We start from the raw sequence: 452,824 nt of genomic DNA, 5'->3' as shown, positions 1-452,824 counted from the left end.
TGACTGACGGGCCATGATCGCCACCCATGCAGTCGATTGAAATTTTGATGGTCATCGATTTGATTCAAAGCCTTGCCAGCCCACATTATGAGGCAGATTGCAAAGCCTTCAAAATGGCACACTTGGACAACGCGCCAAGTGAAGCTTCACGCAAGCAGGCAGGCAGGTCCGCTGACGGATGTCGCGGACATAAAAAAGCGGCGCAAAATGAACCTCCTTGAACAGAAGCTCATTGCGCCGCTTTTCTCCAAAAACAGCAAGCTCAATGAATGAGATTACTCGTCGTTCTTGGTCTTCAGCACCTTGCGACCACGGTAGAAACCGTTGGGGCTGATGTGGTGACGCAGGTGGGTCTCACCAGTGGTCGGCTCCACAGCCAGCGGAGGTGCAGTCAGAAAGTCGTGTGCGCGATGCATACCGCGCTTGGACGGGGTCTTTTTGTTCTGTTGAACGGCCATGATTACTCCTAAACCTTACTTAAGATTGAAAATTTTAACACATCGGATCGGTGTTTCTCCACACCCGCTGTGCCGCTGCCCGGCCTTTGCCAGACATTCCCCAACAATACTTGTTACTGCTTCAACTTCTTCAGTACCTCAAACGGGGAAGCCCGTTCAGCACCTTTGGCCTCGGCCGCCACGCTACCGTCAGGACAGACGTCATGCTTGGGTGCCACCGGCAGGGCCAGCAGCGCATCGTCCTCGATCAGGTAGTTCACGTCGAAGGCTGCCGAACCGACGATGACATCGATCTCATCATCATCCAGCAGTTCTTCGATGGTGTCGGCTTGCGCCTCATCTTTTGCCAATACCAGCAGCGACTTCGAATCAATCTCGAAATTCAATGCCGTCAGGCAACGCTGACAGATCAGATTAACTGCACCCGACACTGCCAGACTGAGTTGAGCATGTCCCAGCTTGTCGATATCGCCGGACAGAGTCCAGTGAATCGTGCCGGAACGGTCAACCGTCTCTTGCGCCAGACGACCTAATTCAGCAACCGGAATCTCACCCTGCGCCTGCTGTTTCAGCCTGCAGAATTCGAACGCGTCGATAACAAATGCATTCATAGCCAAAGCAGAATCCGGAAAACCTGCGATCATAACAGAAAATTTCCTTACCAGTCAAAGCCTTAGCGCTTTGCTTGCGAAATTCTCGCGAAAAATGGCTTCATCGGAGGAAGCACTCTCACTTTTGTGGCGAATTTCCGCCAAAATCCGGGTTTTATTGTTTCAGCACGGCGCGTGGCGCGCCTTCACCATGACACAACACCGCACCGATTCCACCCTGCCCCGCCTGATCCTGGGCTCCAGCTCCGTCTATCGCAAGGAACTGCTGGGCCGCCTCGGCCTGCCCTTCGAGACCATGGTCCCGGACATCGACGAAACCCCGCAACCCGGCGAAACCCCGGAAGCCACGGCCTTGCGGCTGGCGCGCGAGAAGGCCGCTGCCATTGCCGCCAGGACCGGACCGGCCCTGGTGATCGGCTCGGACCAGGTCGCCACGCTGGACGGCCTGCAGATCGGCAAACCCGGCAATCACGCCAATGCCTTGAAGCAATTGCAACTGATGCGCGGACGCGAAGTGACCTTTCATACGGCGCTGTGCCTGTGGGATGGCCGCCAACGCGATGCTGCCGCCGCTGCGCAGGTCTGCAACGTACAGACCTTAGTGCGTTTCCGCGACCTGGAAGATGCCGAACTGGATGCCTACCTGCATATCGAGCAGCCCTACGACTGCGCCGGCAGCGCCAAGAACGAGGGCCTGGGCATCGCCATCCTGGAGAGCATTCGCAGCGACGACCCCACCGCCCTCACCGGCCTGCCCCTGATCGCCTTGACCGGCATGCTGCGCCGGGCGGGCGTTCCATTTTTCACCGCCGGCCGCGCGGCTCAGTAATTGCGGCGCGGATAGCCTTCGGCCAGGATACGCTGCCAGACCACTTCGCGCTGATCCTTGTCCATGAAGACCCATTGCGCCACCTCATCAACGGTCCGGCCGCAGCCGCGGCAGACATCATCAAAGGTGGTGGAGCACACGGCCACGCAAGGCGTGTCGGGGCGCTCGGGGGCGGAGGGAACGGCGGATTGCGAAGAAGAGCTGGAAGACATTGAGTGAATCTGAATGAGGAAGATGAAGCATTGCGCAAGCGGCCCGCCCGGATCCAAACGGAATACAGGCAAAAAACTTCACTTGGCCAATAACGCGATGCTTCGCATCTTACCAAGAACCGAAGGCAAGCTCTCCCTGCTGATCGAAGGGATATGAAGAGTTCATCATCCCCGAACCAAACCAACAGGCAAAAAAAAGCCCGCGACCAAGAGGTGCGGGCTTGAATCCAATTTCTTAAGGAGATTGGAGGAGACAGGTGCAACTATAGCGATGCGCCCCGGCCGAGTCTGCTTTATTGTGGCAATAGCAGATATTCACATTCTTCATATCTGCCGTCAGAACCGCGCCACAACAAGTATCCGCCGCACCATCCGGCGTTCACCCCATCCGCAAATCACCCTGCACCGCCGACGTCATCGGCTTGGGCGGGTTGCCGCCCTTGCGGTCACAGGCTTGCAATGACAATAACAGAGCGATCACCAGCAAAATCAGCGCATTCGTTCTCATCACAGTCTCCCGGAATGAATTCCCTTGCAAAGAATGCCACCTTCCGCCCGCCCTGCCCGTCTGTCAAGCCGATCAGGCGGCGCTGCGCAGGCTGGTCACCGCGCCGGTTGCCGGCAACGTGCGGGCGGCCGCCAGGTTTTTCTCATAGAGGGCCGCAATCATGTCCGACTGCGTCAGCATGCCGGCCAGCTTGCCATCGGCCTGCACCACCGGAATCTGGTGCAAGCCATCGGCCATGCGCGGCACCAACTCCAGCACCGGCGTATCGACCTGGGCGGTAATGACCGGCCGGCTCATGATCTGACCGACCACTTCCGGCTTGTCCGAATGGGTGAACGGCACCCGGTGCAGCAGGCGGCGCAACTGCGCGGCCAGGCCCGTATGCACTTCCACGCCGGCGTGCTCCAGAAAATTTGTACGGCTGACGATGCCGATGACATGCCGCCCGCGGTCGAGCACCGGCAAGGCCCGTAGCTGATGCTCCTGCAGCAGGCGCCAGGCCTCGTCCAGGCCGGTGGCGAATTCCACCGCGACCACATCGCGCGACATCACGGCGGCACACAGGGTCTGGCCGAAGCGACGGTGATAGGCCCGCATCTCGGTTTGCAGGAAGATTTCTTCCAGATCGTCGCGGCCGATGTCGAGCACCTGGTTGAAATCCTTCAGGACTGCATCCAGATCTTCATGCGAGAACCCCAGCCGCGAGATCGGTAATTCATCCCGGGTCTGGTGCGGATGCGCTGCGGCGCTTTGCTGGGCATGCGGATAGCGGCGCCCGGTGGCGTTGTTGTAGAACAGCGCGGCCACCAGCAGCAGCGCCGAATTGAGCAGCACCGGCGAAAGCACGAAGGCGTAGCCCATGTCATGCACCACCGGCCCGCCCAGCACCGCCGTCAAGGCCACCGCTCCGCTGGGCGGATGAATGCAGCGCAGCAGGAACATGCCGCCAATGGCCAGCGCGATGGCCAACGCCGCCGCCAGGGCCGGCTCCTGCACCAGCTTCGCGCAGGTCACCCCAATGAGCGCCGCACAGAGGTTGCCACCCAGGATGGACCAGGGCTGGGCCAGCGGACTGGACGGCACTGCAAACAGCAACACGGCAGACGCTCCCATGGGCGCGATCAACCAGATGGTGCTTGCCTCATGCGGCAGCAGCGCGTAGCTGATCAGGCCGACCAGCAGGATGCCGAACAGACTGCCGGCGCAAGCACGCATGCGTTCGAAGCGATCGACATTGGTCTTGGCAGGAATAAAACTTTTCAACCACAGCAAGATAGAATCGGGCATATCCCTTCCGTGACGACGGGTCTTCAACACGGCACGCGGCGTGACAGCGCCCGCGCCAAAGCCACAATTACATCACAAGATGATATATATGTCCCGTTTGACCTCCTCCCTTTTCCTTCACTGCCAAGGCGTGTGCCGATGAATGCCGCGCCCCGCCTGCAAAAAGACGATTTCGAAGCCCTGTCGGAATTTCGCTACCAGTTGCGCCGTTTCCTGCGTTTCTCGGAAGATGCGGCCCAAGGTGAAGGCCTGACACCCCTGCAATACCTGCTCCTGCTGCACATCAAGGGCTATCCCGGGCGCGAGTGGGCCAGCATCAGCGAGCTGGCCGAACGCCTGCAGGCCCAGCATCACGGCGTGGTGGCGCTGGTCACGCGCTGCGTGAAGGCCGGCCTGGTCACGCGCACACCGGACGACCGCGACAAGCGCCTGGTCCAGGTGCGCCTGACCGAATTGGGCGAACAATACCTGCATCGCTTGGCGCAATTGCATCGCAACGAGCTGCAATCGCTGTCGGGCGTATTCCAGGTGTCGCACATTTCGGCCTTCAACGACCGCGACTGAACGCCACCACCGCCCCAGCGACAGCGGTCTTGTGGATGTCCGCAAGACCCGCCGGGGCCAGCTGCTGTTATGCTTGCGACAACTTCTCTCCAGCCTTTCCCATGACCCGCAAAGCCGATCCTGCCGCCGCACCCGCCCGCGCCATCACCAAGGAAGACGTGGCGCGTGCCGCCGGGGTATCGCACATCACGGTCTCGCGGGTCATCAATACGCCGGAAAAGGTCTCCCCCGCCACGCGCGAACGGGTCGAATCCTTCATCAGCAGCATGGGCTATATCCCCAACATGCTGGCCGGCGGCCTGGCCTCACGCCGCACGCGCATCGTGGCGGCCATCGTGCCGACCATCAGCCATTCGATCTTTGCCGAGACCGTGCGCGGACTGTCCGAGCAACTGAGCCTGCAGGGCTACCAGTTGCTGCTGGGGCAAACCAATTATTCGGAAGACGCGGAAACCGGCCTGGTGGAAGCTTTCATCGGCCGCCGGGTGGATGGCCTGGTGCTGACCGGCGTGCAGCATTCGGCGCGCACGCGCCAGCGCCTCAAGGCGGCCGGCATTCCGGTAGTGGAAACCTGGGACATGAGCCCGCAGCCCATCGACATGCTGGTCGGCTTCGACAACCATGCGGCCGGGCAGGCCATGGGGGAGTATCTGGTGCGCAAGGGCTATCGCCGCATGGCTTTCGTGGGCGGGGATGATCCGCGCGGCCTGGCGCGCTTTGCCGGGATGCGGGATGCGCTGCTGGCGCAGGGCGCGCCGGAGCCGGTGCATCTGGTGGTGCCGATGGGCAGCTTCCTGCAAGCCGGACGCGAAACCATCTGCCGCCTGCTGGCGCTGCAGCCGGACATCGAGGCCGCCTTCTTCAGCAACGACGTCATGGCCGCCGGTGCGGCACTGGAGTGCGCGCGGCGCGGCATCGCCGTGCCGCAACGCATGGCGCTGGCCGGATTCGCCAATCTGGAGATCGCCACCGAAGTCCTGCCTGCCCTCACCACGGTGCAGATCAGCGCACACCAGATCGGCCTGACGGCGGCCGAGATGCTGCTCACCCGCTTCGACGGGCAGACCGTACACGAGCCGCTGTGCGACCTGGGGTATTCGATCCTGGAACGCGAAAGCACCTGACACCACCGTTGAGGCCGCACCGGCGCAGTTCAGGGTTCTTCGATCTCATCCCCGGCCAGCTCGACGCGGTTGCGTCCCAGGCGCTTGGCGCGGTAGAGCGCCATGTCGGCGCGCTTGGTCAGCCTGTCCAGCGCCTCGCCACCGTTGAGGGCAGCCACACCGAAACTGGCCGTGACCTTGATCCGCCGATCTCCCTCGATGTCGAACACACATTCTTCCAGGGCGACCCGCAGTTTGTCGGCCACCGAAGCGGCCTGCACCAAGTCGGATTCGGGCAGCAGGATGATGAATTCTTCGCCGCCATAACGCGCCAGCACATCGACCTTGCGCAGCAGCTGCGCCACGCACTGGCTCACGCCGATGAGCACCACGTCGCCCGCCTGATGGCCATAGGTATCATTGATGCGCTTGAAATGATCGATGTCGAACAGCACCACCGACACCGCCCGCCCATAGCGCTGGGCCACGCCCAACTGCTGGTCGGCATGGGTATAGAAGGCCCGCCGGTTCAGCACGCCCGTGAGGAAATCGGTGTTGGAAGAGGTCTGCAGCTGGGTGATCAGGGCTTCACGCTCCTTGGCCAGGCTGTTGCGCTCGCGCATGCGCTCCTTGAGCACGCGCAGCGCGCGCATCATGGCGCCGATTTCATCCTGATGCCGCACTTCGGGAATCTGCTGCTCCAGCTTGCCCTCCACCAGCCCCGAGACCAGATCGGTAGCCTGCACCAGCGGCCGCACCACGCGCCGGCCGATCAGCACCACCAGCAACTGGAAGAACAGGCAGGCCACCAGCGTCAGGGAGACCACCAGCGCCAGCAGATTGCGGGCACGCGTGTTGTGGCGCTCGGCCTGCTCCAGCAAGTCAGCCAGCAAGAGATCGCGCAGATCGGTGATGGCGGCCATCTGCGGCACATAGAACTTGAAGAGGTCGGCGGGCGTGACCGCATAGTCGCCGCCCTTGAGCCCGACCTGTAGCAGGAAATCCAGGAACTGGAAGCCGCTGTCGAAATATTCTTTCTCCACCCGCTCCTGGGCCGCCGCAAATTCCTCACGGCCGCCATAGCTGGCGAGCTGGGTGCCGATGAAGCCGCGCAGCAGTTCGATGCGCCCGTAGAGCCGGCCGATTTCGATCACTTCATCCTGGGTCAGCTGGCGATGCGCGATCAAGGGCGCGACGAAGCGCGAGCCCACCTGCCCCGCATATTCACGCAGGCTGGCCACCGCGCGCACGGCCGAGAGGCCATCGCGCAGCAAGGGGTCGGCACGGTCGGCCTCGTTGCTCAGATCGATGACTACCCGCACCATCAGCGGCACCAGGTCCACCATGCTGCTCACGGCGGCTACCACCAGCACATCGCTGCGGTTCTCCGGTGCCAGGCGTGACACCCGGTCCACGTTGGCCCGCGCCGGGACCAGCCCCTGCTCCACCTGGCGGACCTTGTCCATGGCCCAGGACTGGCGCAGCCGGGCATCCGCGTCCAATGCCGCATGCAATTGCGCCAGCGCCGTATCGCTCTGGCTGCGGGCTGCAGCCAGCTTGGCCAGCATGTCCTGTGTCGGCGTCGCGCCGGCGCCCATGATGGCATTGGCGGGCCCGCGCTCGGCGGAAATCTTTTCCATGGCCAAGAGCGCCAGCCGCAGCTTGCGCAAGGCCGGCACACTGTTGGCGCCGCTACGATAGGTATTCCATTCCGTCCACACCAGGGCCACGGCAAATGCCAGGAACAGCATCAGCAAGGCGATGGAGATCAGCCGGAACAGACGATTCAAGGACATGATGAGCCCGCCAGGGAAAGCAAACGCAAATGCAAATGCATGAGACGAATATATCAAGCCGCGCTCGATCAGGGCACGGCTACTGCGCGAGCGGGAAGAAAATTTGATCCGGGTATCGCAGCGGCGCCACGAAACAGGAAGCACCCTCCCAGCGGCTGGGACGGCCTGGTGCGGACCGGGTGCTCTCCCCCTCGAAAAGCATCCGGCGGCCAGGAAATGACAATGCGCAGAACGCACTCCCGTCAGGAAGAAGCGCGCCCGGAATTCTCCGGCAACGTCTTCCCCACAGGGCGTAAAAAAAGCCGCACGAGGCGGCTATTTTTACAGCGCGGGGTGAACCGCGTAAATGCTGGCGGAGAGGGTGGGATTCGAACCCACGGTACGGGAAACCGTACGCCTGATTTCGAGTCAGGTACATTCGACCACTCTGCCACCTCTCCGGTTAACTTCGGTCGTTCCACTGCGTGGTGCAGCGAAGACAGCGACTATAGCAGAAACATTTTCGGAGTGGAACTATTTTTTGAAAAAATCTTCATAAAAATTATCTCCCCGCCATTGCATCCTGCCGCTGACGCGCTATCAACAACACTCGCCGAAGATCATTCATACATAAAATGGCCGAGGTGAATTGCTTATCATCATCTTGTCATAAATCACTTCTAGCATCCGTAAACTATTTTCTGATGCATCGCCGTTCTTTGGAACCTTCAACCCCGGATTCAGCCAGATGGCTCCCCTCTCCAGCACTTCCTTCCCGCTCGGCGCCGAAGTCGTCGACCTGATCGCCCGCGCCTCCGGCGCAGCCTTGCGCAGCGCCGACGATCCAATGTTGTCATTGCTGCATGAGATCATCGCCCAACGCAAGCTCTCGGCGCTGTTCCAGCCCATCGTGCGCATGCGCAATGGCGAGATCCTGGGATATGAAGGGTTGATCCGCGGGCCGTCCAATACCCCGCTGCATTCACCGCTGGCGCTGTTCAAGGTGGCACGCGCGCACAACCTGTCGGTGCAGATGGAATACCTGTGCCGCCACATCGTGCTGACCCGCTTCGCGCAACTGGGCTTGCCGGGCAACCTGTTCCTGAACGTCTCGCCGGGTGCGCTCATGCAGCCGGAGGCGATCCAGGGCGAGACCCTGCGCTATCTGGAAAAGCTGGGCGTCAATCCGCAGCGCATCATCATCGAACTGACCGAGAACGAACCCACCTACGACTATGCCCTGCTGCGCAATGCCGCCATGCATTACCGCGACATGGGCTTCCAGATCGCCATCGACGATCTGGGTGAAGGTTTCTCCAGCCTGCGCCTGTGGTCGGAGCTACAGCCGGAATACGTCAAGGTGGACATGCACTTCGTGCAAGGGATCAACCATGATCCGATGAAGCTGCAGTTCGTGCGTTCGATCCAGGAGATTGCCGAGAAGTCCGGCTCCATCGTCATCGCCGAGGGCATCGAATCCCAGGCCGAGCTGCTGACCATCCGCGACCTGGGCATTGCCTGCGGCCAGGGCTACCACATCTCGCGCCCGCTGCCGGAGCCGCCGGTCTCGATCTCGGACGATGTCACCAAAACCCTGCGCCGCGACAAGGTGCCGCTGTCAGCCAACAAGTATGGTCCCGGCAAGCGCAGCGCCACCGTCGCCAAGCTGCTGCGCGAGACCCAGTACGTCAGCCCGGAAGTGACCAATGATGCGGCCTACGACATGTTCGTCAATGATCCGCAGCTGCAGGCCCTGCCGGTGGTCAGCAATGGCTTGCCGATCGGGCTCATCAACCGCTACAGCATGGTGGAGCGCTTTGCCCGCCTGTACGGGCGCGAACTGTATGGCAAGAAGTCCTGCGCCTTCTTCATGGACCCCAATCCCATCCTCACCGAGCAGGACACCAGCCTGCAGGACCTCTCCAACCTGCTGGTGCATGCCGAGTCGCACCACCTCTCCAACGGCTTCATCATCACCGACCGTGGCCAGTACGTCGGGCTGGGCACCGGCCACGACCTGCTGCGCGAGATCACGCAGATGCAGATCGACGCCGCCCGCCACGCCAATCCGCTCACGCAATTGCCGGGCAACGTACCCATCAACGATCACATCGAATACCTGCTGCAGAGCGGCGTGGAATTCTGCATCTGCTACTGCGACCTCGACAACTTCAAGCCCTTCAACGACGTCTACGGCTATCGCAAGGGCGATGACATGATCCAGGCCACCGGCCGCGTGCTGCAGCAGGCCTGCGACCCCAACCTGGACTTCATCGGCCACATCGGCGGGGACGATTTCCTCATCCTGTTCCAGAGCGAGGACTGGGAAAAGCGCTGCCGCACCATCCTCGATACCTTCGAAGCCGACACCCGCGTCTTCTACTACGACGAAGACGTGCAGCGCAATGGCTACTACACCGAGGATCGCCAGGGCAACCGGGTCTTCCACCCGCTGGTCTCGCTGTCGCTGGGCTCGGTGAAGATCGAACCCTCGCAATACTCCTCACCGCACCAGATCGCCTCGGCCGCCACCCGCGCCAAGAAGGAAGCCAAGAAGATCCAGGGCAACAGCCTCTTCATCGAGCGCCGCATCCCGACGACCTTCTCCTGGGCGCTCAAGGACGCTTAGCCAGTCTTCTTACGAAAACGTTTTCTCGCCCGGTGCGACGATAAAAAAACGGCTGCCTCTTGCAAGGCAGCCGTCTTCATTTGGCGCTCAGCAAAACTGAATCAGGCGCCCGGTACCAGCTTGGTCACGCCGCCCATGTAGGGCTGCAGCACCTCGGGGATTTCCACGCTGCCGTCGGCCTGCTGGTAGTTTTCCAGCACGGCCACCAGGGTGCGGCCCACGGCCAGGCCGGAACCGTTCAGGGTATGCAGCAGTTCGGGCTTGCCCTGGGCATTGCGGAAACGGGCCTGCATGCGGCGCGCCTGGAAGGCTTCGCAGTTGGAGACCGAGGAGATCTCGCGATAGGTGTTCTGCGCCGGCAGCCAGACTTCGATGTCATAGGTCTTGGCCGCCCCAAAGCCCATGTCGCCGGTGCACAGGGTGATGACGCGATACGGCAGGCCGAGTTTTTTGAGGATGGTCTCGGCGTGGCCCAGCATCTCATCCAGGGCTTCGTAGGATTTCTCCGGATGGACGATCTGCACCATTTCCACCTTGTCGAACTGGTGCTGGCGGATCATGCCGCGCGTGTCGCGGCCGTAGGAACCGGCTTCCGAGCGGAAGCACGGCGAGTGCGCCGTAAACTTCATCGGCAGCGCGTCGCCGGCGACGATTTCATCGCGCACGAAGTTGGTCAGCGGCACTTCGGCCGTGGGGATCAGGTACAGCGCGGCGTTCTCGGCCTCGCCTTCCTGGCCGCCCTTCTTGGCCGCGAACAGGTCCGCCTCGAACTTGGGCAACTGGCCGGTGCCGCGCAGGCTATCGGCGTTGACGATGTAAGGGGTGTAGCACTCGGTGTAGCCATGCTCCATGGTGTGGGTGTTGAGCATGAACTGCGCCAGCGCGCGATGCAGGCGGGCGATGCCGCCCTTGAGCACGGCGAAGCGCGAACCGGTCAGCTTGGTGGCGGTATCGAAGTCCAGGCCCAGGGGCGCGCCGACGTCGACGTGATCCTTGATCTCGAAGTCGAAGCTGCGGGGCGAGCCGACCTTGCGCAGCTCGACGTTGCCGCTTTCGTCATTGCCGGCGGGCACGGATTCGTGCGGCAGATTGGGCACGGCCTGCAGGAACAAGGTCATCTGCTGCTGTACTTCTTCCAGCCGGGTGGCGGAAGCCTTCAACTCGTCGCCGATGCCGTTGACTTCGGCCATCACTGCGGAAGCGTCTTCACCTTTGCCCTTGAGCATGCCGATTTGCTTGGACAGCGAATTGCGCTTGCCCTGCAGTTCTTCGGTACGGGTCTGGATCTGCTTACGCTCGGATTCCAGCGCATTGAAGCCGGCCACGTCCAGGACGAACTTGCGGGCCGCCAGGCGGGCTGCGACGTTCTCGATGTCTTTACGGAGGAGTTGAATGTCGATCATGGGAAGAAATTACGATAGGGTTGATGCTCGAAACCGCGATTGTACCAAGTCGCGCGCCCGCCACGGGCCTCCCGTGCGCCCTGAGCCCAATAAAATCCGGCCGCAGCGGTAGCCGCCACCGCCCATGCGGGTTACCATGCGGCCCATTGCATCCCTCATGAGACCCGTTTGCCCATGTCCGTCCAGCCCGAATCCCGCCCGCCGCGCGAAGTCCCCGTCCTGTTTTCCCTGCTGGGCCTGGTCGCCGCCCTGGCCGTGGGCTTGTGGGCCGGCATCCACTACATGTCCAACGAGGCGAGCCTCTTCTACGGACTGATCGCCGGGCTTTCCTTCGGGGCCACCTTCGCCTTCGGCCAGCAGATCAAGAACCGCCTGGTGCCGCCCAAGGTCCGCAAGACTGACTGGAAAGTGCAGGCACCGGGCGCTGCCGAGCTGTCGCCCACGCGGGTGGCGGCCCAGCAGGCACGCAAGATCAGCGTGGAATTCGATGATGAAGAAATCCGCACCATGGTGCGCGGGGCCAAGCGCGAGGGCATCGCCTGGAGTGCAGTCGATGACGTTACCATCCGCATCAGCGACGATGCCCTGCCGCAACCGCAATGGATCCTGGCCGGCAAGAGCGCCGAGGGCATCAAGGGCGTGCTGGTCCCTAATGACGCCGATGGCCTGGAAGCCTTGATGGAAGCCATGAAGACCCGCCTGCCCGGCTACGACGATGACAAGAACTATGAAACCGTGATCGCCGCCATGTCCGCCATGGAAGGCAGCTTCCACGTCTGGCACCGCCCTGTGGCCTGAGGCACCTCAGCGCAGCGTCTTGGCACCCGGCGCCAGGGCCGGCTCCTGCGCCAGCCGCTGTACCAGAAATTGCACGAAGGCGCTCAGGCGCGGCGGCAGATGGCGCGTAGCCGGATACAGCGCCCACAACTCACCGCAATAACGCGTTTTGAAACTCCACTGGGGCAGCACCTGCACCAGTCTCCCCTCCTCCAATGCTGGCCTGGCGATGAAATACGGCAAGCTGGCAATTCCCAAATGCCGCAACGTGGCATCGAGCCGCACGCCGGTATGGTTGGCCGCGTACCTTCCCCGCACTTCGACATTGACGGTCTTGCCCTGCCGGCGAAAGCGCCAGCGTGCGTCCGCCGGTGATTCACCGAGGTAGATGCAGCTGTGGTCCTTCAGGGCCTGCGGGTGGGTGGGCGACCCGTGCTGCTGCAGGTAATGCGGCGTGGCGCACAGGAGATGGTCGATGCGCATCAGGCGGCGGCCCATCAGGCCCGGGGGCGGCTGGTCGGTAATGCGGATGGCCAGGTCGACCTGGTCGTCGATGAGATCCATGTAGCGGTCTTCCAGGCGCAACAGCACGTCCACCTTGGGATGGGCGGCCAGGAAATCCGGCATATGCGGATGCACCAGCGCATGGCCGACCGCCTTGGGCACGCTCACCCTCACCTGCCCTTGCGGCTCGGCATCGAAGGCAGCGGAGACGGCCAGCACGGCTTGCGCGGCATTGAGCATGTCGCGGCAGCGGGCGTGGATTTCCTCGCCACTTGCGCTCAGGCGCAGCTTGCGGGTGGTCCGCTGGAGGAGTTGCGTACCCAGCGCCTTTTCCAGGCGAGCGATGGCGCGGCTGGTGGCCGAGGGCGTGGCCCCCAGCTGGCGTGCGGCTTCGGAGAAACTGCCGGTCTCCACCACCTTGGCGAAGACGGCCATTTCGTTCAGGAGGGCGATGCTTTGATTTGTGCTCATGGTGCAAAGATCCTTTGCGTCGGTGCCGGATTATCGCAACTTCGTGCGGCCGCTACAATGCACGACACTCGCCGCAAGCCCCATTGAAAGCCTCGCCATGACTGAACGCCTCTACCTGACCGACCGCGCCTTGCGCGCCGACATCCACGTGCTGGACTGCACCCCGCAGGACGATGGCCGCTACGCCGTGCGCCTGTCGGCCACGCCCTTTCATCCGCAGGGTGGCGGACAGCCCAGCGATACCGGCCGCATCGGCGACGTGGAAGTGCTGCGCGTGGTCAGCGAAAGTGAAGGCATCGTCCATTACACCGCAGCTCCCGTAACTGCCGGCCCGGCCGTGGCGGCCGTCGACGCCGAGCCGCGCCAGTTGCATACGCGCTTGCATTCGGGGGGCCATGTGATCGGGCAAGTGATGGCGGAACTGGGATGGAAGCCGACCAAAGCCCATCACTGGCCGGGAGAAGCGCGCGTGGTGGGCGTGGCTGCTGCAGCTGATGGCGCGGCCCAGGAACTGGTACCGGCCGAACTGGAGCGGCGCTGCAATGAGTTGCTGGCGCAGGATCTGCCCTGCGTGATGGCCATGGACAATGGCTTGCGGCAGATTGGATTTGGCGAGCTGCCCGCCTATCCTTGTGGCGGGACGCATGTGGCGGCGCTGGGGGAGATCGGGCAGATTCGGATTGAATCGGTGCGGATCAAGAAGGGGGAGGCGTTGGTTCGGTATGACGTCATCCGCTGAGTGCAAATCTGGCTCGACCGAACATGGAATCAAATTCGTTCTGGAATGACTGAAATAAATCGGGTATTTCTCTCCGTCGAGTCCAATGCCGCACCTATGGACGATTTCTAACGCAAGTCGCCACACGTACCGTCTGAGCTTTTTGACCATGCTCCGGGGTGATGATGGCAAAGGCAAGGCAGCTGAAGCTTGCAGAACAAGCTGAACAACACAAACAGCAGGACTCTCCCAAAACTCAATTACGAGAACCTGGGCCGCAGAGTCTGGCCGCTGAACATCACTACAACATTCCGGAATTTGACTTGCAAGATCTTCCCGCCTTGGAATCTTATTCGTGATTCTGATTTTCTTTGGAAATGAAGCCTATAGCTTCAATACAGAAGGAAATGGCTTAAGAAAAGAATTTCCGAAAATGATCCCGACCATTATTTTCTGGCTGGTGTTTTCCCTTGTTTCGACCCTTTTAGTCACTAACCACCTCGCTGCAAAAAAGCAGCAAATTCGATTGCAACAAATATGATTACACCAACGAATTAAATGGCGGAATCAAAGAATTTCAAAATCAAAAGTATTCAATAAGCATTTGTGGAAGCGGGATAAATCACGGAGGAATTCTTGCTGACGATGCTCCGGACCTGGCTGAACTGGAGGACCACATCTTTGCGATGCCGCCTTAACTCATTGATAGATTGAAACCAAATATTTATTTTAAAAGTTAAGCAACTTGGCACAAAAAAGAGCTATCAATGAGGAGTAGTAAATTTCAACCCGATCCACTCCTTCATTAAAGGAAAAAAATGACAAGCTACGCTGATCTCCAAGCGCAAATCAAGAAGCTGCAAGACCAGGCTGAAAAGCAGAAGGCAAAAGAACTGGAAAGCGTTATCGCCGGCATCAAGCAGCAAATCGCTGAATACGGCCTGACGGCAGAACAGCTTGGATTGGCGCCTGCCAGAAAGAAAACCGTCAAGAAAGCTGTCCCCAAAACGGCCGTAGTGATGTACCGAAATGGCGATCTCACCTGGTCAGGCGCTGCCCGTGGCCGCAAGCCGGGCTGGGTCAAGGAGATCATGGATGCGGGCGGCGATATCGAGAAATATCGCGTGAAGGGTAAATCCCATCGATGAAAAGCGGCCCGGCTTTGTTGAAAAAGCACCTGATCAGGTGCTTTTTTTCTTAATTCTGCCCTGCTTCTTCATCCCACTTCTTCAGCAGGGTCAGCTTCTCACCAATCTTGATTTCCAACCCTCGCGGCACGGGCTGATACCACCCCGGCTCGGCAATACCGTCCGGCAGATAAGTCTCCCCCGCCGCATAAGCATTGGGCTCATCATGGGCATACCGATATTCATGCCCATATCCCAATTCCTTCATCAGCTTGGTCGGCGCATTGCGCAGATGCACCGGCACTTCGCGGCTCTTGTCCTGCTTCACGAAAGCGCGCGCCGCGTTGTAGGCGTTATAGCCGGCATTGCTCTTGGCCGCCACCGCCAGGTAGATCACCGCCTGCCCCAGCGCCAGTTCACCCTCGGGGCTGCCCAACCGCTCATAGGTCAGCGCAGCATCATTGGCGATCTGCATGGCGCGCGGGTCGGCCAGGCCGATGTCTTCCCAGGCCATGCGCACGATGCGCCGCGACAGGTAGCGCGGATCGGCACCACCATCGAGCATGCGCGTCAACCAGTACAACGCGGCATCCGGATGCGAACCGCGCACCGACTTGTGCAGCGCTGAAATCTGATCGTAGAAATTGTCGCCGCCCTTGTCGAACCGGCGGCTGTTGAGCGTCAAGGCGTTCTGCAGGAATTCCGCCGTCACCACCTGGGTACCGGTCGTGTGCGCGGCAGTCTGGGTCTGCTCCAGCAGGTTCAGGAAGCGCCGCGCATCGCCATCGGCGTAACCGATGATGGTTTCCGTGGCTTGGTCATCGAACTGCAGGTCGCCCAGCGCCTTGTCCTGCGCACGCTTGAGCAATTGCTTCAGCTCCTCATCGGTGAGCGACTTGAGCACATAGACATGCGCGCGCGACAGCAGCGCCGAATTGACCTCGAAGGAAGGGTTCTCGGTGGTGGCACCGATGAAGGTCACCAGCCCGCTTTCCGCATAGGGCAGCAGCGCATCCTGCTGCGACTTGTTGAAGCGGTGGATTTCATCGACGAACAGGATGGTGTGCTTGCCCATCGCCAGATTCTGCTCGGCCTGCTCCATGGCCGCACGGATATCCTTCACGCCCGAGAACACCGCCGAGAGCGCAATGAATTCGCAATCGAAGGCGGTAGCGGTGAGCCGCGCCAGCGTGGTCTTGCCCACGCCCGGCGGCCCCCAGAAGATCATCGAATGCGGCTTGCCGGACTGGAAGGCCAGGCGCAGCGGCTTGCCTTCGCCCAGCAGGTGCGACTGCCCGATCACCTCATCCAGCGTCTTGGGCCGCAGGGCCTCCGCCAGCGGCGCAGCCGGCTCTTGCGCGAACAGGTCAGCCATGGGCAGCCTCCTGCAGGCAGCGGGAATGAACAGGCAACGAGGACGGCCACAGGGCGGCCAGGGAAATAAAGTTCATAGTCATCAGGATGCGGGCGCAGCGCCGGATTGCAAGGCGCGTTCACCAAAGGCCGTAGTCTAACGCAGCAGGCCGCTGCGAGGGCAATGGCGCGATCAAGGGCTGCGCCTGCAGCCATCGGGCGCAGCGGTTAAAATGCGGCCTGCGCGTTTTTCTTCACATCGTCCTTTTACCTGCCCTTCCCTCTGCTTTCCATGCCCTTCGTCGTCACCGACTCCTGTATCCAGTGCAAGTACACCGATTGCGTCAGCGTCTGTCCCATGGACTGCTTCGTGGAAGGCCCGAATTTCCTGGCCATCGATCCGGACGGCTGCATCGACTGCTCCATGTGCGTGCCGGAATGCCCGGTCGGCGCCATCTACAACGCCACCGACCTGCCCGCCGCCCTGTCGCACTTCGAGGACCTCAACGCCCGCCTGGCCAAACTGCCCGGCTGGAAACCCATCACCAAGGCCCAGCCGCCCCTGCCCGATCATGCACAGTGGAAGGACGTTGCCGACAAGCTGCCCCTGCTGAAGATGCCCGAACCCTGAGGCGCATGCACCTCACATGAAAACAGCCCCGCAAGCGCAAGCCTGCGGGGCTGTTTGACGTAAAGGGGAAGCCGATCAGTTCTCGAACACGTCTGCACCCTTCGGCACCGTGAAGTTGAAGCTGTTGCCCTTGAGCGGCGGATTCTTCTCAAAGCTGTCGAAGCTCAGCACCGAGACCTGGCCAAAGGAATCATGCAGCTCCATGGCGACCGGCGTGCCATTCTTCAGGCCGATGCCGATGTTGTCGAAGGTCGTGTCCTTGCCTTTAGGCACGGCTTGCAGCCATTCCAGGCCATCTTTGGTGCCGGCTTCCTTCAGGGTGAAGTTTTTTTCCAGATCATTGCTGCCGAAGAGGATGGCAGCCGGCGAAGAACCCAGCGCATTGCCCAGTTTCTTGGTGGTGACCTGGTTGAGGTCCTTGTCGTAGATGAAGAGTTTTTCCCCATCGGCCTGGATGACCTGCTCATAGGGCTTCTGGTAGGTCCAGATGAATTTGCCCGGCCGCGAAAACACGAAGCTGCCGCTGGACGTATTGACCACCTTGGAGCTGCCGTTCTCGACCCGCACCATGCGCTGGGTAAAAGCCCCCTTGGCCGATTGCGTGCTGCTGACGAACTGCTTGAACTGGTCCAGCGCGGCGGCCGAAGCGCGGCCCGGGGTCAGCGCGGTGATGGCGATGGCACCGGCCACCGCCAGTGCCGAAAGACCGGCCGCCATGACCAGGCGGCGCAGGTTGAACGTGCGGGCTTGCGCAGTGCGCGAGCGGAAAGCGTTTCTGGAATTATCCATGTTATTCGATTCCTTCTTGACGGATGCCACCTGCAAGGTGGCGGCCGGCGCGACAGTGGCCGGCCTTCTGGGCGTGCTGTTGATGACGGGATGCAATCTGGCGCAAATCTGGGCTGGAAGTCGGCTCGGAAACCGGCTCATTCAGCCGCATCGCCGGCACCTGCCGGCACCAGGATTTCACGGTTGCCATTGGATTGCATGGTGGAGACCAGGCCGCTTTGCTCCATCTGCTCCAGCAAGCGCGCCGCGCGGTTGTAGCCGATGCGCAGGTGACGCTGCACCAGCGAGATCGAGGCCCGGCGATGTTTCAGGACCACGGCCACGGCCTGGTCGTACATCTCGTCGCCTTCGCCGCCACCGGCACCGGCCGCAGCACCGCTGCCACCGCCACCGTCAGCGTCCTCCAGCACGCCTCCCTCTAGGATGCCCTCGATGTAATTCGGTTCCCCCTGGGCTTTCAGGTGCTCCACCACGCGATGCACTTCATCATCCGAGACGAAGGCACCGTGAACCCGCACCGGCAAGGCCGTGCCCGGGGCGTTGTAGAGCATGTCACCCATGCCCAGCAGGGCTTCGGCGCCCATCTGGTCCAGGATGGTGCGGGAGTCGATCTTGGACGACACCTGGAAAGCGATGCGGGTAGGCACGTTGGCCTTGATCAGGCCGGTGATGACATCCACCGACGGCCGCTGCGTGGCCAGGATCAGGTGGATGCCGGCCGCGCGCGCCTTCTGGGCGATGCGGGCGATCAGTTCTTCCACCTTCTTGCCCACCACCATCATCAGGTCGGCCAGTTCGTCGATGATGATGACGATGGTTTCCAGCTGCTCCAGCGGTTCCGGCGCATCCGGGGTGAGGCTGAAGGGATTGGGGATCTTCTCGCCGCGCTTCTCGGCATCGATGATCTTCTGGTTGTAACCGGCCAGGTTGCGCACGCCCAGCTTGGACATCTTCTTGTAGCGGCGCTCCATCTCTTCCACCGCCCAGTTCAGGGCATGGCCGGCCTGGCGCATGTCGGTCACCACCGGCGCCAGCAGGTGCGGAATGCCTTCGTAGATCGACAGTTCCAGCATCTTGGGATCGATCAGGATCAGGCGCACCTGGCGCGGCGAGGATTTGTACAGCAGCGAGAGAATGGTGGCGTTGATGCCCACCGACTTGCCCGAACCGGTGGTACCGGCCACCAGCAAGTGCGGCATCTTGGCCAGGTCGGCCACCACCGGATTGCCGGCAATGTCCTTGCCCAGCGCCACGGTCAGGCTGGAATGGCTGTCGTTGTAGACCTTGGAGCCGAGGATCTCGGTCAGGCGCACGATCTGGCGCTTGGGATTGGGCAGCTCCAGGCCCATGAAATTCTTGCCCTGGATGACTTCCACCACGCGGATCGACGTCAGCGAGAGCGAACGCGCCAAGTCGCGCGCCAGGTTGACGATCTGGCTGCCCTTCACGCCCGTGGCCGGTTCGATTTCATAACGGGTGATCACCGGGCCGGGATAGGCCGCCACCACCTTGACCTCGACACCGAAGTCGGCCAGCTTCTTTTCGATCAGGCGGCTGGTGAATTCCAGGGTTTCCACCGAGACCGTCTGCTGTGCCGGCGGTGCTTCATCCAGCAACGACAACGGCGGCAATTCGCTGTTGAGGTCATCGAAGAGGCTGGTCTGCTTCTCCTTCTGGACGCGGTCGGATTTCTGCACTTCCACGATTTGCGGTTCGATGCGAATCGGCGGCGCCTCGACGATCTTGGCGCGTTCCTGCACCACGGTTTCCTCGCGCTTGACGGCGGCTTCCTGGCCGGCACGGCGATCGGCCCGGGCGGCGAAGAAGTCGCGCACCCAGAACAGGCCATCCTCGATCATGCCGCCGATGCGTTCCACCGCCGCCAGCCAGGACACCTGGAACAGCAGCGAAAAGCCCAGCCCGAACAGCAGCAACAGCAACAAGGTGGAGCCAGTGAAGCCGAAGGTCGGCTGCATGGCCGAACCGATCATCTCGCCCAGCACGCCACCGGAAGAATGCGGCAGCTTGGGCGCAAAGCGCTGCATGCGGGTGAATTCGATGCCCATGCTGCCGGTGAGCATGAAGACAAAGCCGACCGCGCGGATCAGCGGCTCCTGGTGATGCTCCGGCTCCACCGGCTGGGCCACCAGGAAGCGGTTCGACAGGCGCCGGTAGCCGGTCCACACCGAGCGCCCCAGCAGCACGCACCACCACCAGGCCGAGAGCCCGAAGATGTAGAGCAGCAAGTCGGCCATCCAGGCACCGACGCGGCCGCCCCAGTTGCCCACACGCGGCACGGAGCTGGCCACCGACCAGCCGGGGTCGGTCTTGCCATAGCTCAGCAGGATCAGCGCCAGATAGGCCAGCAGGGCCGCCAGCGCCAGCCAGCGCGCCTCCGATAACAGCCGCACCAGACGGTTGGGCATGGGAGGCGCCGGCGTCTTGTTGGTGCGGATGTGGGCTTGACTCGTCTTGGACATAACTTCCGTACAAAAAAAACACGCCGTCATTGTAACGGCATTGAATTGGCGCTTCGCGGTTTTGCGCAGGGCGGCGGGAAACCCGCTGCACTGACCTTGATCGTCCGCTATCGTTCTGGTCGTGCTGTCATTTTGTTCATATTCTGGACAGCATCACTGCTACTGCCCGCCCCGCCCGCCGCTATTGATGGCATAGCGTAATTCCATGAGCCCGGTCGGGGGCATGGACTATAATCTTACCCGTTTTGCAGCGCGGCAAACGGCAAACTTGTGCGCTGGCAACCCACCCCGCTTGTGCCGGCCGGTCTGATTGATCTGCCAGACCGGCCGGGAATTGAAATCCCCGGGAGTCGCCTCATTTGCAGAAGCGATCCCACAACATTTGATGAGTAGCTTATGAGCACGCCCAAACATGCCAAGGTCCTGATTCTCGGCTCCGGCCCCGCCGGCTATAGCGCCGCCGTCTACGCCGCGCGCGCCAACCTGAACCCGGTGCTCATCACCGGTGTGGAACAAGGCGGCCAGCTGATGACCACCACCGACGTCGAGAACTGGCCCGGCGACCCGCTGGGCGTGCAAGGTCCGGAACTGATGCAGCGCCTGCTGCAGCACGCCGAGCGTTTCAATACCGAGATCATCTTCGATCACATCCATACCACCAAGCTCTCCGAGCGCCCGTTCCGCCTGATCGGCGACAGCGGCGAGTACACGGCCGATGCCCTCATCATCGCCACCGGCGCCTCGGCGCAGTACCTGGGGCTGCCTTCGGAACAAGCCTTCATGGGCCGTGGCGTGTCGGCTTGCGCCACCTGTGACGGTTTCTTCTATCGCGGCCGCGAAGTGGCCGTGGTCGGCGGCGGCAACACCGCCGTGGAAGAAGCACTGTACCTCTCCAACATCGCCAGCAAGGTCACCATCGTGCACCGCCGCGACAAGTTCCGCGCCGAGCCCATCCTGATCGACCGCCTGCTGCACAAGGTCACCGAAGGCAAGATCGCCATCCAGTGGCACTCCACCCTGGATGAAGTGGTCGGCGACGACAGCGGCGTGACCGGCATCAAGATCAAGTCGACACAGGACGGCGCCATCACCGAGATCCCGGTGCACGGCCTGTTCATCGCCATCGGCCACAAGCCCAACACCAGCATCTTCGACGGCCAGCTGGAGATGCAGAACGGCTACCTGAAGACCCGCACCGGCACCGAAGGCTTTGCCACGGCCACCAGCATCGACGGCGTCTTTGCCGCCGGCGACGTGCAGGATCACATCTATCGCCAGGCCATCACCAGCGCCGGCACGGGTTGCATGGCGGCACTGGATGCACAGCGCTACCTCGAAGGGCTCGAATAAGCAAATAAAGCCATGTAAAATGCTGCGGTGCGAGAACTCGCAACGCAACGGGCACTCCAAAAGCCGGTGACGAGTTATCGTCCCGGCTTTTTTGTTTCACTCGAGCAATCCAACACAAGAATCATCAAGACCGAGGAAAACATCGTGCCCTATCATTCATCTCCCTCGCGCGCTGGCGCCCGATCGCCCGGCGTCAAGGCGGTACTGGCCACCATGAGCCTGGGCGCCGTGCTGGTGGCCTGCAGTGCTTCCCGCGACACCCCGGTGGCCAATGCCACGGCCGGCCAATGCGATGCCTCCCGCGCCGATCACCTGATCGGCGAGAACTACAGCGGCTACATCGAACGCCAGGCGCTGGCCGAGTCCGGTGCCACCGACATCCGCGTGCTCAAGCCCGATGACGCCGCCACCATGGACTTCAACCCGCGCCGCCTGAACCTGCATGTCGATCCTGGCCTGGTCATCATCAAGGTGGCTTGCGGCTGAAGAGCTCGCCCGCTTCTGCTAAAGTAGTCACTTAGGGAACAAACCGCTACAGGGTTGGGTGGCTGTCATGGCGACAATGAAGGATTTCTCGGCGCTCCAGGGATTGCGCCGCGATCTGCAGGAACAGGAAAAAGCGCGCGCACAGGCCTTGGCCGAGCGCCAGCGCCAGGAAGCGGCAGCCCGCGAGGAAGCCAACATCTTCCGCAACAGCATCGGCCAGGTGGCGCCCCTGCGCCCGGAAGTGGTCGACAAGGCCCATTACCTGCCGGAACCTCCCCTCCCCATTCCACGCCAGCACCTGGCTGATGAACAGGCCGCGCTGCTGGAGTCGCTCTCCGACGAGTTCACCGTCGACACGCTCATGGACAGCGACGAAAACCTCAGTTTCGCCCGCCCCGGCGTGGGCATGGATGTCTTGAGCAAGCTGCGGCGCGGCAATTGGGTGATCCAGGCCCAGCTGGACCTGCACGGCTATCGCCGCGACCAGGCCCGTGAAGCATTGGGTGAATTCTTGCGCCAGTCACGCCGCCGCGGCCTGCGCTGCGTGCGGGTGATCCACGGCAAGGGACTCGGTTCGGTGAACAAGGAGCCCGTGCTCAAGCACAAGGTCCGCAACTGGCTGGCGCAGAAGGATGAAGTGATGGCCTTCTGCCAGGCGCGCGCAGCCGACGGCGGTGCGGGTGCGCTGGTAGTGCTGCTGCGTTCGAGCGAACGGGCCTGAACGCCGCTTCAGTCAGCAGCCAGGTTATCCAGCATGGCCACGATGGCCTCGAAATGCGGCCGCGCGGCGGCATCGGCGCTCAGGCAGGCCTGGCGCACCCCGGCCAGGGCTGCACGCTGCTTCTTGCCCGATTCATCTTCCGGCTGACCATGTGCCAGCAACTCTTCCAGCAAACAGCCATAGGCCCGCACTTCCATGGCTTGCACGCCCCAGGCATGCGGCTGTCCGGCATCGTAGAACCAGGCCGCACCGAAATCGCCGAGCAGGGCTTCGCCCTCCCGATGCAGGATGTTGTGACCGTAGAGGTCGCCATGGACGATGCCCTGCGCGTGCAGGTGGGCCGCTGCCGAGGCGATATCGCGTGCAATGGCGATCACCTGGCTCCAGGCCAGTGTGAAGCCTTGCGCATAGACATCGCGCGAGCAGGATTGCAGGCTGGGCGGGCCGGCCAACACCTTGAAATCGGGATCGATCAGCGGCATCACCAATCCCTGCACCGCTTGCGGATGCCCTTGCAGCCGGCCCAGCACGGGTATCAACCCGCGATGGCTGCCGGCCATGATGCAGGCCGCCATCTCGCGCTCGGGCAGGCCATCGCTGGTGACCGCACCCTTGAAGAGCTTCACCGCCACTGGCTGCGACCCCTCCTCCACGGTCCAGCTGGCAGCGTGGATCACTCCTGAGGCGCCTTCCCCCAGCTTCTCGCCCAAGACCAGATCATCCCAAGCTATGGCCGCAACTTGCGCATTGCGGTCCGCCGTTTCCTCCACTGCTTCACACCAGGGATTGCCCGCCATGGCCAGCCAGCTCAGGCGTGGCAGGGTCAGCAACCAATGCGGAAATGCCTCCAGCATATTGGCCGACAGGCGCAGCAGTTCCAGGTTGCGGCAGGCCGCCAGTTCCGGCGGCAGCGTGCGCAGGCGGTTGCCCGCCAGCATCAGCTTCTGCAGGCGCGGGCACTGCCCGATGCTCGATGGCAGCTGTTCAATGCGGTTGTCGGTCAGCACCAGCCAGCGCAGCGTGGGTGGCAGTGATTCGGCAGGAACATGTTCGATCCGGTTGGCCTTGAAGCCGATCATCTCCAGCGACGGGCAGCGCCCCAGCACGGCCGGCAATTCGGTAAAGGGATTGTCGGAACAGAAGACGATGCGCAGCCGGTGCAGACGCGGCAGGTCCTCGGGCAACGCGGTCAGTTCGTTGCCGCTGAGGTCCAGAATCTCAAGGGTTTCCGCCAGGGTGAAGATTTCTGGCGGGAATTCGCGCAGGCCGCACGAGAGAGACAGGCGGGCAATGCCTTCCAGCGCGCCGCTGCGCAGTTGTTCCAGGGTGTGCATGCAGAGAAGTGAAGAAACGGACGAAAACGCGGATCTTACCAGCCGCCGGCCGTCTCGCTCAGAACAAATCCAGCTGGACATCACCCGCCAAGCGCCCCTGCCCCGCCGGCACCACCAGTGGCCGCTTGAAGCGGCTGGCATCCAGCGTAGCAAAAGCCCGATTGCGATGATCGATACCCAGGCGCCGGCTAGCCTTCTCGAAGCGCTGATGCAGCAAATCGGCCCAGACCCCGGTGCCGCGCATGCGGGTGGCGAAATCGGCGTCGTAATCCTTGCCGCCGCGCATGTCCTGGATGCGGTTCATCACCCGCGCCGCACGGTCGGGGAAATGCGCCTGCAGCCACTGCCGAAACAGCGGGCTGACTTCCCAAGGCAGGCGCAGCACGATATAGCCCGCCTGGCGCGCCCCGGCCTCCACGGCCGCTTCCATGACGCGCTCCAGGTCCGGTTCGGTGACGAAGGGGATCACCGGTGCAATCGACACGCTCACCGGAATGCCCGCCTCGGCCAGCGTGCGGATGACCCGCAATCGCCGCGCCGGGCTGGCCGCGCGCGGCTCCAGCGTGCGCGCGATGGCCGCATCCAGCGTGGTGATCGTCACCGCGACGATGGCCTGCCCTTTGGCCGCCATGGGGGCCAGCAAGTCGATATCGCGCTCGACCAGCGAGGACTTGGTGATGAGCGCCACCGGGTTCTCGCAATCGTGCAGGATCTGCAGGATGCGCCGGGTCAGCTGGCGCTCGCGCTCGATGGGCTGGTAGGCGTCGGTATTGATGCCCACCGTGATGGTGTCGGGTTCATAGGACGGCTTGGCCAGTTCGCGCAGCAGCACCTCGGGGGCATTGCGCTTGGCCACCAGCCGGCTTTCAAAATCCAGCCCAGGGGACAGGCCCAGGTAACTGTGCGAGGGCCGGGCGAAGCAATAGATGCAGCCGTGCTCACAGCCCCGGTAGGGATTGAGCGAAAGCGAAAACGGCAAATCCGGCGAGCTGTTGCGGGTGAGGATGGAGCGGGCGTCTTCCTCGGTGACGATGGTCTTCAGGCGGGGCGGCTCATCCTCCTCGGTACTCTCAGCCGCCTGCGGCCCGGCCTCGGCAAAACGGACGGACTGCCAGCCATCGTCGAACTCTTCCCGCGCCACCGATTCATAGCGGCCGCGCAGGTTGGTGACCGCCCCCCGCCCTTTCTGGGCGGTCTGATCGCGATGAATGAAGGTTTCTGGCGTGAGGGTGGCGTCGTCCTCACCGGAGGCGGCCGACCGGGCCGGCTGCTCAGGAAAAGGCCGGGCAATGCCCTGCGGGAATTTGGGGAAGGAGGCCACGTAAAGCTCATCTATACTGTATTTATATACAGTATTTTGCCTTCACTTCGGATGCGCTGCAAATGCTGTTTCAATTTGTCCGGCTGCCACATTAATCGGTTATGCTTGTTCACCCTCAGCTTCCCATCAGAGAAGAAAGCCGACATAAGGGGGAACAAGGACCGCCAGAGGTCCCAAGGAGACAAGGATGCATTACCAGGCAAACCGGCCCGGTGCCGGTGCATTGCTGGGCGCTTCGCCCCTGGTGCAGGCCAGCGCCGATGGCGTGCCGGACCTGCAGGCCATCGAACGCTCGCACCAGCGCAGCTCGTCCTACGGCATCACGCGCGGCCAGCGGCCCGACCTGGATTCACTCTCGCGCGCCGACCTGGCCCAGACGCTGGAAGCCAACCAGGCCCTCTCCGGCCATGCCCGCCCGGTCATGGAAACCCTCTACGACCAGATTCGCAATACCCACAGCATGGTGCTCCTCTCGGACGCCGAAGGCACCATCCTGCATACGCTGGGCGACAGCGATTTCCTAGCCAAGGCCGACCGTGTAGCCCTTGGCCCCGGTGGACGCTGGTCAGAACAATTGCGCGGCACCAATGCCATCGGCACCGCCCTCTTCGAGCAGAAGCCCACCACCGTGCACGCCCAGCAGCACTACCTGGATGCCAACCGCTTCCTGACCTGTTCGGCCGCCCCCATCTTCGACCATCGCGGCCAGGTGCTGGGGGTGCTGGATGTCTCGGGCGAATGCGGCAGCTTCCACAAGCACACCATGGCCCTGGTGCGCATGTCGGCGCAGATGATCGAAAACCACCTGCTGGCCGGCAGCTTCCCCGATTGCATCACCCTGCACTTCCACAGCCGCGCCGAATTCGTCGGCACGCTGGTCGAAGGCATCGTCAGCTTCACACCGGGCGGGCGTTTCCTGGCGGCCAATCGCAGTGCGCAGTTCCAGCTGGGGCTCACACTCTCGGCGCTGCAGTCGCATACCTTTGCGTCGCTCTTCGGGGTGCCGCTGTCGCTGCTGTTCGAACACCATCGCAAGGCCGCGTCGGGCTTGCTGGAGCTGTGCCTGCACAACGGCATCCGCATCCATGGCCGCGCCGAACTGCGGCTGCGCGACCAGCATTTCCAGAATGCGCGCGAAGCCGTGATCGAAGCGCCGGAAGTACTGCCCGCCAGTCCGGCCGCGCGCCACGCCCCGCCTGCCCGTCCCCATCCGGGCCAGCCGCGCGGCGGCCTGCAAGCGCTCGATACCGGGGACGCCCGCATGAGCGCCATCATCGCCAAGTTGCGCAAGGTGATCGATCGTGACATCCCGGTCCTCATCACCGGCGAAACCGGCACCGGCAAGGAGTGGCTGGCCCAGGCCATCCACCGCGAAAGCGCGCGCTTCCACGCCACGCAAACCCGGGGCGGCGCCGCGCCCTTCGTGGCCGTGAATTGCTCGGCCATTCCCGAGAACCTGATCGAGGCCGAACTCTTCGGTTATGAAGACGGCGCCTTCACCGGTGCCCGCCGCAAAGGCGCACTGGGCAAGATCGCGCAAGCCCAGGGCGGCACCCTCTTCCTCGATGAAATCGGCGACATGCCGCTGGCCCTGCAGGGGCGCCTGCTGCGCGTGCTGCAGGAACGTGCGGTGACGCCGCTGGGCAGCCAGCGCGTCATTCCGGTGGACTTTGCTCTGGTGTGCGCCACCAACCAGCCCTTGCGCGAGATGGCGGCACGCCATGCTTTCCGTGAAGACCTTTACTACCGCATCAACGGCTTGCAGGTGAAGCTGCCTGCCTTGCGCGAGCGCAGTGACCTCAGTGCATTGATCGACCGCATCCTGGAACAGGAAGGCGGCCGCCATGCGCCGCGCTTCGATGCCAAGGCCCTGGCGTTGCTGCAATCCAGCCGCTGGCCGGGCAACCTGCGGCAACTGTCCAACCTGATCCGCACCGCCCTGGCCATGGCCGATGGCGAGGCCTGGATAGGGGTGGAACACTTGCCAGATGACTTTCTGGACGAGGCAGCGCCGCTGCAGGCGGGTTGCGGGATGCCTGCCCCGGCAGCGCATGAAGAAACGGACGAAAAACCGCTCTCCATGCACGACAGCGAATGGGCCGCCATCGAGCGCGCCCTGCGCACCCATGACGGCAACGTCAGCGCCGCCGCCAAGGCACTGGGGGTGTCGCGCAATACGCTCTATCGCCGCTTCAAGTCACGCGGGCACTGAGCGGGGCAAGCGCGTCATATTCCTCATCGGTAAAGAGCCGCGAGCGCGTCAGGAAGCGCTTGCCGCTGCCGTTCTCCAGCGAGAACATGCCGCCGTTGCCGCTGACCACGTCGATGATGAGTTGCGTGTGTTTCCAGTATTCGAACTGGTCGGCGCCGATGTAGAACGGCACGCCATCGATCTCCCCGAGATGCACGTCGGTGTCACCCAGCGTGAAGTCGCCGGACGGATAGCACATCGGCGCACTGCCATCGCAGCAGCCCCCGGATTGAAAAAAGATCAGCTCGCCATGCCGCGCCTTCAACTGGCGCAGCAATTCCACCGTGGCCTCGGTGGCCGTCACCCTGGGCAATGCATTCATTCGCCGCTCTCCTGTTGAGTCTGGATCTGCCAATAAAAGCGGCACCGGCCGCGGGAGTTGCGGACCGGTGCCGAAGCTGCCTTGCTGCAAGGAGTCAAACGAAGTCACGCGATCAGAAGAAGCCCAGCGCCTTGGGGCTGTAGCTGACCAGCAGGTTCTTGGTCTGCTGGTAGTGGTCCAGCATCATCTTGTGGTTCTCGCGGCCGATGCCGGACTGCTTGTAGCCACCGAAGGCTGCATGCGCCGGATACAGGTGATAGCAATTGGTCCACACGCGGCCGGCCTGGATCTCGCGGCCCATGCGGAAGGCGCGCGTGCCATCTCGGGTCCACAGGCCCGCGCCCAGTCCGTACAGGGTGTCGTTGGCGATGGCCAGGGCTTCTTCCTCATCCTTGAAGGTGGTCACCGAGACCACGGGCCCGAAGATTTCTTCCTGGAAGATGCGCATCTTGTTGTTGCCCTGGAAGACGGTCGGTTTGACGTAGTAGCCAGTGGCCAGGTCGCCGCCCAGTTCTTCACGTCCGCCGCCGGCCAGCACCTTGGCCCCTTCCTGCTTGCCGATGTCGATGTAGGAGAGGATTTTTTCCAGTTGCTCCTGGGAGGCCTGCGCGCCGATCATGGTGCTCTTGTCCAGCGGGTTGCCCTGCTTGATGGCGGCCACGCGCTTCAAGGCACGTTCGATGAAACGGTCATAGATCGATTCCTGCACCAGCACGCGCGAGGGGCAGGTGCAGACCTCGCCCTGGTTCAGCGCAAACATGGCGAAGCCTTCCAGGGCCTTGTCGAAGAATTCGTCATCCTTGTCCAGCACGTCAGCGAAGAAGATGTTGGGGGACTTGCCGCCCAGCTCCAGGGTCACCGGGATCAGGTTCTGCGAGGCGTACTGCATGATCAGGCGGCCCGTGGTGGTCTCGCCGGTGAAGGCGATCTTGGCGATGCGCTTGTTGGAGGCCAGCGGCTTGCCGGCTTCCACCCCGAAGCCCTGCACGATGTTGACCACGCCCGGCGGGATCAGGTCGGCGATCAGTTCGATCAGGACCATGATGGAAGCGGGCGTCTGCTCGGCCGGCTTCAATACCACACAGTTGCCGGCGGCCAGCGCCGGGGCCAGCTTCCACACCGCCATCAGGATGGGGAAGTTCCAGGGGATGATCTGGCCGACCACACCCAGCGGCTCATGGAAGTGATAGGCGTAGGTATCGCTGTCGATGGTGCAGATGCTGCCTTCCTGGGTGCGCACGGCGGCGGCGAAATAGCGGAAGTGGTCGATGGCCAGCGGGATGTCGGCGGCCATGGTTTCGCGGATGGGCTTGCCGTTGTCCAGGGTTTCGGCGGTGGCCAGCAATTCGAGGTTGGCTTCCATGCGGTCGGCGATCTTGAGCAGCACGTTGGCGCGCTCGGCGGGGGAAGTCTTGCCCCAGCTCTTCTTGGCGGCGTGGGCGGCGTCCAGCGCCAGTTCCACGTCTTCGGCGCTGGAACGCGCCACTTCACAGAAGGCGCGGCCGATCACCGGGCTGATGTTCTCGAAGTATTCGCCCTTGACCGGCGGCACGAATTTGCCACCGATGAAGTTGTCGTAACGTTGCTTGAAGGGATCGCGTACGCCGAGTTTGCTGATGTCTGCCAGGTTCATGTCGTCTCCGTTCGGGTTATGGTTGAAATCCCGCTGCGATCATGGCCGCAGCGGAGGTTCACCCTTCAAGATGGCAAATCGCATGCCAGCCCGCAAACCCGCTCTGCAAGCGGCTCTTGCGCCAGCGCCATTGTCACGCTGTGTCAATCTGGCGCAGCCTGGGACAGCGTGCCGCAACAACCTGCCACACCCTGAGCGCTTTTCTGCAGACGTAAAAAAACCGGCCAGTGGCCGGTCTTTCGCAATGCGCGGAGATCAGTGAATCAGACGGCATCCGGGCCGGTTTCGCCGGTACGGATACGGATCACCTGCTCCACTTCCTGCACGAAGATCTTGCCGTCGCCGATCTTGCCGGTGCGGGCAGCCTTGATGATGGCGTCCACGGCCTGCTCGACCACCTTGTCGTCCACCACGACCTCGATCTTGACCTTGGGCAGGAAATCGACCACGTATTCGGCACCGCGATAGAGTTCGGTATGGCCCTTCTGGCGTCCGAAGCCCTTCACTTCGGTGACCGTCAGGCCCGTGACGCCGACTTCGGCGAGGGATTCACGCACCTCGTCCAGCTTGAACGGTTTGATGATGGCGGTCACTTGTTTCATGGCAATTCCTCTCTTGGTATGTCGTAAAGAAACGATCTCAACGATCTATTGAATAGCGAATACAACCTCTGTTCTTATTTTACTGGCAAGACCGTGGCGCCCTGCCCACTTGCACATTGTCAATCAGGCGTGCCCGGCTTTCAACCTTCTTGAGCCAGCCGGGCCATAAAAAGCCGGTTTTCAGGCCTCCAGGTCGGGAATGCGCTCCAGATCCTGCAGCCAGACCGTGGCCTCGCCATCGCTGGGTGCGCGCCAGTCGCCACGCGGCGAGAGCGAGCCGCCCGAGCCGACCTTGGGGGCATTGGGCACGCAGGAGCGCTTGAACTGGCTGGTCTTGAAGAAGCGATAGACGAAGATGCCCAGGTTTTTCTTGATCTGCGGCAAGCTGTACTGGTTGCGCGCGCCGTGCAGGCCATCCGGCCAGTGGCCGATGCCGCGGTCCTGCCAGGCGCTGTGCGCCAGGAAGGCCACCTTCGCCGGCGTGAAGCCGTAGCGCAGGATGTAGTAGAGATTGAAATCCTGCAGCTCGTAAGGGCCGATGAAATCCTGCGTACGCTGGCCCGGTTCGCCGTCGGAGGCGCCCGGCACCAGTTCAGGACTGATTTCGGTTTCGAGGATGTGGATCAGCACTTCCGGCTGCTTCAGTTCCAGCGAACCGGATTCGGCCACCCAGCGCACCAGGTGCGTGATGAGCGTCTTGGGTACGCTGGCGTTGACGTTGTAATGCGACATGTGGTCGCCCACGCCATAGGTGCACCAGCCCAGCGCCAGTTCGGACAGGTCGCCGGTCCCGATGACGATGGCACCGTGATGATTGGCCAGGCGGAACAGGTGATTGGTGCGCTCGCCGGCCTGCACGTTCTCGAAGGTGATGTCATAGACCGGCTCGCCGCGTGAATACGGGTGATCCAGGTCCTTCAGCATCTGTTCGCAGCTGGGGCGGATATCGATCTCCTGCGCCGAACACCCCACTTGCGCCATCAGCTGATGCGCCTGCACCAGCGTGCGGCTGCTGGTGGCAAAGCCCGGCATGGTATAGGCCAGGATATTGGCGCGTGGCAGGCCCAGCTTGTCCATGGCCTTGGCGCAGACCAGCAGCGCATGGGTCGAATCGAGGCCACCGGAAACACCGATGACGACCTTCTTGATGTTCGAGGAAGACAGGCGCTGCACCAGTGCCTGCACCTGGATGTTGTAGACCTCGCGGCAGCGCAGTTCGCGCTGTTCGGCATTGGCCGGCACATAGGGAAAGCGCGCGACCCGGCGCTGCAGCGGCAGGTCCTGGTCTTGCGGCACCTGCACGTCGAAGCGCACCACTTCAAAGCGGCGCACTTCCTCCGCATGGCGGCGCACCGACTGGCCAAACGTGGTCTGGTGGAAGCGTTCGCGCGAGAGGCGTTCCAGGTCGATGTCCGCATAGATCACGTGACCGCCTTCGGCGAAGCGCTCGGACTCGGCCAGCAGTTCACCGTTCTCGCAGATGAGGGCTTGGCCATCCCAGGCCAGGTCGGTGGTGGACTCGCCATTGCCTGCCGACGAATACAAATAGGCCGCCAGGCAGCGCGCCGATTGCTGCGACACCAGCTGATGGCGGTAACCCGACTTGCCGACCACGATGTTGGAGGCCGACAGGTTCACCAGCACGGTGGCACCAGCCAGCGCGGCGAAGGAGGACGGCGGGATCGGTACCCAGACGTCTTCGCAGATCTCGATATGGAAACGGAAGTCAGGGATATTGCCGATCTCGAACAGCAGATGGCTGCCGAAGTCCACGTCCTGGCCCAGCAGGCGGGTGCGGCGGGTGACGGCGCAATCGGCGCTGCTGAACTGGCGCGCTTCGTAGAATTCGCTGTAGTTGGGCAGGTAGCTCTTGGGCACCACGCCCAGGATGCGGCCGGCATGCACGACCACCGCGCAGTTGTAGAGCTGGTGATCGACCTTCAGCGGCAGGCCGACAACGAGGGCCGGGGCGATGCGCAGGGAAGCTTGCACTACCGATTGCAGGGCCTGCAGGGAAGCCTCCAGCAAGGCGCGTTGCTGGAACAGGTCTTCGCAGCTGTAAGCCGACAGGCCCAGTTCGGGGAAGGACACCAGGGCCGCGCCACGGGCGGCGGCCTGTTCGGCCAGGGCGATGGTGCGCTCGGCGTTGAAGCCGGGATCGGCCACCTTGCAGTCCGGCACTGCCACGGCGACGCGGGCGAAACCGTGGTGGTAGAGATTGAAGAAGGGGCTAGGCATAGCGTGTGTTGGACTCCGTGCTCTTCGCCATGGCGGCGACGCGTTCTGTTCATTTTGCGTAGAATGCCTGTTCCAGCGGGGCCGAGGGCCGCGCCAACTTTCGCAGGTCACTCGCAGTCCATGGATTATCGCACGCGAATCGTTTCTTCTCTGGCCGAGATCGGTCCGGCCCGCTGGGATGCGCTGGTCGCCGCCCAGGCCGAGGGCAATCCCTTCCTTTCTTATGCCTTCCTGCATGCGCTGCATGAGAGCGGCAGCGCCAGTCCCGAGTCCGGCTGGGAGCCGCATTACCTGACGCTGTGGCAGGGCGAGGGCCAGCAAGAGCAACTGGTGGCCGCCCTGCCCCTGTACCGCAAGTTTCACTCGTATGGCGAATACGTCTTCGACTGGGCCTGGGCCGAGGCTTACCAGCGGCATGGCGTGGAGTACTACCCCAAGCTGCTCTCGGCCATCCCCTTCACGCCGGTGCGCGGTGCGCGCCTGATGGCTGTCGATGAGACAGCACGCGGCGCTCTGGTGGCCGCGCTACGGGCGCTGCAGGAGCGAAATGAAGTTTCCTCCACGCACATTCTCTATCCCCCGCCGGAACAGGCGCAGCAGCTGGCTGACGCGGGATACCTGCTGCGCAGCGGGGTGCAGTTCCATTGGCACAATGAAGGGTATGGCAATTTTTCGGAATTCGTCGATACGCTGGACCGCAAGAAGCGCAAGAACATCCTGGCCGAACGGCGCAAGGTGGCCGAGCAAGGCGTGCGCTTCGTCTGGCTGCGCGGGGCCGAGATCACGGAGGCGCACTGGCGCTTCTTCAACCGCTGCTATCGGCACACCTATGCGGCGCACTATTCCACGCCTTACCTGAACCTGGATTTCTTCCGCCGCATCGGTGAAACCATGCCGCAGCACCTGCTGCTGACGGTGGCGCTGCGGGGGGATGAGCCGATCGCATCATCCCTGACGGTGTATGACGCCGACACGCTCTACGGCCGCTACTGGGGCGCGCTGGAACACGTGCCCTGCCTGCATTTCGAGACGGCGTATTACCAGCCGCTGGAATTCTGCATCGCCGAGAAGATCACCTGGTTCGAAGGCGGCGCCCAGGGCGAGCACAAGATGGCGCGGGGTTTCCTGCCGCAGAAGACCTGGTCGGCGCACTGGCTGGCGCATCCGGGGTTCTATGATGCGGTGGAACATTTCCTGTCACGCGAGAGCAATGGCATCGATGGCTATATCTCGGAGCTGAATGAGCACAATCCTTTCCGGGATGCGCCGCGCTGAAGATGTGCAAAAAAACGGCCCGCATATCAGAAGCGCCGACTCCATTCAACAATAAATGATTTAAATTTTTTAAATCTTTTTAGCATTCATCAGCTACGGTGGCAGGTCTTTGATATGAATCTGTCCGAAAAATTTGCCCGAGATATCCTTTTAAACAAATACAACGCAGCCATACTTGAGTCTCTTCATCAGCTTGCATTGAAGGATGCGTGGTTGGTGGCCGGGTGCTTGTTTCAAACTGTTTGGAATGTGCTCGCACAAACTACGCCAGAATCCAATATCAAAGATTACGATATCTTTTACTTCGACCCTCATGATTTGTCGGAAGAAGGAGAAATGCTTCAGCAACGCAAAGCCGATGAAATTTTAGGAAATCTCGGCGTAAAGATAGAAGTAAAAAATCAGGCCCGTGTTCACTTGTGGTATCGGGAATATTTTGGATATGACTATCCAAAATCAAATGCAGCAAAGGATGGCATCGATAGATTTTTGATGCTGGAGGCTTGCCTGGGCGTATCGGTGAGCTCCGGAAATCTGGAGATCTATGCGCCAAATGGGGTTCACGGTGTTTACTCTGGAAGACTCACCCCCAATCCATTGACAAATCACGCGGACCTTTTTGATGAGAAATTCAACTCTTACCAAAGACGTTGGCCTTGGCTATCTCGGAATGATGTCTGAAAAACGTTAAAGCTGATCCTCCCTGCTTTCACAGACATAAAAAAACCGGTCCGCGCATCACACGGACCGGTTTTCATCAAAACAGACAAACGATTTAAATCGTTTAAATCCTTTAAATTATTTATAGCCCACGCGATCCAGCATCTGCAACACCTTCTGCTGGTTGGCACCGACCGCACCCACATTGATGACTTCGGCCTTGAACGGACCCATCTTCACCAGTGCCGGATTCTCGGTCTTCACGTTCTTGACGGCGGGCCATTCATTGTTGCCTTCAGCAAAGTAGCGCTGGGCCGAATCGCTGGCCAGGTATTCCAGGAACTGCACGGCTTCGGCCTTGTGCGGCGCGTTCTTGGCCACACCGCCACCGGCGATGTTGACGTGCGCACCGTAGCTCTTCTGGTTGGGCCAGACGATGCCGACCTTTTCCATCAGCGCCACCTCTTCCGGCTTGGTGGAACGCAGCAGGCGCGCCACATAGTAGGAATTGGAAATGGCCACGCCGCACTCACCCGAACCGACCGCCTTGATCTGGTCGGTATCGCCGCCGACCGGCTGGCGTGCCTGGTTGGCGACCATGCCCTTCAGGATGGCTTCGGTCTTGGCCGCGCCTTCATGCTCCAGCAGCGAACCGAACAGCGACACGTTATACGGGTGCGAACCGCTGCGGGTACACAGCTTGCCCTTGTTCTTCGGGTCGCCCAGGGCTTCGTAGGTATCCACATCTTCCGGCTTGACGCTGGCCTTGTTGTAGACGATCACGCGGGCACGGGTGGAGAAACCGAACCACTGCGTGCCGTCGCTGCCTTCCTTGCTGTGCAGGTTGGCGGGGATGCGCTCATCGAGCAGCTTGGACTTGACCGGCTGGAACAGTCCTTCGCTCTGCGCCTTCCACAGGCGGGCCGCATCCACCAGCAGGATCACGTCGGCCGGGCTGGAAGCGCCTTCGCTCTTCAAGCGCGCGAGAATGCCTGCATCGTCACCGTCGACACGGTTGATCTTGATGCCGGTGGCCTTGGTGAAATCGGCGTAGAGCGCTTCGTCAGTCTGGTAGTGGCGCGCCGAATAGAGATTGATGACCTTCTCCTGCGCGAAGCTGGAAGCGGCAATGGCAGCCAGCACGGCGCCGACGGCGAGTTGACGGTGGAACATGGACCATCCTTTTCAAAAAGAGTAAACGACCGCCGTCGCGGGAACGGCGTTTTCTTTTGGCGCGGAAGGCGGTCCTGGGATATCGGACTTGGCTGTCGCAGTGGGCAATCTCGGGATCGCCTCGTTGTGGGCGCATGGCGTTGGCGCCATGGCTGTGCGGTTCATAGACCGCTGGCGACTATAGCACAAACAAGAAGCATTATCATCTGCGCGCATGTGCATCGCGCAGGCCGCCATGAAAAACGCCCTTGCCGGCTGCCGCTCGGCAAGGGCGTATCAGGCGCGATATGAAGAAATCAGATCACTTTGACCGCAAAGTCCACACCGATGCCGGCCCACCATTCCTGTTCCTTCTGGAACCAGAAGGAAATGCTCGGATGCTCCTTGATGTAATCGCGGCGGATCTCCAGGTCGATGCGGCTCTTGAGCTTGACCCGCACCTTCTCCAGGTCCAGCGTGATGTGCGCATGGCGGAACATCACCGCCAGCCGCAAGGCCAGCACCGCCTTGGCGAAATCGACGTCGGCCAGCATCTCGCTGATCTTCTTCAGGTTGCCCTTCTGCCCGAGGATGAGCGTGCTCATCAGGCGCTGCTCGCGCGTGGTGAAACCGGGCAAGTCGGCATTGGCGATCATGTAAGCCGAATGCTTGTGATACCCGGTTGGCGAGACCACCAGACCGGTTTCGTGCAGCAATGCGCTCCAGTAGAGATAGCGCACATACGAATCGGTGGCCGGTTTCAAACTCTCGAAAAAGCCCAGCGCCGTATCGGCCACGCCATGGGCGCGTGCTGCATCGACATGGAAGCGGCGGGCGAATTCTTCCACCGAACGGTCGCGGCGGTCGGCCTTGGTGGCGCGCAATTGCAGGTCCCACATCACGCCCATGCGCAAGCCGGCCTCTACCGGGCTGATGACTTCGATGCCGAACTCCTGCATGAAACCGATCAGCACGGCGAGCCCACCCATGATGACGCCGGCGCGGTCCGGCTTCATGCCGTCCAGCGAAATCTGGCTGACGTGGCCGAAATCGATCAGGCGCTGCATCAGGTCGGCCAGGCTGGGCAGCGTGACACGCCCATCGCCCATGTCGTTGCGGCGGATGGTATCGGCGATGGCCCGCATGGTGCCAGAGGATCCGTACACATTGACGCTGGCCGCATCGAAGCTGAAGAGGTGCACCGCATCTTCCACATGCGAACGCGCGGAAATGATGGCACGCTCGAAGGCCGCTGCCGTGATCGCCCCATCAGGGAAGAAAGCCAGGCTCTGGTTGACGGTACCAATGCCGAAGGATTCGACGTGGCGGATATGTTCGCCCAGGCCACGGATGACTTCGGTGGAACCGCCGCCGATATCGATGACCATGCGTTCTTCACCGGCATCGGCGAGTACGCCGGCCACGCCCATGTAGATCAGGCGCCCTTCTTCCTCGCCGGAAATGATCTCGACCGGATAACCGATGGCGCGCTCCAGTTCCGGCAGCAGCTCGGCGGCATTCTTGGCCACGCGCAAGGTATTGGTCGCCACCACCCGCACGGCGGTCAGCGGATAGTCACGCAGGACCGCGCGAAAACGGGTCAGCGAATCGATGGCGCTCTGACAGGCCTGCGGCGTGAGGTTGCCGCTCTTGTCGATGCCTGCGGCCAGGCGGATGGGGTCACGCGCGCTCTTGATGACGCGTATGCTGTCGTCCTCGTACTTGCCGATATGCAAGCGAAAACTGTTGGAACCGAGATCTACCGCAGCAAACATGCATTTCCTTTCGCGACGGCTCCGGGCGAATCCGCCCGAAACAATTGCTAAATAATTTAAACCGCATCCTGTCTCCATAACGACAAGATAATGGGCGCGCATTACACTTTGATGACAGCTTGCACCCTGTAAAATGACGGCTCAGCGAAGTCGTGCTGCGTTGCACATATTATTTTATACAATTTATCCCATTTTCCCTTCCATGCCCGGCATTCTTTATCTGGTTCCCAACACGCTGGGAACGACCGAGCTTCCCGCAGACGCTGGCGCATTGCATCCGCTGGAGTCCATCATCCCGCGCCAGGTGCAGGCCATCGCGGCACGGCTGGATTATTTCGTGGCCGAGAACGCCAAGACCACGCGCGCTTTCCTCAAGCTCCTGGGCAGCAGCATGGCGCTGGCCAAGCCCATCCAGGAAATCCAGATCAGCGAACTGAACGTCAACACGCCCCCCGCCGCCCTGCCCGCCTTGCTGGCGCCGCTGCTGGAGGGCCGCGATGGCGGCCTCATCTCGGAGGCCGGTGTGCCGGCCGTGGCCGACCCCGGTGCCAACCTGGTGCGCCTGGCGCATCAGCATGGCATCCAGGTGCGGCCGCTGGTCGGGCCGTCGTCCCTGCTGCTGGCGGTGATGGCCAGCGGGCTGAACGGCCAGAGCTTCGCCTTCAACGGCTACCTGCCCACCGACGCCGAGGCCCGCAGCAAGCGCATCCGCCAACTGGAAGACCGCTCCCGCAAGGAGAAGCAGACCCAGCTGCTGATCGAAACGCCCTATCGCAACGGGGCCATGCTGGAGGCGCTGGCGCAGTCCTCCCAGCCCGGCACGCTGATCTGCGTGGCGACCGATCTTTCGCTGCCCACCGAAACGGTACGCACACAGACCGCCGCGCAATGGAAGGCGGCGCTGGCGGCCAACAAGGGGCCGGACTTCCACAAGAAGCCGACGGTGTTCCTGCTGCTGGCGGAATAAGCATCGCAAAAAAACAAAGGCCGGTTGCATCAGCAACCGGCCTTTTGCTTGGAAGCTGCGGAGTCGCTCAGCGCAACTGCGACAACGGCGCCGACATCAGGGTCTTGGCAAAGCCCGCACCGAAGGCCACACCGAATTTCTTGAGCACGCGTTCGGAGAGATTCTCGGTCTGGGTGTAGTCCACCACATCCTCGGCCTTGATCACATCGCGCGCCACGCTGTCGACCGTGCCATAGCCATCGGCCAAGCCCAGTTCGACGGCCTTGGAGCCGGTCCACACCAGGCCCGAGAAGGTATCCGGGGTTTCCTTCAAGCGCGTGCCACGGCCCTGGCGCACCACTTCGATGAACTGCTGGTGGATCTCCTGCAGCATCGATTGCGCATATTCACGCTGCTTGGGGCTTTGCGGGCTGAAGGGATCGAGGAAGCTCTTGTTCTCGCCCGCCGTCAGCAGGCGGCGCTCCACACCCAGCTTGTCCATCAGGCCGGTGAAGCCGAAACCATCCATCAGCACGCCCACCGAACCGATCAGGCTGGCCTTGTTGACGTAGATCTTGTCGGCCGCCACGGCGATGTAATAGCCGCCGGAAGCGCACATCTCTTCCACCACCACATAGATCGGCTTCTTGGGATAGGCCTTGCGCAGGCGGGTGATCTCGTCGTTGATCATGCCGGCCTGCACGGGGCTGCCGCCGGGGCTGTTGATCTTCAGGATCACGCCCACCGAGTCGCTGGCCGCAAAGGCCTTATCAAGCGCCGGAATGACCACGCCGGCCGAGCCCTGCCCTTCGGATTCGATGGTGCCGCGAATCTCGACCAGGGCAGTATGGGTGCCCAGCGGTTCACTCTCGATCTTGTTGTAGGTGAAGGCCATCCAGCCGCCCAGCACGATCACCACCAGGATGGCGATGCGGAAGAAGATGCCCCAGCGGCGGCGGGCGCGCTGTTCCTTGACGGCGAACAGGGCCAGCTTTTCCAGGACGTCGCGCTCCCAGCCGCTCTTCTTGTCCTCGCGCACGCTGGCGGGGATGGAGGAAGACGGTGCAGCAGGCGGCGGAGAGGCCGGGGAAGACGAAGAAGACTGAGGGGGACGGTCTTGCGGGTTGTCAGATTCGTTGTTGCTCATAGGCTCACTCTGGGCAGCGCCATCGCGCTGCACTGGTTTTTTCCGCGAAGCTCATGCCTCGACGGGCTGGACGATGTCATCCGGACGCCAGAACACCTGGCCGTCGCGTTCCACCGCCATGATCTTACGCAAATACGCGCCGGTACAAGGTCCGCCTGCGCATTTTCCGGTATCGGGCGCATAAACCGCGCCATGTGTTGCGCACATGAGATACAGGCCGCTGGATTCAAAGAATTCGCCCTCGGCCCAATCCAGTTCGATCGGGACATGGGCGCAGCGATTCAGATAGCCATAGACCACGCCGCCATAGCGCACCACGAAGCCGGTAGTCTCATCCCCATGCACCTGCACCGGGAAGCGCTTGCCCAGACCGCCCTCCTGGAGGGCGGCTGAGGGGCAGATGAAGATTTCTTCAGGCGTCGTCATGGCAAGCCGCTTCAGGCGTGCTCATTGAGCCATTGATGCAGCTCGCGGATGGAACGGGCTGAATAAAGAGGCGCCAGGGTCTGCAGCTGCTGCGGCGGATGCGCGCCGAACTCCACCGCCACCCCCTTGGCTCCGGCGTTGATGGCCATCTGCAGGTCGTGGGTGGTGTCGCCGATCATGACGGTACGGTGCATGTCCTGGCCCAGTTCGCGGGTCAGTTCCTGCAGCATGGCCGGATGCGGCTTGGAGAAGGTTTCATCGGCGCAGCGCGTGGCATCGAACTTGGAAAGCAGGCCGGTACTGTTCATGGCCCGGTTCAACCCTACCCGGCTCTTGCCGGTGGCCACGGCCAGGAAATAGCCCTGCTGCGACAGGTCGGCCAGCATCTCGGGCACGCCCTCGAAGAGCGTGAGGTCCTTGTCCTGCCCGAGATAGTGATGGCGATAGCGCTCCACGATGCGCGGATAGTACTTCGGGTCCACATCCGGAATGGCGGCCTGCATCGCATCCTGCAAGCCCAGGCCGATCACGTAGGAGGCCGCGCTCTTGTCAGGAATGGGCAGCCCCAGGTCGCGCGCGGCCGCCTGGATGCAGCGCACGATGGTCGAGGTGCTGTCCATCAGGGTGCCGTCCCAGTCGAAGACGATCAGGTCAAATTGCTTTCTTGCCATGTGCTGAGCTCTTTCCGCTGGCATGCTTCCGGCTCGGTTGCCATTGTGGCAATTGCCAGATGAGCATGCGTTTCTGTTAATGCCGGGCAGAAAGTATCACATCCCGGCCGTCTGCGCGCATCCCTTCACTCTTCGGTTCCGGCCAGCATGTTGTGGGGCAGCAGGTCGCCCTCGGCACCGCCTTCGAGGCTGCGCAGGAAGCGGGCGCATTCCTCGGGCAGGCCGGCCTTGAGGGTGACGGTCTCGCCGCTTTCCGGATGGCGGAAACTGATGCGCCAGGCATGCAGGAACATGCGCTTGAAGGCCACCCGATTGCCATCGGCCTTCTGCAGCGACTTGTTCAAAGTGAAATCGCCGTACTTGTCATCGCCCACGATGGGGAAACCGCTGGAAGAGAGGTGCACCCGGATCTGATGGGTGCGGCCGGTCTTGAGTTCAGCTTCCAGCAGGGCAAATTCGCCGAAGCGGCGCAGGAGCGAAAAGATGGTGTGCGAAGCCTGGCCATCGGCCTGCACCCGCACGCGGCGCTCGCCGTCCGGGGTGCTGTACTTGAAGAGCGGCAACTTCACATGCTGGCGGGCATTCTTCCAGTCGCCCTGCACCAGCGTGAAATACCGCTTGTCGGTGGTGCCTTCGCGCATCTGGTCGTGCAGGTTGGTCAGGGCCGAACGCTTCTTGGCGATCAGCAGCACGCCCGAGGTATCGCGGTCCAGGCGGTGCACCAGTTCCAGGAACTTGGCCTGCGGGCGCGCTGCGCGCAGCTGTTCGATCACGCCATAGCTCACGCCCGAGCCGCCGTGCACGGCCACGCCGGCCGGCTTGTCGATGACCAGCATGTGGCTGTCTTCCAGCAGGATGCGGAATTCCGCGCCCGGAACCACCTGTTCTTGTTTTTCGGCAACTCGTATTGGCGGCACGCGCACCACATCCCCTTCGGCCAGGCGATAGGTCTGGTCGATGCGGCCCTTGTTGACGCGCACTTCGCCCGACCGCAGGACACGGTAGATATGGCTCTTGGGAACACCCTTGCAGATACGCAGCAGGAAATTGTCAATCCGCTGCCCGGCTTCTTCGTCGGAAATGGTCAGCAACTGCACCTGGGGAAGGTTCTGCGAGGCGGCTTCGCTCCGGGAGGCAGGCGCGGTTGCGGCGCTTTCAGAAGCCCCCCTAGAAAATCTCGCTAAGTCCTTCATTTTGAATATATAATCGTTTGACGCTGAACAAAAAATCAGCGTCAGTAGAATAAAAAGGAACATTCTACACAAGAGGAGACTTCGTCAGCCTCGCTCATTTGCAAAATAGACGGAGGGGGCCCCGAAAACCACGACGCGCGGCATCGCAGACGCAATAAAAGCGCTGCAACGGTTGACAATACAGCCGATCATGCCGCTTGCCTGGTCCACGTAAAGGCCTCGAAACGAGTACGCACCTTCCCTGCGCGATTCCAGTTTGCACCGCAGTTGCAATCGGACAGCGCGCCTGGAAGTGGAACAGAATTGTTTGGATCATCAGGATAAAAGTCTGGCAAGACTCGCATCCGGTGTTCCGGTTCAGGTCCGCAGCGCACAGCCCCCGGCAAAGCAGTATCTTGCAGCGCATCGGCGGCAGGCTCATCCGCCCGCCCCTCTTGCAGCGCATTGCCCGGGCCAATGCCGCAGTCCTGGCCGAAGCATCGCGAAGCTTGCCGGTTGATGCAACAGAACCCGATCGCCGTCGCCAACCCATCACCATGTTACGTTTGGCTCCACAGACCAGCTTACCGTCCGCAGTTGCCTGCGCGACCGCCTATGGCGGAGCGCGCGGCGCGGATACGGTGCTGCCCGGCGTTCCCGTCTGCCGCATCCGCGCCCCCTTGTGCTGGAGCGCCCGCTAAGGCGCATTCACACAATCAAGGCAATTCCCTCCCCCAATCACTTCGTTCTCGCGTACATCCCCTGTACTTTTGGCCCGCTACCACATACGGACGGGCCATTTGAAGGATCTTCGGATCCCGGAGTGAAAACATGAAACGTATGTTGTTCAACGCCACGCAGCAGGAAGAACTGCGCGTAGCGATCGTTGACGGTCAGAAACTGATCGACATCGACATCGAAACCACCGGACGCGAGCAGCGCAAGTCCAACATCTACAAGGGCGTCATCACCCGCATCGAGCCCTCGCTGGAAGCCTGCTTCGTCAACTACGGCGAAGAACGCCACGGCTTCCTGCCCTTCAAGGAAGTGGCCCGCACCTATTTCAAGGAAGGCATTGACGTCCGCAACGCCAGCATCAAGGAAGCGCTGCGCGAAGGCCAGGAAATCATCGTCCAGGTCGAGAAGGAAGAACGCGGCAACAAGGGCGCGGCCCTGACCTCGTTCATCTCCCTGGCCGGCCGCTACCTGGTGCTCATGCCCAACAACCCGCGCGGTGGCGGCGTGTCGCGCCGCGTCGAAGGCGAAGACCGCCAGGAACTGCGCGAAACCATGGACAAGCTGGACCTGCCCAACGGCATGTCCGTCATCGCCCGCACCGCCGGCATCGGCCGCAACGTCGATGAACTGCAGTGGGACCTGAACTACCTGATGCAACTCTGGCGCGCCATCGAAGGCGCCGGCCAGTCCGGCTCGGGCGCCTTCCTGATCTACCAGGAATCGTCACTGGTCATCCGCGCCATCCGCGACTACTTCCAGCCCGACATCGGCGAAATCCTGATCGATACCGACGACATCCACGACCAGGCCCAGCAGTTCATGGCCCACGTGATGCCGGACATGGTCCACCGCGTCAAGCGTTACCGCGACGACGTGCCGCTGTTCTCGCGCTTCCAGATCGAACACCAGATCGAGACCGCCTACTCGCGTACGGTCCCGCTGCCTTCCGGCGGCGCCATCGTCATCGACCACACCGAAGCCCTGGTGTCGGTGGACGTGAACTCGGCACGCGCCACCCGTGGCAGCGACATCGAGACCACCGCCTTCAACACCAACCTCGAAGCCGCCGATGAAGTGGCCCGCCAGTTGCGCCTGCGCGACCTGGGCGGCCTGATCGTGATCGACTTCATCGACATGGAGAACTCCAAGAACCAGCGCGAAGTGGAAGGCCGTCTCAAGGACGCCCTGCACCACGACCGCGCCCGCGTTCAGATGGGCAAGATCTCCCGCTTTGGCCTGATGGAACTGTCGCGCCAGCGCCTGCGTCCGTCGCTGTCCGAAGGCAGCCACGTGACCTGCCCGCGTTGCAACGGCACCGGCCACATCCGCGATACCGAATCCTCCGCCCTGCAGGTGCTGCGCATCATCCAGGAAGAGGCGATGAAGGAAAATTCAGCCGCCATCCACGTGCAAGCGCCGGTGGACGTGGCCGCCTTCCTGCTCAATGAAAAACGGGGCGAAATCCTGAAGATCGAGACGCGCCATCGCGTCACCGTCATCATGATCCCCAACAAGCATCTGGAAACCCCGCACTACAAGATGGAACGGATCAAGCACGACGATCCGCGCCTGGACGAGGGCCAAGCCAGCTACACCATGGCCGAGCAAGCCGATACCGACATCGGCTACAGCAAGCGCCAGAAGGAAGAAGAGCGTCCGCGCCAGGAAGCCGTGGTCAAGGGCATCACCCCCGACCAGCCGGCCCCGATCGTCGAACGCAAGGCCCCGGAACCGGTGGCTGCCCCCGTGCCGCCGCCGACCCTGGCCCCGGAATCGGGCCTGCTGGGCAAGATCTTCGCCTTCTTCCGCAAGAAGCCGGTTGCTCCGGTGGAAGTACCGGCCCCGGTCGAAGCCAAGGCGCCGGCCAAGCGCGAAGGCGATCGCAATGGCCGTAGCGGCGACCGCAACGGCCGCAACCGTAACCGTGGTGAACGCGGTGAGCGTGGCGATCGCGCCGAACGTGGCGAGCGCAATGCAGAGCAGCGTGCACCCCGCGGCCCGGCCGCCGTCGAACTGAAGACCGGCGAGGCTGCGGAAGCCAAGCAGGCCCGCCCGCCCCGTGGTCCGCGCGAACCCAAGGAAGGTCGCGAACCGCGCGAAGGCCGTGAGGTGCGCGAGGGCCGTGAGCCGCGCGAAGCCCGCGAAGGCCAGGAACCGAAGGAAGCCCGCCGCAACGAGCCGCGTGAAGCCCGTGAGCCCCGCGAACCGCGCGAAGGCCGCGAGCCGCGCGAGGGTCGTGAAGGCCGCGAAGGCCGTGAACCGCGCCAGCCGCGTGAACCGCGCGCCCCGCGTGGCGAACGCAAGGACCCCAAGTCCGAGGAAGGTCTGCCGCTGGAAGTCGCTCTGGCTGCCGGTGCAGCCACTGCAGGCGTGGCCGTTGCCGCTGGCGCCGTGGCGCTGTCCAATGACGAGCAAGCCGCCCAGGTGGACGCTGCGCAAGTGGAAGGTTCCGAAGGCGCTGATGGCGCCGAAGGTGCGGAAGCTGCCGAAGGCGGCACCGAGCCGCGTCGTCGTCGCCGTCGTGGCGGCCGCAACCGTCATCGTCGCGAACGTGATGAAAACGGCAACGTGATCGACAACGGCGAAGCTGAAGGAAACGAGCAATCCGAAGCCGCCGAAGGCGTCGATACCGTCGCCGTGTCCAGCGCCGCTGTCGCCAGCGTGAACGTCGAGACCGTCGTTGCCGAAACTTCGGCGGCTCCGGTGGAAGTGGCGCAAGCCGCTGTGGCGCAAGCATCGTTTGCCGCCTCCCCGGTCCCGGAACAAGCCCCGTCCGAGGCTGCCGTGCACGTGGAAAGCGGCGTGAACTCGGTCGAAGCTGTGGCCGCTGCCGCTGCTGAAGCGACCCAGGCCGTGTTCTCGAACCAGCCGGCCATCGAACCGGCGGCCCCGTCGATCGATGCCAGCTTCGCCCCGACCCCGGCCTTTGAGCCGGTGCAAGCCCCCGCTGCTGCTCCGGCCGCATCGGAAGCCCCGGTCGAGGTGGTGCATGCTGCACCGGCTGCACCGGCTGTGCCGCAACAGATCAGCCTGCTTGACGCTGTCGAAGCCAGCCCGGCACCGGTGGCCGTCGAACCGGCTCCGGTGGTGGCTCAAGCCGCACCGGCACCCGCTGCAGCCCCTGCGCCCGCAGTGGCTGCCAGCACCGGCAACGCTGCCCGTTCGGAGTCGCTGGAGCAGATGCTGTCGCAAGCCGGCCTGACCCTGGCCACCACGGACCCGGTCAAGCTGCGCGCCGCCCAGGAAGCCGCTGCTGCCTTCGTCCCGGCACCGCACGTGCCGCGCGAGCGCAAGCCGCTGCCGCCGCAGTCGAGCGAACCGCTGGTACAGGTCGAAACCCGCCGTTAAGACGGATTCCGGCCACCCCTCCGCAGGGTGGCCGGAAAGCTGGAAATATCGGCAATGAACAAGGGAGCTTCGGCTCCCTTTTTCATGTCTGACTGTTTTCGAATGAAGCCTTGGCCTTCACCGCCCATCGGCAACGGACCTCCTATTTGGTCACAGTTGCCCCTTCGCCGTCACGATACAGTCACGGCAGTCCACCACGACGCTGCAAGCCAGACACCAGCAGGGCCGCGCATCGGGCGGCGGCGCGCGCCAGATTCAGTTGCACGCATACACTATATGCATGATTGTGCATCTGCGCGGCGGCCGCAGGCGTGCTATCGTTACACACCTTTTCTCGTCAGATCGTATGAACAAGCGCGTCATCCCCATCGTCGATGTCCGGCAAGGCCCGACTGCCAGTGCGGCCGGCCTGCTCACGCCAGTGGCCGTCGAGCCGACCGGCTGGCTGGGCGACAGCCTGGGACGTCCGCTGCACGACCTGCGCATTTCGGTCACTGACCGCTGCAATTTCCGCTGTGTCTATTGCATGCCCAAGGATGTCTTCGACAAGCAATACCAGTTCCTCCCGCACTCCGACCTGCTGACCTTTGAAGAGCTGACCCGCGTGGCGGCCCAGTTCGTGGCGCATGGCGTGCGCAAGATCCGCCTGACCGGCGGCGAGCCGCTGCTGCGCAAGAACATCGAAACCCTGATCGGCATGCTGTCCGCCCTGCGCACCCCGGAGGGCGAAGAAATCGACCTGACCCTCACCACCAACGGCACGCTGTTGAAGCAAAAGGCCCAGGCGCTCAAGGCCGCCGGACTCAGGCGCGTGACGGTGTCACTGGATTCGCTGGATGACGAGAGCTTCCGCCGCATGAACGACGTCGATTTCCCGGTGGCGCGCGTGCTGGAAGGGATCGAAGCGGCGCACGCCGCCGGACTGGGCCCGATCAAGATCAACATGGTGGTCAAGAAGGGCGTCAACGACGACCAGATCCTGCCCATGGCGCGCTACTTCAAGGGCAGCCCGGCCATCCTGCGCTTCATCGAATACATGGACGTGGGCTCTTCCAACGGCTGGCGCATGGACGAAGTGCTGCCCTCGCGCGAAGTGGTCCGCCGCATCGCCGCCGAGATGCCATTGGAAGTGGCCGACCCCAACTACACCGGCGAGACCGCCGAACGCTGGCGCTATGTGGATGGCAGCGGCGAGATCGGCGTGATCTCCAGCGTGACCCAGGCCTTCTGCCAGGACTGTTCACGCGCGCGCCTCTCTACCGAAGGCAAGGTCTACACCTGTCTCTTCGCCAGCGAAGGCCACGACCTGCGCAGCCTGGTGCGCAATGGCAGCAGCGATGCCGAGATTGCCGGTGCCATCGCCGCCCTCTGGGGCCAGCGCGGCGACCGTTATTCCGAACTGCGCAGCGCCATGCAGGCGACTCCGGCGCGCAAGGTCGAGATGTCCTACATCGGCGGCTGATCCGGCACGCCTGCCCTGCTCCTTCCTCTTCCGTACCATGTCTTCCGCCGCCACCGCCGCCAGCCACATCACCGGCCTGGTACTGTCTGGTGGCCGTGGCACGCGCATGGGCGGCGTGGACAAGGGCCTGCAAGTCCTGCATGGCAAGCCGCTGGTGCAGCATGTGCTGGAACGCCTGGCACCGCAGGTCCGCACCCTGGCGATCAACGCCAACCGTTCCCAGCTGGAGTACGCCCGGTTCGGCTACCCGGTCTGGCATGACCTGCAGGGGGACTTTCCCGGTCCGCTGGCCGGTCTGCAATGCGGCCTGGCCCATTGCCACACGCCGCTGCTGGCCACCGCCCCGTGCGACTCGCCGCTGATCCCCTATGACCTGGTAGCGCACCTGTACGACGCCCTCACCGCCAGCGGCGCACAGGCCGCCATCGCCGTGACTGAGGGCTTGCACGGGCGCCAGCGCCATCCTGTATGCTCGCTGCTCCAGACCAGTACGCGCGCCTCGCTGGACGCCTTCCTGGCGGCGGGCGAACGCAAGATGGACCGCTGGTTTGCCAGCCTTGATTGCGTCGAAGTGGATTTCCCCGACGAGCGCGCCTTCAGCAACATCAATACCGGGCTGGATTTGCAACAGCTCCAAGCAGAACAATGACCGAGACCCACACCGCCACACTCCACGACATCGTCAGCTGCATCAGCGGCTATGACCCCAACGCCATGACGGTGGCACGCGCGCAAGCCGTGATCCAGGAATTCATCACGCCCATCGAGGCCGTGGAAAAGCTGGCCATCCGCAGCGCCCTCTCGCGCGTGCTGGCGCGCGACATCATTTCGCGCATCGACGTCCCGGCGCACGACAACTCGGCCATGGATGGCTATGCCCTGCGCGGCGAAGACGTCGCCGACGGCCGGCAAGTGCGCCTGCAGATCATCGGCGCGGTACACGCGGGTGAACAATTCGCCGGCAGCGTCGGCCCCGGCCAGTGCGTGCGCATCATGACGGGCGCACCCATGCCCGAGGGCTGCGACACCGTGATCCCGCAGGAACTGACCATCGACGCCGACGCGCAAGGCGTGACCCTGCCGGCCGGCCGCGTACGTCCCGGCGACAATCGCCGCCTGCGTGGCGAAGACCTGGCCCTGGGCAGCGTGGCCCTGCCGCGCGGCCGCGTGCTGCGGCCCTCCGACATCGGCCTGCTGGCTTCGCTGGGCATCGCTGAAGTACCGGTGCAGCGCCGTTTGCGCGTGGCCTTCTTCTCCACCGGCGACGAGTTGCGTTCGGTCGGCGAGCCGCTCGATGCCGGCTGCGTCTATGACTCCAATCGCTACACCCTGCACGGCATGCTCACGCGCCTCGGTTGCGAGGTGCTGGACATGGGCGTGGTGCCGGATGATCCGGCCGCCCTCGAAACGGCGTTCCGCAGCGCCTGCGAAGAGGCCGATGCGGTCATCACCTCGGGAGGCGTCTCGGTCGGCGCGGCCGATTACACCAAGCAGATCATGGCCAGCCTGGGCGAGATGACGTTCTGGAAGATCGCCATGCGCCCCGGCCGCCCGCTGGCCTTTGGCCGCATCCGCTCGCGTGGACGGGAGGCTTATCTGTTCGGTTTGCCGGGCAATCCGGTGGCGGTGCAGGTGAGTTTTTCCTTCTTCGTGCGCGATGCGCTGCTGCGCCTGGCCGGTGCCGAAGCCCATCCGCTGCCGCGCCTGCGGGTGAAGACAGCCACCGCCATTCGCAAAAAGGCCGGCCGCACCGAATACCAGCGCGGCATCCTGGCCCCGGACGAGAACGGTCACTGGCAAGTACGGCTGACCGGCATGCAGGGCTCCGGCATCCTGCGCTCGATGTCGGACGCCAACTGCATCATCGAACTGGAACATGAGCGCGGTGAGGTCGCTGCAGGTGAAGAGGTGGCGGTGGTGCTGTTCGACGGCCTGGTGTGATGCTGGCTTTCAGGCGCAGATGAAGAAAAAGGGACGGCAAGCCGTCCCTTCTGTTTTCCAGCCTCTTGAGCCCCCTCTGCAGGTGAAGGAAGAGGCCAATCAGACGCCCTCGGCATCCTCGCCCAGATCCAGCTCCCCGGTCCCCAGCAGCTTCTGCGCATTCTCCACCGGCAGCGCCTCCACCGACTTGAGCTTGCGCGTCATCTGGCGGGTGCGGGTCTCGGCCTGGTCGATGTTCTTGGCCGCGCGCTCCAGCGCCGTCTTGGTGGCGGCCAGCACTTCGCCGAACTTGCCGAACTCGGTCTTGACTGCGCCCAGCACCTGCCACACCTCCGACGAACGCTTTTCCAGTGCCAGCGTGCGGAAGCCCATCTGCAGGCTGTTGAGCAGCGCCGACAAAGTCGACGGCCCCGCAATGGTGACCCGGCAGGTGCGCTGCAATTCATCCGACAAGCCAGGCCGGCGCATCACCTCCGCATACAGCCCTTCGGTGGGCAGGAAGAGGATGGCGAAGTCCGTCGTCAGCGGTGGCGACAGGTATTTCTCGGCAATGGTCTTGGCCTCGCCGCGCACGGCCCGCTCCAGCTCTCGCCCGGCGGTGGCCACGCCGTCGGCATCGGCACGCTCGGCGGCATCGACCAGGCGTTCGTACTGTTCCTTGGGGAATTTGGCATCGATGGGCATCCAGACCTGGCCTGCGTCTTCCTTCGCACCCGGCAGGCGGATGGCGAATTCCACCCGCTCGCCGCTGGCCGGAACGGTCTCCACGTTCTTGGCGTACTGGTCGGGAGTGAGCATCTGCTCCAGCAGGATTTCCAGCTGCACTTCGCCCCAGGTGCCGCGCGTCTTGACGTTGGTCAGCACGCGCTTCAAGTCGCCCACGCCGGTGGCCAGCTGCTGCATTTCGCCCAGGCCCTGGTGCACCTTGTCCAGCCGGTCCGAGACCAGCTTGAAGGATTCACCCAGCCTCTGCTCCAGCGTGGCGTGCAGTTTTTCGTCCACGGTCTTGCGCATCTCTTCCAGCTTTTGCGCGTTGTCGTTCTGCAGGTCCTTGATCTTGGCTTCCAGCGTGGCGCGCACCTCGGCCATGCGTTGGGCGTTCGATTCGGTCAATGCAGAGAGTTGCTGATTCAAGGTGTCACCAAAGCGCTTGAGCGAGACCGCCTGCTCTTCCCGGTTCACCTGGGCCTGCAGCGTAATGGACTGCCGCATGCTTTCCAGTTGCTGCGTATTGCTTTCATTGAGCTTGACCAGTTGCTGCGCAAAACCGTCGATCTGCTGGTTCTGCAAACCCGCCACGCTCGTCAGTTGCGTGGCCAGCGTCTGCTGCAGATGGGCGAAGTTCGCGCCCAGTTCCTGGCGCGTGCTCTGGGCACTGGCCTGCACCTGGCTGCGCAGCTCGCGCTCGATGCGCTCGCCGGTCTCCTGCTGGTGGCGTTGCAGGTCCTGCTTGACCTGCAGCAGCGCGTCTTCGATGACCAGTGCAGTGTCGTCCTCCTGCCGCTGGCTGCCCCGCAGCAGGATCAGCACTTGCAGCACAAGGCCGGCCACCACCAGGCCGGCGAGGATCATTTCAAAAAGGGACATGGGACCAATCCAGTGCGTGTTACTCAGGCTTGTTGCGCATCCAGTCGGCGGTCTGGTAGAGCGCGGCCAGCAGGCGCTTCATCAGGTCTTCCGGCAGGCCGACGTCCTGCATGGCCCAGGTCATGCAGCGCAGCCACTGGTCGCGCTCGGAGATGCCGATGGGGAAAGGCAGGTGACGCGCCCGCAGGCGCGGATGGCCGAATTTTTCCATGTACAGGCTGGGCCCGCCGGTCCAGCCGGAAAGGAACATGTAGGTCTTCTCGCGCGAACCGTCCAATGAAGGCGGATGCAGCGCGCGGATGCCGGCGAACTCCGGCTCCAGGTCCATCAGGTCATAGAAACGGTCGACCATCTCGCGCAGCTTCTCTGCGCCGCCGATGAGTTCGAACGTGGTCGGTTGGTTGGGATCTTCGATTTGCATAAGACCGCCATGATACCGCAGCCGGCCGCCCGCGTCGGGCGGTCCGGCTGCCAATGCCAAGCTTGCTTGATCTGTATCGGATCAGGCCTCGCGCAAGGTCTGCAGCGGCGGACGGCGCAGCACGTGGCGCAATCCGGCCCAGCCCCCAAGAGCCGAGCAAGCCGCACCCAGCCCCATGCCCGCCACCCACACCAGCGGACTGAAACTCCACTCGAAATTGAAGACGTAATGCGCCAGCGCCCAGCCGATGCCGGCCGCCCCGCTGGCCGCCAGCAGCCCGGCCAGCGAACCCACCAGCAGCACCTCGATGCGCTGGGCGCGCGAGAGCTCCTGGCGGGTCGCCCCGAGCGCACGCAACAGGCCCGCTTCACGGACACGTTCATCCTGCGACCCTGCCAGTGCAGCGTACAGTACCAGTACACCTGAACACAAAGTGAACAGGAACAGGAACTCTACAGCTGCAATCACTTGACCGACCACTTCCTGAATCTGTGCCAGTACACTTCCGATGTCCACGACGGTCAGATTGGGGAAGTCGCGTGCCAGCGTGTTGCCCAAGGCCTCCTGCTGCGGCGTCAGGTGTACCGCCGTGATCCAGCTTTGCGGCGTATCGCGCATGAGCGTCGGGTTGAGGATGACGAAGAAATTGACCCGCAGCGAACCCCACTCCAGCTTGCGCAGGCTGGTCACGGGGGCTTCCACCAGTTGGCCGGCGATGTCGAATTGCAGCTTGTCTCCCAGCTTGATGCCCAGGGTCTGCGCCAGCCCGCGCTCCACCGAGGCTTCCGGGTGGCTGTCGTCGTACCAGCGGCCGCCCACGATGCCATTGCCGGGGGGGATGTCGCGCATGGTCGAGAGATTGAATTCACGGTCCACCAGGCGCTTGGCGCGGTCTTCCTGATAGTCCGAGGGATTGACCGCGCGCCCGTTGATCTGCACCAGCCGCCCGCGAATCATCGGATACAGTTCCGCATCCCGCACCCCGCCCTGGCGCAGTGCCTGCTGCACGGCCTGGCGCTGGTCCGGCTGGATATTGATGATGAAGCGGTTGGGGGCATCGGCCGGCGTGGCTTGCCGCCATGCGCCAACCAGGTCGCCTCGGATCACGGTCAGCAGCAGCAGCGCCATCAGGCCCAGGCCCAGCGCCACCACCTGCATCACGGCGGCGGCCGGACGACGCTGCAAGCCATCGATGGCGAAGCGCCAGCTCTGGCGATCCACCAGCCCGCGCAGCGAACGCAGCGCACGCAGGCACAGCCAGGCCACCAGCGCGAAGAGACCGAAGCCGCCGAGGAAACCGGCGATGGTCAGCAGCCCCAGCTTGAGATCGCCCGCCTGCCACAGCAGCAAGCCGGAAAACACCAGCGTGCCCAGCACATAGGTCCCCACCGTCAGCGCCTGCGGTGCGCCCTGGTCGCGCCGGATCACGCGGTTATGCGGCACGTTGCGCAATTGCAGGATGGGCGGCAAGGCAAACCCGACCAGCAGCAGCAGACCGGTCGCCACGCCCTGCAGCGCCGGTGCCCAGCCCGGTGGCGGCAAGGCGGTCGGCAGGAAGTTGCCCAGCCATTGCAGCAGCGCAAAGTGGGCGGCAAAACCGACCAGCATGCCGATGAAGCTGGCGGCGAGCCCGATGAGAATGAATTCGGTGAGATAAAGCGTGGTCACCTGCGCCTGCGTCATGCCGAAACAGCGCAGCATCGCGCAGGCATCCAGATGGCGCAGCATGAAGCGGCGCGCCGCCATGGCCACCGCGAGCGCGGCCAGCATGGCCGACAGCAGCCCGACCAGCGACAGGAATTGTTCGGCGCGGTCCAGCGTGGCGCGCATTTCAGGGCGGCCGTTTTCCAGTGATTCCAGGCGCACGCCGCGCAGCTTGTCGGCTTCGATCTGGCGTTCGATCTGCTGCTGGTAGCGCTGCACGGCCTCCCCCGGCCCGGCGATCAGCAGGCGGTAGGTCACGCGCGAACCGAGTTGCACCAGGTGCGTGGCGGCGAGGTCGGCTTCATTGAGCATCACGCGCGGCGCGAAGTTGACGAAGGCGCTGCCGCGATCGGGTTCGACCGCGATGACAGCGGCGATCTTCAACTGCAGATCGCCCAGTTTGAGGGTGTCGCCCACTTTCACGTCGAGCTGGGACAGGATCTGCGGATCCACCCAGAGGGTCCCCGGCTGCGGAATGCCGTCGGCAGGCCGGTCGCGGCCATCGCTGCCCTGCAGCCGCAACTGGCCGCGCAAGGGATAGCCCGCCGTGACGGCCTTGATGGACGAGAGTACCGAGCGGGCCGCATCGCCCTCCCCGGCTTGCGCCATGCTGGGGAAGACCTGGGTCTGCGCCTGCTGCAAACCTTGCGTAGCGGCCTGCTGCAGCCATTGCGGTGACAACGGCTGGTCGGCCGCCACCAGGAGATCGGCCCCCAGCAACTGGTGCGCATCGCGCGTCATGCCGGCGCGCATGCGGTCGACGAAGAAACCGACCGAGGACAGTGCCGCCACTGCCACGATCAAGGCAATCAGAAGGAAACGGAGTTCACCGGTGCGCCAGTCGCGCAGGGTCATGCGCAATGCTTGTTGGAACATGCAGGGCCAGTCGTCAAGGAATCAGGGTTCAGGAAAATACATGAAAGCGTCAGCGCAGCCACACCGCCACCACGCCCACCGCCAGCAGCACGCAGAAAGCGCCCAGCATGCGCAGGCGGCGGCGCATGGCATCCATGGTGGCGACCAGTTGCGCATTTTGCTCGGCCAGGGTGTTGATCAACTGGCTGGCTTCGAGCTGCTCGGCTTCCAGCTGGACGATGCGCTGGGCCAGCTGGCCGACGTCGCCGGTGACCGGCGCGGGCGGCGCGGCATCGACTGCGGTCTTGGCCTTGCGTGTGCGCGACCACAGGTCACGCGCGCCCTTGACGATGCCGGGGGTGGCCTGGACCACGTCGCCCCAGGGAATCAGTTTGATGGCGGACAGCCAGCTCAATCCCATCTGCGCTACTCCTGAAAAAGATTTCGATAAGGAAAATCGGATACGGCTTGTTGCAATTTCGTTGCAGAAACGGGCGAACCGGCCTGCTCTGTCTTCTTCTAAGACAGGCAAAATGTCATTTTATCCCGACAAGCTGCAAGCCTTCTGAAGCTGCCTCGCCCCTGAACAACCGGAGTCCCCCCCATGAAAGCCCCCCTGTCCCTGCTGGCAGCGACCCTGCTGCTGTGTGCCGGCAGCGCCTTCGCCGCCGATTGCACCAAGGCCGCCACCCAGGCCGAGATGAATGCCTGCGCCTCGCAGACCCTGACCCAGAACGACGCCGACCTCAACGCCACCTACATGGCCTATCGCGACAAGCTCAACAAGGCGCAACAGAACCAGTTGCGCGAGGTGCAGCTGGCCTGGCTGAAGTATCGCGACCTGTCCTGCCGCTTCGAGAGCTCGGCCAGTGCCGGCGGGTCCGCAGCTTCACTTGCGCTGCAAACCTGCCTGGCCGAGAAGACCCGCCAGCGTGCGGACGAACTGAAGAATCTGGCTGGCTGCCAGGAGGGCGATCTCAACTGCGTGCGCTAGTCAGAACATTAACTTTCATGCTGTAATGCTCGCGTCTGAAGAATCAGACCGATCAGACCCACGAATCCACCTTGCCCCAGGGAGTCTCTCATGAAAAAAATGCTCTTCGCCATGACCTCGTTCGCACTGGCCGCCCCGCTGCTGCTGGGGTCCCCCGCCATGGCGCAGAATACCCAGCAGGACAAGATGAAGCAATGCAACGCCGACGCCGCCGGCAAGAAAGGCGATGAACGCAAGGCCTTCATGTCCTCCTGCCTGAAGAAGGAACAGCCCAAGCCGGCCACCCAGCAGGACAAGATGAAGCAATGTAACGCCGACGCTGCCGGCAAGAAGGGCGACGAGCGCAAAGCCTTCATGTCGTCCTGCCTGAAGAAGGACAAGTAATTTCCCTTCACGTCCCGCCAACCCGGCCGGGACGCCCAACAAAAAACCCGCAAGCTGCCTTGCGGGTTTTTTGTTGTCTGCGCAGAGCAATCAGTGCTGCGTGCGCTTGAAGAAGAACAGCCCGGCGCCCACCAGCATCAGCACGCCCCCGAAGAAACGGTTCTGCGCCTTGATCGCCTTCTGGCTACGGAAGAAGCGTTGCAGGCGGCTGGCCGCAAAGGCGTAGCCGTGCATCACCACCAGGTCCACCGCCACCATGGTCACGGCCAGCACCAGCAGCTGCAGCCACAGCGGACGCTCGTGATCGATGAACTGCGGCAGCACTGCGACCATGAAGACGATGCCCTTGGGGTTGGTGGCATTGGTGAGGAAACCCGTCATGCAACGCTGCCACCAGTGCTGGCCGCGCTGGGCGCGCGCCACGGCATTGGCGTTGTCGAGGGCTTCGCCTTCCTGCTCCGAGGGCACGCGGGCGCGCCACTGCGAGAAGCCCAGGTAGATCAGGTACAGGGCACCGGCGATCTTGACCCCGTTGAAGGCGGTTTCGGAAGCCACCAGCAACGAACCCACACCGGCACCGGCAATGATGAGGACCACCACCAGCGCGATTTCCAGGCCGAGGATGGTGGCCGTGGTGCGGCGCAGGCCGTAATTGAGGCCATGGCTCATGGAGAGCACCGCGCCCGATCCGGGCGAGATGGCGATGACGCAGGCGGCGAGGAAAAATGCAAACCAGGTTTGATAGGCCATGAGAAAACTCGATGAGGCAACGGGAAAGAAGGAACGGTACGGCACACGGTACAGCAGGCAAGCCCGGAACAGCTGAAATGCGGCTGCACCAACGTGTTGGCCATTATAAGCAAAGCAGCAACGAATGCTTACAAATCCACGATGAATTGAAACACTTTCACGTCGTCTTTCACGTCGGCGGCTCGTTATAGGAAGCAAGGCGACACGACATGATGAAGCGATTACGCAAAATCAAGCGCCGAGCGTAACAACCACTTTCTAAAGGAAATTGCCATGAAAACCAAATCCGTCATCGTCGCTTCCCTGCTGACCGCACTGGCCCTGCCGGTGTTCGCACAGACCGGCAACGCTGCGCCGGCCGCGCCAGCAGCAGCCACGGCCAAGGCGGAAGCCGGCAAGACCGACACCGCGCCCAAGGCCAAGACCACCCATCACGCCAAGCACAAGAAGGCGGACAAGTCGGAGAAGAAGGCTGACGCCAAGAGCGAAGCCAAGACCGACAGCAAGGCCGATACCAAGGCCACCACCGATACAGCGACCAAGACCAAGTAAGACCGTACCGGGACAGTCCCGGTACAGATAGCAGATACATCGCAGTGAACTAGCAGACACGCAGCACACACCGTACACACCGTACATACCGTACTACTGACGCAAACAGACGCTTGTCTCTGAAAGGACATCACCATGAATACCAAGACCATCATCGTTGCCTCCCTGCTGTCGGCCCTGACCCTGCCGGTGTTCGCCCAGACCGGTGCAGCCGCCGCCCCCGCCGCTCCGGCTGCCACCACCGCCGCTCCGGCCAAGACTGAAGCCGCCAAGACCGAGACCGCACCGAAGGCCAAGGCCACGCATCACGCCAAGCACAAGAAGTCGGAAAAGTCGGAGAAGAAGGCTGACACCAAGACGGAAGCCAAGGCTGAAAAGAAGGACGCCGGCACTGCGGACACCAAGACAGCCGCCACCGACACCGCTGCCAAGACCAAGTAATCCAGGCAAGACCGTACCGGGCCAGTCCCGGTACAGATAGCAAACACGTAGCAAACATGTAGCAAACACATAGCAGACACATCGCACACACCGTGCACTGCGTACTACTGACACTGACCAGACACTAGTCGTTGAAAGGACATCACCATGAAGACCAAGACCATCATCGTTGCTTCCCTGCTGTCGGCCCTGACCCTGCCGGTGTTCGCACAGACCGGCTCTGCCGCCGCCCCGGCTGCTCCGGCTGCTACCACCGCCGCCCCGGCCAAGGCGGAAGCCGCCAAGACCGAGACCGCGCCCAAGGCCAAGGCAGAACATCACGCCAAGCACAAGAAGTCGGAAAAGAAGGCGGACAGCAAGACCGAAAAGAAGGCCGACAAGAAGGAAGCTGCCGGTGCAGAAAAGCCGGCCACTGATGGCGCCAAGAAGTAAGCCGTCCGCAAGGAGCAGCACCCGGGCATCGGATTCGTCTCCTGCCCGGACATGTCAGGGATGACAGGGATATCGCCCCCGCACCATCAGGTTCGGGGGCGATATTTTTTATATCATTTAAATTGTTCTCTTTGCTGCGACAGCATGCTCAGACCGATATGCCCGATGCAGCTCAATCCTGCTGCCACCTCAGGGCAATGCGTTCTCCCGCCTGCGCAAAATGCGCACAGTCCATGCCCACGCCTGCGGCAAACAGCAGATCCTCACCCGCCCACACCAGCGGAAGGTAAGGCCGTTCCCACGCAGGGACATCGGCGCTCTGGTACTGCTGCTTGAGGCTGCGCGCCGGACGATTCTGCGCCAGCTTGATGCGCTCTCCTCCGCTGCGTCCACACACCAGCAGCGATTGCGCACCCAGCCACGCGGCATCGAAGCCGGGCCGCACATCGCCGTCGGAAACGGGCTCGAAATGCAGGGTGCCGTGAAAGACCGGCACGTGGATCTGCGCCTGCCCGCTCCAGCGCAACGAGAGTGATGCGCCCTCATCAGGCAGGCTGCGGCGCGGTGCCAGGAAGACGCGCTCGCGGTAGCGATGCACTTCGCCATCAGGATGGGAGACGCACAGCTGCGCTTCCACATCGGCCTCCAGCAATTGGCTACGCATCTCCTGCATCCACGCGGCCGACGGCATGCGCATGCCGCGCAGTCCGAACCAGTGACGCATCAGGTTCAGGAAGCGCTGTTCGCTCAGGGCACGCAGCGCAGGCATGCGCAGGTGATCGCCTTCACGACATTGCGCCAGATCCTGTTCGGCCACTTCGCGCAGCAATTCCTGCGCGCCCTGCGCATGCCCGGCCGCACGCGCCAGACGCTGCTGATAGCCGGGGAAGACCTGGCCCAATGCCGGCATGACCTGATGACGCAAGGCGTTGCGGGTGTAGCGCGGATCGCTGTTGGATTCATCCTCGATCCAGGCGAGCGACCAGGCGCGTGCGCCCTCTTCCAGCTGCGCACGCGGGATGGCCAGGAAAGGCCGTGCGATCAGCGTGTCCGCATCGCCCAGCAAACCGGGCGCGGCATTGCATTGATCCATGCCCGACATGCCCGCCAACCCGCTGCCGCGCAGCAGTTGCAGCAGTACCGTTTCGGCCTGGTCGTCGAGATGATGGGCCGTCAGCAGCAGGCGCGCACCCTGTGCGCGGCACAGCCGCCCCAGCGCGGCATACCGCGCCAGCCGTGCCGCTTCTTCCACGCCGCTGTCGCCCACCCTTTCCAGTTGCACGCGTTCATGCGCACAGGGGATACCGCGCTGCGCACAGACCTGCTCGGCATGCGCCAGCCAGGCATCGGCATTGGGCGAGAGCCCATGATGCACATGCAGCGCCACCACGCGGGCGCCGCTTTCACGCTGCCACTGCGCGGCCGCTTCCAGCAGCACCGTGGAATCGAGCCCACCGCTGAAGGCCACGGCCAGCGTGTCCTGCGCGGGATCGAAAGCGGTCGCGGCCAGCGTGGCGTGCAATGCCTGCAGCAGCTTGCCGGTGATCTTGCCGGAGGAAGGAGAAGAAGAGGATTGATCGGACATGGGAAACCGGCACCTGAAAAGACAAACGCCAGCGAAGCAATCGCTGGCGTCCGGGAAGAAGAAAATGCGAACCGAAAACTTATTCGGCCGAATTCAATTCCTTGAACTTGCCATAGGCCATCAGCTTTTCGTGACGTGCGGCCAGCAGGTCCTTGGTCTTCATGCCCTGGAACTGGCGCAGCGAATCCGATAGCGCGCGCTTGAGCAAACCGGCCATCTGCTTGGGATCGCGATGGGCGCCGCCCAGCGGTTCATTGACGATCTTGTCGATCAGGCCGATGGCCTTCAAGCGATGAGCGGTCAGGCCCAGCGCTTCGGCCGCATCAGCGGCGCGGTCGGCGGTCTTCCACAGGATGGAAGCGCAGCCTTCCGGGGAGATCACCGAGTAGGTCGCATATTGGAGCATGAGCACCGAGTCGCCCACGGCGATAGCCAGCGCGCCGCCGGAACCGCCTTCACCGATGATGGTGGCGATCAGCGGCACCTTCAGTTCGGCCATCACGTACAGGTTGTGGCCGATGGCTTCGGACTGGCCGCGCTCTTCGGCATCGATGCCGGGGAATGCGCCCGGGGTATCGACAAAGGTAAAGATAGGCAAACCAAACTTCTCGGCCACCTTCATCAGGCGCATCGCCTTGCGATAGCCTTCCGGCTTGGGCATGCCGAAGTTGCGCATGGCGCGTTCCTTGGTGTCGCGCCCCTTCTGGTGGCCGATCACCATGCACGCCTGGCCGTTGAAACGGGCCAGGCCGCCGACGATGGACTGGTCGTCCGCAAAGGTGCGGTCGCCGTGCAGTTCGTGGAAATCGGTGAAAATCTCGCGCACGTAGTCCATGGTGTAAGGACGCTGCGGATGGCGCGCAATCTGCGAAACCTGCCAGGGCGTGAGCTTGGCGTAGATGTCCTTGGTCAGCTGCTGGCTCTTCTTGACCAGGCGCTCGATCTCTTCGGAGATGTCGACGGCCGAGTCATCCTGTACAAAACGCAACTCTTCGATCTTGGCATCCAGCTCGGCGATGGCCTGCTCGAAGCCCAGAAAAGTCGTTGTCGATTTACTCATTGTGTTCCTTTTTCAACAAGTCCGATGATGTGGCGAGAATCGCTGACAATGCCGACCCGGTGCGGGTTGCGGCGCGATGATCCCCGGCTGCATCGGTTTGCCTTCAAATCTTGGGAGGTGCGGAGTATACACCAGCACGGCCCCGGCGCAGCAGCGCCGGACGCACCCACTTCCTCTTGGATCAATAATCGGAGGGCAGCGGGTCCAGGCTGCGCCACAGATACCAGGTCGCCACGGTGCGCCACGGTTCCCAGTTCGCGGCGACTTCCCGCGCATCGCTGCGCGAGACGGGCTCGCCCGAGAAATAGCTGATGCTGATGCCCTTGAGCAATCCCAGGTCATCCAGCGGCAGTACGTTCGGGCGCAGCAGATTAAATATCAAAAACATCTCGGCTGTCCAGCGGCCAATCCCGCGGATCTGGATCATCTCGGCAATGACGGCTTCGTCTTCCATCTCCGCCCATTTGTCGGGATGTACCGTCTTGGCCTTGAAGTGGGCCGCCAGATCGAGGATGTATTCGGCCTTGCGCTTGGACAGGCCGCACGCCGCCAGCCCTTCCGGACCGGTGCGCATCACCTGGCTTGGCGTGCAACGCGGACAGGCTTCCAGGAAGCGCTGCCAGACCGCATTGGCGGCCTTGGTCGAGATTTGCTGGCCGATCACCGAACGCGCCAGCGTGGTGAAGGCGTCGCCGCGCACCGTCAGCTGCAGGTCCCCGAACTGCGGGATGATCTTGCGCATGATGCGGTCGCGCTTCATCAGCTCGGCCTTGGCCTCTTCCCAGTAGGCCGGCACGATCAGGCTGGGATCGGCTTCGCTGGCTTTTCGGTTGGTATTCAAATCAAGCTCTCCGCCACTCGGTCAGGCCGCCCGGTTTGTCTTCCAGAATGATGCCGGCCGCAGTCAGCTCGGCACGGACCCGGTCGGCTTCGGCGAAGTTCTTGCCGGCCTTGGCCGCCTTGCGTGCTTCAATCAGGGCTTCGATCTCGGCTTCGCCCAGACCGTCTGCCGCTGCCACGCCGCCCTTGAGGTACTCGGCCGGTTCGCGCTGCAGCAGGCCGAGGATGCCGGCCAGCGCCTTCAACTGGCGCGCCTGCGCCGGCGAACGGTCACGGTTGACCTCATTGGCCAGTTCGAACAGCACCGAGATCGCCACCGGCGTGTTGAAGTCGTCGTTCAGGGCCTCTGTGAACCTTTGTGCATGCGCTTCATCGGCCACCAGGGCGCCGGCTTGCGGCGGCACATCCTTCAAGGCCGTATACAGGCGGGTGAGTGCCTGGCGGGCATCGTCCAGATGCGCATCCGAGTAGTTCAGCGGGCTGCGGTAGTGGGCGCGCAAGATGAAGAAACGCAACACCTCCGGATCGTACTTCTTGAGCACGTCGCGAATCGTAAAGAAGTTGCCCAGGGACTTGGACATCTTCTCGTTGTCGATGCGCACGAAACCGTTGTGCATCCAGTAATTCACGAAGGTGTGCTGGTGCGCGCCTTCGGACTGGGCGATTTCATTTTCATGGTGCGGGAACTGAAGATCCTGGCCACCGCCGTGGATATCGAAATGGTCACCCAGCAGGTCGCTGGACATGGCCGAGCACTCGATGTGCCAGCCCGGACGGCCGCAGCCCCAGGGCGAATCCCACTTGGCTTCGTCCGGCTCGCTGGGCTTGGCCGCCTTCCAGAGCACGAAGTCCAGCGGATCGCGCTTGCCGGTGTTCACGTCCACCCGTTCGCCGGCGCGCAGGTCGTCCAGCGACTTGCCGGAGAGCTTGCCGTAGCCGGGGAAGTCGCGCACGGAGTAATTGACGTCGCCATCGCTGGCCTTGTAGGCCAGGCCGTTCTTTTCCAGCTTGCCGATCAGGTCCAGCATCTTCGGCACGTATTTCGTCGCACGCGGCTCATGGTCGGGACGCTGCACGCCCAGGGCGGCGGCATCCTCGTTCATGGCCTCAATGAAACGATGGGTCAGTTGGGCGATGGTCTCGCCGTTTTCGGCGGCGCGATGGATGATCTTGTCGTCGATATCGGTGATGTTGCGCACGTAGGTCACGGCGTAGCCGGAGGCGCGCAGCCAGCGCTGCACCATGTCGAACACCACCAGCACGCGCGCATGGCCGATATGGCAATAGTCATACACGGTCATGCCGCACACGTACAAGCGCACCTTGCCGGGTTCGATCGGGGAAAAGGTCTGCTTGTCACGCGCCAGCGTGTTGTAAATCTTGAGCTCGCTCATGGGATGGGAATTCTGGGGTTGGCGTTGCCGCTGTGGGCGACGGGTTCATGCACTACCTGGGGCCGGCACCGGACTAAAACGTGGCGCTGGCAGGCCCCTGCCTGGGTTTCATTGTTCTAGCAGCAGTTGCAACATGAACGGGTCACGGTAGCCAAACCTCTTTTTGTCTTACTTGTTTGATATAAAATGCCAGCTTTCTTCGAATTTCTTCGAGTATAGCATCGATAAAACCATGGCCCCAGAATCACAAGAAGAGACATCCATTCATGGTTTGCGCGGTTTGATCAGCAAGACTGCCCACAAGACGGCAGTGTTGTCCAGCCTGGTGGCGGCCCTCTTCGGGGTGCCCGCCACGTTTGCGCACGCCAGTGAAATGTCTGACATCAACAAGCTGATGCGGGCCGGACAGTATGCCGAAGCACTGACCAAGACCGATGCCGTGCTGGCGAAACACCCGCGCGATGCGCAACTGCGTTTCACGAAGGGCCTGATCTTAGCAGAACAAAACCGTTCTGCCGAGGCCATCGCGGTGTTCACCAAGCTCACCGAGGACTTCCCCGACCTGCCCGAGCCGTACAACAACCTGGCCGTGCTGTATGCGGCCGACGGCCAGTACGACAAGGCGCGCGCCTCGCTGGACATGGCCATGCGCACCAATCCGACCTATGCCACGGCGCTGGAAAACCTGGGCGATGTCTATGCCAAGCTGGCCAGCCAGGCCTATGACAAGGCGCTGCAGATCGATCCGGGTGCCAACGTGCCGCAGCCCAAGCTGACGTTACTGCGCTCGCTCAACGGCAACACCACCGGTGGCACCGTGCCGCGCCTGGCTTCGGCCGCCTCCGCCCAGCGCGACGCCAAGGCCAAGGCCGAGGCGGCTGCAGCCGAACAGCAGGAGCGCAATCGCGCCCTGGCGGCCGAGAAACTGGCGCAGCAGGCGGCGGCCGACAAGGCTGAAGCCGAAAAGACAGCCATCTCCAAGGCCACCAGCGAGAAGGAAAAGGCTGCAGCCGACAAGGCGGCCGCCGAGAAAGCCGCTGCCGACAAGGCTGCCGCAGACAAGGCCGCAGCAGAGAAAGCTGCAGCAGACCGGGCCGCCGCCGAGCGCGCCAAGGCCGAGAAGGCCCGCGCAGAGCAGCTGGCCGCCGAACAGGCGCGCGCCCAGAAGGCCGCTGCCGACAAGGCTGCTGCCGAGCAGAAGCAGAAGGAACTGCAAGCGCAGAAGGACAAGGAACAAGCCGACAAACTGGCCCGCGAACAAGCCGCCCGCGTCGAGAAGGACAAGGCCGCCCAGGCGGCCGCCGAGAAGGCGCAAGCCGACAAGCTGGCTGCGGCCGAGAAGGCCAAGGCCGACAAGCTGGCCGCCGCCGAAAAGGCCAAGGCCGAGAAACTGGCCGCTGCCGAAAAGGCCAAGGCCGACAAGGCCCGTGCCGACAAGGAAAAGGCCAAGGCCGAAGCCAGCGCCGAACAGGACAAGGCCATCGTGCTGGCGGCCTTGAATGGCTGGGCCAAGGCCTGGAGCGACAAGGACGTGCGCAGCTACCTGGGCCATTACGCCAGCGACTTCGAGACGCCCCGTGGCGCCTCCCGCAAGGAATGGGCCGAAGAGCGCCGCGCCCGCATCGAGGACAAGGGCCGCATCAGTGTCAAGGTCAGCAATGCCACGGTGAGCATCAATGGCAACATCGCGACCGTGCGCTATCGCCAGATATATAATTCGGATCGGCTGACGGTGGACAGCCGCAAGACCCTGATTTTCGTCAAACAGGGCAATCGATGGCTGATCAAACAGGAACGATCGGGAGGGTAATTGGTGGCTAGCGCTTTGCAAAGGCGTCCCGCGCGCATGCTGGGACGCCTGTTGATGTTGTGCCTGGCGGGTCTGCCAGCGATGGGCAGCGTGGCATCGTCTTCTTCCATCCCGCCGCAGGGCAATACGGCCGGAGCACCCGCTGCCAAGCCGGATCCGGAAGCCCTGCTCATCGATATCTACAAGGACCTCGGTGCCAACCGCCTGCGCGAAGCCCAGGCCAAGGCCGACGCGCTAGTGGCGGCCTATCCCACCTTCCGCCTGGGCCACCTGGTGCGCGGCGACCTGCTGTTGATGCATGCCCGTCCGGTGCGCAACTTCGGCGCCATGGCCGACGGCCCCAGCGACAAGCTCAAGGAATTGCGCGATGAAGCCATGGTGCGCATCCGTTCCCTGCAGGAAAAGCCGGACCCCAAACTGATCCCCAAGGCGGTGCTGCAAGTGGGCGACGACCAGAAGAACGTGCTGGTGGTCGACACCACCCGTTCGCGCATGTACGTCTACGAGAACCAGGGCGGCGAACTGAAGTTCCAGACCGACTTCTACATCTCGCAAGGCCGCTTCGGCGCCAACAAGACCAAGTCCGGCGACCAGCGCACGCCCATCGGCGTGTATTACGTGAACAATCGCATCCCCGGCCCCAAGCTGCCCGATTTCTATGGCACGGGAGCCCTGCCGCTGTCCTACCCCAACGAATGGGACAAGCGCAACGGCCGCAGCGGCTATGGCATCTGGCTGCACGGCACGCCCTCGGACAACTTCAGCCGTCCGCCGCTGTCCTCCGATGGCTGCGTGGTGCTGGCCAATCCGGACCTGCAGAACCTGTATTCCACGGCCGAGGTCGGCAAGACGGTGGTGGTCATCAGCCAGCACGTGCAGTTCGTCGACAAGAATGAATGGGCCCGGCAGCGTGATGCCGCCTCCTCCATGCTGGAAGAGTGGGGCCAGTCGCTGGAGAATGCAGATGCCGACAAGGTACTGTCGTATTACTCTCCCGAATTCCGCTCGGCCCAGGGCGAGAACCTGGCCACCTGGTTCGGCCGCCAGCAGAAGAGCCTGAACGGGGCGCGCTATACCAGTGTCAAACTGCGCGATGTCAGCCTGTTCCGCTATCCCGGCACACCGGAAGACATGATCGTCAGCACTTTCACCCAGGAAAGTGCGGTCGGCAAGAGCAAGAACGCGATCCGCAAGCGCCAGTACTGGGTGCGTGAAGGATCGCAATGGAAAATCATTTACGAAGGCAACGCATGATCCTCTCCCGCCGTACTCTGCTGCGCATGACCGCAGCATTCACTCTCTCGGCTACGCTGGCCGCTCCTGTGCTGGCCGCCGATGCACCGCGCGTGCTGCTCAAGACCAGCATGGGTGACATCACCCTGGAACTCAATCCCGAAAAGGCCCCGGCCTCGGTCGACAATTTCCTGAAATACGTCAAGAAGGGCCAGTACAACGGCACCGTCTTCCACCGCATCATCAACGGCTTCATGATCCAGGGCGGCGGCTACGACCAGAACATGCGCGAGAAGGCCACCGAGGCGCCCATCAAGAACGAGGCCAATAACGGTTTGCAGAACGAGGTTTATACTGTGGCCATGGCGCGCACGTCGGCACCCCATTCGGCAACGGCCCAGTTCTTCATCAACGTGGCGGACAACCGCTTCCTGAACTACCCCGGCCAGGACGGCTGGGGCTACGCCGTTTTCGGCCGGGTCATCGCCGGCACCGACGTGGTCGACAAGATCAAGCAAGTGCGCACCGGCGCCGGCGACGTGCCGGCCACGCCTGTTGTGATCGAATCGGCCACCCTGGTCAAGTAAGGCCGGCCTGCCGTCACGCAGCCAAGGCGGGCCCAAGTCGCCCGCCGGTTTTTTTCATTCCCCCACAAGCAAAGGATTCATCATGGCAGTTCTGCTCACCACCAACCACGGCACCATCAAGATCGAACTGGATGCCGAGAAGGCCCCCAAGACGGTTGAGAACTTCCTGGCCTACGTCAATGCCGGCCACTACAACGGCACCATCTTCCACCGCGTCATCGACGGTTTCATGATCCAGGGCGGCGGCTTCGAACCCGGCATGAAGCAGAAGGAAACCCGCGAGCCGATCGAGAACGAAGCCAAGAACGGCCTCAAGAATGAGCCCTACACCCTGGCCATGGCCCGCACCGCCGCCCCGCACTCGGCCTCGGCGCAGTTCTTCATCAACGTCAAGAACAACAGCTTCCTGGACTTCCCGGGCCAGGACGGCTGGGGCTACTGTGTCTTCGGCAAGGTCGTCGAAGGTACTGAAGTGGTCGACAAGATCAAGGGCGTCAAGACCACCCGCGCCGGCATGTTCGCCGACGTGCCCGCAGAAGACGTGGTGATCGAGAAGGCAGAAGTGGTCTGAGCCTGATCCGGACCGCTGACTTCACCGACCATGACTGATTTCCAGTTCATGCAGAAAGCGCAACCGACGGTTGCGCTTTTTGTTTCCGACCTCCATTTGCAAGCCGCCCTGCCCCGTACCACCGAGGCTTTTCTGTCCTTCCTGCAGCGCCATGCAGTACAGACGCAGCAACTGTACTTGCTGGGTGACGTGTTCGAGTACTGGGCCGGTGACGACGACCGTACTGCTCCCTACAACCAACTGATTGCTGACGCACTGCGAACTGTACAGGTGCAAGGTGTGCAACTGTACTGGATGGCAGGCAACCGCGATTTCCTGGTGGGCCAGGCATTTGCCGATGCCGCCGGGCTGACGCTGCTCGACGACCCGCACGTCATCACCGCTGCCGGCCGCACGCTGGCACTGGCCCATGGCGATGCGCAATGCACCGATGACCAGGCCTACATGGCCTTCCGCGCCCAGGTGCGGCAACCGGCTTACCAGCAGCAGTTCCTGGCCATGCCGCTGGCGCAGCGCAAGGCCATCATCGAAGGCATCCGCAAGAACAGCCAGGACGCCAACCAGAGCAAGGACATGGCGATCATGGACGTCAATGCCGGCGCCATCGATGCGCTCTTTGCGCAGACCGGCACCGATGTCCTCATCCACGGGCATACGCACCGCCCTGCCCTGCATCGCCTGGATGGCGGCAAGCTGCGCTATGTGCTGCCGGATTGGGAATACGACGTGGACACGCCGCGTGGCGGCTGGATCAGCCTGACGGCCGACGGAGCGCTGCACCGGCATGATGTGAACGGCGACGAGATCGCCTGATCTCGCTGTACATGCTTCATCGCTGCGGCAGATGCCGTGGCGAGCTACGCAGCCGGCCTGAAGCCGGCTGCGCTCCTTCTCCTCAATCGACCAGCCGGTTCAGTTGCGCGGCGTCGAATTGTCCGGCCTCTTCAAGGCGTCGACACCCTATCCCCGCACCCTGCAAGGCGGCCAGCACGGCTTCCAGTTGCTGCTCCTGCGCGGCCACCTGGTTGATGAGTCCGTGCAGCGCCTTGGACAGCGGATCATCGCCATTGGGCATGACGCCATAGGCCGCAAACAGGCGTGCTGCCGCCTGGTCACGCCCGGCCGGCGCGGCATTGCGCTCGACGATGCGCGCCGGGTTACCCACGGCCGTGGCGCCGGCCGGCACTTCCTTGGTGACCACTGCATTGGAACCGACCTTGGCCCCGTCCCCGACCGTAAAGCCACCCAGCACCTTGGCCCCGGCACCGATGATGACGCCGCGCCCCAGTGTCGGATGGCGCTTGGCGCCCTTGGCCAGCGATGTGCCGCCCAGGGTCACGCCCTGGTAGATGGTGGAATCGTCACCGACGATGGCGGTCTCGCCGATGACCACCCCCATGCCGTGATCGATGAAGACACGGCGGCCGATGGTGGCGCCGGGATGAATCTCGATGCCGGTGAGGGTACGGCCAAGCTGCGAGATGAAGCGTCCCAGCCACTTCATCTCGGCCTTCCAGCAAGCCTGGGCCCAGCGATGCAGGATCACCGCATGCAGGCCCGGATAACAGGTCAGCACCTCCCAGCTATTGCGCGCGGCAGGGTCGCGCTCACGGATGCTGGCAATGTCTTCTCTGAGTCGGCTGAACATGGTGTGTTTCCTGAAACGTTGAGTGAAAACGGCGATTGAAGTGAAACTTGAAGTGTTCCAAAAATGGAACGGCCAAAAAAAATCGCCGGACACGAAGTCCGGCGATGGTGTCATGCGGGATGACCGGACTTACTTGGGCAAGCGCTGGCGTCGCGCCTCGTACAGACAGACGCCGGAAGCCACGGAAACGTTGAGGCTCTCGACCGAACCGAACATGGGGATGTTGACCAGCACGTCGCAGGTCTCGCGGGTGAGACGGCGCATGCCTTCGCCTTCGGAGCCCATCACCAGCGCGGTGGGGCCGCTGAAGTCGCCTTCGTAGAGCCCCTTCTCGGCATCATCGGAGGTGCCGATGATCCACACACCGCGTTCCTTCAGGTCGCGCATGGTGCGGGCCAGGTTGGTGACGGTGATGTAGGGCACGGTGTCGGACGCACCGCTGGAGACCTTCATGGCCGTGGCATTCAAGCCCACGGCGCGATCCTTGGGGGCGATCACGGCATGCGCACCGGCACCATCGGCCACGCGCAGGCAGGCGCCCAGGTTGTGCGGATCGGTGATGCCGTCGAGGATCAACAGCAGCGGCGGACCGACCACGGCATCCAGCAGTTCATCGAGGGTGCGCGCCAGCGACAGCGCGGCGGCCTTGGCCACCACGCCCTGGTGACGGCGCGTGCCGACCATGGCCGCCAGACGCTGGTCGTCGGCCTGGATGATGCGCACATTGGCTTCCTTGGCGGCATGCAGCAAATCCAGCATGCGGCGGTCGCGGCGCTCGGCATCCACGTAAATCTCTTCCACCGAGGAAGCCTCGTGGCGGATGCGGGAGGTCACGGCATGGAAGCCGAAAATCATTTTGCTCTTCATAGATCCTGCTTGTGTCTTTCGTCTTGCTCGGGGCAACTGCCCCACGTTCCATCAAACCCGGACTGCGCATTGCGCAGGTCCGGGGACTTGCTCATCGCTTCTTCTTGCCCTTGCTGTAGCCCTTGGACGCAGCGCGCTTGCGGTCGGCTTCGCCGGGGCGTGCCGGGGCGGTGCGCGCGGCACCGGCCTTGGCTTTGGCGCCACCCTTGGGCTTGCTGCCCGCTGCAGCGGCAGCTGGCTTGGCGGCGGCGCCCCTCTTGCCACGGGCTGCCGGCTGAGCTTCATCGGCACTCTGCCTGCCGCCACCGGACTTGCCGCGCGCGGCGTTTTCAGCGCGCTTGGCTTCGTTCTTGATGAGGGTGCGGATGCCGGGCTCGTTGACCAGCGCCAGGTCGATCTTGCGGGCATCCAGGTCCACGCGGCTGACCTGCACGGTGACGCGGTCGGTCAGCTGATAGCGGATGCCGGTACGTTCGCCGCGCAGTTCGTGGCGCGCTTCGTCGTACTGGAAGTAGTCCGCACCCAGTTCGGTGACGTGCACCAGACCTTCGATGTAGAGCGCATCGAGTTGGACGAAGATACCGAAGGTGGCCACGCCGGCGATGGTGCCGGTGAATTCCTCGCCCAGCTTGTCGCGGATGAAGTAGCACTTGAGCCAGGCTTCGACGTCGCGCGAGGCCTCATCGGCACGGCGCTCATTGGCCGAACAGTGCAGGCCCAGGGCTTCCCAGATCGCCAGTGCGCTCTCGCCGCGCGGCTTCTTGCCGGCCGCCTTGTCGGTGGCACGCTGCAGTGCCTGCGCCTTGCGGGCGGCGGGCGAGATCGAGGTGTTCAGCGCCGTGCTGTCGATACCCTTGGGCTCGTAGCGCTTGCCTTGCAGCACGGCCTTGATGGCACGGTGCGTCAGCAGGTCGGGATAGCGCCGGATCGGGCTGGTGAAGTGCGCATAGGATTCATAGGACAGGCCGAAGTGGCCGATGTTGTCCGGGCTGTAGACCGCCTGCTGCATCGAGCGCAGCAGCATGGTCTGGATCAGCACCGCATCGGGACGCGCCTTGACCTTGGGCATGAGCTCGGCGTAATCGGAGGCGCTGGGGGTGTCGCCACCGCCCAGGATCAGGCCGATCTGCTTGAGGAAGGTGCGCAGCTGCGTCAGCTTTTCCTTGGTCGGACCGGCGTGGATGCGATACAGCGCCGGGTGATCGTGGCGCTTCAACAGGTCGGCCGCGCAGACGTTGGCGGCCAGCATGCATTCCTCGATCAGGCGGTGCGCATCGTTGCGGGTGCGCGGCAGGATTTTCTCGATCTTGCCGGCGGCGTTGCAGACGATGTAGGTCTCGGTGGTCTCGAAGTCGATGGCACCGCGCGCCTGGCGTGCCGTCAGCAGCGCCTGGAAGACTTCGTACAGATGCGTCAGGTGCGGCACCAGGCCGATGCGGCGCGCCGCTTCCGGGCCCTTGGTATTGGCCAGGATCGAGGCCACTTCGGTATAGGTCAGGCGGGCCGCCGAGTGGATCACGGCCGGATAGAACTGGTAGGCCTTGATCTCGCCCTTGGCGGTGATGACGGCATCGCACACCAGGGTCAGGCGGTCCACGTCCGGGTTCAGCGAGCACAGGCCGTTGGAGAGCTTTTCCGGCAGCATCGGGATCACCCGGCGCGGGAAATACACCGAGGTGCTGCGCTCCAGCGCATCCACGTCCAGCGCGTCGTTGGGCTTGACGTAGTGGCTCACGTCGGCAATGGCGACGATGAGGCGATAGCCCTTGGTGCGGCCGATCTTGACGGGTTCGCAGTAGACGGCATCATCGAAGTCGCGTGCATCTTCGCCATCGATGGTGACCAGGGGCACGTCGCGCAGGTCGACGCGGTCCTTGAGGTCGGCGGCCTTGACTTCGCTGGGCAGCTTGGAAGCCAGCTTCTTGGCGGCTTCCGAGAATTCATGCGGCACGCCGTACTTGCGCACGGCGATTTCGATTTCCATGCCGGGGTCGTCGATATCGCCCAGGATCTCGACGATCTTGCCCACGGGTTGCGTGTAGCGGGAAGGATGCTCGGTCAGTTCCACGCTGACCACCTGCCCGGCCTTGGCCTTGCCCGGGGGGCCGGCCAGCAGCACGTCGTGGCCGATGCGCTTGTCTTCGGGGGCCACCACCCAGACGCCGTTCTCATTGAGCAGACGGCCGATCACGTGGGTATTGGCGCGTTCCACCACTTCGACGATGGTGCCTTCCGGGCGGCCACGGCGGTCGGTGCCGGTGATGCGGGCCTGCACGCGGTCGCCGTGCATGACCTTCTGCATTTCCTTCTCGGGCAGGAACAGGTCATCGGCCCCTTCATCGGGCAGCAGGAAACCGAAGCCATCGCGATGGGCGGAAACGCGGCCCAGGATGAAGTCCGGCGAGTGGGTCAGCTTGTAGTTGCCGGCGCGATCCGGCTTGATCTGGCCGTCGCGTTCCATGGCGTTGAGGCGGCGCGTGAGGCCGTCCATTTCTTCCGGCTTGACGCCGAGCGCAGCGGCCAGCGCGGCAGCGTTTTGCGCGCCCGAGGAAGTACGCAGGATGCCGAGGATCTCTTCCCGGCTGGGGATGGAATAGGGGAATTGGCTCAAAAGTTTCGTTTCGCGCAATTGTTATAAATGCCAAGGCGAAGGTCGCCCAAGCGGACGGATGTGCCTAGTGTAACGGAGTTGCGGCCATTTACCTAACCGCAATACGAAGGCAAAAAGGGGGCGAGGCATCGTATTGCAACGAAAATGATGGCACGGCAGCGAAAAAGTTGTTGACAGCGCTTTCAGACCGTCTATAATCACGGTCTTCGCTTTACAGCGCAGCCCACGTGGCGGAATTGGTAGACGCGCATGGTTCAGGTCCATGTGCCGCGAGGTGTGGGGGTTCGAGTCCCTCCGTGGGCACCAAAATAGAAAAGGTCGATTGACGAAAGTCAGTCGGCCTTTTGTATTTTGGGGTCCACGAGCAAAGCGCCTGCGCGCTTTGCGGGAGGGACGAGAAAGTCCGGCCTTGCAAGGCCGGACGGGGTCGCGGGACGCGACCGAGTCCCTCCGTGGGCACCAAACAAAAAAGGTCGAATGATGAAAATCATTCGGCCTTTTGCGTTTTTTAGAGCCTCCCATCCTGAGACACTTGATGAAGAGAATGTTTTGCGATGCACTTGAGACATGAATACACGCATCCCATCCCCAATAGGCTGGTTAATTGATAAGCAGCTCGTATTGATGGCCAATCTATAAAGTCCAAAACAGATTTCAGAGCACAAAGAGGTTTGGCAAAGTACATGCCGCCGCTGCCATCGAGCGTACAAAGCAAAACCTCACCCCAAAAATCTGATTAGGCTGGGAAAATCTTCGGGGGGGTAATCGCATCAGAAATCTTCGCGGCCGTCGGCCTTGGACTCCTCGGGAATTCGAATTTTCCCAATTGAGCTCAATGGTAGTAACCACAGGTCGAAATATAATAGAGTGTCAATCTCAATTAATATTGAATTCTCTTAGCGGTAAGCCCTGTTTGTGTTATTGCACTAAATACTGACCCAGGATTTGCATCGAATCCTGACCCGTACGAGTTTCTATTATTACGCAGATGCCTTTTCTGCGGCTCCTCCTTTCTTCGTGTTTCGAGTGGAACTGTTCTTGAAACGGTAGCTGTCATTGCCTGTTTCGACAATGTGGCAGTGATGAGTGAGTCGGTCGAGTAGAGCGGTAGTCATTTTGGGGTCTCCGAATACGGTTCCCCATTCTCCGAATCCGAGGTTAGTGGTGATGATTAGGCTGGTACGCTCATAGAGTTTGCTGATGAGGTGGAATAGCAAAGCCCCGCCTGCTTGGCTGAATGGAAGATAGCCAAGCTCATCTAGTATTACGAGATCAGTATGTAGAAGGCGTGTTGCCAAGTTTCCCGCTCGCCCTTGTTGCTTTTCCTGTTCAAGCATGTTCACGAGCTCGATTGTGGAGAAATAGCGTACGCGGGCACCGTGATGCTCAATATGTTGATTTGCTCGCAGATTTGACCCTCTCCATTTGACCCACCTTCCATTGCCTGCTGAAGGCAGCCACCCGCTCATACGACCCCTCGTATCCCAGCTCTCTTAAGTCCAGGAACATCTGTTTCAGGGTCCTTCTTTGCTTCCGAGATTTGACCGCCTCTGCGCTGAGCCAAGCGGAGAGCCTGGCGGTGAAGTCATCGAGCGAGCTTGGCGAACGCCTTGCTGGATAAGCAGGTTCGCTGACATCGGATCGGATGTAGCGGCGAACTGTGTTGCGGGATATGTCGAGCCTGCGGGCGATTTCCCGAATTGAGATGCGGTCTCTGATGTACCAGCGTCGAATAATTCCAAGTAGGGCCACGTCTATCACTCCGTTCTCCCGCTCGCTGTCATGAGCAGGATTGTGGTCTAAACATGGGTCAACTTTGGATGCAAATTTCCTGGGAAATGGAGTGAACCCTCGGGCTGGACCAAGGCTAGGAGATGAAGTGATACGCTTGTCGAGCCTTCTCAGGAGGAGCGACATCATGGCATCACGAGGTCCATATCGGCGGCACAGCCCGCAATTCAAGATACAGATATGCAGCGATATTCGCAGCGGCAAGATAGGGCGACGCGAGGCGCTCAAGACTCATAACTTGTCGGCCAATCTCATGCAGATGTGGCTAGGGCAGTTTGATCGCGGTGAGCTGGATGCAGAAGATGCTGCTGCGTCGACGGTTGCAGAGTACGAAGCACATATTGCCGCGTTGGAACGGAAGGTAGGCCAGCTGACGATGGAGTTGGATCTCCTCAAAAAAACGCCACGGCTACGACTCGTCAGCAACAGCGAGAACTCATCGATCATCAGCGGCCCCAAGCCTGCTCCATCCGACGAGGATGCCAAATGATCGATCTGCCGCGTAGCACCTACTATTATCAGCCCAGGCCGGCTACTGCCGTACTCGGTGATGCTGAGCTGGCCCATCTGATAGAAGACATCCACGATGTATTCCCGGGCTATGGCTATCGTCGAATCACGTTGGAATTGAGGGCACGCGGGCATGTGGTCAATCACAAGCGCGTAGCCAGGATCATGCGTGAGCATGAGGTATACGGCCATCATCGGCGCAGGTTCAAGCCGGCGGCCGGCACTGAAACCGACGTCGCCGTCTTTCCTAATCACTATCAGAACATCATTCCAACGGAGCCAGATCGTGTCTGGATTGCCGATATCACCTACATCCGAATAGCATCCGGCTTTATCTACCTGGCCGTTGTTTTGGATGCTTGCAGCCGCAAGGTAATCGGCTACGCTTTATCTAAGCGGATAGACACGCCTTTGGCCCTGGCCGCGCTGACGGCCGCCTACAGAATTCGCAAGCCGGCGCCCGGCACCTGCATTCACCATACGGATCGTGGGTGCCAATATGCCAGTGCCTTATACCGGGATTCTTTGGAGGAATTTGGTCTGATAGGATCGATGAGTGCTCCAGCCAATCCATATCACAACGCCCAGGCGGAAAGCTTCATGAAGACGCTTAAGGTCGAAGAGGTTTATCTGGCCGGATATGAGAAATTCGACGACGTGGCAGCGAGACTGCCATACTTCATCGAAGAGATTTACAACGAACGGCGTATGCACTCGGCGCTGGGCTATCAATCACCTAACCAGTTCGAAGCACAACTTGCTCGGCAAGCGGCTTAGTTTCTCGACCAACCTTGGTCCAGCCCGAGGGGTTCACTCCAAAAGTGGGTCAGTTTTCAATGCAAATCAACAGTTAGCTAAAGCAACCGAGTTTGTAGACTACTTATTGCAAGAGGAAGAGCGTGAAGCGCAGCTTTTCTCCCTTGTGCCTGAGGAACGTTTTATTCAGCGAATAAAGTTCAAGTTAGAGGAAGAAATCGATAATGTTCGGAGAAGCGCTGATCGCCAAAGGTTTCGCAACTGAATCTCTTGACCAATGATATCTTCGATGCTAACGTCACCCTGCCGTTAAGCCTGTAGGCAGGCACATGAAATATATGGTTTGGATTGGCTCCCACAAAGAGATTTGTGGGAGCCAATGTTTTTTGTACGCTTTTCACCAACAGAGAAGGCCCATTGACGAAAGTCAGTTGCCTTTTTGTATTTTGGGGTCCACGAGCAAGGCGCCTGCGTGCCTTGCCCCTATTTTCTTACCCCCGCAAACGAAACACGCTCACGGTCTCACTCAGCCCCGCCGCCTGCTCCTGCATCTGCCGCGCCGCTGCGGCCGCCTGTTCCACCAGCGCCGCATTCTGCTGGGTCGCTTCATCCATCAGGTTGATGGCCTGGTTGACCTGTTCGATCCCGTCACTCTGCTCCTGCGACGCCGAGGTGATTTCGGCCACGATGTCGGTCACGCGGCGCACGCTGGCCACCACCTCTTCCATCGTCGTACCGGCCTGCTCGACCAGCCTGCTGCCCGCCTCCACCTTGCCCACCGAGTCACCGATGAGTTCCTTGATCTCCTTGGCCGCGCTGGCCGAGCGCTGCGCCAGGGTGCGCACTTCGGAGGCGACCACCGCAAAGCCGCGCCCCTGCTCGCCCGCACGCGCGGCTTCCACGGCGGCGTTGAGCGCGAGGATATTGGTCTGGAAGGCGATGCCATCGATGACGGCAATAATGTCCACGATCTTGCGCGAGGAATCATTGATCGAGCCCATCGTGGCCACCACTTCCGAGACCACCGAACCGCCCTGCACCGCCACCTCCGATGCCGACACCGCCAGCTGATTGGCCTGGCGTGCGTTGTCGGCGTTCTGCTTCACGGTCGAGGTCAGTTCTTCCATCGCCGAGGCGGTCTCTTCCAAAGAACTCGCCTGCTGCTCGGTGCGATTGGACAGGTCCAGGTTGCCATGGGCGATCTCGCTGGAGGCCGTGGCGATGGTATCGGTGCCCTGGCGCACCCGGGTGACGATGCCCACCAGGTTGTCATTCATTTCCTTGAGTGCGCGCATGAGCTGGCCGGTTTCATCCTGGCTGCGCACCTCGATATGGTTGTCCAGATGACCCTTGGCCACGCGGCTGGCCACATCGACCGCCTTGTGCAACGGTGCCGTGATCGAGCGCGTAATGGCCCATGCCAGCGCCACACCCAACAGCAGCGCCACGGCGCCCAGCACGATCATGAGCGTCCGCGCATTGCGGAAGAGACTATCGATTTCTGCGGTCTGGTTCTTGATGAGGTCGGACTGCATCACGGCCAGCTTGTCGATGGCGGCCAGATAGACGCGCGTACTCGGCAGCAGCAGCTCGTCGACCGCCTTGCGTGCCCCCTCTTCGTTGCCCGCCTCTTTTTCCTTGAAGACCTGCGCATTGGCCGCCAGCACCACCTTGCGGCGTTCGTTGATCTCGGCCAGGGCAGCCCGCCCGGCGTCATCGGTGATCAGCTCTTCCATGCGCTTGACCAGCTCATTGTTCTTGCTGATGGTCGCGCCGATCTCCTGCTTGTAGAACTTCTGCTGTTCGACATCCGGATTCTTGGCCGCGGCCACGATGCGGCCGACGTTGAGTTCGATGGACCGATAGAAGGTAATGACCAGCCTTTCCTTGACCAGTGCATCGTTGACCATCGTGTCGTTGAGACTCCCCACCGCCTGCAGCCGCCCCACGCCAATGGCGGTAATCACCAGCATCAAACCCAAAATCGCGGCAAAGCCCAGCCCCAGCCGGGTGCCGATCGTCATTTTCTTCATCGTTTCCCCATCTCCCATTGCACGAGACGCATGCGGATCGCAGCGCCCTCCCTCGTTCTCCGCATCGTATGCGGATGCCTCATTATCGGCCAGACGATAGCCACCTTGAGATGAGACGCGTCAAATCAATGAAAATCTTTTATCATTCACACAAAACGCTACCGATCAGTAGCCACCGCCGGAATGTGAGCCCGCTCGACCCTTCACGGTCCGAAGTCCAACCCATTGAAGAAGCACACCAACGCAATGCCCCAATTCGACAAGTCCCTGGTCTGGTTCCGCCGCGACCTGCGCCACACCGATCATGCCGCCCTCTACTACGCGCTCTCGCAAAGCCAGTCCGTGTGGTGCGTGTTCGTCTTCGATACCGACATCCTCGATGCATTGAAGGCCGATGGCGTGAAGCAGGATCGCCGCGTCGATTTCCTGCTGGCCAGCGTGGCCGAGCTCGATGAGGCCTTGCGCAAGGCCGGCGGTGGGCTGATCGTGCTGCATGGATCGGCTGTTCAGTGCATTCCCGAGCTGGCCGCCGAGCTGGGCGTGCAGGCGGTCTTTGCCAACACCGACTATGAGCCGGCCGCCATCGAGCGGGATGCGGCCGTGGACAAGGCCCTCAAGAAACACGGCGCACAACTGCTGAGCTACAAGGACCAGGTCATCTTTGAAAAGGACGAAGTGCTGACCCAGTCGGCCAAGCCCTTCTCGGTCTTCACGCCCTACAAGAATGCGTGGATGGCCAAGCTGGCCGCAGCCGGGGGGGACTTCTATCTCAAACCCTATCCGGTCGAAAAATATTTCAAGGCCCTGGCCAAGCCACCGGGCAAGGCGCATCACGAGCTGCCTTCGCACCAGGCACTGGGATTTGACCCCAGCAATTTGCAGGAACTGAAGATTCCGACCGGCATGTCCGGTGCCCAGGCCCTGCTGGAGGATTTCCTGGGCCGCATCGGCGCCTACGGCACGGCGCGCGATTTTCCTGCAGTGAAGGGTCCGTCCTATCTGTCGATCCACCTGCGCTTCGGCACGGTCTCCATCCGCACGCTGGCGCGGGCTGCGATGCAGGCCATGCATGCTGGTCAAGGCGCGGCAGGTGCGGCGGTGTGGCTGTCGGAACTGACCTGGCGCGATTTCTATTTCATGATCCTGCATCACCATCCGCGTGTGACTGCCAAGGCTTTCAAGCCCGAGTACGATGCGATCAAGTGGGAGCACGGCAAGCATGCCGAGGAATTGTTCGCCGCCTGGTGCGAGGGACGCACCGGCTATCCGCTGGTAGATGCGGCCATGGCCCAGATCAACCAGACCGGCTACATGCACAACCGCCTGCGCATGGTGGTGGCCAGTTTCCTCACCAAAGATCTGGGCATCGACTGGCGCTGGGGTGAACAATATTTTGCGATCCATCTCAACGACTTCGACCTCTCGGCCAACAATGGTGGCTGGCAGTGGGCGTCGTCCTCAGGCTGTGATGCGCAGCCCTACTTCCGCATCTTCAACCCGGTCACGCAATCGGAGAAGTTTGATCCGGACGGCAAGTTCATCCGCCGCTACCTGCCGCAACTGGCCAAGCTTTCCGACAAGCGCATCCACGCGCCGTGGACGGCCACACCCGATGAGCGCATGTCGGCTGGCGTGACGCTGGGGACGAACTATCCACGGCCCATCGTCGACCATGCAGAGGCACGTGAACGCACGCTGGAGCGCTATGCCGTGGTCAAGAAAACGGAGAAGGCCGAGTAAGCGCATCGCGCCAAATCAAGAGCGAAAAAAAACGGACCCTCGGGTCCGTTTTTCATGCGGTCGGCATCTCATTCCGACATCACCGGCTCGACCTTCTTGTCCTGATCAAAGCGGATCGGCGGCACGCGCCGCACCATCCACAGTCCCACCAGCGCGGCCACGATGGCAATGGCGATGCCCATGTGAATGGCCCCGACCAGGGCCTCGCGTGCCGCTTCCAGCAAGGCCGAACCATCATGTCCGGCCTGCATCAGCTGGGCCAGCAGGACCGACTGGATGTCATGGTTGACCAGTACTTCAGGATCGCTGAAATCCTTGAGCCACTGCGCTGCGTGGTCCCCTTCCAAGGCCTTCTGCACGCCTGCGCCATACATCTGGCTCACCAGCGTGCCGGTGATGGCCGTGCCCAGCATGCCGCCGATCATGCGCAAGGACTGCAGCAAGGCGGTAGCGATGCCCAGGTGCTCGCGTGCGGCGGCCTGCTGGGCAAACACGGTGAGATTGGGCAAGACCAGGCCCAGCCCGAAACCACCCGCCAGCATCACTGTCAGCAAAAAGCCGTTGCCGGTACTGCGATCACACAGCACCACGCCCAGACAGGACGCAGCGATCAGCGCAAAGCCAAGGTTCATCATCAGGTTGGGATTGGGAATGCGCGTGATGATGCGGCCATTGACGATGCTGGCCACGGTAATACAGGCTACCAGCGGTGTGATGAGCAGCCCCGCTTCACGCGGGCTCAACCCGAATCCGCCCTGGAACAGCAGCGGCGCATACATCAGCAGCGAGAACATGGCAAAGCCCGCCAGCACCGACAAGACAAACAGGCTGGCCAGCGCCTTGTCGCGCATCATCTCGAAGGGCAGGATGGGCTGAGCGGCGCGCTGCTCCCACTTCCACAAGGCGTAGAAGGCGGCCACAGCCACGGCCAGCAAGACCATCATGCCACCCGTGATGCCGCGCTTGGGCAGCAGTTCCACCAGCAGCTGCAGGCTGCCCAGCGAGAGCGAGATCAGCAGCGCGCCCGGCCAGTCCAGCCGCATCTTGCCCGCATGCTGCATGTGGCGGATGTGCGGCACGAAGCGCCAGACGAAATACAGCGACAACACGCCGATGGGCAGGTTGCAGTAGAACACCCAGCGCCAGCCCAGCCCTTGCGTGAGGAAGCCGCCCAGCGAAGGGCCCACTGCCGTAGCAATGCCGAAGGAAGCCGACAGGATGATCTGCCAGCGCAGCCGCACGCGCGGATCGGGAAACAGGTCAGCGATGGAAGCGAAACAGGTGCCCACCAGCATGCCGCCACCGATGCCCTGCAGCCCGCGCGCCAGCACCAGGAACAGCATGCTGTTGGCCATGCCGCACAAGGCCGAAGCACCGACGAAAACGACGATGGACGCAATCACGAAAGGCTTGCGCCCGAAGTAATCACCGAGCCGCCCGAAGATGGGCACGGTAATGACCGAGGTCAGCAGATAGGCCGTGGCGACCCAGGCATAGAGATCGAAGCCCTTGAGCTCGGCCACGATGGTCGGCAGCGCAGTGCCGACGATGGTCTGGTCCAGGGCCACCAGCATGATGACGAAGCAGATGCCCAGCGTGGCCAGCAGGGATTCGCGGAACGGCAGGACTTGGCCGCTGGAGTGGGCGGCATCGGTGTGTAGGGCCATGTGCGGAGAACGAATGTCCGAAGTTGCGCGCGTGCGCCAATCCGACATTCTAGCGCCGCATGGCACGGCCTGCCCTGCGTGCTACAGCAGCAGTTCGTAGCGCTGCTCGTTGAGCTTGACGCCCCAATGCGAGCCGATGCGCTCCTCGGTGAGGATGAATCCGTGACGCTGGTACAGGTTGTGCGCGGCGTGCAAACCCTCGAAGGTCCACAGGTAGATGGAAGGGAAATCGCACTCCGCGCAGAAGCGGATGGCCTCGGTCAGCAGGGCATCGCCCACGCCGCGTCCACGCAGTTTTTCGGAAGAAATGAACCAGCGCAGCCACGCGCCCTGCTGCTGCGCATGCTGGCCGTCGATGGTCAGCGAACCTTCGACGCGGCCGTGTACGGTGGCGGTCCAGAAGCCATCGCGGCTGTCGTCGTAGCGGCTCATGAAGGCCGCCAGCTCGGTGGCGATGCGGGCTTCGAAATACACGCCGAAGCTCCAGTTTTCGGTGTAATACGCGGCGTGCAGCTCAGCTACACGCCCGATGGCGCCTGGCAGATAGCCGCGCCGGATGTGGATGTCGTCCATGGCTTGCCTCCCCAAGATGGGCGGCGCTGGCCGTGGCGCCACCCGGCTCGCCAGCGGCGGCCGGGCAGCGTGCGGCACGATCAGTCGCCAGCGATGGTCATGTTTTCCAGCAGGATGGAACCCGTTTCCTTGGTACCGCGAATGAGCGTGTCGTTACCCACGGCCACGATCTGGCGCAGCATGTCCTTCATGTTGCCGGCGATGGTGATTTCTTCCACCGGATACTGGATCACGCCGTTCTCGACCCAGTAGCCCGAGGCACCGCGCGAATAGTCACCCGTCACGTAGTTCACGCCCTGCCCCATCAGCTCGGTCACCAGGAGGCCGGTGCCCATCTTCTTCAGCATGCCCTTGAAGGTATCGGCCTTGGTGGTCAGGTCCGAGCGCAGCGTCAGGTTGTGCGAGCCGCCGGAGTTGCCGGTGGTCTGCATGCCCAGCTTGCGGGCCGAATAGGTCGACAGGAAGTAGCCCTGTACCACGCCATCCTTGATGACCTCACGCTTGACGGTGCGCACGCCTTCTTCATCGAAGGGCGCGGAACCCACACCGCCGACCACGTGCGGATCTTCCAGGATCTGGATGTGCTCCGGGAAGACCTGCTGGCCCAGCGAATCGAGCAGGAAGGTCGACTTGCGGTACAGCGCACCGCCCGACACGGCTTGCACAAAGGCGCCCAGCAGACCCGCTGCCAGCGGCGCTTCGAACAGCACCGGGCATTTGCGGGTCGTGAGCTTGCGCGCGTTCAGGCGGGCCAGCGCGCGCTCGGCGGCGTAGCGGCCGATGGCTTCGGGCTTGGCGAGTTTCTTGGGATCGCGTTTGGAGGAATACCAGTCATCACGCTGCATGCCCGCGCCCTTGCCGGCGATGGGCGCCACCGAGATGGTGTGGCGCGAGAACGGGTAGCCGCCCATGAAACCACGGCTGTTGGCCGCGATGAAATGCGAGTGCTGTACGTAGACGCCAGCCCCTTCGCTATTGGTGATGCGCGGGTCGGTATCGAGGGCTGCGGTTTCGCAGCGTTGGGCCAGCGCCACAGCTTCTTCGGCGGAAATGTTCCATGGCGAAAACAGTTTCAGGTCGCGCGGGGCCATTTCCAGCATCTCGGCGTCGGGCAGGCCGGCGCAGTCATCGATGGCGGTGAAGCGGGCGATGTTGTAGGCGGCCTCGACCGTTTCCTTCAGTGCCTGCTGCGAGAAATCCGAGGTGCTGGCGTTGCCGCGCCGCACCTGGCGGCCTTCTCCGAGGAACACGGTCACACCGATGCCCTTGTCCTTGTTCTGCTCGATGGTCTCGATCTTGCCCTTGCGCACCGCTACCGACAGGCCGCTGCCCTCGCTGATGTCGACGGCGGCGTCCGAGGCGCCCTTGTCCCGGGCATAACGCAGGACATCCTGCGCCAACTGCTTCAACTGGTCCTGACTGTGCGTGAATGGGGTATCGCTCATGAGCCTGTTTTCTCTGAAATGCGGGTAAAACGGTTATCATAGCAGTCGTTAAGCTTTATTTCTCGAAGTCACGATATGCCCAATGCCAACCGCGGTGCTGTCGGATTCCAATCCAGCGAATTCGAACAGGAATACGACCGCCCCTCCAAGTCCCAGCTCAAGCGCGAGATGGATGCCCTGCAAAAGCTGGGCGAATCGCTGGTCAATGAACCGCGCGACCGCGTCAAGCGCGTCCCCATGCCCGAAGACGTGCGCGACGCCATCCTCGAATGCCAGCAGATCAAGGACCACGAAGGCCGTCGCCGCCAGATGCAATACGTGGGCAAGAAGATGCGCACGCTGGAAGCCGACGAGATCGCCATCATCCAGAAGACCATCGACAGCTGGCACGGCGCCTCCAAGGCTGAAACCGCCGCCATGCACGCCCTGGAACGCCGCCGCGAAAAACTGCTGGCCGATGACCAGGCACTGACCGAACTGCTGAACCGCCATCCCGAAGTGGATGTGCAGCACATGCGTAAGCTCATCCGCAATGCCCGCAAGGAGCAGGCGGAAAACAAGCCGCCCAAGGCTTACCGCGAAATCTTCCAGATCCTCAAGCAGTTGCAGGCCCAGGCTGCGCGCGCCAAGAGCGAAGCCGCCGAGGATGAGACCGACGAGCAGGATGACGATGAGCGTTGAGGCCGTGACGCCCGTCGCACGTGAGGTGCTGCGCGTCGGACTGGTCTCCATCTCCGACCGCGCCTCCGGTGGCGTCTACCAGGACCAGGGCATCCCGGCCCTGCAGGAATGGCTCACCAAAGCGCTCACCAGCGCCTTTGAAGTCGAGACCCGCCTGATCCCCGATGAACGCGCACAGATCGAACAGACCCTGGTGGAACTGGTCGATGTGGCCCGTTGCGACCTGGTGCTGACCACTGGCGGCACCGGTCCGTCGCGCCGCGATGTCACGCCCGAAGCCACGCTGGCCATCGGCACCAAGGAAATGCCGGGCTTTGGCGAGCAGATGCGCCAGATCAGCCTGCAGTTCGTACCGACCGCGATTCTCTCGCGCCAGGTCGCCGTCATCCGCGAGACCGACGGCCATGCTGCGCTGGTGCTGAACCTGCCCGGCCAGCCCAAGTCCATCCGCGAAACACTGGAGGGATTGAAGGACGAGGACGGCAAGATCAAGGTGCCCGGCATCTTCGCCGCCATCCCCTACTGCATCGACCTCATCGGCGGCCCTTACATCGACACCGATGAAAGCGTCTGCAAGGCCTTCCGCCCCAAGTCGGCGATCCGCCCTGCCAGCAAGTAATAGTAGCTCAGCGGCCCGCATGTCGATGCGGGCCCGCCCTCCCTCTCAGTTCGGACACTTACCCTCATCCGGCCCGCCGCACAGCGTGGCCGCATTGAGCAGATCCAGATACTGCTGCAGTCCGGCCGGCGTGATCCGGTAGGGATACTGTTTCAGTGCGTTTTCAGTCGGCGGGCGCCAGCTGAACTGCACCACGAACAGTTGCTGCTTGCCCTGATACACCGCCAGTACAGTTCCCTCGCCATAGGGCGCAACTGGCCCGGTACGGTCGCAGAAGCCACCACTGACAGAGACGGGAATATTGTTGGTGCTGCCATCCTTCTGCGCCATCGCCACGAAGCGCCCCGGACAATTGCGCTGGGCTCCCTGCATCACTTCCGTCAAGGCCACCTGCGCCACGGTGAGGTTGCGCGCCTGGATGTTGGCCACCAGGCCGGCATCGGGATAGCCACGGCGCTGCACGCCCATGTAGCCCTCGCGCCAGGAGTCATGCGCTTCGTTGGCTGGCAGGAAATCGACCACGTAATTGCCGTCCGGATCGCCATCCATGTAGGCCAGGCGCCATCCTGGCGGGGGCGAGATCATCAGGTTTTCGCCGCGCGGCTGGAACAACCGGCCTTCGGCTTCGGCATGGCCGGCCAGGGGCGCCATGGCCAGCAGGGAGGCCAACAGCGAGGCCAGCAGGCGGCGCGAGGGGATGCACTTCATGGGTTTTCCTTTTGCAGCGCCGCCATCGCGGCGGCGTTCATCGTATGATGTGAGCCCATTGCAGCACAGACGCTGCGCATGACAACGGGCAAGGCCGTATTGTGCTCCCGCGCCGGGACAGACACAAATGCCGCGCCCCGCCCTTTCATCCACCGACCGCAACAGGAACCGCACGCCTATGTCCGCCCCCCTCGAGACGATACAGATCGATACCGCCCCCAACCCCACTGCCTCCGTCATCTGGCTGCACGGCCTGGGTGCCGATGGTTCGGACTTCGTGCCCATCGTGCGCGAGCTGGACCTGTCGGGCTGCCCGCCCATCCGCTTCATCTTCCCGACCGCGCCGACCATGCCGGTGACCATCAACGGCGGCTACGTGATGCGCGCCTGGTACGACATCTTCGCGCCCGACCTGGTCCGCCGTGAAGACGAACCCGGCCTGCGCGCCTCGCAGGCCGCCATCGAAGCACTGATCGCGCAAGAGCGTGCACGCGGCATTCCCTCCGAGCGCATCGTGCTGGCCGGTTTCTCGCAGGGCTGCGCGATGACCTTGCAGACCGGCCTGCGCCACCCGGAACGCCTGGCCGGCCTGATGTGCCTGTCGGGCTACCTGCCGCTGGCCGCCACCATCGAAGCCGAACGCCACGGTGCCAACCATGACACGCCCATCTTCATGGCCCACGGCACCATGGATCCGGTGGTGGTACTGGAGCGCGCCGTCAAGTCGCGTGAACTGCTGACCCAGCTGGGCTACAAGGTCGAGTGGCACGACTATCCGATGCAGCACTCAGTGTGCGGCGAGGAGGTCGAGGATATCGGCGCCTGGCTGACCAAGGTCCTGGCCTGAGTCCGAGCACGCAGCACCCGCATCCGCCCCCGAACCTGCAGCCGCAATGACAACGCCCCCGCACGATGCACTCGTGCGGGGGCGTTGTCGTTTTCCCTGCGCAGTGTTACGCGCAGGGCAGCCTTGCAATTACTTCAGGCGGAACTTCAGTTCCTCGCCGGCCTGGCGCATCGCGGTCTGCACGGCCGGGACCTTGGCCAGTACGTTCAACAGGCCGAAGTCGTGGATCATGCCGTTGTAGCGCACGCTGGTCACGGCCACGCCGGCGGCTTGCAGCTTGCGGCCATAGGCTTCGCCTTCGTCACGCAGCACGTCGTTTTCGGCGGTCTGGATCAGGGTCGGCGGCAGGCCGGCCAGTTGCGCCGGGGTCGCGTTCAAGGGCGAGGCAGTGATTTCCTTGCGCTTGGCGGCGTCGGTGGTGTAGCTGTCCCAGAACCACTTCATCATGTTCTTGGTGAGGAAGTAGCCATTGGCGAACTGGTTGTAGGAACCGGTTTCGAAGTTGGCATCGGTCACCGGCCAGAGCAGCACTTCCGAACGCAGGGCGGGGCCGCCCTTGTCCTTGGCCATCAGGGCCACGACAGCGGCCATGTTGCCACCGACGCTGTTGCCGGCCACGGCCAGGCGCTTGCCGTCGACCTTGATTTCCTTGCCGTGCTCGGCCACCCACTTGGTGGCGGCATAGGCCTGGTTGATGGCCACGCCGTAGCCGGCTTCCGGCGACGGGGTGTAGTTCACGAACACGGCCACCGCACCCGAGTTGGCCACCAGGTCACGCACCAGGCGTTCGTGGGTCGGGAAGTCGCCCAGCACCCAGCCGCCGCCGTGGAAGAACATGAAGGCCGGCAGGGTCTTGGTCACGCCCGCCGGACGCACGATGGTCAGCTTGATCTGCTGGCCGTCGGCGGTGATGGTCTTTTCCGACACGTCCGCCTTGGGCAGCTCCAGCTTCACGCTGGCTTGCGCACCGACCAGCACGGCGCGCGCATCTTGCGGCGAGAGCTGTTCCAGGGGCTTGCCACCGCCGGCTTCGAGCGCTTGCAAGAAGGATTGGGTGGTCGGTTCCACGCCGGCATCACCGGCGGCATAGGCGTTGCCAAAAACCAGGCCGATGGCGGCGACGGCGGCGAGTTGCTTGAACGAGGTCATGATCTTCTTCCTTTTCTCTAATCTCAGATGAGCGAATCGGTGGGGTTCACCGGGTAAGTGCTGCGAGGGAACTGCATGTTTGTTGCTTTGCTGCCTGGTACTGCTGTACTGCTGTACTGCTGTACTGCACTGGCCGTTGCCGGCCAGAAAACTGTCGATGCCACGATAAAACTAAAAGCCTATTAAATAGCAAACTACTTAGTTGGCGCTATTGGCTCTGCGTATAACTGCTGCCAAGAGAATGTGATGATTTCACTCTGCACACTGCCTTGAACCTGCCGATGCCAGTTAGCCGGCTTTCTTGCGAGCTACTCATCAACAATATACAACACTATTTAATAGCGCGCTATCTATTTAACTTTCAAAAAGGGACTTGGCCTGGTCGCCGCGTCCCTTCAACCTGCCCCGCTCACTCGCCCGTATTCTTGTGCAGGCGGGCACGCAAGGCCATCAATTCTTCCTTCATCGCGGTCAGTTCCGCGGCCGTCGACTCGGTTGCCCGCAACACTTCGCGGGGCAGCTCCACTGCCTGTTCGCGCAGCTTGTCACCTTCTGCGGTGAGCGAGACGACCACTTGCCGTTCATCGCTGGCCGCACGTTCCCGGGTCACCAAGCCCTGCGCTTCCATGCGCTTGAGCAGCGGGGTCAGCGTGGCCGAATCCAGCACCAGGCGTTCACCGATATCGGACACCGTCAGCTGGTCCTGCTCCCACAACACCATCAGCACCAGATACTGCGAATAGGTGATGCCCATGTTGCGCAACAGCTTGCGATAGAGCTTGCTCATCGACAGCGAGGTCGAGTACAGCGCAAAACACAACTGGGCATCCAGCAGCGGGGCCGACTTGCGTTTGTCTGTTTTCGAATTCATGCAGCGCAGTTTAGCGAGGCCAAAATTAAATAGCAAGCGATTTAATAAAAAAATTTACGCGTTGTCGTCGCAGCGTTGCCACGCCCCTTCACCGGGCACGCAGGACGTGATTGCGCACCATCGCGAAGCAGGCTGGACCAAGAACGATGGGCCAATGCGCCATGCCACGGGCCATTGCCCTCTTCGCAGCCATCCGCCGGGAGGCCCGCCCCGCCTGCATTCCCGGCTGGCGATACCGCTTTTCCGTCGGACGCGAAGCTGATGCCATGGCACGCTTCCTGCATGTCTTCTTTGTTGTATACATTGACGTATCCGTGCTTGCCTTCACCGTGTCCATCGCCTAAGCTGGCCCGATGGCCGTGGCAGGCGGGCTTGCCGCCCAAGCCGGTTGCGCTCGATCCGTGATGACTTCTGAAAGGAAAAACGAATGAACCAGCGTGTCTCCCGTTTCCTGCTGTCCGCGATGTCCTCGGCCGTGCTGGCCGCCTGCAGCCTGCCCGCCTGGGCGGCGACGCTCAACATCTCGCTGGACGCCGACCCCGGCAAGCTAGACCCCACGCAGTCCTCCATGCTCAACGAGCGCATCGTCTACCAGAGCATCTTCGACAAGCTGGTGGACCTGGATGGCGAGGGCAAGATCATCCCCATGCTGGCCGAGCGCTGGACCGTCTCCGAAGATCAGAAAACGTACACGCTGTATCTGCGCAAGGGCGTCAAATTCCAGGATGGCACGCCCTTCGATGCCAAGGCGGTGGAATTCAACTTGCTGCGCGGCCAGGAGAAGACCTCCCTGCGCCGCAATGAACTGAAATACGTCACCAAGATCACGGTGGTCGATGAGCACACCATCAAGCTGGACCTCTCCACGCCCTTCGCGCCCTTCCTCTCCATCCTCACCGACCGCGCCGGCATGATGTCGTCGCCGGCGGCCGTGAAGAAATACGGCGAAGACTACGTCAACCATCCGGTCGGTACCGGCCCCTTCGTCTACGAAGGCCGCCTCAAGGGTGCCACCATCACGCTCAAGAAAAACCCCGACTACTGGCGCGCCGGCCTGCCCAAGGTGGATGAAGTGGTCTACAAGATCATGCCGGACGTCAATGTGGCCTTCAACAACCTGCGCAGTGGCCAGGTCGACATCAGCAACCGCTTCCCCTACAAGGAAATCACCAACGTCCCGGCCAACGCCAGCTATACGGTGCTCAACAAGCCTTCTCTGGGCTTCCGCGGCTTCTACATGAACACCGGCAAGCCGCCCTTCGACAAGAAGGAAGTGCGCGAAGCCGTGGATATCCTGATCGACCGCAACGCCATCGCCAAGGTGGTCTACAACAATGCAGTGGCGGCCGGCCATTCGCCCTTCTCCAAAGCGCAATTTGCCAATGGCCCCAGCGACGTGCCACCCAAGGTTGACCTGGCCCGCGCCAAGGCCCTGCTCAAGGCAGCCGGCAAGGAAGGCGGCTTCAGCTTCAAGCTGACCTTGCCGACCACGCCCGATGAATTGCAGGTCGGCCAGATGATCCAGGGCATGCTGCGCCCGGCCGGCATCACCGTCACGCTGGAGAAGACCGAACTGGCCACCCAGATCGAGGCCGGCAAGGCCGGCAACTTCGAAGGCCTGTTCGTGGGCTGGAGCGGCCGTTCCGATCCGGACCAGAACATCTATGACTTCGTCACCACCAACGGTTCGCTGAACTATTCACACTTCGGCGCCAAGGAAGTGGACGACCTGCTGCAGCAGGCCCGCGTGGAAGGCGACCAGGCCAAGCGCAAGGGGCTCTATGACCAAGCCATGGCGATCCTGGTCAAGGAAGTGCCCTACATCTACACCGTGCATGACAACGTGCTGTTCGGCATCGCCAAGTCGGTCAAGGGCTTCCAGTACGTGCCCGATGGTGTGATCCGCACTGCGACCGTGTCCAAGTAAGTCCCATGGCCACGACGATCAAGCTGCCCAAGCTGGCCCGGCGCCTGCTGCTGTCGGTCCCCACCCTGCTGCTGGTGAGCATGGTGGTGTTTTCCCTGCTGGCGGTGCTGCCGGGGGACCCGGTGGCCGCCATCCTCGGCATGGAAGCCACGCCGGAAGCGGCCGCCGCCCTGCGCCTGAAACTGGGGCTGGATGATCCGCTGCTGGTGCAGTACGGGCGCTGGCTGTGGGCCGTACTGCATGGCGACCTGGGCCGCTCCTTCATCGACAACACCCCGGTGGCCGATGCCTTGTGGCAGCGCCTGCCGGTGACCATCGAACTGGCCATCGGCAGCTTTTTGGTGGCGGTCGTCATTGCGGTGCCGGCCGGCATCCTGTCGGCGGCCCGCCCGCGCGGCTGGGCCAATGCGGTCGGCACCTTGATTGCCTTGTTCGGCATGTCGGTGCCGCACTTCTGGCTGGGCATGCTGTTCATCATCCTGTTTGCGGTCAAGCTGGGCTGGCTGCCGGCCTCGGGCTTCGTGCCGCTGTCGGTGGACTGGCACGCCAACCTGATCGCCATGATCATGCCCATGGTCGTGACCGGCCTGCGTGAATCGGCCATCCTCATGCGCATGGTGCGCAGCAGCTTGCTGGAAGTGCTCAACGAGGATTACATCCGTACCGCCTTCTCCAAGGGCCTGCGCGACTGGCAGGTGGTGCTGGGCCATGCGTTGCGCAATGCCATGATCCCGGTGGTCACGGCCAGCGGCCTGATGGTCTCGGGCATGCTGGGCGGACTGGTCATCACCGAAAGCATTTTCGGCATTCCCGGCATGGGCAAGATGATCGTCGACGCCATCTTCCAGCGTGACTACGTGACTGTACAGGCCGGTGTACTGGCCGCTACCGTCATGGTGGTCATCGTCAACCTGTGCGTGGACCTGCTCTACAGCGTGATCGACCCGCGCATCGCCCGCTGAAGTCTGCCCAACGCCTCCAACCATGACGTCTCCCGACATGAACCCTCCCTCCCCTGCGCAGGCCCTGCCGGCGCTGCCCCGCTGGCGTACCCTGCGCCGCTTCAGCCGCAACCGTCTGGCGGTGATCGGTGCGGTGATCATCGCTGTACTGGTACTGTTGGCCATCACTGCACCGGTACTGGCCCGGTACGATCCCATCTTTGACCAGGACTACGGCAACCTGCTGTCTGGTCCCAGTGCCGAGCACTGGCTCGGTACGGATGACCTGGGCCGCGACATCTACACCCGCATGCTGTACGGTTCGCGCATCTCGCTGCAGGCGGCGCTGATCTCGGTCGGACTGGCCTTTTCATTGGGCGTGCCCATCGGCATCGTCAGCGGCTACCATCGCGGCGCGGTCGATGCCATCGTCATGCGCGTGGTCGATGCGCTGCAGGCTTTTCCTTCGCTGATCCTGGCGCTGGCCCTGGCCGCCGCGCTGGGGGGCGGTTTCTACAATGCCATGGTGGCCGTCGGCATCGGCTTCACCTCGTCCTTCGTGCGGCTGGCGCGCGGGCAGGCCATGACCATCCGCAACCTCGACTACGTCATGGCCGCACGCTCCATCGGCGCCGGGCACCTGCGCATCATGTGGCGCTACATCCTCCCCAATTCGCTGGCGCCTTTGGTGATCCAGGCCACCTTCGCCATGGGCACGGCCATCATCGCCGAAGCCGGGCTTTCCTATCTCGGCCTGGGGGCCAAGCCGGAAGACCCGAGCTGGGGTTCCATGCTGCACATCGCCCAGGGCTACCTGAACACCACGCCGATGCTGGCCATGTGGCCGGGGCTGGCGATCTTCCTGGTGGTGCTGGGTTTCAACCTGCTGGGCGATGGCATCCGCGAAGTGTTCGATCCCAAACTGAGCCGCTGAGGAACCGCCATGCTCACCATCGAAAATCTCAAGATCGAATTCCTCAGTCACGGCCGCCGCGTTGCGCCCGTCGATGGCGTTTCCTTCTCACTGGGCCAGGACGAAACCGTGGGCCTGCTGGGTGAATCCGGTTGCGGCAAGAGCGTCACCGCCCTGTCCATCCTGCGCCTGTTCCCCATGGCCAGCCAGGCCAGGCTGTCGGGTGCGATCCGTTTTGGCGAGCGCGACCTGCTGCAGGCCGATGACGCCACCCTGCGCGGCATTCGCGGCAAGGAGATCGCCATGATCTTCCAGGAGCCGATGACCTCGCTGAACCCGCTGCATCGCATCGGCGAGCAACTGGGCGAGATGCTGCGCATCCACACCTCCCTGCCGCGCCAGGAGATCGACGCCAAGGTCGTCGCCATGCTGGAACGCGTGGGCCTCTCGCGCGCAGCGCAACTGGTGGACGAATATCCGCACAGCCTCTCCGGCGGCATGCGCCAGCGCGTCATGATCGCCATGGCCTTGCTGTGCCAGCCGCGCCTGCTGGTCTGCGATGAACCGACGACCGCGCTGGACGTGACCATCCAGGCGCAGATCCTGGACCTGATGCGCGACCTCAAACGCGAACAGAAGACCTCCATCCTCATGATCACCCACGACTTGGGCGTGGTGGCCGAGATGTGCCAGCGCGTGGTGGTGATGTATGCCGGCCAGGTGGTGGAGCAGAGCAGCGTGGAAGATCTGTTTGATCGCCCCGCCCATCCCTACACGCATGCCCTGATGCGCGCGCGCCCGGCGCTGGATGCCACACCTGGTGCGCCGCTGACTGCCATCCCTGGCAGCGTGCCGCCGCCCGGCACCGTCACGCAAGGCTGCCGCTTCGCCGCCCGTTGCGCGCGCGCCCAGGACATCTGCCGCCAGGAGATGCCGGTACTGGAACATCTGGGTGATGGCCACAGCGTGCGCTGCTGGTATCCGCATTGAAGGTATAGAAGGCCCGATCATGACGACACTTCCTCCCCTGCTCGAAGTCCACGGACTGAAAAAATATTTTGCTTCCGGCAGCAGCACCGTCAAGGCCGTTGACGATGTCTCCTTCAGCCTGGCTGAAGGCCAGACCCTGGGCCTGGTCGGTGAATCCGGCTGCGGCAAGTCCACCACCGGGCGCAGCGTGCTGCGCCTGATCGAACCCAGCGAAGGCAGCGTGCGCTTCATGGGCCAGGAACTGACCCTGCTGCCCGAGGGCCAGCTGCAGGCCATGCGCCGGCACATGCAGATGGTGTTCCAGGATCCGTATGCCTCGCTGAACCCGCGCATGACCATCGGCGAAGTGCTGGAAGAACCGCTGCTCGTGCACCAGCTGCACGACCGCGCCACCCGCAAGCGCAAGGTGGCCGAAGCGCTGGACATGGTCGGGCTCAACCCGGCCTATGCAGCACGCCATCCGCATGAATTCTCCGGTGGCCAGCGCCAGCGCGTGGGCATCGCGCGCGCCATCATCACGCGGCCCAAGCTGGTGGTGGCCGATGAGGCCGTCTCAGCCCTCGATGTCTCCATCCAGGCGCAGATCCTGAATCTTCTGCGCGAGCTGCAGCAGGAGCTAGGGCTGACCTATCTGTTCGTCTCGCACGACCTGGCCGTGATCCGCCATGTGAGCGACAGCATCGGCGTGATGTACCTCGGACGCATGGTGGAAACGGGCACATGTGAAGAGGTCTACACCCGGCCGCGCCATCCCTACACGCAGGCGCTGCTGTCGGCCATACCACGTGAACATCCGCGCCAGCAGCGTGAGCGCATCATCCTGCAGGGCAGCATCCCCAACCCGGCCGCCCCGCCCTCGGGCTGTCATTTCCATCCGCGCTGCCCGTCCTGCATGGAGGTGTGCAAGACCGAAGCACCGCCTGCGGTCAAGGTCAGTGCCACCCATACCGTAGCCTGCCACCTGAGCCGGCCCGAGCTGACGCTGCGCCCCACGTAATACGCAAGCCACCCGATAAAATACGCCCCTGAACCAAGAACGAGAGACCGCCATGCCCGCCTTCCCCGACTTCAGCAGCAACCACTATCCCTACTTCTCACGTCGCAGCGCCGTCTATGCCCGGCGCGGCATGGTGGCGACCTCGCAACCGCTGGCCGCGCAGGCCGGGCTGGAAGTCCTGCAGCGCGGCGGCAATGCCATCGATGCGGCCATCGCAGCCGCTGCCGCATTGACGGTGGTGGAACCGACCGCCAACGGCATCGGTGGCGATGCCTTCGCCTTGGTCTGGCATGGCGGCAAGCTGCATGGCCTGAACGCCAGCGGCCCGGCCCCGCAATCGATTTCCGCCGACAAGCTCACCAGCGCCGGCCTGAAGGACGTGCCCAAGTACGGCGCCCTGCCCGTGACCGTGCCCGGCACGCCCAGCGCCTGGGCCGCCATGGCCAAGCGCTTCGGCAAGCTGGCGCTGACCGATTCCATGGCCGGCGCCATCACCCTGGCGCGCGAGGGCTTCCCGGTCTCGCCGATGGTGGCGCATGCCTGGCAGGTGGCGCAGCAGAACTTCAGGCGCGAGTTCAAGGAGCCGCATTTCCAATCGTGGTTCGATACCTTCTGCATCGATGGCCAGGCACCGCAAGCCGGCCAGTTATGGCGCTCGGCGGGCCATGCCGCCACCCTGCAGGCGATCGCCGAGGACAATGCCGAGGGCTTCTATCGCGGTGCCCTGGCCGAAAAGATTGCGGCCTTCCTGCAGCAGGCCGGCGGCTACATGCAGGCCTCCGACCTGGCCGCATTCCAGCCGGAATGGGTGGACCCCATCGGCGTGAATTATCGCGGATATGACGTTTGGGAAATCCCGCCCAATGGCCACGGCATGGTGGCCCTGATGGCGCTGAACCTGCTGAAGGCTTACGACTTCTCCGAGCGCGACACGCTGGCGACCTATCACCGCCAGATCGAAGCCATCAAGCTGGCCTACGCCGATGGCCTGGCGCATATCGCCGATCCCGCGCACATGAAGGTGACGATGGAGCAATTGCTCTCGGAGGCCTATGCCGATGAACGCCGCAAGCTGATCGGCCCGCGCGCCACGCTGCCGGTGGCCGGCGACCCGTCGCGCGGCGGCACCGTGTACCTGTGCACGGCCGATGCCGAGGGCAACATGGTGTCCTTCATCCAGAGCAACTACATGGGCTTTGGTTCGGGCCTGGTGGTGCCGGGTACGGGGATTGCGCTCCACAATCGCGGCAACAATTTCACGCTGCAAGCCGGGCATCCCAATGTGCTGGCACCGGGCAAGCGTCCGTATCACACCATCATTCCCGGCTTCATGACGCGCAATGGCCAGGCCGTCGGCCCCTTCGGCGTGATGGGCGGTTTCATGCAGCCTCAGGGCCACGTGCAGATGGTGATGAACACGGTCGACTTCGGCCTCAATCCCCAAGCCGCGCTGGATGCGCCGCGCTGGGAATGGGAAAAAGGAAACAAGGTCAGCATCGAACACAGCACGGCCGAACATCTCTTCCGTGGTCTGGGCGGGCTGGGCCATGAAGTGGCGTGGTCGGGCAACCAGCTGGGCTTCGGCCGTGGCCAGATCATCTGGCGCAATGACGAAGGCGTACTGTGCGGCGGGACCGAACCGCGTACCGATGGCAGCGTGGCCGCCTGGTAAAGAAAGCCCATCGTGAAAAGCCTGGCTGCTCCCGCCCCCGCCGCTGACGCCGGCGCGCTCGCCTCCGATCTTGAGGGCGAAGACGCGCTGGTGCGCAATGGCTCCCTGCCCGAATATGTCTATGCGCAATTGCGGCAGGACATTTTCGACATGCGCCTCTTGCCCGGCGACCAGATCACCGAAACCGAAATCGCCGCGTATTTCAAGGTCTCGCGCACGCCGGTGCGGCAGGCGCTGCAACGCCTGCAGAACGATGGCCTGATGCAGGGCTATGTACGCGGTGGCTGGGAGGTGGTGCCGATCGACTTCAAGCGTTTTTCCGATCTCTATGAAATGCGCAAGCTCATCGAGACGCACGCAGTGCGCCGCCTGTGTGCGCAGGCGGGAGACCAGTCCGTGCTGGCCGGCCTGCGCGCCACCTGGTGCGTGGCCGCCGAGGCACGCGAACCGGACGGACCCAAGGCGGCCCTGCTCGATGAAGTCTTTCACCAGACGCTGGTGCGCGCGGCCGGCAACCAGGAGATGGCCGAGTCATTCGATCGTCTGACAGACCGCATCCGCATCGTGCGGCGACTGGATTTCCTGTACGGTGATTGCCTGCACTCGACCTACGAGGAACATGCCGCCATCCTCGACAGCATCGCCGCCGGCGACGCCGAGGGCGCAATGCGCCTGATGGGCGAGCACATCGATGGCAGCCATGCGGAGGTCAACCAGATCACCTTGCATCGGCTGCACAGTGCGCGGGCGACGGCGACCACCAAGCCGCCGGCTTATGTGTCGGTAAGGGTGCGGCGGTCGTTCTGACCAATGCTGACCTGCCCTGAAAGTGTGCCGACGCTGTGTTAGGCTTCCCGCCTGACTTCAATTTGCCAAGCGGGGAGACACACATGAAAGTTGCCGTGATGGGCGCAGGTGCCGTGGGATGTTATTTCGCCGGGATGCTGGCGCGGGCGGGACACGAAGTAGTACTGGTGGGCCGGCCGCAGCACGTGGAGGCATTCAATACCAAGGGCCTGCGGCTGGAAGCCAAAACCTTCGATGAGACCATCCCCGTCAAGGCCAGCACCGATCCGGCCATCGTGGCGGGTGCCGACCTGGTGCTCTTCTGCGTCAAATCCCCCGATACCGAAACGGCTGGCGCGCAACTGCGGCCGCACCTCGCCCCCGATACCCTGGTGCTGACGCTGCAGAACGGCACCGACAATGCCGAGCGCCTGCGCACGGTGATCCCGCAACCGGTCTCGGCGGCGGTAGTCTACGTGGCCACCGAGATGGCCGGACCCGGCCACGTCAAGCACCACGGCCGTGGCGAGCTGGTGATCGAACCGGCCGCGCGCAGCCAGCAGGCCGCAGAGGCCCTGATCGCAGCCGGCGTGCCAACCGAGATTTCCGAGAACGTGCGCGGCGCGCTGTGGCTGAAACTCATCATCAACTGCGCCTACAATGCGCTGTCCGCCATCACCCAGCTACCCTACGGCAAGCTGGTCGAAGGCGTGGGCGTGCCGGAAGTGATGGGCTACCTGGTCAGCGAATGCAAGGCCGTGGCCGCCGCCGAGGGCGTGACCCTGGCCGGGGATGTGGATGTGGCGATCCGCAAGATCATCGAGACCATGCCCACGCAATTCTCTTCCACCGCCCAGGACGTGGCGCGCGGCAAGCCCAGCGAAATCGATCACCTCAACGGCTACATCGTGTGGCGGGGACAGGCGCATGGCATCGCAACGCCGGTGAACCTGACCGTGCATGCGCTGGTCAAGCTCATTGAGAGCAAGGCATCCTGAAAGAGAGTTCTCTTAACGCAGCATCGCCGACATCGCCGACAAACTGTTGAGCACCCGCACCGCATATTCCGCCGTGGGCGCATCGAATTCGACGGTGACATTGTCGGTACGCTCAAGAATCGGCAACTGGCTGAAGAGGTCGGCCAGCGCCACCGTCTGCGCCTGCAGGCGGCAACGCAGCGGGCCGCGCAGGGGCAGTACCGGCATGGCCTCCGGGTTGGCCACCAGCGCGGTGACCGCCTGGCGGGCGCGTTCTTCGAGCAGCACGCAGGACTGCCGTGGCGTGAGCGAATCGCCGCTGTTGGCCCCATAGGCCTTCTTGGTTTCAGCAAAGACCGCATGCGGGAACAGCGGTGCATTCTCTTCGATGAAGGCATCATCGCCGCTGCCGAAGATCACCGGCACGCCATGTTCGGCCGCCAGTGCGCCATACAGCCCGGCCTCGCCCAGTTCCTGCCCGCCCAGCCACACGCGGGCGAAGGCAAAGCTGTTGGTGGTGTGCGCCAGGATGCCGCGTCCTTGCGCACGCGAGTGGTAGCCCACCAGCATGACCGCATCGATATCGTGGTCCACGCCGCCCATCATGCCCAGCACGCGCGGCTTGCCCAGCACCATGCGCGCCTCGGGGTGCAGCAGGTCCGGCAGCAGGTTGCGGAAGCCGCCGTGCGAATCGTTGACCTTGATGGCCGTGGCACCGGCCGCCAATGCGCCACGGATGACGGCATTGGCCTCCTCGGTCATCCAGCGCCGGGCGCGTTCATATTCGCCATTGCCGGCGCGGGTCTGCTCGGTGTGGAAAACCCCGGCCACGCCTTCGATGTCGACGGAAACCAGGATGTTGGCACGCTTGTTCATGAGGCGGTCTTTCAGGGGAAGCAATTCAGGAAGCCAGGCGCTCGCGCAGGCTCACACGGACATGGCCATCACGCCCGCGCACGGTCTCGGCCGCAAAGAGCGCATGCACGATGGCTTGTTCGACGCAATCAGCGGCCGCATGGAACAGCGGGTCCAGCAGATGATCGGCCAGCAGCGCCAGGTGCAGGCAATCGGCATCAGCCTCGATGGCCTGGGCCGTGGAGAAGGCCAGCGCAATATCGCCGCTGCCATGGCCGTAGGCGGACCCGGTGCGCGCCAGTCCGGCCCCGGCGCGCGTGGCCAGGCGCTTCAGCTGCCGCGCATCCAGCGGCGCATCGGTGGCCAGGATCATGATGATGGAGCCCTTCTCGGGCGCGGTATCGGGTGTTTCGCTGGCAGCCAATCGCGCGCCCAGCGGATCGCCCGCCAGGATCAGTTCGGGCAGCCGCCCGAAGTTGGAGAGCACCAGCGCTCCGACGGTATAGGACTGTCCCGATGACTCCAAGGTGGCCACGCGCGAAGCGGTACCGATACCGCCCTTCAGGCCAAAGCTGGACATGCCCCGCCCTGCCCCGACCGCACCTTGCGCCACTTCAACCGACAAGGCCGCCATCGCTGCCTCAAAATGCTCGGGCTGCACGGCCATGGCCTGCAAGTCGTTGAGATAGCCGTCATTGCATTCCAGCACCAGCCCATTGACCGTGGGCAGGCTGCGCCCGCATTCCGGATTGCCGCGCACCGTGTGAGCGATTTGCGCATTGAGCAGCGTCCCCACGGCAAAGGTGTTGGAGAGCGCGATGGGCGTTTCCAGCAAACCCAGTTCCTCCAGCTGCACCAGCCCCGCACTCTTGCCAAAGCCATTGATGACGGCCGCCGCCGCCGGCAGCTTGTGGGTGAAGAGATTGCCGCCATGCGGTGCAATCACGGTCACCCCGGTCTGCACTGCGCCGGCATCGAGGGTGCAGTGACCGACACGCACGCCCTCCACATCGGTGATGCTGTTGCGCGCACCGGCGGGCAAGCGGCCAATATGTGGCACCTCCAGCGGCACCTGCAGGGTCATCATCAGCGCTGGTCGATCTTGGGATCGAGCGCGTCGCGCAAGCCGTCGCCCAGCAGGTTGAAGGCCAGCACGGTCAGGAAGATCGCGATGCTGGGCACCAGCGCCACGTGCGGCGAGGTGACCATGTCGGCGCGGGCTTCGTTCAGCATCAGGCCCCACTCGGGTGTGGGCGACTGCGCGCCCAGGCCGAGGAAGGACAGGCCGGCCGCCGTGATGATGGAGGTGCCGATACGCATGGTGAAATACACCACGATGGCCGAGATGGTGCCAGGGAAAATGTGCTTCCACATGATGGTGGTGTCGGACGCACCGATGCTGCGGGTGGCCTCGATGTAGGTGAGGTTTTTCAGCTGCAGCGTATTGCCGCGCACCAGGCGCGCAAAGGCCGGGATACTGAAGACCGACACCGAGATGATGACGTTGATCATGCCGCCACCCAGGATGGCGACGATGCCGATGGCCAGCAAAATGCCAGGGAAAGCGAAGAGCACATCGCAGATGCGCATGACGATGCGGTCCCACCAGCCTTCATAGTAGCCGGCCAGCAGGCCGAAGACGGTGCCGATCACGGCGCCGATGGCCACCGAGAAGAAGCCCGAGGCCAGCGAGATGCGCGCGCCCATCAGGATACGGCTGAAGATGTCGCGGCCCAGCGAATCGACCCCGAACCAGTGGGTCCAGGTCGGCGGCGAATTGAGGGCGTCGTAGTCGAAGAAATTCTCGGCGTCGAACGGCACGATCCATGGCGCCAGGATGGCAATCAGGATCAGCAGCAGGATGAACACGCCCGCATAGACGGCCAGGCGCTGCTTCTTGAACTTGCGCCAGAATTCGCGCCAGGGGGTGCGGATCTTCTGGCCGGAGGCGGCGACGGCGGCCGGATCGGGCGGCGGCAGCGGCGCGCCGGTTTCGGAGGTAGTGGCCAGAGGCGAATTGGAGAGCGACATGATTCCCCTCACTTGAAACGGATGCTGGGGTTGATCACGGCATAAAGCACGTCCACCACCAGGTTGATGAAAATGAATTCCAGCGAGAACAGCAGGATCTCAGCCTGGATGATGGGGTAGTCACGCATCTCGACGGCATCGACCAAGAGGCGTCCCATGCCCGGCCAGTTGAACACCACCTCGACCAGGATAGAGCCGCCCAGAAGGAAACCAAACTGCAGGCCCATCATCGTCACCACCGGGATCAGCGCATTGCGCAGGCAGTGCTTGATGACCACCACGGTCTCGGTCAGGCCCTTGGCACGGGCGGTGCGCACGAAGTCCTCTTGCAAAATCTCGATGAAGGATGAACGGGTAAAGCGCGCCATCACCGCAGCCACCGCCGCGCCCAGCGTCAGCGAAGGCAGGATGTAGTGGCGCCAGGTCTCGTCACCGACGGTGGGCAGCCAGCCCAGCTCGACCGAGAAGACCTGCATGAGCAGGATGCCCAGCGAGAACGCCGGGAAGGAAATGCCGGAGACGGCCAGCGTCATGCCCAGACGATCCGGCCACTTGTTGCGCCACACCGCCGAGGAGATGCCGATGACAAGACCGAACAGCACGGCCCAGATCATGGCCACGATGGTCAGCCACAGTGTGGGCCAGAAGCGCGCGGCGATCTCTTCGGAGACCGGGCGCTTGCTGCGGATGGAACGGCCGAAGTCGCCGTGGGCGGCATTGATGAAGAAGTTGACGAACTGCTCCGGCAGCGGCTTGTCCAGGCCGAGGTCGGCGCGCACCAGGGCGACCGTCTTTTCATCGGCTTCGGGGCCGGCGGCCAGGCGTGCCGGGTCGCCCGGTAACAAGTGCACGAACAGGAAAACCAGCACCGCCACCAGCAACAGCGTGGGAATGAGGCCTAACAGGCGTTTGATGACATAGGAAAACATGGGACTCTCTGAATAAGGCTGCCCGTCGCTGGTGTGTCCACACCCTGCGGTGGAGTCGCTCCCTGCGCTGCCGGCTTGCATGGCAACGCATCGTGAATCTGTGGGGGAGGATGGCCAGCCACCCTCCCCGCTTCATTGCTGCTCTTTTCTGCTCGTTACGACGATGCAGAGAACCTGCCCAGTGCTGCAAAACTGCATGACGCGGCCTCACAGCACTGCATTTTTGCATCGGCCCGCAAGGGCCGACCACACGGCGCCTGCTTACTTGGTGAACTCGATGTTCTCAAATTCGTAAGCCTGGTCCGGCATGATGTAGATGCCCTTGAGGTTCTTGGCACGGGCATACAGCAGTTTTTCGGTGACCAGGAAGGCCCACGGTGCATCCTTCCAGACTTCCTGCTGGGCGTCCTTGTACAGCGCTTCCTTTTCCTTGCGGTCGGAGACGGTCAGGGCCTTGGCGATGTCCGCATCGACCTTGTCGCTCTTGTAGTAAGCGGTGTTGAACAGACGCGGCGGGAAGGATTCCGATGCCAGCAGCGGACGCAGGCCCCAGTCGGCTTCACCGGTGGAGGACGACCAGCCGACGTAGAACAGGCGGATCGGGGCGGTGGCCGGATCCTGCCAGCTTTCCACACGTTCCACGCGCTGACCGGCTTCCAGGGCCTGGATCTTGGTCTTGATACCCACTTGCGCCAGTTGCTGCTGCAGGAACTGGATCACCTTCATGGCGGTGGTATGCGTGTAGGCCGACCACAGTTCGGTCTCAAAGCCGTTCGGGTAGCCGGCTTCAGCCAGCAGGGCCTTGGCCTTCTTCACGTCATAGGGCCACGGACCGGACTTGAAGGCGTAATCCACGCCTTGCGGCAGCACGCCATCCATCGGGGTGGCGTAGCCATTGAAGGCCACCTTGGCCAGGGCATCCTTGTTGATGGCGTAGTTGATCGCTTCGCGCACCTTCGGGTTGTCGAACGGCTTCTGCTTTACGTTCATCGACATGTAGCGCTGGATGATGGAGGGACCGGCGATCACGTCCAGGTTGCCCTTGCCCTTGAGCAGGTCAGCCTGTTCGTAGGGCAGCGGATAGGTGAACTGGGCTTCGCCGGTCTGCAGCATGGCCGAGCGCGAGTTGTTGTCCACCACCGGCTTCCACAGGATCTCGTCGACCTTGGGGTAGCCCTGCTTCCAGTAACCGTCGAACTTGGCTACCTTCACGTAGTCGGTCTGCTTCCATTCCACGAACTTGAAGGGACCGGTACCGACCGGGTGGAAGGCGATGTCCTTGTTGCCGTACTGCTTCAGCGCAGCCGGGGAGATCATCGCGGCCGACGGGTGCGCCAGCACGTTGATGAAGGCCGAGAACGGCTCCTTCAACACGACCTTGACGGTGTAGTCGTTGAGCACTTCGGTCTTGGCGATGCGGTTGAAGAGGTTGTAGCGCTTCAACTTGTTGTCCGGGTTGGTCACGCGGTCGAAGACGGCCTTGACGGCGTCGGCCTTGAAGACGGTACCGTCATGGAACTTCACGCCTTGCTTCAAGCGAATGGTGTATTCCAGGCCATCCTTGCTCACCAGGTAGCCTTCGGCCAGCACCGGGATGAGCTTCATGTCCTTGTCGAAGCCATAGAGGCCCTGGTAGAAGGACTTCATCACCGACAGCGACAGCGTATCGTTGGCGTCATACGGGTCCATCGTGGTGAAGGTCGACGCTACGGCCACGGTAGCAGTCTTGGCGGCGAAGGCATTGGCCGCGCCGAACTGCAGGGCGGCGCCCAGGGTACCCAGGGCCAGCCATTTGGCGGCGCTCATTGCTTTGTTTTTTGCGGATGCGGACATTGGTCTCTCCTGATCAGTGACGCTTGAGTGGTTACAGCTTGATTGAGATTACTGCGCTGACTGCATTTACCAAATTACAGATACGACTCGGGAACATCACGCCCGCGCTCAAAACGCGCCGGCAATACGGTGCTGGGCCACGAAGTGCCCCGGAGCCACTTCCCGCAGCGGCTCCACTTTGGGCTCATCGCCCACCAGCCGGATCGGGCTGGGAATTTCATCGGTCATCAGTTTCTTGCCCGGCTGGCGCAGGGTCGGATCGGCCACCGGCACGGCCGCCATCAGCTTGCGCGTGTACGGGTGCTGGGGATTTTCGAAGATGGCGCGGCGCGGTCCGATCTCCACGATCTGGCCCAGGTACATCACCGCCACCCGATGGCTGATGCGCTCCACCACCGCCATGTCGTGCGAGATGAAGATGAAGGAGATGCCCAGCTCGGCCTGCAGGTCCAGCATCAGGTTGACGATCTGGGCCTGGATCGACACGTCCAGGGCCGACACCGATTCATCGGCAATGACGATCTTGGGGTTCAACGCCAGCGCGCGGGCGATGCAGATGCGCTGGCGCTGGCCACCGGAAAACTCATGCGGATAGCGCTGGCCGTGCTCGGGCGTCAAGCCCACGCGGGTCAGCAGCGCATCCACGCGTTCCTGCGCGCCCTCCTTCAGGCCGTGCACCAGCATCGGCTCCATGATGGAGTAGCCGACGGTCATGCGCGGGTCCAGCGAAGCGAAGGGATCTTGGAAGATGAACTGGATGTCGCGGCGCAGCTCGCGCAATTCCGAACGCGGCAATTGCGCCAGGTCGCGGCCGCCGAACTCGACCTTGCCGCCGGCGATGTCGACCAGGCGCAGCAGCGAGCGCCCGGTAGTGGACTTGCCGCAACCGGATTCGCCGACGATGGCCAGGGTCTCGCCGGAATAGAGATCGAAGCTCACCTTCTCGACCGCATGCACGCGCTGCTTGACGCGGCCGAAGATGCCGCTCTTGACGTCGAAGCGTGTCGTCAGGTCGCGCACCTTGAGGATGGGTTGGCGCTGCGCGGCGATTTCCGCCTGCGCCTGCAGTTCGCTGGCGATCAGGTCGGGACGCACCTCGGCCTGCGGCGCAATGCCAAAGCGCAGCGGCTTGTCAGTGCCGCGCATGGAACCCAGGCGCGGCACTGCCGCCAGCAGGGATTGCGTGTAGGGGTGGGCCGGTGCGGCAAACAGCGTCTTGACTTCGTTCTCTTCGACCTTCTCGCCACGGCACATCACCACCACGCGGTCGGCCACTTCGGCCACCACGCCCATGTCGTGGGTGATGAAGATCACGCCCATCTGCATCTCCTGCTGCAGCGAACGGATCAGTTGCAGGATCTGGGCCTGGATGGTCACATCCAGGGCCGTGGTCGGTTCGTCGGCAATGAGCAGCGAGGGCTTGCAGGACAAGGCCATGGCGATCATCACGCGCTGGCGCATGCCGCCGGAGAGCTGGTGCGGATGGCGGCCCAGCACGCGCTTCGCTTCAGGAATGCGCACCATCTCCAGCATGCGCAGCGCTTCGGCCTGGGCGGCGGCGCGGCTCATGCCCTGGTGCAGGCGGATCGATTCGGCAATCTGCTCGCCGACGGTGAAGACCGGATTGAGCGAGGTCATCGGTTCCTGGAAGATCATGGCGATCTCCGCGCCCCGGATGCTGCGCATGGTGGCGTTGTCAGCCTGCGCCAGGTCCAGCGACTGGCCGCTGCGGCGCAGGAACTGCATGCTGCCGCTGGCGATCTTGCCGCCGCCGTGTTCGATCAGGCGCATGATGGCCAGCGACGACACCGACTTGCCCGAGCCCGATTCACCGACGATGGCCAGGGTCTCGCCCTGGTTGACGTGGAAGGACAGGTCGCGCACCGCATCGACCGTCCGTTCGGAGGTGGCAAAGCGGACATTGAGCTGACGGACATCCAGCACGCGTTGGGACTGTTGCATCTTGATTCTCTCCTGCTCGGCCGCTTCAGGCCGGTGCTGCGTAAATGGCGGTGACCGGGGCCAGTTCGCCACAGCCCCAGGCGCGATACATGCCTTCGGTATTGAAGGGCAAGGCCAGGTTGCCGTGGCGGTCGATGGCGATGACGCCACCGCGTCCGCCCACCTTGGGCAGGGTCTCGAAGACCACGGCGCGGCTGGCTTCTTCCAGCGACTGGCCGGCATAGGCCATGCGTGCGCCGATGTCGTAACAGGCGGCGGTGCGCATGAAGGCTTCGCCGGTGCCGGTGGCCGACACGGCCACGGTGGCGTTGTTGGCATAGCAGCCGGCCCCGATGATGGGCGAATCGCCTACGCGGCCAGGCTGCTTGTTGGTGATGCCGCCGGTCGAGGTGGCCGCAGCGAGGTTGCCGAACTGGTCCAGGGCGACGGCACCGACGGTACCGAACTTGTTGTCCGGATCGATGGGTTCCTTGGGCTCGGCGGCTTTTTCTGCGAAGGCGAAGGAGGAGGCATCGTGGTCCAGCATCGCGCGCGACTGGCCGCGCACGCGCTGCCATTGTTCATGGCGGGCATCGGTATGGAAGTAAGCGGGTTCGACCGTGACCGCACCATGGCGCGCCGCAAAGGCTTCGGCCGCAGGGCCGACCAGCAGCACGTGTTCGCTCTTTTCCATCACCGTGCGTGCGGCCAGGATGGGGTTGCGCAGATTGGTCACACAGGCCACCGCGCCGGAGGCGAGGTCAGCGCCATTCATGACACAGGCGTCCAGCTCATGCTTGCCTTCGCTGGTGTAGACGGCACCATGGCCGGCATTGAAGAGCGGGCAGTCTTCCAGCAGGCGCACGGCTTCGGTGACGGCTTCCAGCGCCGAGCCGCCGGCGTTGAGCACGGCCTGGCCGGCGGCGACGATGTCGGACAGGGCCTGGTGATAGCGGGCCTCGTCCTCGGCCGAAAGCGAAGCGCGCGTGATGGTGCCTGCGCCGCCGTGGATGGCAATTACCGGAGTGGTCATGCGTTGGTCTTTCCTTTGGTTGGGGCGCGCTTGGCGGCCGCCCGCACGGGCTTGCCGACCGGCGTGGTGCCGGCGCGCTGTTGCTGCTGGGCCAGGTACAGCCAGGGCAGCACGAATTCAGCCATTTGCGTGGCGGCCTGCACCGAGCGGCGTGCGCGATGCGCCACGGCATCGCACAGGGCCTGGATCAGGATCAGTGCGGCCGCATCGGAAGTGGGCGCGAGGCGGCCATCGGTCTGGGCATACAAGGCGACGTCGGCCAGCGGCACCAGCGGCGATCCGGGCGTGTCGGTGAGTGCGATCACGCGTGCGCCCTTCTCCACCGCGCGCTGGGTGAGCCAGACGGTGTCGGCCGCATAGCGCGGGAAAACCATCGCAATCACCAGGTCATCGCTGTCGAGCTTGAAAAACTGGCGCGCCGCCTGCGAGGGGCCGCCCGCCATGGCCACCGAACTGACGGTGCGCACATAGGGTTCCAGCGTATGGGCCATCAGGCCGGAGAGATAGGCCGAGGCACCGAAGCCGGTGATGAAGATGCGCTGCGCCGAGAGGATCATGTCGACCGCCTGCTCGCAGTGTTCCGGCGTGAGCATGCGGCGCGTGGCCTCGATGTTGGCGATGTCGCTGTCAAAGGCGGCCGCCATGATCTCGGCGCTGGTGGCGGTGCGCTGCACCTGCTCGCGCAGTTTTTCCACGGGGGCCAGGGTGGTCGCAAAATCCGAGACCAGCGCGGCGCGGAAGGAGGCATAGCCGTCGAAGCCCAGCGCATGGGCGAAGCGGTTGGCGGTGGCCACCGAGATGCCGGCGGCTTCCGAGAGTTCATCGATGGTCATGGTGGCGGCGCGGAAGGGATTGCCCAGCACATAGTCCGCCGTCTTGCGGTGCGACTTGGACAATTGCGGATACAGCTTGCCCACGGCCTGCGCTACCGCACCGGCTCCCTGCAAACTGATGTTCTTCGGCTGTTGTGTCACCGCCCGCTACCCCGTCGTCATTGAATTCACTGCCCTCGGCAAACGAAACGCAAAAGAAATAAATCGTTTAAATCATTTATTCCGTTTGCCAAGAGCCCTGCCACCACTGTTCTTGCCATGTTCTTGTGCTGTTGCGCCCGCTGATGCGGACGTTTTTATCATCGTGCAGGACATATCATTTATGTCATTCCCGCCGAAAAAATGTAAATATATTTTCATTTTCACGGCGAGTAAAGAAAAAATACTTTCAAAAATCGAATATCCTTATAACGCACCAGAAGCACGCGATAGCGCGCATGAAATGCACCGGATGTGCGCCAGATGAACGAAGATTCATTGCGCAGCGCACCAAAAATGACGGACTGAACCGGGATCTGAAGACGATAAAATACGCCCCTTCACTCCGCCCTGCCCGCTCATGAATATCCGCTTCCTTGAAACCTTCGTCTGGCTGGCCCGTTTGCGCAATTTCCGGCTCACGGCCGAGCGGCTGCATACCACGCAGGCTGCCGTTTCCAGCCGCATCGCCTCGCTCGAACAGGATTTCGGCGTGCGCCTGTTCGACCGCAGCGCGCGCGAAGTGGCGCTGACTGCCGACGGCAGCAAGGCGCTGGTGTATGCCGAGCGCATGGTCAAGCTCATGCGCGAGATGAAGGACGACATGTCCGATCGCGAAGTGTTTGCCGGCGTCATCCGCATCGGCGTGATCGAATCCATCGTGCACAGCTGGTTTCCGGATTTCCTCGGACGCCTGCATAAAGCCTTTCCGCGCCTGCAGATCGAGATCGTCAGCGACACCACCATCCACCTGCACGAGCAGTTCAGCAAGAGCAACCTGGACCTGGTGCTGCAGGCCGAACCGGTGATCGGCCCGCAGGTCAGCAACATCGCGCTGTGCGAATTTCCCATGCGCTGGGTCGGCAGCCCCAAGCTCGACATCGGCAGCGAGACGCTCTCGCTGGCCGACCTGGCGGCCTTCCCCATCATCAGCTTCGCCCGCAATTCGGGGCCGCATGCGGTGATCGAGCGGCTGTTCTCGGGCAGCGAACGCGGTGAGCGCACCTTGCACATCAACTGCATCGCCTCGGTGGCCACCATGATCCGGCTGGCCACCGATGGCTTCGGCATCACGGCCGTGCCGCCGGCCATCATCCAGCGCGAACTCAACGAAGAGAGCCTGCACCTGCTGCGCGTGGATACCGAGTTCCCGGCACTGGCCCTGATCGCCTGCTTCCGCGCCGATCATGAGAATCCGCTGACCGAAACCGTGGCCCGCATCGCGCAGGAAACGGCGTCCGACTTCGCACTCAATTGGGGCCAGGAGATCGCGCGGCTGCCCGCCCCGCTCGGCTGAGATCGCCCGCCCTCCCGCCTGCACGCTGCCTTGCGCGCCGATGAGCGGACACGCCAGGGCGGCACCATCCTGAAGCAAACAGCGCCCTGCTTTTGCTCATAAGATTTTTCAATCAAGGCCGTTCAGATTTTCTTGTTGGACAGCGCCCGCCCTGCATCCCCATACTGAATTCAGACCGGCGCCTTCGGGCTGGCTCCGGAAGATCCCGGCCCTGCAGTACTTGCAGCCGCTCCCATCCCAACCATGCAGAACACAACACGGCGCCGTCACGCGGACGCCGGCCACACTTGAGGAGGTTTTCCATGTCGTATTCCCCATCCGCTGCGGCCACCGCGGCGCCCCCGGCCAGCAGCAGTGCCAGCCTCGAGGGGACCTATGGCAAGATCGCCTGGCGCCTGATTCCCTTCCTGGTCTTCCTGTTCGTGCTGGCCTGGATCGATCGCGTCAACGTCGGCTTCGCCAAGCTGCAGATGCTGCAGGACCTGCAGTTCTCGGAGGCGGTGTATGGCCTGGGTGCGGGCATCTTCTTCATCGGCTATTTCCTCTTCGAAGTGCCGAGCAACCTGCTGCTGGAAAAGATCGGCGCCCGCAAGACGCTGGCACGCATCACCATCCTGTGGGGCCTGGCCTCGATGGCCATGGCCTACGTCACCACGCCGACCAGCTTCTACATCCTGCGCTTCCTGCTGGGCATCTTTGAAGCGGGCTTCTTCCCCGGCGTGGTGCTGTATCTCACTTACTGGTTCCCGGCCAAGCGCCGTGCCCGCGTCAATGGCCTCTTCATGACCTCCTTTGCCATCGCCGGTGCAGTCGGCGGCCCGATTGCCGGGCTCATCATGAGCAGCATGGAAGGCGTGGGCCATCTGGCCAACTGGCAATGGCTCTTCATCATCGAAGGCATTCCGTCCATCCTGGCAGGCTTCGCCGTGCTGGCCTGGCTGCCGGAAAAACCGGCCAATGCCAAATGGCTGAGCGATGCTGAAAAAACCGCCGTCACGCAAGTGCTGGCCGCCGAAAACAGCGCACCGGGCAAGCACTTCTCCTTCAAGGATGCCTGTGCCAACTACCGCGTCTGGATCTGCGCCGCCGTGTATTTCTGCGTGGTCAGCGGCAATGCCACCATCGCCTTCTGGGCACCGTCCATCATCAAGGAAATCGGCGTCAAGGGTAACCTGCAGATCGGCCTGATCTCGGCCATCCCCTTCGTGGCCGGCACGCTGGCGATGATCTGGAACGGCTTCCACTCCGACAAGACCGGCGAGCGCCGCCTGCACAGCGCCATCGCCACGCTCATCGCCTGCATCGGCTTGATCGCCACCGGCATGACGCTGGGCAATGCGACGCTGGCCCTGTGTTCGCTGACGCTGGCGGCCATCGGCATCCTGGCGGCCTTCCCGGTGTTCTGGTCGATTCCCGGCGCTTTCCTGGCCGGCACGGCAGCCGCCGGCGGCATCGCCCTGATCAACTCCATCGGCAACCTGGCCGGCTTCGTGGCCCCTTACATGATCGGGGCATTGAAGACCAGCACCGGGTCGCTCTCCTCCGGCCTGTATTTCGTGGCCGCGCTCGAATTCCTCGCCAGCTTCCTGGTGGTGGTGTTCGTCAAGAAGCACTGATGATGCACTGATCTCCCCCTTGGCTGGCCGCCTCCCCGGCCAGCCTCTCCTGAATCACCCTGTAGGAACAGAAACTCATGAAGCTGACCTTTACCCTCCCCGATCAATCCCCCCTCCAGGCCGACATCGACACCCTGGTCATCGCCGGCTGGGCCGGCCGCGACATGGCGGCCATCGAACATCACATCGAAGAACTGGAAGCCCTGGGCATCTCGCGTCCCAGCGCAGTGCCGCTGTTCTATCGCGTCTCGGCCAACCAGCTCTCGCAGGCCGCGCAGGTGCAGGTGCTGGGCGAGGCCTCTTCCGGTGAAGTGGAGACCTTCGTCTTCAACAGCGGTGGCGAGCTGTATGTCTCGATTGCCTCCGACCACACCGACCGCAAGCTGGAAGCGCACAGCGTGGCCTTCTCCAAACAGGCCTGCGTGAAGCCCGTGGGCAGCAGCGCGTGGAAGTTGTCGGACGTGGCCGAGTACTGGGATGAACTGGTGATGCGCTCCTGGATCGAGGAAGACGGCGCCACCAAGCTTTACCAAGAAGGCACGCTGGCCTCGCTGCGCACGCCCGGCGACCTGATCGCGCGCTTCACGCAAGGCGGCGCCACCCTGCCCGAGGGCTGCGGCATGACCTGCGGCACCGTGGGGGCCATCGGCGGCATCCGTGCTGCGGCGTCCTTCACGATGGAACTGTTCGACCCGCGCCGCCAACGCGCCCTGCGCCACCATTACGTGGCCGAGTCGCTGGCCGAGGTGGCCTGATGCCACGGGGCGGCCCAAGGGGCCGCCCATGCGCCTTTGTTGGATGCGCCAGGCAATGCGATACTTGCGCATCTGCGAATTTGTCCTCCGACCACACCGACTTCCTCATCATGCCGAGCACACTCTCCCAACTGGCCGCCGACCTCGATGCCGGCCGCATCACTTCCCTGCAACTGACCGAACAAGCCCTGGCCGGCATCGCCGATCCGGCGGGCGAAGGCGCGCGCGTCTTCACCAGCGTCTACGCCGACCAGGCGCGCGCCGCCGCCCGTGCTTCCGATACCCTGCGCGCGGCCAAACTGTGCCGCTCGCCGCTGGAAGGTGTACCGGTCTCGGTCAAGGATCTGTTTGACGTGGCCGGTGAAACCACCCTGGCCGGCTCGGTCGTGCTGCGCGGCAAGCCCGCTGCCACCGCACATGCGGCCGTGGTACAGAACCTGATGAAGGCCGGTGCCATCGTCATCGGCAAGACCAACATGACCGAGTTCGCCTATTCGGGCCTGGGCATCAATCCGCATTACGGCACGCCGCAGAACACCTGGGAGCGCAACGTCGAGGGCGGCCGCATTCCCGGTGGTTCTTCTTCCGGGGCGGCCATCTCGGTCACCGATGGCATGGCCTTTGCGGCGGTCGGGTCCGATACCGGCGGTTCCGTGCGCATCCCCTCGGCACTGAACGGCCTGACCGGATTCAAGCCCACGGCCTCGCGGGTGTCCATGCAAGGTGTACTGCCACTGTCCGCTTACCTGGACTCGATTGGCCCGCTGGCTGTCTCGGTAGAGTGCTGCGCCATCATGGACGCTGTACTGGCCGGTGAAACCTATGTGTCCGTAGTCGCCCATCCGTTGCGCGGCCTGCGCCTGCTGGCCCCGACCAATGTGGTGCTGGACGCCATGGACGAGACCGTCGGCAAGGCCTATCGCGCCGCGCTGGACAAACTCGCCGCCGCCGGTGCCGTCATCGTGGAAGCGGAAGTACCGGCCTTCAACGCCCTGGCCGCCATCAACGCCAAGGGCGGCTTCACCGCTGCCGAAGCCTACGCCTGGCATCGCGCCTTGATTGCCGAGAACGCCGCCGGCTACGACCAGCGCGTGGTCTCGCGCATCCTGCGCGGCAAGGACATGAGCGCCGCCGACCTGCTCGACGTGCTGCACGCCCGCCCACGCTGGATCGCCGAAGTGCAGGCGCAACTGGCCGGCTACGATGCGCTGGTGATGCCGACCGTACCCATCGTCGCGCCCCGCATTGCCGAACTGCAAGCCAGCGATGACGCGTATTACGCCGCCAACGGCAAGATCCTGCGCAACCCCACGCTGATCAACTTCCTCGATGGCTGCGCGGTATCGCTGCCCTGCCACGCAGCGGGCAGCGCGCCGGTCGGACTGTCGCTGGCCGCGGCTGGCGGCGAGGACAAGCGCCTGCTGTCTATCGCCCTGGCGGTGGAAGGATTGCTGGCCGCCTGATCCGGACCATTTGCTCCCTTGACAAGGCTTGCGCATGCGCAAGCCTTTTTTGTGCGCGCTTTTAGCCGCATTTACACGCTGTTACCGACAAGTCCTGCCCGGAAGGGAACATTCCGCCCTGCCGGGCGCCGAATCCACGGAATTTTCATTAGAATGCGCTTTTGCAGCGCAGGATGGCCCTTGGCGGGCGCCCGCGCTGGATGAACAGACAACAACCCTCCGGCATCAGCCACGACCACTCATCTGCATGGCAACCAAAAAAACAACCCCGTCCGATTACAGTGAATCATCGATCCGTGTCCTCAAGGGACTGGAGCCGGTCAAGCAGCGTCCGGGCATGTACACGCGCACCGAGAATCCGCTGCACATCCTCCAGGAAGTGATCGACAACGCCTCCGACGAAGCGCTGGGCGGCTACGGCAAGAGCATCATCGTCACCATCAACGCCGACGGCAGCGTGAGCGTGGAGGACGATGGCCGCGGCATCCCGGTCGGCCTGCACCCGGAAGAAAAAGTCCCCACCGTCGAGATCGTCTTCACCCGCCTGCATGCGGGCGGCAAGTTCGACAAGGGCTCTGGTGGTGCCTATGCCTTCTCGGGCGGCCTGCACGGCGTGGGCGTCTCGGTCACCAATGCGCTGGCCACGCGCCTGGAAATCACGGTCTGGCGCGAAGGCGGCGTGCACACGCTGGCCTTCTCGGGCGGCGACGTTATCGAGAAACTGCAGTCGCGCCCCGCCACCCGCGAAGACAAGAAGTCCGGCACCCGCGTGACCGTCTGGCCGGACGCCAAATATTTCGACTCGGCCACCATTCCGCTGGGCGAGCTGCAGCGCCTGCTGCGCTCCAAGGCGGTGCTGCTGCCGGGCGTGAAGGTCACGCTGATCAACGCCAAAACCGGCGACACCCAGAACTGGCAGTACGACCAAGGCCTGCGCGGCTACCTGATGGAGCAACTGGCCCAAACCGGCAGCGGCGAAACATTGATCCCGCTGTTTGAAGGCGAACAGTTCGCCGGCAAGGATGCCGAAGGCTTCGCCGAGGGCGAAGGCGCCTCCTGGGTAGTGGCCTGGACCGAAGAAGGTGCCGTGGTGCGCGAATCCTACGTCAACCTGATCCCCACCTCCAATGGCGGCACCCACGAATCGGGCCTGCGTGAAGGCCTGTTCTCGGCGGTCAAGAGTTTTGCGGAAATGCACTCGCTGCTGCCCAAGGGCGTGAAACTGTTGGCTGAAGACGTCTTTGCGCGCGTCTCCTTCGTGCTCTCGGCCAAGGTGCTGGATCCGCAATTCCAGGGCCAGATCAAGGAACGCCTGAACTCGCGCGATGCCGTGCGGCTGGTGGCCGGTTACTCGCGTCCGGCGCTGGAGCTGTGGCTGAACCAGCACGTGGAGTACGGCAAGAAGCTGGCCGAGCTGGTCATCAAGCAGGCCCAGAGCCGCCTGCGCTCGGCGCAAAAGGTCGAAAAGAAGAAATCTTCCGGCGTGGCCGTGCTGCCGGGCAAGCTGACCGATTGCGAATCCTCGGATGTGACGCGCAATGAAATTTTCCTGGTGGAGGGCGACTCCGCCGGCGGCTCGGCCAAGATGGGCCGCGACAAGGAATTCCAGGCCATCCTGCCGCTGCGCGGCAAGGTCCTGAACGCCTGGGAAACCGAGCGTGACCGCCTCTTCGCCAACAATGAAATCCACGATATCGCGGTAGCCATCGGCGTCGATCCGCATGGCATCAATGACACGCCCGATCTCTCCGGCCTGCGCTACGGCAAGATCTGCATCCTCTCGGATGCGGACGTGGACGGTTCGCACATCCAGGTGCTGCTGCTGACGCTGTTCTTCCGTCACTTCCCCAAGCTGATCGAGAAGGGCCACATCTGCGTGGCGCGCCCGCCGCTCTATCGCGTGGATGCCCCGGCGCGCGGCAAGAAGCCGGTGCAGAAGCTCTACGCCTTGGACGATGGCGAACTCGAAGCCATCGAAGACAAGCTGCGCAAGGATGGCCTGAAGGAAGGCGCCTGGAGCATTTCCCGCTTCAAGGGCCTGGGCGAGATGAATGCCGAGCAGCTGTGGGAAACCACCATGAACCCGGACACGCGCCGCCTGCTGCCGATCAGCTTCGGCGAGCCTGGCGTGCAGACCTCGGAAGAGCGCTTCAACATGCTCATGGGCAAGGGCGAAGCGGCCTCCCGTCGCGCCTGGATCGAAGAGCACGGCAACGAAGCCGAAGCGGACATCTGACATGCACCGCCCCGCGTTCCTGCACACCAGCGCCCTCGCCGCCCTCCTGGGCGCGGCGGCGCTGCTCTGTGCCGGACCGGTACAGTCGCAGCAAGTGGTCCGGTACACCGATGCCGATGGTGTACAGCACATGCGGGTGGAAGCAGCGGACAGTGGCCGGGACAGTACCGGTACGGCTGCCACCGGAAAGAAATCCAAGACCATTGTGTACCGGTACACCGATGCCGATGGCGCCGTGCACTTCTATGCCCAGACCCTGGACGACCCGGACAAGCTCATGGCCAGCAGTGCATCGCTGCTCAATCATCCCGGCAGCAAGGAAGCGGTGACGCCGGCCGATCCGCCATTCGTCAAGACCATGCTGGCCCATCGCGATGCGCGCAAGTACGACAGCCTGCTCACCGAAGCGGCCCGCGAATTCGGTCTGGATGCGGCACTGCTGAAGGCCGTCATGACGGCCGAATCCGGCTTCAATGCCACGGCTGTCTCCAGCAAGGGCGCGGTAGGCCTGATGCAGATCCTGCCCGATACGGCCGAGCGTTACGGCCTGCAGGGGGATCGCCGCAAGACGCTGCACCAGAAGCTGACCGATCCGAAGATCAACATCCGCCTGGCCGCGCGCTACCTGCGCGATCTGATGGCGATGTTCCCGCAGCACGTGGAACTGGCCATTGCCTCCTACAACGCCGGGGAAGGCGCGGTGCAGAAGTATGGCAACAAGATCCCGCCCTATCCCGAGACCCAGGGCTATGTGCGACTGGTGTCGCGGTTCTATGAACTGTACCGGCCCGCCGGCGCATTGCGCCTGGCGGCCGGCGAGCGCGGTAGCGCCAATGCCAGCGGCAATGCGCGCCTGAAGGTGACGCTGCCGCCGCGCGAGCCCGCCATCAACGATTAACCCAGTCAATACGAACACAACAAGACAAGCTCCATGACCGATCAACCGACCCTGTTTGACCAAGCCCCGGCTGCGCCCGATGGCGAATCGCTGACGCTGTCCACCTTCGCCGAACGCGCCTATCTCGATTACGCGATCTCGGTGGTCAAGGGCCGCGCCCTGCCTGATGTAGCCGACGGCCAGAAGCCGGTACAGCGCCGTATCCTCTACGCGATGAACGAACTGTCGCTGAACTCGGCGGCCAAGCCGCGCAAGTCAGCCGCCGTGGTCGGCGACGTGCTGGGCAAGCTGCACCCGCACGGCGACCAGTCGGTGTATGACGCGCTGGTGCGCATGGCGCAGGATTTTTCGCTGCGCTATCCCTTGATCGACGGCCACGGCAACTTCGGTTCGCGCGATGGCGATGGCGCAGCGGCGATGCGCTACACCGAAGCCCGCCTGACCCCCATCAGCAAATTGCTGCTCGATGAAATCGACATGGGCACGGTGGATTTCCAGCCCAACTACGATGGCTCCACCGAAGAGCCGCGCCTCCTGCCGGCGCGCCTGCCCTTCCTGCTGTTGAACGGCGCCTCCGGCATTGCCGTGGGCATGGCCACTGAAATCCCTTCGCACAACCTGACCGAAGTGGCCAAGGCGGCCGTGTCGATGATCCGCAATCCCAAGATCACGCACGCCGAGCTGATGGAACTGATCCCCGGCCCGGACTTCCCCGGTGGCGGCCAGATCATTACGCCCAAGTCGACCATCGCCGAGATGTACCAGAGCGGCCGTGGCAGCCTGAAGGTGCGTGCGCGCTGGAAGATCGAAGACCTGGCGCGCGGCCAGTGGCAGGCGGTCATCACCGAACTGCCGCCGGGCGTGTCCTCGCAGCGCGTGCTGGAAGAAATCGAAGAACTGACCAACCCCAAGCTGAAGCTGGGCAAGAAGTCGCTGACACCTGAGCAGCAGACGCAGAAGGCGGCCATCCTGGGCCTGCTCGATGCGGTGCGCGACGAGTCCGGCCGCGAAGCGCCGGTACGCCTGGTGTTCGAGCCCAAGTCCAAGAACCAGGACCAGACCGAGTTCATGAACACGCTGCTGGCGCAGACCTCGCTGGAGACCAGTGCCTCGCTGAACCTGGTGATGATCGGCGGCGATGGCCGTCCGCGCCAGAAGAACCTCACCGACATCCTCACCGAGTGGATCAGCTTCCGCTTCGAGACGGTGACGCGCCGCACGCAGTTCCGCATGCAGAAGGTCAACGACCGCATCCACATCCTGGAAGGCCGGGAAGCGGTGCTGTTGAACATCGACAAGGTCATCAAGATCATCCGCGAATCGGACGAACCGAAGCCGGCCCTGATGGACGCCTTCAAGCTCTCCGACCGCCAGGCCGAAGACATCCTGGAAATCCGCCTGCGCCAATTGGCGCGACTGGAAGCCATCAAGATCCAGCAGGAACTGGCCGAACTGCGCAACGAGAAGACCACGCTGCAGGACCTGCTGGACAATCCGTCCTCCATGAAGCGTCTGGTCATCAAGGAAATCGAAGGCGACGCCAAGACCTATGGCGATGCCCGCCGCACGATCATCGAAGAAGCCGAGCGCGCCACCTTCGAGCAGAAGGTGATCGATGAGCCGGTGACGGTGATCATTTCGCAGAAGGGCTGGGTGCGCGCGCGCACCGGCCATGGCCACGATGCGACGCAGTTCACCTTCAAGGCCGGTGACGGTCTCTATGGCGCGTTTGAATGCCGCACGGTGGACAACCTGCTGGCCTTCGGTTCCAACGGCCGGGTCTACACGATCGCGGTCAATGCCCTGCCCAATGCGCGCGGCGATGGCGTGCCTGTGACCACGCTGATCGAACTGGCCAGCGGCAGCAGCATCCAGCATTACTTTGCCGGTCCGGCCGATACCACGCTGTTGCTGGCCTCTGATGCGGCGGCCGGTTTCATTGCCAAGGCGTCCGACATGTTTGGCCGCGTCAAGGGCGGCAAGAGCTTCTTCACGCTCGATGAAGGCGCGCTGCCGCTGGCACCGACGCCGGTGGCGGCTGACGCCAGCGCCGTGGCCTGCGTGTCTGCCAATGGCCGCCTGCTGGTGTTTGGCCTCGATGAGATGAAGACGCTGTCTTCCGGTGGCCGTGGCGTGAACCTGATGGAACTGGAAAAGAACGAGAAGCTGGTCGCCGCCCAGGCCATCAGCCAGAAGGGTGTCGTGGTCCATGGCACCGGCAACATGAGCAAGCCCAAGGAGATTGCCTTGAGCGGCGAGAAGCTGCTGGCGCACGTGGGCAAGCGCGCACGCAAGGGCCGCGTGCTGGAATCGCGCATCAAGGCGACGGGGCTGCGTTCGCAGGGTTGATGCCCGGTTTCTTTTTGCGGTGAAGTCGCCCCCTGTGCAGTTTGGCAGGGGGCGATTTTTTTTATGGCTTGCACAACTGATTGCTTCGTGAGCAAGGGGTGGTCGAAGCATTTCGAATGCGGGGTGGAGTTTTGGGTGTTGGCGTGGAAGAGCCAACGCCTGATGGGGAGAATGCGCGCTCATTGTTGAAAGTGAGGAGCGCGCAAGATGAAAATCATCGGATGGATTCGTGAAGGCGACCGGGCCGCCTGCGGCGCAACGGTGATCGAGGGCGACCCTACCTGTCGCAGTCATGGACGCGCTTATGCGTTCGTCGGTGCGCGAATGGCTTGTCCCAAGAATTGCGTCATTGCGCAAGGGTTCGTGCGCTCGACGCTGACCAATGGACGTGCGCAGGTTATTCATGGCATGAAAACCAGTGGCGGCTGTCCATGCCTCTCCTCGCTTAACGACATCGATGGCGTAGGAAATAGCGACGGAGAGACTATCGCTGAACAATACTTCCGCAATGCCGATGGGCAGTGGACGGGTATCCCCGCGCATTGTCCTCCCGACGAGCCCTACGATGAACAACTGCACATCGTCGCACCAACCATAGAAGGTGTTCCATACCACATCGAAACAACTGACGGCCGCAGATTCTCCGGCCGTATTTTGGCTAGTGGACTACTTCCCCGAATCGATACTTACGAGGAAGATGAATACATAGTTTTGTGGGGAGACGATGCTCTGGCAAAGAGTCAAAGGAGCGCATCATGACAGAAAAAAAGCTGGTGCAGCAGCTAAAGGTACGTACCAACTCAATCAAGGATTCAGTATGCAGGGTTGAGGCTCCTTCGGTAAGGTTCTCCGAACTATGGGCCTCTTATCCAGGGGGAAGTCCTTGCGATGGAAAAGAACAGGATGGGAAGCCAGCATTTAGCGATCAGTGTGCTATTCGCGTAGGCGTCGCTTTAAAGAAAGTCGGTGTGACCTTCAAATCCTATCCGAGCAAGGGGAAATGCTGGTTCAAAGGCCATACAGATCACTTGCTACGCGCCAGAGAGCTTGCAGAATGGCTCAAACTCCAGCCGTTTGTAGGCTGTACCAAACCCGTCGACATCAAAGGCACTGACTGGCAAGAGCGAATAAAGGAAAAGACGGGGATCGTCTATTTCGCGGATTACTGGCGTCGAACAAACCGTAACGGCACCGAAGAAAGCCAGCCCACCGGCGATCATATCGATCTCTGGAATGGCAACAGGTTGACGACAGGTAGCGGTAGCCTCAGGGCAAGGCTAACGACATTCAGCAGATTTACGCTAGGTTTCAACAACGGCCTGATTTATTCGGATCTGGGCAGGGCGACCCAAATTCTTTTTTGGGAGATCAAATGAGAAGCTGCTTTGCACTTCCATTGCTTAGTATTGTGGGCATTGCATGCGGAGCTGCAGCGGGAGCGCTCAATACCGCCTTCATCACGAATTGCGGAGAAAGTTGCCCGGACGACCCGCTGCTGGGGGCGCTGGGATGTTCCATCACATTTCCCGTTATCGGCCATCTCCTGCGCAACAAGACGCGGCAAACGGTCGCCAACACCATGCTGGTTGCCGTGGCACTGGCTGCCACCGTCCTGCTACCGGCCCTCGCTATGTATGCCTACAGCCTTCACGAGAAATATTGGAGACTGCATGGCAAGCAGGTTTATCCGGATATCGAATACAGCCTCATGGTGATTTCAGAGGATCCACTCCCCACACTGGGCATCGCCGAGGCTGAACGCTGTGTCATCAACAATGACCTGCGTTGTGGCGAAAACCCGCAAGTGATTCCAGCCCTGTGCCAAAGCGGATTCGTATCACTGCCACGGAAACATTGGTCCTCTTTCAAGCGACTCCCGAATGAAGATCTGCAAGGCCACGCGCCTGGCGATGACGACCGGAAATATTATTTAAATGATTTATGCCAGCAACAGGCGACATCAGTGAGTCAACCATGAACAAGATCAAGGCTGCGGTCTCTCACCACGAGCGTGAAATCGCCGAACTGCGCGCGAACCCTGTACTGGCCATCGAGTACCTGAAGGCTGCTTTGGAGTCACTGGACAGTCCGGATGACCGCCCTGCCGCGTTGCTGGCACTGCGCGCCATCAGCGAAGCGTATGGCAATGACGGCACCTGAAAACGCGTCACCCAATCGCCACCGACACCCGATACACCAACACCCCCAGCAATCCAAAGGCCCCCGCCAGCATGCAATAAGGTGCCCAGCGTTGCGCGCGTTGGCCGTAGCCGATCAGCAGCAGCGCAATGCTGATGAGCGGTATCCAGGTTGAGGGGCTGTTGAAGTCCATGATGATTGCTCCCGGTTGATTGCATCGCTAGTCATGTGGGCACGGCAACTGCGCGCGCCCTCCTCCATCACGCCATCTGGCTGATGGTCTTTCTGAACCGGCCCAGTGCAGCTACAAACAGGACCAGGCCAATTGCCAGGATGGCCAGCAGTTGCGGCCAGATCACTTCCAGGCCAGCGCCCCGGTACAGTATGGCTTGCCCCGCCGCGACAAAATGCGTCGTCGGGGCGGCCAGCATGATGTCCTGTACCGGTACAGGCATGCTCTCGCGCGGCGTGGAGCCGCCCGACAGCAGTTGCAGCGGCAACAGCACCAGTACGGTGAGCATCCCGAACTGCGGCATCGAACGCGCCAGCGTGGCCATGAAGATGCCCATCGAGGTGGTGGCAAACAGATGCAGCACCGTCACCAGCATGAACAGCGCCAGCGAGCCCTCGATGGGCACCTGCAAGGCGCCCCGCACGATCAGCAGCAAAGACATCAAGGCCGCCAGCGCCACCACCGAACCCATGGCCCACACCTTGGCCAGCATGATCTCGGCCGGACTCACCGGCATCACCAGCAGGTGTTCGATGGTGCCGTGCTCGCGCTCGCGGATGAGCGCCGCCCCCGTCAGGATGATGGAGAGCATGGTGACGTTGTTGATGATCTCCATGAGCGAACCGAACCAGGATTGCTCCAGGTTGGGATTGAAGCGCATGCGCAAGGCCAGCCCCACCGGCGCATCGCCAGCGGCCTCGCTGCGCCGCACGAATTGCGTGACTTCGTTGCTGACCATCTGCTGGATGTAGCTGTTGCCGGTGAAAGCCTGGCTCATGCGCGTGGCATCCACGTTCAGCTGGACCGCCGGCGCGCGCCCGGCCAGCACGTCGCGCTGGAAATCCGCCGGAATGTCCAAGACGAAGGTGTAGTCGCCCGCATCGAGCCCGGCATCAGCCTCCCGCGCCGTCACCAGCCGGGCCACCTTGAAATGCGGCGGATAGAACAAGGACGCAATGCGTGCCGACAGCGGCGAGCCATCGTTGTCGACGATGGCGATGGCGGCATTGTGCAAACTCTCCGGCATGGCCGTGGCGGCCACATAAATGGAGAGCGTGAAGGTGTAGGCGATCAGCACCAGCATGGCCGGATCGCGCAGCAGGCTCCACAGCTCCTTGACGCCGAGACGAAAAATGTTGGACAGGCTGGCAGGCGCGCGGCGCATCTCATTGCTCCTGCTTCTTCAACAGCCACACCGACAACCCCAGGATCACGGGTGCCGCCAGCACCAGCGGCCAGAACGAGGCCCCCAGGTCACCCACCGCCAGCGCCTTGCTGAACACGCCACGGCTGATGGTGAGGAAGTGCGTGGCGGGATAGACCTGCCCGATCAGCGCACCCATCCCTTCAAGCGAAGAGACCGGATTCAACAGTCCGGCGAACTGCACGCAGGGAATGATGGTACCGATCATGGTCACGAAGAGGGCCGCAATCTGGCTGCGCGTAAAGGTCGAGGCAAGCAGCCCGAAGCCGGTCGAGCAGATGATGAACACCAGCGCCGCCAGTGTCAGCGTGAAGAGACTGCCCTTGACCGGCACCCCGAACACGGTCACGGCCAGCAGCGTCAACATGGCGAAATTGAGCATGCCCAGCACCAGATAAGGCAGCTGCTTGCCCAGCAGGAATTCGGTACGCGTGACCGGCGTGACGTAGAGATTGAGGATGGAGCCCAGCTCCTTCTCGCGCACCACCGACAGCGCCGTCAGCATGGCAGGGATCATCATCAGCAGCAGCGGGATGATGGCCGGCACCATGGCCGGGAGGCTCTTGACGTCAGGGTTGTAGCGATAGCGCGTCTCGATGGTGGCCGGCTGCGCCAGGCGTTGACCCAGCCGGTGCGTGGCCATGTCGGCCAGCCACAGCTGATGCATGCCCTGCACGTAACCGCGCACGGTCTCGGCGCGCGTGGGCATGGCGCCATCGACCCAGGCCCCCACTTCCACCGGCTTGCCCCGCGCAATATCGCGGGCGAAGCCGGGCGGGATCTCAATAGCCAGGGAGATCTCGCCGCTGCGCATGCGGCGGTCCAGGTCCTGGTAATCGCGGATGGGCGGCTGCTCGATGAAGTAGCGCGAACCCGAGAGATTGAGCGCATAGTTCTGGCTCAGGCCGGTCTGGTCACGGTCGAGCACGGCGTAGCTGAGGTTTTCCACGTCGAGGTTGATGCCATAGCCCATGATGAACATCAGGATCACCGTGCCCAGCAAGGCCAGGGTGGCGCGTACCGGGTCGCGCCGCAGTTCCAGGCTCTCACGCTGGCTGTAGCTGAGGGCGCGGCCCAGGCTGGTGCGCAGGCGACTGTTGCCAGCTGGCGCGTGGTTCCGGGCCGATGTGACTTTTACATCAGGCGCAGGCGTCATTGCGCCCTTCCCGGCCGCTTCTTCCAGGTACCCAATGAAGGCTTGTTCCAAATTGGCCGACCCGCGCTGGCGGATCAGTTCCTCCGGCGTGGCGCTCACCAGCACGCGCCCGGCATGCATGAGCGAGATGCGGTCACAGCGCTGGGCCTCGTTCATGAAATGGGTGGAAATGAAAATCGTCACCTGGTCGCGCCGCGCGAGATCGATCATCAATTGCCAGAACAGGTCGCGCGCGATCGGGTCCACGCCCGAAGTCGGTTCATCCAGGATCAGCAGCTCCGGCTTGTGCACCATCGCCACGGCCAGCGAGAGCCGCTGGCGGATGCCCAGCGGCAGGCTCTCGGGCAGGCTGTCCATCACCTCCTGCAGGCCGAAGCGCTGCGCCATCTCTTCGGTGCGCGCCGCGATCTGCTCCTGCGGCACGCGATACAGCCGCGCATGCAAGACCAGGTTCTGGCGCACGCTCAGTTCGCCATACAGCGAAAAGGCCTGCGACATGTAGCCCACACGCGCACGTGTAGCCATGTCGCGCGGATCGACGGCCTGGCCAAACAACCAGGCCTGCCCTTCGCTGGCCGGCAAAAGGCCGGTCAGCATCTTCATGGTGGTGGATTTGCCGCAGCCGTTGGAGCCCAGGAATCCGAAGATCTCGCCGCGCCGGATGCGGAAGTCCACATGATCCACCGCCACGAAATCGCCGAAGCGCATGGTCAGGCCACGCGCTTCGATGGCGATCTCAGCTTGCCGCGCCGGGTCCAGCGGTGTCACCTGCACGGGCTGGTGGCCGCGCCGTTTATCGGGTGGCAGCAAGGCGATGAAGGCCTCTTCCAGTGCCGCCGTACCGGTGCGCGCATGCAGCTCGGCAGGCGTGCCGGTGGCCAGGATCTGGCCGTCATCCATGGCTACCAGGAAATCGAAGCGGTCGGCCTCTTCCATGTAGGCTGTCGCCACGATGACGCTCATGCCGGGCCGCTGCTGGCGTATATGCGCGATCAGGTCCCAGAACTGCGCACGCGAGAGCGGATCGACGCCGGTGGTGGGTTCGTCCAGGATCAGCAGGTCAGGGTCATGGATCAGCGAACAGCACAATCCCAGCTTCTGCTTCATGCCGCCGGAGAGCTTGCCCGCCGGCCGCGCCAGGAAAGGCGACAGGCCGGTGCCGGCAGTGAGCGTATCGATGCGCTGGCGACGCTCCTGCGCGGACTGGCCGAACAGCCGTCCAAAGAACTGCAAATTCTCTTCCACCGACAGCGTCGGATACAGGTTCTTGCCCAGCCCCTGCGGCATGTAGGCGATGCGCGGGCAAACCGCTTCACGATGCGAAGCGTGGCGCATATCGCCACCGAGCACCTCCACGTCCCCTTCCTGCAGGGCGCGTGCACCGGCCACCAGCGACAGCAGGCTGGATTTGCCCACGCCATCGGGCCCGATCAGGCCGACCATGCAGCCGGCCGGAATCTCCAGTGTGATCGCCCGCAGCGCAGGTTTCTGGCCATAGCGCAGCGACACGCCCGACAGGCGCGCCACCAGGCTCTGACCAAGGGCCTCCTTCATTGCGGGACCTTCGCCGCCAGCGTGGCAGGCCAGTCACGCGCAGGGTCGGTCCGCACCCAGGCCACGCCGGGCAAGCCGGTCTTGACCAGGGTCAGGTGCTGGCGCAGCAGCGCCGGATCGATCTGCGCCTTGACGCGAAACATCAGTTTCTGCCGCTCGCTGGCCGTCTCTACCGTCTTGGGCGTGAACTGCGCAGTGCTGGCCACGAATGAAATACGCGCCGGGATCACGTATTGCGGGGCGGCGTCCAGCACGATGCGTGCCTCGCTGCCCAGCGCCAGCTTGCCGGCGACGGTCTCGGGGACGAAGAAGGTCATGTAGACATCGCTCAAGTCCACCAGGTTGAGCAGCTTGCCGCCCCCGCCCAGCACCTCGCCCGGCTGGACGATGCGGTATTGCACGCGTCCGGCGCGCGGGGCGACCAGCGTGCTGTCGTCGATGTCGACCTTGATGCGCTGGACCGTGGCCACTGCGGCCGTGACCGTAGCGCGCGCACCGCTGACCTGGGTGCGGGCGGCTGCCACGGCGGCCTGGGCGGCGGTCACTTGTGCCTTGGCTGCCGTGACGGCCGCTTCCATGCTCAGCACGCGGGCACGGTCGTCGTCCACTTCCTGCAGCGAGGAGGCCCCTTCCTTGACCAGCACCTCCGAGCGCGCCAGGCGACGCCGTGCCGCATCCAGCTCGCTGGCGCGCTGCGCGGCCTGGGCCAGCGCGGCCTGATGGTCGCTCTCGCGCACGGCTACCTGGGCCTCGGCACTGGCCACGGCCGAGACCGATTGCTGCTGGCGCGCCTGGGCCTCGTCGCGCTGGGCTTCCAGCGACAGTATCTGCATGCGGGCCAGCGGCTGGCCGGCGCTGACGAAGTCGCCTTCATTGACGAGGATGGCATCGACCCGGCCACCCAGCTTGGTGGCCACATCCACTTCGGTGGCTTCGATGCGGCCGTTGCCGCTGGCGAATCCCTCGCCGGGGCCGCTGTGATGCAGGCGCAGCCAGGCATAGGCCGCAGCGCCGGCGAGGATCACGGCCAGCGCGGCGGCCAGCAGGGGTTTCTTGGCGTGAGGGAGCGTCATGGTCGGGGTCCGGAAGAAAGGGGGAAAGCCGCAGGCGCATTGCTGTCGCCACCCAGCGCCGCATACAGCGCCACCGACGAGGACAGCAGCGCACGCCGGATCTGCACCCGCTGCTGGCGTGCACTCAGCAGGTCGCGCTGGGCATCAAGCACGTCGAGGAAAGGCGCAGCGCCGTTGTCATAGCGCAGCGTGGACAGGCGCGCCCGCTCGGCCTGGACCTGCACCGCCGTCTCGGCAATGGCCAGCTGGCGGGTCAGCCACTGGTGCGCGGCCAGTGCATCGGCGACGTCGCGGAAGGCGGACTGGATGGTTTTTTCGTAATTGGCCACGGCCAGGTCGCGCCGCACTTCGGCCAGGTTCAGGTTGTTGCGCAGGCGGCCTGCCGTGAAGATCGGCAGCGACAGGCTGGGCGAGAAACTCCAGGCATGGCTGCCATCGCGGAACAATCCGCTCAGTTCAGCGCTGGCCGTGCCGAGGTTGCCCGTGAGCGAAATGCTGGGAAAGAAGGCCGCGCGTGCCGCACCAATGTTGGCATTGGCCGCTTGCAGGCGATGCTCGGCAGCGGCCACGTCGGGGCGGCGCGTGAGCAGCAGTGAAGGCGTGCCGGGCGACAGCTCCGGGAACATCACATCCAGTGCCGGCCGCGCCTGGCCGACTGGCAGTTCCAGTGGCGAACCGACCAGCAGCGTGAGTGCATTCAGACGTTGTGCGCGTTGCTGCTCCAGCTGTGCGCCCAAGGCCTGGGCTTGCGTGAGCAGGGTTTCGATCTGGGTCAGGTTCAGGCGCGAGGTGGCGCCGACCTCGACCCGGCGCGCAAAGATGCGATAGCTCTCCTGGCGGCTGGCGATGGTGTCGCGGGCGATGGCCAGGCGTTCGTCGATCTCGGCCAATTCCAGCCAGGCATCAGCCACCTGGGCCACCAGGCTCAGGGCAGCGGCACGGCGGGTGGCTTCGCTGGCCAGCGCGGTGTGCAGCGCGGCGTCATCCAGGCTGCGCAGGCGGCCCCACAGGTCCAGCTCCCAGGTGCTCAGGCCCACACCGGCCTGATAGGCGCTGCCGACCAGCGGGCGTCCGGTCAGGTTGAGGTCGGCCGGAGTGCGCGAGCGATCCAGGCCGGCCTGTGCGCCAACGGTGGGAAACAGGTCGGCGCGCTGGATGCCGTAGAGCGCCCTCGCCTCCTCGACCCGCAAGGCCGCTGCGCGCAGGTCGCGGTTGTTGGCCAGGGCCTGGGTGATGAGGGCTTGCAGTTGCGGATCGCGGAACCAGGCTTGCCAACCGAGTGCCGGTGCGGCTTCACCTGCGCCATCGACCTGCTGCGGATAGTGTGCCGCCACCGGTGCAGCGGGCCGCTGGTAATCCGGCGCCATCGACTGGCAGGCCACCAGCAGAAGCGGCAAGGCAGCCAGCAAGGGACGGATTCGCAGAGAGGGTTCGCACATCGTTGATCTCGGCTCAGGCGGGAAATGTGGTGACGAAATTCTTCGTCTTGTGTGTCCACATTATGAAGATGCCTGCTGAAAACCCGATTGATGTACGTCAGGTTACTGACTGATGAGTCGGTAACTTATGAAGAATGTGAAAGGGAAAGGCCGGAGGGTGGCCGTTTGCGGGGGGGATGCGAGAAAAGTGCGGAAGGCGCGCCGGGCAACGCGGCTTTACTGCGCCACGCCCACCTGATCCACGTAATGCTGCACTTCGGCGACGACGGCCGTGAACAGGTTGCGCAGCTCGGGCAGGCTGGCTGCGGCGCTCTGGGGTGGTTCGGCGCGGGACTGCACCTCGACGGCCTTGAGCATGTCAGTCAGCACGCCGGCACCGACCAGGGCCGTCGTGCTCTTGAGGCTGTGCGCCTCGCGTTTGACCTGCACCGCATCATCCTGCTGGATGGCTGCATCGAGCCGCGCAAAGGTGGCTGGAGCGCTCTTGAGGAAGGTGCCGAACATGTGCCGGCAGGCGGCAACATCCCCGCCCATGGCATCGAGCAAGGGTTCGGGGTTGATGTGCTGGTATCGGTGGTCGTTCACGCGTTTCTCCCTGTGGCCGACGCAATATACGCAAAATATTGCTCCTGTGCCAATTTCTTTTGAGCAGCCGGTCCGGCGTACGGGCGCGCCGGGTCGTGAGCGGTGACTACACTGCAGTGCAGAGTATGTAACGTAACCAAGCAGGTAACTGGCGTCAATCACAACCATGGCAATGGACGCAAAAAACCGCCCGATCAGACGGGCGGTGAGTGCGAGGCGGCGGCCTTTGATGGCCGCCGCTCAGTGCCAAGGCTGCAATCAGGCGGCGCGTTCCAAGCGCTGGACGTTGCTGTCGTCGGCGGCTCCGATTTCGATCTTGCGCGGCTTCAGTGCTTCGGGGATTTCACGGACCAGCTCGATGTTGAGCAGGCCGTTTTCCAGGTTGGCACCGACCACCTTGATGTGGTTGGCCAGCTGGAAGCGCTGTTCGAAGTCACGGGCGGCGATGCCACGATGCAGGAAGTTGACCTGCTTGTCTTCCTTCTGCTTGCGGCCGGTGATTTTGAGGGTTTCGTTTTCGGTCTCGATGTCGATTTCGCTGCGGGCGAAACCGGCCACGGCCATGGTGATCCGGTATTTGTCCTCAGCCACCAGTTCAATGTTGTACGGCGGATAGCTGGGCTGATCAGCGCGCTGGGCGTTGTCGAACATCTGGGCCAGGCGATCGAAGCCGATAGCGGTACGGTACAGGGGGGAGAGATCAAAAGTACGCATAAAAATATCCTTTCAGTTAAGCGATGTTTTCGTCGCAGACCTCAACGTCGAGCATCTGCTGGTACCGATCTAGGGATGGGGATTTTGGTTTTCAAGAGATTTTTAGAAAAAATTTGAGCCCTCTTTTGTATTGCCATCCGATACGCGATTTTTCCCTCCAAGCAAGCCGACATCGCGACACGTGTGTCATTGCACCATCGAAAAGCCAGACGCTTTCACGGAATTGCCTACCGTACGATCCCACTCCTATCCGATCTCGATTTTTTCCTAGAAAAAGTCAGAGCATCTTTGAGATTGCCTGCCTATTCAGGCGGGCAACGCGCCATCAGCGGACTTGTTTGGCATGCTCGCTCCTCTTTCAACTTCATGCGATCACGCAGAGACAAAAAGATGAGCTACAGAAATTTGGCACCAGGAATCTGGCTTCCAGCCAACATGCTGTTACTGAACATGTCGCTCCCACATGCGAGACAACTGTCCTCTGCAACGTTAGTGTCGTCGTCGCCTAGTATGCCGGCGCGAAGGCCCTGAACATGTTCTGGCGCGCATTCATCCGTGAAGGAGATACCGTGATCCCTGGCGGAGGCTTGGTCCAACCCAAAGCGCAAAGTCCTCGCATTCGGTATAGCGGGAAATTGGCTTGCTTCGAAGGTGATCCTGTCTACTGCAATTCCTGCAAGAGCTGGGGAACTACTCAATGTGTTCAACCATTTCGTCCGCACAGGGGGCCCGACGGCAGGCAAGTCAATCTTGATGGTGACCTATGTCTTTGCAAATGCCCTGAACCGCCCAGACTCAAAGCCTTGCATAGCGATGTCCGGATGGGATTCGAGGGTGAGCTGCGCCACGCATCCAGCTCACATTCTGGCAGCCGGCAAGACGACTTCTCCCCTGCCGCTCTCTACGATCAGCGTTTTTTGGTTCAACACGCTCACAGCCGCGCACCAATGGCAAATGTCAGATACAGAATCACGCTGGCTGACGGCAAAACGTGTATCGGTCTGACAAACGAAGACGGATTCACTGAAACGGTGTCCTCCGATACTGCGCAACACGTCAAACTTGAGGTCCCTTTTTATGACGACAACCCAAACACTCTTGACCCCTGCCTCGGATCCGACACCTGTCGTTGTTAATATGCTGCCTGAATTGAGCGGTCCACAATGGGTAACACGATTTCCCGGCAGCAATCGCACAAGCGATCTGAACAGCAGTTTTCGTCAATCTGCAGAAGACTTCATCGCGGCGTTGAGAGCTGCAGGAGCGAATGTCAGAATATCGGCCACATACAGGCCGCGTGAACGCGCTTACCTGATGCACTATTGCGTGAAGATTTCGAAGGGCCTGATTGCACCTGACAAGGTTCCCAAGATGAGCGGTGTAGAAATAGAGTGGGATCACGGTGATGGACGTGCCTCCAAAAACGCTGCAGCAGAAATGGCCAGAGGCTACACAATCGTTCATCCCCCCGCTTTGATTTCCCGGCACACGGAACGTGCCGCCATCGATATGACGATCACGGGAATCATCGGAAAGACGATGCTTGACGCATCTTCGCAAGCTGTTGAAGTCACCGACAATACCGTGCTCTATCGCATTGGTGCGTCTTATGGATGCCATAAGCTCATTCCCGACCCGCCGCATTGGTCCGATAACGGGACGTGAAAAGCGATGAAACTGTTACCAATCATCTATTTGCTGGTGCTCTCCCCGCTGGCACAAGCGCAAATCAACATCGGCTTCTACAAGCAAGAAAAGAGCGGCCTGAGCCTTTACACGACCGCCCCACTGACCGCAATTCACAGGATTGCGCTTTGTGCCGATCCGTCTGATAACCCGTCAGCTTGCTATTGGCTCAAATCAAATGAGTTCAAGCAAGCTGAAGCAGTGGACGATGTCATGGCAGAGCAGACAGTGATGCACTACCGCATGAGCAGGCACATCAGTCCTGGCATCAAGACAGGACAGGGCATCGCGATCATCAACGCTGAGCAGGTCAGGCGCTCGGCCAACAGCAGCTTCATCGCAATCGCCCAGCGCAAGCACTACAAGATTCTGATTTGTACGGGTGTTGAAGGAATCAACCTTGAGCTGCTCGATGGCCCGCGCAAGCTTCACAGCCTGTATTTCTATCTCGGTTACGATACCCTTCCCACTTGTGAAAATACCGGGCCGATCGACGTCAAGAGCCAGTAAAGCGGAATATCAAATCACTACCAGACATAGAAGACGTGCTGAAAGCCTTCCTCGCCACAATGGCAACAACAGAAGATGCCTCATGGATTCTTTATGTTGTCGCTCTTTTTCAGGTCTCGGTTGCGGTCCTTCATCTTGAAAAGCGGTTTCACCATCGGACCATATCGACCATCCTTCTGGTCGTCTCCGCTCTGCTGGTTCCACTGCTTTTGATCGCCGGGTTTTACATTGCAATGCGACCCGTCGCATAAGAGTCACCGTATTTCGAATGCGTCTTACGTCTGCCAGCCCCTTGAAAACTGCCGATCCAGCTCCACGGCCACACGTTCGCGCTCGTTGCGTACCGCCTGCGCGCCCGCAGCCAGGCCCTCCATCACGGTAAAGCGCAGGTCATGCAGCCCGATGGTCGCCAGCGCCACCTTCAGATAGGGCGTGAGGAAATCCGCCTGCCGTGCCGTCGCGCCGGTGAAGCGCCCGCCGGAGACCACCGCCACATGCACCGGCCGGTCACGCAGCAGGCCGGCCTTGACATCGGGGGTGATGGCAAAGGTACGGCGCACCCGCACCACGTGATCGATCCAGGCCTTCAGGACCGAGGGCACGGTGTAGTTGTGCATGGGCGTGCCGATCACTACCTGGTCGGCCTGCTCCAGCTCTTCAATGAGACGGTCCGAGAGGGTCAGCGTGCCCTGCCCCGCATCACTGCCGTCCGAGGCGACAGGGGAGCCCAGTGCATCGGCATAGGCGGCATCGACATGCGCAATGCCGGTAGCGTAGAGGTCGCGCAGGATCACCTGTGCCTGTGGATGCTGTGCGGCCATGCGCTCGACGATCTGGCGCGAGAGCCACCAGGCATTGGAGGCCTCCTGACGCGGCGAGGCAAGCAGATGCAGGATCTTCATGCGGCACCTCCGATGGCCTTGCCAAAGCGCAGTGCGCCAGTCAGCATGCCCTGGCGAAAATAGAAGCGCTGTGCCAGCGCATTGGCCATGCCGGTATCGAGCACCAGGCGCACGCAACCGGCCTGGGCCGCCACCTCCTCCATCGCTGCCAGCAGCCGTTCGCCCCAGCGTTTGCCGCGCTCAGTACCGGCGGCCACCAGGTCATCGACATAAAGGAAAGGACCATAGACCAGGTTCTCTTGAAAGCGATAACCGGCGAGCGCAACGACCTTTCCCCGATCCCAGGCGGCCAGGATGCGGTAGCCCTGAGGGATGGCACGGCCGATGCGCTGAAGGAACTCGTCGCTGTCGCGCAGATGCGGACGCAGTTCGTGCATCACGGGAAAACAGGCCAGCTGGTCGGAGGCGCTATCGGCGTGGCGTAGCGCGTCGTCGGTGAGGCGCCAGTCAGGCGCAGGAGTGATTTCGGAAACCGGGTCCATGGTAGAAGGGTCGATGCGATCAGAGTTGGAAAGAGCCTCATCCTAATGAGTCGATGGCATAATCAGGAGATCCAAGAAATGACATTTCGACTGGTCCATGATTTCCCTGCCTCCCTCCTCCCTGATCCGACTCGACAGCAACACCGGCGAAGCGTACTACCGCCAAATCTACGCACGCCTGCGCAGCGCCGTGGCTGACGGCCTGCTGCAGCCGGGTGACCGCATTCCCTCGGCACGGGCACTGGCGACTGAACTGGGATTGGCGCGGGGCACGGTGGAGGCCGCCTATTCGCTGCTGGCCGCCGAAGGTTACGTGGAGGCGCGCGGACAAGCCGGGACCGTCATTGCCGCCGGGGTCCGCCCGGCATTGCAGGCAGCGGCCGGCAAGGCAACGGCTGCCCCTTCGCGGACATCGCCCGTGGCGGCGCGCCATCCTCTCCTCCCGGACGAGGGGCAGGCCGAACCCAAGGGTCCGCGTCCCTTCCAGATGGGCATCCCGGCGCTGGACGCCTTCCCGCGCAAGATCTGGGCACGCCTGGCCGCACGCGCAGCGCGGGCCACGCAAGCCGCCGACATGCTCTATCCCTCCCCGGCCGGACTGATGGCACTGCGCACGGAGATTGCGCGCTACCTGCAGTTCTCACGCGGGATCGATTGCCGGGCCGAACAGGTCTTCGTCACCTCCGGCTATCGCGACAGCCTGAACCTGATCACCCGCACCCTCCTCCAGCCGGGCGACAAGATCTGGGTGGAAGACCCCGGCTACACCCCGACCGCCGCCCTGCTGCGCGCGGCCGGCATGCAGCTGGCCGGCGTGCCGGTGGACGGCGACGGCATGCAGGTCGAGTACGGCCAGCGCCATGCAGCCCGCGCACGCGCCGCCGTGGTCACGCCAGCACATCAGAGCCCGACTTGCGTGGCCCTGTCGCTGCCGCGCCGCCTAGCGTTGCTGGAATGGGCCGCGCGTGAACAAGCCTGGATCGTGGAAGATGACTACGACGGCGAATACCGCTACGTCAGCCGCCCCTTGCCTGCACTCAAGAGCCTGGACCGCGAAGACCGCGTCCTCTACGCCGGTACCTTCAGCAAGGTACTGTTCCCGGCCATTCGCCTGGCCTACCTGGTGGTGCCGCAATCGCAGGTGGAGCGCTTCAGGCAGAGTGCGCAGCTCTTCTCCGGTGCCGCGCCGGCCCTGACGCAGCATATCGTCGCCGATTTCATGGCCGAGGGGCATTTTGCCCGCCATATCCAGCGCATGCGGCGCCTGTATGCCCAGCGCCGCACCATGGCCATCGCCGGTCTGGAAGGCGTGTTGCATTCCCATGTACGGATCGATTCGCCGCCCGGTGGCATGCATCTGCTGTTGCGTCTGCAGGGCCGCCGCTCGGACCGGCTGCTGGCGGAAAAGATGCGCCAGCACGGCATGTTCAGCCGCGCCCTGTCGGAATGCCTGCTGGCACCGCGCCCCGGAGTGCCACCGATGATCATGCTCAGCTTCACCAACATCGACAGCCGCCGCCGTGCCGCCGAGCTGGCAAGGCGCATCCTGCCCCTGCTGGCACCCGCCTGACATGGACTAGTTCGAATCACCATTCTTGGCACTTATCGACTGGTCCATGCAGGCGCATGATGGCGACTCGTTTCCATCCCATCCAGGAGCCAGTCCCCATGTCCGCCCGCATCGATCTCTACAAGAATGCCACCACCGCCTATGACGGCCTGCTGTCCGTGAACCGTCATCTCAAGCAATGCAGCCTGCCCGCCGACCTGGTGGAGCTGGTGTTTTTGCGGGTGTCGCTGATCAACGGCTGCGCCTACTGCATCGACAAGCATTCGCGTGATCTTCTCAGCAGCGGCATGCCGGTCGACAAGCTGGTGCTGGTCCCGGTCTGGCAAGAAGCCGGTCCGCTCTTTACGCCGCGCGAGCAGGCGGCACTGGCCTGGGCCGAAGTGGTCACGCGCATCGACCAGACAGCGGCGCCGGATGCGGATTACCAGGCCGTGATCCAGCACTTCACGGCACAGGAATACAGTGAGCTGACCATCGCCATCGCGTTGATGAATGCCATGAACCGGCTGGCCATCCCTGGCCGCATGCAGCCACAGGCAGCGCGCGCCTGAGGCACCGCGCCCGACCTCAGGACGACTTCAACGCCGCCACCAGCGTGCGCAGCGCACCCTGCAGGCGCGGCTCCTTGACCCGGGCATGCAGCCTTACCTGGGCCAGTGGCAGCCTGGGCAAGCCCAGGCGTTCGCCCACGTCCACCGCGCCGGGCGGAGCACTGCGGTGGAGCAGCGCCGACACCGCCAGGCCCGCACTGACCGCCGCCCCCACGGCCAGAATGCCGCCACCGACGAAGACCTCCACCCAAGGGATCCCCGCCGCATCGAGCCGTCGCAAGGACAGCTCGCGGATGCGGCAGGCCGAGGAAAAGGTTGCCACCCGCAAGGCCGGACCGGCCCAGCATTGCGCATCGGGATGGGCGAACCAGCCGATGCGTTCTTCCATGACCAGCTTGCCGCCCTTGTCCTGCGGTTCGCGGCGCACGATGACGGCATCGAGCTCGCCGCGCTCATAGGCCGGCATCAGGTCATGCGAAGAACCCACGCGCACCTCCACCACCACGCCCGGATCAACCGCGTGCACCTGCGCCAGCGCACGCGGCAAGGTGGCGCCGGCCACATGGTCGCTGATGCCGACCGAAAAGCGGACCGGGCCCTGGTCCAGCTGTTCCAGCGCACGTTCATGTGCCGCCAGCAGGCTGCGTGCGGCCGGCAGGAACTGCTGCCCTTCGGCCGACAGGCGCACCTGGCGCGGCGTGCGTTCCAGCAGGCGACGGCCCAGGCGCTGCTCCAGCTTCTTGAGTTTGAAGCTGATGGCCGATTGCGTGCTGTCCAGCGCTTCAGCCGCCCGGGTGAAGCTTTGCAGGTCGGCGGCCAGGACGAAAGCCTGGACGGCATCCAGATCCAGCGGTTTTTCCATGGTGCAGGGTCCTCACGCTCCAAAATCCATGATGAAGAATTTCAATCATTGAAATCATCAATCAGTGGTTTTTCAAATGATTGCACCAGCATAGCATGCAAGGCATGGAGAGAAAGCGCTCCGTCATTTCAACCACACCTGCAAGGAGAACATCATGCCCCTGGTCCGCATTTCCGTATTGCGCGGCAAGTCCCGCAACTATCGCCGCGCCATCGCCGACAACATCTACGAAGCCCTGCGCGAGAGTTTCAATGTGCCCGAGGAGGACCGCTTCATGGTCATCACCGAGCATGATCCGGAAGACCTGATCTTCAGCCGCAGCTACATGGGCATGGCGCGTACGGATGACTTTGTGCTCATCCAGCTGACGGTCAGCAATACCCGCACCCAGGCCCAGAAGAACGCGCTCTACGCCGCCATCGTGGCTCGCCTGCAGCAGAACCCCGGCATCGGGCCGGATGACGTGATGATCAGCCTGGTCGAGGGCGACAAGGGCAACTGGTCATTCGGGCGCGGCCTGGCGCAGTACGTGATGTAGCGTGCATCGGCTGCAGGCCGCGCTGCGGCCTGCTAGGATGTCGCTCATTGTCATCACTGCGCGGCCACCGCGCCTCTTCCATGCCCCCTGCGACATCCTGCCTGCGGCAGCCCCTGCGACACCTCACCCGTGGCCTGGCGGTCGTGCTGCTGGCTGCCGGCCTGACTGCCTGCTCTTCCTCCAGCAAGTACTACGATCCCAACAAGAGCAATCGCACCGAGACGGGGTTTCGCAACAACTACCCGCAGCCCGAACGCGGTTCCCTCTTGAAATGGCAGTGGGAGCGCCTGACCCAGGGCCTGCCCAAGCCGCCCGACAACAATTACCAGTTTCCCGTCGTCAAGCCCGACCTGGCCTGGCTCAAGGCCAACCACGGCAGTCCCAGCGTGACCTGGATCGGCCATGCCACGGCGCTGGTGCAACTGGGAGGCAAGAACGTGCTGACCGATCCCATGTTCTCGCAGCGGGCCTCGCCCTTCTCCTTCATCGGACCATCGCGCAAGGTGCCGCTGCCGGTACAGATCAGCGAGCTGCCGCATATCGACGTGGTGGTGATCTCGCACAACCATTACGACCACCTGGACCAGGCGAGCGTGGAGCAATTGAATCTTCAGGCAGGCGGGCCGCCGCTGTTCCTGGTGCCGCTGGGGGTGCGTGACTGGTTCCTGGCGCTGGGCATCACCAACGTGAAGGAAATGGACTGGTGGGACAAGACCGGGCTGGACAACCTGGACATCTACTTCGTCCCCGCCACGCACTGGTCGGCGCGTGGCGTGTTCGACCGTTCAGAGACCTTGTGGGGTGGCTGGGTCATCCAGGCGGCGGCGCAGCAAGCGGGTGCCGAGCCCTTCTCGGTTTATTTTGCGGGGGATACCGGCTATTCGAAGGACTTCCGCGACATCGGCGAACGCTTCGGCCGATTCGATTTGGCGCTCATCCCCATCGGGGCCTACGCGCCGCGCTGGTTCATGCAGAACCAGCACGTGGACCCGGCCCAGGCCGTATTGATCCATGAGGACGTGCGGGCCAAGCGATCGGTCGCCATTCACTGGGGTACCTTCGAGTTGGCCGACGATCCGCTCGACGAGCCGCCCAGGGAACTGGCCAAGGCCCTGCGTGAAGCCGGGCTGCCGCAAGAGCAGTTCGTGACGCTCAAGCATGGGGAGACGCTCAAGCTGGATCAGTGAATCAGGGAGTGCATCAACAACAAGGCCCGCATCGTTTCCGATGCGGGCCTCGTCAAGCATGCGTTCGTGCAAACCGCGCTACCTCTGCCAATCAATCCACAATGAACAACTTCGCCCCCACCGCCGTCGACGACCGGTGCGGCTCAGCATCATCGGCCACCTGATAGCTCATGCCCGGCTTGAGGACAAACGTGCGGCCATCCTCCAGCTCGGTATGCAGCTCCCCTTCCAGGCAGAGCAGCACATGTCCTTTTACGCACCAGTGATCGGCCAGGTAACCCGGCGTGTACTCGACCATGCGCACGCGCAGGTCGCCGAACTGGCAGGTGCGCCACCAGGCCGTACCGGTCACGCCGGCATGCTCGGTGGCGGGGATCTGGCTCCAGTCGGTGGTGCCGAAGGGCAGATTGGCGATCTTCATCCGTGAAACGCTCAGCCCTGCTTACAGCTTGGAAGCGATCAGCTTGCCCAGGCGCTCCACACCAGCACGGATCTGCTCCGGCGGCACGGTCACGAAGGACAGGCGCAGCGTGTTCTTCTGCGCCACGTTGGCGTAGAACGGGGCGCCGGGGACGAAGGCGACCTTCTCCTGTTCCACTGCTTCGTTCAACAGCGCGCTGGCATCGAGGTGCTCGGGCAGCGTCACCCAGATGAACATGCCGCCTTCCGGCTTGCTCCAGCTGCAGCTGGCCGGGAAGTACTGTTGCAGGGCGTCCAGCATGGCCTGGCACTGGTCGCCATAGAGCTTGCGGATGGTCGGCACGTGCTGGTCCAGGAAGCCGTCCTTGATGGCTTCGTACACCACCATCTGGGTCAGCTGCGCAGTGTGCAGGTCGGTGGCTTGCTTGGCCTGCTCCATCTTCAGGATCAGCGGACGCGGCGCCACCACGTAGCCCAGGCGGATGCCGGGGGTCAGCACCTTGGAGAAGGAACCCATGTAGATCACGCCCGACGGATTCATCGACAGCATCTTGGGCAGCGGCGCATTCTGGTAGCTCAGGGCACCGTAGGGATCATCCTCGATCAGCGGCAGGCCCAGGCGGGCACAGGTTTCCACCAGCTTGAAGCGGCGCTCTGTGGGCAGGGTGCGGCCGGTCGGGTTCTGGAAATTGGGCAGCGAATACAGCATGCGCGCGCCGCTGGCGATGGCTTCGATGGTCTCGGGTTGCAGGCCGAATTCGTCGCTGGGCACCGACTCGAACTTGGCACCATACAGCGAGAAGGCCTGCAGTGCGCCCAGATAACTCGGGGTCTCGACCAGCACCTTGCTGCCTTCGTCGATCATCACCTTGCCCAGCAGGTCCAGGCCTTGCTGGGAACCGGAGACCATCAGCACCTGTTCGGCAGTGATCTGTGCGCCATCGGTGGAGAGCGACGCGGCGATCCACTCACGCAGCGGCAGATAGCCATCGGTGGGGCCGTACTGCAGGGCCATCTTGCCTTGCTGGCTCAGCACGCGGTCGAAGGCGGTCTTCATGTGCTCGACCGGGAAGGTCAGCGGCGAGGGAAGGCCGCCGGCGAAGGAGGTGATGTCCGGACGCATCGTCACCTTCAGGATTTCGCGGATGGCCGAGCTCTTCATGGCTTCGGCGCGCTGGGAGAACTGCCACTGCAGCGGTGCGGGATTTTCGAGTTTCATACGGGTCGTTCAGTCTGTATTCGGTGGTGAGGTCATGGGCCGGGCGGCTTCTGTGGCCGCCACTGCCCTGTCATGCAAGGCGATCAGGCGATCTCGGCGATCATTTCGATTTCGACGCAAGCGCCCATGGGCAGCTGCGCCACGCCGAAGGCGGAACGGGCGTGCTTGCCGGCGTCGCCGAAGACTTCGCCGATCAGCTCGGAAGCGCCATTGGTCACCAGGTGGTGTTCGGTGAATTCACCGGTCGAATTGACCAGGCTCATCAGCTTGACGATGCGCTTGACGCGGGTCAGGTCGCCGCCACAGGCCGCCTGCAGGGTGGCGATCAGGTCCACCGCCACAGCGCGCGCGGCCAGCTTGGCGTCGTCGGTGCCGATGTCGCGTCCCAGCTGGCCAACCCATACCTTGCCATCCTTCTTGGCCAGGTGGCCGGAGAGGAAGACGGTATTGCCGGTTTGTGCATACATCACATAGGCTGCTGCCGGGGTGGCCACGGCGGGCAGTTCGATGTTCAGTGCTTTCAGCTTTTCATAGACGGACATGCGGTACTCCCTGTTGGACAGCGCCCGCTTGCGACCAAAAGGCAAAAGGCCAATGGCTCGCGCGTTGCGCGTTGACAAAATGTGAAAAAACAAGTGTTCGATTATCTCAAAAAACGGCCGCTTTAGCCCGACCCAGCTGAACTATTTCGGCTCGCAAACCCGGTCAGAGCTGCGTCAGCGGCTTGCCGCACCCTGCCTGCGCGGCCTTCAGCGGCGCACCGCCATGCGGCGGCCGATGGCCACCACCACGATCACGGCCAGGGCAAAGAGCATGTTGCTCGCATCCAGCGCTTCATGGGCGATCACTGCCGCGCCCAGCAGGCTCATGAAAGGTTGCAACAATTGCACCTGCCCTACACGGGCGATGCCGCCCAGGGCCAGGCCCTTGTACCAGAAGAAAAAGCCGATGAACATCGAGAACAGCGACACATAGGCAAAGGCCAGCCAGGCCGGCGACGAGGCGCTTACGCCATACTGCCAGCCCAGCCACACCGACACCGGCAGCATCACCGGCAAGGCCACCACCAGCGCCCAGGCGATCACGTTCTGGCCGCCCATGGTCTGCGCCAGGCGTCCGCCTTCGGCATAGCCCATGGCCGCAGTGACCACGGCGGCAAAGAGCGCGAAATCAGCCAGATGGAAACTGCCGCCCCCTTCGCGCAGGGCAAAGGCGATCACGATGCCGGAGCCCGCCAGCGCCGCCAGCCAGAAGCCCTTGGAAGGCCGCTCACCGAAGCGCAGCGCGCCGAACAGGGCCGTGGCCAGCGGCAGGAGACCGACCACCACGGCACCATGGGCGGCCGGGACATAACGCATCGCAATCGAGGAAAACAGCGGGAAGCCCACCACCACGCCCAGTGCGGTGATGATGAGGCCGCGCAATTGCTGCCGGGTCGGGCGCGGGGCCTTGATCCAGGCCAGCAGCACCAATGCGCAGACCCCTGCCACGACCGCGCGGCCGAACGCCACGAAGGCCGGGTTGAGCTCGGCCACCGCAATGCGGGTGAAGGGCAGCGTGAGGCTGAAGATGGCCACGCCGATCAGGCCCAGCCACATGCCGCGGCTTTCGTGGCGGGCCGTGCCAGTACCGGGCGCTGCTGCGGGGTGGCTGGTCTTGCTGCTGGCTTGCATGAGGGTCCCCTGAGGTCAAAACGCGTTATTGATATAAATGATTTCCATGTTCTGCCGCTGCTACAGCCAGATCGCCAGCGCCGAATAGAGTGTCAGCAAGATCATGACTGCCGCAAAGATCGCGCGCCACCGGGGCTGTTCGAGATAGCGCCGCAAGAGCGCACCGGCACCGGCCCACACCGACACGCAAGGCAGGTTGATGGCACAGAACACCGCACAATAAATCAGGATGGCCAGCCATCCGGACTGCTCATGCAACAACGGCATGAAGGCCGAGGCACCGGTAATGGCCATCACCCAGGCCTTGGGATTGGCGAACTGGAACATGGCGGCCGCCCGGAACGACATCGGCCGCACCGCCCGCTCACCCGCCCCGGAGACGGCCATGCGGCGCAACTGCCAGGCCAGGTAGAGCAGATAAGCGCAGCCCAGTGCCTTCAACAGCAGCACCACTTGCGGCACCGCCACCACCAGCTCGCCTATACCGAATGCGCATACGGCCAGCAGCACGCCGAAGCCAAAAGTGATACCGAGCATGTGCGGCAGCGAGCGACGGAAGCCGAACCAGATGCCCGAGGAGGTCAGCATGATGTTGTTCGGCCCCGGCGTGATGGAGGAGACGAAGGCAAACGACATCAGCGGCAGCAAGGCTTCGATCATGCGTTTCTCCTTTGCGCAGCCTGCGCCAGCGACATCACCTGGGCCGGTGCCAGCAGTGCATCGGCAGCCGCACCGGGGCGCGCCAGGATACCGGCAAAGACGTCATGGTCGACATTGCCGCCGGAAAGCGTGACGCCGATCTTCTTGCCGCGCAGCCGCGTGCGCAGCTGCAGGGCGGCCGCCAGCGCACAGGCGCCCGCGCCTTCGGCCACGTTGTGGGTGGCGATGAAGGCCAGCTTCATGGCATCCATCACTTCGTCATCGGTGACGGCCACGACCTCATCGACCTGCGACAGCATCACCTGCAGCGAAGCCTCATCCGGTACGCGGCAGGCCACGCCATCGGCGATGCAGGTCGAGACCGGTGCCTCGATCTTGCGGCCCGCTTCGAACGAGAGCTTGTAGGCCAGCGCATGCGCCGAGACCACGCCGATGATGCGCGTCTTGAGTCCCAGTGCATTGCGGGCGGCGACCGCACCGCACATGCCCGAGCCCTGGCCGATGGGCACCAGCACCACATCCAGCGCGGGCTGGGCGGCAAACAATTCCATCCAGTAGGTCGACACGCCCGCCACCAGGTCGCGATGGAAGGAAGGGATCATGTGCAGCTGCTGCTCGCGGGCCAGGCGCTGGGCGTGCTCGCGGCTGTCCTGGAATTCGCGGCCGTGTTCGATCAGGTCCACGCCGAGGGCGCGCATGGCGGCGTTCTTCTCGCGGCTGTTGCCCTCGGGCACGACAATGGTGGCGGGAATGCCGAAGCGGCGCGCCGACAAACCGACCGACTGGCCGTGATTGCCGCGTGTGGCGGAAATGACGCCGGACAGTTGCGGCTGCTGCCGGGCCAGGTGATGCAGATAGACCATGCCACCCCGCACCTTGAAGGCGCCGGTCGGTGCGTGATTCTCATGCTTGACCCACACCTCGGCACCCAGGGCCTGGTTCAACAGCGGCCAGCACAGTTGCGGGGTCGGCGCCATGCCGGCATAGACGATGCCGGCCGCCTGCTCGATCTCGCCCAGGCCGGGCAGCAGTTCGCTGGCAGCGCGCGGGGCTTGGCTGGCTTGGATGGACAGGCTGGTCATGACGATGGTCTCCTCGAAAAGATGCGAAACAAGAGCACTCTTCACCGCGTCACCGGGCACTTTGTCGCCAGGTCACTTACTCTTGCATTGGCTGACATCCTAGCCGACAATACCAGTACAGTACCTATACACTTTTCCAAATAGTTTCAAACATTGTCACGGTAAAATGACCAATACAGTCAAGCATCTGCGCAGCATCCCTGCCAAGACAGTTGTCGCTGACAGCGGCCTGCCCGGCTGGCCCCTGCTCATTCGCGAGGGTGGCGAGTCCCTGGTGGAGCAGATCGTGCGCGGCGTGCGGGCCCGCATCGACGACAAACTGCTGCGGGGCGGCGCGCGCATGCCCTCGATCCGGCAGTTTGCCGATGCCCATGAGATCTCGCGCTTCACCGTGGTGGAAGCCTTTGACAGGCTGGTGGCCCAGGGTTACCTGGAGTCGCGCCGGGGCTCGGGTTTTTATGTCAAGGAGCGGGTGGCCATTGCCAACGGCTACGGCAACATGGCCGCGCAGGCCGAAGCGGTCGCCGAGGCCGAGCGTGGACTGGACGTGGTCTGGCTGGTGCGCAACATGTTCCGCCAGATGCCGCCGCACAAGATGCCCGGTGGCGGCCTGCTGCCGCCGGACTGGCTCGATGGCGAACTGATCGCCAACGCCCTGCGCGCCATCAGCCGTGACAACCCTTCCCTGCTGCTGGGCTATGGCACGCCGCTGGGTTTCCTGCCGCTGCGCCAGCAGCTGCAGCTCAAACTGGCCGAGCTGGAGATCGCCGCCGCCCCCGACCAGTTCGTGCTGACCACGGGCGTGACCCAGGCCATCGATACGGTGGCGCGGCATTTCCTGCGGCCGGGGGATGTGGTGTTCGTGGATGATCCGGCCTGGTTCCTGATGTTCGGCTCCTTTGCCGCGCTGGGCGCCAAGATCGTGGGCATCCCGCGCCTGGCCGATGGCCCGGACATTGCCCAGTTGCGCGAACTGGCGGAGATCCACAAGCCCAAGCTGTACGTGATCAACTCGGTGCTGCACAACCCGACCTCGACTTCCCTGTCGGCCGCCAAGGCATTCCAGGTGCTGCGCATCGCCGAGGAACATGATTTCATCATCGTCGAGGACGACATCTATTGCGACATGCATCCGGGTTCCGCGGTACAGGCGGCCACGCGCATCGCGGCGCTGGACCAGTTGCAGCGGGTGATCTACCTGGGGGGATTTTCCAAGACGCTCTCGGCCAACCTGCGCGTGGGCTTCATCGCCACCTCGGCCGAACTGGCGCGCAGCCTGGCTGACCGCAAGCTGCTCTCCACCCTCACCACCGGCGAGATCGGTGAGCGCGTGGCCTACCGGGTGCTCTCCGAAGGACACTACCGCAAGCACGCCGAACGCCTGCGCGCACGCCTGAACGGTGCGCGCGACAAGGTCATGCGCCAGCTCGAACGCATGGGCATGGAAGTGGGCGATCCGCCGCCCTGCGGCATGTTCCTGTGGGTGGAGACCGGGCGCGATACCAATGTGCTGACCGAAGAGGCGATGGAAGAAGGATTCCTGCTGGCGCCGGGCAGCCTGTTCTCCCCCGCCCAGCTGCCCTCCACCCGCATGCGCATCAACGTGGCCGGGATGTCGGACCCCGGCATCTGGCGCTTCCTGGAACGGGCGATGGATCGCTGACCATCGCCCTGCCCGCTCTTGCCCGCTCTTGCCCGCTCAGGCCATCAGGCCGTCACCAGGTGGATGCGGGCGATTTCCTGGTTGCTGGCGTTGTAGAAGGCATAGTCGGTCGAACCGGGGAAGTAGACGTAATGGTCCGAGCCGTTGGCCATGATCTGCAAGCTCTCGGTGGTACTCATCTTGACCGTGAGGATCTTGGAGATGCCGCTGCCGGCCATGCCCATCTGGCGCACGTCATCGGCCGTGATGATCACGTTGGTGCCGCTGCCCGCACTCACGTCCAGCGTGGTGATGCCGGTGACCTTGCTGGAGAAGTTGCTCAGGTTCAGCGTCGACCCCAGGTCGTCAAAGTGCAGCGTCGTCACCCCGGCGCCCCCGCTGATGGTGTTGATGTTGGAGGTGCCGGTGGTCTGGTTGACCATGTCGCTCTTCGCGCCCGCCGCACTGTGGGAACCCGCACTGACGTTGATGAGGTTGTTGCCGGTGCCGACCGAGACGGTATTGGTGCCGCCATCGACGACATTGAAAATATCGGTCCCCGAACTGGCGCCACCGCCGCTGAGCACGTTGGTCGTCGTCGTGCCGCGTGCGGAGAGAGTATTGGCTGCGCTGTTGCCGGTCAGGGTGCTGTCGACGTTGGCGCTGCCTTCCAGGTTGGCAATGCTGACGTAGCTGTCGCCGCTGGCGTCGCCGCCACTGCCGCCCGCGACCAGGCTGGCCGAAATCGCGCTGCCGGTCGAATACAGGTAGCTCACCGTATCGCTGCCCCCTGCCCCGCCGTTGAAGATATTGGCTGCGCTGTTGGCGTAGAAGGTATCGCTGCCGGCGCTGCCGGTGGCATTCTGGATGTTGACGTAGGTATCGCCCGCCGCATAGCCGCCGCTGCCGGTGCCGTGGAACAGGTCCACCACGACCGGCGTGCTGCCCGAGCGCGTGTAGTTGACCGTGTTGTTGCCCGTCCCGCCATTGAAACTGTTGGCCACGCTGCTGGCATAGAAGGTATCGTTGCCCGAACCGCCGGTGAGGTTGGCGATGTTGGTGAAGGTGTCGCCCACCGCATAGGTGCCGGTGGCCGCCAGGGTGTTGGTCAGGTCCACCGTCACGCCGCCGGTATCGTACTCGTAGCTCACCGTATCGACGCCGCCGCTGCCGCCGTCGAACTTGTTGGCCTGGGTACTGGCCTTGAACAGGTCGTTGAAGGCGCTGCCGATGACGTTGTCGATGTTGAACAGCGTATCGCCGTCGGCATCGCCGCCGGTGCCGGTGCCGTTCTTGAGATCGATGGTCACGGCCGAGCCCGAACCGGCATAGGAGGCATAGGTCGCCCCACGATTGGTGAGAGCCGCCGTGATGGTGTCAGCTCCGCCGCCGCCTTCCAGCACCGATTGAGTACCGGACGTCGCGAAACCGGTCAGGGTGTCGTTGAAGGCGCTGCCGACCACGTTCTCGATGTTGACGTAAGTATCGCCCTGCGCATAGTTGCCGCTGCCCGAGCCCGAGGACAGGTTCACCGTCACGCCGGTGGTGCTGTCGCTGCTGGTGGAGAGCGAGTAGTTCACCGTATCGGAACCACCCGCGCCGCCATTGAGCTTGTTGGCATTGGCGCTGGCGAAGAAGGTATCGCTGAGGCTGCTGCCGATCAGGTTGTCGATGTTGTAGAGCCGGTCACCGGCGGCATCGCCTCCCGTGCCCACGCCGGTCTGCAGGTTGATGCTCACGCCTGCCGTGGAACCCGCGTAGGACGCATAGGTATCGGCCCGGTTGGCGACCACCGCCGTGATGCTGTCGGCACCCTTGCCGCCGGTCAGTACCGAGGTGACGCCTGGCGTGGCAAAGCCGGTGAGGGTATCGGCCATGTCGCTGCCGATCACGTTCTGGATGTTGCTGTAGGTATCGTTCTGGGCGAAGTTGCCCGAGCCGGTGCCCGCGCTCAGGTCCACCGTGACACCGGTGGCATTGCTGCTGGTCGAACGGGCGTAGCTGACGGTATTGGAGCCGAGGCCACCTTCGAGCGCGTTGCCGGCGGCACTGGCGATGAAGGTATCGTCAAAGTTGCTGCCGGTGAGGTCCTGGATATTGACCAGGGTGTCGCCCGCCGCATAGCCGCCCGAGGTGCCGGTGCCATCGGTAAAGTTCAGGTCCACCGTGACCGCCGCGTTGGAACTGGCGTAGCTGACGCGGTTGTGCAGCGAGCCGGTACCGCCGTCGAAGCGGTTGCCCAAGGCACTGGCGACGAAGACATCGTCGTAGATGCTGCCGGTGAGGTCCTGGATGTTGGTCAGCGTATCGCCTGCCGCGTAACCGCCCGAGGTACCGGTGCCGTTGGTGAAGTTCAGGTCCACCGTGACGGCCGCATTCGAACTGGCATAGCTGACCCGGTTGTGCTGGGTGCCGGTGCCGCCGTCGAAGTTGTTGGCCACGCCGCTGGCCACGAACGTATCGTCAAAGGCGCTGCCGGTCAGGTCCTGGATGTTGGAGAGCTTGTCACCGGCCGCATAGCCACCCGAGGTGCCATTGCCGTTGGTGAAGTTCAGGTCCACCGTGACGGCCGCATCCGAGCTGGCGTAGCTGACGCGGTTGTGCGTGCCGCCGCTGCCGTCGATGACATTGGCCACGCTGCTGGCCAGGATGGTGTCGTCGAAGGAGGAACCGATGACGTTGGGGATACCGCTGTAGCTGTCGCCCTGGGCGAAGCCGCCGGTGCCGGTTCCCGCGGCCAGGTTGACCGTGACGGCCGCCGTCGAATTGACATAGCTGACCGTATCGGAACCGCCGCCGCCAGTGAAGCTGTTGACGTTGTTGTCGGCGATGAAGAGATCGGCGTAGCTGCTGCCGATGACGTTCTGGATGTTGCTGTAGGTGTCGCCTGCTGCAAAGCCATTGCTGCCCGCACGCTGGAACAGGTCCACGGTGACGCCGACGCCATCATTGGCGCGCGCATAGCTGACCGTGTTGGTCCCGGCACCGCCCTCGAAATTGTTGGCCGCGGCACTGGCCACGAAGGTGTCGTTGAAGTCACTGCCGGTGAGGTCCTGGATGTTGACCAGGGTATCGCCGGCGGCATAGCCGCCCGAGGTGCCGGTGCCGTCGGTGGAGTTCAGGTCGACGACCACGCCGGCGGTTGAACTGGCATAGCTGACCCGGTTGTGCAGCGAGCCGGTACCGCCGTCGAAACGGTTGCCCAGTGCGCTGGCGACGAAGACATCGTCGTAGATACTGCCGGTGAGGTCCTGGATGTTGGTCAGGGTATCGCCGGTGGCATAGCCGCCCGAGGTGCCGGTGCCGTTGGTGAAGTTCAGGTCCACCGTGACGGCCGCATTCGAGCTGGCATAGCTGACCCGGTTGTGCTGGGTGCCGGTGCCGCCGTCGAAGTTGTTGGCCACGCTGCTGGCCACGAAGGTATCGTCAAAGGCGCTGCCGGTCAGGTCCTGTATGTTGGAGAGCTTGTCACCGGCCGCATAGCCACCCGAGGTGCCATTGCCGTTGGTGAAGTTCAGGTCCACCGTGACGGCCGCATCCGAGCTGGCATAGCTGACGCGATTGTGCGTGCCGCCGCTGCCGTCGATGACATTGGCCACGCTGCTGGCCAGGATGGTGTCGTTGAAGGACGAACCGATGACGTTGGGGATACCGCTGTAGCTGTCGCCCTGGGCGAAGCCGCCGGTGCCGGTTCCGCCGGCCAGGTCAACCGTGACGGCGGCCGTCGAATTGGCATAGCTGACCGTATCGGAACCGCCGCCGCCGGTGAAGCTGTTGACGTTGTTGTCGGCGATGAAGAGATCGGCGTAGCTGCTGCCGATGACGTTCTGGATGTTGCTGTAGGTATCGCCCGCCGCGAAGCCGTTGCTGCCCACGTGCTGGAACAGGTCCACGGTGACGCCGACGCCGTCATTGGCGCGCGCATAGCTGACCGTATTGGTCCCGCCACCGCCCTCGAAATTGTTGGCGGCGGCACTGGCCACGAAGGTATCGTTGAAGTCACTGCCGGTGATGTCCTGGATGTTGACCAGGGTATCGCCCGCCGCATAGCCGCCCGAGGTGCCGGTGCCGTCGGTGGAGTTCAGGTCGACCACGACACCCGCATCCGACCTGGCATAGCTGACCCGGTTGTGCGAGCTCGCCGTGCTGGTGCCGCCGTCGAAACGGTTGGCCACATTGCTGGCCACGAAGGTGTCATCGAAGCTGCTGCCGGTGAGGTCCTGGATGTTGGTCAGCGTATCGCCTGCCGCGTAACCGCCCGAGGTACCGGTGCCGTTGGTGAAGTTCAGGTCCACCGTGACCGCTGCGTTCGAGCTGGCATAGCTGACCCGGTTGTGCGAGGAGGCGCCACCGTCGAAGTTGTTGGCAGCCAGACTGGCGACGAAGGTATCGTCGAAGCTGCTGCCGGTGAGATCCTGGATGTTGGCGAGCTTGTCGCCGGTGGCGTAACCGCCGGAAGTTCCGCTGCCATTGGTGAAATTCAGGTCTACCGTCACGCCCGCATCCGAACTGGCATAGCTGACGCGGTTGTGCGAGCTGGCCGTACTGGTGCCGCCATCGATGCTGTTGGCTTCGCTGCTGGCGATGACCAAGTCGTCCAGCGAGGAGCCCACCACGTTCTGGATGCCGGTGTAGGTATCGCCTGCAGCAAAGCCGCCGCTGCCACTGCCGGTGACCAGGTTGACGGTGACGGCCGCCGTCGAGAAGGCGTAGCTGACCGTATTGGAACCGAGCCCGCCGGCCAGGACGTTGGTGTTGCCGTCGGCGATGAAGGTGTCGTCGTAGGCCGAGCCGATCACGTTCTGGATGCCGCTGTAGGTGTCTCCCCCCGCAAAGCCATTGCTGCCGGTGCCATGGAACAGGTCCACGGTGACGCCATTGCCGTCGCTGGCCTTGGCGTAGCTGACCGTATTGGTACCGCCTCCGCCGACGAAGTCGTTGGCCGCCAGGCTGGCGATGAAGGTGTCGTTGGCGGTGCTGCCGGTGACGTTCTGGATGTTGACGTAGGTATCGTTGTCGGCATAGCCGCCGCTGCCGCTGCCCAGCACCAGGTCCACCGTGACCCCGGCGTTGGATGCGGCATAGCTGACCCGGTTCGAGCCGGCCCCGCCGTCGAAGTTGTTGGCCGCTGCACTGGCCACGAAGGTGTCATTGCCGACCCCGCCGGTGAGATCCTGGATGTTGGAGAGCTTGTCGCCCTGCGCATAGCCGCCGGAGGTGCCGGTGCCGTCGGCGTAGTTCAGGTCCACCGTCACTGCGGTGGTGGAGGCGGCATAGCTGACGCGGTTGTGGTTGGAGCCGGCGCCATCAAAGGTATTGGCGTCGGCGCTGGCCACGAAGGTGTCGTCGTAGGCGCTGCCGATGAGGTTCTGGATGTTGCTGAAGGAGTCGCCTGCGGCATAGTAACCGCCGGTGCCGGTACCAATCGCATTGGTCAGGTCGATCGTCACGCCGCCGGTCGAGAAGATGTAGCTGACCGTGTTGGAACCACCGCCGCCGTTGAAATTGTTGACGTCGGCGCTGGCGATGAAGGTGTCATTGTAGGCGCTGCCGACCAGGTTCTGGATGTGCGCCAGCACGTCGCCCTGGGCATAGCCGCCGAAGGTGCCGGTGCCGTCCGTGTGGGTCAGGTCGACCGTGACGGCGGCATTGGAACTGGCATAGCTGACCGTGTCCGAACCGCCCAGTCCGCCGTTGAAATTGTTGGCGGCAGCACTGGCGATGAAGGTGTCGGAGTAGGAGCTGCCGACGATGTTCTGGATGTTGGTGTAGGTATTGTTCTGCGCGTAGCCGCCGCTGCCGCTCATGGTGATCATGTTCACCGTGACCGCACCGGTGGAGGCACCGTAGTTCACCGTATCGGAACCGCCGCTGCCACCGTCGAAGTGCACGCTGTCCACGCCGGCGATGAAGACGTCATTGTAGGCTGAGCCAATCGCATTCTGGATGTGGTTGTAGCTGTCGCCCTCGGCATAGCCGCCGGTGCCGCGTCCGGAGACGAAGTTGATCGACACCCCGGCCGTGGAACCCGCATAGCTGACCGTATCGCTGCCGCCGCTGCCACCATCGAAACTGTTGACGTCGGCACTGCCCACGAAGGTATCGTTGTAGGCGGTACCAATGACGTTCTGGATGCGCACGTAGGTATCGCCCGCTGCCGCCCCGCCGCTGCCCACGCCGCTTTGCAGGTTGACGTTCACCCCGGCGTTGGAGCTGGCATAGGACACCGTGTTGGACCCCAGCCCGCCATCGAAACGGTTGGCCTCGCCGCTGGCCACGAAGACATCGTTGTAGTCGCTGCCGATGACGTTCTGGATATGTGTATAGGTGTCGCCCTGTGCGTATCCGCCGGTGCCGGTGCCGGTGACCAGGTTGACTGTCACGGCACTGTTCGATGAAGTGTACGACACTGTATCGGACCCGCCGCTGCCACCGTCGAGCCGATTGACCGCCGCATTGGCCACGAAGGTATCGTCGAAGGCGCTGCCGCGCAGGTTCTGGATATTGCTCAGCTGGTCGCCCTGGGCATCGCCGCCGGTGCCGGTGCCGGTCACCAGGTTGACCGTCACGCCGGCCGAGGAACCGGCATAGCTGGCCGTGTTGACATTGGTGCCGGTACTGTTGACACCGCCCACGATCTGGTCGGCCCCTGCCCCGCCCTGGAAGAAGGTATTGCCGGTCCCGCCGATGAGCACGTCGTTGCCGCTGCCGCCGTAGAGCAGGTCATTGGCATTGCTGCCATAGACCGTCACACCGCCGTTGCCGGCATGGATTTCGTGCGGCAGGCCTTGGGCCGGCAGCACCAGCACCGGGTCGCCGGTGGCCGGATCGAGGTAGCTCAGGTCGCCATAGCCGGTGGCATCCTTGACGGCCACGTGGCGTGTATCGTTCAGGGTGAGCTGGCCATTGGAGGTGGCCACCACGGTGGTGAAGCTGAGGTCGAAGGCCTGGTGTACCGGTGAGGATGAGTTGGCTTCCACCGTACTGTACTGGAACTGTATCGGGAAGTCGGTCTGGCCGGCGGCTACCGTCATCTGGAAGCGTCCGCCACCGAGGTCGGTGCCGTTGACGATGGACATGCCCGCCGGCACGCCCGAGACCGTCACCGACAGCACCGTGCCATTGCCGGTGATGGTGACATCGAACACCTTGATGAAGGTGCCGGCATTGTTGCCCGCCGCGTAGATGGTACGCACGCTGTCAGGGGCATTGATGACCTGGGTACTGAACTGCAAGGGCAGCCCGGCATCGGTGGCCGAGACAGGAATGCCGCCGCTGCCGTAGAGCGTGTCGCCAGTCTGGGTGGTGGTGGCCAGGTTGACCAGCTTGATCGCCATGGACGGCTGGGACGGATCGACCACGATGGTGGAGGGCTTGCTACCCGGGCGTTCCGGCGGCAGCTGCGGTTCCGTCGGCTTGGTCGGCGCGTCGTTGGAATTCGGATTGATCTGGGGCGAAAAGACCGGCGGCGTATTGGACACCAGGTTTTGTGCTGCCGCTGCCGTGGCACCGACGGTGGTGTGCGTGGTATCGCCACCGACCACCGCCCCGGCCGAGGTGGAGGATTTGGACGTGCCGCTGCTGCTGGTCAGCGAGGCCGAATTGTCGCTGATGATCTGGGCGAACTGGGTCGCGCCTTCGTTGCCGATGCTGGCCGAGTTGCGGTCCACCGTCACCTGCTGGGCCGGCGCCACGTTGGGCGGCGAGACCACCGGATCGGAATTGAGCACCCGCGACTGGTCATTGGGCTTGAGCGAGATCTTGCCCACCGTATCGAGCAGCTTGCCGGTGTCCGCGCTGATGTCGGTGAACTTGACCTTGGACTTGTCGTCCATGGCCTCCATGGCACCGCCGGCCAGCACCACCTTGGTGCCATCGGCCATGTGCAGCACCATGTCCACGTCGACCACCTGCACGTGCTGCACGGCCGCGCGGGTGGCGCTGACCTGGAAGCTGCCGGCCTGGTCGGGCATGACCACGCGCACGGGTCCTGCTACCTTGTCCGCGGAGTTCGCTTGTGATGAGCTTGCGGTTGCCATGTTTCCTCGCTATCGAAGATCGTTCGGATGTCGGATCTGAATCTGAAACTGAATTTGAAACTGAATCTGGTTCAAGGTGATCCTGCCGGGCAGGATCACTGCAAAATCTGGTCGCGCGGTCCGTCTGCCACGATGCGCCCGCCATCGATGACGATGATGCGGTCCACGTGGCGCAACAGCGCCGGGCTATGGGTGGCCACCACCAGCGTGCGCGGGCCGGCATAGGCTGCCAGTCGCTCGATGATGCGGGCCTCGGTCTGCTGGTCCACGCCGGTGGTCGGTTCGTCCAGCAGCAGGATGCGCGGGGTGCAGGCGATCACGCGCGCCAATGCCACCATCTGGCGCTGGCCACCGGAGAGATTGCCGGGTGCCTTGATGGCCTGGTCCAGGCGCAGCTCGCCGCGCGCGATCAGGTCATCCAGCGAAGACACCGCCAGCGCCGCCTCATAGACCTGCCCCGGCACGCGGTCACCCACGAAAATGTTGGCCGCCACCGTGCCATCGAAGAGGAAGGGTTCCTGCGGCTTGAAGCCGATGCAGCGCATCCGTACCTCGGGCGCGTAGGCCGTTACGGCCACGCCGTCGATGAGGACATGCCCTTCGTCGGGCTTGTGCAAGCCGGCCAGGGCGCGCAGCAGCGTGGACTTGCCGGAGCCCGAGCGGCCCACCAGGCCGACCTTCTCGCCGGGCTGGATGGTCAGCGAGATGTTCTTCAGGGTGGCGTTTTCTTTGTGGTCCAGGTGCAGCAGCAGGTTGCCGACCTGGATCAGGCCACGCATCTCCTGGCGCAGCACATCGGCGGTCGGGGTCTGCTCCTGTTCTTCAAAGAGCTGGTCGAACTCGGCGCGGGCACGGCGGAACATCTCGATGCGGCCCAAGAACGCCGCCAGCGACGACAGGACCGTAGTGGCGCGGCTGATCAGCAGCGAGCAGGCGATGAGCGCACCGACGGTGAGCAGGTTGTCTTCCACCAGATAGACACCTACCACCAGCGTGGCCACCGAGATGAAGGTGTAGCCCACGGTAGAGATGGCATAGCTGGTGTTCATCCAGAAGCGGCTCTTGGCCTGGGCCACGGCATTGGCGCCGGCATCGGCCAGAAAGGCGCGCATGAGGCGGTCTTGCAGCGGCGTGGTCTTGAGCGTTTCCATGCCGTAGACGATGCTGGCCAGTTTATCCACCTTGCCGGTACCCGCCTTCATGGCCGCATGCGCGTAGTCATTGGCCGGGACTTTCAACAGCAGCTGCATGCCCACCAGCAGCCCTCCGCCCACCAGCAGCACCCACACCATGTGGCCGCCGATCAGGCCCAGCACCACCAGGTACAGCGCCAGGAAAGGCAGGTCCACCAGCAGCAGCATGTAGTTCGATGAGAGCAGGTCGCGCGCGGCCGAGAGATCACGGTAGCGCGCCAGCACCACGCCCACTGGCGCCTGCACCTTGGCCGTGAGCAAACGGCGCGCCGAGACTTCGTCGAACTCGCCATCCAGGCGCCCCGCCAGTTGCTCGGTGTAATACACGCGGATGATGCGCAACACCAGCTCCAGCCCGATGAAGAGCAGCATGCCCAGCGTCAGCGCCCAGAGCGTTTCCGGGATGTGGTTGCCCAGCACCTTGTCGTAGATCAGCCGCGAATACAGCGGCATGAGCAAACCCAGCAGGTTGACCAGGATGCCGGCCACGATGATCTCGACGAAGCGGCTGCCATAGGCGCGCAGCAGCGTCAGGTAAGTGGGATCGGCGCGCAGGTCCGTGCGGACTTGCGGCTGATCGATGTGGACCTGTTCGCTGGCGTTCATGGTGGGTGGCGGTCGTCGTCAGGCCGGCATCAGGCCTGGCCGCCGCGATTGGTGGCGGTGAGTTCGCGGATGGCTTCGCGCAGCTCCAGGCGCAGGTCCTTGACCATGGTCTGGCGGCCGCTGCGCATTTCTTCGATGACGGTCTGCCAGTTGATGTTCTGGCGCATCAGCGCTTCGGTGATCGAGGTCAGCGATTGCGGGATGGCGCCCAGGTTCTTGACGCGGTCGTTCTGCATGGCCATGTGCTTGGCCAGGTCGATCTGCAGCTGGCGTGCCGAGAGCGCATCGCGCGCCATGTTGCTGGAGTTCTCGCCGATGGTGTTGCCCAGTTCGTTCAGGCGTGCTGCCACGGTAGCCTGCAGTTCGCCCTGGTACTGGATGGCGCCCATCTCGTCGGCCAGGCGCACCGAGATCTGGTTGAGCAATGCCGGCAGCTGCGCGATATTCTGCGCGTTCTTTTCGTTCATGTTGGAAATCTCGCCCTGCTGGGTCTGCAGCGAATTGAGCGCAGAAGACAGCGCCAGCTGGCCGGCCTGGATGGTGGTGACGATCTGCGGCAGCACTTCGAAGGTGCGGTTGGCGATGTCGCCATTGACCGAGAGGCGTTCTTCCAGCGAGGACAGGCTGTCGGAGAGATCGCGCGCCGAGGTGATCTTGGTGTTGATCAACTGGCCGACGTTGCGGATTTCTTCCAGCGTCTGCTGCGCGGTCTCGTGCATGCGCGGGCCGAAGGCGACCAGCTGGCGCAGGCTGCGCGATTCTTCCATGCTGTCGTTGAAGAGCTGGACGATGTTGTTCAAGCGGTCGTTGAGGCCTTCGAGCTTGATGCCGGCCTGCAGCGACGCTTCCGAGCTGTTGCGCGCGGCCATGATGGATTCGCGCTGCAGCACCATGAGGTCCTGCAGGAATTCGGCGAGGAAGGTTTCCGACACGCCCTGGCGCTGGGTGGCCGCCGGGCCGCTCATGTCGTGCACCACGTGCTGCACCATGTCGCTGATGCATTCGCGGGCGCGGGTGACCAGCTTCTTGCTGGCCGCACGCAGCGGCGTCAGGGTCAGGCCCAGCGCCAGCGAGCCGATCAGGCCGAACATCGAGGCCGAGAAAGCGGTACCCATCGAGGCCAGCGGTTTTTGCAGGTCGGCCACCAGGTGCATGAAGGAGGCATCCATGTCGCCGGCCGTGCTGGCCTTGCCGAAGCCGTCGATCAAGGCCGCAGTGCTGACCAGGGTTTCGAGCAGGCCGATGAAGGTACCGAGCAGGCCCAGCGCGATCATGAAGCCGGTCAGGAATTGCGGGAATTCGGTCTTGGCATCGAGGTGCGCCCGCAGGTCATGCAGCGAGCCTTCGATGGTTTCCTGCTCGATACGGGAAGTCAGCCGGCCCTTGGTGCTGGCCACCGACACCAGCACCTGGCCGATCTCGGTGCCTTCGAATTCAGGTGCTTTCACCAGGCTGTCCATCGATTCGCCCGCCTTGGTGCGGTCGTAGAACTGCATCAGCTTGTCGTATTCCCAGTTGACGCGATACAGGTTGTAGACGATCAGGCCAATGCCGAACACCGCCACCGCGATGATGAACAGGTTCAGGAAGGGATTGATCTGGATCGCATGCCCCACGAATCCCCGGAACAGGAAAGCGCCCAACAGCAGCAGGAGCGTCGGGATGGCGGCAAGTGCGTAGAACTGGCGAAGGTTTTTCATACGTGCGAGGTTCCGGAAAAAAGAACGCAGGGAAAGGGGATGGTGCAGAAAACGTCAACCGCCGCAAAGCCTTTGTGGATGCGGCTTTGCGGCGAGCAATACATCAATTTTTGCTGGGCGGTGCAGTTCATCGCGGCTCCCGCAGGGCACCCTGGCCGAAGCGTGACAGCGGCGACATCAGGTACTGCCACACCGTGCGGCGGCCGACGATGATGTCGGCGCTGGCGGTCATGCCGGGCATCAGCGCCAGCTTGCGCTGCAGTTCGTTGTCGCCGCGCTGCACGGCGATCTTGATGCGATAGCTGCGCTCGCCGCGGGGATTGTTTTCGTCCGGCACGGTGTCGGCACTGATCTCGGTGACCACGCCTTCCATGGCGCCATAGACGCCATAGTCATAGGCCGAGACCTTCACCCGCGCCTTGGCACCGGCGGCCAGTTCGGCGCGATCGGTGGGGGAGATGCGGGCTTCGATGACCAGCTTGTCGTCGCTGGGGGTCATCTCGATGATGGGGTCGCCCGGACGGACCACGCCGCCCACGGTATTGATCATGACGCGGTTGACCACGCCATCCATGGGGGCCTTCACCTCCGAGCGCGAGACGCGGTCATTGCGCGACTTGATTTCTTCCTGCAGGCGCGCCAGTTCGGTTTCCGCCGCCGTGAGTTCGGCGCGGGCGTCCGAACGGAAGCGCGAGGACGCTTCGCCCATCTTGGCCTGCGATTCGGCGATGGCCGCTTTCAGGCGCGGGATCATGGCATCGTTGGCCGAGAGCTTGCTCTGTGCATCCTGCACGCGGGCGGCGGCCTGGATGTCTTCCAGCTGCGAGGCGGCATTGCGTTCGAGCATGTTGTGGATGAGCTTGTACTGGCGCTGCGCCAGGTCCAGTTCGCTGGCCTGGCTCTTCTGGCGGCTGACCGCTTCGCCCAGTTCGGCCTGGCGTTGCGCGGCCTGCTCGCGCAGCACCGACATTTCCTGCATGAGCTTGGCCGAGCGCGCGGCGAAGGCAGCTTGCTCGCTTTGTACGGCCGGGTCATCGTGTTCGAGGTCGGCCGGCATCTGCAGGCTGGTGGCGCCGGCCGCTTCGGCCGAGAGGCGCGCGATCTTGGCGCGCAGGCCGAGGATCTTGACGCGGCCTTCACCGAGATCGGCATTGGCGCGCACATCGGCTATCGAGATCAGGGTCTGGCCCTTCCTGACCACCGCGCCCTCGCGCACCAGGATGGCCGAGACGATGCCGCCTTCCAGATGCTGGATGACCTGGTTGTGTTCAGAGGCGACGATGCGCCCGCTGCCGCGCACCACCATGTCAATGGGCGCCAGCATCGACCAGATCACCAGCAAGGCCAGCAGCAGCGTGCAGGCCAGCACCGCCAGGCGCGGGCGCGGCATGGCCTGCAGCTCGCCCAGGCGGCGGTCCAGGCGCGGCGCCACGCGGCGCATGAAGCCCTTGCTGCGGGAACGGATCCCGTGGCCGGTGCCGGGCTTGAGCGAGAGCGTCATTTTGCCGAGGCCTGGTATTGCACGATCACGCGGGCATCATTGCCGCTGCCGTTTTCATCGGTGGCCACGCGGCTGGTGACGCGTTCCTTGTCCACGCCGGCGTCGATGAGGTAGTTGCGTACCGCAACGGTCCGATAGAAGGCGCGGCGCCGGCTCTCGCTGTAGGCACCACTGCCGATCACGCCGGTGACCACGATCTTGCCCTGGCTGGATTTGGCGCGGCGTACCCAGTCGCCGATGCTCTTGTCGAGCGCCTTGGTGCCCTCGTCATTCAACTGGGTGGAGTCGGCGTCGAAGTTCAGGGTCACCGCTTTCTCGTTGGCGTCGATACGCAGGCCGGGCGCGACTTCCTTGTCGTTGGGTTCGGTCTTGACCTGGATCGCATTGGGGCTGGAGGGCGCGGCGGAACTGCGCAGGCTGCCGTTGTCGGACTGCAGGGGCGGCGCGGCCAGCTTGGCCTTGAGGCTGGCCACTTCGCGCTTCAATTGTTCGATTTCCTGCGCCTTCTCCCTCTCGCCGGGGGTTTCGGCACTGTTGGTACTGGTGCTGTCGGCGGTGGCGATGGTGTCGGTCTTCTTGGCCTTGGACTCGCCCACGACCTGCACCTGGCCTTGCGAGATGAGCTTGCTGACCTTCATCTGGGCCAGCTTCTGCGAGTAGTAGAACAGCGTCACCACGAACACCACCACCACGAAAATCATCACCAGCACCACGTTGGACAACGCGTCCACGAAGCCTGGCCAGAAGTTCTGTTCCTTGCCGCCCTCCATCATTCCCCCGTCTTGTTGGACGCCCGCGTGGGCAGGGTTTCCAGTGCCGATGCGCGACCGGTGTTGCGCAGGATCTGGTAGCTCAGGTCGGCCTGCTGGAACAGCAGGTTGGCAAAATCCATGCGTGCCTGGTAGGCCTGCTGGTAGGCGTCCAGCACATCCAGCAATTGTTTGCTGCCGGTGGAGAGCTGCTCCAGGAAGACATCGGCCACGTTGGCATTGGTCAGATAGGCCTGGCGCGAAATCTCCATGCGCTTTCTCACCGCGCCCAGCGTGCGGTAATTGATCTCGATCTGCTCACGCAATTTACGTTCCAGGTCCAGCGCGGTATTGCTCTTTTCGACGTACTTGGCACCAGCCTGCTTGGTGTAATACAGGTCCGAGCCGCCATTGAGCAGGTTCATGCTCACCACCATCATCAGGCGGCGGTCGGTGGTCAGCTGCAGGCTGTTGTCGGTGGTATCGATGGCACCGCCCGCACCCCGGGTCTTGGTCTGGGTCCATTCCAGGGCCAGCGTGGGCGAGAACTTGGCGCGCGCCGACTTCAGCTCCTGGTTGGCCGCATCCACGTCGCGCCGCGCGGCGCGCACGCCGGGGTTGGTCTCGTAGACATCCTGCAGGGCCAGCTTGGAGGTGTCCGGCACGGTCGGCATCATGTGGTCCGGCACTTCGATCTGCTCGATCTTGCGGCCGGTGATCTGGTTCAGCGACACCATGGCGCTTTCCAGCGCCCCTTCGGCCTCGGCCACGGCGGACTGGGCGGTCAGCGAGCGGCCGCGCACGCGTTCGAAGTCGATGCGGCTGGCGCCGCCGCCTTCGAGGCGCTTGTTCATGTAATCCAGCAAGTTGCCCATGCGCTGGGCGTAGCTGCGCGAGAACGACAGCGTGGCATAGGCGCGCATGACGTCGTAATACGCCTTGATGGCGTTGTAATACAGGGTCTCGCGGGCGTCGTCGCGGCGCAGGTCGGCGGCGTCGGCCAGCGAGCTGCTCTTGCGGTAGTCGTAATACGAACCGGGTGCGAAGATCGGCTGGCGGCCGATCAGGGTCACGTCCCAGCGCTTGTGGTACGAGGCGCGCTGGATCAGGCCAGTATTGGGGTCGATCACCGAGGACGGCGACGAATATTCATTGCCCTTCTGCGCCCGTACATCCAGGGTCGGGCCGAACTGGCCGGCGGTGGCCTTGGAGGCATAGCGCGCCTGGTCGGCCTGGGCGGCGGTGGCGGCGTAGCTGTAGCTGTTGTTGAGCGCCAGGTCGAGCACGCTGCGCAGGCTCAGGTCCGCAACCGTCTCGCCTTCGGTGACGATGCTGATCTGCGGCAGGACGATCTGGTTGCCCGCGAAGTCCGGGTCGGACTGGCGCAGCAACAGCAGGATTTCGTCCTGGGCCGAAGGCGGCGGGGTGTCGGCGGGCAAACCCGGCAGACGATAGTCCGTCGCCGATGGCCCGGCCGGATCGGCGCCCAGCCGGATTTGCGGCGGAGCGTCCAGTTTGTTGTCGAAGGTGGCCGGTGTGGCCGGTGTGGCTTGCACGGCGGCCGCGGCGTCAGCGGTCGGCGGCTTGTCAGCCGCCTGGGGCGCAGAATGCGCGGCCAAGCCCAATGAAACGCCCAGTATGAAACGCTTGCTTTTGAGAACTCTCATCAACACGATCAGCCGGCATCCCACCGGCCTCCCCTACCCAACCCGCATCCCAGGAAAGAATCGTCAGCCCGCTGCGATTCCCGTCATCAAGCCGGGCACTCCTGTTCTTTTTCTTGGGAAGCTCCGGCCTGCACATCTGTTCGATCACCATGATCGAAATTGTTACCATTTTGTCAAAACAATTTTATCACCGGCGGATTGCTACTCAATTACAAATAGCAACAAAAAACCGTTTAATTTCAATTGACTTGATAAAAGTTAATTTCGGCAATTATCGTCAGCTTGTTGGCTTCGTGCCATCAGGAAATACCCCAATGCTCACGAAGTGAACAAAAATGCCAAAAATTGCGGTTGAAAAACCACAAGTCTCTCCCTATATCCTGCCCACAGACGATTACCTCTGCCTATTTCACTCATCCATTTCTTCAATAAGGACAACCACATGGCAACCGAAAAACAGACCATGGGCTTCCAGGCCGAAGTCAAGCAACTGCTGCGATTGATGATCCACTCGTTGTATTCGAACAAGGAAATCTTCCTGCGCGAGCTGGTCTCCAATGCTTCGGATGCGGCTGACAAGCTGCGCTTCGAGGCCATCAACAATGGCAGCCTGTTCGAGGACGATCCGGAACTGAAGATCAAGATCAGTTTCGACAAGGCAGCGCGCACCATCACTATCTCCGACAACGGCATCGGCATGAACCGGGACGAGGCCATCTCGCACCTGGGCACCATCGCCAAGTCGGGCACCAAGGAATTCTTCTCGCGCCTGTCGGGCGACCAGCAGAAGGATGCGGCCCTGATCGGCCAGTTCGGCGTGGGCTTCTACTCGGGCTTCATCATCGCCGACCGCATCACGGTCGAGACGCGTCGTGCCGGCACCCCTGCCTCTGAAGGCGTACGCTGGGAATCCGAAGGTGCGGGCGACTTCTCGATTGAGCAGATCACCAAGCCGGGCCGTGGCACCGACATCATTCTTCACCTGCGTGAAGGCGAAGATGAATTCCTTTCCGCCTGGCAACTCAAGTCCATCATCCGCAAGTATTCCGACCACATCTCCCTGCCGATCCTGATGAACAAGGAAGAATGGGATGAGGAAAAGAAGGAAACCGTGCAGAAGGACGAGCTGGAGACGGTCAACCAGGCCAGCGCCCTGTGGACCCGCAGCAAGTCGGAGGTCACGCCGGAGCAATATGAAGAGTTCTACAAGCACGTCTCGCACGACTTCGGCGCTCCCCTGGCCTACACCCACAACCGCGTGGAAGGCCGCAGCGAATACACCCAGCTGCTCTACATCCCGGCGCGCGCCCCGTTCGACCTGTGGGACCGCAACAAGCGCGGCGGCATCAAGCTCTACGTCAAGCGCGTGTTCATCATGGATGATGCCGAGCAACTGATGCCGGTGTACCTGCGCTTCGTCAAGGGCGTGATCGATTCGGCTGACCTGCCGCTGAACGTCTCGCGCGAGATCCTGCAGGAGTCGCGCGACGTGCGCGCCATCCGCGACGGTTCGGCCAAGCGCGTGCTGAGCCTGCTGGAAGAGCTGGCCAACAGCGAAGACCAGGCACAGAAGGACAAGTACACCACCTTCTGGACCGAGTTCGGCCAGGTGTTGAAGGAAGGTATCGGCGAAGATGCGGCCAACAAGGAGCGCATCGCCAAGCTGCTGCGATTTGCCTCCACCCACAACGACAGCGATGTGCAGAATGTTTCGCTGGCCGATTATGTGGCCCGCATGAAGGAAGGCCAGGACAAGATCTACTACGTCACTGCCGAGACTTACCAGGCTGCCAAGAACAGCCCGCACCTGGAAATCTTCCGCAAGAAGGGTGTGGAAGTGCTGCTGCTGACGGACCGCGTGGACGAGTGGATGCTGTCCTTCCTGACCGAGTTCGAAGGCAAGGAGCTGGCCTCGGTGGCCAAGGGCGGCCTGGACCTGGGCCAGCTGGAAAACGAAGCCGAGAAGAAGCAGCATGAAGAAACGCAAGCCGAGTACAAGGAACTGGTCGAGAAGATGAAGACCGCCCTGGGCGACAAGGCCAAGGAAGTGCGCGTGACCTTCCGCCTGACCGATTCCCCGGCTTGCCTGGTGGCCGACGAGAACGAACTGTCGGGCAACCTGGTGCGCATGTTGAAGGCAGCCGGCCAGGCGGCACCGGAATCCAAGCCCACGCTGGAAATCAACCCGGACCACCCGCTGGTGCAGCGCCTGAAGTACGAAGAGGCGCGCTTCGACGACTGGTCGCACATCCTGTATGACCAGGCCCTGCTGGCTGAAGGCGGTGCACTGGCCGATCCGGCCAGCTTCGTGAAGCGCTTGAACGACATGCTGCTGGCCATGGCCGCCAAGTAAGTTCGTTCATCTGCCGGACCGTGCCGGCAGGCCGTCATGGCCTGCTGGCAGCAGCGCCGCCTGCGGGGACACTCGCAGGCGGCGTTTTCATTCATATCGGCTTGCAGCCACGATCCGGGCTGGTTAACATCGGCCTATGGAATTGCACTTCATCAATCCCCGCAAGAACGCCCTCGCCTATCTGGTCAAGATCCTCTCCGGCTGCCTGATCCTGTGGTACGGGCTGCGTGCGCTGGGCATCGAGGAACCCTACTGGGCCATGATTTCGCTCATCATCGTGACCGAGCCGGACATGACGGTGGCCAAGGCCAATTTCAGGGCGCGGCTGATCAACACGATTTCCGGCTGCATCGTTTCCTGCATTGCGCTGGTGGTATTCGGGCCGACCTTTCTGGCCATGCTGGTGGCGCTGACTGCAGCGGTGGTGGTGGCCATGCTGCTGCAGAACTATCCGAGCAACTGGCGGCTGGGACCGGCGACCGTGGTGATCCTGCTCTCGGCCGCCTTCACCGGCAACGGCCTGAGCCAGGAACTGCACCTGGCCTTGATGCGGGTGGGCGAAGTCATCGTCGGCAGTACCGTGGCGCTGTTGCAGACGGTGATCTACATGTGGCTGCTCAAGGTGCGCAAGCCTGAGCCGAAGGACGAGGCAGCTGGCTCCTGATGCCCTCTCGGAAATCGCAGGTCCGCTGCCAGAGAGGTGAAGCAACAGGCGAAATGGCCGAAAAAAAGCAGGGCCGCAGCCCTGCTTCTTCATACGCTTCGCAAAAATCAGTGCGTCACGCGGGTGGTACGGCCGTTGGAGAGCAGGCGCACGCGTTCGCCGATGCGGAAAGGTTCATCTGCATCCTGGGTGATGGCCCGCAGCTCGCCGTTATCCAGGCGCACGGTGATTTCCAGGCCCGGACGGTTGTTCAGGTGGGCTTCAGCCTGGTTGCCCAGGACACCACCGGCCAGTGCGCCGACGATACCGGCCGCCAGGGCACCATTGCCGCCACCGATGTTGGAACCGGCCGCGATGCCGCCCAATGCTGCGCCACCGAGGGTACCGACGCCGGACGAGCCTTTGTCGATGGTCACGTTGCGGATCGACTCGACCACGCCCATGCGCACCGTCTGCTCACCCTGCGCCTGGCGGGTGTTGTAGACGCTGGCCGAGTTGGGGGTCACTGCGCAGCCGGCTACCAGGGAGCCCAGGGCTGCGATCAAAAGCAATTTCTTCATACTAAAAACTCCGACTGAGAACTATTTGGCCCGTCTCCGGGCGGCGGGGGGATTCGAGCGTCCGCGCGAACGCAACATGATCGCGCATCTGGCGCGCAAGCACACATTCCTTTACATCTTAATACAAAGAGGCCGCGCGTCGGCATTCGTTCCCGCAAGGACTTCTTCAGTAGGCGATGTGCCAACGCCGGTACAGCAAGGCCAGCACGAACAAGGGCCCCACCAGCAGAAACCGCAGGTCCTCGAAGAAGGATGGCTTCTTGCCTTCGATGCGGTGGCCGATGAACTGGCCGACCCAGGCCAGCACGAACACCGTCGCCGATACCGGCAGGACCGCTCCCAGGGGCAGCCGCGCCAGCACCACCAGCATCACCGCCGACATGGCCAGCATGCCCACTGCAAAGGGTGGCGACAGGCGCAGGTACCAGGCCAGCGCAGTGGCAGCCACCAGCAGGGCCACGGCGGGCGAGACGATCCAGCACAGCCCCAGCAGCGCAAAGACGATGGCCGGCACACAGATGCAGTGGATCAGTTCATTCATCGGATGGCGATGGCTCTCGGCATAGCGGGCCAGCAGCACATCGATGCGGCGCGGGGTGACGGTGCTGGTGCTGTCCATGGAGGGCTCCTCGCTCAATGGCCGGGCGTAGCCTCAACGGCCGCCGGAGACGTCGATGAAGGTGCCGGTGGCATAGGAAGACTCTTCCGACAGCAGCCACAGGATGGCATGGGCGACTTCCTCGGCGGTGCCGCCGCGCTTCATGGGAACGGCATCCTTGAGCCGGTCAACGCGGCCCGCTTCGCCGCCGCTGGCGTGGATGTCGGTATAGATCAGGCCGGGACGCACGGCGTTGACGCGGATGCCTTCGGCGGCCACTTCCTTGGCCAGACCGATGGTGAAGGCATCGATGGCGCCCTTGGAGGCGGCGTAGTCCACGTATTCACCGGGGCCGCCCAGCTTGGCGGCCATCGACGACAGGTTGACGATGGCCCCACCCTGCCCGCCGTGGCGGGTGGACATGCGCTTGACCGCCTCGCGCGCGCACAGCAGGCTGCCGGTGACGTTGGCGATGAGCACCCGGGTGATGCGTTCGGCGCTCATGGCCTCCAGGCGTGACTGGTGTTCCAGGATGCCGGCATTGTTGACCAGGGCGGTGACGCGGCCCAGCTCCTGGTCGGTGGTGGTGAAGAGGCGCAGCACGTCCTCCTCTTTGGAGACATCGCCGGCGACGGTAATGGCGCGGCCGCCGGCGGCGCGGATCTGCCCGGCCACCGATTCGGCGGCCTCGCGGTTGGAAACGTAGTTCACGCACACGGCGTAGCCGCGTTGAGCTGCCAGCAGCGCGGTGGCCGCGCCGATGCCACGGCTGCCGCCGGTGACGATGATGACTTTATCTGTCATGTTCAGTTTCCCTTGAATGAATGGCCCGGCGCGTGACGCCAAGGCAGCTTACGCTAAGATGTGAATTCTTGTGCATTTTGCCGCAAGCCTGACGCCTCTGCAGCCGCGCCATTGTGCACGCACTGCGAAGCAGGTAGCGCTTGCTGAAATTCTTTTCATCCTGGCCGTTTCCATGCCTGCTCGCCCTTCCTCTGCCGCCGCCCCTTCGCCTGTCCTTGAGGCTGCCCGCGCTGCCGATATCGCCACAAATGATCCCTTGCTGGCCAGCTTTGCGCCGGTGGTGGCGCCGGATACGCGCATCCTGATCCTGGGCAGCCTGCCGGGAACGGCTTCGCTGGCGATCCGGCAGTATTACGGGCATCCGCGCAATGCCTTCTGGCGACTGGTGGGCGAAGTAATCGGGGTCGACCTTTACGCGATGGACTATGCCGCCAGGCTTGCCACCTTGCTGCAGCATCGCATCGGCCTGTGGGACGTCATTGCCCACGCCAGGCGCATCGGCAGTCTCGACAGCGAAATCAGGGATCACAGCGGCAATGACTTGCTGACGCTGATCGCCAGGCTGCCGGCATTGGAGACCATCGCTTTCAATGGCGGTACCGCCGGCAAGATCGGGATCAAGGCGCTGGGTGCCAAGGCGGAAAACTATCGGGTGGTGGTGTTGCCGTCGAGCAGTCCGGCGCATGCGGCGTTGGCGTATGAGGATAAGCTGGCCCGCTGGAAGAGCTTGGCAACGCGCGATCACTCATTCAACACGGACTGATTGAGAATCCCGGCGCTCTCCATCAGGGCTGCCAAAGGCCCAGCATGCCGCCCCTCATCGAGCGGATATTTCCTTGCGCCGGGGAATGTCGGCCATAGCCTTCATGGTGCCACCCAAGGCTGCCAAGCGCTTGGCTGCCTGGACGCGCACAAAGGTCTTGATGGCCTCGCGGAACAAGTCCTCCTTTTCCATGGAAGAATCTGCCAGTTCCACGGCACGTTCATAGAGTTCGTCATCGATGGTCACTATGATGCGCATGCCGACCCCTCGTCATGGCTACAGCAATACCTGATCTGATTCCGCATCATGGTAATGCCGGGCCGATTTCACTTCCGGAAGAACAGATAGTCATAAAACTCCCCCGAAAACCCGCCATTGAAGATCAAATACTGTAACGCCTTCGCGAAAAACACGATGGCGCAGAAGACGATGGCCAGCTTCAGGCAGAGGATGAGGTTCTTGAACATGGCGCAAGTTTAATGGAGCACCGGCCGCCAGCGCACCACCCCGACGGGAAACACACAAAAAAAAACCGCCCGGCCAGACGGCGGGCGGTGCAAAGAGCATTGTTTGAGGCGGGGCTCAGAACGCCGGCACCAGCGATCCCTTGAACTCGGTCTCGATGAACTTGCGCACTTCCCCCGACTGGTAGGCCTGCACCAGCTTCCTGGCCCAGGGCTTGTCCTTGTCCTCGACGCGGGTGGCAATGATGTTGGCGTAACGGCCGCGCGGATCTTCCACGGCGATGGTGTCCTTCTGCAGGGACAGGCCGGCCTTGTAGGCGTAGTCATTGTTGATCGAGGCGGCCGCCAGGTCGTCCAGCGAACGTGGCAGTTGCGCCGCATCCAGTTCGATCAGCTTGAGCTTGCGCGGATTGTCGATGATGTCCAGCGGGGTGGCGTTGACACCGTTTTCGCCCACGCCCGGCTTGAGCTTGATCAGGCCAGCCTTCTGCAGCAACAGGAGCGCCCGGTTGCCGTTGGACGGATCATTCTGGATGCCAACCTGCGCCCCGTTGGGCAACTGGTCCACCGATTTGAACTTGCGCGAGTAGATGCCCAGCGGCGCCGTGATGGTCAAGCCGACCGGCACGATCTTGTAACCACGCGCAGCGATCTGGCTTTCCAGGTAGGGACGGTGCTGGAAGGCGTTGGCGTCGAGGTCGCCGGAGGCCAGGGCCGCATTGGGCTGGAGGTAATCACTGAAGACCACGGTCTGGATCTCCAGGCCGTCGCGGGCAGCGACTTTCTTGACGACTTCGAAGATGGCTTCGGCACTGCCGACCGAGATACCGACCTTGATCTTGTTCTTGTCCTGCGCGCTGGCGCCGTGCGGGGCCAGCACCAGGGCCAGCGCAGCAGCGGCGGCGATACGCTTGATGATTGCAGCCAATGGCATGGTAACTCCGGAAATGATGAGGTCCGCATCCTCACATGCGCGCGCGCCCGGCAGAAGGAATGAATTCGCATGTCGATATGCGCAAAGCGCGCAGCGGCCACTGGCAGGCTCCCAAGGCAAGGTATCATTCGGCATCCGCAGGCAGCCTCCCCGGCTGCCGCGCCGTTTCATTCATATCATGCTCATCCGAAGAAAATCCATCGAAGCCCAGGCCAATACCAAGGCCGGTCCCAATCGTCGCCGCCAACAGCTGGAGGCCGACGCCAGCAAACCGCGCAAGCCCAAATATGCCCCCGTGACCCTCTCCGAACTGGAAGGCGTGCGCTACCTGCATTTCGGGACCGAGTGGGTGCAAGGCGCCATGCGCATCCGCAAACCCGACTGGATCGAACTGGAATACGCCCAGCAGATGATGGCGTGGATGCTCTTGAACCGCACGCCCCGTCACATCGTCCAACTCGGCCTGGGCACCGGGGCACTGACCAAGTTCAGCTACCGGCAATTCCCCCAGGCACAGGTGACGGCGGTGGAACTCAATCCGGCTGTCATCGCCATCTGCCACAGCATGTTCAAGCTGCCCGAGCCGGATGAGCGATTGATGATCATCGAAAGCGATGCCATGGACTTCATCGTCCATGCAGCCAGCCACGGCATCATTGATGCCCTCCAGGTGGATCTCTACGATGCCACGGCGCGTGGCCCGGTGCTCGACAGCCCCGAGTTCTACCAGGCCTGCTATGACAGCCTCGCGCCCGGGGGGGTGATGACGGTCAACCTCTTTGGCGACCACCCCAGCTATGCCAAGAACCTGCGGGCCATGGAATACGCTTTCGATACCGTGGTCTCGCTGCCTGAAGTCCATGACGGCAACGTGGTGGCGCTGGCCTTCAAGGGTGCGGTGACCTTCGATTTCCCCGAACTGTATGCGCGCGCCGCCTTGATCGAGAGCCAGACCAAGCTGCCAGCCAAATCCTGGGTCAACGGGATCAAGGCGGGCTTGTAAGCGCGCCGCTTCATAAAACCAGGCCGGGCGTGGCGCTGGCGCCTAAGAGATAAAATATTTTCATCTTTTCCCAAAAAAAGCTTGCGCCACCCGGACCTCCCTCCTATAATGCGCTCTCTCTTGCAGCACTGAGGCAACAACGAAGTGCAGCAACGGGGCGTTAGCTCAGCTGGTAGAGCAGCGGACTCTTAATCCGTAGGTCCACAGTTCGAATCTGTGACGCCCCACCAAAATTTCAAAAGGCCTCCCGCACCGAGGCCTTTTTCACTTCCCGGTTGACCTGATCGTTTCAGGAACACCACGGGGCGTTAGCTCAGCTGGTAGAGCAGCGGACTCTTAATCCGTAGGTCCACAGTTCGAATCTGTGACGCCCCACCAACAACGAAAAGCACCACGAGCGATCGTGGTGCTTTTTTCGTTTTTGCACGTCTTTTGCGTGCTTCTGCGAACCTCCGGCCTCAGACTCCTCTGCTCAAGAATCGGGCCCCTCGCGATCATTTCCAGCCTCTCACGCTCCCTGCCCTCGCACCCGCCTTTTTTGCAGCCTGCTGCTCACTCCCTCATCTGCGCGGAAGCGCCAGGGTCGGATTGCTCGGCACTTGCTCCCTGCGCCGAATCCGCCGGCACCTTGCGTTGCCGCCCCGGGCGGATACGCTTGGCCTCGGTGGCCGATGGCAGGTCACGCTTTTTCTTCGCTGACTTCGACATCTGCGACAAGCCCGACAAGAGCTGCACGAGCGAGCTGCGCAGGGTGACATCCACGGCACGATAACAGGCAATCAGTTCACTCTCCTGCTGGGTGGGCGTAGTACCCCGCACGCCGGTCAGCACATAGGTGACATCCACCCCGATCTCGCCCAGGCCGTGCAGATAATAGGCGTCCGGGGCGGTCTCGCCGATCTCGTACTTGATTTGCGTGCGTGCCGTGATGTCGAGCTGGTCGGCTACCGATTTCTGTGTATGGCCACAGCGGCCCCGCTCTTCAGCCAGGCGATCACCAAGTATTGTCAAAAATTCAGTTTTATTCGATGACATATGAAAAGGACCTCTCCTAGAATGTTGCTTTCAGTCCAACAACGAGGAGACATCTTATGGCACACAGGCAACAAAACGAACGCAAGCCCGCAAAAGGAGCGACGCGTCTGGTGAATTTTCGATTAAATGAGGCGGAATTCGAGGAAGCTGCCCTCTTGGCGCAACAAACTTACCGCTCGCGCGCGCTGTTCTTGCGCACGATGTATTTGCTGGGCCTGCAGGCCTATCGCCGCCAGCATCCCGTGGACTGATCCTTGGCGCGTGAAACGCGCACATCAGGCGGAAGAAAAAGGGGACTGCCGTCGGCGTCAGAGGATGCCCAGCCGCAGCAGGAAATCTTTCACCGCCAGCAACACCTGATCCGGTCGTTCCCGATGAGGAACATGGCCACATTGCGCCAGCAACCGGAATTGGCCCTGCCCCGCGAACGCCGACGGCAGGCTGGCGATCATGCGCGGATGCGCCAGGCTACCGAATTCATCCAGGTCACCATGCAGTGCCAGCACCGGGCAGGCGAGCCTGGCCAGCATGGGCGCCAGCGACCAGTGCGCAAAGGAAGGCGAGAGCCAGGTATCGATCCAGGCCGAGAGCACCCAGCGCGCCTGCTGCAGGTCGTTGCCGTGGTATTTCGCCAGGCGCGCCAGCTGGACCGGGTCGGCAAAGCTGGCGCGGGCGTCGCGAATGCCTTCCAAGGTCCGTTCCTCAACGAATGCCTGGGCGGATTCGGTGATCACGGCCAGCACGCGCTGCGGCATCTGCGCCGCGGCGGATACAGCCATGCCGCCTCCCACGCTATGACCGAAAAGAATGGCTTGCGCCACGCCGAAATGCTGCAGCACAGCCTGCAAGGATCCATGCGCTTCGGCCGCGATGAAGTCTGCCGGCAGCGCCTCGCTGCGCGCAGTGGATTGCCCGAACCCTGCGCGATCGTAGGCGATCACTGGCAGTCCCGTACATTGCGCCAGGCGGGCGGGGAAATCACGCCACAGCGCCACCGCCCCCAGGGAATCGTGCAGCAGCACGACCGGGGTGCGCCCAGCCAGCGGCCCGCCCCACAAGGCAGCGTAAAGGTGTGCGCCCTCTTGCGCGATGAACGCTTCCTGCCGTTCGGACATGCGTGCTCCTCGGGTCAAACAGGCCACGCCAGACAGACCTGGCGAACCAGCACGAACTGGAAATAAAAAGGCGCACCGGGAGGTGCGCCTGAATCAGCCTTCAAGGGGGTATGGCTCCCCCTCAATATACCGGACACGCTATCAGCTTGCGCGACGTGCGAGCCCCAGTATCACGCCAGGCGCATGGCTGATGCTGCTTCGCTTGCAGTGCTCAGTGATGCGCGCCGCCGCCCAGATAGGCGGCCTTGACCGCCGGGTCGTTCTGCAGCTTGTCGGCGGGTCCGTGTACGGAGATCTTACCATTCTCCAACACATAGCCGTAGTCCGCAACATTGAGCGCGGCAGCGGCGAACTGCTCCACCAGCAGCATGGTCACGCCCTGCTCCTTGAGCCGCACGATGATGCGGAAGACCTCGTCCACCAGGATCGGGGCCAGCCCCATCGAAGGTTCGTCCAGCAGGATCACTTCGGGATTCAACATCACCGCGCGCGCCATGGCCAGCATCTGCTGCTCGCCACCCGAGAGGGTACCTGCCAGCTGCGTCTGCCGCTCCTTCAGGCGCGGGAACAGCTCCAGCGCGCGTTCCAGGTCGTGCGCGATATCACCCTTGGGGCGGGCCCGCGTAAAGCGCGGGAAAGCACCCAGCAGCAGGTTGTCGGTCACGCTCATGGTGGCGAAGACACGCCGGCCCTCCGGCGAATGCGCCAGGCCATAGCGGGCGATGCGGTGCGAATCCAGGCCGGTGATGTTCTTGCCGCCGAGCGTGACTTCCCCGCCCTTCGGTTTGATCATGCCGGAAATGGCGCGCATGGTGGTGGTCTTGCCGGCACCGTTGGAACCGATCAGGGTCACCACCTTGCCCTTGGGGACGTCCATCGAAATGCCATGCAGCACCTCGACCTTGCCGTAAGCGGCGTGCAGATTGGAAATGGTCAGCATGTTCAGGCTCCCGCGGGGCTGGGTGGGTTGTCGTGGGCATCGCCTGCGCCACTGCCGAGGTAGGCTTCGATGACCTTGGGGTCAGCCTGGACCTGGGCCGGCTTGCCTTCGGCGATCTTCTGTCCGAAGTCGAGCACGGTGACGGTATCGCAGATCGACATGACCACGTCCATGTGGTGTTCGATCAGGATGATGGTGATGCCGGCTTCGCGGATCTTGCGGATGATGGCGACGAGCTCCTTGATGTCCGGGGCAGTCAGGCCAGCGGCCGGTTCATCGAGCAGCAGCAGGCTGGGGTTCAGGCCAAGCGCACGGCCGATTTCCAGCAGGCGCTGCTTGCCGTAGGGCAGGTTGCGCGCCTCCTCGTTGGCCAGATTGGCCAGGCCCACGAACTCCAGGATGGCGGCTGCACGTTCACGGGCGGCCTGCTCTTCGCGCACGTAGCGCGGCGTATTGACCATCACGTCGACCACGTTGCTGTTGAAGGTGTGATGCAGGCCGACCAGCACGTTTTCAGTGGCCGTCATTTCACCGAACAGCTGCACGTTCTGGAAAGTGCGCGCCACGCCGCCCAGGGCGATGGTGGAGGGCGTATTGCCGGAGATCGGGCGGCCATCGTATTCCACCACGCCATCGGTAGGACGATAGATGCCGGTCAACACGTTCATCATGGTGCTCTTGCCCGAGCCGTTGGGGCCGATCAGGCCGTGCACGGTGCCTTTGCGCACATCCAGGTCAACCCGGTTCAAGGCCTTCAGGCCACCGAACTGCATCAGGATCTGGTTGACCTTCAGCAGCGTGGCGCCCTCGTCCTTGACGGAGTCGGTGGTGATGACGGCGCGCTCCTTGTCACCGGCGATCTGCTGGGCCACCGGTACGTGTTTGGTCAGCATGCGGCCGAACAGGCTGCGGCAGAAGCCGACGATGCCGTCCTGCAGGTAATACACGACGAACAGCGTCATCAGACCGAAGATGGTCAGGCGCCAGTCGGTGATGTTTTCCAGCTTGTACGAGAAGGCCGCCATGGCGATGGTTGCCACCACCGGCACGGCGATGCCGCGCGCGGTCTTGGTCCCTTTGGCCAGCTGCACGCCGGCGCCGATCACCACGATCACGGCCAAGACGGTCGCGATCTGACGGAACAGCGCGATGTCAGACAGCAGGCTGGGCAGCATCACCACGATCAACGCGCCGATCAGCGAGCCGATACGCGATTTGCGGCCACCCATGATCACCGCCAGCAGGAACAGGATGGTCAGTTCGAAGTTGTAGGTATTGGGCGAGATGTACTCTTCCGAATACGCATACAAAGCGCCCGACAAACCGGCCAGCGCCGCGCTGATGATGAAGGCATAGACCTTGTAGCGATACACCGACACGCCCATGCAGTCCGAGGCGATCGGACTGTCGCGCAGCGCCTGGAAGGCACGGCCCAGGTTGGACTTGAGGATGCGATGCACCACCAGCATCGAGATCACCATCAGGATTGCCACCAGGTAGAAGAACTGCACTTCGTTCATCTTCTCGCCGCCCAGCAGCGGCTTGGCGACCTTGATCCCAAGCGGGCCTTCGGTGAGGAAGGTCATCTCGTTGATCAGGATCTGGATGATGGTCCCGAAGGCCAGCGTCACCATGGCCAGGTAAGGCCCGGTCACGCGCAGCGCAGGTAGCGCAAGGATGGCACCGAAGACGGCGGTCACGGCAATGGCTGCCGGGATCGTCACGAAGATCGGCAGGCCCAGCTTGAAGAACAGCACGCCAGCCGCGTAGGAGCCGATGCCGAACAAGCCCGCATGGCCCAGCGAGACCTGGCCGGTGTAGCCGACCACGATATCGAGCCCGAACAGCAGGATGGCGTAGATGAGGATGGTTTCGATCAGGTGCAGGTAATACGGGTTGTGCACCACCATGGGAATGCCGCCCAGCGCGGCGATGCCCAGCAAGGACAGCAGCAGGATTTTCTTGTTCATGGCATCAGACCTTCTTGATCGCAGTTTTGCCGAACAGGCCTGCAGGTTTCACCGCCAGGACCAGCAGCAGCAGCACCAGCCCGGGCACTTCCTTGTAACCGGTCGAGATATAGAAACCGGTCACGGTCTCGGCCACACCCAGGATCAGGCCGCCCACGATGGCGCCCATGCCCGAGGTCAGGCCGCCGATGATGGCCACGGCAAAGGCTTTAAGGCCCAGTGCTGCACCCATGGTGGCGCCGGTCAACGTCAGCGGTGCTACCAGCACGCCAGCGAAGGCGGCAGTGGCCGAAGACAGGGCATATGAAAAAGTGATCACCATGCTGGTATTGATGCCCATCAACCCCGCCGCATCGCGGTCGTTGGAGGTGGCCACCACGGCCTTGCCGTAGATCGACTTGCGATTGAACAATTCGACCGCCGCCATGATGAGCAAGGCGCCGATCACCACCAGCACCTGCATCGGCTGCACGTTGGCACCGAAGACCTGGAAGGGTGTGCCGGAGATGGGCGACGGGAACGGCAGGTCGTCCTTGCCCCAGATGTTCTCGGCGACGTTCTTGAAGATGATGGCCAGCGCGATAGTGGACATGATCCAGCCGAATTCGGACTTGATCTTGATGGCCGGACGCACGCCGATCCATTCCACGAACATGCCCTGCAGGGCACCGAAGACCAGCACGATGGGAATCATCAGCCAGTAGTTGAGATAAGGCCCGCCGTGGATGTTGCCCACCACGGAGAGCCCGACCAGCGCGCCCAGCATCAGGGCTTCACCCTGGCCGAAGTTAAGCGTGCCGGACGTGGCAAAGGTCAGTTGGTAACCGAAGGCGATGACGGCATAGATCATGCCCAGCGCGATCCCGGAGAAGACCAGTTGTAAGAGGATGTCCATTGTATTTCCCAAGAAGCGGCTACCGCCGGGTGGCGGCGTAGAGCTGCAACGATCCCGCGGCGACCGCCCCCGGCGCCGTTAGAAATTCGTCAACAGATCGTGTGAAAAAGGCCAGCCCCCGGATCGCAAGGACTGGCCTCTTCGACTGCGTTACGTGAAGTGAAGCGAGTCGGTTCTTATTTGCCGAGGATGACGCGGCCGTTCTTGACCTCGCCCATCACGACCATGCCAGGCTTGATGGCTTCGTGATCGTCATGGGTGAACGGCTTGTCATAAGTGGTGACCACGCCTTCAACCTTGGTGTTGAGGTTTTCCAGTGCAGCACGGACCTTGTCGCCATCGGTGGTGCCGGCCTGCTTGATGGCAGCAGCCAGCAGCATGATCGAGTCGTAGCCCTGGGCAGCCGAGACGGCCGAAGGCATGCGGTCAACCTTGTAGGCTTTCTGGTAAGCCTCGATGAAGGCCTTGCGCTTCGGGTTGTTGCCGTCCTGGATGAAGGTTTGCGGCATGCGGGCACCGTTGCCGTTCTTGCCGGAGTTGTCGATGAAGTTGCCCATCGACAGCGGCCAGCTGCCGATGATGGGCACCTGCCAGTTCAGCTTTTCCATGCCGTTGGCGATCTGCGCCAGTTCCGGGCCGATACCGTAGGTCAGCACGGCTTGTGCGCCGCCCTGCTTGGACTTGAGCAGCTGGGCCGTCATGTCCACGTCCTTGATGTTGTACTTTTCGACCGCCACCGGGGTGACCTTCTTGTCGGCCAGCACCTTTTCCAGGTCTTCACGGCCGAGCTGGCCGTAGTTGGTGGAGTCGGCCAGGATGGCGACCTTGGTGAACTTCTGCTTGTCGACCGCTTCATCGGCGATCATCTTGGCCTGGATCTTGTCGGCGGCCGAGGTGCGGAAGATGTAGTTGTCCTTTTCCTTCTCGAACTGCTTGGTGATCACGGTGCCGGTGGCCACGTTGTTGATCACCGGGATCTTGGCTTCCTGGTAGAAGCGCTGCGAGGCCAGGGCCACGCCGGTGTTGATGAAGCCGACGGTGGCGACCACCTTTTCCTTGTTGATCAGTTCCTGGGCGATCTGCACGCCGCGTTCGTTCTTGGCCTCATCATCGCGCTCGACCAGCTGGATCTGGCGGCCCAGCACGCCGCCGGCCGCATTGATCTCGGCCACGGCAAGCTTGACGCCATCACGCATGGACACGCCCATCGGGGCAGAGCCACCGGTGTAAGGGCCGGAAACGCCGATCTTGATCGGATCCGCAGCCTGCGAAGTGAGCGCCAGGCTCATCAGGGCAGCAGCAACAAAGGCTTGGGTCTTGTAGCTCATGTCATCCTCCAGAATGTAATTGTTGGCTAGCACGCGAGCGGGCATAGCGCTTTTGGAACCCGCTCCGTGTGAACGAATTCTCCGCTCCCCCTCCGCTCTGTGGCGAATCCTTGCGGGAGTGTCGGGCCGATTCTGTCCCAGTTTCCTTGCGCCAAACTTACAGGCTTGTCAGGAGCTGTCGCAGCTTCTCAGGCAATGCAGTGGATTTCTCTTTCTTGAAATCGACCCAGACGATTTTTGCGGCACCGTCAGCATAAATGATCTGTTCATCGGCAGCGTCGCGGATGACATACGTAGTTTCCACACTCGTGCGCCCCAGGTGCCCCGCGCCCATCTGCACCAGGATGCTGGCGGGATACTTCATCTGGCGGCGGAAATTGCAGTGCGCATTGACGATCACCGGGCCCTCCTCGCCTGCGACGGTGGGGCCGAACACCTCTTCGAGCCACTCGATGCGGCATTGCTCCATGAAACGGAAATAGAGCGTGTTGTTGACGTGGCCGAAGGCGTCCATGTCGCCCCAGCGGATGCGTTGCTGCGAGACGTACAGGGGCTTGCTGGCGGTGGCTTCGTGACTGCTCATCGTGGGTCCTTTCCCGGTTTGATTCATCAATGAATGTAATTTTTTTCATGCGCAACAGGTCTGCCCTGTCGCATTTGCGACGCAGCTACGACCCGCGTGCTGTCGCTTTTCCTGCGTCATTAATGGGTCATGCAGCCTGCGCGCAACAATTCAATGGTTGCAGGGATCATGAGCGGGGGTAATGACATCCACCGAATACGGCATGAGACCAGCCCAGAAAATCCCATAAAATACGGCACTTGCGGAAAACCGTCCGCGTTGGCGCCACGAGCCGATCCACGCCGGCGCGGGCGACGGTTTGCGTGCATTGTTTCAGACATGAACGAAGGAAGCTGAATAAAAAGGCTGCTAAATCGCCATTCCCTCTAGCGTTCCTTCGAAAAATACTTAACAATAGCACGATCGTTCGAAAAACAGGCAGTTCACATAACACGGGACACCCATGACTTCTTCTCAAGACTTGCTCGCACAATACGGCCCTCGCGAATCGATGGAATATGACGTCGTCATCATCGGCGGCGGCCCTGCTGGCCTGGCGGCGGCGATTCGCCTCAAGCAGCTGGCTGCGCAACAGAACCGGGAAGTCTCGGTCTGCGTGCTGGAAAAAGGCAGCGAAGTCGGCGCCCACATTCTTTCCGGCGCGGTGATGGACCCGCGTGCACTGACCGAACTGATCCCCGACTGGAAGGAACAAGGTGCACCCCTGAACACGCCGGTGACTGAAGACCGTTTCCTGTTCCTCTCCGAGAGCAAGGCCTACAAGACCCCCAACTGGCTGCTGCCGACCTGCTTCCAGAACCATGGCAACTACGTGATTTCTCTGTCCAACGTCACCCGCTGGCTGGGCCAGCAGGCCGAGGCGCTGGGCGTGGAGATCTTCCCGGGCTTTCCGGCGGCGGAAGTGCTGTATCACGAGGATGGCTCGGTCAAGGGCGTAGCCACCGGCAACCTCGGCATCAACAAGGAAGGAGAACCGACCGGGGACTTCCAGCTGGGCATGGAACTGCACGCGAAATACACCTTCTTCGCCGAAGGCGCGCGCGGCCACCTGGGCAAGCAGCTCATCGCCAAGTACAAGCTCGACGCCGGCCGTGATCCACAGACCTATGCCATCGGCATCAAGGAACTGTGGGAAGTGAAGCCGGAGGTACACCAGCCCGGCCTGGTGGTTCATACCGCCGGCTGGCCGCTGGCCAATGACACCTATGGCGGCTCCTTCCTGTATCACCTGGAAAACAACCAGGTCGCGGTCGGCTACGTCGTGGGCCTGGCCTACCAGAATCCGTATCTTTCGCCCTTCGAGGAATTCCAGCGCTACAAAACCCATCCGGAGATCCGCAAGTTCTTCGAAGGCGGCAAGCGCATCTCCTACGGGGCGCGTGCCATCACGGCCGGTGGCGTGCAGTCGCTGCCCAAGCTGGTCTTCCCCGGCGGCGCGTTGCTCGGTTGCGATGCGGGCTTCCTGAATGCTTCGCGCATCAAGGGCAGCCACGCGGCCATCAAGAGCGGCATGTTGGCCGCAGATGCCGCCTTCGCGGCGCTGGGCGAAAATCGCCAGTCCGATGAGCTGGCGGCATACCCGGCAGCCTTCGAGGCTTCCTGGTTGAAGGAAGAACTGCACAAGGCGCGCAACTTCAAGCCCTCGATGAGCAAGGGATTGATCACCGGCACCCTGCTGGTCGGTATCGACCAGGTGCTCTTCGGTGGCAAGGCGCCGTGGACCCTGCGCCATACCCACGCCGACCACGAGTGCCTGCGCCCGGCATCTGACTTCGCGCCGATCGCCTACCCGAAGCCGGATGGCAAGCTGACCTTCGACCGCCTGTCTTCAGTCTTCATCTCCAATACCAACCACGGTGAAGACCAGCCCGCGCACCTGACGTTGAAGGACAAGAACGTTCCGGTGCAAGTGAACCTGGCCAAGTACGCCGGTCCTGAATCACGCTACTGCCCGGCAGGCGTCTATGAATTCGTGAAGAACGAGGACAATTCCGATCGCCTGCAGATCAACGCGCAGAACTGCGTGCACTGCAAGACCTGCGACATCAAGGACCCGACCCAGAACATCGTGTGGGTCACCCCGGAAGGCGGCGGCGGGCCCAACTACTCGGGCATGTAAGCGCCCTGCCCTATCCCGCAGAAAACAAAAGCCGCATCCTTGTCGGGATGCGGCTTTTTCATTGAGTCAGCGTCGGTCTCAGATGCCGGCCGGGCGTTCCGGCGGCGTCCAGCTGCTATTGACGATCTTTTCCAACCAGAACATGCCGATCACGGTCTTCACATCGGTGATCTGGCCATTGCGCACCTGTTCCAGCAGCTCGGCCAGCGGGGCCTTGTAGATGTCGAGGAATTCACCTTCATCCAATTCACGCTCGCCCTCTTTCAAACCACGCGCCAGATACAGCACCAGGTGTTCGTCCGAGTAGGCGATGGCATTGTGAATGGTGCACACGTACTGCCATTCGGTGGCGGTGTAACCGGTCTCTTCCTTCAGTTCACGCTTGGCGCAGTCCAGCGTATCTTCGCCCGGATCGATCTTCCCGGCCGGGAATTCGATGAAGACGCGGTCCAGCGGATAACGGAACTGGCGCTCCATGAGCACGCTGCCGTCATCGAACAGTGGCAACACCGCCACGGCGCCAGGATGCTTGATGTATTCACGGGTGCTTTCCTTGCCGTCCGGGAGCACGATGGTGTCCTTCTGGACCTTGAGGAAATGGCCGTCGTAGACCTGGCGGCTGTCTTTCTGCGTCTCTTTGAGATGGGCGTCCATGATTTGAGCGAGGGAGTGAGGGGGTGAGGAAAAAACCAATGGCTGCGCCTGCAGCTCGCGCCCAATAAAAAAGGCGCCGGTCCGTGACCGACGCCTCATCCAGGCTGCTTCAGGCGTGCTGCTTGCGCAGGTAGCGCATCACGTAGCCGGGGTAAGCCAGCACCAGGAACAGACAGCCGGTGATGGCATAGAATTCCCAACCCTGAGTGAAGACGTTGCCGATGCCCGCTTCCAGCAGATGGGCGACCACACCGACGACGAAATACAGCACCACCAATTCCAGCAGGCGCAGCCAGATCGGCTTGATCCAGGCGGCGTCCTTGCTGAGCGGAATCAGGCCGAACAATTGCTGGTTGAAGAAAGGCAAATTGGCCGCCAGGGCGGCCAACAGCATGACGATCCAGCTGAACAGGGAAACGTTCATTCCCCTGTTTCCTTATGCCACAACCTTGCTGAGGAAGGTCGCCAGGGTGCTGACGATGGCATTGGTGCAGGCATCCATCAGGTGACCCGGCCACAGGCCCACGGCCAGGGCGGCAATACCGTTCAAGCTCAGCACGACACGCATTTCCGGCGTGGCGACGATCTTGTTGGTGTCGGTGGGCTCATCAAAGTACATCACCTTGACCACACGGATGTAGTAGAAGGCACCGATCAGCGAGAAGACCACGGCCAGCACCGGCAACCAGATCTGGCCAGTAGCCATGGCGGCCTGCAGCACCGACAGCTTGGCGTAGAAGCCCACCAGCGGGGGGATACCGGCCAGCGAGAACATCATGATCATCATCACGGCCGCGAACCACGGGCTGCGCTGGTTCAGGCCCTTGAAGTCGTCGAGGGTGTCGGCTTCGAAGCCCGAGCGCGACAGCAGGATGATGACGCCGAAGGAACCCAGGGTGGTGATCACGTAGGTCACCGCGTAGAACAGCGAAGAGCTGTAGGCGTTGACGGCCGAGAACAGGTTGCCGTCGACCACGCCCGACATCATGCCCAAGAGCATGAAGCCCATGTGCGAGATGGTCGAGTAGGCCAGCATGCGCTTGATGTTGGTCTGTGCGATGGCGGTGACGTTGCCCAGGATGATGGACAGCACGGCCAGCACCATCAGCATCTGCTGCCAGTCCACGGCCAGCGGCAGCATGCCTTCGACCAGCAGACGGAAGGTGATGGCGAAGGTCGCCAGCTTCGGTGCGGCACCCAGCAGCAGGGTCACCGGGGTGGGCGAACCTTGGTAGACGTCAGGCACCCACATGTGGAAGGGCACCGCACCCAGCTTGAAGGCCAGGCCAGCCACCACGAACACGATGCCGAACACCAGCGGGGTGCGGTCAACGGTGCCGGAGACGATGGCGCGGAAGACTTCGTTCAGTTCCAGGGCACCACCGGTCGCGCCGTACAGCATCGACATGCCGTACAGCAGGAAGCCGGAGGCCAGTGCACCCAGGATGAAGTACTTCATGCCGGCTTCGGTGGAAGCGGCGTGGTCACGGCGCAGGGCCACCAGGGCATACAGCGACAGCGACATCAGTTCCAGGCCCAGGTAGATGGACAGGAAGCTGTTGCCGGAGATCATGACCATCTGGCCCAACAGCGCGAACAGCGCCAGGGCGTAGTATTCGCCGCCCAACGGACCACCGGTGATGCCGCGAGCCGTGTTGTACTGGCGCGAGTAGATCAGCGTGACGCCCACCCCCAGGTAGGTGAACAGCTTCAACAGGTTGGCCAGCGGATCGGACACGAACATGTTGTTGAACGTGTAGACCGTAGCGCCCGTATTGAGGTCGGCAAAGGTCAGTACCGCACACACCACCAGCGCTGCCAGGGACAGTAGATAGGTGATGACGCGCTTGCTTTCCGGCAGGAACATATCGATCAGCAGGATCGCGGAAGTCGCGATCAGCAGAAATATTTCCGGATAGACAGGGATCAGATTCATGTTATTCATTTAGTTACTACCGCTTGTGTACGCCCGCTTGTGTCGCGACCTTGATCGCGCCGCCCGACCGGCAATGCCACACCGGCTCGTCTCGTTACTCGTTGTTGCCCAGCTTGGTTGTCAGCGGGACGCGAGCGCCCCGCCCTTCACTTCTGCGCAGATCAGTTGATCTTGGAGACCGCCACGTGCTTCAGCAGGTCGGTCACCGAGGTCTGAATGCTGTCGGTGATGATGCCCGGATAGATACCCATGACCAGGGTAGCGATCGCCAGCAGGCCCAGGATCAAGAACTCGCGGCCATTCAAATCGACCAGTTCGGCCACATGATGGTTGGTCACGGCGCCGAAGATGACGCGCTTGGCCAGCCACAGCGAGTAGGCTGCACCCCAGATCAGGGCGGTGGCTGCCAACAGGCCAATCCAGAAATTGAACTTCACTGCACCCAGGATCACCATGAATTCGCCGACGAAACCGGAAGTGGCCGGCAGGCCGCAGTTGGCCAGCGAGAACAGGATGAAGAAGAAGGCGAAGCGCGGCATCTTGTTGACCACACCGCCGTACTGGGCAATCTCACGGGTGTGCATCTGGTCATACAGCACGCCGATACACATGAACATCGCGCCGGAGACGAAACCGTGCGAGATCATCTGCACGATACCGCCCTGCACGGCCATGTCGTTGAACATGAAGAAGCCCAGGGTGACGAAGCCCATGTGGGCGATCGACGAGTAGGCCACCAGTTTCTTCATATCCTGCTGGACCAGGGCCACCAGACCGATGTAGATCACGGCCACCAGCGACAGGAAGATCATGAAACCCGACAGCGCATGGCTGGCGTCCGGCAGGATCGGCAGCGAGAAGCGCAGGAAACCGTAGGCACCCAGCTTCAGCATGATCGCAGCCAGCACGATGGAGCCACCGGTCGGTGCCTGCACGTGGGCGTCAGGCAGCCAGGTATGCACCGGCCACATCGGCACCTTCACGGCGAAGGCAGCCAGGAAGGCGAAGAACAGGATCTTCTGTTCCATCATCGACAGCGGCACCTGGTGCCAGGTCGGGATCTCGAAGCTGCCGCCCGACACGTAGTACAGGTAGATCAGGGCGATGAGCATCAGCAGCGAACCCAAGAGCGTGTACAGGAACAGCTTGAGGGCTGCATACACGCGGTTGTCGCCGCCCCAGACACCCACGATGATGAACATCGGGATCAGGGTCGCTTCGAAGAAGGCGTAGAACAGCATCGCATCCAGCGAAGAGAACACGCCGATCATGATGCCGGAGAGGATCAGGAAGGCACCCATGTACTGGGCCACGCGCTTCTGGATCACCACCCAGCCGGCCAGCACCACGATGACCGTGATGAAGGCGGTCAGCGGCACGAACCACAGCGAGATGCCGTCCAGGCCCAGGAAGTAGCTGATGCTGAAGCGGTCGATCCAAGGCGTCTTTTCGACGAACTGGTAACCGTGCGCCAGCGGATCGAAGTGCTGGATCAGCGGGAAAGTAACGACCAGGCCGACCAGCGACCCGAACAGCGCCAGCCAGCGGGTCAGGCCCGGATTGCTGTCGCGGCCCAGTGCCAGGACGAGGATGCCGAAGACGATCGGTACCCAGATCGCGAGGCTCAAGATGGGAAATGTTGACTGCATCATGGTTGTTATTTACTCGGACAGCTTATTTGGCGAACGGGAACGGCATGAACCACACCAGGAAACCCAGCACCCCGATGATCATCACGAACGCATAGTGATAGATGTAACCGGACTGCCAGAGACGCGTGAATTTCGAGAACCAGCCGACGACCTTGGCGCTGCCGTTGACGAACAGGCCGTCGATGATGCCACGGTCGCCCACGGTGGACAGTCCGCTGCCCAGCAGGCGGGCACCGCCGGCGAAGACCACTTCGTTGAACTTGTCCATGTAGTACTTGTTGTCCAGGATGGTGTAGATGATGCTGAACTTTTCCTTGAACCAGGCCGGCACGCGCGGATTGATCATGTAGCAGTAGTACGCCACGACCACACCGGCGATGGCCAGCCACAGCGGCGCGCTGGTGAAGGCGTGCAGCACCATGGCCACCGGGCCGTGGTATTCGTGGGCCAGTTCTTCCATGACCTTGTGGTTTTCACCGAAGAAGATCACGCCCTTGAAGAAGTCGCCATACAGCATCGGCGAAATCGCGAAGAAACCGACGATGACCGAGGGAATGGCCAGCAGGATCAGCGGCAGGGTCACCACCAGCGGCGACTCGTGCGGCTTCTGACCCGGCGCCAGGCCGTGGTGCTCATCGTGGCCGTGATCGTCGTGGGCATCGTGCGCATGATCGTCATGCACGCCGTGGGCCGCAGCCGGGGCGTGGTGATCATCATGGCCGTGCGCCTGGCCGAAGCGCTCCTTGCCATGGAAGACCATGAAATACATGCGGAAGGAGTAGAAGGCCGTCACGAAGACGCTGGCCAGCACGGCGAAATACGCGAAGCCCGAACCGGCCAGGTGCGACTCGGCCGCGGCTTCGATGATCGAATCCTTGGAGTAGAAGCCCGAGAAGAACGGGGTGCCGATCAGCGCCAGCGAACCCAGCAGCGAAGTGATCCAGGTGATGGGCATGTACTTGCGCAGGCCGCCCATGTTGCGCATATCTTGATCGTGGTGCATGCCGATGATGACCGAACCGGCACCCAGGAACAGCAGTGCCTTGAAGAAGGCGTGGGTCATCAGGTGGAACACGGCCACCGAGTAGGCCGACGCACCCAGTGCGACGGTCATGTAACCCAGCTGCGACAGCGTGGAGTAAGCCACCACGCGTTTGATGTCGTTCTGCATGGTGCCCAGAAAGCCCATGAACAGCGCCGTGATGGCACCGATCACCAGGATGAAGGACAGCGCCGTGTCGGACAGTTCGAACAGCGGCGACATGCGGGTGACCATGAAGATACCGGCCGTCACCATGGTGGCGGCGTGAATCAGCGCGGAAATCGGGGTCGGGCCTTCCATCGAGTCCGGCAGCCAGACGTGCAGCGGGAACTGGGCCGACTTGCCCATGGCGCCCACGAACAGGCAGATACACGCCACGGTCAGCAGCATCCAGTCAGTACCCGGCAGGGTCAGCTGGGCCAGCTCGGCGCGCTTGTCGAAGACTTCGGTGTAGTTCATCGAACCGGCGTAGGCCAGCAGCAGGCCGATACCCAGGATGAAGCCGAAGTCACCCACGCGGTTGACCAGGAAGGCCTTCATGTTGGCCTTGATGGCGGTCGGGCGGGTGTACCAGAAACCGATCAGCAGGTAGGACACCAGACCCACCGCTTCCCAGCCGAAGAACAGCTGCAGGAAGTTGTTGCTCATGACCAGCATGAGCATGGAGAACGTGAACAGCGAGATGTAGGAGAAGAAGCGGTTGTAGCCTTCATCTTCGGCCATGTAGCCGATGGTGTAGATGTGCACCATCAGGGACACGAAAGTCACCACGCACATCATCATCGCCGTCAGGCTGTCGACCATAAAGCCGATCTCCAGCTTGAGGCCGGCCACCGTCATCCAGTTGTACAGCGTACCGTTGTAGGTGGCGCCGTCCAGCACTGCGAGCAGGGTCTGGATGGAGATGATGGCGGCAATCAGCACGCCCAGGATGGTCGCGGTATGCGACACCTTGCGGCCAACCACGTTGCCGAAGAATTTGGTACCCAGCAGACCGGCGATGGCCGAGCCTGCCAGCGGGGCCAGGGGTACTGCAAGAAGAAGATGTGGGTTAAGTTGCCCAGCCATGATGAACCTTATCGCTTATTGGCTGCCCCGCCCGCAGCGCTGCTGCAAGGGGGCCTCCCATCTTTAAATGAAATTCAAACCAGAACGCAAAAACAGGACGCTGCGGATGCCGACTCAGCCCTTGAGGCTGTCGAGGTCTTCCACGTTGATGGTATCCAGGTTACGGAACAGCACCACCAGAATCGCCAGACCGATGGCGGACTCAGCCGCAGCCACGGTCAGGATGAAGAACACGAAGATCTGTCCGCCCGCGTCACCGAGGTAATGCGAGAAAGCAATGAAGTTCATGTTGACCGCAAGCAGCATCAGTTCGATGGCCATCAGCAGGACGATGACGTTCTTGCGGTTCAGGAAAATGCCGACGATCGAGATCGCGAACAGGATCGCGCCGATGATCAGGTAGTGAGAGAGCGTGATTGCCATGATTCTTGTTCGCCCTTCTTAAGGTTGTTGACCGGCGGCCGGCTTGTCGGCCGCTGCAGCCGCAGCGTCGGCTGCGGGTGCATTGCGGGTGGATTCGGCCTTCATGCTGACCAGGCGCACGCGGTCCGATGCCTTGACCTTGACGGCCTGGGCCGGATCGAAGTACTTGCTGTCCTTGCGTTTGCGCAAAGTCAGTGCCACGGCGGCGACGATGGCCACCAGCAGGATCACGGCCGCGATTTCAAAGGCGTAGACGTATTCGGTGAAGATCAGCTTGCCCAGCGGCTTGGTCTGGCCCAGCGTATCGGAGACGGCCGGCACCTGCGACTCGTAGACCCAGAAGCTGTTGAGCAGCACGGCTGCCATTTCCAGCACGATGATCACGCCGATGGTGGCCGCCAGCGGGAAGTAGCCCCAGAATCCTTCGCGCAGCTTGTCCATGTTGATATCGAGCATCATCACCACGAACAGGAACAGCACCATCACCGCGCCGACATAGACCAGCACCAGCACGATGGCCAGGAACTCGGCCTTGAGCAGCATCCAGAGGCCCGCTGCCGAGAAGAAGGACAGCACCAGGAACAACGCCGCATGCACCGGGTTGCGGGCCGTGATGACGCGAACGGCGGCGATTACCACCAGCACCGCGAACACGTAGAACAAGACAGTTTTAAATTCCATAATCAACCAGAAGTTGGTTCATTCAATCAGCACGGGGACCGCACAACAGGCCACCCCATCGCAATACATCCGACACCTTGCCGCAAGCCCTGCACCACCCTGCCCGGCCGCCCCGTATTTCGCAGGGCCACCCGGCAGCACCGATCAACGGTAGGCGGCGTCGGCCGCACGTGCAGCGGCGATTTCGTTTTCGTAACGGTCGCCCACTGCCAGCAGCATTTCCTTGGTGTAGTACAGGTCGCCCCGCTTTTCACCGTGGTATTCCAGGATGTGCGTTTCGACGATCGAATCGACCGGGCAGGACTCTTCGCAGAAACCGCAGAAGATGCACTTGGTCAGGTCGATGTCGTAGCGGCTGGTGCGACGGGTACCGTCCTCACGCTGCTCGGATTCGATGGTGATGGCCATCGCCGGGCAGACCGCTTCACACAGCTTGCAGGCGATGCAGCGTTCTTCACCGTTGGGATAACGGCGCAGCGCATGCAGGCCGCGGAAACGCGGGGACATCGGCGTCTTTTCCTCGGGGAACTGCACGGTGATCTTGCGCTTGAACAGGTAGCGACCGGTCAGGGCCAGGCCCTTGAACAGTTCGCGGAGCATCAGGCTGCCGAAAAAATCCTTAATAGCTTCCATTTTTAGCCTCAGCCTTCCAACTTATTTCCAGATATTCCAGGGCGACTGGATCCAGATCGCCACGACCACCAGCCAGACCAGGGTCAGCGGGATGAACACTTTCCAGCCCAGACGCATGATCTGGTCATAGCGGTAGCGCGGGAACGATGCGCGGATCCACACGTACAGCGACAGGAAGAAGAAGGTCTTCAAGCCCAGCCAGATCCAGCCCGGGATGAAGTCCAGCGCGGACACCGGAGCCGACCAGCCGCCGAAGAACAGCAGTGCGGTCAGGATCGAGATCAGGATCATCGCGGCGTATTCGGCCAGGAAGAACATGGCGAAGGACATGCCCGAGTATTCGATCATGTGACCGGCCACGATTTCGGATTCACCTTCCACGACGTCGAACGGGTGGCGGTTGGTCTCGGCCACGCCGGAGACGAAGTAGATGACGAAAACCGGCAGCAGAGGCAACCAGTTCCACGACAGGAAGTTCAGGCCCATGGAGGCGAAGTGACCCTGGGTCTGACCCATGACGATATCGGTCATGTTCAGGCTGCCCGACACCATCAGCACCACCACCAGGCAGAAGCCCATGGAGATTTCGTAGGACACCATCTGTGCCGAAGCGCGCATCGCACCCAGGAAGGCATACTTCGAGTTCGAAGCCCAGCCGGCGATGATGATGCCGTAGACTTCCATCGAGGTAATGGCCATCAGGTACAAGAGGCCGGCGTTGACGTTGGCCAGCACGTGTTCCGGCGAGAACGGCACCACAGCCCAGGCGGCCAGCGCCGGCATGATGGTCATCACCGGTGCCAGGTAGAACAGTGCCTTGTTGGCCTTGGACGGGGTCGAGATTTCCTTGAAGATCAGCTTGACGGCGTCAGCGATGGGCTGCAACAGACCAGCAGGACCCACGCGGTTGGGGCCCAGACGCACGTGCATCCAGCCGATCAGCTTGCGCTCCCAGTAGGTCATGTAGGCCACGCTCACCAGCAGCGGCACCATCACCACCAGGATCTTGACCAGGGTCCACACCAGGGTGAACAGGGTCGGACCCAGGTAGGCCGGGCCTACCGTATTGATTTGGGCGATCAGGTGATCCATTTTTACGCTTTCTCCACGACGATTGCGCCAAACATGCCGCCCAGTGCAGCGGTGGAGGCGTGCGCAGCAGCGACGCGAACCACGTTTTCCGGCAGTTTCTTATCGATGGCTGCGGTCAGCGCAGCGCTGCCCGAACCTTGCTTGACATTGACCTTGTCGCCTTCAGCCACGCCCAGCTTGGCAGCCAGGGTAGCCGACAGCCATGCCTTCGGAGCCTGGCCGTCGCGGGTTTCCAAGAGCGGCGGCGAACGGCGTGCGATGGCGTCGGCGAAGTAGATGGGCACATCGGCCACACGCTCGACGCCACCGGCGGCAGCTTGCACAGCCTGCGCTTGCACGCTGGCGATGTTGTTCAGGCGCGCCGACAGGTCGGTTTCCTTGCCCAGCAGCTCGTCGCGGATGGATTCGGCGGTTTCGTAATCGAAGTTTTCCAGTTCCAGCAGGTTGCCCAGCACGCGCAGGACCTTCCAGCCCGGACGCGCATCGCCGGCCGGCTTGACGGTACCGTTGAAGCTTTGCGCACGGCCTTCGGCATTGACGAAGGTACCGGCGGTTTCGGTGAAGGGTGCGATCGGCAGCAGCACGTCGGCGTAGTCAGCACCGTGCTGGTAGGCCGACATCACCACGACCATCTCGGCCTGGCCCAGGGCGGCACGGGCCGCTTGCGGATCGTAGCTGTCCAGTTCCGGCTCGGCGTTCAGCAGCAGGTAAGCCTTGCGCGGCTGTGCGAACACGGCAGCAGCGTTGGCACCCTTGCCCGGGGTCGGCACGGCGTTGGCCAGGTAGCCGCCCACGGCGTTGCCGCCATCGGTGAGCACGCCCAGCTTGGCACCGGTCTGTTCGGCGATCCACTGTGCAGCAGCATGCAGTTGCGCAGCTTGCGGATGCTGGACGGCAGCGTTGCCCAGGAAGATGCCACGGCCTTCGCCCGACAGCAGGCTGGCGGCGGTCGCGCGGGCAGCATCCGATGCCACCACGCCAGCGTAGGCGGCGGGGGCAGCCACACCCTTGGCTTCAGCCACGGCCACGGCCACTTCGGCCAGGGCGGACAGCCATGCCGAAGGCGCGGCGATGATCTTGTTGGCGATCGGCATGAGCAGATCGTCGTCGGTGGCGTGCAGCACGCTGACCTTGGCACCACTCTTGGCGGACTGGCGCAGGCGGGCCGACAGCAGCGGGTGATCCTTGCGCAGGAAGGAACCGATCACGAAGACGCGGTTCAGCTGAGAGAATTCGACGATGGACATGCCCAGCCACGGCTTGATCTGGCCATCCAGGCCGAAGTCGGACTGACGCAGGCGGAAGTCGACGTTGTCCGAACCGACACCGCGCACCAGCTTCTGCAGCAGGCTCAGCTCTTCCAGCGTGGAATACGGGGTAGCCAGCGCGGCGATGGAATCAGCACCGTGTTCGTGACGGATATTGCGCAGACCGTGGGCGACGTATTCCAGCGCGGTCTGCCAGTCCACTTCCTGCCACTTGCCGTCCTGCTTCAACATCGGCTTGGTCAGGCGTTGTTCGCTGTCCAGCGCTTCATAAGCGAAACGGTCCTTGTCGGAGATCCAGCACTCGTTGACTTCTTCGTTTTCGAAGGGCAGCACGCGCATGACCTTGCCATTCTTGACCTGGACGATCAGGTTGGCGCCAACGCTGTCGTGCGGGCTCACCGACTTGCGGCGCGACAGTTCCCAGGTACGGGCGCTGTAGCGGAACGGCTTGGAGGTCAGCGCACCGACCGGGCACAGGTCGATCATGTTGCCCGACAGTTCGGAGTCCACGGTCTTGCCGACGAAGGTGGTGATCTCGGAATGTTCACCGCGGCCCAGCATGCCCAGCTCCATCACGCCGGCCACTTCCTGGCCGAAGCGCACGCAGCGGGTGCAGTGGATGCAGCGGTTCATTTCCTTCATGGAGATCAGCGGACCGACGTCCTTGGGCTCCACGACGCGCTTCTCTTCCTGGTAGCGCGAGGAGGAACCGCCGTAACCGACGGCCAGATCCTGCAGCTGGCACTCACCGCCCTGGTCGCAGATGGGGCAATCCAGCGGGTGGTTGATCAGGAGGAATTCCATCACGCCCTTCTGGGCCTTGACGGCCTTGTCGCTGGCGGTGCGCACGATCATGCCGTTGTTGACCGGCGTGGCGCAGGCAGGCAGCGGCTTCGGGGCCTTTTCGACCTCGACTAAGCACATGCGGCAGTTGGCCGCGATGGACAGTTTCTTGTGATAGCAGAAGTGAGGGATGTACGTGCCGATCTTGTTGGCAGCGTCCATGACCATGCTGCCTTCTTGCACTTCAACCTTCTTGCCGTCTATTTCGATTTCAACCATGGCTGTTTGCCCAAGCTAAATATTCTTTGCCAACGATACCGGCGGAAGGCTTATCGCATCCCGCCAGCATCCCCTGCCCTGTTCAGATGTAAGCCGGAACCAGGCAGTGTTTGTGCTCGATGTGGTATTCGAACTCTTCGCGGAAATTCTTCACGAACGCGCGTACCGGCATCGCCGCTGCATCACCGAGCGCACAGATGGTGCGGCCCTGGATGTTGTCGGCTACCGAGTTCAGTACGTCCAGATCTTCCATCTTGCCGTGACCGTTTTCGATACGCTCCACCATGCGGTACATCCAGCCGGTGCCTTCGCGGCACGGCGTGCACTGGCCGCAGGATTCTTCGTAGTAGAAGTAGGACAGGCGCAGCAGCGACTTGACCATGCAGCGCGTCTCGTCCATCACGATCACCGCGCCCGAACCCAGCATCGAGCCGGCCTTGGCGATGGCGTCGTAGTCCATGGTGGTGTCCATCATGACGTCGCCACGGATCACCGGTGCGGACGAACCGCCCGGGATGACGGCCTTGATCTTCTTGCCGCCGCGCATGCCGCCCGCCAGTTCCAGCAGGGTGGAGAACGGCGTACCCAGCGGGATCTCGTAGTTGCCCGGACGCTCGACGTCGCCCGAGATCGAGAAGATCTTGGTACCGCCGTTGTTGGGCTTGCCCATCTCGGCGTAGGCCTGCGGGCCCACCTTGAAGATGAAGGGCACGGCCGCAAAGGTCTCGGTGTTGTTGATGGTGGTCGGCTTGCCGTACAGGCCGAAGCTGGCCGGGAACGGCGGCTTGAAGCGCGGCTGGCCCTTCTTGCCTTCCAGCGACTCCAGCAGCGCAGTTTCTTCGCCGCAGATGTAGGCACCGTAACCATGGTGCGCATGCAGCTGGAAGCTGAAACCGGTACCGAGGATGTTGTCACCCAGCAAGCCGGCCGCACGGGCTTCTTCCAGGGCTTCTTCGAAACGCTCGTACTCGGCGAAGATTTCACCGTGGATGTAGTTGTAGCCGACGGTGATGCCCATCGCGTAGCCGCCGATGATCATGCCTTCGATCAGCGCGTGCGGATTGTAACGAATGATGTCACGGTCCTTGAAAGTGCCCGGCTCACCTTCATCTGTATTGCAGACGAGGTATTTCTGGCCCGGGAACTGGCGCGGCATGAAGCTCCACTTCAGGCCGGTCGGGAAACCCGCACCGCCGCGGCCACGCAGGCCCGAGGCCTTGAGGTCGGCGATGACTTGTTCCGGAGTGATCTTCTCGTTGAGGATGCGCTTGAGCGAATCGTAGCCGCCGCGCTTGACGTAATCCTCGAGATGCCAGTTCTCGCCGTTCAGGTCGGCGAGGATCAGCGGTTTGATGTGGCGGTCGTGCAGGCAGGTCATTTCTTCAGTTCCTCCAGCAGCGCGTCGATCTTTTCGTTGGACATCCAGCTGCACATTTGATGGTTGTTGACCAGCATGACCGGTGCGTCGCCGCAAGCGCCCATGCATTCGCCTTCCATCAGCGTGAACTGGCCGTCGGCCGTGGTTTCGCGATAATCGATGCCCAGCTTGTGCTTCAGGTGATGGGCAGCACGCTCGCCACCCGACAGCAGACACGGCAGGTTGGTGCACACGGTGATCTTGTGCTTGCCCACCGGGCTGGTGTTGAACATGTTGTAGAAGGTCGCGACTTCCTGCACGGCCACGGCGGGCATGCCGATGTAGTCGGCAATTTCCTGCTGCAGCTCGGCCGGCAACCAGCCATGTTCCACCTGGGCGATGCGCAGCGCGGACATGACCGCAGACTGGCGCTGGTCCGCCGGGTATTTCGCGAGTTCGCGATCGATTTTCTTAAGGGCTTCTTGACTTAACAGCATATCGTTGGCCATCCATGCGCATCAGTACTGCGCGGTTATTGGATATTCCCCAAACCTGACGGGCTTCCTGAGAAGCCCGCCTTGACTCTTACTATTCGACTTATCGGTCGATTTCCCCGAACACGATGTCTTGCGTACCAATGATGGTGACCGCATCGGCAATCATGTGGCCCTTGGCCATTTCGTTCAGGGCTTGCAGGTGGGCAAAGCCCGGGGCACGGATCTTCAGGCGGTACGGCTTGTTGGCACCGTCGGAGACCAGGTAGATACCGAATTCACCCTTGGGATGCTCGACGGCAGCATACGCTTCGCCGGCAGGCACGCGGAAGCCTTCGGTGAACAGCTTGAAGTGGTGGATCAGGTCTTCCATGTTGGACTTCATGTCCGCACGTTTCGGAGGCGCGATCTTGTGGTTGTCAGTGATGACCGGACCCGGATTGTTGCGCAGCCACTCCACACATTGCTTGATGATGCGGTTGGACTGGCGCATTTCGGCCACGCGCACCAGGTAACGGTCGTAGCAGTCACCGTTCTTGCCGATGGGAATGTCGAAGTCCAGCAGGTCATACACTTCATACGGCTGCTTCTTGCGCAGGTCCCAGGCGATGCCCGAGCCACGCAGCATCGGACCGGTGAAGCCCATCTGCAATGCACGTTCCGGCGAGACCACGCCGACGCCGACCAGACGCTGCTTCCAGATACGGTTATCGGTCAGCAGGGTTTCGTATTCGTCGACATAGGTCGGGAAACGATTGGTGAAGTCTTCGATGAAGTCCAGCAGCGAGCCCTGACGGTTTTCGTTCAGTTCGCGGATGGCCTTCTCGTTGCGCACGATGGAAGCCTTGTACTGCGGCATGCTGTCCGGCAGGTCGCGATAGACGCCGCCCGGACGGTAGTAGGCCGCGTGCATGCGGGCGCCGGAGACGGCTTCGTAGCAGTCGAACAGGTCTTCACGCTCACGGAAGGCATACAGCAGCACGCCCATTGCGCCCACGTCCAGCGCGTGCGCGCCGATCCACATCAGGTGGTTCAGCAGACGGGTGATTTCGTCGAACATCACGCGGATGTACTGCGCGCGCAGCGGCACTTCCAGACCCAGCAGGCGCTCGATGGCCAGCACGTAACCGTGCTCGTTGCTCATCATCGAGACGTAGTCCAGGCGATCCATGTAAGGCACGGATTGCAGGAAGGTCTTTTGTTCGGCCAGCTTTTCGGTACCACGGTGCAGCAGGCCGATGTGGGGGTCGGCGCGCTGGATGACTTCACCATCGAGCTCCAGCACCAGACGCAGCACGCCGTGCGCGGCCGGGTGCTGGGGACCGAAGTTCAGCGTATAGTTTTTGATCTCTGCCATTATTTGATCCCGTAGTTTTCTTCACGAATGATGCGCGGGGTGATTTCGCGCGGCTCGATCGTTACGGGTTGATAGATGACGCGTTTCTGTTCGGCGTCGTAACGCATTTCGACATAGCCGGACACCGGGAAGTCCTTGCGGAACGGGTGGCCAATGAAGCCATAGTCGGTCAGGATGCGGCGCAGGTCGGGGTGGCCATCGAAGAGGATGCCGTAGAAGTCGAAGGCTTCACGCTCGTACCAGCCAGCCGAATTCCAGATCGGATCGACCGAGGCCACGATGGGCAGGTCGTCATCCGGCGCGAACACGCGCACGCGCACACGCCAGTTGTGCGAGATCGACATCAGGTGCGACACCACGGCAAAGCGCGGACCGTCCCAGGCACCATCGCCATAGGTCGAATAATCCACGCCGCACAGGTCCAGCAATTGTTCGAAACGGGTGTCGGCATGGTCGCGCAGCACGCGCATGGCCGACAGGTAGTCAGCGGCCTTGAGCACCACGGTAACTTCACCGAGGGCCACGGTCAGGTTCTGAAGATACCCTCCAAGCGCATTACGCAGGGCGGCTTCGAGAGTTTCCAATTTTGTCGTCATACTGCCCTCTTAGCGCGCGATGGTGTTGGTGCGCTTGATCTTGTTCTGCAGCTGGATCACGCCATACAGCAGCGCTTCCGCCGTCGGCGGGCAACCCGGCACATACACGTCGACCGGCACGATGCGATCGCAGCCACGCACCACCGAGTACGAATAGTGGTAATAGCCGCCACCATTGGCACAGGAGCCCATGGAGATCACCCAGCGCGGTTCCGGCATCTGGTCATAGACCTTGCGCAGCGCCGGCGCCATCTTGTTGCACAGGGTGCCGGCCACGATCATCAGGTCGGACTGGCGCGGCGACGGACGGAACACCGCACCGAAGCGGTCCAGGTCGTAACGCGACGCACCGACGTGCATCATTTCAACTGCGCAGCACGCCAGACCAAAGGTCATGGGCCACAGGGATCCGGTACGGGTCCAGTTGATTACCTTATCCAGCGAGGTGGTAACAAACCCCTCATTCAATACGCCTTCAATAGACATGGCTTACTCCCAATCCAGGGCACCCTTTTTCCAGATGTACCAAAATCCGACAACAAATTCAGCGATGAAGACCATCATCGTGACGAAACCTTGCCAGCCCAGCTCACGCATGGACACGCCCCAAGGGAAGAAGAAGGCGGTTTCCAGATCAAACAGGATGAACAGGATGGCGATCAGGTAGTAGCGCACATCGAACTTCATGCGCGCATCTTCGAATGCTTCGAAACCGCATTCGTAAGGAGAAGTTTTTTGAGCGTCCGGCTTGTGCGGACCAAGAAGACGACCGAGGAGCTGGGGAGCGACACCGACACCGATGCCGACAAGAATAAACAGGAGGACTGGGAAGTAATTTTCGAGGTTCACGATTGGCCGCTATGCGTTGGTTTATCGATGGGAATGATTCTCAATATCAATCAGAAACTTCCTCGACAAAAAGCCAGCTCAGGCACTAGGACCTTCGCTGGCTTTTCATTTCATTTCTATGGTGCCGACGACGAGACTCGAACTCGTACAGCTTTCGCCACTACCCCCTCAAGATAGCGTGTCTACCAATTTCACCACGTCGGCTTGAAGCAGCTATTGTACCTTCATTTGTTACTCTTGTTCAATGCACAATCAGCGAAAAAGAAAGATTCTTCCTACTTTATTCTTCGATTATTTCAGAATCCGCAAAGGCTTATTTCGGAATCTGATTCGACTGGTCGCCCGGCTTGGCAGCTTCGGTCGGCGCAGCAGGTGCAGCTTGCTGGGCAGGAGCGGCCGGCGCCTGCAGATTATCCATCACGCTGCCGCTTTGTGCAGTGTGATGATTGCCGATGAAGGTCAGGCCCAGGGTCGCCACGAAAAAGATGCCCGCCGCCACGGCCGTCGACTTCGACAGGAAGTTCGACGAACCGGTCGCACCAAAGAGGCTGCCCGATGCGCCAGAGCCGAAAGCGGCACCCATGTCGGCACCCTTGCCGTGCTGCAGCAACACCAGACCGATGATCGCCAGCGCTGCCAGCACCTGAACTACAACCACTACCAAAAACAAAGTATTCATTTAAACAAGTCCACTCTTGATGTTTCAATCGCCTGCTGCATCTGCGTCAAAGTATCGCTTCCGCAACTGACAAACCCCTTACTTCACTTCAGGCCGCCGCCTTGATGATGGCCAGAAAATCTGCCGCCTTCAATGCCGCGCCGCCGATCAGGCCGCCATCGATGTCGGCCATGGCCAGCAATTGCTCGGCGTTGTCGGGCTTCATGCTGCCGCCGTACAGGACGCGCACCTTGGCCGCCGCTTCCGCACTCTTGGCACCGAGACGCGCACGCAGCATCGCATGCACTTCCTGGGCCATTTCCGGCGTGGCAGTCTTGCCGGTGCCAATCGCCCAGACCGGCTCGTAGGCCACCACGATGCGGGCTCCCTCTTCCACGCTCAGCGCCGCGAGTACGACGTCGAGCTGGCCGCCCACGATTTCATTGGTCTGGCCGGCTTCGCGCTGTTCCAGCGTTTCACCCACACAGACCACCGGCACCAGGCCAGCCTTCAATGCCGCTACCGTCTTGGCCGCCACCGCTGCATCGGTCTCGCCATGATAGGCGCGACGCTCGGAGTGACCCAGAATGACATATTGCACACCAAATTCCTGCAGCATTGCCGCAGACACCTCACCGGTGTAGGCGCCGGCAGCATGCGCAGACATGTCCTGCGCACCCAGCGCCACGGCCGAACCAGCCACCGCACCCTGCACTTGCGCCAGATAAGGCGCCGGCACACAGACGGCCACATCACATGCGTCAGCCGGCAGGCCTTCCTTGATACCAGCCACCAGGGCTGCATTGGCAGCCAGGCTGCCGTTCATTTTCCAGTTACCGGCTACGAGTTTGCGACGCATAGGCTGATTTCTACGAGATGGGTGTCAATTTGGATAACCTCGTATTGTAGCCGGTACAGGCGCTTGGCGCAAAGCCGGACTGTCCCGGACGTGCGCCCTGCCCTCATCCGGTCACAGTTCCAGCATGATCTTGCCGATGTGGGCGCTCGATTCCATCATGGCATGCGCCTGGGCCGCCTGCTCCAGCGGGAAGCGATGATGGATCACCGGCTTGATCTTGCCAGCCTCGATCAGCGGCCACACATGCTGGCGCAAGTTCGCTGCGATGGCGGCCTTGAAGGCGATCGGGCGCGGACGCAAGGTCGAGCCGGTGATGGTCAGGCGGCGGCGCATGACCTGCCCCATGTCCAGCTCACCCTTGCTGCCGCCCAACTGGGCGATGAAGACCAGGCGGCCATCATCGGCCAAAGACTTGATCTCGCGCGGCAGGTAGTCGCCGCCGACCATGTCGAGGATCACGTTGACGCCGCGGCCATCGGTCAATTCCTTGACCACGGCCTCGAAATCCTCGGTTTTGTAATTGATGGCGCGTTCTGCACCCAATTCTTCACATGCGCGACACTTGTCAGCGCTGCCAGCCGTGGCGAACACACGATGCCCCAGCGCACGGGCGATCTGGATGGCCGTCACGCCGATGCCGGAAGAACCGCCCTGCACCAGCAAGGTTTCTTCACCTGACAACTGGCCACGGTCGAAGACGTTGCTCCACACGGTGAAGTAATTTTCCGGCAGGGCCGCCGCCTCCAGCGCGCTCAAGCCCTTGGGTACCGGCAGGCACTGGGCCAGCGGCGCCGCACAAAACTCGGCATAGCCGCCGCCCTGCACCAGCGCGCAGACCAGGTCGCCCAGCTTGAAACCGCTGTCGCCCAGGTCGCCGGCCACGATCTCACCGGCCACTTCCAGGCCCGGCAGGTCGGATGCGCCCGGCGGCACCGGATAGTTGCCGGTGCGCTGGAACACGTCCGGCCGGTTCACGCCCGCCGCATGCACCTTGATGAGCACTTCGCCTGCCTTCAGTTCCGGCACGGGCCGTTCACAGGCCTGCAATACCTCGGGGCCGCCAAATTGCTTGATTTCGATTGCGCGCATGTGTCCTATCCTTCAATTCAATGGGGTGTGATGGGCTCAGAGCGAAGCCGCCGCCCGCGCTGCCGTGTCATACAGCCCGGAAGCATTGCGCAGCAGCTGGGCCGCCTCGCCGATGGCCTGGTTGGGAATGCCGCTCTCGGCCTGTACCTCGATGAGGCAGCGCTCGCGCACCTCGCGGTACTTCATGCACAGCGCCTGCCCGGCTGGAGTCGTCGAAAACAGCAGTTCCTTGCCGGCCTTCTCGCTCTTGACGTAGCCAGCCTTGACCAGCTTCTTCAAGGCATAGGTGACCACGTGGGTGTCCTCGACGTTCAATACGAAGCAGATATCGGCCAGCTTTTTCTTGCGGTCCCGGTGATTGACGTGATGCAGCAGCGAGACCTCGATGGCCGTCATGTCTTTGGCACCGGCGGCGGCCATGCAGCGCACCATCCAGCGGTTGAAGGCATTGCTGGCCATGATGAGGGCATATTCCAGCTCGGAGAGCTCGGCACTGCGTTCGGACACCAGATGCTGCGATGACACGATCTTGGTCGGGCGCGGTGCCGCGATGGCCTCCGGCAATTCAGTCTGGACGGGCTTGGACGTCTCGTTGTTCTCTTGGCTCATGGGAAGCGTGGGGCTCAGGACGACAGAATGGCAACACTATAGCGCAAAGATTAAATAAATAATTTATCGACATATTGTTTATATTTTCTTTGAAATGTAATATCCGCAAAAAAGCAGGGCATCACCAGACGCACCTTGACCCCGGCAGCGGCATGGCCGGGTTCTCAACAAGAATCTCAGCCGAGGCGAGAGACACATGCAGCCACCCCAGCTCCACCCTTTGGGCGACCGCGCACTGCTCTGCAGTTTGCCGGCCCCTGCCACCCTGCCCCAGCAGCAACGTATCTGGGCACTGGCCACCCTGGCCAGTGAATGGGAAGAAGTCAGCGAAGTCGTGCCCGGCATGAACAACCTGACCCTGATCACCAAGCGCCCCGTGTCTGACCTGGATACGCTCACCGAGCGCGTCCTGAAGAGCTGGCCCAAGCTCGGCAGCACCGCCAGCGAAGGCCGCACGGTCGAGATCCCGGTGGTCTACGGCGGCAGCGCCGGTCCTGACCTGGACAACGTGGCCCGTCACACCGGCCTGTCGACCAGCGAAGTCATCGAACGCCACAGCCAGGCCGAGTACGTGGTCTATTTCCTGGGATTCCTGCCCGGCTTCGCCTACATGGGTGGGCTCGACGCCAGCCTGGCCACGCCGCGCCACACCACGCCGCGGGTGAGCATCCCGGCCGGCTCAGTGGGCATCGGCGGCGAGCAGACCGGCATCTATCCGATGGCCTCCCCCGGCGGCTGGCAACTCATCGGCCGCACCGCCCTGCAACTGTTCGATCCTTCCCAGCAACCGCCGACGCTGCTGCGTCCCGGCGACCGTGTACGCTTTACCGTGGAGCGCGTGGCCTCATGATCGACATCATCCAACCCGGCATGCTGGCCTCGGTGCAGGACATGGGCCGCACCGGCCATCGCAGTCTCGGCATCCATCCCGGCGGCGCACTCAATACGCTGGCCCTGGCCAGCGCCAACCTGCTGGTGGGCAATCCGGTCGATGCGGCCGGACTTGAAATCACCATGGGCGTGGCCGAGCTGCGCTTCACCCGCGACACCCGCATCGCCCTCGGCGGTGACGATATCGGCGCCACCCTCGATGGCAAACCCGTCGCCGCCTGCTGGAGCATTCCGGTGCGCGCCGGCAGCGTGCTCAAGCTGAGCCTGGCGGCCGCCGATTCCCCCGAGCAGGCCCCGCGCCACAGCATGCGGACTTATCTTGCTGTGGCCGGTGGCATCGATGTTCCCGTGGTGCTGGGCTCACGCAGCACGGACCTGAAGGCCGGTTTCGGCGGCCATCAGGGACGCGCCCTCAAGCGTGGCGACAAGCTCCCCATCGGCGACGCCAGCGCAGCCTCTGCAGCGGTCCACGGCCCCGCCTTCGGCGTGCGTTCTCCGCGCTGGAGCGGCCTGGCCCTGCGCGCCGACGAACACAGCCAGCACGTCACCCTGCGTGTGCTGCCCGGCCCCGAATTCGATCAGTTCAGCAAGACTTCGCGTGAAGCGCTGTGGTCCGATACCTGGCGCGTCACGCCCAACAGCAACCGCATGGGCTATCGGCTCGAAGGTCCGGAACTCAAGCGCAAGCAAGGTCGCGACATGCTCTCGCATGGCGTGGTGCCGGGCGTGATCCAGGTGCCGCCCTCAGGCCAGCCCATCATCCTGATGGGCGATGCCCAGACCACCGGCGGCTATCCCAAGATCGGCGTGATCATCGGTGCCGACCTGTGGAAGCTGGCGCAAGCGCCGCTGAACGCCACCCTGCGGCTGGAACCCTGCGCGCTGGCTGATGCCCTGGCCGCCGCTGAAGAACAGCAACGCTATCTCGACTCCATCCGCGCCACGGTCGCCGCTCTGGACTGGTCGCGCGCCACGCTCTACAAGAAATAAGGGAACGCCATGCATATCGATCTCAATGCCGACCTCGGCGAAGGCTGCGACACCGACGAACAACTGCTGACCCTGGTCAGCTCCGCCAACATCGCCTGCGGCTGGCACGCTGGCGACGCCAGCACCATGCGCCGCAGCGTGCGCTGGGCGATCCAGAACCACGTGGCCATCGGCGCCCACCCCAGTTTCCCCGACCGTGAAAACTTCGGCCGCAGCGCCATGCAATTGCCGCCCGAAGAAATCGTCAGCGGCATGCTCTATCAACTCGGTGCGCTCGATGCCATCGTGCGCGCCGAAGGCGGCCGCATGACCCACGTCAAGCCGCACGGCGCGCTCTACAACCAGGCCGCCAAGGATGCCGTGCTGGCCAATGCCATCTGCGCTGCCATCCGCACCTTCAATCCGGAACTGAGCCTGTATGGCCTGGCCGGCAGCGAACTGATTGCCGCCGCCCGCCATGCCGACCTCAATGCGGTCGAAGAAGTCTTTGCCGATCGCGCCTATGAAGCCGATGGCAGCCTGGTCGCGCGCAGCAAGCCCGGCGCCATGATCGACAACGATGCCGACGCCATCGCCCAGACCCTGATGCTGGTCAAGCAGAAGAAGGTCAAGGCCATCGACGGCAGCCTGGTCGAAGTCAATGCACAAACCGTATGCCTGCACGGAGATGGCGCGCACGCCCTGGATTTCGCGCGCCAGATTCGGGCACGCCTGCACGCCGAGCAGATTGCCGTGCGCGCGGCGGTATGAAGGATTTTTCCGGCGTCGTCGCAAGACGCAGGAAAGTAGGCACCCGCCGTTGAACATGGGGTGCTGCAAGCTGTAGTTCGTTTCCGAAAACAACAAGAAAAGCCGCCAGCCCGAGGCTCGCGAGGCCGCAGGAAAAGTCACGCCCCTACCCTTTGCAGATTCTCGCAAAGCCAGTACGGGCGCGGCTTTGCGGGACATCGCTGGCACGGACCTTGCACCATGGCGGCAGGATTTTTCCTCATTCACATAGGGAGTTTTTCATGGAGAGTACGACACTGTTGCCGCTGATCGGGATACCGATCGTCGTCGCCGGTTTTGCCTTGCGTTTCAACCCGCTGCTGGTAGTCACGGTTGCGGGTCTCACCACCGGCCTGTCGGTCGGCATGGACTTCGGCATGCTGCTGGAAACCTTCGGCGAGAAGTTCGTCAACAGCCGTTCGCTGGCGACCTTCCTGCTGATCCTGCCGATCATCGGCCTGTTGGAACATTACGGCCTGAAGGAACGCGCCCAGGCGTGGATCGCCAGTATCGCCAGCGCCACCTCGGCGCGCATCCTGATGCTCTACTTCATCCTGCGTGAAGGTACGGCCGCACTGGGCCTGATCTATCTCGGCGGCCAGGCGCAGACGGTGCGTCCGCTGCTGGCACCGATGGCCGAAGGCGCAGCAGTGAACGCCTATGGCGAAGACCTGCCGCAACACATCCGTGACAAGATCAAGGCCCATGCCGCCGCCTGCGACAACATCGCCGTGTTCTTCGGCGAGGACATCTTCATCGCCTTCGGCGCGGTGCTGCTGATGGATGCCTTCCTGAAGGAAAACGGCATCACCAACATCGAGCCGCTGCACATCGGCCTGTGGGCCATCCCCACTGCGCTGTCGGCACTGGTGATCCACATGTTCCGCCTGACCCGTCTCGACGCTTCCATCCGCCGCGACGTCGATGCGTGGAAAGCTACCCAATCCGCTGCCAAGGTGTCCGCATGAATACGCTCATCTCGATCAACCGCATCTACTACCTCATCGGCATCATCGTCATGATGCTGACCGTGATGACCCTGCGCGACAAGGGCAACCCCAAGCGCTTCACCACGGCCCTGTTCTGGTTCCTCTTCGGCGCCGTATTCCTGTTCGGCGACCTGCTGGTGGAAAACCTGGGCAAGTCCATGGCTCACCGCATCATCGGTGGCACCGTGATCATCATCTCGCTCATCGCCGGCACCGGCCTGCTCTCCATGGGCAGCTATGCGACCTCCACACATGAAGAACGCGTGGCGTCGGCCAAACGGCTGGGCAACTGGCTGTTCTTCCCGGCGGTGCTGATTCCGGTCATCACGGTGGCCTGTACCGTCCTGCTCAAGGGCGTCTCGGTCGGTGGCCTGATGCTGCTGGACCAGAAACAGCTGACCCTGGCCGCCCTGTGCGTGGCTTGCGTGTGTGCGCTCATCGCCGGTTGCGTGCTCACCCGTGGCACGCCGCTGCAAGCGGTACGCCAGTCGCGCCGACTGGTGGACTCCATCGGCTGGGCGGCGATCCTGCCGCTGATGCTGGCCATGCTCGGTGGCGTTTTCGTGGCCGCCAAAACCGGCACCTCGGTGCAGCAGGTGGTGAGCCTGTTCGTCAATCCGGACAATCGCTTCCTGGTCGTGGTGATCTACTGCGTGGGCATGGCGCTGTTCACGATGGTGATGGGCAATGCCTTCGCCGCCTTCCCGGTGATGAGCGCGGGCATCGCGCTGCCCTTCCTGATCCTGGGGCATCACGCCGATCCCGCACCGCTGGTGGCCATCGGCATGTATTCCGGCTATTGCGGTACGCTCATGACGCCCATGGCCGCGAACTACAACATCGTGCCGGCTGCACTGCTGGAACTGAAGAACAAGTACCAGGTCATCAAGGTGCAGATCCCGACTGCACTGACGCTACTGACCGTGAACGTGTTCCTGATGTACTTCCTCGCCTTCCGCTGATCTGATCGGAAGGCCTGACCGGGCCGCATGCGCTGTTGCGGCCCGGTCGCCCCACTTGCTTCAAGGAGTCCCCATGCAACTCACTCTCGACCGGGCCGAACAGTTTGCCCGCATGCCGCTGGCCTACCTGCGCCAGGAATATCCCAACCACATCATGCACGTGCTCAACGGCCCCGAGGATGTGCTCTCGCCGCGCGCCCTGCATCCGGTCTTCTACGGCTGCTACGACTGGCATTCGGCTGTCCACGGCTTCTGGCTGCTGCTGCGCTGCGTGCAGCGCTATCCCGAACTGCCCGCACGCGGCGACATCGAGACCATCTTCGACGAGCACTTCACGCCCGAACTGATGGAACGCGAGACCGATTATTTCCGTACCGGTGGCCGCGCCTCGTTCGAACGTCCCTATGGCTTCGGCTGGATCCTGGCACTGGACCAGGAGCTGGCGCAATCCACCCTGCCGCGCGCGGCCGCCTGGCGCGCCGCGATGCAGCCGCTGACGCTGGAGATTCGCCGCCGCCTGCTGGAATACCTGTCCAAGCTGAGCTATCCGATCCGCGTCGGCACGCACTACAACACCGCCTTCGCCCTGGCGCTCTCGCTGGACCAGGCACGCCACATCCAGGATGGCGAACTGGAGCAGGTGATCCTGGCCAGCGCGCAGGGCTACTACGGCAAGGACACCGACTACCCCGCCCACTACGAACCCGGCGGCGACGAATACATCTCCGGTGCGCTGACCGAAGCCCTGCTGATGAGCAAGGTCCTCCCGGCGCAGGACTTCGCGGCCTGGTTCGATCGCTATCTGCCGCGCGTGGCGGAAGTCGAACAGATCATGCAGCCCGCCCATGTCTCCGACCCGACCGATCCCAAGATCGCGCATCTGGATGGCCTGAACCTCTCGCGTGCCTGGTGCATGAAGAACGTGCTGCGTCACCTGCCGACCAATCACGCGGCACGCAGCGCCATCGAAGCGTCGATCCAGCGCCACATCGCGGCCTCCATCGACCAGGTGGTCGGCAGCCACTACAGCGGTGGCCACTGGCTGGCCAGCTTCGCCATGCTGGCGCTGGAAGACTGATCCACACGCCCCACTCCTGCAAAAAAAGCCCTCGTTCCCGATGACGGAAAACGAGGGCTTTTTGCTGGAATGCAGACCGATTCTACTCAGCCACTTCCTTGCGCAAGGCTGTCTGCCCGGTGTGCGTCGGCATGGTCGCCGAGATCACCCGTGCACTACGCTTGAAGGTGAAATACGCCCAGGCCCAATCGGCCATCACCATGATGCGGTTGCGGAAACCGATCAGGAAATACACGTGCACGAACAGCCAGAACAGCCAGGCCGGATAACCCGAGAACTTGAGCTTGCCGACCATGGCAATGGCAGCGCGGCGACCGATGGTGGCCAGCGATCCGTAATCTTTGTAGACGAAGCTCTCGGCCGGCTGCCCCGCAATGTGATGCTTGATGTTGCGCGCAGCCACGCGGCCCATCTGCTTGGCCGCCGGTGACACGCCCGGCACCGGTTTGCCATCCGACTGTGCGGCAGCCAGGTCACCGATCACAAACACTTCGTCGTGGCCACCAATACAGAGCTGCGGCGTGACCGGTACACGACCAGCACGGTCCACCGGTACACCGAGCTTCTTGCCCAGCGGCGAGGCCGCTACACCCGCCGACCAGATCACGGTACGCGTGGCCAGGCTTTGCTCGCCATCGAAATTGGCATAGCGCACGCAGGTCTCATCGATGTGCACCACGCGGCAACCGGTGCGCACGTCCACACCGAGCTTCTGCAATTGTTCACGGGCTTTCTCGGAGAGGTCTTCCGGATAGGCCCCCAGCACGCGCTCCGAGCCCTCCACCAGCACCACGCGGGCGGAATGCGGATCGATATTGCGGAATTCGCCCGAGAGAGTATGGCGTGCGATTTCCACCAGCGTACCGGCCATCTCGACGCCCGTGGCCCCGCCGCCGATGACGGTGAAGGTCAGCCATTCCTGGCGGCGGCGCGCATCTGTCTCGCGCTCGGCATGTTCAAAGGCCATCAGGATGCGCTTGCGGATCTCGAAGGCATCTTCCAGCGTCTTCAGGCCCGGGGCCAGCGTGCTCCATTCATCGTGGCCGAAGTAGCTGTGCGTGGAGCCTGCGGCGACGATGAGGTAGTCATAGGACAGCACGCTGCCGTCTTCCAGCGTGACGGATTTGCCGGCGGTATCGATCCCGGTCACCGCCGCCATCAGCGTGGTGAGGTTGCGCTGCTGCGCCAGGATGGCGCGAATCGGCGCGCTGATGGCCGGGGCCGACAGCCCGGCCGTGGCCACCTGGTACAGCAAGGGCTGGAACAGGTGGTGGTTGCTGCGATCGATCATGGTGATGCGCACATCGGCGTGGGCCAGTTCACGCGCAGCGGCCAGACCGCCGAAGCCGCAACCGATGATGATGACGTGGGGCATTGCCTTCCTTTCAAAAGTAACGTGTTGTTCTGTCCGCGCAGGCCGGTCAAATGAATCTGACCTGGCCGCACGGCTGTCCCCTACTCTCTATTCGGATCTGCGGATCTGCCTGTTGGCAGTACCACGCCCCCCCCTGATGAGCGCAGCACACCGGAACCTTGATGTCCCTCAAAGCAGACGGACAGAATCGCACACTTTTGGTTCTAAATCACTTGGGCAGATTGTCCGCATCCTCTTGCGCGCATAAAAAAATCCCCCGGCCTTGCGGCACGGGGGATTTCCTTGTTGCCTGTTCAGGCAGAAGGGATTACTGCGCTTCTTGCGGAGCGGCAGCGTCGCCTTCTTCAGCCTGGGCAGCCTTCATCGACAGCTTCAGGCGGCCGCGGTCATCGGTTTCCAGAACCTTGACGCGCACTTGCTGGCCTTCCTTCAGGTAGTCGGCCACGGCGTTGACGCGCTCGTTGGCGATCTGGCTGATGTGCAGCAGGCCATCCTTGCCCGGCAGGACCTGGACGATGGCGCCGAAGTCCAGCAGCTTCAGGACGGTGCCTTCGTAGATCTTGCCCACTTCCACGGAAGCGGTCAGCTCTTCGATGCGGCGCTTGGCTTCCTGGCCAGCCGACGCATCCACGGAGGCGATGGTGACCACGCCTTCGTCGCTGATGTCGATCTGGGTGCCGGTTTCTTCGGTCAGCGCGCGAATGACGGCGCCGCCCTTGCCGATCACGTCACGGATCTTTTCCGGGTTGATCTTGATGGTGATCAGGCGCGGTGCGAAGTCGGACAGCTCGGCACGGCCGGCCGGCACGGCTTCCTGCATCTTGCCCAGGATGTGGTGGCGGCCTTCCTTGGCCTGCTCCAGCGCGACCTGCATGATTTCCTTGGTGATGCCCTGGATCTTGATGTCCATCTGCAGGGCGGTAATGCCGTTGGCAGTACCGGCCACCTTGAAGTCCATGTCGCCCAGGTGATCTTCATCGCCCAGGATGTCGGTCAGCACGGCAAACTTGTTGCCTTCCTTGATCAGGCCCATGGCGATGCCGGCCACGTGGGCCTTCATCGGCACGCCGGCGTCCATCAGTGCCAGGCAGCCGCCGCACACCGATGCCATCGAGGAGGAACCGTTGGACTCGGTGATTTCCGAGACCAGGCGCACCGAGTAGCTGAACTCGTCAGCAGCCGGCAGCGCGGCGATCAGCGCGCGCTTGGCCAGGCGACCGTGGCCGATTTCGCGGCGCTTCGGGGTGCCCACGCGACCTGTTTCGCCGGTGGCGAACGGAGGCATGTTGTAGTGGAGCATGAAGCGGTCGGAGTATTCACCCAGCAGACCATCGATCTTCTGTTCGTCGCGTGCGGTACCCAGGGTCGCGATGACCAGGGCTTGCGTTTCGCCACGGGTGAACAGGGCCGAACCGTGGGTACGCGGCAGCACGCCGGTACGGATCGAGATCGGACGCACGGTGCGGGTGTCGCGGCCGTCGATGCGGGGTTCGCCTTCCAGGATCTGCGAACGCACGATCTTGGCTTCCAGGTCGAAGAGGATGGAACCGACTTCGGCAGCATCCGCAGCCACGCCGTTGTTGGCAGCGGCTTCAGCGACCAGGGCTTCGTTGACCTGGGCGGTGACGGCCTTGAGCTTTTCGGTACGGGCTTGCTTGTCCTTGGTCAGATAGGCTTCGCGCAGCGGGCCTTCGGCCAGTTGCGAGACGCGCGCGATCAGGGCTTCGTTCTTGGCCGGGGCGGTCCACTGGACTTCCGGCTTGCCGCCCTCACGCACCAGGGCGTGGATGGCTTCGATGACGGCCTTGGACTGGTCGTGACCGAACACGACGGCGCCCAGCATGACTTCTTCGGACAGCTGGTCGGCTTCGGACTCCACCATCAGCACGGCGGTTTCAGTACCGGCCACCACCAGGTCCAGCTGCGAGGACTTCAGCTGCGAGGTGGTCGGGTTGAGGACGTACTGGCCGTCGATGTAACCCACGCGGGCGGCGCCCACCGGGCCATTGAAGGGGATGCCGGCCAGCGACAGGGCTGCCGAGGCACCGATCATGGCGGGGATGTCCGGATCGATTTCAGGGTTCACCGACAGCACGTGGATGATCACCTGCACTTCGTTGAGGTAGCCTTCCGGGAACAGCGGGCGGATCGGACGATCGATCAGGCGCGAGGTCAGGGTTTCCTTTTCGGAAGGCTTGCCTTCACGCTTGAAGAAACCGCCGGGGATGCGGCCGGCTGCGTAGGTCTTCTCGATGTAGTCGACCGTCAGGGGGAAGAAGTCCTGGCCGGGCTTGGCTTCCTTGCGGGCCACCACGGTGGCCAGGATGACGGTGTCTTCCACCGACACCACCACGGCGCCAGAAGCCTGGCGAGCGATTTCGCCGGTTTCCAGGGTCACTTGATGCTGACCGTACTGGAAGGTCTTGGTTACTTTATTGAACACGGTATTTCCTTTCTTTTATGGAGCCTGCCCCGACTGTGTCCGCGGTGCACGGCTTCCTTTTGCCGACAGATTTTCAGGCGCTGTCGTTCACCTCACCACAGTGGCCGGCGAAACCGGTCACTCACGACGAACGCGGCATTGATCACACAAAACAGCCTGCCGCGATGAAACGATGATGCATTCCTGCCCCGAGGGAGGGCGTTTTGCGATGGTTCGCCCCGGCTTATGCCCGAGCTTGCGGAATCGCAAAAAACAAAATGCCCGCGTCAACGAGTGACGCAGGCATTTCGTGGTGGTCCGGGGCGCAAACCCCGGGACCCAGACGCGGAGTCAAATTACTTGCGCAGACCGAGTTTCTCGATCAGGGCGCGGTAACGGTCAGCGTCCTTGTTCTTCAGGTAGGACAGCAGGCTCTTGCGACGGTTGACCATCTTGATCAGGCCACGACGGGAGTGGTGATCCTTGACGTGGGCCTTGAAGTGGCCGTTCAGGTCGTTGATGCGTGCGGTCAGCAGAGCGACTTGCACTTCCGGAGAACCGGTGTCGTTCGTGCCGCGGGCGTTTTCGGAGATAATGGCAGCCTTGGCTGCTTTTTCGATGGACATTGCTTTTACCTTTCACAAGCGGTGTGCGGAGCGTCGGAAACTGGCCTGCCCTGCATACCGTGAACAAAAAATGAGAATCCGGTCAAACCGACCGGACGCGAAATTATATAGCAAAAAACCATTCCGACCAACATTGGCAAGCACAGCCGCACACTTGCCGCCGATGACGCTGCGTCCCTGCCACAGCCGGACGGAATGACAACTTACTCAGGAGTCGACATGCTTTCCCCCGTTTCCCTCATGCAACGTGCCCGCCCCACGCTGGCGGCCGCCCTGCTGGCCGCTGCTGCCCTGTCCGGCTGTGCCTCGATGCTGCAACCGCCGGTGCAGCCGGGCGAGCCCGAAGAGCAGGTCGTGGCTCGCCTGGGCGCGCCCACCAATGTGTATCCGGATGGCAACGGCCGCGTCTTTGAATACGCTGCCGGTGCCTTCGGCCAATACCAGTACATGGCCCGCATCGGCCCCGACCAGCGCCTGATTTCCTACGAGCAAGTCTGGACGCTGCAGAATTTCCACGCCATCCGCGCCAAGCAGGACACCAAGCTCGACGTGCTGCGCCGCGTGGGCCGTCCCACCGAAGTGACGCGCTATGCCCGCATCCCCTTCGAGGCCTGGAACTACGGTTTCAAGGAAAGCGGCGTCTGGAATTCGCAGATGACCGTGTATTTCAACGACCAGGGCATCGTGGAGAAGATCGAGAACGGTCCTGATCCGCGCTTCGATGATTCGCGTTTCCGCAACTGAGCACGCGCATCCCCTGCCCTGCACCTGCACGATGAACAAAGAAGAAAGGCTGCTCGGATCACTCCGGGCAGCCTTTCTTTTTCAGCGCAAGAACTGCAGCGTACTTACACCACCGTCGCCAGCGCCAGCGTGAACAGCAGCGCCAGCACCGAGACCAGGGTTTCCATCACGGTCCAGGTCTTGAAGGTTTGCGGCACGGTCATGTTGAAGTATTCCTTGACCAGCCAGAAACCGCCGTCATTGACGTGCGACAGGATCAGCGAACCGGCACCGGTGGCCAGCACCATCAGTTCCGGGCGCACGCCGCCGACGGTGGAGACGATGGGCGCCACGATACCGCAGGCGGTCGTCATGGCCACCGTCGCCGAGCCGGTCGCCACGCGGATGAGCGCCGCGACGAACCAGCCCAGGATCAGCGGCGACAGATGCGCATCGGTGGCGATGCCGACGATGGCCTTGGAGACGCCGCCGTCCATCAGGATGCGGCCAAAGCCCGCGCCCGCACCCACCACCAGCGTGATACCGGCGATGGGGGCCAGACACTCGTTGGTGAATTTCAGGATCTGGTCGGCGCCGAAGCCACGGGCGCGGCCGAAGGTCCAGAAGCTCACCAGGGTGGCGATCAACAGCGCGATCACCGAATTGCCGATCAGGCGCAGGAAATCATTGGCGAAGGTCTTGGGGGCGAAGAACAGGTCCGCCCAGCTGCCGATCAACATCAGCGCCACCGGCAACAGGATGGTGAAGAGCGTGATGCCGAAGCCCGGCAGCTCACGGTCCTTCTTGCTTTCATCCACGAATTGCGAGATCAGCGGATTGTCCGGATTGGGGATCACCACCTTGGAGATCAGCTTGCCGAAAATCGGACCGGCGATGATGGCTGTAGGAATACCGACGATCAACGCATACAGGATGGTGCGGCCGATATCGGCGCTGTAGGCGGTCACCGCCAGCAGCGCCGCCGGGTGCGGCGGGATCAGGCCGTGCACCACCGACAGGCCGGCCACCATGGGAATGCCCACCAGCACCATGTTGGTCCCGGTGCGCTTGGCGACGTTGAAGGCGATCGGCACCAGCAGCACGAAACCGACTTCGAAGAACACCGGCAAACCGACGATGAAGGCCACCGTCATCATGGCCCAGTGCACGTTCTTTTCACCGAAGGCCTTGATCATGGTGTTGGCGATGCGCTCGGCACCGCCCGACTCGGCCATCATCTTGCCCAGCATGGTGCCCAGGCCCACCACCAGCGCGATGTGGCCCAGCGCATTGCCCACGCCAGTCTCGAAGGCCTTGACGATATTGCCCATGGGCATGCCCACGGCCAGGCCCAGCAGCAGCGACACCACGATCAGCACGATGAACGGGTTCATCTTGAATTTGGCGATCAGCACGATCAATGCGATCACCGCTACCAGTGCATAGACCAGTAGCGCACTTCCTTGTACAGCCTCCATCTGTTGCTCCTCTTCAGAAGGTAAAAGACACCGCCGGCGATACCGCACCCCTGCCGGCAAACATGAACTGCAAAACCTGCAAATTTTTTAAATCGTTTAAATCGTTTGGATCTTTTATGGCGTTTGTTCTTCTTGTTCTTCTTGTTCGTTTTGTTCTTTTTGTTCTTTTTTATTCTTCTTGATCGAGGCGAGGCGGCCGGTCACCGCCCGGCCCCGGCGGCATCAGCGCTTGAACGCCACGCAATCCACCTCGACCTTGCAGTCCACCACCATGCTGGAGACCACGCAGGCACGCGCCGGTGGATTGGCGCCGAAGTATTCCTTGAAGACCTTGTTGAAGGAGGGGAAGTCGCGCGCATCATCGAGCCACACGCCACAGCGCACCACGTGCTCCGGGCCGTAGCCGGCTTCCTTCAGGATGGCCAGCACGTTCTGGATGGCCTTGTGCGACTGCGCCACGATGCCGCCGTCGATCACTTCGCCGTTCTCCATGGCCACCTGGCCCGAGACGTACAGCCAGCCATCGGCCGCCACTGCGCGCGCGAACGGCAGATGCTGGCCACCCGTGCCGCTGCCACCTTCCACACCAAATCGTTGAATGCTCATTGCTGCTCCTTTATTGAACTCGGATACGAAACCGAAAAATGAATCTGAAAAGCGATTTGAAACTTGAAGTTGATAATCAATCTCTGACGTTTTCTGCCACTCAGGCTGACGTTTTCTGCACCGTGCGCGCCAGGAAGCATCCGGCGCGCGCGCTGGTGGATTGCTTGTCCTGGCCGCGATAGGCCAGTTGCCCGTTGACCCACACCGCATCGATGCCATGCGCCGGCTGCATGGGATCGGTAAAGCTGGCGGCATCGCGGATGGTCTCGGGATCGAACAGCACCAGGTCGGCGTGATAACCCTCGCGCACGAAACCACGCTGTTCCAGGCCGAAGCGCTGGGCCGACAGGCCCGTCATCTTGTGCACGGCAGTGGCCAGCGAAAACAGTTTCTGCTCGCGGCTGTAATAGCCCAGCACCCGCGGGAAAGCCCCCCACAGGCGTGGATGCGGCAAGGGGTCATTGGGCAGGCCATCGGAACCGACCACGGTGGCCGGATGCGAGAGGATGCGATTGACGTCGTCATCCGACATGCAGTGATACACGGCCCCGGCCGGCATCAGGCGCGCGGCCGCGGCGTGCAGGTCCACGCCCCAGTCGGCGGCGATCTGTTTGAGCATCTTGCCGCCCTGCTCCGGATGCGGCTCGGACCAGGTGACCTGGATGTCGTAATCCGAGGTGACCTGCTTCAGGTCCAGCGTGGAAGAGCTGGCGGTATAGGGATAGCAGTCGCAACCCACGTGCTGGTGGCGCGAGGCGGCCTCCAGTGCCTGCAGCACTTCGCTGCTGCGGCCCCAGTTCTCCACGCCCGCGCACTTCAGGTGCGAGATCACCACCGGCACCCGCGCATGCTTGCCGATGCGGAAGGCTTCGTCCATCGCATTGAGGATGTCGGCGAATTCACTGCGCAGGTGCGTGGCGTAAAGCCCGCCGAATTCGGCCAGCGGCTCGGCCAGGGCCAGCACTTCTTCCGTGGGGGCGTTGATGGCATTGCCGTAGGCCAGACCCGTGGAAAGGCCCAGCGCACCATGCTCCAGCGCCTCGCGCAATTGCGCGCGCATGCCGTCGATTTCCGCATCGCTGGCAGCCCGGTCGAGACGGTCCATGTGGTTGTTGCGCAGGGCCGTGTGACCAACCAGTGCAGCCACGTTGATGGCCGGCTGCGCGGCATTGACGGCCTCGACATAGCTGGCAAAGCTCGGATAGTGGAAGGCCTCGGACTTGCCCAGGAGGTTCATCGGGTCCGGCGGATCGCCCTTGAGGGTGACCGGTGCAGCACTGATGCCGCAGTTGCCGACCACCACCGTGGTCACGCCCTGCGAGAGCTTGGGAAACATCTCCGGCGTGCGAATGACGTTGGTATCGTCATGCGTGTGCGCATCGATGAAGCCGGGCGAGAGCACGCGTGCGGTGCCATCGATTTCCTGGTCGGCCTGCCAGCCGGAGAGCTGGCCCACGGCGACGATGCGGCCGTTGCGCACGGCTACATCGGCCGCTACCGGTTCGGCGCCGCTGCCATCGATGACCAGGGCATGGCGGATCAGGGTGTCGCAGTGCTGCAGGCCGTGCTGCGATTGCGGGGCGGATGTCATGTCAGTCTCCCAGTGGCTGGTGCAAGTCGCCGCCGCCGCGATGGGCATCGAGCACGTACTTGAGGCGGCGCAGGCGTTCCTGGCTGCTTTCCTTGTGCAGCAAGGCCAGCTCCAGCACCAGCATGTCCAGCGTCGCCATCATGGCGTAGCGCGACGAGGACGGTTTGAAAATCAGGTCGGTTTCCAGCGTCTTGATGGGCAGCAGCACGTCGGCCATCTTGGCCAGGGGCGAGCCGAGGGCGGTGATGGCGATCAGCTTGACGCCGTATTCACGGGCCACCTCGCAGCTGGCCAGCAGCTCGGGCACGCTGCCGGTGGTCGAGAAGACCAGCAGCACGTCGTCCTTGTCGAGGGTGGCCGCCACCATCTTCTGCAGCACCGCATCGTGATAGGTCGCCACCGGACGGCCCAGGCGCACCAGGCGATAGCGCGCCTCGTCGGACATCATGGTGGAGCCGCCGCCCATGCCGAAGCAGTAGATCATGCGCGCACCCAGCAGCAGGTGCGCGGCTTGCATCAGCATGTCGGGGTTGAGCATGGCGCGGTTCAGTTCCAGCACCGCGTGGATGTCGCGGTAGACCACATCGGCCAGTTCCGGCGGCTGCTCGGAGGGCACCGTCTTGGCACCATCGAAGAAGCGCTGCCCCACCGCCACCGCTTGTGCCAGCAGGAACTTGAATTCGCGCACGTCGCGGCAGCCCATGGCCTTGGCAAAGCGCGTCACGCTGGCCACCGACACGCCCGCCTTCTCGGCCAGCTCGCCGATGCTGGCGCTGGCAGCGGCGGCGAGATCGCCCAGGATCGCTTCAGCCACTTTCTGTTCGGCCAGGCGCAAGGTACTGCTGCGCTCGGTGATGCGGGAAATGATGTCCAATGTCTGCGCCATGGGAAGGAAAATTCAGTCTGCGGGAATGGGCGGGCGATCAAACCAGCAACCCCGGAAGGGTGCCGCGGAAACAATTTATGTTATTTACTAACACGGCGTAAACATAGTAAATTCAAGGCTATTATTACGTCAATCCTAATTTCACAGGAATTAAAGCGATGAGTGATACAAACTACCAAGGCCAGTTTCAGGCCGGCATGATCGACCCGCTCAACAAGGGCCTGGGTGCGCTGGCGCAACCCCTCACCCCGCAGCAGGCGGGCAAGGTGCGCTGGAACCTGCTCAATGAAGACATCAGCCTGCCAGCTGCGGTGTTGTATGAAGAAAAGATCGCCCACAACCTGAAGTGGATGCAGGACTTCGTCGGCCAGTACCAGGTCAAGCTGGCCCCGCACGGCAAGACCACCATGGCCCCCAAGCTCTTTGCACGCCAGCTCGACACCGGCGCCTGGGGCATCACCCTGGCCACTGCCCACCAGACCCTGGCCGCCTATCACCACGGCGTGCGCCGCGTCATCATGGCCAACCAGCTGGTGGGCAAGCGCAACATGGTCATCATTGCCGAGCTGCTGGCCGATCCCTCGTTTGAATTTTTCTGCCTGGTCGATTCGGCTGCGCTGGCCGATCAGTTGGGCCGCTTCTTTGCCGAGCACAAGCAGACCCTGAACGTCCTGCTGGAACTGGGCCCCGCAGGCGGCCGTACCGGCGTGCGTGACGAGGCGCAACAACAGGCGGTGCTGGCCGCCATCAGCCGCTGGGACAGCCTGGCTCTGGCCGGCGTGGAGGTATATGAAGGTGTGCTCAAGGAAGAGGCCGACATCCGCCGTTTCCTGCAGCGCGCGGTAGCCTGCCTGAAGGATCTTTCCGCGCAAGGGCAACTGGCGCGCCGCCTGGCGCAGGGTCAGGCGATCCTGACCGGGGCCGGTTCGGCCTGGTATGACGTGGTCGCCGAGGAATTCGCCCAGGCCGACATCGGTGCCGCGCTGGACGTGGTGCTGCGTCCGGGCTGCTACCTCACCCATGACGTGGGCATCTATCGCGCCGCGCAATCGCAGATCCAGGTGCGCAATCCGGTGGCGCACAGCATGCGCAGCCAGTTGCAGCCGGCACTGCAGCTGTGGGCCTACGTGCAATCCATCCCCGAGGCCGACAAGGCCATCATCGCCCTGGGCAAGCGCGATGCCGCTTTCGATGCCGGCCTGCCGGCCCCGGTCACGCGCTTCCGCCCGGGCCAGGATACCCAGCCGCAAGCCACCCCGGCGCACTGGGAAGTGACCGGCATGATGGACCAGCACGCCTACCTGAAAATTGCCGAGGGCGACGATATCCGGGTCGGCGACATGATCGCCTTCGACATCTCCCACCCCTGCCTGACCTTCGACAAGTGGCGGCACCTGGTGGTGGTGGACCAGCGTTTCGATGTGACCGACATCGTGCAGACCTTCTTCTGATCGATGCCCGGGAAAGAACAGCGAAAGAACAGCACATGAACAAACCCATCCTCGCCTACGGCGAAGCCATGGTCGAATTCAACCAGCGCATCGACACCCCGCGCCAGTACCTGCAGGGCTTTGGCGGCGACACCTCCAACTTCGCCATCGCGGCGGCCCGCCAGGGTGCCGCGTCGGGCTATGTCAGCGCCGTGGGGGACGACCACTTCGGCCAGGACCTGCTGGCGCTGTGGCGGCGCGAGCAGGTCGACGTGCAGCACGTGGCGGTGCACGCCAATGGCAGCACCGGCCTGTACTTCGTCACGCACGACGATGACGGCCATCACTTCCACTATCGCCGCGCGGGTTCGGCCGCCAGCCGTTATGGCGCGGGCGACTTGCCTGTGCAAGCCATCGCCGCAGCAGGTGCCCTGCACCTCTCAGGCATCAGCCTGGCCATCAGCGAGAGCGCCTGCGACGCCGGCCTGGCTGCGATGGCGCATGCGCGCGCGGCCGGCGTGACCACCTCGCTCGATACCAACCTGCGGCTGCGTTTATGGCCGCTGGAACGCGCCCAGGCGAAGATGGCCGAGGCCTTCCGCCTGTGCGATGTCTGTTTGCCGAGCTGGGAAGATGTGTCGATGCTGACCGGACTCAATGACCGGGACGCCATCGTCGATCACTTGCTGGATTACGGTGTGAAGCTGGTGGCCTTCAAGCTGGGCCATGAAGGCTGCTATGTCGCGACCCGCGAGGAGCGCCGCATGGTCGCGCCCTATCCGGTGCAGGCACTGGATGCGACGGGCGCGGGGGACTGTTTTGGCGGCGCCTTCATGGCCGAGCTGATGGCCGGGCGCGATCCCTTCGCGGCGGCACGCTATGCCAACGTCGCGGCCGCCCTCTCCACCACCGGCTACGGTGCGGTGGAACCCATCCCCCACCGTGACCAGGTGGAAGCGGCGCTCAAGGCTGCGGCCTGACCCACGCCTTGCCTCGTGGCGCGCCGCTTCACTGCCGGCGTGCCACGAACAGCATGCCGGCCACTGGCTGGCGCACTTCCTCGCGCAATACTTCATCAGTCTGGTGCAGCGGCTCCATGCCCTGCGCCTGCAGCAGGGTGCGCACGTAATCCGGGCCATGGCGGTAGCGTCCGCTGGCATGCAGGCAGTGGCCTTGCACTTCCACATCCTGGGGTGTAAGCACCTCCACCGTGAAGATGAAGTAGCCACCCGGCCGCAAGGCCGCGGCCACTGCCTTGAACACGCTCTCCAGCTCCCCGAAATAGATCATCGTGTCGGCCGACGTGACCAGGTCGCAGCTCTGCGGATGGCGCAGGAGATAGTCGGTGATCTCGGCCTTTTCCAGCTTGTCGTAGTGGCCGGTGGCCGCTGCCTTTTCCAGCATCTTGCCGGCCAGGTCGACACCGGTCAGGTGATGTGAATAGGGTCGCAGGTGAACACCGCACAGCCCGGTCCCGCAGCCGATGTCGATGGTGGCGAACTGGCGCGCGGCTTGCGCCGCCAGCGCCACGCCCTGCGCGATCAGCGCAGGGCCGCGGTAGTCGAGGCTGTCCAGCAGATTGCTTTCGAAGGTCTCGGCGTAACGGTCGAAGTGCGATTCGATGTAGCCATCCGAGGCGCGCGTGGGCACATCCCGCTGCGAGCAGGCGGCCAGCATGTGGGCCGCAATCGGGTTGTCGGGCTCACTGGCCAGCCAGGCACGATAGGCTTCTGCGGCTTCTTCCAGCCGGCCGAGGAAGTAGAAGGAAATCCCGACCATTTCCCAGGACTTGCCCTCCATGGGCGGCAGCACATAGGCGCGGCACTGGTAATGCGCGGCCTGCATCTTGTCGCCTGCGGCCTCGTAGAGCTTGCCCAGGTGCAGCAGCGGCGGCGCGAATTCCGGTGCGATCTCCACGGCGCGCCGGAAGGCGGCAATGGCCTCGTCGTTGCGGCCCTGCTGCAGACAGGCTGCACCCAGGTTGTTCCAGACCGTGTGATCGTCGGGCGTGATCTCCAGCGCCGCACCGTAGGTCTCGGCGGCTGCCTCGAACTCGCCGACAGCAAAGAACACATTGCCCAGATCGTTGTGCCAGGCGGCATTGTCGGGTTCGAGGGCGCTGGCCAGTTCCAGCTTCTCCACCGCCTCCGCATGGCGCCCGGCCTGGTGCAGCCAGATGCCGTAGAAGTGCAGCGCCACCGGTTCGATGGGATCTTCCTCCAGCACGGCCTCATAGACGGCCCGGGCTTCCTCCAGGCGGCCGGCCATGTGGGCGTCAATGGCCGCATTCAGGCGCGCCGCATGGGGCGACGCAGTGGACGTACTGTACAGCGGCTCAGGCATGGCCTGCTCTCCCTTATAAAGCGCAAACGGCGCGGGACAACATGCCCGCGCCTTTACATGATCTTTACAAGTCTGCAGCAGACTGCCCTTTCGGGCAAGACCTGATTCTCCGTGATGGATGCCAGATGCTACTGGAAAGCCAGGCTGTGGCCGATGCTGCCCAGGCGGCGCAGGGCCTGGTCCAGTTCGCGGGTGAAGGGATGGCCGCAGCAGATGCGCAGGAAGTGGCCGTAGCGGTTGGAGTTGGAGAAGATCGCTCCCGGCGAAACACCCACCCCTTCCAGCAAGGCGCGCTCGAACAACTGCTGGGAGCAGACCTGTACCGGCAATTCCACCCACAGCCCGACGCCGCCATTGGGCACGTTCAGGCGCGTGCCTTCCGGGAAATAGGCGGCAATCGACTCCGCCATGCGCTCGCGCTGTTCCTTGAGCAACTGGCGCAGCCGACGCAGATGGCGGTCATAGGCGGGGCTGGCGATGAAGTCGGCGGCGGTGACCTGGGTCCATTCCTCGTTGGCGCGGGTGTGGGTGAACTTGAGCATCTTGACCCGCTCATGCCAGCGCCCGCCGTTCATCCATCCCAGCCGCATGCCGGGGGCCAGCACCTTGTTGAGCGATGCGCAATAGATCACATTGCCGCTGCGGTCGCGGCTCTTGAGGCTGGAGGGGGGCACATTGCCGTCGGCCAGCTCGGTGTAGGCGTCGTCTTCGATCAGGGGCAGGCGCAATTCTTCACACAGGCGTACCAGCTTGTCCTTGTGCTCGTCGGGCATGATGCAGCCCAGCGGATTCTGCAAATTGGGCACCACCACCACGCCCTTGATGTTGCCGTAGGTGCGCACGGCCAGTTCCAGCGCTTCCACCGAGATGCCGGTGTGCGGGCTGGTCGGGATTTCCAGCGCCTTCATGCCGAGGTTTTCCAGTGCCTGCAGCAGGCCGAAGTAGGTGGGCGACTCCACCGCGATCGTGTCGCCCGGCCCGGCCACCGCGCGCAGGGCCAGGTTGAGCGCTTCGATGCAGCCGTGGGTGACGACCACTTCTTCATGATCGATGCGCATGCCGTGATGCAAGGCACGCCGCGCCACCGCCTGGCGGAAGGTGGCATTGCCGTTGTGCGGCATGGCACTGGTGAGCAGTTCAGGCCGCTCGCGCAGGGCGCGCATGGCGGCCTGCTTGAGGGTTTCCACCGCATAGAGCTCGGGCGCACAGGTCATGCCGGAGAGGTCGATGCGGGGCGCCCCGCTCTGGCGCAGGGCGATGTACTTGGAGACCTTTTCGTGGATGCCCGCATATTGCTCGGGATCGATGGCCATCAGGCTCTTGGGCTCCTGCACCGGGCGGATCGCCGAGCGGCGCGGCTGGCGCACGAAGTAGCCGGAACGCGGACGCGCCTCCAGCCAGCCGCCCTCTTCCATGTGGCGCAGCGTCTGCAAGGCGGTCGACAGGCTCACCTGGTGCTGGCGCATCAGGTCGCGCACCGAGGGCATGCGGTCGCCGGCCACCAGGGTGCCGGACTGGATGGCGCCTTGATAGTGTTCGGCCAGGCGCCGGTACAGCGGTTGACGGCCGGTCTCGGGGGGAGCGGCCAGGGCCGTCGGCGGGGTGAGCGGCGGCGGTACCGCAGGCTGCGTGTCGGGGAGGAGGAGGCGGGTATCCATAACAGTCATCATCTTCTTGAGGCCAAGACCGGAACAGATACAGAGTAGGCGAAAAGCAGGGGTAACAGAGCAAAAAGCTGCCGCCTGTTACGCAGCAGAGTGAATTTTCCTGTGCCTGTTGCGCCTGCGCTGCCGTCCCTAGACTGCAAGCAGGCCCATTCGACAAGGAGAACACCATGCCCGCCCCGCTTCCCGCTCGCACCACCACCCAGACCCTGCCGCTGGCCGCCGGCCAGCCTCTGCAACTCTGGCTGCCTGCCGGCAGCCAGCTGCTGTGCCAGGCACCGCAACTGCGGGTGACCGAATCGGCGCACTGGCAGGCGGACCGGTTGGTCAGCCGCCAGACCCGGCTCAACGACGGGGAAAGCATGGTGCTGGCCCGCGAAGGCTGGGTCGGCGTGCTGGCGCCGCAAGGGGGCGAGCTGCTGTGCCTGCGTCCGGTGGCGCAGCCATGGTATGCCCCTTTGCTGGCCTTGCTGCGTCCCCTGCGCGGCGCACGCACGGCGCCTGAATGGGGACCCGGCCGCTGAACAACCGGGCCACGCAGACGCGCACGAGTTGATGAAAATTAACGTTCCAACAACAAAACCGCATCATCCGCGCTTTTCAAGCAATAAAATTGCGCAAAAGAGGGTGAACGGGCGATGGAAGAGCTGCAGCAGTTTCCGTAAAACTATTACACTTCATCATCAGCAAAAGATGAAGTGTCATGCAGAACGAATCCTCCCTCGCCCGCTCCGCCCCGGCTTCCATCCCGGCCCTTTCTGAACAAGAGACTTTCGACCTGACGCCTGTTTCCTTATGGAAAGAGGACTACAGCGGCCTCAAACGCCTGTTCGACCAGTGGCGCGCCGATGGCGTGACCGACCTGCGCAGCTATCTGACCGCCGATCCCAGCCGCGCCCAGGCCTGTGCCATGCAGATCCGCGTGGTCGACGTCAACCGCCGTACCCTGGAATGGTATGAAGCGCGCGACCTGGCGCACCTGGTGGCCAACCTGGACAAGATCTTCCGGGATGACATGATCGATACCTTCATCGATGAAATGGTGCAGCTCTGGAATGGCGGCACCACCTTCTCCAGCTATACCGTCAACTACACCCTGGGCGGCAAGCGGCTGGACATCCAGCTCTCCGGGCGCATCATGCCCGGCAGCGAAGAGAGCTGGGACTACGTGTTGCTGGCCATCGAGAACGTCACCGAGCGCGAAACCGCCCGCAAGAAACTCTCCCGTAGCGAAAACTACGCGCGCGGCCTGTTCGAATATTCACCCATTTCGCTGTGGGTGGAAGATTTCAGCGCCGTCAAGCGCCTCTTCGACGACCTGCGCCGCATCGGCATCACCGATTTCCGTACCTTCACGGATGTGCATCCGGAATTCGTGGAGCGCTGCATGCAGGAAATCCGTGTCATCGATGTGAACCTCCAGACCCTGTCCATGTTCGGGGCCCCGGACAAGGCCACCCTGCTCTCGCGGCTGACCGACGTCTTCCGCGACGACATGCGTCCGCATTTCAACGAACAGTTGATCGAACTGTGGAACGGCAACCTGTTACACCACCGTGAAGTGGTGAACTACTCGCTGACCGGTGAAACCCTTCACGTCCATCTGCAGTTTTCTGTCTTCCCGGGACACGAAAACAACTGGGACCTGGTGCTGGTGGCGCTCACCGACATCACCGCCCGCAAGAAGGCCGAAGCCTATCTGGAATTCCTCGGCAAGCACGATGAACTGACCAAGCTGCACAACCGTGCCTACATGGTCGATGAACTGAACCGCCTGGAGCGCAAGGGCCCCTTCCCGGTCAGCGTGATCGTGGCCGATCTCAATGGCTTGAAGGAGGTCAACGATGAAATGGGCCACGCCACCGGCGACGCCCTGCTGCGCCGCGTGGGCGAAGTGCTGGGCAAGGCGGTGGAACGTCCGGGCAGCGTGGCGCGCACCGGCGGTGACGAATTCGCCATCGTGCTGCCGGCCACCGACGAGCGCGGCTGCCAGTTGCTGATGGACCAGATCCAGAAACTGGTCGAAGTGAACAATCAGTATTACTCCGGCGTCGCGTTGAGCCTGTCCATGGGCGCGGCTACCGGCGTTCCCGGCGAGCGCCTGGAACAGGTGGTGCAGCGGGCCGACAGCCTGATGTATGAAGCAAAACGCCATTATTACGCCAGCACGCCAGGCCTCGAGCGCCGTCATCCGGACGACTGAAACCATGCTCGACGCCCCTGCCTGCCCGCGTGAAGAACTGGCCCTGGCAGCGGGTGCGGAAACGCTCGCGGCCGATATCCTGCGCTGCACGCCCGGCCAGCCGGTCCGCACGCTGGTGCTGCATGGGGCCGGGCAAGGCGATCGCCAACGCCAATGGCCGCTGCGGCAGGCCTTGGCGGCACGCGGCTGTGCCAGTGCCGCCATCGATTTTTCCGGCCATGGGCAAAGCAGTGCCCTGCTGCCCAATTCCCTCTCCAAACGCCTGGACGAAGCGCAAGCCGCGCTGGACCGTTTTACCGTCGCCCCCCGCACTGTCGTGGGCGTGAGCATGAGCGGTGAAATCGCCCTGCGCCTGGCCTGCCGGGCGGAGAACCAGATCACCCATGTCGTCACGCTGGTCGGTGCGCTCTACGATGGTGCCGCCTTTACGCTGCCTTTCGGAGCAGCCTTCAGTGCGGCTTTACGGCGCCCGCACAGCTGGCGGGAGGCCGAGGTGCTGCAGATGATGCGCCATTATCGCGGACGGCTCACCCTGGTCCGCGCCAGCGACGACGCCGTCATCCCGGCCGAGATCGCCGAACTGATCCGCCAGCACGCTACCGCTGCCAGCGCATGCCGCATCATCGATTTGCCGGGCGTGGATCATCGAGTCAGCGAACGCAGCGCGCAGGATGCCGCCTTGTGCGCACAGCTGGCCGCGCTCATCACCGACTGAACATTCTTGAGGAAAGGCGCCCCGGTTCAGGCCAGGGTCGAGATCAGGCCGCCGACCACGTTCTGGTTGACGATGTCCTCGACAATGGAACCGGTCAGGTCAGGCTGGGACTTGAGCAGCAAAGACAATTCCGAACTGAGCCCCTGCCCCGCAAACATGCCCGAGCCATCATAGATGCCCGAGGTGGAGCCCGGCACGATGATGCTGCCCAGCACACCCTGGTAATAGCTCTGGGTGGCCTGGTTCTGGGTCAGGTCAGTGGAGGTGCCGGCCGAGGAGCCGGCGTTGACGATGGAATCGAACAGCCCCGCTGCATTGTAGGTCAGGCCGGAATTGCCGGAAGAACCGCCGCCCAGGGTCACGATCACCGAAGCCTCCGAAGACAGCTCGACCGCCTGCGCCACGGCCGCAGGATTGCTGGCCGCAGACACCGGATTGGGCGTGCCGCTGGAACCGCTGCTGCCCAGGCCGTAAGGGTCCAGGCTGCCCAGCGTGGTCAAGGGGGAGGATGTGATTGCCATGTTCATACCATCAACGCGCGATATGCAATAACGCGCCTACCATGGGATTTTAGGAAACTCTGGCCTGCCCCGCAAGGCATGCCTGGCGGCGGCGACGGGCGCATGGCTGGCGCCATGAAAAACACCCGGCCGGGGCCGGGTGTTTCTTGTCTTGCAGCAAGAGGCTCAGCGAACCGAACCTCCACAGGCATCAGTGCGGCGTATCGCCATGCTCATCCTTGGTCTGCACGATGCTGACCGGCTTGCCCTTGAGGCGGCGCCAGAGGTAGACGCCATAGCCGGACAGGCCATACAGCACGAACAGCCCGAACAGCACCTTGGACGGATCGCTGGAAATGAGCACCAGCGCCACCACCACCAGCAGTGCCGCAATGAAGGGCACGGGCTTGCGGAAGTTGACATCCTTGAAGCTGTAGAACGGCACGTTGGTGACCATGGTGATGCCGGCGTAGAGGGTGATCACCCAGCCATACCAGCTCAGGTCGGTGCCGGCAAAGCGCAGGTCATCCATCAGCCAGACGAAACCGGCCACCAAAGCCGCTGCCGCCGGGCTGGGCAAGCCCTGGAAGTAGCGCTTGTCGACCACGGCGATGTTGGTATTGAAGCGGGCCAGGCGCAAGGCACCGCCGGCGCAATACACGAAGGCCGCCAGCCAGCCCAGCTTGCCCATGCCGCGCAGCGACCATTCATAGACCACCAGCGCCGGGGCGGCACCGAAGGAGACCATGTCGGAGAGGCTGTCGTACTGGGCGCCGAATTCGCTTTGCGTGTTGGTCATGCGGGCCACGCGGCCATCCAGGCTGTCGAGCACCATGGCCACGAAGATGGCGATGGAGGCGTAGTCGAACTTCAGGTTCATGGCCATCACGATGGCGTAGAACCCGCAGAAGAGCGCGGCCGTAGTGAAGGCGTTGGGCAACAGGTAGATGCCGCGCGAGCGCCGCCGTGCCACTACCTGCCCGGCCTCGTCCAGTTGCGCGGCCTTGGGGCGGCGCAGCGATTTCGGGAAGGGAATGCCGGCTTTGGCCTTGCGTCGTCGTAATGTGGGCATCGATGTCTATCAGTGAGGAGGACGGAAATCGCAGCACGCAGTCTGCGCTCGGGCCTCATCCGTGAGGCCGCTGCAAGTACAGGCTGGCGCGCGCCACGGTGAGGCCTTCATGGTGTGATCAGAGTTCGGCCAGAATGGTTTCGGTGGCCGAGACCTTTTCACCGACGGTGACCTTGGGAGTGGCCGTCAGCGGCAGGTAGACGTCCACGCGCGAACCGAAGCGGATGAAACCGTAGCGCTGGCCACGGGCCAGGGTATCGCCCGCCTTGACGTAGCACAGGATGCGGCGCGCGATCAGGCCGGCCACCTGCACGCAGGTCACGCTGTGACCGCTGGTGGTGGTGATGGCCAGGGCATTGCGCTCGTTTTCCAGCGAGGCCTTGTCGAGGTCGGCATTGACGAACTTGCCGGGGAAGTACTGCACCTTCTCGATCTTGCCATCCACCGGGGCGCGGTTGGAGTGGACGTTGAAGACGTTCATGAAGACGCTGATCTTCAGGGCTTCACGGTCGGTGTAGGGGTCATGGGCACGGGCCACCACGACGATGCGGCCATCGGCCGGGGACAGCACGGCATTGGCGGCTTGCGGGATCACGCGCGGCGGATCGCGGAAGAACTGCAGCACGAACAGCGCGATGATCCACAGCGGGAAGGACCAGGCGCCGCAGAAATAGGTTGCCAGCGCTGCCACGACCACGGCGATGGTCAGGAAGGGCCAGCCTTCACGGGCGATGATGGGATGGGGATAGTGGTTATTGTTCAATGTTGCTCCAATGATCGCGCAGTGCTCGCGGAAAGTTCAAAAGTAAAAGCGTGCCTATTCTAGTCCAGCGCCCGTTAAATGCAATGAAATGCGCCGCCATCCGGCCGGTGGCGGTGCATCTGGGGTCATCCAGGACAATTTTCGAGAACCGGGCCAGGGCGTTGCCCGGCAGCGGCTCAGCGCGGCTGCGGGCGGGAGAAGCTCAGCTTGAGCTCATTGCGCGCCAGACCGCGCGGACCGGTCAATTGCATCTGTCCGATCAGAATCGTCACTTCGGCATCGGCATAGTCCAGGCCGGTGACTTCAGTGATCTGGCGCAGGTCGCCCTGGCGGCGTTCCTGGGGCTCGTCGGCGATGACGCCCGGCGGCTCCTTGGCCAGCGGTGCACAAGCCTTCACATCGTTGACCAGGCGCTGGTAGGCGCGGCCCATGTCGGCCGGCGTGGCATAGCGCCAGATGCAGGTGTAGACCGAGGAATTGCCGGCAATGGCGCAGCTCTCAGCGCCATCGAGCATGAAGTTGGAGAGATAGACGGGGCCACGCTTGTCGCCCTTCATGACGGAATCGGGACCGTCTTTCTTCCAGCCGTCGAAGTGCGACTGCGACTGCTGGTGGATGGCGCGCAGGTCGGCGCAGATGTCGGCGTGCGCCGTGCTGGCCACCAGTGCGGTGAACAGCGGCAGCAGCAGCTTGGTGATGGTCCGCATGATGAGATGATCTTCTTGAAACGGAAAGGGAGGCCGATTATAGCCTCCCTCCCCTGCCAACCCGAGCGGGTTGACGATTCTTGACGCGGCTCCGGTCGGAGCCATCCGCATTACTTGAAGCGCACCTTGCCCACCAGGCGCATGCTCACGGTGGATTCGCCCGGCTCGAAGCTGGGCTCGGCTACCGTCGTGCTTTCCTGGACCATGTCGGCACGCATGGCCTTGGCCATCATCGGGGCCGGGGCCGGCGCGGCGTAGTTGCCGGAGCCCTCAAAGTCCACGGTCTCGATCACTGCATCCGACGGGGCGCGATGCATGGCATTGGCGATGAAGCCGATGCGCTCTTCCAGGTTGCGATAGGTCGCATTGACCAGGGTGGCATCGAGCTTCTTGGCGGCCGCCGGGCTCAGGCCGAATTGCAGGCCGTTCAGGCTCATCAGGGCTTGGGCCGAAGAGACGGTCTTGGGCAGCGCGGCCAGGTTCTCGGTGGTCATCTCCAGATACTGGCCGACGCGCCATCCCACGACTTGCCGTGCCTTGGCCGGTTGGCGTGGCTGTTGCGGCGTGACCTGCGGCGGTTCGGCATAGACCGCGTAGGTGTAATAGCCATAGCTCTTCAACGTGGCTAGCGTGTCCTGGCGCTTGAGCAGGTCGATGCCCTGCTTCATCTTCTGGTTCACGCGGGAGGCGGCAGCAGCCTTGTCCTTGTCCTGCTCTTCGACTTGCAGGGTGACGCGCGCCTGGTCGTTGGGCACGCTGATCTCGCCATTGGCCGGGACCACGACCATGGACCCGGTGGTCGGGACCGGGGCCGGGGCGCTCATGGCGGTCTGCGCCTGGGTGGCGATACAGGCGGTAGCCAGAACGGCGCCCAGCATCAGTTTGCGGGAAGGTGTCATAAGGGATCCTCTTTATTCTTGGTCGGTGACGGGGTGATGATAGCTTCATATCGAAAGCATCAACCCTGCACTTCGACGAGCGCCGTCAAGGATTGGTTCTTGGCCAAGTGCAACAAGGCGTAACACAATGACAATTCAAGCACCCTCGCCTTGCCCACGCACGAAAAAAAACGCCACGGCGAACCGTGGCGTTTTCCTGGACTGCAGCTTGCAGCGGCAGATCAGTTCTTGGTCTGGTCGACCAGCTTGTTGGCCTTGATCCAGGGCATCATGGCGCGCAGCTTCTCGCCCACGATTTCGATCTGGTGTTCGGCGTTGATACGACGACGCGACATCAGGGTCGGTGCACCGGCCTTGTTTTCCAGGATGAAGCTCTTGGCGTATTCGCCGGTCTGGATGTCTTCCAGGACCTTCTTCATGGCAGCCTTGCTCTCGGCGTTGATCACGCGCGGGCCGGTCACGTACTCGCCGTATTCGGCGTTGTTGGAGATCGAGTAGTTCATGTTGGCGATGCCGCCTTCATAGATCAGGTCGACGATGAGCTTGAGTTCGTGCAGGCACTCGAAGTAGGCCATTTCCGGCGCGTAGCCAGCTTCGACCAGGGTTTCGAAACCGGCCTTGATCAGTTCCACGGTACCGCCGCAGAGCACGGCTTGTTCGCCGAACAGGTCGGTTTCGGTTTCTTCGCGGAAGTTGGTTTCGATGATGCCGGCACGGCCGCCGCCGTTGGCGGTGGCGTACGACAGGGCCAGGTCACGGGCCGAGCCGGACTTGTCCTGGTGCACGGCGATCAGGTGCGGCACGCCGCCACCTTGGCTGTAGGTCGAACGCACGGTGTGGCCGGGGGCCTTGGGGGCGATCATGATGATGTCCAGGTCAGCGCGCGGCACGACTTGGCCATAGTGGATGTTGAAGCCGTGCGCGAAGGCGACGGTGGCGCCTTGCTTGGCGAAGGGAGCGACGTTTTCTGCATAGACCTGGCCGATGTTTTCGTCCGGCAGCAGGATCATGATGACGTCGGCATCCTTGACCGCGTCATTGACTTCGGCGACCTTCAGGCCAGCCTGTTCAGCCTTGTTCCACGAAGCGCCACCCTTGCGCAGGCCAACAGTCACCTTCACGCCGGAATCCTTCAGGTTCAGGGCGTGGGCGTGGCCTTGCGAACCGTAACCGATGATGGTCACGTTCTTGTTCTTGATCAGGGACAGGTCTGCGTCTTTGTCGTAGAAAACTTTCATGATTTTTTCCTATGTTCCGAGTAACTCGAATTTGAATGTATGTATGTGTGTGTGATGCGTACTGCTGGCGCGGTCGATCAGATCTTCAGGATCCGTTCGCCGCGGCCGATGCCGGAGCCGCCGGTACGGACCGTTTCCAGGATCGCGGTGCGATCCAGGGCGTCGATGAAGGCGTCCAGCTTGCTCTTGGCGCCGGTCAGCTCGATCGTGTAGGTCTTCTCGGTGACGTCGATGATGCGGCCACGGAAGATATCCGCAGTACGCTTCATCTCTTCCCGTTCCTTGCCCACTGCGCGCACCTTGATCAGCATCAGTTCGCGCTCGATGTGCGCGCCTTCGGTCAGATCGACGACCTTCACCACCTCGATCAGGCGGTTCAGGTGTTTGGTGATCTGTTCGATCACATCATCCGAACCCGAGGTCACGATGGTCATGCGCGACAGGGTCGAATCTTCGGTGGGTGCAACGGTGAGCGTTTCGATGTTGTAGCCGCGTGCGGAGAACAGGCCCACGACACGGGACAATGCGCCGGCTTCGTTTTCGAGCAGCACAGAAATGATATGGCGCATGTTAGAGATCCTCCGAACCCAGCAACATTTCAGTCAAACCCTTGCCCGCCTTGACCATCGGCCAGACGTTCTCGGTTTGATCCGTGATGAAGTTCATGAAGACCAGCCTGTCCTTCATGCCGAAGGCTTCGCGCAGCGCGCCGTCGACATCGCCCGGTTTCTCGATTTTCATGCCGACGTGGCCGTAGGACTCCGCCAGCTTGTTGAAGTCCGGCAGCGAATCCATGTAGGACTCGGAATAGCGCGAACCATAGTCGATCTGCTGCCACTGGCGCACCATGCCCAGGAAGCGGTTGTTCAGCAGAATGATCTTGGGCGTCAGGTGATACTGCTTGCAGGTCGCCAGCTCCTGGATGCACATCTGGATCGAGGCTTCGCCGGTGATGCAGGCCACCGTCGCATCGGGATTGGCCATCTGCACGCCCATGGCGTACGGCAGGCCCACGCCCATGGTGCCCAGGCCACCGGAATTGATCCAGCGGCGCGGCTTGTCGAAACCGTAATACTGCGCGGCCCACATCTGGTGCTGGCCGACGTCGGAGGTGATGAAGGCATCGCCCTTGGTCACTTCCCACACCTTCTGCACCACGGCTTGCGGCTTGATGAATTCGTCGGAGGTGGCGAACTTGAGGCAATCACGCTTGCGCCATTCGTTGATCTGCTTCCACCAGGCATCCAGCGCCGCGCCGTTCTGGCGGGTCTCGGCCGCATCCAGCTGCGAGAGCAGTTCCTGCAGCACGTCCTTGACGTTGCCCACGATGGGGATGTCGACCTTGACGCGCTTGGAAATCGACGATGGGTCGATATCGATATGAATGATCTTGCGGGCGTTCGAGGCGAAGTGCTTCGGGTTGCCGATCACGCGGTCATCGAAGCGCGCACCGATGGCGATCAACACGTCGCAGTGCTGCATGGCCATGTTGGCTTCGTAGGTACCGTGCATGCCGGGCATGCCCACGAACTTGTCGCTGGACGAACGATAGGCGCCCAGGCCCATGAGCGTGTTGGTACAGGGGTAGCCCAGGCGATCGACCAGCTTGTTGAGCTCGGGCGAAGCATTGGCCAGGATGATGCCGCCGCCGGTGTAGATCATCGGGCGTTCGGCCGACAGCAGCAGCTGCAGCGCCTTGCGGATCTGGCCCGAGTGGCCCTTGTCGACCGGCTTGTAGGAACGCATTTCCACCGCCTTCGGATACTCGTAGGCGCAGGTATGCATGGTGATGTCCTTCGGGATATCGACCAGGACCGGGCCGGGACGGCCGGTGGTGGCGATATAGAAGGCTTTCTTGACGGTTTCCGCCAGGTCCTTCACATCCTTCACGAGGAAGTTGTGCTTCACGCAGGGGCGGGTGATACCGACGGTGTCGCACTCCTGGAACGCGTCCTGGCCGATGGCGGTCGACGGCACCTGGCCGGAGATCACCACCATGGGAATCGAGTCCATGTAGGCCGTGGCCAGGCCGGTGACCGCATTGGTCACGCCGGGGCCGGAGGTCACGATGGCCACGCCGACCTTCTGCGAGCTGCGCGAATACGCATCAGCGGCATGCACGGCGGCCTGTTCGTGACGAACCAGGATGTGCTGGAATTTGTCTTGCTTGAAGATTGCGTCGTAGATATAGAGGACGGCGCCACCAGGATAGCCGAAGACGTGTTCAACACCCTCTTCAGCCAGGCAACGGACGAGTATATCCGCGCCGGTGAGTTGCTCAGCACTCATGCTGCTTCCTTTCAAGGTCCATTGGAAATTGATCGGATGTTCTCTCCTGACGGAATCGCATTGGTCGTCTTGCCGGCGGCATCCCTTCCTTGTGCGGTCACGCCGTTTCTGCGCTCCAACCGTAGTGGAGTTTGAAACGTCGCTCAACGCGACTCGTTCAGCCTTGGTACAAATCGACTTCTACAGATTCCTCGCGCTTGTGGCACGGGTTAGAACAAACAAGCTTTAAACCTATAAAGCGTTTCCTCGAACCGGCACAACCTTATGTGAAGCACCGGCAAGGAATAAAAACGCCCCAGATGTGGGAGGCGGGAAACAGGACAGTAATGGCTTGCATCATTTTGGTCAAGCGAATTCCGGTGAAATCGTTGTCAATACTCGCGTTCGCGGGCGGGCCCGAGGATAAACTTCAGGACAAAAGGGGCCATATTTGCTAGCATTCGGTCTGCTTTTTGACGATTTCTTGCATTTTTCGCATCTTGGCTGGTCAATATGCAGGATTTTTCCTGAATTGACCGGTGACCCATCCGGCACACCGTATTGCATGGCAACTGACAAAGAACTCTCTGATTTTCTTGAAAGTGTCGAACGCCGCGCCTTCAAACAGGCGGTGTATGCCGTGCGCAAGGATGAAGCCGCGTTGGACATCGTTCAGGATGCAATGATCAAGCTGGCCGAGAAGTATGGCGACAAGCCGGTCGATGAGCTGCCGATGCTGTTCCAGCGCATCCTGCAGAACACCATTCATGATTTCTTCCGCCGCGAAAAGGTGCGCAACACCTGGGTGAGCCTGTTCTCCAGCTTTGGAGGCAATGGCGGCGACGGCGAGGGCGGCGACGATTTCGACCTGCTGGAGAGCCTGGAATCGGAAGACGGCTCCCAGGCCGCCGAATCCAGCGCGGACAAGGTCGAGCGCGAGCAGACGCTGAACCTGATCGATGCCGAAATACAAAAGCTGCCAACGCGTCAACGGGAAGCATTCCTGATGCGTTACTGGCAGGACATGGACGTGGCGGAAACAGCCGCCGCCATGGGTTGCTCCGAAGGTAGCGTCAAAACCCATTGCTCCCGCGCAACGCACGCGCTGGCTCAAGCTCTCAGAGCCAAAGGAATCTCATTATGACCAACAAGGAAATGCAATTCGCCTACAAGGTGAAGCTGGCGCTTGACGCCAATCTCGACAACCTGTCTGAGGACACGTTGCAAAGCCTGTCGGCTGCCCGCCGCGTGGCGCTGGCCCGCAAGAAGCAGGCGCCGATCCACAAACGTGTGGAACAGCCGGCGCTGGCCGGCGCCTTCGGTGGCGCCATGATGTCGCCCGAGAAACCGTCGTGGTGGAGCCGCCTGGGCGTGGCCGCCCCGCTGCTGGTGGGCATCATCCTGTTTGCCGGCATCTACCAGCATGAAAACGCCAAGCGCGTGAGCTACCTGGCTGATATTGACGCGGCCGTCCTGTCCGACGAGCTGCCGCTGTCGGCTTATCTGGATCATGGTTTCAACGCCTTCCTGGCTGAAAAGGGACAATAAGACGATGCACAAGACCACCGGCACTCCTGTAAAGGCTACCGCCCGCTTCTCGCGCATTGCGCTGGCGCTGGCGGTGCTGGCCGGTGGACTGAGCTGTGCCTGGACTGTGGCGCAGAACGCGCCCTCCACTGCAGCGGCACCGTCGGCCGCACCTGCTCCTGCCGCCAGCCCTGCTGCAACGGTGGCCGGCACGCCGGCGGCACCGGCCGCCGCCCACGCCAACAAATCCGCCGGCAAGAGCATTGCACGCAAGCCCGAGAACAAGCTGGCCTGGGCCAACCTCTCGCCCACCCAGCATCAGGCACTGGAGCCGCTGACCGGCGAATGGCCGCGCATGAGCGAGTTGCAGAGGGAAAAATGGCTCGAGATCGGCAAGCGCTACGCCAACATGAAGCCCGAAGAACAGCAGCGCCTGCATGAACGCATGCGCGACTGGGTCAAGCTGACCCCGGCTCAACGCAGCGCTGCCCGCACCAATTACGCCCGCGCCAAGAAGCTGGACGCGGAAGAAAAACACGAGCAATGGGCCAAATACCAGCAGCTGTCTGAAGAACAGAAAAAGAAGCTGGCCGAATCCAAGCTGCCCAAGCGAGTAGCCAAGCTGCCGACCTCGCCGTCGGCGGCCGCACCGACCATCCAGCTGCCTGCCGAGGCGCTGGATCGCTCCCTGCCGGTCACCCCTGCCCAAGTGCCCGTGCCTGCAGCCGCTCCTGCTCCAGCGCCTGCCCAAGCGCCGGGCTCGCAGGCCACTCCCGTGCCGGCAATTGCACCAACCGCATCGACGCCTGCGACCGTGGCTGTCAGCGCAGCGGTGGCGCCAGTGACCGGCACGACAGGCGACGGCAAGTAAATCCCTCTCTTCATTGAATGTTTCCGTTGCCCGTCTGCGGCGATGGATTGAAACCGCCCCGTTGGGGCGGTTCGCATTTGTGCCCGCACCAAGACCGGGCGAGATGCCGTTGAGGGCGGATCTCCGTCCTCGTACGTCCCCAGCTTGCTCTGCCTCAAGCCTTCACATAGGCAAGCGCGCCTGATTGCATTACCATCTGCCGGCCGCAGCGCACGCTGCGTGCACAGATTCTTCACGCCACCCTAGCCAGAACGGAACGAACAGGAACATGCCGGAACTCACCACGCCCTCCCTGCGCCGCCGCATGAGCAGCATGCTGTATGAATCGATGCTGCTGTTTGGCGTGCTGTTCATGTCTGGCTGGCTGTTTTCGACCTTGCTGCAGCAGCGCCACGCTCTCTACCTGCGCCATGCGCTGGAAGGCTGGCTGTTCCTGGTGCTGGCGGTGTACTTCATCTGGTTCTGGACGCACGGTGGCCAGACGCTGGCCATGAAGACCTGGCGTTTCCGCGTGGTCGACCGCGACGGCCAGCCCTTGCGCCTGTGGCGCGCCGCCTTGCGCTTCGTGCTGGCGTGGCTGTGGATCCTGCCGGGACTGGCGCTGGCGTCGCTGGCGCGCGGCCAGGCCTGGCTGCTGGTGCTCATCCCGGCGGCCAACCTGCTGCTCTGGGCCATGAGCTCGCGCCTGGACCCGAACGGGCAATTCCTGCACGACCGCCTGGCCGGCACCCGCCTGATCGACGCCGTCCCGGCCGCCAAGGCTGCAGCAAGCATGCAATCCAAGTCATGAAGCCGACATGAGCGCTTCCCCGCGCTCTGTTATGCTCTCGGGCGAACGCATGCACCCGCATGCCCCTGTACCTGATCGCCCGGACTGACGCCCGCATGATTTCACGCATCTCCAGAACCCTGCTCCTCATCCAGTTCGGCATCGCGATCCTGTTCTATTTCCTGTTGCGGCATTTCGACTGGCCCATCGTGGCCGCCGCAGTCGGGGGCGTGCTCATCGTGCTGCTGCTGCGCGCCCAGATCACGGCCAACAGCTTCTTCCTGACTTGGCCCTATCGCGGCCGCACCTCCAATCCGGTCGAGATCACCTGGCTGCAGGTGGCCACCCTGTTCCTGCGCGAATTCCGCGCCACCATGCTGTGCTCCTCGTGGGCCATGCCCTTCCTGCGCTTCGACCAGTTCAGCTATCCCGATACCACATCCCTGCCGGTGCTGCTCATCCACGGCTATGGCTGCAACAGCGGCTACTGGCGCTGGCTGAGCCTCGAACTGCGCGAAGCCCACATTACCCACTACGCGCTGGACATGGAGCCGGTCTTCGGCAGCATCGATGAATACGCGCCCCTGGTCCATGCGGCCGTGCAGCGGGTACAGGCCGAGACCGGCCAGAAGAAGATCGTCATCGTCGCCCACAGCATGGGCGGCCTGGCGGCCCGCGCCTACCTGCGCGACCATGGCTGCGACAGCGTGGCGCGCGTCATTACCCTGGGCTCGCCGCACCACGGCACGGCCATCGCCAACTTCGGCATCGGCATCAACTGCGGGGAAATGAACTGGCTGGGCCGCTACGAAGAAGGACAGAGCAGTGAATGGCTGCAAAAACTGGCCGCCACCGAAGAAGCCGATGCTCTGGGCCATATCGTGTCGATCTATTCCCAGCACGACAACATCGTCTCGCCGCAAAGCTCGGCCCACCTGGAGGGCGCCTGGAACATCCCGGTCATCGGGATCGGCCACGTGGCGCTGGCGCTGGAACCCTCCATCCACAAGATGGTGATCGACCTGATCCACAACGCCCGCGACTGAGGCCCGCAAAGCAAGATGCCGTCCGGCAGGCGCGGGACGGCATCGTGTGCGAGACGGGGCGGCCAGTAGCTGCCCCGTGGAAAGACTTACTTCTTGGAAGCGTCCTGCAGCTGCTGACCGGCCTGCTGCATCTTTTCACCGGTCTTCTGGGCCAGGTCCTTGGCGCCTTCCTTGGTCTTTTCGTAGGCTTCCTTGGCATCGGCCTTGGCCTTGTCCATGGCGCCATCGAGCTTGGAACCGGATTCGGCCGCCTGGTCCTTGGTCTGGCCGGTCACTTCATCGAGCTTCTTGCCGGCTTCCTGCACGGCGCCGTCAATCTTCTTGCCCAGCGCTTCGGCCGGACCCGGTTCTTCCTTTTTCTGGCAGGCCGCCAGCAAGGTAATGGCGGCAAGGCCCACGGCCACACCGGCCAGCAGTTTGGACATCTTCTTCATGTTTTCATCCTTTCCGTTCATGTTTAACGATCCCGATCTGACGGGATTGGAGGGGAAGATAGCACAGCAGCCTGCCCCGGCCTGAGGCTGCCAAATTTGCTTACATTTCTTGCAAATTCGTCGATCATCGCGAAATATCGCTGAACATCAGCATTTCCTCTTCCGAAAAGCCGGCCGCGCGCCGCGCTTCCAGATTGAAGGGGCCGCGCAGGGGCGGAGCGCGGTGGCGCTGGCACAGCTCGGCGAAGGTCGTCACCGGATCCAGCCGGCGCTGCTCGCACAGCCAGTTGAACCAGCGATTGCCGATCAGCACATGGCCGACCTCGTCGCGCATGATGATGTCCAGGATCTCGGCGGCAGCCAGGTCACCGGCCTGCGCCAGCTTGGCGCGTACTGGCGGGGCGGCATCCAGGCCGCGCGCTTCCAGCGTGCGCGGCACCAGGGCGATGCGGGCCAGGACGTCGTCCTTGGTGGACTCGGCCATATCCCACAGGGCATTGTGGGCGGTGAAGTCGCCGTAGTCGTGACCCAACGTCTTCAGGTGATCGGCCAGCAAGCTGAAGTGATAGGCTTCCTCATCGGCCACCTGCAGCCAGTCTTCATAGAACTCGCGGGGCATGCCGGCGAAGCGCCAGACCGCATCCAGCGCCAGGTTGATGGCATTGAACTCGATATGGGCCAGCGCATGGATCAGCGCCGCCCTGCCTTCGGGCGTGCCCATGGAACGATGCTTCACCTGCAGCGGAGAAACCAGCTCGGGTCGCGCCGGGCGCCCGGGAATGCCGCTGCCGGATTCGGTGGCCGCCAGGTCCTCGGCTTCCAGCTCCAGTTGGCCGGCCTGCCACGCGGCGCGCAAGGCCCGCACGGAACTGCACTTGGCGGCAGGACGGGTTTCTTTCAGGCAAGACAGCGCGGCGCTACGCAGGCGGGTGAATGAAAAGACTTCATCTGGGGACGAGACGTGATCCAAGGAACTGACTTTCAGGGAAGGTAAAATACGCGGTTGAGGATGCCGCCTTTGTCTCCATATGAAGACAAACGTCCACCAATGCAAGACAAGGACAAGGCAAAGGGGATCGGCATCGCCCACCGACCAGCAGGTAACGAGGAGACAATTTTATTATGGCGATCTACCAATTGGCGCAGGACATTCCCGAGATCCACGAAACCGCCTTCGTGGCCGAGTCGTCCACGGTGGTGGGCAAGGTCAAGATGGAAGCCCATTCCAGCGTCTGGTTCAACGTCGCCATCCGTGGCGACAATGAGCTCATCACCATTGGTGAGAACAGCAACGTGCAGGAAGGTGCGGTCTTGCATACCGATCACGGCTATCCGATGGTGATCGGCAAGAACGTCACCGTGGGACACCAGGCCATGCTGCATGGCTGCACCATCGGCGAGGGTGCGTTGATCGGCATCCAGGCGGTGGTGCTCAATGGCGCCAGGATTGGCAAGAACTGCCTGGTCGGGGCGGGTGCCCTGGTGACCGAGGGCAAGGAGTTCCCGGACAACTCCCTGATCATCGGTGCGCCCGCCAAGGCAGTTCGCCAGTTGAGTGAAGAAGATATCGCGCGCATGCGGGCTGGCACCGACAGCTACGTGCAGCGCGCGCAACAGTTCAAGACCCAGCTCAAGCGCATTGCCTGAGCGGTCAAGCAAAGGAAACGATGAAAGACACGCTGCAAAAATTCCTGGTCGACAACGCGCCCGTTCGCGGCGAGCTGGTCGAGATTTCGGACACCTGGCGCCAGGTGCAAGCCCGCCGTGACTATCCGGTCGCGGTGCGCACGCTGCTGGGCGAGATGCTGGCGGCCTCCGCCCTGCTGTCGGCCAACCTGAAGTTCAACGGCATGATCGTCATGCAGATCCATGGCGATGGTCCGGTCAAGCTGCTGGTGGTCGAGTGCGACTCCGAGCTGCAACTGCGCGCCACGGCCAAGCTGGCCGATGAGGCCGAGATCGCTGACGATGCCACGCTGACCGACCTGGTCAACGCCAGTGGCAACGGCCGCTTCGTCATCACCCTCGACCCCAAGGACAAGCTGCCCGGTCAGCAAGCCTACCAAGGCGTGGTCCCGCTGGATGGCGAGAGCGTGGCCACCGTCATCGAGAATTACATGCTGCGTTCTGAACAGCTCGATACCAAGCTGTGGCTGGCAGCCGATGAAAAGGTCTCGCGCGGCCTGCTGCTGCAGAAGCTGCCCTCCATCGGTGGCAATGCGGCTCCGACCGCCAAGCCGGAAGGCGAGCTGGAAGACTGGAACCACATGGTCATGCTGGGCGATACCTTGAAGCGCGAAGAACTGCTCTCCACCGATATCGCCACGCTGATGCATCGCCTGTTCTGGGAGCAGACCATCCGCGTCTTCGATCCGGTGCATCCGCAATTCCACTGCTCCTGCTCGCGCGAGAAGGTCGGCAACATGCTCAAGATGCTGGGCCAGGAAGAAGTGGCTGAAGCCTTGTCACAGATGGAAAAACTCGCCATCGACTGCGATTTCTGCGGCCAGCATTACGAGTTCGATGCGGTGGATTGCGCGCAGCTGTTCGTGGCCGATGTGGGTGGCGCGAGCGAGGTGAGTGACGCGCGGCATTGAATTGATGCGAGGGGATGGCAGAAGAATTTCGGTAAAAATGGAAAGATCATCGTCACGGCCATCCTGAACGAAAATCCGGCAATACCCAAACCTATAATCGCCAGATGACTTCCACTCTCCGCCCCCTCGCCGACAAGTATCCCCAGGCCCGTGAAGCCGGCCCGTCTGCCCTCGGCCCGCAGACTCAAGAAGAGCACAGCCTTCTGGCACTGATCGAGGAAGGCCTGCAGGCGGGCCCTTCCATCGACATCGCCATCGACGACCTCGCCAGTCAACTGCGCGAGCGGATTCGCACTAAAGCTTGATGGTTGCGCATGCGCATCCGCCTGTCTCCGATCGCCCAGCGCGACATCCTCTTCGTCTCCGATTATTACGCTGACTTCTCGCCGCACCTGGCAGAACGTTTCAACGAAGAGCTCACCCACACCCTGCACAACCTGACCCGGCAACCGGGCATGGGCTCACGACGCTATGCTCACCTGCTGCCGGATCGATCGCTGCGGATGTGGCAGCTGGATCACTTCCCTTATCTTCTGTTTTATCGCGTGCAGGATGAAGTTTTCAATCTGCTGCGGGTACTGCACGAGCGGCGCACCATGTCAGCAGAAGCGCTGCGCCACTGAACTGTCGTTTACTCCGCATCCGGCACCAGCAAGGCCATCTGCGCAGCATCCAGATACGTCCACTCCCCTTCTTCCAGTTCCAGCGCCTCCAGCTGCAAGCCACCGATGGCAGTGCGCCGCAAGGCGCTGCAATGATTGCCGGCCGCGGCCAGCATGCGCTTGACCTGGTGATACTTGCCCTGCTCCAGCACGATTTCCAGCAGGTTCTCGCCCAGCTGGCGGCAACGGGTTGCAGCCAGCGGTGCCGGTTCGTCATGCAGTTGCACGCCGGCCTTCAGTTGCGCGATCAAGGCCTCAGTCACCGGCTCGGCCGTGGTGGCGGCATACACCTTGGGCACGTGGCGCTTGGGCGAGGACTGCGCGTGAATGAAAGCACCATCATCGGACATCAGCAGCAAGCCGGTCGTATCGTGATCCAGCCGGCCCACGGGTTGCACGTCGCGCCAGGTGAACTGTTCCGGCAGCAGCGTCAGCACGCCCGGGTGGTGGCTGGGCTTGCGCGAGCATTCGATGTTCTGCGGCTTGTTGATGGCGATGTAGACGTGCTCGCGGTATTCCCACTCTTCCTCGAAGATGGTCAGCACCAGGCCATTGGTATCGGGTGTGGCGCGGTAATCATCCACCACCTCACCATGGATCGACACTTCACCATCCTCGATCAGCTCGCGGCAATATTTGCGCGAACCGAAACCCTGCGATTGCAGGACGCGGTCCAGGGTCAGCTTGGCCATATCAGCCTTCTCCTTGTTCGATTTGTTCTTGCCGGCCGGCCTTGGCCTGCTTCGGCTCCAGAATCTGGCGGGCGATGCCGCGCAGGATGTTGACCTCTTCGGTCTCCAGCTGGGCGCGCGAGAACATGCGCTTCAGGCGCGGCATCAGCTTCTTGGGATTGTCGGGATTGAGGAAATCGATGGCCACCAGCGCTTGCTCCAGGTGCGCGAACATGCCCTCGATCTCGGCCACGCTGGCGCTCTGCCCGTGGAAACCCACCTCGCCCGGCGCGCGTGCATCACCGCTGGTCTGCATGGGGCCACCCTGCACTTCCAGCTCGGTCATGCGGCATTCATAGGCCAGCACCTGCACCGCCTGCGACAGGTTCAGCGAGGAATAGTCCGGGTTGGCGGGGATATTGAGCAAGGCATTGCACTTCTGCACCACCTCATTGGGCAGGCCGAAGCGTTCATTGCCGAACAAGAGGGCGGCATTCAATCCGGTATCACGCGAAAGCTGCCCCGCCAGCTCGCGCGGCGAGACCACCGGCGGCGAGAATTCGCGCAAACGGGCACTGACGGCCGCGGCGAAGTTGCATCCCTGCAACGCTTCTTCCACGCTCCCCACGATGCGTGCATTTTGCAACACATCCAGTGCGCCGCTGGCGAAGGCAATAGCTTCATCTTCCTTCACCGCGTCCGGAAAGCGCGGATTGACCAGCACCAGCTCCGAAAAGCCCATGGTCTTGATGGCCCGTGCGGCCGAGCCAATGTTGCCGGGACTGCTGGTATTGACCAGCACGAAACGCAAACGGCTGAAAAGAGATTGTCCTGACACTTGCTTGTTCATTTAAAATAGCGGGATTCGCGCCCCAGGATCAGATGTTGGCAAAACGCCAATGTTGCAGCAAGGCTGTCAACCCAGGTCGACTTTGTTCGCCGACTTGACCGACGCCACTGCCCCTGGACTGCCTGGCAAACCCGCAAGCATAACAGCCGCGGGCGGCGCAACGCTCATTAATTTCATCGTCGCACTGGTTTGACTGCCGGGTTTCGCCTGGCCAGCTGTTCCGCATGCTTGTCGCGGAAGGCCGGCTGGTCGGCCATGGCGACGATGAGCAACGCAGCCATCGTCTTCGGTGGCCGCAATTTTAACGGAACCATCGGAATGATCATCCCACCCATGCTCAATACGGCGATCAAGGCAGCCCGCCGCGCCGCTACCATCATCAACCGCGCGTCCTTCGACGTGTCGCTGCTGAAAGTGTCGAAGAAGTCGCACAATGACTTCGTCACCGAGGTGGACAAGGCAGCCGAGGATGCGATCATCGACGTGCTCAAGAACGCCTACCCCGACCACGCCATCCTGGCCGAGGAATCGGGTGCCTCCGACAACCTGCACGATGAAAACGAAAACGTCTGGATCATCGATCCCCTGGACGGTACCACCAACTTCATCCACGGCTTCCCGCAGTACTGCGTCTCGATCGCCCTGCAACAGCGCGGCATCATCACCCAGGCTGTGGTCTATGACCCGACCCGCAACGATCTCTTCACCGCCTCCAAGGGCGCCGGCGCCTACCTGAACGAAAAGCGCATCCGCGTGGGCAAGCGCGACAAGATCGCCGATGCCCTCATCGGTACCGGCTTCCCCTTCCGCGACCTCGATGGCCTCAACGAATACGTGACCATGTTCAAGGTCATGACCGAGCACAGCGCCGGCCTGCGCCGCCCCGGCGCCGCTGCCCTGGACCTGGCCTATGTGGCCGCTGGCCGCCTGGACGGCTTCTTCGAGAAGGGCTTGAAGCCCTGGGACATCGCCGCCGGCTCCCTGCTGGTGACCGAAGCAGGTGGTATCGTGGGCACCTTCAAGGGTGACTCCGACTACCTCTACAAGGGCGACGTCATCGCCGGCAGCCCGAAGATCTTCGCGCAGCAAGTGAACCTGCTGTCCGAATTCGCCTGATTGGCCTGATCGTCCCTCCTGCAAGACCGCGTCTCCTCATTGCGTCCGGCATTGCTGCTATAGTGCGGCTACCGGCGCAGACCGAGGAGACGACATGACCATTGCTTCCCAGCAAGCCAGCAACGACCAAGCCACCTGCGCGTTGCCACCCGGCTACCACAGCGTGACCCCCTACCTGATCGTCAAGACCTCCGCCGAGGCCATTGCCTTCTACCGGCGCGCGTTCGGTGCGGCCGAGATCATGCGGCTCGACGGTCCGCACGGCAAGGTCTGGCATGCCGAGATCCAGATCGGCAATGCCCGCGTAATGCTGGCCGACGAACATCCCGAGCTCGGTTTCCTCAGTCCCCAGACCCTGGGCGGCGCGGGCGTGAGCCTGCTGGTCTACGTGGCCGATGTCGATGCCGTCTTCACCCGGGCGCTGGCTGCCGGGGCCGTGCAACTGCGCCCGGTACAGCACCAGTTCTATGGCGACCGCTCCGGCACCCTGCGCGATCCTTTTGGCCATGTATGGTCGATCGCCACGCATATCGAAGACCTCAGCAATGAAGAAATTTGCGCGCGCTCGCGCGAGATGCTGGCACGCCGCTGCAAGAAACTGGCCGACGAGAAGAACTGACCCCACCTGACCAACCCCGCACGCCAAGCCATGCCCTTTGCCCTCAGCGACAACCGCAAGATCCACTACCAGGTCGAGGGCAACGGCCCGCCCCTGCTGCTGCACCACGGTTTTACCAGCAGCCTGGAAGCGTGGCGCTTCTTCGGCTTTACGGCGGTGCTGCGCGAGCATTTCCAGGTCATCCTCTTCGATGCGCTGGGCCATGGCCAGAGCGACAAGCCGCACGATCCCGCCGCCTATACCCAACTGCAGCGCTGCCGCGATGCGCTGTCGGTGCTCGATGCAGCGGGCGTGGAGCGCGCCCATTTCTTCGGCTATTCCCTCGGTGGCTGGGTCGGCTACGGCCTGGTGCGCCATGCGCCGCAGCGCCTGCGCAGCCTGATCCTGGGCGCAGCCCATCCCTATGAAGATCGCAGCTGGGACGGCTTCCACGGCATCGACGGACGCGACCCGGAGGCTTTCATCGCCACCTTCGAGGGCCTGCTCGACGAGCAGATTGCGGCACAGGTGAAGATGCTCATCCGCGCCAACGACCTGGTGGCACTGGCCGCGGCCGCCCAGCAGCCGCGTCCCTCGCAGGAAGACCTGCTGGCCCGCATGGACCTGCCCTGCCTGCTCTTCTGTGGCGACGCCGATGCGCGCCATGCGGCCGTGCAGCGCACGGCTGCCCTTTTGCCGCAAGGGGAATTCGTCAGCCTGCCGGGCGTGACGCACTTCGGCGGGCTGATGCAAAGCGCCCTGGTGTTGCCGCCGGTGCTCGATTTTTTGATGCGTCACAAAGGATGAGCTGAGCCTCCCTGCCTGCACAAAATAAATCACGTAGGGCGCGGGATGCGCTGTTATACTGCGGCCTGCGCGGCGTATAGCCAGTCAAGTCCGCGCCCTCCTCAAGTGTCAACCCGTTTGCCTGCGACTGGCGCCCGTACGGGGCCACAGGCCAAACCCAATTTCAGAGTCTCATGTCATTTTCCGCGCTCGGCTTGTCCGACGAAATCGTTCGTGCCGTTTCCGAACAAGGCTATACCTCCCCCACCCCAATCCAGGCCCAAGCCGTTCCCGCAGTGCTCTCCGGCGGCGACCTGCTGGCCGGCGCCCAGACCGGCACCGGCAAGACCGCCGGCTTCACCCTGCCGCTGCTGCAACGCCTCTCGGCCATGCCGCGCCAGAAAATCAACGGCCACCTGCCCATCCGCGCGCTGATCCTGGCACCCACCCGTGAACTGGCCGCCCAGGTCGAAGAAAGCGTGCGCCAGTACGGCAAGTATTTGCCGCTGACCTCCGCCTGCATCTTCGGCGGCGTCGGCATCAATCCGCAGATCACGCTCTTGAAGCGCGGCGTGGACATCCTGGTGGCCACCCCTGGCCGCCTGCTGGACCACATGCAGCAAGGCACCGTGAACCTGCAGCACATCCAGATCCTGGTGCTGGACGAAGCCGACCGCATGCTGGACATGGGTTTCATCCGCGACATCCGCAAGGTGCTGGCCGCCCTGCCGCCCAAGCGCCAGAACCTGCTGTTCTCGGCCACCTTCGCCGACGAGATCAAGAAGCTGGCCGACAGCCTGCTGAACAACCCGGCCCTGATCGAAGTGGCACGCCGCAACTCCACCGTGGAAGTGATCGCCCAGAAGATCCACCCGGTCGACCGCGACAAGAAGCACCCGATGCTGGCGCACCTGATCAAGACCCACCAGTGGAAGCAGGTGCTGGTCTTCACCCGTACCAAGCACGGCGCCAACAAGCTGGTCGAACAGCTGGCCCGCGACGGCATCACAGCCATGGCAATCCACGGCAACAAGAGCCAGTCGGCCCGCACCAAGGCTCTGGCCGAATTCAAGGACGGCAAGCTGACCGCCCTGATCGCCACCGACATCGCTGCCCGTGGCATCGACATCGACCAGCTGCCGCACGTGGTCAACTATGACCTGCCCAACGTGCCGGAAGACTACGTCCACCGCATCGGCCGTACCGGCCGTGCTGGCGCCACCGGCGAAGCCGTGTCGCTGGTCTGCGTGGATGAACGCGACCTGCTGCACGACATCGAGCGTTTCATCAAGCGCGAGATCCCGGTGGAAGTGATTGCCGGATTCGAACCGGACCCGACCGCCAAGCCGCAGCCGATCCAGCTGCGCAGCGGCCAGGGCCGTCACCAGAACGGCGGCGGACGTGGTGGCCAGCGCAGCGCCCCGCGCAAGCCTGCCGGCAACGGCAATGCGGCAGCACCCAAGCCGGCCGGCGGCAACGCCGGTCATGGCCAGGCAGCCAAGCCGCGCGCAGCAGCCAACGGCAATGGCAATGGCAACGGTAACGGCAATGCCGCCCGTGGCCAGGGTGGACGTGGCAATGGCGGCGGCAATGGTGGCAACGCCGGCAACGGCGGAAACAATGCCAACCGTGCACCGAAGCCTGCCAATGCCAACGGCCAGCCGCGCAATGCCGGCCAGCAGCAGCGCCAGAGCGGTCCGCGTCCGTCGGCCCTGACCCATGGCGGCCAGCGCGCAGCGGGCAAGTAAGTCCGCAGGCAGCCTGCTGATCAACATCGTTCATCGTCCATGAGAAGAAAAGGAACGACATGAGTGTGACCGTCATCAAGGCCGACCTCGGCAACGCCGTCCACGCGGCGGCGCTGTTCGAGACCCTCAATGCCTACGCTTCCGACGCCATGGGCGGCGGCAAGCAGCTCTCCGGCTACGTGCGCGAGAACCTGGCAGCCGAGCTGAAGAAACGTCCCACGGCCCATGTCTTCCTGGCCTTCGATGGCGACACCCCGGCAGGCCTGGCAACCTGCATCGAAGGTTTCTCGACGTTCGCGTGCAAGCCGCTGCTGAACCTGCATGACCTGGCGGTGATGCCCGCCTATCGTGGCCAGGGCGTGGCCCGGCTGCTGCTGGCAGCAGTCGAGGAAGAAGCCCGCAAGCTGGGCTGCTGCAAGCTCACGCTGGAAGTCCTGGAAGGCAATGCGGTAGCGCGTTCGCTGTATCGCTCCTGCGGCTTCGAGGGATATGAACTCAAGGCTGAAACCGGCAAGGCGATGTTCATGCACAAGCCGCTGGATTGAACGCTGTCTGACTGAGCACAAAAAATGCCCGCATCATTGATGCGGGCATTTTCGTTTTTTGGGCTGATGCTTCACTGTCGTCAGCCCCGGCACCTCAGGTCCGGCCTGGAACGGCGCGCACGATGAACAAACTTTCATCCGGCCGCTTGGCCGCACCCCGTGCGGGCCCGGCCATTCGCCATCAAGCCGCCATCGCCATGCCGCGCGACTTGCCGGAACTGAGATAGCTGGCGATGGAATCCTGCGTCACCTCACCCACATAGCTGCCATCGTTGGCGATGACCGGCATCCAGCTGGTGCTGTGCTTGTACATCTTGGAGAGCACCACGCGCAGGTTCTCATCCGGATCGGCATTCATGGTGAAGGGACGCACCATGTCCTCGGCCACACCCGTGTTGCCACGCACATCGCGACGGGTCAGGTAACCCAGCGCACGGTTGTCGGCATCGATGATGGTGAGATAGCGCGAATCCTGGTCGTCCATCAGCGCCAGGGCCTGGTCGCAGGACACATCCGGCTGGGCCGTGGCGGGGGTGGTCGCGGCCTCGCCGGCACGCACCAGCAGCAGGCGCTTCAAGGTGTGATCCTGGCCCACGAAGGCGCTCACGAAATCATCCTTGGGACGGGCCAGCAAGGTGTCCGGGTTATCGAACTGCACCAGCTTGCCGGCGCGGAAGACGGCAACCTTGTCGCCCAGCTTGATGGCTTCGTCGATGTCGTGGCTGACCATGATGACGGTCTTGTTCAGCTGGCGCTGCATCTGGAAGAACTCATTCTGGATCGATTCGCGATTGATCGGATCGACTGCGCCAAAGGGTTCATCCATCAGCAGCACCGGGGCATCGGCCGCCAGTGCGCGAATGACGCCGATACGCTGCTGCTGGCCGCCGGACAACTCACGCGGATAGCGCTTGAGGAATTTCTTCGGATCCAGCGCCACCATGGCCATCAGCTCGGAGGCACGCTCCTGGCAACGCTTCTTGTCCCAGCCCAACAAGCGCGGGACGATGGTGATGTTTTCCTCGATGGTCATGTTGGGGAACAAACCGATCTGCTGGATCACGTAGCCGATGTGGCGGCGCAGTTCCACTTCATCGATGCCGGAGGTGTCCTGGCCGTTCAACAGCACGCGACCGGAGGTCGGGTTGATCAGGCGATTGATCATCTTGAGGGTGGTGGTCTTGCCGCATCCCGAGGGGCCGAGGAAGACGCAGATCTCCCCTTCCGCCACCTTCAGGCTGACGGCATCCACCGCCTTGACCTGTGTGCCATCCTTTTGAGTGTAGGTCTTGCTCAGTTGGTCCAGTTCGATCATTTTTGTACTCCTTTCGGTGTCAGGATTTTCTGCAGACGTTGCAGCAGGGTGTCCGCGATGATGGCCAGCACGCTGATCATCACCGCGCCCACCACGAGTTTTTGCATGTTGCTCTGGCTGATCGCATGCAGGATCAGCACGCCCAGCCCACCGGCACCAATGACGGCCGCAATGGCCATGACGCCGATGTTCATGACGACGGCGGTACGCACGCCGCCCAGGATGACAGGCACTGCCAGCGGCAGGTCCACCATGCGCAGGCGCTGCCAGAAGGTCATGCCGATGCCGATGCCGGCTTCCTTGATGCCGGCTTCGATGTTCTCCAGCGCCAGGTAGGTGTTGCGCATGATCGGCAGCAGCGAATACAGGAACACGGCGGTGATGGCCGGCAAGGGGCCGATGCCGGCGCCAAATTGCGAGAACACCGGGATCATCAGGCCGAACAGCGCGATGGAAGGCAGCGTCAGCACGATGGTCGCCAGCCCCATCAGCGGACCGGCCAGCCAGCGCACCCGTACGATCAGGATGCCCAGCGGGACGCCGATGGCAATGGCCAGGCTTACCGCGATGCCCACCAGTTCAAGGTGCTGCAGGGTCAGCTCGAGGATGCTGCGCCAGTCCGATTGCAGGTATTGGAAGATGTTCATGGTTCCCTCCTCAGATCAGGCCGGCTTGCTTCAGGAAATCGGCCGCCACCTTGGCCACCGGTTCCTGGTCGATGTCGACGCGCTTGTTCAGTTCGGTCATGGTCGCCGTGTCGATCTTGGCGGCCAGGGCGTTGAGTTGCTCGGCCAGCTGGGGGTTCTTGTCCAGGATGTCCTGGCGCACCACCGGGGTGGCCTTGTAGGCGGCAAAGTATCCCTTGTCGTCCTCCAGCAGCTGCAGGTCAAAACCCTTGATGCGGCCATCCGAGGCGTAGGTCAGGCCGACGAACAATTGTTCATTCTTCAGCGCCGTGTAGACCAGCCCCGGGTCCATCTGCTTGACCTCGCTGCGATTCAACTTGAAACCATAGAGCGCCTGCATCGGACCCAGGCCGTCGGGACGGGAGGCGAATTCATAATCCACGCCCAGCAGGTGCTGCTTGTTGCCATCCTTGTCGTCTTCGTTGATGCGGTCGGCCAGATCCTGCAGTGAACGGATGTGATACTTCTCGGCCACTTCACGCGGCATGGCGAAGGCGTAGGTGTTGTTCAGTTCAGACTGGTTCAGCCAGGTCAGGCCGCGCGGCGCGTCCAGGTCCTTGACCTTCTGGTAGATCTGGTCGGGATCGAGCTTGTCCTCGATGTGGTTGTAGACGATCAGGGCGGTGCCGGTGTAGTCCCAGACGATGTCGATCTGGCCGCTCTCCAGCGCCGAGCGCATCAGGGTGGTGCCCAGGCCGCTCTTCAAGTCGGTGTCGTAGCCCTTGGCGCGCAGGTATTGCGCGGTCATGTCCGAGAGCAGCAACTGCTCGGTGAAGTTCTTGCCGCCGATGACCAGGTTCTGGGCCTGGGCACGAGCGGTGCCGAACATGGCCAGGCCCAGCGCCAGGGCGCACAGGGCATATTTTGCGATGGTCTTGGTTGTCATGCTTTCCTCTCTACCGCTGTGCCGGAAGCTGCTGGCGTGCGGTCGTTCTTGTGATGGGAATGAGCTGCCGGATCAGGTGCGCAGCCCGCGACGCGCCAGGTAGAAACCCGACAGCGAGGTCACCAGGGCATCCAGCACCAGCGCCAGCAAGGCGGTGGCGGCAGCCCCCAGCAGCAGCTGGCCGTGATTGTTCAGGTAGATGCCGGGGAAGATCAGCCCACCCAGGCTCTCGCCGCCGATGAGCATCGACAGCGGCGCGGTGCCGACGTTGATGGCCAGCGAAGTCCGCACGCCACCGACGATGATGGGCAGCGCATTGGGCAACTCCACACGCAACAGGATCTGGTACGGCTTCATGCCGATACCGCGCGCAGCTTCCTTCATGGCGGCCGGCACGTTCTTCAACCCCTCGTAGGTGTTGCGCACGATGGGCAGCAACGAAGCCAGCCACAGGGCCAGGATGGTCGGGCCATTGCCGATGCCGAAGGCAGCCAATGCCAGCGCCAGCACGGCGATGGAGGGGATGGTGTTGCCGATGTTGAAGATCTGGATGAACTTCTCTGCACTGCGTTGCGCGCCCGGGCGGGACAGCGCGATACCGGCCGGAATGCCGGTGGCCAGGGCCAGCACCATCGAACTGAAGACCAGTTCCAGGTGCTTGCCGGTGTAGTAGACCAGGTCACCGCGATACTTCTGGATGACGTCCGGACCGATCCACCAGACCAGGCCTGCAATAACCAGCGCAAAACCGAACGCGCCGGCGAAGACGTGACGAACACGTGTCATGTTACCCCCTGTTGGTATAGCCGAGGCGACATGACGCCGCGACGACGGGTTTCTGGGATCAAGTTGTATTGGGTTCGCTTGCCCGTTGGGCGTATCGTTTGGATGCGAACCGAAGCTGCAAGGGCAGCGATGAAACCAAAGCGATGGTGCCAGCCTCGGCATAGTGCACACCGGACAGGGATGGGAACGATTCACCGTGGAGAACGGGAGGGCGTTCGCGCTGCCAGCCGGAAATTTGGACAACCCGCACACTGCGGATCGGACACTGCTAAGAGTCGTTGTTGAACAAGAAACTTTGCGACCAAGATGTCGCGAAGAAACGATAGTTTAAAGCAATCGCTTAATGCTGTCCAGCAATGTAGCAATGTAAATCGATAACTTACAGATCTGAAGCACTTTTAAAAGTTCCCAACGGCGGTCAATATGCTGCTAAAAGTGGACATCCTGAAAACCACCAGCTCGGCGCTATCCCTTGCCACAAGCGGCTCCCGCCGAGCTTGACTGATGAGCAACATGGGCCAAAAAAAATCGCCGGACCTCTCTCCGAGGCCGGCGAAATTTTTTTCGCAAACGCGGCAGGATGTCGCCGCGTCTGTGCTGCGCTGTCAGCGCATGGCGCCAAACACCTTGCCCAGAATGGCGCTGCCGGTGCCGACCGGATCCTTGCGGATGGCCTTTTCTTCCTCGCCGATCATCAGGAACAAGCCATTGAGCGCACGCTGGGTGACATAGCCTTCCACGCTGCCCTGCTCGGCGCTCACCAGACCGGACTTGGCGACCTGGCCCATGACGGCGTTGTAGCGTCCGGAGAGGCCGTTCTTGTCGGTGATCTGCTTGACGATGGGCAGGAACTTCACGGCCAGTTCGCCCGAGGTTTTCTGGCGGAAGAAGTCGGTCACGGAAGTATCGCCGCCGGCCAGGATGTTCTTGGCGTCGCTCACCGACATCGATTTGACGGCATTGATCAGCAACGGCTTGGCCATCGGCACGGCGGCCTCGGCGGCGTGGTTCATGTCGGCCACCAGTCCATCGACCTGGCCGCCCATGCCGGTCATGCGCAAGAGCGGCATGGCCTGCTCCAGGGCGCCGGGCAGCTGGATCTTGACCTTGTCATTGCCGAGGAAGCCATTGGGCCGCCCCAGGTTGGCCACGGCGGTATTGGCGCCCTTTTCCAGCGCGGCTTTCAGACCGGCGGTGGCGTCCTGGTTGCTCAGGTCCGAAAGCGAAAAGGCGAAGGCACTGCAGCAAGCCAGCAAGAGACTGGCTGCCAGCGTGCGGCGCAATGCGGAAACGGGAGAAACGGGAATACGGAAAACGGACATGTGCAACTCTAGGGTTCAGGATGCCGGGATGATAGCAGCCCGGTATCCTGCCCAGGCTTACTTCCCGCGCGAGAGCTCCAGCCCGGCATTGTGCGGTAGCTTGCCACTGATCGGCACGGAGGCCACCGAGAACAGGCCGATGACCAGGAAGGCCGGCCAGAAATCGGCTTCGACGATGGTGGCATGGCCCTGCAGGTGGTTCGACAGTTGCAGCACGATGCCGGCCACCGTCACGCCCAGGCCCAGCGAGACTTGCTGGATCACGCTGGCCAGGCTGGTGACGCGGCCGGCGTCGCGGCTGTCGATATCGGCATAGGCGATCGAATTCAAACAGGTGAATTGCAGCGCCGGGAACACGCCCCCCATCAGCACGATGGTGACGATGAGCAGGTAAGGCGTATGCATGCTGAAGATGCCGTAAGCCGCCAGCGCGATACCGGCAAACACCGCATTGACCATCAGCACCGTCCGGAAGCCAAAACGACGCAGCACCCGGCTGGCCAGCAGGCGAATGAAGAGCGCCCCGAAAGCCGAGGCACAGGTGATGCTGCCGGCCTGGAAGGCCGTCATCCCCAGCCCTTCCTGGAGCGCCAGCGGCAGCAGGAAAGGCACGGCGCCCAAACCAATGCGAAACAGCGAGCCGCCCACCACACTGGCATGCAGCGTGGGAATGCGCAGCAGGCGGAAGTCCAGCAGCGGATACGGGATCTGCGTGGAATGGCGGTAGTACATCACCAGCGCGATGGCGCCGATCGAACACATGGCCACCGGCGTGGCGCCATCGACCAGGTGGCTGCCGAAGAGCGACAGGCCCAGCATGATCATGGCCGCCCCCACAGAGGTGAGTACAAAACCCTTCACATCGAGCGGTGCCGGATCGTCTTCCTTGAAATTCTGGATGAAGCGATGCGACAGGTACAGGCCCAGGAAGCAGAACGGGATATTGATCAGGAACACCCAGCGCCAATGGAAATAGGTCGTCAGGAAACCGCCCAGGAGCGGCCCCACCACCGGCCCCAGCAGCGCCGGCAGGGTGAGGTAGCTGACTGCCTTGACCAGTTCGGATTTATCGATCGAACGGGCGATGATGACCCGCCCCACCGGCACCATCATGGCCCCGCCGATGCCCTGCAGGAAGCGCGCCGCCACGAAGGTCACCAGGGAACCCGAGACCGCACACAGGATGGAACCGGTCATGAAGACGACCATGGCCGCACTGAACACCTTGCGCGCGCCCAGCTTGTCGGCCATCCAGCCGGAGATCGGGATGAACACGCCCAGCGCCGCGACATAGGCGGTCATGGCCAGTTTCAGGGTGATCGGGTCCTGGTTGAGATCCCGGGCGAGCGCGGGGAGCGAGGTGGCCAGCACGGTGGCGTCCATGTTTTCCATGAACAGCGCACAGCCAACAATGAGCGGAATGAGCAGCGAAGGTCGCACGGTAGGCAACGGGGCAACAAGGCGGAGGACAATGGCGAAATTCCAGGGAGGCTCTTCGTTTGCCGGTCTCCTGAAGGGGAACAGTTTATACCAGTTGGCCTTTTCTTGCGGGCAAGCCGTCGGATCGCCGCAACGATGTGAAGACTTTGGCAGACAGTGGGCCGCCATCTGACCACTCTCTTCACAGTGCGTCCAGGGCACTTTGCCGATGAGCCCGTGTCACAATGCAGCACGGCGGATCGTGCGCAACACTCTTCATAGCACGCGATAAGCTGCCTCACCCTCATTTGGAGCCTGGATGAACATCAACAACAACACCCACAGCAAAACCCTGGGCTATCTGCTCTGGATCTTCGGATTTCTCGGCGCGCACCGCTTCTATTACGGCAAACCCGTCACCGGCACGATCTGGTTCTTCACGTTGGGCCTGTTGGGCATAGGCTGGATCGTCGACCTGTTCCTGATCCCCTCGATGGACCGCGAAGCCGACCGCCGTTTCGTGGCCGGCGAGATCAATTATTCGGTGGCCTGGCTGCTGCTGACTTTCCTGGGCATCTTCGGCGCCCATCGGATGTACATCGGCAAGTGGATCACCGGCATCGTCTATTTCTTCACCGGCGGCTTCTTCCTGCTGGGCGTGCTCTACGACTTCTGGACGCTCAACGCCCAGATCTCCGAACGCAATCACGGCGCACGCGCCTGATTCCCGCCGGCGGCCCTTCCGGCCGCCCTACTTCTTCAATGCCTTCATGCGCTTGGCGGCCAACTCCACGGTGTGGAGCTGCTCCTTGCGCTTCATCGATTTCCAATCCTTGATTTCATCCCGGGTGCGGCCGCAGCCGGTACAGACTTCGTGCTTGAGCTTGCACAGCGAGACACAGGGGCTCTTGACGTCTTTTGCCACTTCCGGATTCCACTTCGTTCATGTTCAGACAGTCCTGACTGTACTGCAATGCCGGAAAGCCTGCTCGCGCCGCGCCCTCCAACGAAAAAGGCCCGCATCCTTGCGGATGCGGGCCAGCCCACGACTACCTCTGCTACGGTTACTACAGTGCTACAGGTACTGCAGCCGCCTGCTTTCCCCGAGTACCAGTCTTTCAAGCAAGCGACTGGACGGGAGTATCCGCGTTTACTGCGCCCATGGGCATAGGAAAACTCTGAAAAATCAGCCTTGATTTGTGATGGGCTGCTATTCCGTTTTGCCGGACTGTTCCTTCTTATCAGATTTGTCCGATTTTTCGGATTTGTCTTGCTTGAAGCGGGTCACCAGCAACTGGTTGATGCGGTTGCCTTCAATGTCCACCACTTCGAACTTGAAGTCCGAGAAGAGCACGAAATCGGTTTTCTTGGGAATCTTGCGCAGCATGTACATGATGAAGCCCGACAAGGTCTCATAGCCCACCGGGTTGGGATACTCGTCGATGTCCAGTTCGTTCATGACATCGTTCAAGGGCGTCAGGCCATCCATGAGCCAGGAGTTCTCATCGCGCCGCACGATCTGCTGCTCTTCCTCGGTGATGGCCAGCAGGTTGCCCATCAGGACACCGGTCACGTCGGTGATGCTGATGATGCCCACCACCAGCGCATATTCATTGACCACGATGGCCAGGTCTTCATCCATGGCCTTCATGCGTTCCAGGACTTCCCACAGGTTCAGGCTGTCGGGGATGGAGAGCGGCGTATGCACCAGGCCCTTGTCGGCCAGGGAGAACTGTTCACCCTTGAGCAGGCGCTTCAACACATCCTTGCTGTCGATATAGCCCAGCACCGCGTCAATGTGGCCATCGCAGACCAGGAAGCGCGAATGCGGGTGATCGATGATCTTCTGGCGGATCATGTCTTCGCTGTCGGTCAGCAGGAAATAGACGATGCTGTCGCGCGGCGTCATGGCCGAGGGCACGTAGCGGCTTTCCAGCTCGAACACGTTCTCGATCAGGTGATGCTCCTGCGTGAGCAGCACCCCGGCCTGCGCGCCCGCATCGACCATGGCGTGGATCTCGCTGGGCGTGATGACATCCTGGCGCACCTGCGGCAAACCGAACAGCGTGAAGATCCACTTCGACAGGCTGTTGAAGAACCACACCAGGGGCCTGAAGAGCGTTTCCAGCAGCAGCATGGGCTGCACCAGCGCGACTGCGGCGCGCTCGGGCGCGGCCATGGCCAGGCGCTTGGGCATGAGGTCGGCAAAGAGGATGAAGAACGCCGTCACCACCAGGAAGGACATGGCAAAGCTGATGTTCTCCAGCAGCGGGCCGACATAGAAGCTGCTGACGATCTCGCGCATGTGCGGCGTGAGCGCCGGCTCGCCCACCACACCGCCGAGGATGGCCACGGCGTTCAGGCCAATTTGCACCACGGTGAAGAAATTGCCCGGCTGGGCTTGCAGCGAGAGGACGCGGTCGGCATTGTGCACGCCCTCCTTGGACATCATCTCAAGACGGATCTTGCGCGAGGCGGCAATGGAGATCTCGGCGCAGGAAAGAAAGGCGCTGACCACGACCAGGAGCAGGATCAGCAGCAGACTGGTGAATATGCTCATGTTGTTCATGTTGTTGTTATCTCATTGATTTGACGTGACATTCTCTCGCGCAACGGGGAGAAAAAGCAAATTCACGCCAATCAACGGCCAAGTGAAGCCTCCTGCCGGCCGCGCAGCAGGGTCCTCCAACTCAAACTTTGCTCACTGCCTCAATACACGTCGCGCCGGTAACGCCCCTGTTCCGCCAGCGCCTGCAGGGCGTCCTCCCCCAGGATCTCCTGCAGGGCCAGTGCCACGCCGCCGGCCATGCCCTGCAGGCTGCCGCAGACGTACAGGCTGGCGCCCTCTTGCACCCATTGCCGCAGGACATCGGCGGCTTCGCGCAGCTTGTGCTGCGCGTAGATACGCTCGGGCTGGTCGCGCGAGAAGGCCAGGTCCAGCCGTTGCAGCCAGCCTTGGGCCTGCCAGTCCTGCAGCTCCTGCTGATGGAAGAAATCGTGCTCACGCGAGCGCTCGCCGAACAGCAGCCAGTTGCGCCGCTGGCCCGCCGCCACGCGCTCGCGCAGATGCGCACGCAGGCCGGCCAGCCCGGTGCCGTTGCCGATCAGGATCAGCGGGCGATCATCGCCGGGGCCATGAAAACTGCGGTTGCTGCGCACGCGCAGGGCGATCTCCTGCCCCGGCTGCGCATGCAGCCCCAGCCAGCCGGAACCCAGGCCGGCGCGCCCATCGGGCAGATGCATCAGGCGCACCATCAGTTCGAGAGCGCCATCGGCGGGCAGGGAGGCAATCGAGTAGGCGCGATGCGGCAGCGCTGGCAAGGCCGCCAGCAATTCCTCATCAGGCAGCCCGCGCAGTACGGCGAGCTGGTCAGCCTCATGCGGCAGCAGACGTGCGGCCAGTGCAGCACGCAGGGAATCGTCCTGGCGGTCGATCGCTTGCAAGAAGGCATCCACGGCGGCCGCGCTGTTGTGCGGGCCGATCTCGGCGATATCGCCTGCCTGCCATTGCGGGGATGGCAGATCCAGTGGCGTAAGGCTCAGGTGAAACACCGGATCCCCCAAGCTGCCCGGATTGAGCACGCGCCGCCCGGCCAGTCGCCAGCGGCCATAAGCGGGCGCGCTCCAGTCGGCTTCATCGCTATGGCCACTCATGACACCCAGTTGATGCTGCCAATGCCGCAGCGCGCCTTCATCGCCGTTGTCCACCTCGATGGCATCGAACAGCGGCTGTGCATGGCGGCGGCACAGCCAGGCGTGCAGCGCATGGCCGAAGGCGCAGTATTGCTGATAGCTGCGGTCGCCCAGGGCCAGCACGCCGAAACGCAGGTCCGGCAATGCTGCACTATCACTGCTGCCCAGTTGCCGGGCCAGTGCGGAGGCATCATCGGGGGCATCCCCCTCACCGGTGGTGCTGGCCACGAACAGGGCCAGGCGCGTGGCTTGCAGATCGGCATCGGTCAACTGTCCGGCAGGAAGCACGCGCACCACCAGGCCACCTGAGCGCAGACTTTGCGCGGTCTGCCAGGCCAGTTGCTCGGCTGTACCGGTCTGGCTGGCAAAGACAACCAGTACGGTTTGCGGGCCAGTGGCCTGTACAGTTCCCCACTGGGCCTGCTGCAACTGCTGCGCGCGACGATGCCGGAGCAAGGTCATGACGCAGAACACCAGGTAAGTCAGCGCCACCAGCGCGGCCATCAGGTATCGGGTCTGCATGGCGTGGCTCACTCCAGCATGGCGGCCAGGGCCGGGGTGAGGGTTTCCCGGAAGCCATCGGCTTGGCGGGTGATGAAGAGCGCGGCGATCCCGCGTTCGCGGGCAAAGGACAGTCCGGCTTCCTCGCCCAGTACAGTCAACACGGTCGCCAGGGCATCAGCCACCATGCATTGCCGGTGCAGTACCGTGACAGAGGCCAGTGCAGTGCGCACAGGTGTACCGGTACGGGGATCGATGGTGTGCGCATAGCGCAGGCCGTCGTGATCGACATAGCGGCGATAGTCGCCCGAGGTGGCGATGGCCAGGCCGTGCAAGGCCACGACCATGCCGGGGCTGTCATCCTGCGGGGGGCGTTCCAGCGCCACCCACCAGGGCTGGCCATCGGCCTTGACACCCTCCCCCAGCAGTTCGCCGCCGACCTCGGCCAGCCAGCTCACGCAGCCGCATTCACGCAGTGCCTGTGCGACCAGGTCCACCGCATATCCCTTGGCGATCCCGGAAAAATCCAGATGCACGCCCCCGGCCTGCTGCACCTTGCGCTGCGCGCGGTCGAGCCGGATGCGCTGCCAGCCGCAGCGCTGGCGGGTCGATGCCAGCAGGGCCGGGTCAGGCAGGCGCAATGCGTCCCGCTGCACGCTGCCTGCACCGAACCCCCACAAGTCCACCAGCGGACCGACCGTAGGATCGAAGGCACCGGCGCTGTCCACGGCCATGGTGAGCGCGGCATCGAGCACGGTGAAGAAGTCCTCCGGCAAGGCATGCCAGCTGCCGGCCGGTGCGCGGTTGAAACGGCTGATGAGGGAATCGGTTTCCCAGGTACTCATCTCGTCGATGACCCGCTGCAGCCGGGCCGCGATGGCCGCAGCCAAGGTCTGCTGCGTGAGGCTGCGCGGGGCCAGCGCCTGCACGCTCCAGGTGGTACCCATGGTCTGCCCGGACAGGCGTTGGAGCGCCACATCAGGCGGCAGGATGGACGGAGCTTGCAGGTCGACGGGGATCAGGACGCGGTGGGACATCGTCATCTTCGGCAATGAAAACGGCGCCTGCAGTGCAGGCGCCATCGGGGTCAATCAAAGGCGATCAAAGGCGATCAAGCAATCAGGGCAGCACTTCGATGGTGGCGATGTAGGTCGCACGACGTTGCGTGGCCTGTGGCAGCGAGGTCTTCTGGTCGGAGACGCTGGCTTCCATCCAGTACATGCCCGGGCCGGCCCACTTCACGCTGAACTTGCCGTCGGCATCGGTCTTGAGCTTGCTGTCTTGCAGCTTGTCGCGATAGCGGATGCCGCCGGGTACCAGTTCCACTTCCACCTCCGCAGCCGGCTTGCCGTCGAGCAGCAGCTGGAAAGTGGCGGTATCGCCCGCCACCAGGTCAGTGGGATGGGTCACCGGTTGCAGCTCCAGGCCCACGCCGGTCGGGGCCAGCGCGGCCTTGCTCGGCTTGCCGGCGGTGACGAAGGTTTCCACCCGGCTGTTCATCTGGGTCACCTTCAGTTCGGTGGCGTTGGCCGGGATTTCCTTGGCCAGGGTCTCGGCGGTACCGCGCCAGCGCTTCTGCTGGCCATCCACCTTGTAGCTGGCGAAGACGCCATTGTTGACCACGGCGATCTTGTAGGTGCCGGGCTGGCTCAGCTGCACATCGAAAGTGCTGCGGTACTTGCCGGTGGAGGCATTGACGGCTTGCACCGGCTTGCCTTCGGGGCCGGTCACGACCAGGCCGTCCAGGCGCAGCGGGAAGTGTTCGAAGTAGAACAGGTCATTGGAGACGGCAGCATCCACCGTGACCCAGGCTTCATTGCCCGACAGGACGGTGGACGAGGGCAGCAGCCACTGGCGGTGTGCGTGGGCCGACAGCGGCAGGCTGATGGCCAGGGCCAGGGCGGCGATCTTCATGGAGCGGCCGGCGAAGTGCTTGAGGGAAAACGACATGGCAGGTTCCTTGTTCTGGTTGATCTTGGTGAGTAGTCAGCGGGGTCGAGCCATCAGGGCTTCAGTTCCAGGGCCACGGCACCCAGCTCGCTGCTGCCTTGGGCCTTGGCGCTCTGGGCGGCCTTGGGCGGCCACTGGAACGGCACCTTGACCAGCTCGCGGCCGCCGACTTCACGCGCGGCTTCCACCATCAGCACATAGTCGCCGGGAGCGAGATTGGCGATCGGTCCCTTGCCGGAGCCGACATTGAGTTTCTGTTCACCCGGTGCACGGGTCGCACCGCTGACGCCGTCGATGGGCATCTGCTGCTCACGCCCACTGCGGCGCCACCACTGGCGCATGTCCTTCAACCACTTCTCGCCTTCCTTGTCCTTTTTCTTCACGTCGTACCACACCGCCAGGTTGGCGGCCACGCTCTGGTCGGCGCGCTCGATCCAGGCGGCCAGATAGGGCCGGTGGTATTCGGCCACGTTCAGGGTCGGGATTTCAATCTTGACGTTCATCTCCGCTGCGCCGGCCGGGGCGGCAGCGGCAAACAGCGCTGCCATGGCCAGGGCCAGGGCAGTCGGTTTCAACAGGGCGGACTTGCTACGCTTCATGGGACCTCGCTAAGAAAACAGGATGACTGGCTGCAAGCCGCAAGGGCCTGTCTGGCTAAGGGAAACGACGAATTCAGTGAATGAAGACCAGCGCCAGCAGCAAGGGCGCTACCAGCCCCAGCGCCACCAGCGGCCAGGTGGCCGGGCGCTTGCCGGCGTGCATCTGCAGCAGGAACAGGCCGGTGATGCAGAACACCAGGCAGGCCACCGCAAACACATCGATGAACCAGCTCCAGGCCGCACCCGTATTGCGGCCCTTGTGCAGGTCATTGAAATAGGAAATCCAGCCACGGTCGGTCTTCTCATACTCGACCTGGCCATCCTCCAGCGCCACGCGCAGCCAGGCATCCCCGCCCGGTCGCGGCAGCGCCACGTAGACTTCATCGGCCGACCAGTCGGCGCTCTGCTGGTCCACCGTCACTGCCAGTTCACGGCCGGCCCAGTCGCGCACGGCGGGTGGTAACGGCGCCTTGCTGCCGCCTTTGGCATCGGCCGCTTCAGCCTGTTGGCGCAGCGGCGCCAGCATGGATTCGGGCAGCGTGGCCTTGCGATGGGTGACCTGGGGCTTGGCCTCGATCTGCGCCGCGTGATTGAGCGTGAGGCCGGTGGCGGCGAACACCAGCATGGCCACCAGGCAGATGCCGGAACTGATCCAGTGCCATTGATGCAGATGCTTGAGCCAGAAGGCACGGCGTTTCTGGTCGGCAACAGCAGGCAAGGAATGGGCGGCAGCGGGCTTCATGAGACGGTAGCGGCAACGAAGGCGAGGCCGGGAAACCTCGCACCAAATAATAATAATTCTCAATTATATCTGGACTCGTCCGCTCATCGCTAGCGCCTGCGTGCACATTTACTTTGCGATACATGACGATACAAAAACGGCATCCCGCGCCACCAGGGTGGCGGGAGATGCCGTCGGAAAAACACTATGCGCCGGTATCAGCGCAGCAGCTCGTAAGGCCCGCCCTTCTCCAGCGCGCGTTGGTAGGCCGGGCGCGCATGGATGGCTTCGAGGAACTTGAGCAGGTTGGGATAGCGCCCGTCGAGCCCGCCCCGCGCGCGCATGCCCTCCACCGGGAAGCTCATCTGGATGTCGGCCCCGGTGATGCTCTTGCCGGCGAACCAGCCTTCCTTGCCCAGTTCGGCTTCCATGTAGCGCATCTGCCGCTCGACCTGAGGGGCCACCAAACGGCTGCGCATGCCGTCGGACAGCATCCGCGCAATCGGACGGATCAGCGCCGGCACCGCCTTGGGCATCTTGCTGAAGATCAGCCCCAGCAGCAGCCAGGGCATGGCCGAGCCCTCGGCGAAGTGCAGCCAGTAGCGGTAGCGCAGGCGCTCGGGCGTGCCGGGTGCGGGCAAGAGGCCGCTGTCGGCGCCGTAGCGTTCCAGCAGGTATTCGACGATGTTGCCCGATTCGGCCACCGTCAGTTCGCCATCGGTGATGACGGGCGACTTGCCCAGCGGATGCACCTTCAGCAGCTCGGGCGGGGCCAGCATGGTCTTGGGGTCGCGCTGGTAAAACTTGATCTCGTAGTCCAGGCCCAGCTCTTCCAGCAGCCACAGCACGCGCTGGGAGCGGGAGTTGTTCAGGTGATGCACGGTGATCATGGCGCGGTCCTTGTAAAATGCGAGGCGACAACTCTAACACCATCAAGAAACCCGCCCCATGGCCGTCACGCCTCTTTACAAACAATTTGCCGACCAGCTCGCGGCCTCCATCCGCGAGGGCGTGCTGCGCCCGGGCGAGCGCATCGCCTCGGTACGCATCGCCAGCCAGCAGCACAAGGTCAGCGTCACGACCGTGGTGCGCGCCTACGAACTGCTGGAAAGCCGCGGCATCATCGAGAGCCAGCCGCAGTCCGGCTACTTCGTGCGCGAACAGGCCGAAGCCCTGCCCCCTCCTGTGGTGAAGACGCCCTCCCAGGCCGATCATCCGGCCTGGCAGGAATCGACCGAGGTCGACGTCAGTCGCCTGGTGCTGGCCACGCTCAAGACCATCCAGCAGGATGGCACCGTGCCGCTGGGCTCACCCTATCCCAATCCGGCGCTGTTTCCTTCGCACCGGCTGGCGCAATACGCCGGCCGCATCGCGCGCCACGCCAGCCAGTCCAGCGTGTTCGACGACCTGCCGCCGGGCCACCCGGACCTGCTGCGCCAGATCGCGCGTCGCTATCTGGAAAACGGCCTCAAGGTTGATCCGGAAGAAATCGTCGTCACCGTCGGTGCCACTGAAGCCATCAATCTCTGCCTGCAAGCCGTGGCTCGTCCGGGCGACACCATTGCGGTGGAGACCCCGACCTTCTACGCCATGCTGCACGCCATCGAGCGCCTGGGCATGCGGGCACTGGAAATCCCGACCGATCCGCAGCGCGGGCTCGATGTCGGGGTGCTGGAAGAGCGGATGAAGACGCAGCCGGTAGCGGCCTGCATGGTGATGCCCAACTTCCAGAATCCGCTGGGATTCCAGATGCCGGACAGCGAAAAGGAAAGACTGGTGCGCCTGGCCGAACAGCACCAGATGCCGCTGATCGAAAACGCCGTCTACAGCGAGCTGTATTACGGCAATGCCCATCCCTCGTCGCTGAAGAACTACGACCGTGAAGGACTGGTGCTGCATTGTTCCTCGTTTTCCAAGAGCCTGACCTCGGCCTACCGCATCGGCTGGGCCATGCCGGGGCGCTATCGGGCGCAGGTGGAAAAACTCAAGTTCCTCAACACCCTGGCTACGCCCACCGCGCCCCAACGCGCCATCGCGGAATACCTCACGCAAGGCGGCTACGAACGCCACCTGCGGCGCGTGCGCCGCGCCTTCGCGCAGCAGCGCGACATGATGCGGCACTTCGTGCTGCGCTTCTTCCCGGCGGGCACGCAGGTGTCCGAGCCGCAAGGCGGTTATGTGCTGTGGGTGGAGTTGCCGCAGGGGGTGGATGCGATGGAACTGTATCGCCGCAGCCTGGCGCTGGGGATCACGGTGGCACCGGGGCGCATCTTTGCGGCGACCAACCGGTACAGTCACTTCATTCGATTGAATTACAGCTATGCCTGGTCCCGGGAAACCGAGCAGGCCTTGAAACTGGTAGGGAAACTGGTGGAAGAACTGGCAGGGTGAATGGGCGGCGCGCCGCATCGGTGCACCGCCATCCGCCGTTACTGAGGCGACACCAGCAAGCTCGCGCTGCCGGTCCCATCCTCATTCATCTCGACCTTCACCACGCCGGCCTCTTCCAGCGCCGACAGGAAACGCCGCAAGGTACTCATGCGCAATTGCGTGCGCTTGGACAGGCGCGCCAGCGACAGCGCCCCGCCCTCCTTCTCTTGGGCATCCGCCTGCAGGGTTTCGACGATCAGCAGCACTTCGGGCGGCACGCCCATCTGCTGCGCGCGGGCCTGCAGGTCGGCGTCCTCCTGGCCGGGCATCTCGGCCACACGCATGCCGGCCTCCATCAAGCTGCCGAGCGCTGCACCGCCGAACGCGACAACAGCACCGGAATGGACTTTGAAGTGGGCGTGCGCGCCTTGTCGGCAAAGCTTTCCAGCGGCACCAGCGGATTGGTCTCGGGATAGTAACTGCCGATACAACCGCGCGGAATGTCATATTCCACCAGCAGGAAACCATCGGCACGGCGCTCCACGCCGTCATCCCAGACGCTGGTGATGTCGACCCATTCACCATCCTTCAAACCCAGCATCTGCAGGTCCGCCGGATTGATGAAGACCACGCGGCGCTGGCCGAACACGCCGCGATAGCGGTCGTCCATGCCATAGATGGTGGTGTTGTACTGGTCGTGCGAACGGGTGGTCATCAGGGTCAGCAGCTTCTGGCCATGGATCGCGCGGGCACGATGGATGGGCGTGTCCTTGGGGATCTCATGGACGATGAAGTTGGCCTTGCCGCTGCCGGTCTTCCAGACGCGGTCGCGCGAGGCCACGCCCAGGTGGAAGCCGCCCGGATTGGCGATGCGCTCGTTGTAGCCCTTGAAGGCGTCATACACCTTCTCGATGGCATCGCGGATGCGCGAATAATCTTCGGCGTACCACAGCCAGTCGATCTTCGGACCATTGTTGCGCGACTTCATGGTGGCCTCGGCCAGGTGCGCCACGATGGCCGTTTCCGACATCAGGTGTTCGGACGCCGGCTTGTTGATGCCGTAGGAGACGTGCACCATGCTCATCGAATCTTCCACCGTCACGCCCTGCGGACCGGACTTCTGCACGTCGATCTCGGTGCGGCCCATGGTCGGCAGGATCAGCGCATCCTTGCCATGCACCAGGTGGCTGCGGTTGAGCTTGGTGGTGATGTGCACCGTGAGGTTGCAGGAACGCATGGCCTCGAAGGTGCGCGGGGTATCGGGCGTGGCCATGGCGAAATTGCCGCCCAGGCCGATGAAGACCTTGGTACGGCCTTCCAGCATGGCCATCACCGAACCCACGGTGTCATTGCCGTGATGGCGCGGCGCCTTGAAACCGAACACCTGTTCCAGGCGATCCAGGAAAGCCGGGGTCGGCTTCTCGTCGATGCCGACCGTGCGGTCGCCCTGCACGTTGGAGTGGCCGCGCACCGGGCACAGGCCCGCGCCCTGGCGGCCGATGTTTCCGCGCAGCATCATCATGTTCGACAGCAGCTGGATGGTGGCCACCGCATACTTGTGCTGGGTCAGGCCCATGCCCCAGGTGGCAATGACTGCCTTGCCCTTGACGTAGACCTGGGCCAGTTTCTCGATGTCCTCGCGGGAGACGCCGGACTCGGCGATGATGTCGTCCCAGCTTTCGGCGCGCGCCTGGGCGGCGAATTCCTCGAAGCCGGCGGTATGTTCCTCGATGAACTTGACGTCGATCACGCGCTCGGTACCGGCCGCCTTGGCCGCGTCGTCCAGTTCGATGGTGCGCTTGATGACGCCCTTGATCAGCGCCAGGTCACCGCCCAGCGTGGGGTGGATGAACATGGAGCTGATGCGGGTGCTGCCCATGGTCAGCATCTCGACCTTGCTCTGCGGATCGGCAAAGCGCTCCAGGCCGCGTTCCTTCAAGGGGTTGATGGCCACGATGGTGGCGCCGCGCTTGGAGGCGTGGCGCAGCTCGCCCATCATGCGGGGGTGGTTGGTGGCCGGGTTCTGGCCGAACAGCAGCAGCGTGTCGCAATGATCGAAATCTTCCAGCAGCACCGTGCCCTTGCCGATGCCGACCGTGCCCGGCAGGCCCACGCTGGTGGGTTCGTGGCACATGTTGGAGCAGTCGGGGAAATTGTTGGTGCCGTACTGGCGCACGAACAGCTGGAACAGGAAAGCGGCTTCGTTGCTGGCGCGGCCGGACACGTAGAAGTCCGCCATGTCCGGATCGGGCAAGGCGTTGAGGTGCTTGGCCATCAGCTCGAAGGCGGCGGACCAGTCGATCTTCCGGTACTTGTCGGTGGCGGCGTCATACACCATGGGATGGGTCAGGCGGCCGTGCTCTTCCAGCTCGTAATCCGATTGCTGCATCAGCTCGGTGACGGTGTGCTTCTCGAAGAACTCGGGGGTGACGCGCTTCTTGGTGGCTTCGGCGGCCACGGCCTTGACGCCGTTTTCGCAGAATTCGAAGGTGGAGGTGTGTTCGCGGTCCGGCCATGCGCAACCGGGACAATCAAAGCCGTCAGGCTGGTTCTGCGACAACAGGGTACGCAAGCCCTTGCCGTCGGCCACGTGTTCCTTGACCAGGTTCAGCGCCACGTATTTCAGTGCGCCCCAGCCGCCTGCGGGTTGATTGTATTGCTCGATTCTTGGTTTGGAAGGCATGATGTCTCGGGTCGGAGTGGAGTCCAGTGTAGGCGAAGTCTAGGTCACACCGGCCCCGGCCGGAATGCACAGGAAGCACCGGCGGATTCAAGCACAGTGCCGCGCAAGCCACGCGTGCAAAGACTGGCCGACTGGCTGTACAGCCGCTGCAGACGCGGGTGTCCGCTTTTCTGTACCGTCACTGTCAGGTCGCTGTACTGTTATCCGTACCGGTTCCTGCAGGGCTCAGTCGTCCAGCGGCAGCGCCAGTGTCTCCTTGATCTCTTCCATCACCACATAGCTCTTGGACTGCGCCGCCCCCGGCAGCTGCAGCAGGATGTCGCCCAGCAGCTTGCGGTATTCCGCCATGCCCCGGATGCGCGCCTTGATGAGGTAGTCGAAGTCGCCCGAGACCAGATGGCATTCCTGCACTTCAGGAATGCGCAGCACCTCGCGGCGGAACTGTTCGAACATGTTGCCGGACTTGTGATTGAGCGTGATCTCCACGAAGACCAGCAAGGTCGCCCCCAATGACTCGGGATTGACGCGCGCGTAATAGCCGCTGATGACGCCATCGCGCTCCATGCGCCTGACCCGTTCGATGCAGGGCGTGACCGACAGGCCGACCTGTTCGCCGAGCTCCTTCATGGAGATGCGGCCATCCTTTTGCAGCACCGCCAGGATGCGGTGATCGAGCTTGTCGAGGGTGCGGATGGACTGTTGCTGGGTTCTCATGAAATTTTCCCGTTTCAGCGCGATTTTCATGAACCGTTCATGAAATCAGCCATAAATACACGAACAAACACTATTTATTCGCCCATATCATAGCTGAATCTTCTAATCCACAAGCCTTTTGCAGCGGCATCAACGAAACGGGGAGTTCAGCATGCGCGTCGTCATTCTTGGAAGCGGTGTCATCGGGGTCACCAGCGCCTGGTATCTGGCCAGGGCCGGTCACGATGTGACCGTGCTGGACCGCCAGCCCGGCCCCGCGCTGGAAACCTCCTTCGGCAATGCCGGCCAGATCTCGCCCGGCTATGCCTCGCCCTGGGCCGCGCCCGGCATTCCGCTGAAGGCCATCAAGTGGATGTTCCAGGAACATGCCCCGCTGGCCATCCGCCCGGACGGCACATTGAACCAGCTGCGCTGGATGTGGCAGATGCTGCGCAACTGCAACGCCGAGCGCTACGCCGTCAACAAGGAACGCATGGTGCGCCTGGCCGAATACAGCCGCGACTGCCTGCGCGACCTGCGCGCCGATGTCGGCATCCCCTATGAAGGCCGCCAGCAAGGCACGCTGCAACTGTTCCGCTCGCAAGAACAGCTCGATGGCGCCGCCAAGGACATCGCCGTGCTGCAGGAAGCCGGCGTGCCCTTCGAACTGCTGACCCCGGAACAACTGGGCGGTGCCGAACCGGCGCTGGAGAAGGTGCGCGGCAAGCTCACCGGCGGCCTGCGCCTGCCCAATGATGAAACCGGCGACTGCCAGCTCTTCACCACCCGCCTGGCCAAGATGGCCGAACAACTGGGCGTGAAATTCCGTTATGGCGTCTCGATCGACGCCCTCACCATGGCCGGTGGCAAGATCGCCGGCGTGGTCTGTGGCAAGGAACTGGTGCAAGCTGACAGCTACGTGGTGGCCCTGGGCTCCTACTCGCCGCAACTGCTGCGCGACATCCCCGGCCTGCCGGGCATTCCGGTCTATCCGCTCAAGGGCTACTCGATCACCGTGCCGATCACCGATGCCTCGGCCGCACCGGTCTCCACCATTCTCGACGAGACCTACAAGATTGCCGTGACCCGTTTCGATGACCGTATCCGCGTGGGCGGCATGGCCGAGATCGTCGGCTACGACACGGCCCTCAAGGCCAAGCGCCGCGCCACGCTGGAACTGGTGGTCAACGATCTGTTCCCCGGTGCAGGCGACACGAAGCAAGCCAGCTTCTGGACCGGCCTGCGCCCGATGACCCCGGATGGCACGCCCGTGGTCGGTGCCACTCCGGTGTCGAACCTGTACATCAACACCGGCCACGGCACGCTGGGCTGGACCATGTCCTGCGGTTCGGGCCAATTGCTGGCCGACCTGATCTCGGGCCGCCGCCCTGCCATCGCCCATGAAGACCTGTCGGTGGCGCGCTACATGGCCTCGGGCAGCCCGGTGCAGACGCCGCGCCTGGCAGGGGCCTGATCACCTGATCTTGCATCCATAGTCTCTTCTGCTTCCCTCGCAGAATGGTTGGCCGGAGCGAATTGCTCCGGCCTTTTTTATGCGCGCGCGGCCGGATGCGATGAGGGCACCTGCCCCGTCATTCGCTTGAACATGGTCGAGAAGGCCGCCGGCTGTTCGTAGCCCAGGTCATAGGCAATGGCCGTCACCGGATGGCCCAGCGCCAGCCGCGAGATCGCATTGACAACACAGGCCCGCAGCCGCCATTGCTGGAAGCCCATCCCGGTCTGCGCCAGGAACTTGCGGGTGAAGCTGCGCTCGCTCATGTGCAATTGTTCGGCCCACTCGGCCGGACGCGAACGAATCGACGGCGCCCGCATGAACTCCCGGCATAGCGTCCCCAGCTTCTCCTCCTGCGGCAGGGGCACGTGCATGGGGATCTCGCGTGCGCGGCCGATCTCCTTGAGCAGCAGATGCATCAGTGCCTCTTCGCGGCTGTCGGGCGCGTAGTGCGGATCGATGCGGGTGGCTTCAATGAGCAGCTCACGCAGCAACGGAGGCACCTCCAGCACCTGGCAGGTCTGCGCAGCGCGGGGTGCATGTTCCGGTTCGACGAAGGCGCTGCAGGTGGTGACCGGCAAGAGCATGCGGCTCTGGTGCTCGCGCCCGGAAGGGATCCACACCGCGTGCTGCGGCGGCACCACCCAGGCGCCGTCCTGCGTCACCACCTGCATCAATCCCCCCAGCCCGAAGAGCAACTGCGCCCGCCGATGGCTGTGCCAGGCCTGCAGCGAGCCGCGCGCGTAATCGGCGCCGGCCGCCACCACGGGGCGGGCGATGCGGTCGACCCGGTCGATGGGCAGCGGGGAACGGGTGGGAGAAGGCTTGCGCATGGTCTGGTCTCGCTTGGCGTACATTCGAAAGTAGTAGCCCGATGATTGAAATTCCGCCACCACGAAGCGCACTCGCAGCTTGGCGTAAATTCAAACATTCTTGACCCAAGCACGAAAGTCAGTCAAGCCGGCCTAGCCTACTCTACGGTTTTCATCCAACGATTTCGCCATGCCTCCTCCCCTCCTCTCCGGCATCCTGGTCGCGCTGATCTGGGGCGTGCAACCCGTGATCTCGCGCTACGGCTTCCAGCAGGGCTTGACGCCCCTGGATGCGACGCTGATGCGCTTTCTCACCAGCGGCTTGCTGATCCTGCCCTTTGCCTGGCGGCGCGGACTGCGGGGCGCCTGCGGGGTCGGCTGGACACGCGGGCTGGTGCTGTTCCTGCTGTCGGGCCCCTTGTTCAGCCTGGTGCTGGTGGCGGGCGTGAACTATGCACCCGCCTCGCACGGCGCGCTGATCCACCCGGCCTTGACGCCCTTGTTCGGCATGGCGATCAGCCGCTTCGCCCTGGGCCAGCGTGAACGCATCTCCCTGTGGGGCGTGGCGCTGCTGCTGGCGGGGCTGGTGCTGGTGGCGCTCGATGGACTCCGCGCCAGCGGCGGGCTGGCGCCCGATGGGGCATGGCGGGGTGACCTGCTGTTCGTGCTGTCGGCGCTGATGTGGTCGAGCTACCTGGTGCTCAATCGCACCTGGAAAATCGCGCCCCTCGATGCCGTGGCACTGACCCAGGTGCTGTCGCTGGCGTGCATGCTGCTGGCGTTGCCGTGGCTGGGCACGCAGACCTTCAGCAAGCCCGCTTCCGCCCTGCTGCTGCAGAGCGCCTATCACGGCATATTGGTGAGCATCGTCAGCGTGGCCCTGTTCAACTGGGTGGTCGCACGCCTCGGGGTGAAGGCGCTGATGTTGAACGCGCTCTCGCCCCTGTTTGGCGTACTGGCCTCGGCGTGGGTGCTCGGCGAGCCGCTGCCGGTGTCGATGATGATCGGAGCGGTCGCCATTGTCGCCGGACTGGGCGTGGCCCTGAAGACGACGCGCCCGCTGCGTCCGGCGGGCCGCTGAGGAACGCCGCCGCCCCTGCCCTCAGGGCCGTGCCGCCCCGTTCACGGCGAGGTACACCGCATAGAGCGACGTGGTGGCGGTGATGAAGAGCCGATTGCGGCGCGGTCCGCCGAAGACCACGTTGGACACCACTTCGGGAATGAGGATCTTGCCCAGCAGCGTGCCATCGGGCGCATAGCAATGCACGCCATCGCCGGCGGAGGTCCAGAGGTTGCCCAGGGCATCGATGCGGAAGCCATCGGCCAGTCCCGGATCGATGGTGGCGAAGACTTCGCCGCCCTTGAGCGCGACCCCGTCGGCCACGTCGAACACGCGGATGTGATGCGGCCCGTCCGGGCGGTGCGTGCGGCCGGTATCGGCGATGTAGAGACGGCGTTCATCGGTGGAGAACGCCAGGCCGTTGGGGCGTTCCAGGTCGCCGGTGACCAGGGTCAGTTCCCCGCTGTCACCGTCGATGCGATAGACATTGCAGGCGCCGATTTCGCTCTCGGCCTGATAGCCTTCGTAGTCGCTGTTGATGCCGTAGTCGGGATCGGTGAACCAGATCGAGCCATCGGACTTGACCACGACATCGTTGGGTGAATTGAGGCGCTTGCCCTGCCAGTGCGAAGCCAGGGTGGTGATGCTGCCATCGTGTTCGGTGCGCACCACGGCGCGGTCACCGTGACGGCAAGCGACGATGCGGCCCTCGCGGTCCAGCGTATTGCCGTTGTTGAAGTGGGCGGGCTGGCGGAACACGCCCGCGCCCGCCCCTTCGGACCAGCGCATCAGGCGGTTGTTGGGGATGTCGCTCCAGATCACCTCCTGCGTCGCTGGCAGCCACACCGGGCCTTCGGCCCAGCGGCAGCCCTGGTAGAGGCGATCGACCTGGGCGGTGTTGATGACCAGGCGGGCAAAGCGAGGGTCGATGTGCTGGAAGGGGGTCTCGGGAAGGGGCATGGGTCTCCTTTCAGTGAGTTCTGCGGATCTTTACCCTGCGAGCATGCTTGCAGGCTGACCAGGGAATCTGTTGTTGATCATATTCGATTCTGGTTCAAGCGTCGTATCCGATAACGGAGGCGTCGCAGCATGCTCTGTTGCTCAAGGCGCTTTCTTGCAGCTCAGACGACGGTTCAGCGGTATAGGCCGCAGAACCGGTGCCAGCTCGACCAATTTGATGGAGCAGTAGTTACCGCCTCGCTCCATCTGCGCCCTGACCTCGTAGTCCCGGCCTTCTTCCGGCGTAAAGCTACCCGACACGTCGCACCCGCCCCCGTTGGGGACGCTGTTCATCATTGAAATCGTGATGGGCTCGTTCGCCGCGACCATGATCTCGGCAGCGGTACCAGGATCAGCAGGCGGATATGGCATGCCGATGGCGCGGCCGCGATATCCCTTGCTGGTCAGCCATCCGCTTAACACCGTCCCGGCCTGCTCTGGCCCGGCATTCAGGCAATCCCTGCCAGGGATCGCAATGACGTAATGATTGGATACCACGCGCACACGCGCCATGGGCCCCTCCTTGGGCTCGGTGAAGGGGCGGAACTGGGTAGGCATTGCGCAGCCCAGTAGCGAAAGGGATAAACAAAGAGGAATTAAAGTACGGGCTTTCATGGTTCTTGCCTTTGGATGTGTTTGCTTTCATTGCTCCGCATGAGCGCGGACAACGGCGCCATTACATGGAGTGCATCGGATATGATCAGGCCCTGAACGCTGCAGTGCCAAATGGCCAATCAGGGCAAGGGATGGAACGTCAGCACCATCTCGCGCGGAACATCGGCCGGATACCCCGGCACCGCCATGATCGCCTTGCGCACCGCCTCATCGAAGGGCGGCAGGCCGGAGGACAAGATGCGTTCCAGGCTGTCCACCGCGCCCGTCGGTGTCAGGCGCAGGCGATAGCTCACAGTCGGATTGAAGGCCAGATTGCCGGGCGGCGTATAAACGATATGCGGCCAGATCAGCCGCGTCACGCGCTCCCCCTGGGCATACTGGGTCGCCGCCGGGTTCACGCTGGGGAATGTGGTCGGGGCTGGCTGATAAAGTGACTCTCTCGGTGCAACAGGTGCAGGACCCGAGCTTCCCCCGATGATTCTGGCCACCGAACCCAGCAGGAACACGATCAGGAAAAATCCCCTGAAACCTCCAAAGCCCCCGCCTCCCGAACTGGCGGCCGGTTTGCTCGTCCCGGCCCCGGTGGACGGCGGCATCTGCATGCCCTGCTGGCGCCACTGCTCGAAATGCGCCATGCCCGTGACCACATGCATCCATTCCGGATAGCGGCTGATCAGCGGCTGCAGCACCGGCAACAGCTCGGCTGCTTCGCGCCGGTCCGGCATGGCCGGCTGCCGCAGGCGCGCGATGGCGACGCGGGATTGACTGACCTGCGCGGGTTTCATTTCCAGGAAATGATGATATTGCCCGATCGCCTGCCCCAGGTAATTGCCCACCGGCCCCATCGTCGCCAGGCGGGCGATGTCGGTCTCCCACTCGAACACCTCGATGGCGGCAACGAACAGATACTCATGGCCGCTGCGCCAGCCCTGCGCCAGCAACTGCGCGATGCGCAGCTCCAGCCAGGGCCGCGCGCGCAGATCCAGCCAGGCCTCCTGGGCGAGGATGTCGCGCAACAGGCTGGTCCAGGAAGGCAGATGATCGGACTGGCGACTTCCCGCCAGCGCCTCGAACCGGCTGACCACGTTGGGCCATTGCGCCTGGGCCTGCGCGATCCATTCGGGCAGCACCGGTTCTGCGGGCGGGGCATTGACGCCTTCGTGCTGACGATAATGCACCGCCGCCTTGGGTGGCGCGAAATTGAGCACAGGTGCAGCAACGGGCGGCGCCGGCTCTTGCGTTGCCTCTTCGCTCGGTCCGCGCTGCTGGCCCTGCTGATCGGCCAGTGCCGGAGAGCCGGCATCGTTGGCCGGCCTCGGGCGGGCAGTACGGCACCACGCCAGCGCAGCCTCATACGATTCGCGCAGGGCCTGGAATTCGATGGCCTGCTGCTCCTGGTCGATCTGCTTGAGTTCGCGCGCATAGGCGCGCCGCACGGCACGCTCGTCAGCCTGCCCATCCAGGCCGAGACGATGCAGGAATACCGGGACCTGGTTCATTGCGTCTCCCCGTTGGGCAGCAGGATGGTAGCCTGCCGTTCGACGTGATCGAGCAGTTCGGTAAACTGCCGGGTCTGGACGGCAATGCGCTCGCTGTCCTGGGAATCGAGGACCTGTTCATAACCGGTGATCTGCATGCCCAGCCATTGCCGCGTGTCGCCCCGCAACTGCTGGTACAGCCGTTCGGCGCGGGCCAGCAGGGTGCGATATTGCAGGCGGTCACGCGGATGGATCTTGAGGCTGGCCAGGCGCGCCAGCGAGGCGGCGATCTCGTCTTCATCGAGCAGGCCGGGTGCCGATTCGATGAGCAGGTTGTAACTGGTGCCGGTGCCGTGTGCCACTGCATCGATCTGCAGCAGCCCATTGACGTCATAGGTAAAACGCACGTCGATGGGTTGCTGGCCCAGCGGCCTGCCGTCATCGGAGACGGTAAGGGTCCCCAGATAGATGTTCTCGCGCGTGAGCCGCGCTTCCCCCTGGAAGATGTTCAGGTCGACCTTGGTCTGCTGGGGTGAGGTCGGGAAATAAGTCTTGACCTTGCTCACCGGCACCGTGGTATTGCGCTCGATGACCGGATCCATGTGGCCGCTGGAGCGGCTGCCATCGCCCAGCTGCATGGCCACTTCCACCCCCATCGAATAGGGCGCGACATCGGTCATGACGACTTCCTTGAGCGCCTGGTCGCGCATCTTCAGGCCGGCCTGCACCGCTGCACCCAGCGCCACCACTTCATCGGGGTTGAGGTCGATGGCGGGGAAGCGGCCGAACATCCGGGCGATCATCTTGCGCACGATCGGCATGCGGGTGGCGCCACCGGCCAGGACCACGCTGTCGAGTTCGTCCAGCGGGATGGCTGCATCCCGCAGGGCCCGCTCGACCGGCGCGCGCAGCCGCGCCAGCAGTGGCGCGCAGAGCGTATCGAGGCGGGCTTCATCGAGCGCCATTTCATAGTGGCGGCTGTCGTAATCGAAGGCCAGCGTGGCAGTGGGTGATTCGCTCAGGGTGCGCTTGGCCTGTTCTGCGCGCGCATGCAACAGCTGCGCGAACCGGGGTTCATTGCGCAGCTTGTCGCTGATGTCCTGTTCGCGGCAGAACGCATCGACGATGGCCTGCACGAAGTCTTCGCCCCCGAGGAAATTGTCCCCCGCCGTGGCACGCACTTCCATGACGCCTTCGAACAGATCCAGCACCGACACATCGAAGGTGCCACCGCCGAGATCGACCACCAGGAACTTGGTCTCACCCTCGCGTTGGTGGATGCCGTAGGCCAGCGCTGCCGCGGTCGGCTCGTTGAGCAATCGTTCGACCTTCAGGCCGGCCAGCCGGGCAGCATCGCGCGTGGCCTTGCGCTGGGCATCGGAAAAATAGGCCGGCACGGTGATGATGGCTTCGCTGACCTCGGTGCCCAGGGCTGCCTCGGCGTCGGCCTTGAGGGCGCGCAGCACCAGCGCCGACAGTTCTTCCGGACGGAAGTCGCGCTTGCCGACACGGATCGCCTTGTCACTGCCCATGAAGCGCTTGAAGACAGCGGCTGTGGCCTGCGGATGGGTCTGTAGCCGCTCGCGTGCAGCCTTGCCGACGAGGATGCTGCCATCCTCATCCACGCTCACGCAGGAGGGCGTGAGCACCTCCCCCAGACTGTTGGGAATCAGGCGCGGCTTGCCGTCCTCCCAGACCGCAACCAGACTATTGGTGGTGCCCAGGTCAATACCGACGATGTGGTTCATGGGCAGTGGCTCCCCAGCCCATAGCCATGCACGGGCAGACGACGTTTGGCGTAACGCATTCTTTTGATACCCCGATGAGAATTAATAATTTTTTTAAGATGGTTACATAATTCAGTGGGGAAAGAAAGTGACCGATGGCGGCAATTTGCGAGCGGTGCGTTAGCGAGTTGGGTGCCGATGCCACTTGATTCTGATGGACTCGACGGGCGGCGTCTGGAGCAGATAATGAGGTGCGTCGGGGGGACTGCATTCGTTGCAGAACTGGCACTGTCCTTGCGTCAGGTGGTTGATCTAGGACTGGTTGAGGAGACACTCCCCTTTGAGCCGCTAGTCACGACCTGGTTGATGCCATGATGGTGGGGGGCTGGCCCTTCTGATGAAAAACAATTGCGAAGCACGGAGTCTTCAAGATGGGGTATTCACAAATAGTTGCTGTCATTGTCACGCTCGGTACCTCGGTAGCAAGCTTTATCGTTTGCGACTATGCATGGGCAAGCTGGACGCTGTACGCAATTGCCGTTACAGGTTTTGTGCTTCTGGGAGGTGTGCAATTGTGGCCATGGAAAATAAAGTCGCTGCGCCCGGTGGGAGGTGGTCTGCTCATGGGACTTGTGGCAGCGGCAGCAAAGTTTTTCTACTCCTGAAATCGATTGCAGGATTTCACGGACGCGGGGACGGTCCTCGCTCCACGGGAAAACGGGCCTTCGGCTTCACGTCCTGCCAGTCTCGACAAGCTGTGGAAGTCCGCACTGGGCCAATTACAATGACCGAATCATTCCTGGCCGACGAGGGCCTGCAAAGTTACCCGTGCGGCTGACAAAAATCGGCCAGTTCCCTACCAGGGAGTCTCCGAAATGACGCGTCAGCAGGTACTTCTCAGATTGATAAGGAAAGTACCAACCATCACTCTCTTCCCGAATATGCGATTCCAATAGCGCGTACGTAACACCGTCTGATGCTTTGGAAAGTTGTTCAAGATGAGTCAATGCCATTCGCTTTGCAACTGCATAATCAATGCTCATGCAAGCCCTCCTATTTTTCTGAGATTCAATTCGTGATGTCGCTCGCGCTGATGATATTGGTCCAAGACGATTTGCAAGATTTAATACGAGCAGTCACGCAGATGGCCAGCTACTCTTTTCCAAACTTTCTCCCCCGCAAAAATGCGGTGAATATGGACATAGATGATCAGGGTGAAGCGAGGGCCTTACAAGCATCAGAAGTCACCGCATCGTATCTCATCGACACATAGACTGCTGCCTTTCCCATATAAAAGCTTGAATGAATCACCAATTGAATCCCCTCTTTGCAATACGTTCCCTTGGACAAGAGCCTCCATCCGTGCGTTTCAAGGTTGTCTTTGGACGGAGAACGCCATAGCTCGGGGTCGACGATCAAATTGGCCGACGCTACACCAGACTTGGAGAGTTCTCGATTGGAATGAATTTCCAGATTCGCATTTTGCGCTTGCGTAATCCATTTCATTTCCTCCTTCATTATCTCCAGCTGTTTATGCGTTGGCCCAACGTTCTTTCCCGTTACAATCCCGTAAAGAAAACCTGCCAGGAGAATCGGCATTAATACTGCCACGAGGCGTTTTTTTATTTGGGTTGGGCTCAACTCCATCAGACGCTTTCGGTGCTTGAAGGTAGCTCGGATATCATCAGAATGTCTTGGCGGATGCCACTGTCATTATGGTCCTGACATTGGCGGCATGGATGTACACTTGCGGCACCAGCACTTCCTGCGTGCTGCCATCGGCCAGCGTAACGGTCTGCTTGACCAGCCAGACAATGTCCGTCTTCAGTTCGGCAATCTGCGCATCGGTCAGCGCCACGCCCAGCGTGTAGCGCTGCGACTGCGCCACCTGCACGCCCGCGTTCATCAAGGCCTGGTATTGCGCTTCATTGCTGCTGTATCCGGCCAGATACCGTTGGCCGGTGATCTGCTGCACCTGCCGCTGGATCAGTTGCTGCTCGTAGAACCCATCCCCAAGCTGCCGCACGCCGGCAGACAATCCCAGCTGATTCAACATGAAATCCGACGACAGCCAGCTGCGCGTGCCCACGAACTGCGGATCGGTCTGCACCAGGAAGCGCTGCGCCGGGCCGGCATTGATGCGGAAGAGCGCATTGTCAGGCAACGTCAGGTCGAGGTTGGCGATGCGGATGCTGGCCGCACCTGCCGTGGCAGTACCTTCCGCGCGGTCTTAGATCAAATATTTTTAAGACACACTTTCAGCCTTGCAATATCAGTTTTTATCGCTGTCAGGTCTTAATTCTTGCAGTGACTGATTAATCTCTATCCCACTAATTGATTCATCACTTTCTTCATAGTCGGTGGGCTTCGAGTAGTCGAATTCAACATCAAATTTTCCATCGGGGAATAACGTAAAATTAAGACCCCAAATACGCTCTCCTGTCCGTCTCAAAAAATCGTCTCGTAAAAATAAAGCCGCATCACCCGGATTGATTGCTGAATTAGGCCAATCCACGCCATTCTTATCTATTCGTCCCTGATCCGTAAGAAAAATTTCTGTTCTAGCCATCTCGGAGAAGATGGTGGATTTGCAGCTTACCGAGTCCCACTTACGGCTATGAATAAAATCAAGACATGCATTTGCCAATTCTTGATAAGCCAATTCTAAGGTGTCAATTTTTTTCATTGTCTAAAGTCAAACCGTTTAAATTCGTTTCCGATTTTCGCCAATACGGTAAATGTATCAGGACGAACCCCTCCCCCACTCGGATATCCGACGCTAATTTGTACGCTGATATCTTTTCCAGATTTCAACTCATCCTTCAGATAATTTTCCATAGATTTCCAGTCGCCCCGATTCAGCGTTGAAGCCTGCGGAACAATATTGATTCGGTCCCCTGCGCCACCAAGACTACTTGCAATCAAATGCCCACCGTCATCTCCTGCACACCCACTCTTACCAGCACAAAGTTGCTGGTAGCCGTTTCTATCCATAGTATTCAGGCTCAAACTCCCTTCAACTTTTGTTACGCGGCCAGATGCGTCTGTAATATAACTATGTCCGTTATCTAATAAGTATGCTGTCTTCGGCGCTAACTGACCGCTTGTTCCGGTGTTAATCGAAGGCTCCCAATTTCCCTTTGTACCAGCGGGAACATCAACAATCCGCGTTGCCCCATTTCGCGATGCAAGCTGCTCAATTGCATCAATTTCTTCAGCCGTTCGCGAGACGCTCTTGGTTGTGCCTGCAGATACCCTTTTTAACGCTCCCTCTTCCACATTCATCAGGCCTTGGGGAAGATACTTCCCCAACACCTGAATCAAAGCGCGCTTCCCCGCCTCAACCCCAATTTCCTCAAGCGGGATACGCTCGCCGGGATACGTCTCGATGTCGAACGACGCAATAACTCTCTGACCTTCCGTCGAACGATAAGCACCAAACAGCGCTTGATTACCCTCCTGCGCCTGGTCATTTGATGTCTTAGCGATGAAAGCACCTAGCGGGATAGTAGCGCAACTCGCCCCGGCACTAGGCCCACACAGGGCAAGCCCTCCAACGGCAAGCCCGCCACCACCGACCATCCCTATCGTTCCAGCGACTAGATCAGACAGCCCCTTCGCCCGCTGCCTGTATTCACTATTACGAGTAATGAAATCCGAAATATCATCAAAACGAGGAATATAGACAAACTCTCCCGTCTTGCGTAGGGTCTCCAACTCATTCTGATAGGTCGCCCCCTTATCCTGCAACCCCTTCAAGAGGCTGTAATACGGATCACTCGGCGGCACCCCATCAGCGCACCTCACCAACGCACAAGCCGCTGCATTCAAGCGCTGTTGCTCTTCCGGTGTCTTCCCGTTCTTGAGCGCCGACAATTTCTCCGATTCGGACTCATGCAACTGTCGATTGTTTGCCTCGACATGAATACCGGCAGCCAGTCCAGATGCTCCCCCTGCAAGTCCACCCAGTGCAGCCGCCGCCGCCTGCGCCATAGCCTGCCGTATCGGCAAAGGCAAACTGGTGTTATCAATCAGTTTGGCAAGCTGCGGCATTGCCACTGACGAAGTCGCTGCCCCAATAGCACCACCGACACCACCACCAAGCAATCCGGCAGCGGTATGCAAGGCAGTTCGATACAGGCCCCCTTCATTCCACTTATCACGCTCAGCAATCAACGCAGCCTTCTCGTCCTCGCTCTGCGCAACTTCGATCTTTGCGTTGAGTTCGTTGACCTTGGTTGTCGCGTAACTGCCGATTTCCTTGGCCGCATTCTTTCCAAACAATTCCGTAATCTGCGCCTGCGCCTGCACATCCGCCTGCAAAGCCTGCGCATCCCACTGCTTGGTCAACTTGCCGCTGGTATCCCGGTCACTGCTCACATCAGTATTGATGCTGGCAATGGTCTGCTCGGCCGTCTTGCCGGTCTTGGCTTGTTGGGCCTTGTCGTCCGTGATCTTGATATCAGCCTGGCTGATACCGCTGCGCGTCGTGCTGCTTTCACTGCCGCTGCTCGTACCAAAACCAATTCCCGTTCCATTCATCGACGACTTGCCGCCGCTGAAACCGCCACCGACGCTGACGCTCTGGCTTTCCGCCTTGTAGTCGCTTCGATTCTGGATATCAGATTGGGTCAGAGTCTCGGTCTTGAGGCTATTCTTGCCTTCCGCTGCGGCCTTGTCGGTACTGGCGATCTTCGCGCCCACAAGATCCGTATTTCCAGCCACGTTGATCTGGAATCCACCGTCGCCCGCGCGAACCCCCGATTGCTCGTTGACGCTCGCATAGTTGCCGTTGACACTGCTGCGGCTTGCACTGATGCTGCCGCTCATCTTGCCCATACCGACCGAGATGCTGCCGCCCAGGCTCTGCTGATTGCTCTTGTAGGTACTGGTGTCCTGCAGGCTGGCAATCTTCAAATCACCGTGACCACTGGTACCCACGTCCATCACGACCTGCTTGCCACTGACCACCGCCCCACTCAGTGTGGTGTCCGTACCCGAGCTGATCGTGAGCTTGTTGCCCGCATCCACGTGCGTATTGACCTGTGTCACGTCGCTGCCGTCACCGCGTCCACGGCTGCCAGAGGCACTGGCGTTGAACATCAGGCCGTCCGTGCCGATCGATACACCAACCGAACCAGAACTGCTCTGGTTGCTGCTGTGCTGTTCGGAGGTGTTCTGTGCTGCCAGCAGGCGCACTTCATTGGCGGCCTTGAGCGTGGCGTTCACGCCCGCTTTGATGTCGCTGCCCTGGATGACGATGTTGCTATCGGCGCCACCACCTTGTGCGCTGATATTGATACTGCCGCCAGCAGTAACGGACGATCCGCGCACCGTATTGCTGGACTGTTCAGAACGGCTTTCGCTGCTGCTGCTCCCAACGCTCAAGGCGAGATCGATGCCACCGGCCTTGTCGGCATCATTGGCATCCCGCGAGGGCGTCTTGCCGGTGGTCGGGTCGGTTGGTCCGGTGGCGATCTGGTTGGCCTTGCCGTCAATCGTGCTGCCTTGGCCGGCCTTGATGGCATCACCTGCGTTCTTGGCCGCAAATCCCATGTTGGCCACGGCCAGCGCCTGCATGCGGCCATCCTTGGTCTTGCTCGCAGCATCAGCCATCTGATCCACTGTCTGGATCGCAGAGATCACCGGGCTGGTGACCGCGACCGTCAGGCCACTTTGCTTGAACTTGTCTTCGGTAGTGGTTTTGCTGGCCTGCTCTGCTGCCCGAATCTCGACCGACTTGGCCGCAATGTCGATATCGCCCTTCGGTGCCATCACATCGCTGCCTACTTGCGTGTAACGATTGCCGGCAACGATGCTCACGTTTCCATCCGTACTGCCCACGGTAGAAGCAGACGCTGTCTGTCCCTGCGTCTTTCCGTCATGGCTCTGCTCACGTGTGCCTATGGTCACGCCGAAGCCTGCCCCCATCACGCCACTGGTGGTCTCCTGCCGGAAATTGTTCTTGGTACTGCTATCGACTGCGGCAACGATATTGACGTCATTGCCCGCCGCCATGCCAGTCCCCAATGTGGAGACCACATTACTGCCCTTGACGTTGATGTCATTGCCCGCCCGCACCGCCACCGTATTGCCTGAGAAGGTCGTCCCCTGGTTGACGGCCTCACTACTGCTGTCATCCGTGCTCACGGTCCGCGAGGCCAGCATGCCGCCGCTGTCGGTCTTCTTGTGCTGGTCCCGTGCGCTGGCCGTGCTGACATCGGTGCCGATGTTGACGTTGTTGCCTGCTGTTGCAGCGAGTGAGCCTTCGGCGTTGACGTAGGCTGCTTGCGCATTGATGTCGCGGCCAGCCGTGACGCTGATCTCCTTGCCTTGGATCGTGCTGCCGATGGCGTTGTCGCGGTTGACTTCGGCGCGGTTGTTGCTGTCCCAGGTGATTTTTTCCTGTGACGTTTCATGCACCGTGGACAGGTTCACATCCCGCTGTGCAACTAACGTCACGTTGTCCGCAGACGTGCTGCTGGCCTTGAGATTGATGTCTCGTCCAGCCACTGCGGTCAGCGAGCCATTGGCCTCGGACACCGACATCGACGCATTCTGGTTGATGTTGGTCCCGCTGGTCACCGCATTGGCCGTCGCTACCGTAGTGGCAGCGCTGTTGATGTCACGCCCCGCACTCGCCACCAGCGTATTGCGCGCGTCGATGGTGCCGCCGATGTTGTTGACGTCCTGCGCCGCCGCCACCGTCACCGCACTGCCGCTGATGCGTCCGCCCAGGTTCTGCACATTGTTGCCTGCCAGCGAAACACTCTGCCGCCCCGCAATCGTGCCACCGCTGTTGACGATATCCTGCGCCGCCTGGAAGGCCACATCATTGCCCGCGATCAGCGTGCCCTGCCCGGTCACCTGCACATTGGAGGCATGGATGTACACCTGCGGCACCAGCACTTCCTGCGTGCTGCCATCGGCCAGCGTCACGGTCTGCTTGACCAGCCAGACGATGTCCGTCTTCAGTTCCGCAATCTGCGCATCGGTCAGCGCCACGCCCAGCGTATAGCGCTGCGATTGCGCCACCTGCACGCCCGCATTCATCAAGGCCTGGTATTGCGCTTCATTGCTGCTGTATCCTGCCAGATACCGCTGACCGGTGATCTGCTGGACCTGCCGCTGGATCAGTTGCTGCTCGTAGAACCCATCCCCAAGCTGCCGCACGCCGGCAGACAATCCCAGCTGATTCAACATGAAATCCGACGACAGCCAGCTGCGCGTGCCCACGAACTGCGGATCGGTCTGCACCAGGAAGCGCTGCGCCGGGCCCGCATTGATGCGGAAGAGCGCATTGTCAGGCAGCGCCAGGTCGAGGTTGGCGATGCGGATGCTGGCCGCACCTGCACTCGCGCCCGAGGCTCCCGATACCGACGAGGCCACCGCGCGCACCGAATTCTGCCGGTTCGGTCCGGCCCCGCTGGTGGGCGTGATGTCCAGCTGGAAGTTGGTGACGATGTCCTGCGACTGATATGGTGCATCGTCGTAGCGCCGATCATCTGCGCTGAAACTGTGGCTCTTGACGTAGGTGTAGCTGGCCGAGCCCGTCGAGACCACGCGCTGGCGGCCCAGCGGACCCGTGTTGTTGAGGTTGGTGCCGTTGACGCTGTCGCCGGCCACCGTGCCGCCCGCGATGAACTGGCTGGCGTAGTTGTTGACCGTGCCGGCCGCCAGGCTCATGTTGCCGCCGGAGGTGATCATGCCCGGATCGCTTTTGGTGACGACCGTGCGCGTGATCTGCTCGGTGCCGTCGTAGATGGTCCATTCGCGGTAGGAGCGGCTGTTGACGTTGTTGTTGAAGGCGGCAATCTTGTCGTTGAGCACGAACAGCGCGGCGACGTACGCGTCGTACTTCGGCTTCCAGACGTCGTAGGCCGCTTTCCATGCGTCGTAGACATCCGCCGGGACCGGCACCGGGTAGCATGAGTCATAGCACATCTCACCGGGCCGTGGCTCTGCGCCCGGTCCTGCACCCGGATCGTCCGGTGGGGTTACCCCCATGACCGCCCAGACGCGGTCAGTGGACGTGTAATTGATGACCGGTGGGATGTAGATCGCATCGGCATCGCCCATCGCCCCCTGGCTGTAGGGAGGAATGTAGGCAACGGCCACCGCGTTGTCTCCACGGTTGCCACGCGAATAGTCAAACGGCGGACCGTAGCGCTCGGCTGGATAAGCCGCCGAGGGCAGCAAGAGGCGATAGTTGTCTTCATCGCCCATGGCGCGCCAGTTGGACGCATCCAGGATCTCGCCGGAGCCACGGTTGTAGAGCCATGCCGACTTGGAGTCCAGCAACTGCGACGACCCGTTGAGCCTGAAGCTGACAATGCGATTGCCCGGCCCCGTCTGGTCCGTCGTCTCCAGATGCGCATTGGTGTTGTTGATGGTCCCCGCTGCGATGCTCAGGTTGCCATCGGCATTGATGGTGGCACTGCTGTTGTTGATCTCGCGGGCGCTGCCGGTGGCCTTCTTGTTGGCGTCCAGCGCGCCGCCGATGGCCATGTCGCCCACCGAATAGATCAGCCCGTGCTCGCTGTTGTTGACCACGCCCGCGCCGATGTCGAGGCGGTTGCGCGCGGCAATCACGGGTGCGCTGGTCACGCCGTTGACGGTCTCGGCCTGGTTGTTCAGCACGTCCGCACCAATGGCGATGTTGTCGCCATAGATGCGGCCGGTGCCGAGGTTGTTGACGGTGCTGCTCTCGATGACGGTATTGACGCCATCGATCAGGCCACGGTTGATGAAGGTGTGAACATCGGTGGCCTTGAGCCTCAGCGTATTGCCCACCAGCGAGCCGCTGGCCTGGTTGTCGATGGTGGCGGCGGTAAGCATGAGCGTGCCGCCCGCACCGACCGCGCCGGCATTGGCAAAGGTGCCGGCCGTGCGCAGGTCGATGTCGCCACTGGCCCCGATCTGGCCGGTATGAAGAATCGAGGCCACCAGGTCGATGCGCAGGTCCTTCTGGCTCAAGAACCTGCCGCTACCCGTGAAGGAATACGCCAGCACGCTGGTCTGCTGCCCGGCGATGACGGTGCCGTTGCTGTTGTCGATGACCAGCGCGCGGCTGGCCGGCGCGGCGTCGGTCAGGCTGGCGCTGTTGGTGGCGGAGATCAGGCCGGCGTTGTTGTCGATGCGGGTGCTGGCGGTGAGCGTGACGGCGTCCCCGCGCAGGGCGCCCTGGCGGTTGCTGATGTCGGCCGCGCTGACACTGACAGTGGCGCCTTCCATGCCCTGGTTCTGGCCCTGGGTGTTGTCGTTGCGTACGGTCCCGGCTTGCACGTTGACGGTTGCGTCCGAGCGGATCAGGCCACCGCTGTTGTCCACGCTGCCGCTGCCCGTCTGCAGATCCACACCCTGCCTGGCCTGCAGTGAGCCGCCGCGATTGGTAACGCTGCTGCCCTCCACGGCCAGCTTGCCATTGGCGCCGATGACGCCAGCATCGTTGTCCAGGCCGGTGGTCTTGAGACTGATGTCGCCGTTGGAAGAGACATTGCCGCGATTGACCAGCGACCCTGCCGTCACGTTCAGCGGACCTTGCGCCACGATGCCGCGTACGCTGCCGGAATTGGCGTTGCGTACGGTGCTGCTGCCCGCATCCATGTTCAGCGCATCGCCCGCTTGCAGCAGGCCTCCGTCATTGCCGACGTCGCCGCTGCGGATGTCGAGCTTGCCCTGCGCGACGATGTCGCCGCTGCCGTTGTCGAGCGCGCCGCTGGCAATGCGGATGTCACGCGTTGCGGCGATGTTGCCCTGGCGATTGTCGAGGGACTGGTTCTGGCTGTCGATGCGGATGTCGCTGGCGCTGAGCTTGCCGCTGTGGTTGTCGATGCCTGCCGCCGTCAGCGAGAGGGCTTGCGCGGCATTGACCTGGCCCTGGTTGGCCAGGGTTCCGGTGGTCGTCACGTTGACCGCATCGGTGCTGGAGGCCAGCGTTCCCCGGTTGGCCAGGCTGGCGGCCTGCACGTTCACTTCTCCGTTGGCGGCCAGCGTGCCGCCGTTGCTGACGCCCTGCACGGCCTCGATGCGCAAGCGTTCACCGGCATTGACGCCGCCGCTGTTGTCGAGACTGCCGACCTGCAGCTTCACGGCCTGCGCCGCTTCCATGCGTCCGCTGTTGCCGGTGCGCGCGCTGCTGCTGACGTTGAGCGCACCCTGCGCCGCACGCACGGTGCCGCTGTTGTCCACGCTGGCGGCGTTGATGCTGGCCTCGGCATTGGCCTGCAGCGTGCCGCTGTTGCGGATGGCGCCGGCTGCCTGCACCGCCAGGGTGGCGCTGCTGCCGATGGTGTTGCGGTTGTCGAGACTGGCGGCGGCGATCTGCACGCCGCCCTCGCCGCCGATGCTGCCGCTGTTCTGTACCGCCCCGCTGGCTTGCACGGCCAGCGTGCCTGCGCTGGCGATGCTGCCGCTGTTGTCCAGCGTGGTGGTGTTGAGGCTGGCCGCGCTCTTGCTGCCCAGCTCGCCCGCATTGCTGATGCCGCCTGTGGCCTGCACCGCCAGCAAGCCGGTGGCGGTGATGCTGCCGCTGTTCTCCAGCCGGCCGTCGGCAGTCACGACGGCCTGCCCCGCTGAAGCGCCGATGCTGCCCGCGTTGCGCACGCCCACGCCGTGTTCGGTGGAGGTGAGATAGATGTGGCCGGCATACATGCCGCCCAGCTGCGCCACGTCGATGGCCACCGCCGGTGCGGCATCGGCCGCGGCCACACCGGGGACCACGCTGGCGTGATCGGCACTGACCGTGTTCAGGCCGGCACTGACCTTGAGCTCCGGCGCCCACACGCCCGCATTGACCTGCACGGCGCGCGCAATGATCTCGGCGTAATCGGTGCGGCTGGCATCGAGGCCATTGCCCTCGATGCGCACCGCACCGCTGGCCACGCGATAGCTCTCCAGGTTGCCGTTGACCATCTGCGGCACGCCGGTCGCGAGCGTGGCGCGGTTGGCGTTGATGAAGCCGCAGCCGGAACAGGTGATGCCGGCCGGGTTGGCCACCACCACCTGCGCCCGCGCCCCGGCCACTTCGAGATAGCCGCGCAGGTAGCTGGGATTGGCCGAGTTGACCTGGTTCACGATCACGCGCGCCGCGCCTGTGGCCAGCCACGGGTTGCCGGCCACATAGCCGCCCAGCTGGGTGCTCGTGGTGCCCTGGGCGTTGTTGAGGATGGCACCGTTGGGCCCGACATCGAACTGGCGATAGCTGTTCACCGATACGCCCGCCGTGCTGGGCGTCTGGATGTTGATCACCGGCACGCCATTGGGCGTGACCAGCACCGTCGGCTGCTGGTTGCGCGGGGCGTTGCGGTCGCCCAGGATCTGCGCATGCGCCACCGTGTTCATGGCCAGAGCGAGCGCCACGGCCAGCAGCGAAAAGCGCAGGGCCGACGGTAACAGGTCCGGCATCGCGGCACTGGCCGAAGTCCGGCCATGGTGCTGGATGCTGGAGGCGATTTCTGCAACGGCCATCAGTTGGCCGCGATGCCGGTTGAAAACCAGCTTGTAACGCTGACGGTTCATGAACACCCCGGGTCTCGTTGTTGTTGTCACCGGCTACGCCAACGAACCCCGATTCGTTGCTTGTCGTTGCCAGTTGGAAAGATTTTTCTTGCCAAGGGCAGGATGTTAATTTAGGTTAACGAGGAAGGGTGATTTTTCATTGCACGAGAAGTTTTCCTGTAGGCAAAATCCAACACTTGTTTTGCCGGACTCCCATTTCCTTTTGAATCCCTTGCCCGGCGCGGGTGAGGGACGTATTGGCCATGTCTTCGACGTTTTCGATTCTTCGTTCGCCCTCCCGCAGAGTTGCGCTCATCCTTGGCCTGAACCTGGTCACTTCTGTTGCCCTCGGGCAAACCGCTGTCAACCAGGAACAGCTGCAGCGTGAACGCGAACGCGCCTTGCGCCAGCAGCAAGAGCAGCGTCCTGACGTGAACCTGGGCAGCCCCGCCGCCAGCCCGATGGCGCAAGACTTTCCCGAGCATGAGCAAGCTTGCCGGGTGATTACCTCGATTACGCTGGAGGGTGAGCAGGCCGAACGCTTTCGCTTTGCGCTCGACAGCGTGAACGGGCCACGCGGTGCCGTGGGCCGCTGTCTGGGCACGCAAGGCGTGAACCTGGTGCTGGCGCGGGTGGAGAGCGCCATCGTCGCGCGCGGCTACACCACCACGCGCGTGCTGGCGCGTCCGCAGGACCTGTCGGCGGGCCGGCTGGTGTTGAGCGTGGTGCCAGGGCGCGTGCGCCGCATCCGCTTTGCGCCCGATGCCGATGCGCGCGGGACCGCCTTCAATGCGCTGCCGGTCAACCCGGGCGAGATCCTCAACCTGCGCGATATCGAACAAGGACTGGAAAATTTCAAGCGCCTGCCGACCGTGCAGGCCGACATCAAGATCACGCCGTCCGAAGACGAGGGCGCCCAGGCCGGGGACAGCGACCTGGTGATCCAGTACCAGCAGGCGTTCCCCTTCCGTCTCACGGCGACGCTCGACGACGGCGGCGCCAAGGCCACCGGCAAATACCTGGCCGGGCTGACATTGGCCTATGACAATTGGTGGACCCTCAATGACCTCTTCTACGTGAGCATGAGCCGCAGCCTGAACCACTATGGCGACCACGGCAGCCAGGCCTATACGCTGCATTACTCCCTGCCCTGGGGCAACTGGATGGCGGGGGTCACGATGTCGGGCAACCGCTATCACCAGACGGTGGCTGGCGCCTTCGAAAACTTCGTCTACAGCGGCCGTTCCGAAACCACCGAGCTGAAGATGTCGCGCCTCATCCATCGCGATGCCGCCAGCAAGACCACGGTGTTCGGCAAGGGCTTGCTGCGCAAGGTCTACAACGCCATCGACGATCTGGAGATCGGGGCCCAGCAGCGCCGCACCAGCGCCTGGGAAGCGGGCCTCAATCATCGCCAGTACCTGGGTGACACCATTGCCGATGGCACGCTGTCGTATCGGCGCTCACTCGATACGCAAGGCGCCGAACCCGCCTCACCCTTCGACCTGCCGCAAGTCGGCACGCGCTATGGCCTGTGGCTGCTGGATGCCTCGCTCAATGCGCCGTTCCAGCTGGCCGGTGCGCGCTGGCGCTATGGCGCCACGTTGCGCGCGCAGTGGAACCGGGGCGCCCTGCCGCCGCAAGACCAGTTCTCCATCGGCGGCCGTTATACGGTGCGCGGCTTTGACGGCGAGCTGACCCTGCAGGCAGAACGCGGCGGGTTCCTGCGCAATGAACTCGCACTGGGCCTGGGCGAGAGCCAACAGGAATTGTTCGCCGGTGTCGATACCGGCGTGGTCGCCGGCCCCACGGCGCGCTTCCTGACCGGCCAGCGGCTGACCGGCGCTGCGCTGGGCTTGCGCGGCAGCGTGGCCAAACTGAGCTATGAGATGTTCGTGGCTACGCCCCTGGCCAAGCCGCAAGGCTTCCAGACGGCGGCCGTCACGGGGGGGTTCAATGTGCAATGGGCCTTCTGAGCGCAGGCCCTTGCCGGAAAAATCCCACACCATCCACGGCCGATGGCTGACTGCCGGGGCAGAACGATTGCTCAATAATGGCCCGCATGGACCGGCGCCGGATCTCCCGGCGCACAGCGTCCGAGGAGACCATCATGGACCGCATCGCCGCAGCGCCCGAGCACTCATCGTCATCGTCATCGTCATCGTCATCGCCTTCCGCCCCGCCGCCCGCCGACGCCCGCCATCAGGATGAGGCCGCCGACATCGCCCGCGCCAACCAGCTGCGCTACGTCAACGACGGCATGCCGGGTATCCGCCGCAGCCGGCGCGGCAAGGGCTTCGCCTACCGCGATGCAGACGATGTGCTCATCCGTGATGAAGAGGTGCTGGCCCGCCTGAAGTCGCTGGCCATCCCGCCCGCCTGGAAAGACGTATGGATCAGCCCGCACGCCAACGGCCACATCCAGGCCACCGGACGCGATGCGCGCGGGCGCAAGCAGTATCGCTATCACGCCCGCTGGCGCCTGGTGCGCGATGATGCCAAGTACCTGCGCATGATCAGCTTTGCGCGTGCCCTGCCCGGCATTCGCCGCGTGGTCGAGGAAGACCTCAAACGCCCCGGCCTGCATCGCCAGAAAGTATTGGCGGCCGTCGTGCATCTGCTGCAGACCACCTTCATGCGCGTGGGCAATGACGAATACGCCAAACAGAATCAATCCTTCGGCCTGACCACGCTGCGCCATCGCCACGTACGCGTGGATGGCAGCGATGTGCTGTTCCGCTTCCGCGGCAAGAGCGGCGTGCAGCATGACATCAAGCTGCATGACCCCTATGTGGCGCGCATCATCCGCAAGATGCGCGAGTTGCCGGGACAGGAACTGTTCCAGTATGTGGATGACGAAGGCCAGCGCCACTGCATCGATTCGGGTGACGTCAATGCGTATCTGCGCGAGGCGGCGGGCGAGGATTTCAGTGCCAAGGATTTCCGCACCTGGGCCGGCACGGTGCTGGCCACGCTGGCGCTGCAGGCCTTCGAACGCGTGGACTCGCAGGCACAGGCCAAGCAGAACGTGGTGCGCGCCATCGAGAACGTGGCGCGGCGCCTGGGCAATACGCCTTCGATCTGCCGCAAGTGTTACGTGCACCCGGCCGTGATCGAAAGCTATCTGGAGGGAAGTTTTGCAGAGCGGCTGGAAGAGCGGGTGCAAACCGAGCTGGTGGAAGAATTGCAGGACCTGTCACCGGAAGAAGCCGCCGTGCTGGCCCTGTTGCAGCAGCGCCTGCAGGAGACCGAAGAAAAGAAAGAAAAGAAAGAGCGCAAGCCCGCGCGCAAAACAGCAGCGCGCAAGACCCCTGCCCGGGCCCGTCGCGGACCGGGCGCGCGCGAGGCCGCGCGCACATGAACCGCCGCCGCTCAGCGCGCGCGGCGGAAGGTCAGGTTGTAGCGGCAGCGCCATGTAAGCGGGTGCTCGCCGTCACGCAAGGTATCGACGCCATGGAAGGCCAATCGCGCCGGACCGCCCCACACCACTACATCTCCGCTTTCGAGCCGCATGCGCTGCGGTTTGTCGGTGCGCGCCATGCCACCGAACAGGAAGGTCGCCGGCAACCCTAGCGAGACGGAGACGATGGGCTGGTCCATGTCCAGTTCATTCTTGTCCTGATGCAGCGACATGCGCGCACCGGGTTCGTAGCGATTGATGAGGCAAGCGTCAGGAGCGAATCCTGCAAACCCCGCCGCCGCTGTGGCGCGCGCGGCCAATGCCGCGAACGCATCGGGCATGGCCGGCCAGTCGCGCTCGGCCAGCGGATCGAGAGACTGGTAGCGATAGCCGCGACGATCCGTCACCCAGCCATACTGGCCGCAATTGCTCATCGCCACCGACATGCGGAAACCGCCCGGGGTCTGCATGTGGCGCAGGGGCGAGGCGGCCAGAACGCTATCGATGGCAGCCACCAACACTGCCGCTTCCTCTTCGTCGACAAAGGCGCGCAGCAGTAGCGCACCTTCGGTGATGGTCTCCACCGAAGGCTCCCGCGCCAGCCCCGCGAAGAGGTCAGCGGTCATTTGGATGGCTCCGCGCGGGGTGGCGGATTTTCAATGAATTGGCTCACTTCTTCGAGCGTCGGCGCGATGAAACGCAGCGGCCGCGACAGGCTGCCCACCAGCGAAGCATGCGAGGTGTTGTCGAAGTAGCGCTCCACCACCGGCACCTGCTGTGCGCGCAGCAGCTTGGCCAGGCCACCGGTATTGCGTTCGGCCGAGACCAGTTTGTCCTTGTGCGAGGCGATCAGCAACGTCGGCGGCGCACCGGCCTCCACATGCCGCACCGGTTGCGAATCCGGCGGCGAATCCGGCGCGAAGAAGACCGGTTTTACATCCTCGTTTTCGATGGGCAGGAAGTCATAGGGGCCAGCCAATCCGATCCAGCCGCGCAGTTGTGCCGGCGAGGCACCGGCTGCGCGCAGCCAGCGTGCATCGAGAGCCACCATGGCGGCGTTGTAGGCGCCGGCGCTATGTCCCATGACAAAGACGCGCTGCGGATCGCCGCCCAGCTCACGCACCGAACGCAAGGTCCAGGCAACCGCCTGGGCACTGTCCTTCACGAAATCGGGATAGCGTACCTCGGGATAGACCCGGTAATCCGGCAGCACGGCGATGAAACCGCGCGAGCTCAGGGCCTCGCCGACGAAGGCGTAATCCTTGCGGCTGCCCTCGTTCCAGCTGCCGCCGTAGAAAAAGACCACCACCGGCAAGCCTTGAGCGGAGGCGGTGGCCGGGGCGTTGGCGGGACGATAGATGTCCAGCTTTTGACGCGGGTTATCGGTGTTGGCATAGGCCACCCCTTCGGTCTTGACGTAGGAGGAAGCGGGCGTGACGGCATTGATGGCCGACAGCGGCGAACAGGCGACCACACCACCCAGGATCAGTACCGCGCCCGCGAATGCGAGACCAGCCTTGCCAAGAACATGCATGCGCAACTCCAGCAGTAATCGAGGACCTATTGTAGCCGCGCAGGGCAAATGCTTCAGGCACCCTTGTCTTGTGCAGAAGTCGCTTCGCGTGCAAGCAAGGCCGTCTTGCGCGCGATCCCCCAGCGATAGCCGGAAGGCGAACCGTCGAGCCGCACGATGCGATGGCAGGGAATGAGCACGGCGATCTCGTTGCGCGCGCAGGCATTGGCCACGGCCCGTACCGCCTTGGGCTGGCCGATGCGCGCAGCCAGTTCGGCATAGGTCAGCGTGACACCGGGCGGCACCGCCCGCAGGGCTTGCCAGACCCGCTGCTGGAAGGCCGTGCCGCGCACGTCAAGGGGCAAGGCAGCGCCCTGGCGCGGATCCTCCAGCGCGGCCAACACCTGGGCCAGCGTCTGCTCGAAGGCGGCGTCGCCCGGCGCGAGATCGGCGTGGGGGAAGCGGTCCTGCAGTTGCTGTACCAGCAGTTCCGGTTCCTGGCCCAAGGTGACGGCGCAGATGCCCTGCCCGGTGGCCGCCACCAGCAAGGCTCCCAGCCAGCATTGCGCCACCGCGAAGCGGATCTGCTCGCCCTGGCCGCCGCGCCGGTAAGCGGCCGGCTGCATGCCCAGCTGCGCCTTGCTCTGCCCATAGAAGCCGCCACTGGAATGAAAGCCCACCTCGTAGAGCGTATCGGTCACGCTGGCTGCGCTGCCCAGTTGCGCACGCAGGCGCGTGGCACGGTGCGCATCGGCATAGGCCTTGGGCGTGAGGCCGGCGTGCTGCTTGAAGAGGCGATGAAAGTGGTAGCGGCTCAAGCCCACCGCCTGGGCCAGGGTGGCCGTATCAGGTAGCGCATCGGCCTGTTCGATCAAGCGGCAGGCCTGCGCGACGGCCTGCGCCTGGCGTTCCTGCAGCGGCGGCTGGTCCGGCTTGCAGCGCTGGCAGGGACGAAAGCCGGCGGCCTCGGCCGCAGCGCGGCTGGCATGCCAGCCCACGTTCTTGCGCAAGGGCGTGCGCGCGCCGCACGACGGTTTGCAGTACACGCCGGTGGTGCGCACCGAATACCAGAAGCGGCCATCGAAGGAGGCATCGCGCTGCTGAACGGCTTGCCAGCAGACCTCCGGATCGAGGCTTGCCTCCTCGTCGGCGGCGGCAGGTGAAACGGCGGGAGAAGTCATGGTCAGCATGGGGCGCTCCAGGGATCGGATGCCACTGATTCTAGGCCTGCGCCAGCGGGGCCGCACTCGGGCGATTGCTTTTGAATTCCGCTGCCGCTAAAAAAACGATCATTCGGGGATTCAATGATTGGAGGGCCCAATCATTGAATCCTCGCATCATGCTTTTTTTGCGCCTCACTGCGAGAAGCGGATGCGCTGGCGCGACTTCACCGGCTGCATCACGTGTTCCAGCGGCAGTTCGTGGGACTGCTTGACCTTTTTGAGGGTGATGTTGGACTTGACGTTGGTCACGCCCGGCAGGCGCAGCAGGCGCGTCATCATGAATTCGGAGAAGGCCGCCAGGTCAGGGGCCACGATGCGCAGGATATAATCGCCTTCGCCGGTGACGGAGAAACACTCGGTCACCTCCGGCATCGTTTCCACGGCCTTCTCGAAGAGTTCGCCACGGGTTTCGCCCTGGCGGTCCAGGGTGACGGTAGTAAAAGCGGTCACGCCCAGGCCGACCACGGCCGGGTCCAGCACGGCGGTGTAGCGCTCGATGACGTGGGCTTCTTCCAGCCGCTGCACGCGGCGGCTGATCTGCGAAGTGGACAGGTGGACTTTCAGGCCCAGCGCGCTATTGGTAATATGGCCGTCTCGCTGCAGTTCGGTCAGCAAGGCCAGGTCGTAGCGATCCACGTTGATGATGCTCATTTGTCTCTCCAAAGTTCATATTTAAGAATTATTTGTGCATATTATCTAATATCTCGCGCAAAAAACAATCACAAATTGCAGTCTTGACGCAATAAACTCCTCGCATGGGCCGCGCTTGCCGGCCCTCCCCACACGAGGAGACACCAGATGGGCCACGCAGACACCCAGTTCGCCACCGCAGCCGCCACCAGCAACACCCAAAACACCAGCGGCGACCTGTTCGACAACCCCATGGGCACCGACGGCTTCGAGTTCGTCGAGTACACCGCCGCCGACCCGGCCGGCATTGCCGCCGTGCTGGAGCTGATGGGCTTCACCGCAGTCGCGCGCCACCGCTCCAAGAACGTCACCCTGTATCGCCAGGGCCAGATCAATTTCATCCTCAACGGCGAACCCGGCAGCAATGCCGCCGCCTTCGCCCAGGTGCACGGCGCCTCGGTGAATGCCATGGCTTTCCGCGTCAAGGATGCGGCCCATGTGTACAAACGCGCACTCGAACTGGGTGCTGAAGGGGTGGAAGCCAAGCTGGGCCCGATGGAACTGAACATTCCCGCCATTCGCGGCATCGGCGGTTCGCTCCTCTACCTGGTGGACCGCTATGGCGACCATGGCTCCATCTATGACGTCGACTTCCAGTTCTTCCCCGGCGTGGAGCGCAATCCCAAGGGCGTGGGCCTGACCTACATCGACCACCTGACCCACAACGTCATGCGCGGCGCCATGGACGCCTGGTCGTCGTTCTACACGCGCCTGTTCAACTTCCGCGAGATCAAGTATTTCGACATCGAAGGCAAGGTCACCGGCCTGCGTTCGCGCGCCATGACCAGCCCCTGCGGCAAGATCCGCATCCCCATCAACGAGAGTGCCGACGACAAGTCGCAGATCGAGGAATTCATCAAGCAGTACAACGGCGAAGGTATCCAGCACATCGCCCTGGGTACCGACGACATCTACCAGACCGTGCGCGCGCTCTATGCCCGTGGCGTGCCGCTGCAGGACACCATCGCCACCTACTATGACCTGGTGGAACGCCGCATCCCCGGCCATGGCGAAGACCTCGCTGCCCTGCGTGAGCTCAAGATCCTGATCGACGGCGCGCCTACCGACGGCCAGGGCCTGCTGCTGCAGATCTTCACGCAGAACCTGATCGGGCCGGTGTTCTATGAAATCATCCAGCGCAAGGGCAATGACGGCTTTGGCGAGGGCAATTTCAAGGCCCTCTTCGAATCGATCGAACTGGACCAGATGCGCCGTGGCGTGATCTGATCCCCCCTCCCTGCGAGCCGGCTGGTCGCCCTCTTTGGAGTGGCCAGCAACAAGGCGCAGCGCCCTCCGGGGCCTGCGCCTTTTCTTTTTTTTACTTTCCGTGGCTCAAGCTTTGCCGTGGGCTGCCGTAAATTGAAGCAGTAGTCCCCTTGCAATCCTTGCGCCCCGCCGGGCTGGAGTTCGCATGAACGTCGCGTATGAACAAGAACAACCTGTCCACGCAGAAGTCGCAGTGGCAGACACGCTGGACCATGACCCCACCGAGCTGGTGGCGCAACTGAGCCATCGCATCCTGATCCTGCAACAGCAGGCGCAGTCGCTGGCCCGCTTCCCGGCCAACCGGGATGGCAAGCAGCAGCGCCAGTTGCTGCAGCAGCAGATCCGCACGCTCTACCAGCAACTGTTTGCGCTGGAACAGCAGCAGGCGCAATTGCGCCGCCGCAATGAAAACTACCTCAGCATGGCACTCTCGGTCGCCGCCCACGCCGCCCACCATCACGCCCACGGCGAGACGCTGGCGCCGGCCCTGTAACGCCTGCGCGCCTCAATAGCGCAGCCGCGACAGGCTCACCAGGCAAGCCGCGCCCGCCAGGGCCGCGGCAAAGCACAGCACCGGCGCATAAGGTGCCGCCGATATCCCCATGAGCATGGCCACTACCGACGCCCCCACCGTCTGCCCGGTCAGGCGCGCGGTTCCCAGCATGCCGCTGGCGCCGCCGGTGCGCTCGCGCGGCGCCGCGCTGATCATGGTGCGGTTGTTGGGCGACTGGAACAGCCCGAAGCCAATGCCACAGACCGCAAACATGGCCAGCGTCATGCCATCGGGCGTGCTGCGCTCCACCGTCAGCAAGGCCAGCAATCCCAGGCACATCACGGCCAGCCCGATCCCGCCCAGCAAACCCGCCGAGATGCGGTCCGAGAGCTTGCCGGCCACCACGCCGGTCAGCGCCACGGCCACCGGCCAGGCCGTAAGCAGCATGCCGGCACGCGCCGCGCTCATGCCCAGGTAATCCTGCAGCATGAAGGGCAGCATCACGAAGACCGCCATCTGCGCCGCGAAAGAGCAGAACGAGGTACCGATGGAGAGCGCAAACAGCGGTATGCGCAGCAAGTCCAGCGGCAGCATGGGGGCGCTTGCGGACTGCAGCTTGAGCAGCAGGACCAGGCTGATGGCGGTGAGCAGCGCGCAGCCTGCCACCACCCAGCCGCCCTGCAGGTGGCCGACGGCGTCGATGGTATAGAGCAGCAGCCCGATGAAACCCATGCACAGCAAGGCACTCTGGCGGTCGAAACGGCGCGGCGAGAGCGGATTGGCCGGCAAGGCGCGGCTGCCCACGGCCAGCGCCGCCAGGCCCAGCGGGATATTGATCAGGAACAGCCAGTGCCAGGAAGCCAGGTGCAGGATCAGGCCCGCCACGCTGGGGCCCAGCGCATTGCCGGTGCCGGCCACCAGGGCGTTGTAGCCGATGGCCCGGCCCAGCTGCCGGGCCGGATAGATGAAGCGGATGAGCGCCGTATTGACCGAGAGGATACCGGCCGCACCCAGCCCCTGCAGCACCCGCGCCAGGCTCAGTTGCAGCATGTCGCCGCTGGCCGCGCACGCCAGCGAGGCCAGCGTGAAGAGAAACAGCCCGCCCAGGTACACCCTTCGGTAGCCGATCACTTCCCCCAGCGAGGCCAGCGGCAGCAGGCACACGGCCATGGCGATCTGGTAGCTGTTGATGACCCAGATGGCATCGGCATTGCTGGCCTTGAGATCGGCGGCCATGGCCGGCAGCGCCAGGTTGGCGATGGAGCCATCGAGTACGGCGATGCTCAGGCCCAGCACGACGGTTGCAATGGCCAGCAGGCGCTGGCGCGGTGGCAGGCCATCGTGGTCGTGGGAAGAGGAAGGCGGGACGGTAGTGACGGACATGGTGCGGCCGGGCGTGCCGGAAAAGCGAAGAATGAAAAAAGGAATGGGCGCCGCAGCGCCCAGGTCGATGAGTGCGTCAGCCCGCCTGGCGGAAGGCCGAGATGGGGGTCAGCTTCTTGTCGCGGGGAATGTTGAACTTGGTCTTGGGACCGAACCACTTGACCCACAGGGCATCGATCTGGCCGTCCTTCTCCATGGCGGCCAGGGCCAGGTTGACCGCATCGAGCAGCCGGCGCTCGCCCTTCTTGACGCCCAGCGCGGTCGGCTCCCAGGCCAGCGCACCTTCGACGAAGCGGAAACGCCCGCCGGATTCATTGACGAAACGAACGCCCGAGGGCATCGAAATGGCCAGTGCATCGGCCTGGCCCTGGGCCAATGCCAGGAAGGATTGCGGCGTGTCGGCGAACGTCAGCAGGGTGGCCCGGCGCAAAACGCGGCGCGCAGCCTGCTCCGGGGTGGAGCCCCGATTGGCGCTGATGCGCTTGCCCTCCAGGTCCGAGACCAGGTTCAGGCCGGAGTCGCTCTGCACGATCAGCTTGATCGGATTCTGATAGTGCGAGGCGGTGAAATCGATCTGGCGCGCCCGTTCATGGGTATAGCCCAGCGCCGCCGAGACGATATCGACGTCACCCTGCATCAGCGCCGGCAAGCGCGCTTCCACGGTCAGGCTGCGCTGGCGCATCTTCACGCCCAGCTTGGCTGCAATGGCGCTGCACATGTCCACATCGAAGCCGACGATCTGGCCGCTCTGCGGATCGGCGAAGCCCAGCGGCTCATTGCTGGCCAGCGTGGCGCAGATCAGCGAGCCGCGCGCCTGGATCTCCTCCAGACGGTCGGCGCGAGCCGCAGCCGGAACACTCCAGGCACAGGCCAGCAGCAGGCTGCCCATGCCCAGTTGCTTCAGGTGCTGCGAAATCTTTTTCATGCTTTTCCTCATCGAGTGTCGAGCATAGCCCGAAACAATCCCGCATGTCACTCGCAGGAAACAGTTCCCAGCACAGTTGCAAACAAAACCAGACACTTGCCAATACAGTTGCCTGACAGTAGCAGGGACACATCAGCTGACATGACATGTACAGGGTGGCCTCGCTACCAGACACTGCCCGCCCCTCTCCCCCAAAAAAAACGGCCCGGTCGAATGAAGACCGGGCCGTCACGGGCAGGGTGGATGGCAGGCTCAGCCGTGTCCGAGATAAGCCTTGCGCACGTCGCTGTTGGCCAGCAGGTTGGCACCGGTATCGGACATGACCACGTGGCCGTTTTCCAGCACGTAGCCACGGTCGGCCACGCCCAGCGCCTTGTTGGCATTCTGCTCGACCAGGAACACGGTCACGCCGCTGTCGCGGATGGTGCGGATGATCTCGAAGATCTGCGCAATCACCAGCGGGGCCAGGCCCAGCGTGGGTTCGTCCAGCAGCAACAGGCGCGGCTTGCTCATCAGGGCGCGGCCGATGGCCAGCATCTGCTGCTCGCCGCCGGACATGGTCCCGGCCCGCTGCGCCGCGCGTTCCTTCAAACGCGGGAACAGTCCGAAGACATACGCGATGCCCTGCTCGATCTCTTCATTGCTGGCGAAGAAGGCCCCCATTTTGAGGTTTTCCAGCACGGTCAGGCTGGGGAAGACGCGCCGGCCTTCGGGCGAAATGGCCAGCCCGCGGCGCATGATCTCGTGGGTCGGCAACTGCGTGATGTCCTGCCCTTCGAAAAGCACGCGGCCGCTGGAGGCGCGCGGACGGCCGCACAGCGTCATCAGGAGCGTGGTCTTGCCGGCACCGTTGGCACCGATCAAGGTAACGATCTCGCCCTTTTCCACCGTCAGCGATACGCCGTGCAGGGCCTCGATGGCCCCGTAGTGGGTATGCACCTTGTCAAACTGCAGCATCATTCTTCTCCCAGGTAGGCCTTGATCACACGCTCGTCGCTGCGCACCTGTTCGGGGGTGCCGGTGACGATGGGCTTGCCGTGCTCCATGACCAGGATGCGGTCGGAGATGCCCATGATGAGGCTCATGTCGTGTTCGATCAGCAGCACGGCCACGCCGTGGTCGCGGCGCAGGCGGTCGATCAGTTGCGACAGCTCCTGCTTCTCCTGCGGGTTCAGGCCGGCCGCCGGTTCATCCAGCAGCAGCAGGCGCGGCTTGGTGATCATGCAGCGGGCGATTTCCACCCGGCGCTGCAGGCCATACGAGAGCGTGCCCGCCTCGCGGTTGGCCAGCGCCGTCAGGCCCAGCTGGTCCAGCCAGTAGGCCGCGCGCTGCAACGCTTCCTGCTCGGACTTGCGATAGGACGGCGTCTTCAGCAGCCCCGACAGCAGGTTGGTATTGACCTGCTGGTGTTGCGCCACCAGCAGGTTTTCCACCACGGTCATGGACTTGAAGAGGCGGATGTTCTGGAAGGTGCGCACCAGCCCTTGCTGGGCCACCTGGTGGCTGGGCTGGCGGGCAATGGAGACGCCATCGAGCGCAATCTCGCCCGAGGTCGGCTGATAGAAGCCGCTGATGCAGTTGAAGACGGTGGTCTTGCCGGCCCCGTTGGGACCGATGATGGCGAAGACTTCGCGCTCCTGCACGGCCAGCGAGACGCCATCCACGGCCAAGAGGCCGCCGAAGCGCATCGACAGGTTCGACACTTCCAGCATGGTTTTCACGGTCGGGTTCATTGCGGCAACTCCACATGCGGACGGGTGGCAGGCAGCAGTCCTTGCGGACGCCACATCATCATCAGCACCATCACCAGGCCGAAGATCAGCATGCGGTACTCGGCGAAGCTGCGCGCCAGTTCCGGCAGCACGGTCAAGAGGATCGCTGCCAGGATCACGCCCAGCTGCGAGCCCATGCCGCCCAGCACGACGATGGCCAGGATCAGGGCGGACTCGATGAAGGTGAAGGATTCCGGTGTCACCAGGCCCTGGCGGGCGGCGAAGAAGGAACCCGCCAGGCCGGCAAACGCCGCACCGAGCGTGAAGGCCGAAAGCTTCACGCGGGTCGGGTTGATGCCCAGCGAGCGGCAGGCGATCTCATCTTCACGCAGGGCTTCCCAGGCGCGGCCCATGGGCATGCGCAACAGGCGGCTGGTGACGAAATACGTAAAGAACACCATCAGCAAGGCCAGGAAATACAGGAAGATCACCATATGGCCGCCCTGGTAAGTCAGGCCCAGCAACTGGTGGAAGGTGGTGCCGTCTTCGGTCAGCGGATTGCGCGCCATGACCACACCGAACACGGTCGGCTTGGGGATGCCGGAGATGCCATCGGGGCCGCCGGTGAGGCTGGTCATGTTGTTGAGCAAGAGGCGAATGATTTCGCCAAAGCCCAGCGTAACGATGGCCAGGTAGTCACCGCGCAAACGCAGCACCGGGAAGCCCAGCAGGAAGCCGAACAGCGCGGCGGCAGCAGCCGAGAGCGGCACGCATTCCCAGAACGAGAGGCCGAAGTACTGGTTGCACAGCGCATAGGTGTAGGCACCCACGGCATAGAAACCCACGTAGCCCAGGTCGAGCAGGCCGGCGAAACCGACCACGATGTTCAGGCCCAGGCCCAGCACCACGTAGATCAGCGCTAGGGTCATCACATCGACGTAGCCGCGCGAGCCGAAGAAGGGCCACACCAGCGCGGCCATCAGCAGGATCAGCACGGCAGCGCGCTGCTGGCCCGGCTGCATGCGTGGCAGCGCCGGCAGCTTGATGCCGGCACGGCTGCGCGAGAGCGCAGGCTTGGCCAGCTGGAACAGGAACACGGCCAGCACCGCCACCAGCACCGGGGTCCAGTGGGTATTGAGGACCACGCGGTAGCCCTCCAGCTGCAGCTGCATGCCCAGCAGCGGGATGGTCAGTACGGCGGTCACCAGCGCCGCCGCCACGGCATTCTTGAAAGTCTCAGGCATCACGCCTCCTTGAATATGTCGTTGTCCGTCGAGCCGTGCGGGCTCAGACCTTTTCGATGTCGGGCTTGCCCAACAGGCCCGTGGGACGGAACAGCAGGATCAGCACCAGCAGCCCGAAGGACACCACGTCCTTGTATTCGGAAGGCAGGTAGCCGGCCGCGAAGGTCTCGGCCAGCCCCAGCAGCACGCCACCCAGCATGGCGCCGGGAATACTGCCGATGCCGCCCAGCACCGCCGCCGTGAAGGCCTTGATGCCGGCGATGAAGCCGATGTAGGGGTTGAGCTTGCCGATGGTCAGGGCGATCAGCACACCGCCGACCGCCGCCAGCATCGCACCCAGGACGAAGGTGAAGGAAATCACCTTGTTGGTATCGATGCCCAGCAGGTTGGCCATGCCCATGTCTTCAGCGCAGGCGCGGCAGGCGCGGCCCATGCGCGAGCGCGCGATGAACAGCGTCAGCGCCACCATCAGCACCAGCGTCACGCCCACGATGACCATGCGCGAATACGGCACGGTGACGGTGAAGTCGCTGCCCATCTGGAACTCCAGCGCGCCCGAGATCAGCACCGGCACCGACATGTCGCGTGCGCCCTGGCCGATCTGCACGTAGTTCTGCAGGAAGATGGACATGCCGATGGCCGAGATCAGCGGCACCAGGCGCGGGCCGCCGCGCAGCGGACGATAGGCCACGCGCTCGACGGTCCAGCCATAGAGGCCGGTCACCAGCACCGAGACGATCAGCGCGCCACCCAGCAGCAGCGGCAAGGGATAGCCGGACTGCACGCCGATGGCGGTCAAGGTCACCAGGCCGACATAGGAGGCGATCATGTAGATCTCGCCGTGGGCGAAGTTGATCATGCCGATGATGCCGTAGACCATGGTGTAGCCGATGGCGATCAAGGCATAGATCGCACCCAGCGAGAGCCCGTTGACGAGCTGCTGGGTCAGTTGAGGGAGCAATTCATTCATGAGGGAACCCATAAAGTGGAAATGCCCCATCCGGACTGCAATGGGGCATTTCGCGGTTTGACGTCAGGTCAGACAGTCAGGCCAGCGATCCGGGGCGAATCACTTGGCTTCGGTCTTGGTGGCGTCCTTGTGCCAGGTGAAGACGACGAACTTGAACGCTTTCAGGTCGCCCTTCTTGTCGTATTCGACGTTGCCGATGGGGGTCTTGAAGCTGTTGCCGTGGATGTAGGCGGCGACCTTGTCCGGGTCGGTGGACTTGGCACCGGTGATGGCATCGGCAATGATCTTCACGGCCGAATAGGCCGGCATCTGGAACGGGCCGTTGGCGTCACGCTTGGCGGCGGCGAAGGCCTTGACCAGGGCGGCGTTGGCCGGATCGGCGGCGAAGTCGGCCGGCAGGGTCACCAGCATGCCTTCGGAGGCGGGGCCGGCGATGGCGGTGATGTCCTTGTTGCCCACGCCTTCGGGGCCCATGAAGACGGCCTTGACGCCCTGTTCACGCGCCTGGCGCATGATCAGGCCCATTTCCGGGTGGTAGCCGCCGAAGTAGACGAAGTCCACGCCCTGCGACTTCAGCTTGGTGACGATGGCCGAGTAATCGCTGTCACCGGCATTGATGCCTTCGAACACCACCACCGGCACCTTGGCCGCCTCCAGCGCCGACTTCACCGACGAGGCCACGCCCTGGCCGTAGGACTGCTTGTCGTGCAGCACGGCGACCTTCTTGGGCTTGAGCTTCTCGATCACGTAGCGGGCGGCGGCAGGACCTTGCTGGTCATCGCGGCCGATGGTGCGGAAGATGAACTTGTGCGGCTTGGCTTCGGTCAGCTGCGGTGCGGTGGCCGACGGGGTAATCATGACCACGCCTTCGTTCTCGTAGATGTCGGAGGCGGGGATGGTGGAGCCGGAGCAGACGTGACCGATCACGTACTTGATGCCCTGGCTGACGATCTTGTTGGCCACGGCCACGGCCTGCTTGGGTTCACAGGCGTCGTCCATCATGACGGCTTCGAACTTGTTGCCGTTGGCGCCGCCGGCGGCGTTGATCTGTTCGATGGCGGTGAGGGCACCGGCCTTGACCATGTCGCCGTACTGGGCCACGGCACCGGTCAGGGGACCGGCGATGGCGATCTTGACGGTCTCGGCGTGGGCCACGCCGGCGAAGGCGGCAAAGGTGGCGGCGGCCAGGGCGATCTTGGTCAGACGGCTTGCAAACTTCATTGTCGTTTCCTCCAGGATGGAACGGATTCAAGAGGCGCCGTTACCTGGCCAACAGGCCGGCGCGCGTAGGGTTGTGGATACCTGACCCCGTTTTACGGGAGGCTGGCCGCAACATGGGGGCAGAGTGTAACACTGCCGTCATATGGGGCAACTTTTTTTTGAAATTTCGTCAAACCCCATCATTTATGCGCTGTGGCCTTCGATTTTTCGCACATTTCATGCTGTTTTTCTTCATTTTCCCATATTCGGTGCAAACCTGCACTGCAGCATGAGCGAATTCGGTGCAAAGTCCGCAAAGCCTTGATGGGAGCCGATTCGCGGCCGAAAACGGATTTCCCGTGGCAAGCCCGGCTTGCGCCATTTACAATACCGCCTCGCCCTTCGCATTCCCGCAGAACAAGACCTGGTTTCGATGCTTCGCTCCCCTCTTCTTCCCTCCCGCCGCCTGCGCCCTGCCCTTCTGCAACTGCTGGCCACAGCCGGTCTGCTGCCGGGACTGGTCCTGGGCGGCGCCAGCCCGCAGGCGCAGGCGGCCGAGGTGCGCCAGTACCAGTATCACCAGGTCTTCATCAGCACCTGCCGCGCCGATCCGCGCAGCGACACCATCCGCATGTACTGGAAGGACGCCAGCGGTACGCCGCTGGGCAACTTCAACCGGCTCGATGCGCATCTGCGCAGCCAGGGGCAGGAGATGGTCTGCGCCACCAATGCCGGCATCTACGACAAGCAGTTGCAGCCGCTGGGGCTGTACGTGGAAGGCGGCAACCAGCTGCGCCGCCTCAATACGCGCAAGAACGCGTATGGCAATTTCTATCTGCAGCCCAATGGGGTATTCGTGTTGAGCGAGCGCCAGGCCTACATCGTCGAGACCTCCGACTATGAAGCCGAACTGGGCCTGTGGAATGGCGTGACGCGCTACGCCACGCAATCGGGTCCGCTGATGATCGTGGACGGCAAGATCAATCCGCGCTTCGATCCCGAGTCAGCCAATACGGTGGTGCGCAATGCGGTGTGCCTGGATGCGGCCGGCATCGTCACGCTGGCCATCGCGCGCAATCCGATCAGCTTTTACGATTTCGCCAGTTTCCTTCGTGATGAGCTCAAATGCAGTGACGCCTTGTACCTGGATGGCAGCATCTCGCGCATGTATCCCACGCTGGAAGCCAATATGGGTCCGGCGTTCGGGGCCATGATTGCGGTGGTGAAGGGGCATGGGGGGAAGTAGTTCGCGCCGCTATAAAGACGGCGGAGACACAGTGTTTTGCCCTCCCGTTGGAGGGACAAAAAAAAGCCCGCAGCCAATGAACTGCGGGCAAGTTCCCTATCAAGAGGGAGGTTGAAGGAACAGTTCAACCACCCGTACGACTGCAAGCCGCAAAAAAAAGTTCGGAAAGATTTTTCCAGGAAATGCGCCATTTGCCCCCACGGGCCAGGTATCCCGCAAGATTGTTCATATTCCCGGGATACGAGCCCTTTCCAGCCCCCCAAAAGAAAACGCCGCGACAGCTGCCCGTCGCGGCGCATGCAGTGCTGTTCCCACTGCGGGAGAGGGTGCGGCGCTTGCCGTCTTGTTGGCTCTTGTTGTGAGGCGTTTACTTTTGCGTACCGCTGTCGCCAGAGGCGGCCGGGGTGCTCGGCGTGGTGGCCGAGGAATCCGAAGGCGTGGTCGGGGTCGGGGTCGCCGGGGTGGCGGTCGAGCCCGCAGCCGTACCGGAATCAGCCGGTGCCGGGGTGGTCGGGGTGCTGCTTGCCGGTGCCGGTTCGGATGCGGCCGGCGGGGTAGCGGCAGGGGTGGCAGGCGCTTCGTCGCGCTTGTTGCAACCAGCCAGCACAGCGGTGAACACGGCGGCAGCCAAGAGGGTGTGGCGAATCTTCATATGTTGCCTCCTAAAGTTGTTGAGGGGGGATTTGCCAAAATGCGGTCTGCCAGGCACAGAGTGCAGGCTTGCCGAGATCTGGCAGCTTCTGGACACCGATTATTCCCGTTCCGCCGCTCCCACGCTGTCAGAAAACGGCGCATCTTGATGTCAGCCATCACAGGCAATATGACAATCCTGACAATACATTTCCCCCTGAAAACCCGTATCATCGCCTCCCATGATGACCTTCACCGCCCGCTTCCCCGCCCTCGCCCGCCTGACCGTCCTGCGCCGCGCGCTGGCCCTTCCCGCGACCGTGCTGGCGATGGCACTGCCGCTGGCCGCCCAGGCCGACATCACGCCAATTTCCCCCGCGCAATGCGCCCAGATGCGGGCCGGCAAGGTCATCACCTCCGGCAATCCGGTCCCCTGCACGCGCCTGGCCACGGTCAGCTTCGACTACACCGATTTCGGCGGCGCCACCCGCCAGGGCAGCGTGGTGGTGCTCGACGCGCTGGCGCCGCAGGTCGAGGCGCTGTTCGGTGAACTGCTGCTGCGCTCCTTCCCGCTGGCCGGTGCGCAGGGGCTGGAAGCCTATGACGGCGACGACCAGCGCTCCATGGCCGCCAACAACAGTTCGGCCTTCAATGGCCGGCCCATGACCAGCGGCGGTGGCTGGTCCAAGCACGCCTATGGCGCGGCCATCGACATCAATCCGCTGCAGAACCCTTATGTGAGCAAGGCCGGCAGCCCCGAGCAGGAAGTCCTGCCGCCGCAAGGCGCGGCCTACCTGCAGCGCGCACCGCTGCAGCCGGGCATGGCCGAGGAGGTGGTCAGCGTGTTTTATGAACATGGATTTCTGGTCTGGGGCGGCCAGTGGAAACAACCCATCGATTACCAGCACTTCGAGATCGGCAGCCGCGGCTTCATCCAGAAACTGGCCAGCCTGCCCAAGGCCCAGGCGCGCGCCGAGTTTGAACGCTATGTGACGCGCTATCGCCAGTGCGCGCATCCCGCCACGGGCAACGCTGCCCCGCCCGCCGACGACGATGCCCCCGAAGACACGCGCCTGCGCGACCAGTGCGCCGCACGCTTGCGCAAGTAAAGCTGCCGTCCACGCCCAACAGGTAAAGATGCGCAAGTTTCGGTAAACCGGCGCAGCAGCCTCATGGTGCGCCCCTATACTGCCCCGGCAATACCGGTCTGGGCGCTGGCCCGGGGGACAGCCTTACTTGAGGAGTGCACGCATGTCGACCAATTCCATTTCCGCCGTTTATCACGGCAACGCACCGGCGGGCGGCCAGCAGGCAGCGAAGAAGCCGGCCGTCAATTTCAATGACGTCCTGAAAGCCGCCGGACAGTCCAACCAAGTGGCCCAGTCCACTTCCGCACAGCCCAGCAGTACAGATACCAGCACCTTCACCACGACACCGACCCGCACGGTGTAAGCAGAATTATCCTGCCCACCATGACAAAGGCCGGACAGTGCGCAAACACTGTCCGGCCTTTGTCCTGACACTCCGGGAAACTGACCCGGTACGGCTATACTGCGATCTCTGACGCCAGGAGCCGCCATGCCAGATCCGCTGCACCCCGAAGCCCTGCACATCCGACTTGCCCGCCAGGACGATTACCCGCAATGGAAGATCCTGTGGGACGACTACAACGCCTTCTACGGCCGCAGTGGCGCCACCGCCCTGCCCCTGGACATCACCCGTTCCACCTGGTCACGCATCCATGCGGCCGATGAGCCGGTGCACGCCCTGGTGGCTGAATCCGGTGGACGGCTGCTGGGACTGGCGCACTACCTCTATCACCGCAACACCATCCTGATCGGCCCCGCCTGCTACCTGCAGGACCTGTTCACCACCGAAGCCGCGCGCGGCCGTGGCGTGGGACGCGCACTGATCGAAGAACTGTACCGGTACGCCGCAGCGGACGGTGCCGAGCGAGTGTACTGGCACACCCACCATACCAATGCCACGGCCCGCAAGCTCTACGACCACCTGGCCGTGGATTCGGGCTTCATCGTCTATCGCAAGAACCTCTGATACCAGTTGATGCGCGCCGGGTTCAAGCCTGGGCGTTGGCCTCATTGAGCGCATTGACGATGTCGGCGCGCTTCAAGTCAGGTGCAAACTGCTGGATGAAATCGAAGGCATAGCCGCGCAGGTAGGCACCGCGCCGCACCGCCAGCCGGGCGATGTTGGCCTTGAACAGGTGGGAGGCATTGATGGCCACCATCTCCGTGTGCTTGCCCTGGTCCACCGCCATCGAGGCCACCAGGCCCACGCCCATGCCCAGCGAAACGTATTGCTGGATCACGTCCGAATCCATGGCGGTGAGCACGATGTCGGGCTCGATGCCGGCCTGGCGGAAGGCTTCGTCGATGTGGCCTCGACCGGTAAAGCCGACGTCATAGGTGATCAGCGGCCAGGTACCCAGATCCTCCAGCGTGACCTGTTCCAGCCCCAGCAGCGGATGGCCCTTCGGCACCACGATCACGTGGCTCCAGGTATAGCAGGGGAAGGACACCAGTTCCTTGAATTGCGACAGGCCTTCGGTGGCGATGCCGATGTCGGCCTTGCCCGAGATGACCCATTCGGCAATGTGTTCCGGGGCGCTTTGCTGCAGGGCGATGCGCACCTGCGGGAAGGCATCGCGGAAGGCCTGCACCACGCGCGGCAGCACGTAGCGCGCCTGGGTGTGGGTGGTGGCGATGGAGAGCGTGCCGCTCTGCTCGCCGGCGTATTCCTTGCTGGCGCGGCGCAGGTTCTCGGCCTCCAGCAGGAGCCGCTCGACGATGCCCAGGATGCCCTTGCCGGGTTCGGTCAGGCCGGTCAGGCGCTTGCCGTTGCGCTCGAAGATTTCCACGCCCAGCTCTTCTTCGAGCTCGCGAATCTGGCGGCTCACGCCGGGTTGCGAGGTGAAGAGCACATTGGCCACTTCAGTCAGGTTGAAGCCGCAGCGCGCGGCTTCGCGGATGGAACGCAGCTGTTGGAAATTCATCGTGCCTGCCCTCCGTCCTGCTGCGCAAAGACCTGCAGGCGGCGCGGACGCACGACCAGGGTCTCGCCATTCTTCAAGCCCAGTTGCGCAAAACGTTCATTGGGGATGACGGCTTCGATCAGCTCGGCATTGTCATCGCGCTCCAGTTCCAGTTGCGCCAGCGGACCGATGGCATGCGAGCGGCGCAGTTGCACCACGATGCCTTCGGCACCGGGCGAGTAGCGTTCCACATCCAGATCATGCGGACGCACGAAACCGACACCGGCCGCATCGCGGGTATCGCCGTGGCCGGGCGCCTCGAAGCGGGCACCGCCGGCGTCCAGCACGCCTTCATGCAGGCGGCCATGGAACAGGTTCACATTGCCCAGGAAGCCGTAGACGAACGGCGAAGCCGGATGGTTGTAGACCGTCTCGGGCGTGCCGATCTGCTCCACTTGCCCCTTGTTCATCAGCACCACCTGGTCGGCCACTTCCAGGGCTTCTTCCTGGTCGTGGGTGACGAAGATGCTGGTGACGTGCAGTTCATCGTGCAGGCGGCGCAGCCAGCGGCGCAGTTCCTTGCGCACCTTGGCATCGAGGGCGCCAAAGGGTTCGTCCAGCAGCAGCACGCGCGGCTCCACGGCCAATGCGCGGGCCAGTGCGATACGCTGGCGCTGGCCGCCGGAGAGTTGCGGCGGATAGCGGTCGGCCAGCCAGTCCAGCTGCACCAGCTCCAGCAGGCGCTTGACCTTCTCGCGGATGACCGCTTCCGAGGGGCGCTGGGCGCGCGGTTTCACGCGCAGGCCGAAGGCGATGTTCTCGAACACGGTCATGTGCTTGAACAGCGCATAGTGCTGGAACACGAAACCGACCTGGCGTTCGCGCACGTGGCGCACCGAAGCGTCTTCGCCATCGAGCAGCACCTGGCCCGAATCGGGCGATTCGAGACCGGCGATGATGCGCAACAGCGTGGTCTTGCCGCACCCGGAAGGGCCCAGCAAGGCCGTCAGTTCGCCCGCCGGGAAATTGAGGGACACGTCGTTGAGCGCGGTGAAGCTGCCGAAACGCTTCTGGATGTGATGGACTTCGATGCTCATGATGACTCCTTAGGCTTGTTCGCTGGCGCTGTGCTGCTGGTGCAGCCGCCACTCGATGACGCTCTTGATGGCCAGCGTGACCAGGGCCAGGAAGGCCAGCAGCGAAGCCACGGCGAAGGCGCCGGTGATGTTGAATTCGTTGTAGAGGATTTCGACCTGCAGCGGGATGGTGTTGGTCTCGCCGCGAATGTGGCCGGAGACCACCGAGACGGCACCGAACTCGCCCATGGCGCGCGCATTGCAGAGGATCACGCCATACAGCAGGCCCCACTTGATGTTGGGCAGCGTGACGTGCCAGAAGGTACGCCAGCCGGAAGCACCCAGCACCAGCGCGGCTTCTTCTTCCTCGCTGCCCTGCGACTGCATCAGCGGGATCAGTTCGCGCGCCACGAAGGGGAAGGTCACGAAGATGGTGGCCAGCACGATGCCCGGTACGGCGAAGAGGATCTTGATGTCATGCTCGCGCAGCCAGGGGCCGAAGTAGCCCTGCAGGCCGAACAGCAGCACGTAGATCAGGCCCGAGATCACCGGCGAGACCGAGAACGGCAGGTCGATCAGGGTCAGCAGCACGTTCTTGCCACGGAACTCGAACTTGGCAATCGCCCACGCGGCCGCCACGCCAAAGACCAGATTCAGCGGCACGGCGATGGCCGCGGCGACCAGGGTCAGCTTGATGGCAGACCAGGCGTCAGGCTCGGTGATGGACGCCACATAGACATCCCAGCCCTTGCGCAGCGCTTCGTAGAACACCGCCACCAGCGGCACGAACAGGAACAGGGTCAGGAAGGCCAGCGCGATGCCGATCAGCAGCGCACGCACCCACCAGGGTTCGGTGATGGCACCGGGGGTCAGCGGCGGCTCGCCACGGGCAATTGCATTGGCTTGCGGGGCAGCGGAAATGGGGGCAGCGCTCATCTCAGATCCTTTCCGACTGGCCGCGCTTGCGGGTCCAGGCTTGCAGCAGGTTGATGGTCAACAGCAGGATGAAGGAAACCAGCAGCATGACCATCGCAATGGCGGTCGCACCGGCATAGTCGTACTGCTCCAGCTTGGTGACGATGAACAAAGGGGTGATTTCAGAAACCATCGGCATGTTGCCGGCGATGAAGACCACCGAGCCGTATTCCCCGGAGGCGCGCGCAAAGGCCAGCGCAAAACCGGTCAGCAAAGCAGGTAATACGGTCGGGAAAATCACCCGGGTAAAAGTCTGCCAGCGGCTGGCACCGAGGCTGGCGGCGGCTTCTTCGAGCTCGCGCTCGGCTTCTTCCAGCACCGGCTGCACGGTGCGCACGACAAAAGGCAGGCCGATGAAGGTCAGTGCCACCAGCACCCCCAGCGGGGTGAAGGCAACCTTGATACCCAGGGGCGCCAGCAGCTTGCCCAGCCAGCCGTTCTGCGAATACAGCGTGGTCAGGGCGATGCCGGCCACCGCCGTGGGCAAGGCGAAAGGCAAGTCCACCAGGGCATCGATGATGCGCTTGCCGGGGAAGCGATAGCGCACCAGCACCCAGGCCACGATGCCGCCGAAGATCACGTTGAGGAAGGCCCCGATCAGCGAAGCGCCAAAGCTCAAGCGATAGGACGCCATCACCCGGGGCGAGGTCACCGCGTCGATGAAGCCGCCCCAGGTCAAGGTGAAGGTCTTCAAAAACAGCGCCGACAGCGGGATCAGCACGATCAGCGCCAGGTAGAAGATGGTAAAGCCCAGCGACAGCCGGAAACCGGGCAATACGCGCCGGTTGGCGCTGCCCGCCGAGCGGGTCGGCGCGGCCCCGGGGGCGGCAAGGGAAACAGGGGATGCGGACATGTCGTTCTCTTGTTATTACAAATGCGACTATAGGTGAGCGATATTCGCATCCGATAGTTATAAAGAGAACGAAGCTTTTTGCATGTCCTTAGAAGGAAAGCGCATAAAGCCGGTCGAGAAACCGTCTTTATGCGCTCATGGGGGGGAGGTGAAGAAACAAGCTTCAGGCGATGCGTTCAAGCAGCTCCAGCAGCCACTGCTGCCCGTCGGTCCAGTCGCCCAGGCCCGATTCGGAGTTGATATGCCCGCGTGCGCCCACCGAGCGGAACTGCGCGCCCCAGGCCTCGGCCCAGTGGCGGGCGCGCTCGGCGCTCATCCAGGGATCATTGTCACTGCCCACGACCAGGGCCGGATACGGCAGCTTGTGCCGCACCGCTGCGCTCAGGTTGAACTTGACCGGATCGGGCGGTGCCACCAGCAAGGCCGCCACGATGGGATGCGCAGATCCGCCGGAAGCCGCCTGCAAGGCCGCCGTGCGATGCACCGTGGTCAGGCAGCCGAAGCTGTGCGCCACGATCACCGTCGGGCGGCCATCGCGCGCCAAGACTTCGCCCAGGCGCGCCGACCAGCGCGGCAGGTCGGGGGTTTCCCAGTCATCCTGCTGCACTCGCTCGAAAGCGGGATAAAGTCGCTGCCAGCGCGATTGCCAGTGTTCCGGACCGCTATCGGACAGGCCCGGTGCCACCAGCACCCGGAAATCCGCCAGCCGGGCCGGTGTCGTGGAAGAAGAAGGAGAAGTCAGACTCATGCAGGCCCCGCAGCGAGTGATGAAGTCATGCAGTATGCCTTACGCGGCATCCTTCAGGCCAAGCAAGGTGTCCGGCAGGCGTGCGGCCGGCACATCCCACAGATAGCCTTGGGCCAAAGTGGACTGGGCCAGTGCCTGACAGTACCAGGCCAGTTTGTCGAACACTTCCTTGTTTTCAACTCGCTTGAAGAAGATGCGCACCCCCTGCTCGGCCGCCCGCAGCAGCAATAAGGCCACGCTGTCCGGGTCGGCCAGTTCGCGCGCATCGACCTTGATGAGATCCGGCTTGACCTTGTCCAGCAGACCGAGTGCCTCCAGCGGACTGTTGGCCGAGACCCCCAGGCGGAAACCGTTGCGGCGATAGTTGTCCAGCACGTAATTGAGCAGCCAGCGCTGGTTGGGCGTGACCACCGGCAGTTGCAGCACGATGCGTTCGTGCGGCAGTTCCAGCGCGGCCAGGATGCGGCGATAGGCCACGCCGTGATTGTTGTTGACGGCAGCCAGCAGGCGCGCGTGCACCGAGAGGTGCAGCTCGGGGGCCTCTTCGCCCGCCTGGCGGTAGTAGTTGATGGCGTGCAGCATGCGGCACAGGCGGTCCAGTTCCACCGACTCGTCGTCGCTGGCGGCCTGGTCCAGCAGTTTCCACAGATGCAGGCCGTCGTCGACGGCCGAGTGGCTGCGGGCGAAGGCCTCGCAGGCGACGATGTGGCCATCGTCGAAGCTGCGCACCGGCTGGAAGGCCGAGGTCAGCGAAGTATTGAAGAAACGCCCGGCGGCGCGCCCCTGTTCATCCAGCCAGACCTTGGCGGACGCGGTGCCGCCAGTATGCTGCGCATCGAGGCGGGCCAGATAAGCCTTCAGTGCCTGATATGCCATCGGGCCTGCTCCTGAAAAAAAGACACCGCCCGGCCGGCATCACCGGCCAGGACGGCCAGACGATCACAGCTTGGCGATCGAGACTTCGGTGGCCTTCACCAGTGCCACCACTTCGCTGCCGATGGTCAGGCCCAGGTCCTTCACGGAGCGGGTGGTGATGACCGAGGTCACGATACCGGCCGGGGTTTCCACATCCACTTCGGACACCACCGAACCTTCGATGATGGCCTTGACCTTGCCCTTGAACTGGTTACGGACGTTGATTGCTTGAATGGTCATGCTCTGCTCCTTGATGAAACGGCGTCGGCACCTGCCGCGCCGCATGGGTTGAAATGGGCTACAACTGAAAAAACTGAAAATCGGGTCAAACCTTCATGCGGTCAAACTCACACCGCCCACTGCACCTGATGTACGCCGCGTGGCGTGAAGAAATCTTCAGATGGCTCCGTAGCCGCCTCACTGCCGGGGTGCCGCAGCACGCGCGCCAGGATGGCTTCCTCCAGCGCGGCAAACTGGGCCTGGCCACGTGAACGCGGGCGCGCCAGGTCGATGCGCTGGTCCAGTGCCACGTGGCCATCCTCGATCAGCAGCACGCGGTCGGCCAGGGCGATGGCTTCCTGCACGTCGTGGGTCACCAGCAAGGCGGTGAAACCGCGTTCGCGCCAGAGCGACTCGATCAGGGCCTGCATCTCGATGCGGGTGAGCGCATCGAGCGCGCCCAGCGGTTCGTCCAGCAGCAGCAATTGCGGGTCGTGTACCAGCGCACGCGCCAGGGCCACGCGCTGGCGCTGGCCCCCGGAGAGCACCGCCGGCCATTCGCCGGCACGCTGGTCCAGGCCGACCTGGCGCAGGGCATGGAGTGCCTGCGGTGCGGCCTGCCTGGGCAAGCCCAACGCGACGTTGGCCTGCACCCGCTTCCAGGGCAGCAGGCGCGCATCCTGGAACATGATGCGGATCTCGGGCTCGCCGCTGCCTTCGTGTTCATAGACGACCTCGCCGCCGCTGGCGCCATCGAGCTGGGCCACCAGGCGCAGCAAGGTGCTCTTGCCGCAGCCGCTGCGGCCGACGATGGCGACGAATTCGCCGGGTTCGATGTCGAGGTCGATGTCGTGCAGCACCGTGCGTCCGCTGAAGGACTTCGACAAGGCGCGCAGCCTGAGGCCTACGCCCCGGCCGGCGGCACGGCTGACTTGCTGGTGTTCCTGGGTGTCATTGCGCATGATGGTTTCCTGATGCATTCATGGGGCTCTTCATTGGTAGCCGGGGTGCCAGCGCAGGAAGAAACGTTCCAGCGCCCGCGCCGCGGTATCGGCCAGCTTGCCCAGCAAGGCGTAGAGCAGGATGCCCACCAGCACCACATCGGTTTGCAGGAATTCGCGGGCATTCATGGTCATGTAGCCGATGCCGGCCTGCGCCGAGATGGTCTCGGCCACGATCAGCAGCACCCACACCAGGCCCAGCGCAAAGCGCAGGCCGACCAGGATGGAGGGTAAGGCGCCCGGCAGGATCACGTCGCGATACAGCGGCCAGCCGGAGAGGCCATAGCTGCGCGCCATCTCGATCAAGCCCTGGTCCACCGAGCGGATGCCGTGGAAGGTATTCAGGTAGACCGGGAAGAACACGCCCACCGACACCAGGAACAGCTTGGCCGTCTCGTCGATGCCGAACCACAGGATCACCAGCGGGATCAGGGCCAGCGCCGGAATGTTGCGCACCATCTGCAGGGTGGTATCGAGCAGCAGTTCGGCTGAACGCAGGCTGCCCGAGAGCAGGCCCAGGATCAGTCCCAGCCCCGCGCCGACCGCAAAGCCGGAAGCCGCGCGGCCGCTGGAGACGGCCAGGTGGCGCCACAGCTCGCCGGAGGCGGACAGGTTCCACGCGGCCTTCAATACCGCGAACGGTTCCGGCAGGATGCGGCTGGATAGCCAGCCGGCCTGTGCGGCGATCTCCCACCACACCAGCAGGAGCAGCGGCAGCAGCCAGCCGACCCAGGCGCCACGCGGCTTGCGCGGGCCCTTGGCAGCGGCCTTGGGGCGCGCCTGCTCTTGCGGTGCAGTGCTGGCGAGCACGGGATTGGATGCGCTGGTCATGCCGGCCTCAGCTTGCCGACACGCGCACCGGCGCGGGCTTGGGCAGTTCGGTATTGCCGACGATCTCGCCGAAGGGACCGGCCAGGCCTTCGCGCTGGGCGCGCGGCAGCAGCGGGAACACCAGTTCGGCAAACCGGTAGGATTCTTCCAGGTGCGGATAGCCGGAGAGGATGAAAGTATCGATGCCCAGGTCCGCATATTCCTTGATGCGCGCAGCCACGGTCGGGCCATCGCCCACCAGCGCGGTGCCGGCACCGCCGCGCACCAGGCCCACGCCAGCCCACAGGTTGGGGCTCACTTCCAGCTTGTCGCGGCGGCCGCCGTGCAGGGCGGCCATGCGGCGCTGCCCTTCCGAGTCCATGCGGGCGAAGTTGGCCTGGGCCTTGGCGATGGTCTCGTCGTCCAGGCGGCTGATGAGTTCATCGGCGGCGCGCCAGGCGGCTTCATTGGTATCGCGCACGATCACGTGCAGGCGGATGCCGAAGCGCAGCGTGCGGCCGGCCTTGGCGGCGCGTTCGCGCACGCGGGCAATTTTTTCGGCCACGGCCGCCGGGGGTTCGCCCCAGGTCAGGTAGACGTCGACCTGCTCGGCGGCCAGGTCAATGGCTTCGTCCGAGGAGCCACCGAAGTACAGCGGCGGATACGGTGCCTGCACCGGAGGATAGAGTGCCTTGGCGCCCTTGACGCTGAGGTGCTTGCCCTCGAAGTTGGTCTCTTCACCGGTGTGGGTCTTGGCCAGTACGTCGCGCCAGATCTTGAGGAATTCGTCGGAGATTTCATAGCGCTCGGCATGGCTGCCGAAGATGCCATCGCTCTCCTGCTCCACCGGATCGCCACCGGTGACCACGTTGATGAGCAGGCGGCCATTGGAGAGGCGGTCGAAGGTCGCGGCCATGCGCGCCGACAGGGTCGGTGCGGTCAGGCCGGGGCGCACTGCCACCAGGAATTTCAGCCGCTGTGTCGCATCGATCAGGCTGGCCGCAGCCACCCAGGCGTCTTCGCAGGAACGTCCCGTGGGCAGCAGCACGCCGTCATACCCGAGGGTATCGGCCGCCACGGCAATCTGCTTCATGTAGTCGTGGGTCACCGGGCGCGCACCTTCGGAGGTGCCGAGGTAGCGGCTGTCGCCGTGGGTAGGGATAAACCAGAAAACGTTCATGCTTGACTCCTGTGCTGCTGGACTAGAGGTGGTCGATGTCAGTGTTGTTTATTTGAGGACGGCGTCGCTGACCTTGAGCTGCTTGGGGATCAGCTTGAGTTCAAAGAAGGCGTCGGCGATCTTCTGCTGCTCGGCCAGCACCTGGGCATCGACCGGCTTGTAGATGTGGGCATAGCGCTTCAGGCCCGTCTGGATGATGTCGGCATCCAGGCCCTGGATGGGGGCCAGCTGGGCGGCGGCTTCAGCAGTGTGGGTACGGACCCATTCGCCTTCACGGGTGATCTCTTCCAGCAGGATCTTCTCGACCTGCGGATTCTTGGCCGCGAAGGGACGTGCGCTCAGGAAGAACTGGTGGTGACTGACCGCCCCCACGCCCGAGGCCAGGCGACGTGCACCGACCTGCTTTTCTGCGGCGGCCTGGAACGGATCCCAGATCGCCCAGGCATCGACCGCACCGCGCTCGAAGGCGGCACGGGCATCAGCCGGGGCCAGGTAGACCGGCTGGATGTCGCTGTACTGCAGGCCAGCCTTTTTCAGCAAGGCCACTACCAGCCAATGCACGTCCGACCCCTTGTTGAAGGCGATCTTCTTGCCCTTCAGTTCGGCCACGCTCTTGATGGGAGAATCTTTTTGCACCAGCAGGCCTTCGGCATCCGGGGTCGGGATCTCATAGGCGGTGTAGACGAAGTCGGCACCGGCCGCTTGCGCAAAGACCGGCGGCGCTTCACCGACGTAGCCGAAATCGACCGAGCCCACGTTGAGCGCTTCCAGCAGTTGCGGACCCGCCGCGAACTCGGCCCACTTCACTTCCACGCCCAGCGGCTGCAGGCGCTTTTCCAGCGCGCCGTGGGCTTTGAGCAGCACCAGGGTATTGGCGGCTTTCTGATAGCCGATGCGCAGCAGCTTGGTTTCCTGGGCCTGTACCGGGGCAGCGCCCAGGGAGAAGGCCAGTGCGCCCAGGGCGATGGCCGAGAGGCGCTGCAGGGTGCGGCGACGTGGGGAAAGGATGGTCTTGTTCTTGTTGGCGGACACGATGTTTTCTCCAGATTCCGGAAATCCAGGCGTGCAGCGGGCCTTCCGCTGCACAAGCCGGTGATTTTTCAGTCGAGGGCTAAGCCGGAACGAATCCGGCCAGGTTCAGTAGGAAACGCTGTACTGCAACTGCGAGAAGGGAATCTCGCGGAATTGTTCAGGTGCGACCTTGTGCAGGGCTTGCAGGCTGGCCGAGAGCTGCTCCACGCCTTCATTGACGCGGGCTTCGATGGGCGCATCCAGCACCAGGCCGTTTTCTTCACTCCAGGTCACCTGCGCCTCGGTGGCGTAGATGCTGGGCAGCACGTGCTTGGGGTTCAGCGACGACAGCACCGGGCGCAGCGCATAGTCCAGCGCCAGCATGTGCGACTGGCTGCCACCGGTGGCCAGCGGCAGCACCAGCTTGTTGGTCAGGCCGAACTGCGGCAGCAGGTCCAGGAAAGCCTTCAGGATGCCGCTGTAGGCCGCCTTGTAGACCGGCGTGGCGACCACCACGGCCGAGGCTTCTTCGACGGTGGCCAGGGCCGCCTTGATGTCCGGATCGTTCCAGTCGGCGCGCAGGATGGCCTGTCCCGGCAGGTCGCGCACATCCAGGCGCGCATAGCGATGGCCCAGGTGGGCCAGCTTGTCGCCGACGTGGTGCAGCAGACGGGTGGAACGGGAGGGCGCCGAGGGGCTGCCGGCCAGTAACAGGATGGTCATGTCGTGTGCTTGTTTGAGTGCGGCGGGAACCGGCCTGGCCGGTTCCCTGCTACGGGTTCAGATCACTTCTTGTTGGGGGCGTAGAGCTGGTCGAAGGTACCGCCGTCAGCAAAGTGCGTCTTCTGCGCCTTCTGCCAGCCGCCGAAATCCTTGTCGATGGTCACCAGGTTCAGCTTCGGGAATTGCGAAGCGTACTTGGCGGCGATCTTGGGATCGATGGGACGGTAGTAGTTCTTGGCGATGATTTCCTGGCCCTGTTCCGAGTACAGGTACTGCAGGTATTCCTCGGCCACCTTGCGGGTACCGCGACGGTCAGCCACCTTGTCCACCACGGCCACCGGCGGCTCGGTCAGGATGGAAATCGAAGGCGCGACGATGTCGAACTTGTCCGGGCCCCATTCCTTCAAGGAGATCAGGGCTTCGTTTTCCCAGGCCAGCAGCACGTCACCGATGCCGCGTTCGACGAAGGTGATGGTGGCGCCACGGGCGCCGGAATCCAGCACAGGCACGTTCTTGAAGAGCTTGGCGATGTAGTCGCGCGCAGCGTCATCGCTACCGCCCTTTTGCTTGGCATAGGCCCAGGCCGCCAGGTAGTTCCAGCGGGCGCCGCCCGAGGTCTTGGGGTTGGGGGTGATGACGGAAACACCCGGCTTGATCAGGTCGCCCCAGTCCTTGATGCCCTTGGGATTGCCCTTGCGCACCAAGAACACGATGGTGGAGGTATAAGGCGAGCTGTTGTGCGGCAGGCGCTTTTGCCAGTCGGCCGGCAGCAGCTTGGCCTTTTCCGAGATTTCATCGATGTCGTAGGCCAGGGCCAGGGTCACCACGTCAGCATCGATACCGTCGATCACCGAACGGCCCTGCTTGCCGGAGCCGCCGTGAGAAGCCTTGATGGTGACGTTGTCGCCGGACTTTTCCTTCCAGTACTTGGCGAAGGCTTTGTTGTAGTCGGCGTAGAGTTCGCGCGTCGGGTCGTAAGAGACGTTGAGCAACGAAATATCGGCCGCGTGCGCCAGCGAGGCGGCTTGCGCCAGCACCAGGGCGGCGGCGACCGATTGGATGATCTTCTTCAGCATATCCGTTCCCGAATGTTCTGTTGTTTTGGAGCACACAGGTTAATGAGCCTGCTGACCAAAAAGAACGAATACTTTCTTCTCTCGATATGCGAAAAACAGATATGAAAGAACACGGCGCCGGAATAAGGATCCCGGTCTATATAACCAAAGTCTTGGTTGAGGAGACGAGCGTGCTGAAACGGTGCCAGGCTGCCCTCCCCGCCCGACGCGGCTTTGCGGCCCGCACACTGGGCTATGTGAAGCTCCCGTCATGCAAGAAAAGCACGACCGGACTTTTTGTTCTTTTCACATTGTGGTATAACCTTCATATTGCAACGCACCAGGCCGCGCCATGAAAAAAGAAGCTGCAGGCGAGACAGAACAGATTTCAATCCAGGTCATCGAGCGCATGGTGTCGCTGCTCGACGCGCTGGCGGAATATCCCGACCCGGTGAGCCTGAAGGAATTGTCGGCGGCGACCGACCTGCATCCGTCGACGGCGCACCGCATCCTCAACGACCTGGTCGTGAAGCGCTTCGTCGACCGCGTGGAGCCGGGCACCTATCGCCTGGGCATGCGCCTGCTGGAACTGGGCAACATCGTCAAGAGCCGGCTATCGGTGCGGGAAGCGGCGCTGGACTTCATGCGGGCGCTGCATCGCAAGACGCACCAGACGATCAACCTGTCGGTACGGCAGGCCGATGAAATCGTTTATATCGACCGCTCCTTTTCTGAACGTTCCGGCATGCAGGTGGTGCGCGCCATCGGCGGCCGCGCGCCGCTGCACCTGACCTCGACCGGCAAGCTGTTCCTGTCGGTGGACGATCCCAAGAACGTGCGCGCCTATGCCACCCGCACCGGGCTGGCCGGGCACAACAAGAATTCCATTACCGACCTGACCAAGCTGGAGCGCGAACTTTCCATGGTGCGCGCCCTGGGTTATGCGCGCGACAACGAGGAACTGGAACTGGGCGTGCGCTGCATGGCCGCCGGCATCTGCGACGACAGCGGCAAGCTGGTGGCCGGCCTGTCGATCTCGGCCCCGGCCGACCGCCTGCAGGATGAATGGGTGGATGATCTGGTGAGCACGGCCAGCCAGATTTCGTCGGCGCTGGGGTATCGCAAGGATCGCGGCTGAGCGCGCCCCCCCCCCTGCAGACTCACCGGGCAGCAACGCGCTGGCCGTCCGCATTCACCACCACTTCCCCATCTTCCTTCGCAAACGAACCTTGCTGCGGATGCGGCAGGATGTCCAGCACCAGTTCAGAAGGACGGCACAGGCGCGTCCCCTTCGAGGTCACCACGAAGGGCCGGTTGATCAGGATCGGATGCGCCAGCATCGCATCCAGCAACTGCGCGTCCGTCACGCCGAGATCGTCCAGGCCCAGTTCGGCATAAGGTGTGCCCTTCTGGCGGATGGCTTCGCGCACCGTAAGACCAGCCTCGCGGATCATCGTCTCCAATTGTTCGCGGCTGGGCGGCTGCTGCAGGTACTCGATGATGGTCGGTTCTTCGCCGCTGTTGCGGATCATGGCCAGGGTATTGCGGGAGGTTCCGCAGGCAGGATTGTGGTAGATGGTGGTCATGGTGAATCTCCGTGTTGAAGTGGATGGCATCCCGGGATGATCAGGCCCCGGCACCCAGCCTGAGCGCCAGTGCCGACAAGGTGACCAGCAGCACCGGCAGCGTCAGCAAAGCGCCCGTGCGGAAGTAGGCCCCCCAGGAGATATGAATGTTCTTGCTGTCCAGCACATGCAGCCAGAGCAAGGTCGCCAGGCTGCCGATGGGGGTGATCTTGGGGCCGAGGTCGCAGCCGATGATGTTGGCGTAGACCATCGCTTCCTTGACCACACCTTGCGCCGAGGTGGCGTCGATCGATAACGCGCCGACCAGCACCGTAGGCATGTTGTTCATGATCGACGACAGCAAGGCCGTCAGCACGCCCGTGCCGAGGGCGGCGCCCCAGACGCCGTGCGTAGCAAATTCATTGAGCACACCGGTGAGCGCGTTGGTCAGCCCGGCATTGCGCAGGCCGTAGACCACCAGGTACATCCCCAGCGAGAAGAACACCACCTGCCAGGGCGCGCCCTTGATGACCGCGCGGGTGGAAATGACTTGCCCCCTGCCGGCCACGAACAGCAGGATCAATGCCCCGGTGGCCGCGACCACGCTGATCGGCAGGCCCTGGCCCTCCAGCCAGAAGAAACCGGCCAGTAGCAGTGCCAGCACCCAGCCACCGGCAATGAAGGTAGCGCGATCGCGGATCGCGCTGGCTGGATCACGCAACTGCGACAGGTCATAGCGGGCCGGCAGGTCGCACCGAAAACGCAGCAGCAATACCAGCAGGGTAGCCGCCACCGCGACCAGGTTCACCGGCACCATGACCGAAGCGTATTGCGCAAAGCCGATGTGGAAAAAATCGGCCGAGACGATATTGACCAGGTTCGACACCACCAGCGGCAGGCTGGCCGTATCGGCGATGAAGCCGGCCGCCATCACGAAGGCCAGTGTCGCCGCCGGCGTGAAGCGCAGTGCCAGCAGCATCGAGATGACGATGGGCGTCAAGATCAGTGCGGCGCCATCATTGGCGAACAAGGCCGAGACCGCCGCCCCCAGCAGGATCAGCAGCACGAACAGCATGCGGCCACGTCCCCCGCCCCAGCGGGCAACGTGCAACGCGGCCCATTCGAAGAAGCCGGCCCGGTCCAGCAGCAGGCTGATGATGATGATGGCGATGAAGGTGCCGGTAGCGTTCCAGACGATATGCCAGACCACCGGGATGTCGGCGAGCTGGATCACGCCGCAGGCCAGCGCCAGGGCAGCACCGCCGCAGGCGCTCCAGCCGATGCCCAGGCCCTTGGGCTGCCAGATGACCAACGTCAGTGTGAGCAGGAAGATGAGAGATGCGGTCAGCACGTTCTTTCCCGCCTCAAGGTGTTTGAACTGTCGCCGGGACGATACCGCCGGACGGCGCGCAGCACGCAGCCACGGGTGTACAGGGATTGCCACCGCAGCAGTTGTCCGTCAGGAAGCGCAAGACTTCATTCATGCGCGAAAAGTCGGCGACATAGATGACGTAGCGCCCTTCCTGGCGCGAAGTCACCAGACCGGCGTGGGACAGCTCCTTCATATGGAAGGAAAGCGAGGACGGCGCGATGGCCAAGGCTTCGCCGATCTTGCTGGCGGCAGACCCTGCAGGACCGACTTGCACCAGGTGACGAAAAATGGCGAGGCGGGATTCCTGGGCCAAGGCGGCCAAGGCAGTAATGACGGCGCTGGTTTCCATGCGCTTCTCCGATTAATTCAATATTTCAATTATTATTGAAATATTGAATTAAAACAAGCCGTCCAGACGGAAAAGCTTCGCCTCCGCCATAAAAAAAGCGAACCACAAGGTTCGCTTTTTGGTTGAAGCAAAAAAGATAACGGACGAAATCAGCCTTCGTCGGCCCGCACCATCTTCACGCGGGTCAGGTTGTTGGGCTGGTCTTCCACCAGCCACTTGCGCATGCGCGCGGCATCACCCACGTGGGACAGGCGGCCCTTGGAATCGAGGAATACCATCACGATGGGACGGCCTTCGATGCGGGTATACATCACCAGGCAGTGTCCGGCTTCGTTGATGAATCCGGTTTTCTGCAGGCCGATATCCCACTCCTTGTTGGAGGTCAGGCGGTTGGAGCTGTTGTACTGCATGGCGTGGCCGCTGGGCTCGACCATGTACTTGGGGTCGGTGGAGTACTGGCGGATGATCGGATAGTTGTAGGCCGCCACCACCAGCTTGGCCAGGTCACGGGCGCTGGCCACGTTCTGGCTGGACAGGCCGGTCGAATCCACATAACGGGTATCGGTCATGCCCAGCGAGCGGGCCTTGGCGTTCATCGCCGCCACGAAGGCCGGCAGGCCGCCCGGGTAGTTGCGGCCCAGCGCCGAGGCGGCGCGGTTCTCGGAACTCATCAGGGCGATGTGCAGCATGTCGTCGCGGCTCAGGGTCGCGCCCACGCGCAGGCGCGAGCTGCTGTGCTTTTCGCGGTCGACGTCGTCATCGGTGACGGTCAGGGTTTCTTCCATGTTCAGGCGCGCTTCGACCACCACCAGCGCGGTCATCAGCTTGGTGACCGAGGCAATGGGGAGCGCAACTGAAGAATTCTTCTCGAACAGGACTTGCGAGCTGGCCTGGTCGATCACCAGCGCCACGTTGGAACGCAATCCGACAGGATCGGGGGTCAGATTGAGGCCGGCCAGGTCACCGGCGGTCATCACCGGTGGCACCACCGGGATGGACGGCGCGGCCGAGACGCGCTGGTAGCTGACCTGGCGCTTGCCCTTGACCACGCTGACCTTGCGGACCAGTTTTTCGCGATTGTTCAGGGAGCCTTTGGCCACCGTCTTGCTGACGGCCTGGGCCGGGCGCTTGGCCACGACTTTCTTGGCCGGGGCCTTCTTGGCGGCATTGTTGACTGTCTGGGCTGCGGCAGGTGCCAAACCAGCGTGGATGAACAGTAATGATGTGAAAATGGCCAGCGCTGATTTGATCATAGGTGGAACTCCCCCCAATTTACCCTGAAAGTACACAAGAGAAACGTTGGCAGTGTAGCAAAATGCAGATTTTTCGCAAGAGAATTAAGACGTTAGCGCATTTTTTTAAACACGTTTCTATCTCCGCGCCCGATTCGGTGCCCCACACTTTTTCGGGATTTGCCTGCAATATTGCCGGGTTGGTGCTCGATGTTTTTCGATTTTTCTCTAGCAAAACCCAGGCCAACGAGACGGCATTCTACCAGTCTAGCTGTCAGCTTTCGGTCACAAACACGATAACAGACAGCAATACTGACCCCAGATGTTCGCTTTGCGATTATCCAAAGTGAATGGATAACGAGGCAGTGTCCCATATCGTTGACGCCCCGTCTGCTGCCTTCAGGGACGGGGACGGGGCGTTTGGATGGACCGCGATCTTGTGCACCGGCGCTGGCCGGTCAAGCCTTGCGCGCCTGGAGCATGGCCACGTCAATGGAGAAGGAACAGGCCGCATCGAGGGCAAAATAATCCTTCACCTCGCCGGGGGCCGCCTGCCACAGGGCGCGAATGGCGGTGATGTTGTCTTGCGGAGTGCGCATGCGGGCTACCCAGGAATCGAATTCCAGGCGCAGCTTCCAGGTCTTGTCGTGGTCGATGGCAAAACCGGCAGCCTTGAGCAGCTTGCGCCAGGAGTTCAGGCTGACATTGCGTACATGTGAAGTATCACGCAGCAACTCGATGGCCTGCACATAGGTATCGGCCAGGACGTCCGCCGGGGCGGCGGTGTCGATGATGATGAAACGTCCGCCCGGCTTGAGCACGCGAAATGCTTCATTCAGGGCCTGCGGCAACTGACGCCAATGGTGGGCCGAGAAGCGCGTGCAGACCAGGTCAAAACTGCCATCGGGAAAATCCAGGCGATCGGCGCTGCCCTGGCGCACGGCCAGATTCTCCAGGCGACGCTCGGCGGCGGCGCTGGCGACCACCTTGAGCATCTCTTCAGACAGATCATAGGCAATCACCTGCTCCACCACCGGTGCCACGGCGAAACTGGCGTGACCGCCACCGCAGCCCAGGTCCAGCACCCGTGCAGCGGGGATGGCGGCGGCGATCTGCGCCAGCTCCTGCAGGTCGGCGCCCTGGGCGTGGACGCTGCTGGTGAGGTAGGCGGCGGCGGTGCTGCCGAACTGTTCGGTGACGACTTGCTGATGGCTGCGCATGACGGGGCTCCGGGGTGAGATGAAGGAAAAGACAGCAGTGCTGTCAGGAAAACGCCAGTCTAGCGAATCCTTATCCTGTTACAAGTGAATCATTTATACTATTACCCCGACCACCACCCTGCCCTGCCTTCATGGAACCCGACCTCGCCCGCCGCGCCCTTGGCGACTTCCTCAAATCCCAACGCGAACAGACCGCACCGGCCCAGGCCGGCCTGCCGCATCTGGCCCATGGACGGCGCCGCACCCCCGGCCTGCGGCGCGAAGAGGTGGCGCAACTGTGCGGCATCAGCGTGACCTGGTACACCTGGATCGAGCAGGGGCGCACGGATTCGGTCTCGCCACAGGCGCTGGCGCGCATCGCCGATGCGCTGCACTTGCCGCGCGCCAAGCGCGCCTATCTGTTTGAACTGGCGGGAAAAAAGGATCCGGTGTTGCCGGAGCAGCAGGCCGCCACCATGGTTGCCCCAGAAATCCTGGAAGTAGTCAGTCAGTTCCGCGCCCCGGCTTATTTGCTGGATCGCTATTGGAATGCCGTGGCCTGGAATCCGGCCGCCAGGAAGCTTTTTACAGGGTGGCTGGATGACAAGGAAAAATCGCCCAACCTGCTGCGCTTCATGTTCAGCAGCACGGCCGCGCAATCACTGACGGTGCAATGGGAACAGCGGGCGCGGCGGCTGGTGGCCGAATTCCGCGCCGATAGCGCGAGCCTGCTGGATGATCCGGAACTGCTGGCGCTGGTGGAGGAATTGTCAGCGGCCAGCCCGCTCTTCCAGCGGGCCTGGCGTCTGCAGGATGTGGTGGAGCGCGAAGGCGGCGAGCGCCGCTTCCTGCATCCGCAGTCGGGTGAATTGCTCTACCGGCAGGTTAACTTCCGCGTGGCGAACCGGCCGGACTTGAAGCTGGTGACGCTGATGCCGGGCGTGCTGAGGCCCGACTGAACAAATCCGCGCGGTCCCGCGCAATTACTTGCGTACCACGAAGGCCACGCCGATCACGCCCACCAGCATGCCCAGCGCACCAACGAGGCTGAAGGCTTCGCCAAACATCAGCCAGGCCATCACGGCCGTGGTCGGCGGGGTGAGATACAACAGGCTGGTGACGCTGGTGGCCGCGCTGCGGCGGATCAGGGCGAACAGCAGGAAGATGGCGCCAATGGACAGCGCCAGCACCGACCACAGCAGCGCACCGATGAACTGCGGGGTCCAGTGCACGTTGCTGAAGTGCCAGTCCAGCCCTTCGATGGCCACCGCAAAGGGCAGTACCACGACGATGGAGGCCATGAACTGGATCGCCGTGCCGGTGCGCAGATCGAAGTGGGCACAATAGCGTTTCTGGTACAGCGTACCGGCAGTGATGCACAGCAAGGCAAAGACGCACAGCGCAATGCTGGCGGTGGACAGGCCGATCAATGAAATCTTGTTGGCCACCACCAGCCCCACCCCGCACAGGCCCAGCGCCAGGCCGACCCACTGCCGGCCCTTCACCGATTCGCCCAGCAAGGGCGCGGCAAAAGCGGTCAGGATGGGTTGCAGACCCACGATCAGGGCCGACAAGCCGGCCGGCATGCCGATCTTGATGGCACACCAGACCCCCGCCAGGTAGCCCGCCTGCAGCAGTACACCGGCCACGGCCACATGGCGGATGCGGCCATGTGGCCAAGGGGCGCGAAACAGCAGCACCAGCGGCAGCAGGAAGACCAGCACGCCGGTGAAGCGCAGCAGCAGGAAGGTCAAGGGAGGGGCATACGGCAGGCCGAACTTGGCCACGATGAAGCCGGTACTCCAGATCAGCACGAACAACAAAGGCACCAGGCTCATCAGGAGCTGGCGAGGCCGGCGGGCGCCGGCGGCGGATTGCATCATTTCTTTTCCATCAGCGAACGCATGGCAGGCAGTGCGTCCGGGTCATCTCATCGTGCGCTCCAGCGGGCGGCGTGGAGGCTGGCGAGTCTTATCGTTTGTAGGTGAACGGCCACGGTCTGTTCGATCTCTCTTCCGTAACCGCCCGCCATCGTAACCGCAACCGGGATTTTATGCTCGTGGGCGTAACTGAAGACGGTCTCGTCCCGCGCCGCGAGGCCAGCCAGGGTCAGCTTCATCTTGCCCAGGCGGTCGCCCTCGTGGGGATCAGCACCGGCCAGGTAGATCAGCAACTGCGGGGCGAAGCTTTGCTGCAGCGTGTTCAGGGCCGCGCGCAGGGCTTGCAGGTAGTCGGCGTCGCCCACGCCATCAGGCAGGGCGACATCGAGATCGCTCTGCTCCTTCTCGAAGGGATAATTGTTCTCCCCATGCAGGGACAAGGTGAAGACGGAGTCATCCCGCGCCAGGATGGAGGCCGTGCCATTGCCCTGATGCACATCGAGGTCGACGATGGCCACCCGGGCGGCACGGCGCTCGGCTTGCATCAGGCGGGCCGCAATGGCGGCGTCATTGAAGACGCAAAAACCTGCACCATGATCGGCATAGGCGTGATGGGTGCCGCCAGCCAGGTTCACTGCCACGCCCTCGCTGAAGGCGGCGCGGCAGGCGGCGATGGTGGCGCCGGATGAACGGCGCGAGCGCTCCACCATCTGCGGCGTCCAGGGAAAACCGATCTCGCGCTGCTCGGCCGCGGTCAACTGGCCGGCACTGGCGCGGGCGATGTAATCGGGATGATGCGCCAGCGCCAGTTCGCCGTCGCTGGCGGGCTGGGCCTCATGAAAATCCAGACCGGGTACGGTCGCCGCCGCCCCTTCCCGGATCATCCGGTATTTCACCATCGGGAAGCGGTGACCCGGTGGCAGTGGCAAGACGAAGTGGTCGCTGTAGTAAGCCTTCACATTTTTTCCTGTCGTGATTTTTCGACTTGTCGCAGCGCAACAAAATTGCTTGTTGCAGGGCGCAAACGATTGCGCGCATACAATTGATAACCGCTTTTGATGCTGCAATGCAAATAGCACATTCGGATTGATATCATTGCTAGGAAAATCCTCAAAAACTCGCTAAGTGCTTGATTAGACTTGGATCAACTTTGAAGCGCTTTTCGCGTTTCTCACACGATGAAACGTTTGACTTTATGCATGATTGAACTAAAATCGGCCTTGTGCATCGCATCATATTCAAACAAGAAATTACATCGGAGATTTACCTTTCAGTGTCGATCGGTCCGTAAGCAATCACTGTCGCTGCCTTGTTCATCAACCCATCAACGAGAAGGATGTTTCAACATGACGACCTACACCGAGCAATTTTCCGCCGCTGCCAAAGCCAACGCTGAAGCGCAAATCGCCCTGTTCAACCAGCTGGCCAGCAAGACCTTTGAAGGCGTGGAAAAACTGGTGGACCTGAACCTGAAGGCCGCCAAGTCCTCGCTCGAAGAAACCCAGGCTGCAGCGCAAAAGCTGTTCGCGGCCAAGGACCCGCAGGAATTCTTCACCCTGACCAGCTCGCACGCCCAGCCGACGCTGGAAAAGTCGGTGGCCTACGGTCGTCACCTGAGCGGCATCTTCTCCAGCACCCAGGCTGAACTGACCAAGGCTGCCGAAGCCCAGATCGCCGAAGTCAACCGCAAGGTCGTGGCGATGATCGACGAAGCCGCCAAGAACGCCCCCGCCGGTTCCGAGCAGGCCATTTCGATGTTCAAGTCGGCCATCGGCAACATGAGCGCCGGCTACGAGCAGTTCACCAAGAACGCCAAGCAAGCCGCTGAAGTCCTGGAAGCCAACGTGACCAACGCCGTGGATCAGATGTCCCAGGCTGGTGCCAAGGTGACTCGCGCTGCCAAGAAGTAATCTCCGGGTTTTCCCGCAGAAACGAATGCCCCGGTCTGGCCGGGGCATTTTTTTTGACCTGCACCAGCGCCAGCGCCAGCGCCAGCCCAGCCTCAGTTGCTGATCTGATACTCGGCGTGCAGCGCGCGCAGGCCTTCCTGCATTTTCTCGAAGGCCGGTTCCACCTGGGCCGGGTCACCCTTGACGCCCAGGTCGATGTGGCGGCGGGTCTTGTCGTCGCCCACGTGCGGCAGACTGAACACCTTCACCAGCGGGAATTGCGCTTCGATGGCTTCCATCAGCGGGGTCAGGGTCGACTCCATTGCTTCGAACACCAGCATGGAGCGCTCGGCCCAGGCCTGGCGGTGGAACTGGTCGGCGTAATGGGTCTCCAGTACCCATTCGAACATCGGCCAGGCCATCACCGGGAAGCCCGGTGCAAAGTAATGGGCTCCGGTGCCGCTGGTGTTGTTGAGCCAGAAACCGGGGATCTTGTTGTAGGGGTTGGGAATGATGGAGGCGCCCTGCGGAAATTCGCCCATCTTGAGGCGGTGCAGGTTGTCCGTTGCATTGAAGTCGGGCGTGGTGCCGGCTTCGCGGGCCATGTCGGCGATGCGCTCCTGGATCTTTTCCTTGGCCTCGGGATGCAGCACTACCGGCACGCCCAGTGCAGCGGCTGCGCACTGGCGGGTGTGGTCGTCAGGGGTGGCACCGATGCCGCCGGTGCAGAAGACCACGTCGCCGGTGGCCAGCGTGCGCTTGAGGGTGGCGGTGATGCGTTCGGGGTCGTCGCCGACGTACTCGGCCCAGGACAGTTGCAGTCCGCGCTGGCTGAGCAGCTCCAAGACCTTGGGGAAATGCTTGTCGATGCGGCGGCCCGAGAGGATCTCGTCGCCGATGATGATGAGTCCGAATGCCATGAGTCTGTCTGCCCGATAGGTTGATGAAACACTGCGGCGATTATGCCCGATTCAGGCCGGGGACGGATTGCCCTGCCCCGGGTTCGTCTCGGGCAGCGGCCATCAAACCGGCGTCAACGTGGCGTCACGTCGATGACGTTGGTGTCTGCAGGCCCATCGGGGGCCTGGCCGCTGCGATAGCGCAGCAGCGCTTCCAGGCAGTAGAACTGGAACCACAAGCCGGTGAAGACGAACACCACTACGTACAGCCAGATCGCCACCGCCGCCAGCGCCGGCAGCAGGATCACCGACAGCACTCCGCCCAGCCACAGCAGCGTGGGTGCCGCACCGAGCGCACCGGCGATGGTGCCCACGGCCAGCAGCGGCCAGCGATGCAGGTGCAGGACGGCACGCCGTTCTTCGGTGCTGGCGTAGTCGGCCAGGGTGTCATAGGCCATGACGCGATAGGTCAGCCAGCCCCACAGCAGCGAGTGAATGACGAAGGCCAGCGGCGGGATCAGGAATACCCAGATCGTGGCCAGCCACAGCACCGTGAAGACGGCGAAGCACCACAGCGAGGTCCACAGGCTGCCGGCCACGCTGCCGCCGTGGCGCTTGTCCAGCATGGGATAGTGGCGGGTGCCGATGTGGCGGGCAATGGCCGGGATGGTGAACAGGCCCACGAATACCAGCGCCGTCAGGATCATCAGCGGCAGCAGCGTCCACATGGCCAGCAAGGGCACCAGTACCGTCTTGAGCGCACCCATGCCGAACCAGGCCAGCATGCCGCCGATCTCGCCGAACATGCCGTGGGAGACGAAGTATCCCTGCAGCCAGTCGATGATGGGTTGCAGTCCCAGCCACAGGCACACGGCCCACAAACCCAGCGACACGACGAAGGGCAGCACCGTCAGCCACAGCATGCGGATATGCAATTGCGCCAGCAGGGCACGCCCGAAGGAAGCGATGAACAGGCGCATCAGCGGGGCTTCCTGCGGGTGAATTCGACCAGGCGTTTCAAACCCAGCCACTGCTGCGACCAGAAGCCGCGTCCGTAATCACGTCCCTTGCCGGCCGGCGGCGGCAGCTGGTCGCGCACGCCGGTCATGGCGAAGCCCTGGCTGAAGTGCGCCGTGCGGAAGAGCACATCCCAGATCGGGAACAGCACGGCGAAGTTGTGTCCGCCCAGGGAATTGCGGCCCCGGCTTTCATGGCCCAGGCCGATGGCGTGGTGGGTCCGGTGAAAGCGCGGCGACACCAGCAGGTATTCGCCCAGGCGGCCAAAGTGGATGCGCACGTTGGCATGCTGCAGGCTTTGCAGCATGCGCGAGAGCGACACCAGCAGGATGTATTGAGAGGGTTCGACGCCGATCAGGACCGCAATCAGGCCGAAGATGATGTCGTGCACCAGGTTGTCCAGCATGTGGTTGCGGTCGTCGCTCCACAGGTTCATGTTCTGCTGGCTATGGTGCAGGCTGTGCAGCGCCCACATCCAGCGCACGTTGTGCTGGGCCCAGTGGTAGATGTATTCGCACAGGTCCAGCACCACCATGTAGAGCAGAAAGCTCACCAGCGCGCGGTCGGTCACGCCGGGCCAGACCTGGTCGAGGTTGAAGGTGCCCCAGCCTTCCAGGTGCAGGGCTTCGGAAAGATAGGACAGCGCCGGATCAAGCAGCAGGAAGGCAATGATGGGGATGATGCCCAGGCGCTGCAGCACGGTGTAGATGAAATCATTCCAGCGGGCGCGCGGGTCGGTGATGGGATGCACCGGGATCACGGACTCCAGCGGGCGCAGGATCAGGAACAGGATCACCAGTTCACAGATGCCCACCAGGACGAATTCGGTGCCGGTAAAGGCTTCCTCGACGAATTCCCCCATGCCGATGAAGAACACCAGCGGTTGCACCAGGGTTTCGAAGAGCCAGCCCTGGACGGTGGCAAAGAGGTCGGAAATGGTCTGGATCATGGATAGCGTTGATTCGGTGTGACGATGGCGGCGGCAGCTCCCCTCCCCTGGGCTGGCGCCGGCTTGGACTGGTGTCCGGGATCAGTGTTCCTTCCCGGTGGCAAACAGGTGACGGTAGGACGGATGCTCGCGCAGCGTGGCAAAGCAGAACCCCTTCTGCTCCAGCCCGCTGATGAGCGGCTCCAGCACAGCTGGCGCCCACGGATCCTGGCGCGACCAGATGCCCATATGGGCCAGGAAGATATCACCATCCTTGAGGCCATCGAGGGCTTTCTTCAACAGCATCTCGTTGGGGAATTTGTCGCTGGGCAGTTCATCGCCCGAGAAGCCGGCCGGCGCCCAGGCCACGTGGGCATAGCCGCAGGATTGGCCGGCCTTGAGCAGGTTGTGGGTCAGGCGGCCGCCGGGCGCACGCCAGAGCGGATCGAGCTTGTGGCCGGTCAACTGCTGGAAGCGCTGGTCAACACGCTTCATTTCCTCGCAATACTGGGCCGGCGTCCATTGCAGCTTCTTGCCGGCTTGCGCACCGAACTGCGGACGTACCTCGATCTTGCCCTCGGGCAGGTCGCGCACCACGTAGACGTGGTCGAAGGTATGGGTGCCGAAGGCGTGCCCCTCGGCCACCAGCCGCTTCCACAGCGGCGCCCAGGCGGGATCGAGGGAAAAGTCACCGTGGATGGTCTTCTCGTTGGCGAGGAAGAAGGTGGCCTTGATGTGGTGGCGCCGCAGGGTCTGTTCGATCAGTTCGGCCTGGGACTGGCTGCCGGTATCGAAGCTGAGGTAGATCCTGCCCTTGCAGGCGGGGGCTTCCGGTGCCGCCGATTGCGCAACGGCCTGGCCGGCCGCCAGGATGGCGAACAGGCACAGGCCGCGCAGAGAGGGTTTCAACGCACTCACCGTCATCGGCGGGTCCTCCACGATACGTTCGGCATTACAGGTCCGGTGCGCGGTTGTGGAGGTAGATGCCGTGCGGCGAGCGGCCCACCGGGATCACCTTGGTCACCGAACGCGTTTCCAGGTCGATCACGGCGACCTTCTTGCTCCAGCGCAGGGTGGTCCACATGGTCTTGCCATCGGCGGTGACTTCCATGCAATCCGGGCCGCCGGGGACCTTGATGGTGCCGACGTTTTCCAGGGTGGTCATGTCGACCACGCTGATGGTGTTGGCCACGCGGTTGGAGACGTAGACGTAGCGCTTGTCGCCCTGGCCGCGGAAGTTGTGGGCGCCGATGCCGGTCTTGATCTTCTTGACCATCTTCTGGGTGCGCCAGTCGATCACTTCAACGTAGTCGCTGCCCATGATGCCGACCATCAGGTACTTGTTGTCGGGGGTCATGATGATGCCGGCCGGCAGCTTGCCCACCGGCATGGTCCACTTGACCTGCTGGGTGGCCAGGTCGATGGCGCTGATCTGGTCGCTGCCCTGCTGGGTGATGAAGGCGGTGGTGCTGGCGTTGTCAAAGGCGATGTGGCTGGGGGTCTTGGCCAGCGGGATACGCTTGGACAGCTTCAGGTCCTGGCCGTCATAGCTGTAGACGTCGACGCGGTCCAGACGCAGGCCGGTGGCCACGAACCACTTCTGGTCAGGGGTGAAGCCGATCTGGTAGGGATCGATGATGTCGCGCAGCTTGCGCTGCACGGCACCGGTTTTGGGATCGAGGAAGAGCAACTGGTTGCCGGTGGCGCTGGCCACGATCAAGGACTTGTTGTCCGGCGTGGCCATGAGGTGGTGCGGCTCCTTGCCCACCGAGAAGGTCGAGAGCTCCTTCTCGCCGGTTTCGTCCAGCAGCGACACGGAAGCGTCACCGGAATTGAGCACCACGACCACGTTGGCATGGGCCGGGGCGGCCATACAGGCCAGCACGGCCGAGACACAGGCGGCGCGCAGGGAAAGGGATAAAAGTTGGCTGAATCGACGCAACATGAAGAACTTTACTCAAAAATGCCTGATCTATCGTGCAGGGAGCACGTCCTCGGCTCTTAACGCTCGCTGCGACGATCCCGCTGACAGCCCACTGAGGCAATATGAAAATTTTCTAGATTTTTGGTTTACACTGCCTGCCGATCCGGTCGCATGACGCCACCGGGGCGGCCTGAACACCAGTCGCAGCGCGCCTGCGACGCCTGACGCACGACCTGGTACACGCAATGTTTCCATGAAGCATTTCACATGGTCAGCAATGGTCAGGAGTCTGGCCCACCGGCCGCCAACCCAACCCCTCACCGAAAGGAAACCGATGTCCATCATCACCACAGCTTCCGGGCTGCAATATGAAGAAATCAACGTTGGCGCTGGCGATGAAGCCAAGGCCGGCAGCCACGTCACCGTGCACTACACCGGCTGGCTGCAGAACACGGACGGCACCGCCGGCAGCAAGTTCGATTCCAGCAAGGACCGCAATGATCCGTTCGCCTTCCCGCTGGGCGCCGGCCACGTCATCAAGGGTTGGGATGAAGGCGTGCAAGGCATGAAGGTCGGCGGCACCCGCAAGCTGATCATCCCCGCAGGCCTGGGCTACGGCGCCCGTGGCGCGGGCGGCGTGATCCCCCCGAATGCCACACTGATCTTTGAAGTCGAACTGCTGGCCGTCTGAGCCCGAGGGAGGAGAGACATGAGCACCCTGCAAGAACAGTTCGAAGCCGCGGTGGCAGAATCCAAGAGCCTGCCCGAGCGTCCCGACAACATGACCCTGCTGAAGATGTATGGCCTCTACAAGCAGGGCAGCAACGGCGACGTGCAGGGCGAGCGCCCCGGCATGACCGACTTCGTGGCCCGCGCCAAGTTCGACGCCTGGGCCGCCCTGAAGGGCAAGCCGCAAGCCGAAGCGCAGCAGGAATACATCGACATCTTCAATGAACTGAAGGGTTGATGCGGCAGCGACGGCGGCATCCCGGATCCAGGGATGCCCGCCGCCCGCCAATGAAGAAACGGGCGCACCTGGTCTCAGGTGCGCCCGTTTTGCTTGGTGCTTCAGCAGCAGCGGCGAATCAGCGCGCCGCCACGTCCGGATTGAGCAGGTTGGGCGGACGCTGGCCCGACAGCGCCGCGATCAGGTTGTCAGCCGCACAGTTGGCCATGGCCAGGCGCGTGGGCGTGGAGGCGCTGGCGATGTGCGGGGTCAGCACGACGTTGCTCAAGTCCAGGAATTCCGGCTTGAACGAAGGTTCATTCTCGAACACATCCACCCCGGCGGCAGCGATACGGCCTTCACGCAGGGCGGCGATCAGCGCTGCATCATCGACGATGCCGCCGCGCGCGATGTTGGTGAGCGTGGCGGTCGGTTTCATCAGCGCCAGCTCGGGGGCGGCGATGGTGTGGTGCGTGTCCTTTGAGTAAGGCAATACCAGCACGACGTGGTCGGCCTGTTGCAGCAGCTCTTCCTTGCTGACATAGCGGGCGCTGTTGGCGCGCGCTTCCTGCTCGGGCGCCAGGCGCGAACGATTGTGGTACAGCACCTGCATGTCGAAGCCCAGCGAACGGCGGGCGATGGCCTGGCCGATGCGGCCCATGCCGATGATGCCCAGGGTGGCGCCATGGATGTCGGGGCCCACGAAGCTGTCATAGCTCCACTTCTTCCACTTGCCGGCGCGCAGGAAGTGCTCCGATTCGGTGATGCGGCGCGCAGCCGCCATCATCAGGGCCCAGCCGAAGTCAGCAGTGGTTTCATTGAGCACGTCGGGCGTGTTGGTGGCCATGACGCCGGCTTTTGTAGCGGCAGCAACATCGATGTTGTTGTAGCCCACGGCCATGTTGCAGACCGCCTTCAGTTGCGGATTGGCGGCGAAGAGCGCGGCCGTCACCGGCTCGCTCGGGGTGGTGAAGAGGCCATCCTTGCCATTGGCCTTGGCCAGCAGCTCATCGGCGCTGTAGATGCGGTCGTCCTGGTTGGATTCGACCTCGAAATGCTGCTCCAGGCGGGCCAGAACTTCAGGGAAGACGGCGCGGGCGACGAAGATCTTGGGTTTCATGCGGGTCTCGTGGTCTCGGTTTCGTTATCGGAAGAAAGCGGGGGTAGCACTCAGAAGAGCAGGAAGCTCATGACGATGAACAGCGGCACCAGGATGCCCACCGACCACGCCATGTAGCCGAAGAAGCTGGGCATGCGGATGCCGCGCTCTTCGGCGATGGCCTTGACCATCATGTTGGGCGCATTGCCGATGTAGCTGTTGGCCCCCATGAAGACGGCGCCGGCGGAGATGGCCGCCAGCGTCGAGGCCAGCGGCCCCATCAGTTCCCGCGCATCGCCGGAGGCGGTGTTGAAGAACACCAGGTAGGTCGGCGCATTGTCGAGGAAGGAAGACAGCACGCCCGTCATCCAGAAATACATCACATCGTCCGGTTTGCCGTCCGGACCGGTCACGGCGTGCACCACGGCGGCAAACGCGCCCTGCTCGCCCGCCCGCAGCATGGCGATCACCGGGGCGATGGTCAGGAAGATGGCGGCAAAGAGCTTGCCCACTTCCAGCATCGGGCCCCAGCCGAAGTCATTGCCAGCGCGTGCAGATGTAGGCGTGAGCCACAGCGACAGCAGGATCACGCCCAGCAGCGCGCCATCGCGCAGCAGGTTCTGCCATTCCAGCGGCGTACCCAGCACCTCGGTGGCCACGCCCGGTTTCCACAAGCCGCTCATCAGTACCAGACCGACCACTGCGCCCAGCAGCAGGAAGTTGAACTTGCCTTCCAGCCGCAGCGCCGAGTCCGGCGTGGGATCGAGCGGGCGGCGCTCTTCGCGGTTGAGATAGAAATGGCGATCCAGCAGATAAAAGATCAGCAGCAGCGCACCGCACAGGAAGGCCATCGGCCCCAGCAGGTGGCGTGCGGTCCAGAAGAAATCCACGCCCTTGAGGAAGCCCAGGAACAACGGCGGATCGCCCAGGGGCGTGAGCGAGCCCCCTGCATTGGCAACCAGGAAGATGAAGAACACCACGACATGGACCGTGTGCTTGCGGTCATCGTTGGCGCGGATGAGCGGGCGGATCAGCAGCATGGCCGCGCCGGTCGTACCCATGACGCTGGCCAGCAAGGTACCCAGTGCCAGCAGTCCGGTATTGAGTGCGGGCGTGCCATGCAGGTTGCCACGTACGCAGATGCCACCGGCCACGGTGAAGAGCGCGGTCAGCAGGATGATGAAGGGAAGATATTCCGCCACCAGCGCATGCACGCTGATGGCCAGGGCCGCATACGCACCATGCAGGGCCGCAAACGGCAGCAGGAAGGCCAGCGCCCAGGCCCCGGCGATCTTGCCGAAATGGTGATGCCACATGGCCGGAGCCAGCAGCGGCAGCACGGCAATGGACAGCAGAACGCCCGCGAACGGCAAGGCCCAGGCCAGGGACAGCCCGGCACCGTCGAGTTCGGCACTCCACCCCGGCAGGGGAAAGAGCACAGCCAGCAAGGCAAAAAGGGCGGAATGAGTATGTCGGGTCAGCAAATGTCGTCCTGATGGAAGGCAGAAGGAGAAACTCCCCGGGACCACCTGCCGGCGCAGGTCGTCACGAGGAGTCACACTATAGCAGCCGACATGCGGCCCGCATGCCCCAAACGCCCGAGTGGAAAAACTTTCAGGTATCGTGCAAATCCGGTCAAGCCTTGATCTGGAATACCTGGCGCAAGTAATTCACATAGGCCGGGTCATCGCACATGTTCTTGGAAGGCGTATCGGACAGCTTGGCCACCGGCTGGCCATTGCAGCGGACCATCTTCATGACCACCTGCAAGGGCGTGTAGCCCAGGTCATTGGTGAGATTGGTACCGACGCCAAAGGCCACCTTGGCGCGATCCTTGAAGCGCAGGTAGAGCGCACGCACCTTGTCGAAGTCCAGGCTGTCGGAGAACACCAGCACCTTGCTGGAGGGATCGACACGGTTGTCACGGTAGTGCTGGATCAGGCGCTCGCCCCACTCAAACGGATCGCCCGAATCATGGCGCGCGCCGTCGAAGAGCTTGCAGAAATACATGTCGTAGTCGCGCAGGAAGGCATCCATGCCATAGACGTCGGAGAGCGTGATGCCGAGGTCGCCCCGATACTCGCGCGCCCACATCTCAAAGGCGAACGTCTGCGAATCACGCAGGCGCGGACCCAGCGCCTGGCAGGCCTGCAGGTATTCATGCGCCATGGTGCCCAGCGGGGTCAGGTCATGCTGCATGGCGTACATCACGTTGGAGGTACCGGCAAAGTGGTTCCCCATGTGCTGCTTCATCTCGTCGATGACCTCGGCATGCCAGCTGCGCGAGAAGCGGCGGCGGGTGCCGTAATCGGCAATCTTGCAGCCGGCCAGTTCGGCATCATCGGTGATGACCGACATCTTCTTGCGCAGGCGCGCCCTGCCCTCTTCCAGATCGGGCGAACGCTGGGTCGCGCGGAAATACACTTCATTGACGATGGCCAGTACCGGCACTTCGAACATGATGGTGTGCAGCCACGGCCCCTTCACCTTGATCTCGATCTCGCCATTGCCGGCCGGGTCGGGCTGGACCGTGATGTATTTTTCGTTCAGGTGGAACAGGTCGAGGAAGTCGACGAAGTCGCTCTTGATGAAGCGCAGGCCGCGCAGGTAATTCAGTTCATCTTCCTTGAAACGCAGGCGGCACAGCGCGGCAATCTCGGCGCGGATCTCGTCGACATAGGGTGTCAGGTCGATGTGTTCGTTGCGGCATTTGAACTTGTATTCGACCTGGGCGCCGGGGAAGTGATGCAGGACCACCTGCATCATCGTGAATTTGTACAGGTCAGTGTCGAGTAGGGATGTGATGATCATGAAGTCCGGATGCGGACATGCCGCATGCTGCCATGTTGATGGTCCACGTGCATGAGGGCTGCCCCGGAGCGCGCCGCGTCATGCGTTGGCCACGCCCTGAAGCGTCGCGACCGCTATCTTAACCGAGATCGTACAAAGCAAAGCCCCCTGCCATGAGGGGGCTTTGACAAGGCCTGGGGCGGCGCAGGACCGGATTACTTGCCCGCCGAAGCCGGACGGCGTCCGCGCACGTAGGTCGGCGGCGGCAGGTAGGCAGTGCCTTCGAGGTAGCGCCATTCGCGCATGGTGCTGCGTCCATCCTTCTGGGAGACCAGGCCGATGAAGGCACCCATCGTGGATTGCTGGTCCAGCGCGCGGAAGCTCAACTCACCCAGCGGCGAGGACCAGTGCAGGCCGCGCAGGGATTCCAGCAGCACTTCGCCGTCCCCGCCTTCGCTCTTCTTCAGGCCGCCCGCAATGGCCATCATGGTGCTGTAACCCAGCACCGCCGACAGTTGCGGACGCTCGCTGAATTTCTTCAGATAGGCTTCCAGGAAGCGCTGGTGCTCCGGCGTATTGATCTGGTCCCACGGATAGCCCACAGCCAGCCAGTCGCGAATGGCTTCACTCTGGCTGGGATCGAGGCTCTGCGCACCGGCCGAGCTCATCGATACCACCCGCATGCCGGCAAACAACTGCTGGCGATTGCCGGCCTGCACGAACTTCTGCAGGTCCTCGCCGAAGGTGGCATTGAAGATGGCATCCGGACGCGCCTGGCGGATCGCCCGCACCACATCGTCGGCCTTGATCTTGCCCATGGCCGGCCACTGGTCGCTGACGAATTCCACATCCGGACGCGCCTGTTTCAACAGCATCTTGAAGCTGGCCACAGCGCTCTGGCCGTATTCATAGTTGGGCGCCACCATGGCCCAGCGCCGGCCCGGCATGCGTGCGGCCTGCTCGGCAAGCATTGCGGCCAGCATGTAGGTCGAAGGACGCACGCGGAAGGTGTAGCGATTGCCCTTGTCCAGGGTGATGGCGTCCGAGAGCGCATCACCCACCACCAGCACGGTCTTGCTGCGCGAGGCCTCGCGTGCCACGGCCAGGGCCACGTCGGAGAGCATGGTGCCGGTCAGCACTTCCACGTGCTCCTTGCTGACCAGCTCCCGGGCGTTGCGGGCGGCCTGGTCGGCATCGCCCTGGTCGTCGCGGGTAACGAGTTCCAGGGGGCGCCCATGGATGCCGCCGGATTCGTTGATCTGTTCCAGCGCCAGCGCCAAGCCATTGCGATAGGCTTGCCCGGCAGTGGAGGCACGCCCCTGGCTGTTGATCTCGCCGATGCGGATGGGCTCGGCGGCGGCCGCGCCCGCAGGCAGCGCAAGGGACACGGCGAAGGCCAGCGCACCGAGCAAGGCGGGCAGCAGCGAAAAACGGAATCGGGGGGAGGACTGGGGGCCTGCAGCGTTCACGCCGGGACTTCCTTCTGAAGATGTGCGACAAGCCGCGCCATACCGGCGGACCTGGCTCCAGGCGCTGGAACCGCAGGCCACAAGACCCTGGCGGCGGCTGGGCTTATCGCGAGCTTGTTTATTTACTTATACGTAATCTGTATAAGCCTCATTTGTGGGAAAAATCGAATTACCTTAAAATACAAGGCTTTGCGGCGGGTTGCGCAGCGGCATCACCAGCGCCTCTCACAGGCCTCCACCAGGCGTCCACAAGATGCCAGGAAGCTGGAAAATGCACCTCAACCACAGGTTGACCAGCCGCAACATGATTTTAACCGTGCCATATTGCCATCAATTGCGGCGCAGTTAGCCATCGGTTTGAAGAAATTTTACAGATAGGACAGTTATGACCCACGTTGTCACCGATTCCTGCGTCCGTTGCCGCTACACGGATTGCGTGGATGTTTGCCCGGTGGATTGTTTCCGCGAAGGCCCCAATTTCCTCGCGATTGACCCGGATGAGTGCATCGATTGCGCCGTCTGCGTGGCCGAGTGCCCGGTCAATGCGATCTACGCGGAAGAAGACGTGCCGGCCGACCAGCAGCAATACATCGCCCTGAACGCCGATCTGTCCCGCAGCTGGCCCTCCATCACCAAGACCAAGGCACCGCTGCCGGAAGCCGAGGAATGGAAGGACAAGACCGACAAGCTGCAATACCTGCAGCGCTGATTCCTGCGGAGAATCAAGTGGACCGGGCCCGTCCCGGTCGACAATGGCGGTTGCGCATCCAGCCCGGCAGTTTCATTGCCACGCCAGATGCGCAGCCGTTTGCATTTGGCCGCCAGCAATACCCCTGAGAGCCTCATGGGCAGGCTGAACTGCCCGCTGCTTCGCCGTCCTGTTGCGCTCTCGGCAAGCATCTCGCATCTCTTTTACCTGGCCTCTCCCCCGCCAGCGGCCCTGCCGCCAGCCAGCGCCCAACGCAAGAGGGAAAAGCCGCTCTACTGATCTGATCTACTGAAACAGGAATATCAAGAAAATCATGGAAAACAATGTCCAGACTGCGGCAGTCAACGGTGTCATCGATGCCGACGCCGTCATCATCGGCGCCGGCCCGGTCGGCCTGTTCCAGGTGTTCGAACTCGGCCTGCTGGAAATCAAGGCACACGTGATCGATTCGCTGCCGGTGGTCGGCGGCCAGTGCGTGGAGCTCTATCCGGACAAGCCCATCTATGACATCCCCGCCGTGCCCGTGTGCACCGGCCAGGAACTGACCGACAACCTGTTGAAGCAGATCGAGCCCTTCTCGCCCACCTTCCACCTGGGCCAGGAAGTGACCCTGGTGAACAAGCGTGAAGATGGCCGTTTCGACGTCGAAACCTCCACCGGCACCAAGTTCATCACCAAGACAATCTTCATCGCGGCCGGCGTGGGCTCGTTCCAGCCGCGCACCCTGAAGGTCGAAGGCATCGAGCAGTTCGAAGGTTCGCAGGTGTTCTACCGCGTCAAGGACCCGGCCCTGTTCGAAGGCAAGAACATCGTCATCTGCGGCGGCGGCGACTCCGCCCTGGACTGGGCACTGAACTTCGTGGGCAAGGCTGAATCGGTAATCCTGCTGCACCGCCGTGAAGAATTCCGCGCCGCGCCCGCGTCCGTGGCCAAGATGAAGGAACTGTGCGAACAGTACGAGATGCAGCTGGTCATCGGCCAGGTCACCGGCACCGAGATCAAGGATGGCAAGCTGTCCGAGGTCAAGGTTACGGGCGCTGACGGCGTCACCCGCCGCCTGCCGCTGGACATGCTGCTGGTGTTCTTCGGCCTGTCGCCCAAGCTGGGCCCGATCGCCGAGTGGGGCCTGGAGATCGAGCGCAAGCAACTGAAGGTGGTCGATACCGAGAAGTTCGAGACCAACGTCCCGGGCATCTTCGCCGTGGGCGACATCAACACCTATCCGGGCAAGAAGAAGCTGATCCTGTCGGGCTTCCACGAAGCCGCCCTGGCCGCCTTCGGCGCTGCGCCCTACATCTTCCCGGAAAAGAAGATCCACATGCAGTACACCACCACCTCGCCCAAGCTGCACAAGATCCTGGGCGTGGAAAGCCCGGTCTTCGACTAAATCGTCCTCGCAAGACCCCAAGTGCCGCTGCAAGCGGCCTGCAGAGCCCCCGTCCGGTACGGGGGCTTTTTGTTTATGAAGCTTTTTGCAGAAACCTGTGGGGCCTGCGCCACTGGTCTGACCAGCAAGCGGGGCGTAAGGCAAAGCGTGCTATGCTACCGCGTCGCAACAAGGAAAAAGTTGACAGATTAGACATAATATGAAGTCTGTCAGCCGATGATCGTCGCCAAACGTTTGTGGCACATGCTTGCTGCGCACCTGGTCCGGGTTATCCATCCGGACGGGAAAGCCAGCCGGTGCTTGTATAAAGGTCAGCTATGCTTTATCAACTGCATGAACTCAATCGCGCGTTCCTGAACCCCATGATGCAATGGGCCGAAACCTCGGCCAAACTGTTCTCGGACCCGGTTTCCCCGCTCGCCCACACCCCTTTCTCGCAACGCATCGCCGCCGGCTATGAGTTGCTGTATCGCCTTTCCAAGGAATACGAAAAGCCCCTCTTCAACATCGGCGAAGTGCCGGTGGACGGCAAGCCGGTCGGCATCTCCGAGGAAGTGGTCGAAGAAAAGCCCTTCTGTCGCCTGATCCATTTCAAGAAGGACCTGTCGGCCCGCCAGAGCGCCGCCCTGAAGCAGCCTACGGTGCTGGTGGTGGCGCCCCTGTCCGGCCATCACTCCACCCTGCTGCGCGAGACCGTGCGCGCGCTGCTGCAGGAACATGACGTCTTCATCACCGACTGGACCGACGCCCGCATGGTGCCGGTCGAGGCCGGCGAATTCCACCTGCACGATTATGTTTATTACGTGCAGGACTTCATCCGCACCCTGGGCCCGGACGTACACGTCATTTCCGTGTGCCAGCCCACCGTGCCGGTGCTGGCGGCCATTTCGCTCATGGCCAGTGCCAACGATCCCAAGCTGCCCAAGAGCATGACCATGATGGGCGGCCCCATCGATGCCCGCAAGTCGCCCACGGCGGTCAACGACCTGGCCACCGAGAAGCCCTTCTCCTGGTTCGAAAACACGGTGATCTACAGCGTGCCGGCCAATTATCCCGGCTTCGGCCGCAAGGTCTACCCCGGCTTCCTGCAGCATGCCGGCTTCGTGGCCATGAACCCCCGCCGCCACGCCCAGAGCCACTGGGATTTCTACATGCACCTGCGCGATGGCGACGATGCCTCCGCCGAAGAGCACCGCAAGTTCTACGACGAGTACAACGCCGTGCTGGACATGCCGGCCGAGTTCTACCTGGAGACCATCAAGGTGGTGTTCCAGGACTTCAACCTGGCCCGTGGCACCTGGGAAATCGAGGGCAAGCTGGTCCGTCCGCAGGACATCAAGTCGGTCGCCCTGTTCACCATCGAAGGCGAACTCGATGACATCTCCGGTTCCGGCCAGACCCAGGCGGCGCAGGAACTGTGCAGCAGCATCCCGAAGACGCGCAAGCAGCATTTCACGGTGCCCAAGGCAGGCCACTACGGCATCTTCTCGGGCCGCCGCTGGCGCGAGATCGTCTGTCCGAAGATTGGCGAATTCATCCGCGCCAACGCGTAAAGCAGCTCACTGCGGCAACAACGGCACCCCGTCTCCACGGTGGTGCCGTTTTGCTTTGTGGCCGCGGCATGACTTGGCGGCGGTTTGGCCGGATAATAGCGCCCTTGTCCCGTTGAATTGCCTGACCGCCGTGCCGCCATCCGCCACCACCGCCTCCGCCACCCTGGCCGACCGCCTCGAAGACCTGCTGCCGCAAACCCAATGCACAAAATGTGGCTACCCGGCCTGCCGTCCCTATGCCGAGGCCATGGCCGAGGGGCTTGCCCACTATAACCAGTGCCCTCCAGGCGGTCAGGAAGGCGTGGCGCGGCTGGCGCAACTGCTGGGCAAACCGGTGATCCCGCTCGATCCCGCCAACGGCAGCGAACAGCCACGCCGCCTGGCGGTGATCGATGAAGCCGTCTGCATCGGCTGCACGCTCTGCATCCAGGCCTGCCCGGTCGACGCGATTGCCGGTGCGGCCAAGCAGATGCATACGGTGATCGAATCGCTCTGCACCGGCTGCGACCTGTGCGTGGCGCCCTGCCCGGTCGATTGCATCAGCATGGTCGAGGCCACGCCAGGCCGCACCGGCTGGCAGGCGTGGAGCCAGGAACAAGCCGATGGCGCCCGTGCGCGCCATGACTGGCGCACCCTGCGCCTGCAGCGCGAGAAGGAAGAAAACGATGCCCGCCTGGCCGCCAAGGCTGCGGCCAAGCTCAAGGAAGTGGAAGCAGCGGCAGCCGGCACGCCCGAGGAACAAGCCGAACTGGCCCGCAAGAAAGCCATCATCCAGGCCGCCATGGAGCGCGCGCGCCTGAAGAAACTGCAAGCCGAACAAGCCAGCCCCCAGCCCGACAGCCCACAACCATGAATCCGACCAAACGCCGCGAGATCTTCGCGCGCCTGCGCCAGGCCAACCCCACGCCCACCACCGAGCTGGAATACACGACACCGTTCGAGCTGCTGATTGCCGTGCTGCTGTCAGCCCAGGCGACCGATGTGTCGGTGAACAAGGCCACGCGCAAGCTCTATCCGGTGGCCAACACGCCCGAGGCTATCTACCGCATGGGGGTGGACCAGCTCATGCCCTATATCCAGACCATCGGGTTGTATCGCACCAAGGCCAAGAACGTCATCGAGACCTGCCGCATCCTGATCGAGGAACACGGCGGCGAGGTACCGGAGTCGCGCGAGGCGCTGGAAGCCTTGCCGGGGGTCGGCCGCAAGACCGCCAACGTGGTCCTCAACACGGCCTTCGGCCATCCCACCATCGCGGTGGATACGCATATCTTCCGGGTCTCCAACCGCACCGGCATCGCGCCGGGCAAGGATGTGGACGAAGTCGAGCGCAAGCTCATCAAGTTCGTGGCCCCGGAATTCCGCCAGGATGCGCATCACTGGCTGATCCTGCATGGCCGCTACACCTGCATCGCGCGCAAGCCGCAATGCTGGAACTGCCTGATTGCCGACCTCTGCGAATTCAAGCAGAAAACGCCACTTCCGGCCAAGGGCGTCTGAGAGCGCGCTAGCGCGGAAGTCCGTACAGGCGCGTGACCGGCACCCAGCGCTGGTCCTGAACTTCATACAGGGTAAAAGTCGGGTTGAGCAGGTCGCCTTCCTCGTTGAAGGCCACCGGTCCGCTCACGCCCTCGAAGCGCAAGCGGTGCATGGCCCGCGCAACCGCATCCGGATCGGTGCTGCCGGCCTGGCGCAGGCCCAGCAGGATGGACTGCGCCGCTTCATAGGCGAAAACCGCATAGAGGTCGATGTCGGAATCGAAGGCTTCGCTGTAGCGCTGGCGGAACTGCCGCCAGCCGGGCATCTTGTCCTGTGGCGGCCCCGGCTCCAGTATCAGCGTGCCATTGGCATCGGGTCCGGCCCGCATCAGGAAAGGCAGCCCCAAGGTCCCGGGCGAGGCCATCAGGCGAGCGTCGATCTTCAGGCGCCGGATGGACTTGGCCAGCACCCCGGCCTGCCAGTCCAGTCCGCCGAAGAAGATCAGGTCGGGCTTGAGCGCACGCGCCTGCAGCAATGGCTGGTTGAAATCCGATGTCTTGTCGCTGACGTTGAAATGCGCCAGGACCTTGCCGCCCTGCGTCTCGATTTCACGCCCGAACTGTTCGGCCAGGCTCTGGCCGAACGGCGTGCGGTCATCGATGATCACCACGGAGCGCACCGCCAGCTTGTCGACTACGTAGCGTGCCGACCAGCGCCCCAGGCTTTCGTTGTTGGGAATGGTGCGAAAAATGCGCGGGTAGGACAGTGCCGTGAGCTTGCGGCTCATCGCCGAGGGCGTCACCTGGATCACGCCCGCAGCATGGTAGAGCGGCGCGGCCACCAGGCTGGTGCCGCTGGTCCAGTGGCCGACCACGCCGATGACGCGCTGGCCGATCAGGTAGCGGGCGACGTACTCTGCCGTGCCGGGGTCTGCCCGGTCATCCTGGGACACCAGCTTGAGCCGGTAATGCTTGCCGGCGATGACCACACCGCGCCGGTTGGCCTCGTCCAGCGCCAGTTGCACGCCATTGCGCATGCTGCGGCCCACGCCCATGGAGGGGCCGCTCAGGGGGCCGGCAAAGCCGATGGCCAGGGTGGATTCGTCAGCCGGCTGCTCGTCGCTGGCCGTGCTCGCCTTGGCCGACGCCGAAGGGGCCGCCAGCGCGGCCTGCGCGCAGCAGCCCAGCAGGGCCAGCACCATACAGAGCAACAGCCGCGTCCATGTTCGTGGACGTCGCACAGGCCCAATCAGGCTTCCGCCAAAACGCATGCATGCTTCCTTCTCGCTGCCCGGCCTGGCGTTTCCCCCATCGCGCCAGGGCGATGCGGCCGGGTACTGCATTGGATGGATTATTCAGATGCTTGTCGTATGGAAAGAATATTACTTCATCTGGACCTGTCGTGCCGCAGGCCTTGGCCGGCCTCCTGAACGGGGCGGCAGACCAGCGTAGAATAGCGCTTTATCCCAGATTGATGCACCGCCATGTTCACGCCGTCCCAGCACGATGTTCGCCGCTTCTTCTGCGAAGCCTACCGCAAGCACCAGGGCAACCAGGTCCTGACGCCCCTGGAAGCCATCGCCCGCGACTGGATCCTGCAGCATCCGGAATACCACGATGCCCTGCGCGACGTGGACGAAGCACTGGCGGCCGACTATTCGATCGAACGCGGCCAGAGCAATCCCTTCCTGCATCTGTCGATGCACCTGTCGATCACGGAACAGATCTCCATCGACCAGCCCCCCGGCATCCGCGGTGCCTTCCAGCTACTGGCCCAGCGCCGTGGTTCGGAACACGATGCCCATCATGAAATCATGGAAGCCCTGGGGGAGATGATCTGGAACGCCCAGCGCAATGGCTTGCCGCCGGATGGGGCGGCTTATATCGAGAATATCAAGCGGCGGGCGCAGGGATAAGCCTTCACGCGCACAACAAAAAGCCACGCCGCAACTCTCTTGCGGCGTGGCTTTCTTTCATCTGCAGCAGGCGCAGCTTACTTGCGCACCACCAGACTGCCCGGCAGGCTGTGCAGATAGGCGGCAATATCGTTGATGTCGCGATCCGTAAGCGGCTTGGCCTGGCCGGACATGATGGCGTTGTTGCGGCCGTTCATGGCGGTGTCGCCCCGGCGGTAGGCCGTCAGGGCATGCTTGAGGTAGTCCGCATGCTGGCCGGCCAGCTTCGGGTAGCCCGGATCGATGGGCGAGTTGTAGTCCTTGCCGTGGCAGGAGGCGCAGTTGTACTTCTCCACCAGCGCACGGCCATTGGCTACATCGGCGGCACTGGCCACTTGCGACAGCAAGGCGGTGGCACCCAGCAGCGACAGGGCAATCAGGTTCTTCTTCATCTCGTGGCTCCCCTTACTTCTGCTGCGAATAGTAGGCGGCCAGGTCGGCGATGTCCTGGTCCGACAGGCTGGCGGCCACGCCCATCATCGAAGGATGCTTGCGCTCCCCCTTCTGGTAGGCGCGCAGCGCGTTCTCGATGTACTTGGCGGACTGTCCGCCCAGCATCGGCACCTGGTAGACCTCGGGATAGCTGGCTTTGTAGCCGGGGATGCCATGGCAACCAATGCACATGGAGACTTTGTTTTCAGCGGCCTTGGCGTTGCCGACGATGTCGGCCGCAGATGCACTGCCGAGCACGCCAGCCAGGGCAAGAAACACGAGGTGTTTTTTCATGTGAGCAGGGTAAGTGATTGGACTTGCCATCCGCCAGCCTCAACCTCGGCGCGGCGGACACCCGACGAAACGCATCTTTTGCTGCCAGCGGCAAACTTTATCGTGCTTGTTCGATTGCCCTGGTATTGCAGGTTTGGCTGTTCTGCTATGGCTCAACCGGTGTTTCGGCTCAAGCTTGTCTCTCCACTCCCCCTGCCTTGCGCAAAAAACGCTTTCGATTCTAACCAATAAAACCGGCAGCGTCATCCCTGCCCGCAAACCCTCCCCGACAGACGCAATCGCCCGCCAGACAAGGCCGGGCGGGCGATCGATCCATTATATGCGCTGCAATATTAACGCTATGGCATTTGGTTGATGCCAACGCTAGGCGACATGCCGCGTAGCCTGGACGTGCATATCTTGCCCTGGCTCAAGTGAAGCCAGGCGCGGTTGCCGGTCGTCCCGGCGCGCGCCGCCCTCGCCTTCATCGTCGTCATCCTCGTCTTCTCCGGCGTCATCCTGCACTGCCGCATCCGTTTTTTGCGGAAGAATGAAGAACAAGGGCCGGACGACGAAACGGCGCAACACCGCCCGCATGGCGATATTGCGGGCGCGGCGCGGCAGGTCGCGCGAACGCAGCGCCAGCGCCAGTGCGCAGGCGAAGGCCACGGCCACCGACAGCAGGGCAGTGGCGGCCACACCGCCGGCGGCCAGCCAGAAGGCGGGCGTCATCAGGGTTTCCCAGCCGAGAGTGAAGACCGCTGCAGTGAGCGCGCCTGCAGCCAGCGTGACATGGCGCATATCCAGGGGCAGACTGAAGAACGCTGCCACCACCGGTGCCAGCCCCAGCAACACGGCCAAGGCCAGGCTGCCGGCGATGGTGGCCACGTTGCGCTCCAGCCAGGCGGCACAGCGCTGGGCGCGCATGGCCCCAAGACCGTGCACCAGGCGGCGATGGTTGGAGACCACTTCCCGTACCCGGCGCAGGGCAAACCAGTTGTCGGCAAAGCCGGCCGCGAGACTGGCCAGCCACAGCAATACGCCGGTCAACGCGGCGTACAGGGGCGTGGGCCCTACCAGCGAGAGCGCGGCGATGGCCTGGCGTGCCTCGCTGGCCGGCATCGGCTGGCTGCCCAGCGCGAACCAGCCCAGGGCGCACAGCGCGGCGGTGACCGGAATCACCGCCAGCAGATTGCCAAAGATGCCTGCCGACTGCGAACGCAGCAGTTGGCCGGATTCGGCGATCAGGTCACGCATGCCCTCGGCATCCAGGTCCCCCATGCACGAGGCCAGGGCCGGCGCGGTCACGGCCGGCTGGCGCGTGGCCAGCACGCCGCCCAGCGCAGCAATGAGCAGGAAACTGGCGGCGTAGTTCAGCGAAGCCAGCGCCCCATCGACGAAATGCACCGCACCCAGCGCCGACAGGCTCTGCTTGACCAGCGCGGTGGCGGCGATGACCGCACCGCCCACGAGACCAGCCCGCATCACCCGGCGATAACCGGCACCGTCGCGGGCGATGGCCTGCTCCCGGTGATCGGCATTGCGCTCGACCATCTTGCGCGCCAGCAGGGCAAAACTGCGCCGCATCAGGCCGCGCACCGAATCGCGGTGATGGTGCGCCGAGATCAGGTCGCACAGCAGCAACTGCATGCGCCCCGCCCCGGCCAGCGCCGCCGGGCGCGCGACCATGCCGGGCACGGCCGGACTGATGACCGGACCAGGCACGCCGGAGCGCACATCGATGAGCCGCCCGATGCGCTGCAAGTGCGCCCGCATGCGTTCGACACGATAGACCAGGCTCACCGAGACGCCGTATTCATCCAGGTGTGCATAGATGCGGTCGGTCTGCGCATGGCACACCGCGACCAGCATGCGCACGCTGCGCAAGGCGCCGAGGTCGCCCGGCTGGGCGCGCAGCCAGGCTTCCATCTCGCGCCGCAGCGCCAGGAAGGGCGTGGCGCGCATGGGCATCTTGGGTTCCAGCCGCTGGCGGAAGGCCGGGCTGATGCCATCGGCCACCACGGTGGTGGTCAGATAGGTGATGGCTTCCTCGATCTGCTGCCAGTACATGTGGGAGATGCCGTCATCGGCCATCAGCTTCCACAGCCGCTGCAGCAGTTCATTGTCCAGCTCCAGCAGCCAGGCAGCATCATCCGGATCGGGGAACATGGCCGTAAACAGCGAAGAGAGGTCAGTGGGCGAAAGGTGGCGCGGCAGGATCAGCCGGGCCAGGCGTTCGGTCAGCTCGCCGAAGAAGCCGGGTTCGTGCGGCAGGCCGGTGGTGGAGAAGAGTTCGGGGCCGGTGGCTTCACGCAGGGTCTTCTGCAGCGCGTTCTGGACCGCGCGCCGCACGTCGCGGTGCTGGTCCAGCCAGTCCAGCATGATGGCCAGCCGCTGGCGGCGCACCTGGTGCCAGGCCTGGCGGTCCAGCAGCGAGACTGCGGGACGGTGGCGCAGCCACTCGGCTACGTCGATCATCCAGTTGGCCCGCTCGTGCCAGCTGGCAGCCGGGTCGATGCGGCGCATCAGGACTTCCAGCTGCCGGCCGACGTCATGACGGTCCATGTAACGCGCCTGCATGCCGTGACGCATTCGTCTCCACACCACCAGCATCTTGAAGAAAAGAAATTTCATGGGCAGTGAGCGCCTGGGGCGCTTTCAGTTTGTTGCATGCGTAGCCCTTGATATAGGAACGATTGAGCAGAATTCAAGCCGTCGCAGGTGCGCCGGTGTTGGCCGGCTTTTCCCTTATACTCGAAGAAATGTCCGGCGCGGCTGCTGCAATGCCGCATCTTCCCGGCAATCCAACCACAGCAACCTGACAAGGACAGCATCCATGCCAGATCATTCCACCGCTTCATCCCATCCAGGCAAATTCACCGGCAGCGACAACTACGTTGCCACCGACGACCTCAAGCTGGCGGTCAATGCCGCCCTCACCCTGCAGCGTCCGCTGCTCATCAAGGGCGAGCCCGGCACCGGCAAGACCATGCTGGCCGAGGAAGTGGCGGCCGCCCTGGGCCGCCCGCTGCTGCAGTGGCACATCAAGTCCACCACCAAGGCCCAGCAGGGCCTCTACGAATACGATGCGGTCTCGCGCCTGCGCGATTCGCAGTTGGGCGACGAGCGCGTCAAGGACATCCACAACTACATCGTCAAGGGCGTGCTGTGGCAGGCCTTCACGGCCGAGGAGCCGGTGGTGCTGCTGATCGACGAGATCGACAAGGCCGACATCGAATTCCCCAACGACCTGCTGCGCGAAATCGACCGCATGGAGTTCTACGTCTACGAGACGCGCGAACTGGTGCGCGCCAAACACCGGCCGCTGGTGGTCATCACCTCCAACAACGAGAAGGAATTGCCGGACGCCTTCCTGCGCCGCTGCTTCTTCCACTACATCAAGTTCCCCGACAAGGAGACCATGCAGCAGATCGTTGACGTGCACTTCCCGCACATCAAGCGCGACCTGCTGGCGCGGGCGCTGGACGCTTTCTACCAGGTGCGCGAGGTACCGGGCATCAAGAAGAAGCCCTCGACCTCGGAACTGATCGACTGGCTCAAGCTGCTCATGGCCGAAGACATCCCGCCCGAAGTCCTGCACAGCCAGGACAACAAGGCCGTGGTCCCGCCCCTGCATGGCGCGCTGCTCAAGAACGAGCAGGATGTGCACCTGTTTGAGCGCCTGGTCTTCATGTCGCGCAACAATCGCTGAACCTGCCGCCATCCACCGGAGCTGCCATGCAATTCCTCTCGCCGATCACCCTGAAGGGCCAGTTCGCCACCGTCGAACCGCTGCATCCCGAGCACCACGATGCGCTCATTGCCGCCGTGTCGGACGGCAAGCTGTGGAAGCTCTGGTACACCGCCATCCCCAAGCCGGAAAACATGCGCGCCGAGATCGAACGCCGCCTGCACCTGCAGCAGCAGGGCAGCATGCTGCCCTTCGTGATCCGCCGCAATGACACCGGTGCGCTGTGCGGCATGACCACCTACATGAATGCCGATGTGGCCAACCGGCGCGTGGAGATCGGCTCCACCTGGTATGCCGCCAGTGCCCAGCGCACCGGCATCAATACCGAGTGCAAGCTGATGCTGCTCACGCACGCCTTCGAGGACATGCACTGCATCGCCGTGGAGTTCCGCACCCACTGGATGAACCAGCAGTCGCGTGCGGCCATTGCACGGCTGGGGGCCAAGCAGGATGGCATCCTGCGCAATCACCAGCGCATGCCGGATGGTTCCTATCGCGACACGGTGGTGTTTTCCATCATCGAATCGGAATGGCCGACGGTGCGCCGCCATCTCCAGTTCAAGCTGGGCCGCTGAGGCGGCTGCGGGATTGCATTCATGCTCATCGATTTCTTCTACACCGTGAAACAGGCTGGCGTACCGGCCTCGATCAAGGAATTCCTGACCCTCCTGGAGGTGATGGACAAGCAGGTCATTTCCCCTTCGCTGGATGAGTTCTACTTTCTCTCGCGCCTCACGCTGGTGAAGGACGAGGCGCACTTCGACAAGTTCGACCGCGCCTTCGGGGCCTACTTCAAGGGGATAGAAACGATCTTCGAGAAGCGGCCGGAGATTCCGCTGGAATGGCTGGTCAAGCAATTGCAGCGCGACCTCACGCCCGAGCAGAAGGCCGCCATCGAGAAGTTCGGCTACGACAAGCTGATGGATCGCCTGAAACAACTGCTGGAAGAACAGAAGGAACGCCACGAGGGCGGCAGCAAGTGGATCGGCACCGGCGGGGTTTCTCCCTTCGGCCATGGCGGCTTCAACCCGGAGGGCATTCGGATCGGCGGCAAGGGCGGCCAGCGCAGCGCAGTGAAGGTGTGGGAAGAACGCGAATACAAGGACTACGACGGAGAACGCGAACTGGGCACGCGCAACATCAAGGTGGCGCTGCGCCGCCTGCGCCGCTTCGCGCGTGAAGGACTGGACGAAGAACTGGCGCTGGACGACACCATCCGTGCCACCGCCAGCAATGCCGGCTACCTCGACATCCGCATGCAGCCCGAGCGCAAGAACAAGATCAAGGTGCTGATGCTCTTCGATGTGGGCGGATCGATGGATGACCACATCGCCCGCACCGAAGAATTGTTCTCGGCCGCACGGACCGAGTTCAAGAACATGGAATTCTTCTACTTCCACAACTGCGTGTATGACTACTTGTGGAAGAACAACCGCCGCCGCCACGCCGAGCGTTTCCCGACCTGGGATGTCCTGCGCAAATACACGCCGGACACCAAGCTCATCTTCGTGGGCGATGCCACCATGAGTCCTTACGAAATCGTGCAGCCGGGCGGTTCGGTGGAATACAACAATGCGGAGGCGGGTGCAGAGTGGCTGCAGCGCTTTACCAGCACCTTCCCGCATTTCGTCTGGCTCAATCCCGAGCCGGAAGGCCTGTGGCAATACCGGCAATCGATCGCGCTGATCCGCCAGCTCATGAACAACCGCATGTTCCCGCTGACCATGGATGGGCTGGAAGGCGCGATGCGATTGCTCAGCAAGTAGCGGCTCAGGCTGCGACCGGGGTATAGCCCGCTTCCTCGATGGCCTCGGCAAACTGCTGCGGCGGCAGGCTGCTGTCGATGACCACGCGCTTGTCGGCCACTGCAATGTCGACCTTGGCATTGGCGTCCACCTCTTTGACTGCCTTGGTGATGACGCCTGCACAGTGGTTGCAGGTCATGTCGTTGACGGTGAAGGTGGTGCTCATGGCGTTTCCTTTCATGAAGTGAAGTCAGTGACGGAAGCTTAAACCTTCCCACCACGGCAAGGTCAAGCGCAGCTTTGTGCATCCATGCGACAATCGGGCTTGACCTTACCATCATGGGAAGGATGATGATGCAGGCATTGATCCATCCTTCCGGAGTCGTTGCCATGTCCTCTTCCTCCCCTGCTGCCGCCGAGATCAGCCTCGATATCGAAGGCATGAGCTGTGCTTCCTGCGTGATGCGCGTGGAGAAGGCGCTCAAGAAAATCCCCGGTGTGACCGAAGTGAGCGTCAACCTCGCCACCGAGCGCGCCAGCATCGCCACAGCCGCATCCGTGGCCCCGGCTGCCCTGATTGCCGCCATCGAGAAGGCCGGCTACCAGGCGCACCAGCACATCCCTGAAGAAACCGCCGCGCCGGCCAGCGCCAAGAAACAGCTGCCAAGCTGGTGGCCCGTAGCCGTTTCGGCCGCGCTGTCGCTGCCACTCTTGCTGCCCATGCTGCTGGCCCCGCTGGGCATCGGCTGGAGCCTGCCCCCGCTGTGGCAATGGCTGCTGGCCACGCCCGTGCAGTTCTGGCTGGGCTGGCGTTTCTATCACGCCGGATGGGGTGCACTGCGCGCGCGTTCGGGCAACATGGACTTGCTGGTGGCGCTGGGGACCAGCGCGGCTTACGGGCTATCGGTCTGGCAATGGCTGAGCATGCCGGACATGGGCGAAGACGCCATGGCCATGCCGCATCTCTACTTCGAAAGCTCGGCCGTGGTCATCACCCTGGTGCTGCTGGGCAAATGGCTGGAAGGCCGCGCCAAGCGCCAGACGGCCGACGCCATCGCCGCCCTCAATGCGCTGCGTCCCGACCGTGCCCGCGTGCGCCGTGACGGACAAGACATCGAGGTCCCGCTGGCCCAGGTGCGCGTGGGCGACCTGGTGGTGCTGCGTCCCGGCGAGCGGGTCCCGGTCGATGGCATCGTCAAGGAGGGCCGCAGCCATCTGGATGAAGCCCTGCTGACCGGCGAGAGCCGCCCGCAAGCCAGGCAAGCCGGCGACCATCTGGCCGCCGGTGCCATCAATGCGGAAGGGGTGCTGGTCTTCGAAGCCACCGCCATCGGTGCTGAAACCATGCTGGCGCGCATCGTGCGCATGGTGGAACAGGCGCAGGCGGCCAAGGCCCCGATCCAGCGCCTGGTGGACAAGGTCAGCGCGGTCTTCGTGCCTGCGGTGCTGCTGCTGTCGGCCCTCACCTTCCTCGGCTGGGGCCTGGCGGCAGGCGACTGGCAACAGGCCCTGCTCAATGCGGTGGCGGTGATGGTGATCGCCTGCCCTTGCGCACTGGGCCTGGCCACGCCCACGGCCATCATGGCCGGCACCGGCGTGGCAGCACGCCACGGCATCCTCATCAAGGATGCGCAAGCGCTGGAGATCGCGCATCGGGTCGATGTGATCGCTTTCGACAAGACCGGCACGCTCACCGTGGGCCGTCCGCGCCTGACAGAACTGCACGCCGGTGAAGCCACCGGAGAGGAACAGGACGATGCCTTGCTGGCCCTGGCCGCCGCCCTGCAAGCCCGCAGTGAACACCCGCTGGCGCGGGCCGTGCTGGACGCGGCTGCCGCACGCCCGGGCCTGGTGATCCCGCAAGCTGCCCAGGTGCGCAGCGTGGCCGGGCTGGGCATCGAAGGCCATGTCGATGGCCGCGCACTTTTCCTGGGCAGTAGCCGCTGGATGCAGCTATTGCAGGCCAGCGCCCCGGCCCTGCAAGCGTGTGCGGACCAGTTGCAGGCGCAGGGCCGTACCCTGTCGTGGCTGGCCGAACGTGAGGCGGGCCATGTGCGCATCCTGGGCCTGCTGGCCTTCGGCGACGAGATCAAGCCCGGCGCGCAGCAAGCCATCGCCACCCTGCATGCCCTGGGCATTCGCACCGCCATGCTCAGCGGCGACAACCGGGGGGCCGCACAACAGGTGGCCGCCACACTGGGCATCCAGGATGTGCGCGCCGAAGTGCTGCCCGGCGACAAGGCCGAAGCCGTCGCTGCCCTGCGCGACAACGGCGCACATGTTGTTGCCATGGTTGGCGACGGCGTCAACGATGCCCCGGCGCTGGCCGCTGCCGATGTGGGCATCGCCATGTCCACCGGCACCGACGTGGCCATGCAGGCCGCCGGCATCACGCTGATGCATGGCGACCCTGGCCTGGCGGCCCACGCCATCGACATCTCGCGCCGCACCTACGGCAAGATTCGCCAGAACCTGTTCTGGGCGTTCATCTACAACCTGGTCGGGATTCCGCTGGCCGCCTTCGGCCTGCTCAACCCCATGCTGGCGGGCGCGGCGATGGCGTTTTCCAGCGTGAGCGTGGTCAGCAATGCCCTGCTGCTGCGCCGCTGGCACCCGCATGGGCCTGCAAATACGGAGAAGTGAACATGAATATCGGAGAAGCCGCCACTGCCTCGGGTGTCTCGGCCAAGATGATTCGCCATTATGAAGAAACGGGCCTGATCCCCAAGGTCGGCCGCACCGATGCCGGCTACCGCGTCTATGCCGAGCGCGACGTGCACCTGCTGCGCTTCATCCGCCAGGCCCGGCAACTGGGGTTTTCCATGGCCCAGGTGAGCGACCTGATCGGGCTGTGGCTGGACCAGTCGCGCTCCAGCCGCAAGGTCAAGCAACTGGCCCAGACCCACATCGGTGAACTGGAGCAGCGCATCCGTGAACTGCAGACCATGAAGGGCACGCTGGAACGCCTGGTGCACGACTGCCATGGCGACAATCGCCCCGACTGTCCCATCCTCGATGCCCTCGGCGCGCAGCCGGACTGCTGCGCCCACGCGGAGTCGCAGGCATGAGCGTGCTGCGCTGGGGCATCATCGGCTGCGGTGCCGTCACCGAAAAGAAGAGCGGCCCGGCCTATCGCAGCACGCCCGGTTTCGAACTGGCCGCCGTCATGCGCCGCGACGCCGCCCTGGCCGCCGACTACGCACAACGCCACGGGGTGCCGCGCTGGTTCGACGATGCCGATGCGCTCATCGGCGATCCCGGCATCGATGCCGTCTATATCGCCACCCCGCCCGATACGCACCTGCACTATGCCTTGAAGGTGGCCGCTGCCGGCAAACCCTGCTGCGTCGAGAAGCCGATGGCCCCCAGCCATGCCGAATGCCTGCAGATGCTCGAGGCATTCGAGGCGGCGCAACAACCGCTGTTCGTGGCCTATTACCGGCGCTCGCTGCCGCGTTTCGAGCAGCTGCGCCAATGGCTGCAGGAGGGCCGCATCGGCACGCCCCGCCACGTGCACTGGCAACTGGCGCGCACCCCGCATCCGGATGACCTGCAAGGGCGCTACCGCTGGCGTACCGATGCCCGCATCGCTCCGGGTGGCTACTTCGATGATCTGGCCAGCCATGGCTTGAACCTGTTCTCGCACTTCTTCGGCGACGTGGCGCAGGTGGCCGGGGCCAGCGCCAACCAGCAAGGCATCTACAGCGCCAGGGATGCGGTGGCGGCCAGCTGGCGCTATCAGAGTGGCGTGACCGGCAGCGGCAGCTGGCACTTCGGCAGCTTTGAACGGGCGGACCGGGTGGAGATTACGGGCAGTGCGGGCAAGCTGGAGTTTTCCATCTTCGAGGAGCAGCGGCTGGTGCTGACCACGCCGGCAGAACGCGTGGAACTGGCCATTCCCAATCCGGAACACATCCAGCAATACCACGTGGCCAACCTGCAACGGCACTTGAGCGGAGGTGCGCCTCACCCATCCTGTGGCGACAGCGCTGCGCAGACGGCGTGGATGATGGAAGCGATCCTGGAAAAACGGTGAAATCCTTCACCTGCATGAAAAATGCATGGCTTGCAGCACGCAACCCGACTTGCGATGATAATTACCCTTCATATATCACTAAAAATTACGTTATCCAGCTAGTACCAACAACAGCAAATCACGGGGGGGACCGTCCGACATGCCACAGAGCAATCACCTGACTTTCATCGAGACCGACACATTGCGCATCGGCTTTGAAACCAGCGGCCCGCCAGAGGCCCCCGCCGTGATCCTGCTGCATGGCTGGCCGGACGACGTGCGTACCTGGGACGCCTTCCTGCGTCCGCTGCGTGCGGCCGGCTACCGCGTGATCCGGCCCTACCTGCGCGGCTACGGCCCGACCCGTTTCCTCTCGGAATCGACGCCCCGCAGCGGCCAGCTGGCCGCGCTGGGCAGCGACCTGATGGCCTTTGCCGATGCCCTGGGCCTGGAGCGCTACTCCGTCATCGGCCACGACTGGGGTGCACGGGCCGCCTATATCGCCGCCTCGCAGACCCCCGAACGCATCGCCCATTGCATCGCCCTCTCGGTGGGCTGGGGCACCAATACGCCGGGGCAGCGGCTGTCGCTGCAGCAATCGCGCAATTACTGGTACCACTGGTTCTTCGCCACCCCGCGCGGCGAAGCCGAGCTGCGCGAGGACCGCCGTGGTTTCGCGCGCTTCATGTGGAATACCTGGTCACCTTCCTGGAAATTTGCCGAGAGCGAATTCGCCAATACCGCCGCCTCCTTCGACAATCCCGACTGGGCCGAGATCTGCGTGCATTCCTACCGGCATCGCTGGGGCTTCGCCGAGGGCGATCCCGCCTATGCGGCGCTGGAAGCCCGGTTGCAGGACACACCGCGCATCATGGTGCCCACGCTGGTGCTGCATGGCACCGAGGATGGTGCCAATCATCCCTCGACCTCGGAAGACCGCGAGCCCTACTTCGGGGCCGCCTACCGCCGCGTACTCATCCCGGGGGCCGGGCATTTCCCCCAGCGCGAAAAATCGGAAGAAGTCGTCGAGGAAGTGCTGGCCTGGCTCGCCCGCCCGTCCTGAGCGGGGACTTCAGTGGCAGCCGCCCCCGTGGCTGCCGAGATTGGCCGGCTTCATGTCATCCGGCAGGCTGGCCAATCCTTGCAGGATGCCGCAGTCGCGCGCCGGCTGTTCCACCTCGCACTGGGCGCGCAGCTGGTGCAACTGCTCCTGCAGGGCCTGCAACTGCACGATGCGCTGGGCCACGTGGCCGATGTGCTTGTCCAGCAGCGCGTTGACTTCGCCGCAATTCTGCTCGGGTGCGTCGCGCAGGCGCAGCAGTTCGCGCACTTCATCGAGCGTCATGTCCAGCGAACGGCAATGGCGGATGAATTGCAGCCGCTCCACATGGCGCGCGCCATAGAGCCGGTAATTCGACTGCGAACGTGTGGGCTCCGGCAGCAAGGCTTCCTTCTCGTAATAACGAATGGTTTCTACCGGGCACTCCGCCTGGGCGGCCAGTTCGCCGATCTTCAATGTATCCATGGGATCCTCGCTTGACCTTGTAGTTACTTCAGGGTTTTTAATATACCCCTGAAACCTGTTGGCTGCACAAGGAGGCCTCAATGGCTGGACATTCCCACAAGCACGATCACGATCATTCACATGACCACGCGCATGAGCACGACCATCCTCACATCGAGGCATGGCACGGCTGCTGCTCGGGCCATGCCTGCGCCAGCAATGAAGCGGCTGCCCCTGCCCCGATGCCCGCAGCGCACCTGGAAGGCAAGACCGAGGAAGCCGTCTTCTTCATCCAGAAGATGGATTGCCCGACCGAAGAAAAGCTGATCCGCGAACGGCTCTCGCAGATGTCCGGCGTAGGCTCGCTGGAATTCAACCTGATCCAGCGCGAGCTGACGGTTCAGCACCAACTGCCCTCCATCGCCACGCTGGTGGACACTTTGAAGGCGCTGGACATGCTGCCGGCCGTGAAGTCCGATTCACTGGATGCCGACGCCGGCCGCGATGCCCCCGACCAGGCCGCCGCCTACCGCATCCCGGCGCGCCGCTGGGCGCTGCTGGGCTTGGCCGGCGTAGCTGCGCTGGGGGCCGAGGTGCTGGCCTGGACCAGCGGCAATGACCGCTCCCTGCCGGTGATCGCGCTGGCGCTTGCCGCCATCCTGCTGGGCGGCCTGGGCACGCTCAAGAAGGGCTGGATCGCGCTGCGCAACTTCTCGCTGAACATGAACTTCCTGATGTCGCTGGCCGTGATCGGCGCGGCGGTCATCGGCCAGTGGCCGGAGGCGGCAGTGGTGATCGTGCTGTTCACCCTGGCCGAGATGATCGAAGCGCTGTCGCTGGACCGCGCCCGCAACGCCATTGCCGGCCTGATGGCCATGACGCCCGACATGGCGACCCGGCGCGGCGCGGACGGTGTCTGGTCAACTGTACCGGCCCGTACCGTGACAGTGGATGAAACTGTACGGGTAGCGCCTGGGGAACGTGTACCGCTGGATGGCCTGGTACTGTCAGGCAGCACCAGCATCAACCAGGCCTCCATCACCGGGGAAAGCATACCGGTACAGAAGCAGCCCGGTGACCCGGTCTTTGCCGGCACCATCAATGAACAGGGCGCTTTCGAGATGCGCGTGACGGCCGTGCAAGGCGACTCGACCCTGGCGCGCATCGTCAAAAGCGTGCAGCAGGCGCAGGGCCAGCGCGCCCCGACCCAGCGCTTCGTGGACAACTTCGCGCGCTACTACATCCCGGCGGTGGTGCTGATGGCTTTACTGGTGGCCGTGCTGCCGCCGCTGCTGATGGGTGCGCCCTTCCAGCCGTGGCTGTACAAGGCGCTGGTCCTGCTGGTGATCGCCTGCCCTTGTGCGCTGGTGATCTCCACGCCGGTAACCATCGTCAGCGGACTGGCCTCGGCGGCGCGGCATGGCATCCTGGTCAAGGGCGGCGTCTATCTGGAGCAAGGCCGCCAATTGCGCGCGCTGGCATTGGACAAGACCGGCACGATTACCTTCGGCAAGCCCGCCGTGACCGATGTGGTCTCGCTCCAAGCCGGGGCGGATCAACAGGCGCTGCTGCAACTGGCGGTCTCGCTGGCATCGCGCTCGGACCACCCGGTCTCGCGCGCCATTGCGCTTCAGGAAGACATCGTCACCCTGGAGGTGAGCGACTTTGCCGCCCTGGCCGGACGCGGCGTGCAGGGGCGCATCGGCGGACAACTGCTTCACCTGGGCAATCACCGCCTGGTGCACGAGCTGGGCCAGTGCAGCCCGGAGCTGGAGGCGCGCCTGCAAGCCTTCGAGAAGCAGGGCAAGACCACCACCGTGCTGTGCCGCGAGGGCCAGCCGCAGTTGCTGGTGGCGGTGGCCGACACCGTGCGCCCCAGCAGCAAGGAAGCGGTGGCCGAGCTGCGTGCGCTGGGCGTGGAAGTCATCATGCTGACCGGCGACAACAGCCATACCGCACAGGCCATTGCCAGCCAGACCGGCATTGCCGATGCGCGCGGGGACCAGCTGCCGGAAGACAAGCTCAAGGCCATCGAAGCACTCAGTGCGCGCCATGGCGTGTGCGGAGTGGGCATGGTCGGCGACGGCATCAACGATGCCCCGGCGCTGGCGCGGGCCGACATCGGTTTCGCCATGGGCGCGGCCGGCACTGACACCGCACTGGAGACGGCCGACGTGGCTCTGATGGATGACGACCTGCGCAAGATCCCCGACTTCATTCGCCTGAGCCGTAAGGCCCACACGGTCCTGGTGCAGAACATCAGCATTGCGCTGGGCATCAAGGCGGTGTTCCTGACGCTGGCGCTGGTGGGCATGAGTTCACTGTGGATGGCGGTGTTTGCCGACATGGGGGCCAGCCTGATCGTGGTCTTCAACGGCCTGCGCCTGGTGCGCGGCTTGCGCCAACGCAAGGCCACGGCCTGAGACTGGCCGTACAGGTTGATCGCAGGGATGGCCCCGGTCTATACTGCCGCCCATGATGCTGCGCGCAAAACTCCTCCTGCTCTGGCTGCTGGCGCTGGCGATTCCCGTCCAGGGCTTCGCCGCCGTGCTGCAGGCCTGCGCGCCTGCGCAGCAGCAGGCGGTGCAGCATCATGCGCCGGCAGTGCAAGCGCATCAGATGCAGCATGAGCAGCATGAGCAGCATCAGCATCATGACCAGCAGGCCCATCAAGGCCATCATGCCGATCATGGGGCGGCAACACAGATCGCCTCTGCCGACGCCAGCCACACGCCCCATCAGCCACATCACACGCATTCCTCCTGCAGCTTCTGCGCCGCCTGCACAGTCGGTGGCTTGTTGCCGCTGGCTTTGAGCGCACCGCCTGCGCCTGATCTTCCCTCGCGCGAATTCATTGCGCTGCCGGCTTCCGGCTTCGTCGGCTACCTGCCGGAAAACCCCGACCGTCCCCCTGCCCTCGCCTGATCCCTCCCTGCGCACCTTCGCGTGCGCCTGAGCCTCGTGTGCGCTGACGTCAGTGCGCGCGCGGCATGACGATCATCATCAGACGAGGATTCCATGATTCCCCAAGTTTCACGTCCCTGGCGGGCCGCTACCGTGGCCGCCTGCGCCTTGCTGGCCGGCTGCGCGCAGCTGTCGCCGGATGGCGGTTTCGGCCAGGTCGAGCAGACCAGCCAGCAGCGCCTGGGCCAGGCGCCAGCCTGGAACCGCAGCCCGCAACAGACCCAGGCCAGCAGCGAGCGCGTGCGCGCCTTGCTGCACGACCCTGCGGGCGGTGCAACGCGACTGGCCAGTGCCGACGATGCGGTGCAGATCGCCCTCCTCCACAATCCTGACCTGCAGGCCGATTTCGCCGGGCTGGGCGTGGCCGAGGCCGACCTGGTGCAAGCCGGCCGCCTGCCCAATCCCGGTTTCTCCTTCAAGCGCACCCATGCGGGCGACGATCTCAAGATCGAGCGCAGCCTGTCACTGGGCCTGATGCGCCTCATCACCATGCCGACGACTGCGCGCATTGAACAGCGGCGCTTCGAGCAGGTGCGCCTGTCGCTGGCCGCGCGCGTGCTGACGCTCGCAGCGCAGACGCGCCAGGCCTACTACCAGGCGGTGGCCGCACAGCAGGGCTTGCAGTATCAGGAGCAGGTGGCCGATGCGGCCGAGGCAGCGCATGAACTGGCGGCGCAGATGGCGCGGCTGGGCAATATCAGCCAGCTCGATGGTGCGCGCGAGCAGTTCTTCTATGGCCAGGCGCAGGCCAGCCTGCAGCAGGCGCGCCGACAAGCGGCGCAGCACAAGGAAACGCTGGCCCGCCTGCTGGGCCTGGCACCGGATTTCGCGTTGCCGGCGCAATTGCCGTCCCTGCCCAAGCAGCTGGAGGCGGTCGATGACATCGAGCAGCAAGCCCTGCAGCAGCGCCTCGACGTCCAGGCCGCCCGCACCGAACTGGAAGGCCTGCAAGCTTCGCTGGGACTGACACGCGCCACCCGCTTCATCAACGTGCTGGACCTGGGCGCGGTGCGCACCACCGAGAGCAGCAAGCCCAATGAAAACGGCTACGAGATCTCGTTGGAGATTCCGCTCTTCGACTGGGGCGAGGCGCGCACCGCCAAGGCCGAGGCCATCTACCTGCAGGGTGCGCACAAGCTGGCTGCGGCTCTCCTCGATGCACGCGCCCAGGCACGTCTGGCCTGGCGTGAGCGGCAGGATGCCTTTGCGCTGGCACGGCGCTACCAGGATGAACTGGTGCCGCTGCGCCAGCGCATCGCCGAAGAAAACCTGCTGCGCTACAACGGCATGCTCATCAGCGTCTTCGCCTTGCTGGCCGATGCGCGCGAACAGGCGGCCACGGTCAATGCCGCCATCGATGCCCAGCGTGATTTCTGGATCGCCGACGCCAGCCTGCAACAGGCGCTGGGTGGCCGTCCCCAACCAGGAAAGCAACCATGAACCCGAACGACAAAGCGCGCCGCCACTTCCTGCAAGGCGCGGCGCTCGCCGTAACGGCCGGTGCCGTCAGCCGCGCCGGTGCCGCCGGCCTGCCTGAAGCCCCGCTGCAAACCAGCGCCGCCACGCAGCCTCCGCTGCAACCCGCCACTGGCCGCCCTTACCAGCCGGTGGTCACGCTCAATGGCTGGACCTTGCCCTGGCGCATGAAGAACGGCGTCAAGGAATTCCACCTGATCGCCGAAGCCGTGGAGCGCGAGATTGCGCCCGGCATGAAGGCCAGGCTGTGGGGCTACAACGGCCAGAGCCCCGGCCCGACCATCGAGGTGGTGGAAGGCGACAAGGTGCGCATCTTCGTGACCAACAAGCTGCCCGAAGCGACCTCGGTGCACTGGCACGGACAGCGTCTGCCCAATGGCATGGATGGCGTCTCGGGCCTGACGCAAGCGGCCATCCCGCCGGGCAAGACCTATGTGTATGAGTTCACTGCCAGGCGCGCCGGCACCTTCATGTATCACCCGCATGCCGACGAGATGGTGCAGATGGCCATGGGCATGATGGGGTTCTGGGTGACGCATCCCAAGGATCCGGGTGTCATGCGGGTAGATCGGGATTTCGTGTTCCTGATGAATGCCTACGACATCGCGCCGGGGGCCTCGGTGCCCAAGGTGAGCACCATGCTGGACTTCAACCTGTGGACCTGGAACAGCCGCGCCTTCCCCGGCATCGACCCGCTGGTGGTGCGGCAGAACGACCGCGTGCGCATCCGCGTGGGCAATCTCACCATGACCAATCATCCGCTGCACCTGCACGGCCACGAGTTCAGCGTGACCGGCACCGATGGCGGCTGGGTGCCACCCGCCGCGCGCTGGCCCGAGGTCACCACCGACATTGCGGTGGGCCAGATGCGGGCCATCGAGTTCGATGCCACCGAGGAAGGCGACTGGGCCCTGCACTGCCACAAGGCGCATCACACCATGAACGCCATGGGCCATGACCTGCCGACCATGATTGGGGTGGACCAGTCCAAGGTCGTCAGCAAGATCAGCCGTCTCATCCCGGACTACATGGCCATGGGTGACAAGGGGGGATCGATGGGCGAGATGGAGATGCCCCTGCCCGACAACACCCTGCCCATGATGACCGGGCGCGGACCGTATGGCCCCATCGAGATGGGCGGCATGTTCAGCACGGTGAAGGTTCGGCGCAACCTGGCGCGGGATGATTACCGCGATCCGGGCTGGTATCGCGCACCGGCCGGCACGGTGGCGCGGGAATGGCAGGGTGAGATGCCCGAAGCACGGCGGGCAGCGCCATCCGGCCCGGCTACGCCGGCCACGCTGGAGGTCATCAAGCCGGGCGGGCATCAAGGGCATCATTGAATAAACGACTTGTTGAGCACCTCTGTCATCAGATTTTTACATCATTGTTTTTGGATCAGCGAGCTTGCGTCGCTGAGAACTTCACGAAAGGAAAGACCATGTTACGACCCCTCCTCCTCACCACGGCCCTTTGTTTGACCGCGCTGGCGGCGCACGCGCAGGGCGATGCGCCCAAAGTGGATGGCGAAATCCGCAAGGTCGACACCAGCACGGGCAAGCTCACCATCCGCCATGCGGAGATTCCCAATCTGCAGATGGGCGGGATGACGATGGTGTTCAAGGCCGATCCCGAGATCCTGGCGCGGGCGCGCGAAGGCGAGAAGATCAGCTTCACCGCCGACCGCGTCGATGGTGCGTTGACCGTGACCTCGCTGGAAGAAAAGCGCTGACCACTCAAGGGGTGCCGGGACGATCCACAATTTCGTCGTCCCGGCGACCATCCTGCGGGAGACTTGGCGGTATGATCGGAGTTCGTTTCATCCATCCATAAGAGGCGGCCCTGCCGCCGCACAACAGAGGAGACTCCGGCATGTCCCAAGCGATCGAGCAAACCCCGTCGGCCTATGGCTATCCGCTGCTGATCAAGCAGTTGCTGCACAGCGCCCTGGCCACTGTCCCCGATCAGGAAATCATTTACGGTGCGCGCCGCCTGACCTATGCGGGTTTTTACGAGCGCGTGCAGCGGCTGGCCAATGTGCTCAAGGAAATGGGTCTGCAGGCCGGCAATACGGTGGCGGTGATGGACTGGGACAGCAATCGTTATCTGGAGTGTTTCTTTGCGGTGCCGATGATGGGCTGCGTGTTGCAGACGGTGAATGTGCGGCTCTCGCCGGAGCAGATTGCCTACACCCTCAATCATGCGCAGGCCGATGTCTTGCTGGTGAATTCGGATTTCATGCCGGTGTTGAAGCAGATTCGTGGCGAGTTGAACACCCTCACGCGCTGCGTACTGCTGACCGACGATGGCAGTGCCTGCCCGCAGGGGCCGGGCTTTGCGGGGGAATACGAAGCGTTGCTGGCGCAGGCGGCTGCGCAGTATGACTTCCCGGACTTTGACGAGAACGCGCGCGCGACGACCTTCTACACCACTGGCACCACGGGCTTGCCCAAGGGCGTGTATTTCAGCCATCGGCAACTGGTCCTGCATACGCTGGGCACCACGGCCGGGCTGGCGTTGGCCCCGCAGCAGGGGCGGTTGCATCGGGACGATGTCTACATGCCGTTGACGCCGATGTTCCATGTGCATGCCTGGGGGCTGCCTTATGTGGCGACGATGGCGGGGGTCAAGCAGGTGTATCCGGGGCGCTATGTGCCGGACACGATCTGCAAGCTGATCCGTGAGGAGAAGGTGACCTTCTCGCATTGTGTGCCGACCATTTTGCAGATGGTGTTGACCTCCGAGAAGGCGCGGGAGGTGGATCTGTCGGGATGGAAGATGATCATCGGCGGTTCGGCGATGACGGGCAGTCTGGCGCGCATGGCGCGGGATCGGGGGATTGATGTCTTTACCGGTTACGGGATGTCGGAGACGTGTCCGGTATTGACGCTGGCCCAGGTGCCGACCGAGGAGCTGGGCGGCGAGCGCGAAGCCGCGCTGCGCGTGAAGACCGGGCGGCCGCTGCTCCTGGTGGCCTTGCGCACGGTGGATGGCGAGATGAATGATTGTCCGCGGGATGGCAAGAGCACCGGCGAAGTGGTGGTGCGTGCGCCCTGGCTGACACAGGGATATCTGCATCAGGCGGAAGCCTCTGAAGAATTGTGGCGTGGGGGGTGGTTGCATACCCAGGATATCGGGCATATCGATGCCGAAGGCTATCTGCAGGTCACGGATCGGATCAAGGATGTCATCAAGACCGGCGGCGAGTGGGTCTCTTCGCTGCAGATCGAGGACATCATTGCGCGGCATCCGGCTGTGGCTGAGACGGCCGTCATCGGGGTGCAGGACGGTAAGTGGGGGGAGCGGCCGGTTGCGCTGGTCGTCCTGAAAAAGGATGTGACTGCGGTTTCCGAAGAGGATATCCGGCAGCATGTGATGGCTGCAGCCGAGGCTGGGAGCATCTCTCGCTATGGCGTGCCGGATCGGGTGCGGTTTGTTCCTGAATTGGCGCGTACCAGCGTCGGGAAGCTCAACAAGCGGGTGATGCGGGAGCAGTATCCGGTTGTTGGAGGCTGAGTTTTTTTGGTCTTGGCTGCGTGCTTTTCTGGTTGTTAGGCTTGGCGTAGTCTGCACGGAATGCTTTCCTGCGCTCTAGCTTAATTCTGTTCTCTCTCCGGTCGGAAGAACGCGCCGGGGGCGGCCCGGCAGCCGCTCACTTTTCTTGTCTCGCCAAGAAAAGTAAGCAAAAGAAGGCGACCGCAACTCCGCCGCCCTCCTTCGGAGGGTCCCCGCTTCAGTACCCAATAAAACGGGAAAAATAAAGTCGCTTCGCTCCGGTTATTTTTCTGATCCGTTTTATTGGGTACTGAAGCGGCGGCGCAGATGCGGACAACCGAAACGGCTCGCCTTCGGCATCGCAAAGGACACAACTCGCCTTCGGCCTCGGGTTGGCGTTCTTTAGCCTTCGATACGTCGCTGCGCGACTACTCAGGGCGAACGGACGGAAATTATTTAAACAATAAAAACTAAAAAGAAAATATCCAAACTCAAACCCAGAAAGGGAGTGGGAACGATCGACCAGTCGATGCCGCAGGCGAGCCAACCCAAAGCCGAAGGCGAGTCGGAGACGCGGCGAGGCCGAAGGCGAGCCCGTGGGGGTTGCTGTCCCCATAGAGCCAGCCGCCGCAGCGGAGCGAAAAGTGGATCAGAAGGATAGTCGGAGCGAAGCGACTCTATCCTTCCCACTTTTCGCTCTGCTGCGGCGGGGACCCTCCGGAGGAGGGCTGGCTCTTTGGGGTCGCCTTCTTTTGCTTACTTTTCTTGGCGAGACAAGAAAAGTGAGCGGCTGCCGGGCCGCCCCCGGCGCGTCCTTCCGACCGGAGAAAGAAAATAATTAAGCTAGAGCGCAGGAAAGCATTCCGTGCAGACTACCCAAAACCTAACAACCAAAAAAGCACGCAGCCAAGACAACAAAAACAAAAACGCCGCCCGACCAAAGGCCGGACGGCGTCCAAGAAGAAGCCCAGCGGATCAGTTGAAGATCACGGTCTTATGTCCATTGAGCAAGATACGATGCTCGGTAAACCATTTGACAGCGCGCGCCAGGACGACGCATTCGATATCGCGTCCGATGGCGGTGAGGGTATCTGGCCCCATGGAGTGATCGACGCGTTCGACGCCTTGCTCGATGATGGGACCTTCATCCAGATCGCCGGTGACGAAGTGCGCGGTTGCCCCGATCAACTTGACGCCGCGATCATGCGCCTGATAGTAAGGCTTGGCGCCCTTGAAGCTAGGCAGGAAGGAGTGGTGAATATTGATCGCCCGCCCGCGCAAGGCCTCGCACATCTCAGGCGAAAGGATTTGCATGTAACGCGCCAACACTACCAGATCGATCTGGTTGGCATCGACGATTTCCATGATCCGCTGTTCCTGGGCGCGCTTGGTCTCGATGGAAGAGCCGGTGGCCAGCGGCAGATGATGGAAAGGAATGTTGTAGCTCGCAGCCAGCTGATAAAAATCAGTATGGTTGGAGACGATGGCCGGAATCTCCACCGGCAGCAAACCGCTCTTGTAGCGGAACAGCAGATCGTTGAGACAGTGACCGATCTTGGAGACCATCAGCATCACACGCGGCTTCTTGCCTGCATCATGCAACTGCCAGTTCATCTGCAGCGAATCGCCCAGCACGCCGAAATCCGCACGCAAGACCGCATCCGACACGCCCGCATCTTCCGCAGAAAAATGCACGCGCATGAAGAACAGCTTGGACTGCGCATCGCCAAACTGCGCCGAGTCGATGATGTTGCAGCCGTGATCGGCCAGGAAGCCCGAGACGCGATGCACGATGCCGCGCTGGTCCAGGCAGGACAAGGTAAGAATGTATTCCGGGTGAGCCATGAGTGAACTGAGGAATGAAACCGAGAAGCGCCAGCGTCCTGTCGGCGGCCCCACGCAAGGGCAGCACCGGCCCGGCTGACCGGGCCAAAGGACGCAAGAACGAAAAGCGCTATTGTCGCACGGCCGGGCCATGCGGACAAATCCGGCGCGCGCAAACGCCCGCCAGACGCGTCAAAGCAAGGTCATTCCAACAAAAATCACGGCAGATCGGCACGATTTGACAACAAATCGCACCCTGCCCCGGAAATTATTTCCAAATGGAAACCAGACCAACAACACGCCCCGCTGGCCCGGCCTCAGGAGACCTGCTCACCAGATGGCGCGCGAGACTGCGTACTCGCCACCATCCGCAGGGGAGCTCAGGCCGTCTTCTGCAACAAATCCTTTTGCTCGTGACCGCCGCCCACCTGCAGGTCACCGGCCAACTGGCCACCTTCTTCGATCACCAGCTTGCCGTAACGAATCTTGCCGGTCACCTTGCCGCTGGAATAGATCACCAGCTTCTGGCGCACGGTGAGGTCACCATCGAACTCGCCACGGATCTCGGCCAAGTCGATCTCGGCAGAACCCTTGAAGGCACCACGCTCGGCAATCTGCACCACACGGCAGTTGATGGTGGCTTGCACCTTGCCTTCGACGACGAGCGTGTCGCAGTCCTCGATCTCACCCTTGACCTTGATGTTGGGGCCGACGGTCAGCTTGCTGCCGCTCTCCTCGGTCGCGGCCGGTGCGGTGCTGGAAACGGAAGAGGGATATTGGGTAGGTTTGTTCACGCTGGTCACATTGCCGCCTGGTGTAGAAGAGACGTTGCCCGCACTGCTGAACGGGGAATTGGTCGAACTGGTTTCGCGTTTGCCGAAGAGGGATTCCGAGCGAAGCATGTGATCTCCTGAAATGGTAGTGCCTGATGCGTAAAAATCTACGCGCGAAAAATAAGCCTGCGCCAAGGTGCGCAAGACGAGGTCGTGACGCTCACCGCAAGCGCGGTGGCTGAAAATCGCCCCCGCACGGTCATCGGAAAAACCGGCAACGTGGGGCGGCGCGTCCACCTGCCGACAAGGCCGACAAGACGACGAAGAGGGATCCCACGCCAACATCCGCCTGAGAAACGGAGTGTCCGAACGCGATGTATCCGGACATTGTCCGCGAGGAAACCTGTGCGATTCGGCAGGATGCCTTTTGCAAAGTTCACCGCAAATTTGTAACAGTGGACACTGTTTTTTCAGCGGCGCATTTCGCAATGAATACAGGGCAAATTATTTATATTTTGAAGTGCCTTGTAACTAAAAAAAATGTAACAGTTGTTAGAACAATGGCGTCGCCTCATGGCGACACCACCCCCATCAACACCCGCTCTGGATATGGCTTTCAACGAATAGGTCGAGTTCTGCCACGATCCATATTCACCTCCACACCACGGCAAAAAACTTAGAATTCAAGCGGTGATTCCATCGATTGAAAGAGGGGCGAACAGCATCCATCCCGCAGCCATGGATGAACGCAATTCAATCCACGGATGAGCCAGATTCATGCAGCAGAGCAAGGCCGCGCCATCGCCGCGCAAGGGACGGCGCACGATGTGTCGTGATGTAAGCGTTGAAAATGAATGTCATCGGGGCAAGCACAAGCGCGGCAGGCGATTTATGATGTGACCCATTGCCCGGCCAGCGGCTTGCACCCGCCCCGGCCCGGCCCCTCTCCTCTTCCCTGACGACACCATGAGCAACGATAGGATCCCTTCGCCGGAATCACTGGATTCCTTTGGCGCCCATCTCTTCCCGGCGCGCCGCAATTCCACCGCAGCACGCACCCTGGCCGGCCTGATCGCCATGATCAGCTGGTTCGCCTTCGTGGCGCAGACCGACATCACCATCAACCGCCTGCTGGCGCGCGGCGGCGGCATCCTCGATGGACTGGACAGGCTGACCATGTACCTGACCAACCTCACCATCCTCATGAGTGCCTTGTGCTTTACGTCGCTGGCGCTGTCGCTGAAGTCACCGATGAGCCGCTTCTTCCGGCAAGCCTCGGTCATCTCGGCCGTGGTGACCTACCTCGCCTTCGTGGGCATCGCCTACAACCTGCTGCTGCGCCACCTGTGGACCCCGACCGGGTTCCGCGCGCTGGTCAACGAGAGCCTGCACACCGTGGTGCCGCTGCTGGCGATCGTGTACTGGATTTTTTTCGTACCGGTCTTCCAGGCCTCGCTACGCAAGTCGCTGCTGTGGCTGGTCTATCCGCTGGGCTACCTGCTGCTGACCTTGTGGCGGGGGGCACTCTCGGGCTTCTACCCGTATCCCTTCATCGACGTCAACGCGCTCGGCTACCCGCGCGTGATCCTCAACGCCAGCCTGCTGCTGGCGGCCTTCGTGGCATTGATGGGCTTGTTCATCGCGGTCAACCGCTCAGGCAAACCGGTCCTGCAGCGCCGCTAGGACGCTGCAGAGACGTTATCGCGCCAAGCCGTGTCTTGCCCGGCGACTTCAGGAGAGTGGCTCGGTAATGGCCAGCACCAGCATGAAAAGCATGCAGGCACAGTAGCTCGCACCGATCAGAAAATATTGGGCAACTTTGAGCATGATGAATCCCTCGGCAAACAGAACCGCAACGGCATCGGCATGGCCTGCCATCCCCTGGCAAGGCCCGCCGGCCTGACCCGGCCGCGGGTCTGGAACACCCGGCGCAACCGGGGCGGTCGCCGCATTTTAGGCGGTGCGCGGCGCATGGATGGCATCCTAGCCCCTGTTTTACCTAATCTTTCACTGTCTCTTGGTGCAGGATTCATCATTTTCTTGATTGCAAGCCTGAGCGAAAAGACACATCCTTGTCACAAGGTCGCGCTAAGCTGGCCCCGCAACGCGCCAAACCTCACAACAATATCCGACAGGAAATCCATCCATGAGCAAGCACGACGACGACATCGCCGGCAGCCAGCCTGCGTCCGGCGATACCCCCCAGATCCCGCAACAACCCGGCCGCCGCCGCTTCCTGGGCAGCATGGCGGCCCTCAGTGCCGGCACCACCCTGGCCGCCTGCGCCACTGAAGGCCAGGGCCCGGTGCCCTACCCCAGCGGCAACCCGGCCGAGTCCGCCGCGCTGGACCGCGCCCTGCGCGAGAACGTCAAGACCATCGTGGTGATCTACGCCGAGAACCGCAGCTTCAACAATCTCTTCGCCGATTTCCCTGGCCTGGAAAAGCCGCTCTCCTCGCTCAAGCCCTCGGACTACCAGCAGCGCGACCGTGACGGCAGCCTGCTCAAGGAATTGCCGCCGGCCTGGAATGGCGTGCTGATCCAGGACCAGAGCGTGGAAGGCGTCAACTATGCCGGCGGCAAGCAGTACCAGACCAACTTGCCCAACGCGCCCTATGCCCTCAAGGGCCCGCAAGGCGAAGCCCTGCCGCTCTCCCTGGTCACGCGTGACCTGTGGCACGTGTTCTACCAGAACCAGATGCAGATCAACGGCGGCAAGAACGACGGCTTCGTCGCCTGGGCCGATTCCGGCGGCCTGACCATGGGCCACTATGCGGACACCCGCTACAACCTGCGCCTGTGGGACGTGGCGCGCGAGTTCGTGCTGTGCGACAACTTCTTCCAGGGCGCCTTCGGCGGCTCCTTCCTGAACCACCAGTACCTGATCTGCGCCACTGCGCCCTACTATCCCAACGTGATGAGCTCGGTCTCGCGCACGCAAGTGGCCAAGACCAGGAACAACGATCCGCTCTCGCCGGAACTGGTGCCGGCCGAAGGCAGCCCGGCCAGCGCCCTGCAAGGCCCGCCGAAATTCGGCCCCAGCGCGCTCACCCCGGACGGCTACGCGGTCAATACCATGGCTCCGCCGTACTGGCCGACCTGGAGCCGCGACCGCAACAACCCGGCCTATGCCGAACCCAACCAGCCCAGCGTGCTGGTGCCGCAGACGCACGAGCACATCGGCGACAAGCTCAACAAGAAGGGCATCGACTGGGCCTGGTACGCCGGTGCCTGGCAGGCCACGCTGGATGAGTTCAAGGATTCCAAGGGCATCCCCAAGATCCCCAATTTCCAGTACCACCACCAGCCCTTCAACTACTTCAAGAACCTGGGTCCGGAAAATCCTGCCGAGCGCAACAAGCGCCTGCGGGATGGCGGCCTGGGCGACGAGTCGCGCACCAACCGTTTCCTGGCCGATGTCGAAGCGGGCCGCCTGCCGCCGGTGACCTTCTACAAGCCGCAGGGCAACCTCAACCTGCACGCCGGCTATGCCGACATCGCTTCGGGTGACCGCCACATCGCCCACATCGTCAAGAGCCTGCAGGCCAGCCCGCAGTGGAAGAACATGGTGGTGGTCATCACCTTCGACGAGAACGGCGGCTGGTGGGATCACGTGGCCCCGCCCAAGGGCGACCGCTGGGGTCCGGGCACGCGCGTGCCGGCACTGGTGATCTCGCCCTTCGCCCGCAAGGGGACGGTGGATCACACGGTCTATGACACCGCCTCCATCCTGCGCCTCATCACTCGCACCTTCGGCCTGGAAAAACTGGACGGCCTCAAGGAACGTGACGACGCCATGATCGCGCGCGGCCAGCAACCCATGGGCGACCTGACCAACGCGCTGCAGTTCAAGGCCTGATCGACCGCTACCCAAGAAAGACAAGGCCGCCGCAGGAGAACCCTGCGGCGGCCTTGTCTTTGGGGCGTGAGTGGCCTTACGCCAGCCAGGGCGGCGCCGTCTCGCGCAGGTTGATCTTCCTCGGGATCAGCTTGAGATCGAGGAAGGTATCGGCGATCTGCTGCTGCTCGTCGAGAATGGCATGGGTGATCGGCAAGGTGCCGTAGGTGTAGCGGCGGACCACTACGTCCAGCACGCTCTTGGGCAGGCCCAGGATACCGGCCAGTTCGCTGGCGTAATCATCGGGGCGCGTTTTGGCAAACTCATCCACCTTGCCCAGCTCTTCCAGCGCAATGCGGATCAGGTCGCCATTGTCCCGCGCGTAATCACGGGTCGAAAAATAATAGGCACGATTCTTGACCACACCGTCGGCGTCGGCCAGGATGCGCGCCTTCAGGGTCTGCTGGGCGGCCGCCAGATACGGCTCCCAGATGGCCCAGGCATCCACCGAGCCGCGTTCAACCGCGGCGCGCGCATCGGCTGGCGCCAGCCAGACCGGGGTCACGTCGCCATATCGCAGGCCATGCTTTTCCAACAGCTTGACCAGGAAGTAATGCACATTCGAACCCTTGTTCAAGGCGATGCGCTTGCCCTTCAACTGCGCCGGTGTCTGCAGGCTGTCATCCTTGACCAGCACCGCCTCCACATAGGGACGCGGCACGGTAGCCCCCACGTAGACCAGCGGTGTGCCCGCCGCCTGCGAGAAGATGGGCGGTGCTTCGCCGACGTCGCCGAAATCGATCGAGCCCGCGCCCAGCGCTTCGAGCTGCACCGGACCGGCGCTGAACTCCACCCATTTCACGGTGGCCCCCAGCGGGGCCAGGCGCTGCTCCAGCGTGCCGTGCGCGCGGATGATGCTCAGCGCCCCTTTCTGGTAGCCCACCCGCAGCTGGCGCGTGGCCGCGTGCGCCAGGCGTGGACTGAAGGCCGCAGCCGCACCGGCCGCACCCAGTGCCAGCCCGGCACCGATGAGGCGGCGGCGCCTGCTGTTCAATTCCACGGTGGCGAGGGTGCGTTGGCGTTTGTCTTCGTACTGCGGCATGGGGGCTCCGTCTTTCATGGTTGAGGTCGATACATCGAGCCTCACAGGTTAGCCAGCCCCCTGCAGGCTGCGAACGAATCATTCCTCCTGTGCATAGAAGAAAAGCGGATAAGTCGCGCCATGCATACCAGCTGCCCTCAAATGCCGCCGCTGAGCTTGCACATCAGGTTGTCATGCGAGACCAGGATGACGTTGATGCCGGCGTTGCCATTGTCCATGCGGAATTCGCTGTTGCCGTTGGAGAGCGAAATGATACGCACGGCCCGCGTGGCGGTCTCGGTCATGACAGTTTCAGCGGCCATGTTCAGGCAGGTCAGCACGCAGCCGCTGCCGGCGGCGCAGCTGCGGGTAATGTCGCTGGCCACCGGCGTGGGCGCAGCCGCTGCGGCCGGTACCGGAACTGCGGCCGGCACCGCCACGGGAACCTGCGCGCGCGCTGCTGCGGCGGGAATGAGCAAGATGGACAGCAGCAACAGCAGCGTCCGCGGAGACGGCAAAATACGCAGCTCTGGCATGAAAGCTCCTCCTTGGTTAGAGAAATCTGATGGAGCCCGTATTGCATCACAAACAAAAAAAGGGCGCACTTCCTTGCGGAAGTACGCCCAAAAGTAAGCCCCCCTCAGGGCTTCCCGGTAATCCTGTCGCGATGTCCCGGCACGGCATGGGCGGGACGTCAGCACAACAATTCGGCCAGAGTCGCTTTCCGGGCCGGTGGCCGGGAAGGCGCAGCGCAACGGCTGCATCTGGTATGGGTGAACTTTACGTGGTTGCCTGACCGGCTCCTATCGGGAGCTTCCTGACACGCGGGCCAAACAGATCAGGAAATTCCTGAGGGCCGCCGGCGTGCATCGCGCCAGGCTGCCGGGCGGACCGAATATCCGGGGCCTGGAGAGGAGGATTTGCGGCAGATCAAAACGGCATATGGATATGCGCAATGATCCTTTGCAGGAACCTTGATTCAAGGTTAAAGTCCATTCCCAGAGCAGATTCAACAGCGGCGCCACTTTTCAGATAGAACTGGGCGCCGCGAATCGCTCTTCCTGGTGTCTCCCCTCTCCTCTTTGCCTGCCCGGCGCCCCGCGCGCATTTTTGATAGCATGCGGGCATGGAACCTACTCACATCCCCGAACTGAACGCGCTGGCTGACTCGGTCGAGTCTGCGGGCCTGGGCTTGTCTGCCGTCGTCGCCGGCCTGCGCACCTCGCGCGAAGTCACCAACAAGATCCGCTACCGCGGCGAGATCCGCGAACTCCCCTCGCGGGAAGCCATGCAGAAACTGTTGCAGCATCTGCAGGCCGCGCTGTTCCCCACGCATTACGGCCATACCGATTTATCCGATGAGACCATCGATTATTTCGTTGGGAGCCAGTTGAATGCCGCCTTGTCCATCCTGCGCGAGCAGGTGCGGCGGAGCCTCTATTTCAGCAGTGACGTGGAGGAGGATGGCCTGCTGCGCGAGCGCGCCACGGCCATCACGCGGGACTTTGCGCATCAGTTGCCGTCGGTGCGGGACATCCTGGTCAGCGATATCCAGGCCGCGTATCACGGGGATCCGGCGGCCTCCAGCATTTCGGAGATTCTGCTGTGCTATCCGGGCACGACGGCGATCATCTATCACCGCCTGGCGCATGCCCTGCATCAGCTGGGGGCGCCGCTGCTGGCGCGGCTCATTGCCGACATTGCGCATTCGGCCACCGGCATCGACATCCACCCGGCCGCGCAGATCGGCCCCAGTTTCTTCATCGACCATGGTACGGGGGTGGTGATCGGCGAGACCACCATCATTGGCCGCAACGTGCGCCTGTACCAGGCCGTGACGCTGGGCGCCAAGCGTTTCCCGCAGGAGCCGGACGGTTCATTGGTCAAGGGAATTGCGCGCCATCCGATCGTCGAGGATGACGTGGTGGTGTATGCCGGCGCGACCTTGCTGGGCCGCATCACCATCGGGCGCGGCTCGGTCATCGGCGGCAATGTCTGGCTCACGCACAGCGTGCCGCCCGGCAGCAACATCTCCCAGGCGGAGATGTTGAGTGATTGCCGCCAGCCCTGAGGGGGAGCCGGGTTTCAGGCGCCCAGCGGCAGCCAGCGCTGCAGGAAGAACAAGCCGCCCAGCAATGCCAGGCCAAACACGAAGACCAGCCCGATGAGCTTGCGCTCGCCGGGCTGCAAGGGTTCGAGGGCATAGCTGCCCAGTTCCTGGTAGATGTGAGGTTCGTTCATGCGAGCTCCGCAGGCTGAGGGATGAAGAATGAGCCTCATGCTAGCCAGCTGCTGCCTGCTTGTGAACGAATCGATCAGCGCATCGATATCCGCTGGCCGCATAAGGCGGCCCCCTCACCCGCCATGCTGCCCCTGCGCAGTTGCCGCCAGCGGCACCGGAGCGCGTCCGCAGGCAATGGCGGCCAGGGCCAGGGCCGTGGCTGCCAGGCTGTAGAGCCAGAGCGAAGTCATCACCGGCAGCAGCAGCCCGGCCAGCATCGGCCCCATGCCGGCGCCGATGTCCCGCCAGATCGCGCGTCCTGCCAGCGCATGCACGCGCTGTGCGGGCGGCGTGCGGGCGGCAACGATGGGGGCCAGCAGCGGCAGTTGCAGGGCCCGCAGGATCACGATGAGGCCGGCGAAGAGCCACAGCAATCCACCGCCGAAGCCCACCAGCGCCACGCAGGTGGCCAGTGACAGCGTCACCAGTACTTTCACCGCACCGAAGCGTTCGGCCAGCCATCCACCCAGGGGGCTGAGGACGATTTCCCCGGCGTAGCGCAGCGCCATCAATACTCCCGCCACCAGTTCGCCATCAGCGCCGAAGGATTGCTTGCTCATGTAGGCCAGGCCGACGATGAAGAGGCCATCCAGGGTCAGCCCTTCGAGGAAGGACCACCAGTCCAGGGCATTGGGCAGTTTCCAGCGGCGTGGCTGGGGCGGTGCGTAGGCGTGCCGGGGCAGGCGGCGTGCGGCCAGCAGGCCCAGCAGCGCGGTGGTCGCCACCAGGGCGAACACCATGCGCGGGCCGATGTGGGGTGCCAGCAGTGCTGCGGTGGGCAGCCAGAGCATGGGGCCGATGGCGATCACGCCGCGCGAGCGTCCCGAGCGGCGGGCTGCGCCCTGGGGGTTGGCGGTGGACATGGCCTGGGTGGAGAGGTTGAGTCCGGCGAAGGCCATGCCCCACAGCAGGCGCAGTGGCAGCAGGGCCCAGAAGCCGCTGGCGACCGTATAGCCGAGGGCGCAGAGGATGGCGGCGCAGACGGCCAGGGTGCAGGTGGGGCGGTCGCCGCGTTGTGCGTAGAAGCTGGCGACCCAGCGGTAGCCGGCGATGCGCACCAGGCGGTTGGCCGCGAGCAGCACGCCGGCCTCGGCGAGGCTGACGTGGAACTGGGCGGCGTACATGGGCAGCAGCAGGTAGAGGACGATATCGCAGGGCAAGGCGGCCGAGAGCGACATGGCGGCGTGGCGCGAATCGATATCGGCCTGGCGGTGGTCTGGCGTGGTCATGGGGGCCGATGATGCGCCGCGCGGGGTGGGCTGACAAACGATATTAATTCCGGGCATGCGTGATAATATTTGACGCATGGCCGATCTCACCCTTCCGCTCAATGCCATCCGCGCCTTTCTGGCAGCGGCCCGTCACCAGAGTTTCACGCTTGCGGCGCAGGAGCTCAATGTCACACATGGCGCGATCAGCCGCCAGATCAAGAACCTTGAAGACTATCTCGGCATGCCTTTGTTCGAGCGGCGCACGCGGCAGGTGTTGCTGACCGAGCGTGGGCGGCAGTTCTTTGAGGAGGCCAGTCCGGCGCTCGATATTCTCGCCAATGCAGCGCGGCGGGTGATGCGGGATGCGCCCACGCGCACGGTGGTCATCAATGTGCGACCTTCCTTTGCGGTGCGCTGGCTGATTCCGCATTTGTCCGATTTTGTGGAGCGGTATCCGGGGATTGCGCCCCAGGTGGTGACCAGTACGGCGACCGTGGGCAAGGCGGGCTCTTCGTTTGATATCGCGATACGGCGGGGGGAGACCAACTGGCCGGAGACCCTGAAGGTGCAGCGGTTCATGGAGGATGAGCTGGTGCTGGTGGCTTCTCCTGCACTGCTGCAATCCATGCCGCTGGAAGACGTGTCGCAGTTGGCGCGGCATACCGTGCTGGTGTCGCGCAGCCGGCGCAATGACTGGGAAGACTGGCGCAAGCTGGCCGGTTTGAAGCGCTCACGCTCGCAGGCGATGCTGCATTTCGATCACGTGCATTTTGTATTGCAGGCGGTCATGGATGGGCTGGGGGTGGCCTTGTCGCCCGTATCACTTGCGGACAACGATCTGCGCTCGGGGCGGCTGGTGTGTCCCTTCCCTGATCTGCGCTTGACCCTCGCACCCTACTACCTCGGGATCAGCTTGCAGGCGGGGGCTGAGGCGCAATTGTTTGCCAAATGGATTGGTGAATATCGTGGGGCTTTGATCGGTGGTTGATTTGGTTTTTTGTCTTGTCTTGTCTTGTCTTGGCTGGGTGCTTTTCTGGTTGTTAGGTTTGGCGTAGTCTGCACCCAATTTCTTCCTGCGCTCTAGCTTAATTCTTATCTCTCTCCGGTCGGAAGAACGCGCCGGGGGCGGCCCGGCAGCCGCTCACTTTTCTTGTCTCGCCAAGAAAAGTAAGCAAAAGAAGGCGACCGCAACTGCGCCGCCCTCCTTCGGAGGGTCCCCGCTTCAGCACCCAATAAAACGGGAAAAATAAAGTCGCTTCGCTCCGGTTATTTTTCTGATCCGTTTTATTGGGTGCTGAAGCGGCGGCGCAGATGCGGACAGCCGAAACGGCTCGCCTTCGGCATCGCACCCCCTCCGACTCGCCTTCGGCTTTGTCTTGGCGTTCTCTAGCCTTCGATACGTCGCTGCGCAACTACTCAGGGCGAACGAACGGAAATTATTTAAACAAAAAAACAAAAAAACACAAAAGGAAAAAACCAAAACCCAGAGCGGGAGTGGGAACGATCAAAAGGTCGATGCCGCAGGCGAGCCAACGCAAAGCCGAAGGCGAGTCGGAGATGTGGCGAGGCCGGAGGCGAGCCCGTGGGGGTTGCCGTCCCCATAGAGCCAGCCGCCGCAGCGGAGCGAAAAGTGGATCAGAAGGATAGTCGGAGCGAAGCGACTCTATCCTTCCCACTTTTCGCTCTGCTGCGGCGGGGACCCTCCGGAGGAGGGATGGCTCTTTGGGGTCGCCTTCTTTTGCTTACTTTTCTTGGCGAGACAAGAAAAGTGAGCGGCTGCCGGGCCGCCCCCGGCGCGTCCTTCCGACCGGAGAAAGAAAATAATTAAGCTAGAGCACAGGAAAGCATTCCGTGCAGACTACCCCAAACCTAACAACCAGAAAAACAAACAGCCAAGACAACAAAAACCAAAAACCAACTAAGGAAAGAAGAAAACATTCTTAGCCACAAAGAGAACGGAGCGTTCTAATAACGCCAAAGCGAAAAAAGCAAAAGGAAACTCTGGCATGTCATTAGAACTCTTCTGGTTCCTCCCCACGTCGGGCGACACACGTTACCTGGGCAAATCCGATTTCGGCCGAGCGCCCACGCTGGACTACATGCGCCAGATCGCGGTGACCAGCGAAACGCTGGGCTACGATGGATTGTTGATCCCGACGGGAGCGTCCTGCCTGGACCCATGGGTAGTGGCTGCCAGCCTGGTCCCGGTGACCCGGCGCATCAAGCTGCTGGTAGCGCTGAGGACCTCACTGGGCGGCCCCGGCCCGTCGGCAAGGCAAGCCGCAACACTGGACCAGGCCCTGAACGGCCGCCTCCTGCTCAACGTGGTGCCTGGGGGAGATGCCACGGAACTGGAAGCCGACGGCGTCTTCCTGAAACATGACGAACGCTACGAAGCTGCCGACGAATACCTCACCATCTGGCGCAAACTGCTGCAGGGAGAGACCGTCAGCTACGAAGGCAAGCACTTCCGCATCCGCAACGGCCAGCTATTCCATCCGGCAATACAGCAGCCCTACCCGCCGCTGTATTTCGGCGGCTCCTCCCCTGCCGCGCACGACCTCGCCGCCAAGCATGTGGACGCCTACCTCACCTGGGGCGAACCACCTGCCGCCGTCAAACAGAAGATCGAAGACGTGCGTGAACGCGCCGCCAAGCAAGGCCGCACGGTCAGATTCGGCGTACGCCTGCATGCCATCGTGCGGGAAACCACGGCCGAAGCCTGGGCCGACGCCGAACGCCTCATCAGCAAACTCACCGACGAAGACATTGCCCGCGCCCAGCAGAACTACGCCAAGATGGACTCAGTGGGACAACAAAGAATGGCCGCCCTGCACGGCGGCCGCCGCGACAAACTGGAAATTGCGCCCAACCTGTGGGCCGGCGTGGGCTTGGTGCGGGGCGGCGCCGGCACCTCCCTGGTGGGCGATGCGGTCACGGTCGCCGAACGCCTGCAGGAATATGCGGACCTGGGCGTGGACACCTTCGTCCTCTCCGGCTACCCGCACCTGGAAGAAGCGATTCGCTTTGCCGAACTGGTCTTCCCCCTGCTGGGCAAGAACGCCGTCACCTTGCGTGACCGCGCACAAACCGGCGGCGCCTTCGATATCCGCGCCGCCGCATCGGCTTCCTGAACGCAAGAGCGCGTCAGGAAATCAGCTTGATGTAACCCGCCGCATCAAGAAAGCCTTCAACCGAAAATGGCGCGGCCGGCTTGAGCTTGAAGATCCATTGCTCATACGGCGCACCATTGATGGCATCAGGCGACTCCACCAGCAGCGAGTTGATGGCGATGACCTCGCCATCAACAGGCGCATGCAAATCCGACGCCGTCTTGTTGGATTCGACGATGCCCGACTCGGCGCCTTTGGCCAACACCTTGCCCACGGCCGGCATATCGACATACACCAGCGGCCCCAATTGCTCCTGGCCGAAATCGGTAATGCCGATGGTCAGCGTGCCATCGTCTTCAAGCTTGACCCACTCATGGGTCTCGGCATAGACCAGATGATCCGGAATGTGCATCACTGTCTCCTCATGGAAATAATTTACTTGGCCTCGGCCTTGCTGCCATCAGCAAACACCGGCTCGCCCAGGTTGAGCATCAAGCGATTGGCCCAGGCAAAGATGGCCACCGAATGAATCAGGTCCAGCACTTCCAGTTCACTCAAGCCCACGTCAACCAAGGCCTTGATCTGCGCCGCCCCGATCTCGCCCGGCGTCTCGGTCAGCTCGGCCGAGAACTTGGCAATGGCCTGCTCGCGCGCATCCACACCGGCACCGTAAGGCGTATCGAACACCTGGCGCACCGTATCGTTGCGCTTGGCCAGCTGCTCGAAACGCTGCGCATGAACGGAAGCGCAATACACGCAGCCATTGATGCGCGAAACCACCAGCGAACCCAATTCGCGCTCCGCACGCGAGAGGCCGCCCGGGGCATACATGATGGCGTTGAAGGCCGCCGAACGCTGGCGCAGGATGTCGGGCTGGTGCGCCAGGAACAGGTAGTAGTCCGAGGTCTTGGCCTTGGGATGGCTTTCTTCCAGCACCTTGACCTGGTCTTCACTGGCCGCCTCCAGCTGGATCACGTCCAGCCAGGCATCCCATTCCAGGGTCTCATTGGTAAAACCGTTGGCCTTGATGATCTCGCTCATGCCGACTCTCCTTGTTGGGCCGCCGCAGCACGCATGGCCTTCAGGCCCGCGACCACGCGCAATTGATAGGACACGAAAGCGATCAGCTGCGACAGTGCCACCACCGCCGGCGTGCTGATGCCCGCGGCCGGCAGCTTTTCGATGGCAGCCTTGTCGCCTTCCACCGGACGCTGCGTCAGCGCACGCGTGAAAACCAGCATGGCGCGCAGGCGGCCCTCCGGCAATTGCTCAGGCTCACCGCTGTCAGCCACCGCCAGTTGCGCAGCATCGGCCGGCACCGCTTCTGCACGGGCACGGTAATGCGCGGCCAGGTCGGTGGCACCTGCCAGGCGGCAAGCGTAGAGCGCCACCAGCAGGCGCTCATCCAGGCCGATGCCTTCCAGGGCCGGATCGAACAGCGTGTCATAGCTGCCCTGTGAAGCCACGGCCACCTTGTCGCGCTGATGGCGCAGGCCGTGCAAGGGGCTGCCAGCGGCCAGGCCGGCCAGCTGGTCGATGACATCCTTGCTGATGTCGTAGACGGGGGTACTCATGCGTTTTCCTTTGTGGATGAATGCCTGGCCAGCGCGTCGCGCAGGAAGTGCTGCGCCTGCTGCCAGGCGTCGAGATCGGCGCGGGCATTGGCGGCGGGTTCGCCGCCACCGGTACTGATGCGCCCCGACACCGGATGCGCATACGTGGTCTGCGTGGTCGGGACGAAGGGGAACAGGATCGAATGGCCGGCATGCGCATAATTGCGCCACACCACCGGCCAGGGGTGGGACACTTCGGCCAGCTTGTCCTTGACCATCGCGCAATACAGGCTGGAGGGCCAGGAGCCATCATCGGTAGCCGACAGCAGCAGCACCGGCCCGGCGATCTTCTCCACCGGAATGCGGGCGCGCGCCACCGCTTCCTCGTCCTGCAAGGCAGTGAGCATGGCCAGCTCATGGCGATGCGGTGCCGGGCCCTCGTCAAACGGTATCCAGCTGGCCGTGCGGTTGTCCTGCCACTGATGCGGCAAGGGCTGGCCGCGCAGCAGCCAGGTCGGACCTTCGCGGCCCACGGCCGGATCAGCCGCGTTCTGGCCGCTGTGCACCAGCGCACTGGGGACATAGGCCAGCACCGCCGATACCTTCTGCGGGAAGGTCGCCCCCAGCAGCAGCACCAGTTCGCCACCGCGCGACTGGCCGCTGATGGCGACGAAATCGTGCAACGGCTGAACCTCGGCACGCAGCCAGTCCAGTCCGCGTTCGAAATACTCCAGCGGTGTATTGGAAATGTAATCCGACAGGCCCGGTGCCTTGAAATACGCCAGCGCAAACGCAGCCACCCCGCGCGAGGCAAACAGCGCCGCACGCGGCTCGTTGATGCCGCCACCGGACCCGTTGAGGATCATCACCGCCGGATGCGGTCCGGGCGTGGCCGGCAGGAAGAGCGTACCGACCAGCCCCTCCTCCCGCACCTCGCGCCGGGTCACCCCGGCAGCGGCCAGCCGCTGTACCAGTTCGGTACTGGCCGGCGCGCACGGGGCCAGGCCCGGCTGATCCAGCGACGAGACCGTCAGCGTAGTCACCAGCGGTGCCATGACATCGGCTTGGAAGTTGTCGCGGCGGCCGGCTTGCACCGGCTTCTGCGACCACAGCAAACCCATCGGATCGATGCCGTAGTAATCGCCATCGATGGCCGGGTTCATGCTCACGTCGACGTGGCCATAGGCATCGGCGATGTAGCACGCCGAACTGCGCCACTGCGCGCCGTTGCGCAGGGTGGAGGAAGAGATGCGCACCGGCTCGCCCGGATGCGCACCCCGCACGATGATGCGGCGGGGTACGTCGATCAGGTCGTCGGCCGGGCTGACCTCGATGGAGAAGTTGGGCATGTCCTTACTTCTTGTCCTGGGTCACCATCATGGCGGTGGTGCGGTCGCTGCTGATGGGGGTGACCTTCAGGCCCTTCTTGGCAGCCCAGATGTTCTGGTAGTGGTACAGCGGGATCACGCCCACTTCATCCGACACGGTCCTGGCAGCGCCACGCAGGATGGCCTCACGCTTGGCGGCATCGAACTCGGCGGTCGAATCGGCCAGCGCCTTGTCCACGGCCGGGCTGCTGTAGTGGTTCCAGTTGGACGCGCCAATGCCCTTCTTGGGATCGACCGTGCCCAGCACGTTGACGAGCGCGTAACTGGCTTCGCCAGTGCCGTTACCCCAGGCCAGCACCGAGACGGCGAACTCGTTCTTGTTGGCACGCGAGGAATAGGAAGCCCATGGCAGTACCTCGACCTGGGTCTTGATGCCGATGCGGGTCCAGAACTGCGCCACGGCCTGCATGGTTTCCGGTGCTTGCGGATAACGGTCGTTGGGCACGTGCAGGGTCAGCTTGAAACCTTCCGGGAAACCGGCTTCGGCCAGCAGCTTCTTGGCTTGGGCAGCGTCGAAGGGAATGTTCTTGATCTCCGGGTTGTAGCCGAAGGTATCGGCCGGCATCCACTGGTTGGCTTCGGTGGCCGCGCCCTGCAGGATGCGGTCGATCAGGGCCTTGCGATTGATGGCCAGCGACATGGCGCGGCGCACGCGCACATCCAGCAGCGGGTTCTTCTCCAGTTGCTTGCCGTTGTTGTCGGTGATGAAGGGGCTGGGGCCTTCATGGAAGCTCGGCTGGATCAGCAGCACGCGCAGGCCGTTGTAAGGGTAGACCTTGACGTTGGGCGACTGCTTGAGCTTGGCCAGGTCCGACACCGACACCTTGTCGATCACGTCCACGTCGCCCGACAGCAGCGCGGCGGTACGCGCGGCGCCATTGTTGATGTAGCGGTAGTTGACCTTTTCCCACAGGGCCTTGCCGTTCCAGTAGTCGTCGTTACGCTGCATCACCACGCGGTCGCCCGGGGTGTAGGAGACGAACTTGTAGGGACCGGTACCGACCACGGCTGCACCACTGTTGTAGTTCTCGGTGGTCGATTTTTCGCCCACGTGCTTGCTGACGATGTGCACCGAGGCCAGGTTCAGCGGCAGGTCCGGGTTGGGGATGTTGGTCTTGATGACCAGGGTCAGTGGATCCTTGGCAGTGACCGATTCCACCGTGCGCAGGTAGCCGGCGAAGGTGGCCACGCTGCCCGGTACGGCACGGGCGCGCTGGTAGGAGAAGATCACGTCGTCCGCGGTGAAGGGCTTGCCGTCCTGCCACTTGACGTTGGGGCGCAGCTTGAATTCCCAGGTCTTGGGGTCGATGTTCTTCCAGCTCACGGCCAGGCCCGGGACCAGCTTGTTGTAATCGTTCTGGACCAGCAGGTCCCAGAAATGCAGGTCCACCGAACGGTCACCGGCGTGGTTGTTCAGTTGCGGATCCAGCGAGGAAAGCGGATCGGCAAAGGCGATGTTGAGGTTCTGCGCATGCGCGGCATCGGCAGCGGCAGCCAGCGCGGCACCGGTCAGGGCGACGGCCAGCAGGCGGGTCAGGAGGGTTTTCTTCATGGTCGGGTTCCTCTGTGGTCAGGGTAGAAGCACTGCGGGGTTGCCAAGTTCTTGACTGCTCGGTTCTTCGTTTCTGTCGTTTCTATCGGTTCACATCATCTCAGCGGCCATCATTGAGATGGCAGGCACTCAGGTGCCCCGGTGCGATCTCGCGCAGCAGCGGCTGCTCTTCACGGCAGCGCTGCGTGGCATGCGGGCAGCGCGGGTTGAAGTGGCAGCCGGTCGGCGGGTTCAGCGGACTGGGGATCTCGCCCTTGATGGCGGTGAATTCCTTCTTGCGCGCGCCCATGCGGGGCACCTCGGCCAGCAGCGCCTGCGTATAGGGGTGATTGGGCTGGCCGAACAGTTCGCCCACCGGTGCACTCTCCACCACCCGGCCCAGGTACATGATGACCACGCGGTCCGACACGTGCTCCACCACGCCCAGGTCATGGCTGATGAACAGATAGGTCAGTCCCAGTTGCTCGCGCAGATCCATGAAGAGATTGAGGATCTGCGCCTGGATCGACACATCCAGCGCCGCCACGGCCTCATCGCACACCAGCATCTGCGGCTGCACCGCGAGTGCGCGTGCAATGCCGATGCGCTGGCGCTGGCCGCCGGAGAACTGGTGCGGATAACGGTCGCGCAGCGCCGGGTCGAGACCGGCGCGCAGCAACTGCTGGCAGACATAGGCATCGAGGTCGCCCTCGACCTTTCCATTCACTTGCGCCGCTTCGCCCACGATCTGGTCGATGCGCAAACGCGGATTCAGGCTGGCATAGGGATTCTGGAAAATCATTTGCACCTGCAGCCGGGCCTCGGCTTCTTCCTTGCTGCTGAGACTGGCGCGGTCGCGGCCGTTGACCAGTACCTGGCCATCGGAAGGATCGAGCAGGCCGCAGGCCACCCGGCCCAGCGTGGACTTGCCGCAGCCGGATTCACCGACCAGCCCCACCACTTCACCCGGCAAGACCTTCAGGTCCACCTGGTCCAGCGCATGGGTGACGGCCGGCGGGCGACTCCAGCCGCGCGCCTGCAACTGGCGTTCCAGCCAGCCCTGGCGGCGCTGGCCGAAGCGACGGCTGACGGCACGGGTTTCGATCAGGGGAATGACGGCCTTATCCATGGTGCTCGTTGCTCTGTGTGCTCGGGGTCGGGTGATAGCAGCGCACCCGGTGCGCCGGCAGCGGTTCGCTGATCGCCGGGGCCACCAGGCACTGCTGGGAAAGGCGCTCGCAGCGCGCAGCAAAGGCGCAGGTCGGCGGCAGGTGCAGCAAGTTGGGCGTCATCCCGGGAATCTGGCGCAGCCGCGCACCGCGCCGGTTGTTGCTGGGCAGGCTGCCGATCAGGCCTTGCGTGTAGGGGTGCAACGGCGCATCGAGCACCGCATCCACACTGCCCTGCTCGACGATGCGCCCGGCATACATCACCGCCACTTCATCGGCCAGTCCGGCCACCACCGAGAGATCGTGCGTGATCCAGATCAGCGCCGTGCCATGCTGGCGCGCCAGCTTCTGCACTTCCGACAGGATCTGCGCCTGGATGGTCACATCCAGGGCCGTGGTCGGTTCATCGGCAATGATGAGGTCGGGCTTGTGCAGCATCGCGATGGCAATGGCCACACGCTGGCGCATGCCGCCCGAGAGTTGATGCGGATAGGCCTGCAGCCGTTCTTCCGGACTGGCAATACCCATCATGCCCAGCGTATCGCGCGCCAGTTCGCGCGCCTGCTGGCTGCTGACCTTGCTGTGCGCCAGTACGGCGTCGACCATCTGCGCTTCCACCTTCAGGACCGGGTTCAGGGTCATCATCGGGTCCTGGAAAATCATGGCGATGCGGTTGCCCTGCAGTTCGCGCAAGGAGGTCTTGTCCATGCTGACCAGGTCGCGGCCCTGGAACAGGATCTCGCCGCCGACGATGCGGCCCGGCGCATCGACCATGCCGAGGATGGAAAAACCGGTCACGCTCTTGCCCGATCCGGATTCACCGACCAGGCCAAGAATGCGGCCACGGCCAACCGACAGCGACACATCATCGACCGCCGGCAACACGCCTTCGGGCGTGAAGAAATGCGTGCGCAGGTGGCGCACCTCAAGTGTGAGCGCGCTCATTTCTGCCACCGTGGGTTGAGGATGTCGCGCAGGCGGTCGCCGACCAGGTTGATGGCCACGATCACGACCAACAGCGTGATGCCGGGATAGAAGCTGATCCAGTATTCGCCCGAGAGCATGTATTGGTAACCATTGGAGATGAGCAGGCCCAGCGAGGGTTCGGTGATCGGCACGCCCAGGCCGAGGAAGGACAGCGTCGCTTCCAGCGTGATGGCGCGTGCCACCTGCAGGGTGCCGATGACGATCAGCGGCGGCAGGCAGTTGGGCAGGATGTGGCGCACCATGATGCGCCAGGACGACAGGTTCAGGCCTCTTGCGGCTTCCACGTATTCCTTGCGCCGTTCCACCAGCGCCTGGCCGCGCGCAGTGCGCGCGTAATATGCCCACTCCAGTACCACCAGCGTGGCCATCACGTTGAAGATGCCCTTGCCCACGTAAGCCAGGATCAGCATCGCCACCAGGATCGAGGGGAAGGACAGCACCAGGTCGGCAAAGCGCATGAGCACCGTATCGACCTTGCCGCCCGCATACGCGGCCAGCAAGCCGATGAGCGTGCCGATCACGCCCGCGATCAGGGCCGAGCCCACACCGATGCCCACGCTGATGCGCAGGCCGTAAAGAATGGCCGAGACCAGGTCGCGACCCTGGCCATCGGTGCCGAGCCAATAGGTATAGGTGCCAGCGCCATTGATGCTGCCCGGATGCAGGCGCGCATCGAGCACATCCAGCTGCATCAGGTCATACGGATTCTGCGGCGTGATCCAGGGTGCGGCAATGGCGCCGACGATGAGCAGCAGCACGATCACCAGCCCCAGCATGGCCGAGCGCGAGGCCACGAAGTGGCGCATCACGCGCCGCCACGGAGACTCGCGGCGCGGGGCCTGGAAGGCCGACAGCTCGGCCACGCGGGCGCGCACCTGTTCTTGCGTCATGGTCACTTCGGTCTGCGGCGCGCTCATGCACGGGCCTCCACCCGCACGCGCGGATCCAGTAATTTGTAGAGCACATCCACCACCAGGTTGATGGTGACGAACATGCAGACGATCACCATCAGGTAAGCCACGATGACAGGACGATCCAGCGCATTGATGCTGTCCAGGATCAGCTTGCCCGCACCGGGCCAGGCAAAGATGCTTTCTGTGACGACCGCAAAGGCAATGGTGGAGCCGAACTCCAGCCCGACCACGGTCACCAGCGGAATGAGCGTATTGCGCAGCACGTACATCAGTACCACGCGCGCCAGCGACAAGCCCTTGGCACGGGCGAACTTGACGTAGTCCATCGGCAGCACCTCACGCACATTGGCGCGGGTGAGGCGAATCACCAGCGAAATCTTGAACAGCGAGAGATTGATGGCCGGAAGGATCATGTGCCGCCAGCCGTCGGCGGTCAGCCACGACCATTGCACGCCGAACAGTTCGGCAGTCTGGCCGCGTCCGCCCGAAGGCAGCCAGCCCAGCGTGACCGAGAAGGCCATGATCAGCATCAGCCCGATCCAGAAGGTCGGCAGCGAAAACCCGAAGATGCTGGTAGTCATCACCAGGCGCGAGAAGGGATGATCCGGCTTCATGCCTGCGAACAGTCCCAGCGGCACGCCCACTGCCAGGGCCAGCAGCAATGCCGCCACGGCCAGTTCCAGCGTAGCCGGCAGGCGCTGGAAGATCAGCAGGATGGCCGGCGTGTTGTAGACGAAACTGTTGCCCAGGTTGCCGTGCAGCGCGCCATTGAGGAAGGCCAGGTACTGGCGCCACACCGGCTGGTCCAGTCCCAGTTCCTTGATGATGCGCAGGCGGTCCACCTGGTCGACGTCCTGGCCGATCAGGATATCGACCGGGTTGCCGATCATGTGCAGGCCGAAGAAGACGATCACCGTCATCAACAGCACCACCATCAGCGCCTGCAGCACGCTTTTTGCGATGGCCCCACTCATGCGGGCAGCTCCCAGGGCGATTCGGTCCACTCGTCGCCTTCCAGTTCCGGTTCCTCATAGGACTGGATGTTGCGGTAGTGGTAGTCGATGTCCTCGCTGTACATCAGGGCGGCAATGCCCTGCGCCAGCCGGTAGGCGCCGTCGCTGATGGCCGGAATGTCGCCCGACACCGTGCCATGGCTGGCGGCGGCCGGATAGCAGAAGCAATGCACGCGCTCCAGGCCCGGCAGGCTGCCCGGCGTCTTCTGCTGGAACTCGAACACCGGGCCCAGGTAAGGCGAGTCGGCCAGTTCTTGGTCTTCCTCACCGGCGGGCGGGGTGTAGCGGTCGCTCCAATTGAGGACGTGCGGGGCGATGTCCTTGAATTCGCTGCGCAGGCTCCAGTCGATCTTGAAACCGGTGGAGAAGAACAGGAAATCCAGTTCCAGCGGACCACGATTGGTCTGCAGCAACAGCGTCCCATCCGGCTTGACCTCAACGGATTGGATGGCCGTGCCCAGCAGGAAGCGGGCATTGGCAAAGCGCGAGACGCGGCGCGTGCTGCCAGAGGGCGGCGGCACTTGCTGGGCGTTGACGTAATGGCGGATGCGCCACTTCCATTCGTCCGGCAGGTGCAGATGGCCGTTGACCAGGCCGGGGCTACCCGATCCTTTACCCTTGTTGATGCGCGGCAGGTCCTTGCGTCGGATCAGCAGGTCCACGCGTGCGGCCCCCTCTTCCAGCGCGGTCGCGGCGCTGTCCATGGCCGAGGCGCCACCGCCGATCACGCCAACGCGCTTGCCCTTCAGACTGGCGTAGTCGAACAGGTCGGAAGAATGCGCCCAGCGGTCACGCGGCAGTTGCGCCGCCAGCGGCGGCAGGAAGGCACCACCCAGGCCATCGCGGCCGGTGGCCACCACCACGCGACGGGCCAGCACGGTCGAGGTACCGGCAGGCGATTGCAGCTGCAGCGCCACGATGCCGTCGGCGCGCGGCTGCACGGCCAGCACGCGGTGTTCGTTGCGGATATCGAGCTGCATGACGCGGCGGAACCAGCGCAGGTAATCCATCCACTGCAGGCGCGGGATCTTGTCCAGCGCTTCCCACGCCTCCAGCCCGAACTGGGCCTCGAACCAGGCGCGGAAGGTCAGCGCCGGAAAGCCCAGCGCCGGGCCGGTCAGGGTCTTGGGGGAACGCAGGGTTTCCATGCGCGCAGTCGTGGCCCAGGGGCCTTCGAAGTCCCTGGGCGACTGGTCATAGATCACATTGGGAATGCCCAGGTGCGACAGCGCCACCGAAGCGGCCATGCCAGCCTGGCCGCCACCGATGATGGCCACGTCGATCACCGGCACGCCGTCGCGCAGGGTGGCCGGGGTCCAGGACTTGCCGGGCAGTGCCAGCCATTGCAGGTCCTGGCGTACGCGCGCCTCCAGGGCGGCCAGTCCTTGCGGGGGGGCAACGGGGATCAGGGTCGGTTCGGTGTCGTGCATAGCGCCTCGTCAAAAGCATGAAGAGACGTCGCCGGCACAGGCCTGCGATCGTCTCGATTCGGGTTTTGTGATGCAACGCCCTTCCCGGTTGACGCTGCTTGCTTGGGTTTTACTACACTGCTACTGCGAAATCATTTACAACAATTCATCATGCAGGCTGGCATCGCGCTTGACGAAGCCCTGCAAGGTGCTGCGGGCGGCCTTTTCCACGGCATCGATCAGGCGTTGCGTGACGCCCTCGACCGGCTTGCCATAGGGCGTGACCACGCCAAAATAAAACGGAATCTCCATCGCCAGCCGCTTGACCACCATGCCCTCGATGGGCATGCCATAGGCCGTGGCCGGCTCCACCAGCGCCACGCCCAGCCCGGCGCGGGCAGCCATGATGGCATTGAAGGAGGTGTTGGTATCGATGGCGACATCGAGCTGGCTGTCCTCACCCAGCGCGATCTCCACGCGCTGGCGCAGGCGATAGCGGTTGGACATGGTGATGACGCGCTGGCCGCGCAAGGCGGCGCGGGTGAGCTTGTCCTTGCCCGCCAGCGGATGATCGGCGCGCACCACCGCCACGCAGGGCGCTTCGCCGATCCAGTGCAGGTCCAGCCCGCGATGGGCCACCGGCAGCGAGGTCAGCCCCAGGCTGACGGTGCGATGCAGGACCGCATGCACGACCTGCTCGGCCGAGGCGCTGCGCAAATGGACGTGTTCGGGAAAGGCGCGCTCCTTGTCGGCGGCCAGCAATTGCAGGGCCGCCGGGGCGATGGTGGAGGCCAGCGCGGGGGTGGCAACCAGGTGGACGGGATGGACTTCTTCACGGGCGATTTCCTGCGCCCGTTCGCGGATGCTGCGCAGGCCGACCAGTGAACGCTCCACTTCCTCGTAGAGCAGGAAGGCCTTGGCCGTGGGCGTGACGCGCGGACCGTTGCGGTCGAACAGGGCGTAGCCCAGCTCGGCCTCCAGTTCGCCGACGGCCTTGCTGACGGCGGGCTGCGAACGGCCCAGGCTGCGGCCGGCACCGGTCACGCTCCCCAGGGTCATTACGGCCGCAAATGCCTCCAGCTGATTCAGATCCATCGAAATCGCTTTCCTTGATCAAGGTCCTTGCATATGATTTTCGAATTATAGGTTTGCTTGTATTCTATTTCAGTATAATAATTTTGTATAAGCAAATGCATGGGGCGGCATGTGACCGGGAATCGCGCTGCCCTCCTGTCTTGCGGCCTGGCTGATCGAAATGCCTGCGGGCAATTTTCGAAAATCGTATATACAAATGCGCGCAAAGTCGTTATCCAAATAAGGTAACCAGCGTTACTGTAGATACCGGCCCCTGGCCACCCTGCTCAACTGGAACCCTCTGGACTCTCCGGAACACCGTCATGAACGCCCCTGCTCCCTGTCGCCCGCCGGCCGATCTTCGCTTCCCCATCTATCTGGACTATGGCGCCACCACGCCGGTCGATCCGCACGTGGCGCGTGTCATGTGCGACTTCCTCACCGAAAAATTCGGCAATGCGGCCAGCAGCTCCCATCCCTTTGGCTGGGAAGCACGGCGCGCGGTGGACAAGGCGCGCGCGCAGGTGGCCGGCCTGGTCGGCGCCCGTCCGGATGAAATCATCTGGACCTCGGGCGCCACTGAATCCAACAACCTGGCCCTGAAAGGCTGTGCCCACGCGCTGCGCGCCCAAGGGCGGGGCAAGCATCTCATCACCGTGGCGACCGAACACAAGGCCGTGCTGGACACCATGCATACGCTGGAAAAGGCCGGCTTCGAGGTCACCTACCTGCAGCCCGGCGCGGATGGCCTCATCACGCCGGCCCAGTTCCGTGCGGCGTTGCGGCCGGACACGCTGCTGGCCTCGGTGATGTATGTCAACAACGAGATCGGCGTGATACAGCCCATTGCCGAGCTGGGTGAACTGTGTGCCGGGCACGGTGTGGTGTTCCACGTCGATGCGGTGCAGGCGGCCGGCAAGATCGCCATCGACCTGCAGCAGCTGAAGGTGGACCTGATGTCCTTCTCGGCGCACAAGGTCTATGGCCCCAAGGGCATAGGCGCGCTGTATGTACGGCACAATCCGGCCCTGAAGCTGGAAGCCCAGATCGACGGCGGCGGCCATGAGAACGGCATGCGCTCCGGCACCCTGGCCACGCACCAGATCGTGGGCATGGGCGAAGCCTTTGCCCTGGCCGGTGACTTGCTGGAAGAAGAAGGACGCCGCATCCGCGCCCTGCGTGACCGGCTCTGGTCCGGCCTGGCGGACCTGCCGGGGGTGCAGCTGAACGGCAGCGCCGAGGCGCGCGTACCGCACAATCTCAACGTGAGCTTCCCGCCCACACGCTACGGCACACTGGGCAGCCAGTTGCTGGGCATTGCCGTGTCGGCCGGTTCGGCCTGCAATTCGGCGGCTTCGGCGCCCTCCTTCGTGCTGCTGGCCATCGGCCGTTCGCCCGACGTGGCACGCAATGCCGTGCGTTTTTCGCTGGGGCGCGGCACGACCGAGGCCGAGATCGATTACGTCGTGGCCACCGTGCGGCAGGTGCTGGCGCATGAGGTCGAGACGGAACTGCTAGCGGCGCATTGAAACGGATGGGGCGGCGAGCTTAGTTTTCAGACAAGGTGCGCGCCGGCCCCGTCATTCCCGTTTGTTAGGTTTTAACTAGCTTTTTCTCTCATAAGCTAAGAACTTTTTATAAGTTCTCACGTGGGTCACGCCCGGTTAGACTCGGGGCCGTTTCCTTAGAACTGACCAACGTGATTCGCATCGAGCAACTCCACAAGACTTACCGTGCCGGCCAGCGCGACATCATCGCGCTGCAGGACATCAACCTGGACATCGCCCAGGGAGAGATCTTCGGCATCATCGGCCGTTCCGGCGCCGGCAAGAGTACCCTGATCCGCACCCTCAACGTCCTCGAACGCCCCGACAGCGGGCGCGTCCTCATCGACGGCGAAGACATCACCGGCCTGGGCCATGAAGCCCTGCTCGGCCTGCGCCAGCGCGTGGGCATGATCTTCCAGCATTTCAACCTGCTCAACGCCAAGACGGTGGCGCAGAACATCGACTGGCCCCTCAAGATTACCGGCCGCTACACGCGCGAGCAGCGCGCCGCGCGCGTGACTGAACTGCTGGAGCTGGTGGGGCTGGACGCGCACCGCGACCAGTATCCGGCGCAGTTGTCGGGCGGCCAGAAGCAGCGCGTGGGCATCGCCCGGGCACTGGCCAACTCGCCGCGCCTGCTGCTGTGCGACGAAGCCACCTCGGCGCTGGACCCGGAGACTACCCAGTCCATCCTGCGCCTGCTGCTGGACATCAATCGCAAGCTGGGCCTGACCATCGTGCTGATCACGCACGAGATGGAAGTCATCCGCAGCATCTGCGACCGCGTCGCCGTGCTGGACCAGGGCGCGGTCGCCGAACAGGGCCGCGTGGTCGACATCTTCCTGCGCCCGCAGCACGCCGTGACACGATCGCTGCTGGCCGAAAGCCACGCCTGGGATGCCAGCGATACGCTCTACCAGCGACGCCCTGATGGCGCGCTGGTGCGCCTGACCTATGCCGGTGAAGTGGCGGCACAACCCATCCTGTCGCAACTGACGGCAGCGACCACGGCACTGGCCACCATCGTGCGCGGCACCGTTTCGCGCATCAAGGACACGCCCTACGGGCAATTGCTGGTGGAATTCTCGGGCGGTGACGAAGCCGTCGCGCAAGTCCTGGCGCGCTTGCGCGACTCCGGCATCGATCATGAGGTGCTGGCATGAGCGCGCTGTCTTCCCTGTCTGCCCTGGTGGGCCAGATCGACCTGTCGGTCATCGACTGGAGCGAGGTCGGCGACGCCACCGTGGAAACCCTGGCCATGACCGGTGGTTCCCTGTTCTTCACGGTCTTGCTGGGACTGCCGCTGGGCATCCTGCTGTTCCTGACCAATCGCGGCCAGCTGCTGGAACAGCGCGCTCTGTACTGGGTGCTGTCGCTGGTGGTCAACGTGCTGCGCTCGGTGCCCTTCCTGATTTTGCTGATCCTGCTGATCCCCTTCACGCTGTGGCTGGTGGGCAGCTCGCTGGGCGTGACCGGCGCCATTCCGCCGCTGGTGATCGGTACGGCCCCCTTCTTTGCCCGCCTGACCGAAAGCGTGCTGCGCGACATCGACCGCGGCATTCTCGAAGCCTGTACCGCCATGGGGGCGCGGCGTCGCCAGATCATTTTTGGCGCGCTCTTGCCCGAAGCCCTGCCGGGCCTGCTGGCGGCGGTGACCATCACCGCGATCACCCTGATGTCGTATGCCGCGATGTCGGGCGTGATCGGTGGCGGCGGCCTGGGCGACCTGGCCATTCGCTATGGCTACCAGCGCTTCCAGACCGAAGTGATGGTGGTCACGGTGGCCATCCTGGTGGTGCTGGTGCAGTTGCTGCAGTTCTTTGGCGACCGCCTGGTGCTGCGCTTCACCCGCAAGTAAGGCAGTAACGAACGGCAGTCCATGTTTTTCCGGGTGCGCTCCCCACGAGGGAGGCTCCCACACCACGTCAACCGACGTTCAATCGTTATACAAAAGAATGGAGAGAACCATGATCCGCAAACTGATCCCACAACTGGTGGCCGGTGCCGCCCTGGCCTTCAGCGTGGGCGCCCACGCCGCCGACAAGCTGGTGATTGCCGCCACCCCCGTGCCGCATGCCGAGATCCTGGAACACATCAAGCCGGCCCTGGCCAAGGAAGGCATTGAGCTGCAGGTCAAGGTCTTCACCGACTACGTGCAGCCGGCCGCGCAGACCAACGAGAAGCAGGTCGATGGCAACTTCTTCCTGCACCAGCCCTACCTGGACCAGTTCAAGAAGAGCCACAAGAACGACATCGAAGTGCCGGTGGCCAAGGTCCATGTCGAGCCCTTCGCTGCCTATTCGCAGAAGTTCAAGAAGGTCGCCGACATTCCTGACGGCGCCACCATCGCCATCCCCAATGATCCGTCCAACTCGGGCCGTGCCCTGCTGCTGCTGGCCCGCAATGGCCTCATCAAGCTCAAGGACAGCTCCAACATTTCCTCGACCCAGAAGGACATCGTGGAAAACCCCAAGAAGCTGAAGTTCCGCGCCCTGGAAGCGGCCACCCTGCCGCGCGTGCTGAACCAGGTCGACGTCGCCCTGATCAACACCAACTATGCGCTGGAAGCCAAGCTGAACCCGGTCAAGGATTCGCTGTTCATCGAAGATGCGAACTCGCCCTATGCCAACCTGCTGGTGGCGCGTGAAGACAACAAGGACAGCGCCGCCATCAAGAAGCTGGCCGCCGCCTTGAATACCCCGGACGTGAAGAAGTTCATCGAAGAGAAGTACAAGGGCGCAGTCGTTCCGGCCTTCTGATGCATTCGGGCAGACTGCACCGTCTGCCTGTCACACCGCCGGTGTGTCCCGCAGAGCCGGGACCACCGCAGAAGCGTGCATAGCGCCAGGCCGGTGTGTTTTACTGCAAGCCACGGAGTGATCCGTGGCTTTTTTATGCGCCACTGAATCGACCGCTTTGACCTCAGCCATGAACGGTCATCAAGGGACGAATCCGGGACTTGATGACCGGCAGCAGGTCCCGATAGGCGATGCGCACATCGTATTCTGACTGGAGATTAAGCCAGAACAGTGGATCCATCTTGAAGTAAACGCCGAGGCGTACGGCGGTATCTACTGTCACGGGCCGCTTGCCGTTAATGATTTCACTGATGCGCGAAACCGGCACATCGATATCAGATGCGACACGCGCGGCAGTCATTCCCATGGGCTTGATGAATTCCTCAAGCAGAATTTCGCCGGGATGAATCTCTTCCAACTTTTTGCTCATGATGCCTTCCTAGTGATAGTCCACGATCTCGACATCGTGGGCCGCTCCATCTACCCATCTGAAACAGATACGCCACTGGTCACTCACACGAATGCTGTGCTGCCCTTTGCGATCTCCCTTGAGCAGTTCGAGTCGATTACCCGGCGGCACTCTCAATGCGCCCAGATCACGGGCACCATGGAGCATCTGGAGCTTGCGCCGAGCCACCCGTTCGATATTGCGAAAACGGTGAACGGAGAAACTGTTGAAGAGCATCTCGGTTTCTGAACAGGCAAATGAATGAATCATCTGAATAAGGATTGTATAACGTGGGACGAGTTCTGTTAAACAGAACCCGCCTGACAGAACACGCAATCCTAAGAGATGCCAGGGCCAAATAACGCTTTGTCAAAAATTTGAGTTCAGATATCAAAAATTATCGAGCACCGAGACAAGCGCAAACTTGGTGAACCCCCGCCCCAAGATCGCCCCTCCCCGCCCCGCCATCAGCCAGTCCCGATCGGCATGACGCCATGCCGGATCAGCATCGCCCGCATCGATGCGGCCAGCGTGCACGCTCAACCCTCTTCAGTTGCTCAGTGGCCGTACGCTTGCTGGCATGGTCATTGCAAACCCGCCCGGCACGATACAGTCCATACAACGAAAGGGATCACATGAAATTTGCCAAACCGGTGCTGGCCATCTCGCTGGCCCTGCTGGGCCTGTCCACCCAAGTCGCGCAAGCGGATGCACTGGCCGATATCCAGAAGGCGGGCACGGTGCGCATTGCGGTGCCCCAGGACTTCGCGCCCTTCGGTTCGGTCACGGCCGACCTGCAGCTGCAAGGCCTGGATATCGACGTGGCCAGGCTGATCGCCCAGAAGATGGGCGTCAAGGCCGAGCTGGTGCCCGTGGCCAGCGCCAATCGCATCGCCTACCTGCAAACGCACAAGGCCGACCTGGTCATCTCCACCCTGGGCAAAAATGCCGAACGTGAAAAGGTGATCGACTTCTCCCAATCCTATGCCCCCTACAACAACAGCGTCTTCGGCGTGGCTTCGGTGAAAGTCAGCGGCCCCGAAGACCTGGCCGGCAAGACCGTGGGGGTGGCGCGCGGCACCTTCCAGGACCTGCAACTGACCGACACCGCTCCCAAGAGCGCCACCATCAAGCGCTACGAAGACAACAACGCCATGATCTCGGCCTATGTCTCCGGACAGGTGCAGCTGGTGGGCACCGGCGACTTCGTGGCCTACGCGCTGGCCGAAAAGGCGCCGGCCAACAAGCCCGTGCTCAAGTACATCATCAATGAATCGAGCTGCAGCGTCGGACTCAACAAGGGAGAAGCCGCCTTGCTGGCCAAGGTCAACGAGGTGCTGACGGCCGCCAAGAAAAGTGGCGAACTCAACGGCATCGTCCAGAAATGGCTCAACGTCCCCCTCCCGGCCAAGATGGCCACGACCTTCCAGTAAGCAAAACGGCCCGCCAAGGCGGGCCGTCTTCCTGCGCGAGACCGCTTACTGGTAAGTGGTCGCGATCTTCTCGGGCAGTGGCACGTTGAGCCACTTCTGCACAATGCCATTGAGCTCCCCGCTCTTCTTGGACGCCGTCAGTGCATCGTTGACCTTGGCCATGAGCGCCGGCTCGCCCTTGTTCATGCCGACGTAGCAGGTCGATACGTTGATGATGTACTTCAGCAGCGGCTTGTTGGTCGGGGTCTTCTCGGCCAGCGCATAGGCCACGAAGTCGCCCGTACCGACGATCTGCACCTGGCCCGACACGTAGGCCGAGATCAGGCCGTTGTTGTCTTCATAGCGCTTGATGGTGGTGCTCTTGGGCACGCTGTCGGTGAGCATCAAATCCTCGAAGGTGGAACGGGCCACGCCCACGGTCTGGTTGGCCAGGTCGGCCGGGCCGGAGACCTTGATCGCCGCCACGCCGAAGACGCTGTTGTTGTAGGGGGCATAGCCCTGCGAGAAGTCGATCACCTTTTCGCGCTCGGCATTCTTGCCCAGGGTCGAGATGATGAGGTCGATCTTGTGCGTCTGCAGGAAAGCCATGCGGCTGGAGATTGGCACGGGCACCAGCTCGGCCTTCACGCCCAGGCCACGCGCGACCAGTTTGGCCACTTCGATGTCCAGGCCCTGCAGCTGCAGGTCGGACGTGACCGAGCCGTAGGGCGCAAAGTCCTGCGGTACGCCGATCTTGACCACGCCGGCTTTCTGGATGTCAGCCAGGTTGTCGGCACAGGCGGTACCACTGAGGGTGGCCAGAGCGGCCAGGGCGAGGATGGTCTTGACGAACTTCATGAGGGTTCCCTTGTTGTCGTGGAGGTCGGACGTCGCGTGCAAAAAAATCAAGTGAGCAAACACTTAGAAAATCACGCGATTGACTATGCGTGCGTACCCGGCCGTTGCCCAGGAGCAGGAACGCCAGGACGCTGTCCTGTCTGTGCAAGGAGCATGCCAGCGCCCGGTTGCTGGCGTAAATCATTTCCCTGGCAGCCCGTCGCGCCGGAACTTCGATATCGCTCCCGGTATCAATCAGCGTACTGCCTGAAGTTTTAAGGTTTGCGCAGTTGGCCATGCACACTGTGTCTGCCCGCCAATGCCCATCCCCCGAGCGAAAGCCGGAATACGAACCACTGCGCAAAAGACATGGCAACACTGCAAAATCTAAGGATTGGAAAACCTGTCCGCTCGGTCAATACTTTAGAAATTCGCTTGACACGATCTGCAAGCAGGAATAAAAAGCGGGGGCATCATCGCTGTTGCGATCTCGTCAAAGATCAGCCTCAGCATTCCCGCCCAATAAGAGCGGACAGATAATCATCGTAAAATCGAGGAAATAAGTTCTTCTGTCTTCACGATCAAAGTTATATTGCCGCAGGCATTCTACCAACGTCATTTCCAGACCAATCACAAGGGAGATACCCATGCCCAAGCGTTCCAAGACCGTCGAGCCCGTCGTGGTGGTTCCACCCCAGTTCCTGACCGAACCGGATGGTTTCCTCAATGTTCCGGTGAGCCGCAAGACCCGCGACCACATCCATCACCTCAAGAAGAGCATGCGCGTCTCCAGCCAGGCCGAAGTGATCGAAAAAGCCGTGGCCATCGTGCGCGCCATCGACCTGGCCGCCAAGGGCGAACTGCCCGACAACTGAGGCCTGCGCCAAGGCCGGTTCACGTTCCATCTTCCTCGCCGCAACCGGCCCCGGTTGCGGCTTGCTTCCCACATCCCTTTGCACCAGCCGTCGCGGGCCATGGCTCATCGGCGGCGCCAATTGCCCATAAAAAAAGCTGCCCGATGTCCGGACAGCTTTTCTTGGGTGACGCCACCTGAACAGCCCCTGCGCCTTATCCCAACGCTGAGCGCGCCTGCTGCGGCAAGCGGAAGACGGCCACCTTCTCGGCCAGCTCGGCAGCCTGCCCTTGCATGGAACGCGAGGCAGCAGCGGCCTCTTCCACCAGGGCAGCATTCTGCTGGGTGACTTCATCCATCTGCGACACGGCCTGATGCACCTGTTCGATGCCGGCACGCTGCTCTTCGCCGGCGGCGCTGATCTGTCCGATGATGGTATTGACCTGGGCCACGCTCTGCACGATTTCGTCCATGGTCTGGCCGGCCTTCTTGACCAGCTGGGCACCGGAATCGACCTTCTCCACCGAGTCGCCAATCAAGACCTTGATTTCCTTGGCGGCCGCCGCCGAGCGCTGGGCCAGGCTGCGCACTTCGGTGGCCACCACCGCAAAGCCGCGTCCCTGTTCGCCTGCGCGCGCCGCTTCCACTGCGGCGTTGAGCGCCAGGATATTGGTCTGGAAGGCGATGCCGTCGATCACCCCGATGATGTCCACGATCTTGCGCGCGGAGGCATCGATGGCGTCCATGGTGCTGACCACCTCGCCCACGATGGCGCCACCCTGGCCGGCGATGTGCGAAGCGGCTTGTGCCATCTCGGCGGCCTGGCGTGCGTTGGCGCTGTTTTGCTGCACGGTGGAGGTCAGCTCTTCCATCGAGGAAGCGGTTTCTTCCAGCGAGCTGGCCTGGTGTTCGGTACGCGCCGACAGGTCCTGGTTGCCGGCCGCGATTTCCTGTGACGCGGTGGCGATGGTGTCCGCCCCCGTGCGCACGTTGGCGACGATATCGACCAGGGCGGTATTCATCTCGCGCAGTGCGCCCAGCAGGTCACCGGTTTCATCCGGCGCGCGGTCGTTGATGGTCTTGGTCAGGTCGCCATTGGCGACCTTTCGGGCCGCATCGACGGCATCGGCCATGGGTACGGTGATGGAGCGGCTGATGGCCAGCGCAGCGATCAGGCCCAGCAGGATCGCCACTGCCGCCGAGACGCCGAGGATAGTTGCAGAGGTAACATAAGTTGCGTGGGCGGCCTCGCTGGCGGTGCGCATCTGGCCTTCAAACAAGGCAACCAGTTGCTGGAGCGTGGCCAGCAGTTCGCCCTGGGTCTTGTAGCGCGGACCGAACAGCAGGCGCTGTGCTTCCAGGTTCTGGTTCTTCAGGCCAAGGGCGACCACATCGCCCGTGAACGCGAAATACGCCTTGCTTTGTTCATCGACCAGGGCAGACAGACGGCGGCCCTCGTCGGTCACCACACGGGCGCGGACAAATTCGAGGGCCTTCTGGAATTCCGCCAGATCCTTGTCGATGGACTGCTTGTTGCTGTTCATCTGCGCATCATCTTCGAGGATGATGATGTTGCGCGCCGACCGGGCGATGTTCATCATCAGGTATTGCATCTTCTGGGCCGCATTGACCTTGGGATAAATTCCGCTGCTCAACTCGGAGGAAGTCGCATCCAGGGAGGACATGCGCGTGATCCCGATGAAGGTAATGATGACCAGCAACAGCAGGAGGGCAGCAAAGCCCGCAGCAAGACGGGTGCCAAGGCGGAGACGGCGGAGAGGATTCATGTGGATTGCGCAGTGGAGTCGGACAAGGCCGGCGGGAGTACCGGCACGGCGATGATAAGACGGATGAGCTGCCGGCTCAGGGGGGAATAAAGGGGCAGAGACAGGTCTGATCGGCCCTTGCAAGCTTGCCCCGGACCTGTCTCACCTTACCGCCAGCTGCGGCGCGCTATTGGCCCGCCGCCTTCTCATCAAACCAGCGCTTCCAGGCGGGCACCGCCGTGGCAAAGGTGCCGCGATGGGTGGTCGGCCCGGTGGAGACCGCCTGTACCCGTGCGTTGCCGGCGCCCATGGCCTGCGCATAGGTCATCGCCATGCGGCCCACGCCGGGGGTGATGGCCTCGTCGGTTTCGCCATAGTAATTGCGCACGTCCGAACGGATCACCCAGCGGTAGGCCTGGGTGGTCGCAATCAGGCGGCCGTAGGCCGACCGGGCGAAATATTGGGGGTCAAAATATTCGGGCCGCATCAGCTTGTGCAGGTCGGTCGGGATATCGGCCACATTGAAGGGCTGGCGATCGTAGGCTTTCTTGGCCACCGGATAGGACGCATCGGTGAGCACCGAGCGCGCCAGGCCGGGCACGCCATAATAATTTTCGAAGGCAAAGGCCGACAGGATCACGATGCTGTTGAGCCAGGCAGCATCGTTGGGGCGCGGAAAAGTGAGAAATCCTTCGAGCAGTGCAAATACGTCCAGCGGAGCACTGGCCGTGGTGGCCGCATCCACCTTGACACCGGCCGCTTCCAGTTTTTCGAGGAAGGCCATGGTCACGAAACCACCCTGCGACCACCCGGACAGGAACAGCTTGTCCTCCCCTACGCCCATGCTGGCCAGCACGCTGCGCGCAGCCAGCAGCATGTCGTAGGTGGCTTGCTGGTGACTGCCCTTGACCATGTAGCCTTCCGGCTCACCGGAAATACCCATGCCGAAATAATCCGCACCGATGAGCGCATAGCCCTGTCCGGCGAACTGGGCAATCATCAGCTGCGTTTCGGGTGATTGTTCGGGGAAGGAGGGCACCTGCTGGCGCTCGTAGACGGTGCCGTGCTGGTAGGACACCAATGAAAAGGACCTGGCCGGCGTGTCCGGCAGCGCCAGCAGGCCCGAGGCCAGGATGGGCTGGTTGCCGCGCTCCGGAATCACGGAAGGATACGTGATGCGGTAGAGCAGCACGGCATTGCGCGCGGGCGAATAGGTGACGGGCACGCCGGAGAAGGCCGGCGTGTCCTTTTGCAGGATGGTGTTGAGCTTGTCAACATCCCAGCGGCCGATCATCTGATAGCGCACGCCGGAAGCCACCGCCTGCACCGCCGCAGTGGCGGCTGCCTGGGCCGGGGCCGCAGAGGGCAGGATCGACAGGACCGCGCCCAGGACGCCAGCGGCCAGGCTGGCACGCATCAGACATGACTTCATCGCTTCCCCTTTTCTTGTATCGGAAATGAATCGCTGCAATCGTTTGCACCAGCACCGCCTGCGCATTACCGCCAGCCTGGCGCATTATGACGAGCCACAACGCAACGCAAAACCGGAACAGCAAGGTCTTTACTGCGCAAGCGCAAGTTTGGCCATGACGTGACTTCTGGTATAAACGTGGACTGGAACGTCGCTGCCTCCCCCCCGGTGCGGACGACGCCATTGACCTTCCGATATCGAGAAAAGAGCAAGCCATGAACAAGCGCCCCCACTCACGCTTCCGCTTCCTGAAGCTGGCCGCCCAGGCTGGCCTGATATGCGCCGCCACTCTGAGCCATCAGGTGCACGCGCAGGCCAACCTGGACTTCTTCTCCAACACGGCCGTGGCCGACCTGAAGAAGGAACAGATCAATTCCCTCTACGCCGCCATTACCGCTTCCCTGGATGCCGGCGTGAGCGGCAAGACCTCGCAGTGGACGGACGGGCCCAAGCCCGGCACCACGGCCAAGATCACTCCGACCTTCGAGCAGAGCACCCCGCCCTGCGCCAATGTGGACCTGGTCGTGAGCAGCAAGCGTGGCACCGAACCGCTCAAGTTGCGTTATTGCAAGAACAGCGCAGGCAAGTGGGCCTTGAGCAACTGAGAACAGCCACTGTGCCCCACTGACCCGGCATACAGCCCTCGTGCAGCACGCGGTGGCGGCTTCGGCCCCACCTGTGCGCTGCTGGCGGCAGCATCACCGGGCGGCGGTGCAGCGTGCCATCGGCATGCTTTTTGCTCATTGCAGTACATTACACCTTCCCCCTCAAGGTAGCTTTTCACTATGGCTGATACAGACCAACACTTTCTCGTCGTCGATGATTTCTCGACGATGCGCCGCATCGTCAGCGGCCTGCTCAAGGAACTCGAATACACCAAGATCGTGGAAGCCGATGATGGCTCCACGGCGCTGAAAATCCTGGAGTCCGGCGCTTCCAACATCACCTTCGTGCTGACGGACTGGAACATGCCCGTCATGGATGGCCTGACCCTGCTCAAGAAAATCCGCGGCACGCCTGCGCTGGCCCACCTGCCGGTATTGATGATCACGGCCGAAGCCAAGAAGGAAAACATCGTCACGGCCGCCCAGGAAGGCGCCGATGGCTACATCGTCAAACCTTTCAACGCCACCACGCTCAAGGAAAAGATCGAAAAGATCCTGGCGCGGCGCGCGCAGATGAAATGAGAGCGCGCTGATGGATATCCCCGCCAATGACGATCAACAAGACGCGGAAGTGGGCAGCATCATCAAGCATGTCTCGATGACGACACGCATCCACGAAACGCTCTACACCCTGGAGAGCCGCATCATCCAGGAAGCCGCCGGTGTGCAACGCTCGCAGTATCGCGTGCTGCTGGAACGCAATGTCATCAAGGACTGGACCGAAGGCGACGTCGCGCAGTACTTCGGACTGGACATCTACTGAGCCTGGACGCGCTCACTGCGCCGCCGGCGTGAACTCCTGCGCATGCATCCAGGCCGCGTGCCTGGGTGCGCGCCGGGTGCGCGCCCATTCGTCCAGCATCTCCCACTTGACCTCATCAAGACGCTGCAACTGCTGCGGGCTGGCGCAATCGGCTGCCAATTCCACACGGTGGCCGCTGGGATCGAAAAAATAAATGGATTTGAAAATAGTGTGATCGGTGACCCCGACCACGTCGATGCCATCGGCCTGCAGCCGCTGCATGACCTCCTTGAGGGTAGCCTCGCTGTCGACCTTGAAGGCGATGTGCTGCACCCATGCCGGGGTATTGGTGTCGCGCCCCATGGGCGGTGAATTGGGGATCTCGAAGAAGGCCAGCACATTGCCCTGGCCGGCATCGAGGAAGACGTGCATGTAAGGATCGGGCGCCTTGGTGGACGGCACCTGGTCTTCGGCAATGGCCAGGATGAAATCCATGTTCAGGTATTTCTGGTACCAGAGGACGGTTTGTCTGGCGTCCTTGCAGCGGTAGGCGACGTGGTGGATGCGGTCGATCTTCATGGCAGTCTCCTGAAAAGTTCATTTTTCAAATTAGTAACGGTTGTTACTATATGGAGAGCGCACAGCCCGGGTCAACGCGCAAGTTGCGCCGGCCTTGCGGCGCGTGCATGCTTCTTGATGTGGATCAAGCGCGCAATGGCTGCGCCCGGATGGTAACGTCTGTTACCATCCGGGCATGAAACTGCAAACCTTCTTCCCCTATCAATTGGCGCAGCTCGCCGAGGCCGTGAGCCGGTCGGTCGCCGCTGTCTATTCGGATCGGTTTGGCCTGAGCCGGGATGAATGGCGCATCCTGGCGGCCCTGGCCGAAGAGGGCCAGATGCAGGCCAGCGACCTGGTCCCGCACGCCTCGCTGGACAAGATGCAGGTCAGCCGGGCGCTGGCGCGCATGGAACAGGAGGGATTGGTGGTGCGCCAGCCCAGCCCGGACGATGCGCGTGCGCGGCTGGTCAAGCCCACGGCGCAGGGCCGCAAGCTCTACCGCAAGATCGTACCGATGGTCCAGGCGCGCGAAGCCTATCTGTTGCAGGCCCTGGAGCGCAACGAATGTGAAGCTTTGCTGCAGGCCATGGAAAAAGTCCGTCTGCGCGCAATGCACGCCCTGGACGAGCCCGACTGAGATTTGTCCGTGCCTGGCTGACTTCATTGTGCGTGCGCCGCTGATAACGCAGCCAGGCCGGCGGGGCTATCTTGGGGTTTTCAGGGAGACCGCCATGAACTTGCCAGAAAACGCCGCGCAACACGACGCCGAGCACACCGAGGATCAATCGCGCCGCCCCAAGGAAGGCCCCACCGAGACCCGCTTCGAAAAGGAAGCGGAAGGCCATGAAGGGACGCTGGGCGGACAGCCGCCGCTGAACGCACCGGCCGGCATCCAGCGCGCCGGACGCGGCGGGGTACTGGTGGAGAAAAGCCCGAATGCGGCCAGTGAAGATCCCGAGGCCGACAAACCACAAAAGCCGTAATGAAGGGCCGGGGCCCCGGCTAGGCGGACCAGGCCAGCGTCGGTTTCCTGGCGATAAATTCGCGGAAGACCGCCCTGTCCCGTCCTGCTTCCTTGGCCTGGTAAAGCGCCTTGTCGGCGCTTTCGACCAGTTCGCGCGGTTGCCAGGAAAATCCGTCGCCGGAGGCGATGGAGGTGACGCCGATACTCACGCTGACCAGTCCCTTGTGGGAAGCTGCATGCGGAATGCCCAGGGCCTTCACGGCCTCGATGATTCGTTCGGCCACCACCAGGGCGCCGGCGCTGCCGCACTCTGGCAGCAATACCGAAAATTCTTCGCCGCCGTAGCGCGCGACGGTGTCGATCTCGCGCTGGGCTGCATGGGTGATGGCGGCCGCAATGTTCCTCAGGCAGACGTCGCCCACCACGTGACCATAATGGTCGTTGTATTGCTTGAAATGATCCACATCGATCATGAGCAATGAAAACATCCCACCCACCCGCGCGAAGCGCGCGGCCTCTGCGTCCAGCAGTTCGTCGAAGTGACGGCGGTTGACGGCGCCGGTGAGCCCGTCGCGGCGCGACTGCTTCTGTAGCAATTCGAACATCGTTTCAAGCTCGCCCCGGGCGCGGACCGCCTCGGCCTGGGCACGCTCCCGCAGCGACACCTGCGCCACCATCTTGTTGCCGCCGTAGGCGATGGCCAGCAGCAGCAGCGCGACCCCGATGGCCCGCACAATGGCGTGGCGCAGCCAATTCTGCAGGATCTCGTCTTCCGATACGGCCACGATGACGAACAGCGGATAATTGCCCAGATGCTTGAAGCCATGGATGCGCGACACGCCGTCCTGGTGGGAACGTATCGTTACCTGGCCGGCGTCTGCCGTGCTGACGTGCTGCTGGAACAAGGGCGACTGCGCCAGCGATTTGCCCATGGAGTCAGCCAGCAGCGGACGGCGGTACAGCACGGTGGAATCATTGGAACCGAACAGGATGGCCCCCTGCTGCCCGATATCGAACTTGTGATAGTAGCGCTCGAAGAACTGGATATCGAGCGTAGCCAGTACCACCCCGCCGAAGGTGCCATCGGGCTTGTTGAGGCGCCGGCTCATGGTGAGCACCCAGTGGCCGGTGGACTTGCTGCGGATGGGCTTGCCGATGAAGACGGTGTCGCGGCGATGCGCGCTGTGATACTGGAAATAGTCACGGTCGCTGTTGTTGAACCGTGTTTCGAGGACGGGCTGGGAGGTGGCCACCCACCTCCCTTTTTCGTCGTAGATGAACAGGCCTGCCAGTTGCGGGACCTCGCCCACGTTGCGCACCAGGAAGTTGTGCAGACGCTCCTTGCCTGCGGCGGCCAGCGGCTTGCCCTGGGCCTGCTCGATGACGGCCTTGAGCACGATATCGACTTCGTCCAGCGCCTGGTCGGCATGCTGGGCCAGCGCCAGCGCCATGTTGGCGGTGGCGCGCGAGGACTCCTCCATCTCGGCCGTACGCTCGTGCCAGCTGGTCCAGGCTTCCAACAAAATGATGATGATGCACACGGCAGCCACGAATCCCTTGGCCGCCCGGGACGCCACCTTGATCGGACACACTTCCATTGCTCCTCCCTGAACGGTGACGTCTCGTGAGGCCATTATTGTTCGCGCCGGGAGGCTTCGCTATCAGAGATTGCCTGAGATGAAACGTCCGCGCGCGCCCCGTGCGGGCGCGCTTCTCAGGATTTTCCCGATGGCCTGCGTTGCCCTGACCGGTTTAAGCTGGACGGGAGGAGTAAAAATGCTAAACAGTTTTGCAGAAGAGATTGCCCACCGATATGCGTTGATCGTGCAGGAGCTGGCCGAGATGGCCGGGGCCAACCTGATCGTCGGCGACCTGATCCGCAATGCCACCCGAAATTGCCTGGTCGGCATGCATGCGGCGGGCGCTGAACCCTGCGAAATCAGGCAGCATCTGGGCGCGCTGATCACCCGGCGCATCAGCAGCTTGCAGATGCAAAGCGGACGCACGCTGGCGGCCTGGGTGCATGCCCGCAATCATATGGAATTTCTGCTCTTCATCGAGGAGAACGAAGCGCTGGCGCTGTCTGCAGATATCCCGGCAGGCGCGGCGGATACGCTCCATTGAGGCGGCCGCGATACTACGGCACAGCACATCTCTCAGGGCGTTTCCCGCTTGCTGGCGCTGCGACGTTTCCGCACGGTGTGGCGATTTGCCTCTGTGCCGGAAAGGGCGCGGGTCTCCCGCACAAGATCGACAAAGGCCCTCAGTCCCGCAGGAACGTATCGATTCTGCGGGTAATACAAACCGAGGCCAGGGTAGGAAGGTGTCCAGTCCGACAAGACCTGGACCAAACTCCCTTCAGAAAGAGCCTGCCGCGCTGACCACTCGCTGACGTAAGCCAACCCGGCCCCGCCCACGGCGGCTGCCAGCACCAGGTGATGGTTGTCCAGCAACAGCGGACCGAATACCTCCACCTTGCGTGTCTTGCCGTGCTTGCTGAATTCCCATCGGTAAGTCGGCCCGTTACCGTAGCGCATCCGGATACACACATGGTCCGCCAGGTCACCGGGCGTTTTGGGAAAACGCCGGCCCTCGAAATAGCCCGGCGCCCCGACCACGATGTGGCGCTGCTGCCCGCCCAAGGGGAAGCTGATCATGTCCTGGGGAATCTGATCCACCAGCCTGACCCCCGCATCGAAACCCTCTGCCACGATATCGACGAGCCTGTCGTCAGAAACGATTTCCACGGACATGTCGGGGTAACGCTCGCAGAACGCCAGGACCAGCGGCCCCAGGATCTGCGATGCGGCAGCCTCTGCCATGTTCAGGCGCAGGGTCCCGCGCGGGGAGTCCCGGTGCTCGTTGACGGACTCGGTGGCAAGGGCAATTTCGTTGAGCGCGGGCTGCACCCGATCCAGGAAGGTCTGCCCCGCTTGCGTGAGCGACACGCTTCGGGTGGTTCTGTTGAACAGCCGCACACCCAGATGCTGCTCCAGTGAAGAGACGGCGTGGCTGAGCGCTGAAGGGGATACGCCCAATGCAGTCGCGGCACGGCGGAAATTGCCGTAGGTCGCCACCGCGACAGCCGCATTCAATTCAGAAATGGCAGTAGATCTCATTGTTCGATTTTGCTCATCATTTCATGCTGGATTGCATGGCTTATCAGAATTATCTCCGCAATCTATGCTTTCGTCACCGGGTGCCTGGCTGACGACGGCGTTGGCCAGGCATGGCCCATCAACCACGCTGACGCAGGTATTCACCATGCAAAGAATCAAGACCCGCTTTGACTTTTCCTCCACCGCTGCACAAGTCCTTGAAGGCGTTGATCTCACCGGCAAGACGATGATCGTCACGGGCGGGGGCAGCGGTATCGGATATGAAACGGTACTGGCGCTGGCCAGCGCGGGGGCCGCCGTGACGATTGCGGCGCGCCGGCCGCACGCCGCAGAGGCCGCTGCGGCCAGCTTGCGCCAGGCATCGGGAAACAGCGCCATCGATGTGCGCGAGCTCGACGTTGCCGACCTCGCTTCCGTGCGCCGTTTTGTTTCGGCATGGGACAAGCCTGTGCATGCGCTCATCAACAACGCCGGCGTGATGGCCTTGCCTGAGCTGGAGCGCAACGCGCAAGGAAGGGAGATGCAGTTCGCCACCAATTTTCTTGGCCATTTCGCCTTGGTGCAGGGCCTTCATCCCTGGCTGAAGGCGGCAAACGGGGCACGCGTGGTCTCGGTGTCCTCCACGGGAAGCTTTTGGAGTCCGGTGCTGTGGGACGATATGGATTTTCGGTTCATCCCCTACCACCCCATCATGGCTTATGGCCAGTCAAAGACGGCCTGTATCCTGCTTTGCGTTGGCATCGCGCGCAAGTGGCGCGGCGATGACATCACGGCCAACGCCTTGAACCCCGGCGCAATTGCCACCAATCTCCAGCGCCACACCGGCGGCCTGAAGACGCCCGCGCCATTCCGAAAGACGCCTCAACAGGGTGCAGCCACCTCCGTTCTTCTGGCGGCCTCGGGCGAACTGGAGGGAATTACCGGGCGATATTTTGACGATTGCAATGAAGCGGAGATTGCCTATTGCCGACCTGAGCTTGCCTTGGGGAAGGTCCCCGCCTATGCCCTGGATCCTGCCAACGCCGACCGGCTCTGGCAGATTGCCGAAGAGATGATGCAATCATCGGAGCTCTTCAAGGCTTGAGTGCACCAGCTCCCGGGACGACAGCGCAACGCCGTCGAGGCCCGGCACTGCGCTGAACAGCTCCACCAGGAAATCCAGGAACACGCTGGCCCGTTTTGGCAGCGTTTTCTGCGCTGGGTACAAGGCATTGACCGGGCTCGATCCCAGGCTATGCGTGTCCAGTACCGTCCGCACCCGCCCACTAGCAAGCTCGGCCGCTACCATCCATGACGGTAGGTAGGCGATCCCCAAATCCTGAAGCACCGCTTGACGAACACCATTGAGGTTGTTCAGGCGAACCCGTCCGCCAACGTTGAATTCACCTTGCTTGAATGGCCAGGTCTTGTTGCCGCCAGCGAGCAAGGTGTAAATGATGCATTCATGACGAACCAGGTCCTCCGGCTGCTCCGGTATCCCTTTCTTCTGCAGGTAAGCGGCGCTGGCCACACAGACCCGCTGCGAAGTCCCTACTCTTCTTGCCCGAAAGGCGCTGTCCTTGAGCGTGCCGCCACGGATGGCAATGTCGATGCCCTGGGCGACCAGGTCAACATATTCATCGCTCAGGCAGAGATCGACATCGACGGAGGGGTAGCTGTCGAGAAAGCGTGGCAGCGCCGGCAGGATGATGTCAGAGCCCACACTTTCGGGGCAGGCCACTCTCAGCAGTCCATGCGGGTCTTGCTGACCGCGCATGTCGGAATCTGCTTCCATGAGAACGTCCAGGGCATGGCGCGCCTGGGCATAGTAGCGTTGACCGTCTGCGGTGGGGAGCATCTGGCGCGTGGACCGATGGAGCAGCCGCGTCCCCAGCAGTTTCTCCAGGGACGCAATATGGCGACTGACGTTGGGCTGGCCGATCTGCATCTCCTTGGCAACCAGGGAAAAACTGCCGGTTTCCACCGAACGAACGAAACATTCGATCCAAAGTAGTTTATTCACGCCGCCCCCGTCCGCTCATTGGCTCATTTATCTCGTTTAAGCATAAATGATATGGCGAGCGCTTGTCTTCTCTTCGCCCCTTCATCGACGCACACTGCCGCTACGTCTCGCCCCTTTGGATGTACCCCAACGTGAAAGATGATCATGGAAAAGAAATTGGAAGGAAAAGTAGCCGTCGTCACCGGCGGTAGCACCGGCATCGGTTTTGCCATCGCAAAACGCTTCGTCGAACATGGCGCAACGGTATTGATCACCGGGCGCCGCAAGCCAGAGCTCGATGCTGCCGTGGCGGCCATTGGCGCTCAGGTAGAGGGCGTGCTGGTGGACTCGGCCGATGCGTCCCAGCTGCGCGCGTTCTTCGATCATATCGGCCAACGGCATGGCCGGCTCGATATCCTGGTCGCCAATGCGGGCGGTGGCGCACTCCTGCCGTTTGGACAGATCACGGAAGAGCATGTTGACGATACTTTCTCACGTAACGTGAAGGGAACCCTGTTCACCGTCCAGACTGCATTGCCCTTGCTGCGCGAAGGATCTTCCGTGATCCTGACCGGGTCGACTGCGGCAAGCGGAGGGACCGAGGCGTTCAGCGTCTACGCTGCATCCAAGGCAGCCGTACGCGCGTTTGCCCGCAACTGGATCGTCGATCTCAAGGGCCGGGGTATCCGCGTCAATACCTTGAGTCCTGGCCCCATCAAAACGCCGGGCCTGGTTGATCTGGTGGGTTCCGATCCGGCGCAGCAGGAAGGATTTTTGGAACACCTGGCCTCGCTTATTCCCATGGGCCGGGTGGGCGACCCGGATGAGGTGGCCAAGGCTGCCGTGTTCCTTGCCTCGGAAGACGCCAGCTTCGTCAATGGCATCGAGCTCTTCGTCGACGGCGGCATGCGCCAGATTTGAGCGTAGGCACGGCACAGTCACGGCCACCTGTTGAACAGCAGCACTCAGCTGCCCTCCAGCGGCTCATCCCATCGACCCGTGGATTGCAGGATCGTATCCATGAACGCCCTCGCCGCGATACTGAGGTATTGATCCTTGCGTCGCAGCAACATCGCTGTTCGCGGCACGGGCGCTGGATCCAGCAGGATATTGCTCACGCCCGGGATCCGGGCACCGATGGCGTCGGGCAAGATGGTGGCCATTTGGCTGTGCTTGACGATCTCAACGAGCGTATTGATCGTATCTGCCTCGATCGAAATAGTGGGGAGCAAGGACTGGTCTTCGAAGTAATGATCGATGTAAGTCCGCGTGACGAAATTCGGGGTGAGCAATGCCAGTTCCATGCCGGCCACTTCGGCGGCACGCACGGAGCGGGCTTGCGCAATCGGATGCGAACTGGCGACCACCAGACAAAGCTTTTCCAGGAACAGCGGAATGCACTCGATGTCGGCACTGCGCTCAAGGCTGAAAGCAATGCCCAGGTCGACCTCGTCGGCCAGCACGGCTGCCGCGACGGTGTCCATCGACATCTCGCGAAGTGTGACGCGGATGCCGGGAAACCGCGCGTGGAATTGCGTCACCAGCGGGGCGGCGATATAGGCCATGAATGTGGGGGTCAAGGCCAGCCGCACCAGACCTTTGGACAAGTCGCGTACATCATCCATGGCCCGGTGGCCGCACTCCAGTTCATGCAATGCACGCCGCACATGCGCGAGATAGGCATGGCCCAAATCCGTGAGCACGATGGTGCGCCCGCTGCGGTCAAACAATGCGGCGCCCAGCCTTTCCTCCATCTGCAGAATCTGCTGCGAGAGCGCCGGTTGCGACACATGCAAGGCCTCCGCCGCACGGGTGAAATTCCCATGCTCTGCGACAGCGATCAGGTAGCGAAATTGGCGAAGCTGCATGGAGGTCTCATCCGATTTTCTTATGACAACGATTCTAAACAGGTCTTGGACGAAAAAGGGGAAAGTCACGATCATGATTTATCGCAGTGATTCCTCCTGAGGGAATGGACTTGAACAGACTGCGATCTTTCTTGATCGGAGGAAACTCAAATGACCAGTACCTGCGAGCCCGTCCTCGCACTTGCCGACGCGCATTCGCGCATGAACAGGGTGGAAGATCAGCTCGCCATTGCCAGGGCGAGCCTCGATTGCGTATCCGACGCCATTGTCGTCATCGATGGCACGACTAGCCGGATACTTCATTTCAATGCAGCCAGCCAGATTCTGCTGGAGCTCGGGGAGGCGCCTTCAGCGGGCATGCACTTCGATGTGCTTCGCTCTCGCCTGAGGACGGAAGATGGCGATGTTCCCACCATGGGAGCGCTGTCGATGGTTTATGCCAACGGGAATGAATATCGTCTCCATCGTTTGCGCGGCACGGTGCTGCCGGTAGAAATACGCTCCACCGCGCTATGCCTGCAACACAAGGAAGTCATGATCCTGGTGCTGCGTGACATCAGCCGCCGCGTCCAGGCCATCGAGGAGTTACGTGACGCAAGCTTGCGCTGCGGCATCACGTTTGAACAGGCGGCGCTCGGGCTTGCGCACATCTCGCTTGACGGCAAGTGGAGCAAAGTCAACCCGCGACTTCTTGGTATCTCGGGCTATGAGCACGACGAGTTGCTCAACAAGACAGTGCGTCAGGTCACGCATCCGGACGATATGAAAAACGATGAAATTTCCTATCGAAAATTGATGCGCGGAGAGCTTCCCTACTTTACGCGCGAGAAGCGCTATATCCGCAAGGACGGGAGCATCGTCTGGGTCAATGTCACCAGCTCGGTCGCGCTTGAGCGTGATGGACAGCCCAAGTTCTTCATCGCGATGATCGAGGATATTACCGAACGAAAACGCGCCGAGGAGCGCGTCGAATATCTGGCCAGCCATGATCCCATGACCGGCTTGCCCAATCGGCGCCGGCTGCATTGGTATCTGGAAAAGACGCTGCACGGTGCGCGCCGCAACGACTCGCATGTGGGGGTGGCTTTCATCGACATGGACAAGCTCAAACACATCAACGATACCTGCGGCCATGAGCAGGGAGACACGGCCATCCAGCGTTTTGCCCAACAATTGCAGCAGCAGATCAGGGGCGAGGACATGGTCGCCCGCATTGGTGGCGACGAATTCGTCATGGTGCTGACCGGCGTCAAGGCCCGTAGTGACATCGAGGCGATTCTCCGGCGGACCTTGCGTGCATTGGCCAATGAAAGGCTGGACGACGGGCGCCGCTTGTCATGCAGCATCGGCATCAGCGTATTCCCCGAAGATGGGCAGGACGCACAGGTGCTGATACGCAATGCAGATTCGGCGATGTATCAGGCCAAGCAAAACGGAGGGGCCGATTTTTCCTTCTACTCTGAAGACCCTGAGCTCAGACCACCGCCATCGGCCATGGCGGTCAACCTCTTCACGCAAGGCTTGCCATGAACACCTCCATGATCCAGGAAATATTACGGCGCAAGATGTTGCAAGCGGTCTTCCAGCCCATCGTTGCGACTTCCCGCAGCGAGATCATCGGCTATGAAGGTCTCATCAGGGGCCCTGCCAGCTCCGGCCTGGAATCTCCCGGCGCATTGTTCGCGGCGGCCCGGGCAGCAGGATTGCAACCCCAGCTCGAACAGGAATGCGTTCGGCTGTTGTGGACGCGTTTTGCAGCCCAGAGGCTGCCTGGCAAACTTTTCCTCAACCTCAGTGCTGCCATGTTGCTTGAGCCCGCCACGCACCAGCGCGAATTTTTGAGGGAATTGGCCGCACTGGGTTTTGCTGGCAACCGTATCGTCATTGAAATTACCGAAGAACACTGCATCACGGACTTTCGCCGCCTGCGCCGAATGACGCGTCTTCTGCGCCGCTATGGCATGTCGGTGGCGGTCGATGATCTGGGTGCCGGATATGCCTCGTTGCGCATGTGGCTTGAATTGCGACCGGCTTGCGTCAAGATCGACATCGTATTTGTCCGGGGCGTAGACCGCGACATGCTCCGCCAGGCGTTTCTGCGGACCATCTGCGATCTGGCGCGCGCATCCGGTAGCCGCGTGATTGCCGAAGGCATAGAGACGGAAGAAGAATGGGCCTGCATCCGCAAGCTCGGCATTGATTTCGGCCAAGGCTATTACATCCAGCGGCCTTCAGGACAGCCCCTGGTGTCGATGGAACATCGAACCATGGGCGACTATCGGAAAACAGCTTAGTCGCGAAAAGCAACTAAGCCTGCGTAGAGGCGAAAGCCAATGATCAGCACAGTCGAACAGCACAACTGCAAATGAGTAGAACAGAGAAAAGGCCCGCATTGAACTGCGGGCCTTTGTTCGTGATGATGGGCAAAGCGGACAGCATTCAACGGGCCGCCGCTCCCGATGAGCGGCGGAGATGGCGTCGTGCTCGCCATTTCCTACAGAACTTAGAGAAATGCGCTGATCGCTGTGGCGACTTACGTGGCTTTACGATGGTGCGGCTTTCGGGTCCTCGGGACCAATTTGACGACAACACACTATCGGGTATTTACCACAATGAACCTCGACTCGTTCGCACGTTTTGGCTTGCACACTAGGACACTACGCTTGATGGCCTCTTTTTCCGGCACTGTCGCGCTGGGTCTTTTTGCCCAGGCAACGCATGCAGAGCCTTCACCTGCACTGGATCGCTTCAGCCTTTCCGCAGGCGGCTATTACGTTGATCCGACCTTCAGCGTCCAGGGCAATACGCGTTACGGTTCAGCTCAAAGCGGTGACATCGACCGCAATCGCACCACGCTGCCGCGGGTTCGTGCCGAACTGCTGCTGGGTGACAGCCATGGCTTGTCCTTCGACTACTTCCGCTACCGCAACGACTATACCTACAGCACCTCACGCTCGTTCAACGTCGGCGGCACGCCGGCTATCCTGGCCGGCAGCGCGAACGCCAACATCGAAGTGGATTTTGCCTCCCTCGCCTACAAGTGGTGGCTGGGTTCGGGAAATGACGTGTTCGGGATCGGCGTGGGCGCAGGCTACTACCGGGCACACTACGATCTGCAGGCCAACGGCGTCTTCAACGGTTCGGCTGGCGCACTCAGTGAAAGCCAGACCGAGAAGACCTTCGCGCCGCTGCTCGAGCTGGGATGGAAGCATGCGTTCAGCAAGGACTTGCGCATCTATGCCGAAGCCTCTGGCGTGAAGAAGAACTGGGGCACAGTGACCGGCCACATCTACGGTGGCGCACTGGGGGTGGAATGGTATCCGCTGAAAAACATCGGCATCGGCGCTGACTACGGCATCACCCGCATTCATATCGACCGTGACGGCGGCAATTCCCAGGCGGCCTTCGATATCAAGCTCAAAGGACCTTCTGCTTACCTGAAGATGCGGTTCTGATCTGCGCCCTGCACTGCACGACATGCAGCTTGGATGTGTGGCTGCATGTTCCATGGCACAAGCCTGATTGAACGACACAAAGAAAAAGGCCCGCATTTCTGCGGGCCTTTGTTCATGCTGGCGGAGAGAGGGGGATTCGAACCCCCGATAGGCTATGAACCTATACACGCTTTCCAGGCGTGCGACTTCAACCACTCATCCATCTCTCCTGGATTCGGGTTCGCATACAGCGAAGCCATGCATTATAGCAAGCTTCACGCCGAAGCCAAGTCTTTTCTGCATATTTTTCAAAAAGACCATGAAAAAACCGGCAGGACCCGGCGTCCAACCCACAACGCCCTGCCCTGCCGGCTCGCCTCTCACCGCCTTGCAGCGGCGATTTCAGGCTTACTGTGCTTCCTTCAGCTGATCCAGGATGGCCGGGTTTTCCAGCGTGGAAACGTCCTGGGTGATCGCCTCGCCCTTGGCCAGCACGCGCAGCAGGCGGCGCATGATCTTGCCGGAGCGCGTCTTGGGCAGGTTGTCGCCGAAACGGATTTCCTTGGGCTTGGCGATGGGGCCGATTTCCTTGGCCACCCAGTCGCGCAGTTCCTTGGCAATCTGCTTGGCTTCTTCACCGGTCGGGCGCGGACGTTTCAACACCACGAAGGCGCAGATCGATTCACCGGTGGTTTCATCCGGCTTGCCCACCACGGCGGCTTCTGCCACGATGCTGTTGGCCACCAGCGCCGATTCGATTTCCATGGTGCCCATGCGGTGACCGGACACGTTGAGCACATCATCGATGCGGCCGGTGATGGTGAAGTAGCCGGTCTCCTTGTTGCGCACGGCGCCGTCGCCGGCGAGGTAGATGTTGCCACCCAGCTCTTCGGGGAAGTAGCTCTTCTTGAAGCGTTCCGGATCGTTCCAGATGGTGCGGATCATCGACGGCCACGGACGCTTGACCACCAGGATGCCGCCATTGCCATTGGGGATGTCATTGCCGGTCTCGTCGACGATGGCCGCCGTGATGCCCGGCAGCGGCAGCGTGCACGAACCCGGCACCTGGGGCGTGGCACCCGGCAGCGGAGAAATCATGTGGCCGCCGGTCTCGGTCTGCCAGAAGGTATCGACGATGGGGCAGTTCTCGCGGCCGACGTTCTTGTAGTACCACATCCAGGCTTCCGGATTGATGGGCTCGCCCACCGAACCGAGGATGCGCAGCGAGGACAGGTCGTATTGCTTGGGGTGGATCTTCTCATCCGCATCGGCCGCCTTGATCAGCGAACGGATCGCAGTGGGCGCGGTGTAGAAAATGGTGGCCTTGTGACGCGCCACCATGTCCCAGAAGCGGCCGGCGTTCGGATAGGTCGGCACGCCTTCGAAGACGATCTGGGTCGCACCCACGGCCAGCGGACCGTAAGCGATGTAGGTGTGGCCGGTGATCCAGCCGATGTCGGCGGTGCACCAGTAGACATCGTCGGGCTTGATGTCGAAGGTCCACTTCATGGTCAGCACGGCCCACAGCAGGTAGCCCGCCGAAGAATGCTGCACGCCCTTGGGCTTGCCGGTGGAACCGGAGGTGTAGAGGATGAACAGCGGATGCTCGGCATCCACCCATTCCGGCTCGCAGGTGTCGGGTTGGTTGGCCACCACGTCGGAGAGCCAGAGGTCACGGCCTTCGACCCAGTTGATCTCGGCACCGGCGCGCTTGTAGACCACCACATGCTTCAGGGTATCGCAGCCGCCCATGGCCAGGGCTTCGTCCACGATGGACTTCAGGGGCAGCTGCTTGCCGCCGCGCACCTGGTAGTCCGAGGTCAGCACGGCTACGGCACCGGCGTCGATCACGCGCTCGTGCAGGGACTTGGCGGAGAAGCCGCCGAAGACCACCGAGTGCGTCGCGCCGATGCGGGCACAGGCCTGCATGGCTGCCACGCCTTCGACCGACATGGGCATGTAGATGACCACGCGGTCGCCCTTCTTGATGCCCAGCGATTTGAGGCCATTGGCGAACTGGCAGACCTTCTGGTGCAGCTCGCGATAGGACACGCGGGTCACCTTGCCGTCGTCGGCTTCGAAGATGACGGCGGTCTTGTCGGCATTGCCGTTTTCCAGGTTGACGTCCAGGCAGTTGTACGAAACGTTCACCTGGCCATCGGCGAACCACTTGTAGAACGGGGCGTTGGATTCATCCAGGGTCTGGGTGAAGGGCTTGTGCCATTTGAGGTTGTCCTTGGCCAGCTTGGCCCAGGTCCCTTCGTAGTCTTTCTCGAATTCGGCGTTCAGGGCGCCGTAGGCGTCCATGCCCGAAATGGCGGCGTGACGGGCCAGCTCGGCCGGCGGTGCGAATACGCGGTTCTCTTGCTTGAATGTCTCGATGTCTGCCACGGTAGTCTCCAGTAGGTTTGTTTTTGCTTTCCGCAAAACATAGGCCGTTTCACTTACTCAGTCCTTACACAAGCAGCGCCCATCCGGGCGGGAGGCCGCTTGCATCAGGGCTGGGGGCGAAGCCGGCACCCTCGCGCCAGCCCGGGCAGGACAACTCCCGGCTGGCTCCATAGACGCAGACCTTCATATCGCTGCGATGTTCTCTGATGATCCAGACAACATATTGGCATTCTGGCACAGGACGATGTTTCCCGCAGGCACTGCCGATGCGGGATACAGGCACAGCGCCGGAAATGGCCCAAGGGCGTGTAGAATACGGCCCCAAATCCGAAGCCGCGCCGGGAAGCACCGCCGCAGCACCATCATCGGATATCGCCACAATCCGCCAGAATCAAGCGTAGCCCAGACACATGAAAAACTCGTCGCCCCAGCCTCCCCGCAAGATCGGCATCCTGCCCAACCTGATTTTCATGAGCCGCTGGCTGCAGCTGCCGCTCTACCTGGGCCTGATCCTGGCGCAGTGCGTCTACGTCTATCACTTCTGGGTCGAGCTGGTGGATCTGATCGGCGCGGCCATGGGCAGCGCCAGTTCGCTGGACCACATCCTGGATGCGGTCGCCATTCCCGGCGCCACCCGCCCCGACAAGCTCAATGAACAAACCATCATGCTGGTGGTATTGGCCTTGATCGACGTGGTGATGATTTCCAACCTGCTCATCATGGTGATCGTGGGCGGATATGAAACCTTCGTCTCCCGCATGAACCTGGAAGGCCATCCGGACCAGCCCGAGTGGCTCTCGCATGTGAACGCTTCTGTGTTGAAGGTCAAGCTGGCCACGGCCATCATCGGGATCTCGTCGATCCACCTGCTCAAAACCTTCATCAATGCCAACCTGTACGACGCCAAGACCCTGATCGCGCAGACCGGCATCCATATCGCCTTCCTCTTGTCGGCCATGGCCATCGCGTATTGCGACCGGCTCATGGTGCATCCATCCGAACCCGCCGACAAGCCGCACTGACTTTGCCTCATCCAAACCGAGAGAACCAGCCATGACCATCATCAAGCAAGACGATCTCATCGAATCCGTCGCCGCCGCGCTGCAGTACATCAGCTACTACCATCCGGCCGATTACATCGCCCATCTGGCCCGCGCCTACGAGACCGAGCAGAGCCCGGCCGCCAAGGATGCGATCGCCCAGATCCTGACCAACTCGCGCATGTGCGCCGAGGGCAAGCGTCCGATCTGCCAGGACACCGGCATCGTCAACGTCTTCCTGAAGATCGGCATGGGCGTGCGCTTCGAGGGCTTCTCGGGTTCGATCGCCGACGCCGTCAATGAAGGCGTGCGCCGCGGCTACTCGCACCCGGACAACGTGCTGCGCGCCTCCATCGTGGCCGACCCGCAGTTCGAGCGCAAGAACACCAAGGACAACACCCCGGCCGTGATCCACATGGAACTGGTGCCCGGCAACACCGTGGACGTGCAGATCGCCGCCAAGGGCGGTGGCTCCGAGAACAAGACCAAGTTCGTCATGCTCAACCCCTCCGACAACCTGGTGGACTGGGTCCTCAAAACGGTCCCGACCATGGGCGCCGGCTGGTGCCCGCCGGGCATGCTGGGCATCGGTATCGGCGGCACCGCCGAGAAGGCCATGCTGATGGCCAAGCAAGTGCTGATGGAAGACATCGACATGTACGAGCTCTTGAAGCGCGGCCCGCAGAACAAGACCGAAGAGCTGCGTATCGAGCTCTATGAGAAGGTCAACGCATTGGGCATCGGCGCACAGGGCCTGGGCGGCCTGACCACCGTGCTGGATGTGAAGATCATGATGCACCCGACCCACGCGGCTTCCAAGCCGGTGGCGATGATCCCCAACTGTGCCGCAACCCGTCACGGGCACTTCGTGCTGGATGGCTCGGGCCCGGCCTACATGGAGCCGCCGTCGCTGTCGGACTGGCCGGAAGTGCACTGGGTGGCTGACACCGAGAAGTCCAAGCGCGTGAACCTGGACACCCTGACCAAGGAAGAAGTCGCCTCCTGGAAGCCGGGCCAGACCCTGCTCTTGAACGGCAAGATGCTGACCGGCCGCGATGCCGCCCACAAGCGCATCCAGGACATGCTGGCCAAGGGCGAGAAGCTGCCGGTGGACTTCACCAACCGCGTGATCTACTACGTCGGCCCGGTCGATCCGGTGCGCGATGAAGTGGTGGGTCCGGCAGGCCCGACCACCGCCACCCGCATGGACAAGTTCACCGACATGATGCTGGAGCAGACCGGCCTGATCTCCATGATCGGCAAGTCCGAGCGCGGCCCGGCCGCCATCGAGGCGATCAAGAAGCACAAGTCGGCCTACCTGATGGCCGTGGGTGGCTCGGCCTACCTGGTGTCCAAGGCGATCAAGTCGGCCAAGGTGCTGGGCTTTGCCGACCTGGGCATGGAAGCGATCTACGAATTCGACGTCAAGGACATGCCGGTGACGGTGGCCGTGGACGCCAACGGCATCTCGGTGCACAACACCGGTCCCGCCGAATGGAAGGAAAAGATCGCCCAGAGCGTGTCCCTGTCCAAGATCCCCGTCACCACGGCCTGATTCGATACCAGGCCGACCCCGTTGCAGGAGCGCGCGCAGCACCATGAATGAAGCCGTCAAGCAGGTCAGTGCGCCTTCTGCCGCAGGGTCCGACAGCAGTAGCCCGATGCCGGCCGCAGCCAACGCTGCGGTCGGCATTTTCGATTCCGGCATCGGCGGCTTGTCGGTGCTGCGGCACATCCATGCTGCCCTGCCCCGCGAACAGCTGCTCTACTTCGCCGACTCCGTCTATGCCCCGTATGGCGACAAGACCGAAGCGCAGATCGTGGAGCGCTCGCTGGCCATTGCGTCCTTCCTGCTGGAACAAGGCGTCAAGGCTCTGGTGGTGGCCTGCAACACGGCCACGGCGGCGGCCATCCAGGCGATACGCGCGCGCTGGCCGCAACTGGTCGTGGTGGGCATCGAGCCCGGCCTCAAGCCTGCCGCCCAGCAAACCCGCAGCGGCACCGTCGGCGTGCTGGCCACCCGCAGCACGCTGGCCAGCCAGCGCTTTGCCTTGCTGCAGCAGCAGATGGAAGCCCAGTATCAGGTGCGCTACCTGCCCCAGGCGTGTGTGGGGCTGGTGGATCTGATCGAGAAAGGCGAACTGTTTTCGCCGGCCACGGTGCAACTGCTGGAGCGCTACCTGGGTCCGCTGCTGGAACAAGGAGCCGATACGCTGGTGCTGGGCTGCACCCACTATCCCTTCGTGCGTCCGGCCATCGAAAGCGTCTGCCAGCGACTGGCCGGGGGCGTTCCCGACATCATCGATACCGGCCAGGCCGTGACCCGGCAATTGCAGCGCCTGCTGGCCACCGAAGGCCTGCAAGCGCAAGCGGCCACCGGTTCGCTGGCGGGCTTCACCACGGCCAGCCGCTCGACGCTGGAACAGGCGTTCCGGGGACTGCTCAAGCTCGATCCGCCGGTACAGGCCTTGCAGCCGCAGGCGGGCGGTTGACGCAGTTCGATGAAGGTGCGGAAAGAAATTTCAGGGCAATTGCCAATTTGCATTGAAATATGTTGCCATTCCCTGCAAGTGTTTGTATAATCTTTTGCTTACTTGATGACGGACGCAAGTCTGTCTGACAGTCGACGGTGGCTGTAGCTCAGTTGGTAGAGTCCAGGATTGTGATTCCTGTCGTCGTGGGTTCGAGTCCCATCAGCCACCCCAAAGATTCAATCACAAAGCCCAGTTAAATGACTGGGCTTTGTCGTTTCCGTCCCTCAGGAAATTCGGGTGCCACCGCTGTGTCGCCCGATTCCGCCAACAGGCCCTGCGCCAGCCCCGTTCCCTCCTCTCCTCAACGCTGCCGCGCTTTCCGCAGGGCAACAAATTGGTTAAACTGCCGCGTGGCGCTTCCAGGCCAAGTCGAACCCGAACAGTCCTGCCGATCAACACGAGGAGATGAACATGATGTCCGATGAAACCCGGTTTCCCGATCTCTTGGCTCAGGCCAATCAACTGGAGTATGACGACGCCGACGGGGATGGCATCGAGTTCGAGCCCTATGATGAATTCCTTTCGACGGACGAGACCAAGCGTTGGTTTCAGTCCTGGACCGGCAACCCCACTGCCGACGCCTCATGCTTTCGCGTGTTTGGGCAGGATGGCACGGGCGGCTATGTGGCATTCTGGACGATCCGCCCCGACGCGGACTTGCTTGAACAGCCGGTAGTCTTCATGGGATCCGAAGGCCAAACTGCCGTGGTGGCGCGTAGCTTCCATGACTATCTCTGGCTTCTTGCAGCAGGACTGGGACCGTTGGAAGCGGCGTGTTTTCCGGAAGAGCCACGAATAGCTCAACCCAACTTGCGGAGTTCGCAAGCAAAAATGCGGCACCTGGTCGGACCGCATCTGACGTCATGGAAGATGCCAACAACGAATTCCCGACATTTCATCAATTCATCGAATCGCAGTGCCGATGAAGTCGCTGGTATTGATCAAGCCCAGGTAACTGGACATATTTTCAAATGAAAAAGCCACTCATCAATTGAGTGGCTTTCTTTTTACGTAGAACATTCAATGTCATTGAAAGCTCTGTTTTCAGGAAGCTGCTTGAAGTCAGACTTTAATTTTTTAAGCTTATCTTCCTGACCGGCTGCATCAATAAAATAATCGCCGGGCTCGTTAGTGTTACCTGACAAATTTCCATGATGCAGGTTAAATTCGCCAGTTAGATGGTATTTCTTCTTAATCGCAGCGACGATTTTTTCATCATTTGCCGGGTTTCCATACTTGTCATCAAGAGCGTAAAAATCTTGGTCTATCTTAATCTTCTCCGGTGTAGCAACTGACTTGTTTGTCGCATAGCTGATAAGCCATTGTTTATCGCCATTGGAAGTATTCATGGAGTGATTGGGATCAACACCATAGTCAATGCGAGTGAGCCATTTATATCCATTGGGTGTCCGCTTATTATCCAGCTCGCCCAAATCACTACGATAAATGGTCAGTTTCACATCAGTAGAAATTCCTAGCTTGCCGAGTTCTTTGGCTACTGCGATCCCCGTGGCTACCCAATCATTTGATTGGCCTCCTTCTATCTTGATGTCTGCATCAAGTACAGAAAAGCCATTTTTGAACAGATGATTATTAATAATTCTGCAAACCTTAAAAGGCAGAATTCTGCCAACCTTTTGATTGTCTGTTGGCTTCTCGCTGTCGTTCAATTTCGCTGATGTATTTGAATCACAGGCTAATAATATTGAGCTAAAAAATACTCCAATAACTACCTTGAACAGCCTATTTTTTTGCATAAATATTTCTCCATTTACTATCGATTTAATCCTATCAGCCAGCCACACTAAAGATTGATGCAAAAAGCCCGGTCCTCGAGACCGGGCTTTTTTTTCAGAGTCCACTGCTTTTACATGGAGACTTCAAGGCGGACCACAGCCTTGCTTCCGGTAGCCGCTGCATAGCGCGCCAGGGTTCGCATCGACGGCATGCTACGGCCGCTTTCCAAACGCGCGATGGCCGACTGCGACGTCTGCATCTTTTCTGCCAATTCCCGCTGACTCAGGCCCGCCCGCACACGCGCCCCGATCAACTCCTGCGCCAAGGCAAATTCGCCTGCCAACAGATCGTATTGCTCGCGGACCGCAACATTGGAGAGCAGTTGTTTCTTCAGCTCAATCAAATCAGGCATTTTCTGATTCTCTTCATTCATGGGGCAGGCAGCTTCTCCAATTTGCTATCTCGCCGCCAAGAAATCCGGCTCCCCGCGATCGCACTCAGGAAAACCTCAGTTGATCATCCCCGTCGAATACGCATACTTGATCAGTTCCGCATCCGTACTCAGGCCCAGCTTGCGCATGGCATTGTTCTTGTGGGTGCTGATGGTGCTGGGCGTACGGGAAAGACGCACGCAGATTTCCCCCAGCGACTGCCCTTCCACGAACAGGCGCACCACTTCCAGCTCGCTCTGGGTCAGCTCGCGCACCAGGCCGAAACCTTCACCCTGGGCCCAGCTCATCTCCAGCTCGCCACGCAGCGATACCGGGAAATACAGCTGCTTGCTGCTCTGGGTGGCCAGGCAGGCGTTGATCAGTTCATCGGTCTTTTCACGCTTGTTGATGACGGCGAACACCCCCATGCGATAGAGCCGCCGGATCACGGCACCATTGTTCATGGCCGTGTAGACGATCACCTTGGTCGACGGATGCTCGGTCTTGAGCCGCTTGACCAGCGCAAAGCCATCGGACTCGTCGCTGTCATCGGCCGGCATGGCGAAGTCGGTGATGACGATCTCGCAGGGCGAGCGCTTCAAGGCGCTGATCAACGCGTCGCCATTTTCAACCTCCAGGTCGATGCGGATTTCCGGCAGGCGCGCCAGCTCACCCCGAAGCGCTCCCAGCACGATGGGATGATCATCGGCTATGGCAACGTGCAGGACTTTCTTCAAATTCATGCTACCCCCAAATGGTTCAATTGACTGACAGGTGGCGATTCCGCGACATCAGTGCCCGCACTCATCCTCCCCCGGTTTGCCTCGACTTGCGGCCCTCGATTTGACTGCATCGATGTCGTCTCCCTGCCTCGGGCGATGCCGCTTCGGCATCGCAAAAACTTCCACCCCTAGGAGATAGAGAAAATCTGGAGAAAATAGAAAGAAAACCGCGTTTTTCCTTCGAAAAATCGAATTAATTCGAGGTGTCAATAGAAAACATTCGAGCCACAGCATTTAGTGGCGATATCTAAAAAATTATTTGCACCCCTACTCGTTATCTTGTGAAGTTCCCGCAAATTTCACAAGGGCTCAATCCGGCCTGCGGGCCGCACATCCTCACCAATAGTCCTCGGTCACGAACTGGCCACCCCCGGTGCGCCGCAATGGCGTCATGCCGCGTTCGCGCAGCAGTTCGCGCACCTCGGTGACCATATCGGGGTTGCCACAGGCCATGACGCGGCTGTGCTCCGGACTCAGGAGCAGGCCGCAGGCCTGTTCCAGGCGGCCTTCCTTGAGCAGGGTCGTGATGCGTCCGCCCAGCCAGCCGGGTTCAGCCGGCAGGCCGGTCTCCCGCGTCACGCAACGTAGCAGATGCAGGTGCGCCGGCCAGCCCTGCTCCCGGGCGTGTTGCTGCAGCCGGGAGAAGGTCTCGGCATAGGCCAGTTCCTCGCGCTGGCGCACGCCATGCACCACCACCAGGTCGGTGAAGCGCTGCCATACCTCGGGCTGCTGCAGGATGGAGAGATACGGCCCCAGCCCGGTACCGGTGGCCAGCATCCAGATCTGCTCGCCATCGACGAAGCGATCGGCGGTCATGAAGCCATAGCTCAGTTTTTCCACCCAGACGGCATCGCCCGGCTGGAGCTGGTTCAGGCGGGATGTGAATTTCCCTTCGGGGACGATGACGGCGTAGTACTCCAGGTAATCGTCCCCTTCAGCCGAGGTGATCGAATAGGCACGGGAGACCACCTCGCCATCGATCTCCAGCCCCAGGCGCGCGAACTGGCCGGGCGTGAAGCGATAGCCCGCCGGGCGCGTGGTGCGAAAGCTCAACAGCTTGTCGGTCCACCGGTGCAGCCACAGCAGGCGCTCGCACGTCGCCTTGTCGGAATACGCATCAATACTCACCATACCGGTACTGCTCACTGAATTCTCCTTCGATTTGCTGCCAGATTGCCCGTACGGCAAGTCCTGCCGGGGCATTACAATAGCGGGATGAACAAGATGGCGCGCAACACGGCGCTCCATCACGCAATGACGCAATGACGCAATGACGCAAGCGGCGAGCGAAGACCACGCGCAAAGGATGACATCCGGGACGACCTGGAAATGAAGCTCTCGCCGCCTGCACCGGCCAGGAACTATCCACGCTGCGCGCGGGTCAGGCCTGGGTGGCGTGCGCCGCCAGCCCTCATCCTACCCGACTTGCCCTGCGGCGCGTCAGGCCGGCCGCCTCAACCGACAACCGATGATGCAGTGAATCAATGACTTGGACCCGCAGCCTGGCCATCGCCTTTTTATTTTGCGCCGCCGACACCGCCCATGCCGCCTACAAGGTGCAGATCGACGCCCCCAAACCGGTGCAATCGCTGCTGAAGGATTTCCTCGATATTTCGCGCTACCAGGACCGCGACGACATCAGCGATGAGCAGCTCAAGTTCATGATGGATACCGTCGGCGACCAGGTGCGCGAACTGAGCTCCACCGAAGGATATTTCACCCCGGTTACCAACGTCAGTGCACAAACCGAGGCCGCAGCCGACGGCAAGCAAGCCGTGCGCCGCATCACCATCAGCGTGGACCCCGGCCCGCGCACTGAAATCAGTATGGCCGAGGTCAGCGTCACGGGCGTGGCCGCGCGGGACGACCAGGCAACGGTGGCGCGCATTCGCGAGGATTGGTCGCTGCCGGTGGGCCAGCCCTTCCGTCAGGAAGACTGGAACCGTGCAAAGAACGCCGGCCTGGAAAAACTGCAGCAAAAGAAATACGCCGCCGCCCGCATCGCCAGCTCCGAGGCGCGCGTCGATCCGGACGAACACCAGGCCGACCTCGCCGTGCGCTATGACAGCGGCCCGGCGTTCACATTGGGGCCCTTGCAGATCACCGGCACGCGGCGCTATCCGGAAAGCATCATCCGCAACGTCAATCCGCTCGCCGTGGGCGAACCCTATGACGTCAACCGCCTGCTGGCCCTGCAGCGGCAGATCCAGAACACGCCGTATTTTTCCAATGCCATCGTGGCCATCGATGACGATCCTGAGCACCCCGAGCAAACGCCGGTGAAGGTGCAGGTCACCGAATTCCCGGCCCAGCGCATCCGTACCGGGGTGGGCTACAGCACCGATACCGGCGCGCAGCTGGAGGGCCGCTATTCGCACTACAACGTCTTCAACAAGGCCTACGTCTTCGACAGCCAGTTGCGGCTGGAGCAGAAGCGGCAATATGGCGTGCTGTCGCTGGCCATGCCGCCGGATGAAAAAGCCTTCGTCAACAGCATCAACACCTCCTACGACCGCACCAAGCTCGAAGGCATCGACCTGCGCAGCCAGCAGGTCGGTTTCAAGCGTGCGCGCAACAGCGAAAACTACGACACCACCTACTCGCTCACCTACTACCGCGACGAGCTGAGCCAGGAAGATGGCAGCACCCTGCCCGCCAACACCGTCGTCACCCCCGGCAAGCACCGCGCCCTCGTTCCTGGCTTTGCCTGGTCACGCCGCAATGTGGATGACCCGATCTTCCCGCGTAAAGGCAACCTGCTGACGCTGGAAGCCGGCTTCGCCCTCAAGGGCTTGCTGACCGACCAGAGCTTCTCGCGCCTGTATGGCCGCTTCAAGCAGTTCGTGCCGGTTGGCCGGCGCGACATCGTGGTGCTGCGCGCCGAACTGGGCGGGGTCTTCACGGCAGGCAGCGCCGGTGCGGTGCCGCCCTCGCTGCTGTTCCGTACCGGCGGCAATGACTCGGTGCGCGGCTACAGCTACCAGAGCATCGGCAACGAGCAGAACGGCACCGTCTATCCGACCAAGTACCTGGCCGTGGGCAGCTCGGAATACCAGCGCTGGTTCAGCGAGAACTGGGGCGCGGCCGTGTTTTACGACGTGGGAGCGGCGGCCGACAACTGGAACAACAAGACTTTCTATCACGGGGTCGGCACCGGCGCGCGCTGGCGCAGTCCGGTCGGCACGCTCAACCTGGACCTGGCCTATGGCATCCAGAAGCGCCAGATCCGGCCGCACATTTCGCTGGGCATCGCTTTCTAGCGTGGCCTGCACCGTGCCTGACTCACCATGAACTGAATCCGAATCACCACCGAGCATGAGCGAACCGCAACACGATCCGCAGCAAGCCCCCTCCGCACCGCCGCCGCGCCGTCGCGCCAGCCGCGTCCGCCGCATCGCCGCGTTGAGCGGCGGCACCGTGGCCGTGCTGGTGCTGGCCGCCGCCGGTGCCGTCCTGTATGCCACCCAGACCGAGAGCGGCGCACGCCTGCTCTGGAATACCGCCGTCAAGACGCTCGACGGCAAGCTCTCAGGCCAATTGCTCGGCGGCACCGTCGCTGATGGCCTGCGCCTGCGCGACCTGCATTACCAGGACGAGAAGCGCATCCTCGACATCGACAGCGTGGACGCCCGCTGGCACCTGTCCCTGCCGGGCCGCAAGTTCAGCATCGATTTCCTGCGCGTGGGCAAGGTGCGCCTGAACCAGCAACCCTCGCCGTCCGAGCCGAGCAGCATGCCCAGTTCGCTGGAGATACCGCTGGCGTTGGACATCGGCGAGATCAGCCTGGCCAGCCTCAGCCTGACCCAAGGCACCTCCACCACCGAACTCTCCAAGCTGAAATTGCACGGCAGCTCCGACGGCGTGCAGCACACGCTGGTGCTCGACAGTCTCACCACGCCCTTCGGTGACACCACCGCCCTGCTGCACCTGAACGGCAAGCAGCCCTTCGCCATCGGGGGTGGGCTGGAACTGGCCGGCGCTTACCAATACGGCGAGAACAAGGAGCAATACCAGCTGGCGGCACAACTGTCGGGCTCGCTGCGGGAACTGGGCATTGCCCTGACTGCCGGCGGCGACAAGCTCAAGGGCCAGGCCGATATCGTCGCCACGCCCTTTGCCAGCGTGCCGCTCAAGCGCGCCAAGGTGGACCTGCAACACCTCAATCCGCAAGCCTTCAACGCCGCCGCACCGGCCGCCGACCTGAACCTGCGCGCCGACCTGGCGCCCCCGGCTGGCCTGGCCGCCGACGCACCGCTGCAAGTCGCCGGCCGCGTAGAGATCGACAACGCCCGTCCCGGCAGCCTCGACCAGCAACGCCTGCCGCTGCTCTCAGCCAGCGCCGACCTGACACTGGACCTGCAGCAGCAAACCCTGTCGCGGCTGGAGATCCGCCTGCCGCAGCAAGCGCGCATCGAAGGCAGCGGCCAGTTCCGTCCTGGCAGCAGCGAGCCGGGCAAGCAGGAACCGCTGTCCGGGCAATTCAAGCTGCGCGTGAGCGAACTCGACCTGAACCAGCTGCATCACCAGGTGCGCCCCACCCGGCTCTCCGGCCCGGTGGATCTCACGCTGGCGCCCGACGCCCAGCAACTCCTGCTGACCCTGCAGGACAGCACGCTCAAGCTGCACGTGGATAGCGTGATCGGCAAGGACCGCGTGCAACTACGGGAGGCCTCGCTCACTGCCGGCAAGTCGCGCCTGGAAACCTCGGGCACGCTGCAGACCGTCGATGCCATGGATTACGCCTTCAAGGGCCGGCTGGTGGACTTCGATCCGACCGCCGTGCTGCAGGCAGTGATGCCGCCCGCAAGTAATGGCAAGGGCCGCAAACGCACTGCCGTTGCGGCTTCCAAGCCCATCCCGGCGCGCATCAACATGGACTTCAATGCCGCTGGTGCGCTCTCGCCTGAACTGAAACTGAAGCTGGGCTTCCGCATCCACGACAGCACCTACGACGCCCTGCCCATGAGCGGCCAGGGCGACATCAACCTGGCCGGCATGCGCCTCTTGCCCAGCCGCGCCAATGTGCAGATTGCCGGCAATACGCTGGATCTGGACGGCAGCTTCGGCGCCGCCCGCGACAAGCTCAAGTTCAAGGTCGACGCGCCGCAACTGGCGCGCCTGGGTTATGGCCTGGGCGGGCTGTTGCGGGTGGACGGCATCCTCAGCGGCACGCGCGAACGCCCCAACCTGCTGGCCAGTTTCCAGGCCGAGCAACTGGCCTTCGGCCCGCACAAGCTGCATCACCTGTCCGGCCAGAGCGAGTTGCACAGCAACCTGGCTGCCGGCGTGGCTTCGCCCGACAACCGCCTGGCCCTGAGCCTTGAAGGCGATGGCTACAGCGGCCCGCAAGCCGAACTGGCGCGCCTGTCGCTCAAACTCGATGGCACCTATGCCAGCCATACGCTGGCCCTGCAAGCCAAGGGCAAGCTGGCCGACCAGGTACTGGACCTGAACCTGGCCGCGCACGGGAAAGTCACCGAAAAGACCCGTGGCAACTATGGCTGGGCCGGCAGTCTCGACCAGTTCAGCAACCAGGGCTTGCCGCGCATCGCCATGGCCAGTCCGCTCACGCTGGACGCCTCGGCCGAGGGCATCGAGGCCGGCAGCACCCGCATCGAGATCGACCGCATGGCGCTCGACCTGAAGCGCCTGTCCTATCGCCAGGGCCGTCTGGCTTCGGCCGGCCAGGTGCGCGCGCTGGACGTGGGCCGGGTGCTGGAACTGGTCCAGCAGTTCACCGGTACGCCGCCCCCGGTCAAGACCGACCTGGTGCTGGACAGCGACTGGGACTTCAGCCTGGCCGAGACCGCCAGCGGCACCCTGCAGATTGCGCGCAAGTCGGGCGACGTGCGGGTCACCACCAGCGTCGGTGAAGCGGCGCTGGGCTTGTCCGAACTGCAGCTGCGCGGCCAGTTCCAGGGGGAGCGCATGAACGTCAGCGGCCGCATCAACGCCGCCCGCATCGGCACGCTCGAGCTCGGTGGAGACGTCGGCCTGCGCCGGGTGGATGCGCTGCTGGCGCTGGCCGCCGAGTCGCCGTTGAACCTGAAGGCCAGTCTCGATGTGCCCGAACTCAAGCGGGTGGGCGACCTGATCGGCCCGCAAGTGAGCCTCAACGGCAAGCTGGCCGCCAACCTCAACGCCGGCGGCACGCTGGCGCAACCGCGTCTTTCCGGCGCCATCAATGGCGACAACCTGGCCGTGACCGAGTTCGACCAGGGCATCCAGTTGAAGGAAGGCATCGTGCGCATCGTCATGGACAGCAACGTGATCGATCTGCGCCAGATCGAATTCCATGGCGGGCGCGGCACCCTGCGTGCCGGCGGCAAGATCCAGCTGGGCGCCGACAATCCCGACCTCAACGCTACCCTCACGGCCGACCACCTGGAACTGTTCGCCAGCCCGGACCGCCAGTTGATGCTCTCCGGTGAAGGCAAGATCAGCAACGTCAACGAGCAGTTGCGGGTCGATGGCAAGTTCACCGTGGACCATGCCCTCTTCGACCTGCCCAAGAGCAGCGCGCCCAAGCTGGGCGACGACGTGGTCATCGTCAGCCGCAGCGGCAAGAACCGCGTAGGTGCGGCCGCCTCTTCACAACAGAAACTGGAAGCGGCCACCGAAAAACCGGCCAGCAAGTTCGCCCCGCTCATCAACCTGGCACTCGACCTGGGCAATGACTTCCGCTTCCGTGGCAGTGGCGCTGACCTGCTTTTGCGGGGCGACATGAACGTTCGTAGCGAACCGCTCTTGCCGCTGCGCGCGACCGGCACCATCAACGTCGCCGAGGGCAGCTATGAAGCTTTTGGCACGAAACTCAATATCGAGCGCGGCATCATCAACTTCCAGGGGCCGATTGCCAATCCCAACATCAACATCCTGGCCATGCGGCGCAACCAGGACGTCGAGGCCGGGGTATCGGTCACCGGCAACGCCAACCAGCCGCGCGTGCAACTGGTGTCCGAACCCAACGTGCCGGATGACGAAAAGCTGTCCTGGATGATGTTCGGCCACGGCACCGACAGTTCCAGCATCGGCCAGCGTTCTGCCAGCAGCCAGGCGCTGGCGCTGGTAGGCAACATGGGCGGCAAGCGCATTGCCAAGGACTTCGGGCTGGACCAGTTCAGCATCGGCTCCAGCGAATCGGGGCTGACCGATGAACAGGTGGTCAACCTGGGCAAGGCCATCACCGAGAAGATCACGCTGGGCTATGAGCAAAGCCTGCAGGGTGCGGCCAGCGTGGCCAAGGCCACCTGGCAGATCTCGCGGCGCTGGTCGGTGGTGGCACGGGCGGGGACCATCAATGGCCTCAACATCCTGTTCAGCCGCCGCTACGACTGAAGCACAAAACACGCGCGATGCCGGCAGGCAATGGCGCCAGGGCTTGCGCGCCTGGTGCCGAGCTTGCCCTTGCGAGGGGGGAATTCTGTTAATCTCCACACAAGTTCAGGACATCCCTGATAGACGCGCCCAAGAGCTGACATAACAATGCAACAGGGCAACAAAGGCGCCGGGGGGCAAAGCCGTTTCCGGGGGAAAGCGACAACATGCCAGAACATAGAATTCAGCGCGCATCCAGGACAGCCAAGCTGTTCGTGGTCGTGGTCTGTCTCATCATCGTGGTGCTGGAGGCCTGGTCGGCCTGGCGGGCCTATGAGGTGGCCGGGGACGAGGCCATTCGCAACGCCTCCAACATGGCCCTGGCCCTGACCCAGCATGCCGACCAGTCCTTCAAGGAAATCGACGTGGTGCTGCTGGGCATCCAGGAGCACATGGAATATGACGGCCCCGGCGTAGCGGGTCGCCAGCGTACGCACGACTTCATGGTGGCCTCGGTGGCGGCCGTGCCGCAGCTGGCCAGCCTGTCGGTGTACGACGAAGCGGGCCTGTCCATCGGCACCTCGCAGTCCACGCTGGAACATCGCTACATCCAGGATGACTACTTCGTGCACCACCAGCGCGTGCGCAGCGACCTGGCCTACATCGGCAAGCCCATGCGCAGCCGTACCACCGGCCAGTGGATCGTGACCATGAGCCGGCGCGTGAACCATGCCGACGGCAGCTTTGCCGGGGTCGTGGTGGCCGACGTGGATCTGTCGCACTTCCAGCGCTACTACGAACAATTTGCCATCGGCCGTGATGGCGCCATCCTGTTCGGCCTCACCGAAGGCAGCCTGATCTATCGCCAGCCGCTGCTGAGCGATTCGATCGGACTGGACCTCTCCAAGTCGGTGCTGCTGACCCAATACCTGAGCCGGGCGGATCAGGGCAGCTTCGAGATGCGTTCCTTGCGCGACGACATCGTGCGCCTGACCAGCTTCCAGCGCTGCAACCTCTATCCCCTCTTCGTGGCAGTGGCCCTGTCCAAGGATGACGTGCTGGAAGACTGGACACGGCGCGTCTGGATCCGTGGCGTGGCAGTGATGCTGCTGCTGGTCATCATCGGCTTTGGCGGCAACCGGCTGGTGGCGCAAGTGGCCGGGCGCGAAAATGCCGAACTGGAAGCCATCACGGCCCGTACCGAACTGGAGCGGCTCTATCGCACCCTGGAGGCGCAGTCGCAGAAGGATGGCCTGACCGACGTCTTCAACCGCCGCTACTTCGATGCCGCCCTGACGGCCGAGCTGGCGCGCCTGAACCGTTCCGGCGAATCGCTCTCGCTGATCATGGTGGATGTGGACCACTTCAAACGCTACAACGATACCTACGGCCATGCCGCCGGCGACATCTGCCTCAAGCAAGTGGCTGCCGCCCTCAACGGCGTGGCGCGCCGCCAGGGCGACATCGTGGCGCGCTACGGCGGCGAGGAATTCGCGCTGATCCTGCCCAACTGCAATGCCGCCAGTGCCAATGCGATTTCCAACCGCCTGGTGCAGGCGGTGCGTGCGTTGGATATCCCGCATGAAGGCAGCTCGGTGGGCCACGTCACCATCAGCGTGGGCGCGGCCAGCCTGGCCAGCGGCAAGGGCGCGCAGGTCGATGCCCGCGAACTGATCGATACCGCCGATGCGGCCCTCTATCGCGCCAAGGAGCAGGGGCGCGACCGCGCCATCCAGCACGACTATCCACGCTTGTCCGTCATCCCCGACTATCCTGGCCTGAGGTGAACGATGCGCTGCCTGATCCGCTACCAGCTGCGCGACGAAGAAACGCCAGCCCACCATGAATTCAGCACCGAAGCGTCGGACGCCGAGCAGGTCATCCTGCACCTGACCGAATTCCTGCATCCGGAAGTGGTCTTTGAATTCCTGCCGCTAGGGCCAGGCCAGCAGGACAGCATCCCGCAACTGCGCGCCCGCATGGCGCATGCACGCGATTACCTGGAACAGTATTGCGGGCTCAAAAGCCTGTCCTACATGCTGCTGCCGGAGGGGGCCAGTTCGGCCCAGGGTAAATGGACCAGCGTGCTGCTGGGGGGCCAGCTCTCGGCGGTCGGCTTCAGCCACGAAGACAGCCAGGCAGCCGGCCCCTGAACCGCTCAGGCCGGTTCGTGCGCCGGCCCCAGCAGCAGGCGCCGGTCCGCCACGCACCGCACGATATCCACGTCATGGGTCACCAGCAGCACCGCGCTGCCTGCTTGCCTGGCGTGTTCCACCAGCAGCGCCATGACCTCCTGCTGCGTGAGCGGATCCAGGCGCGAAGTCGGCTCATCGGCAAAGATGAGGGCCGGACGCATGAGCAGCACGCGCGCCAGCGCAATGCGCTGCAACTCGCCGCCCGAGACCTGGCGCGGCAAGCGCTCCAGCAGGGCCAGCGAGACGCGCATGCGCGCCAGCAAGCTTTCCAGCTGCTGCCAGTCCAGCCCATGCAATCGCACCAGATCGCGCAGCGATTGACGCAGCGTGACGGCGGGCGCGAAGGCCGCTGCAGGATCCTGGTAGATCTTCTGGAAGGCGGTGCGGGACAGCCCGGCGCCACGCTTCACCTGCCCTGCATCGGGCGCCAGCAGGCCCAGCACGATATTGCCGAAGGTCGTCTTGCCGGCCCCGCTGGGCCCGCTGACGGCCACGATTTCGCCGGCATGCAGGCGGGTGCTGATGCCGCTGAAGAGCTGCTGCTGGCCGAAGGATTTGGCCACATCGCTGACCTCAACGACCACCGGCGACGGCGGGCTGGCCACCGCTTGCGCCCTTGGCTGCGCCCAGCATGCCGGATCAGCCTCCAGCAGCTTGCGCGTATAGGCATGGCGAGGCTGGGCCAGCAGCACATCGGCCGGGCCGCGCTCGACCATGCGGCCCTCCAGCATCACGGCCAACTCTCCGCCCAAGGCACGCGCCAGCCATACATCGTGGGTGATGCACAGCAGGCTCATGCCCTGCTGCTGCGCCGTCTGCAGCAAGGCCAGTACCTCGCCGCGCCGGTCGGCATCCAGCCCCTTGGTCGGTTCATCGATGATCAACAAGGGCGCACCGGCCGCATGCGTGGCCAGGAAGGCCACGCGCTGGGCCATGCCGCCCGAGATCATGAAGGGATACTTGTCGGCCGCATCCGCCAGCCCAAGGCTGGCCAGTGCCTGCGCGGCCAAGGTGTGCGCTTCTTTGCGTGCGGCGCGCAGGCTCTCGTCCTGGGTATCGGCGGCGGGATGGCTGACCAGTTCATAGGTTTCGGCCACCTGGCGCGCCACTTTCATGGTCGGGTCCAGCGCCAGCCAGGGTTCCTGCGGCAGGAGCGCAATGCGCCGTCCCCAGCCGCGCTGGCGCAGGGCGGCATCGGCCGCATCACTGCGCTCACCATTGATCTCGATCTGGCCGCTGCTGCGCAGGCTGGCCGGCAGATTGCCCATGATGGCCTGGGCCAGCAGCGACTTGCCCGAACCGCTCTCGCCCAGCAGGGTCATCACCCCGCCGCGCGCAATGGAAAAATCGATGCCCTGCACCAGCGCGCTCTGGCCGTGCCAGACGGACAGGTCCTGCACGCGCAACGCCGCATGGTCGGAAAGTGTGTTCATGCCTGCCCCTTCTGCGGTGACAACAACAGCAAACCCAGCAAGGTGAGGAACAGTACCCCTACCGGCGCACCCAGCAGCCATGGCGCCTCGCGGTAATAGGGCAGCAATTCGATCATCATCACGCCCAGTTCCGGCGTGGGCGGCTGCAAGCCGACGCCGACGAAACCCAGTGCCGACATCGCCAGCACCGCCCCCGCCAGCCCGAAGCGCATCAGCGTGAACAGGCGCGGCAGCAGCGCCGGCAGCAGGTGGCGCCGCACGATGTAGCCGGGACCGAAGCCCAGCAAGCGCGAGGCTTCCACCTGCGGGCTGGCCAGCAGGATGCGGCTGGCCGCCCGCACCACGCGGAAATACTCCACCCACAAGGCCAGCGAAATGCCGACATAGAGCGGCCAGAACCCGCCCGGCGCAAACGCCGCCAGCAACAGCACCAGCAGCAGGCCCGGCAAGGCCAGCACGGCGTCCGCGAAGGCCGCCAGCACGCGCTCGATCCAGCCGCCGCACCAGGCCGCCAGCAAACCGATGAGCACGCCCGGAATGGCTGCCGAGAGCACGCTCACCACCGCCAGCGACAGGGACAGCCGGGTGCCATGGAGCAGTCGCGCCAGCATGTCGCGGCCCAACTGGTCATAGCCCAGCGGATGGTCCAGGCTGGGCGCTTCCAGAAAGCGCGCCAGTTGCTGGCGCGCCGGATCGGCATCGATCAGCAAGGGCCCCAGCCAGGCGAACAGCACGATCAGCACCAGCAGCAGCCCGCCTGCGATCTGTGCGCAGCTCCGGCGCCGCGCCTCGGGCTCAAGCAAATAATCGGAAGACAGGCTCATGGTTGGCGACGCGGATCGATGAAGGCGCAGGCGGCATCGACCAGCGCGTTGAAGAGAACGAAGAGCAAACCCAGCACCAGCGCCGTGCCCTGGATCATCGGCACGTCCCGCCCGAAGATGGCATGCACCAGCGCGTGGCCGATGCCCGGCCAGGCGAAGATGGTTTCCACCAGCACCACGCCTTCGACCAGCATCACCAGCTGCACGCCCAGGTAGGCCGTGACAGGTGCAGCCACGTTGCGCACGCCATGGCGCAGCAAGGCCTGCGCGGGCGTGAGCCCCTTGGTCAGCGCAAAAGCGAAATACTCCGAGCCCCGCACCTGCACCATCGCATCGCGCGCCACCCGGCAGGACACCGCCGCCAGCCCCAAGGCCAGCGTCAGTGCCGGCAGCAGGATGCCGCCGTGGTCGGTGTGCCCGGCCGCCGGCAAGGCGCCCAATTGCACCGAGAACAGCAGCACCAGCACCAGTCCCAGCAGGAAAGACGGCAAGGCCCGCAACAACACCGACACGGCCAGCGTGGCGCGGTCCAGCCAGCCACCGGGATGCAGCCCCGCCAGCACGCCCAGGGTCGGGCCGATCAGCAGCGACAGCACCATCGCCAGGAAAGACAGGCGCAGCGTGGGGCCGAGCTGATGCGTGATTTCCACCAGCACCGGCAGCGCCGTCACTTGCGACACGCCCAGGTCCAGATGCAGCAGGCGGCTCCACCACTGGCTCAAGGCCATGAACCAGGGTTGATCCAGGCCCAGCTCGGCGCGCACGGCCAGGGCCGCTTCCGTGGTCACCATGTCGTAGCCATAGCGGCCGGCGGCGATGCGATAGGCCATGTCGCCGGGCAGCAGGCGCGTCATGAAGAAGCACAGCGTGCCGACCAAGAGCGCCACCAGCGCCGCTTGCAGCAGGCGCTGGCCCAGGGCGCTGGCCAGTTGCCGGCGCGTGGCCGGAGGTAAGCTCAGGAGGCGGGTCAGGTCCATTGCAGGGAAGCGATGCGGTAACTACGTTCAAAGGGATCGATGCTGGCACCGCGCAGGCGGCGGCTGACGGCGCAGGTCTGGCGATACCAGACCACCGGGATTACCGGCAACTGCTCTTGCAGCACCGCCACGATGCGCGCGCGTTCGGCGCGGCCGCTGTCGGTGCTGCCGGCCGGCATGGCCGCCAGACGGGCCAGCAAGGCCGGCACTTCCTCATTGCGCCAGCCCATGGCGCCCCAGTCGCCGCCCTGCGGGCCGAAATCCTGCAGGAGACTGGCCACCGGGTCGGGCAGGTTGCCGTAATTGCGCGCGGCCAGCGCCAGCTGCAACTGGCCGCTGCGATGGCCGGCGGGAATGTCGCTGGAATTGCCGATGGTGACGCGCACCGCAATGCCGATCTGGCGCATCTCTTCCTGCAGGGCCGTGGCGATCAGCGGCAGCTCGGGACGATCGACGAAGGTGGTCAGCGCCAGTTCCAGCCTCTGGCCATCCTTCCAGCGCGTGCCATCGGCACTGAGACGCCAGCCGGCTTCTTCCAGCAGGCGGCGCGCCTGCTTCAGATCGGTATGCAGGGGCGCCAGGCGAGTGTCATGCCAGCGCGCCAGCGACGGCGGCAGCAATTGCGTGGCCCCCAGGTCAGCATCGCGCAGCAGGGCACGCGCGATGCCCTCGCGCTCGATGCACAGGGAGATGGCGCGGCGCACCCGCACATCGGCCAGGAAGGGATGGCCGGCGTTGAGCTTGAGGATGGTCGTGCGCGGCAGCATGGCCGACAGCAGCACGGCACGGGGACTGTCCTGCAGCGCGCGGATGCTGGGCGGATCCAGCGAGAAGGCCAGGTCGGCCTGCCCGCTCTGGACCAGCAGCGTGCGCGTTTCCGCGCGCGAGACGCTGATGTAGCGGGCCCGCTGCACTGCCCTGCCCGGCGCGGCCTCCACCCGTTCGACATCAAACTGCTGCGGCAGGCTGATCGACTTGATGCGAAACGGCCCCGTACCGAGAATGGCGACCACATTGCCCCGCGCATCGAAACTGGCCGGGGCCAGGATCTGGGTGGAGTAATGCGTGAGCAGGTAAGGCAGCGGACCAAAGGGCTGGCGCAGGGACAGTACCAGTTCACTTTGCTGTACAGCCATGCCGGTGATCCCTGCCAGTTGCAGTACACCTGGCCGGACAGCGGCGCGCTGCAGGCAGGCCAGGATGCTGGCGGGCGTGACTTCGCTGCCATCGTGGTAGCGCCGTGCACGTGCCAGCGCAAAGCGCCATTGCAGGCCATCGGCGCTGACCTGCCAGCTCGTGGCCAGGCCCGGTTGCAACTGGCCGGCATCATCGACCTCCAGCAGGGTCTGCACGACCTCCATGCGGGCAAACATGTAGCCGGAGCGCGAAGGGTCGAGCCCGGTCATCTCCCACGGGCCGACCACGGTCAGGACATCGCTGCCTGCCTGGGTGATGGCATGGGAATGGGGCCCGGCCGCGTCATCGCCATGCGCCCAGGCCAGCGGCCAGGGGGTGGCTGCCAGCAGCGCCAGCAAGGCGCGCCTGCGTGGCGCGGGGGGTGGACAAGCCAAGTGGCGCTCCTTCAGAACTTGACGTTGAGCGCCAGCGTGGCGGTACGCTCATCGCCCGGCATGATCCACACATTGCTGTAGGAGCTGCTGTAATAACGCTTGTTGAAGAGGTTGTTCACGTCCAGCGACAGCTTCATCTTGGGCGTGAACTGCCAGTAAGCCAGGGCACGCGCCGTCACGTAGGCGGGCAGCTTGAAACTGCCGGCCTGGTCACCGGTACGGTTGCCCACGTAGTTCAGGCCACCACCGATACCGTAGGGCGAGCCACTTGCGGACGCATCTTCAAACACCGCCAGTACACTTCCCGATACACGCGGCACGTTGATCAGCCGCGAACCCACCGCCAGGGTGTTGTCCTTGCTGACGTAGGCGTCGGTATAAGCCAGGTTGCCGGTGAGCCGCCAGTGGTGGCCCAGGCGTGCATTGGCATCGAGTTCCACGCCCTTGCTGCGCACTTCGCCGGCGGCAATCGAGAAGGACGCATTGGCCGGATCGGTGGTCAGCACGTTCTGCTTGGTGATGTCGAAGACGGCCAGCGTGGCGCCGCTGCGCTGGTCCTCGCTCTGGAACTTCAGGCCGATTTCGGCGGCGCGCGAGGTCTCGGGGTTGAAGGCATTGCCGCTGACATCGCTGCCGCTGTTGGGACGGAAGGATTTGCTGGCGCTGACGTAGGCTGACCACGCAGGCGTGAACAGGTAGGTCAGGCCCAGGCGCGGGGAATAGGCGGTCTTGTCCTGGCGGGTGGTGGCCCCGGTGCGCAGGTTGTTGAGTGTGGAGCGGAAGCCGTCGGCACGCAGGCCGGCCAGCAATTTCCAGCGATCGCCGAGACTGACCTGGTCCTGCAGGTAGAGCGCGGTACTGATCTGGCGTTCGCTGGTATCGGTGTTGGGCGCGGGCGTAGGCTGCGGCTGGCCGTAGACCGGGTTGTAGATGTTGACTGCGTAGGGTGCAACGCCGCTAGGGTTCACCCGCAGCATGCGCTGATCCAGCGTCAGCCAGTCCACTTCCGTGCCCACCAGCACTTCATGCTGTATGCCCCCGGTCTGCAGCTTGCCGCCCAGTTCCGCCTGCAGCGACGTGTCGTGCCAGCTGTAATCGCGGTAGCGGCGCTGGCGGCGCAGGGTGGCGTTGTCGGCCTGCAGGGCCGTGGCTTCGGTGGAGTAGCCATCCAGCGTGCCATCCTTGTGGAATACGCCGGTGCGCAGATGCCAGTTGTCGTCCAGGCGATGCTCCAGCGTCAGCAGGTGGTTGGCGTTCTGCATCTTGATGTCGCCGTCGCGCGGCTCGCCCAGGAAGCGCGAGACCGGCAGCACGCCCAGATTGCCGTTGACGGCCACGATGCCGCGATCCAGCGGGGCCTTCTGGCGCAGGTATTCGCCTTCATAGTTCAGGATGGTGCGCTCGCTGAGCACCCAGGTAAAAGCTGGTGCCAGAAATTCGCGGTCGCTGCTGACGTTGTCACGGAAGCTGTTCTTGTGCTCCAGGGCCGCGTTGAGGCGATACGCCACCTCGCTGTTGAGCGCACCGGTGGAGTCGACCGCGCTGCGGTAGCCGCCCCGGCTGTCCACTGACAGATCCAGCGAATTGGCCGCCTTGAACTGCGGCTTCTTGGTGACCACGTTGATGGTGCCGCCCGGCTCGCTGTTGCCATACAGCGCTGCGGCCGGCCCCTTGAGGAAATCGATGCTCTCGACGTTGGCGGTATCGCGCGGGGGCGCATAGCCGCGATTGGAGGCAAAACCATTCCAGAGAATATTCATGCCGCCATTCTCGCTGCCGGAAAATCCACGGATCGAGTAGTTGTCCCACAGCCCGCCGAAGTTGTTCTGCCTGGCCACGCCGCTGACGTACAGCAGCACATCATCCAGGCGCGTGGCACCCAGGTCATCCATCAATTGGCGCGAGACCACCTGCACTGACTGCGGCAGTTCCTGCAGCGGGGTCTCGGTACGGGTGGCGCTGGAAGTGGTGCTCTGGCGGTATTGCTGGCGTTCACCGGCGCCGGTGACCACTACCTGCCCCAGGCCCTTGTCGGCGCTGGCGTCGTTATCAGCGCTCCAGGCCAGTTGCTGGCTCTGGCCCATGGCGAGTGCGCCCAGCACGGCCGCCCGCAGTGCGGTCATTTTCATCTTTTCCCTTGTGATGTCGTTGTGCTGCGGCTGGGTACGTGGCTGCCTGACCGCGATGGAGTGACCGTCGTGCGCGGTCAGGGCGGGATTCTAATGCAACTTTGTTGCAATTATCAAGAAGAATGGATCGCATTCAGGACGCGAGTCCGTCTTGCGCAGACAAAATGTTGGCCGCAGGAGATGGGGCCAGCAGTGTATCGGCACAAACGAGCCGGCGGGTGCGACATATTGCCGCACCCGCCGGAGGTCTTACAAACGGAGTTGAAAGCGCGCCGTACTAAAGCCAGCCCGCCTTGCGCAAACGCCGCCACAGCAGCGTGCAGGCGGTGATGATGCCGCCCAGCACCAGTGGGAAGCTCCATTGCCAGGACAGCCCTGGCATGTGGGCGAAGTTCATGCCGTAGAGGCTGAAGATCATGGTCGGGATGGCCAGGATGGCACCCCAGCCGGCCAGGGTCTGCACGATCTCGTTCTGGTGGATGGTGACCTGGGCCAGGTTAATCTGCACGGCCGACTCCACCATTTCACGCAGGCGGTCGCCGGTATCGATGAAGCGCACCACGTGGTCGTAGATGTCGCGGAAGTAGGCCTTGCCTTCCTTGGTGATCAAGCCTTCATGGAAGCGCAGCAGCTGGGTACACACGTCCAGCAGCGGCGTGGCCGCCGAGCGCAGGCGGATCAGCTGGCGCTTCAGCTGGTACAGCTCCTGCAGGTAGGCCTTGCCGCTGAGGGCGCCGGGATTGAAGAGCTGTTCCTCGTACTGGCTGAACTTGGTTTCCAGGTCGTCCATGATGGGACGATAGTTGTCGACCACGAAGTCCATGATGGAATAGAGCACGAAGCTGGGGCCGCGCATCAGGCGCTCGGGCAGCATCTCGCAGTGCTCGCGCACCTTGGCATAGCTGCGCGAGGCGCCATGGCGCACCGTGACCACGAAGCGCGGGCCGGTCAGGATGTGGGTTTCGCCGAAGAGCACTTCGCCACCGGCCAGCTGGGCCGTGTGCAGCACCACGAAGAGGGTGTCGCCGTATTCCTCGATCTTGGGCCGCTGGTGGGCAGCATAAGCGTCTTCCACGGCCAGTTCGTGCAGGCAGAATTCTTCCTTGATCTTGTTCATCAGCTCGACGTTGGGCTCCAGCAAGCCCAGCCAGACGAAGGTGCCCTCTTCTTCCAGCACGTCGCTGATTTCATCGAGGCTGATGTCGCGCAGCTTCTTGCCCTTCTTGTAGACCGTGCAGTTGACGATCATGGCGGGATCGATCATGTCTCTTTCCTGTTCCTGTTCTTGTAAGATCAGCCGGTACGCCAGCGCAGGCGCTGCTTGAAGACCTGGGCCATGATCACGCCGGCCAGCGTGATGAGCCCACCGATGGCGTGATAGCCGTGCAATTGCTCGCCCAGCGCCACCACCGCAATGATGACAGTGAAGACCGGCATCAGGTTCACGAAAATGGAACAGCGGCTTGCCCCCAGATACTGCACCCCGCGCATCCACAGGAACTGCGACAGGATGGAGGCGGCAATGCCCGCATAGAGCAGGATGGGCAGGTTCTCGCGCGTGAGCGGCGAATGATGGCCCAGCACATAGCCGGGAAAGAGCAGCACCACCGCCATCAACACCTGCATGTACAGCAGTTGCCAGGTGCGCAGCGGCAGCGCCCAGCGGCGCAGCATGACACCATAGAGGCCGTAGGCGATGGTGGCCAGCAGCATGAGCAGGTCGCCCGTGACCACGCCCTGGTCGAACAGTGCCAGCGGATGGCCACGCCCGATCAGCACCGCCAGTCCGAAGAGGGAGAGGATGCCGCCAGCCAGGGTGCCGACCGTCGGCGGTTCAGAGAGCAGCTTGATGCTCAGCACCAGCGTGAGCAAGGGCATGAGCGAAGCGATGATGCCCATGCTGGTAGCCGAGGCCGTCGCCGCCGCGAAATACGCCAGGCTCTGGAACAGCACCATGCCCAGCAAGGCCAGTACCAGGATCTTGCCCAGATAGGGGCGGATCTGCGCGCGTGCCGCCCAGGTCGGGCGCGCCAGGAAAGGCGACATCAGCAGCGCCGCCAGCACCCAGCGATAGAAGGAAATATCTTCCGGCGCAATCACGCCCGCAGACATCTTGCTGATGACGGTATTGCCGGCCCAGATCAGGACCGCGCCCAGCGGAAACCACAGGGACTTGTACGTCATGGGCTGCATGGTTCTCCTCGTTATACGTGGGCCTGGTCAGGCTGTCAGGCCGGCTTGTTCTCTTGCTGCCCGGCCATCTCGGCTCCGGCATTGGGGGGCAACTGGCGCAGCATCAGCAGGGCCAGCGCCGACACTGCCCCCACCACCAGGAAGGCCGGCCAGAAGTCCTGCGCCACCAGCGTGGCATGGCCCTGGATCTCGTTGGACATCTGCAGCGCGAAACCTGCCAGCACCACACCCATGCCGATCGACAACTGCTGCGCCACGCTGGCCATGCTGGTGGCCTGGCTCAGGCGGACCTTGTCGACATCGGCATAGGAAATCGCATTGAGGCTGGTGAACTGCAGCGAACGGAAACAGCCACCGACCAGCAGGATGATGAGCATGACAAGATAAGGCGTCTGCGGCGTGAAGGTGGCCAGCGCCCACAAGCCCAGCACGCCCAGCGCGCCATTGACCAGCAGCACCCGGCGAAAACCGTAGCGGCGCAGGAAGCGTGCGGCGATGGTCTTCATGAACATCGCACCCGCAGCCGAAGCGCAGGTCAGCAGGCCCGAATGGAAAGGCGTATAGCCAAAGCCCAGCTGCAGCATCAGCGGCAGCAGGAAGGGAATGGCCCCGATGCCCACCCGATACAGCGAGCCGCCGAAGACACCAGCCCGCAGCGTGGGAATCTTCAGCAGCGCCAGGTCGATCAGCGGTGCCGTGGCGCGGCGCGCGTGCCAAACGTAGGCACAGAGGAAGAGCACGCCGGCTACCACGCAGGCAAGCGAGATATCGCCCGAGACCAGGTGACGGCCCGACGTCGCCAGTCCCATCATCAGCAGCGAGCAACCCAGCGCCGAGAGGAGAAAGCCGACGATGTCCAGCCGAGAAACCTGTTCCGCCTTCAGGTCCGGAATGAAGCGCGTAGCGAGATACAGACCGAGGATGCTGATGGGAATGTTGATGAAGAAGATCCAGCGCCAATGGAAATAGGTCGTGATGAAGCCGCCCAACGGCGGCCCCAGCACGGGACCGAACAGGGCCGGAATGGTGAGATAGGACAGCGCCTTGACCAGGTTGACCTTCTCCACGCTGCGCAGGATCACCAGCCGTCCGACCGGCACCATCATGGCCCCGCCGATGCCCTGCAGGAAACGCGCGGCCACGAATTGCGGCAAGCTCGAGGAGGCCCCGCACAGGATGGAGCCCAGCATGAACACGCAGATGGCCGTGCGGAAGATGGTGAGCGAGCCGAAACGGTCGGCCATCCAGCCGGAAATGGGAATGAAGACCGCCAGCGAGACCAGGTACGAGGTCAGCGCCAGCTTGAGCGAAATCGGATCGACGTTCATGTCCAGCGCCAGCGCTGGCAGGGAAGTCGAGATGACGGTGGAATCCATCTGTTCCATGAACAGCGCACAGGCGACGATCAGGGGAATGATGAAGGTGCGGGGTATGGGCATCGTCAAGGGTGAGGAGTAAAAGTGCGAAGGCGGCGTGCAGCGCGATTGACCGGCAATTGACCGACGTTGCGTGCCGCCCGGCAAGCCTTCAAGTATACCTTTTACGCTATCATGCTGCCGACCGCGCCCCACCGGCGCGCCGCGACGGCTTGCCCGGCGGCATCCCGCCCCCATGCGGCCTTCCCTGCTCTTCTGTTTGCACCGCCCTTCATGAACGATTGCTTCGCCCTCCTCGACGACCACCAGGCCAGCCCGGCCGAACCGCGCTCGCGCCTCTACACCGGGCATGTGCGCACGCTGGCTTGCGCTGACGCAGCGGGCTTCCCGGCGATGCTCGAAGCGATGCAGGCGGCCTTGGCCGAAGGGCAGCACGCCGTGGCCTTGTGGAGCTATGAACTGGGCGCGGCGCTGCAGGGCTTGCCGCATCGTGCGCTCTCCGGCCCCTTGGCGCGCGTGCTCTTGTTTGCGCAGTGCGCGCATTTGTCGGCCGCCGAAGTGGAGGCATGGCTGTCTGCCCAAGTGCAATCGGACAACGCGGGCATCAGCCGTCTGCGCAGCAGCGTCGACGAGGCCGCCTTCACTGCAGCCATCGACCGTATCCGTGATTACATCGCGGCCGGTGATACCTACCAGGTCAACTACACCTATCGCCTGCACTTCGACGTGCTGGGCGACCCCGTCACCTTGTATCGCCGCCTGCGTGCGCGCCAGCCGGTGCCGTATGGCGCCCTGGTGCGCGATGAGGCGGGTGGGATGGTGCTGTCGTGTTCGCCGGAATTGTTCGTCGCCCATCAGCAAGGAACGTTGAAGGCCAAGCCCATGAAGGGCACGGCGCGCGCCGTACCGGCCGAACAGGAAGGTGCGGACACGCTCAACGCCCAGCGCGCCCTCGCTCTGGCCAACGATGAAAAGAACCGTGCAGAAAACCTCATGATCGTCGACCTGCTGCGCAATGACCTGGGCCGCGTCGCGGTCCCCGGCTCGGTGCAGGTACCGCATCTGTTCGACGTGCGCCGCTATGGGCAGGTGCTGCAGATGACTTCGACCATCCGCGCCCGCCTGCGCGACGACGCCACGCTGGCCGACACGATGGCTGCGCTCTACCCTTGCGGATCGATTACCGGCGCACCCAAACGTCGCACCATGCAGATCATCGATGAACTGGAGACCGAGCCGCGCGGGCTCTATACCGGTGCCATCGGCTGGTTCGCGCCGCCCCGTGCGGAGGGTCCGGCCATCGGTGACTTCTGCCTTTCGGTACCGATCCGCACGCTGGAATTGCAGGCGCTGCAGGATGGCGTGCGCCAGGGCGTGATGGGGGTCGGTGCAGGCATCGTCTACGACAGCGAGGCTGCCTCCGAATTTGCGGAATGCCAGTTGAAGTCAGGCTTCCTCACCGAATTGGCACAAAGCGTCACTTTATTCGAAACCATCCACGCCACCCGTGCAGGCTGCCGCCATCTGGCGCTGCATCTGGCGCGCCTGAAGGATTCTGCTTCACAGCTGGGCTATCCCTGCGATGCAACGGCGATTGCACTGCGGCTCGATGCGGCCTGTGCTGAACTTTCTGACCAAACAGCCTATCGCCTGCGGCTGGCGCTGGATGCCCAGGGCGGCATCACGGTCCAGCATGCGCCCCTGAACCCGCTGACCGCACCGGTCAAGGTCTTCCTGGCCGACACCGCCACCGACAGCGGCGACCTCTTCCTGCGGCACAAGAGCAGCCAGCGCGTCCGCTACGACGCCGCCTGGCAAGAGGCCGAACGACGCGGCGGCTTCGACCAGCTCTTCTTCAATGAACGGGATGAACTGACCGAAGGCGGCCGCAGCAATGTCTTCGTCAGGATCGGCGGCCGCTGGCGCACGCCGCCGCTGGCTTGCGGCGTCCTGCCGGGCGTGATGCGGCGCGTGCTGCTGGACGATCCGCAATGGGATGCGGTGGAAGCCGTCATCACCCGCGCCGACCTGTTGGCGGCAGAGGAGATCGTGGTCTGCAATGCCTTGCGTGGCGCGCTGCCGGCGGTGCTGGTCACCGCCTGACCCGACTACACACGCAATTCAACTCAACGCAGCGCTGCGTTGTCCTTCAATCCCTTGGCCTTGTCGGCCACCTGCTGTTGCAGCGGTCCGATGTCATCCAGGCTGTGCCCGTCCCAGCCCCCGCCCAGCGCCTTGGCCAGCAGCACGCTGGCGGCCATGCGGCGGTTGAGGATGCTCAATGAAGTCAGCTCGGCCGACAGCGCCGTGGCCTGCGCCGTGATGACGTTGACATAGCTCACCGTCCCCGCCTTGTACTGGTTGGTCACCAATGTGACGGCCTGGCGTGCGGCCTGCAGGGCCTCGCCTTGCACCGCCGCTTCCTGTTCCAGGATGCGCAGCGCGGCCAGGTTGTCTTCCACCTCCTGGAAGGCGGTCAGCACCGTTTGCTTGTAGGTGGCGACCGTGCCGTCATAGGTGGCAATGGCCTGGTCGGTGGCCGCTGCGCGCGCACCGCCATCGAAAATCGTTTGCGCCAGTTGCGGACCGAGCGACCAGACGCGTCCCGGCAGCGTGAACCAGTCGGCGAAGGTCGAGCTTTGATATCCACCCGAGGCCGACAAGGTCAGGCTGGGGAAATACGCCGCCTTGGCCACGCCGATCTTGGCATTGGCCGAGGCCACGCGGCGCTCGGCGGCGGCCACATCGGGACGGCGCTCCAGCAGCATCGATGGCACGCCCTGCGGCACCGGCGGGGCCACCGCCGTGAGCGGCGCGCGCGGCAGCGAGAATTCAGCCGGCGTCTTGCCCACCAGCAGCGCAATGGCATGCTCCACCTGCGCCCGCGTGACGCCGTTGTCCAGTGCGGAGGCCTGCGCCGACTTCAGTTGCGTCTGCGCCTGGATCACATCGGACTTGGCCACCAGCCCGGCGGCATACTGGTTCTGCGTGACCTGCAGCGATCGCTGGTAGGCCTGCACCGTGTCTTCCAGCAATTGCTGCTGGGCGTCCAGCACGCGCAATTGCAGATAGTTCTGCGCCAGCTGGGCCTGCGCCGACAGGCGCGCACCGGCCAGGTCGGCCGCGCTGGCCTGGGCGCTGGCCTGGCTGGATTCCACATCGCGCCGCACCTTGCCCCAGATGTCCGCCTCCCACGAGGCCGTCAGCGAGAAGGTGTAGGAATTGCGCACGCTGCCGGAACCCGAACCATTGCCCGAGGTGTTGACCGAATTGGACGAAGCGGAAGACCCTGCGGACCCCGAGCGTCCACGCGACGCACCGGCCGAGGCCGCCAGCGTGGGCGAATAGGCCGAGCGCGAGCTTTGCACCAGCGCCACGGCGCTGCGGAAATTGGCTTCGGCCAGGGCCAGGTTCTGGTTGGAGATATCGACCTGCTCGGTCAGCGCATTCAATTGCGGATCGCCAAACATTTCCCACCACTTGCCGTCGGCCGCCAGGTCGCGCGGCTGGGCCGGCTTCCAGTTCTGGCCTTCCTTGAAGACGGCCGGGCCGATGTCCATCTGCGGGCGCACGTAGTCGGGGCCCACCGAGCAGGCCGCCAGCGCAAAGCTGGCTGCCAGCACCGCCAGCAGGGGCTTGAGTTTGAACAGGTCTTGTTGCGTCATGCGTTTCTCCATGGCGGCAGCCTCAGGCCGCCGAGGTTTCTGTCTTGTTCTTGCGGCCGAAGCGGCGGCGGCTCCAGGCACTCAGGCGTTCCATGTACAGGTACACCACCGGGGTCGTGTAGAGCGTGAGCAGCTGGCTCACCACCAGCCCGCCCACGATCGAGATGCCCAGCGGCTGCCGCAGTTCAGCACCATCGCCGTGGCCGATGGCCAGCGGGATCGCCCCCAGCAGCGCGGCCATGGTGGTCATCATGATGGGACGGAAGCGCAGCTTGCAGGCTTCGAAGATGGCGTCGCGCGGCGACATCCCGCGGTTGCGTTCGGCATCGATGGCGAAGTCGACCATCATGATGGCGTTCTTCTTGACGATGCCGATGAGCAGGATCACGCCGATCAGGGCAATGAGGCTGAAGTCGGTGCCGGTCACCATCAGCGCCAGCAGCGCGCCCACCCCCGCCGAGGGCAGCGTGGAGATGATGGTGATGGGATGGATCAGGCTCTCGTAGAGGATGCCCAGCACGATATACACCGCCAGCAAGGCCGTGAGGATCAGGATGGGCTGGCTGGAGGTGGAGGACTGGAAGGCATTGGCCGTGCCCGCGAAAGTGCCCAGCACGCTGGTGGGCACGCCCAGTTGCGCCATGGCGCGGTCGATGGCAGCGGTGGCCTGCGACAGCGACACACCCTCGGCCAGGTTGAAGGACAGCGTGGAGGCCACGAACTGGCCCTCATGGCTGACCGACAGTGCCGTGGTGGTGGGCTCGAAGCGCGAGAAAGCCGCCAGCGGGATCTGGCGCGAGGCCGCCGTGGAAATGGTCTGCGCCAGGCCGGTGTTGGCGTTCAGCTTGCCCGAGGCCGACAGCGCCGGCGGTGTCGAGAGGCTGGAGGTGGTCGGCGAGAGATTGGAAGAGCCGGCCAGGCTGACATAGGTATCGCGCAGGGTTTCCGGGCTCTGCCAGTATTGCGGGGCCGCTTCCATCACCACGTGGTACTGGTTCATGCCGCTGTAGATGGTGGAAATCTGGCGCTGCCCGAACAGGTCCGACAGGGTGGAGTCGATCAGCTGCGGCGTGACGCCGGCGCGCATGGCGGTCTCGCGGTCGATGGTCAGCGTGGTCTGCAGGCCGTTGTCCTGCTGGTCGGTGCTGATGTCTTCGAGCTCCTTCAGGTTGGACAGCGCCAGGCGGATTTTAGGCTCCCAGATGCGCAAGAGGCCCACATCGTCCGACTTGAGCGAATACTCATACTGCGAATCGCTCTGCCGCGCACCGATGCGGATGTCCTGCACCGGCACCAGGAACACCCGCGCACCGGCCACCTTGGCGGTCTTCATGCGCAGCCGCGCCACGATCTTGTCGGCACTGTCTTTTCGTTCAGAAAGGGGCTTGAGCGTCACGTACATGAAGCCGCCGTTGCGCCGTTGCCCGCCGGTGAAGGCCACCACATCGGAGACGGCCGGATCGGCCTTGACGATGTCGATGAACTCGTTGAGCTTGGTACGCATGGCCTGGAAGGAAATGGCCTGGTCGCCCCGGATGCCGCCGACCAGGCGGCCGGTATCCTGCTGCGGGAAGAAGCCCTTGGGAATCGCCTTGTACAAGTACACGTTCAATGCAATCGTGCCCAGCAGGATCAGCATCATCAGCGGCGCAGCACGCAGCGCCCAGGCCAGGCTGCGTTCATAGGCCAGCAGCATGTCCTCGAAGATGGCCGCACTCTGGTCGGCCATCTTCTGCAGCCACGGATGGCGGCGTTCGCGGCGCGCTGCATCGCCCTCGGGATCATGGCGCAGCAACTGCGCGCACATCATGGGCGTGGTCGTCAGCGACACCACCAGCGAGACCAGGATGGCCACCGACAAGGTGATGGCGAACTCGCGGAAGAGCCGCCCGACGATGCCCTCCATCATCAGGATGGGAATGAAGACGGCGATGAGCGAAATGCTCATCGACAGCACCGTGAAGCCCACTTCGCGCGCGCCCAGCAAGGCCGCCTTGTAGGGCTTCATGCCGGCTTCGATGTGGCGCGAAATGTTTTCCAGCACCACGATGGCATCATCGACCACGAAGCCGGTGGCAATGGTCAGCGCCATGAGCGAAAGATTGTCGAGGCTGAATCCGGCCAGGTACATGATGCCGAAGGTCCCGATCAGCGAGACGGGAACTGCCACCGCCGGGATCAGCGTGGCCCGCGCATTGCGCAGGAACAGGAACACCACCATGATCACCAGCGCTACCGACAGCATCAGGGTGAACTCGGTTTCCTTCAACGAGGCGCGGATGGTCGGGGTACGGTCCAGCACCACCTTCATGTCGATGGCCGACGGGATCGAGGCTTGCAACTGCGGCAGCAAGGCGCGCACGTTGTCGACCGTCTCGATGATGTTGGCGCCCGGCTGGCGGTTGATGATGATGAGTACCGAGGGCTTGCCGTTGGAAGAACCGGCATTGCGCACATCGGCCACCGAGTCGCGCACCTCGGCCACATCCTGCACCCGCACCGGCGTGCCGTTGCGGTAGGAGACGATCAGCGGCGCATATTCGGCGGCGGTCTTGGCCTGGTCGTTGGCGTAGATCTGCCAGTTGCGGCCATCATCCTCCAGCAAACCCTTGGGACGATTGGCATTGGTGGCGGCCACGGCCGTGCGCACGTCGGCGCTGCCGATACCGTATTTGTTGAGCGCCGTCGGATTGAGCTCGATGCGCACCGCCGGCTGCGAACTGCCGCCCACGCTCACCTGCCCCACCCCGCGCACCTGCGAGAGCTTCTGCGCCACGATGCTGTCAGCGGCGTCATACATCTGGCCCTGGGTCATGGTGTCGGAGGTCATGGCCAGGATCAGGATGGGCGCATCGGCCGGGTTGACCTTGCGGTAGGTCGGATTGCTCGGCATGCCGGTGGGCAGCAGGTTGCGCGCGGCATTGAGCGCGGCCTGCACGTCGCGCGCCGCACCGTCGATGTCGCGGTTCAGGTCGAACTGCAGGGTGATGCGGGTCGAGTTCTGCGAGCTGGTCGAGGTCATCTCGGTCACGCCGGCAATCGCGCCCATGGCGCGTTCCAGCGGCGTGGCCACGGTGGCCGCCATGGTCTCCGGGCTGGCGCCCGGCAGCGAGGCCGAGATCGAGATGGTCGGGTAATCCACCTGCGGCAGCGGCGAGACCGGCAGCAGGCGGAAGGCCACCATGCCCGCCAGCGCAATGCCGATGGTCAACAGCGTGGTCGCGATGGGACGCTTGATGAAGGGAAGCGAGATATTCATGCGCGCATCCGCTTACACCGCCGGCGGCAGCGTGGCCGGCTTGCCGTCATCGTCATCCTCGCCGCCATGGCCCGGCTCACGCTGCCCGAAGCGCGCACGCAGGCGGCGGCCCAGGCTGTCGAAACCGAGATAGATCACCGGCGTGGTGAACAAGGTCAGCACCTGCGATACCAAGAGACCGCCGACCATGGTGATGCCCAGCGGCTGGCGCAGCTCGGAACCGACACCGGTGCCCAGCATCAGCGGCAGCGCACCGAGGAGCGCGGCCATGGTTGTCATCAGGATGGGACGGAAGCGCAGCAGGCAAGCCTGGTAGATCGCCTCGCGCGGACTCTTGCCCTGGTGCCGCTCGGCTTCCAGCGCGAAGTCGATCATCATGATGGCGTTCTTCTTGACGATGCCGATCAGGAGGATGATGCCGATGATGCCGATGATGCCCAGATCGGTGCCCGAGATCATCAGCGAGAGCAGCGCGCCCACACCCGCAGAAGGCAAGGTGGAGAGGATGGTGATGGGATGGATGTAGCTCTCATAGAGCACGCCCAGCACGATGTACATGGTGATGATGGCCGCCAGGATCAGCCACAGCGTATTGGACAGCGACGCCTGGAAGGCCAGTGCCGCACCCTGGAAATTGGTGACGGTGGAGTCGGGCATGCCGATCTCGTCTTCGGCCGCCTTGATGGCCTTGACTGCTTCGCCCAGCGATGCGCCCTTGGCCAGGTTGAAGGAGACGGTGGCCGCCGGGAACTGGCCGATGTGGTTCACCACCAGCGGGGCCGTGCGTTCGGTGACGGTGGCAATCGAGGACAGCGGGACCTTGCCGCCGGCCGAGGTGACCAGGTAGATGCTGTCCAGTGCCTCGGGGCCGCGCTGGAATTCCGGCTTGACCTCCATCACCACGCGATACAGGTTCGATTGCGTGTAGATGGTGGAAATGAGCCGCTGGCCGAAGGCGTTGTAGAGCGCATTGTCGATGGCAGCCGTGGTGATGCCCAGGCGCGATGCGGCATTGCGGTCGATCTCGATATAGGCCTGCAGGCCCTGGTCCTGCAGGTTGGTGGCCACGTCTTCCAGCTGTGGCAGCTGCTGCAGGCGTGCGATCAGCTTGGGCACCCAGGTGCTCAGCGTGCCGGGATCGGCGTCTTCCAGCGTGAACTGGTATTGCGTGCGCGAGACGCTGTCTTCGATGGTCAGGTCCTGCACCGGTTGCATGTAGAGCGTCACGCCCGGCACCGCCTGCGTGAGCTTGGGTTGCAGGCGGCGGATTACATCGGCGGCCGAGACATCGCGCTCTTCATGCGGCTTCAGGTTGATGAGCATGCGGCCGCTGTTGAGCGTGGCGTTGGTGCCATCCACACCGATGAAGGAGGAGAGGCTTTCCACGGCCGGATCTTCCAGCACCACCTTGGCCAGCTGCTGCTGCTTCTCGCCCATGGCACCGAAGGAGATCGATTGCGTGGCCTCCGAGATGCCCTGGATCACGCCCGTATCCTGCAGCGGGAAGAAGCCCTTGGGCACGAACACGTACAGCAGCACGGTCAGGCCCAGCGTTGCCACGGCCACCAGGAGCGTCAGCTTCTGGCGCTCCAGTACCCATTCCAGCATCACGCCATAGCGCACGATGATACGGTCGAAGAAGGCCTGGCTCTTGTGATAGAACCAGCCCTGCTCTTCTTCCGGCTGGTGGCGCAGCAGGCGCGCGCACATCATCGGGGTGAGGGTCAGCGAGACCACCGCCGAGATCAGGATGGAGACCGCCAGCGTGACCGCGAATTCGTGGAACAGGCGGCCGACCACATCACCCATGAAGAGCAGCGGGATCAGCACTGCAATGAGCGAAAAGGTCAGCGAGATGATGGTGAAGCCGATCTGCTCCGCGCCCTTCAGGGCCGCCTGCATGGGCTTCATGCCCTCTTCGATGTAGCGCGAAATATTCTCGATCATCACGATGGCATCATCGACCACGAAGCCGGTGGCAATGGTCAGCGCCATGAGCGTGAGGTTGTTGATCGAAAAACCCGTCAGGTACATCACCGCAAAGGTGCCCACCAGCGACAACGGCACCGCCACGCTGGGAATGATGGTGGCCGGCACGTTGCGCAGGAAGACGAAGATCACCATCACCACCAGCGCCACCGAGAGCAGCAGTTCGAACTTCACGTCCTCCACCGAAGCGCGGATGGTAGTGGTGCGGTCGGTCAGGATATGGACATCGATGGCGCCCGGCAGGCTGGCCTGCAGCTGCGGGAGGATCTTCTTGATGCTGTCGACCACGGCGATCACGTTGGCACCCGGCTGGCGCTGGATGTTCACGATCACCGCCGGCTGCTGGTTGGCCCAGGCGCCCAGGCGGACGTTTTCTGCACCATCGATCACATCGGCCACATCCGAGACGCGGATGGGCGCACCGTTCTTGTAGGCAATGATGAGATTGCGGTATTCATCGGCCGAACGCAGCTGGTCGTTGGCGTCGATGGTGGAGGCGCGCGTGGGGCCGTCGAAACTGCCCTTGGCCTGGTTGACGTTGGCGTTGCCAATGGCGGTGCGCACGTCATCCAGGTTGAGCCCGAGCGCGGCTACCGCACGCGGATTCAACTGCATGCGCACGGCCGGACGCTGGCCGCCCGACAGGCTCACCAGACCAACGCCGGACAATTGCGAAATCTTTTGCGCCAGGCGGGTATCGATCAGGTCCTGCACCTTGGGCAAGGGAATGGTTTTGGAGGTCACCGCCAGCGTGATGATGGGCGTATCGGCCGGATTGACCTTGCTGTAGACCGGCGGCATCGGCAGGTCCGAGGGCAGCAGGTTGCTGCCGGCATTGATGGCGGCCTGCACTTCCTGCTCGGCCACGTCGAGGCTCAGATCCAGATTGAATTGAAGCGTGATCACCGACGCCCCGCCGGAGCTGGTGGAGGACATCTGCTTCAGGCCCGGCATCTGGCCGAACTGGCGTTCCAGCGGCGCGGTGACCGAGGAGGTCATCACGTCCGGACTGGCGCCGGGATAGAGCGTGACCACCTGGATGGTCGGGTAATCGACTTCGGGCAGGGCCGACAGCGGCAGGAGCCGGTAGGCCACGATGCCCACCAGCAGGATCGCCAGCATCAGCAAGGATGTGGCGACCGGCCGCAGGATGAACTGGCGCGAGGGATTCATGCGTGAGCCTTGTGCTTACTTGGCGCCGTTGGCGTTGCCTGCATTGTTGGCGGGGGTATTGCTGCCGTTGCCACCACCGGCAGCCGCTTCACGCTGGCGGCGCAGCTCCATCATCTTCTGGCGACGCTGGTCTTCGGGCAGCTTCTTGATCTCTTCGCCGAATTCACCGGCGTCGATGCGCTTGTTGATCTCGGCCCAGCGTTTCTGGCGTTCTTCCGGACTCAGGTTGGCTTGACCGCCCTGCCCGCCCTGCCCGCCCTGTCCGCCCTCACCGCCCTGGCCACGCTTGCCATGGCGACGTTCGGGATTCTCGGTGGTCAGCTTGTTGGCCGGATCATCCGCGCCGCCGCGTGCCACTGCTTCGACCTTGGCGCCTTCGCGCAGGCGGTCGATACCATCGATGACCACGGTTTCACCGGCAGCGATGCCCTCGGTGATGACGGTCTGGTCATCCTGCACCGGACCAGTCTTGACCGGACGCACGGTGACGGTGTTGTCTTCCTTGACCACGTACACGAACAGCCCCTTCGAACCGCGCTGGATAGCGGCCGTCGGGATGACGATGGCGCCCTCCTCGGTCTTGAGCTGCAGGCGGATGTTGACGAACTGGCTGGGGAAGAGCGCGTAATCGGTATTGGGGAATTGCGCCTTGAGCTTGACGGTGCCGGTGGTCGAATCCACCACGTTGTCGATGGTCAGCAGCACGCCATCGGCCAGTTTCTTCTTCTGCTCGCGGTCCCAGGCCTGGGCCGGCAGCTTGCGGCCGCTCTGCAGTTGCTGCAAGACCTTGGGGATATTGTCTTCGGGGATGCTGAAGATGGCCGTGATCGGCTGCAGTTGCGTAATGATGACCAGCCCGTTGGTGTCGCCGGTGGTGACGTTGTTGCCCACGTCGGCCTGGCGCAGGCCGAGGCGGCCGCTGATCGGCGCGGTCACGCGGGTGAATGACAGTTGCAGGCGGGCGCTGGCGACGCTGCCCTCATCGGCCTTGACCGTGCCTTCGTATTGCTTGACCAGTGCGGCCTGGGTATCGACCTGCTGGCTGGCGATCGAGTCCTGCGACAGCAGGGTCTGGTAGCGCTTCAGGTCCAGGCGGGCCGAGGCCAGCAAGGCGCGGTCGCGCGCCAGTTGCCCTTCGGCCTGGGTCAGCGCGGCCTGCAGCGAGCGCGGATCGATCTCGGCCAGCACATCGCCGGCCTTGACCACCTGGCCTTCCTTGTAATGCAGCTTCATCAGTTGTCCGTCCACGCGGGCCCGCACGGTGGCCGTGGCCGTCGGGGTCACCGCCCCTAGGCCATTGAGGAAGACATCGACATTCTGTACCTGGGCCTTGGCCACGCCGACCGGCATGGTCTGGCCAGCGAAGGCACCGGGACCACCCGGACGGCGTGCGCCCGGCCCGCCAGGGCCACCCGCGCCGGGGCGCCCGCCCGGGCCGCCCATGGCGGCCATCTGCTCCTGATCGGCCTTCTTCTTGGACCACCACTTGTAGCCGCCACCGGCCGCCAGCGCCGCGACCAGCACCCAGAACCACCAGCGGCGCAGGATGCTGCCGCGAGACGAAACGTTGGAGGGAGACGGCTGCTTGGAATTGGGAGTATTTGTCATGTCAGGAAAACCGGTGAACCGTTCACGTCATCAAGTAATCACGTCAGCGGGCTGCCACCATGGCAGCCCGCTGACATTTATCTGCGCTTTTTTCTGTATTTCTCTCAGTACAGGTTCCTGTACTGCTTTCTGCTCATTTTTCTGTACGCTTTTCCATACGGTCTTCCGTACGCTTCTCCGTACAGTTTTCAGCCCTTCGCGGCCGGGCCAGCGATCGCCGAAAGCACAAGGGAAGGCGGCCCTTCCTGCCGGAGCCGGGCCGCCCGCCGTTATTCTCTCCGGCCAGGATGACCGCAGTACAACATCGTGCGCCAGCCATCCCGCAACCGGGCTGGCACGCAGTGTACCCAGCAATTGCCCGCATTGCACGATGAGCCAACAAGAACAGCCTTGCGGACCACCGCAAGGCTGTAGGGTGGGACTGCACGCCGCGCCGGACTCAGGCTTTGCGGCGCGGCGGCAGGTCCTGCCAGGCCTGGCTTACTTGGCCGGCGGGGCGTCCGGTGCCGGCTTGCCGTCACGCGGGGGACCCTTGCGGTCGCCGTGGCGCATGTGCTCCATCTTTTCCCAGCGATGGCGTTCCATCTTGGCGTGTTCGGCATCAAAGATCTTCTGCTGTTCCGGCGAGAGCGTCGCGTAGAAGTCCTTGGTGGCGGCGATGCGCTGCTCGGCGAAGGCTTCACGCTTGCGCATCATGTCGAGCTGCTTGTCCAGGCGTTCCGGGGTGGACAGCTTGGCCCATTCGTCCTTGTTGGGACGGCCGGCCTGGTCGAAGGGGGCCGGCTTGGTCTTGTCAAGGAAGAGCTTCCAGGCGGCTTCCTGGGAGGCGGTGATCTTGAGCTTGTCGTGCAGCTCGGCCTGGTGCTTGGCGCGCATCTGCTCGAATTTGGCGATCTGTTCCGGGCTCGGGGCATGGCCGCGGGGGCCGTCCGGAGGCATCTGGGCGAAGGCCGACAGGGTCACGACGCTGATGCTCACGGCGGCGATGCCGGCCAGAATACGGTTTTTCATTGTCAACATGGCTTGCTCCTTTCAGGGGATGGTGCTCTGATGCGTCCGGCAGCGACGTGCTGCCTTGGCATGGTTCCCATTAAACCGGCGGCGTGTATCAACGGTTTTTCTGCTGTGGCGTCATTTGTATCGTTTTGTATATGCGGGAGGCTCGCAGGTATCGTTTTATTTCTGGCCCGCTCCTTGTAAAGACCCGATACAAATCCGCCCTGCACGCACGGACAAGTTCGGCATAATGCGATCCATGGATACAAATACTCACATCCTCATCGTCGACGATGACCGCGACATCCGCACCCTGCTGGCCGAATACCTGGACAGCAACGGCCTGCGCACCCTCACCGCCACCAATGGCAGCGAGATGCGCCGCGTGCTGGAAGAGTCGCGGGTAGACCTGATCGTGCTGGACCTGACCCTGCCGGGCGAGGACGGCCTGACCCTGTGCCGCAACCTGCGCGCCACCTCCTCGGTGCCGGTCATCATGCTGACCGCACGCGGCGAGCCGCTGGACCGCATCCTCGGCCTGGAAATGGGGGCCGATGATTACCTGGCCAAGCCCTTCGAGCCGCGCGAACTGTTTGCCCGCATCCGTAGCGTCCTGCGCCGCACCCAGGCGCTGCCGCCCAACATGGCCCAGCCGGATGTGGCGACCATGCGCTTTGCGGGCTGGACGCTGGACCTGACCGCACGCCACCTGGTCAACAAGGATGGCGTGGTGGTGGCCTTGTCGGGGGCCGAGTTCCGGTTGCTGAAGGTGTTCCTCGACCATCCCAACCGCGTGCTCAATCGCGACCAGTTGCTGGAACTCACGCAAGGCCGCGAATCGGACCCCTTCGATCGTTCGGTAGATATCCAGATCAGCCGCCTGCGCCAGAAGCTGGGCGACGATGCCCGCACGCCGACCATCATCAAGACCGTGCGCAATGAAGGTTATGTACTGGCCACCACGGTCACGGCCGAAGGCGCAGGCCGGTTGGCATGAAGAATTTCCTCGGCTCCATCGGCAACCGCATCTTCTTCCTGCTCCTGGGCGGGATCGTGGTGGCAGTGTTCGCCACCAACTGGCTGGCCGGCAACGAGCGCCGCAATACCTTGCGCGAGCTGCGCTTCCAGCACCTGGCCGACCGTGTCGAACAGATCGTGCAGGCGGTGGACGACATCCCGCCGGCGCAGCGCCCCATCGTGCTGCAGGCCGCCACCAACTTCGGCTTCGAGGCACGCATGGTGGAGGACATGAACGACGCCATCGGCCCCAATGCCAGCACCAGCCCGCTGATCGAGATGCTGCAGGCACGCCTGGGCGAAGACCGCAAGATTGCCGTGCAGCGCGAGAGCGAGTGCCCGCCCTTGCGTGCCGACGACGGACGCGGACCGCGCCGCGATACCTGCCGCGTCATCTACATCAGCCTGCATGACCAGGCCCTCATGCGCCTGCGCCTGCACCAGCCGGGCGAGCCCCCTGCCCTGCGCGGGCGTGGGCCGGGCGGGCCGGCCGGTCTGTTCGGGCTGCAATACATCCTGCTGTTCCTGGTCCTGATCGCCATGCTGGCCTGGCTGGTGGCGCGCATGGCCACGCGCCCGATCCGCCAGCTGGCACAAGCCGCTTCACGCCTGGGCAGCGACATCGACCATGCACCGCTGCCCGAGACGGGACCGACCGAGATCCGCCAGGCGGCCCACGCCTTCAATGCCATGCAGGCGCGCATCCGCCGCCAGATCCAGCATCGTACCCACATGCTGGCGGCCATCACGCATGACCTGCAGACCCCGTTGACGCGCATGCGGCTGCGGCTGGAGAAAGTCACCGATGCCCCGCTGCAGCAGAAGCTCATCGATGACCTGGGCGTGATGCACGGCATGGTGCGGGAAGGACTGGACCTGGCGCGCAGCATGGATTCCTCCGAGAAGATCCAGGCGCTGGATATCGATTCCCTGCTCGACAGCGTCTGCGCCGACGCCGCCGATGGCGGCCAGGATGTGGCCCTGCAAGGCAGCACACGCGCCTTCGTGCTGGCCCAGCCGGGCGCACTGCGGCGCTGCCTGACCAACCTGATCGACAATGCCTGCAAGTACGGCAAGTCGGCGCGGGTGTCCATCGCGCTGGAACAGCAGAAGATCGCCATCCGCATCCGCGACCAGGGGCCGGGTATTCCGGAGTCCGAACTGGAGGCGGTGTTCGAACCCTTCTATCGCCTGGAGACCTCGCGCTCGCGCGATACCGGCGGCACCGGGCTGGGGCTGACCATTGCGCTCAATATCGCCGAGAACCATCACGGCCAGCTGCGCCTGCGCAACCTGGCCGAAGGCGGACTGGAAGTGCTGCTGGAATTGCCGCCGATGACGCCTGCCAAAAATCGGTGAAATCCTTCACCCGGAGATGAAAAAACCGCCGCAAACCCTGACGGGATGCGGCGGTTTTCATATCCGGGCCCCAAAGGCCTTGACCAGCTCAACCGAAGTAGTTCAGGCCGAGGGCGGCGTTGACTTCCGACATGGTCTGCGCGGCCACGGCGCTGGCGCGTTCGGTGCCGCGCTTCAAGATCGCCAGCACTTCGCCGCGATCCTTGGCGAATTCTTCGCGGCGGGTGCGGATCGGTTCCAGCAGCTCCTGCAGGATGCCTTCGAGGCGGCGCTTGACCACGCTGTCGCCCAGTCCGCCCCGGGTGTAGTGGGCCTTCAGTTCCGCCACGGCATCGCGGTCGGGGTCGAAGGCGTCCAGGAAGGTGAAGACCACATTGCCCTCGACCTGGCCCGGATCATCCACGCGCAGGTGGTTGGGGTCGGTGTACATGCGGTGCACGGCCTGCTTGATCTCGGCCGGGGTCGCGCCCAGGGCGATCGAGTTGCCCAGCGACTTGCTCATCTTGGCCTTGCCGTCGATGCCGGGCAGGCGGCCGGTTTCGGAGAGGACTTCCTTGCACTCGACCAGCACTTCGCGGTCCACGGTGGCGTTGAATTTGCGCACCAGTTCATTGGTCTGCTCGATCATGGGCAACTGGTCGCTGCCCACCGGCACCAGCTGGCCCTTGAAGGCGGTGATGTCGGCGGCCTGGCTGACCGGATAGGTCAAAAAGCCGGCCGGGATGTCGCGCTCGAAGCCGCGCAGGCGGATCTCTTCCTTGATGGTGGGGTTGCGTTCCAGGCGCGAGACCGTCACCAGGTTCAGCAGCACCATCGACAGCTCGTAGAGCTCACGCACCTGGGACTGGATGAAGATGGTCGACTTCTCGGGATCGATGCCCACGGCCAGGTAGTCCAGCGCCACTTCGAGCACGTTGTCGGTGACCTTCTGGTGGCGGCCGACGTTGTCGGTCATGGCCTGGGTATCGGCCAGCAGCAGGAACTGGCGCGAGGTTTCCTGCAGCGCCACGCGCGACTTGAGCGAGCCGATGTAATGGCCCAGGTGCAGGGGACCGGTAGGACGGTCACCGGTGAGGACGACGGGCAGGCTGCTGGTGGTAGGGGTGGAGCTCGTGGCGTTCGAAGACATGGTCATTCCTGATCGTTAATCTCTGGAATGCCGCCGGTCCCGAAGCTGAAGAAACAATGCCGCCGGAACCGGCGGCATCATGGTCACATGGTCAAGCTGTGTGAAAACGGGCCGCCTCGTTCAGGCGCGCCACCAATGCTGGGTTTTCGCAAGTTGATCTTTTC

The 452,824-nt window shown here is 62.9% G+C and carries 418 protein-coding genes, 7 tRNA genes and 2 pseudogenes (1 of these 427 only partly in view); 173 read left to right on the top strand and 254 right to left on the bottom strand.

All coding sequences use genetic code 11. From position 1 onward, the window contains the following. Positions 1-55: the beginning of a phosphate acyltransferase PlsX gene (gene plsX, locus ACLRDN_RS09625; RefSeq protein ID WP_413459934.1), read on the bottom strand. Its footprint begins 1,043 nt before the window's first position; 55 of the gene's 1,098 nt are visible here — the first part of the coding sequence; it begins with the start codon at positions 53-55; the stop codon falls past the left edge of the window. Positions 56-138: 83 nt separating this feature from the next. Between plsX and ACLRDN_RS09620 the strand changes: the two genes are divergently transcribed. Then, entirely contained in the window at positions 139-273 is a 135-nt protein-coding gene (locus ACLRDN_RS09620) for a hypothetical protein (RefSeq protein WP_413459933.1), read from the top strand. 2 nt (positions 274-275) lie between these two features. Here the strand turns inward: ACLRDN_RS09620 and rpmF are convergent, their stop codons facing one another. Next, complete coding sequence (rpmF, locus tag ACLRDN_RS09615; RefSeq protein ID WP_006463510.1) at positions 276-458, bottom strand: 50S ribosomal protein L32; 183 nt, start codon at positions 456-458, stop codon at positions 276-278. 113 nt (positions 459-571) lie between these two features. Next, positions 572-1,102, bottom strand: a complete 531-nt coding sequence (locus ACLRDN_RS09610; protein WP_034331680.1) for a YceD family protein — start codon at positions 1,100-1,102, stop codon at positions 572-574. Between the two features lie 157 nt (positions 1,103-1,259). On the opposite strand from ACLRDN_RS09610, the gene ACLRDN_RS09605 reads away from it, so the two are divergent. Next, on the top strand, positions 1,260-1,898 hold the full coding sequence (locus ACLRDN_RS09605; RefSeq protein ID WP_413459932.1) for a Maf-like protein: 639 nt from the start codon (positions 1,260-1,262) through the stop codon (positions 1,896-1,898). On the opposite strand, the gene ACLRDN_RS09600 is transcribed toward ACLRDN_RS09605, so the two are convergent. The 3 genes from ACLRDN_RS09600 to ACLRDN_RS09590 form a co-directional block, all read right to left on the bottom strand. Next, the gene (locus tag ACLRDN_RS09600; protein WP_034331679.1) at positions 1,892-2,110 is read right to left on the bottom strand and encodes a DUF1289 domain-containing protein; all 219 of its coding nucleotides are present in this window, start codon (positions 2,108-2,110) and stop codon (positions 1,892-1,894) included. The genes ACLRDN_RS09605 and ACLRDN_RS09600 overlap by 7 nt on opposite strands. Positions 2,111-2,489: 379 nt before the next feature. Further along, positions 2,490-2,618: a hypothetical protein gene (locus tag ACLRDN_RS09595; protein WP_413459931.1), complete on the bottom strand. Its 129-nt coding sequence runs from the start codon at positions 2,616-2,618 to the stop codon at positions 2,490-2,492. 72 nt (positions 2,619-2,690) lie between these two features. Continuing rightward, entirely contained in the window at positions 2,691-3,905 is a 1,215-nt protein-coding gene (locus ACLRDN_RS09590; protein WP_413459930.1) for an HPP family protein, read from the bottom strand. Between the two features lie 138 nt (positions 3,906-4,043). Between ACLRDN_RS09590 and ACLRDN_RS09585 the strand changes: the two genes are divergently transcribed. Both ACLRDN_RS09585 and ACLRDN_RS09580 read left to right on the top strand, forming a co-directional pair. Next, on the top strand, positions 4,044-4,469 hold the full coding sequence (locus ACLRDN_RS09585; RefSeq protein WP_413459929.1) for a MarR family transcriptional regulator: 426 nt from the start codon (positions 4,044-4,046) through the stop codon (positions 4,467-4,469). Between the two features lie 101 nt (positions 4,470-4,570). Then, positions 4,571-5,593, top strand: coding sequence for a LacI family DNA-binding transcriptional regulator (locus ACLRDN_RS09580; RefSeq protein ID WP_413459928.1), 1,023 nt, complete (start codon positions 4,571-4,573; stop codon positions 5,591-5,593). A 29-nt stretch (positions 5,594-5,622) separates the two neighbouring features. Here ACLRDN_RS09580 and ACLRDN_RS09575 read toward each other — a convergent pair whose 3' ends face one another. Together ACLRDN_RS09575 and ACLRDN_RS09570 are read right to left on the bottom strand one after the other, a co-directional pair. Next, positions 5,623-7,368, bottom strand: coding sequence for a diguanylate cyclase (locus ACLRDN_RS09575; protein WP_413459927.1), 1,746 nt, complete (start codon positions 7,366-7,368; stop codon positions 5,623-5,625). A 350-nt stretch (positions 7,369-7,718) separates the two neighbouring features. Next, a tRNA-Ser gene (locus ACLRDN_RS09570) sits at positions 7,719-7,808 on the bottom strand. Between the two features lie 287 nt (positions 7,809-8,095). On the opposite strand from ACLRDN_RS09570, the gene ACLRDN_RS09565 reads away from it, so the two are divergent. Next, positions 8,096-9,976: a GGDEF domain-containing protein gene (locus ACLRDN_RS09565; RefSeq protein WP_413459926.1), complete on the top strand. Its 1,881-nt coding sequence runs from the start codon at positions 8,096-8,098 to the stop codon at positions 9,974-9,976. 101 nt (positions 9,977-10,077) lie between these two features. Here ACLRDN_RS09565 and serS read toward each other — a convergent pair whose 3' ends face one another. Beyond that, entirely contained in the window at positions 10,078-11,379 is a 1,302-nt protein-coding gene (serS, locus tag ACLRDN_RS09560) for a serine--tRNA ligase (RefSeq protein WP_413459925.1), read from the bottom strand. A 174-nt stretch (positions 11,380-11,553) separates the two neighbouring features. Here serS and ACLRDN_RS09555 point away from each other — a divergent pair, with 174 nt between their 5' ends. Next, positions 11,554-12,177, top strand: a complete 624-nt coding sequence (locus ACLRDN_RS09555; protein ID WP_413459924.1) for an anaphase-promoting protein — start codon at positions 11,554-11,556, stop codon at positions 12,175-12,177. 6 nt (positions 12,178-12,183) lie between these two features. Here ACLRDN_RS09555 and ACLRDN_RS09550 read toward each other — a convergent pair whose 3' ends face one another. Beyond that, positions 12,184-13,131 (bottom strand): LysR family transcriptional regulator, encoded by a 948-nt coding sequence (locus ACLRDN_RS09550; RefSeq protein ID WP_413459923.1) that lies wholly within the window; start codon positions 13,129-13,131, stop codon positions 12,184-12,186. Positions 13,132-13,228: 97 nt separating this feature from the next. On the opposite strand from ACLRDN_RS09550, the gene ACLRDN_RS09545 reads away from it, so the two are divergent. The 3 genes from ACLRDN_RS09545 (at position 13,229) to ACLRDN_RS09535 (ending at position 14,997) form a co-directional block, all read left to right on the top strand. After that, positions 13,229-13,870 (top strand): alanyl-tRNA editing protein, encoded by a 642-nt coding sequence (locus ACLRDN_RS09545; RefSeq protein WP_413459922.1) that lies wholly within the window; start codon positions 13,229-13,231, stop codon positions 13,868-13,870. 334 nt (positions 13,871-14,204) lie between these two features. Next, a complete protein-coding gene (locus ACLRDN_RS09540) occupies positions 14,205-14,390 on the top strand; it encodes a hypothetical protein (protein ID WP_413459921.1) in 186 nt (61 codons plus the stop codon). A 277-nt stretch (positions 14,391-14,667) separates the two neighbouring features. Further along, on the top strand, positions 14,668-14,997 hold the full coding sequence (locus ACLRDN_RS09535; RefSeq protein WP_413459920.1) for an H-NS family nucleoid-associated regulatory protein: 330 nt from the start codon (positions 14,668-14,670) through the stop codon (positions 14,995-14,997). A gap of 49 nt (positions 14,998-15,046) precedes the next feature. On the opposite strand, the gene ACLRDN_RS09530 is transcribed toward ACLRDN_RS09535, so the two are convergent. Next, positions 15,047-16,351 (bottom strand): replication-associated recombination protein A, encoded by a 1,305-nt coding sequence (locus ACLRDN_RS09530; RefSeq protein WP_413459919.1) that lies wholly within the window; start codon positions 16,349-16,351, stop codon positions 15,047-15,049. Positions 16,352-16,621: 270 nt separating this feature from the next. Between ACLRDN_RS09530 and fdxA (ACLRDN_RS09525) the strand changes: the two genes are divergently transcribed. Then, positions 16,622-16,960, top strand: a complete 339-nt coding sequence (gene fdxA, locus ACLRDN_RS09525; RefSeq protein WP_039786424.1) for a ferredoxin FdxA — start codon at positions 16,622-16,624, stop codon at positions 16,958-16,960. Positions 16,961-17,035: 75 nt separating this feature from the next. On the opposite strand, the gene lolA is transcribed toward fdxA (ACLRDN_RS09525), so the two are convergent. Together lolA and ACLRDN_RS09515 are read right to left on the bottom strand one after the other, a co-directional pair. Further along, positions 17,036-17,749 (bottom strand): outer membrane lipoprotein chaperone LolA, encoded by a 714-nt coding sequence (gene lolA / locus ACLRDN_RS09520; RefSeq protein WP_413459918.1) that lies wholly within the window; start codon positions 17,747-17,749, stop codon positions 17,036-17,038. 137 nt (positions 17,750-17,886) lie between these two features. Next, the gene (locus ACLRDN_RS09515; RefSeq protein WP_039786427.1) at positions 17,887-20,229 is read right to left on the bottom strand and encodes a DNA translocase FtsK; all 2,343 of its coding nucleotides are present in this window, start codon (positions 20,227-20,229) and stop codon (positions 17,887-17,889) included. A gap of 396 nt (positions 20,230-20,625) precedes the next feature. Between ACLRDN_RS09515 and trxB the strand changes: the two genes are divergently transcribed. From trxB to ACLRDN_RS09500, 3 genes are all read left to right on the top strand, one after another. Continuing rightward, on the top strand, positions 20,626-21,579 hold the full coding sequence (gene trxB / locus ACLRDN_RS09510; RefSeq protein WP_402708651.1) for a thioredoxin-disulfide reductase: 954 nt from the start codon (positions 20,626-20,628) through the stop codon (positions 21,577-21,579). 144 nt (positions 21,580-21,723) lie between these two features. Beyond that, a complete protein-coding gene (locus ACLRDN_RS09505) occupies positions 21,724-22,065 on the top strand; it encodes an I78 family peptidase inhibitor (RefSeq protein ID WP_413459917.1) in 342 nt (113 codons plus the stop codon). A gap of 67 nt (positions 22,066-22,132) precedes the next feature. Beyond that, complete coding sequence (locus ACLRDN_RS09500; protein WP_413459916.1) at positions 22,133-22,786, top strand: Smr/MutS family protein; 654 nt, start codon at positions 22,133-22,135, stop codon at positions 22,784-22,786. An 8-nt stretch (positions 22,787-22,794) separates the two neighbouring features. Here ACLRDN_RS09500 and ACLRDN_RS09495 read toward each other — a convergent pair whose 3' ends face one another. Together ACLRDN_RS09495 and ACLRDN_RS09490 are read right to left on the bottom strand one after the other, a co-directional pair. Beyond that, on the bottom strand, positions 22,795-24,120 hold the full coding sequence (locus tag ACLRDN_RS09495; protein ID WP_413459915.1) for a leucine-rich repeat-containing protein kinase family protein: 1,326 nt from the start codon (positions 24,118-24,120) through the stop codon (positions 22,795-22,797). A 58-nt stretch (positions 24,121-24,178) separates the two neighbouring features. Next, the gene (locus ACLRDN_RS09490) at positions 24,179-25,441 is read right to left on the bottom strand and encodes a PA0069 family radical SAM protein (RefSeq protein ID WP_413459914.1); all 1,263 of its coding nucleotides are present in this window, start codon (positions 25,439-25,441) and stop codon (positions 24,179-24,181) included. A 187-nt stretch (positions 25,442-25,628) separates the two neighbouring features. On the opposite strand from ACLRDN_RS09490, the gene ACLRDN_RS09485 reads away from it, so the two are divergent. Further along, a complete protein-coding gene (locus ACLRDN_RS09485; RefSeq protein WP_413459913.1) occupies positions 25,629-27,653 on the top strand; it encodes a sigma-54-dependent Fis family transcriptional regulator in 2,025 nt (674 codons plus the stop codon). Here ACLRDN_RS09485 and ACLRDN_RS09480 read toward each other — a convergent pair. From ACLRDN_RS09480 to ACLRDN_RS09465, 4 genes are all read right to left on the bottom strand, one after another. Beyond that, the gene (locus ACLRDN_RS09480) at positions 27,634-28,014 is read right to left on the bottom strand and encodes a DUF779 domain-containing protein (RefSeq protein ID WP_413459912.1); all 381 of its coding nucleotides are present in this window, start codon (positions 28,012-28,014) and stop codon (positions 27,634-27,636) included. The genes ACLRDN_RS09485 and ACLRDN_RS09480 overlap by 20 nt on opposite strands. Before the next feature lie 112 nt (positions 28,015-28,126). After that, complete coding sequence (gene adh / locus ACLRDN_RS09475) at positions 28,127-29,647, bottom strand: aldehyde dehydrogenase (RefSeq protein WP_311433842.1); 1,521 nt, start codon at positions 29,645-29,647, stop codon at positions 28,127-28,129. Between the two features lie 263 nt (positions 29,648-29,910). Further along, positions 29,911-30,249, bottom strand: coding sequence for a P-II family nitrogen regulator (locus ACLRDN_RS09470; RefSeq protein WP_006463535.1), 339 nt, complete (start codon positions 30,247-30,249; stop codon positions 29,911-29,913). A gap of 180 nt (positions 30,250-30,429) precedes the next feature. Then, complete coding sequence (locus tag ACLRDN_RS09465; protein WP_413459911.1) at positions 30,430-32,487, bottom strand: NAD(+) synthase; 2,058 nt, start codon at positions 32,485-32,487, stop codon at positions 30,430-30,432. Positions 32,488-32,607: 120 nt separating this feature from the next. Between ACLRDN_RS09465 and ACLRDN_RS09460 the strand changes: the two genes are divergently transcribed. Next, entirely contained in the window at positions 32,608-33,762 is a 1,155-nt protein-coding gene (locus tag ACLRDN_RS09460; protein WP_413459910.1) for a GNAT family N-acetyltransferase, read from the top strand. A gap of 114 nt (positions 33,763-33,876) precedes the next feature. Next, entirely contained in the window at positions 33,877-34,443 is a 567-nt protein-coding gene (locus ACLRDN_RS09455) for a nucleotidyltransferase family protein (protein WP_413459909.1), read from the top strand. Between the two features lie 117 nt (positions 34,444-34,560). Here ACLRDN_RS09455 and ACLRDN_RS09450 read toward each other — a convergent pair whose 3' ends face one another. Both ACLRDN_RS09450 and ACLRDN_RS09445 read right to left on the bottom strand, forming a co-directional pair. After that, the gene (locus tag ACLRDN_RS09450; RefSeq protein ID WP_413459908.1) at positions 34,561-35,595 is read right to left on the bottom strand and encodes an extracellular solute-binding protein; all 1,035 of its coding nucleotides are present in this window, start codon (positions 35,593-35,595) and stop codon (positions 34,561-34,563) included. Positions 35,596-35,891: 296 nt separating this feature from the next. Continuing rightward, positions 35,892-37,349, bottom strand: coding sequence for a Ppx/GppA family phosphatase (locus tag ACLRDN_RS09445; protein WP_413459907.1), 1,458 nt, complete (start codon positions 37,347-37,349; stop codon positions 35,892-35,894). Positions 37,350-37,551: 202 nt separating this feature from the next. On the opposite strand from ACLRDN_RS09445, the gene ACLRDN_RS09440 reads away from it, so the two are divergent. Further along, on the top strand, positions 37,552-38,316 hold the full coding sequence (locus ACLRDN_RS09440; RefSeq protein ID WP_413459906.1) for an SAM-dependent methyltransferase: 765 nt from the start codon (positions 37,552-37,554) through the stop codon (positions 38,314-38,316). 67 nt (positions 38,317-38,383) lie between these two features. Here the strand turns inward: ACLRDN_RS09440 and ACLRDN_RS09435 are convergent, their stop codons facing one another. The 4 genes from ACLRDN_RS09435 to ACLRDN_RS09420 form a co-directional block, all read right to left on the bottom strand. Beyond that, on the bottom strand, positions 38,384-39,442 hold the full coding sequence (locus tag ACLRDN_RS09435; RefSeq protein WP_034332211.1) for a S49 family peptidase: 1,059 nt from the start codon (positions 39,440-39,442) through the stop codon (positions 38,384-38,386). 51 nt (positions 39,443-39,493) lie between these two features. After that, on the bottom strand, positions 39,494-39,868 hold the full coding sequence (locus tag ACLRDN_RS09430; protein ID WP_413459905.1) for a Rieske (2Fe-2S) protein: 375 nt from the start codon (positions 39,866-39,868) through the stop codon (positions 39,494-39,496). 11 nt (positions 39,869-39,879) lie between these two features. Next, a complete protein-coding gene (locus ACLRDN_RS09425; RefSeq protein WP_088754289.1) occupies positions 39,880-40,539 on the bottom strand; it encodes an HAD-IIIA family hydrolase in 660 nt (219 codons plus the stop codon). A gap of 125 nt (positions 40,540-40,664) precedes the next feature. Next, a complete protein-coding gene (locus ACLRDN_RS09420; protein WP_311433838.1) occupies positions 40,665-41,732 on the bottom strand; it encodes an RluA family pseudouridine synthase in 1,068 nt (355 codons plus the stop codon). A gap of 810 nt (positions 41,733-42,542) precedes the next feature. Here ACLRDN_RS09420 and ACLRDN_RS09415 point away from each other — a divergent pair. From ACLRDN_RS09415 to glp, 4 genes are all read left to right on the top strand, one after another. After that, positions 42,543-45,797, top strand: coding sequence for an Rne/Rng family ribonuclease (locus ACLRDN_RS09415; RefSeq protein ID WP_413459904.1), 3,255 nt, complete (start codon positions 42,543-42,545; stop codon positions 45,795-45,797). A gap of 346 nt (positions 45,798-46,143) precedes the next feature. After that, positions 46,144-47,259: a GTP 3',8-cyclase MoaA gene (gene moaA / locus ACLRDN_RS09410; RefSeq protein WP_413459903.1), complete on the top strand. Its 1,116-nt coding sequence runs from the start codon at positions 46,144-46,146 to the stop codon at positions 47,257-47,259. 37 nt (positions 47,260-47,296) lie between these two features. Then, positions 47,297-47,908 (top strand): molybdenum cofactor guanylyltransferase MobA, encoded by a 612-nt coding sequence (gene mobA / locus ACLRDN_RS09405; protein ID WP_413459902.1) that lies wholly within the window; start codon positions 47,297-47,299, stop codon positions 47,906-47,908. Beyond that, entirely contained in the window at positions 47,905-49,200 is a 1,296-nt protein-coding gene (gene glp / locus ACLRDN_RS09400; RefSeq protein WP_413459901.1) for a gephyrin-like molybdotransferase Glp, read from the top strand. The genes mobA and glp overlap by 4 nt, the downstream gene beginning before the upstream one ends. Positions 49,201-49,299: 99 nt before the next feature. On the opposite strand, the gene rmuC is transcribed toward glp, so the two are convergent. From rmuC to ACLRDN_RS09380, 4 genes are all read right to left on the bottom strand, one after another. After that, the gene (rmuC, locus tag ACLRDN_RS09395; protein ID WP_276838948.1) at positions 49,300-50,787 is read right to left on the bottom strand and encodes a DNA recombination protein RmuC; all 1,488 of its coding nucleotides are present in this window, start codon (positions 50,785-50,787) and stop codon (positions 49,300-49,302) included. Positions 50,788-50,806: 19 nt separating this feature from the next. Next, on the bottom strand, positions 50,807-51,208 hold the full coding sequence (locus ACLRDN_RS09390; RefSeq protein WP_034339751.1) for a group II truncated hemoglobin: 402 nt from the start codon (positions 51,206-51,208) through the stop codon (positions 50,807-50,809). An 81-nt stretch (positions 51,209-51,289) separates the two neighbouring features. Next, on the bottom strand, positions 51,290-53,788 hold the full coding sequence (locus tag ACLRDN_RS09385; RefSeq protein WP_413459900.1) for an ABC transporter permease: 2,499 nt from the start codon (positions 53,786-53,788) through the stop codon (positions 51,290-51,292). A 49-nt stretch (positions 53,789-53,837) separates the two neighbouring features. Next, complete coding sequence (locus tag ACLRDN_RS09380) at positions 53,838-54,188, bottom strand: hypothetical protein (RefSeq protein ID WP_121039432.1); 351 nt, start codon at positions 54,186-54,188, stop codon at positions 53,838-53,840. Positions 54,189-54,371: 183 nt separating this feature from the next. On the opposite strand from ACLRDN_RS09380, the gene ACLRDN_RS09375 reads away from it, so the two are divergent. Both ACLRDN_RS09375 and ACLRDN_RS09370 read left to right on the top strand, forming a co-directional pair. Further along, complete coding sequence (locus ACLRDN_RS09375) at positions 54,372-54,761, top strand: lysozyme inhibitor LprI family protein (RefSeq protein WP_413459899.1); 390 nt, start codon at positions 54,372-54,374, stop codon at positions 54,759-54,761. A gap of 90 nt (positions 54,762-54,851) precedes the next feature. After that, complete coding sequence (locus ACLRDN_RS09370; protein WP_413459898.1) at positions 54,852-55,145, top strand: PsiF family protein; 294 nt, start codon at positions 54,852-54,854, stop codon at positions 55,143-55,145. A 90-nt stretch (positions 55,146-55,235) separates the two neighbouring features. On the opposite strand, the gene ACLRDN_RS09365 is transcribed toward ACLRDN_RS09370, so the two are convergent. Beyond that, positions 55,236-55,895 carry a LysE family transporter gene (locus tag ACLRDN_RS09365; protein WP_413459897.1) on the bottom strand — a complete coding sequence of 220 codons (660 nt, stop codon included), beginning with the start codon at positions 55,893-55,895 and terminating at the stop codon, positions 55,236-55,238. Positions 55,896-56,168: 273 nt separating this feature from the next. On the opposite strand from ACLRDN_RS09365, the gene ACLRDN_RS09360 reads away from it, so the two are divergent. From ACLRDN_RS09360 to ACLRDN_RS09350, 3 genes are all read left to right on the top strand, one after another. Then, positions 56,169-56,447, top strand: coding sequence for a hypothetical protein (locus ACLRDN_RS09360; RefSeq protein WP_413459896.1), 279 nt, complete (start codon positions 56,169-56,171; stop codon positions 56,445-56,447). A 135-nt stretch (positions 56,448-56,582) separates the two neighbouring features. Then, a complete protein-coding gene (locus tag ACLRDN_RS09355; protein ID WP_413459895.1) occupies positions 56,583-56,888 on the top strand; it encodes a hypothetical protein in 306 nt (101 codons plus the stop codon). Positions 56,889-57,035: 147 nt separating this feature from the next. After that, positions 57,036-57,320 (top strand): hypothetical protein, encoded by a 285-nt coding sequence (locus tag ACLRDN_RS09350; RefSeq protein ID WP_413459894.1) that lies wholly within the window; start codon positions 57,036-57,038, stop codon positions 57,318-57,320. Positions 57,321-57,492: 172 nt separating this feature from the next. Here ACLRDN_RS09350 and tilS read toward each other — a convergent pair whose 3' ends face one another. The 4 genes from tilS to cysS all read right to left on the bottom strand — a co-directional run bounded on the left by tilS (position 57,493) and on the right by cysS (position 62,199). Next, positions 57,493-58,905, bottom strand: coding sequence for a tRNA lysidine(34) synthetase TilS (tilS, locus tag ACLRDN_RS09345; RefSeq protein WP_413459893.1), 1,413 nt, complete (start codon positions 58,903-58,905; stop codon positions 57,493-57,495). Positions 58,906-58,984: 79 nt separating this feature from the next. Then, positions 58,985-59,965: an acetyl-CoA carboxylase carboxyltransferase subunit alpha gene (locus tag ACLRDN_RS09340; protein WP_008327848.1), complete on the bottom strand. Its 981-nt coding sequence runs from the start codon at positions 59,963-59,965 to the stop codon at positions 58,985-58,987. Positions 59,966-60,146: 181 nt separating this feature from the next. Then, entirely contained in the window at positions 60,147-60,806 is a 660-nt protein-coding gene (locus ACLRDN_RS09335; protein WP_413459892.1) for a DNA-3-methyladenine glycosylase family protein, read from the bottom strand. A gap of 1 nt (position 60,807) precedes the next feature. Beyond that, complete coding sequence (gene cysS / locus ACLRDN_RS09330; protein WP_413459891.1) at positions 60,808-62,199, bottom strand: cysteine--tRNA ligase; 1,392 nt, start codon at positions 62,197-62,199, stop codon at positions 60,808-60,810. A gap of 232 nt (positions 62,200-62,431) precedes the next feature. Between cysS and ACLRDN_RS09325 the strand changes: the two genes are divergently transcribed. From ACLRDN_RS09325 to ACLRDN_RS09305, 5 genes are all read left to right on the top strand, one after another. Next, positions 62,432-64,009, top strand: coding sequence for a tetratricopeptide repeat protein (locus ACLRDN_RS09325; RefSeq protein WP_413459890.1), 1,578 nt, complete (start codon positions 62,432-62,434; stop codon positions 64,007-64,009). Between the two features lie 36 nt (positions 64,010-64,045). After that, positions 64,046-65,263, top strand: a complete 1,218-nt coding sequence (locus tag ACLRDN_RS09320; protein ID WP_413459889.1) for a L,D-transpeptidase family protein — start codon at positions 64,046-64,048, stop codon at positions 65,261-65,263. Then, positions 65,260-65,829: a peptidylprolyl isomerase gene (locus tag ACLRDN_RS09315; RefSeq protein ID WP_413459888.1), complete on the top strand. Its 570-nt coding sequence runs from the start codon at positions 65,260-65,262 to the stop codon at positions 65,827-65,829. Before ACLRDN_RS09320 ends, ACLRDN_RS09315 begins: the two co-directional genes overlap by 4 nt. Positions 65,830-65,911: 82 nt before the next feature. Then, complete coding sequence (locus ACLRDN_RS09310) at positions 65,912-66,400, top strand: peptidylprolyl isomerase (protein ID WP_413459887.1); 489 nt, start codon at positions 65,912-65,914, stop codon at positions 66,398-66,400. A 30-nt stretch (positions 66,401-66,430) separates the two neighbouring features. Further along, on the top strand, positions 66,431-67,213 hold the full coding sequence (locus tag ACLRDN_RS09305) for a UDP-2,3-diacylglucosamine diphosphatase (RefSeq protein WP_413459886.1): 783 nt from the start codon (positions 66,431-66,433) through the stop codon (positions 67,211-67,213). A gap of 82 nt (positions 67,214-67,295) precedes the next feature. Here the strand turns inward: ACLRDN_RS09305 and cysE are convergent, their stop codons facing one another. The 3 genes from cysE to rnr form a co-directional block, all read right to left on the bottom strand. After that, positions 67,296-68,048, bottom strand: coding sequence for a serine O-acetyltransferase (gene cysE, locus ACLRDN_RS09300; RefSeq protein WP_413459885.1), 753 nt, complete (start codon positions 68,046-68,048; stop codon positions 67,296-67,298). Between the two features lie 129 nt (positions 68,049-68,177). Continuing rightward, positions 68,178-68,915 carry a 23S rRNA (guanosine(2251)-2'-O)-methyltransferase RlmB gene (gene rlmB / locus ACLRDN_RS09295; RefSeq protein WP_413459884.1) on the bottom strand — a complete coding sequence of 246 codons (738 nt, stop codon included), beginning with the start codon at positions 68,913-68,915 and terminating at the stop codon, positions 68,178-68,180. Positions 68,916-69,006: 91 nt separating this feature from the next. Beyond that, entirely contained in the window at positions 69,007-71,526 is a 2,520-nt protein-coding gene (gene rnr / locus ACLRDN_RS09290; RefSeq protein ID WP_413459883.1) for a ribonuclease R, read from the bottom strand. Positions 71,527-71,747: 221 nt separating this feature from the next. Here rnr and ACLRDN_RS09285 point away from each other — a divergent pair. Next, a tRNA-Leu gene (locus ACLRDN_RS09285) sits at positions 71,748-71,832 on the top strand. A 674-nt stretch (positions 71,833-72,506) separates the two neighbouring features. Here the strand turns inward: ACLRDN_RS09285 and ACLRDN_RS09280 are convergent. Beyond that, positions 72,507-72,923 (bottom strand): annotated as a pseudogene (locus tag ACLRDN_RS09280) (ATP-binding protein); the annotation flags it as partial. Next, entirely contained in the window at positions 72,913-73,443 is a 531-nt protein-coding gene (locus ACLRDN_RS09275) for a winged helix-turn-helix transcriptional regulator (protein ID WP_413460377.1), read from the bottom strand. The pseudogene ACLRDN_RS09280 and the gene ACLRDN_RS09275, both read right to left, overlap by 11 nt. A 1-nt stretch (position 73,444) precedes the next feature. Between ACLRDN_RS09275 and ACLRDN_RS09270 the strand changes: the two genes are divergently transcribed. Both ACLRDN_RS09270 and ACLRDN_RS09265 read left to right on the top strand, forming a co-directional pair. Continuing rightward, complete coding sequence (locus ACLRDN_RS09270; protein ID WP_209568292.1) at positions 73,445-73,807, top strand: transposase; 363 nt, start codon at positions 73,445-73,447, stop codon at positions 73,805-73,807. Then, positions 73,756-74,604, top strand: coding sequence for an IS3 family transposase (locus tag ACLRDN_RS09265; protein ID WP_413460376.1), 849 nt, complete (start codon positions 73,756-73,758; stop codon positions 74,602-74,604). The genes ACLRDN_RS09270 and ACLRDN_RS09265 overlap by 52 nt, the downstream gene beginning before the upstream one ends. 470 nt (positions 74,605-75,074) lie before the next feature. Here the strand turns inward: ACLRDN_RS09265 and ACLRDN_RS09260 are convergent, their stop codons facing one another. Then, on the bottom strand, positions 75,075-76,616 hold the full coding sequence (locus ACLRDN_RS09260) for a methyl-accepting chemotaxis protein (protein WP_413459882.1): 1,542 nt from the start codon (positions 76,614-76,616) through the stop codon (positions 75,075-75,077). Between the two features lie 246 nt (positions 76,617-76,862). On the opposite strand from ACLRDN_RS09260, the gene ACLRDN_RS09255 reads away from it, so the two are divergent. After that, entirely contained in the window at positions 76,863-78,356 is a 1,494-nt protein-coding gene (locus tag ACLRDN_RS09255; protein ID WP_413459881.1) for a cryptochrome/photolyase family protein, read from the top strand. 68 nt (positions 78,357-78,424) lie between these two features. Here the strand turns inward: ACLRDN_RS09255 and ACLRDN_RS09250 are convergent, their stop codons facing one another. The 3 genes from ACLRDN_RS09250 to pmbA form a co-directional block, all read right to left on the bottom strand. Beyond that, positions 78,425-80,023 (bottom strand): MDR family MFS transporter, encoded by a 1,599-nt coding sequence (locus tag ACLRDN_RS09250; protein ID WP_413459880.1) that lies wholly within the window; start codon positions 80,021-80,023, stop codon positions 78,425-78,427. A gap of 81 nt (positions 80,024-80,104) precedes the next feature. Then, entirely contained in the window at positions 80,105-80,596 is a 492-nt protein-coding gene (locus tag ACLRDN_RS09245; RefSeq protein ID WP_413459879.1) for a GNAT family N-acetyltransferase, read from the bottom strand. An 80-nt stretch (positions 80,597-80,676) separates the two neighbouring features. Continuing rightward, complete coding sequence (gene pmbA, locus ACLRDN_RS09240) at positions 80,677-82,041, bottom strand: metalloprotease PmbA (RefSeq protein ID WP_413459878.1); 1,365 nt, start codon at positions 82,039-82,041, stop codon at positions 80,677-80,679. Between the two features lie 75 nt (positions 82,042-82,116). On the opposite strand from pmbA, the gene yjgA reads away from it, so the two are divergent. Together yjgA and mog are read left to right on the top strand one after the other, a co-directional pair. Next, a complete protein-coding gene (gene yjgA / locus ACLRDN_RS09235) occupies positions 82,117-82,722 on the top strand; it encodes a ribosome biogenesis factor YjgA (RefSeq protein WP_413459877.1) in 606 nt (201 codons plus the stop codon). Beyond that, on the top strand, positions 82,712-83,341 hold the full coding sequence (gene mog, locus ACLRDN_RS09230) for a molybdopterin adenylyltransferase (protein WP_413459876.1): 630 nt from the start codon (positions 82,712-82,714) through the stop codon (positions 83,339-83,341). The genes yjgA and mog overlap by 11 nt, the downstream gene beginning before the upstream one ends. A 45-nt stretch (positions 83,342-83,386) precedes the next feature. Here mog and ACLRDN_RS09225 read toward each other — a convergent pair whose 3' ends face one another. Beyond that, the gene (locus ACLRDN_RS09225; RefSeq protein ID WP_413459875.1) at positions 83,387-84,049 is read right to left on the bottom strand and encodes a hypothetical protein; all 663 of its coding nucleotides are present in this window, start codon (positions 84,047-84,049) and stop codon (positions 83,387-83,389) included. 178 nt (positions 84,050-84,227) lie between these two features. Here ACLRDN_RS09225 and ACLRDN_RS09220 point away from each other — a divergent pair, with 178 nt between their 5' ends. Continuing rightward, positions 84,228-84,896: an alpha/beta hydrolase gene (locus ACLRDN_RS09220; protein WP_413459874.1), complete on the top strand. Its 669-nt coding sequence runs from the start codon at positions 84,228-84,230 to the stop codon at positions 84,894-84,896. Positions 84,897-85,025: 129 nt separating this feature from the next. Here ACLRDN_RS09220 and ACLRDN_RS09215 read toward each other — a convergent pair whose 3' ends face one another. Both ACLRDN_RS09215 and ACLRDN_RS09210 read right to left on the bottom strand, forming a co-directional pair. Then, complete coding sequence (locus ACLRDN_RS09215) at positions 85,026-86,045, bottom strand: alpha/beta hydrolase (protein ID WP_413459873.1); 1,020 nt, start codon at positions 86,043-86,045, stop codon at positions 85,026-85,028. A gap of 409 nt (positions 86,046-86,454) precedes the next feature. Next, entirely contained in the window at positions 86,455-86,916 is a 462-nt protein-coding gene (locus tag ACLRDN_RS09210) for a MarR family winged helix-turn-helix transcriptional regulator (RefSeq protein WP_413459872.1), read from the bottom strand. A 110-nt stretch (positions 86,917-87,026) separates the two neighbouring features. Between ACLRDN_RS09210 and ACLRDN_RS09205 the strand changes: the two genes are divergently transcribed. The 9 genes from ACLRDN_RS09205 to ACLRDN_RS09165 all read left to right on the top strand — a co-directional run bounded on the left by ACLRDN_RS09205 (position 87,027) and on the right by ACLRDN_RS09165 (position 96,140). Further along, a complete protein-coding gene (locus ACLRDN_RS09205) occupies positions 87,027-87,260 on the top strand; it encodes a hypothetical protein (protein ID WP_413459871.1) in 234 nt (77 codons plus the stop codon). Between the two features lie 83 nt (positions 87,261-87,343). Beyond that, positions 87,344-88,843, top strand: a complete 1,500-nt coding sequence (locus tag ACLRDN_RS09200) for an ABC transporter substrate-binding protein (protein WP_413459870.1) — start codon at positions 87,344-87,346, stop codon at positions 88,841-88,843. A 5-nt stretch (positions 88,844-88,848) separates the two neighbouring features. Next, the gene (locus tag ACLRDN_RS09195; protein WP_204725326.1) at positions 88,849-89,805 is read left to right on the top strand and encodes an ABC transporter permease; all 957 of its coding nucleotides are present in this window, start codon (positions 88,849-88,851) and stop codon (positions 89,803-89,805) included. A 37-nt stretch (positions 89,806-89,842) separates the two neighbouring features. Next, positions 89,843-90,718 (top strand): ABC transporter permease, encoded by an 876-nt coding sequence (locus ACLRDN_RS09190; protein ID WP_413459869.1) that lies wholly within the window; start codon positions 89,843-89,845, stop codon positions 90,716-90,718. A gap of 9 nt (positions 90,719-90,727) precedes the next feature. Then, positions 90,728-91,687 (top strand): ABC transporter ATP-binding protein, encoded by a 960-nt coding sequence (locus tag ACLRDN_RS09185; protein ID WP_413459868.1) that lies wholly within the window; start codon positions 90,728-90,730, stop codon positions 91,685-91,687. 19 nt (positions 91,688-91,706) lie between these two features. Next, positions 91,707-92,684, top strand: coding sequence for an ABC transporter ATP-binding protein (locus tag ACLRDN_RS09180; RefSeq protein ID WP_413459867.1), 978 nt, complete (start codon positions 91,707-91,709; stop codon positions 92,682-92,684). Positions 92,685-92,736: 52 nt separating this feature from the next. After that, positions 92,737-94,356: a gamma-glutamyltransferase family protein gene (locus ACLRDN_RS09175; RefSeq protein WP_413459866.1), complete on the top strand. Its 1,620-nt coding sequence runs from the start codon at positions 92,737-92,739 to the stop codon at positions 94,354-94,356. 12 nt (positions 94,357-94,368) lie between these two features. Next, complete coding sequence (locus tag ACLRDN_RS09170; protein ID WP_252696268.1) at positions 94,369-95,163, top strand: GntR family transcriptional regulator; 795 nt, start codon at positions 94,369-94,371, stop codon at positions 95,161-95,163. Between the two features lie 83 nt (positions 95,164-95,246). Further along, positions 95,247-96,140, top strand: a complete 894-nt coding sequence (locus ACLRDN_RS09165; RefSeq protein ID WP_413459865.1) for a ketopantoate reductase family protein — start codon at positions 95,247-95,249, stop codon at positions 96,138-96,140. Positions 96,141-96,152: 12 nt separating this feature from the next. Here the strand turns inward: ACLRDN_RS09165 and ACLRDN_RS09160 are convergent, their stop codons facing one another. The 8 genes from ACLRDN_RS09160 to ACLRDN_RS09125 all read right to left on the bottom strand — a co-directional run bounded on the left by ACLRDN_RS09160 (position 96,153) and on the right by ACLRDN_RS09125 (position 105,715). After that, positions 96,153-96,995: a M55 family metallopeptidase gene (locus ACLRDN_RS09160; RefSeq protein ID WP_413459864.1), complete on the bottom strand. Its 843-nt coding sequence runs from the start codon at positions 96,993-96,995 to the stop codon at positions 96,153-96,155. A gap of 25 nt (positions 96,996-97,020) precedes the next feature. Next, positions 97,021-98,058, bottom strand: a complete 1,038-nt coding sequence (locus ACLRDN_RS09155; RefSeq protein ID WP_413460375.1) for a P1 family peptidase — start codon at positions 98,056-98,058, stop codon at positions 97,021-97,023. Positions 98,059-98,060: 2 nt separating this feature from the next. Then, the gene (gene gsiD / locus ACLRDN_RS09150; protein ID WP_034337513.1) at positions 98,061-99,005 is read right to left on the bottom strand and encodes a glutathione ABC transporter permease GsiD; all 945 of its coding nucleotides are present in this window, start codon (positions 99,003-99,005) and stop codon (positions 98,061-98,063) included. Positions 99,006-99,013: 8 nt separating this feature from the next. Continuing rightward, positions 99,014-99,934: a glutathione ABC transporter permease GsiC gene (gsiC, locus tag ACLRDN_RS09145; protein WP_134222038.1), complete on the bottom strand. Its 921-nt coding sequence runs from the start codon at positions 99,932-99,934 to the stop codon at positions 99,014-99,016. A gap of 261 nt (positions 99,935-100,195) precedes the next feature. Continuing rightward, on the bottom strand, positions 100,196-101,767 hold the full coding sequence (gsiB, locus tag ACLRDN_RS09140; protein WP_413459863.1) for a glutathione ABC transporter substrate-binding protein GsiB: 1,572 nt from the start codon (positions 101,765-101,767) through the stop codon (positions 100,196-100,198). Positions 101,768-101,875: 108 nt separating this feature from the next. Next, positions 101,876-103,729, bottom strand: coding sequence for a dipeptide ABC transporter ATP-binding protein (locus tag ACLRDN_RS09135; RefSeq protein ID WP_209533266.1), 1,854 nt, complete (start codon positions 103,727-103,729; stop codon positions 101,876-101,878). A gap of 25 nt (positions 103,730-103,754) precedes the next feature. Then, positions 103,755-104,741: an isoaspartyl peptidase/L-asparaginase family protein gene (locus ACLRDN_RS09130; protein WP_413459862.1), complete on the bottom strand. Its 987-nt coding sequence runs from the start codon at positions 104,739-104,741 to the stop codon at positions 103,755-103,757. Next, positions 104,738-105,715, bottom strand: coding sequence for a MurR/RpiR family transcriptional regulator (locus tag ACLRDN_RS09125; RefSeq protein WP_034332904.1), 978 nt, complete (start codon positions 105,713-105,715; stop codon positions 104,738-104,740). Before ACLRDN_RS09125 ends, ACLRDN_RS09130 begins: the two co-directional genes overlap by 4 nt. Here ACLRDN_RS09125 and ACLRDN_RS09120 point away from each other — a divergent pair. The 12 genes and pseudogenes from ACLRDN_RS09120 to ACLRDN_RS09065 form a co-directional block, all read left to right on the top strand. Next, on the top strand, positions 105,693-106,040 hold the full coding sequence (locus tag ACLRDN_RS09120) for a hypothetical protein (RefSeq protein WP_413459861.1): 348 nt from the start codon (positions 105,693-105,695) through the stop codon (positions 106,038-106,040). The genes ACLRDN_RS09125 and ACLRDN_RS09120 overlap by 23 nt on opposite strands. 93 nt (positions 106,041-106,133) lie before the next feature. Then, positions 106,134-107,069 carry a LysR family transcriptional regulator gene (locus ACLRDN_RS09115; RefSeq protein WP_154132420.1) on the top strand — a complete coding sequence of 312 codons (936 nt, stop codon included), beginning with the start codon at positions 106,134-106,136 and terminating at the stop codon, positions 107,067-107,069. A gap of 302 nt (positions 107,070-107,371) precedes the next feature. Then, complete coding sequence (locus tag ACLRDN_RS09110) at positions 107,372-108,685, top strand: MFS transporter (RefSeq protein ID WP_413459860.1); 1,314 nt, start codon at positions 107,372-107,374, stop codon at positions 108,683-108,685. Between the two features lie 77 nt (positions 108,686-108,762). Further along, on the top strand, positions 108,763-109,440 hold the full coding sequence (locus ACLRDN_RS09105) for a DUF2848 domain-containing protein (protein ID WP_413459859.1): 678 nt from the start codon (positions 108,763-108,765) through the stop codon (positions 109,438-109,440). Positions 109,441-109,550: 110 nt separating this feature from the next. Then, positions 109,551-110,903: an amidase gene (locus tag ACLRDN_RS09100; RefSeq protein ID WP_413460374.1), complete on the top strand. Its 1,353-nt coding sequence runs from the start codon at positions 109,551-109,553 to the stop codon at positions 110,901-110,903. Between the two features lie 247 nt (positions 110,904-111,150). After that, positions 111,151-113,139 (top strand): DNA topoisomerase IV subunit B, encoded by a 1,989-nt coding sequence (locus tag ACLRDN_RS09095; protein WP_039786544.1) that lies wholly within the window; start codon positions 111,151-111,153, stop codon positions 113,137-113,139. A 1-nt stretch (position 113,140) separates the two neighbouring features. Further along, on the top strand, positions 113,141-114,037 hold the full coding sequence (locus ACLRDN_RS09090) for a lytic transglycosylase domain-containing protein (RefSeq protein ID WP_413459858.1): 897 nt from the start codon (positions 113,141-113,143) through the stop codon (positions 114,035-114,037). Between the two features lie 33 nt (positions 114,038-114,070). After that, a complete protein-coding gene (gene parC, locus ACLRDN_RS09085; protein WP_413459857.1) occupies positions 114,071-116,386 on the top strand; it encodes a DNA topoisomerase IV subunit A in 2,316 nt (771 codons plus the stop codon). A 207-nt stretch (positions 116,387-116,593) separates the two neighbouring features. Further along, on the top strand, positions 116,594-117,145 hold the full coding sequence (locus tag ACLRDN_RS09080; protein ID WP_413459856.1) for a PAAR domain-containing protein: 552 nt from the start codon (positions 116,594-116,596) through the stop codon (positions 117,143-117,145). Next, positions 117,142-117,762, top strand: coding sequence for a T6SS effector amidase Tae4 family protein (locus tag ACLRDN_RS09075; RefSeq protein WP_413459855.1), 621 nt, complete (start codon positions 117,142-117,144; stop codon positions 117,760-117,762). The genes ACLRDN_RS09080 and ACLRDN_RS09075 overlap by 4 nt, the downstream gene beginning before the upstream one ends. Continuing rightward, positions 117,759-118,364 carry a hypothetical protein gene (locus ACLRDN_RS09070; protein ID WP_413459854.1) on the top strand — a complete coding sequence of 202 codons (606 nt, stop codon included), beginning with the start codon at positions 117,759-117,761 and terminating at the stop codon, positions 118,362-118,364. The genes ACLRDN_RS09075 and ACLRDN_RS09070 overlap by 4 nt, the downstream gene beginning before the upstream one ends. Further along, a pseudogene (locus ACLRDN_RS09065) lies at positions 118,361-118,540 on the top strand (transcriptional regulator); the annotation flags it as partial. The gene ACLRDN_RS09070 and the pseudogene ACLRDN_RS09065, both read left to right, overlap by 4 nt. Positions 118,541-118,553: 13 nt before the next feature. On the opposite strand, the gene ACLRDN_RS09060 reads toward ACLRDN_RS09065, so the two are convergent. From ACLRDN_RS09060 to ACLRDN_RS09030, 7 genes are all read right to left on the bottom strand, one after another. Next, complete coding sequence (locus ACLRDN_RS09060; protein WP_157845743.1) at positions 118,554-118,718, bottom strand: hypothetical protein; 165 nt, start codon at positions 118,716-118,718, stop codon at positions 118,554-118,556. Between the two features lie 67 nt (positions 118,719-118,785). Then, positions 118,786-119,922, bottom strand: coding sequence for an ABC transporter permease (locus tag ACLRDN_RS09055; protein WP_121039314.1), 1,137 nt, complete (start codon positions 119,920-119,922; stop codon positions 118,786-118,788). Position 119,923: 1 nt separating this feature from the next. Then, positions 119,924-122,671, bottom strand: coding sequence for a ribosome-associated ATPase/putative transporter RbbA (gene rbbA, locus ACLRDN_RS09050; RefSeq protein WP_413459853.1), 2,748 nt, complete (start codon positions 122,669-122,671; stop codon positions 119,924-119,926). Then, positions 122,668-123,744: an HlyD family secretion protein gene (locus ACLRDN_RS09045; protein WP_413459852.1), complete on the bottom strand. Its 1,077-nt coding sequence runs from the start codon at positions 123,742-123,744 to the stop codon at positions 122,668-122,670. Before ACLRDN_RS09045 ends, rbbA begins: the two co-directional genes overlap by 4 nt. Further along, positions 123,741-125,183, bottom strand: coding sequence for an efflux transporter outer membrane subunit (locus ACLRDN_RS09040; RefSeq protein WP_413459851.1), 1,443 nt, complete (start codon positions 125,181-125,183; stop codon positions 123,741-123,743). Before ACLRDN_RS09040 ends, ACLRDN_RS09045 begins: the two co-directional genes overlap by 4 nt. 216 nt (positions 125,184-125,399) lie before the next feature. Beyond that, positions 125,400-125,768, bottom strand: coding sequence for an Hpt domain-containing protein (locus ACLRDN_RS09035; protein WP_413459850.1), 369 nt, complete (start codon positions 125,766-125,768; stop codon positions 125,400-125,402). A 258-nt stretch (positions 125,769-126,026) separates the two neighbouring features. Beyond that, positions 126,027-126,482 carry an Hsp20 family protein gene (locus ACLRDN_RS09030; protein WP_039786560.1) on the bottom strand — a complete coding sequence of 152 codons (456 nt, stop codon included), beginning with the start codon at positions 126,480-126,482 and terminating at the stop codon, positions 126,027-126,029. 1,077 nt (positions 126,483-127,559) lie between these two features. Here ACLRDN_RS09030 and ACLRDN_RS09025 point away from each other — a divergent pair. From ACLRDN_RS09025 to ACLRDN_RS09015, 3 genes are read left to right on the top strand one after another with little or no spacing between them, the layout of a single operon-like run. Then, positions 127,560-128,147 (top strand): hypothetical protein, encoded by a 588-nt coding sequence (locus ACLRDN_RS09025; protein ID WP_413459849.1) that lies wholly within the window; start codon positions 127,560-127,562, stop codon positions 128,145-128,147. A 6-nt stretch (positions 128,148-128,153) separates the two neighbouring features. Next, positions 128,154-128,678, top strand: a complete 525-nt coding sequence (locus tag ACLRDN_RS09020; RefSeq protein WP_209580919.1) for a hypothetical protein — start codon at positions 128,154-128,156, stop codon at positions 128,676-128,678. 35 nt (positions 128,679-128,713) lie between these two features. Then, positions 128,714-128,929 (top strand): hypothetical protein, encoded by a 216-nt coding sequence (locus ACLRDN_RS09015; protein WP_413459848.1) that lies wholly within the window; start codon positions 128,714-128,716, stop codon positions 128,927-128,929. Between the two features lie 24 nt (positions 128,930-128,953). Here the strand turns inward: ACLRDN_RS09015 and ACLRDN_RS09010 are convergent, their stop codons facing one another. Beyond that, on the bottom strand, positions 128,954-129,580 hold the full coding sequence (locus ACLRDN_RS09010; protein WP_413459847.1) for an FMN-dependent NADH-azoreductase: 627 nt from the start codon (positions 129,578-129,580) through the stop codon (positions 128,954-128,956). Next, complete coding sequence (locus ACLRDN_RS09005; RefSeq protein WP_413459846.1) at positions 129,577-130,062, bottom strand: GNAT family N-acetyltransferase; 486 nt, start codon at positions 130,060-130,062, stop codon at positions 129,577-129,579. Before ACLRDN_RS09005 ends, ACLRDN_RS09010 begins: the two co-directional genes overlap by 4 nt. 97 nt (positions 130,063-130,159) lie before the next feature. Between ACLRDN_RS09005 and ACLRDN_RS09000 the strand changes: the two genes are divergently transcribed. Continuing rightward, positions 130,160-131,632, top strand: coding sequence for a PLP-dependent aminotransferase family protein (locus tag ACLRDN_RS09000; protein WP_413459845.1), 1,473 nt, complete (start codon positions 130,160-130,162; stop codon positions 131,630-131,632). A 98-nt stretch (positions 131,633-131,730) separates the two neighbouring features. Next, positions 131,731-132,183, top strand: coding sequence for a carboxymuconolactone decarboxylase family protein (locus ACLRDN_RS08995; protein ID WP_413459844.1), 453 nt, complete (start codon positions 131,731-131,733; stop codon positions 132,181-132,183). 16 nt (positions 132,184-132,199) lie between these two features. On the opposite strand, the gene ACLRDN_RS08990 is transcribed toward ACLRDN_RS08995, so the two are convergent. Beyond that, positions 132,200-133,045 (bottom strand): LysR family transcriptional regulator, encoded by an 846-nt coding sequence (locus ACLRDN_RS08990; protein WP_413459843.1) that lies wholly within the window; start codon positions 133,043-133,045, stop codon positions 132,200-132,202. Between the two features lie 154 nt (positions 133,046-133,199). On the opposite strand from ACLRDN_RS08990, the gene ACLRDN_RS08985 reads away from it, so the two are divergent. Next, on the top strand, positions 133,200-133,583 hold the full coding sequence (locus ACLRDN_RS08985) for a tautomerase family protein (RefSeq protein WP_413459842.1): 384 nt from the start codon (positions 133,200-133,202) through the stop codon (positions 133,581-133,583). A gap of 80 nt (positions 133,584-133,663) precedes the next feature. Further along, the gene (locus ACLRDN_RS08980) at positions 133,664-134,770 is read left to right on the top strand and encodes an MBL fold metallo-hydrolase (protein WP_413459841.1); all 1,107 of its coding nucleotides are present in this window, start codon (positions 133,664-133,666) and stop codon (positions 134,768-134,770) included. Positions 134,771-134,861: 91 nt separating this feature from the next. Here the strand turns inward: ACLRDN_RS08980 and ACLRDN_RS08975 are convergent, their stop codons facing one another. The 6 genes from ACLRDN_RS08975 to ACLRDN_RS08950 all read right to left on the bottom strand — a co-directional run bounded on the left by ACLRDN_RS08975 (position 134,862) and on the right by ACLRDN_RS08950 (position 139,824). Beyond that, a complete protein-coding gene (locus ACLRDN_RS08975) occupies positions 134,862-135,191 on the bottom strand; it encodes a DHCW motif cupin fold protein (protein ID WP_413459840.1) in 330 nt (109 codons plus the stop codon). Between the two features lie 21 nt (positions 135,192-135,212). Next, positions 135,213-136,409: a PLP-dependent aminotransferase family protein gene (locus tag ACLRDN_RS08970; protein ID WP_413459839.1), complete on the bottom strand. Its 1,197-nt coding sequence runs from the start codon at positions 136,407-136,409 to the stop codon at positions 135,213-135,215. Positions 136,410-136,492: 83 nt separating this feature from the next. After that, positions 136,493-136,951: a RidA family protein gene (locus ACLRDN_RS08965; protein ID WP_039786637.1), complete on the bottom strand. Its 459-nt coding sequence runs from the start codon at positions 136,949-136,951 to the stop codon at positions 136,493-136,495. A 207-nt stretch (positions 136,952-137,158) separates the two neighbouring features. Beyond that, a complete protein-coding gene (locus ACLRDN_RS08960; RefSeq protein WP_145602679.1) occupies positions 137,159-138,082 on the bottom strand; it encodes a DMT family transporter in 924 nt (307 codons plus the stop codon). 60 nt (positions 138,083-138,142) lie between these two features. Then, entirely contained in the window at positions 138,143-138,742 is a 600-nt protein-coding gene (locus tag ACLRDN_RS08955; RefSeq protein WP_413459838.1) for a LysE family translocator, read from the bottom strand. Beyond that, on the bottom strand, positions 138,739-139,824 hold the full coding sequence (locus ACLRDN_RS08950) for a threonine dehydratase (RefSeq protein WP_413459837.1): 1,086 nt from the start codon (positions 139,822-139,824) through the stop codon (positions 138,739-138,741). The genes ACLRDN_RS08955 and ACLRDN_RS08950 overlap by 4 nt, the downstream gene beginning before the upstream one ends. Positions 139,825-139,990: 166 nt before the next feature. Between ACLRDN_RS08950 and ACLRDN_RS08945 the strand changes: the two genes are divergently transcribed. Continuing rightward, entirely contained in the window at positions 139,991-141,487 is a 1,497-nt protein-coding gene (locus ACLRDN_RS08945) for a PLP-dependent aminotransferase family protein (protein ID WP_413459836.1), read from the top strand. 44 nt (positions 141,488-141,531) lie between these two features. Here the strand turns inward: ACLRDN_RS08945 and ACLRDN_RS08940 are convergent, their stop codons facing one another. From ACLRDN_RS08940 to ACLRDN_RS08915, 6 genes are all read right to left on the bottom strand, one after another. Next, complete coding sequence (locus tag ACLRDN_RS08940) at positions 141,532-149,439, bottom strand: calcium-binding protein (RefSeq protein ID WP_413460373.1); 7,908 nt, start codon at positions 149,437-149,439, stop codon at positions 141,532-141,534. Between the two features lie 161 nt (positions 149,440-149,600). Beyond that, entirely contained in the window at positions 149,601-151,304 is a 1,704-nt protein-coding gene (locus ACLRDN_RS08935) for a peptidase domain-containing ABC transporter (protein WP_413459835.1), read from the bottom strand. Positions 151,305-151,333: 29 nt separating this feature from the next. Beyond that, on the bottom strand, positions 151,334-153,004 hold the full coding sequence (locus ACLRDN_RS08930; protein ID WP_413459834.1) for a biopolymer transporter ExbB: 1,671 nt from the start codon (positions 153,002-153,004) through the stop codon (positions 151,334-151,336). A gap of 127 nt (positions 153,005-153,131) precedes the next feature. Continuing rightward, on the bottom strand, positions 153,132-154,505 hold the full coding sequence (locus ACLRDN_RS08925) for an HlyD family type I secretion periplasmic adaptor subunit (protein ID WP_413459833.1): 1,374 nt from the start codon (positions 154,503-154,505) through the stop codon (positions 153,132-153,134). Continuing rightward, on the bottom strand, positions 154,502-155,275 hold the full coding sequence (locus ACLRDN_RS08920; RefSeq protein ID WP_413460372.1) for a cell envelope biogenesis protein OmpA: 774 nt from the start codon (positions 155,273-155,275) through the stop codon (positions 154,502-154,504). Before ACLRDN_RS08920 ends, ACLRDN_RS08925 begins: the two co-directional genes overlap by 4 nt. Then, the gene (locus ACLRDN_RS08915; protein WP_413460371.1) at positions 155,275-156,930 is read right to left on the bottom strand and encodes a TolC family protein; all 1,656 of its coding nucleotides are present in this window, start codon (positions 156,928-156,930) and stop codon (positions 155,275-155,277) included. Before ACLRDN_RS08915 ends, ACLRDN_RS08920 begins: the two co-directional genes overlap by 1 nt. On the opposite strand from ACLRDN_RS08915, the gene ACLRDN_RS08910 reads away from it, so the two are divergent. The 3 genes from ACLRDN_RS08910 to ACLRDN_RS08900 all read left to right on the top strand — a co-directional run bounded on the left by ACLRDN_RS08910 (position 156,893) and on the right by ACLRDN_RS08900 (position 159,938). Then, positions 156,893-157,168 carry a hypothetical protein gene (locus ACLRDN_RS08910; protein WP_413460457.1) on the top strand — a complete coding sequence of 92 codons (276 nt, stop codon included), beginning with the start codon at positions 156,893-156,895 and terminating at the stop codon, positions 157,166-157,168. The two genes, ACLRDN_RS08915 and ACLRDN_RS08910, sit on opposite strands and share 38 nt — an antisense overlap. 195 nt (positions 157,169-157,363) lie before the next feature. After that, positions 157,364-159,274 carry a molecular chaperone HtpG gene (htpG, locus tag ACLRDN_RS08905; protein ID WP_413459832.1) on the top strand — a complete coding sequence of 637 codons (1,911 nt, stop codon included), beginning with the start codon at positions 157,364-157,366 and terminating at the stop codon, positions 159,272-159,274. Positions 159,275-159,410: 136 nt separating this feature from the next. Next, entirely contained in the window at positions 159,411-159,938 is a 528-nt protein-coding gene (locus tag ACLRDN_RS08900) for an FUSC family protein (protein WP_259434769.1), read from the top strand. A gap of 107 nt (positions 159,939-160,045) precedes the next feature. On the opposite strand, the gene ACLRDN_RS08895 is transcribed toward ACLRDN_RS08900, so the two are convergent. The 3 genes from ACLRDN_RS08895 to ACLRDN_RS08885 all read right to left on the bottom strand — a co-directional run bounded on the left by ACLRDN_RS08895 (position 160,046) and on the right by ACLRDN_RS08885 (position 161,900). Further along, positions 160,046-160,498, bottom strand: coding sequence for a hypothetical protein (locus ACLRDN_RS08895; RefSeq protein WP_413459831.1), 453 nt, complete (start codon positions 160,496-160,498; stop codon positions 160,046-160,048). A gap of 166 nt (positions 160,499-160,664) precedes the next feature. Further along, complete coding sequence (locus ACLRDN_RS08890; RefSeq protein WP_413459830.1) at positions 160,665-161,117, bottom strand: DUF962 domain-containing protein; 453 nt, start codon at positions 161,115-161,117, stop codon at positions 160,665-160,667. Between the two features lie 33 nt (positions 161,118-161,150). Further along, positions 161,151-161,900, bottom strand: a complete 750-nt coding sequence (locus tag ACLRDN_RS08885; protein WP_413459829.1) for an SDR family oxidoreductase — start codon at positions 161,898-161,900, stop codon at positions 161,151-161,153. A gap of 256 nt (positions 161,901-162,156) precedes the next feature. On the opposite strand from ACLRDN_RS08885, the gene ACLRDN_RS08880 reads away from it, so the two are divergent. Next, positions 162,157-162,663, top strand: a complete 507-nt coding sequence (locus tag ACLRDN_RS08880; RefSeq protein ID WP_413460370.1) for a DNA-deoxyinosine glycosylase — start codon at positions 162,157-162,159, stop codon at positions 162,661-162,663. Between the two features lie 54 nt (positions 162,664-162,717). Here the strand turns inward: ACLRDN_RS08880 and ACLRDN_RS08875 are convergent, their stop codons facing one another. From ACLRDN_RS08875 to ACLRDN_RS08865, 3 genes are all read right to left on the bottom strand, one after another. Further along, complete coding sequence (locus ACLRDN_RS08875; RefSeq protein WP_413459828.1) at positions 162,718-162,921, bottom strand: type II toxin-antitoxin system VapB family antitoxin; 204 nt, start codon at positions 162,919-162,921, stop codon at positions 162,718-162,720. A gap of 68 nt (positions 162,922-162,989) precedes the next feature. After that, positions 162,990-163,130 carry a hypothetical protein gene (locus tag ACLRDN_RS08870; protein WP_166675052.1) on the bottom strand — a complete coding sequence of 47 codons (141 nt, stop codon included), beginning with the start codon at positions 163,128-163,130 and terminating at the stop codon, positions 162,990-162,992. 115 nt (positions 163,131-163,245) lie between these two features. Continuing rightward, positions 163,246-164,061: a MetQ/NlpA family ABC transporter substrate-binding protein gene (locus ACLRDN_RS08865; protein WP_413459827.1), complete on the bottom strand. Its 816-nt coding sequence runs from the start codon at positions 164,059-164,061 to the stop codon at positions 163,246-163,248. A 178-nt stretch (positions 164,062-164,239) separates the two neighbouring features. Between ACLRDN_RS08865 and ACLRDN_RS08860 the strand changes: the two genes are divergently transcribed. From ACLRDN_RS08860 to ACLRDN_RS08850, 3 genes are all read left to right on the top strand, one after another. After that, positions 164,240-165,064, top strand: a complete 825-nt coding sequence (locus ACLRDN_RS08860; RefSeq protein ID WP_413459826.1) for a spermidine synthase — start codon at positions 164,240-164,242, stop codon at positions 165,062-165,064. A 154-nt stretch (positions 165,065-165,218) separates the two neighbouring features. Continuing rightward, positions 165,219-165,294, top strand: a tRNA-Lys gene (locus ACLRDN_RS08855). 72 nt (positions 165,295-165,366) lie between these two features. Further along, positions 165,367-165,442: transfer RNA gene (locus ACLRDN_RS08850), tRNA-Lys, on the top strand. A gap of 174 nt (positions 165,443-165,616) precedes the next feature. Here ACLRDN_RS08850 and ACLRDN_RS08845 read toward each other — a convergent pair. Then, positions 165,617-166,075 (bottom strand): helix-turn-helix domain-containing protein, encoded by a 459-nt coding sequence (locus tag ACLRDN_RS08845; protein WP_413459825.1) that lies wholly within the window; start codon positions 166,073-166,075, stop codon positions 165,617-165,619. Positions 166,076-166,155: 80 nt separating this feature from the next. Between ACLRDN_RS08845 and ACLRDN_RS08840 the strand changes: the two genes are divergently transcribed. Next, positions 166,156-166,350: a hypothetical protein gene (locus tag ACLRDN_RS08840; RefSeq protein WP_413459824.1), complete on the top strand. Its 195-nt coding sequence runs from the start codon at positions 166,156-166,158 to the stop codon at positions 166,348-166,350. A gap of 57 nt (positions 166,351-166,407) precedes the next feature. Here the strand turns inward: ACLRDN_RS08840 and ACLRDN_RS08835 are convergent, their stop codons facing one another. From ACLRDN_RS08835 to ACLRDN_RS08810, 6 genes are all read right to left on the bottom strand, one after another. Beyond that, positions 166,408-167,214: an alpha/beta fold hydrolase gene (locus ACLRDN_RS08835; RefSeq protein WP_413459823.1), complete on the bottom strand. Its 807-nt coding sequence runs from the start codon at positions 167,212-167,214 to the stop codon at positions 166,408-166,410. Positions 167,215-167,425: 211 nt separating this feature from the next. Next, positions 167,426-168,154, bottom strand: coding sequence for an ABC transporter ATP-binding protein (locus tag ACLRDN_RS08830; RefSeq protein WP_034330243.1), 729 nt, complete (start codon positions 168,152-168,154; stop codon positions 167,426-167,428). A 2-nt stretch (positions 168,155-168,156) separates the two neighbouring features. Beyond that, on the bottom strand, positions 168,157-170,124 hold the full coding sequence (locus ACLRDN_RS08825) for an ABC transporter permease subunit (protein ID WP_413459822.1): 1,968 nt from the start codon (positions 170,122-170,124) through the stop codon (positions 168,157-168,159). 4 nt (positions 170,125-170,128) lie between these two features. Further along, a complete protein-coding gene (locus tag ACLRDN_RS08820; RefSeq protein WP_039786681.1) occupies positions 170,129-171,019 on the bottom strand; it encodes a branched-chain amino acid ABC transporter permease in 891 nt (296 codons plus the stop codon). A 176-nt stretch (positions 171,020-171,195) separates the two neighbouring features. After that, a complete protein-coding gene (locus ACLRDN_RS08815) occupies positions 171,196-172,347 on the bottom strand; it encodes an ABC transporter substrate-binding protein (protein ID WP_413459821.1) in 1,152 nt (383 codons plus the stop codon). Between the two features lie 157 nt (positions 172,348-172,504). Continuing rightward, a complete protein-coding gene (locus ACLRDN_RS08810) occupies positions 172,505-172,930 on the bottom strand; it encodes an acyl-CoA thioesterase (RefSeq protein WP_413459820.1) in 426 nt (141 codons plus the stop codon). Positions 172,931-173,372: 442 nt separating this feature from the next. Between ACLRDN_RS08810 and ACLRDN_RS08805 the strand changes: the two genes are divergently transcribed. Then, complete coding sequence (locus tag ACLRDN_RS08805; RefSeq protein WP_413459819.1) at positions 173,373-175,049, top strand: electron transfer flavoprotein-ubiquinone oxidoreductase; 1,677 nt, start codon at positions 173,373-173,375, stop codon at positions 175,047-175,049. A 78-nt stretch (positions 175,050-175,127) separates the two neighbouring features. On the opposite strand, the gene ACLRDN_RS08800 is transcribed toward ACLRDN_RS08805, so the two are convergent. The 21 genes from ACLRDN_RS08800 to ACLRDN_RS08700 form a co-directional block, all read right to left on the bottom strand. Continuing rightward, positions 175,128-175,703 carry an NUDIX domain-containing protein gene (locus ACLRDN_RS08800; protein ID WP_413459818.1) on the bottom strand — a complete coding sequence of 192 codons (576 nt, stop codon included), beginning with the start codon at positions 175,701-175,703 and terminating at the stop codon, positions 175,128-175,130. Positions 175,704-175,812: 109 nt separating this feature from the next. Next, positions 175,813-176,127 (bottom strand): DUF2818 family protein, encoded by a 315-nt coding sequence (locus ACLRDN_RS08795; RefSeq protein WP_413459817.1) that lies wholly within the window; start codon positions 176,125-176,127, stop codon positions 175,813-175,815. Between the two features lie 12 nt (positions 176,128-176,139). After that, complete coding sequence (gene nuoN / locus ACLRDN_RS08790) at positions 176,140-177,648, bottom strand: NADH-quinone oxidoreductase subunit NuoN (protein WP_413459816.1); 1,509 nt, start codon at positions 177,646-177,648, stop codon at positions 176,140-176,142. 152 nt (positions 177,649-177,800) lie between these two features. After that, on the bottom strand, positions 177,801-179,291 hold the full coding sequence (locus ACLRDN_RS08785) for an NADH-quinone oxidoreductase subunit M (protein WP_413459815.1): 1,491 nt from the start codon (positions 179,289-179,291) through the stop codon (positions 177,801-177,803). Between the two features lie 22 nt (positions 179,292-179,313). Continuing rightward, a complete protein-coding gene (gene nuoL / locus ACLRDN_RS08780; protein ID WP_413459814.1) occupies positions 179,314-181,401 on the bottom strand; it encodes an NADH-quinone oxidoreductase subunit L in 2,088 nt (695 codons plus the stop codon). A gap of 114 nt (positions 181,402-181,515) precedes the next feature. Then, positions 181,516-181,824, bottom strand: a complete 309-nt coding sequence (gene nuoK, locus ACLRDN_RS08775) for an NADH-quinone oxidoreductase subunit NuoK (protein ID WP_013233782.1) — start codon at positions 181,822-181,824, stop codon at positions 181,516-181,518. An 18-nt stretch (positions 181,825-181,842) separates the two neighbouring features. Then, a complete protein-coding gene (locus tag ACLRDN_RS08770; protein WP_413459813.1) occupies positions 181,843-182,505 on the bottom strand; it encodes an NADH-quinone oxidoreductase subunit J in 663 nt (220 codons plus the stop codon). Positions 182,506-182,649: 144 nt separating this feature from the next. Next, positions 182,650-183,138, bottom strand: a complete 489-nt coding sequence (gene nuoI, locus ACLRDN_RS08765) for an NADH-quinone oxidoreductase subunit NuoI (protein WP_008327661.1) — start codon at positions 183,136-183,138, stop codon at positions 182,650-182,652. A gap of 21 nt (positions 183,139-183,159) precedes the next feature. Next, on the bottom strand, positions 183,160-184,230 hold the full coding sequence (nuoH, locus tag ACLRDN_RS08760; protein WP_413459812.1) for an NADH-quinone oxidoreductase subunit NuoH: 1,071 nt from the start codon (positions 184,228-184,230) through the stop codon (positions 183,160-183,162). A 2-nt stretch (positions 184,231-184,232) separates the two neighbouring features. After that, on the bottom strand, positions 184,233-186,560 hold the full coding sequence (gene nuoG, locus ACLRDN_RS08755; RefSeq protein WP_413459811.1) for an NADH-quinone oxidoreductase subunit NuoG: 2,328 nt from the start codon (positions 186,558-186,560) through the stop codon (positions 184,233-184,235). Between the two features lie 82 nt (positions 186,561-186,642). Further along, on the bottom strand, positions 186,643-187,938 hold the full coding sequence (gene nuoF / locus ACLRDN_RS08750; protein ID WP_413459810.1) for an NADH-quinone oxidoreductase subunit NuoF: 1,296 nt from the start codon (positions 187,936-187,938) through the stop codon (positions 186,643-186,645). Then, positions 187,935-188,426 (bottom strand): NADH-quinone oxidoreductase subunit NuoE, encoded by a 492-nt coding sequence (gene nuoE, locus ACLRDN_RS08745; RefSeq protein ID WP_006712943.1) that lies wholly within the window; start codon positions 188,424-188,426, stop codon positions 187,935-187,937. The genes nuoF and nuoE overlap by 4 nt, the downstream gene beginning before the upstream one ends. An 88-nt stretch (positions 188,427-188,514) precedes the next feature. Beyond that, on the bottom strand, positions 188,515-189,768 hold the full coding sequence (locus ACLRDN_RS08740; RefSeq protein ID WP_034330584.1) for an NADH-quinone oxidoreductase subunit D: 1,254 nt from the start codon (positions 189,766-189,768) through the stop codon (positions 188,515-188,517). Beyond that, positions 189,768-190,364: an NADH-quinone oxidoreductase subunit C gene (locus tag ACLRDN_RS08735; RefSeq protein WP_413459809.1), complete on the bottom strand. Its 597-nt coding sequence runs from the start codon at positions 190,362-190,364 to the stop codon at positions 189,768-189,770. Before ACLRDN_RS08735 ends, ACLRDN_RS08740 begins: the two co-directional genes overlap by 1 nt. 9 nt (positions 190,365-190,373) lie before the next feature. Next, entirely contained in the window at positions 190,374-190,850 is a 477-nt protein-coding gene (locus ACLRDN_RS08730; RefSeq protein WP_006712940.1) for a NuoB/complex I 20 kDa subunit family protein, read from the bottom strand. A 3-nt stretch (positions 190,851-190,853) separates the two neighbouring features. Beyond that, positions 190,854-191,213 carry an NADH-quinone oxidoreductase subunit A gene (locus ACLRDN_RS08725; protein ID WP_006712939.1) on the bottom strand — a complete coding sequence of 120 codons (360 nt, stop codon included), beginning with the start codon at positions 191,211-191,213 and terminating at the stop codon, positions 190,854-190,856. Positions 191,214-191,332: 119 nt separating this feature from the next. After that, positions 191,333-191,417, bottom strand: a tRNA-Leu gene (locus ACLRDN_RS08720). 109 nt (positions 191,418-191,526) lie between these two features. After that, positions 191,527-191,892 carry a preprotein translocase subunit SecG gene (gene secG, locus ACLRDN_RS08715; protein ID WP_413459808.1) on the bottom strand — a complete coding sequence of 122 codons (366 nt, stop codon included), beginning with the start codon at positions 191,890-191,892 and terminating at the stop codon, positions 191,527-191,529. 88 nt (positions 191,893-191,980) lie between these two features. Continuing rightward, positions 191,981-192,730: a triose-phosphate isomerase gene (gene tpiA, locus ACLRDN_RS08710; RefSeq protein WP_413459807.1), complete on the bottom strand. Its 750-nt coding sequence runs from the start codon at positions 192,728-192,730 to the stop codon at positions 191,981-191,983. Between the two features lie 111 nt (positions 192,731-192,841). Then, the gene (locus ACLRDN_RS08705; RefSeq protein WP_343725324.1) at positions 192,842-193,819 is read right to left on the bottom strand and encodes an NAD(P)H-quinone oxidoreductase; all 978 of its coding nucleotides are present in this window, start codon (positions 193,817-193,819) and stop codon (positions 192,842-192,844) included. Positions 193,820-193,855: 36 nt separating this feature from the next. Beyond that, entirely contained in the window at positions 193,856-194,428 is a 573-nt protein-coding gene (locus ACLRDN_RS08700; protein WP_343725325.1) for a winged helix DNA-binding protein, read from the bottom strand. Positions 194,429-194,624: 196 nt separating this feature from the next. Between ACLRDN_RS08700 and pxpB the strand changes: the two genes are divergently transcribed. The 6 genes from pxpB (at position 194,625) to ACLRDN_RS08670 (ending at position 200,106) form a co-directional block, all read left to right on the top strand. Then, positions 194,625-195,278, top strand: coding sequence for a 5-oxoprolinase subunit PxpB (pxpB, locus tag ACLRDN_RS08695; RefSeq protein ID WP_413459806.1), 654 nt, complete (start codon positions 194,625-194,627; stop codon positions 195,276-195,278). Further along, positions 195,275-196,309: a biotin-dependent carboxyltransferase family protein gene (locus ACLRDN_RS08690; protein ID WP_134222003.1), complete on the top strand. Its 1,035-nt coding sequence runs from the start codon at positions 195,275-195,277 to the stop codon at positions 196,307-196,309. The genes pxpB and ACLRDN_RS08690 overlap by 4 nt, the downstream gene beginning before the upstream one ends. 9 nt (positions 196,310-196,318) lie before the next feature. Next, complete coding sequence (gene pxpA, locus ACLRDN_RS08685; RefSeq protein WP_343725327.1) at positions 196,319-197,059, top strand: 5-oxoprolinase subunit PxpA; 741 nt, start codon at positions 196,319-196,321, stop codon at positions 197,057-197,059. A gap of 260 nt (positions 197,060-197,319) precedes the next feature. Further along, entirely contained in the window at positions 197,320-198,045 is a 726-nt protein-coding gene (locus ACLRDN_RS08680; protein WP_121039179.1) for a 5-oxoproline transporter, DUF969 family subunit, read from the top strand. Next, positions 198,042-199,028 (top strand): DUF979 domain-containing protein, encoded by a 987-nt coding sequence (locus tag ACLRDN_RS08675; protein WP_343725328.1) that lies wholly within the window; start codon positions 198,042-198,044, stop codon positions 199,026-199,028. Before ACLRDN_RS08680 ends, ACLRDN_RS08675 begins: the two co-directional genes overlap by 4 nt. Positions 199,029-199,101: 73 nt before the next feature. Next, the gene (locus ACLRDN_RS08670; RefSeq protein WP_413459805.1) at positions 199,102-200,106 is read left to right on the top strand and encodes a DUF2891 domain-containing protein; all 1,005 of its coding nucleotides are present in this window, start codon (positions 199,102-199,104) and stop codon (positions 200,104-200,106) included. 82 nt (positions 200,107-200,188) lie between these two features. On the opposite strand, the gene ACLRDN_RS08665 is transcribed toward ACLRDN_RS08670, so the two are convergent. From ACLRDN_RS08665 to rpsO, 3 genes are all read right to left on the bottom strand, one after another. Then, the gene (locus ACLRDN_RS08665; protein ID WP_413459804.1) at positions 200,189-201,481 is read right to left on the bottom strand and encodes an NAD(P)/FAD-dependent oxidoreductase; all 1,293 of its coding nucleotides are present in this window, start codon (positions 201,479-201,481) and stop codon (positions 200,189-200,191) included. 307 nt (positions 201,482-201,788) lie between these two features. Beyond that, positions 201,789-203,924: a polyribonucleotide nucleotidyltransferase gene (pnp, locus tag ACLRDN_RS08660; protein WP_413459803.1), complete on the bottom strand. Its 2,136-nt coding sequence runs from the start codon at positions 203,922-203,924 to the stop codon at positions 201,789-201,791. A gap of 335 nt (positions 203,925-204,259) precedes the next feature. Continuing rightward, complete coding sequence (rpsO, locus tag ACLRDN_RS08655; protein WP_006712917.1) at positions 204,260-204,529, bottom strand: 30S ribosomal protein S15; 270 nt, start codon at positions 204,527-204,529, stop codon at positions 204,260-204,262. 219 nt (positions 204,530-204,748) lie between these two features. Here rpsO and ACLRDN_RS08650 point away from each other — a divergent pair, with 219 nt between their 5' ends. Continuing rightward, the gene (locus ACLRDN_RS08650) at positions 204,749-205,273 is read left to right on the top strand and encodes a hypothetical protein (RefSeq protein WP_413459802.1); all 525 of its coding nucleotides are present in this window, start codon (positions 204,749-204,751) and stop codon (positions 205,271-205,273) included. 104 nt (positions 205,274-205,377) lie between these two features. Here ACLRDN_RS08650 and ACLRDN_RS08645 read toward each other — a convergent pair whose 3' ends face one another. The 4 genes from ACLRDN_RS08645 to ACLRDN_RS08630 all read right to left on the bottom strand — a co-directional run bounded on the left by ACLRDN_RS08645 (position 205,378) and on the right by ACLRDN_RS08630 (position 209,813). Continuing rightward, positions 205,378-206,730: a GntP family permease gene (locus ACLRDN_RS08645; protein ID WP_413459801.1), complete on the bottom strand. Its 1,353-nt coding sequence runs from the start codon at positions 206,728-206,730 to the stop codon at positions 205,378-205,380. Between the two features lie 222 nt (positions 206,731-206,952). Further along, a complete protein-coding gene (locus ACLRDN_RS08640; RefSeq protein ID WP_413459800.1) occupies positions 206,953-207,336 on the bottom strand; it encodes a RidA family protein in 384 nt (127 codons plus the stop codon). A 100-nt stretch (positions 207,337-207,436) separates the two neighbouring features. Next, complete coding sequence (locus tag ACLRDN_RS08635; RefSeq protein ID WP_413459799.1) at positions 207,437-208,927, bottom strand: N-acyl-D-amino-acid deacylase family protein; 1,491 nt, start codon at positions 208,925-208,927, stop codon at positions 207,437-207,439. Between the two features lies 1 nt (position 208,928). Continuing rightward, the gene (locus tag ACLRDN_RS08630) at positions 208,929-209,813 is read right to left on the bottom strand and encodes a MurR/RpiR family transcriptional regulator (RefSeq protein WP_209581005.1); all 885 of its coding nucleotides are present in this window, start codon (positions 209,811-209,813) and stop codon (positions 208,929-208,931) included. Positions 209,814-209,971: 158 nt separating this feature from the next. Here ACLRDN_RS08630 and ACLRDN_RS08625 point away from each other — a divergent pair, with 158 nt between their 5' ends. Both ACLRDN_RS08625 and ACLRDN_RS08620 read left to right on the top strand, forming a co-directional pair. Continuing rightward, positions 209,972-211,264: an amino acid deaminase gene (locus ACLRDN_RS08625; protein WP_413459798.1), complete on the top strand. Its 1,293-nt coding sequence runs from the start codon at positions 209,972-209,974 to the stop codon at positions 211,262-211,264. Between the two features lie 35 nt (positions 211,265-211,299). Next, the gene (locus tag ACLRDN_RS08620; RefSeq protein WP_413459797.1) at positions 211,300-212,223 is read left to right on the top strand and encodes a sugar kinase; all 924 of its coding nucleotides are present in this window, start codon (positions 211,300-211,302) and stop codon (positions 212,221-212,223) included. Positions 212,224-212,251: 28 nt separating this feature from the next. Here ACLRDN_RS08620 and ACLRDN_RS08615 read toward each other — a convergent pair whose 3' ends face one another. Both ACLRDN_RS08615 and ACLRDN_RS08610 read right to left on the bottom strand, forming a co-directional pair. Then, positions 212,252-213,586 carry a tetratricopeptide repeat protein gene (locus ACLRDN_RS08615; protein WP_413459796.1) on the bottom strand — a complete coding sequence of 445 codons (1,335 nt, stop codon included), beginning with the start codon at positions 213,584-213,586 and terminating at the stop codon, positions 212,252-212,254. A gap of 128 nt (positions 213,587-213,714) precedes the next feature. Next, a complete protein-coding gene (locus ACLRDN_RS08610; protein ID WP_413459795.1) occupies positions 213,715-215,244 on the bottom strand; it encodes a PLP-dependent aminotransferase family protein in 1,530 nt (509 codons plus the stop codon). A 176-nt stretch (positions 215,245-215,420) separates the two neighbouring features. Between ACLRDN_RS08610 and ACLRDN_RS08605 the strand changes: the two genes are divergently transcribed. The 3 genes from ACLRDN_RS08605 to ACLRDN_RS08595 all read left to right on the top strand — a co-directional run bounded on the left by ACLRDN_RS08605 (position 215,421) and on the right by ACLRDN_RS08595 (position 218,168). Next, on the top strand, positions 215,421-215,774 hold the full coding sequence (locus ACLRDN_RS08605) for a hypothetical protein (protein WP_413459794.1): 354 nt from the start codon (positions 215,421-215,423) through the stop codon (positions 215,772-215,774). Between the two features lie 179 nt (positions 215,775-215,953). Beyond that, positions 215,954-217,453 carry a diguanylate cyclase domain-containing protein gene (locus tag ACLRDN_RS08600; RefSeq protein ID WP_413459793.1) on the top strand — a complete coding sequence of 500 codons (1,500 nt, stop codon included), beginning with the start codon at positions 215,954-215,956 and terminating at the stop codon, positions 217,451-217,453. 4 nt (positions 217,454-217,457) lie between these two features. Further along, positions 217,458-218,168 carry an alpha/beta fold hydrolase gene (locus ACLRDN_RS08595; protein WP_413459792.1) on the top strand — a complete coding sequence of 237 codons (711 nt, stop codon included), beginning with the start codon at positions 217,458-217,460 and terminating at the stop codon, positions 218,166-218,168. A gap of 26 nt (positions 218,169-218,194) precedes the next feature. Here ACLRDN_RS08595 and ACLRDN_RS08590 read toward each other — a convergent pair whose 3' ends face one another. The 8 genes from ACLRDN_RS08590 to ACLRDN_RS08555 all read right to left on the bottom strand — a co-directional run bounded on the left by ACLRDN_RS08590 (position 218,195) and on the right by ACLRDN_RS08555 (position 225,636). After that, the gene (locus tag ACLRDN_RS08590) at positions 218,195-218,689 is read right to left on the bottom strand and encodes a hypothetical protein (protein ID WP_413459791.1); all 495 of its coding nucleotides are present in this window, start codon (positions 218,687-218,689) and stop codon (positions 218,195-218,197) included. Positions 218,690-218,879: 190 nt separating this feature from the next. Continuing rightward, complete coding sequence (gene pssA, locus ACLRDN_RS08585) at positions 218,880-219,740, bottom strand: CDP-diacylglycerol--serine O-phosphatidyltransferase (RefSeq protein ID WP_413459790.1); 861 nt, start codon at positions 219,738-219,740, stop codon at positions 218,880-218,882. Positions 219,741-219,858: 118 nt separating this feature from the next. Beyond that, positions 219,859-220,503 (bottom strand): phosphatidylserine decarboxylase, encoded by a 645-nt coding sequence (locus ACLRDN_RS08580; RefSeq protein WP_013233751.1) that lies wholly within the window; start codon positions 220,501-220,503, stop codon positions 219,859-219,861. Positions 220,504-220,679: 176 nt separating this feature from the next. Continuing rightward, a complete protein-coding gene (locus ACLRDN_RS08575) occupies positions 220,680-221,210 on the bottom strand; it encodes a vesicle formation protein (protein ID WP_413459789.1) in 531 nt (176 codons plus the stop codon). Between the two features lie 110 nt (positions 221,211-221,320). Next, complete coding sequence (locus tag ACLRDN_RS08570; protein ID WP_413459788.1) at positions 221,321-222,109, bottom strand: SIMPL domain-containing protein; 789 nt, start codon at positions 222,107-222,109, stop codon at positions 221,321-221,323. 221 nt (positions 222,110-222,330) lie between these two features. Next, complete coding sequence (ilvC, locus tag ACLRDN_RS08565; RefSeq protein WP_034334512.1) at positions 222,331-223,347, bottom strand: ketol-acid reductoisomerase; 1,017 nt, start codon at positions 223,345-223,347, stop codon at positions 222,331-222,333. Positions 223,348-223,424: 77 nt separating this feature from the next. Next, positions 223,425-223,916: an acetolactate synthase small subunit gene (gene ilvN, locus ACLRDN_RS08560; RefSeq protein ID WP_008327594.1), complete on the bottom strand. Its 492-nt coding sequence runs from the start codon at positions 223,914-223,916 to the stop codon at positions 223,425-223,427. Between the two features lies 1 nt (position 223,917). Next, positions 223,918-225,636, bottom strand: a complete 1,719-nt coding sequence (locus tag ACLRDN_RS08555; protein ID WP_413459787.1) for an acetolactate synthase 3 catalytic subunit — start codon at positions 225,634-225,636, stop codon at positions 223,918-223,920. Positions 225,637-226,180: 544 nt separating this feature from the next. Between ACLRDN_RS08555 and ACLRDN_RS08550 the strand changes: the two genes are divergently transcribed. From ACLRDN_RS08550 to ACLRDN_RS08530, 5 genes are all read left to right on the top strand, one after another. After that, positions 226,181-226,759 carry an RNA polymerase sigma factor gene (locus ACLRDN_RS08550; protein WP_039786760.1) on the top strand — a complete coding sequence of 193 codons (579 nt, stop codon included), beginning with the start codon at positions 226,181-226,183 and terminating at the stop codon, positions 226,757-226,759. Then, positions 226,756-227,163: a DUF3619 family protein gene (locus tag ACLRDN_RS08545; protein ID WP_413459786.1), complete on the top strand. Its 408-nt coding sequence runs from the start codon at positions 226,756-226,758 to the stop codon at positions 227,161-227,163. The genes ACLRDN_RS08550 and ACLRDN_RS08545 overlap by 4 nt, the downstream gene beginning before the upstream one ends. A 4-nt stretch (positions 227,164-227,167) precedes the next feature. Next, on the top strand, positions 227,168-228,013 hold the full coding sequence (locus ACLRDN_RS08540) for a DUF3106 domain-containing protein (RefSeq protein ID WP_413459785.1): 846 nt from the start codon (positions 227,168-227,170) through the stop codon (positions 228,011-228,013). A gap of 268 nt (positions 228,014-228,281) precedes the next feature. Then, complete coding sequence (locus tag ACLRDN_RS08535; protein WP_413459784.1) at positions 228,282-228,803, top strand: RDD family protein; 522 nt, start codon at positions 228,282-228,284, stop codon at positions 228,801-228,803. Positions 228,804-228,898: 95 nt separating this feature from the next. Next, the gene (locus tag ACLRDN_RS08530) at positions 228,899-229,828 is read left to right on the top strand and encodes a lipase family alpha/beta hydrolase (protein ID WP_413460369.1); all 930 of its coding nucleotides are present in this window, start codon (positions 228,899-228,901) and stop codon (positions 229,826-229,828) included. A gap of 86 nt (positions 229,829-229,914) precedes the next feature. Here ACLRDN_RS08530 and ACLRDN_RS08525 read toward each other — a convergent pair whose 3' ends face one another. Continuing rightward, positions 229,915-230,262 (bottom strand): hypothetical protein, encoded by a 348-nt coding sequence (locus ACLRDN_RS08525; protein WP_413459783.1) that lies wholly within the window; start codon positions 230,260-230,262, stop codon positions 229,915-229,917. A 124-nt stretch (positions 230,263-230,386) separates the two neighbouring features. Further along, positions 230,387-231,232 carry a ferritin-like domain-containing protein gene (locus ACLRDN_RS08520; protein ID WP_413459782.1) on the bottom strand — a complete coding sequence of 282 codons (846 nt, stop codon included), beginning with the start codon at positions 231,230-231,232 and terminating at the stop codon, positions 230,387-230,389. A gap of 152 nt (positions 231,233-231,384) precedes the next feature. Between ACLRDN_RS08520 and ACLRDN_RS08515 the strand changes: the two genes are divergently transcribed. From ACLRDN_RS08515 to ACLRDN_RS08500, 4 genes are all read left to right on the top strand, one after another. Continuing rightward, complete coding sequence (locus ACLRDN_RS08515; protein WP_154132356.1) at positions 231,385-231,909, top strand: gamma carbonic anhydrase family protein; 525 nt, start codon at positions 231,385-231,387, stop codon at positions 231,907-231,909. Positions 231,910-231,929: 20 nt separating this feature from the next. Next, the gene (gene hslO / locus ACLRDN_RS08510) at positions 231,930-232,859 is read left to right on the top strand and encodes an Hsp33 family molecular chaperone HslO (RefSeq protein ID WP_413459781.1); all 930 of its coding nucleotides are present in this window, start codon (positions 231,930-231,932) and stop codon (positions 232,857-232,859) included. 104 nt (positions 232,860-232,963) lie between these two features. Next, positions 232,964-233,164: a hypothetical protein gene (locus ACLRDN_RS08505; protein WP_204725657.1), complete on the top strand. Its 201-nt coding sequence runs from the start codon at positions 232,964-232,966 to the stop codon at positions 233,162-233,164. Positions 233,165-233,173: 9 nt separating this feature from the next. Next, entirely contained in the window at positions 233,174-233,482 is a 309-nt protein-coding gene (locus ACLRDN_RS08500) for a type II toxin-antitoxin system RelE/ParE family toxin (RefSeq protein WP_413459780.1), read from the top strand. Positions 233,483-233,490: 8 nt separating this feature from the next. On the opposite strand, the gene ACLRDN_RS08495 is transcribed toward ACLRDN_RS08500, so the two are convergent. Beyond that, positions 233,491-234,213, bottom strand: a complete 723-nt coding sequence (locus ACLRDN_RS08495) for a pseudouridine synthase (protein ID WP_413459779.1) — start codon at positions 234,211-234,213, stop codon at positions 233,491-233,493. Position 234,214: 1 nt separating this feature from the next. Then, positions 234,215-235,042, bottom strand: coding sequence for an RNA methyltransferase (locus ACLRDN_RS08490; protein WP_413459778.1), 828 nt, complete (start codon positions 235,040-235,042; stop codon positions 234,215-234,217). Between the two features lie 318 nt (positions 235,043-235,360). Here ACLRDN_RS08490 and ACLRDN_RS08485 point away from each other — a divergent pair, with 318 nt between their 5' ends. The 5 genes from ACLRDN_RS08485 (at position 235,361) to ACLRDN_RS08465 (ending at position 239,835) form a co-directional block, all read left to right on the top strand. Further along, positions 235,361-236,158, top strand: coding sequence for an inositol monophosphatase family protein (locus tag ACLRDN_RS08485; RefSeq protein ID WP_006712869.1), 798 nt, complete (start codon positions 235,361-235,363; stop codon positions 236,156-236,158). A 94-nt stretch (positions 236,159-236,252) separates the two neighbouring features. Then, positions 236,253-236,777, top strand: a complete 525-nt coding sequence (locus ACLRDN_RS08480; RefSeq protein ID WP_413459777.1) for a VOC family protein — start codon at positions 236,253-236,255, stop codon at positions 236,775-236,777. 30 nt (positions 236,778-236,807) lie between these two features. Next, positions 236,808-237,563, top strand: a complete 756-nt coding sequence (locus tag ACLRDN_RS08475) for an alpha/beta fold hydrolase (protein ID WP_413459776.1) — start codon at positions 236,808-236,810, stop codon at positions 237,561-237,563. A 173-nt stretch (positions 237,564-237,736) separates the two neighbouring features. Then, on the top strand, positions 237,737-239,290 hold the full coding sequence (locus ACLRDN_RS08470; RefSeq protein WP_413459775.1) for a DEAD/DEAH box helicase: 1,554 nt from the start codon (positions 237,737-237,739) through the stop codon (positions 239,288-239,290). Between the two features lie 59 nt (positions 239,291-239,349). After that, on the top strand, positions 239,350-239,835 hold the full coding sequence (locus tag ACLRDN_RS08465) for a GNAT family N-acetyltransferase (protein ID WP_413459774.1): 486 nt from the start codon (positions 239,350-239,352) through the stop codon (positions 239,833-239,835). 181 nt (positions 239,836-240,016) lie between these two features. Here the strand turns inward: ACLRDN_RS08465 and ACLRDN_RS08460 are convergent, their stop codons facing one another. The 6 genes from ACLRDN_RS08460 to ACLRDN_RS08435 all read right to left on the bottom strand — a co-directional run bounded on the left by ACLRDN_RS08460 (position 240,017) and on the right by ACLRDN_RS08435 (position 246,222). Next, a complete protein-coding gene (locus ACLRDN_RS08460; protein WP_413459773.1) occupies positions 240,017-241,150 on the bottom strand; it encodes an ABC transporter ATP-binding protein in 1,134 nt (377 codons plus the stop codon). Further along, on the bottom strand, positions 241,147-241,797 hold the full coding sequence (locus ACLRDN_RS08455) for an ABC transporter permease (protein WP_413459772.1): 651 nt from the start codon (positions 241,795-241,797) through the stop codon (positions 241,147-241,149). The genes ACLRDN_RS08460 and ACLRDN_RS08455 overlap by 4 nt, the downstream gene beginning before the upstream one ends. 10 nt (positions 241,798-241,807) lie before the next feature. Then, positions 241,808-242,722, bottom strand: a complete 915-nt coding sequence (locus ACLRDN_RS08450; RefSeq protein WP_413459771.1) for a glycine betaine ABC transporter substrate-binding protein — start codon at positions 242,720-242,722, stop codon at positions 241,808-241,810. 72 nt (positions 242,723-242,794) lie between these two features. Continuing rightward, positions 242,795-243,508 (bottom strand): ABC transporter permease, encoded by a 714-nt coding sequence (locus tag ACLRDN_RS08445; protein WP_413459770.1) that lies wholly within the window; start codon positions 243,506-243,508, stop codon positions 242,795-242,797. A 605-nt stretch (positions 243,509-244,113) separates the two neighbouring features. After that, positions 244,114-244,830 carry a DUF4197 domain-containing protein gene (locus tag ACLRDN_RS08440; RefSeq protein ID WP_413459769.1) on the bottom strand — a complete coding sequence of 239 codons (717 nt, stop codon included), beginning with the start codon at positions 244,828-244,830 and terminating at the stop codon, positions 244,114-244,116. Between the two features lie 57 nt (positions 244,831-244,887). Further along, positions 244,888-246,222 (bottom strand): MFS transporter, encoded by a 1,335-nt coding sequence (locus tag ACLRDN_RS08435; protein ID WP_413459768.1) that lies wholly within the window; start codon positions 246,220-246,222, stop codon positions 244,888-244,890. A 352-nt stretch (positions 246,223-246,574) separates the two neighbouring features. Here ACLRDN_RS08435 and ACLRDN_RS08430 point away from each other — a divergent pair, with 352 nt between their 5' ends. After that, positions 246,575-246,973 (top strand): NINE protein, encoded by a 399-nt coding sequence (locus ACLRDN_RS08430; protein WP_413460368.1) that lies wholly within the window; start codon positions 246,575-246,577, stop codon positions 246,971-246,973. A gap of 27 nt (positions 246,974-247,000) precedes the next feature. Here the strand turns inward: ACLRDN_RS08430 and ACLRDN_RS08425 are convergent, their stop codons facing one another. The 8 genes from ACLRDN_RS08425 to ACLRDN_RS08390 form a co-directional block, all read right to left on the bottom strand. Next, entirely contained in the window at positions 247,001-247,174 is a 174-nt protein-coding gene (locus ACLRDN_RS08425) for a DUF1289 domain-containing protein (RefSeq protein WP_134221973.1), read from the bottom strand. A 285-nt stretch (positions 247,175-247,459) separates the two neighbouring features. Beyond that, positions 247,460-248,809 (bottom strand): hemolysin family protein, encoded by a 1,350-nt coding sequence (locus ACLRDN_RS08420; RefSeq protein ID WP_413459767.1) that lies wholly within the window; start codon positions 248,807-248,809, stop codon positions 247,460-247,462. A gap of 149 nt (positions 248,810-248,958) precedes the next feature. Then, positions 248,959-250,464 (bottom strand): sulfite reductase subunit alpha, encoded by a 1,506-nt coding sequence (locus ACLRDN_RS08415; protein WP_413459766.1) that lies wholly within the window; start codon positions 250,462-250,464, stop codon positions 248,959-248,961. Between the two features lie 8 nt (positions 250,465-250,472). Beyond that, on the bottom strand, positions 250,473-251,480 hold the full coding sequence (locus tag ACLRDN_RS08410; RefSeq protein ID WP_413459765.1) for an FAD:protein FMN transferase: 1,008 nt from the start codon (positions 251,478-251,480) through the stop codon (positions 250,473-250,475). Positions 251,481-251,562: 82 nt separating this feature from the next. After that, on the bottom strand, positions 251,563-252,393 hold the full coding sequence (locus ACLRDN_RS08405; RefSeq protein WP_413459764.1) for a DUF4198 domain-containing protein: 831 nt from the start codon (positions 252,391-252,393) through the stop codon (positions 251,563-251,565). Between the two features lie 53 nt (positions 252,394-252,446). Beyond that, positions 252,447-252,992, bottom strand: a complete 546-nt coding sequence (locus ACLRDN_RS08400; protein ID WP_413459763.1) for a DUF2271 domain-containing protein — start codon at positions 252,990-252,992, stop codon at positions 252,447-252,449. A gap of 73 nt (positions 252,993-253,065) precedes the next feature. After that, a complete protein-coding gene (locus ACLRDN_RS08395; protein ID WP_413459762.1) occupies positions 253,066-253,734 on the bottom strand; it encodes a PepSY-associated TM helix domain-containing protein in 669 nt (222 codons plus the stop codon). A 197-nt stretch (positions 253,735-253,931) separates the two neighbouring features. Then, positions 253,932-254,603, bottom strand: coding sequence for a glutathione S-transferase family protein (locus ACLRDN_RS08390; RefSeq protein ID WP_413459761.1), 672 nt, complete (start codon positions 254,601-254,603; stop codon positions 253,932-253,934). A 58-nt stretch (positions 254,604-254,661) separates the two neighbouring features. On the opposite strand from ACLRDN_RS08390, the gene ACLRDN_RS08385 reads away from it, so the two are divergent. Further along, the gene (locus ACLRDN_RS08385) at positions 254,662-256,104 is read left to right on the top strand and encodes a PLP-dependent aminotransferase family protein (RefSeq protein ID WP_413459760.1); all 1,443 of its coding nucleotides are present in this window, start codon (positions 254,662-254,664) and stop codon (positions 256,102-256,104) included. A 38-nt stretch (positions 256,105-256,142) separates the two neighbouring features. On the opposite strand, the gene ACLRDN_RS08380 is transcribed toward ACLRDN_RS08385, so the two are convergent. The 3 genes from ACLRDN_RS08380 to ACLRDN_RS08370 form a co-directional block, all read right to left on the bottom strand. Continuing rightward, positions 256,143-256,427, bottom strand: coding sequence for a helix-turn-helix domain-containing protein (locus tag ACLRDN_RS08380; protein WP_413459759.1), 285 nt, complete (start codon positions 256,425-256,427; stop codon positions 256,143-256,145). An 11-nt stretch (positions 256,428-256,438) separates the two neighbouring features. Next, a complete protein-coding gene (locus tag ACLRDN_RS08375) occupies positions 256,439-258,766 on the bottom strand; it encodes an FdhF/YdeP family oxidoreductase (RefSeq protein WP_413459758.1) in 2,328 nt (775 codons plus the stop codon). A gap of 225 nt (positions 258,767-258,991) precedes the next feature. After that, positions 258,992-259,480 (bottom strand): Lrp/AsnC ligand binding domain-containing protein, encoded by a 489-nt coding sequence (locus ACLRDN_RS08370; protein ID WP_026051927.1) that lies wholly within the window; start codon positions 259,478-259,480, stop codon positions 258,992-258,994. Positions 259,481-259,631: 151 nt separating this feature from the next. On the opposite strand from ACLRDN_RS08370, the gene ACLRDN_RS08365 reads away from it, so the two are divergent. Continuing rightward, positions 259,632-260,933 carry a D-amino acid dehydrogenase gene (locus tag ACLRDN_RS08365; RefSeq protein WP_413459757.1) on the top strand — a complete coding sequence of 434 codons (1,302 nt, stop codon included), beginning with the start codon at positions 259,632-259,634 and terminating at the stop codon, positions 260,931-260,933. Between the two features lie 77 nt (positions 260,934-261,010). On the opposite strand, the gene ACLRDN_RS08360 is transcribed toward ACLRDN_RS08365, so the two are convergent. Beyond that, entirely contained in the window at positions 261,011-261,805 is a 795-nt protein-coding gene (locus ACLRDN_RS08360) for an AraC family transcriptional regulator (RefSeq protein ID WP_413459756.1), read from the bottom strand. Positions 261,806-261,974: 169 nt separating this feature from the next. Between ACLRDN_RS08360 and ACLRDN_RS08355 the strand changes: the two genes are divergently transcribed. Further along, positions 261,975-262,865, top strand: coding sequence for a DMT family transporter (locus ACLRDN_RS08355; protein ID WP_413459755.1), 891 nt, complete (start codon positions 261,975-261,977; stop codon positions 262,863-262,865). Positions 262,866-262,886: 21 nt separating this feature from the next. Here the strand turns inward: ACLRDN_RS08355 and ACLRDN_RS08350 are convergent, their stop codons facing one another. The 4 genes from ACLRDN_RS08350 to ACLRDN_RS08335 all read right to left on the bottom strand — a co-directional run bounded on the left by ACLRDN_RS08350 (position 262,887) and on the right by ACLRDN_RS08335 (position 267,684). Beyond that, positions 262,887-263,804 (bottom strand): SMP-30/gluconolactonase/LRE family protein, encoded by a 918-nt coding sequence (locus ACLRDN_RS08350; RefSeq protein WP_413459754.1) that lies wholly within the window; start codon positions 263,802-263,804, stop codon positions 262,887-262,889. A gap of 141 nt (positions 263,805-263,945) precedes the next feature. Beyond that, the gene (locus ACLRDN_RS08345) at positions 263,946-264,458 is read right to left on the bottom strand and encodes a hypothetical protein (protein WP_413459753.1); all 513 of its coding nucleotides are present in this window, start codon (positions 264,456-264,458) and stop codon (positions 263,946-263,948) included. A 119-nt stretch (positions 264,459-264,577) separates the two neighbouring features. Beyond that, positions 264,578-265,957, bottom strand: a complete 1,380-nt coding sequence (locus ACLRDN_RS08340) for a TonB C-terminal domain-containing protein (protein WP_413459752.1) — start codon at positions 265,955-265,957, stop codon at positions 264,578-264,580. Next, positions 265,954-267,684: an Hsp70 family protein gene (locus ACLRDN_RS08335; protein ID WP_413459751.1), complete on the bottom strand. Its 1,731-nt coding sequence runs from the start codon at positions 267,682-267,684 to the stop codon at positions 265,954-265,956. The genes ACLRDN_RS08340 and ACLRDN_RS08335 overlap by 4 nt, the downstream gene beginning before the upstream one ends. A gap of 410 nt (positions 267,685-268,094) precedes the next feature. On the opposite strand from ACLRDN_RS08335, the gene ACLRDN_RS08330 reads away from it, so the two are divergent. After that, positions 268,095-268,328, top strand: coding sequence for a hypothetical protein (locus ACLRDN_RS08330; RefSeq protein WP_413459750.1), 234 nt, complete (start codon positions 268,095-268,097; stop codon positions 268,326-268,328). 114 nt (positions 268,329-268,442) lie between these two features. Here ACLRDN_RS08330 and ACLRDN_RS08325 read toward each other — a convergent pair whose 3' ends face one another. The 5 genes from ACLRDN_RS08325 to ACLRDN_RS08305 form a co-directional block, all read right to left on the bottom strand. Then, positions 268,443-268,706, bottom strand: coding sequence for a YrhB domain-containing protein (locus ACLRDN_RS08325; RefSeq protein ID WP_413459749.1), 264 nt, complete (start codon positions 268,704-268,706; stop codon positions 268,443-268,445). Positions 268,707-268,872: 166 nt separating this feature from the next. After that, positions 268,873-269,310 (bottom strand): hypothetical protein, encoded by a 438-nt coding sequence (locus tag ACLRDN_RS08320; RefSeq protein WP_413459748.1) that lies wholly within the window; start codon positions 269,308-269,310, stop codon positions 268,873-268,875. A 37-nt stretch (positions 269,311-269,347) separates the two neighbouring features. Next, positions 269,348-269,827: a hypothetical protein gene (locus ACLRDN_RS08315; RefSeq protein WP_413459747.1), complete on the bottom strand. Its 480-nt coding sequence runs from the start codon at positions 269,825-269,827 to the stop codon at positions 269,348-269,350. Positions 269,828-269,935: 108 nt separating this feature from the next. Further along, a complete protein-coding gene (locus ACLRDN_RS08310; protein ID WP_413459746.1) occupies positions 269,936-270,349 on the bottom strand; it encodes a hypothetical protein in 414 nt (137 codons plus the stop codon). Next, positions 270,346-279,183, bottom strand: a complete 8,838-nt coding sequence (locus ACLRDN_RS08305; protein ID WP_413459745.1) for a hemagglutinin repeat-containing protein — start codon at positions 279,181-279,183, stop codon at positions 270,346-270,348. The genes ACLRDN_RS08310 and ACLRDN_RS08305 overlap by 4 nt, the downstream gene beginning before the upstream one ends. A gap of 242 nt (positions 279,184-279,425) precedes the next feature. Between ACLRDN_RS08305 and ACLRDN_RS08300 the strand changes: the two genes are divergently transcribed. Together ACLRDN_RS08300 and ACLRDN_RS08295 are read left to right on the top strand one after the other, a co-directional pair. Then, entirely contained in the window at positions 279,426-281,138 is a 1,713-nt protein-coding gene (locus ACLRDN_RS08300) for a ShlB/FhaC/HecB family hemolysin secretion/activation protein (protein ID WP_413459744.1), read from the top strand. Between the two features lie 134 nt (positions 281,139-281,272). Further along, complete coding sequence (locus ACLRDN_RS08295) at positions 281,273-282,523, top strand: DNA topoisomerase IB (RefSeq protein ID WP_413459743.1); 1,251 nt, start codon at positions 281,273-281,275, stop codon at positions 282,521-282,523. A gap of 11 nt (positions 282,524-282,534) precedes the next feature. Here the strand turns inward: ACLRDN_RS08295 and alkB are convergent, their stop codons facing one another. The 4 genes from alkB to ACLRDN_RS08275 form a co-directional block, all read right to left on the bottom strand. Continuing rightward, positions 282,535-283,188 (bottom strand): DNA oxidative demethylase AlkB, encoded by a 654-nt coding sequence (alkB, locus tag ACLRDN_RS08290; RefSeq protein WP_413459742.1) that lies wholly within the window; start codon positions 283,186-283,188, stop codon positions 282,535-282,537. Continuing rightward, the gene (locus ACLRDN_RS08285; RefSeq protein WP_413459741.1) at positions 283,185-284,096 is read right to left on the bottom strand and encodes an alpha/beta hydrolase; all 912 of its coding nucleotides are present in this window, start codon (positions 284,094-284,096) and stop codon (positions 283,185-283,187) included. Before ACLRDN_RS08285 ends, alkB begins: the two co-directional genes overlap by 4 nt. A 53-nt stretch (positions 284,097-284,149) precedes the next feature. Continuing rightward, on the bottom strand, positions 284,150-285,265 hold the full coding sequence (gene ada / locus ACLRDN_RS08280) for a bifunctional DNA-binding transcriptional regulator/O6-methylguanine-DNA methyltransferase Ada (protein ID WP_413459740.1): 1,116 nt from the start codon (positions 285,263-285,265) through the stop codon (positions 284,150-284,152). Positions 285,266-285,430: 165 nt separating this feature from the next. Beyond that, the gene (locus ACLRDN_RS08275) at positions 285,431-285,949 is read right to left on the bottom strand and encodes an Lrp/AsnC family transcriptional regulator (RefSeq protein ID WP_039785713.1); all 519 of its coding nucleotides are present in this window, start codon (positions 285,947-285,949) and stop codon (positions 285,431-285,433) included. A gap of 147 nt (positions 285,950-286,096) precedes the next feature. Between ACLRDN_RS08275 and hppD the strand changes: the two genes are divergently transcribed. Both hppD and ACLRDN_RS08265 read left to right on the top strand, forming a co-directional pair. Beyond that, positions 286,097-287,215, top strand: coding sequence for a 4-hydroxyphenylpyruvate dioxygenase (hppD, locus tag ACLRDN_RS08270; protein ID WP_413459739.1), 1,119 nt, complete (start codon positions 286,097-286,099; stop codon positions 287,213-287,215). Positions 287,216-287,399: 184 nt separating this feature from the next. After that, positions 287,400-287,747 (top strand): hypothetical protein, encoded by a 348-nt coding sequence (locus tag ACLRDN_RS08265; protein WP_413459738.1) that lies wholly within the window; start codon positions 287,400-287,402, stop codon positions 287,745-287,747. Positions 287,748-287,759: 12 nt separating this feature from the next. On the opposite strand, the gene ACLRDN_RS08260 is transcribed toward ACLRDN_RS08265, so the two are convergent. The 7 genes from ACLRDN_RS08260 to ACLRDN_RS08230 all read right to left on the bottom strand — a co-directional run bounded on the left by ACLRDN_RS08260 (position 287,760) and on the right by ACLRDN_RS08230 (position 295,202). Then, entirely contained in the window at positions 287,760-289,130 is a 1,371-nt protein-coding gene (locus ACLRDN_RS08260) for an MFS transporter (protein WP_413459737.1), read from the bottom strand. A 76-nt stretch (positions 289,131-289,206) separates the two neighbouring features. Beyond that, positions 289,207-290,055, bottom strand: a complete 849-nt coding sequence (locus ACLRDN_RS08255; RefSeq protein WP_413459736.1) for an ABC transporter substrate-binding protein — start codon at positions 290,053-290,055, stop codon at positions 289,207-289,209. Between the two features lie 252 nt (positions 290,056-290,307). Further along, positions 290,308-291,012 (bottom strand): ABC transporter ATP-binding protein, encoded by a 705-nt coding sequence (locus tag ACLRDN_RS08250; protein WP_413460367.1) that lies wholly within the window; start codon positions 291,010-291,012, stop codon positions 290,308-290,310. Next, complete coding sequence (gene livG / locus ACLRDN_RS08245; protein ID WP_413459735.1) at positions 291,012-291,788, bottom strand: high-affinity branched-chain amino acid ABC transporter ATP-binding protein LivG; 777 nt, start codon at positions 291,786-291,788, stop codon at positions 291,012-291,014. The genes ACLRDN_RS08250 and livG overlap by 1 nt, the downstream gene beginning before the upstream one ends. Continuing rightward, positions 291,785-293,011 (bottom strand): high-affinity branched-chain amino acid ABC transporter permease LivM, encoded by a 1,227-nt coding sequence (locus tag ACLRDN_RS08240; protein ID WP_413459734.1) that lies wholly within the window; start codon positions 293,009-293,011, stop codon positions 291,785-291,787. Before ACLRDN_RS08240 ends, livG begins: the two co-directional genes overlap by 4 nt. A gap of 43 nt (positions 293,012-293,054) precedes the next feature. Continuing rightward, positions 293,055-293,981 carry a high-affinity branched-chain amino acid ABC transporter permease LivH gene (gene livH, locus ACLRDN_RS08235; RefSeq protein WP_034350126.1) on the bottom strand — a complete coding sequence of 309 codons (927 nt, stop codon included), beginning with the start codon at positions 293,979-293,981 and terminating at the stop codon, positions 293,055-293,057. 99 nt (positions 293,982-294,080) lie between these two features. Further along, positions 294,081-295,202, bottom strand: a complete 1,122-nt coding sequence (locus ACLRDN_RS08230) for a branched-chain amino acid ABC transporter substrate-binding protein (protein ID WP_039790367.1) — start codon at positions 295,200-295,202, stop codon at positions 294,081-294,083. A 412-nt stretch (positions 295,203-295,614) separates the two neighbouring features. Between ACLRDN_RS08230 and ACLRDN_RS08225 the strand changes: the two genes are divergently transcribed. After that, positions 295,615-296,427, top strand: a complete 813-nt coding sequence (locus tag ACLRDN_RS08225) for a phosphodiester glycosidase family protein (protein ID WP_413459733.1) — start codon at positions 295,615-295,617, stop codon at positions 296,425-296,427. A gap of 367 nt (positions 296,428-296,794) precedes the next feature. Here ACLRDN_RS08225 and ACLRDN_RS08220 read toward each other — a convergent pair whose 3' ends face one another. Beyond that, entirely contained in the window at positions 296,795-297,079 is a 285-nt protein-coding gene (locus ACLRDN_RS08220) for a hypothetical protein (protein ID WP_034338034.1), read from the bottom strand. 220 nt (positions 297,080-297,299) lie between these two features. On the opposite strand from ACLRDN_RS08220, the gene ACLRDN_RS08215 reads away from it, so the two are divergent. From ACLRDN_RS08215 to ACLRDN_RS08205, 3 genes are all read left to right on the top strand, one after another. Continuing rightward, entirely contained in the window at positions 297,300-298,166 is an 867-nt protein-coding gene (locus tag ACLRDN_RS08215; RefSeq protein ID WP_413459732.1) for a M15 family metallopeptidase, read from the top strand. Positions 298,167-298,308: 142 nt separating this feature from the next. Next, positions 298,309-298,509, top strand: coding sequence for a hypothetical protein (locus ACLRDN_RS08210; protein ID WP_413459731.1), 201 nt, complete (start codon positions 298,309-298,311; stop codon positions 298,507-298,509). Positions 298,510-298,635: 126 nt separating this feature from the next. Continuing rightward, positions 298,636-299,112 (top strand): N-acetyltransferase family protein, encoded by a 477-nt coding sequence (locus tag ACLRDN_RS08205; protein WP_413459730.1) that lies wholly within the window; start codon positions 298,636-298,638, stop codon positions 299,110-299,112. 22 nt (positions 299,113-299,134) lie between these two features. On the opposite strand, the gene ACLRDN_RS08200 is transcribed toward ACLRDN_RS08205, so the two are convergent. The 13 genes from ACLRDN_RS08200 to ACLRDN_RS08140 all read right to left on the bottom strand — a co-directional run bounded on the left by ACLRDN_RS08200 (position 299,135) and on the right by ACLRDN_RS08140 (position 310,636). After that, complete coding sequence (locus ACLRDN_RS08200; protein ID WP_413459729.1) at positions 299,135-300,070, bottom strand: CysB family HTH-type transcriptional regulator; 936 nt, start codon at positions 300,068-300,070, stop codon at positions 299,135-299,137. Next, positions 300,067-301,146 carry a sulfate/molybdate ABC transporter ATP-binding protein gene (locus ACLRDN_RS08195; RefSeq protein WP_413459728.1) on the bottom strand — a complete coding sequence of 360 codons (1,080 nt, stop codon included), beginning with the start codon at positions 301,144-301,146 and terminating at the stop codon, positions 300,067-300,069. The genes ACLRDN_RS08200 and ACLRDN_RS08195 overlap by 4 nt, the downstream gene beginning before the upstream one ends. A 9-nt stretch (positions 301,147-301,155) precedes the next feature. Further along, complete coding sequence (gene cysW / locus ACLRDN_RS08190; protein WP_413459727.1) at positions 301,156-302,061, bottom strand: sulfate ABC transporter permease subunit CysW; 906 nt, start codon at positions 302,059-302,061, stop codon at positions 301,156-301,158. 1 nt (position 302,062) lies between these two features. Further along, on the bottom strand, positions 302,063-302,953 hold the full coding sequence (gene cysT, locus ACLRDN_RS08185; protein ID WP_413459726.1) for a sulfate ABC transporter permease subunit CysT: 891 nt from the start codon (positions 302,951-302,953) through the stop codon (positions 302,063-302,065). Between the two features lie 163 nt (positions 302,954-303,116). Next, positions 303,117-303,701 carry an RBBP9/YdeN family alpha/beta hydrolase gene (locus ACLRDN_RS08180; RefSeq protein ID WP_413459725.1) on the bottom strand — a complete coding sequence of 195 codons (585 nt, stop codon included), beginning with the start codon at positions 303,699-303,701 and terminating at the stop codon, positions 303,117-303,119. A gap of 39 nt (positions 303,702-303,740) precedes the next feature. After that, complete coding sequence (locus ACLRDN_RS08175) at positions 303,741-304,577, bottom strand: EAL domain-containing protein (protein WP_413459724.1); 837 nt, start codon at positions 304,575-304,577, stop codon at positions 303,741-303,743. A 63-nt stretch (positions 304,578-304,640) separates the two neighbouring features. Continuing rightward, entirely contained in the window at positions 304,641-304,856 is a 216-nt protein-coding gene (locus ACLRDN_RS08170; RefSeq protein ID WP_006464491.1) for a TOBE domain-containing protein, read from the bottom strand. Between the two features lie 107 nt (positions 304,857-304,963). Beyond that, positions 304,964-305,797, bottom strand: a complete 834-nt coding sequence (locus tag ACLRDN_RS08165) for an ATP-binding cassette domain-containing protein (RefSeq protein ID WP_343741055.1) — start codon at positions 305,795-305,797, stop codon at positions 304,964-304,966. Positions 305,798-305,827: 30 nt separating this feature from the next. Next, on the bottom strand, positions 305,828-306,667 hold the full coding sequence (gene ssuC, locus ACLRDN_RS08160; RefSeq protein WP_413459723.1) for an aliphatic sulfonate ABC transporter permease SsuC: 840 nt from the start codon (positions 306,665-306,667) through the stop codon (positions 305,828-305,830). A 7-nt stretch (positions 306,668-306,674) separates the two neighbouring features. After that, entirely contained in the window at positions 306,675-307,826 is a 1,152-nt protein-coding gene (gene ssuD, locus ACLRDN_RS08155; RefSeq protein ID WP_413459722.1) for an FMNH2-dependent alkanesulfonate monooxygenase, read from the bottom strand. A gap of 48 nt (positions 307,827-307,874) precedes the next feature. Beyond that, positions 307,875-308,858: a sulfonate ABC transporter substrate-binding protein gene (locus tag ACLRDN_RS08150; protein ID WP_413459721.1), complete on the bottom strand. Its 984-nt coding sequence runs from the start codon at positions 308,856-308,858 to the stop codon at positions 307,875-307,877. Positions 308,859-308,963: 105 nt separating this feature from the next. Next, positions 308,964-309,560, bottom strand: a complete 597-nt coding sequence (gene ssuE, locus ACLRDN_RS08145; RefSeq protein WP_121038873.1) for an NADPH-dependent FMN reductase — start codon at positions 309,558-309,560, stop codon at positions 308,964-308,966. A 62-nt stretch (positions 309,561-309,622) separates the two neighbouring features. Then, positions 309,623-310,636 (bottom strand): sulfate ABC transporter substrate-binding protein, encoded by a 1,014-nt coding sequence (locus ACLRDN_RS08140; protein ID WP_413459720.1) that lies wholly within the window; start codon positions 310,634-310,636, stop codon positions 309,623-309,625. Positions 310,637-310,967: 331 nt separating this feature from the next. Here ACLRDN_RS08140 and ACLRDN_RS08135 point away from each other — a divergent pair, with 331 nt between their 5' ends. Further along, positions 310,968-311,753: an IclR family transcriptional regulator gene (locus tag ACLRDN_RS08135; RefSeq protein ID WP_034329682.1), complete on the top strand. Its 786-nt coding sequence runs from the start codon at positions 310,968-310,970 to the stop codon at positions 311,751-311,753. Positions 311,754-311,775: 22 nt separating this feature from the next. Here the strand turns inward: ACLRDN_RS08135 and arsC are convergent, their stop codons facing one another. The 5 genes from arsC to ACLRDN_RS08110 form a co-directional block, all read right to left on the bottom strand. Further along, positions 311,776-312,201 (bottom strand): arsenate reductase (glutaredoxin), encoded by a 426-nt coding sequence (gene arsC, locus ACLRDN_RS08130; RefSeq protein ID WP_413459719.1) that lies wholly within the window; start codon positions 312,199-312,201, stop codon positions 311,776-311,778. A 40-nt stretch (positions 312,202-312,241) separates the two neighbouring features. Further along, positions 312,242-313,531: an arsenic transporter gene (locus ACLRDN_RS08125; RefSeq protein ID WP_413459718.1), complete on the bottom strand. Its 1,290-nt coding sequence runs from the start codon at positions 313,529-313,531 to the stop codon at positions 312,242-312,244. A gap of 13 nt (positions 313,532-313,544) precedes the next feature. Further along, positions 313,545-313,901 carry an ArsR/SmtB family transcription factor gene (locus ACLRDN_RS08120; protein ID WP_413459717.1) on the bottom strand — a complete coding sequence of 119 codons (357 nt, stop codon included), beginning with the start codon at positions 313,899-313,901 and terminating at the stop codon, positions 313,545-313,547. Positions 313,902-314,050: 149 nt separating this feature from the next. Next, positions 314,051-315,154 carry a D-alanyl-D-alanine endopeptidase gene (pbpG, locus tag ACLRDN_RS08115; RefSeq protein ID WP_413459716.1) on the bottom strand — a complete coding sequence of 368 codons (1,104 nt, stop codon included), beginning with the start codon at positions 315,152-315,154 and terminating at the stop codon, positions 314,051-314,053. A 437-nt stretch (positions 315,155-315,591) separates the two neighbouring features. After that, complete coding sequence (locus tag ACLRDN_RS08110; RefSeq protein WP_413459715.1) at positions 315,592-316,353, bottom strand: class I SAM-dependent methyltransferase; 762 nt, start codon at positions 316,351-316,353, stop codon at positions 315,592-315,594. A 131-nt stretch (positions 316,354-316,484) separates the two neighbouring features. On the opposite strand from ACLRDN_RS08110, the gene ACLRDN_RS08105 reads away from it, so the two are divergent. After that, complete coding sequence (locus ACLRDN_RS08105; RefSeq protein ID WP_413459714.1) at positions 316,485-317,291, top strand: helix-turn-helix transcriptional regulator; 807 nt, start codon at positions 316,485-316,487, stop codon at positions 317,289-317,291. A gap of 24 nt (positions 317,292-317,315) precedes the next feature. On the opposite strand, the gene ACLRDN_RS08100 is transcribed toward ACLRDN_RS08105, so the two are convergent. Both ACLRDN_RS08100 and ACLRDN_RS08095 read right to left on the bottom strand, forming a co-directional pair. Then, positions 317,316-318,215 (bottom strand): DMT family transporter, encoded by a 900-nt coding sequence (locus ACLRDN_RS08100; RefSeq protein ID WP_413459713.1) that lies wholly within the window; start codon positions 318,213-318,215, stop codon positions 317,316-317,318. 47 nt (positions 318,216-318,262) lie between these two features. Then, positions 318,263-319,111 (bottom strand): histone deacetylase, encoded by an 849-nt coding sequence (locus tag ACLRDN_RS08095; protein WP_413460366.1) that lies wholly within the window; start codon positions 319,109-319,111, stop codon positions 318,263-318,265. 447 nt (positions 319,112-319,558) lie between these two features. Between ACLRDN_RS08095 and ACLRDN_RS08090 the strand changes: the two genes are divergently transcribed. Next, positions 319,559-320,122, top strand: coding sequence for a phasin family protein (locus ACLRDN_RS08090; RefSeq protein ID WP_413459712.1), 564 nt, complete (start codon positions 319,559-319,561; stop codon positions 320,120-320,122). A 92-nt stretch (positions 320,123-320,214) separates the two neighbouring features. On the opposite strand, the gene ACLRDN_RS08085 is transcribed toward ACLRDN_RS08090, so the two are convergent. The 5 genes from ACLRDN_RS08085 to ACLRDN_RS08065 all read right to left on the bottom strand — a co-directional run bounded on the left by ACLRDN_RS08085 (position 320,215) and on the right by ACLRDN_RS08065 (position 324,890). Then, positions 320,215-321,021 carry a competence/damage-inducible protein A gene (locus tag ACLRDN_RS08085; RefSeq protein WP_413459711.1) on the bottom strand — a complete coding sequence of 269 codons (807 nt, stop codon included), beginning with the start codon at positions 321,019-321,021 and terminating at the stop codon, positions 320,215-320,217. A 113-nt stretch (positions 321,022-321,134) separates the two neighbouring features. Continuing rightward, on the bottom strand, positions 321,135-321,980 hold the full coding sequence (locus ACLRDN_RS08080; RefSeq protein ID WP_134221926.1) for an EI24 domain-containing protein: 846 nt from the start codon (positions 321,978-321,980) through the stop codon (positions 321,135-321,137). Further along, a complete protein-coding gene (locus ACLRDN_RS08075) occupies positions 321,980-322,966 on the bottom strand; it encodes a sterol desaturase family protein (RefSeq protein WP_413459710.1) in 987 nt (328 codons plus the stop codon). The genes ACLRDN_RS08080 and ACLRDN_RS08075 overlap by 1 nt, the downstream gene beginning before the upstream one ends. Before the next feature lie 81 nt (positions 322,967-323,047). Further along, positions 323,048-323,869, bottom strand: coding sequence for a polysaccharide deacetylase family protein (locus tag ACLRDN_RS08070; protein ID WP_413460365.1), 822 nt, complete (start codon positions 323,867-323,869; stop codon positions 323,048-323,050). 28 nt (positions 323,870-323,897) lie between these two features. Then, entirely contained in the window at positions 323,898-324,890 is a 993-nt protein-coding gene (locus tag ACLRDN_RS08065) for a cytochrome D1 domain-containing protein (protein ID WP_413459709.1), read from the bottom strand. A gap of 313 nt (positions 324,891-325,203) precedes the next feature. On the opposite strand from ACLRDN_RS08065, the gene ACLRDN_RS08060 reads away from it, so the two are divergent. Next, entirely contained in the window at positions 325,204-325,560 is a 357-nt protein-coding gene (locus ACLRDN_RS08060; protein WP_039787583.1) for an FKBP-type peptidyl-prolyl cis-trans isomerase, read from the top strand. A gap of 18 nt (positions 325,561-325,578) precedes the next feature. Continuing rightward, the gene (locus ACLRDN_RS08055; protein WP_034340818.1) at positions 325,579-325,836 is read left to right on the top strand and encodes an acyl-CoA-binding protein; all 258 of its coding nucleotides are present in this window, start codon (positions 325,579-325,581) and stop codon (positions 325,834-325,836) included. Positions 325,837-325,954: 118 nt separating this feature from the next. Here ACLRDN_RS08055 and ACLRDN_RS08050 read toward each other — a convergent pair whose 3' ends face one another. The 4 genes from ACLRDN_RS08050 to ACLRDN_RS08035 all read right to left on the bottom strand — a co-directional run bounded on the left by ACLRDN_RS08050 (position 325,955) and on the right by ACLRDN_RS08035 (position 331,173). Then, positions 325,955-326,935, bottom strand: a complete 981-nt coding sequence (locus tag ACLRDN_RS08050; RefSeq protein WP_413459708.1) for a 2-hydroxyacid dehydrogenase — start codon at positions 326,933-326,935, stop codon at positions 325,955-325,957. Positions 326,936-326,985: 50 nt separating this feature from the next. Next, a complete protein-coding gene (locus tag ACLRDN_RS08045) occupies positions 326,986-328,398 on the bottom strand; it encodes a sodium:proton antiporter (protein WP_413459707.1) in 1,413 nt (470 codons plus the stop codon). Between the two features lie 151 nt (positions 328,399-328,549). Continuing rightward, a complete protein-coding gene (gene pncB, locus ACLRDN_RS08040) occupies positions 328,550-329,725 on the bottom strand; it encodes a nicotinate phosphoribosyltransferase (RefSeq protein ID WP_413459706.1) in 1,176 nt (391 codons plus the stop codon). 194 nt (positions 329,726-329,919) lie between these two features. Further along, a complete protein-coding gene (locus tag ACLRDN_RS08035) occupies positions 329,920-331,173 on the bottom strand; it encodes an ABC transporter substrate-binding protein (RefSeq protein ID WP_413459705.1) in 1,254 nt (417 codons plus the stop codon). A gap of 385 nt (positions 331,174-331,558) precedes the next feature. Between ACLRDN_RS08035 and fdxA (ACLRDN_RS08030) the strand changes: the two genes are divergently transcribed. From fdxA (ACLRDN_RS08030) to nth, 5 genes are all read left to right on the top strand, one after another. Then, entirely contained in the window at positions 331,559-331,882 is a 324-nt protein-coding gene (fdxA, locus tag ACLRDN_RS08030; protein WP_039787587.1) for a ferredoxin FdxA, read from the top strand. Positions 331,883-332,195: 313 nt separating this feature from the next. Continuing rightward, positions 332,196-333,269: an NAD(P)/FAD-dependent oxidoreductase gene (locus tag ACLRDN_RS08025; protein ID WP_413459704.1), complete on the top strand. Its 1,074-nt coding sequence runs from the start codon at positions 332,196-332,198 to the stop codon at positions 333,267-333,269. Positions 333,270-333,586: 317 nt separating this feature from the next. Continuing rightward, a complete protein-coding gene (locus tag ACLRDN_RS08020) occupies positions 333,587-334,822 on the top strand; it encodes a polyhydroxyalkanoate depolymerase (protein WP_413459703.1) in 1,236 nt (411 codons plus the stop codon). A 130-nt stretch (positions 334,823-334,952) separates the two neighbouring features. Then, the gene (gene rsxB / locus ACLRDN_RS08015; protein WP_413459702.1) at positions 334,953-335,675 is read left to right on the top strand and encodes an electron transport complex subunit RsxB; all 723 of its coding nucleotides are present in this window, start codon (positions 334,953-334,955) and stop codon (positions 335,673-335,675) included. Then, entirely contained in the window at positions 335,672-336,322 is a 651-nt protein-coding gene (gene nth, locus ACLRDN_RS08010; protein WP_413459701.1) for an endonuclease III, read from the top strand. Before rsxB ends, nth begins: the two co-directional genes overlap by 4 nt. Positions 336,323-336,329: 7 nt before the next feature. On the opposite strand, the gene ACLRDN_RS08005 is transcribed toward nth, so the two are convergent. Next, complete coding sequence (locus ACLRDN_RS08005) at positions 336,330-337,502, bottom strand: branched-chain amino acid ABC transporter substrate-binding protein (RefSeq protein WP_413460364.1); 1,173 nt, start codon at positions 337,500-337,502, stop codon at positions 336,330-336,332. A 282-nt stretch (positions 337,503-337,784) separates the two neighbouring features. Here ACLRDN_RS08005 and ACLRDN_RS08000 point away from each other — a divergent pair, with 282 nt between their 5' ends. Further along, positions 337,785-338,216, top strand: a complete 432-nt coding sequence (locus tag ACLRDN_RS08000; RefSeq protein ID WP_088754068.1) for a DUF1841 family protein — start codon at positions 337,785-337,787, stop codon at positions 338,214-338,216. Positions 338,217-338,293: 77 nt separating this feature from the next. Here the strand turns inward: ACLRDN_RS08000 and ACLRDN_RS07995 are convergent, their stop codons facing one another. From ACLRDN_RS07995 to ACLRDN_RS07985, 3 genes are all read right to left on the bottom strand, one after another. Further along, positions 338,294-338,647 carry a c-type cytochrome gene (locus tag ACLRDN_RS07995; RefSeq protein ID WP_134221915.1) on the bottom strand — a complete coding sequence of 118 codons (354 nt, stop codon included), beginning with the start codon at positions 338,645-338,647 and terminating at the stop codon, positions 338,294-338,296. A gap of 13 nt (positions 338,648-338,660) precedes the next feature. Continuing rightward, positions 338,661-338,981: a c-type cytochrome gene (locus ACLRDN_RS07990; RefSeq protein WP_039787601.1), complete on the bottom strand. Its 321-nt coding sequence runs from the start codon at positions 338,979-338,981 to the stop codon at positions 338,661-338,663. Between the two features lie 363 nt (positions 338,982-339,344). Beyond that, on the bottom strand, positions 339,345-341,594 hold the full coding sequence (locus ACLRDN_RS07985; RefSeq protein WP_413459700.1) for a preprotein translocase subunit TatB: 2,250 nt from the start codon (positions 341,592-341,594) through the stop codon (positions 339,345-339,347). Positions 341,595-341,796: 202 nt separating this feature from the next. Here ACLRDN_RS07985 and ACLRDN_RS07980 point away from each other — a divergent pair, with 202 nt between their 5' ends. Genes ACLRDN_RS07980 through ACLRDN_RS07970 form a run of 3 tightly spaced genes read left to right on the top strand, consistent with a single transcriptional unit; the run spans position 341,797 to position 344,477 of the window. Further along, positions 341,797-342,672, top strand: a complete 876-nt coding sequence (locus ACLRDN_RS07980) for an AAA family ATPase (RefSeq protein ID WP_413459699.1) — start codon at positions 341,797-341,799, stop codon at positions 342,670-342,672. A 26-nt stretch (positions 342,673-342,698) separates the two neighbouring features. Further along, a complete protein-coding gene (locus ACLRDN_RS07975; protein WP_034335411.1) occupies positions 342,699-343,286 on the top strand; it encodes a GNAT family N-acetyltransferase in 588 nt (195 codons plus the stop codon). Between the two features lie 21 nt (positions 343,287-343,307). Continuing rightward, complete coding sequence (locus ACLRDN_RS07970) at positions 343,308-344,477, top strand: vWA domain-containing protein (protein WP_413459698.1); 1,170 nt, start codon at positions 343,308-343,310, stop codon at positions 344,475-344,477. 4 nt (positions 344,478-344,481) lie between these two features. On the opposite strand, the gene ACLRDN_RS07965 is transcribed toward ACLRDN_RS07970, so the two are convergent. Next, entirely contained in the window at positions 344,482-344,682 is a 201-nt protein-coding gene (locus tag ACLRDN_RS07965) for a heavy-metal-associated domain-containing protein (protein ID WP_311434847.1), read from the bottom strand. Positions 344,683-344,846: 164 nt separating this feature from the next. Between ACLRDN_RS07965 and ACLRDN_RS07960 the strand changes: the two genes are divergently transcribed. The 4 genes from ACLRDN_RS07960 (at position 344,847) to ACLRDN_RS07945 (ending at position 349,534) form a co-directional block, all read left to right on the top strand. Next, positions 344,847-347,099 (top strand): heavy metal translocating P-type ATPase, encoded by a 2,253-nt coding sequence (locus ACLRDN_RS07960; protein ID WP_413459697.1) that lies wholly within the window; start codon positions 344,847-344,849, stop codon positions 347,097-347,099. Between the two features lie 2 nt (positions 347,100-347,101). Beyond that, positions 347,102-347,524, top strand: a complete 423-nt coding sequence (gene cueR, locus ACLRDN_RS07955) for a Cu(I)-responsive transcriptional regulator (RefSeq protein ID WP_413459696.1) — start codon at positions 347,102-347,104, stop codon at positions 347,522-347,524. Beyond that, on the top strand, positions 347,521-348,492 hold the full coding sequence (locus tag ACLRDN_RS07950; protein WP_413459695.1) for a Gfo/Idh/MocA family protein: 972 nt from the start codon (positions 347,521-347,523) through the stop codon (positions 348,490-348,492). Before cueR ends, ACLRDN_RS07950 begins: the two co-directional genes overlap by 4 nt. Positions 348,493-348,631: 139 nt before the next feature. Further along, a complete protein-coding gene (locus tag ACLRDN_RS07945; protein ID WP_413459694.1) occupies positions 348,632-349,534 on the top strand; it encodes an alpha/beta fold hydrolase in 903 nt (300 codons plus the stop codon). 9 nt (positions 349,535-349,543) lie between these two features. Here the strand turns inward: ACLRDN_RS07945 and cadR are convergent, their stop codons facing one another. After that, a complete protein-coding gene (cadR, locus tag ACLRDN_RS07940; protein ID WP_413459693.1) occupies positions 349,544-349,996 on the bottom strand; it encodes a Cd(II)/Pb(II)-responsive transcriptional regulator in 453 nt (150 codons plus the stop codon). A gap of 80 nt (positions 349,997-350,076) precedes the next feature. Between cadR and ACLRDN_RS07935 the strand changes: the two genes are divergently transcribed. The 6 genes from ACLRDN_RS07935 to ACLRDN_RS07910 all read left to right on the top strand — a co-directional run bounded on the left by ACLRDN_RS07935 (position 350,077) and on the right by ACLRDN_RS07910 (position 357,931). Next, positions 350,077-352,398: a heavy metal translocating P-type ATPase gene (locus ACLRDN_RS07935; protein ID WP_413459692.1), complete on the top strand. Its 2,322-nt coding sequence runs from the start codon at positions 350,077-350,079 to the stop codon at positions 352,396-352,398. A 52-nt stretch (positions 352,399-352,450) separates the two neighbouring features. Then, positions 352,451-352,900, top strand: a complete 450-nt coding sequence (locus tag ACLRDN_RS07930; protein ID WP_413459691.1) for a hypothetical protein — start codon at positions 352,451-352,453, stop codon at positions 352,898-352,900. A gap of 93 nt (positions 352,901-352,993) precedes the next feature. Next, positions 352,994-354,379: a TolC family protein gene (locus tag ACLRDN_RS07925; protein WP_413459690.1), complete on the top strand. Its 1,386-nt coding sequence runs from the start codon at positions 352,994-352,996 to the stop codon at positions 354,377-354,379. Next, positions 354,376-355,758 (top strand): multicopper oxidase family protein, encoded by a 1,383-nt coding sequence (locus ACLRDN_RS07920; protein ID WP_413459689.1) that lies wholly within the window; start codon positions 354,376-354,378, stop codon positions 355,756-355,758. The genes ACLRDN_RS07925 and ACLRDN_RS07920 overlap by 4 nt, the downstream gene beginning before the upstream one ends. Positions 355,759-355,856: 98 nt before the next feature. After that, positions 355,857-356,147, top strand: a complete 291-nt coding sequence (locus ACLRDN_RS07915) for a copper-binding protein (protein WP_051057632.1) — start codon at positions 355,857-355,859, stop codon at positions 356,145-356,147. A gap of 140 nt (positions 356,148-356,287) precedes the next feature. Next, positions 356,288-357,931 carry a fatty acid--CoA ligase gene (locus tag ACLRDN_RS07910; RefSeq protein WP_413459688.1) on the top strand — a complete coding sequence of 548 codons (1,644 nt, stop codon included), beginning with the start codon at positions 356,288-356,290 and terminating at the stop codon, positions 357,929-357,931. Between the two features lie 954 nt (positions 357,932-358,885). On the opposite strand, the gene purU is transcribed toward ACLRDN_RS07910, so the two are convergent. Both purU and ACLRDN_RS07900 read right to left on the bottom strand, forming a co-directional pair. After that, entirely contained in the window at positions 358,886-359,755 is an 870-nt protein-coding gene (gene purU / locus ACLRDN_RS07905; protein WP_413459687.1) for a formyltetrahydrofolate deformylase, read from the bottom strand. Between the two features lie 359 nt (positions 359,756-360,114). Next, complete coding sequence (locus ACLRDN_RS07900) at positions 360,115-360,636, bottom strand: bactofilin family protein (protein ID WP_413459686.1); 522 nt, start codon at positions 360,634-360,636, stop codon at positions 360,115-360,117. 837 nt (positions 360,637-361,473) lie between these two features. Here ACLRDN_RS07900 and ACLRDN_RS07895 point away from each other — a divergent pair. Beyond that, a complete protein-coding gene (locus ACLRDN_RS07895) occupies positions 361,474-362,190 on the top strand; it encodes a Pr6Pr family membrane protein (protein ID WP_413459685.1) in 717 nt (238 codons plus the stop codon). 48 nt (positions 362,191-362,238) lie between these two features. On the opposite strand, the gene ACLRDN_RS07890 is transcribed toward ACLRDN_RS07895, so the two are convergent. After that, positions 362,239-362,385: a hypothetical protein gene (locus ACLRDN_RS07890; RefSeq protein ID WP_413459684.1), complete on the bottom strand. Its 147-nt coding sequence runs from the start codon at positions 362,383-362,385 to the stop codon at positions 362,239-362,241. Positions 362,386-362,653: 268 nt separating this feature from the next. Between ACLRDN_RS07890 and ACLRDN_RS07885 the strand changes: the two genes are divergently transcribed. Next, the gene (locus ACLRDN_RS07885; RefSeq protein WP_413459683.1) at positions 362,654-364,366 is read left to right on the top strand and encodes an acid phosphatase; all 1,713 of its coding nucleotides are present in this window, start codon (positions 362,654-362,656) and stop codon (positions 364,364-364,366) included. Positions 364,367-364,442: 76 nt separating this feature from the next. Here ACLRDN_RS07885 and ACLRDN_RS07880 read toward each other — a convergent pair whose 3' ends face one another. Together ACLRDN_RS07880 and ACLRDN_RS07875 are read right to left on the bottom strand one after the other, a co-directional pair. Beyond that, positions 364,443-365,447 carry a sulfonate ABC transporter substrate-binding protein gene (locus ACLRDN_RS07880; protein ID WP_413460363.1) on the bottom strand — a complete coding sequence of 335 codons (1,005 nt, stop codon included), beginning with the start codon at positions 365,445-365,447 and terminating at the stop codon, positions 364,443-364,445. Positions 365,448-365,584: 137 nt separating this feature from the next. Continuing rightward, positions 365,585-365,962, bottom strand: coding sequence for a hypothetical protein (locus ACLRDN_RS07875; RefSeq protein ID WP_413459682.1), 378 nt, complete (start codon positions 365,960-365,962; stop codon positions 365,585-365,587). Between the two features lie 590 nt (positions 365,963-366,552). Between ACLRDN_RS07875 and epsC the strand changes: the two genes are divergently transcribed. Further along, on the top strand, positions 366,553-367,497 hold the full coding sequence (epsC, locus tag ACLRDN_RS07870) for a serine O-acetyltransferase EpsC (protein WP_088754044.1): 945 nt from the start codon (positions 366,553-366,555) through the stop codon (positions 367,495-367,497). 14 nt (positions 367,498-367,511) lie between these two features. Here epsC and ACLRDN_RS07865 read toward each other — a convergent pair whose 3' ends face one another. Together ACLRDN_RS07865 and ACLRDN_RS07860 are read right to left on the bottom strand one after the other, a co-directional pair. Next, entirely contained in the window at positions 367,512-367,667 is a 156-nt protein-coding gene (locus ACLRDN_RS07865; protein WP_413459681.1) for a hypothetical protein, read from the bottom strand. Between the two features lie 114 nt (positions 367,668-367,781). Next, a complete protein-coding gene (locus tag ACLRDN_RS07860) occupies positions 367,782-368,936 on the bottom strand; it encodes an MFS transporter (protein WP_413459680.1) in 1,155 nt (384 codons plus the stop codon). 76 nt (positions 368,937-369,012) lie between these two features. Here ACLRDN_RS07860 and gcvA point away from each other — a divergent pair, with 76 nt between their 5' ends. Together gcvA and ssuD (ACLRDN_RS07850) are read left to right on the top strand one after the other, a co-directional pair. After that, the gene (gene gcvA, locus ACLRDN_RS07855) at positions 369,013-369,906 is read left to right on the top strand and encodes a transcriptional regulator GcvA (RefSeq protein WP_413459679.1); all 894 of its coding nucleotides are present in this window, start codon (positions 369,013-369,015) and stop codon (positions 369,904-369,906) included. Positions 369,907-370,924: 1,018 nt separating this feature from the next. Next, positions 370,925-372,052, top strand: a complete 1,128-nt coding sequence (gene ssuD, locus ACLRDN_RS07850) for an FMNH2-dependent alkanesulfonate monooxygenase (protein WP_413459678.1) — start codon at positions 370,925-370,927, stop codon at positions 372,050-372,052. 13 nt (positions 372,053-372,065) lie between these two features. Here the strand turns inward: ssuD (ACLRDN_RS07850) and gcvH are convergent, their stop codons facing one another. The 11 genes from gcvH to ACLRDN_RS07795 all read right to left on the bottom strand — a co-directional run bounded on the left by gcvH (position 372,066) and on the right by ACLRDN_RS07795 (position 383,090). Next, complete coding sequence (gene gcvH, locus ACLRDN_RS07845) at positions 372,066-372,443, bottom strand: glycine cleavage system protein GcvH (protein WP_209582870.1); 378 nt, start codon at positions 372,441-372,443, stop codon at positions 372,066-372,068. A 23-nt stretch (positions 372,444-372,466) separates the two neighbouring features. Next, the gene (locus tag ACLRDN_RS07840; protein ID WP_039786013.1) at positions 372,467-373,072 is read right to left on the bottom strand and encodes a peroxidase-related enzyme; all 606 of its coding nucleotides are present in this window, start codon (positions 373,070-373,072) and stop codon (positions 372,467-372,469) included. Continuing rightward, positions 373,069-373,605, bottom strand: a complete 537-nt coding sequence (locus ACLRDN_RS07835) for a CMD domain protein (RefSeq protein ID WP_413459677.1) — start codon at positions 373,603-373,605, stop codon at positions 373,069-373,071. Before ACLRDN_RS07835 ends, ACLRDN_RS07840 begins: the two co-directional genes overlap by 4 nt. After that, the gene (locus ACLRDN_RS07830; protein ID WP_413459676.1) at positions 373,602-374,933 is read right to left on the bottom strand and encodes an acyl-CoA thioester hydrolase/BAAT C-terminal domain-containing protein; all 1,332 of its coding nucleotides are present in this window, start codon (positions 374,931-374,933) and stop codon (positions 373,602-373,604) included. The genes ACLRDN_RS07835 and ACLRDN_RS07830 overlap by 4 nt, the downstream gene beginning before the upstream one ends. A gap of 4 nt (positions 374,934-374,937) precedes the next feature. Continuing rightward, positions 374,938-376,524: an ABC transporter substrate-binding protein gene (locus ACLRDN_RS07825; RefSeq protein WP_413459675.1), complete on the bottom strand. Its 1,587-nt coding sequence runs from the start codon at positions 376,522-376,524 to the stop codon at positions 374,938-374,940. 100 nt (positions 376,525-376,624) lie between these two features. Then, positions 376,625-377,632: an ABC transporter ATP-binding protein gene (locus ACLRDN_RS07820; RefSeq protein ID WP_413459674.1), complete on the bottom strand. Its 1,008-nt coding sequence runs from the start codon at positions 377,630-377,632 to the stop codon at positions 376,625-376,627. Then, positions 377,625-378,617: an ABC transporter ATP-binding protein gene (locus tag ACLRDN_RS07815; RefSeq protein WP_413459673.1), complete on the bottom strand. Its 993-nt coding sequence runs from the start codon at positions 378,615-378,617 to the stop codon at positions 377,625-377,627. Before ACLRDN_RS07815 ends, ACLRDN_RS07820 begins: the two co-directional genes overlap by 8 nt. After that, complete coding sequence (locus ACLRDN_RS07810; RefSeq protein WP_413460362.1) at positions 378,614-379,549, bottom strand: ABC transporter permease; 936 nt, start codon at positions 379,547-379,549, stop codon at positions 378,614-378,616. Before ACLRDN_RS07810 ends, ACLRDN_RS07815 begins: the two co-directional genes overlap by 4 nt. A gap of 23 nt (positions 379,550-379,572) precedes the next feature. Continuing rightward, positions 379,573-380,547 carry an ABC transporter permease gene (locus ACLRDN_RS07805; protein WP_413459672.1) on the bottom strand — a complete coding sequence of 325 codons (975 nt, stop codon included), beginning with the start codon at positions 380,545-380,547 and terminating at the stop codon, positions 379,573-379,575. Continuing rightward, positions 380,544-382,016, bottom strand: coding sequence for an NAD(P)-binding domain-containing protein (locus ACLRDN_RS07800; RefSeq protein WP_413459671.1), 1,473 nt, complete (start codon positions 382,014-382,016; stop codon positions 380,544-380,546). Before ACLRDN_RS07800 ends, ACLRDN_RS07805 begins: the two co-directional genes overlap by 4 nt. A 135-nt stretch (positions 382,017-382,151) precedes the next feature. Further along, on the bottom strand, positions 382,152-383,090 hold the full coding sequence (locus ACLRDN_RS07795; protein ID WP_413459670.1) for a LysR family transcriptional regulator: 939 nt from the start codon (positions 383,088-383,090) through the stop codon (positions 382,152-382,154). 302 nt (positions 383,091-383,392) lie between these two features. Here ACLRDN_RS07795 and ACLRDN_RS07790 point away from each other — a divergent pair, with 302 nt between their 5' ends. The 4 genes from ACLRDN_RS07790 to ACLRDN_RS07775 all read left to right on the top strand — a co-directional run bounded on the left by ACLRDN_RS07790 (position 383,393) and on the right by ACLRDN_RS07775 (position 387,375). After that, entirely contained in the window at positions 383,393-384,598 is a 1,206-nt protein-coding gene (locus ACLRDN_RS07790; protein WP_413459669.1) for an aminotransferase class V-fold PLP-dependent enzyme, read from the top strand. 170 nt (positions 384,599-384,768) lie between these two features. Then, positions 384,769-385,779, top strand: a complete 1,011-nt coding sequence (locus ACLRDN_RS07785; protein ID WP_413459668.1) for a methionine ABC transporter ATP-binding protein — start codon at positions 384,769-384,771, stop codon at positions 385,777-385,779. Continuing rightward, complete coding sequence (locus ACLRDN_RS07780; protein WP_413459667.1) at positions 385,776-386,474, top strand: methionine ABC transporter permease; 699 nt, start codon at positions 385,776-385,778, stop codon at positions 386,472-386,474. Before ACLRDN_RS07785 ends, ACLRDN_RS07780 begins: the two co-directional genes overlap by 4 nt. A gap of 109 nt (positions 386,475-386,583) precedes the next feature. Then, entirely contained in the window at positions 386,584-387,375 is a 792-nt protein-coding gene (locus ACLRDN_RS07775) for a MetQ/NlpA family ABC transporter substrate-binding protein (RefSeq protein ID WP_413459666.1), read from the top strand. A 163-nt stretch (positions 387,376-387,538) separates the two neighbouring features. On the opposite strand, the gene ACLRDN_RS07770 is transcribed toward ACLRDN_RS07775, so the two are convergent. Then, on the bottom strand, positions 387,539-387,844 hold the full coding sequence (locus ACLRDN_RS07770; protein ID WP_413459665.1) for a HigA family addiction module antitoxin: 306 nt from the start codon (positions 387,842-387,844) through the stop codon (positions 387,539-387,541). Positions 387,845-387,853: 9 nt separating this feature from the next. Further along, positions 387,854-388,030 (bottom strand): type II toxin-antitoxin system RelE/ParE family toxin, encoded by a 177-nt coding sequence (locus ACLRDN_RS07765; RefSeq protein WP_413460361.1) that lies wholly within the window; start codon positions 388,028-388,030, stop codon positions 387,854-387,856. Between the two features lie 467 nt (positions 388,031-388,497). Here ACLRDN_RS07765 and ACLRDN_RS07760 point away from each other — a divergent pair, with 467 nt between their 5' ends. Further along, positions 388,498-389,295, top strand: a complete 798-nt coding sequence (locus ACLRDN_RS07760; RefSeq protein ID WP_413459664.1) for a transporter substrate-binding domain-containing protein — start codon at positions 388,498-388,500, stop codon at positions 389,293-389,295. A gap of 45 nt (positions 389,296-389,340) precedes the next feature. Here the strand turns inward: ACLRDN_RS07760 and ACLRDN_RS07755 are convergent, their stop codons facing one another. Both ACLRDN_RS07755 and ACLRDN_RS07750 read right to left on the bottom strand, forming a co-directional pair. Then, positions 389,341-390,132, bottom strand: coding sequence for a transporter substrate-binding domain-containing protein (locus tag ACLRDN_RS07755; protein ID WP_413459663.1), 792 nt, complete (start codon positions 390,130-390,132; stop codon positions 389,341-389,343). A 472-nt stretch (positions 390,133-390,604) separates the two neighbouring features. Beyond that, on the bottom strand, positions 390,605-390,760 hold the full coding sequence (locus ACLRDN_RS07750; RefSeq protein WP_413459662.1) for a hypothetical protein: 156 nt from the start codon (positions 390,758-390,760) through the stop codon (positions 390,605-390,607). Between ACLRDN_RS07750 and ACLRDN_RS07745 the strand changes: the two genes are divergently transcribed. Beyond that, positions 390,759-390,986, top strand: a complete 228-nt coding sequence (locus tag ACLRDN_RS07745; RefSeq protein WP_088756648.1) for a hypothetical protein — start codon at positions 390,759-390,761, stop codon at positions 390,984-390,986. The two genes, ACLRDN_RS07750 and ACLRDN_RS07745, sit on opposite strands and share 2 nt — an antisense overlap. 193 nt (positions 390,987-391,179) lie before the next feature. Here ACLRDN_RS07745 and ACLRDN_RS07740 read toward each other — a convergent pair whose 3' ends face one another. Further along, the gene (locus ACLRDN_RS07740) at positions 391,180-392,751 is read right to left on the bottom strand and encodes a methyl-accepting chemotaxis protein (RefSeq protein WP_413459661.1); all 1,572 of its coding nucleotides are present in this window, start codon (positions 392,749-392,751) and stop codon (positions 391,180-391,182) included. A gap of 166 nt (positions 392,752-392,917) precedes the next feature. Beyond that, positions 392,918-394,162 (bottom strand): alpha/beta hydrolase family protein, encoded by a 1,245-nt coding sequence (locus tag ACLRDN_RS07735; protein ID WP_413459660.1) that lies wholly within the window; start codon positions 394,160-394,162, stop codon positions 392,918-392,920. A 254-nt stretch (positions 394,163-394,416) separates the two neighbouring features. Between ACLRDN_RS07735 and ACLRDN_RS07730 the strand changes: the two genes are divergently transcribed. The 3 genes from ACLRDN_RS07730 to ACLRDN_RS07720 all read left to right on the top strand — a co-directional run bounded on the left by ACLRDN_RS07730 (position 394,417) and on the right by ACLRDN_RS07720 (position 395,629). Continuing rightward, positions 394,417-394,806: a hypothetical protein gene (locus ACLRDN_RS07730; RefSeq protein WP_413459659.1), complete on the top strand. Its 390-nt coding sequence runs from the start codon at positions 394,417-394,419 to the stop codon at positions 394,804-394,806. 180 nt (positions 394,807-394,986) lie between these two features. Then, positions 394,987-395,388 (top strand): response regulator, encoded by a 402-nt coding sequence (locus ACLRDN_RS07725; protein ID WP_413459658.1) that lies wholly within the window; start codon positions 394,987-394,989, stop codon positions 395,386-395,388. A 10-nt stretch (positions 395,389-395,398) separates the two neighbouring features. Then, a complete protein-coding gene (locus ACLRDN_RS07720) occupies positions 395,399-395,629 on the top strand; it encodes a hypothetical protein (protein ID WP_413459657.1) in 231 nt (76 codons plus the stop codon). Positions 395,630-395,641: 12 nt separating this feature from the next. Here the strand turns inward: ACLRDN_RS07720 and ACLRDN_RS07715 are convergent, their stop codons facing one another. Continuing rightward, the gene (locus tag ACLRDN_RS07715) at positions 395,642-396,187 is read right to left on the bottom strand and encodes a VOC family protein (protein WP_413459656.1); all 546 of its coding nucleotides are present in this window, start codon (positions 396,185-396,187) and stop codon (positions 395,642-395,644) included. Between the two features lie 175 nt (positions 396,188-396,362). On the opposite strand from ACLRDN_RS07715, the gene ACLRDN_RS07710 reads away from it, so the two are divergent. Next, a complete protein-coding gene (locus tag ACLRDN_RS07710; protein ID WP_413459655.1) occupies positions 396,363-396,806 on the top strand; it encodes a MarR family winged helix-turn-helix transcriptional regulator in 444 nt (147 codons plus the stop codon). Positions 396,807-396,900: 94 nt separating this feature from the next. Next, positions 396,901-397,152, top strand: a complete 252-nt coding sequence (locus ACLRDN_RS07705; RefSeq protein ID WP_413459654.1) for a hypothetical protein — start codon at positions 396,901-396,903, stop codon at positions 397,150-397,152. Between the two features lie 19 nt (positions 397,153-397,171). On the opposite strand, the gene ACLRDN_RS07700 is transcribed toward ACLRDN_RS07705, so the two are convergent. Beyond that, positions 397,172-398,731 (bottom strand): diguanylate cyclase, encoded by a 1,560-nt coding sequence (locus ACLRDN_RS07700; protein WP_413459653.1) that lies wholly within the window; start codon positions 398,729-398,731, stop codon positions 397,172-397,174. A gap of 79 nt (positions 398,732-398,810) precedes the next feature. Here ACLRDN_RS07700 and ACLRDN_RS07695 point away from each other — a divergent pair, with 79 nt between their 5' ends. After that, positions 398,811-399,257, top strand: a complete 447-nt coding sequence (locus ACLRDN_RS07695; RefSeq protein ID WP_413459652.1) for a hypothetical protein — start codon at positions 398,811-398,813, stop codon at positions 399,255-399,257. A gap of 32 nt (positions 399,258-399,289) precedes the next feature. Here ACLRDN_RS07695 and ACLRDN_RS07690 read toward each other — a convergent pair whose 3' ends face one another. Beyond that, on the bottom strand, positions 399,290-400,252 hold the full coding sequence (locus ACLRDN_RS07690; RefSeq protein ID WP_413459651.1) for a LysR substrate-binding domain-containing protein: 963 nt from the start codon (positions 400,250-400,252) through the stop codon (positions 399,290-399,292). Between the two features lie 145 nt (positions 400,253-400,397). Here ACLRDN_RS07690 and ACLRDN_RS07685 point away from each other — a divergent pair, with 145 nt between their 5' ends. Further along, positions 400,398-401,336, top strand: a complete 939-nt coding sequence (locus ACLRDN_RS07685; RefSeq protein ID WP_413459650.1) for an SDR family NAD(P)-dependent oxidoreductase — start codon at positions 400,398-400,400, stop codon at positions 401,334-401,336. On the opposite strand, the gene ACLRDN_RS07680 is transcribed toward ACLRDN_RS07685, so the two are convergent. Next, complete coding sequence (locus ACLRDN_RS07680) at positions 401,313-402,254, bottom strand: LysR substrate-binding domain-containing protein (protein WP_413459649.1); 942 nt, start codon at positions 402,252-402,254, stop codon at positions 401,313-401,315. The genes ACLRDN_RS07685 and ACLRDN_RS07680 overlap by 24 nt on opposite strands. 144 nt (positions 402,255-402,398) lie before the next feature. Here ACLRDN_RS07680 and ACLRDN_RS07675 point away from each other — a divergent pair, with 144 nt between their 5' ends. Further along, a complete protein-coding gene (locus ACLRDN_RS07675) occupies positions 402,399-403,154 on the top strand; it encodes an SDR family NAD(P)-dependent oxidoreductase (protein WP_413460360.1) in 756 nt (251 codons plus the stop codon). A gap of 44 nt (positions 403,155-403,198) precedes the next feature. Here the strand turns inward: ACLRDN_RS07675 and cynR are convergent, their stop codons facing one another. Continuing rightward, positions 403,199-404,176: a transcriptional regulator CynR gene (gene cynR / locus ACLRDN_RS07670; protein ID WP_413459648.1), complete on the bottom strand. Its 978-nt coding sequence runs from the start codon at positions 404,174-404,176 to the stop codon at positions 403,199-403,201. A gap of 75 nt (positions 404,177-404,251) precedes the next feature. Here cynR and ACLRDN_RS07665 point away from each other — a divergent pair, with 75 nt between their 5' ends. The 3 genes from ACLRDN_RS07665 to ACLRDN_RS07655 all read left to right on the top strand — a co-directional run bounded on the left by ACLRDN_RS07665 (position 404,252) and on the right by ACLRDN_RS07655 (position 407,556). Beyond that, complete coding sequence (locus ACLRDN_RS07665; protein ID WP_413459647.1) at positions 404,252-405,631, top strand: diguanylate cyclase domain-containing protein; 1,380 nt, start codon at positions 404,252-404,254, stop codon at positions 405,629-405,631. After that, positions 405,628-406,395: an EAL domain-containing protein gene (locus tag ACLRDN_RS07660; RefSeq protein WP_413459646.1), complete on the top strand. Its 768-nt coding sequence runs from the start codon at positions 405,628-405,630 to the stop codon at positions 406,393-406,395. Before ACLRDN_RS07665 ends, ACLRDN_RS07660 begins: the two co-directional genes overlap by 4 nt. A 372-nt stretch (positions 406,396-406,767) precedes the next feature. Beyond that, on the top strand, positions 406,768-407,556 hold the full coding sequence (locus tag ACLRDN_RS07655; protein WP_413459645.1) for a hypothetical protein: 789 nt from the start codon (positions 406,768-406,770) through the stop codon (positions 407,554-407,556). 118 nt (positions 407,557-407,674) lie between these two features. Here ACLRDN_RS07655 and ACLRDN_RS07650 read toward each other — a convergent pair. Both ACLRDN_RS07650 and acs read right to left on the bottom strand, forming a co-directional pair. Further along, positions 407,675-407,765: transfer RNA gene (locus ACLRDN_RS07650), tRNA-Ser, on the bottom strand. A gap of 178 nt (positions 407,766-407,943) precedes the next feature. Next, positions 407,944-409,926, bottom strand: coding sequence for an acetate--CoA ligase (gene acs / locus ACLRDN_RS07645; RefSeq protein ID WP_413459644.1), 1,983 nt, complete (start codon positions 409,924-409,926; stop codon positions 407,944-407,946). Positions 409,927-410,336: 410 nt separating this feature from the next. Between acs and ACLRDN_RS07640 the strand changes: the two genes are divergently transcribed. The 5 genes from ACLRDN_RS07640 to ACLRDN_RS07620 all read left to right on the top strand — a co-directional run bounded on the left by ACLRDN_RS07640 (position 410,337) and on the right by ACLRDN_RS07620 (position 414,475). Further along, on the top strand, positions 410,337-410,948 hold the full coding sequence (locus tag ACLRDN_RS07640) for a YqhA family protein (protein WP_413459643.1): 612 nt from the start codon (positions 410,337-410,339) through the stop codon (positions 410,946-410,948). A gap of 31 nt (positions 410,949-410,979) precedes the next feature. Beyond that, positions 410,980-412,521: a fumarate hydratase gene (locus ACLRDN_RS07635; protein WP_413459642.1), complete on the top strand. Its 1,542-nt coding sequence runs from the start codon at positions 410,980-410,982 to the stop codon at positions 412,519-412,521. 43 nt (positions 412,522-412,564) lie between these two features. Beyond that, positions 412,565-413,458, top strand: coding sequence for a glutamate racemase (gene murI, locus ACLRDN_RS07630; RefSeq protein WP_413459641.1), 894 nt, complete (start codon positions 412,565-412,567; stop codon positions 413,456-413,458). A gap of 137 nt (positions 413,459-413,595) precedes the next feature. After that, positions 413,596-413,671, top strand: a tRNA-His gene (locus tag ACLRDN_RS07625). Positions 413,672-413,911: 240 nt separating this feature from the next. Then, positions 413,912-414,475 (top strand): hypothetical protein, encoded by a 564-nt coding sequence (locus tag ACLRDN_RS07620; RefSeq protein ID WP_413459640.1) that lies wholly within the window; start codon positions 413,912-413,914, stop codon positions 414,473-414,475. A gap of 32 nt (positions 414,476-414,507) precedes the next feature. Here ACLRDN_RS07620 and ACLRDN_RS07615 read toward each other — a convergent pair whose 3' ends face one another. The 4 genes from ACLRDN_RS07615 to ACLRDN_RS07600 all read right to left on the bottom strand — a co-directional run bounded on the left by ACLRDN_RS07615 (position 414,508) and on the right by ACLRDN_RS07600 (position 417,596). Beyond that, entirely contained in the window at positions 414,508-415,362 is an 855-nt protein-coding gene (locus ACLRDN_RS07615) for a hypothetical protein (RefSeq protein ID WP_413459639.1), read from the bottom strand. A 5-nt stretch (positions 415,363-415,367) separates the two neighbouring features. Next, positions 415,368-415,670 carry a helix-turn-helix domain-containing protein gene (locus ACLRDN_RS07610; protein WP_413459638.1) on the bottom strand — a complete coding sequence of 101 codons (303 nt, stop codon included), beginning with the start codon at positions 415,668-415,670 and terminating at the stop codon, positions 415,368-415,370. A gap of 75 nt (positions 415,671-415,745) precedes the next feature. Next, positions 415,746-416,411 (bottom strand): response regulator transcription factor, encoded by a 666-nt coding sequence (locus tag ACLRDN_RS07605; protein ID WP_145607476.1) that lies wholly within the window; start codon positions 416,409-416,411, stop codon positions 415,746-415,748. A 375-nt stretch (positions 416,412-416,786) separates the two neighbouring features. Further along, positions 416,787-417,596, bottom strand: a complete 810-nt coding sequence (locus tag ACLRDN_RS07600) for a ferredoxin--NADP reductase (RefSeq protein ID WP_413459637.1) — start codon at positions 417,594-417,596, stop codon at positions 416,787-416,789. 338 nt (positions 417,597-417,934) lie between these two features. Here ACLRDN_RS07600 and ACLRDN_RS07595 point away from each other — a divergent pair, with 338 nt between their 5' ends. The 4 genes from ACLRDN_RS07595 to ACLRDN_RS07580 all read left to right on the top strand — a co-directional run bounded on the left by ACLRDN_RS07595 (position 417,935) and on the right by ACLRDN_RS07580 (position 425,920). After that, positions 417,935-419,710, top strand: coding sequence for an autotransporter assembly complex protein TamA (locus tag ACLRDN_RS07595; protein WP_413459636.1), 1,776 nt, complete (start codon positions 417,935-417,937; stop codon positions 419,708-419,710). Positions 419,711-419,765: 55 nt separating this feature from the next. After that, complete coding sequence (locus ACLRDN_RS07590) at positions 419,766-423,788, top strand: translocation/assembly module TamB domain-containing protein (protein ID WP_413459635.1); 4,023 nt, start codon at positions 419,766-419,768, stop codon at positions 423,786-423,788. A gap of 206 nt (positions 423,789-423,994) precedes the next feature. Further along, entirely contained in the window at positions 423,995-425,554 is a 1,560-nt protein-coding gene (locus tag ACLRDN_RS07585) for a diguanylate cyclase (protein ID WP_413459634.1), read from the top strand. A gap of 3 nt (positions 425,555-425,557) precedes the next feature. After that, complete coding sequence (locus tag ACLRDN_RS07580) at positions 425,558-425,920, top strand: hypothetical protein (RefSeq protein ID WP_413459633.1); 363 nt, start codon at positions 425,558-425,560, stop codon at positions 425,918-425,920. A 5-nt stretch (positions 425,921-425,925) separates the two neighbouring features. Here the strand turns inward: ACLRDN_RS07580 and ACLRDN_RS07575 are convergent, their stop codons facing one another. The 8 genes from ACLRDN_RS07575 to ACLRDN_RS07540 all read right to left on the bottom strand — a co-directional run bounded on the left by ACLRDN_RS07575 (position 425,926) and on the right by ACLRDN_RS07540 (position 436,585). Next, the gene (locus ACLRDN_RS07575; RefSeq protein ID WP_413459632.1) at positions 425,926-427,395 is read right to left on the bottom strand and encodes an ABC transporter ATP-binding protein; all 1,470 of its coding nucleotides are present in this window, start codon (positions 427,393-427,395) and stop codon (positions 425,926-425,928) included. Further along, a complete protein-coding gene (locus ACLRDN_RS07570; protein WP_413459631.1) occupies positions 427,392-428,219 on the bottom strand; it encodes an ABC transporter permease in 828 nt (275 codons plus the stop codon). Before ACLRDN_RS07570 ends, ACLRDN_RS07575 begins: the two co-directional genes overlap by 4 nt. Further along, the gene (locus ACLRDN_RS07565; RefSeq protein WP_413459630.1) at positions 428,216-429,196 is read right to left on the bottom strand and encodes an ABC transporter permease; all 981 of its coding nucleotides are present in this window, start codon (positions 429,194-429,196) and stop codon (positions 428,216-428,218) included. The genes ACLRDN_RS07570 and ACLRDN_RS07565 overlap by 4 nt, the downstream gene beginning before the upstream one ends. Continuing rightward, the gene (locus ACLRDN_RS07560) at positions 429,187-430,767 is read right to left on the bottom strand and encodes an ABC transporter substrate-binding protein (protein WP_413459629.1); all 1,581 of its coding nucleotides are present in this window, start codon (positions 430,765-430,767) and stop codon (positions 429,187-429,189) included. Before ACLRDN_RS07560 ends, ACLRDN_RS07565 begins: the two co-directional genes overlap by 10 nt. An 11-nt stretch (positions 430,768-430,778) precedes the next feature. Further along, a complete protein-coding gene (locus ACLRDN_RS07555) occupies positions 430,779-432,896 on the bottom strand; it encodes a TonB-dependent siderophore receptor (protein ID WP_413459628.1) in 2,118 nt (705 codons plus the stop codon). Between the two features lie 277 nt (positions 432,897-433,173). Then, entirely contained in the window at positions 433,174-434,160 is a 987-nt protein-coding gene (locus ACLRDN_RS07550; RefSeq protein WP_088756714.1) for a magnesium and cobalt transport protein CorA, read from the bottom strand. Between the two features lie 29 nt (positions 434,161-434,189). Continuing rightward, on the bottom strand, positions 434,190-435,080 hold the full coding sequence (locus ACLRDN_RS07545) for a DMT family transporter (protein ID WP_186450227.1): 891 nt from the start codon (positions 435,078-435,080) through the stop codon (positions 434,190-434,192). A gap of 44 nt (positions 435,081-435,124) precedes the next feature. Further along, complete coding sequence (locus ACLRDN_RS07540) at positions 435,125-436,585, bottom strand: DHA2 family efflux MFS transporter permease subunit (RefSeq protein ID WP_413460359.1); 1,461 nt, start codon at positions 436,583-436,585, stop codon at positions 435,125-435,127. Positions 436,586-436,738: 153 nt separating this feature from the next. Between ACLRDN_RS07540 and pabB the strand changes: the two genes are divergently transcribed. Further along, on the top strand, positions 436,739-438,568 hold the full coding sequence (gene pabB / locus ACLRDN_RS07535) for an aminodeoxychorismate synthase component I (protein ID WP_413459627.1): 1,830 nt from the start codon (positions 436,739-436,741) through the stop codon (positions 438,566-438,568). A 23-nt stretch (positions 438,569-438,591) separates the two neighbouring features. On the opposite strand, the gene ACLRDN_RS07530 is transcribed toward pabB, so the two are convergent. The 5 genes from ACLRDN_RS07530 to ACLRDN_RS07510 form a co-directional block, all read right to left on the bottom strand. Then, on the bottom strand, positions 438,592-440,130 hold the full coding sequence (locus ACLRDN_RS07530; RefSeq protein ID WP_413459626.1) for an efflux transporter outer membrane subunit: 1,539 nt from the start codon (positions 440,128-440,130) through the stop codon (positions 438,592-438,594). Between the two features lie 22 nt (positions 440,131-440,152). Then, positions 440,153-443,389: an efflux RND transporter permease subunit gene (locus ACLRDN_RS07525; RefSeq protein WP_413459625.1), complete on the bottom strand. Its 3,237-nt coding sequence runs from the start codon at positions 443,387-443,389 to the stop codon at positions 440,153-440,155. Positions 443,390-443,401: 12 nt separating this feature from the next. Next, on the bottom strand, positions 443,402-446,551 hold the full coding sequence (locus ACLRDN_RS07520; protein ID WP_413459624.1) for an MdtB/MuxB family multidrug efflux RND transporter permease subunit: 3,150 nt from the start codon (positions 446,549-446,551) through the stop codon (positions 443,402-443,404). Positions 446,552-446,566: 15 nt separating this feature from the next. Beyond that, positions 446,567-448,159 carry an MdtA/MuxA family multidrug efflux RND transporter periplasmic adaptor subunit gene (locus ACLRDN_RS07515; RefSeq protein WP_413459623.1) on the bottom strand — a complete coding sequence of 531 codons (1,593 nt, stop codon included), beginning with the start codon at positions 448,157-448,159 and terminating at the stop codon, positions 446,567-446,569. A gap of 480 nt (positions 448,160-448,639) precedes the next feature. Next, positions 448,640-449,179 carry a Spy/CpxP family protein refolding chaperone gene (locus ACLRDN_RS07510; RefSeq protein ID WP_310836210.1) on the bottom strand — a complete coding sequence of 180 codons (540 nt, stop codon included), beginning with the start codon at positions 449,177-449,179 and terminating at the stop codon, positions 448,640-448,642. 235 nt (positions 449,180-449,414) lie between these two features. Between ACLRDN_RS07510 and ACLRDN_RS07505 the strand changes: the two genes are divergently transcribed. Both ACLRDN_RS07505 and ACLRDN_RS07500 read left to right on the top strand, forming a co-directional pair. Then, on the top strand, positions 449,415-450,152 hold the full coding sequence (locus ACLRDN_RS07505) for a response regulator (protein WP_413459622.1): 738 nt from the start codon (positions 449,415-449,417) through the stop codon (positions 450,150-450,152). Further along, positions 450,149-451,531 carry an ATP-binding protein gene (locus ACLRDN_RS07500; RefSeq protein ID WP_413459621.1) on the top strand — a complete coding sequence of 461 codons (1,383 nt, stop codon included), beginning with the start codon at positions 450,149-450,151 and terminating at the stop codon, positions 451,529-451,531. The genes ACLRDN_RS07505 and ACLRDN_RS07500 overlap by 4 nt, the downstream gene beginning before the upstream one ends. Positions 451,532-451,619: 88 nt before the next feature. On the opposite strand, the gene trpS is transcribed toward ACLRDN_RS07500, so the two are convergent. Beyond that, positions 451,620-452,660, bottom strand: a complete 1,041-nt coding sequence (gene trpS, locus ACLRDN_RS07495) for a tryptophan--tRNA ligase (protein WP_134221854.1) — start codon at positions 452,658-452,660, stop codon at positions 451,620-451,622. Positions 452,661-452,824 lie beyond the last annotated feature (164 nt).

The sequence above is a fragment of the Herbaspirillum huttiense genome (assembly GCF_047300815.1).
Lineage (GTDB): Bacteria > Pseudomonadota > Gammaproteobacteria > Burkholderiales > Burkholderiaceae_D > Herbaspirillum > Herbaspirillum huttiense_A.
Note: the sequence above shows the minus strand (reverse complement) of the source record. Positions and strands in the feature narration are given on the sequence as shown.

Coding starts and splice junctions, on each gene's coding strand:
- rpmF (WP_006463510.1), bottom strand. CDS start 458: ATGGCCGTTCAACAGAACAAAAAGACCCCGTCCAAGCGCGGTATGCAT.
- ACLRDN_RS09610 (WP_034331680.1), bottom strand. CDS start 1,102: ATGATCGCAGGTTTTCCGGATTCTGCTTTGGCTATGAATGCATTTGTT.
- ACLRDN_RS09605 (WP_413459932.1), top strand. CDS start 1,260: ATGACACAACACCGCACCGATTCCACCCTGCCCCGCCTGATCCTGGGC.
- ACLRDN_RS09600 (WP_034331679.1), bottom strand. CDS start 2,110: ATGTCTTCCAGCTCTTCTTCGCAATCCGCCGTTCCCTCCGCCCCCGAG.
- ACLRDN_RS09595 (WP_413459931.1), bottom strand. CDS start 2,618: ATGAGAACGAATGCGCTGATTTTGCTGGTGATCGCTCTGTTATTGTCA.
- ACLRDN_RS09590 (WP_413459930.1), bottom strand. CDS start 3,905: ATGCCCGATTCTATCTTGCTGTGGTTGAAAAGTTTTATTCCTGCCAAG.
- ACLRDN_RS09585 (WP_413459929.1), top strand. CDS start 4,044: ATGAATGCCGCGCCCCGCCTGCAAAAAGACGATTTCGAAGCCCTGTCG.
- ACLRDN_RS09580 (WP_413459928.1), top strand. CDS start 4,571: ATGACCCGCAAAGCCGATCCTGCCGCCGCACCCGCCCGCGCCATCACC.
- ACLRDN_RS09575 (WP_413459927.1), bottom strand. CDS start 7,368: ATGTCCTTGAATCGTCTGTTCCGGCTGATCTCCATCGCCTTGCTGATG.
- ACLRDN_RS09565 (WP_413459926.1), top strand. CDS start 8,096: ATGGCTCCCCTCTCCAGCACTTCCTTCCCGCTCGGCGCCGAAGTCGTC.
- serS (WP_413459925.1), bottom strand. CDS start 11,379: ATGATCGACATTCAACTCCTCCGTAAAGACATCGAGAACGTCGCAGCC.
- ACLRDN_RS09555 (WP_413459924.1), top strand. CDS start 11,554: ATGTCCGTCCAGCCCGAATCCCGCCCGCCGCGCGAAGTCCCCGTCCTG.
- ACLRDN_RS09550 (WP_413459923.1), bottom strand. CDS start 13,131: ATGAGCACAAATCAAAGCATCGCCCTCCTGAACGAAATGGCCGTCTTC.
- ACLRDN_RS09545 (WP_413459922.1), top strand. CDS start 13,229: ATGACTGAACGCCTCTACCTGACCGACCGCGCCTTGCGCGCCGACATC.
- ACLRDN_RS09535 (WP_413459920.1), top strand. CDS start 14,668: ATGACAAGCTACGCTGATCTCCAAGCGCAAATCAAGAAGCTGCAAGAC.
- ACLRDN_RS09530 (WP_413459919.1), bottom strand. CDS start 16,351: ATGGCTGACCTGTTCGCGCAAGAGCCGGCTGCGCCGCTGGCGGAGGCC.
- fdxA (WP_039786424.1), top strand. CDS start 16,622: ATGCCCTTCGTCGTCACCGACTCCTGTATCCAGTGCAAGTACACCGAT.
- lolA (WP_413459918.1), bottom strand. CDS start 17,749: ATGGATAATTCCAGAAACGCTTTCCGCTCGCGCACTGCGCAAGCCCGC.
- ACLRDN_RS09515 (WP_039786427.1), bottom strand. CDS start 20,229: ATGTCCAAGACGAGTCAAGCCCACATCCGCACCAACAAGACGCCGGCG.
- trxB (WP_402708651.1), top strand. CDS start 20,626: ATGAGCACGCCCAAACATGCCAAGGTCCTGATTCTCGGCTCCGGCCCC.
- ACLRDN_RS09500 (WP_413459916.1), top strand. CDS start 22,133: ATGGCGACAATGAAGGATTTCTCGGCGCTCCAGGGATTGCGCCGCGAT.
- ACLRDN_RS09495 (WP_413459915.1), bottom strand. CDS start 24,120: ATGCACACCCTGGAACAACTGCGCAGCGGCGCGCTGGAAGGCATTGCC.
- ACLRDN_RS09485 (WP_413459913.1), top strand. CDS start 25,629: ATGCATTACCAGGCAAACCGGCCCGGTGCCGGTGCATTGCTGGGCGCT.
- ACLRDN_RS09480 (WP_413459912.1), bottom strand. CDS start 28,014: ATGAATGCATTGCCCAGGGTGACGGCCACCGAGGCCACGGTGGAATTG.
- adh (WP_311433842.1), bottom strand. CDS start 29,647: ATGAACCTGGCAGACATCAGCAAACTCGGCGTACGCGATCCCTTCAAG.
- ACLRDN_RS09470 (WP_006463535.1), bottom strand. CDS start 30,249: ATGAAACAAGTGACCGCCATCATCAAACCGTTCAAGCTGGACGAGGTG.
- ACLRDN_RS09465 (WP_413459911.1), bottom strand. CDS start 32,487: ATGCCTAGCCCCTTCTTCAATCTCTACCACCACGGTTTCGCCCGCGTC.
- ACLRDN_RS09460 (WP_413459910.1), top strand. CDS start 32,608: ATGGATTATCGCACGCGAATCGTTTCTTCTCTGGCCGAGATCGGTCCG.
- ACLRDN_RS09455 (WP_413459909.1), top strand. CDS start 33,877: ATGAATCTGTCCGAAAAATTTGCCCGAGATATCCTTTTAAACAAATAC.
- ACLRDN_RS09450 (WP_413459908.1), bottom strand. CDS start 35,595: ATGTTCCACCGTCAACTCGCCGTCGGCGCCGTGCTGGCTGCCATTGCC.
- ACLRDN_RS09445 (WP_413459907.1), bottom strand. CDS start 37,349: ATGTTTGCTGCGGTAGATCTCGGTTCCAACAGTTTTCGCTTGCATATC.
- ACLRDN_RS09440 (WP_413459906.1), top strand. CDS start 37,552: ATGCCCGGCATTCTTTATCTGGTTCCCAACACGCTGGGAACGACCGAG.
- ACLRDN_RS09435 (WP_034332211.1), bottom strand. CDS start 39,442: ATGAGCAACAACGAATCTGACAACCCGCAAGACCGTCCCCCTCAGTCT.
- ACLRDN_RS09430 (WP_413459905.1), bottom strand. CDS start 39,868: ATGACGACGCCTGAAGAAATCTTCATCTGCCCCTCAGCCGCCCTCCAG.
- ACLRDN_RS09425 (WP_088754289.1), bottom strand. CDS start 40,539: ATGGCAAGAAAGCAATTTGACCTGATCGTCTTCGACTGGGACGGCACC.
- ACLRDN_RS09420 (WP_311433838.1), bottom strand. CDS start 41,732: ATGAAGGACTTAGCGAGATTTTCTAGGGGGGCTTCTGAAAGCGCCGCA.
- ACLRDN_RS09415 (WP_413459904.1), top strand. CDS start 42,543: ATGAAACGTATGTTGTTCAACGCCACGCAGCAGGAAGAACTGCGCGTA.
- moaA (WP_413459903.1), top strand. CDS start 46,144: ATGAACAAGCGCGTCATCCCCATCGTCGATGTCCGGCAAGGCCCGACT.
- mobA (WP_413459902.1), top strand. CDS start 47,297: ATGTCTTCCGCCGCCACCGCCGCCAGCCACATCACCGGCCTGGTACTG.
- glp (WP_413459901.1), top strand. CDS start 47,905: ATGACCGAGACCCACACCGCCACACTCCACGACATCGTCAGCTGCATC.
- rmuC (WP_276838948.1), bottom strand. CDS start 50,787: ATGTCCCTTTTTGAAATGATCCTCGCCGGCCTGGTGGTGGCCGGCCTT.
- ACLRDN_RS09390 (WP_034339751.1), bottom strand. CDS start 51,208: ATGCAAATCGAAGATCCCAACCAACCGACCACGTTCGAACTCATCGGC.
- ACLRDN_RS09385 (WP_413459900.1), bottom strand. CDS start 53,788: ATGTTCCAACAAGCATTGCGCATGACCCTGCGCGACTGGCGCACCGGT.
- ACLRDN_RS09380 (WP_121039432.1), bottom strand. CDS start 54,188: ATGGGATTGAGCTGGCTGTCCGCCATCAAACTGATTCCCTGGGGCGAC.
- ACLRDN_RS09375 (WP_413459899.1), top strand. CDS start 54,372: ATGAAAGCCCCCCTGTCCCTGCTGGCAGCGACCCTGCTGCTGTGTGCC.
- ACLRDN_RS09370 (WP_413459898.1), top strand. CDS start 54,852: ATGAAAAAAATGCTCTTCGCCATGACCTCGTTCGCACTGGCCGCCCCG.
- ACLRDN_RS09365 (WP_413459897.1), bottom strand. CDS start 55,895: ATGGCCTATCAAACCTGGTTTGCATTTTTCCTCGCCGCCTGCGTCATC.
- ACLRDN_RS09360 (WP_413459896.1), top strand. CDS start 56,169: ATGAAAACCAAATCCGTCATCGTCGCTTCCCTGCTGACCGCACTGGCC.
- ACLRDN_RS09355 (WP_413459895.1), top strand. CDS start 56,583: ATGAATACCAAGACCATCATCGTTGCCTCCCTGCTGTCGGCCCTGACC.
- ACLRDN_RS09350 (WP_413459894.1), top strand. CDS start 57,036: ATGAAGACCAAGACCATCATCGTTGCTTCCCTGCTGTCGGCCCTGACC.
- tilS (WP_413459893.1), bottom strand. CDS start 58,905: ATGTCCGATCAATCCTCTTCTTCTCCTTCCTCCGGCAAGATCACCGGC.
- ACLRDN_RS09340 (WP_008327848.1), bottom strand. CDS start 59,965: ATGAGTAAATCGACAACGACTTTTCTGGGCTTCGAGCAGGCCATCGCC.
- cysS (WP_413459891.1), bottom strand. CDS start 62,199: ATGAGCGAGCTCAAGATTTACAACACGCTGGCGCGTGACAAGCAGACC.
- ACLRDN_RS09325 (WP_413459890.1), top strand. CDS start 62,432: ATGGCCCCAGAATCACAAGAAGAGACATCCATTCATGGTTTGCGCGGT.
- ACLRDN_RS09320 (WP_413459889.1), top strand. CDS start 64,046: ATGCTGGGACGCCTGTTGATGTTGTGCCTGGCGGGTCTGCCAGCGATG.
- ACLRDN_RS09315 (WP_413459888.1), top strand. CDS start 65,260: ATGATCCTCTCCCGCCGTACTCTGCTGCGCATGACCGCAGCATTCACT.
- ACLRDN_RS09310 (WP_413459887.1), top strand. CDS start 65,912: ATGGCAGTTCTGCTCACCACCAACCACGGCACCATCAAGATCGAACTG.
- ACLRDN_RS09305 (WP_413459886.1), top strand. CDS start 66,431: ATGACTGATTTCCAGTTCATGCAGAAAGCGCAACCGACGGTTGCGCTT.
- cysE (WP_413459885.1), bottom strand. CDS start 68,048: ATGTTCAGCCGACTCAGAGAAGACATTGCCAGCATCCGTGAGCGCGAC.
- rlmB (WP_413459884.1), bottom strand. CDS start 68,915: ATGAAGAGCAAAATGATTTTCGGCTTCCATGCCGTGACCTCCCGCATC.
- ACLRDN_RS09275 (WP_413460377.1), bottom strand. CDS start 73,443: ATGTCGCTCCTCCTGAGAAGGCTCGACAAGCGTATCACTTCATCTCCT.
- ACLRDN_RS09270 (WP_209568292.1), top strand. CDS start 73,445: ATGGCATCACGAGGTCCATATCGGCGGCACAGCCCGCAATTCAAGATA.
- ACLRDN_RS09260 (WP_413459882.1), bottom strand. CDS start 76,616: ATGAAGAAAATGACGATCGGCACCCGGCTGGGGCTGGGCTTTGCCGCG.
- ACLRDN_RS09255 (WP_413459881.1), top strand. CDS start 76,863: ATGCCCCAATTCGACAAGTCCCTGGTCTGGTTCCGCCGCGACCTGCGC.
- ACLRDN_RS09250 (WP_413459880.1), bottom strand. CDS start 80,023: ATGGCCCTACACACCGATGCCGCCCACTCCAGCGGCCAAGTCCTGCCG.
- ACLRDN_RS09245 (WP_413459879.1), bottom strand. CDS start 80,596: ATGGACGACATCCACATCCGGCGCGGCTATCTGCCAGGCGCCATCGGG.
- pmbA (WP_413459878.1), bottom strand. CDS start 82,041: ATGAGCGATACCCCATTCACGCACAGTCAGGACCAGTTGAAGCAGTTG.
- yjgA (WP_413459877.1), top strand. CDS start 82,117: ATGCCCAATGCCAACCGCGGTGCTGTCGGATTCCAATCCAGCGAATTC.
- mog (WP_413459876.1), top strand. CDS start 82,712: ATGAGCGTTGAGGCCGTGACGCCCGTCGCACGTGAGGTGCTGCGCGTC.
- ACLRDN_RS09225 (WP_413459875.1), bottom strand. CDS start 84,049: ATGAAGTGCATCCCCTCGCGCCGCCTGCTGGCCTCGCTGTTGGCCTCC.
- ACLRDN_RS09220 (WP_413459874.1), top strand. CDS start 84,228: ATGTCCGCCCCCCTCGAGACGATACAGATCGATACCGCCCCCAACCCC.
- ACLRDN_RS09215 (WP_413459873.1), bottom strand. CDS start 86,045: ATGACCTCGTTCAAGCAACTCGCCGCCGTCGCCGCCATCGGCCTGGTT.
- ACLRDN_RS09210 (WP_413459872.1), bottom strand. CDS start 86,916: ATGAATTCGAAAACAGACAAACGCAAGTCGGCCCCGCTGCTGGATGCC.
- ACLRDN_RS09200 (WP_413459870.1), top strand. CDS start 87,344: ATGAACCAGCGTGTCTCCCGTTTCCTGCTGTCCGCGATGTCCTCGGCC.
- ACLRDN_RS09195 (WP_204725326.1), top strand. CDS start 88,849: ATGGCCACGACGATCAAGCTGCCCAAGCTGGCCCGGCGCCTGCTGCTG.
- ACLRDN_RS09190 (WP_413459869.1), top strand. CDS start 89,843: ATGAACCCTCCCTCCCCTGCGCAGGCCCTGCCGGCGCTGCCCCGCTGG.
- ACLRDN_RS09185 (WP_413459868.1), top strand. CDS start 90,728: ATGCTCACCATCGAAAATCTCAAGATCGAATTCCTCAGTCACGGCCGC.
- ACLRDN_RS09180 (WP_413459867.1), top strand. CDS start 91,707: ATGACGACACTTCCTCCCCTGCTCGAAGTCCACGGACTGAAAAAATAT.
- ACLRDN_RS09175 (WP_413459866.1), top strand. CDS start 92,737: ATGCCCGCCTTCCCCGACTTCAGCAGCAACCACTATCCCTACTTCTCA.
- ACLRDN_RS09165 (WP_413459865.1), top strand. CDS start 95,247: ATGAAAGTTGCCGTGATGGGCGCAGGTGCCGTGGGATGTTATTTCGCC.
- ACLRDN_RS09160 (WP_413459864.1), bottom strand. CDS start 96,995: ATGAACAAGCGTGCCAACATCCTGGTTTCCGTCGACATCGAAGGCGTG.
- ACLRDN_RS09155 (WP_413460375.1), bottom strand. CDS start 98,058: ATGACCCTGCAGGTGCCGCTGGAGGTGCCACATATTGGCCGCTTGCCC.
- gsiD (WP_034337513.1), bottom strand. CDS start 99,005: ATGTCGCTCTCCAATTCGCCTCTGGCCACTACCTCCGAAACCGGCGCG.
- gsiC (WP_134222038.1), bottom strand. CDS start 99,934: ATGTTTTCCTATGTCATCAAACGCCTGTTAGGCCTCATTCCCACGCTG.
- gsiB (WP_413459863.1), bottom strand. CDS start 101,767: ATGTCCGCATCCGCAAAAAACAAAGCAATGAGCGCCGCCAAATGGCTG.
- ACLRDN_RS09135 (WP_209533266.1), bottom strand. CDS start 103,729: ATGCAACAGTCCCAACGCGTGCTGGATGTCCGTCAGCTCAATGTCCGC.
- ACLRDN_RS09130 (WP_413459862.1), bottom strand. CDS start 104,741: ATGACCACTCCGGTAATTGCCATCCACGGCGGCGCAGGCACCATCACG.
- ACLRDN_RS09120 (WP_413459861.1), top strand. CDS start 105,693: ATGTTCTTCGGCTGTTGTGTCACCGCCCGCTACCCCGTCGTCATTGAA.
- ACLRDN_RS09115 (WP_154132420.1), top strand. CDS start 106,134: ATGAATATCCGCTTCCTTGAAACCTTCGTCTGGCTGGCCCGTTTGCGC.
- ACLRDN_RS09110 (WP_413459860.1), top strand. CDS start 107,372: ATGTCGTATTCCCCATCCGCTGCGGCCACCGCGGCGCCCCCGGCCAGC.
- ACLRDN_RS09105 (WP_413459859.1), top strand. CDS start 108,763: ATGAAGCTGACCTTTACCCTCCCCGATCAATCCCCCCTCCAGGCCGAC.
- ACLRDN_RS09100 (WP_413460374.1), top strand. CDS start 109,551: ATGCCGAGCACACTCTCCCAACTGGCCGCCGACCTCGATGCCGGCCGC.
- ACLRDN_RS09095 (WP_039786544.1), top strand. CDS start 111,151: ATGGCAACCAAAAAAACAACCCCGTCCGATTACAGTGAATCATCGATC.
- ACLRDN_RS09090 (WP_413459858.1), top strand. CDS start 113,141: ATGCACCGCCCCGCGTTCCTGCACACCAGCGCCCTCGCCGCCCTCCTG.
- parC (WP_413459857.1), top strand. CDS start 114,071: ATGACCGATCAACCGACCCTGTTTGACCAAGCCCCGGCTGCGCCCGAT.
- ACLRDN_RS09080 (WP_413459856.1), top strand. CDS start 116,594: ATGAAAATCATCGGATGGATTCGTGAAGGCGACCGGGCCGCCTGCGGC.
- ACLRDN_RS09075 (WP_413459855.1), top strand. CDS start 117,142: ATGACAGAAAAAAAGCTGGTGCAGCAGCTAAAGGTACGTACCAACTCA.
- ACLRDN_RS09070 (WP_413459854.1), top strand. CDS start 117,759: ATGAGAAGCTGCTTTGCACTTCCATTGCTTAGTATTGTGGGCATTGCA.
- ACLRDN_RS09060 (WP_157845743.1), bottom strand. CDS start 118,718: ATGGACTTCAACAGCCCCTCAACCTGGATACCGCTCATCAGCATTGCG.
- ACLRDN_RS09055 (WP_121039314.1), bottom strand. CDS start 119,922: ATGCGCCGCGCGCCTGCCAGCCTGTCCAACATTTTTCGTCTCGGCGTC.
- rbbA (WP_413459853.1), bottom strand. CDS start 122,671: ATGAAGGAGGCCCTTGGTCAGAGCCTGGTGGCGCGCCTGTCGGGCGTG.
- ACLRDN_RS09045 (WP_413459852.1), bottom strand. CDS start 123,744: ATGACGCTCCCTCACGCCAAGAAACCCCTGCTGGCCGCCGCGCTGGCC.
- ACLRDN_RS09040 (WP_413459851.1), bottom strand. CDS start 125,183: ATGTGCGAACCCTCTCTGCGAATCCGTCCCTTGCTGGCTGCCTTGCCG.
- ACLRDN_RS09030 (WP_039786560.1), bottom strand. CDS start 126,482: ATGCGTACTTTTGATCTCTCCCCCCTGTACCGTACCGCTATCGGCTTC.
- ACLRDN_RS09025 (WP_413459849.1), top strand. CDS start 127,560: ATGACGACAACCCAAACACTCTTGACCCCTGCCTCGGATCCGACACCT.
- ACLRDN_RS09020 (WP_209580919.1), top strand. CDS start 128,154: ATGAAACTGTTACCAATCATCTATTTGCTGGTGCTCTCCCCGCTGGCA.
- ACLRDN_RS09010 (WP_413459847.1), bottom strand. CDS start 129,580: ATGAAGATCCTGCATCTGCTTGCCTCGCCGCGTCAGGAGGCCTCCAAT.
- ACLRDN_RS09005 (WP_413459846.1), bottom strand. CDS start 130,062: ATGGACCCGGTTTCCGAAATCACTCCTGCGCCTGACTGGCGCCTCACC.
- ACLRDN_RS09000 (WP_413459845.1), top strand. CDS start 130,160: ATGATTTCCCTGCCTCCCTCCTCCCTGATCCGACTCGACAGCAACACC.
- ACLRDN_RS08995 (WP_413459844.1), top strand. CDS start 131,731: ATGTCCGCCCGCATCGATCTCTACAAGAATGCCACCACCGCCTATGAC.
- ACLRDN_RS08990 (WP_413459843.1), bottom strand. CDS start 133,045: ATGGAAAAACCGCTGGATCTGGATGCCGTCCAGGCTTTCGTCCTGGCC.
- ACLRDN_RS08985 (WP_413459842.1), top strand. CDS start 133,200: ATGCCCCTGGTCCGCATTTCCGTATTGCGCGGCAAGTCCCGCAACTAT.
- ACLRDN_RS08980 (WP_413459841.1), top strand. CDS start 133,664: ATGCCCCCTGCGACATCCTGCCTGCGGCAGCCCCTGCGACACCTCACC.
- ACLRDN_RS08975 (WP_413459840.1), bottom strand. CDS start 135,191: ATGAAGATCGCCAATCTGCCCTTCGGCACCACCGACTGGAGCCAGATC.
- ACLRDN_RS08970 (WP_413459839.1), bottom strand. CDS start 136,409: ATGAAACTCGAAAATCCCGCACCGCTGCAGTGGCAGTTCTCCCAGCGC.
- ACLRDN_RS08965 (WP_039786637.1), bottom strand. CDS start 136,951: ATGTCCGTCTATGAAAAGCTGAAAGCACTGAACATCGAACTGCCCGCC.
- ACLRDN_RS08960 (WP_145602679.1), bottom strand. CDS start 138,082: ATGCAAGCCAGCAGCAAGACCAGCCACCCCGCAGCAGCGCCCGGTACT.
- ACLRDN_RS08955 (WP_413459838.1), bottom strand. CDS start 138,742: ATGATCGAAGCCTTGCTGCCGCTGATGTCGTTTGCCTTCGTCTCCTCC.
- ACLRDN_RS08950 (WP_413459837.1), bottom strand. CDS start 139,824: ATGACCAGCCTGTCCATCCAAGCCAGCCAAGCCCCGCGCGCTGCCAGC.
- ACLRDN_RS08945 (WP_413459836.1), top strand. CDS start 139,991: ATGACCAATACAGTCAAGCATCTGCGCAGCATCCCTGCCAAGACAGTT.
- ACLRDN_RS08940 (WP_413460373.1), bottom strand. CDS start 149,439: ATGCCCGACCAGGCCGGCAGCTTCCAGGTCAGCGCCACCCGCGCGGCC.
- ACLRDN_RS08935 (WP_413459835.1), bottom strand. CDS start 151,304: ATGAACGCCAGCGAACAGGTCCACATCGATCAGCCGCAAGTCCGCACG.
- ACLRDN_RS08930 (WP_413459834.1), bottom strand. CDS start 153,004: ATGAAAAACCTTCGCCAGTTCTACGCACTTGCCGCCATCCCGACGCTC.
- ACLRDN_RS08925 (WP_413459833.1), bottom strand. CDS start 154,505: ATGACGCTCTCGCTCAAGCCCGGCACCGGCCACGGGATCCGTTCCCGC.
- ACLRDN_RS08920 (WP_413460372.1), bottom strand. CDS start 155,275: ATGGAGGGCGGCAAGGAACAGAACTTCTGGCCAGGCTTCGTGGACGCG.
- ACLRDN_RS08910 (WP_413460457.1), top strand. CDS start 156,893: ATGAAACGCTTGCTTTTGAGAACTCTCATCAACACGATCAGCCGGCAT.
- htpG (WP_413459832.1), top strand. CDS start 157,364: ATGGCAACCGAAAAACAGACCATGGGCTTCCAGGCCGAAGTCAAGCAA.
- ACLRDN_RS08900 (WP_259434769.1), top strand. CDS start 159,411: ATGGAATTGCACTTCATCAATCCCCGCAAGAACGCCCTCGCCTATCTG.
- ACLRDN_RS08895 (WP_413459831.1), bottom strand. CDS start 160,498: ATGAAGAAATTGCTTTTGATCGCAGCCCTGGGCTCCCTGGTAGCCGGC.
- ACLRDN_RS08890 (WP_413459830.1), bottom strand. CDS start 161,117: ATGGACAGCACCAGCACCGTCACCCCGCGCCGCATCGATGTGCTGCTG.
- ACLRDN_RS08885 (WP_413459829.1), bottom strand. CDS start 161,900: ATGACAGATAAAGTCATCATCGTCACCGGCGGCAGCCGTGGCATCGGC.
- ACLRDN_RS08875 (WP_413459828.1), bottom strand. CDS start 162,921: ATGCGCATCATAGTGACCATCGATGACGAACTCTATGAACGTGCCGTG.
- ACLRDN_RS08870 (WP_166675052.1), bottom strand. CDS start 163,130: ATGTTCAAGAACCTCATCCTCTGCCTGAAGCTGGCCATCGTCTTCTGC.
- ACLRDN_RS08865 (WP_413459827.1), bottom strand. CDS start 164,061: ATGCCATTGGCTGCAATCATCAAGCGTATCGCCGCCGCTGCTGCGCTG.
- ACLRDN_RS08860 (WP_413459826.1), top strand. CDS start 164,240: ATGCTCATCCGAAGAAAATCCATCGAAGCCCAGGCCAATACCAAGGCC.
- ACLRDN_RS08840 (WP_413459824.1), top strand. CDS start 166,156: ATGGCACACAGGCAACAAAACGAACGCAAGCCCGCAAAAGGAGCGACG.
- ACLRDN_RS08835 (WP_413459823.1), bottom strand. CDS start 167,214: ATGTCCGAACGGCAGGAAGCGTTCATCGCGCAAGAGGGCGCACACCTT.
- ACLRDN_RS08830 (WP_034330243.1), bottom strand. CDS start 168,154: ATGCTGACCATTTCCAATCTGCACGCCGCTTACGGCAAGGTCGAGGTG.
- ACLRDN_RS08825 (WP_413459822.1), bottom strand. CDS start 170,124: ATGAACAAGAAAATCCTGCTGCTGTCCTTGCTGGGCATCGCCGCGCTG.
- ACLRDN_RS08820 (WP_039786681.1), bottom strand. CDS start 171,019: ATGGACATCCTCTTACAACTGGTCTTCTCCGGGATCGCGCTGGGCATG.
- ACLRDN_RS08815 (WP_413459821.1), bottom strand. CDS start 172,347: ATGAGCTACAAGACCCAAGCCTTTGTTGCTGCTGCCCTGATGAGCCTG.
- ACLRDN_RS08810 (WP_413459820.1), bottom strand. CDS start 172,930: ATGAGCAGTCACGAAGCCACCGCCAGCAAGCCCCTGTACGTCTCGCAG.
- ACLRDN_RS08805 (WP_413459819.1), top strand. CDS start 173,373: ATGACTTCTTCTCAAGACTTGCTCGCACAATACGGCCCTCGCGAATCG.
- ACLRDN_RS08800 (WP_413459818.1), bottom strand. CDS start 175,703: ATGGACGCCCATCTCAAAGAGACGCAGAAAGACAGCCGCCAGGTCTAC.
- ACLRDN_RS08795 (WP_413459817.1), bottom strand. CDS start 176,127: ATGAACGTTTCCCTGTTCAGCTGGATCGTCATGCTGTTGGCCGCCCTG.
- nuoN (WP_413459816.1), bottom strand. CDS start 177,648: ATGAATAACATGAATCTGATCCCTGTCTATCCGGAAATATTTCTGCTG.
- ACLRDN_RS08785 (WP_413459815.1), bottom strand. CDS start 179,291: ATGATGCAGTCAACATTTCCCATCTTGAGCCTCGCGATCTGGGTACCG.
- nuoL (WP_413459814.1), bottom strand. CDS start 181,401: ATGGCTGGGCAACTTAACCCACATCTTCTTCTTGCAGTACCCCTGGCC.
- nuoK (WP_013233782.1), bottom strand. CDS start 181,824: ATGGCAATCACGCTCTCTCACTACCTGATCATCGGCGCGATCCTGTTC.
- ACLRDN_RS08770 (WP_413459813.1), bottom strand. CDS start 182,505: ATGGAATTTAAAACTGTCTTGTTCTACGTGTTCGCGGTGCTGGTGGTA.
- nuoI (WP_008327661.1), bottom strand. CDS start 183,138: ATGGAAGCTATTAAGGATTTTTTCGGCAGCCTGATGCTCCGCGAACTG.
- nuoH (WP_413459812.1), bottom strand. CDS start 184,230: ATGGATCACCTGATCGCCCAAATCAATACGGTAGGCCCGGCCTACCTG.
- nuoG (WP_413459811.1), bottom strand. CDS start 186,560: ATGGTTGAAATCGAAATAGACGGCAAGAAGGTTGAAGTGCAAGAAGGC.
- nuoF (WP_413459810.1), bottom strand. CDS start 187,938: ATGACCTGCCTGCACGACCGCCACATCAAACCGCTGATCCTCGCCGAC.
- nuoE (WP_006712943.1), bottom strand. CDS start 188,426: ATGGCCAACGATATGCTGTTAAGTCAAGAAGCCCTTAAGAAAATCGAT.
- ACLRDN_RS08740 (WP_034330584.1), bottom strand. CDS start 189,768: ATGGCAGAGATCAAAAACTATACGCTGAACTTCGGTCCCCAGCACCCG.
- ACLRDN_RS08735 (WP_413459809.1), bottom strand. CDS start 190,364: ATGACGACAAAATTGGAAACTCTCGAAGCCGCCCTGCGTAATGCGCTT.
- ACLRDN_RS08730 (WP_006712940.1), bottom strand. CDS start 190,850: ATGTCTATTGAAGGCGTATTGAATGAGGGGTTTGTTACCACCTCGCTG.
- secG (WP_413459808.1), bottom strand. CDS start 191,892: ATGAATACTTTGTTTTTGGTAGTGGTTGTAGTTCAGGTGCTGGCAGCG.
- tpiA (WP_413459807.1), bottom strand. CDS start 192,730: ATGCGTCGCAAACTCGTAGCCGGTAACTGGAAAATGAACGGCAGCCTG.
- ACLRDN_RS08705 (WP_343725324.1), bottom strand. CDS start 193,819: ATGCGCGCAATCGAAATCAAGCAATTTGGCGGCCCCGAGGTATTGCAG.
- ACLRDN_RS08700 (WP_343725325.1), bottom strand. CDS start 194,428: ATGAGCCAAGAGAACAACGAGACGTCCAAGCCCGTCCAGACTGAATTG.
- pxpB (WP_413459806.1), top strand. CDS start 194,625: ATGCAGCCACCCCAGCTCCACCCTTTGGGCGACCGCGCACTGCTCTGC.
- ACLRDN_RS08690 (WP_134222003.1), top strand. CDS start 195,275: ATGATCGACATCATCCAACCCGGCATGCTGGCCTCGGTGCAGGACATG.
- pxpA (WP_343725327.1), top strand. CDS start 196,319: ATGCATATCGATCTCAATGCCGACCTCGGCGAAGGCTGCGACACCGAC.
- ACLRDN_RS08680 (WP_121039179.1), top strand. CDS start 197,320: ATGGAGAGTACGACACTGTTGCCGCTGATCGGGATACCGATCGTCGTC.
- ACLRDN_RS08675 (WP_343725328.1), top strand. CDS start 198,042: ATGAATACGCTCATCTCGATCAACCGCATCTACTACCTCATCGGCATC.
- ACLRDN_RS08670 (WP_413459805.1), top strand. CDS start 199,102: ATGCAACTCACTCTCGACCGGGCCGAACAGTTTGCCCGCATGCCGCTG.
- ACLRDN_RS08665 (WP_413459804.1), bottom strand. CDS start 201,481: ATGCCCCACGTCATCATCATCGGTTGCGGCTTCGGCGGTCTGGCCGCT.
- rpsO (WP_006712917.1), bottom strand. CDS start 204,529: ATGTCCATCGAAAAAGCAGCCAAGGCTGCCATTATCTCCGAAAACGCC.
- ACLRDN_RS08650 (WP_413459802.1), top strand. CDS start 204,749: ATGCTTTCCCCCGTTTCCCTCATGCAACGTGCCCGCCCCACGCTGGCG.
- ACLRDN_RS08645 (WP_413459801.1), bottom strand. CDS start 206,730: ATGGAGGCTGTACAAGGAAGTGCGCTACTGGTCTATGCACTGGTAGCG.
- ACLRDN_RS08640 (WP_413459800.1), bottom strand. CDS start 207,336: ATGAGCATTCAACGATTTGGTGTGGAAGGTGGCAGCGGCACGGGTGGC.
- ACLRDN_RS08635 (WP_413459799.1), bottom strand. CDS start 208,927: ATGACATCCGCCCCGCAATCGCAGCACGGCCTGCAGCACTGCGACACC.
- ACLRDN_RS08630 (WP_209581005.1), bottom strand. CDS start 209,813: ATGGCGCAGACATTGGACATCATTTCCCGCATCACCGAGCGCAGCAGT.
- ACLRDN_RS08625 (WP_413459798.1), top strand. CDS start 209,972: ATGAGTGATACAAACTACCAAGGCCAGTTTCAGGCCGGCATGATCGAC.
- ACLRDN_RS08620 (WP_413459797.1), top strand. CDS start 211,300: ATGAACAAACCCATCCTCGCCTACGGCGAAGCCATGGTCGAATTCAAC.
- ACLRDN_RS08615 (WP_413459796.1), bottom strand. CDS start 213,586: ATGCCTGAGCCGCTGTACAGTACGTCCACTGCGTCGCCCCATGCGGCG.
- ACLRDN_RS08610 (WP_413459795.1), bottom strand. CDS start 215,244: ATGGATACCCGCCTCCTCCTCCCCGACACGCAGCCTGCGGTACCGCCG.
- ACLRDN_RS08605 (WP_413459794.1), top strand. CDS start 215,421: ATGCCCGCCCCGCTTCCCGCTCGCACCACCACCCAGACCCTGCCGCTG.
- ACLRDN_RS08600 (WP_413459793.1), top strand. CDS start 215,954: ATGCAGAACGAATCCTCCCTCGCCCGCTCCGCCCCGGCTTCCATCCCG.
- ACLRDN_RS08595 (WP_413459792.1), top strand. CDS start 217,458: ATGCTCGACGCCCCTGCCTGCCCGCGTGAAGAACTGGCCCTGGCAGCG.
- ACLRDN_RS08590 (WP_413459791.1), bottom strand. CDS start 218,689: ATGGCAATCACATCCTCCCCCTTGACCACGCTGGGCAGCCTGGACCCT.
- pssA (WP_413459790.1), bottom strand. CDS start 219,740: ATGCCCACATTACGACGACGCAAGGCCAAAGCCGGCATTCCCTTCCCG.
- ACLRDN_RS08575 (WP_413459789.1), bottom strand. CDS start 221,210: ATGCGGACCATCACCAAGCTGCTGCTGCCGCTGTTCACCGCACTGGTG.
- ACLRDN_RS08570 (WP_413459788.1), bottom strand. CDS start 222,109: ATGACACCTTCCCGCAAACTGATGCTGGGCGCCGTTCTGGCTACCGCC.
- ilvC (WP_034334512.1), bottom strand. CDS start 223,347: ATGAAAGTTTTCTACGACAAAGACGCAGACCTGTCCCTGATCAAGAAC.
- ilvN (WP_008327594.1), bottom strand. CDS start 223,916: ATGCGCCATATCATTTCTGTGCTGCTCGAAAACGAAGCCGGCGCATTG.
- ACLRDN_RS08555 (WP_413459787.1), bottom strand. CDS start 225,636: ATGAGTGCTGAGCAACTCACCGGCGCGGATATACTCGTCCGTTGCCTG.
- ACLRDN_RS08550 (WP_039786760.1), top strand. CDS start 226,181: ATGGCAACTGACAAAGAACTCTCTGATTTTCTTGAAAGTGTCGAACGC.
- ACLRDN_RS08545 (WP_413459786.1), top strand. CDS start 226,756: ATGACCAACAAGGAAATGCAATTCGCCTACAAGGTGAAGCTGGCGCTT.
- ACLRDN_RS08540 (WP_413459785.1), top strand. CDS start 227,168: ATGCACAAGACCACCGGCACTCCTGTAAAGGCTACCGCCCGCTTCTCG.
- ACLRDN_RS08535 (WP_413459784.1), top strand. CDS start 228,282: ATGCCGGAACTCACCACGCCCTCCCTGCGCCGCCGCATGAGCAGCATG.
- ACLRDN_RS08530 (WP_413460369.1), top strand. CDS start 228,899: ATGATTTCACGCATCTCCAGAACCCTGCTCCTCATCCAGTTCGGCATC.
- ACLRDN_RS08525 (WP_413459783.1), bottom strand. CDS start 230,262: ATGAAGAAGATGTCCAAACTGCTGGCCGGTGTGGCCGTGGGCCTTGCC.
- ACLRDN_RS08515 (WP_154132356.1), top strand. CDS start 231,385: ATGGCGATCTACCAATTGGCGCAGGACATTCCCGAGATCCACGAAACC.
- hslO (WP_413459781.1), top strand. CDS start 231,930: ATGAAAGACACGCTGCAAAAATTCCTGGTCGACAACGCGCCCGTTCGC.
- ACLRDN_RS08505 (WP_204725657.1), top strand. CDS start 232,964: ATGACTTCCACTCTCCGCCCCCTCGCCGACAAGTATCCCCAGGCCCGT.
- ACLRDN_RS08500 (WP_413459780.1), top strand. CDS start 233,174: ATGCGCATCCGCCTGTCTCCGATCGCCCAGCGCGACATCCTCTTCGTC.
- ACLRDN_RS08495 (WP_413459779.1), bottom strand. CDS start 234,213: ATGGCCAAGCTGACCCTGGACCGCGTCCTGCAATCGCAGGGTTTCGGT.
- ACLRDN_RS08490 (WP_413459778.1), bottom strand. CDS start 235,042: ATGAACAAGCAAGTGTCAGGACAATCTCTTTTCAGCCGTTTGCGTTTC.
- ACLRDN_RS08485 (WP_006712869.1), top strand. CDS start 235,361: ATGATCATCCCACCCATGCTCAATACGGCGATCAAGGCAGCCCGCCGC.
- ACLRDN_RS08480 (WP_413459777.1), top strand. CDS start 236,253: ATGACCATTGCTTCCCAGCAAGCCAGCAACGACCAAGCCACCTGCGCG.
- ACLRDN_RS08475 (WP_413459776.1), top strand. CDS start 236,808: ATGCCCTTTGCCCTCAGCGACAACCGCAAGATCCACTACCAGGTCGAG.
- ACLRDN_RS08470 (WP_413459775.1), top strand. CDS start 237,737: ATGTCATTTTCCGCGCTCGGCTTGTCCGACGAAATCGTTCGTGCCGTT.
- ACLRDN_RS08465 (WP_413459774.1), top strand. CDS start 239,350: ATGAGTGTGACCGTCATCAAGGCCGACCTCGGCAACGCCGTCCACGCG.
- ACLRDN_RS08460 (WP_413459773.1), bottom strand. CDS start 241,150: ATGATCGAACTGGACCAACTGAGCAAGACCTACACTCAAAAGGATGGC.
- ACLRDN_RS08455 (WP_413459772.1), bottom strand. CDS start 241,797: ATGAACATCTTCCAATACCTGCAATCGGACTGGCGCAGCATCCTCGAG.
- ACLRDN_RS08450 (WP_413459771.1), bottom strand. CDS start 242,722: ATGACAACCAAGACCATCGCAAAATATGCCCTGTGCGCCCTGGCGCTG.
- ACLRDN_RS08445 (WP_413459770.1), bottom strand. CDS start 243,508: ATGACACGTGTTCGTCACGTCTTCGCCGGCGCGTTCGGTTTTGCGCTG.
- ACLRDN_RS08440 (WP_413459769.1), bottom strand. CDS start 244,830: ATGTCCGTTTTCCGTATTCCCGTTTCTCCCGTTTCCGCATTGCGCCGC.
- ACLRDN_RS08435 (WP_413459768.1), bottom strand. CDS start 246,222: ATGGAAAACATGGACGCCACCGTGCTGGCCACCTCGCTCCCCGCGCTC.
- ACLRDN_RS08420 (WP_413459767.1), bottom strand. CDS start 248,809: ATGAGCATATTCACCAGTCTGCTGCTGATCCTGCTCCTGGTCGTGGTC.
- ACLRDN_RS08415 (WP_413459766.1), bottom strand. CDS start 250,464: ATGCAGACCCGATACCTGATGGCCGCGCTGGTGGCGCTGACTTACCTG.
- ACLRDN_RS08410 (WP_413459765.1), bottom strand. CDS start 251,480: ATGTCCCACCGCGTCCTGATCCCCGTCGACCTGCAAGCTCCGTCCATC.
- ACLRDN_RS08405 (WP_413459764.1), bottom strand. CDS start 252,393: ATGTCGTTTTCCCTCAAGCACTTCGCCGGCCGCTCCATGAAGATCGCC.
- ACLRDN_RS08400 (WP_413459763.1), bottom strand. CDS start 252,992: ATGAAGCGTAGCAAGTCCGCCCTGTTGAAACCGACTGCCCTGGCCCTG.
- ACLRDN_RS08395 (WP_413459762.1), bottom strand. CDS start 253,734: ATGAAGCCCGCTGCCGCCCATTCCTTGCCTGCTGTTGCCGACCAGAAA.
- ACLRDN_RS08390 (WP_413459761.1), bottom strand. CDS start 254,603: ATGATCACCGTGCATCACCTGAACAACTCCCGCTCCCAGCGCGTGCTG.
- ACLRDN_RS08385 (WP_413459760.1), top strand. CDS start 254,662: ATGGCCGTCACGCCTCTTTACAAACAATTTGCCGACCAGCTCGCGGCC.
- ACLRDN_RS08380 (WP_413459759.1), bottom strand. CDS start 256,427: ATGCGTGTGGCCGAGATGCCCGGCCAGGAGGACGCCGACCTGCAGGCC.
- ACLRDN_RS08375 (WP_413459758.1), bottom strand. CDS start 258,766: ATGCCTTCCAAACCAAGAATCGAGCAATACAATCAACCCGCAGGCGGC.
- ACLRDN_RS08370 (WP_026051927.1), bottom strand. CDS start 259,480: ATGAGAACCCAGCAACAGTCCATCCGCACCCTCGACAAGCTCGATCAC.
- ACLRDN_RS08365 (WP_413459757.1), top strand. CDS start 259,632: ATGCGCGTCGTCATTCTTGGAAGCGGTGTCATCGGGGTCACCAGCGCC.
- ACLRDN_RS08360 (WP_413459756.1), bottom strand. CDS start 261,805: ATGCGCAAGCCTTCTCCCACCCGTTCCCCGCTGCCCATCGACCGGGTC.
- ACLRDN_RS08355 (WP_413459755.1), top strand. CDS start 261,975: ATGCCTCCTCCCCTCCTCTCCGGCATCCTGGTCGCGCTGATCTGGGGC.
- ACLRDN_RS08350 (WP_413459754.1), bottom strand. CDS start 263,804: ATGCCCCTTCCCGAGACCCCCTTCCAGCACATCGACCCTCGCTTTGCC.
- ACLRDN_RS08345 (WP_413459753.1), bottom strand. CDS start 264,458: ATGAAAGCCCGTACTTTAATTCCTCTTTGTTTATCCCTTTCGCTACTG.
- ACLRDN_RS08340 (WP_413459752.1), bottom strand. CDS start 265,957: ATGAACCAGGTCCCGGTATTCCTGCATCGTCTCGGCCTGGATGGGCAG.
- ACLRDN_RS08335 (WP_413459751.1), bottom strand. CDS start 267,684: ATGAACCACATCGTCGGTATTGACCTGGGCACCACCAATAGTCTGGTT.
- ACLRDN_RS08330 (WP_413459750.1), top strand. CDS start 268,095: ATGGGGTATTCACAAATAGTTGCTGTCATTGTCACGCTCGGTACCTCG.
- ACLRDN_RS08325 (WP_413459749.1), bottom strand. CDS start 268,706: ATGAGCATTGATTATGCAGTTGCAAAGCGAATGGCATTGACTCATCTT.
- ACLRDN_RS08320 (WP_413459748.1), bottom strand. CDS start 269,310: ATGGAGTTGAGCCCAACCCAAATAAAAAAACGCCTCGTGGCAGTATTA.
- ACLRDN_RS08310 (WP_413459746.1), bottom strand. CDS start 270,349: ATGAAAAAAATTGACACCTTAGAATTGGCTTATCAAGAATTGGCAAAT.
- ACLRDN_RS08305 (WP_413459745.1), bottom strand. CDS start 279,183: ATGAACCGTCAGCGTTACAAGCTGGTTTTCAACCGGCATCGCGGCCAA.
- ACLRDN_RS08300 (WP_413459744.1), top strand. CDS start 279,426: ATGTCTTCGACGTTTTCGATTCTTCGTTCGCCCTCCCGCAGAGTTGCG.
- ACLRDN_RS08295 (WP_413459743.1), top strand. CDS start 281,273: ATGGACCGCATCGCCGCAGCGCCCGAGCACTCATCGTCATCGTCATCG.
- alkB (WP_413459742.1), bottom strand. CDS start 283,188: ATGACCGCTGACCTCTTCGCGGGGCTGGCGCGGGAGCCTTCGGTGGAG.
- ACLRDN_RS08285 (WP_413459741.1), bottom strand. CDS start 284,096: ATGCATGTTCTTGGCAAGGCTGGTCTCGCATTCGCGGGCGCGGTACTG.
- ada (WP_413459740.1), bottom strand. CDS start 285,265: ATGCTGACCATGACTTCTCCCGCCGTTTCACCTGCCGCCGCCGACGAG.
- ACLRDN_RS08275 (WP_039785713.1), bottom strand. CDS start 285,949: ATGAGCATCATCAACGTGGATCGCTACGACCTGGCCTTGCTGACCGAA.
- hppD (WP_413459739.1), top strand. CDS start 286,097: ATGGGCCACGCAGACACCCAGTTCGCCACCGCAGCCGCCACCAGCAAC.
- ACLRDN_RS08265 (WP_413459738.1), top strand. CDS start 287,400: ATGAACGTCGCGTATGAACAAGAACAACCTGTCCACGCAGAAGTCGCA.
- ACLRDN_RS08260 (WP_413459737.1), bottom strand. CDS start 289,130: ATGTCCGTCACTACCGTCCCGCCTTCCTCTTCCCACGACCACGATGGC.
- ACLRDN_RS08255 (WP_413459736.1), bottom strand. CDS start 290,055: ATGAAAAAGATTTCGCAGCACCTGAAGCAACTGGGCATGGGCAGCCTG.
- ACLRDN_RS08250 (WP_413460367.1), bottom strand. CDS start 291,012: ATGCTGCAGTTTGACAAGGTGCATACCCACTACGGGGCCATCGAGGCC.
- livG (WP_413459735.1), bottom strand. CDS start 291,788: ATGAACCCGACCGTGAAAACCATGCTGGAAGTGTCGAACCTGTCGATG.
- ACLRDN_RS08240 (WP_413459734.1), bottom strand. CDS start 293,011: ATGCCTGAGACTTTCAAGAATGCCGTGGCGGCGGCGCTGGTGACCGCC.
- livH (WP_034350126.1), bottom strand. CDS start 293,981: ATGAATGAATTGCTCCCTCAACTGACCCAGCAGCTCGTCAACGGGCTC.
- ACLRDN_RS08230 (WP_039790367.1), bottom strand. CDS start 295,202: ATGAAGTTTGCAAGCCGTCTGACCAAGATCGCCCTGGCCGCCGCCACC.
- ACLRDN_RS08225 (WP_413459733.1), top strand. CDS start 295,615: ATGCTTCGCTCCCCTCTTCTTCCCTCCCGCCGCCTGCGCCCTGCCCTT.
- ACLRDN_RS08220 (WP_034338034.1), bottom strand. CDS start 297,079: ATGAAGATTCGCCACACCCTCTTGGCTGCCGCCGTGTTCACCGCTGTG.
- ACLRDN_RS08215 (WP_413459732.1), top strand. CDS start 297,300: ATGATGACCTTCACCGCCCGCTTCCCCGCCCTCGCCCGCCTGACCGTC.
- ACLRDN_RS08210 (WP_413459731.1), top strand. CDS start 298,309: ATGTCGACCAATTCCATTTCCGCCGTTTATCACGGCAACGCACCGGCG.
- ACLRDN_RS08205 (WP_413459730.1), top strand. CDS start 298,636: ATGCCAGATCCGCTGCACCCCGAAGCCCTGCACATCCGACTTGCCCGC.
- ACLRDN_RS08200 (WP_413459729.1), bottom strand. CDS start 300,070: ATGAATTTCCAACAGCTGCGTTCCATCCGCGAAGCCGCGCGCTGCGGC.
- ACLRDN_RS08195 (WP_413459728.1), bottom strand. CDS start 301,146: ATGAGCATCGAAGTCCATCACATCCAGAAGCGTTTCGGCAGCTTCACC.
- cysW (WP_413459727.1), bottom strand. CDS start 302,061: ATGAGCGCTGCCCCCATTTCCGCTGCCCCGCAAGCCAATGCAATTGCC.
- cysT (WP_413459726.1), bottom strand. CDS start 302,953: ATGTCCGCATCCCCTGTTTCCCTTGCCGCCCCCGGGGCCGCGCCGACC.
- ACLRDN_RS08180 (WP_413459725.1), bottom strand. CDS start 303,701: ATGAGTCTGACTTCTCCTTCTTCTTCCACGACACCGGCCCGGCTGGCG.
- ACLRDN_RS08175 (WP_413459724.1), bottom strand. CDS start 304,577: ATGGCATATCAGGCACTGAAGGCTTATCTGGCCCGCCTCGATGCGCAG.
- ACLRDN_RS08170 (WP_006464491.1), bottom strand. CDS start 304,856: ATGACCATTCAAGCAATCAACGTCCGTAACCAGTTCAAGGGCAAGGTC.
- ACLRDN_RS08165 (WP_343741055.1), bottom strand. CDS start 305,797: ATGCGCAATGACACCCAGGAACACCAGCAAGTCAGCCGTGCCGCCGGC.
- ssuC (WP_413459723.1), bottom strand. CDS start 306,667: ATGACCAGCGCATCCAATCCCGTGCTCGCCAGCACTGCACCGCAAGAG.
- ssuD (WP_413459722.1), bottom strand. CDS start 307,826: ATGAACGTTTTCTGGTTTATCCCTACCCACGGCGACAGCCGCTACCTC.
- ssuE (WP_121038873.1), bottom strand. CDS start 309,560: ATGACCATCCTGTTACTGGCCGGCAGCCCCTCGGCGCCCTCCCGTTCC.
- ACLRDN_RS08140 (WP_413459720.1), bottom strand. CDS start 310,636: ATGCTGAAGAAGATCATCCAATCGGTCGCCGCCGCCCTGGTGCTGGCG.
- ACLRDN_RS08135 (WP_034329682.1), top strand. CDS start 310,968: ATGAAAAAAGAAGCTGCAGGCGAGACAGAACAGATTTCAATCCAGGTC.
- arsC (WP_413459719.1), bottom strand. CDS start 312,201: ATGACCACCATCTACCACAATCCTGCCTGCGGAACCTCCCGCAATACC.
- ACLRDN_RS08120 (WP_413459717.1), bottom strand. CDS start 313,901: ATGGAAACCAGCGCCGTCATTACTGCCTTGGCCGCCTTGGCCCAGGAA.
- pbpG (WP_413459716.1), bottom strand. CDS start 315,154: ATGATCAAATCAGCGCTGGCCATTTTCACATCATTACTGTTCATCCAC.
- ACLRDN_RS08110 (WP_413459715.1), bottom strand. CDS start 316,353: ATGCGCAGCCATCAGCAAGTCGTCACCGAACAGTTCGGCAGCACCGCC.
- ACLRDN_RS08105 (WP_413459714.1), top strand. CDS start 316,485: ATGGAACCCGACCTCGCCCGCCGCGCCCTTGGCGACTTCCTCAAATCC.
- ACLRDN_RS08100 (WP_413459713.1), bottom strand. CDS start 318,215: ATGATGCAATCCGCCGCCGGCGCCCGCCGGCCTCGCCAGCTCCTGATG.
- ACLRDN_RS08095 (WP_413460366.1), bottom strand. CDS start 319,111: ATGGTGAAATACCGGATGATCCGGGAAGGGGCGGCGGCGACCGTACCC.
- ACLRDN_RS08090 (WP_413459712.1), top strand. CDS start 319,559: ATGACGACCTACACCGAGCAATTTTCCGCCGCTGCCAAAGCCAACGCT.
- ACLRDN_RS08085 (WP_413459711.1), bottom strand. CDS start 321,021: ATGGCATTCGGACTCATCATCATCGGCGACGAGATCCTCTCGGGCCGC.
- ACLRDN_RS08080 (WP_134221926.1), bottom strand. CDS start 321,980: ATGCGCCTGTTCATCGCTTCCTTCGGGCGTGCCCTGCTGGCGCAATTG.
- ACLRDN_RS08075 (WP_413459710.1), bottom strand. CDS start 322,966: ATGATCCAGACCATTTCCGACCTCTTTGCCACCGTCCAGGGCTGGCTC.
- ACLRDN_RS08070 (WP_413460365.1), bottom strand. CDS start 323,869: ATGACGGTGAGTGCGTTGAAACCCTCTCTGCGCGGCCTGTGCCTGTTC.
- ACLRDN_RS08065 (WP_413459709.1), bottom strand. CDS start 324,890: ATGTTGCGTCGATTCAGCCAACTTTTATCCCTTTCCCTGCGCGCCGCC.
- ACLRDN_RS08060 (WP_039787583.1), top strand. CDS start 325,204: ATGTCCATCATCACCACAGCTTCCGGGCTGCAATATGAAGAAATCAAC.
- ACLRDN_RS08055 (WP_034340818.1), top strand. CDS start 325,579: ATGAGCACCCTGCAAGAACAGTTCGAAGCCGCGGTGGCAGAATCCAAG.
- ACLRDN_RS08050 (WP_413459708.1), bottom strand. CDS start 326,935: ATGAAACCCAAGATCTTCGTCGCCCGCGCCGTCTTCCCTGAAGTTCTG.
- pncB (WP_413459706.1), bottom strand. CDS start 329,725: ATGATCATCACATCCCTACTCGACACTGACCTGTACAAATTCACGATG.
- fdxA (WP_039787587.1), top strand. CDS start 331,559: ATGACCCACGTTGTCACCGATTCCTGCGTCCGTTGCCGCTACACGGAT.
- ACLRDN_RS08025 (WP_413459704.1), top strand. CDS start 332,196: ATGGAAAACAATGTCCAGACTGCGGCAGTCAACGGTGTCATCGATGCC.
- ACLRDN_RS08020 (WP_413459703.1), top strand. CDS start 333,587: ATGCTTTATCAACTGCATGAACTCAATCGCGCGTTCCTGAACCCCATG.
- nth (WP_413459701.1), top strand. CDS start 335,672: ATGAATCCGACCAAACGCCGCGAGATCTTCGCGCGCCTGCGCCAGGCC.
- ACLRDN_RS08005 (WP_413460364.1), bottom strand. CDS start 337,502: ATGGTGCTGGCCCTGCTGGGCTGCTGCGCGCAGGCCGCGCTGGCGGCC.
- ACLRDN_RS08000 (WP_088754068.1), top strand. CDS start 337,785: ATGTTCACGCCGTCCCAGCACGATGTTCGCCGCTTCTTCTGCGAAGCC.
- ACLRDN_RS07995 (WP_134221915.1), bottom strand. CDS start 338,647: ATGAAGAAGAACCTGATTGCCCTGTCGCTGCTGGGTGCCACCGCCTTG.
- ACLRDN_RS07990 (WP_039787601.1), bottom strand. CDS start 338,981: ATGAAAAAACACCTCGTGTTTCTTGCCCTGGCTGGCGTGCTCGGCAGT.
- ACLRDN_RS07985 (WP_413459700.1), bottom strand. CDS start 341,594: ATGAAATTTCTTTTCTTCAAGATGCTGGTGGTGTGGAGACGAATGCGT.
- ACLRDN_RS07980 (WP_413459699.1), top strand. CDS start 341,797: ATGCCAGATCATTCCACCGCTTCATCCCATCCAGGCAAATTCACCGGC.
- ACLRDN_RS07975 (WP_034335411.1), top strand. CDS start 342,699: ATGCAATTCCTCTCGCCGATCACCCTGAAGGGCCAGTTCGCCACCGTC.
- ACLRDN_RS07970 (WP_413459698.1), top strand. CDS start 343,308: ATGCTCATCGATTTCTTCTACACCGTGAAACAGGCTGGCGTACCGGCC.
- ACLRDN_RS07965 (WP_311434847.1), bottom strand. CDS start 344,682: ATGAGCACCACCTTCACCGTCAACGACATGACCTGCAACCACTGTGCA.
- ACLRDN_RS07960 (WP_413459697.1), top strand. CDS start 344,847: ATGTCCTCTTCCTCCCCTGCTGCCGCCGAGATCAGCCTCGATATCGAA.
- cueR (WP_413459696.1), top strand. CDS start 347,102: ATGAATATCGGAGAAGCCGCCACTGCCTCGGGTGTCTCGGCCAAGATG.
- ACLRDN_RS07950 (WP_413459695.1), top strand. CDS start 347,521: ATGAGCGTGCTGCGCTGGGGCATCATCGGCTGCGGTGCCGTCACCGAA.
- ACLRDN_RS07945 (WP_413459694.1), top strand. CDS start 348,632: ATGCCACAGAGCAATCACCTGACTTTCATCGAGACCGACACATTGCGC.
- cadR (WP_413459693.1), bottom strand. CDS start 349,996: ATGGATACATTGAAGATCGGCGAACTGGCCGCCCAGGCGGAGTGCCCG.
- ACLRDN_RS07935 (WP_413459692.1), top strand. CDS start 350,077: ATGGCTGGACATTCCCACAAGCACGATCACGATCATTCACATGACCAC.
- ACLRDN_RS07930 (WP_413459691.1), top strand. CDS start 352,451: ATGATGCTGCGCGCAAAACTCCTCCTGCTCTGGCTGCTGGCGCTGGCG.
- ACLRDN_RS07925 (WP_413459690.1), top strand. CDS start 352,994: ATGATTCCCCAAGTTTCACGTCCCTGGCGGGCCGCTACCGTGGCCGCC.
- ACLRDN_RS07920 (WP_413459689.1), top strand. CDS start 354,376: ATGAACCCGAACGACAAAGCGCGCCGCCACTTCCTGCAAGGCGCGGCG.
- ACLRDN_RS07915 (WP_051057632.1), top strand. CDS start 355,857: ATGTTACGACCCCTCCTCCTCACCACGGCCCTTTGTTTGACCGCGCTG.
- ACLRDN_RS07910 (WP_413459688.1), top strand. CDS start 356,288: ATGTCCCAAGCGATCGAGCAAACCCCGTCGGCCTATGGCTATCCGCTG.
- purU (WP_413459687.1), bottom strand. CDS start 359,755: ATGGCTCACCCGGAATACATTCTTACCTTGTCCTGCCTGGACCAGCGC.
- ACLRDN_RS07900 (WP_413459686.1), bottom strand. CDS start 360,636: ATGCTTCGCTCGGAATCCCTCTTCGGCAAACGCGAAACCAGTTCGACC.
- ACLRDN_RS07895 (WP_413459685.1), top strand. CDS start 361,474: ATGAGCAACGATAGGATCCCTTCGCCGGAATCACTGGATTCCTTTGGC.
- ACLRDN_RS07890 (WP_413459684.1), bottom strand. CDS start 362,385: ATGGCAGGCCATGCCGATGCCGTTGCGGTTCTGTTTGCCGAGGGATTC.
- ACLRDN_RS07885 (WP_413459683.1), top strand. CDS start 362,654: ATGAGCAAGCACGACGACGACATCGCCGGCAGCCAGCCTGCGTCCGGC.
- ACLRDN_RS07880 (WP_413460363.1), bottom strand. CDS start 365,447: ATGCCGCAGTACGAAGACAAACGCCAACGCACCCTCGCCACCGTGGAA.
- ACLRDN_RS07875 (WP_413459682.1), bottom strand. CDS start 365,962: ATGCCAGAGCTGCGTATTTTGCCGTCTCCGCGGACGCTGCTGTTGCTG.
- epsC (WP_088754044.1), top strand. CDS start 366,553: ATGGAACCTACTCACATCCCCGAACTGAACGCGCTGGCTGACTCGGTC.
- ACLRDN_RS07865 (WP_413459681.1), bottom strand. CDS start 367,667: ATGAACGAACCTCACATCTACCAGGAACTGGGCAGCTATGCCCTCGAA.
- ACLRDN_RS07860 (WP_413459680.1), bottom strand. CDS start 368,936: ATGACCACGCCAGACCACCGCCAGGCCGATATCGATTCGCGCCACGCC.
- gcvA (WP_413459679.1), top strand. CDS start 369,013: ATGGCCGATCTCACCCTTCCGCTCAATGCCATCCGCGCCTTTCTGGCA.
- ssuD (WP_413459678.1), top strand. CDS start 370,925: ATGTCATTAGAACTCTTCTGGTTCCTCCCCACGTCGGGCGACACACGT.
- gcvH (WP_209582870.1), bottom strand. CDS start 372,443: ATGCACATTCCGGATCATCTGGTCTATGCCGAGACCCATGAGTGGGTC.
- ACLRDN_RS07840 (WP_039786013.1), bottom strand. CDS start 373,072: ATGAGCGAGATCATCAAGGCCAACGGTTTTACCAATGAGACCCTGGAA.
- ACLRDN_RS07835 (WP_413459677.1), bottom strand. CDS start 373,605: ATGAGTACCCCCGTCTACGACATCAGCAAGGATGTCATCGACCAGCTG.
- ACLRDN_RS07830 (WP_413459676.1), bottom strand. CDS start 374,933: ATGCCCAACTTCTCCATCGAGGTCAGCCCGGCCGACGACCTGATCGAC.
- ACLRDN_RS07825 (WP_413459675.1), bottom strand. CDS start 376,524: ATGAAGAAAACCCTCCTGACCCGCCTGCTGGCCGTCGCCCTGACCGGT.
- ACLRDN_RS07820 (WP_413459674.1), bottom strand. CDS start 377,632: ATGGATAAGGCCGTCATTCCCCTGATCGAAACCCGTGCCGTCAGCCGT.
- ACLRDN_RS07815 (WP_413459673.1), bottom strand. CDS start 378,617: ATGAGCGCGCTCACACTTGAGGTGCGCCACCTGCGCACGCATTTCTTC.
- ACLRDN_RS07810 (WP_413460362.1), bottom strand. CDS start 379,549: ATGACGCAAGAACAGGTGCGCGCCCGCGTGGCCGAGCTGTCGGCCTTC.
- ACLRDN_RS07805 (WP_413459672.1), bottom strand. CDS start 380,547: ATGAGTGGGGCCATCGCAAAAAGCGTGCTGCAGGCGCTGATGGTGGTG.
- ACLRDN_RS07800 (WP_413459671.1), bottom strand. CDS start 382,016: ATGCACGACACCGAACCGACCCTGATCCCCGTTGCCCCCCCGCAAGGA.
- ACLRDN_RS07795 (WP_413459670.1), bottom strand. CDS start 383,090: ATGGATCTGAATCAGCTGGAGGCATTTGCGGCCGTAATGACCCTGGGG.
- ACLRDN_RS07790 (WP_413459669.1), top strand. CDS start 383,393: ATGAACGCCCCTGCTCCCTGTCGCCCGCCGGCCGATCTTCGCTTCCCC.
- ACLRDN_RS07780 (WP_413459667.1), top strand. CDS start 385,776: ATGAGCGCGCTGTCTTCCCTGTCTGCCCTGGTGGGCCAGATCGACCTG.
- ACLRDN_RS07775 (WP_413459666.1), top strand. CDS start 386,584: ATGATCCGCAAACTGATCCCACAACTGGTGGCCGGTGCCGCCCTGGCC.
- ACLRDN_RS07770 (WP_413459665.1), bottom strand. CDS start 387,844: ATGAGCAAAAAGTTGGAAGAGATTCATCCCGGCGAAATTCTGCTTGAG.
- ACLRDN_RS07765 (WP_413460361.1), bottom strand. CDS start 388,030: ATGCTCCATGGTGCCCGTGATCTGGGCGCATTGAGAGTGCCGCCGGGT.
- ACLRDN_RS07760 (WP_413459664.1), top strand. CDS start 388,498: ATGAAATTTGCCAAACCGGTGCTGGCCATCTCGCTGGCCCTGCTGGGC.
- ACLRDN_RS07755 (WP_413459663.1), bottom strand. CDS start 390,132: ATGAAGTTCGTCAAGACCATCCTCGCCCTGGCCGCTCTGGCCACCCTC.
- ACLRDN_RS07745 (WP_088756648.1), top strand. CDS start 390,759: ATGCCCAAGCGTTCCAAGACCGTCGAGCCCGTCGTGGTGGTTCCACCC.
- ACLRDN_RS07750 (WP_413459662.1), bottom strand. CDS start 390,760: ATGGGTATCTCCCTTGTGATTGGTCTGGAAATGACGTTGGTAGAATGC.
- ACLRDN_RS07740 (WP_413459661.1), bottom strand. CDS start 392,751: ATGAATCCTCTCCGCCGTCTCCGCCTTGGCACCCGTCTTGCTGCGGGC.
- ACLRDN_RS07735 (WP_413459660.1), bottom strand. CDS start 394,162: ATGAAGTCATGTCTGATGCGTGCCAGCCTGGCCGCTGGCGTCCTGGGC.
- ACLRDN_RS07730 (WP_413459659.1), top strand. CDS start 394,417: ATGAACAAGCGCCCCCACTCACGCTTCCGCTTCCTGAAGCTGGCCGCC.
- ACLRDN_RS07725 (WP_413459658.1), top strand. CDS start 394,987: ATGGCTGATACAGACCAACACTTTCTCGTCGTCGATGATTTCTCGACG.
- ACLRDN_RS07720 (WP_413459657.1), top strand. CDS start 395,399: ATGGATATCCCCGCCAATGACGATCAACAAGACGCGGAAGTGGGCAGC.
- ACLRDN_RS07715 (WP_413459656.1), bottom strand. CDS start 396,187: ATGAAGATCGACCGCATCCACCACGTCGCCTACCGCTGCAAGGACGCC.
- ACLRDN_RS07710 (WP_413459655.1), top strand. CDS start 396,363: ATGAAACTGCAAACCTTCTTCCCCTATCAATTGGCGCAGCTCGCCGAG.
- ACLRDN_RS07705 (WP_413459654.1), top strand. CDS start 396,901: ATGAACTTGCCAGAAAACGCCGCGCAACACGACGCCGAGCACACCGAG.
- ACLRDN_RS07700 (WP_413459653.1), bottom strand. CDS start 398,731: ATGGAAGTGTGTCCGATCAAGGTGGCGTCCCGGGCGGCCAAGGGATTC.
- ACLRDN_RS07695 (WP_413459652.1), top strand. CDS start 398,811: ATGAAACGTCCGCGCGCGCCCCGTGCGGGCGCGCTTCTCAGGATTTTC.
- ACLRDN_RS07690 (WP_413459651.1), bottom strand. CDS start 400,252: ATGAGATCTACTGCCATTTCTGAATTGAATGCGGCTGTCGCGGTGGCG.
- ACLRDN_RS07685 (WP_413459650.1), top strand. CDS start 400,398: ATGCAAAGAATCAAGACCCGCTTTGACTTTTCCTCCACCGCTGCACAA.
- ACLRDN_RS07675 (WP_413460360.1), top strand. CDS start 402,399: ATGGAAAAGAAATTGGAAGGAAAAGTAGCCGTCGTCACCGGCGGTAGC.
- cynR (WP_413459648.1), bottom strand. CDS start 404,176: ATGATCGTGACTTTCCCCTTTTTCGTCCAAGACCTGTTTAGAATCGTT.
- ACLRDN_RS07665 (WP_413459647.1), top strand. CDS start 404,252: ATGACCAGTACCTGCGAGCCCGTCCTCGCACTTGCCGACGCGCATTCG.
- ACLRDN_RS07660 (WP_413459646.1), top strand. CDS start 405,628: ATGAACACCTCCATGATCCAGGAAATATTACGGCGCAAGATGTTGCAA.
- ACLRDN_RS07655 (WP_413459645.1), top strand. CDS start 406,768: ATGGCCTCTTTTTCCGGCACTGTCGCGCTGGGTCTTTTTGCCCAGGCA.
- ACLRDN_RS07640 (WP_413459643.1), top strand. CDS start 410,337: ATGAAAAACTCGTCGCCCCAGCCTCCCCGCAAGATCGGCATCCTGCCC.
- ACLRDN_RS07635 (WP_413459642.1), top strand. CDS start 410,980: ATGACCATCATCAAGCAAGACGATCTCATCGAATCCGTCGCCGCCGCG.
- murI (WP_413459641.1), top strand. CDS start 412,565: ATGAATGAAGCCGTCAAGCAGGTCAGTGCGCCTTCTGCCGCAGGGTCC.
- ACLRDN_RS07620 (WP_413459640.1), top strand. CDS start 413,912: ATGATGTCCGATGAAACCCGGTTTCCCGATCTCTTGGCTCAGGCCAAT.
- ACLRDN_RS07610 (WP_413459638.1), bottom strand. CDS start 415,670: ATGAATGAAGAGAATCAGAAAATGCCTGATTTGATTGAGCTGAAGAAA.
- ACLRDN_RS07605 (WP_145607476.1), bottom strand. CDS start 416,411: ATGAATTTGAAGAAAGTCCTGCACGTTGCCATAGCCGATGATCATCCC.
- ACLRDN_RS07595 (WP_413459636.1), top strand. CDS start 417,935: ATGACTTGGACCCGCAGCCTGGCCATCGCCTTTTTATTTTGCGCCGCC.
- ACLRDN_RS07590 (WP_413459635.1), top strand. CDS start 419,766: ATGAGCGAACCGCAACACGATCCGCAGCAAGCCCCCTCCGCACCGCCG.
- ACLRDN_RS07585 (WP_413459634.1), top strand. CDS start 423,995: ATGCCAGAACATAGAATTCAGCGCGCATCCAGGACAGCCAAGCTGTTC.
- ACLRDN_RS07580 (WP_413459633.1), top strand. CDS start 425,558: ATGCGCTGCCTGATCCGCTACCAGCTGCGCGACGAAGAAACGCCAGCC.
- ACLRDN_RS07575 (WP_413459632.1), bottom strand. CDS start 427,395: ATGAACACACTTTCCGACCATGCGGCGTTGCGCGTGCAGGACCTGTCC.
- ACLRDN_RS07570 (WP_413459631.1), bottom strand. CDS start 428,219: ATGAGCCTGTCTTCCGATTATTTGCTTGAGCCCGAGGCGCGGCGCCGG.
- ACLRDN_RS07565 (WP_413459630.1), bottom strand. CDS start 429,196: ATGGACCTGACCCGCCTCCTGAGCTTACCTCCGGCCACGCGCCGGCAA.
- ACLRDN_RS07555 (WP_413459628.1), bottom strand. CDS start 432,896: ATGAAAATGACCGCACTGCGGGCGGCCGTGCTGGGCGCACTCGCCATG.
- ACLRDN_RS07550 (WP_088756714.1), bottom strand. CDS start 434,160: ATGATCGATCCCGCCATGATCGTCAACTGCACGGTCTACAAGAAGGGC.
- ACLRDN_RS07545 (WP_186450227.1), bottom strand. CDS start 435,080: ATGACGTACAAGTCCCTGTGGTTTCCGCTGGGCGCGGTCCTGATCTGG.
- pabB (WP_413459627.1), top strand. CDS start 436,739: ATGAACGATTGCTTCGCCCTCCTCGACGACCACCAGGCCAGCCCGGCC.
- ACLRDN_RS07530 (WP_413459626.1), bottom strand. CDS start 440,130: ATGACGCAACAAGACCTGTTCAAACTCAAGCCCCTGCTGGCGGTGCTG.
- ACLRDN_RS07525 (WP_413459625.1), bottom strand. CDS start 443,389: ATGAATATCTCGCTTCCCTTCATCAAGCGTCCCATCGCGACCACGCTG.
- ACLRDN_RS07520 (WP_413459624.1), bottom strand. CDS start 446,551: ATGAATCCCTCGCGCCAGTTCATCCTGCGGCCGGTCGCCACATCCTTG.
- ACLRDN_RS07515 (WP_413459623.1), bottom strand. CDS start 448,159: ATGACAAATACTCCCAATTCCAAGCAGCCGTCTCCCTCCAACGTTTCG.
- ACLRDN_RS07510 (WP_310836210.1), bottom strand. CDS start 449,179: ATGTTGACAATGAAAAACCGTATTCTGGCCGGCATCGCCGCCGTGAGC.
- ACLRDN_RS07505 (WP_413459622.1), top strand. CDS start 449,415: ATGGATACAAATACTCACATCCTCATCGTCGACGATGACCGCGACATC.
- ACLRDN_RS07500 (WP_413459621.1), top strand. CDS start 450,149: ATGAAGAATTTCCTCGGCTCCATCGGCAACCGCATCTTCTTCCTGCTC.
- trpS (WP_134221854.1), bottom strand. CDS start 452,660: ATGTCTTCGAACGCCACGAGCTCCACCCCTACCACCAGCAGCCTGCCC.